Origin of the sequence: Plantibacter sp. CFBP 8804 (genome assembly GCF_014841225.1) — a bacterium.
Taxonomy (GTDB): Bacteria; Actinomycetota; Actinomycetes; order Actinomycetales; family Microbacteriaceae; genus Plantibacter; species Plantibacter auratus.
This window is the reverse complement of sequence record NZ_JACYTU010000002.1, coordinates 1-458,101: the sequence shown is the minus strand read 5'-3', so window position 1 is coordinate 458,101 and position 458,101 is coordinate 1. Positions and strand designations below refer to the sequence as shown.

402 protein-coding genes, 1 tRNA gene, 8 pseudogenes and 1 riboswitch (1 of these 412 cut by a window edge) are annotated in these 458,101 nt (G+C 69.5%); of the genes and pseudogenes, 180 read left to right on the top strand and 231 right to left on the bottom strand.

Going from position 1 to position 458,101, the window contains the following annotated elements; genetic code table 11:
* A protein-coding gene (locus IFU11_RS07480) for a DUF58 domain-containing protein (protein ID WP_236555491.1) crosses the window boundary here: on the bottom strand, positions 1–252 show its 5' portion. Its footprint begins 639 nt before the window's first position; only the first 252 of its 891 coding nucleotides appear in the window; it begins with the start codon at positions 250–252; its stop codon lies off the left edge, out of view.
* A gap of 4 nt (positions 253–256) precedes the next feature.
* Positions 257–1,258, bottom strand: a complete 1,002-nt coding sequence (locus IFU11_RS07475) for an AAA family ATPase (RefSeq protein ID WP_192018565.1) — start codon at positions 1,256–1,258, stop codon at positions 257–259.
* A gap of 198 nt (positions 1,259–1,456) precedes the next feature.
* On the opposite strand from IFU11_RS07475, the gene IFU11_RS07470 reads away from it, so the two are divergent.
* Genes IFU11_RS07470 through IFU11_RS07460 form a run of 3 tightly spaced genes read left to right on the top strand, consistent with a single transcriptional unit; the run spans position 1,457 to position 4,990 of the window.
* Positions 1,457–2,725, top strand: a complete 1,269-nt coding sequence (locus IFU11_RS07470) for an acylneuraminate cytidylyltransferase (RefSeq protein WP_192018564.1) — start codon at positions 1,457–1,459, stop codon at positions 2,723–2,725.
* Complete coding sequence (locus tag IFU11_RS07465; protein ID WP_124769572.1) at positions 2,722–3,651, top strand: N-acetylneuraminate synthase family protein; 930 nt, start codon at positions 2,722–2,724, stop codon at positions 3,649–3,651. The genes IFU11_RS07470 and IFU11_RS07465 overlap by 4 nt, the downstream gene beginning before the upstream one ends.
* A 31-nt stretch (positions 3,652–3,682) precedes the next feature.
* A complete protein-coding gene (locus tag IFU11_RS07460) occupies positions 3,683–4,990 on the top strand; it encodes a DUF6716 putative glycosyltransferase (RefSeq protein WP_207185352.1) in 1,308 nt (435 codons plus the stop codon).
* 45 nt (positions 4,991–5,035) lie between these two features.
* On the opposite strand, the gene ispG is transcribed toward IFU11_RS07460, so the two are convergent.
* The 7 genes from ispG to IFU11_RS20740 form a co-directional block, all read right to left on the bottom strand.
* Positions 5,036–6,196, bottom strand: coding sequence for a flavodoxin-dependent (E)-4-hydroxy-3-methylbut-2-enyl-diphosphate synthase (gene ispG, locus IFU11_RS07455; RefSeq protein ID WP_064295337.1), 1,161 nt, complete (start codon positions 6,194–6,196; stop codon positions 5,036–5,038).
* Between the two features lie 76 nt (positions 6,197–6,272).
* Positions 6,273–6,611 (bottom strand): SHOCT domain-containing protein, encoded by a 339-nt coding sequence (locus IFU11_RS07450; RefSeq protein ID WP_138944658.1) that lies wholly within the window; start codon positions 6,609–6,611, stop codon positions 6,273–6,275.
* 134 nt (positions 6,612–6,745) lie between these two features.
* Positions 6,746–7,405: a response regulator gene (locus tag IFU11_RS07445; RefSeq protein ID WP_192018562.1), complete on the bottom strand. Its 660-nt coding sequence runs from the start codon at positions 7,403–7,405 to the stop codon at positions 6,746–6,748.
* A complete protein-coding gene (locus IFU11_RS07440) occupies positions 7,402–8,610 on the bottom strand; it encodes a sensor histidine kinase (protein ID WP_192018561.1) in 1,209 nt (402 codons plus the stop codon). The genes IFU11_RS07445 and IFU11_RS07440 overlap by 4 nt, the downstream gene beginning before the upstream one ends.
* Before the next feature lie 120 nt (positions 8,611–8,730).
* Positions 8,731–10,065, bottom strand: a complete 1,335-nt coding sequence (locus IFU11_RS07435; protein ID WP_079707172.1) for a M50 family metallopeptidase — start codon at positions 10,063–10,065, stop codon at positions 8,731–8,733.
* An 85-nt stretch (positions 10,066–10,150) separates the two neighbouring features.
* Complete coding sequence (locus IFU11_RS07430) at positions 10,151–11,230, bottom strand: 1-deoxy-D-xylulose-5-phosphate reductoisomerase (protein WP_079707173.1); 1,080 nt, start codon at positions 11,228–11,230, stop codon at positions 10,151–10,153.
* A gap of 35 nt (positions 11,231–11,265) precedes the next feature.
* Positions 11,266–12,264 (bottom strand): FKBP-type peptidyl-prolyl cis-trans isomerase, encoded by a 999-nt coding sequence (locus tag IFU11_RS20740; protein WP_079707174.1) that lies wholly within the window; start codon positions 12,262–12,264, stop codon positions 11,266–11,268.
* Between the two features lie 146 nt (positions 12,265–12,410).
* On the opposite strand from IFU11_RS20740, the gene IFU11_RS07420 reads away from it, so the two are divergent.
* Positions 12,411–13,223: a lysophospholipid acyltransferase family protein gene (locus IFU11_RS07420; protein WP_138944661.1), complete on the top strand. Its 813-nt coding sequence runs from the start codon at positions 12,411–12,413 to the stop codon at positions 13,221–13,223.
* A gap of 21 nt (positions 13,224–13,244) precedes the next feature.
* Here the strand turns inward: IFU11_RS07420 and IFU11_RS07415 are convergent, their stop codons facing one another.
* A complete protein-coding gene (locus IFU11_RS07415; protein WP_192018560.1) occupies positions 13,245–13,727 on the bottom strand; it encodes an OsmC family protein in 483 nt (160 codons plus the stop codon).
* Positions 13,728–13,809: 82 nt separating this feature from the next.
* Between IFU11_RS07415 and gabT the strand changes: the two genes are divergently transcribed.
* Entirely contained in the window at positions 13,810–15,183 is a 1,374-nt protein-coding gene (gabT, locus tag IFU11_RS07410) for a 4-aminobutyrate--2-oxoglutarate transaminase (RefSeq protein WP_192018559.1), read from the top strand.
* On the top strand, positions 15,180–16,184 hold the full coding sequence (locus IFU11_RS07405; RefSeq protein ID WP_192018558.1) for an asparaginase: 1,005 nt from the start codon (positions 15,180–15,182) through the stop codon (positions 16,182–16,184). Before gabT ends, IFU11_RS07405 begins: the two co-directional genes overlap by 4 nt.
* A 31-nt stretch (positions 16,185–16,215) precedes the next feature.
* On the opposite strand, the gene IFU11_RS07400 is transcribed toward IFU11_RS07405, so the two are convergent.
* Together IFU11_RS07400 and IFU11_RS07395 are read right to left on the bottom strand one after the other, a co-directional pair.
* On the bottom strand, positions 16,216–19,266 hold the full coding sequence (locus IFU11_RS07400) for an FtsK/SpoIIIE domain-containing protein (RefSeq protein WP_192018557.1): 3,051 nt from the start codon (positions 19,264–19,266) through the stop codon (positions 16,216–16,218).
* 91 nt (positions 19,267–19,357) lie between these two features.
* Complete coding sequence (locus tag IFU11_RS07395) at positions 19,358–20,152, bottom strand: PP2C family protein-serine/threonine phosphatase (protein ID WP_229939081.1); 795 nt, start codon at positions 20,150–20,152, stop codon at positions 19,358–19,360.
* Between the two features lie 193 nt (positions 20,153–20,345).
* Between IFU11_RS07395 and IFU11_RS07390 the strand changes: the two genes are divergently transcribed.
* The 3 genes from IFU11_RS07390 to IFU11_RS07380 all read left to right on the top strand — a co-directional run bounded on the left by IFU11_RS07390 (position 20,346) and on the right by IFU11_RS07380 (position 23,808).
* Positions 20,346–20,828 carry an Lrp/AsnC family transcriptional regulator gene (locus IFU11_RS07390; protein ID WP_064295326.1) on the top strand — a complete coding sequence of 161 codons (483 nt, stop codon included), beginning with the start codon at positions 20,346–20,348 and terminating at the stop codon, positions 20,826–20,828.
* 74 nt (positions 20,829–20,902) lie between these two features.
* Positions 20,903–22,639, top strand: coding sequence for a sensor histidine kinase (locus IFU11_RS07385; RefSeq protein WP_192018556.1), 1,737 nt, complete (start codon positions 20,903–20,905; stop codon positions 22,637–22,639).
* Positions 22,636–23,808, top strand: coding sequence for a diguanylate cyclase domain-containing protein (locus IFU11_RS07380; RefSeq protein ID WP_079707181.1), 1,173 nt, complete (start codon positions 22,636–22,638; stop codon positions 23,806–23,808). Before IFU11_RS07385 ends, IFU11_RS07380 begins: the two co-directional genes overlap by 4 nt.
* A gap of 19 nt (positions 23,809–23,827) precedes the next feature.
* On the opposite strand, the gene IFU11_RS07375 is transcribed toward IFU11_RS07380, so the two are convergent.
* The gene (locus tag IFU11_RS07375) at positions 23,828–24,466 is read right to left on the bottom strand and encodes a hypothetical protein (RefSeq protein WP_244631687.1); all 639 of its coding nucleotides are present in this window, start codon (positions 24,464–24,466) and stop codon (positions 23,828–23,830) included.
* A 199-nt stretch (positions 24,467–24,665) separates the two neighbouring features.
* Here IFU11_RS07375 and IFU11_RS07370 point away from each other — a divergent pair, with 199 nt between their 5' ends.
* Positions 24,666–26,162 (top strand): glycosyltransferase, encoded by a 1,497-nt coding sequence (locus IFU11_RS07370; protein ID WP_079707182.1) that lies wholly within the window; start codon positions 24,666–24,668, stop codon positions 26,160–26,162.
* Entirely contained in the window at positions 26,159–26,536 is a 378-nt protein-coding gene (locus IFU11_RS07365; protein ID WP_137243289.1) for a hypothetical protein, read from the top strand. Before IFU11_RS07370 ends, IFU11_RS07365 begins: the two co-directional genes overlap by 4 nt.
* Positions 26,537–26,600: 64 nt before the next feature.
* Here IFU11_RS07365 and IFU11_RS07360 read toward each other — a convergent pair whose 3' ends face one another.
* Together IFU11_RS07360 and IFU11_RS07355 are read right to left on the bottom strand one after the other, a co-directional pair.
* Positions 26,601–27,539: a response regulator transcription factor gene (locus tag IFU11_RS07360; RefSeq protein ID WP_371742739.1), complete on the bottom strand. Its 939-nt coding sequence runs from the start codon at positions 27,537–27,539 to the stop codon at positions 26,601–26,603.
* Between the two features lie 55 nt (positions 27,540–27,594).
* On the bottom strand, positions 27,595–28,656 hold the full coding sequence (locus IFU11_RS07355) for a glycoside hydrolase family 6 protein (RefSeq protein ID WP_161578601.1): 1,062 nt from the start codon (positions 28,654–28,656) through the stop codon (positions 27,595–27,597).
* A gap of 263 nt (positions 28,657–28,919) precedes the next feature.
* On the opposite strand from IFU11_RS07355, the gene IFU11_RS07350 reads away from it, so the two are divergent.
* Positions 28,920–30,686 (top strand): BCCT family transporter, encoded by a 1,767-nt coding sequence (locus IFU11_RS07350; protein ID WP_371742738.1) that lies wholly within the window; start codon positions 28,920–28,922, stop codon positions 30,684–30,686.
* A gap of 9 nt (positions 30,687–30,695) precedes the next feature.
* Here IFU11_RS07350 and IFU11_RS07345 read toward each other — a convergent pair whose 3' ends face one another.
* Positions 30,696–31,664, bottom strand: a complete 969-nt coding sequence (locus tag IFU11_RS07345) for an aldo/keto reductase (RefSeq protein ID WP_192018555.1) — start codon at positions 31,662–31,664, stop codon at positions 30,696–30,698.
* 108 nt (positions 31,665–31,772) lie between these two features.
* Between IFU11_RS07345 and IFU11_RS07340 the strand changes: the two genes are divergently transcribed.
* Positions 31,773–32,321 (top strand): methylated-DNA--[protein]-cysteine S-methyltransferase, encoded by a 549-nt coding sequence (locus tag IFU11_RS07340; RefSeq protein ID WP_240044035.1) that lies wholly within the window; start codon positions 31,773–31,775, stop codon positions 32,319–32,321.
* Positions 32,318–32,905, top strand: a complete 588-nt coding sequence (locus IFU11_RS07335) for a DNA-3-methyladenine glycosylase I (RefSeq protein ID WP_137243293.1) — start codon at positions 32,318–32,320, stop codon at positions 32,903–32,905. The genes IFU11_RS07340 and IFU11_RS07335 overlap by 4 nt, the downstream gene beginning before the upstream one ends.
* Positions 32,906–32,915: 10 nt before the next feature.
* Here the strand turns inward: IFU11_RS07335 and IFU11_RS07330 are convergent, their stop codons facing one another.
* The 16 genes from IFU11_RS07330 to IFU11_RS07255 form a co-directional block, all read right to left on the bottom strand.
* Entirely contained in the window at positions 32,916–33,677 is a 762-nt protein-coding gene (locus tag IFU11_RS07330; RefSeq protein ID WP_137243294.1) for a YaaA family protein, read from the bottom strand.
* Between the two features lie 4 nt (positions 33,678–33,681).
* Entirely contained in the window at positions 33,682–33,957 is a 276-nt protein-coding gene (locus tag IFU11_RS07325; protein WP_064295316.1) for a F0F1 ATP synthase subunit epsilon, read from the bottom strand.
* A gap of 2 nt (positions 33,958–33,959) precedes the next feature.
* Entirely contained in the window at positions 33,960–35,426 is a 1,467-nt protein-coding gene (gene atpD / locus IFU11_RS07320; RefSeq protein ID WP_064295315.1) for a F0F1 ATP synthase subunit beta, read from the bottom strand.
* A gap of 47 nt (positions 35,427–35,473) precedes the next feature.
* Positions 35,474–36,367 (bottom strand): F0F1 ATP synthase subunit gamma, encoded by an 894-nt coding sequence (locus IFU11_RS07315; protein ID WP_064295314.1) that lies wholly within the window; start codon positions 36,365–36,367, stop codon positions 35,474–35,476.
* A 3-nt stretch (positions 36,368–36,370) separates the two neighbouring features.
* Positions 36,371–37,999: a F0F1 ATP synthase subunit alpha gene (gene atpA / locus IFU11_RS07310; RefSeq protein ID WP_071262368.1), complete on the bottom strand. Its 1,629-nt coding sequence runs from the start codon at positions 37,997–37,999 to the stop codon at positions 36,371–36,373.
* Positions 38,000–38,108: 109 nt separating this feature from the next.
* Entirely contained in the window at positions 38,109–38,906 is a 798-nt protein-coding gene (locus tag IFU11_RS07305; RefSeq protein ID WP_192018554.1) for a F0F1 ATP synthase subunit delta, read from the bottom strand.
* Positions 38,906–39,457 carry a F0F1 ATP synthase subunit B gene (locus tag IFU11_RS07300; protein WP_192018553.1) on the bottom strand — a complete coding sequence of 184 codons (552 nt, stop codon included), beginning with the start codon at positions 39,455–39,457 and terminating at the stop codon, positions 38,906–38,908. The genes IFU11_RS07305 and IFU11_RS07300 overlap by 1 nt, the downstream gene beginning before the upstream one ends.
* A gap of 30 nt (positions 39,458–39,487) precedes the next feature.
* Positions 39,488–39,721, bottom strand: a complete 234-nt coding sequence (atpE, locus tag IFU11_RS07295; RefSeq protein ID WP_064295310.1) for an ATP synthase F0 subunit C — start codon at positions 39,719–39,721, stop codon at positions 39,488–39,490.
* A 46-nt stretch (positions 39,722–39,767) separates the two neighbouring features.
* Entirely contained in the window at positions 39,768–40,547 is a 780-nt protein-coding gene (gene atpB, locus IFU11_RS07290; RefSeq protein ID WP_175117868.1) for a F0F1 ATP synthase subunit A, read from the bottom strand.
* Positions 40,548–40,822: 275 nt separating this feature from the next.
* Positions 40,823–41,308 (bottom strand): hypothetical protein, encoded by a 486-nt coding sequence (locus tag IFU11_RS07285; RefSeq protein WP_085513235.1) that lies wholly within the window; start codon positions 41,306–41,308, stop codon positions 40,823–40,825.
* Entirely contained in the window at positions 41,305–42,570 is a 1,266-nt protein-coding gene (locus IFU11_RS07280) for an MraY family glycosyltransferase (protein WP_086473957.1), read from the bottom strand. Before IFU11_RS07280 ends, IFU11_RS07285 begins: the two co-directional genes overlap by 4 nt.
* The gene (locus IFU11_RS07275; protein WP_079707193.1) at positions 42,567–43,235 is read right to left on the bottom strand and encodes an L-threonylcarbamoyladenylate synthase; all 669 of its coding nucleotides are present in this window, start codon (positions 43,233–43,235) and stop codon (positions 42,567–42,569) included. The genes IFU11_RS07280 and IFU11_RS07275 overlap by 4 nt, the downstream gene beginning before the upstream one ends.
* Positions 43,236–43,308: 73 nt before the next feature.
* Complete coding sequence (locus IFU11_RS07270; RefSeq protein ID WP_137243295.1) at positions 43,309–44,295, bottom strand: MraY family glycosyltransferase; 987 nt, start codon at positions 44,293–44,295, stop codon at positions 43,309–43,311.
* Complete coding sequence (locus IFU11_RS07265; RefSeq protein ID WP_079002758.1) at positions 44,292–46,112, bottom strand: polysaccharide biosynthesis protein; 1,821 nt, start codon at positions 46,110–46,112, stop codon at positions 44,292–44,294. The genes IFU11_RS07270 and IFU11_RS07265 overlap by 4 nt, the downstream gene beginning before the upstream one ends.
* Positions 46,113–46,124: 12 nt before the next feature.
* Positions 46,125–47,096: an NAD-dependent epimerase/dehydratase family protein gene (locus tag IFU11_RS07260; RefSeq protein ID WP_161578602.1), complete on the bottom strand. Its 972-nt coding sequence runs from the start codon at positions 47,094–47,096 to the stop codon at positions 46,125–46,127.
* Entirely contained in the window at positions 47,093–47,890 is a 798-nt protein-coding gene (locus tag IFU11_RS07255; protein ID WP_137243298.1) for a glycosyltransferase family 2 protein, read from the bottom strand. Before IFU11_RS07255 ends, IFU11_RS07260 begins: the two co-directional genes overlap by 4 nt.
* A 125-nt stretch (positions 47,891–48,015) precedes the next feature.
* On the opposite strand from IFU11_RS07255, the gene IFU11_RS07250 reads away from it, so the two are divergent.
* Positions 48,016–48,654 (top strand): HAD-IA family hydrolase, encoded by a 639-nt coding sequence (locus IFU11_RS07250; protein WP_371742737.1) that lies wholly within the window; start codon positions 48,016–48,018, stop codon positions 48,652–48,654.
* A 200-nt stretch (positions 48,655–48,854) separates the two neighbouring features.
* On the opposite strand, the gene prmC is transcribed toward IFU11_RS07250, so the two are convergent.
* Positions 48,855–49,763 (bottom strand): peptide chain release factor N(5)-glutamine methyltransferase, encoded by a 909-nt coding sequence (gene prmC, locus IFU11_RS07245; protein WP_228501986.1) that lies wholly within the window; start codon positions 49,761–49,763, stop codon positions 48,855–48,857.
* 163 nt (positions 49,764–49,926) lie between these two features.
* Here prmC and cysK point away from each other — a divergent pair, with 163 nt between their 5' ends.
* The 3 genes from cysK to IFU11_RS07230 all read left to right on the top strand — a co-directional run bounded on the left by cysK (position 49,927) and on the right by IFU11_RS07230 (position 53,090).
* Positions 49,927–50,865, top strand: a complete 939-nt coding sequence (cysK, locus tag IFU11_RS07240; protein WP_064295302.1) for a cysteine synthase A — start codon at positions 49,927–49,929, stop codon at positions 50,863–50,865.
* Between the two features lie 9 nt (positions 50,866–50,874).
* Positions 50,875–51,441: a serine O-acetyltransferase EpsC gene (gene epsC, locus IFU11_RS07235; RefSeq protein ID WP_192018552.1), complete on the top strand. Its 567-nt coding sequence runs from the start codon at positions 50,875–50,877 to the stop codon at positions 51,439–51,441.
* 92 nt (positions 51,442–51,533) lie between these two features.
* Positions 51,534–53,090, top strand: coding sequence for an ABC-F family ATP-binding cassette domain-containing protein (locus IFU11_RS07230; RefSeq protein WP_191941413.1), 1,557 nt, complete (start codon positions 51,534–51,536; stop codon positions 53,088–53,090).
* Between the two features lie 65 nt (positions 53,091–53,155).
* Here IFU11_RS07230 and prfA read toward each other — a convergent pair whose 3' ends face one another.
* The 8 genes from prfA to IFU11_RS07190 form a co-directional block, all read right to left on the bottom strand.
* Positions 53,156–54,235 carry a peptide chain release factor 1 gene (gene prfA, locus IFU11_RS07225; RefSeq protein ID WP_071262434.1) on the bottom strand — a complete coding sequence of 360 codons (1,080 nt, stop codon included), beginning with the start codon at positions 54,233–54,235 and terminating at the stop codon, positions 53,156–53,158.
* A 109-nt stretch (positions 54,236–54,344) separates the two neighbouring features.
* A complete protein-coding gene (gene rho, locus IFU11_RS07220; protein ID WP_159879209.1) occupies positions 54,345–56,564 on the bottom strand; it encodes a transcription termination factor Rho in 2,220 nt (739 codons plus the stop codon).
* A 232-nt stretch (positions 56,565–56,796) separates the two neighbouring features.
* Positions 56,797–57,753 carry a homoserine kinase gene (gene thrB, locus IFU11_RS07215; RefSeq protein ID WP_071262436.1) on the bottom strand — a complete coding sequence of 319 codons (957 nt, stop codon included), beginning with the start codon at positions 57,751–57,753 and terminating at the stop codon, positions 56,797–56,799.
* 65 nt (positions 57,754–57,818) lie between these two features.
* Entirely contained in the window at positions 57,819–59,138 is a 1,320-nt protein-coding gene (locus IFU11_RS07210; RefSeq protein WP_079002763.1) for a homoserine dehydrogenase, read from the bottom strand.
* On the bottom strand, positions 59,135–60,541 hold the full coding sequence (gene lysA, locus IFU11_RS07205) for a diaminopimelate decarboxylase (RefSeq protein WP_192018551.1): 1,407 nt from the start codon (positions 60,539–60,541) through the stop codon (positions 59,135–59,137). The genes IFU11_RS07210 and lysA overlap by 4 nt, the downstream gene beginning before the upstream one ends.
* Before the next feature lie 323 nt (positions 60,542–60,864).
* On the bottom strand, positions 60,865–61,632 hold the full coding sequence (locus tag IFU11_RS07200) for an LmeA family phospholipid-binding protein (protein ID WP_086473967.1): 768 nt from the start codon (positions 61,630–61,632) through the stop codon (positions 60,865–60,867).
* Between the two features lie 103 nt (positions 61,633–61,735).
* A complete protein-coding gene (locus IFU11_RS07195; RefSeq protein WP_064295369.1) occupies positions 61,736–63,406 on the bottom strand; it encodes an arginine--tRNA ligase in 1,671 nt (556 codons plus the stop codon).
* A gap of 58 nt (positions 63,407–63,464) precedes the next feature.
* The gene (locus IFU11_RS07190; protein WP_086473968.1) at positions 63,465–64,298 is read right to left on the bottom strand and encodes a transglutaminase-like domain-containing protein; all 834 of its coding nucleotides are present in this window, start codon (positions 64,296–64,298) and stop codon (positions 63,465–63,467) included.
* Between the two features lie 90 nt (positions 64,299–64,388).
* Between IFU11_RS07190 and IFU11_RS07185 the strand changes: the two genes are divergently transcribed.
* A tRNA-Arg gene (locus IFU11_RS07185) sits at positions 64,389–64,463 on the top strand.
* A 55-nt stretch (positions 64,464–64,518) separates the two neighbouring features.
* Positions 64,519–65,187, top strand: coding sequence for a 4'-phosphopantetheinyl transferase family protein (locus IFU11_RS07180; RefSeq protein WP_192018550.1), 669 nt, complete (start codon positions 64,519–64,521; stop codon positions 65,185–65,187).
* A gap of 6 nt (positions 65,188–65,193) precedes the next feature.
* Here the strand turns inward: IFU11_RS07180 and IFU11_RS07175 are convergent, their stop codons facing one another.
* Together IFU11_RS07175 and IFU11_RS07170 are read right to left on the bottom strand one after the other, a co-directional pair.
* A complete protein-coding gene (locus IFU11_RS07175) occupies positions 65,194–66,528 on the bottom strand; it encodes a M1 family metallopeptidase (protein ID WP_124769599.1) in 1,335 nt (444 codons plus the stop codon).
* Positions 66,528–70,532, bottom strand: a complete 4,005-nt coding sequence (locus tag IFU11_RS07170) for a Pls/PosA family non-ribosomal peptide synthetase (protein WP_192018549.1) — start codon at positions 70,530–70,532, stop codon at positions 66,528–66,530. The genes IFU11_RS07175 and IFU11_RS07170 overlap by 1 nt, the downstream gene beginning before the upstream one ends.
* A gap of 159 nt (positions 70,533–70,691) precedes the next feature.
* Between IFU11_RS07170 and IFU11_RS07165 the strand changes: the two genes are divergently transcribed.
* Positions 70,692–72,026 (top strand): aminotransferase class III-fold pyridoxal phosphate-dependent enzyme, encoded by a 1,335-nt coding sequence (locus IFU11_RS07165; RefSeq protein ID WP_371742736.1) that lies wholly within the window; start codon positions 70,692–70,694, stop codon positions 72,024–72,026.
* A 223-nt stretch (positions 72,027–72,249) separates the two neighbouring features.
* Here IFU11_RS07165 and IFU11_RS07160 read toward each other — a convergent pair whose 3' ends face one another.
* Both IFU11_RS07160 and IFU11_RS07155 read right to left on the bottom strand, forming a co-directional pair.
* A complete protein-coding gene (locus IFU11_RS07160) occupies positions 72,250–73,080 on the bottom strand; it encodes a DUF3097 domain-containing protein (RefSeq protein ID WP_124769602.1) in 831 nt (276 codons plus the stop codon).
* A 185-nt stretch (positions 73,081–73,265) separates the two neighbouring features.
* Positions 73,266–74,012 (bottom strand): gamma-glutamyl-gamma-aminobutyrate hydrolase family protein, encoded by a 747-nt coding sequence (locus IFU11_RS07155; RefSeq protein ID WP_064295286.1) that lies wholly within the window; start codon positions 74,010–74,012, stop codon positions 73,266–73,268.
* A 277-nt stretch (positions 74,013–74,289) separates the two neighbouring features.
* Here IFU11_RS07155 and IFU11_RS07150 point away from each other — a divergent pair, with 277 nt between their 5' ends.
* The 5 genes from IFU11_RS07150 to IFU11_RS07130 all read left to right on the top strand — a co-directional run bounded on the left by IFU11_RS07150 (position 74,290) and on the right by IFU11_RS07130 (position 79,939).
* On the top strand, positions 74,290–76,332 hold the full coding sequence (locus IFU11_RS07150; protein ID WP_192018547.1) for a TPM domain-containing protein: 2,043 nt from the start codon (positions 74,290–74,292) through the stop codon (positions 76,330–76,332).
* Between the two features lie 74 nt (positions 76,333–76,406).
* Entirely contained in the window at positions 76,407–77,180 is a 774-nt protein-coding gene (locus tag IFU11_RS07145) for a PspA/IM30 family protein (protein ID WP_064295284.1), read from the top strand.
* Between the two features lie 79 nt (positions 77,181–77,259).
* A complete protein-coding gene (locus IFU11_RS07140) occupies positions 77,260–78,120 on the top strand; it encodes an arginase family protein (RefSeq protein WP_192018546.1) in 861 nt (286 codons plus the stop codon).
* A complete protein-coding gene (locus IFU11_RS07135; protein ID WP_192018545.1) occupies positions 78,117–79,532 on the top strand; it encodes a dihydrolipoyl dehydrogenase family protein in 1,416 nt (471 codons plus the stop codon). The genes IFU11_RS07140 and IFU11_RS07135 overlap by 4 nt, the downstream gene beginning before the upstream one ends.
* A complete protein-coding gene (locus IFU11_RS07130; RefSeq protein WP_064295281.1) occupies positions 79,529–79,939 on the top strand; it encodes a hypothetical protein in 411 nt (136 codons plus the stop codon). Before IFU11_RS07135 ends, IFU11_RS07130 begins: the two co-directional genes overlap by 4 nt.
* Positions 79,940–79,985: 46 nt before the next feature.
* Here IFU11_RS07130 and IFU11_RS07125 read toward each other — a convergent pair whose 3' ends face one another.
* Positions 79,986–80,441, bottom strand: a complete 456-nt coding sequence (locus tag IFU11_RS07125; protein ID WP_159453431.1) for an SIP domain-containing protein — start codon at positions 80,439–80,441, stop codon at positions 79,986–79,988.
* Between the two features lie 273 nt (positions 80,442–80,714).
* On the opposite strand from IFU11_RS07125, the gene IFU11_RS07120 reads away from it, so the two are divergent.
* Genes IFU11_RS07120 through IFU11_RS07100 form a run of 5 tightly spaced genes read left to right on the top strand, consistent with a single transcriptional unit; the run spans position 80,715 to position 85,650 of the window.
* Positions 80,715–82,223 carry an ABC transporter substrate-binding protein gene (locus tag IFU11_RS07120; protein WP_071262450.1) on the top strand — a complete coding sequence of 503 codons (1,509 nt, stop codon included), beginning with the start codon at positions 80,715–80,717 and terminating at the stop codon, positions 82,221–82,223.
* Positions 82,220–83,179, top strand: coding sequence for an ABC transporter permease (locus IFU11_RS07115; protein ID WP_086473979.1), 960 nt, complete (start codon positions 82,220–82,222; stop codon positions 83,177–83,179). The genes IFU11_RS07120 and IFU11_RS07115 overlap by 4 nt, the downstream gene beginning before the upstream one ends.
* Positions 83,176–84,087, top strand: a complete 912-nt coding sequence (locus IFU11_RS07110; protein ID WP_137243315.1) for an ABC transporter permease — start codon at positions 83,176–83,178, stop codon at positions 84,085–84,087. Before IFU11_RS07115 ends, IFU11_RS07110 begins: the two co-directional genes overlap by 4 nt.
* Positions 84,084–84,872 (top strand): ABC transporter ATP-binding protein, encoded by a 789-nt coding sequence (locus tag IFU11_RS07105; protein WP_086473981.1) that lies wholly within the window; start codon positions 84,084–84,086, stop codon positions 84,870–84,872. Before IFU11_RS07110 ends, IFU11_RS07105 begins: the two co-directional genes overlap by 4 nt.
* Complete coding sequence (locus IFU11_RS07100; protein WP_192018544.1) at positions 84,865–85,650, top strand: ABC transporter ATP-binding protein; 786 nt, start codon at positions 84,865–84,867, stop codon at positions 85,648–85,650. The genes IFU11_RS07105 and IFU11_RS07100 overlap by 8 nt, the downstream gene beginning before the upstream one ends.
* Positions 85,651–85,953: 303 nt before the next feature.
* On the opposite strand, the gene IFU11_RS07095 is transcribed toward IFU11_RS07100, so the two are convergent.
* From IFU11_RS07095 to IFU11_RS07040, 12 genes are all read right to left on the bottom strand, one after another.
* Positions 85,954–86,919: an oxygenase MpaB family protein gene (locus tag IFU11_RS07095; protein ID WP_371742735.1), complete on the bottom strand. Its 966-nt coding sequence runs from the start codon at positions 86,917–86,919 to the stop codon at positions 85,954–85,956.
* Positions 86,920–87,068: 149 nt separating this feature from the next.
* Entirely contained in the window at positions 87,069–87,833 is a 765-nt protein-coding gene (locus IFU11_RS07090; protein WP_192018543.1) for an SAM-dependent methyltransferase, read from the bottom strand.
* A gap of 35 nt (positions 87,834–87,868) precedes the next feature.
* Complete coding sequence (locus IFU11_RS07085; protein ID WP_192018542.1) at positions 87,869–89,587, bottom strand: dipeptide ABC transporter ATP-binding protein; 1,719 nt, start codon at positions 89,585–89,587, stop codon at positions 87,869–87,871.
* Positions 89,584–90,456, bottom strand: a complete 873-nt coding sequence (locus tag IFU11_RS07080) for an ABC transporter permease (protein ID WP_191941427.1) — start codon at positions 90,454–90,456, stop codon at positions 89,584–89,586. The genes IFU11_RS07085 and IFU11_RS07080 overlap by 4 nt, the downstream gene beginning before the upstream one ends.
* Positions 90,453–91,544: an ABC transporter permease gene (locus tag IFU11_RS07075; RefSeq protein ID WP_199862193.1), complete on the bottom strand. Its 1,092-nt coding sequence runs from the start codon at positions 91,542–91,544 to the stop codon at positions 90,453–90,455. Before IFU11_RS07075 ends, IFU11_RS07080 begins: the two co-directional genes overlap by 4 nt.
* Before the next feature lie 71 nt (positions 91,545–91,615).
* A complete protein-coding gene (locus tag IFU11_RS07070; protein ID WP_192018541.1) occupies positions 91,616–93,238 on the bottom strand; it encodes an ABC transporter substrate-binding protein in 1,623 nt (540 codons plus the stop codon).
* Positions 93,239–93,328: 90 nt separating this feature from the next.
* Positions 93,329–94,738, bottom strand: coding sequence for an NtaA/DmoA family FMN-dependent monooxygenase (locus IFU11_RS07065; RefSeq protein ID WP_256430760.1), 1,410 nt, complete (start codon positions 94,736–94,738; stop codon positions 93,329–93,331).
* 195 nt (positions 94,739–94,933) lie between these two features.
* Complete coding sequence (locus IFU11_RS07060) at positions 94,934–96,364, bottom strand: amidase (protein ID WP_192018540.1); 1,431 nt, start codon at positions 96,362–96,364, stop codon at positions 94,934–94,936.
* Positions 96,365–96,496: 132 nt separating this feature from the next.
* Positions 96,497–97,078, bottom strand: a complete 582-nt coding sequence (locus IFU11_RS07055) for a GNAT family N-acetyltransferase (protein WP_085513310.1) — start codon at positions 97,076–97,078, stop codon at positions 96,497–96,499.
* Positions 97,079–97,143: 65 nt separating this feature from the next.
* A complete protein-coding gene (locus IFU11_RS07050) occupies positions 97,144–97,863 on the bottom strand; it encodes a uracil-DNA glycosylase (protein WP_192018539.1) in 720 nt (239 codons plus the stop codon).
* A 3-nt stretch (positions 97,864–97,866) separates the two neighbouring features.
* Positions 97,867–98,604, bottom strand: coding sequence for a Type 1 glutamine amidotransferase-like domain-containing protein (locus tag IFU11_RS07045; protein ID WP_192018538.1), 738 nt, complete (start codon positions 98,602–98,604; stop codon positions 97,867–97,869).
* Between the two features lie 40 nt (positions 98,605–98,644).
* A complete protein-coding gene (locus tag IFU11_RS07040) occupies positions 98,645–99,142 on the bottom strand; it encodes a phosphoribosyltransferase (protein WP_192018537.1) in 498 nt (165 codons plus the stop codon).
* Positions 99,143–99,187: 45 nt separating this feature from the next.
* Here IFU11_RS07040 and IFU11_RS07035 point away from each other — a divergent pair, with 45 nt between their 5' ends.
* On the top strand, positions 99,188–100,726 hold the full coding sequence (locus tag IFU11_RS07035) for an MFS transporter (RefSeq protein WP_192018536.1): 1,539 nt from the start codon (positions 99,188–99,190) through the stop codon (positions 100,724–100,726).
* A gap of 88 nt (positions 100,727–100,814) precedes the next feature.
* On the opposite strand, the gene IFU11_RS07030 is transcribed toward IFU11_RS07035, so the two are convergent.
* Positions 100,815–101,591 (bottom strand): SDR family oxidoreductase, encoded by a 777-nt coding sequence (locus IFU11_RS07030; RefSeq protein ID WP_192018535.1) that lies wholly within the window; start codon positions 101,589–101,591, stop codon positions 100,815–100,817.
* A 204-nt stretch (positions 101,592–101,795) separates the two neighbouring features.
* On the opposite strand from IFU11_RS07030, the gene IFU11_RS07025 reads away from it, so the two are divergent.
* From IFU11_RS07025 to IFU11_RS07005, 5 genes are all read left to right on the top strand, one after another.
* Positions 101,796–103,121, top strand: a complete 1,326-nt coding sequence (locus IFU11_RS07025; RefSeq protein ID WP_086473990.1) for a bifunctional o-acetylhomoserine/o-acetylserine sulfhydrylase — start codon at positions 101,796–101,798, stop codon at positions 103,119–103,121.
* A gap of 285 nt (positions 103,122–103,406) precedes the next feature.
* Positions 103,407–104,615, top strand: a complete 1,209-nt coding sequence (gene metX, locus IFU11_RS07020; protein ID WP_192018534.1) for a homoserine O-acetyltransferase MetX — start codon at positions 103,407–103,409, stop codon at positions 104,613–104,615.
* 80 nt (positions 104,616–104,695) lie between these two features.
* Positions 104,696–105,862: a sensor histidine kinase gene (locus IFU11_RS07015; protein ID WP_124769619.1), complete on the top strand. Its 1,167-nt coding sequence runs from the start codon at positions 104,696–104,698 to the stop codon at positions 105,860–105,862.
* A complete protein-coding gene (locus tag IFU11_RS07010; protein ID WP_137243325.1) occupies positions 105,859–107,091 on the top strand; it encodes a hypothetical protein in 1,233 nt (410 codons plus the stop codon). Before IFU11_RS07015 ends, IFU11_RS07010 begins: the two co-directional genes overlap by 4 nt.
* The gene (locus IFU11_RS07005; RefSeq protein WP_056012577.1) at positions 107,088–107,738 is read left to right on the top strand and encodes a response regulator transcription factor; all 651 of its coding nucleotides are present in this window, start codon (positions 107,088–107,090) and stop codon (positions 107,736–107,738) included. The genes IFU11_RS07010 and IFU11_RS07005 overlap by 4 nt, the downstream gene beginning before the upstream one ends.
* 203 nt (positions 107,739–107,941) lie before the next feature.
* On the opposite strand, the gene IFU11_RS07000 is transcribed toward IFU11_RS07005, so the two are convergent.
* The 7 genes from IFU11_RS07000 to IFU11_RS06970 form a co-directional block, all read right to left on the bottom strand.
* The gene (locus tag IFU11_RS07000; RefSeq protein WP_191941432.1) at positions 107,942–109,243 is read right to left on the bottom strand and encodes an MFS transporter; all 1,302 of its coding nucleotides are present in this window, start codon (positions 109,241–109,243) and stop codon (positions 107,942–107,944) included.
* Between the two features lie 77 nt (positions 109,244–109,320).
* Positions 109,321–109,629, bottom strand: a complete 309-nt coding sequence (locus tag IFU11_RS06995) for a thiamine-binding protein (RefSeq protein ID WP_064295260.1) — start codon at positions 109,627–109,629, stop codon at positions 109,321–109,323.
* 2 nt (positions 109,630–109,631) lie between these two features.
* On the bottom strand, positions 109,632–110,861 hold the full coding sequence (locus IFU11_RS06990; RefSeq protein WP_241160914.1) for a glycosyltransferase 87 family protein: 1,230 nt from the start codon (positions 110,859–110,861) through the stop codon (positions 109,632–109,634).
* An 89-nt stretch (positions 110,862–110,950) separates the two neighbouring features.
* Complete coding sequence (locus IFU11_RS06985) at positions 110,951–112,492, bottom strand: FAD-dependent oxidoreductase (RefSeq protein WP_192018533.1); 1,542 nt, start codon at positions 112,490–112,492, stop codon at positions 110,951–110,953.
* 58 nt (positions 112,493–112,550) lie between these two features.
* Positions 112,551–113,438, bottom strand: a complete 888-nt coding sequence (locus IFU11_RS06980; protein ID WP_192018532.1) for an FAD:protein FMN transferase — start codon at positions 113,436–113,438, stop codon at positions 112,551–112,553.
* Positions 113,439–113,458: 20 nt separating this feature from the next.
* Positions 113,459–113,986 (bottom strand): FMN-binding protein, encoded by a 528-nt coding sequence (locus tag IFU11_RS06975; RefSeq protein WP_191941435.1) that lies wholly within the window; start codon positions 113,984–113,986, stop codon positions 113,459–113,461.
* Positions 113,987–114,135: 149 nt separating this feature from the next.
* Positions 114,136–114,999 carry an ADP-dependent NAD(P)H-hydrate dehydratase gene (locus tag IFU11_RS06970; RefSeq protein ID WP_137243331.1) on the bottom strand — a complete coding sequence of 288 codons (864 nt, stop codon included), beginning with the start codon at positions 114,997–114,999 and terminating at the stop codon, positions 114,136–114,138.
* 140 nt (positions 115,000–115,139) lie between these two features.
* On the opposite strand from IFU11_RS06970, the pseudogene IFU11_RS06965 reads away from it, so the two are divergent.
* Positions 115,140–116,215: pseudogene (locus tag IFU11_RS06965) on the top strand (NADH:flavin oxidoreductase/NADH oxidase); the annotation flags it as partial.
* Positions 116,216–116,227: 12 nt separating this feature from the next.
* Here the strand turns inward: IFU11_RS06965 and IFU11_RS06960 are convergent.
* From IFU11_RS06960 to IFU11_RS06950, 3 genes are all read right to left on the bottom strand, one after another.
* Positions 116,228–117,277, bottom strand: coding sequence for a hemolysin family protein (locus IFU11_RS06960; protein ID WP_192018531.1), 1,050 nt, complete (start codon positions 117,275–117,277; stop codon positions 116,228–116,230).
* Positions 117,274–118,593 carry a hemolysin family protein gene (locus tag IFU11_RS06955; protein ID WP_079707236.1) on the bottom strand — a complete coding sequence of 440 codons (1,320 nt, stop codon included), beginning with the start codon at positions 118,591–118,593 and terminating at the stop codon, positions 117,274–117,276. The genes IFU11_RS06960 and IFU11_RS06955 overlap by 4 nt, the downstream gene beginning before the upstream one ends.
* A 149-nt stretch (positions 118,594–118,742) precedes the next feature.
* Entirely contained in the window at positions 118,743–120,056 is a 1,314-nt protein-coding gene (locus IFU11_RS06950; protein ID WP_192018623.1) for an MFS transporter, read from the bottom strand.
* Positions 120,057–120,259: 203 nt separating this feature from the next.
* On the opposite strand from IFU11_RS06950, the gene IFU11_RS06945 reads away from it, so the two are divergent.
* Positions 120,260–121,105, top strand: a complete 846-nt coding sequence (locus IFU11_RS06945) for a LysR substrate-binding domain-containing protein (RefSeq protein ID WP_124770211.1) — start codon at positions 120,260–120,262, stop codon at positions 121,103–121,105.
* 15 nt (positions 121,106–121,120) lie between these two features.
* Here IFU11_RS06945 and IFU11_RS06940 read toward each other — a convergent pair whose 3' ends face one another.
* Together IFU11_RS06940 and IFU11_RS06935 are read right to left on the bottom strand one after the other, a co-directional pair.
* On the bottom strand, positions 121,121–121,420 hold the full coding sequence (locus IFU11_RS06940; RefSeq protein ID WP_079707238.1) for a hypothetical protein: 300 nt from the start codon (positions 121,418–121,420) through the stop codon (positions 121,121–121,123).
* Positions 121,421–121,468: 48 nt separating this feature from the next.
* Positions 121,469–122,908: a GuaB1 family IMP dehydrogenase-related protein gene (locus IFU11_RS06935; RefSeq protein ID WP_071262471.1), complete on the bottom strand. Its 1,440-nt coding sequence runs from the start codon at positions 122,906–122,908 to the stop codon at positions 121,469–121,471.
* A gap of 134 nt (positions 122,909–123,042) precedes the next feature.
* Between IFU11_RS06935 and IFU11_RS06930 the strand changes: the two genes are divergently transcribed.
* Both IFU11_RS06930 and IFU11_RS06925 read left to right on the top strand, forming a co-directional pair.
* Positions 123,043–126,810, top strand: a complete 3,768-nt coding sequence (locus IFU11_RS06930; RefSeq protein ID WP_192018530.1) for a multifunctional oxoglutarate decarboxylase/oxoglutarate dehydrogenase thiamine pyrophosphate-binding subunit/dihydrolipoyllysine-residue succinyltransferase subunit — start codon at positions 123,043–123,045, stop codon at positions 126,808–126,810.
* A gap of 136 nt (positions 126,811–126,946) precedes the next feature.
* Positions 126,947–128,650: a cation:proton antiporter gene (locus IFU11_RS06925; protein WP_085513347.1), complete on the top strand. Its 1,704-nt coding sequence runs from the start codon at positions 126,947–126,949 to the stop codon at positions 128,648–128,650.
* A 16-nt stretch (positions 128,651–128,666) separates the two neighbouring features.
* Here IFU11_RS06925 and IFU11_RS06920 read toward each other — a convergent pair whose 3' ends face one another.
* Both IFU11_RS06920 and IFU11_RS06915 read right to left on the bottom strand, forming a co-directional pair.
* Positions 128,667–128,918: a zf-HC2 domain-containing protein gene (locus IFU11_RS06920; RefSeq protein WP_079707242.1), complete on the bottom strand. Its 252-nt coding sequence runs from the start codon at positions 128,916–128,918 to the stop codon at positions 128,667–128,669.
* The gene (locus IFU11_RS06915; RefSeq protein ID WP_079707243.1) at positions 128,915–129,604 is read right to left on the bottom strand and encodes a sigma-70 family RNA polymerase sigma factor; all 690 of its coding nucleotides are present in this window, start codon (positions 129,602–129,604) and stop codon (positions 128,915–128,917) included. The genes IFU11_RS06920 and IFU11_RS06915 overlap by 4 nt, the downstream gene beginning before the upstream one ends.
* A gap of 43 nt (positions 129,605–129,647) precedes the next feature.
* Between IFU11_RS06915 and aroA the strand changes: the two genes are divergently transcribed.
* The 3 genes from aroA to bcp are packed head-to-tail and all read left to right on the top strand — an operon-like array spanning position 129,648 to position 132,556.
* A complete protein-coding gene (gene aroA, locus IFU11_RS06910; protein ID WP_124769630.1) occupies positions 129,648–130,997 on the top strand; it encodes a 3-phosphoshikimate 1-carboxyvinyltransferase in 1,350 nt (449 codons plus the stop codon).
* 4 nt (positions 130,998–131,001) lie between these two features.
* Positions 131,002–132,063, top strand: a complete 1,062-nt coding sequence (gene rsgA / locus IFU11_RS06905) for a ribosome small subunit-dependent GTPase A (RefSeq protein WP_124769631.1) — start codon at positions 131,002–131,004, stop codon at positions 132,061–132,063.
* A 13-nt stretch (positions 132,064–132,076) separates the two neighbouring features.
* Positions 132,077–132,556: a thioredoxin-dependent thiol peroxidase gene (bcp, locus tag IFU11_RS06900; protein ID WP_124769632.1), complete on the top strand. Its 480-nt coding sequence runs from the start codon at positions 132,077–132,079 to the stop codon at positions 132,554–132,556.
* Between the two features lie 38 nt (positions 132,557–132,594).
* Here bcp and IFU11_RS06895 read toward each other — a convergent pair whose 3' ends face one another.
* Complete coding sequence (locus tag IFU11_RS06895) at positions 132,595–133,020, bottom strand: hypothetical protein (RefSeq protein ID WP_124769633.1); 426 nt, start codon at positions 133,018–133,020, stop codon at positions 132,595–132,597.
* A 193-nt stretch (positions 133,021–133,213) separates the two neighbouring features.
* Between IFU11_RS06895 and IFU11_RS06890 the strand changes: the two genes are divergently transcribed.
* Positions 133,214–133,462 (top strand): WhiB family transcriptional regulator, encoded by a 249-nt coding sequence (locus tag IFU11_RS06890; RefSeq protein WP_056012627.1) that lies wholly within the window; start codon positions 133,214–133,216, stop codon positions 133,460–133,462.
* Positions 133,463–133,539: 77 nt separating this feature from the next.
* Here the strand turns inward: IFU11_RS06890 and IFU11_RS06885 are convergent, their stop codons facing one another.
* The 4 genes from IFU11_RS06885 to IFU11_RS06870 form a co-directional block, all read right to left on the bottom strand.
* Positions 133,540–135,039 (bottom strand): sensor histidine kinase, encoded by a 1,500-nt coding sequence (locus IFU11_RS06885; RefSeq protein ID WP_079002802.1) that lies wholly within the window; start codon positions 135,037–135,039, stop codon positions 133,540–133,542.
* Between the two features lie 137 nt (positions 135,040–135,176).
* Positions 135,177–135,512, bottom strand: a complete 336-nt coding sequence (locus IFU11_RS06880) for a histone-like nucleoid-structuring protein Lsr2 (protein ID WP_085513359.1) — start codon at positions 135,510–135,512, stop codon at positions 135,177–135,179.
* Positions 135,513–135,721: 209 nt separating this feature from the next.
* Positions 135,722–136,987: an AAA family ATPase gene (locus IFU11_RS06875; protein WP_124769634.1), complete on the bottom strand. Its 1,266-nt coding sequence runs from the start codon at positions 136,985–136,987 to the stop codon at positions 135,722–135,724.
* Positions 136,987–137,643 (bottom strand): hypothetical protein, encoded by a 657-nt coding sequence (locus tag IFU11_RS06870; RefSeq protein WP_124769635.1) that lies wholly within the window; start codon positions 137,641–137,643, stop codon positions 136,987–136,989. The genes IFU11_RS06875 and IFU11_RS06870 overlap by 1 nt, the downstream gene beginning before the upstream one ends.
* A gap of 189 nt (positions 137,644–137,832) precedes the next feature.
* Here IFU11_RS06870 and IFU11_RS06865 point away from each other — a divergent pair, with 189 nt between their 5' ends.
* Positions 137,833–138,129, top strand: a complete 297-nt coding sequence (locus IFU11_RS06865) for a helix-turn-helix domain-containing protein (protein WP_079707250.1) — start codon at positions 137,833–137,835, stop codon at positions 138,127–138,129.
* Between the two features lie 33 nt (positions 138,130–138,162).
* Here the strand turns inward: IFU11_RS06865 and IFU11_RS06860 are convergent, their stop codons facing one another.
* Positions 138,163–138,753, bottom strand: a complete 591-nt coding sequence (locus tag IFU11_RS06860) for a hypothetical protein (protein WP_124769636.1) — start codon at positions 138,751–138,753, stop codon at positions 138,163–138,165.
* 147 nt (positions 138,754–138,900) lie between these two features.
* On the opposite strand from IFU11_RS06860, the gene IFU11_RS06855 reads away from it, so the two are divergent.
* Complete coding sequence (locus tag IFU11_RS06855) at positions 138,901–139,401, top strand: Rv3235 family protein (RefSeq protein ID WP_194718995.1); 501 nt, start codon at positions 138,901–138,903, stop codon at positions 139,399–139,401.
* Between the two features lie 94 nt (positions 139,402–139,495).
* Here IFU11_RS06855 and secA read toward each other — a convergent pair whose 3' ends face one another.
* Positions 139,496–142,324: a preprotein translocase subunit SecA gene (gene secA, locus IFU11_RS06850; protein WP_079707252.1), complete on the bottom strand. Its 2,829-nt coding sequence runs from the start codon at positions 142,322–142,324 to the stop codon at positions 139,496–139,498.
* A gap of 226 nt (positions 142,325–142,550) precedes the next feature.
* Here secA and IFU11_RS06845 point away from each other — a divergent pair, with 226 nt between their 5' ends.
* Positions 142,551–143,171: a PadR family transcriptional regulator gene (locus tag IFU11_RS06845; protein WP_124769637.1), complete on the top strand. Its 621-nt coding sequence runs from the start codon at positions 142,551–142,553 to the stop codon at positions 143,169–143,171.
* Here IFU11_RS06845 and hpf read toward each other — a convergent pair.
* From hpf to mtrA, 5 genes are all read right to left on the bottom strand, one after another.
* Positions 143,146–143,790, bottom strand: coding sequence for a ribosome hibernation-promoting factor, HPF/YfiA family (hpf, locus tag IFU11_RS06840; protein ID WP_064295235.1), 645 nt, complete (start codon positions 143,788–143,790; stop codon positions 143,146–143,148). The two genes, IFU11_RS06845 and hpf, sit on opposite strands and share 26 nt — an antisense overlap.
* A 141-nt stretch (positions 143,791–143,931) precedes the next feature.
* Positions 143,932–144,633 carry a ComF family protein gene (locus tag IFU11_RS06835; RefSeq protein ID WP_164486962.1) on the bottom strand — a complete coding sequence of 234 codons (702 nt, stop codon included), beginning with the start codon at positions 144,631–144,633 and terminating at the stop codon, positions 143,932–143,934.
* Between the two features lie 95 nt (positions 144,634–144,728).
* The gene (locus tag IFU11_RS06830) at positions 144,729–146,462 is read right to left on the bottom strand and encodes an LpqB family beta-propeller domain-containing protein (RefSeq protein WP_159879333.1); all 1,734 of its coding nucleotides are present in this window, start codon (positions 146,460–146,462) and stop codon (positions 144,729–144,731) included.
* Positions 146,455–148,146: an MtrAB system histidine kinase MtrB gene (gene mtrB, locus IFU11_RS06825; protein ID WP_079707256.1), complete on the bottom strand. Its 1,692-nt coding sequence runs from the start codon at positions 148,144–148,146 to the stop codon at positions 146,455–146,457. The genes IFU11_RS06830 and mtrB overlap by 8 nt, the downstream gene beginning before the upstream one ends.
* Positions 148,147–148,152: 6 nt before the next feature.
* Positions 148,153–148,836: an MtrAB system response regulator MtrA gene (gene mtrA, locus IFU11_RS06820; RefSeq protein ID WP_064295232.1), complete on the bottom strand. Its 684-nt coding sequence runs from the start codon at positions 148,834–148,836 to the stop codon at positions 148,153–148,155.
* Between the two features lie 163 nt (positions 148,837–148,999).
* On the opposite strand from mtrA, the gene IFU11_RS06815 reads away from it, so the two are divergent.
* From IFU11_RS06815 to IFU11_RS06795, 5 genes are read left to right on the top strand one after another with little or no spacing between them, the layout of a single operon-like run.
* Positions 149,000–150,406, top strand: a complete 1,407-nt coding sequence (locus IFU11_RS06815; protein WP_192018529.1) for a hypothetical protein — start codon at positions 149,000–149,002, stop codon at positions 150,404–150,406.
* Positions 150,403–151,071 (top strand): DUF4129 domain-containing protein, encoded by a 669-nt coding sequence (locus IFU11_RS06810; RefSeq protein ID WP_086474019.1) that lies wholly within the window; start codon positions 150,403–150,405, stop codon positions 151,069–151,071. The genes IFU11_RS06815 and IFU11_RS06810 overlap by 4 nt, the downstream gene beginning before the upstream one ends.
* Positions 151,068–152,285, top strand: coding sequence for a DUF4350 domain-containing protein (locus IFU11_RS06805; RefSeq protein ID WP_192018528.1), 1,218 nt, complete (start codon positions 151,068–151,070; stop codon positions 152,283–152,285). Before IFU11_RS06810 ends, IFU11_RS06805 begins: the two co-directional genes overlap by 4 nt.
* Positions 152,282–153,271 carry an AAA family ATPase gene (locus IFU11_RS06800; protein ID WP_192018527.1) on the top strand — a complete coding sequence of 330 codons (990 nt, stop codon included), beginning with the start codon at positions 152,282–152,284 and terminating at the stop codon, positions 153,269–153,271. The genes IFU11_RS06805 and IFU11_RS06800 overlap by 4 nt, the downstream gene beginning before the upstream one ends.
* Positions 153,272–154,579, top strand: a complete 1,308-nt coding sequence (locus IFU11_RS06795; protein ID WP_192018526.1) for a DUF58 domain-containing protein — start codon at positions 153,272–153,274, stop codon at positions 154,577–154,579. It begins immediately after the preceding gene.
* Between the two features lie 49 nt (positions 154,580–154,628).
* Here IFU11_RS06795 and IFU11_RS06790 read toward each other — a convergent pair whose 3' ends face one another.
* Positions 154,629–155,495, bottom strand: coding sequence for a LysR family substrate-binding domain-containing protein (locus IFU11_RS06790; protein WP_192018525.1), 867 nt, complete (start codon positions 155,493–155,495; stop codon positions 154,629–154,631).
* Between the two features lie 98 nt (positions 155,496–155,593).
* Between IFU11_RS06790 and IFU11_RS06785 the strand changes: the two genes are divergently transcribed.
* Entirely contained in the window at positions 155,594–155,989 is a 396-nt protein-coding gene (locus IFU11_RS06785; protein ID WP_192018524.1) for a DUF5997 family protein, read from the top strand.
* A gap of 3 nt (positions 155,990–155,992) precedes the next feature.
* Here IFU11_RS06785 and IFU11_RS06780 read toward each other — a convergent pair whose 3' ends face one another.
* The gene (locus tag IFU11_RS06780) at positions 155,993–156,988 is read right to left on the bottom strand and encodes a stage II sporulation protein M (protein ID WP_079707261.1); all 996 of its coding nucleotides are present in this window, start codon (positions 156,986–156,988) and stop codon (positions 155,993–155,995) included.
* Between the two features lie 67 nt (positions 156,989–157,055).
* Here IFU11_RS06780 and IFU11_RS06775 point away from each other — a divergent pair, with 67 nt between their 5' ends.
* Positions 157,056–157,916 (top strand): RDD family protein, encoded by an 861-nt coding sequence (locus IFU11_RS06775; RefSeq protein ID WP_085513390.1) that lies wholly within the window; start codon positions 157,056–157,058, stop codon positions 157,914–157,916.
* Positions 157,917–157,938: 22 nt separating this feature from the next.
* Here the strand turns inward: IFU11_RS06775 and ahcY are convergent, their stop codons facing one another.
* A complete protein-coding gene (ahcY, locus tag IFU11_RS06770; protein WP_121292048.1) occupies positions 157,939–159,429 on the bottom strand; it encodes an adenosylhomocysteinase in 1,491 nt (496 codons plus the stop codon).
* Between the two features lie 82 nt (positions 159,430–159,511).
* A complete protein-coding gene (locus IFU11_RS06765) occupies positions 159,512–159,721 on the bottom strand; it encodes a DUF3499 family protein (protein WP_371742734.1) in 210 nt (69 codons plus the stop codon).
* 107 nt (positions 159,722–159,828) lie between these two features.
* Between IFU11_RS06765 and IFU11_RS06760 the strand changes: the two genes are divergently transcribed.
* The gene (locus IFU11_RS06760; RefSeq protein ID WP_192018522.1) at positions 159,829–160,266 is read left to right on the top strand and encodes a metallopeptidase family protein; all 438 of its coding nucleotides are present in this window, start codon (positions 159,829–159,831) and stop codon (positions 160,264–160,266) included.
* Between the two features lie 16 nt (positions 160,267–160,282).
* On the opposite strand, the gene IFU11_RS06755 is transcribed toward IFU11_RS06760, so the two are convergent.
* The 5 genes from IFU11_RS06755 to IFU11_RS06735 form a co-directional block, all read right to left on the bottom strand.
* On the bottom strand, positions 160,283–161,716 hold the full coding sequence (locus tag IFU11_RS06755; protein ID WP_192018521.1) for a DUF5719 family protein: 1,434 nt from the start codon (positions 161,714–161,716) through the stop codon (positions 160,283–160,285).
* A 375-nt stretch (positions 161,717–162,091) separates the two neighbouring features.
* A partial coding sequence (locus IFU11_RS20735) for a glycosyltransferase family 2 protein (protein WP_371742733.1) occupies positions 162,092–165,035 on the bottom strand: 2,944 nt, incomplete at its 3' end.
* A 111-nt stretch (positions 165,036–165,146) separates the two neighbouring features.
* A complete protein-coding gene (locus tag IFU11_RS06745; RefSeq protein ID WP_079002812.1) occupies positions 165,147–165,476 on the bottom strand; it encodes a WhiB family transcriptional regulator in 330 nt (109 codons plus the stop codon).
* A gap of 186 nt (positions 165,477–165,662) precedes the next feature.
* The gene (galE, locus tag IFU11_RS06740) at positions 165,663–166,625 is read right to left on the bottom strand and encodes a UDP-glucose 4-epimerase GalE (RefSeq protein ID WP_064295220.1); all 963 of its coding nucleotides are present in this window, start codon (positions 166,623–166,625) and stop codon (positions 165,663–165,665) included.
* Between the two features lie 54 nt (positions 166,626–166,679).
* The gene (locus IFU11_RS06735; RefSeq protein ID WP_192018519.1) at positions 166,680–166,823 is read right to left on the bottom strand and encodes a hypothetical protein; all 144 of its coding nucleotides are present in this window, start codon (positions 166,821–166,823) and stop codon (positions 166,680–166,682) included.
* A gap of 93 nt (positions 166,824–166,916) precedes the next feature.
* Here IFU11_RS06735 and IFU11_RS06730 point away from each other — a divergent pair, with 93 nt between their 5' ends.
* Positions 166,917–167,897 (top strand): GlxA family transcriptional regulator, encoded by a 981-nt coding sequence (locus IFU11_RS06730; RefSeq protein ID WP_137243358.1) that lies wholly within the window; start codon positions 166,917–166,919, stop codon positions 167,895–167,897.
* Positions 167,898–167,941: 44 nt separating this feature from the next.
* Here the strand turns inward: IFU11_RS06730 and manA are convergent, their stop codons facing one another.
* Entirely contained in the window at positions 167,942–169,141 is a 1,200-nt protein-coding gene (gene manA, locus IFU11_RS06725) for a mannose-6-phosphate isomerase, class I (RefSeq protein WP_192018518.1), read from the bottom strand.
* A 196-nt stretch (positions 169,142–169,337) separates the two neighbouring features.
* Between manA and IFU11_RS06720 the strand changes: the two genes are divergently transcribed.
* Genes IFU11_RS06720 through IFU11_RS06710 form a run of 3 tightly spaced genes read left to right on the top strand, consistent with a single transcriptional unit; the run spans position 169,338 to position 173,285 of the window.
* Positions 169,338–170,516: an acyl-CoA dehydrogenase family protein gene (locus tag IFU11_RS06720; RefSeq protein ID WP_192018517.1), complete on the top strand. Its 1,179-nt coding sequence runs from the start codon at positions 169,338–169,340 to the stop codon at positions 170,514–170,516.
* A gap of 56 nt (positions 170,517–170,572) precedes the next feature.
* Positions 170,573–172,000 carry an O-antigen ligase family protein gene (locus tag IFU11_RS06715; RefSeq protein WP_137243361.1) on the top strand — a complete coding sequence of 476 codons (1,428 nt, stop codon included), beginning with the start codon at positions 170,573–170,575 and terminating at the stop codon, positions 171,998–172,000.
* A gap of 7 nt (positions 172,001–172,007) precedes the next feature.
* Entirely contained in the window at positions 172,008–173,285 is a 1,278-nt protein-coding gene (locus tag IFU11_RS06710) for an O-antigen ligase family protein (protein ID WP_137243362.1), read from the top strand.
* Positions 173,286–173,306: 21 nt separating this feature from the next.
* On the opposite strand, the gene IFU11_RS06705 is transcribed toward IFU11_RS06710, so the two are convergent.
* Positions 173,307–174,752 carry a sugar transferase gene (locus tag IFU11_RS06705; RefSeq protein ID WP_192018516.1) on the bottom strand — a complete coding sequence of 482 codons (1,446 nt, stop codon included), beginning with the start codon at positions 174,750–174,752 and terminating at the stop codon, positions 173,307–173,309.
* Between the two features lie 141 nt (positions 174,753–174,893).
* Here IFU11_RS06705 and IFU11_RS06700 point away from each other — a divergent pair, with 141 nt between their 5' ends.
* A complete protein-coding gene (locus IFU11_RS06700; protein ID WP_192018515.1) occupies positions 174,894–175,823 on the top strand; it encodes a polysaccharide pyruvyl transferase family protein in 930 nt (309 codons plus the stop codon).
* On the top strand, positions 175,820–177,157 hold the full coding sequence (locus IFU11_RS06695) for a hypothetical protein (protein ID WP_192018514.1): 1,338 nt from the start codon (positions 175,820–175,822) through the stop codon (positions 177,155–177,157). The genes IFU11_RS06700 and IFU11_RS06695 overlap by 4 nt, the downstream gene beginning before the upstream one ends.
* On the opposite strand, the gene IFU11_RS06690 is transcribed toward IFU11_RS06695, so the two are convergent.
* Positions 177,043–178,155 carry a glycosyltransferase family 4 protein gene (locus IFU11_RS06690; RefSeq protein WP_192018513.1) on the bottom strand — a complete coding sequence of 371 codons (1,113 nt, stop codon included), beginning with the start codon at positions 178,153–178,155 and terminating at the stop codon, positions 177,043–177,045. The two genes, IFU11_RS06695 and IFU11_RS06690, sit on opposite strands and share 115 nt — an antisense overlap.
* Entirely contained in the window at positions 178,155–179,225 is a 1,071-nt protein-coding gene (locus IFU11_RS06685; RefSeq protein ID WP_191941454.1) for a glycosyltransferase family 4 protein, read from the bottom strand. The genes IFU11_RS06690 and IFU11_RS06685 overlap by 1 nt, the downstream gene beginning before the upstream one ends.
* Positions 179,226–179,357: 132 nt before the next feature.
* Here IFU11_RS06685 and IFU11_RS06680 point away from each other — a divergent pair, with 132 nt between their 5' ends.
* Both IFU11_RS06680 and IFU11_RS06675 read left to right on the top strand, forming a co-directional pair.
* A complete protein-coding gene (locus IFU11_RS06680; RefSeq protein WP_191941455.1) occupies positions 179,358–179,951 on the top strand; it encodes an acyltransferase in 594 nt (197 codons plus the stop codon).
* 94 nt (positions 179,952–180,045) lie between these two features.
* Positions 180,046–180,885 (top strand): glycosyltransferase family 2 protein, encoded by an 840-nt coding sequence (locus tag IFU11_RS06675; RefSeq protein ID WP_192018512.1) that lies wholly within the window; start codon positions 180,046–180,048, stop codon positions 180,883–180,885.
* 54 nt (positions 180,886–180,939) lie between these two features.
* On the opposite strand, the gene IFU11_RS20730 is transcribed toward IFU11_RS06675, so the two are convergent.
* Complete coding sequence (locus IFU11_RS20730) at positions 180,940–181,239, bottom strand: acyltransferase (protein WP_307783387.1); 300 nt, start codon at positions 181,237–181,239, stop codon at positions 180,940–180,942.
* Positions 181,240–181,571: 332 nt separating this feature from the next.
* Between IFU11_RS20730 and IFU11_RS06665 the strand changes: the two genes are divergently transcribed.
* Positions 181,572–182,417: a glycosyltransferase gene (locus tag IFU11_RS06665; protein WP_191941457.1), complete on the top strand. Its 846-nt coding sequence runs from the start codon at positions 181,572–181,574 to the stop codon at positions 182,415–182,417.
* Between the two features lie 7 nt (positions 182,418–182,424).
* Entirely contained in the window at positions 182,425–183,705 is a 1,281-nt protein-coding gene (locus IFU11_RS06660) for a lipopolysaccharide biosynthesis protein (protein ID WP_191941458.1), read from the top strand.
* On the opposite strand, the gene IFU11_RS06655 is transcribed toward IFU11_RS06660, so the two are convergent.
* Complete coding sequence (locus tag IFU11_RS06655) at positions 183,702–184,694, bottom strand: glycosyltransferase family 2 protein (protein ID WP_191941459.1); 993 nt, start codon at positions 184,692–184,694, stop codon at positions 183,702–183,704. The two genes, IFU11_RS06660 and IFU11_RS06655, sit on opposite strands and share 4 nt — an antisense overlap.
* Before the next feature lie 124 nt (positions 184,695–184,818).
* Between IFU11_RS06655 and IFU11_RS06650 the strand changes: the two genes are divergently transcribed.
* A complete protein-coding gene (locus tag IFU11_RS06650; RefSeq protein ID WP_192018511.1) occupies positions 184,819–185,856 on the top strand; it encodes a glycosyltransferase family 4 protein in 1,038 nt (345 codons plus the stop codon).
* Positions 185,857–185,903: 47 nt separating this feature from the next.
* Here IFU11_RS06650 and IFU11_RS06645 read toward each other — a convergent pair whose 3' ends face one another.
* From IFU11_RS06645 to gmd, 5 genes are all read right to left on the bottom strand, one after another.
* Positions 185,904–188,423, bottom strand: coding sequence for a glycoside hydrolase family 65 protein (locus IFU11_RS06645; RefSeq protein WP_137243373.1), 2,520 nt, complete (start codon positions 188,421–188,423; stop codon positions 185,904–185,906).
* On the bottom strand, positions 188,420–189,247 hold the full coding sequence (locus tag IFU11_RS06640) for an HAD family hydrolase (RefSeq protein ID WP_191942099.1): 828 nt from the start codon (positions 189,245–189,247) through the stop codon (positions 188,420–188,422). The genes IFU11_RS06645 and IFU11_RS06640 overlap by 4 nt, the downstream gene beginning before the upstream one ends.
* A 124-nt stretch (positions 189,248–189,371) precedes the next feature.
* Positions 189,372–190,559, bottom strand: a complete 1,188-nt coding sequence (locus IFU11_RS06635; protein WP_137243374.1) for a DegT/DnrJ/EryC1/StrS family aminotransferase — start codon at positions 190,557–190,559, stop codon at positions 189,372–189,374.
* The gene (locus IFU11_RS06630) at positions 190,556–191,491 is read right to left on the bottom strand and encodes an NAD-dependent epimerase/dehydratase family protein (RefSeq protein WP_079707283.1); all 936 of its coding nucleotides are present in this window, start codon (positions 191,489–191,491) and stop codon (positions 190,556–190,558) included. Before IFU11_RS06630 ends, IFU11_RS06635 begins: the two co-directional genes overlap by 4 nt.
* 5 nt (positions 191,492–191,496) lie before the next feature.
* The gene (gene gmd, locus IFU11_RS06625) at positions 191,497–192,558 is read right to left on the bottom strand and encodes a GDP-mannose 4,6-dehydratase (protein ID WP_137243375.1); all 1,062 of its coding nucleotides are present in this window, start codon (positions 192,556–192,558) and stop codon (positions 191,497–191,499) included.
* Between the two features lie 91 nt (positions 192,559–192,649).
* On the opposite strand from gmd, the gene IFU11_RS06620 reads away from it, so the two are divergent.
* The 3 genes from IFU11_RS06620 to IFU11_RS06610 are packed head-to-tail and all read left to right on the top strand — an operon-like array spanning position 192,650 to position 194,708.
* Positions 192,650–193,531, top strand: coding sequence for a glycosyltransferase family 2 protein (locus IFU11_RS06620; RefSeq protein WP_137243376.1), 882 nt, complete (start codon positions 192,650–192,652; stop codon positions 193,529–193,531).
* Between the two features lie 44 nt (positions 193,532–193,575).
* Positions 193,576–194,319, top strand: a complete 744-nt coding sequence (locus IFU11_RS06615; protein WP_191941461.1) for a glycosyltransferase family 2 protein — start codon at positions 193,576–193,578, stop codon at positions 194,317–194,319.
* Entirely contained in the window at positions 194,316–194,708 is a 393-nt protein-coding gene (locus IFU11_RS06610) for a DUF2304 domain-containing protein (RefSeq protein ID WP_228501983.1), read from the top strand. Before IFU11_RS06615 ends, IFU11_RS06610 begins: the two co-directional genes overlap by 4 nt.
* Here IFU11_RS06610 and IFU11_RS06605 read toward each other — a convergent pair.
* Entirely contained in the window at positions 194,647–195,699 is a 1,053-nt protein-coding gene (locus tag IFU11_RS06605) for an acyltransferase family protein (RefSeq protein ID WP_137243378.1), read from the bottom strand. The genes IFU11_RS06610 and IFU11_RS06605 overlap by 62 nt on opposite strands.
* Positions 195,696–197,036, bottom strand: a complete 1,341-nt coding sequence (locus IFU11_RS06600; protein ID WP_161578608.1) for a hypothetical protein — start codon at positions 197,034–197,036, stop codon at positions 195,696–195,698. The genes IFU11_RS06605 and IFU11_RS06600 overlap by 4 nt, the downstream gene beginning before the upstream one ends.
* A gap of 217 nt (positions 197,037–197,253) precedes the next feature.
* Here IFU11_RS06600 and IFU11_RS06595 point away from each other — a divergent pair, with 217 nt between their 5' ends.
* Positions 197,254–198,891 (top strand): DUF2142 domain-containing protein, encoded by a 1,638-nt coding sequence (locus IFU11_RS06595; RefSeq protein WP_137243380.1) that lies wholly within the window; start codon positions 197,254–197,256, stop codon positions 198,889–198,891.
* Between the two features lie 85 nt (positions 198,892–198,976).
* Here the strand turns inward: IFU11_RS06595 and IFU11_RS06590 are convergent, their stop codons facing one another.
* The 8 genes from IFU11_RS06590 to IFU11_RS06555 form a co-directional block, all read right to left on the bottom strand.
* Entirely contained in the window at positions 198,977–200,974 is a 1,998-nt protein-coding gene (locus IFU11_RS06590; RefSeq protein WP_137243381.1) for a DUF7657 domain-containing protein, read from the bottom strand.
* A gap of 85 nt (positions 200,975–201,059) precedes the next feature.
* Positions 201,060–203,339 (bottom strand): hypothetical protein, encoded by a 2,280-nt coding sequence (locus tag IFU11_RS06585; protein WP_192018510.1) that lies wholly within the window; start codon positions 203,337–203,339, stop codon positions 201,060–201,062.
* Positions 203,336–203,782 (bottom strand): hypothetical protein, encoded by a 447-nt coding sequence (locus IFU11_RS06580; RefSeq protein WP_137243383.1) that lies wholly within the window; start codon positions 203,780–203,782, stop codon positions 203,336–203,338. Before IFU11_RS06580 ends, IFU11_RS06585 begins: the two co-directional genes overlap by 4 nt.
* A 152-nt stretch (positions 203,783–203,934) precedes the next feature.
* Positions 203,935–204,861: an NAD-dependent epimerase/dehydratase family protein gene (locus tag IFU11_RS06575; protein ID WP_192018509.1), complete on the bottom strand. Its 927-nt coding sequence runs from the start codon at positions 204,859–204,861 to the stop codon at positions 203,935–203,937.
* Positions 204,854–206,092, bottom strand: a complete 1,239-nt coding sequence (locus tag IFU11_RS20200) for a rhamnosyltransferase WsaF family glycosyltransferase (protein ID WP_137243385.1) — start codon at positions 206,090–206,092, stop codon at positions 204,854–204,856. Before IFU11_RS20200 ends, IFU11_RS06575 begins: the two co-directional genes overlap by 8 nt.
* A 17-nt stretch (positions 206,093–206,109) precedes the next feature.
* Positions 206,110–207,561, bottom strand: coding sequence for a glycosyltransferase family 2 protein (locus IFU11_RS20725; protein WP_137243386.1), 1,452 nt, complete (start codon positions 207,559–207,561; stop codon positions 206,110–206,112).
* Positions 207,562–207,564: 3 nt separating this feature from the next.
* Positions 207,565–207,825, bottom strand: coding sequence for a hypothetical protein (locus IFU11_RS06560; protein ID WP_192018508.1), 261 nt, complete (start codon positions 207,823–207,825; stop codon positions 207,565–207,567).
* Positions 207,826–207,925: 100 nt separating this feature from the next.
* The gene (locus tag IFU11_RS06555) at positions 207,926–208,861 is read right to left on the bottom strand and encodes a class I SAM-dependent methyltransferase (protein WP_137243388.1); all 936 of its coding nucleotides are present in this window, start codon (positions 208,859–208,861) and stop codon (positions 207,926–207,928) included.
* Positions 208,862–208,970: 109 nt separating this feature from the next.
* On the opposite strand from IFU11_RS06555, the gene IFU11_RS06550 reads away from it, so the two are divergent.
* Positions 208,971–209,810, top strand: coding sequence for an ABC transporter permease (locus tag IFU11_RS06550; protein ID WP_137243389.1), 840 nt, complete (start codon positions 208,971–208,973; stop codon positions 209,808–209,810).
* On the top strand, positions 209,807–210,547 hold the full coding sequence (locus IFU11_RS06545) for an ABC transporter ATP-binding protein (RefSeq protein WP_137243390.1): 741 nt from the start codon (positions 209,807–209,809) through the stop codon (positions 210,545–210,547). The genes IFU11_RS06550 and IFU11_RS06545 overlap by 4 nt, the downstream gene beginning before the upstream one ends.
* 47 nt (positions 210,548–210,594) lie before the next feature.
* Here IFU11_RS06545 and IFU11_RS06540 read toward each other — a convergent pair whose 3' ends face one another.
* Entirely contained in the window at positions 210,595–213,426 is a 2,832-nt protein-coding gene (locus IFU11_RS06540) for a hypothetical protein (protein ID WP_192018507.1), read from the bottom strand.
* A 165-nt stretch (positions 213,427–213,591) separates the two neighbouring features.
* Between IFU11_RS06540 and IFU11_RS06535 the strand changes: the two genes are divergently transcribed.
* On the top strand, positions 213,592–214,533 hold the full coding sequence (locus IFU11_RS06535; RefSeq protein WP_137243392.1) for a glycosyltransferase family 2 protein: 942 nt from the start codon (positions 213,592–213,594) through the stop codon (positions 214,531–214,533).
* Here IFU11_RS06535 and IFU11_RS06530 read toward each other — a convergent pair.
* Entirely contained in the window at positions 214,521–215,732 is a 1,212-nt protein-coding gene (locus IFU11_RS06530) for a glycosyltransferase (RefSeq protein ID WP_192018506.1), read from the bottom strand. The two genes, IFU11_RS06535 and IFU11_RS06530, sit on opposite strands and share 13 nt — an antisense overlap.
* 46 nt (positions 215,733–215,778) lie before the next feature.
* On the opposite strand from IFU11_RS06530, the gene IFU11_RS06525 reads away from it, so the two are divergent.
* Entirely contained in the window at positions 215,779–216,750 is a 972-nt protein-coding gene (locus IFU11_RS06525) for a lysylphosphatidylglycerol synthase transmembrane domain-containing protein (RefSeq protein WP_192018505.1), read from the top strand.
* Between the two features lie 28 nt (positions 216,751–216,778).
* Here the strand turns inward: IFU11_RS06525 and rfbA are convergent, their stop codons facing one another.
* A complete protein-coding gene (rfbA, locus tag IFU11_RS06520) occupies positions 216,779–217,648 on the bottom strand; it encodes a glucose-1-phosphate thymidylyltransferase RfbA (protein WP_137243395.1) in 870 nt (289 codons plus the stop codon).
* Positions 217,649–217,808: 160 nt separating this feature from the next.
* On the opposite strand from rfbA, the gene IFU11_RS06515 reads away from it, so the two are divergent.
* Complete coding sequence (locus tag IFU11_RS06515; RefSeq protein WP_191941466.1) at positions 217,809–218,081, top strand: hypothetical protein; 273 nt, start codon at positions 217,809–217,811, stop codon at positions 218,079–218,081.
* Positions 218,078–219,604: a glycosyltransferase gene (locus IFU11_RS06510; protein ID WP_192018504.1), complete on the top strand. Its 1,527-nt coding sequence runs from the start codon at positions 218,078–218,080 to the stop codon at positions 219,602–219,604. The genes IFU11_RS06515 and IFU11_RS06510 overlap by 4 nt, the downstream gene beginning before the upstream one ends.
* 87 nt (positions 219,605–219,691) lie before the next feature.
* Here the strand turns inward: IFU11_RS06510 and IFU11_RS06505 are convergent, their stop codons facing one another.
* Positions 219,692–220,294 (bottom strand): dTDP-4-dehydrorhamnose 3,5-epimerase family protein, encoded by a 603-nt coding sequence (locus tag IFU11_RS06505; RefSeq protein ID WP_137243398.1) that lies wholly within the window; start codon positions 220,292–220,294, stop codon positions 219,692–219,694.
* 103 nt (positions 220,295–220,397) lie between these two features.
* Here IFU11_RS06505 and IFU11_RS06500 point away from each other — a divergent pair, with 103 nt between their 5' ends.
* The 4 genes from IFU11_RS06500 (at position 220,398) to IFU11_RS06485 (ending at position 223,890) form a co-directional block, all read left to right on the top strand.
* The gene (locus IFU11_RS06500; protein ID WP_137243399.1) at positions 220,398–220,991 is read left to right on the top strand and encodes a GtrA family protein; all 594 of its coding nucleotides are present in this window, start codon (positions 220,398–220,400) and stop codon (positions 220,989–220,991) included.
* Complete coding sequence (rfbD, locus tag IFU11_RS06495) at positions 220,988–221,839, top strand: dTDP-4-dehydrorhamnose reductase (RefSeq protein ID WP_199862189.1); 852 nt, start codon at positions 220,988–220,990, stop codon at positions 221,837–221,839. The genes IFU11_RS06500 and rfbD overlap by 4 nt, the downstream gene beginning before the upstream one ends.
* The gene (locus IFU11_RS06490; RefSeq protein WP_192018503.1) at positions 221,836–222,972 is read left to right on the top strand and encodes a glycosyltransferase family 4 protein; all 1,137 of its coding nucleotides are present in this window, start codon (positions 221,836–221,838) and stop codon (positions 222,970–222,972) included. The genes rfbD and IFU11_RS06490 overlap by 4 nt, the downstream gene beginning before the upstream one ends.
* A 99-nt stretch (positions 222,973–223,071) precedes the next feature.
* The gene (locus IFU11_RS06485) at positions 223,072–223,890 is read left to right on the top strand and encodes a class I SAM-dependent methyltransferase (RefSeq protein WP_192018502.1); all 819 of its coding nucleotides are present in this window, start codon (positions 223,072–223,074) and stop codon (positions 223,888–223,890) included.
* A 28-nt stretch (positions 223,891–223,918) separates the two neighbouring features.
* On the opposite strand, the gene IFU11_RS06480 is transcribed toward IFU11_RS06485, so the two are convergent.
* On the bottom strand, positions 223,919–225,292 hold the full coding sequence (locus tag IFU11_RS06480; RefSeq protein WP_228501981.1) for an LCP family protein: 1,374 nt from the start codon (positions 225,290–225,292) through the stop codon (positions 223,919–223,921).
* Positions 225,289–225,810 (bottom strand): 5-(carboxyamino)imidazole ribonucleotide mutase, encoded by a 522-nt coding sequence (gene purE / locus IFU11_RS06475; protein ID WP_371742731.1) that lies wholly within the window; start codon positions 225,808–225,810, stop codon positions 225,289–225,291. Before purE ends, IFU11_RS06480 begins: the two co-directional genes overlap by 4 nt.
* A 146-nt stretch (positions 225,811–225,956) precedes the next feature.
* Between purE and IFU11_RS06470 the strand changes: the two genes are divergently transcribed.
* Both IFU11_RS06470 and IFU11_RS06465 read left to right on the top strand, forming a co-directional pair.
* The gene (locus tag IFU11_RS06470) at positions 225,957–227,060 is read left to right on the top strand and encodes a VIT1/CCC1 transporter family protein (protein WP_192018500.1); all 1,104 of its coding nucleotides are present in this window, start codon (positions 225,957–225,959) and stop codon (positions 227,058–227,060) included.
* Positions 227,061–227,191: 131 nt separating this feature from the next.
* On the top strand, positions 227,192–229,285 hold the full coding sequence (locus IFU11_RS06465) for an acyltransferase family protein (RefSeq protein ID WP_192018499.1): 2,094 nt from the start codon (positions 227,192–227,194) through the stop codon (positions 229,283–229,285).
* 220 nt (positions 229,286–229,505) lie between these two features.
* Here IFU11_RS06465 and IFU11_RS06460 read toward each other — a convergent pair whose 3' ends face one another.
* The 5 genes from IFU11_RS06460 to mvk are packed head-to-tail and all read right to left on the bottom strand — an operon-like array spanning position 229,506 to position 235,030.
* Positions 229,506–230,699 (bottom strand): hydroxymethylglutaryl-CoA synthase, encoded by a 1,194-nt coding sequence (locus IFU11_RS06460; RefSeq protein ID WP_192018498.1) that lies wholly within the window; start codon positions 230,697–230,699, stop codon positions 229,506–229,508.
* A gap of 59 nt (positions 230,700–230,758) precedes the next feature.
* Positions 230,759–231,826 (bottom strand): hydroxymethylglutaryl-CoA reductase, encoded by a 1,068-nt coding sequence (locus IFU11_RS06455; RefSeq protein WP_079002857.1) that lies wholly within the window; start codon positions 231,824–231,826, stop codon positions 230,759–230,761.
* Positions 231,823–233,040 carry a phosphomevalonate kinase gene (locus IFU11_RS06450; protein WP_071262515.1) on the bottom strand — a complete coding sequence of 406 codons (1,218 nt, stop codon included), beginning with the start codon at positions 233,038–233,040 and terminating at the stop codon, positions 231,823–231,825. Before IFU11_RS06450 ends, IFU11_RS06455 begins: the two co-directional genes overlap by 4 nt.
* Positions 233,037–234,095: a diphosphomevalonate decarboxylase gene (mvaD, locus tag IFU11_RS06445; protein WP_371742730.1), complete on the bottom strand. Its 1,059-nt coding sequence runs from the start codon at positions 234,093–234,095 to the stop codon at positions 233,037–233,039. The genes IFU11_RS06450 and mvaD overlap by 4 nt, the downstream gene beginning before the upstream one ends.
* On the bottom strand, positions 234,092–235,030 hold the full coding sequence (gene mvk, locus IFU11_RS06440; RefSeq protein WP_192018496.1) for a mevalonate kinase: 939 nt from the start codon (positions 235,028–235,030) through the stop codon (positions 234,092–234,094). Before mvk ends, mvaD begins: the two co-directional genes overlap by 4 nt.
* A gap of 389 nt (positions 235,031–235,419) precedes the next feature.
* Here mvk and IFU11_RS06435 point away from each other — a divergent pair, with 389 nt between their 5' ends.
* Both IFU11_RS06435 and IFU11_RS06430 read left to right on the top strand, forming a co-directional pair.
* Complete coding sequence (locus IFU11_RS06435) at positions 235,420–241,002, top strand: glutamate synthase-related protein (protein ID WP_371742729.1); 5,583 nt, start codon at positions 235,420–235,422, stop codon at positions 241,000–241,002.
* A 23-nt stretch (positions 241,003–241,025) separates the two neighbouring features.
* The gene (locus tag IFU11_RS06430; protein ID WP_192018494.1) at positions 241,026–242,858 is read left to right on the top strand and encodes a sulfite reductase subunit alpha; all 1,833 of its coding nucleotides are present in this window, start codon (positions 241,026–241,028) and stop codon (positions 242,856–242,858) included.
* Positions 242,859–243,010: 152 nt separating this feature from the next.
* On the opposite strand, the gene IFU11_RS06425 is transcribed toward IFU11_RS06430, so the two are convergent.
* Positions 243,011–244,156 carry a 5-(carboxyamino)imidazole ribonucleotide synthase gene (locus tag IFU11_RS06425; RefSeq protein ID WP_064295173.1) on the bottom strand — a complete coding sequence of 382 codons (1,146 nt, stop codon included), beginning with the start codon at positions 244,154–244,156 and terminating at the stop codon, positions 243,011–243,013.
* 129 nt (positions 244,157–244,285) lie between these two features.
* Complete coding sequence (locus IFU11_RS06420; protein WP_161578613.1) at positions 244,286–244,843, bottom strand: PH domain-containing protein; 558 nt, start codon at positions 244,841–244,843, stop codon at positions 244,286–244,288.
* Between the two features lie 101 nt (positions 244,844–244,944).
* On the opposite strand from IFU11_RS06420, the gene IFU11_RS06415 reads away from it, so the two are divergent.
* Positions 244,945–245,757, top strand: a complete 813-nt coding sequence (locus IFU11_RS06415; RefSeq protein ID WP_137243412.1) for an EI24 domain-containing protein — start codon at positions 244,945–244,947, stop codon at positions 245,755–245,757.
* On the opposite strand, the gene IFU11_RS06410 is transcribed toward IFU11_RS06415, so the two are convergent.
* Positions 245,741–246,532: a biotin--[acetyl-CoA-carboxylase] ligase gene (locus IFU11_RS06410; RefSeq protein WP_192018493.1), complete on the bottom strand. Its 792-nt coding sequence runs from the start codon at positions 246,530–246,532 to the stop codon at positions 245,741–245,743. The two genes, IFU11_RS06415 and IFU11_RS06410, sit on opposite strands and share 17 nt — an antisense overlap.
* A 139-nt stretch (positions 246,533–246,671) precedes the next feature.
* Between IFU11_RS06410 and IFU11_RS06405 the strand changes: the two genes are divergently transcribed.
* From IFU11_RS06405 to IFU11_RS06395, 3 genes are all read left to right on the top strand, one after another.
* The gene (locus tag IFU11_RS06405) at positions 246,672–248,273 is read left to right on the top strand and encodes an acyl-CoA carboxylase subunit beta (RefSeq protein ID WP_137243414.1); all 1,602 of its coding nucleotides are present in this window, start codon (positions 246,672–246,674) and stop codon (positions 248,271–248,273) included.
* Positions 248,270–248,521 (top strand): acyl-CoA carboxylase subunit epsilon, encoded by a 252-nt coding sequence (locus IFU11_RS06400; protein ID WP_124769700.1) that lies wholly within the window; start codon positions 248,270–248,272, stop codon positions 248,519–248,521. The genes IFU11_RS06405 and IFU11_RS06400 overlap by 4 nt, the downstream gene beginning before the upstream one ends.
* 720 nt (positions 248,522–249,241) lie before the next feature.
* The gene (locus IFU11_RS06395) at positions 249,242–250,513 is read left to right on the top strand and encodes an HNH endonuclease signature motif containing protein (protein WP_192018492.1); all 1,272 of its coding nucleotides are present in this window, start codon (positions 249,242–249,244) and stop codon (positions 250,511–250,513) included.
* A 318-nt stretch (positions 250,514–250,831) separates the two neighbouring features.
* Here IFU11_RS06395 and IFU11_RS06390 read toward each other — a convergent pair whose 3' ends face one another.
* From IFU11_RS06390 to IFU11_RS06375, 4 genes are all read right to left on the bottom strand, one after another.
* Complete coding sequence (locus tag IFU11_RS06390; RefSeq protein WP_192018491.1) at positions 250,832–251,893, bottom strand: hypothetical protein; 1,062 nt, start codon at positions 251,891–251,893, stop codon at positions 250,832–250,834.
* Entirely contained in the window at positions 251,890–253,062 is a 1,173-nt protein-coding gene (locus tag IFU11_RS06385) for a sensor histidine kinase (RefSeq protein ID WP_192018490.1), read from the bottom strand. Before IFU11_RS06385 ends, IFU11_RS06390 begins: the two co-directional genes overlap by 4 nt.
* A 67-nt stretch (positions 253,063–253,129) precedes the next feature.
* Entirely contained in the window at positions 253,130–253,786 is a 657-nt protein-coding gene (locus tag IFU11_RS06380) for a response regulator transcription factor (RefSeq protein WP_064294846.1), read from the bottom strand.
* Positions 253,787–253,863: 77 nt separating this feature from the next.
* Positions 253,864–255,168 (bottom strand): class I SAM-dependent RNA methyltransferase, encoded by a 1,305-nt coding sequence (locus IFU11_RS06375; RefSeq protein ID WP_192018489.1) that lies wholly within the window; start codon positions 255,166–255,168, stop codon positions 253,864–253,866.
* 62 nt (positions 255,169–255,230) lie between these two features.
* On the opposite strand from IFU11_RS06375, the gene IFU11_RS06370 reads away from it, so the two are divergent.
* The 3 genes from IFU11_RS06370 (at position 255,231) to IFU11_RS20720 (ending at position 259,430) form a co-directional block, all read left to right on the top strand.
* Complete coding sequence (locus tag IFU11_RS06370; protein WP_137243419.1) at positions 255,231–255,881, top strand: Maf family protein; 651 nt, start codon at positions 255,231–255,233, stop codon at positions 255,879–255,881.
* Positions 255,882–255,977: 96 nt separating this feature from the next.
* A complete protein-coding gene (locus IFU11_RS06365) occupies positions 255,978–257,738 on the top strand; it encodes an ATP-binding protein (protein ID WP_079707321.1) in 1,761 nt (586 codons plus the stop codon).
* A gap of 54 nt (positions 257,739–257,792) precedes the next feature.
* Positions 257,793–259,430: a helix-turn-helix transcriptional regulator gene (locus tag IFU11_RS20720; protein WP_192018488.1), complete on the top strand. Its 1,638-nt coding sequence runs from the start codon at positions 257,793–257,795 to the stop codon at positions 259,428–259,430.
* A gap of 38 nt (positions 259,431–259,468) precedes the next feature.
* Here IFU11_RS20720 and IFU11_RS06355 read toward each other — a convergent pair whose 3' ends face one another.
* A complete protein-coding gene (locus IFU11_RS06355) occupies positions 259,469–260,905 on the bottom strand; it encodes an NAD(P)H-quinone dehydrogenase (protein ID WP_064294841.1) in 1,437 nt (478 codons plus the stop codon).
* Between the two features lie 128 nt (positions 260,906–261,033).
* Here IFU11_RS06355 and IFU11_RS06350 point away from each other — a divergent pair, with 128 nt between their 5' ends.
* Together IFU11_RS06350 and IFU11_RS06345 are read left to right on the top strand one after the other, a co-directional pair.
* Complete coding sequence (locus IFU11_RS06350) at positions 261,034–261,867, top strand: purine-nucleoside phosphorylase (RefSeq protein ID WP_071262525.1); 834 nt, start codon at positions 261,034–261,036, stop codon at positions 261,865–261,867.
* Positions 261,864–263,567, top strand: coding sequence for a phospho-sugar mutase (locus IFU11_RS06345; RefSeq protein ID WP_137243422.1), 1,704 nt, complete (start codon positions 261,864–261,866; stop codon positions 263,565–263,567). The genes IFU11_RS06350 and IFU11_RS06345 overlap by 4 nt, the downstream gene beginning before the upstream one ends.
* 57 nt (positions 263,568–263,624) lie before the next feature.
* Here IFU11_RS06345 and IFU11_RS06340 read toward each other — a convergent pair whose 3' ends face one another.
* From IFU11_RS06340 to IFU11_RS06290, 11 genes are all read right to left on the bottom strand, one after another.
* Positions 263,625–263,897 (bottom strand): PTS sugar transporter subunit IIB, encoded by a 273-nt coding sequence (locus IFU11_RS06340; RefSeq protein WP_064294838.1) that lies wholly within the window; start codon positions 263,895–263,897, stop codon positions 263,625–263,627.
* Complete coding sequence (locus IFU11_RS06335; protein WP_192018487.1) at positions 263,894–264,361, bottom strand: PTS sugar transporter subunit IIA; 468 nt, start codon at positions 264,359–264,361, stop codon at positions 263,894–263,896. The genes IFU11_RS06340 and IFU11_RS06335 overlap by 4 nt, the downstream gene beginning before the upstream one ends.
* Before the next feature lie 120 nt (positions 264,362–264,481).
* Entirely contained in the window at positions 264,482–265,615 is a 1,134-nt protein-coding gene (locus tag IFU11_RS06330; RefSeq protein ID WP_192018486.1) for an adenosine deaminase, read from the bottom strand.
* Positions 265,616–265,728: 113 nt separating this feature from the next.
* Entirely contained in the window at positions 265,729–266,256 is a 528-nt protein-coding gene (locus IFU11_RS06325) for a hypothetical protein (protein WP_137243425.1), read from the bottom strand.
* A gap of 549 nt (positions 266,257–266,805) precedes the next feature.
* Positions 266,806–268,098 carry a thymidine phosphorylase gene (locus IFU11_RS06320; protein WP_079002875.1) on the bottom strand — a complete coding sequence of 431 codons (1,293 nt, stop codon included), beginning with the start codon at positions 268,096–268,098 and terminating at the stop codon, positions 266,806–266,808.
* Entirely contained in the window at positions 268,095–268,514 is a 420-nt protein-coding gene (locus IFU11_RS06315; protein ID WP_064294834.1) for a cytidine deaminase, read from the bottom strand. The genes IFU11_RS06320 and IFU11_RS06315 overlap by 4 nt, the downstream gene beginning before the upstream one ends.
* Positions 268,515–268,516: 2 nt before the next feature.
* A complete protein-coding gene (locus IFU11_RS06310; RefSeq protein WP_192018485.1) occupies positions 268,517–269,818 on the bottom strand; it encodes an ABC transporter permease in 1,302 nt (433 codons plus the stop codon).
* Positions 269,815–271,101, bottom strand: a complete 1,287-nt coding sequence (locus tag IFU11_RS06305) for an ABC transporter permease (RefSeq protein WP_124769711.1) — start codon at positions 271,099–271,101, stop codon at positions 269,815–269,817. The genes IFU11_RS06310 and IFU11_RS06305 overlap by 4 nt, the downstream gene beginning before the upstream one ends.
* Positions 271,098–272,612: an ABC transporter ATP-binding protein gene (locus IFU11_RS06300; protein WP_079707332.1), complete on the bottom strand. Its 1,515-nt coding sequence runs from the start codon at positions 272,610–272,612 to the stop codon at positions 271,098–271,100. The genes IFU11_RS06305 and IFU11_RS06300 overlap by 4 nt, the downstream gene beginning before the upstream one ends.
* A 140-nt stretch (positions 272,613–272,752) precedes the next feature.
* Positions 272,753–273,859, bottom strand: a complete 1,107-nt coding sequence (locus tag IFU11_RS06295; RefSeq protein WP_198425059.1) for a BMP family lipoprotein — start codon at positions 273,857–273,859, stop codon at positions 272,753–272,755.
* A gap of 295 nt (positions 273,860–274,154) precedes the next feature.
* On the bottom strand, positions 274,155–275,861 hold the full coding sequence (locus IFU11_RS06290; RefSeq protein WP_240044044.1) for an ABC-F family ATP-binding cassette domain-containing protein: 1,707 nt from the start codon (positions 275,859–275,861) through the stop codon (positions 274,155–274,157).
* Positions 275,862–276,124: 263 nt separating this feature from the next.
* Between IFU11_RS06290 and IFU11_RS06285 the strand changes: the two genes are divergently transcribed.
* Positions 276,125–277,135 carry a hypothetical protein gene (locus IFU11_RS06285; RefSeq protein WP_191941489.1) on the top strand — a complete coding sequence of 337 codons (1,011 nt, stop codon included), beginning with the start codon at positions 276,125–276,127 and terminating at the stop codon, positions 277,133–277,135.
* A 70-nt stretch (positions 277,136–277,205) separates the two neighbouring features.
* Here the strand turns inward: IFU11_RS06285 and IFU11_RS06280 are convergent, their stop codons facing one another.
* Together IFU11_RS06280 and IFU11_RS06275 are read right to left on the bottom strand one after the other, a co-directional pair.
* Positions 277,206–277,694: a hypothetical protein gene (locus IFU11_RS06280; RefSeq protein WP_191941490.1), complete on the bottom strand. Its 489-nt coding sequence runs from the start codon at positions 277,692–277,694 to the stop codon at positions 277,206–277,208.
* Between the two features lie 13 nt (positions 277,695–277,707).
* The gene (locus tag IFU11_RS06275; RefSeq protein ID WP_064294827.1) at positions 277,708–278,823 is read right to left on the bottom strand and encodes a mannose-1-phosphate guanylyltransferase; all 1,116 of its coding nucleotides are present in this window, start codon (positions 278,821–278,823) and stop codon (positions 277,708–277,710) included.
* 107 nt (positions 278,824–278,930) lie between these two features.
* On the opposite strand from IFU11_RS06275, the gene corA reads away from it, so the two are divergent.
* From corA to IFU11_RS06250, 5 genes are all read left to right on the top strand, one after another.
* Complete coding sequence (corA, locus tag IFU11_RS06270; RefSeq protein ID WP_085512255.1) at positions 278,931–280,055, top strand: magnesium/cobalt transporter CorA; 1,125 nt, start codon at positions 278,931–278,933, stop codon at positions 280,053–280,055.
* Positions 280,056–280,249: 194 nt separating this feature from the next.
* Positions 280,250–280,678, top strand: coding sequence for a succinate dehydrogenase, cytochrome b556 subunit (sdhC, locus tag IFU11_RS06265; protein WP_255376691.1), 429 nt, complete (start codon positions 280,250–280,252; stop codon positions 280,676–280,678).
* Positions 280,678–281,124, top strand: coding sequence for a succinate dehydrogenase hydrophobic membrane anchor subunit (locus IFU11_RS06260; protein WP_064294824.1), 447 nt, complete (start codon positions 280,678–280,680; stop codon positions 281,122–281,124). The genes sdhC and IFU11_RS06260 overlap by 1 nt, the downstream gene beginning before the upstream one ends.
* A 26-nt stretch (positions 281,125–281,150) precedes the next feature.
* The gene (gene sdhA, locus IFU11_RS06255) at positions 281,151–282,953 is read left to right on the top strand and encodes a succinate dehydrogenase flavoprotein subunit (RefSeq protein ID WP_086474106.1); all 1,803 of its coding nucleotides are present in this window, start codon (positions 281,151–281,153) and stop codon (positions 282,951–282,953) included.
* Positions 282,954–282,955: 2 nt separating this feature from the next.
* Entirely contained in the window at positions 282,956–283,723 is a 768-nt protein-coding gene (locus IFU11_RS06250) for a succinate dehydrogenase iron-sulfur subunit (RefSeq protein WP_064294822.1), read from the top strand.
* Between the two features lie 84 nt (positions 283,724–283,807).
* Here IFU11_RS06250 and ptsP read toward each other — a convergent pair whose 3' ends face one another.
* The gene (ptsP, locus tag IFU11_RS06245; RefSeq protein ID WP_192018484.1) at positions 283,808–285,466 is read right to left on the bottom strand and encodes a phosphoenolpyruvate--protein phosphotransferase; all 1,659 of its coding nucleotides are present in this window, start codon (positions 285,464–285,466) and stop codon (positions 283,808–283,810) included.
* 57 nt (positions 285,467–285,523) lie between these two features.
* Between ptsP and IFU11_RS06240 the strand changes: the two genes are divergently transcribed.
* The 3 genes from IFU11_RS06240 (at position 285,524) to trpS (ending at position 288,762) form a co-directional block, all read left to right on the top strand.
* Positions 285,524–286,831 carry a YihY/virulence factor BrkB family protein gene (locus tag IFU11_RS06240; RefSeq protein WP_192018483.1) on the top strand — a complete coding sequence of 436 codons (1,308 nt, stop codon included), beginning with the start codon at positions 285,524–285,526 and terminating at the stop codon, positions 286,829–286,831.
* Between the two features lie 9 nt (positions 286,832–286,840).
* Positions 286,841–287,686, top strand: coding sequence for an exodeoxyribonuclease III (locus IFU11_RS06235; RefSeq protein ID WP_079707339.1), 846 nt, complete (start codon positions 286,841–286,843; stop codon positions 287,684–287,686).
* A gap of 71 nt (positions 287,687–287,757) precedes the next feature.
* On the top strand, positions 287,758–288,762 hold the full coding sequence (gene trpS / locus IFU11_RS06230; RefSeq protein WP_079002883.1) for a tryptophan--tRNA ligase: 1,005 nt from the start codon (positions 287,758–287,760) through the stop codon (positions 288,760–288,762).
* Between the two features lie 123 nt (positions 288,763–288,885).
* Here trpS and glpK read toward each other — a convergent pair whose 3' ends face one another.
* The 3 genes from glpK to IFU11_RS06215 form a co-directional block, all read right to left on the bottom strand.
* Positions 288,886–290,400 carry a glycerol kinase GlpK gene (gene glpK / locus IFU11_RS06225; RefSeq protein WP_079707342.1) on the bottom strand — a complete coding sequence of 505 codons (1,515 nt, stop codon included), beginning with the start codon at positions 290,398–290,400 and terminating at the stop codon, positions 288,886–288,888.
* Positions 290,401–290,501: 101 nt separating this feature from the next.
* On the bottom strand, positions 290,502–291,254 hold the full coding sequence (locus IFU11_RS06220; protein ID WP_079002885.1) for an MIP/aquaporin family protein: 753 nt from the start codon (positions 291,252–291,254) through the stop codon (positions 290,502–290,504).
* Positions 291,255–291,401: 147 nt separating this feature from the next.
* Positions 291,402–293,138: a glycerol-3-phosphate dehydrogenase/oxidase gene (locus tag IFU11_RS06215; RefSeq protein ID WP_137243437.1), complete on the bottom strand. Its 1,737-nt coding sequence runs from the start codon at positions 293,136–293,138 to the stop codon at positions 291,402–291,404.
* A gap of 134 nt (positions 293,139–293,272) precedes the next feature.
* On the opposite strand from IFU11_RS06215, the gene IFU11_RS06210 reads away from it, so the two are divergent.
* From IFU11_RS06210 to IFU11_RS06180, 7 genes are all read left to right on the top strand, one after another.
* Complete coding sequence (locus IFU11_RS06210) at positions 293,273–294,259, top strand: sugar-binding transcriptional regulator (RefSeq protein ID WP_064294816.1); 987 nt, start codon at positions 293,273–293,275, stop codon at positions 294,257–294,259.
* A gap of 90 nt (positions 294,260–294,349) precedes the next feature.
* Positions 294,350–294,511, top strand: a riboswitch (FMN riboswitch).
* An 80-nt stretch (positions 294,512–294,591) separates the two neighbouring features.
* Positions 294,592–295,668, top strand: coding sequence for a bifunctional diaminohydroxyphosphoribosylaminopyrimidine deaminase/5-amino-6-(5-phosphoribosylamino)uracil reductase RibD (ribD, locus tag IFU11_RS06205; RefSeq protein WP_244631685.1), 1,077 nt, complete (start codon positions 294,592–294,594; stop codon positions 295,666–295,668).
* A 21-nt stretch (positions 295,669–295,689) separates the two neighbouring features.
* Positions 295,690–296,385: a riboflavin synthase gene (locus tag IFU11_RS06200; protein WP_192018482.1), complete on the top strand. Its 696-nt coding sequence runs from the start codon at positions 295,690–295,692 to the stop codon at positions 296,383–296,385.
* The gene (ribA, locus tag IFU11_RS06195) at positions 296,382–297,665 is read left to right on the top strand and encodes a GTP cyclohydrolase II (protein ID WP_137243439.1); all 1,284 of its coding nucleotides are present in this window, start codon (positions 296,382–296,384) and stop codon (positions 297,663–297,665) included. The genes IFU11_RS06200 and ribA overlap by 4 nt, the downstream gene beginning before the upstream one ends.
* A gap of 81 nt (positions 297,666–297,746) precedes the next feature.
* Positions 297,747–298,217 carry a 6,7-dimethyl-8-ribityllumazine synthase gene (gene ribH / locus IFU11_RS06190; RefSeq protein WP_064294813.1) on the top strand — a complete coding sequence of 157 codons (471 nt, stop codon included), beginning with the start codon at positions 297,747–297,749 and terminating at the stop codon, positions 298,215–298,217.
* A gap of 203 nt (positions 298,218–298,420) precedes the next feature.
* A complete protein-coding gene (locus IFU11_RS06185) occupies positions 298,421–299,767 on the top strand; it encodes an MFS transporter (protein ID WP_137243440.1) in 1,347 nt (448 codons plus the stop codon).
* Positions 299,768–299,949: 182 nt separating this feature from the next.
* Positions 299,950–301,878: an ABC transporter ATP-binding protein gene (locus IFU11_RS06180; protein ID WP_192018481.1), complete on the top strand. Its 1,929-nt coding sequence runs from the start codon at positions 299,950–299,952 to the stop codon at positions 301,876–301,878.
* Between the two features lie 69 nt (positions 301,879–301,947).
* Here IFU11_RS06180 and IFU11_RS06175 read toward each other — a convergent pair whose 3' ends face one another.
* The gene (locus IFU11_RS06175) at positions 301,948–302,700 is read right to left on the bottom strand and encodes a hypothetical protein (protein WP_192018480.1); all 753 of its coding nucleotides are present in this window, start codon (positions 302,698–302,700) and stop codon (positions 301,948–301,950) included.
* A 377-nt stretch (positions 302,701–303,077) separates the two neighbouring features.
* Positions 303,078–304,943, bottom strand: a complete 1,866-nt coding sequence (locus IFU11_RS06170) for a phosphoenolpyruvate carboxykinase (GTP) (RefSeq protein ID WP_192018479.1) — start codon at positions 304,941–304,943, stop codon at positions 303,078–303,080.
* Positions 304,944–305,066: 123 nt separating this feature from the next.
* On the opposite strand from IFU11_RS06170, the gene IFU11_RS06165 reads away from it, so the two are divergent.
* Positions 305,067–306,524 (top strand): helix-turn-helix transcriptional regulator, encoded by a 1,458-nt coding sequence (locus IFU11_RS06165; RefSeq protein ID WP_191941499.1) that lies wholly within the window; start codon positions 305,067–305,069, stop codon positions 306,522–306,524.
* Here the strand turns inward: IFU11_RS06165 and IFU11_RS06160 are convergent.
* The gene (locus tag IFU11_RS06160) at positions 306,509–307,696 is read right to left on the bottom strand and encodes a DUF4192 family protein (protein WP_191941500.1); all 1,188 of its coding nucleotides are present in this window, start codon (positions 307,694–307,696) and stop codon (positions 306,509–306,511) included. The genes IFU11_RS06165 and IFU11_RS06160 overlap by 16 nt on opposite strands.
* A 223-nt stretch (positions 307,697–307,919) precedes the next feature.
* On the opposite strand from IFU11_RS06160, the gene IFU11_RS06155 reads away from it, so the two are divergent.
* Both IFU11_RS06155 and IFU11_RS06150 read left to right on the top strand, forming a co-directional pair.
* Positions 307,920–309,644: a thiamine pyrophosphate-binding protein gene (locus IFU11_RS06155; protein ID WP_191941501.1), complete on the top strand. Its 1,725-nt coding sequence runs from the start codon at positions 307,920–307,922 to the stop codon at positions 309,642–309,644.
* 34 nt (positions 309,645–309,678) lie between these two features.
* Positions 309,679–310,473 carry an alpha/beta fold hydrolase gene (locus IFU11_RS06150; RefSeq protein ID WP_371742728.1) on the top strand — a complete coding sequence of 265 codons (795 nt, stop codon included), beginning with the start codon at positions 309,679–309,681 and terminating at the stop codon, positions 310,471–310,473.
* 94 nt (positions 310,474–310,567) lie between these two features.
* On the opposite strand, the gene IFU11_RS06145 is transcribed toward IFU11_RS06150, so the two are convergent.
* The 3 genes from IFU11_RS06145 to IFU11_RS06135 all read right to left on the bottom strand — a co-directional run bounded on the left by IFU11_RS06145 (position 310,568) and on the right by IFU11_RS06135 (position 313,786).
* A complete protein-coding gene (locus IFU11_RS06145; protein ID WP_192018478.1) occupies positions 310,568–312,838 on the bottom strand; it encodes an MMPL family transporter in 2,271 nt (756 codons plus the stop codon).
* Positions 312,839–312,916: 78 nt separating this feature from the next.
* Positions 312,917–313,492 carry an isochorismatase family protein gene (locus IFU11_RS06140; RefSeq protein ID WP_371742743.1) on the bottom strand — a complete coding sequence of 192 codons (576 nt, stop codon included), beginning with the start codon at positions 313,490–313,492 and terminating at the stop codon, positions 312,917–312,919.
* Between the two features lie 99 nt (positions 313,493–313,591).
* Positions 313,592–313,786 (bottom strand): hypothetical protein, encoded by a 195-nt coding sequence (locus IFU11_RS06135; protein WP_191941504.1) that lies wholly within the window; start codon positions 313,784–313,786, stop codon positions 313,592–313,594.
* A 61-nt stretch (positions 313,787–313,847) separates the two neighbouring features.
* Here IFU11_RS06135 and IFU11_RS06130 point away from each other — a divergent pair, with 61 nt between their 5' ends.
* The gene (locus IFU11_RS06130) at positions 313,848–314,711 is read left to right on the top strand and encodes an endo alpha-1,4 polygalactosaminidase (RefSeq protein ID WP_192018476.1); all 864 of its coding nucleotides are present in this window, start codon (positions 313,848–313,850) and stop codon (positions 314,709–314,711) included.
* A 131-nt stretch (positions 314,712–314,842) separates the two neighbouring features.
* Positions 314,843–315,748, top strand: coding sequence for a LysR family transcriptional regulator (locus tag IFU11_RS06125; protein ID WP_192018475.1), 906 nt, complete (start codon positions 314,843–314,845; stop codon positions 315,746–315,748).
* A gap of 12 nt (positions 315,749–315,760) precedes the next feature.
* Here the strand turns inward: IFU11_RS06125 and IFU11_RS06120 are convergent, their stop codons facing one another.
* The 13 genes from IFU11_RS06120 to IFU11_RS06060 form a co-directional block, all read right to left on the bottom strand.
* Positions 315,761–317,215, bottom strand: a complete 1,455-nt coding sequence (locus IFU11_RS06120; RefSeq protein ID WP_192018474.1) for an LCP family protein — start codon at positions 317,213–317,215, stop codon at positions 315,761–315,763.
* 87 nt (positions 317,216–317,302) lie between these two features.
* Positions 317,303–318,463: a CPBP family intramembrane glutamic endopeptidase gene (locus IFU11_RS06115; RefSeq protein WP_192018473.1), complete on the bottom strand. Its 1,161-nt coding sequence runs from the start codon at positions 318,461–318,463 to the stop codon at positions 317,303–317,305.
* Positions 318,464–318,537: 74 nt separating this feature from the next.
* On the bottom strand, positions 318,538–319,527 hold the full coding sequence (locus IFU11_RS06110) for a LacI family DNA-binding transcriptional regulator (RefSeq protein ID WP_191941509.1): 990 nt from the start codon (positions 319,525–319,527) through the stop codon (positions 318,538–318,540).
* Between the two features lie 87 nt (positions 319,528–319,614).
* Positions 319,615–320,535, bottom strand: a complete 921-nt coding sequence (locus IFU11_RS06105) for a hypothetical protein (protein WP_197479028.1) — start codon at positions 320,533–320,535, stop codon at positions 319,615–319,617.
* 88 nt (positions 320,536–320,623) lie between these two features.
* On the bottom strand, positions 320,624–322,033 hold the full coding sequence (locus IFU11_RS06100; protein WP_199862188.1) for an FGGY-family carbohydrate kinase: 1,410 nt from the start codon (positions 322,031–322,033) through the stop codon (positions 320,624–320,626).
* 159 nt (positions 322,034–322,192) lie between these two features.
* On the bottom strand, positions 322,193–323,248 hold the full coding sequence (locus IFU11_RS06095; protein WP_192018472.1) for a DUF4432 family protein: 1,056 nt from the start codon (positions 323,246–323,248) through the stop codon (positions 322,193–322,195).
* 64 nt (positions 323,249–323,312) lie between these two features.
* Entirely contained in the window at positions 323,313–324,080 is a 768-nt protein-coding gene (locus IFU11_RS06090; RefSeq protein WP_192018471.1) for an SDR family oxidoreductase, read from the bottom strand.
* A 57-nt stretch (positions 324,081–324,137) separates the two neighbouring features.
* Positions 324,138–324,884, bottom strand: a complete 747-nt coding sequence (locus tag IFU11_RS06085; protein ID WP_137243453.1) for an SDR family oxidoreductase — start codon at positions 324,882–324,884, stop codon at positions 324,138–324,140.
* Entirely contained in the window at positions 324,881–325,723 is an 843-nt protein-coding gene (locus IFU11_RS06080; protein WP_192018470.1) for a class II aldolase/adducin family protein, read from the bottom strand. Before IFU11_RS06080 ends, IFU11_RS06085 begins: the two co-directional genes overlap by 4 nt.
* Positions 325,720–327,231 carry a rhamnulokinase gene (locus tag IFU11_RS06075; RefSeq protein WP_192018469.1) on the bottom strand — a complete coding sequence of 504 codons (1,512 nt, stop codon included), beginning with the start codon at positions 327,229–327,231 and terminating at the stop codon, positions 325,720–325,722. Before IFU11_RS06075 ends, IFU11_RS06080 begins: the two co-directional genes overlap by 4 nt.
* Positions 327,228–328,232 (bottom strand): 1-phosphofructokinase family hexose kinase, encoded by a 1,005-nt coding sequence (locus IFU11_RS06070; protein ID WP_137243456.1) that lies wholly within the window; start codon positions 328,230–328,232, stop codon positions 327,228–327,230. Before IFU11_RS06070 ends, IFU11_RS06075 begins: the two co-directional genes overlap by 4 nt.
* A complete protein-coding gene (locus IFU11_RS06065) occupies positions 328,229–329,014 on the bottom strand; it encodes a DeoR/GlpR family DNA-binding transcription regulator (protein WP_192018468.1) in 786 nt (261 codons plus the stop codon). Before IFU11_RS06065 ends, IFU11_RS06070 begins: the two co-directional genes overlap by 4 nt.
* A complete protein-coding gene (locus IFU11_RS06060) occupies positions 329,011–330,600 on the bottom strand; it encodes an FGGY-family carbohydrate kinase (RefSeq protein WP_161578616.1) in 1,590 nt (529 codons plus the stop codon). The genes IFU11_RS06065 and IFU11_RS06060 overlap by 4 nt, the downstream gene beginning before the upstream one ends.
* A gap of 132 nt (positions 330,601–330,732) precedes the next feature.
* Here IFU11_RS06060 and IFU11_RS06055 point away from each other — a divergent pair, with 132 nt between their 5' ends.
* Together IFU11_RS06055 and IFU11_RS06050 are read left to right on the top strand one after the other, a co-directional pair.
* Complete coding sequence (locus tag IFU11_RS06055) at positions 330,733–331,503, top strand: DeoR/GlpR family DNA-binding transcription regulator (RefSeq protein WP_192018467.1); 771 nt, start codon at positions 330,733–330,735, stop codon at positions 331,501–331,503.
* Positions 331,504–331,558: 55 nt separating this feature from the next.
* Entirely contained in the window at positions 331,559–332,377 is an 819-nt protein-coding gene (locus IFU11_RS06050; RefSeq protein WP_192018466.1) for a class II fructose-bisphosphate aldolase, read from the top strand.
* Between the two features lie 38 nt (positions 332,378–332,415).
* On the opposite strand, the gene IFU11_RS06045 is transcribed toward IFU11_RS06050, so the two are convergent.
* The 6 genes from IFU11_RS06045 to IFU11_RS06020 form a co-directional block, all read right to left on the bottom strand.
* Positions 332,416–332,715, bottom strand: a complete 300-nt coding sequence (locus IFU11_RS06045; protein WP_192018465.1) for a hypothetical protein — start codon at positions 332,713–332,715, stop codon at positions 332,416–332,418.
* A 124-nt stretch (positions 332,716–332,839) separates the two neighbouring features.
* Positions 332,840–333,835, bottom strand: coding sequence for an ABC transporter substrate-binding protein (locus IFU11_RS06040; RefSeq protein ID WP_056013014.1), 996 nt, complete (start codon positions 333,833–333,835; stop codon positions 332,840–332,842).
* Positions 333,836–333,908: 73 nt separating this feature from the next.
* The gene (locus IFU11_RS06035) at positions 333,909–334,994 is read right to left on the bottom strand and encodes an ABC transporter permease (protein WP_085512287.1); all 1,086 of its coding nucleotides are present in this window, start codon (positions 334,992–334,994) and stop codon (positions 333,909–333,911) included.
* The gene (locus IFU11_RS06030; RefSeq protein WP_079707372.1) at positions 334,991–335,752 is read right to left on the bottom strand and encodes an ATP-binding cassette domain-containing protein; all 762 of its coding nucleotides are present in this window, start codon (positions 335,750–335,752) and stop codon (positions 334,991–334,993) included. The genes IFU11_RS06035 and IFU11_RS06030 overlap by 4 nt, the downstream gene beginning before the upstream one ends.
* Positions 335,753–335,882: 130 nt before the next feature.
* On the bottom strand, positions 335,883–336,977 hold the full coding sequence (locus IFU11_RS06025; RefSeq protein WP_192018464.1) for a class I mannose-6-phosphate isomerase: 1,095 nt from the start codon (positions 336,975–336,977) through the stop codon (positions 335,883–335,885).
* Complete coding sequence (locus tag IFU11_RS06020; RefSeq protein WP_159879498.1) at positions 336,974–338,011, bottom strand: LacI family DNA-binding transcriptional regulator; 1,038 nt, start codon at positions 338,009–338,011, stop codon at positions 336,974–336,976. The genes IFU11_RS06025 and IFU11_RS06020 overlap by 4 nt, the downstream gene beginning before the upstream one ends.
* Positions 338,012–338,366: 355 nt before the next feature.
* Between IFU11_RS06020 and IFU11_RS06015 the strand changes: the two genes are divergently transcribed.
* From IFU11_RS06015 to IFU11_RS20185, 3 genes are all read left to right on the top strand, one after another.
* A complete protein-coding gene (locus IFU11_RS06015) occupies positions 338,367–339,575 on the top strand; it encodes an HAD-IA family hydrolase (protein ID WP_192018463.1) in 1,209 nt (402 codons plus the stop codon).
* Positions 339,576–339,734: 159 nt separating this feature from the next.
* The gene (locus IFU11_RS06010; protein ID WP_192018462.1) at positions 339,735–340,355 is read left to right on the top strand and encodes a CPBP family glutamic-type intramembrane protease; all 621 of its coding nucleotides are present in this window, start codon (positions 339,735–339,737) and stop codon (positions 340,353–340,355) included.
* 470 nt (positions 340,356–340,825) lie between these two features.
* Complete coding sequence (locus IFU11_RS20185; RefSeq protein ID WP_192018461.1) at positions 340,826–342,337, top strand: HNH endonuclease signature motif containing protein; 1,512 nt, start codon at positions 340,826–340,828, stop codon at positions 342,335–342,337.
* A gap of 532 nt (positions 342,338–342,869) precedes the next feature.
* Here the strand turns inward: IFU11_RS20185 and IFU11_RS06000 are convergent.
* Positions 342,870–344,363 (bottom strand): mannitol dehydrogenase family protein, encoded by a 1,494-nt coding sequence (locus IFU11_RS06000; RefSeq protein ID WP_192018460.1) that lies wholly within the window; start codon positions 344,361–344,363, stop codon positions 342,870–342,872.
* Between the two features lie 84 nt (positions 344,364–344,447).
* A complete protein-coding gene (locus IFU11_RS05995; RefSeq protein WP_192018459.1) occupies positions 344,448–345,164 on the bottom strand; it encodes a nucleoside/nucleotide kinase family protein in 717 nt (238 codons plus the stop codon).
* Positions 345,165–345,385: 221 nt separating this feature from the next.
* On the opposite strand from IFU11_RS05995, the gene IFU11_RS05990 reads away from it, so the two are divergent.
* Together IFU11_RS05990 and IFU11_RS05985 are read left to right on the top strand one after the other, a co-directional pair.
* Positions 345,386–346,114 carry an SDR family oxidoreductase gene (locus tag IFU11_RS05990; protein WP_064296395.1) on the top strand — a complete coding sequence of 243 codons (729 nt, stop codon included), beginning with the start codon at positions 345,386–345,388 and terminating at the stop codon, positions 346,112–346,114.
* A gap of 36 nt (positions 346,115–346,150) precedes the next feature.
* Positions 346,151–347,134: a LacI family DNA-binding transcriptional regulator gene (locus IFU11_RS05985; RefSeq protein WP_192018458.1), complete on the top strand. Its 984-nt coding sequence runs from the start codon at positions 346,151–346,153 to the stop codon at positions 347,132–347,134.
* A gap of 175 nt (positions 347,135–347,309) precedes the next feature.
* Here IFU11_RS05985 and IFU11_RS05980 read toward each other — a convergent pair whose 3' ends face one another.
* Both IFU11_RS05980 and IFU11_RS05975 read right to left on the bottom strand, forming a co-directional pair.
* Positions 347,310–348,251, bottom strand: a complete 942-nt coding sequence (locus IFU11_RS05980) for a linear amide C-N hydrolase (RefSeq protein WP_192018457.1) — start codon at positions 348,249–348,251, stop codon at positions 347,310–347,312.
* Between the two features lie 39 nt (positions 348,252–348,290).
* Positions 348,291–348,842, bottom strand: a complete 552-nt coding sequence (locus tag IFU11_RS05975; RefSeq protein WP_191941530.1) for a GIY-YIG nuclease family protein — start codon at positions 348,840–348,842, stop codon at positions 348,291–348,293.
* A gap of 585 nt (positions 348,843–349,427) precedes the next feature.
* Between IFU11_RS05975 and IFU11_RS05970 the strand changes: the two genes are divergently transcribed.
* On the top strand, positions 349,428–349,754 hold the full coding sequence (locus IFU11_RS05970; RefSeq protein WP_192018456.1) for a GIY-YIG nuclease family protein: 327 nt from the start codon (positions 349,428–349,430) through the stop codon (positions 349,752–349,754).
* A gap of 957 nt (positions 349,755–350,711) precedes the next feature.
* Here IFU11_RS05970 and IFU11_RS05965 read toward each other — a convergent pair.
* Both IFU11_RS05965 and IFU11_RS05960 read right to left on the bottom strand, forming a co-directional pair.
* On the bottom strand, positions 350,712–351,890 hold the full coding sequence (locus IFU11_RS05965) for a Gfo/Idh/MocA family protein (RefSeq protein ID WP_192018455.1): 1,179 nt from the start codon (positions 351,888–351,890) through the stop codon (positions 350,712–350,714).
* Positions 351,887–352,729 (bottom strand): class I fructose-bisphosphate aldolase, encoded by an 843-nt coding sequence (locus tag IFU11_RS05960; RefSeq protein ID WP_192018454.1) that lies wholly within the window; start codon positions 352,727–352,729, stop codon positions 351,887–351,889. Before IFU11_RS05960 ends, IFU11_RS05965 begins: the two co-directional genes overlap by 4 nt.
* A 125-nt stretch (positions 352,730–352,854) precedes the next feature.
* On the opposite strand from IFU11_RS05960, the gene IFU11_RS05955 reads away from it, so the two are divergent.
* Both IFU11_RS05955 and IFU11_RS05950 read left to right on the top strand, forming a co-directional pair.
* On the top strand, positions 352,855–353,931 hold the full coding sequence (locus tag IFU11_RS05955) for a carbohydrate kinase family protein (RefSeq protein ID WP_192018453.1): 1,077 nt from the start codon (positions 352,855–352,857) through the stop codon (positions 353,929–353,931).
* A gap of 25 nt (positions 353,932–353,956) precedes the next feature.
* On the top strand, positions 353,957–354,979 hold the full coding sequence (locus IFU11_RS05950; protein ID WP_192018452.1) for a LacI family DNA-binding transcriptional regulator: 1,023 nt from the start codon (positions 353,957–353,959) through the stop codon (positions 354,977–354,979).
* 408 nt (positions 354,980–355,387) lie between these two features.
* Here the strand turns inward: IFU11_RS05950 and IFU11_RS05945 are convergent, their stop codons facing one another.
* The 3 genes from IFU11_RS05945 to IFU11_RS05935 all read right to left on the bottom strand — a co-directional run bounded on the left by IFU11_RS05945 (position 355,388) and on the right by IFU11_RS05935 (position 358,661).
* Complete coding sequence (locus IFU11_RS05945; RefSeq protein WP_192018451.1) at positions 355,388–357,160, bottom strand: glycoside hydrolase family 3 protein; 1,773 nt, start codon at positions 357,158–357,160, stop codon at positions 355,388–355,390.
* 135 nt (positions 357,161–357,295) lie between these two features.
* The gene (locus IFU11_RS05940) at positions 357,296–358,246 is read right to left on the bottom strand and encodes an alpha/beta hydrolase fold domain-containing protein (protein ID WP_192018450.1); all 951 of its coding nucleotides are present in this window, start codon (positions 358,244–358,246) and stop codon (positions 357,296–357,298) included.
* Positions 358,247–358,295: 49 nt separating this feature from the next.
* Positions 358,296–358,661, bottom strand: a complete 366-nt coding sequence (locus IFU11_RS05935) for a MerR family transcriptional regulator (protein ID WP_137243475.1) — start codon at positions 358,659–358,661, stop codon at positions 358,296–358,298.
* Positions 358,662–358,782: 121 nt separating this feature from the next.
* Here IFU11_RS05935 and IFU11_RS05930 point away from each other — a divergent pair, with 121 nt between their 5' ends.
* From IFU11_RS05930 to IFU11_RS05910, 5 genes are read left to right on the top strand one after another with little or no spacing between them, the layout of a single operon-like run.
* The gene (locus tag IFU11_RS05930; RefSeq protein WP_192018449.1) at positions 358,783–359,979 is read left to right on the top strand and encodes an MFS transporter; all 1,197 of its coding nucleotides are present in this window, start codon (positions 358,783–358,785) and stop codon (positions 359,977–359,979) included.
* A gap of 50 nt (positions 359,980–360,029) precedes the next feature.
* A complete protein-coding gene (locus IFU11_RS05925) occupies positions 360,030–360,881 on the top strand; it encodes a siderophore-interacting protein (protein WP_192018448.1) in 852 nt (283 codons plus the stop codon).
* Positions 360,882–360,937: 56 nt separating this feature from the next.
* Positions 360,938–361,873 (top strand): ABC transporter substrate-binding protein, encoded by a 936-nt coding sequence (locus tag IFU11_RS05920; RefSeq protein ID WP_192018447.1) that lies wholly within the window; start codon positions 360,938–360,940, stop codon positions 361,871–361,873.
* On the top strand, positions 361,870–362,925 hold the full coding sequence (locus tag IFU11_RS05915) for a FecCD family ABC transporter permease (protein ID WP_371742726.1): 1,056 nt from the start codon (positions 361,870–361,872) through the stop codon (positions 362,923–362,925). Before IFU11_RS05920 ends, IFU11_RS05915 begins: the two co-directional genes overlap by 4 nt.
* The gene (locus tag IFU11_RS05910; protein WP_192018446.1) at positions 362,922–363,950 is read left to right on the top strand and encodes a FecCD family ABC transporter permease; all 1,029 of its coding nucleotides are present in this window, start codon (positions 362,922–362,924) and stop codon (positions 363,948–363,950) included. The genes IFU11_RS05915 and IFU11_RS05910 overlap by 4 nt, the downstream gene beginning before the upstream one ends.
* 18 nt (positions 363,951–363,968) lie before the next feature.
* On the opposite strand, the gene IFU11_RS05905 is transcribed toward IFU11_RS05910, so the two are convergent.
* The 4 genes from IFU11_RS05905 to IFU11_RS05890 form a co-directional block, all read right to left on the bottom strand.
* Positions 363,969–364,208, bottom strand: coding sequence for a helix-turn-helix domain-containing protein (locus tag IFU11_RS05905; protein WP_079002926.1), 240 nt, complete (start codon positions 364,206–364,208; stop codon positions 363,969–363,971).
* Entirely contained in the window at positions 364,208–364,858 is a 651-nt protein-coding gene (locus IFU11_RS05900) for a DUF2975 domain-containing protein (protein WP_192018445.1), read from the bottom strand. Before IFU11_RS05900 ends, IFU11_RS05905 begins: the two co-directional genes overlap by 1 nt.
* A gap of 100 nt (positions 364,859–364,958) precedes the next feature.
* The gene (locus tag IFU11_RS05895) at positions 364,959–365,291 is read right to left on the bottom strand and encodes a biopolymer transporter Tol (protein WP_192018444.1); all 333 of its coding nucleotides are present in this window, start codon (positions 365,289–365,291) and stop codon (positions 364,959–364,961) included.
* Positions 365,292–365,372: 81 nt separating this feature from the next.
* A complete protein-coding gene (locus IFU11_RS05890; protein ID WP_079706962.1) occupies positions 365,373–365,681 on the bottom strand; it encodes a hypothetical protein in 309 nt (102 codons plus the stop codon).
* Positions 365,682–365,963: 282 nt separating this feature from the next.
* On the opposite strand from IFU11_RS05890, the gene IFU11_RS05885 reads away from it, so the two are divergent.
* Entirely contained in the window at positions 365,964–366,449 is a 486-nt protein-coding gene (locus IFU11_RS05885; RefSeq protein WP_056013083.1) for a pyridoxamine 5'-phosphate oxidase family protein, read from the top strand.
* A 21-nt stretch (positions 366,450–366,470) separates the two neighbouring features.
* On the opposite strand, the gene IFU11_RS05880 is transcribed toward IFU11_RS05885, so the two are convergent.
* Positions 366,471–367,883 (bottom strand): aminotransferase-like domain-containing protein, encoded by a 1,413-nt coding sequence (locus IFU11_RS05880; protein ID WP_192018443.1) that lies wholly within the window; start codon positions 367,881–367,883, stop codon positions 366,471–366,473.
* On the opposite strand from IFU11_RS05880, the gene IFU11_RS05875 reads away from it, so the two are divergent.
* Positions 367,882–368,796: a DMT family transporter gene (locus IFU11_RS05875; protein WP_192018442.1), complete on the top strand. Its 915-nt coding sequence runs from the start codon at positions 367,882–367,884 to the stop codon at positions 368,794–368,796. The genes IFU11_RS05880 and IFU11_RS05875 overlap by 2 nt on opposite strands.
* A 7-nt stretch (positions 368,797–368,803) precedes the next feature.
* On the top strand, positions 368,804–369,421 hold the full coding sequence (locus tag IFU11_RS05870; protein ID WP_192018441.1) for an FMN-binding negative transcriptional regulator: 618 nt from the start codon (positions 368,804–368,806) through the stop codon (positions 369,419–369,421).
* Here IFU11_RS05870 and IFU11_RS05865 read toward each other — a convergent pair.
* A complete protein-coding gene (locus IFU11_RS05865) occupies positions 369,339–370,349 on the bottom strand; it encodes a DMT family transporter (protein ID WP_192018440.1) in 1,011 nt (336 codons plus the stop codon). The two genes, IFU11_RS05870 and IFU11_RS05865, sit on opposite strands and share 83 nt — an antisense overlap.
* Before the next feature lie 32 nt (positions 370,350–370,381).
* On the opposite strand from IFU11_RS05865, the gene IFU11_RS05860 reads away from it, so the two are divergent.
* Together IFU11_RS05860 and IFU11_RS05855 are read left to right on the top strand one after the other, a co-directional pair.
* The gene (locus IFU11_RS05860) at positions 370,382–370,969 is read left to right on the top strand and encodes a TetR/AcrR family transcriptional regulator (RefSeq protein ID WP_086474166.1); all 588 of its coding nucleotides are present in this window, start codon (positions 370,382–370,384) and stop codon (positions 370,967–370,969) included.
* A gap of 53 nt (positions 370,970–371,022) precedes the next feature.
* Positions 371,023–371,832 (top strand): SDR family oxidoreductase, encoded by an 810-nt coding sequence (locus IFU11_RS05855; protein WP_192018439.1) that lies wholly within the window; start codon positions 371,023–371,025, stop codon positions 371,830–371,832.
* On the opposite strand, the gene mmuM is transcribed toward IFU11_RS05855, so the two are convergent.
* Positions 371,829–372,728, bottom strand: a complete 900-nt coding sequence (gene mmuM / locus IFU11_RS05850) for a homocysteine S-methyltransferase (RefSeq protein ID WP_244631684.1) — start codon at positions 372,726–372,728, stop codon at positions 371,829–371,831. The genes IFU11_RS05855 and mmuM overlap by 4 nt on opposite strands.
* Before the next feature lie 237 nt (positions 372,729–372,965).
* Here mmuM and IFU11_RS05845 point away from each other — a divergent pair, with 237 nt between their 5' ends.
* The gene (locus IFU11_RS05845) at positions 372,966–374,552 is read left to right on the top strand and encodes an MFS transporter (RefSeq protein ID WP_192018437.1); all 1,587 of its coding nucleotides are present in this window, start codon (positions 372,966–372,968) and stop codon (positions 374,550–374,552) included.
* Here IFU11_RS05845 and IFU11_RS05840 read toward each other — a convergent pair.
* The 5 genes and pseudogenes from IFU11_RS05840 to IFU11_RS05820 all read right to left on the bottom strand — a co-directional run bounded on the left by IFU11_RS05840 (position 374,533) and on the right by IFU11_RS05820 (position 377,660).
* Complete coding sequence (locus IFU11_RS05840; protein ID WP_192018436.1) at positions 374,533–375,018, bottom strand: hypothetical protein; 486 nt, start codon at positions 375,016–375,018, stop codon at positions 374,533–374,535. The genes IFU11_RS05845 and IFU11_RS05840 overlap by 20 nt on opposite strands.
* 15 nt (positions 375,019–375,033) lie before the next feature.
* Positions 375,034–375,213: a twin-arginine translocase TatA/TatE family subunit gene (locus IFU11_RS05835; protein ID WP_137243487.1), complete on the bottom strand. Its 180-nt coding sequence runs from the start codon at positions 375,211–375,213 to the stop codon at positions 375,034–375,036.
* Positions 375,214–375,269: 56 nt separating this feature from the next.
* Positions 375,270–376,250 carry an intradiol ring-cleavage dioxygenase gene (locus tag IFU11_RS05830; RefSeq protein ID WP_192018618.1) on the bottom strand — a complete coding sequence of 327 codons (981 nt, stop codon included), beginning with the start codon at positions 376,248–376,250 and terminating at the stop codon, positions 375,270–375,272.
* Positions 376,251–376,379: 129 nt separating this feature from the next.
* Positions 376,380–377,342, bottom strand: a pseudogene (locus IFU11_RS05825) (squalene cyclase); the annotation flags it as partial.
* A 42-nt stretch (positions 377,343–377,384) separates the two neighbouring features.
* Positions 377,385–377,660 carry a hypothetical protein gene (locus tag IFU11_RS05820; RefSeq protein WP_079706952.1) on the bottom strand — a complete coding sequence of 92 codons (276 nt, stop codon included), beginning with the start codon at positions 377,658–377,660 and terminating at the stop codon, positions 377,385–377,387.
* A gap of 139 nt (positions 377,661–377,799) precedes the next feature.
* Between IFU11_RS05820 and IFU11_RS05815 the strand changes: the two genes are divergently transcribed.
* From IFU11_RS05815 to IFU11_RS05780, 8 genes are all read left to right on the top strand, one after another.
* A complete protein-coding gene (locus IFU11_RS05815) occupies positions 377,800–379,290 on the top strand; it encodes a glycoside hydrolase family 32 protein (RefSeq protein ID WP_192018435.1) in 1,491 nt (496 codons plus the stop codon).
* Positions 379,291–379,371: 81 nt separating this feature from the next.
* Positions 379,372–380,733 carry an ABC transporter substrate-binding protein gene (locus tag IFU11_RS05810; protein ID WP_371742725.1) on the top strand — a complete coding sequence of 454 codons (1,362 nt, stop codon included), beginning with the start codon at positions 379,372–379,374 and terminating at the stop codon, positions 380,731–380,733.
* A gap of 70 nt (positions 380,734–380,803) precedes the next feature.
* On the top strand, positions 380,804–381,685 hold the full coding sequence (locus tag IFU11_RS05805) for a carbohydrate ABC transporter permease (protein WP_056013507.1): 882 nt from the start codon (positions 380,804–380,806) through the stop codon (positions 381,683–381,685).
* Positions 381,682–382,596, top strand: coding sequence for a carbohydrate ABC transporter permease (locus IFU11_RS05800; protein ID WP_192018434.1), 915 nt, complete (start codon positions 381,682–381,684; stop codon positions 382,594–382,596). The genes IFU11_RS05805 and IFU11_RS05800 overlap by 4 nt, the downstream gene beginning before the upstream one ends.
* Positions 382,593–383,633 carry a LacI family DNA-binding transcriptional regulator gene (locus IFU11_RS05795; RefSeq protein ID WP_192018433.1) on the top strand — a complete coding sequence of 347 codons (1,041 nt, stop codon included), beginning with the start codon at positions 382,593–382,595 and terminating at the stop codon, positions 383,631–383,633. The genes IFU11_RS05800 and IFU11_RS05795 overlap by 4 nt, the downstream gene beginning before the upstream one ends.
* 10 nt (positions 383,634–383,643) lie before the next feature.
* On the top strand, positions 383,644–385,086 hold the full coding sequence (locus IFU11_RS05790) for a glycoside hydrolase family 32 protein (RefSeq protein WP_192018432.1): 1,443 nt from the start codon (positions 383,644–383,646) through the stop codon (positions 385,084–385,086).
* A gap of 82 nt (positions 385,087–385,168) precedes the next feature.
* Positions 385,169–386,746 (top strand): glycoside hydrolase family 32 protein, encoded by a 1,578-nt coding sequence (locus IFU11_RS05785; protein ID WP_192018431.1) that lies wholly within the window; start codon positions 385,169–385,171, stop codon positions 386,744–386,746.
* 35 nt (positions 386,747–386,781) lie between these two features.
* Positions 386,782–387,369, top strand: coding sequence for a DUF1349 domain-containing protein (locus IFU11_RS05780; protein ID WP_192018430.1), 588 nt, complete (start codon positions 386,782–386,784; stop codon positions 387,367–387,369).
* On the opposite strand, the gene IFU11_RS05775 is transcribed toward IFU11_RS05780, so the two are convergent.
* A complete protein-coding gene (locus IFU11_RS05775) occupies positions 387,323–388,330 on the bottom strand; it encodes a helix-turn-helix transcriptional regulator (protein ID WP_192018429.1) in 1,008 nt (335 codons plus the stop codon). The two genes, IFU11_RS05780 and IFU11_RS05775, sit on opposite strands and share 47 nt — an antisense overlap.
* Before the next feature lie 98 nt (positions 388,331–388,428).
* Here IFU11_RS05775 and IFU11_RS05770 point away from each other — a divergent pair, with 98 nt between their 5' ends.
* Positions 388,429–388,887, top strand: a complete 459-nt coding sequence (locus tag IFU11_RS05770) for a VOC family protein (RefSeq protein ID WP_192018428.1) — start codon at positions 388,429–388,431, stop codon at positions 388,885–388,887.
* Between the two features lie 87 nt (positions 388,888–388,974).
* Here the strand turns inward: IFU11_RS05770 and IFU11_RS05765 are convergent, their stop codons facing one another.
* Positions 388,975–389,565, bottom strand: coding sequence for a DUF805 domain-containing protein (locus tag IFU11_RS05765; RefSeq protein ID WP_192018427.1), 591 nt, complete (start codon positions 389,563–389,565; stop codon positions 388,975–388,977).
* 545 nt (positions 389,566–390,110) lie between these two features.
* Between IFU11_RS05765 and IFU11_RS05760 the strand changes: the two genes are divergently transcribed.
* Positions 390,111–391,382 carry an HNH endonuclease signature motif containing protein gene (locus IFU11_RS05760; protein WP_137243499.1) on the top strand — a complete coding sequence of 424 codons (1,272 nt, stop codon included), beginning with the start codon at positions 390,111–390,113 and terminating at the stop codon, positions 391,380–391,382.
* Positions 391,383–391,973: 591 nt separating this feature from the next.
* Positions 391,974–393,317: a BNR-4 repeat-containing protein gene (locus tag IFU11_RS05755; RefSeq protein WP_244631683.1), complete on the top strand. Its 1,344-nt coding sequence runs from the start codon at positions 391,974–391,976 to the stop codon at positions 393,315–393,317.
* 7 nt (positions 393,318–393,324) lie between these two features.
* Here IFU11_RS05755 and IFU11_RS05750 read toward each other — a convergent pair whose 3' ends face one another.
* Entirely contained in the window at positions 393,325–393,636 is a 312-nt protein-coding gene (locus tag IFU11_RS05750; RefSeq protein ID WP_192018426.1) for a GNAT family N-acetyltransferase, read from the bottom strand.
* 178 nt (positions 393,637–393,814) lie between these two features.
* Between IFU11_RS05750 and IFU11_RS05745 the strand changes: the two genes are divergently transcribed.
* Both IFU11_RS05745 and IFU11_RS05740 read left to right on the top strand, forming a co-directional pair.
* The gene (locus tag IFU11_RS05745) at positions 393,815–395,083 is read left to right on the top strand and encodes an ammonium transporter (protein ID WP_137243501.1); all 1,269 of its coding nucleotides are present in this window, start codon (positions 393,815–393,817) and stop codon (positions 395,081–395,083) included.
* Positions 395,084–395,129: 46 nt separating this feature from the next.
* Positions 395,130–395,753 (top strand): hypothetical protein, encoded by a 624-nt coding sequence (locus IFU11_RS05740; RefSeq protein WP_137243502.1) that lies wholly within the window; start codon positions 395,130–395,132, stop codon positions 395,751–395,753.
* Here the strand turns inward: IFU11_RS05740 and IFU11_RS05735 are convergent.
* Together IFU11_RS05735 and IFU11_RS05730 are read right to left on the bottom strand one after the other, a co-directional pair.
* On the bottom strand, positions 395,744–396,262 hold the full coding sequence (locus IFU11_RS05735) for a DUF3592 domain-containing protein (protein WP_192018425.1): 519 nt from the start codon (positions 396,260–396,262) through the stop codon (positions 395,744–395,746). The genes IFU11_RS05740 and IFU11_RS05735 overlap by 10 nt on opposite strands.
* Positions 396,263–396,286: 24 nt before the next feature.
* Positions 396,287–396,787 (bottom strand): DUF4188 domain-containing protein, encoded by a 501-nt coding sequence (locus IFU11_RS05730; RefSeq protein ID WP_079002952.1) that lies wholly within the window; start codon positions 396,785–396,787, stop codon positions 396,287–396,289.
* Between the two features lie 69 nt (positions 396,788–396,856).
* Between IFU11_RS05730 and IFU11_RS05725 the strand changes: the two genes are divergently transcribed.
* The gene (locus tag IFU11_RS05725; RefSeq protein ID WP_137243504.1) at positions 396,857–397,489 is read left to right on the top strand and encodes a MerR family transcriptional regulator; all 633 of its coding nucleotides are present in this window, start codon (positions 396,857–396,859) and stop codon (positions 397,487–397,489) included.
* Positions 397,490–397,508: 19 nt separating this feature from the next.
* On the opposite strand, the gene IFU11_RS05720 is transcribed toward IFU11_RS05725, so the two are convergent.
* Both IFU11_RS05720 and IFU11_RS05715 read right to left on the bottom strand, forming a co-directional pair.
* On the bottom strand, positions 397,509–398,426 hold the full coding sequence (locus IFU11_RS05720) for a carbohydrate kinase family protein (protein WP_137243505.1): 918 nt from the start codon (positions 398,424–398,426) through the stop codon (positions 397,509–397,511).
* A gap of 37 nt (positions 398,427–398,463) precedes the next feature.
* Positions 398,464–399,504, bottom strand: coding sequence for a LacI family DNA-binding transcriptional regulator (locus IFU11_RS05715; protein WP_137243506.1), 1,041 nt, complete (start codon positions 399,502–399,504; stop codon positions 398,464–398,466).
* A 150-nt stretch (positions 399,505–399,654) separates the two neighbouring features.
* Between IFU11_RS05715 and IFU11_RS05710 the strand changes: the two genes are divergently transcribed.
* From IFU11_RS05710 to IFU11_RS05695, 4 genes are read left to right on the top strand one after another with little or no spacing between them, the layout of a single operon-like run.
* Positions 399,655–401,037, top strand: coding sequence for an extracellular solute-binding protein (locus IFU11_RS05710; protein ID WP_138944888.1), 1,383 nt, complete (start codon positions 399,655–399,657; stop codon positions 401,035–401,037).
* On the top strand, positions 401,037–401,987 hold the full coding sequence (locus IFU11_RS05705) for a carbohydrate ABC transporter permease (protein ID WP_192018424.1): 951 nt from the start codon (positions 401,037–401,039) through the stop codon (positions 401,985–401,987). Before IFU11_RS05710 ends, IFU11_RS05705 begins: the two co-directional genes overlap by 1 nt.
* Positions 401,988–401,995: 8 nt before the next feature.
* Entirely contained in the window at positions 401,996–402,829 is an 834-nt protein-coding gene (locus IFU11_RS05700) for a carbohydrate ABC transporter permease (protein WP_192018423.1), read from the top strand.
* Between the two features lie 53 nt (positions 402,830–402,882).
* Positions 402,883–404,220 (top strand): glycoside hydrolase family 32 protein, encoded by a 1,338-nt coding sequence (locus IFU11_RS05695; protein WP_192018422.1) that lies wholly within the window; start codon positions 402,883–402,885, stop codon positions 404,218–404,220.
* 63 nt (positions 404,221–404,283) lie between these two features.
* Here IFU11_RS05695 and IFU11_RS05690 read toward each other — a convergent pair whose 3' ends face one another.
* Entirely contained in the window at positions 404,284–405,120 is an 837-nt protein-coding gene (locus IFU11_RS05690) for an alpha/beta fold hydrolase (RefSeq protein ID WP_191941568.1), read from the bottom strand.
* A gap of 138 nt (positions 405,121–405,258) precedes the next feature.
* Entirely contained in the window at positions 405,259–406,890 is a 1,632-nt protein-coding gene (locus IFU11_RS20715) for a LuxR C-terminal-related transcriptional regulator (RefSeq protein WP_192018421.1), read from the bottom strand.
* Between the two features lie 270 nt (positions 406,891–407,160).
* Between IFU11_RS20715 and IFU11_RS05680 the strand changes: the two genes are divergently transcribed.
* Both IFU11_RS05680 and IFU11_RS05675 read left to right on the top strand, forming a co-directional pair.
* Positions 407,161–410,184 (top strand): DUF7507 domain-containing protein, encoded by a 3,024-nt coding sequence (locus tag IFU11_RS05680; RefSeq protein ID WP_192018420.1) that lies wholly within the window; start codon positions 407,161–407,163, stop codon positions 410,182–410,184.
* 83 nt (positions 410,185–410,267) lie between these two features.
* A complete protein-coding gene (locus tag IFU11_RS05675) occupies positions 410,268–410,828 on the top strand; it encodes a hypothetical protein (protein ID WP_192018419.1) in 561 nt (186 codons plus the stop codon).
* 6 nt (positions 410,829–410,834) lie between these two features.
* Here the strand turns inward: IFU11_RS05675 and IFU11_RS05670 are convergent, their stop codons facing one another.
* On the bottom strand, positions 410,835–411,452 hold the full coding sequence (locus IFU11_RS05670) for an amino acid deaminase (protein WP_192018418.1): 618 nt from the start codon (positions 411,450–411,452) through the stop codon (positions 410,835–410,837).
* Between the two features lie 150 nt (positions 411,453–411,602).
* Here IFU11_RS05670 and IFU11_RS05665 point away from each other — a divergent pair, with 150 nt between their 5' ends.
* The 7 genes and pseudogenes from IFU11_RS05665 to IFU11_RS05635 all read left to right on the top strand — a co-directional run.
* Positions 411,603–412,310, top strand: coding sequence for an HAD family hydrolase (locus IFU11_RS05665; RefSeq protein ID WP_192018417.1), 708 nt, complete (start codon positions 411,603–411,605; stop codon positions 412,308–412,310).
* 31 nt (positions 412,311–412,341) lie between these two features.
* Positions 412,342–413,352 carry a phosphate/phosphite/phosphonate ABC transporter substrate-binding protein gene (phnD, locus tag IFU11_RS05660; RefSeq protein WP_137243514.1) on the top strand — a complete coding sequence of 337 codons (1,011 nt, stop codon included), beginning with the start codon at positions 412,342–412,344 and terminating at the stop codon, positions 413,350–413,352.
* A 39-nt stretch (positions 413,353–413,391) separates the two neighbouring features.
* Complete coding sequence (phnC, locus tag IFU11_RS05655) at positions 413,392–414,216, top strand: phosphonate ABC transporter ATP-binding protein (protein WP_192018416.1); 825 nt, start codon at positions 413,392–413,394, stop codon at positions 414,214–414,216.
* Positions 414,213–415,046 (top strand): phosphonate ABC transporter, permease protein PhnE, encoded by an 834-nt coding sequence (gene phnE, locus IFU11_RS05650; RefSeq protein ID WP_192018415.1) that lies wholly within the window; start codon positions 414,213–414,215, stop codon positions 415,044–415,046. Before phnC ends, phnE (IFU11_RS05650) begins: the two co-directional genes overlap by 4 nt.
* Positions 415,043–415,918: a phosphonate ABC transporter, permease protein PhnE gene (gene phnE, locus IFU11_RS05645; RefSeq protein ID WP_079706922.1), complete on the top strand. Its 876-nt coding sequence runs from the start codon at positions 415,043–415,045 to the stop codon at positions 415,916–415,918. Before phnE (IFU11_RS05650) ends, phnE (IFU11_RS05645) begins: the two co-directional genes overlap by 4 nt.
* The gene (locus IFU11_RS05640; RefSeq protein ID WP_192018414.1) at positions 415,899–416,771 is read left to right on the top strand and encodes a MurR/RpiR family transcriptional regulator; all 873 of its coding nucleotides are present in this window, start codon (positions 415,899–415,901) and stop codon (positions 416,769–416,771) included. Before phnE (IFU11_RS05645) ends, IFU11_RS05640 begins: the two co-directional genes overlap by 20 nt.
* Positions 416,772–416,828: 57 nt before the next feature.
* Positions 416,829–418,055 (top strand): annotated as a pseudogene (locus IFU11_RS05635) (ABC transporter substrate-binding protein); the annotation flags it as partial.
* 306 nt (positions 418,056–418,361) lie between these two features.
* Here the strand turns inward: IFU11_RS05635 and IFU11_RS05630 are convergent.
* Positions 418,362–419,087, bottom strand: coding sequence for an isochorismatase family protein (locus IFU11_RS05630; RefSeq protein ID WP_199862186.1), 726 nt, complete (start codon positions 419,085–419,087; stop codon positions 418,362–418,364).
* Here IFU11_RS05630 and IFU11_RS05625 point away from each other — a divergent pair.
* Positions 419,086–420,201, top strand: a complete 1,116-nt coding sequence (locus IFU11_RS05625) for a hypothetical protein (protein ID WP_192018412.1) — start codon at positions 419,086–419,088, stop codon at positions 420,199–420,201. The genes IFU11_RS05630 and IFU11_RS05625 overlap by 2 nt on opposite strands.
* A gap of 53 nt (positions 420,202–420,254) precedes the next feature.
* Here the strand turns inward: IFU11_RS05625 and IFU11_RS05620 are convergent, their stop codons facing one another.
* On the bottom strand, positions 420,255–420,773 hold the full coding sequence (locus tag IFU11_RS05620; RefSeq protein ID WP_192018411.1) for a hypothetical protein: 519 nt from the start codon (positions 420,771–420,773) through the stop codon (positions 420,255–420,257).
* Positions 420,774–420,888: 115 nt separating this feature from the next.
* Between IFU11_RS05620 and IFU11_RS05615 the strand changes: the two genes are divergently transcribed.
* Positions 420,889–421,443: a GNAT family N-acetyltransferase gene (locus IFU11_RS05615; RefSeq protein ID WP_371742724.1), complete on the top strand. Its 555-nt coding sequence runs from the start codon at positions 420,889–420,891 to the stop codon at positions 421,441–421,443.
* Between the two features lie 18 nt (positions 421,444–421,461).
* Here the strand turns inward: IFU11_RS05615 and IFU11_RS05610 are convergent, their stop codons facing one another.
* A complete protein-coding gene (locus IFU11_RS05610) occupies positions 421,462–422,136 on the bottom strand; it encodes a suppressor of fused domain protein (protein WP_192018409.1) in 675 nt (224 codons plus the stop codon).
* Positions 422,137–422,303: 167 nt separating this feature from the next.
* Here IFU11_RS05610 and IFU11_RS05605 point away from each other — a divergent pair, with 167 nt between their 5' ends.
* Entirely contained in the window at positions 422,304–423,311 is a 1,008-nt protein-coding gene (locus IFU11_RS05605; RefSeq protein ID WP_192018408.1) for a hypothetical protein, read from the top strand.
* Positions 423,312–423,386: 75 nt separating this feature from the next.
* Here IFU11_RS05605 and IFU11_RS05600 read toward each other — a convergent pair whose 3' ends face one another.
* Both IFU11_RS05600 and IFU11_RS05595 read right to left on the bottom strand, forming a co-directional pair.
* A complete protein-coding gene (locus IFU11_RS05600; protein WP_192018407.1) occupies positions 423,387–424,355 on the bottom strand; it encodes an aldo/keto reductase in 969 nt (322 codons plus the stop codon).
* Positions 424,356–424,372: 17 nt separating this feature from the next.
* A pseudogene (locus tag IFU11_RS05595) lies at positions 424,373–425,241 on the bottom strand (helix-turn-helix transcriptional regulator).
* Positions 425,242–425,414: 173 nt separating this feature from the next.
* Here IFU11_RS05595 and IFU11_RS05590 point away from each other — a divergent pair.
* Entirely contained in the window at positions 425,415–426,839 is a 1,425-nt protein-coding gene (locus IFU11_RS05590; protein WP_192018406.1) for an MFS transporter, read from the top strand.
* A 22-nt stretch (positions 426,840–426,861) separates the two neighbouring features.
* Here IFU11_RS05590 and IFU11_RS05585 read toward each other — a convergent pair whose 3' ends face one another.
* Positions 426,862–427,368, bottom strand: a complete 507-nt coding sequence (locus IFU11_RS05585) for a DUF6301 family protein (RefSeq protein WP_192018405.1) — start codon at positions 427,366–427,368, stop codon at positions 426,862–426,864.
* Positions 427,369–428,090: 722 nt separating this feature from the next.
* Positions 428,091–428,681, bottom strand: a complete 591-nt coding sequence (locus tag IFU11_RS05580; RefSeq protein WP_137243528.1) for a hypothetical protein — start codon at positions 428,679–428,681, stop codon at positions 428,091–428,093.
* Positions 428,682–428,933: 252 nt separating this feature from the next.
* Between IFU11_RS05580 and IFU11_RS05575 the strand changes: the two genes are divergently transcribed.
* Entirely contained in the window at positions 428,934–429,146 is a 213-nt protein-coding gene (locus IFU11_RS05575; RefSeq protein ID WP_137243529.1) for a hypothetical protein, read from the top strand.
* 290 nt (positions 429,147–429,436) lie between these two features.
* Here IFU11_RS05575 and IFU11_RS05570 read toward each other — a convergent pair whose 3' ends face one another.
* Positions 429,437–430,096, bottom strand: a complete 660-nt coding sequence (locus IFU11_RS05570) for a DUF6338 family protein (protein ID WP_137243530.1) — start codon at positions 430,094–430,096, stop codon at positions 429,437–429,439.
* Between the two features lie 60 nt (positions 430,097–430,156).
* On the opposite strand from IFU11_RS05570, the gene IFU11_RS05565 reads away from it, so the two are divergent.
* The 7 genes from IFU11_RS05565 (at position 430,157) to IFU11_RS05535 (ending at position 439,058) form a co-directional block, all read left to right on the top strand.
* On the top strand, positions 430,157–430,390 hold the full coding sequence (locus tag IFU11_RS05565) for a hypothetical protein (protein ID WP_137243531.1): 234 nt from the start codon (positions 430,157–430,159) through the stop codon (positions 430,388–430,390).
* A 414-nt stretch (positions 430,391–430,804) separates the two neighbouring features.
* Positions 430,805–431,884: a ParA family protein gene (locus IFU11_RS05560; RefSeq protein WP_137243532.1), complete on the top strand. Its 1,080-nt coding sequence runs from the start codon at positions 430,805–430,807 to the stop codon at positions 431,882–431,884.
* Between the two features lie 73 nt (positions 431,885–431,957).
* Positions 431,958–432,506: a hypothetical protein gene (locus tag IFU11_RS05555; protein ID WP_192018404.1), complete on the top strand. Its 549-nt coding sequence runs from the start codon at positions 431,958–431,960 to the stop codon at positions 432,504–432,506.
* Between the two features lie 445 nt (positions 432,507–432,951).
* On the top strand, positions 432,952–435,612 hold the full coding sequence (locus IFU11_RS05550; RefSeq protein WP_192018403.1) for a hypothetical protein: 2,661 nt from the start codon (positions 432,952–432,954) through the stop codon (positions 435,610–435,612).
* Positions 435,613–437,039: 1,427 nt separating this feature from the next.
* Complete coding sequence (locus tag IFU11_RS05545) at positions 437,040–437,225, top strand: hypothetical protein (protein ID WP_192018402.1); 186 nt, start codon at positions 437,040–437,042, stop codon at positions 437,223–437,225.
* A gap of 221 nt (positions 437,226–437,446) precedes the next feature.
* Positions 437,447–438,034 (top strand): recombinase family protein, encoded by a 588-nt coding sequence (locus IFU11_RS05540; RefSeq protein WP_192018401.1) that lies wholly within the window; start codon positions 437,447–437,449, stop codon positions 438,032–438,034.
* 208 nt (positions 438,035–438,242) lie between these two features.
* Complete coding sequence (locus IFU11_RS05535; protein WP_192018400.1) at positions 438,243–439,058, top strand: COG4705 family protein; 816 nt, start codon at positions 438,243–438,245, stop codon at positions 439,056–439,058.
* Here the strand turns inward: IFU11_RS05535 and IFU11_RS05530 are convergent.
* From IFU11_RS05530 to IFU11_RS05515, 4 genes are all read right to left on the bottom strand, one after another.
* Entirely contained in the window at positions 439,031–440,455 is a 1,425-nt protein-coding gene (locus tag IFU11_RS05530) for a sensor histidine kinase (RefSeq protein WP_192018399.1), read from the bottom strand. The genes IFU11_RS05535 and IFU11_RS05530 overlap by 28 nt on opposite strands.
* Positions 440,452–441,132 carry a response regulator transcription factor gene (locus IFU11_RS05525; RefSeq protein WP_192018398.1) on the bottom strand — a complete coding sequence of 227 codons (681 nt, stop codon included), beginning with the start codon at positions 441,130–441,132 and terminating at the stop codon, positions 440,452–440,454. Before IFU11_RS05525 ends, IFU11_RS05530 begins: the two co-directional genes overlap by 4 nt.
* 57 nt (positions 441,133–441,189) lie before the next feature.
* Positions 441,190–442,032: a COG4705 family protein gene (locus IFU11_RS20165; RefSeq protein WP_192018615.1), complete on the bottom strand. Its 843-nt coding sequence runs from the start codon at positions 442,030–442,032 to the stop codon at positions 441,190–441,192.
* Between the two features lie 103 nt (positions 442,033–442,135).
* The gene (locus IFU11_RS05515; protein WP_244631682.1) at positions 442,136–442,777 is read right to left on the bottom strand and encodes a DedA family protein; all 642 of its coding nucleotides are present in this window, start codon (positions 442,775–442,777) and stop codon (positions 442,136–442,138) included.
* Between the two features lie 196 nt (positions 442,778–442,973).
* Here IFU11_RS05515 and IFU11_RS05510 point away from each other — a divergent pair, with 196 nt between their 5' ends.
* Together IFU11_RS05510 and IFU11_RS05505 are read left to right on the top strand one after the other, a co-directional pair.
* Positions 442,974–443,363: a VOC family protein gene (locus tag IFU11_RS05510; protein ID WP_192018397.1), complete on the top strand. Its 390-nt coding sequence runs from the start codon at positions 442,974–442,976 to the stop codon at positions 443,361–443,363.
* Between the two features lie 60 nt (positions 443,364–443,423).
* Entirely contained in the window at positions 443,424–443,888 is a 465-nt protein-coding gene (locus IFU11_RS05505) for a phage tail protein (RefSeq protein WP_192018396.1), read from the top strand.
* A 300-nt stretch (positions 443,889–444,188) separates the two neighbouring features.
* On the opposite strand, the pseudogene IFU11_RS20710 reads toward IFU11_RS05505, so the two are convergent.
* Positions 444,189–444,272 (bottom strand): annotated as a pseudogene (locus IFU11_RS20710) (hypothetical protein); the annotation flags it as partial.
* Positions 444,273–445,087: 815 nt separating this feature from the next.
* Between IFU11_RS20710 and IFU11_RS05495 the strand changes: the two are divergent.
* Positions 445,088–445,861, top strand: coding sequence for a hypothetical protein (locus IFU11_RS05495; RefSeq protein ID WP_192018395.1), 774 nt, complete (start codon positions 445,088–445,090; stop codon positions 445,859–445,861).
* Between the two features lie 408 nt (positions 445,862–446,269).
* Here the strand turns inward: IFU11_RS05495 and IFU11_RS05485 are convergent.
* A pseudogene (locus tag IFU11_RS05485) lies at positions 446,270–447,162 on the bottom strand (IS5 family transposase); the annotation flags it as partial.
* A gap of 764 nt (positions 447,163–447,926) precedes the next feature.
* Between IFU11_RS05485 and IFU11_RS05480 the strand changes: the two are divergent.
* The gene (locus IFU11_RS05480; RefSeq protein ID WP_137243543.1) at positions 447,927–448,115 is read left to right on the top strand and encodes a hypothetical protein; all 189 of its coding nucleotides are present in this window, start codon (positions 447,927–447,929) and stop codon (positions 448,113–448,115) included.
* Positions 448,116–448,451: 336 nt separating this feature from the next.
* Entirely contained in the window at positions 448,452–449,327 is an 876-nt protein-coding gene (locus tag IFU11_RS05475) for a hypothetical protein (RefSeq protein ID WP_192018394.1), read from the top strand.
* A 31-nt stretch (positions 449,328–449,358) separates the two neighbouring features.
* Here the strand turns inward: IFU11_RS05475 and IFU11_RS05470 are convergent.
* From IFU11_RS05470 to IFU11_RS05425, 10 genes and pseudogenes are all read right to left on the bottom strand, one after another.
* A pseudogene (locus IFU11_RS05470) lies at positions 449,359–450,983 on the bottom strand (L-lactate permease).
* 5 nt (positions 450,984–450,988) lie between these two features.
* Entirely contained in the window at positions 450,989–451,942 is a 954-nt protein-coding gene (locus IFU11_RS05465) for an L-lactate dehydrogenase (protein WP_192018393.1), read from the bottom strand.
* Positions 451,943–451,979: 37 nt separating this feature from the next.
* Complete coding sequence (locus IFU11_RS05460; RefSeq protein WP_192018392.1) at positions 451,980–452,828, bottom strand: universal stress protein; 849 nt, start codon at positions 452,826–452,828, stop codon at positions 451,980–451,982.
* Between the two features lie 421 nt (positions 452,829–453,249).
* On the bottom strand, positions 453,250–454,242 hold the full coding sequence (gene nrdF / locus IFU11_RS05455) for a class 1b ribonucleoside-diphosphate reductase subunit beta (protein ID WP_244631690.1): 993 nt from the start codon (positions 454,240–454,242) through the stop codon (positions 453,250–453,252).
* An 85-nt stretch (positions 454,243–454,327) separates the two neighbouring features.
* A complete protein-coding gene (gene nrdI / locus IFU11_RS05450) occupies positions 454,328–454,726 on the bottom strand; it encodes a class Ib ribonucleoside-diphosphate reductase assembly flavoprotein NrdI (protein ID WP_192018390.1) in 399 nt (132 codons plus the stop codon).
* A gap of 271 nt (positions 454,727–454,997) precedes the next feature.
* Positions 454,998–455,460 (bottom strand): annotated as a pseudogene (locus IFU11_RS05445) (ATP-binding cassette domain-containing protein); the annotation flags it as partial.
* Positions 455,461–455,474: 14 nt separating this feature from the next.
* Positions 455,475–455,771 (bottom strand): type II toxin-antitoxin system RelE/ParE family toxin, encoded by a 297-nt coding sequence (locus tag IFU11_RS05440; RefSeq protein ID WP_192018389.1) that lies wholly within the window; start codon positions 455,769–455,771, stop codon positions 455,475–455,477.
* On the bottom strand, positions 455,768–456,031 hold the full coding sequence (locus IFU11_RS05435; RefSeq protein WP_244631681.1) for a type II toxin-antitoxin system ParD family antitoxin: 264 nt from the start codon (positions 456,029–456,031) through the stop codon (positions 455,768–455,770). Before IFU11_RS05435 ends, IFU11_RS05440 begins: the two co-directional genes overlap by 4 nt.
* A gap of 57 nt (positions 456,032–456,088) precedes the next feature.
* On the bottom strand, positions 456,089–456,475 hold the full coding sequence (locus IFU11_RS05430; protein ID WP_207185351.1) for a hypothetical protein: 387 nt from the start codon (positions 456,473–456,475) through the stop codon (positions 456,089–456,091).
* Positions 456,476–456,581: 106 nt separating this feature from the next.
* A complete protein-coding gene (locus IFU11_RS05425) occupies positions 456,582–457,343 on the bottom strand; it encodes a CPBP family intramembrane glutamic endopeptidase (protein ID WP_192018387.1) in 762 nt (253 codons plus the stop codon).
* Positions 457,344–458,101 lie beyond the last annotated feature (758 nt).

Sequence of the window (458,101 nt, the reverse complement as noted above, 5' to 3'; positions counted from 1 at the left end):
GTCGACGACGAACAGCACCTGGTGTTTCCGCGTGGCGATGTAGCGCTTCACGAGTGGAGCGCCGTGTCTGGCCGTCGCCTTCCAGTCGATGTCCTTGATCTCGTCGCCCGGGGTGTACTCGCGGAGGTCGTCGAAGTCGAGGCTCCTGCCCTGGAACACCGAACGGTACTCGCCGTCGAGCATCCCCCGCACGCGGCGGTGGGCGTGGATGAAGAGTTTGGACTTCACCCGGTGGAGCAGCGGGGCTGACACGGGCCTACGGCGCCTGGACCGCTCCGAAGACGGCGTCGATGATCGTCTCGGGCGAGACGTCGTCGGCCGCGGCTTCGAAGTTCAGGATGATGCGGTGCCGCAGCACCTGGTGGCGGTAGCCCTTGACGTCCTCCGGGATGACGTGGTCACGCCCGGCGAGGATCGCGAGCGCCCGCGCGACGGTGCTGAACGCGATGCTGGCACGCGGGCTCGCCCCGTACTCGATGTAGCTCGCGAGCTTCGGCGGCAGGTAGTCGCTCGCATGGCGGGTCACGTAGACCGTCTGGACGATGTAGTTGAGGATCGATGCGTCGAGGTAGACCCGCTTGGCGAGGGACTGCAGGAACAGGACGTCCTCGAGGCTCACCCCCGGGCGGTCCTGGTCGGTCTCGTAGAGCCCGGAGTTCACCCGACGGACGATCTCGGCCTCCTCGCCGATCGTCGGGTAGTCGAGCACCTCCTTGAGGAGGAAGCGGTCGAGCTGCGCCTCGGGCAGGTGGTACGTGCCCTCCTGCTCGATGGGGTTCTGCGTGGCGAGGACGAAGAACGGCTTCGGCAGCGGATAGTGCGTGCCGCCGATGGAGGTCTGGCGTTCCTGCATCGCCTCGAGCATCGCGCTCTGGGTCTTCGCGCTCGACCGGTTGACCTCGTCGAGGAGCACGAAGTTCGCGTGCACGGGCCCGAGCTGGGTCTGGAACGCGCCCGTGCGGGCGTCGTAGATCTGGGTGCCGATGATGTCGCTCGGCAACAGGTCGGGGGTGCACTGGATGCGTTTGAACGAGGCGTTCACCGCTTGGGCGATCGATTCCGCCGCGGTCGTCTTCGCGAGTCCTGGGACGCTCTCGAGCAGGACGTGTCCGCCCGAGACGAGTGCCGCGAGCAGGGTGGTGCGCAGGCCCTGCTGGCCGACCACCTTCGCATCGTAGGCACCGACGATCTCGGAGAGGATGCTGCGGGCCCGCTGCAGCTCGGCTGGCGCGATGGCGGTGCTCGGCGTCACGGTCACTGGTCTCCCTGGCGAGGCTGGCGGTCCGGACGGATGACCGTCGAACGCGGATCCGCCTGGTGGAACCCGGCGGTCCGAACAGTCTACGTGTGAAGATCCGGAGCTCGGACGCCTCGGCCACCGGATGGCCACCAGGGCGTCGGCCGCCGTTCGCCCACCGTCCCCCTCGCGTCCACCGCCGCTTCCTACCGTGGATCGATGACATCTGCAGCGCACGGGAGGCACCCGGAGACCGACGGCGCGACGGCGATCGTCCCGGTCAGGGGCGGTTCGAAGGGGATCCACCGCAAGAACCTCAGGACGGTCCGCGGGAGCACCCTCATCGCGCGATCGGTCGAAGGGCTGCTGCGGTCGGGTGGCGTCTCGCGCGTGGTCGTCACGACCGATCACCCGGACCTCGCCGCCGCCGCCGTCGCCGCCGGTGCCGAGGTCATCGACCGGCCGGCCGAACTCGCCGAGGACAGCACCTCCTCCGAGGCCGCGCTCCTCCACGCGCTCGGCGTCCTCGCGGAGCGCGGAGAGCTGACCCCCGTGACGGTGTTCGCGCAGGCGACGTCGCCCTTCCTCGACGTTGAAGCACTCGACGACGCCGTCGCCCTGGTCTCCTCCGGGCGGGCGGACTCCGTCTTCGCCGCGGTGCTCGACCACGGATTCCTCTGGACGGAGAAGACGAAGGGTGCCCGAGGGATCGGTCACGACCACCGCGAGCGGCCCCGGCGACAGGACCGCGCCCCGCAGTACCGCGAGACCGGCTCGTTCTACGTCTTCGACACGGACGGCTTCCTCGAGGCCCGGCACCGCTTCTTCGGCCGGATCGCGCCGGCTGTCACCAGGTCCTTCGCCGCGCTCGACATCGACGAACCGGAGGATCTGCTCGTCGCCGAGGCGATCGCCGGACTCGCCGAACGTCAGCTGGGCATCCCGTCGGGCTCCGAGCGTTCGGAGCACCACCTCGACGTCGACGCCGTCGTCACCGACTTCGACGGGGTCCACACCGACGACCGCGCCAGCATCGACGCCGACGGGGTCGAACGGGTGAGCGTCCATCGCGGTGACGGCCTCGGCGTCCGTCAGCTGCGCGAGGCCGGGCTGCCGTTCCTGATCCTGTCGACCGAGCGGGTCCCGATCGTCGCCGCACGCGCGGCCAAACTCGGCGTCGACGTCGTATACGGCTCAGCCGACAAGGCGACCGCACTCCGCGACTGGGCCACGGCGAAGGGTGTCCCACTCGACCGCATCGCGTACCTCGGCAACGACGTCAACGACATCCCGGCCCTCGAGATCGTCGGCTGGCCGGTCGTCGTCGCCGATGCGCACCCGGAGGCCCGTGCCGTCTCCCGGCTCGTCCTGGAACGCCGAGGCGGCGACGGAGCCGTCCGCGAACTCGCCGACCTCGTCCTCGCCGCACGCGCGACCCTCGACCCCCTGAAGCTGTCCACGCTGCAATCGAACGGAGCACGACCATGAGCATCCACCAGGACGCGAACGACACCACCGACCTCGACGGCCGGACGCAGCCGTCTCCCGTGCGCATCGACGGCATCCCCGTCGGCGGCGGCGCCCCCGCGTACGTCATCGGGGAGATCGGTCTCAACCACAACGGCGACGTGGAGCTCGCGAAGCGACTCATCGACGTGGCCGCCGACGCCGGCGCACAGGCCGTCAAGTTCCAGAAGCGCACGCCGGAGATCTCGACGCCGGCGCACATGCGCGACGTCCCGCGGCAGACGCCGTGGGGTGAGATGAGCTACCTCGACTACCGCTACCGGGTCGAGTTCGACCGTGAGCAGTACATCGAGATCGGCGACCACGCCACCCTGCGAGGCCTCAGCTGGTTCGCCTCCCCGTGGGACGAACCGTCGGTCGACTTCCTCGAGGACCTGGGCGTCAGCGCGCACAAGGTCGCGTCCGCCTCCGTGACCGACTCGGGCCTCCTGACCCGTCTCGCCGCGACCGGGAAGCCGATCATCCTCTCGACCGGCATGTCGACGCTCGAGCAGATCGACCGCGCCGTCGAGATCCTCCGGGGCTCGCCGCTGGTCATCCTGCACGCGACCTCCACGTACCCCTTGCCCGCCGAAGAGGCGAACCTCCGGATGATCGACAGCCTCGCCGCCCGGTACCCCGGTGTGCCGATCGGGTACTCCGGCCACGAGACCGGTCTGCAGATCTCCCTCGCCGCGGTCGCCCTCGGGGCCACGATGGTGGAACGCCACATCACGCTCGACCGTGCCATGTGGGGCTCGGACCACGCCGCGTCGCTCGAACCGCACGGCTTCTCGAACCTCGTCCGCGACATCCGGGTCATCGAGACCGCCATGGGTGACGGCGTCAAGCGCATCTTCCCCGGCGAACTCGCCCCACTCGCGAAGCTGCGCAGGGTCGATGCCTGATCATGGGCCCCGCCGTCGGGTGATCGGGGTGGTGGACTCCGACTCCTTCGTGAAGTGGGGCGCCGCCACCCTCTCCCGCGCGACCGGCTGGGACGTCGACCTCGTCCTCATCGAGAGCGACGTGTCCGCCACCGACCGGCAAGTGGACATCGCTCTGCTCCACACGGCGTTCGAGGGGCGGACCGTCCGTCGCCTGTCGCTCCGACGACTCGTCGACCTCATCCGGACCGAGCAGCCGGACGGCGTGTTCGTCTCCACGCGTGGGCCGGTCGCCGAGGTCGTCATCTCGGAACTCCTCGCGCTCGGGCGCGCCACCCGCCCAGTGCTGCTCACCGGTCTGCCCGGCATCTCCATCCCGGCGAAGTGGAAGGGGATCTTCCTCCGCGCGCAGGCGGACGTCTTCGTCCTGCACAGCCACCGCGAGGTCGCCGCCTACCGTGAACTCGCGCTGACGCACGGGGTCGAACCGGCGTTCGCGCTCGCGACCCTGCCGTTCCTGACGGACCCGGCGACCGAGTCACCGGCCGAGCCCGCCCCGCGTACCCGGGTCGTCTTCGCCGCCCAGGCCACCGTCCCGGCCGATCGCGGCGACCGTCTCCGGATCCTCTCCTGGCTGCGGACCCTCGCGAACCGGCACCGCGACCTCGACGTCGTGATCAAGGTGCGCGGCCTCGCCGGCGACCCGCAGACCCATCACGAGCACTACCCCTTCGACACCCTCCTGACCGGTCCGACACCCGACAACCTGCGGGTCGCCACCGGGTCGATGGCGGTCCACCTCGGCCACGCGGCCGGGCTCGTCACCGTGAGTTCCACCGCCGCGATCGAGGCCATCGCGGCCGGGGTCCCGGTCATCCTGCTCGACGACTTCGGTGTGGACCCGGCACTTATCAACACCGTCTTCGAGGGCAGCGGGCTGTTGGCTTCCAAGGACGACCTCATGGCCGCCCGGTTCCGGCACCCGAACCCGGACTGGCTGCAGCAGAACTACTTCCACCCCGCCGAAGAGGACGACTGGATCCAGCGGTCGGAGGAGGCGTTCGCCGCGCGCGACCTCGGGACCCTGCCGATCCGTCCTCGGGCACGACAGAGTCGCGGCGGCATGCTCCGCACCGGTTGGGAGCGGCGTCGGGCGTTCGGGCGGGCCGACACGAGCGCGCTGGGCACGGTCGCCTTCGTCGTCGGGCGGCCACTGCAGATCGCTCGCCGTCTGGTCCGTCGCGCTCGTGGCGTCCAGCCGGCCGAGCGCCAACCGATCCCCTCCCGTCGGCTCGCGCCGATCGAGACGGAGACACCGGTGCGCGCTCCGCACGGGGCTCGTCACCGCACGGCCCGCTGACGGGAGCGCCGCTCGACCGGAGACCGGTCGGGCGACGCTCCAGGCTCAGTTGGAGCCGACCGTCACCACCGGTGCGCCCGTGGAGGTGTCGTCGGCGGGCATCTCGGCGGCCAGGCGGTTGGCCTCCTGGATGAGCGTCGCGACGATCTCCGATTCCGGCACGGTCTTGATGACCTCGCCCTTGACGAAGATCTGGCCCTTGCCGTTGCCGCTCGCGACGCCGAGGTCGGCTTCGCGTGCCTCTCCGGGGCCGTTCACGACGCAGCCCATGACGGCGACGCGCAGTGGGACGCTCATCCCCTCGAGGCCGTCGGTCACGTCGTTCGCGAGCTTGTAGACGTCGACCTGCGCGCGCCCACAGCTCGGGCAGGAGACGATCTCGAGCTTGCGCTCGCGGAGGTTCAGCGACTGCAGGATCTGCAGCCCGACCTTGATCTCCTCCGCCGGCGGCGCGGAGAGCGAGACACGGATGGTGTCGCCGATGCCCTCGGAGAGCAGGATGCCGAAGGCGGTCGCGCTCTTGATCGTGCCTTGGAAGGAGGGACCGGCCTCCGTCACGCCGAGGTGCAGCGGCCAGTCACCGCGCTCGGCGAGCAGCCGGTAGGCCTTCACCATGACGACCGGGTCGTTGTGCTTGACGGAGATCTTGAAGTCGTGGAAGTCGTGCTCCTCGAAGAGGCTCGCCTCCCAGACGGCGCTCTCGACGAGCGCTTCTGGGGTCGCCTTGCCGTACTTCTGCAGCAGCCGCGGGTCGAGGGAACCGGCGTTGACACCGATGCGGAGGGAGACGCCAGCGGCCTTCGCGCGCCGGGCGATCTCGCCGACCTGGTCGTCGAACTTCCGGATGTTGCCGGGATTGACCCGGACGGCCGCGCACCCTGCGTCGATCGCGGCGTAGACGTAGGCGGGCTGGAAGTGGATGTCGGCGATCACCGGGATCTGACTCTTCTTCGCGATGATCGGCAGCACCTCGGCGTCGTCGCGGGTCGGGACGGCCACGCGGACGATGTCGCAGCCCGAGGCCGTGAGCTCGGCGATCTGTTGGAGGGTCGCGTTGATGTTGGTCGTCTGGGTCGTCGTCATCGACTGGACGCTCACCGGGGCATCGCCGCCGACGAGCACCTTGCCGACCTTGATCTGTCGCGACTTGCGCCGCGGGCTGAGCGTCTCGGGAACCGACGGAAGACCCAGATTGATAGCTACCACGAGCCTCAGCTTACGCGCGCGACGCCCCGCAGGCTCCCCGTGAGCTGAATGCCTGCTGGGACGTCGCGATCCACGGTCAACGGGCGGGCGGTGCCTCGCGATTCGCTCGCAGGACGCCGAGCCGTTCCCGGTACTCGACCTCGTCGATGTCGCCCTGGGCGAAGCGCTCGGCGAGCGTCTGCTCGGCGCTCCGCGACCCGTCCTGGCGCCAGGCCCACGGCGGGCCCTGGTGGCCGTCCGGGGACGCCCCGGACCAGGCTCGGCGACGCCACCGCCGACCGACGAGCGCGACGATGAGGACGATCACGGCGATCCAGAACGCGGGGATGAGCAGCAGCCAGAGGAGGTGGAAGCCTGGTCCGGGACCGCCGGGATGCATGGCGGTCGCGGCGAGCACGATCAGGGAGGTGGACATGGAGGACTCCGTTCGTCGGGCGGACGACGACCGTCGTCCGCATCACGACCCCGAGCCTCCTCCGGATGGTGGCCGAGGGCATCCGACGACGGGACGGATCACTTGACTCCCCTGGGAGTACGACCACCGGTCGCTCAGACGCCGGGACTGACGAGCCCGGTCTCGTAGGCGATGACGACGAGGCGGACCCGGTCGCGCGCGGCGAGCTTCGACATGATGCGCGACACGTGGGTCTTCGCCGTGAGCGGGCTGAGGAACAGCGCCCCTCCGATCTCCTCGTTGGTGAGTCCGCGTCCGACGAGACCCAGCACCTCGCGTTCGCGCTCCGTGAGCCCGGCGATCACGGCGTCGTCGAGCGGCGCGGTGATCGCTCCGGCGACCTGGGTGAGCAGCCGCCTCGTGACCCCGGGCGACAGCAGGGCATCACCCGACGCGACCACTCGGACGGCCCGGATGAGCTCGGCCGGCTCGGTGTCCTTCACGAGGAAGCCGCTCGCGCCTGCCCGGATCGCCTGCGCGACGTACTCGTCGAGCTCGAAGGTGGTGACGACGATGATGCGGGTGGCCTCGAGCGCCGGATCCGCGACGATGGCCTCGGTGGCGGCCAGGCCGTCGCCTCCGGGCATCCTGATGTCCATGAGCACCACGTCCGGTCGTTCCCGACGGACGACGATGAGCGCCTCGTCCCCACCGGCCGCCTCACCGACGACCGCGATGTCGGGCTCCGCGTCGAGGAGGGCGCGGAACCCGCCGCGGATGAGTGCCTGGTCGTCGGCGACGACCACGCGGATCATGCGACGCCTCGGACCGGCACCCGGGCCGTGACACGGAAGCCGCCGAGCGGACTCCGCCCGGTCTCGAGGGTGCCGCCGAGGAGCTCGGCGCGCTCGGTCATGCCGAGGAGGCCGTTGCCGTGCTCCGCGGGTCCGGGTGGGGCACCGACCCCGTCGTCCTCCACGAGCAGGCGATAGGTGCCGTCGACCTCGACGAGCTCGACGCAGACCCGTCCGGCCTGCGCGTGCCGGAGGACGTTCGTGACGCTCTCCTGCGCGATCCGGTACAGCGCCTGCTGCACGGCCGCGCCGGGCGTGGAGACGAGGCGCAGCTCGAGTACCGCGTCGACGCCCTGGTCTCGGAGGGACTGGACGAGGACTGGTAGTGCCTCGAGATCCGGCCCCGGTCGCCTCGGCGCGCCGGTCGTGGGATCCTGGGCCGCATCGGCACCACGGAGGACGTCGAGGAGGCCACGGACCTCGTCGAGCGACGCCTTGCTCGACCCCTTGATGTTCGTCAGAGCCTCCCTGGCACGTTCGGGCTGGGTGTCCATGAGATGCAGGCCCATGCCGGCCTGGACGGTGATCTGCGCGAGCGAGTGGGCGACCACGTCGTGCAGCTCACGGGCGATGCGCACGCGCTCCTCCTGCGCGGCGGACGCCCGGCGTTCACCTTGACGCCGGCGATCCGCGTCGAGCTGTTCGCGCCGGGTGCGGAGTCCCTCGGCGAGGAGGACGGCGACGATGACGAGGGCGGTCGTGGCCCCGACACGGAAGCCCGACACCTTCCAACCGACGGCGAGCGCGACGGTCAGGGCGAGCGCCCACCCGAGTCCCAGCGACGGATAGGCCCAGCCGCGCGCCCCACGGACGATGCCGGAACCCGCGGCGAACGCCAGCGCCACGGCGGGAGGGCCCCAGGTGGGACCCGTCAGCATCGAGGCGGTCGACAGCACGGCGACCGCCGCGACCGTCGGCCCGGGCGACCGCCTGGCAGCGAGCAGGCAGAGCACGCCGGCGAGTGCCAGGAGGACTGCCGAGGAACGGGACCACCCCGAGGCACCGGCACCCGGGCCGAAGGAACCGTGGAGGGCGAGCACCGCTGTCGCGGGCACCTGGACAAGGAAGGACACCACCACCGGCGCCCAGAGGCGCCAGACGGGGCGTTCGGGTCGGCGATCGCTCGGCGTCGTCCAGGGTGCCGAACCCGTCTCGACCGATGCCATCCCTGCATGCTACTCGCGGGTCGGAGCCGCCGCGTCGCCCGCACGGAGCCTGCACCGTACTCCCCGGGGAGTACGGCCGTACCGGGATGGGACGGTCCCGCGGGCTCCGGTCGCGTCGGCCTAGCCGAAGAGGTTGACCGGCTTGACGATGTCGGCGTACACGAGGAGCGCGCTCATGCCGCCGAGGACGATCACCACGCCGAAGGTGAGCGGGATGAGCTTCGCCGCGTCCACCGGTCCCGGGTCGCGACGTCGGAAGACCTTCGCGAAGCGGCGACGGATCGCCTCCCAGAGCGCTGCTGCGACGTGCCCGCCGTCGAGGGGCAGCAAGGGGATGAGGTTGAAGACGAAGAGCGCGACGTTGAGCGACCCGAGGATGCCGAACACGGTCGCCGCCTTCGACGCGACGGGGATCTCGTCGAGGCTGACCACCTCGCCCACGACCCGTCCGACGCCCACGACACTCATCGGCCCGTTGGGGTCGCGCTCGCCGGATCCGAACGCGGCCTGCCCGACGTCGATGAGTCGCTGGGGCAGGTTCAGGATGATGTTGGCGGTCCGGGCGATCGTGTCGCCGACGGTCGGCAGGATCGTGGTGACGGGCTGCGCCACCATCTGCTGCTGCGGGGTGATGCCGACGAAGCCGACCTCATGGGTCTTCGCCGAGCCGTCGGCGTTCGTGACGATCTTGCCGGTCTCGGCGTCGACGACGTCCCGCTCGAGCAGCAGCGGCGTCAGGGTGAGGTCGAGTCGCTGCTCTCCGCGGGCGACCTCGAGGGCCAACGGCTTGCCCGGCGAATCCTGCACGGCCGCGGAGATCTCGGCGAAGGTGGAGATCGGGGTGCCGTCGATCGAGAGGATCGTGTCGCCCGGCTTCAAACCCGCGGCGGCCGCCGGACCCTGCGGATCCCCCGCTGCACAGCTCTGGCGGTCGCTGGTGGACGGCAACACGCACTCGTACACCGAGGTCAGCGTGCTGCTCTGCTGCGGGACGCCGAACCCCGACACGGCGATACCGATGAACAGGACGGCGAGGACGAGGTTCATGAACGGCCCGCCGAGCATGACGACGATCCGCTTCCAGACGGGCAACCGGTAGAAGGTGCGCTCCTCGTCGCCGGCGCCGATCGTGTCGGCACTCGCCTCCCGCGCGTCCTGGACCAGCGTGTCGAAGAAGCCGGTGCTGGCGTTCCGGGCGGCACCGCCGGGCTGCTTGGGCGGGAACATGCCGATCATCGAGATGTAGCCGCCGAGCGGGATCATCTTGACGCCGTACTCGGTCTCGCCCTTGCGGCGCGACCAGATGGTGCGACCGAAGCCGATCATGTACTGGGTGACCCGCACGCCGAACAGCTTCGCGGGCACGAGGTGACCGACCTCGTGCAGCCCGATGGACACGATGAGGCCCACGAGCACGATCACGATGCCGAGGAGGTAGAGGAGGACGGATTCCACGGCGTAACCCTACTCGCGCGGTCGGGTCACCGGCTGCACGCCGGCTGTACGGCCGCTCGGAAGCTTCCGACGATGGACGGGCAGGTCAGCCGATGCGCTGCTGCGCGCGAGCCCTCGCCCAGCGCTCCGCCTCCGCGAGCGCCTCCCGGGTGAGCTCGCCCTCGGGCGCCTCGTGGTCGTCGACGACCGCGCGGACGGTGTCGAGGATGCCGAGGTAGCCCAGCCGACCCGCGTGGAAGGCCGCAACGGCCTCCTCGTTCGCCGCGTTGAACACGGCCGGATAGGTGCGACCCTGCCCGCCCACGAGCTTGGCCAGCCGCACCGCCGGGAAGGCCTCGTGGTCGAGGGGCTCGAACGTCCACTGCTGGCGCGAGGTCCAATCGAGCGGGACGCCGACGCCTGGGACCCGGTTGGGCCAGTCGAGCCCGAGGGAGATGGGGAGCCGCATGTCGGGCGGGGAGGCCTGGGCGATGGTGGAACCGTCGATGAACTCGACCATCGAGTGGACGATCGACTGCGGGTGGACCGTCACCTCGATGCGGTCGTATGGGACGTCGAACAGCAGGTGCGCCTCGATCACCTCGAGACCCTTGTTGACGAGGGTCGCCGAGTTCGTCGTGACGACGAGACCCATGTCCCAGGTGGGGTGGGCGAGTGCCTCGGCCGGCGTGACGCCGGCGAGCGACGCGCGGTCCCGTCCGCGGAACGGTCCTCCCGAGGCGGTCAGGACGAGCCGTCGCACCTCCGTGGCGGTGCCGGATCGGAGGGCCTGGGCGATCGCGGAATGCTCGGAGTCCACGGGCACGATCTGGCCGGGTGTCGCGATCCGCCGGACGAGGTCGCCACCGACGATGAGCGACTCCTTGTTCGCGAGCGCGAGCGTCCTGCCCGTCTCGAGGGCCGCGAGGGTCGGGCCGAGCCCGATGGAGCCCGTGATGCCGTTCAGCACCACGTCGGCGTCGACGCTGCGGATGAGCCGCTCGGCGTCGGCCGCGCCCAGGGCCGTGTCGTCGACGTGGAAGGCGGCGGCCTGCTCGGCGAGGAGCTCGGCGTTCGAGCCGGCCGTCAGGCCGACGACCTCGAAGCGGTCGCGGTCACCCCGGATGACGTCGAGTGCCTGCGTGCCGATCGAGCCGGTTGATCCGAGGATGATGACGCGTCTCACGGCGGTCAGTCTACGTCGGCGGCGGTGCGGGCCGCTCAGCCCGCGGCGGGAGCCGTGGTGCTGCTCGCGTCGAGGATGTCGATGACGAACACGATGGTGTCGTCGGCCTCGATGCCCGCCTGGCTGTTGCCGCCGCTCGGTCCGTACCCGAGGTCGGGTGGGATGACGGCGATGACCTGCGATCCGATGTGCTGGCCGGCGATGGCGCTCGAGAAGCCCTTCACCACGGCGGACAGCTGGAAGTTGGTCGGTCCGTTGCCCCAGCTCTCGTCGAAGACCTCGCCGGTCCGCCAGTTCACACCCTGATAGTTGATGATGACCTCGGCGTCGGGCTGCACCACCGCTCCGTCGCCCTGCTTGAGGACCGCGACCTGGAGATCGGCCGGAGCGGGCTCCTCGGGGATGGTGACCGTGGGTCGTCCGGCGGTGTCGAGCTCGACCGCGGGCATCCCGGCGACGGGCTCCTGCGGGACGCCGTCCGCCTTGGCGTCGCTGTGCACCGTGCTGAGGACGTCGGCCACGACGACCAGCGGCTGGTCGGCCTGGACCGTGCCGTCGCTCGACCCTGCGGAACCGAACCCGTCGCCCGCCGTGACGAACGCCGCGACGCGCGATCCGACGTTCGTGCACTCGACGGCGCGGACGAGGCCCTTCAGGTACTTCTGGTCGTTGACCACGATCGCCGTCGCCGGGCTCGCACCGTAGGCGGTCTGCGCGACGATCGACCCGGTCACGGCGTTGTAGATCGACATCTCGACGAACGTCGTGTCGCCGGGATCGACCCGCTCTCCGTCGCCCTTGGCCACGATCGTGCGTTCGGTCGTATCTGCGGCGAGGGTGCCCTTCGCGAAGGTGACCTCGGGGATCGAGCCGAAGTCGCCACTGACGCTGATCGCCTTGGACGCCTTGCCTGCGCTCGTGTCGGCGCACTCCCCCGGACTGGGAAGCGCTTGCGACTGCGACGTCGCCGAACTGCACGCGGTCAGCGACACGAGGGACGCGATGACGGCCAGAAGGCAGAGGCTCTTGCGCACAGGGGAACTTTCGGTCGTTGCTGAGGGGTCGGTCCAGTTTCACCCACCAGGCTCCATGCTGGCTGACAGCGCGCCGAACATCCGCGGTGGGCGGTCACACGTGAGTATGCCGGGTCGCGCATGCGTCGGCGGGTACAGTCGTGCGCATGGCCGATGAGGAGCAGACGCAGCGACGCGCCCAGGAACCCTCCGACCAGACCACGGTCGAACCGTCGACGGACGACACGGTGGCCACGCCCTCGAAACCCGGTGTCGTCTACTACTTCGGACGAGCCGTCCTGAACACGACGGCGAAGCTGCTCTACCGCCCCAAGATCATCGGTCGGAAGAACGTCCCGAAGCGTGGGCCGGTCATCCTGGCGAGCAACCACCTCTCGTTCATCGACAGCATCGCGATCCCGATCAGCGCGCCACGACGGGTGCAGTTCCTGGCGAAGTCCGATTACTTCACCGGACGCGGTCTGAAGGGCTGGGTCTCGCGCACCTTCTTCACCTCGATCGGCGCGGTCGGGGTCGAACGTGGCGTCGGACAGGCGGCGCAGGAGGCGCTCGACCAGGGACGCCGGATCCTCGAGAGCGGCGAGGCCTTCGCCATCTACCCCGAGGGCACCCGGTCGCTCGACGGACGGCTGTACCGCGGCAGGACCGGTGTCGCCTGGCTGGCACTCACCACGGGCGCGACGGTCGTCCCAGTGGGCCTCATCGGCACCGACGACCTCATGCCGGTGGGCACCACGATCCCGAAGTTCAAACCGGTCACGGTGATCTTCGGTGAACCCATCGACGTGAGCCACCATGGCCCGGCGACCTCAGGACGCGCCAGACGCAAGGCGACGGACGAGATCATGGCGGCGATCCACGCCCTCACCGGCCAGGAGCTCGCGAACGCCTACAACGAGTCGCCGCCCGCCGACACCGTCGAGCGCATCAAGCGCGCCTTCCGCCCGGAACGGCTCTGAGCCGCGGCGTCGGTCCACTCCTCAGGTGGTCGTCGCGACGACGATCGTCGGCTCATGACGGACCGGGAAGTTCACCGAGTTGGCGATGAAGCACAGCTCGTTCGCGCGGGCGTGCCCTGCACGCGCCGCCTCGACCATCGACGCATCGGCGACCGTGACCTGCGGACGCAGGACCACCTCCGTGAACGCACCGCTGCCCGCGCCGTCCTCGACCATGGTCCCGACGGCGTCGTCCGTGTAGGCCGTCACCACGACACCGAGGGTCACGGCGACGTGCAGGTAGGACAGGAGATGGCACTGGGCGAGGGCCGCGAGGAGCAGCTCCTCGGGGTTCCATCGACCCGGGTCGCCGCGGAACGGTTTGTCGGCCGAGCCCTCGAGGTCGTGCTTCCCGGCGGCCGTCACCGTGAGCGCCCGTGAGTAGTCCCGGTACCCGCTCGTGCCCGTCCCGAGGTCTCCGTCCCAGCGGACGCCGATGGTGTAGTCGTGGTGGCCCGTGATCATGCCACCAGTATCCCACTGGCCTCCCCACAGCGGCCCGCGTTCGCGGCCCCGCTGTCGGGAGGTCGCGCTACGCTGGAGGACTATGACTGACACGCTCGACACCACGGACCAGACGACCGCCTCCGCCCCCAGCGTGACGCAGGAGCGTCGCATCGTGACGGCCGTCCCGGGCCCGCGCTCGCAGGCGCTGCACGCCCGCCGGACCGCGGTCGTGTCCGATGGCGTGTCGAGTGTCCTCCCGGTGTACATCGAGCGCGCGCACGGCGCGATCGTCGTCGACGTCGACGGCAACCAGTTCATCGACCTCGGTGCCGGTATCGGTGTCACCACCATCGGCCACACGGAGTCCTCCGTGGTCGGCGCCGTCCAGAACCAGGCGGCCGACGTCCTGCACACCCTGTTCACGATCACCCCCTACGAGGAGTACGTGCGCGTCGCGGAGCTGCTCGCCGAGCACACCCCGGGCGACTTCGCGAAGAAGTCGGTGCTCGTGAACTCGGGCGCCGAGGCGGTCGAGAACGGCGTGAAGATCGCTCGCAAGTACACCGGTCGGCGGGCTGTCGCGGTGCTCGACCACGGCTACCACGGTCGCACCAACCTCACGATGGCGATGAACTACAAGGCCGCCCCCTACGCGACCGGCTACGGTCCGTTCGCCGGCGACGTCTACCACGCCCCCAACTCCTACCCCTACCACGACGGCCTGTCCGGAGCTGCGGCTGCGGCCCGCACCATCGCCTACCTCGAGAAGCGCATCGGCGCCACCGACCTCGCGTGCCTCGTCGTCGAGCCGATCCAGGGCGAGGGCGGCTTCGTCGTCCCCGCGGAGGGCTACCTCCCCGCGCTCCAGGAGTGGTGCACGGCCAACGGCGTCGTGTTCATCGCCGACGAGATCCAGAGCGGCATGGCGCGCACGGGCGAGTACTTCGCGAGCTCGCACTTCGGCCTCGTCCCCGACCTCGTGCTGAGCGCGAAGGGCATCGCCGGCGGTCTTCCGCTCGCCGCGGTCACGGGACGCGCCGAGATCATGGACGCGAGCCAGCCCGGCGGCCTCGGCGGCACCTTCGGCGGCAACCCCGTCGCGTGTGCCGCGTCGGTCGCGGTCTTCGAGTCGATCGAGTCCCGTGGTCTCCTGGCCGAAGCGGATCGCATCGGTGCCACCCTGACGGCAGCGCTGCTCGAGCTCCAGGGCAAGTACGACATCATCGGCGACGTCCGCGGCATCGGCGCGATGATCGCGATGGAACTCGTCCAGCCGGGTACCGCCTCGACGACGAAGGAGCCCAACCCGGCCGCCGTCAGCGCCATCGCCGCAGCCGCCGCGCAGCAGGGCGTGCTCGTCCTCACCGCCGGCACCTACGGCAACGTCCTCCGTTTCCTCCCGAGCCTCGCCGTCTCCGACGAGCTCATCGCGGACGCGATGACGGTCATCGATCAGGCGCTCGCAGCACTGTGAACACGGCGGTCCCCCAGACCTTCGGCGTCGCGGACGCGGTGGAGTTGGCCGTCGTCGAGCGCAGCGGCTTCATCGAGTCACGTCACGCCGGATCGGCGATCGTCCTCGGGCCCGAGGGCGAGGTCCTCGCGAGCCTCGGAGCACCGGACGCACCGGTCTTCCCCCGCTCGTGCCTCAAGCCCTTCCAGGCGATCACGATCATGAACGCCGGGGTGTCCCTCGAGGGCGCTCAGGCCGTGCTCGCGACCGCGAGCCATGCGGGCACCCGGAAGCACGTCCAGGTCGTGCGCAGTATGCTCGGCCGGGCTCGGATCGAAGACTCGGCGTTGCAGTGCCCGGCCGATTGGCCCGGTGATCGCGCGTCCCGCGACGAGCTGGTCCGGGACGGCCTCGGCACGAGCCCCCTGTACATGAACTGTTCCGGCAAGCACGCGGCCATGCTGCTCGCCTGCGCGCAGAACGGGTGGGACCAGGCGACGTATCTCGAGCCCGACCATCCGTTGCAGCTCGCCGTCCGCGACACCGTCGAGCGCTTCACCGGCGAGAAGCCCGCCGCCAGCGGGGTCGACGGCTGCGGGGCGCCGGTGTACGCCGTCTCCTTGACCGGACTCGCACGTGGCATCGGACGCGTCGTCAACTCCTCCCCCACCTCGCCGTTCGCCCTGTACCGGAACGCCGGGCTGCTCACGGCTGCGGTGCTCGCCAACGGCTGGGCGCTCGACGGACCAGGCCGGGCGAACACGCTCGTCATCGAACGCCTCGGCCTGTTCGCGAAGCTCGGGGCGGAAGGCGTGATGGTCATGTCAGCACCCGGCGGCGCGACCGTCGCGCTCAAGGTCCTCGACGGCTCGCTCCGGGCCTCGACGATCGTCGCGCTCCGGCTGCTCGTCTCGGTCGGAGCACTCGATGCGGCCGCCGTCGACGCCCTCGAGCCGGAACTCGACCTGGCCATCCACGGCGGAGCCGCCGTCGTCGGCCGGATCGCCGTCACCACGGTCTGATCGCCCGGCCGACAGCCTCAGTGCCTTCGGGTCAGGAGCCGAGCAGGTCCACACGCATCGCCTCCTGTCCGGCCCGCCACCACCAGGCACGGCCGCTCGCATAGCCGAGGAGCGGCGGGAGTTCACGGCTCCTGGTCACCTGCCGGAAGTCGGCGGCGGAGCAGCCGTGGACCACCAGGTCGGCACCGGCGGTGCTCGGCGGAAGGTCTCGCCCGACGACCAACCGGCCCGACAGCCACGTCTCGGGGTCGACGAGGACGACGATCGCGGCGTCGTCCTCCAGGACGTCGCTCTCGACGCCCGCGACGCCCGCGAGCGGTGCGGACGGGAACAGCTGCGCTGCCGGTTCGATGAGCCGCACGCGTAGCTCCGTCCCGGTCGAGCGCTGCAGCATCGCCCGGACCGCTCCGGTCGCGCGCGTGACGATGACGGTCGCGCGTGCCGGGCTCGGCCGCCAGCGGTGGACCCCGGGCGCAGAGGACGGTGACGTCGGCGACGGTGGAGCGAGCGCGATCTGCACCTCCGAGTCCTGCCAGTGCGCGCGGCCGGCGGGTCGGCGTGGATCGAAGCAGGAGGCGGGTGCGCCGGCGACGAGATGATCCTGCCGATCGGCGAGGCGGAGGACCAGGGTGCTGCCCAGCTGAGCCGAGAACCGGTGGACCACACCGCCGAGCCGGGAGGCGACGAGGACGACGCTGATGCCGCGGCGTCCCCCGTCTCGAAGCAGGCCGAGCAGTGCATCGCGGAGTGCGGCGCCGTGCTCGTCCCCGGCGGTGGCGAGGAGCGACTCCACGTCGTCGACGAGCAGGAGGGTGCGCTCGGTCGGGCGGAGCGGATCCGACAGCGCCATGACGGTGTCCCAGGCCTGCTCGGCATCCTGGCCGACGCGCTCCACGCGGAAGCGATCGCGCGCGCCGACCTCGAGCGTGTCCAGCAGGGTCGTTCGACCGGAACGTCCGGTGCCGAGCACCAGCAGCGAGCCGTCGTGCTCCGGACACCACACCGCGGGGCGTTGTGCCTGCTCCTCGGGGAGGTCCGCGAGGCCGAACACGATACCCTCCCCGGGAGGACAGTCGACACCGGTGCTCTCCGAGCCTCCGGCACGTCCCGCCTCGATCGCCGAGACAGCGCTCAAGGCCAGGCGTGCCGGCAGGGGGTCCAGCCATGGTCGCCGAGGTGCAGGCGCGTCGCGCCAGCGCTCACGGACCGCGAGGATGTCGTCGGACGTGGTGACCGCGGACTGGAACACGAGTCGTCGGTCGCCGTTCCAGACGATGCAGCGGCCCGGTGTTCCGGCCGGGATCGCGGCCGCATCGGGCACACCGAGGATCGCGGCGCTGTCGGGGCGCGAGGTGACCCGGAGCGAGAGGCGGAGCGTGCAGTTCGCGAGGATGGCGTCGGCGGCGACCGCCGCAGGACGCTGACTGCAGAGGATCAGATGCAGGCCGAGTGATCGCCCGCGGGCCGCGAGGTCGGCGAACACCTGATGGAGGTGCGGGCTCGCGTCGAGCAGTGCCTGGAACTCGTCGACGACGACGACGAGCCGTGCCGGGCGATGCTCCGGCAGGAGCACGGGGTCGAGCAGGTGCCGCGCCCCGTGTCCGGCGAGCACACGCTCGCGGTGGCGCAGCTCGGCACGCAGACTCGACACGACGCGGTCCGCCGCTCCCGGTTCGAGGTCGGTCACCATCCCGACCACGTGCGGCAGAGTCTCCACCGCTTGGAATGAGGCGCCGCCCTTGCAGTCGACGAGGAGCAGGGAGAGCTCCTGCGGCGAGCACTGCGCGGCGAGAGCCGTGATCCAGGTGATGAGCAGCTCGCTCTTGCCGCTCCCGGTCGTGCCGCCGACCAGTGCATGGGGTCCGTCCGCTCCGAGGTCCAGCAGCTGCACGCCCTCGACGCCGGTGCCGACGGCGACCCGGAGCGCATCGGGCCGCCAGTCGGATCCCACCGACGGGCGACGGCCCCGCACCGGATGCACCTGCGCGAAGGCGACGTCGGTCGGCAGACTCGAGAGGGTCGGGGACTCCCCCGTCGTGAGTGCGGCGGCGGTGAGCGCCTCGACGACGTGTTCCGCTTCGGCCTCCGCGAGCAGGGTTGGCGACACCGGCACGGACGTGGAGGCGCCGGTACCGTCGGCGAGGACGGTCTGGCCGTCGGTATCGAGGACGAGCAGGTGTCGGCAGCGGGTAGGGATGAGCTCGACAGTGTCGGACAGGGCGACGAGTACACCGCCGGTCGGCGGGCGTCCTTCCGATCGCCCCGCGGCGGACCCGACCGCTTCCCAGCGTTCGACGACCGAGACGAGGGTCGGCTCCGCCGGTCGCCCACCGGGCATCGGGTCGGCGGGGTCCGAGACCGCACGGTGTGGGAGGTCCTCGAGGAACGCCCAGGTGCGGTCGTCGGGAGCCGCGGGCTCACCGGAGAACTGCGCTGCCTGCGGCGGGAGCTGTCGGGCGAGCTGCAGGAGGATGCTGCGGGCCACCGCGCGCGCGAACACCTTCCCACCGACGATGCCGATCCCCTCGACCGCCTCGACCACGACCGGCGCCTCGGACAGCCGTGCCGCCCACTCCCATCGGTCGTCGTCCGCCCCCGCGTCCACTCGGACGGCACTCCTCGTCTCCCCTCGCCCGACGCAGACGAGCGTGCGGCGGGCCTCCGGTACCCGCCACCTGGCACGATCGGGTCCGTCGATGACCCCGAGGAGCCGACCGGCAGGGTGGAGTGCTCGCAGTTCCTCGCGTTCCTCGACGTGTGCTCGCGCGATGTCCTGCTCCAGCTCCTGCGCCGCAGCGTCATACGCCGCGCGCGCCCGCCGTCCGCGCCGACGTCTGGTCCAGCGTGCGTCGATGTAGCCGGCGACGGCGATGAGGGGCCCGAGCGCGGCGAAGACGAGGGTCACGGGTGAGCCGGTGATCGCGAACAGGGCGACCGACCCGACGACCGGGGCGAGACTTGCGAGGATCGGGAGCGACCCGGTGGGCGGCTCTGCCGGCGGGCTGGGGGCACGGAGGCGGGCCGGCGTCGTCGCGGGCCGGTGCGAGGTGGTCGCGGAGGGCGTCACGTCCGAAGGGCTCATGGCTCCACTGGAGCACCCTGCGGCCCTGACCGGCTGACGGGACGGTCCGACCGGGCGCGAAGCCCGCGCGAGCAGCGGCTGTGGAGCGGGCTCAGGAGGCGGGCTGCTCGACGCTCTCGTCGACCGCCGCGATGTCGAGCACGATGACCGAGACGTTGTCGCGTCCGCCGTTGTCGAGGGCGGCACGCAGGAGGAGTTCGGCCGCGTCGACCGGCGTGGCCCCCTCGGTCAGGAAGTACCAGATCCCGTGGTCGGTGAGTTCCTTCGTGAGCCCGTCCGAGCAGACGAGCCATCGGGCACCGGTCTCGATCGGGAAGAGCTCGACGTCAGGCACGGGGTCGTCCGACGGTCCGACGGCCCGGGTGATCATGTTGCTGTTCGGGTGGAACTCCGCCTCCTCCGGGCTGATCGCTCCCGCGCGGATCAGCTCCTGGACGATCGAGTGGTCTTCGGTGACCTGAACCAGCTCGCCGTCCTGCAGCCGGTACACCCTGGAGTCGCCGATGTTGAAGACCGCGACGCGCCCCTCGCCCTCGTCGGCCGTCAGCACGACACCGGTGACGGTGGTGCCCATGCCGAGTTCGCCCTCCTCCGCGGTGTCGATCATGTCCGCGACGGCCATGCGCAGCGCGTCGACGAGGCCGTCGACGGTGAGGATCTCGGCTCCCTCGGTGGCCTTGGTCAGGCGGTGCGCGACCGCGGCACTCGCGACCTCGCCGGCGGAGTGCCCACCCATGCCGTCGGCCACGGCGAACACGGGAGGGAGCGCCACGAAGGCGTCCTCGTTCAACTCGCGTCGCTTGCCGACATCGGTCATGCCGGCCCACGCGAGTGAGACTCGACGCCCGCCGGGCAGCGTGACGATCCGTTGCCCGTGCTCGGTCACGTCTGCTCCTCTAATACGGCTGGCGGTGGCTGATGCACCCTCGACGATAGTACGGTACCGGCCGACCGCAGGACCGCCCCACCCGGCTCGGCGGATTCCGTCCGGGGATCGGCGACGACGGATCCGGACGCCGGGGTCGGTCGGTCCTGCGGATCCGCTTGCCGCGACCCGTCCACGCTGTCATGATCGACGCATGACACGAGCGAGCTCCGATGCACCGGCGAAGGCGGCGCCGCCCGACGACACCTCGAAGGCGATCATCGAGCAGCTCCAGACCGACGGACGCCGCTCCTACGCCGAGATCGGGAAGGCCGTCGGACTCAGCGAGGCCGCGGTGCGGCAACGGGTGCAGAAACTCACGGAGTCCGGCGTCATCCAGATCGTCGCGGTGACCGACCCGATGCAGCTCGGGTTCACCCGACAGGCGATGATCGGCGTCCGGGTGACCGGTGACACCCGCGTGGTCGCGGACCGCCTGTCGGCGTTGTCGGCCGTCGACTACGTCGTCCTGACCGCCGGCTCCTTCGACCTGCTGGTCGAAGTGGTCTGCGAGGACGACGAGGAACTGATCGCGCTGCTGAACGACGAGATCCGCACCGTCGACGGTGTCTCCGGAACGGAGACCTTCGTCTACCTGCGCCTGCACAAGCAGCTCTACGACTGGGGCACCCGCTAGAGGGGATCCCCGCACCGGCGCAAGCCGTCCCCAGTATGACGTTCCGCCACCCCCGACAGAGGTACGCTCAACCCATGCCCGCGAAGCCGATCGGAGAACGGACTCCCCCGTCCGGCCCGTCGGCGTCGGGTGACACCGCCTCGGCACCCGGTCTCGCGGACACCGGGCCCACGAGAACGGGCCCGCACGCGGTCGAGGTCCCACGACGCGTCGGTCGGATGACCGGCTACAGCGCCTTCCCACAGCTGCTCTTCGGCCTGGCAGTCGTCGCCATCCTCTTCGCCACGCTCCTGTTCCAGGGCGTCGACGACAACTCCGTCCTCTTCTACATCGGGGTGATCCTGGCGTTCATCGCGACGGCGCTCGCGCCGATCGTGCCGTGGCACCAGGTGCCGCGGCTCCTCATCGCGCTCCCGATCCTCGACATCATCGCCATCGCGCTCATCCGGCAAGGCGAACCCCTGATCGGCGCGGGACTCCTCTGGGTCTTCCCGACCATCTGGATGGCGACGGCCTTCGGCCTCGCAGGTGCCATCACCGCCATCGTGCTCGTCTGCACCTCGAGCTGGTCCACGCTCGCGATGACGCCGGGACAGATCACCATCGCCAACCTGCCGGCGCTCGTCATCCTGCCCACGGTCCTCGCGTTCGTCGCCGTCTCCACCGCGATGACCGCGAAGCGGACGGAGGCGCAGCGCGTGCTGCTGAACAAGCAGGCCGGACAGCTCGAGACCGCCCTGGGGCGTGCACAGGACCAGGAGAGCCGCCTCGCGGAGATCCTGAACGCCGTGAACTTCGGCGTCGTCCGCTTCGACCGCATCGGAGCCCGGGCGATGGTCAACCGGTTCCAGACGCGGCTGCAGGACGAGGTCGGCGAGCTGTCCGACGTCAATCCCGCACTCCCGGTGTGGGCCGAGGACGGACTGACCCTCCTCCAGCCGCAGGACAAGCCGTACATCCGTGCACGCCGTGGTGAGGAGTTCGAGAACCTCACGGTGTGGCTCGGCGCCCCCGGTACCGAGCGGATCGCCCTCGCCCTCACCTCCCGCCGCCTCTACGACCACGAGGGCGGCTACGACGGCACGGTGCTCGTCTCACGCAACGTCACGAGCGAGATCAACGCGATCCGCGCCAGGGACGACCTCGTGGCCTCCGTGTCGCACGAGCTCCGGACGCCGCTGACGTCGATCCTCGGGTACCTCGACCTCGCGCTCGACGACCCGGGGCTCCCACCGCGGGTCGCGAAGCAGCTCACGATCGCCCAGACGAACGGCGATCGACTCCTCGAACTCATCGCGGACATCCTCGCAGCCTCCCGCGACGTGAACCGGACCATGGTGCTCGAACGCTCCGAGTGCGAGCTCCGGGAGATCGTCGACCGCTCGGTCGAGTCGTTGGCGCACGTGGCCGCCGAACGGAGCATCACCATCGTGCGCCACGACGAGGAGGCCGTGCCGTTGTTCGCCGACCCGTTCCGCCTCCGGCAGGTCGTCGACAACCTGCTCTCGAACGGCATCAAGTACAACCGGGACGGCGGCGAGCTGAGCGTCGGTGTCACCGCGGAGGGCGACACCGCCTGGGTCATCGTGCGGGACACCGGCATCGGCATCTCCGAGGAGGACCAACCGAAGCTCTTCGAGCGGTTCTTCCGCTCCGACCTCGTCCGCAACTCCACGGTGCACGGCAGCGGTCTCGGCCTCGCGATCAGTCGGGACATCGTCCGTCTGCACGGCGGCGACCTCACCGTCCACAGCGTGCTCGGTGAGGGCACGACCGCGGTCGTCCGTATTCCGAGAGGCGGCACCGAATGACCTTCGACAGCCAGACCGTCGCGGTGATCAACGCGCTCGTCATCTTCGTCTGCGGCGCGACGTTCATCGTCAACACCTTCATGCGGAAGGACGACGCGAGCGGGAGGGTGTGGTCCGTGTCCTACATGGCCGGGATGTTCACCAGCTTCTCCTACGTCGTCAGCGCCCTGAGCCAGGAGGCCTGGTGGGCGATCGCCGCCGGGAACGGTGGATACGTGCTGAGCATCGCCGCCCTGTGGTCCGGCGCGCGGCTCTTCAACGGCAAATCGAGTCTGCTCTGGGTCTCACTCATCGGGACGGCGGTCACGATCGTCGCCGCGCTCGCCGCCGGCCCCTCGGGAGGCCCCTGGGCGGGCGCGCCTGCGACGTTCCTCTGCATCGCCCTCTTCGCGGGCCTCGGCGCGGCTGAGACGCTCGTCGGCGCGATGCGGGACAACCCGACCACCCGTGGTTTCACCATCGTGCTCGGCATCGCGTCGGCGTTCTTCGCGGCTCGGCTGGTCGCACTCCTCGTGGAGGGGCCGGACGGTTCGTTGTTCACGACGCTCTTCGGGACCGTGGCCGCCTCGCTGCTGCTCATCGCGCTCCTCATCGTCGCGACCGTGGTGCTCTCGGTCCTGCGGGCCGAGCGCGCCGCACCCGCCAGCCGACGGCACGGGAGCATCGTCGCGTACACGGGCGACGACGTCCTCCTCCAGGAGTCCTTCGTCCGGATCGTCGACGACTGGCTGGAACGGGCGAACTTCCATGACGAGCAGCTCGCGATCCTCCACGTCCGGCTCGACGACCTCGATGAGATGAAGACGGCGTTCGGAGCAGCGTTCAGCAGTGAGGTCGCCGAGGGGTTCATCTCCTCGGTCCGTCGGTACGGCCCGACGCTCTCCGACATCGGCGAGGACGGCGCGGGGTGTCTCCTGATCGCGACCCCCGCAACGGACGCCGACGTCGCGCTCCAGGCGGCCAAGGGCATCCAGGACGGCCTGCTCGACCACCCCGTCGAGACCACGCCGCGCCTGCGCCCGACGGCCAGCATCGGGATCGCTCTGACCGACTACCTCGGGTACGACGTCGCCGTCCTCACGCGTGCCGCCAGCGACGCCAGCCTGCGTGCCGCAGCGTCCGGCGGGAACCGCACGGTCCTCGCCTCGTCCTCGCCGACGGGCCGCTGACGGATCGGATCGAGCTCGGTCAGGCGGGCGGGGCGATCGCGATGGTCAGGGTGTCCACCGCAGTCTGCTTCGCATATTCGGCGGACGTCGGCGTCGCCTGCACCAGCAGCTCGTAGGTGATCGTCAAGGTGACGCCGGTCGCGGAGCTGTCCACCTCGGGGAGGACGAACGTCTGGCTGTAGCTGTACGGTGCCTTGATGAGGTACCCCGGTGCCACCGTCGACTGGTCGGTGAACGGGGCAGGCGACTCCAGCTGCCCCTTCGGTCCGTGGACGGTCGTGGTGAGCGTCACCCGCGAGAGATAGAGCGCCTGGAGGTCGTCGGGGTTGAGCACGCCGCTGAGCGAGAAGCTCACCGGTTTGTTGACGTCCGCGGTCCACGCGTCCATCGACAGTGTGGACCAGTAGTCGACCGTGAGGGTGGCGGAGCCCGCCGTGAGCGTGTGCTTGGCACTCCCGCTCCCGAGTTCGTTGGTGATCGCACTCACCGTCGGCCTCGGTGTCTTCGACACGCGCGGCGAGCTGGTCGGCTGCGCGCCCGGCTCCTCCCACGGAGGCGTCCCGCAGGCGCTCAGCCCGAGGACGAGCGCGGCGGCGGTCGCGGCCTGGAGGGCGTGCCTGACGTGCCGGTTCCGGACCGGGCTTGGGTGGTTCGACATGAGGCTCCTGGCGGGTGTCGGAGGGATGATCGAGTGACCCTCGAGGGTCCGAATGACCCACGAACTGGGGCCAGCGCGAATCTTGAGGAAATCCTGAGCCGACGCTATCGCATTCACGCGCGAAAGCCGCGCCCAACGCGGCAGAGTTGCAACTGCAGCGCGAACCGTTGCACTCGACCCACTCGGAACAGGACCCCTGATGTCAGAACTCGAAGCGCGACCGGACAGCTCTCGGCCCAACGCCCAGCAGCCTGACCCTCGGTACATTCAGACGCAGCCGCTTCTCGCGCCCGAACTTGAAGCGTATGCCAACGAATTCATCGACTCGGTCAACTCGCTCCCCGAGTACCGCGCGACCATCGGGTGCATCATCCCCGCCTACAACGAGGAGGAGTCGCTGCCGGCGGTGCTCGCGTCCCTCCTCGAGCAGACGCGGATGCCCGATGTGATCCATGTGGTCATCAACAACACCACGGACCGGTCGGTCGACGTCGCCGCGCCCTACGCCGGCCCGCACTCCCGGGTCGACGAGGACGGCTACGAGCAGTTCACCGAGGTGTTCATCCACGACATCGGGAAGAACCCCGACAAGAAGGTGGGCGCGCTCAACTACGGCTTCACGCTCGTCGAGGGCTACGACTACCTGCTCGGTGTCGACGGTGACACGGTCGCCGACCCGACCGCGATCGAGTCGCTCGAAGCCGAGATCGTCTCGGACAGTCGCATCGGCGGCATCTCCGCGATCTTCTCGATCGACGACGAGCCGTTCAAGAAGCAGCTCGTCCCGGCGTTCCTCATCGCCGGCCAGCGCACGCAGTTCGCCGCGTTCAACATGCAGAACATGCTCCGAGGCCGCAACATGGCCGTGCTCGGCGGGCAGTACTCGATCTTCTCCGTCCAGGCCCTGCGCGACGCCATGGAGCAGAACCACCAGTCCACCCCGTGGGTGAAGGACTCCGAGGTGGAGGACTCGCTCCTGTCGCTGCAGATCAAGAGCGCCGGCTACCTCACGAAGATCAGCGCCCGTGCCCGTGCCGACGTCGGCGGGATGACCACGGTCCGCTCCCTCGACGCCCAGCAGGTCAAGTGGAACTACGGCGCGATCGAGCTCATGTGGCCCGGCCAGCGCGGCGACACCAAGGGGCAGCCGTTCCACCCGAACCTCCGACTGCGGTGGCTCGAGAACGCGGAGATGCTCCTCAACATCGTCACGCGCATCCTCTTCGTCGTGCTGCTCGCCGGGTCGCTGTCGATCCACGCCTTCGTGTTCAGCCCCGTGTGGCTCATCCCGCCGCTGGTCGCGATCTTCCTCAACCTGCGCATCGCGCTGTCGATGAAGAAGCGGAACGCCCGCGACATCCTCTTCGCGGTCCTCATCTTCCCAGCCGAGTTCTACATGTGGATCCGCATGGGCCACTTCATCCGTGCCTGGTCGAAGTTCGCGTCGAACAAGAAGGTCGACAACTGGGCCGAGCAGGCGAAGGCAGAACGTGGCTCGGGCAACGCGCACCTCGCGCCGCTCCTGTTCGTCCTCGCCGCCATCATCGCGATCGTCGCCGCCTGGACCCAGCTCTCCCCCGTCGTCCAGTCCACGATCCTCTGGGCGGGCTGGCCGGTCCTCGGCGTCATCACCGTGCTGCAGACGCTCAGCATGTTCGGCAAGCTCATCCGTCGTCAGCGCGGCTACCGCGTGTGACGTCCCCCGACCCGGGCACGGTCGACGCCGACGAACTGCGCAGGTTGCTCCGAGAACTCTCGGGCGACCTGCGCAGTCGTCGTCGGTTCGTCCAGACCTACGTCGAGATGTGGCCCACCCGTCTGGCACGTCTGGGAGCGGCGCTCGACGCGCATGACACCGACGAGTCCAAGGTCGTCCTCCTCAGCATCCGCTCCTCCAGCGTCATGCTGGGCGTGATCGGGGTGGCCGGACTCGCGAGTGCCGGTCTCCAGGCGATCGAGCTGGGGCGACTCGAACGCGCACGCGAGATCCACACCGCCCTCCAGGAGGTCGGCCGCCGCAGCTGCGAACGACTGCTCGAACTCGACGCGGCAGACGCAGCGGAATCCTGAGCTCCGTCCACCAGGCGTCGTTGGTCGCCGGCGAGGCTCCGTCGCGGTCGGGACCGCGGTGGTCTCAGTCGTCGGAGGTCATGCGGTAGCCGACGCCGCGCACCGTCTCGATGAACCGCGGGGCCACGGTGCTGTCCGCGAGCTTCCGTCGCAGGTTGGCGAGATGCACCTCGATCGCACGCTTGTCGGCTTCGCTGACGTAGTAGGCCGTGATGTAGCTCTCGCCACGGAGCATGAGCGCGAGGTCCGCCTTGCTGCGCACCCGACGGCGGGACTCCATCAGTGCCTGCAACAGGTCGAACTCGCTCCGCGTGAGGTCGACCTCGGTGCCGTCGACCTCGACGATGCGGGTGGCCGAGCTGAGCTTCAGACCGCGGTGGACGAGCCACCCCTCGCCGTCGTCGGGCGCTGCGGCAGCCGGTTGCATGATGATCGGGACGACCGACTGACCGACGGGAGCGGCATGACGCGCGACGGTCTCGTGGACGATCGTGGGGTCGGGCGACGACACCTGCTGCTGCAGCGGCGGAGTCGCGACCTGAGCGACGGGAGCCGGCGCGACCGCGGTCGGAGCCGGTTGCGCCGGTGCCGCCGCGGCGACGGCCGGAGCATCACCGTTCGCGCGAGGCCGACGCAGCATCGCCTCGATGCGGGCACGGAGCTCGCGCGGACGGAAGGGCTTGGTCATGTAGTCGTCGGCGCCGGAGTCGAGGCCCTGCAGGGTGTCGATCTCGTCGCCTCGGGCGGTCAGCATGACGATGTAGGTGGAGCTGATGGCGCGGATGCGCTTGGCAGCCTCGAAGCCGTCGATACCCGGCATGCTGACGTCGAGGGTCGTGACGAGGGGGTTGTGCCTCCGCACCGCCTCGACGCCGTCCAGACCGTTCGCAGCGGACACGGTCTCGAATCCGGCCTGCTCGAGAACGGTCTCGAGCAGTTGGCGGATGTCCGCGTCGTCTTCGATGACGACCGCGGTCCGACGTTCGCTCAGCTCTTCGGTCACGATGCCCCTACCCGTTCCACCCGTCAGCGACGTGCCGGATGTAGCCGTTGCCGACTCACCACGCGCTGAATCCCTTGGCCAGTTGCACGGCCTGCTCCGGCCACCATACCCCAGCAAGGGGGCCACCGTTGCACGCTCCGTCGCTCTCGCCGGGGGCTTTCACCCAGAGGTTCGCGTCGAGGTGTTCGGCCTGCGCGGTGAGGGGCTGCTGCCCCACCGTCCGGCCGGACGGGTTGCACCATTCGCCGTTCGAGCCACTGCCGTTCCGAGAGGTGTCGATCACGTAATGGGCGCCGTCGAGGAGGCCGCTCAGTTCCTCCGCATAGGCGATCTCGTCCTCGGTCGTGTTGTAGTTGGAGACGTTGGTGGCGAAGCCCGTTGCGTCGGCGACACCGGCCTCCCGGAGGAGCTCGGCCATCTCGGCGGGCGGTCGCCAGTCGGAGTGGCCGCCGTCGAGGTACACGGGGACCGATGCGTCCGCGAACTGCTCGGTCGCGGCTGCAAGTTGCCGCATCCGCGCGGTGCGGTCACCGCAGTCCGGCGCGAGCGCGACGGCATCCGGTTCGAGGATCACGGCGACGCGGTGATCCGCGACGGCGGCGACGATCTCGGCGACCCAGTCCTGGTACTCGTCGCTCGACAACCCACCGGCGGACTGGTTGCCGCAGTCCCGCTCCGGCACGCCGTAGACCGTGAAGACCGGCATGGACCCGGAGCGCTCGGCGGACCGGACGACCTCGGAGACGGTGTCCCGGACGGTTCCGATCGGGTAGCGCTCCGGCACGAGCCAGATCGCGGTCGGCTCCGCCGCGAGCCGCTCCGCCGCTGCGAGCTGTTGGGCGACGTCGCTCGGGTCGCCGTTCGAACCGCCGCTCGTCCCGGCCGTGGCGGAACTCGTCGGTTCCTCGGTCGCGGCCGCCGGATCGGCTGCGGCGGCTCGGGCGGCAAGCGAGGACGGATCGACGTACAACTGCGCTCCGTCGAACGGGCCGGCAGCGGCGTTCGGGACGCGGCTCACGAGCGACACCGCGAGCGCACCGCCGGCGAGGAGGACGGCGACGACGCCGAGGGCGACGGCCGTCCGGGTACGTCGTCGGTCGCGGGGCGTTCTCGGCACGGATCCTCCTGCATGGTCATCCGCAATTGTGCCCGACAAAGCCTCGCCACGGTGCCGATTCGCTCGAATCCGTGCCCCGAGTGGGGGTGGGCGCGATGTCCGAGAGGCACCGACGCGTCCGGGACCGCCCAGCCGGTCGACGAGCGCGCACGCCGGACTGCACACCAGGGCCCGCTGCGCAACGTTGTCCGGATCGCCGCGGCTCCCTACCCTTGATGATCGTGGCGACGCAGGGTCGCCCGCACGGCCCGAGGAGCGCACACGTGAGCACGAAGACCATCCCCACCTCCGACGCGGCGGCTGGTGGCGCCCCCGCGAAGGTCATCCCCTGGGTGCTCGGGCCGGCCCTCGTGGTCATCCTCGGTGTCGCGCTGTTCTCGATCCTGCTCCCGAAACAGGCCGAGTCCGTCTTCAACGCCATCCAGTCCGGGATCATCGGAGGCCTCGGGTGGTACTACGTCCTGCTCGTCGCCGGGTTCGTCATCGTGGCGATCGTCTTCGCCGTCTCGAAGTTCGGCGACATCAAGCTCGGCAAGGACGACGACGAACCGGAGTTCTCGCTCCTGTCCTGGTTCTCCATGCTGTTCGCCGCCGGAATGGGGATCGGTCTGGTCTTCTACGGTGTCGGTGAGCCGCTCACACACTTCCTCGAGCCGCGCCCCGGGGTCACGGGCTCCCAGCAGTCCCTGGCCCAGCAGGCCATGAGTCAGACCTATCTCCACTGGGGACTCCACGCCTGGTCGATCTACGCGGTCGTGGGTGTGGCGCTGGCGTACGCCGTGCACCGCAAGGGGCGCCCGATGTCGATCCGGTGGTCGATCGAGCCGTTGCTCGGCAAGCGCGTGCAGGGCGGCTGGGGCAATGCGATCGACGCGATCGCCGTCATCGGTACCGTGTTCGGCGTCGCGACCTCGCTCGGCCTCGGTGTGCTGCAGATCTCCGCGGGGCTCGGGTACACGGGCATCGCCGAACCGAACATCGTCACGCAGGTCATCCTCATCCTCGTGATCACCGGCGTCACGATCTTCTCCCTCGTCTCCGGCGTGCACAAGGGCATGAAGTGGATCTCGAACACCAACCTCGTCCTCGCGGCGCTGCTGCTGTTCTTCGTCCTGTTCGCCGGCCCGACGCTGTTCCTGTTGCGCGAGTGGGTGCAGTCGATGGGCGCGTACCTCCAGAACGTGGTCGGACTCACCTTCAACGTCTCCGCGTACCAGGGTGCTGCGGGCGAGGCCTGGCAGTCCTCGTGGACGACCTTCTACTGGGGCTGGTGGATGTCGTGGGCACCCTTCGTCGGCGTCTTCATCGCCCGCATCTCGAAGGGACGCACCGTGCGGCAGTTCGTGCTCGGCGTCCTGCTCGTCCCGACCCTCGTGACCTTCCTCTGGTTCGCCGTACTCGGCGGCACCGCCATCATGCAGTCACTGGAGGGGCGTGACTTCAGCGGTGCGGACGGTCCCGTCGACCTGAACACCGCCCTGTTCAACATGCTCGCCGGCCTGCCCGGTGGATCGATCGCGACCGTCGGCGCCCTGCTGCTCATCCTCCTGTTCTTCGTGACCTCGGCCGACTCGGGATCGCTCGTGATGGGCATGCTCACGACCGGCGGGACGGAGCCGAGGAACCGGGTCCGGATCGCCTGGGCACTCGTGACGAGCCTCCTGGCCATCTCGCTGCTCATCGCGGGCGGTCTCGCATCGATGCAGACGGCGGCCATCATCACCGCGCTGCCCTTCAGCGTCGTGATCATCCTCATGTGCGTCTCCTCGTTCAAGGCGTTCGGCATCGAGGTGCGGCGGGAGCAGCGGGCGAAGCGCCGTCTGTTCGCCGCAGAGCTCACCGAGAGCGTCTCAGCCGACGTGAGCGAACAGCTGTCGGATCAGGTCTCGGAGCAGGTCACGGAGCACTTCGGCACGATGACCGCCCAGCTCGACCTCCGGCAGCTCGCGTCTCCGGACGCCCCGGGATCATCGGCCGTGTCCTCGGACCCGCGGAAGCAGGACCCGAAGCAGCCCCGCTCGAAGGACTGACCGGGCGACTCAACCGACGGGGAAGCGGTCCGAGATCCAGGCCGCTTCCTCGGCGGTCGGCGACCATGCCGAACCGGCCGCCGCGTTCGCACGGATCTGTTCCGGAGTGGTCGCGCCGGCGATGACACTCGTGAGCCCGTCCTGGGCGAGCAACCAGCCGAAGGTCGCCTCGAGCATGGAGATGCCGCGCTCGTCGCAGAAGGCCTGGTAGGCCTCGATCGCGTCCCAAGGTGCCGTGTCGAGCAGGTGCTTGCGCTGGCGCATGATGCGGCTGTCCGCCGGCCCGCCGTCACGGGAGAACTTCCCCGTGAACAGGCCGTTGTAGAGCGGGAAGTACGGGAGGAAGCCGACGCCGGCGGCGCGCATGGCCGGGAACAGCTCGCGCTCCGCGCCCCGGACGAGCAGGCTGTACTCGTTCTGGGCCGAGATGAAGGCGGGGTGGCCGGCGGTGCGAGCCGCCCAGTCCGCCTCGGTCAGCTGCCAACCGGCGAAGTTCGAGTGGCCGGCGTAGCGGATCTTCCCCTCCTGGACGAGCTCGTCCAGGGCCGCGATCGTCTCCTCGATCGGCGTGAACGGGTCGGGGGTGTGCAGCTGGTACAGGTCGATCCAGTCGGTGCCCAGGCGGCGGAGCGAGCCCTCGACCGCGAGCCGGATGTAGCGACGGGAGCCCTTGGCCCCCCAGTTCGGGATCGGGCTCTCGTAGTCCACATGGCCGAACTTGGTCGCGAGCACGATCTCATCCCGCCGTCCGACGATCGCCTGCCCGAGGAGTTGTTCGCTCAGCCCGTACTCCCGGCCGTAGATGTCGGCGGTGTCGAAGAGGGTGACCCCGGCGTCGATGGCCGCGCCGACGACGGCTCGCGTGCCGTCCAGGTTCTCGGTGACCGTGCCCTCGCGTCCGAAGTTGTTGCAGCCGATGCCGACCGCTGAGACGAGGAGGCCGCTGCGACCGAGTGGGCGATAGCTGAGATCAGACATGCATCCAGGCTAGCCCGAGCGTCCTCCACAGGCACCCGTCGGCCCCTGGTGTCGCGGCCAGGCCCACGTGACGCATCGCGCCGATCACGGGCTTCCTACGCTCGGTGCATGACCACACACCTCACCATCACCGATCCCGTACTCCCCTGCTCCGTCATCGCCGACCCGACCGCCGAGGGCTTCCTCCGGATGCCGACACCGGTGGGGCGGATCGAGCTCCGCTCCGTCGACGACGCGGTCTCAGCCGTGCGCTTCGAGCACCACGGGCGACTCCCGCTCGACGGGGTGGACGAACGCCCCACCGCGGTCCTCCTCGACGCCGCTGAGCAGATCGACGAGTACTTCCGCGGACGACGCACCGTGTTCGACCTCCCGCTCGTCACGACCGGCACGCCGTTCCAGCAGGCGGTCTGGTCGGCGCTCGGCGAGGTGCCGTTCGGCGACTCCATCGGGTACGGCGCCCTTGCGGCCACGGCCGGCGCCCCGCAGGGCGGCCGGGCGGCCGGCCAGGCGGTTCGGGCGAACACCATCGCGCTCCTCATCCCCTGTCATCGCGTCCTCGGAACCGGGCGGATCGTGACGGGCTATTCTGGCGGAGACGGACCGGCCACCAAACGCTGGCTCCTCGACCACGAAGGGATCCCGTACCGCCGATGAGTCCAGCCTCCCCGACCATCGTCGGCACCGACGGTCTGACCCGCTGCGCCTGGGCGGGGACGGACGCGGAGTACCAGCGCTATCACGACGAGGAGTGGGGCGTGCCGCTCCACGGACAGCGGCAGGTCTTCGAGAAGATCAGTCTCGAAGGGTTCCAGGCCGGGCTCTCCTGGATCACGATCCTTCGGAAGCGACCGGCGTTCCGGGAACGGTTCCACGGCTTCGACCTCGACGCCGTCGCAGCCATGACGGAGGCGGATGTCGAGAGCCTCCTCGATGACGCCCGGATCATCCGGCACCGCGGGAAGATCAACGCGGTCATCGGCAATGCCCGCACCGCCCTCGAGCTGGGCGACGACCTGGACGAGCTCCTCTGGAGCTTCGCTCCCCCGCCACGGCCCGTGCGGTTCGCCCAGTGGACCGAGGTCCCCGCGGTGACCCCCGAGTCCACCGCGCTCAGCGCCCACCTGCGGAAGCGCGGCTACCGGTTCGTCGGCCCGACGACGATGTACGCCCTCATGCAGTCCGGAGGGCTCGTCGACGACCACCTCGTCGGCTGCTGGCGCTCCGAGAGCGCTCCCTGATCCGGAGGGGTCAGACGACGAGGGCGAGCTCGGTCACCCGACCGTCGTCGGCATGGGCGTGGACGTCGAGCACCCATCCGGTCGATCGCGCCCAGTCGAGCAACGAGTCGACATCAGGGTGGTCCACACCGGCCTCCAAGAGCGCGCGGATGAACCGGCCCTTACCCTGCTTGTTGAAGTGGTTGAGCGCGCGACGGCGGCCATCGTCGCCGACCGTGAGCACGCGCAGGTAGACGGCCCCGACGCGATCCGGCAACGGCCCGAGCGCCGCGTAACCTTCCGAGCGCAGGTCCAGCAAGACACCCTGGACGCCGTCCAGCTCGCGCGCGACCGGCACCGCCCAGTGACGTTTCAGGACGAACCCGGGGAGCCTGGAGTCGTGGGAGAGTCGATACGCCGGAATGGGATCGAGCGCGCCGACCGGGCCGAGCAACGCCGAGTGCACGACCAGGTGCTCAGCGGCGAAGCGTCGCGCGTCCGCTGAGAGCGTGGCTGCTTCGAGCGCGTCGTACAGCACCCCCGTATACCGGTCGATCGCCGGCATCGTCGCGGCCGTCGCCGCCTCGCGGTTGCGCTGGACCTCACCGAGCTGCTTGGGGCCGAGCTTCAGAGCCTTCACCGTCGCGGTCTCATCGGCAGCGAGCGACACCAGGGCATCGACGACATCGTTCCGGGACGAGGAGAGCCCTGGAAACCGCAGCAGGGCGGTGTCCAGGGCTCGTCCGTCGCCGCCGTCCCGCTTCGTCTCCGAAGGGGGAAGGAGGATCAGCACCGAATCAGGAGCTGGTCACGAGCGTGGCGTTGCCGGCCACGACGGTGACGGTGTTGTTCTCGACCGACAGGAAGCCGTCTTCAGCGTTCGCGACGATCTTCGAGCCGTCTTCGAGCGTGACACGGACCTCACCGGCGGCGAGGATGGCCAGCATCGGCTCGTGGCCGGGCAGGATACCGATCTCGCCGTCAACGGTCTTCGCGATCAGCTGGCGTGCCGGGCCCGACCACACTTCGTGGTCGGCCGCGACGACGCTCACGGTCAGAGGAGCGGAGGCCATGACTAGCCGTTCTCCTTCTGGATCTGAGCCCACTTCTCTTCGACGTCGGAGATGGCACCGACGTTGAAGAAGGCCTGCTCGGCCACGTGGTCGAACTCACCCTTGGCGATGGCGTCGAACGACTCGATCGTCTCCTTGAGCGGAACGGTCGAACCCTCGACACCGGTGAACTTCTTCGCCATGTAGGTGTTCTGCGAGAGGAACTGCTGGATCCGGCGCGCACGCGACACCGTGATCTTGTCTTCCTCGGAGAGCTCGTCGACACCGAGGATGGCGATGATCTCCTGCAGTTCCTTGTTCTTCTGGAGGATCTGCTTGACCGTGGTGGCGACGCGGTAGTGGTCGGCACCCAGGTAGCGGGGGTCGAGGATACGGCTCGTCGAGGTCAGCGGGTCGACGGCCGGGTACAGACCCTTCGACGCGATCTCACGGGAGAGCTCGGTCGTCGCGTCGAGGTGCGCGAAGGTGGTCGCCGGTGCCGGGTCGGTGTAGTCGTCGGCGGGGACGTAGATCGCCTGCAGCGAGGTGATCGAGTGACCACGCGTCGAGGTGATGCGCTCCTGGAGGAGACCCATCTCGTCTGCGAGGTTCGGCTGGTACCCCACGGCGGACGGCATACGACCGAGCAGGGTCGACACCTCGGAACCGGCCTGGGTGAAGCGGAAGATGTTGTCGATGAAGAGCAGCACGTCCTGCTTCTGGACGTCGCGGAAGTACTCCGCCATCGTCAGCGCGGAGAGGGCGACGCGGAGACGCGTTCCCGGCGGCTCGTCCATCTGGCCGAACACGAGGGCCGTCTTCTCGAAGACACCCGCCTCTTCCATCTCGTGGATGAGGTCGTTGCCCTCACGGGTGCGCTCACCGACGCCGGCGAACACCGACACACCACCGTGGTCCTGCGCGACGCGCTGGATCATCTCCTGGATGAGGACGGTCTTGCCGACACCGGCACCACCGAACAGACCGATCTTGCCACCGAGGACGTACGGCGTCAGGAGGTCGATGACCTTGATGCCGGTCTCGAACAGCTGCGTCTTCGATTCGAGCTGGTCGAACGACGGCGGCTGGCGGTGGATCGGCCAGCGCTCGGTGATCTCGATCTGCTCGCCGGGCTCGGCGTTGAGCACCTCGCCGATGACGTTGAAGACCTTGCCCTTGGTGACGTCGCCGACGGGCACCGAGATGGGCGAACCCGTGTCGGTGACCTCCTGGCCGCGGACGAGGCCGTCCGTCGGGTTCAGGGCGATGGCGCGCACGAGGTCGTCGCCGAGGTGCTGTGCGACCTCGAGCGTGAGGACCATCGTCTGCTCGCCGATCACGACGCTGGTCTTCAGGGCGTTGTAGATGCCCGGGATCGCGTCGTGCGGGAACTCGATGTCGACGACCGGGCCGGTGACGCGGGAGATGCGGCCGACGGCGCCGGCCTTCACCTCTGCAGCGCCCTGCTCGGCAGTTGCGGTGGGAGTCATGTTCTTCTCTTCTCTGTCTCTACAGATACGTGTGCGTGTTGCGATGACTAGGACGAGAGCGCGTCTGCGCCGCCAACGATTTCGGAAATCTGCTGGGTAATCTCGGCCTGCCTCGCGTTGTTGCGGAGGCGGGTGTAGTCGGTGATGAGCTTGTCGGCGTTGTCGCTGGCCGACTTCATCGCCTTCTGCGTCGCGGCGTGCTTCGCGGCGGAGGACTGCAACAGCGCGTTGAAGATCCGGCTCTCGATGTAGTTCGGGAGCAGTGCATCGAGCACGCTCTCGGCATCCGGCTCGAACTCGTACAGCGGCAGCACAGCGGTGTCGGTGGGCTCCTCGACGCCTTCGACGACCTCGAGCGGCAGGAGACGGACGACCTCGGGGGTCTGCGTCATCATGCTCACGAGGCGGTTGTAGACGATGTGGATCTCGTCGACGCCACCCTCGGAGGCGTCCGTGAGGAACGCCTTGAGGATGGACTCGCTGATCTCCTGCGCCGTGGCGAAGTCGGGGTTCTCCGTGTTGCCGACCCACTCCCCTGCAGCCTGCATCCGTCGGAACGTGAAGTAGGCGACGGCCTTCCGGCCCACGAGGTAGTGCGTGACGTCCTTACCCTGGCTACGCAGGAGCTCGGTCAGCTCGGCGGCCTCACGGAGGACCTGCGAGTTGAAGGCGCCGGCGAGGCCTCGGTCGGATGCGAACACGACGACCGCAGCCCGCTCAACCTTCTCCGGCTCGGTCGTGAGCACGTGGTCGACGTTGGAGTACGTCGCGACGGCGGACACGGCACGAGTGATCGCACGAGAATAGGGTCCGGATGCCGCCACCCGCGCCTGCGCCTTCTGGATGCGCGACGCGGCGATGAGCTCCATCGCCTTCGTGATCTTCTTGGTCGTCTGCGCAGACTTGATCTTCTGCGTGTAGACCCGGAGTTGAGCGCCCATGGACTAGCGGCGACCCTTCACGATCTTCTCCTGGTTGACGTCTTCAACCGGGAGCTCCTCGACCTGCTCCGAACCGAGGGCAGCGCCCTCGCCCGTCTGGAACTCGAGCTTGAACTGGTCGACAGCGGCATCGAGCTTCGAGACGGTGTCGTCGTCGAGCACGTTCGTGTCGCGCAGCGTGGTGAGGACCTCGGTGTTCCGACCCAGGTAGTCGAGCAGTTCGCGCTCGAAGCGGAGGACGTCCTCGACCGGGACGTCGTCCAGCTTGCCCTTGGTTCCGGCCCAGATCGAGACGACCTGCTCCTCGACGGGGTACGGCGAGTACTGCGGCTGCTTGAGCAGCTCGGTGAGGCGGGCGCCTCGGGCGAGCTGACGGCGGCTGGCCGCGTCGAGGTCCGAGGCGAACATCGCGAACGCCTCGAGCGAGCGGTACTGCGCGAGCTCGAGCTTCAGCGTTCCGGAGACCTTCTTGATGCTCTTCACCTGAGCGTCACCACCGACGCGCGAGACGGAGATACCGACGTCGACCGCGGGGCGCTGGTTGGAGTTGAAGAGGTCGGACTGCAGGAAGATCTGACCGTCGGTGATCGAGATCACGTTGGTCGGGATGTACGCCGAGACGTCGTTCGCCTTGGTCTCGATGATCGGCAGACCCGTCATCGAACCGGCGCCGAGTTCGTCGGACAGCTTCGCGCAACGCTCCAGCAGACGGGAGTGCAGGTAGAAGACGTCACCCGGGTAGGCCTCGCGTCCCGGCGGACGACGGAGGAGGAGGGAGACGGCACGGTAGGCCTCGGCCTGCTTCGACAGGTCGTCGAAGATGATCAGGACGTGCTTGCCCTCGTACATCCAGTGCTGGCCGATGGCCGAGCCGGTGTACGGAGCGAGGTACTTGAAGCCGGCCGGGTCGGACGCAGGCGAGGCGACGATCGTCGTGTACTCGAGCGCGCCGGCCTCTTCCAGCGCACCCTTGACGGAGGCGATGGTCGAGCCCTTCTGGCCGATGGCGACGTAGATGCAGCGGACCTGCTTGTTGACGTCGCCCGACTCCCAGTTGGCCTTCTGGTTGATGATGGTGTCGATCGCGATCGCGGTCTTGCCGGTCTGGCGGTCGCCGATGATGAGCTGGCGCTGGCCACGGCCGACGGGGATCATGGCGTCGATCGCCTTGATGCCGGTCTGGAGCGGCTCGTGAACCGACTTGCGCTGCATGACGCCGGGAGCCTGGAGCTCCAGTGCGCGGCGGCCGGTGCTGGCGATCTCGCCGAGGCCGTCGATCGGGTTGCCGAGCGTGTCGACGACACGGCCGAGGTAGCCGTCGCCGACGGGGACCGAGAGGACCTCGCCCGTGCGGGTGACGTCCATGCCTTCGACGATCTCGTCGAACTCACCGAGGACGACGACGCCGATCTCGTGCTCGTCGAGGTTCAGCGCGAGGCCGAGGGTGCCGTTCGCGAAGCGGAGGAGCTCGTTCGCCATGGCGCCCGGGAGGCCCTCGACGTGGGCGATGCCGTCAGCGGCATCGATCACGCGTCCGACCTCGGTGGCCGCGGCGGTGCCGGGCTCGTAGGCCTTGACGAAGTCCTTGAGAGCATCCCGGATCTCGTCTGGGCTGATCGTGAGTTCTGCCATCATGTTCCTTTTGGTTGTGGAACCCGGGGGTTCCGAGAGGTGCGATCCGTCAGGATCAACGTCTTGAGTTGTGGAGACCGTCGGGCCGGTCCCCGCGCTGCACGGGCCGTTATCCGGCCAGTTGCAGACGGAGGTCGTTCAGTCGGGCAGCGAGGCTGCCGTCGATGACGTCGTCCCCGAGCTGCACGCGCAGTCCACCGACGACGGCGGGGTCGATCACCTGGTTGATCTTCACCTGACGGCCGTACGCCGTGGCGAGGTGGCGCTCGAGGCGCTGGAGCTGCGACGCCTCGATCGGTGCGGCTGCCGTGACCGTGGCGACCGCGAGGCCCTGCTGGTCGGCGACGATGCCTGATGCGTGCCGGAGCAGTTCTCCGATCCGACGGTCTCGCGGCTGCTGCACGAGCTGACCGACGATGCTGACGGTCTGCGGGCTCGCCTTGCCCGCGAGGAGGGACGCCGCCAGGGCGCCCTTCGCAGCGGACGAACCGAGCTTGCTGCTGAGCGCGAGTTCGAGCTCGTGGTTGCTCGACACGAGCTTCCCGAACTCGAACAACTCGGCCTCGATGTCGCCCTGCGCACCGGCGGAGATCGAGGCGGCCCGGAGGCCGAGCTCCTCGATGCCTGCGAGCAGGTCGGCCTCGCTGGACCAGCGGCCGGAGACGACGGTCTGCAGCAGGCCGAGCGCCTGCGCGCTCAGCTGGGTGCCGAAGATCCGCTCGACGACGGTGCGCTTGGCACCGGCGTCGGCTGCGGGGTCGCTGAGCGCCGCGCTCAGGTGGCTCGAGCCGCCGATGGCCCGGCCCGCTGCGAACAGTCCGTCCGCGGTGGCCAGATCGGCCCCGGCGCCGAGGGCGGCGAGGGCCTCCTTCGACGAGGCGAGTGCTTCTCTGGTCGCGCTTCCCATTACTTGGCTGCCTTCTCCGACGCTTCGAGGTCCGCGAGGAACCGGTCGACGACCGCCGTGGCCTTCGCGTCGTCGTTCAGCGTCTCGCCGATGACGCCACTGGCGAGGTCGAGCGCGAGCGTGCCGACCTCGGCACGCAGCGACACGACGACCGCCTGACGCTCGGCTTCGATCTGTGCCTGAGCGCTCGCGGTGACGCGAGCGGCTTCGACCGTGGCCTGCTCCTTGAGCTCGGCGAGGATCGTCTGACCCTCGACACGAGCCTGCTCGCGGATGCGGCCGGCTTCCTGACGGGCCTCGGCGAGCTGAGCGTTGTACTGCTCGAGCGCCGCTTCGGCCTGCTTCTGCGCTTCATCGGCCTTGGCGATGTTGCCCTCGATGGCCGCTGCGCGGTCGTCGAGGAGCTTCTGCACCTTGGGCAGGACCAGCTTCCAGAAGAAGCCGAGGATGATGATGAAGACGACGGCAGACCAGACGATGTCGTAGACCGCTGGGATGAGAGGGTTCGTCGGAGCGCCCTCTTCAGCAGCGATGATCACTGCATCAAACATCTTGCCTCCTTCGGAGATGTGAAAGGGGGCTTAGACGAAGATGAAGTAGGTCGCGATGCCGATGAAGGCGAGCGCCTCGGTGAAGGCGATACCGATCCACATGAGGACCTGGAGACGACCACCCAGCTCGGGCTGACGCGCGGTGCCTTCGATCGTCTTGCCGACGACGATACCCACACCGATGGCGGGGCCGATGGCTGCGAGACCGTAACCGACCGTCGCGATGTTTCCTTCAAGGGCGGCGAGAACGGTAGTTGCGTCCACGTTTGTTTCCTTCCGTTGGGTGAGACCTGGCGGGTGCCGGGCTCGATTAGTGCTCTTCTGCGACCGCGAGCTGGATGTAGACCGCGGTGAGGAGGGTGAAGACGTAGGCCTGGAGAACTGCGACCAGGAGTTCGAAGAGGGTGAAGACGAGGCCGAAGGCCAGCGTCCCGACACCCATCAGGGCGAACCATCCGCCGAGGTTCACGATGAAGAACTGCGTCGCCGCGAAGAACAGCACGAGGAGCAGGTGCCCGACGATCATGTTCATGAGGAGTCGGAGCGTCAGCGTGAGCGGGCGGATGACGAAGGTCGAGATGAGCTCGATCGGCGTGACGATGATGTACACCGGCCACGGCACCCCGGAGGGGAAGAGGGAGTTCTTGAAGAACTTGCCCGGGCTCTTCTTGATACCGGCGTAGATGAAGGTGACGTAGGACACCAGTGCGAGCACCAACGGGACACCGATGACCGAGGTACCGGCCAGGTTCAGCCCGGGGATGATGCCCGTCAGGTTCATCGCGAGGACCATGAAGAAGATGGTCGTCAGGATCGGCAGGAACCGGAGGCCGTCCTTCTTGCCGAGCAGGTCTTCCGCGATGTTGACGCGGACGAAGCCGAGCCCCATCTCGGCGAGGCTCTGCGCGCGGCCGGGGACGAGGCGCATCTTGCGCGTCGACAGCCAGAAGAACAGGAGGAGGGCGATCACCGCGATGAACCGGATCAGGATGACCCGGTTGATCGCGAAGGGCGTGCCCTCGAAGAGGATGATGTCGGGGAAGAACTCGTCGATCGACGGACCGTGGAACTCGCCATCTTCGGCGGCCATCGGTGCGATCAGGTGCACGGCGTTAGCGAACAGCACGTATCTCCAGTTTCGGGGGCGTGGAGCAGAGCTCTCGCGGCGACGAACAGGGGGGATGTCTCCTCGCCGCACGCCGAAGCGGTGCTAGTGGGAGGATTCGTTGACGAGTCTAGCAAGGAAACCCGGCCCCGACGAACCCAGGGGTGGTATTCCACGGCTATATTCCGAGCTGGGACCTCGGCTGTGCCTCGGATACCGGTTCCGGCATGCTCCCGCGCGACCTGGATGCGTCCGCAGCGTCAGCCCTGGTCGGAGTCCTGCGGCGACGCCTTCGGGAGGATGTCGTCCGAGACGTAGGGCACCCGCACCTTCGCCGCCACGACGGCGTCGATCACGAGCGATCCGACGACACCGACGATGACGCTCCCGAACAGGATCGGTGCGTTGACCCACGGCTGGTCCTTCAGGATGAAGCCGAGCACGAGGAAGATGACGAACTTCACGAGCCAGCTGCCCATCACCACCCCGAACAGGATGCCGACGAAGAACTCCTGGCCGGACCAGCGGTTGGCGAAGAGGATGCTCACCGAGGTGATGCCGAGGAACACGAGCGCCATCGCGGTGCCGATGAGCGCACTCGTGAGGCCGCGGGAACCGTCGACGCTCCAGCCGACCACTCCCCCGACGACGGCGATCACGAGCGCGAGGAGCGCGCTGTACCGGAGTGCCGTGCGGAAGACCCGGTTGGCGCTCGCGTGCGAGCCGGCCTGGGCGGGAGGAGTCATGGGTGCTGGTCCTTCTTGGCGAGAGAGTCGAGGGTGTCGAGGGTGTCGCCGCTCACGGGCGCCTCGGGGTCGCGCTGCCCGGAGGCCTCGTCGAGCCGATCGTACAGCGCCGACCCGGGAGCGCCCTCCGTGCCGGCGGCCACGCGCTGCGCGAGCCGGTCGGCCCGCCTGCGGCGACCGATCGGCAGGAGCGTGAACGCCGTGCAGGTGACGACGCCCACGGAGACGAAGAGCACGGCCAGCCAGGTCGGGGCCGCGAAGAACGCCAGGCATCCGACGGAGATGACGACCGTCCAGCCGTAGAAGATGAGGACGGCGTGCACCTGGCTGTGACCGAGGTCGAGCAGCCGGTGGTGGAGGTGCATCCGGTCGGCGCTGAACGGCGACTTGCCGGCGCGGAGACGACGGAGGACGGCCAGCACGAAGTCGGCGAGCGGCACGACCAGGATGGCGAACGGCAGCAGGATCGGGATGAACGCGGGCAAGAGTTGCGTGCGGCCCAGGGCAGCCGGGTCGACCTGGCCGGTCACGGCGGCTGCGGAGGTCGCCATGAGCAGCCCCACGAGCAGCGCACCGGCATCGCCCATGAACAGTCGGGCGGGGTGCCAGTTGAGCGGGAGGAAGCCGAGGCACGCACCGACGAGGATCGCGGCGATCAGCGAAGCGAGGTTGAAGTAGTCGCTCGCCCCGGTGGAGGTCACGAGCAGCTGTGTGTAGACGAAGAACACGGTGTTCGCGATGACGGCAACACCGGCGACGAGCCCGTCGAGCCCGTCGACGAAGTTGATCGCGTTCATCACGAGCACGATGGCAAAGACCGTCATCGAGAAGGACACCCACGACGAGCCGACCGTCAGGCCACCGATGGGCAAGGAGTAGATCTGCACACCGAGCCAGGCGACGAGCCCTGCCGCCATGAACTGTGCGGCGAGCTTGATCATCCAGTCGAGGTCCCACAGGTCGTCGGCGACGCCGATCCCGACGATGAACAGGGCGGCACCGAGGATCGCCAGCACCGGCTCCGGATCGGCGAACACGAGGTCGAAGAAGGGCAGCTGCCAGGCCACGCCGAACGCGACGAGGATGCCGATGAACATCGCGACCCCACCGAGGCGCGGCGTCGGCGTCTGGTGGACGTCCCGTTCGCGGATCGGCGGGTGGAGACCGTACTTCACGCCGACCCGCCGCGCGAGGTGGGCGAAGCCGAAGGTGATGCCCGCGCTCACGACGAGCACGATGAGGTACCCGGAGAACTGGTTCATGGTTCGCGCGGCTCGGGGAGCAGATCGCCCACCACGCCGCGGATCGCCTCGCGGGAGACGGCTCCATCGCGCAGGACGACGATCCGTTCGTCGGCCGTTCCGAGTCGGGTCGCGTCGATGATCGTCGACGACTGCTCGCCGCTCTCGCCGCCGTCCAGGTAGACCGAGACCGAGTCGCCGAGCATCTCGAGCGCGGCAGCGGCGGAGGTGGCGGCCGGTCGGCCGGTGAGGTTCGCCGAGGAGACCGCGAGCGGGCCCGTGTCCTGCAGGAGTTCGAGGGTCACCGGGTTCGACGGCATCCGGAGCGCGACCGTGCCGGCGGTCTCGCCGAGGTCCCAGGCGAGCGACGGCTGGGCCTCGAGCACGATGGTCAGGCCACCGGGCCAGAACGCCTCGACCAGCCGGTGCACGGCATCGGGCACGGACGCCGCCAAGGCCTCGAGCGTGTTCACACCCGAGACGAGGACGGGCGGCGGTGACTGCCGGGTCCGACCCTTCGCGTCGAGCAGGCGCTGTACCGCGGCCGGCGAGAACGCGTCGGCGGCCACCCCGTAGACCGTGTCGGTCGGGAGCACGACCAGCTCACCCCTCGCCAGGGCCGTCCGCGCCAGGCGCATCCCGGCGAGCAACTGCGCGTGATCCTGGCAATCGAAGGTCTGCGGCATGTGGTGGGTCCTGGCTGAACGGGGCCGCCGATCGGTGATCAGTCGGCCGGATGATCGGGGTGACGACGCTCAATCATAGCCTCGGGCGTCTTCCGAGCAGTCTGGGCAGGCACAGGTAGACGGCGAGGACGAGCAGGATGCCGAGGACGGCGAGGACCTGGAAGGGCCAGGCGCCGGTCGCGACGACCACCCCGAGGAGTCCGGTGGCGAGGGTCGCGACGCTGACGACGGCGGTGGACCCGAGGTGACCGAGTCCGCCGGCGGCGAGACGCTGGTACACGTGGCTGCGATGTGCCTCGTGCAGCGGCTCCCCCCGCCGCCAGCGCGCGATGATCGTCGTCCCGGTGTCCGCGACGTACACGAGGACCGGGCCGATCAGCGCGACGAAGGAGATACCGCTGAAGGCCGCGTAGATGGCGACCGCGACGAGGGAGCCGCCGAGGAGGTAGCTGCCGACGTCGCCCAGGAACATCCGGCGCCGAGCGAGGTTCCACGGCAGGAACCCGAGGAACGCGGCCGCCACGACGAGGCCGGCTGCCGTGACGCCCGGGAGACCGGCCACGGCGCCGAGACCGGCGTAGAACCCGCCGACGACCGTGCCGTGCATCGAGGAGATGCCGTTGACGCCGTCCATGAAGTTCGCGATGTTCGTGTAAGCGACGAGTGCCAGGATCCCGAGCGGGATCCACCAGAAACTCGCGGCCATCGACACGACGAGCACCCAGGTCGCCACGAGTCCGAGCACGACCTGCAACCCGAAGCGCACCCGGACGGGGAGTCCGCGGACGTCCTCCACGGCTCCGATGGCAGCGTTCACGACCGACACGGCGGCGACGATCCAGAGCGGCAGGCTGTGGAGCAGGACCGCCGCCGTGCCGAGACCGACGGCGACCGCGACGGCGACGCCGATCCCTCCCCCGCGGATCGTCGGGGTGACGTGCATGGATCGGTGGTTCGGGGTGTCGACGACCGACCGACGGATGAGGATCGGGCGGATGGCGAGCTGGGACAGCAGGCTCACGACGAGCGCGAGCACCCCCGCCAGGATGGCAACCGTCATTGCACCAGGTGGTGGGTGCCGGCGCCCTCGTCGGCGATCGTCTCCCGCCAGACGGCGATGTCGAGCAGTGCCGGGTCGAGCGGCTGGATCCGCGTGTGCGAGACCTTCGGGTGCTTCGAGCGGTCGGCGATCTCGTCGGTGTCGATGAGGACCTCGTGCAGCTTCTCGCCGTGCCGGAGACCGGTGTACACGATCTCGACGTCCTTGCCGGACGCGGCGATCATGCGCTTGGCGACGTCGAGGATGCGGACCGGACGGCCCATGTCGAGGATGAGGACCTCGCCCGGGTCGCCGATCGCGCCGGCCTGGATGACGAGCTTCGACGCTTCGGGGATCGTCATGAAGAAGCGGGTGACGTCGGGATGCGTGACCGTGACCGGACCGCCGGCCTCGATCTGGGCGGTGAACGCCGGGATGGCGGAGCCGCGGCTGCCGATGACGTTGCCGAACCGGACCGAGAGGTAGCGCGCGTCGGTCTCCTGGGCGCTCATCCAGGCGGTGAGCTTCTCGGCGATGCGTTTGCTGTAGCCGAGGACGGTCGTCGGGTTCGCGGCCTTGTCGGTCGAGATGTTGACGAAGGTGCCGACGCCGACGGCCCGCGCCGCGTTCAGCACGTTCAGGGTGCCGAGGACGTTGTTCTTCCAGGCCTCGTCGGGGTACTGCTCGAGCATCGGAGCGTGCTTCAACGCTGCCGCGTGGAAGACGACGTCGGGACGGCGGTCCTCGAAGATCTCCATGAGCGACGGGAGGTCGCGGATGTCGGCGAGCACGACCTCCTTGGTGTCGAGCAGACCGTGTCCGGAGATCGAGAGCTGCGTGGTGTGGAGCCCTGTCTCGTCGCGGTCGAGCAGGACGAGCTCCGCCGGACCGAACTGGTTGACCTGCCGGGCGATCTCGGAGCCGATGGATCCGCCGGCACCGGTGACGAGCACGCGCTTGCCGGTGAGGTACCCCGCGATGCTCTCGACCTGCAGGTCGACGGTGTTGCGGCCGATGAAGTCCTCGACGTTGAGGTCGCGCAGGCTCGGCGCGCTCTCGCCCGTCCCGGGAGCCAGCATCGTGTCGATGGGCGGCACGACGAGCACCCGGAGCTTCGCCTCGTCGGCTCGCTCACTGACCTGGCGGATGAAGTCGTTGTCGACGTCCGCGATGCTGATGATGAGCGCCTGCGCCCCGGTGCGCTTGACGGCCGCCACCAGGTCGGCTCCCGTGCCGACCACGGCGACGGAGGCGATGCGGAAGTTGCGCTTCGAGGGGTCGTCGTCGATGACACCCACCGGGAGGTAGGGCGACTGCGGGTCGCGCATGAGCCGAGGGATGATCGACATCCCGAGCGCACCGGCTCCGTAGACGAGGACGCGCTGCGCCTCGATCGGCCGGCTGCGGCTGTCGACGAAGAGTCGCTTGACGTAGCGCGTGATGCCCATGAAGACGATCGCGAACGGGAACGCGATCACCGTGGTGGACCGTGGAACCCCCCACGCGACGCCGAACACCGCGTTGACCGCGATGAGGATCGCGGTGACGATCAGCGCGACGACGATGAGCTGTTTCGCCTCGTAGAAGCTGCCGAAGCTGTGCAGGCCGTGGTAGTAGCTCCACAGGTAGGCCACGACGAGCTGGGCGACCACGGCGATGACGCACAGGAGGACCGTCCCCACGAGGGCCACGCGCTCGTACTCGAGCTCGAACCGGACGAGCTGGGCGACCACGATGGCGAGCACCCAGCACAGTGCGTCGAGGGCGGTCTTCGCGGCGAAACGAGGACCGGGCGCCTGCGTCCATCTACGGGGGGCGTCGGGGAGCGTGGAGGTCATAACGTGTCGATCCTACCGATCGCCGGCTTCGCGTTGGCTGCGCACGGACTGCGCGTCGGGGCCGGGCGCACCGCGCTCCGCGGCGAGCGCTGCGATCGAGGACCGGAGACCGTCGTCCGTCGCCGTCGGCATGCGCTCGTGCCCGAGTGCACCGAGCAGTCGGGCACCGGAGACGCGGTAGTCCTCGGTGAGCTTCGCGAGACGCCCGGAGTTGAGCGGCACGGCGGGGACGCGATCGCCGACGGCGGCCGCCAACCGCACGAGGGCCGGTGGGAGCGCCAGGCGACGGACCCGGCGACCGGTGACCTCGCCGATGAGGGTGACGAGGTGCCCCGTCGACACGGGCTCGTCGTCGGCGACGAGGTAGACACCCGTCGTGACGGCGGGCGTGTCGATGATGCTCGTGATCGCCCACGTGAGGTTCTGGATCGACACGAAGCTGCGCTCGTTGCGGAAGGCGTCGAGCGGGTACGGGATACCGCGGGACAGCAGACCGAACAGGAGGCGCAAGTTGCCCTTGTCCCCCGGCCCGTGCACCATCGTCGGACGGAGGACGATCGTCCGGCGACCGGCGGGCGGTTCGACGGCGAGCAGGAGCCGCTCGGCTGCGAGCTTCGACTTCCCGTAGGGGGTCACCGGGTGGGGCTCGGCGGACTCGTCGAGCACGCCGTCGACCGTCGCCTCGTTCACCGCGGCGACGCTGCTCAGCTGGATGAAGGTGGCGGCGTCCGACGCCAGGAAGGCGACGTACGCGCGTTCGGCGAGGTCGGTGTTGATCCGGCGGTACACCTCGGGAGAGGCGGTGCCGTCGAGGTCGTGCGCCTTCCCGGCGAGGTTCACCACGACATCGACGTCCTCGGGGAAGGGCTCCCCCGTCCACCCGCGCAACGAGAACGGCACGACCTCGTGGCCGGCCGCCTCGAGGACGGGGACGAGGTTCGTCCCAATGAAGCCGGTCGCACCGGTCACGAGCACCCGGCTCATCGTCCGAACCATCCCCACGTGCGGAAGTACACGAAGGCCCCCTGGATCGAGTACCACATCAGCTTCCGGTTGTGATGCGAGCCCTTCGCGAAGTGGTGGTGGATCGTCGCGCCGGGGTAGTACGCGGTCCGCGACACCTGGAGGAAGCGACGGGTGAGGTCGGCGTCCTCGATGTACATGAAGATCCGCTCGTCGAAGAAGCCGACGCGGTGCAGGGTGGAGGTCCGGAGGAACATGAAGCAGCCCGAGAGGTAGGGCACGTCGAACATCGTCTTGTTGTAGTCGTGCGCCGGGTTCTCGTCGATGTCGCGGTACTCGTAGCGGGCCATGCGCTTCGCGACGAGCGGCTTCAGCGGACCGGGCAGGAACCGGCGGGCGAACAGGTCGAAGACGGAGGGGTTCCGCTTCACCAGATACTGGAGGGATCCGTCGGGGTACAGCACCTTCGGCATGACGTGCCCGACCTCGGGGTGCTCGAGCATGAACTCGTGGAGCTGCTCGATCGCCTCCGGCTCGAAGTACACGTCCGGGTTGACCACCATGTGGAACTTCGAACGCCCGAGGACCTTCGCGATCGCGAGGTTGTGGGCGGCGCCGAAGCCGGGGTTCGAGGGGTTGTGCAGGTACTCGACCCGCGGGTCGGCCGCGAGGTCGCGGAGCTCGTCCGTCGGCGAGTTGTCGACGAGGTACAGCGTCTCGACGAGCGGGCTCCCGAGGGTCGAGTCGATGGCCGCACGCAGCTTGTCGCGATCGTTCCGGTACATGACGATGCAGGCGGTCACAGGACGGTCCACGGTTCACCCTCTCCGGCGGCGGGGACGGCACCGCCGAGGCACGACGGACGTGGGCCCGACGCGCCTGGTCAGTCTACGTGCTGCCCGCGTCCGGTCCTGGGAGCCCGGGGCCGCATACTGGAGTGGTGCCAGAGCGTGTGTTCTTCTTCGACTGCGACAAGACCCTGTACGACTACGACTTCCGGAAACGCCTCCCGGCGCTCTCCCGGTTGACGGGCGTGAGCCAGTACCGGCTCGCGAAGCAGTGGTGGGTCGGCGGCCACGAGGCCGCGGCCAACATCGGCGAGTACCCGACGAGTGACGACTATCTGGCGGTGTTCACCGAGGTCACCGGGTACCCACTGTCACTCGAGGAGTGGCGCGAGGCCCGTGCGGCGGCGATGACCCCGGTTCCCGGCGTCCTGGCCACCCTCGCCCGTGCCGCGACCCTCGGCACGGTCTCCCTGCTGTCGAACAATCCGATCCCGTTCCGGGACTCCTTCGCGCAGCTGGCTCCCGAGGCCGCAGCCCTCCTCGGCGAGAACGACCTCGTGTCCGCCGTCCTCGGAGCGGAGAAGCCCGAGCCCCGTGTCTACACCCGCGCGCTCAGCCGGTACGGCGTCGCACCCGGCCGCACCATGCTCATCGACGACTCCGCGGCGAACTGCGCGGGCGCCGAGGCCGTGGGGATGCACGCGTTCCAGCTGACGAAGGACGACTCAGGTGCCTTCGACGTCGCAGGACTCGACGCTGCGGTCGACGCCTTCGTGGCGGCTACGCCCTGACTCGACCCACCGGCCGATGCGTCCCACCGGCCCCTGAACCGAACCATCGGTCCCTGAGCCGACCCATCGGTCCCTGAGCCGACCCATCGGTCCCTGAGCTTGTCGAAGGGCGGCGGATCCACGGCTCGGACTCGCCCTGCGACAGGCTCAGGGACCGGAAGAGGGGCCTACGGAGCTGAGAAGCGCGGGCTCGCGACGCGTCAGCGGATCGCGATGGTCGTGCGGTCGCGGGTGGTGAGGTCGCGGTGGGTCGCCGCAGCGTGCCAGCCGTCGGCCGTGAGCAGCTCGCGGATGGCCTGCCCCTGGAGTTCACCGTGCTCGATGATGAGCGTGCCGCCCCGGTGGAGCAGTCGCTGCGCGGTGGCGGACACCTGGCGCACCACGTCGAGTCCGTCCGGTCCGCCGTACAGCGCGGCCGAGGGGTCGTGGAGACGCACTTCGGGATCGCGCGGGATCGCGTCGTCCGGGACGTACGGAGGGTTCGAGATCACGACGTCCACCGAGCCGTCGAGCTCGTGGAAGGCGTCGGCGAGGTGCTCGAAGACGACGGTGGCGTTGTCGGCACCGGACTCGGCGAAGTTCCGCCTCGCCCAGATGAACGCCTCGACCGAGTTCTCGGTCGCGTAGATCGCCGCGTTCGGGACCTCGGTCGCCATCGCCAGCGCGATCGCTCCACTGCCGGTGCCGAGGTCGACGCCGATTGGCCGAGGGATCGGAACGGCTCGGAGCGCGTCGATCGCGAACTGCACGACCGACTCGGTCTCGGGGCGCGGCACGAAGACGCCTGGTCCGACCGCGAGTTCCATCGAACGGAACGCGGCACGACCCGTGATGTGCTGCAGCGGTTCGCGCGCGGCCCGACGCTCGACCAGCTCGGCGAACACGGTGCGCTCCTCGGCATCGAGCACGCGACCGGTGATCGCCGCGGCCTGCACGGCACCACGACCGAGGCCGAGCACGTGTCCGAGGAGGAGCTCCGCGTCGACGTCGGGTGACGGCACGGCTGCGCGGGTGAGGATCTCGACGGCGTGTTGGCGCGCGAGTTCGACGGTCGCAGGGTGGCCGGCGGACGGGGTGTCTGCGGCGGCGGCGGAAGGGGTGCTGGGCATGAGCGAGGTCATCATCTGGGGCGGCCTGGTCGGGTGGGCCGCACCGAGCCTACCCCACCGCCTCGGCGCGGCGGCGGGCCGGTAACCCTCGTCGTCACACGGGACCCCGCCGATCGACCAGGTCGTAGGCTGAACCGAGCCCCGTTCGAGGAAGAGGAACACCGTGACCGGCACCGTCTACACCGACATCACCCAGGCCTACGGGCGCACCCCGCTCGTCCGCCTGAACCGCATCGCCGAGGGCGTCGGCGCGACCGTCCTGGCGAAGCTGGAGTTCTACAATCCCGGATCGAGCGTCAAGGACCGCCTGGGCATCGCGCTCGTCGACGCGGCGGAGGCCTCGGGCCAGCTGCAGCCGGGAGGGACCATCGTCGAGTCGACGAGCGGGAACACCGGCATCGCGCTCGCCCTCGTGGGAGCCGCCCGGGGCTACCGGGTTATCCTCACGATGCCGGCCTCGATGAGCAAGGAACGCCGGACCCTCCTCCGCGCCTACGGTGCCGAGCTCGTCCTCACCGATCCGACGAAGGGGATGGCGAACGCCGTGCAGGAGGCGCAGCGCATCGTCGCCGAGAACCCCGGCGCCGTCTGGGTCAGGCAGTTCGAGAACGAGGCGAACCCCGCCATCCACCGGCGGACGACCGCACCCGAGATCTGGGAGGACACCGCCGGCACGGTCGACGCGTTCGTCGCGGGCATCGGGACGGGCGGGACGATCACGGGCGTCGGCGGCTGGCTCCGCGAGCACAACCCCGATGTGCAGATCATCGCCGTGGAGCCCGCGGACTCCCCGCTGCTCAGCGAGGGTCGCGCCGGTGGACACAAGATCCAGGGCATCGGCCCGAACTTCGTGCCCGACATCCTCGACACCTCCTTGTTCAGCGAGATCATCCCGGTCGAGACCGACACGGCCTACGCGACCGCACGACGCCTCGCGACCGACGACGGCATCATCGGCGGCATGTCCTCCGGCGCCGCGGTGTGGGCAGCCCTCGAGGTCGGACGCCGTCCGGAGATGGCCGGCAAGACCATCGTCGTCATCATCCCCGACGCGGGCGAGCGCTACCTGTCGACGACGATGTACGACGACCTGCGCGACTAGGCTCGACGCATGGGAATGCTGTCGCGGGTCCGCGAGGACATCGGTGCCGCACGCGCACACGATCCGGCGGCCCGCGGCACCATCGAGATCGCGCTCAGCTACTCCGGCCTGCACGCCGTCTGGGCGTACCGGCTGCACCATCGCCTGTGGCGGCGCGGCTTCCGCACCCTCGCCCGGTTCGGCTCCCAGTTCACCCGGTTCCTCACCGGGATCGAGATCCACCCGGGCGCCCGGATCGGCAGGCGGTTCTTCATCGACCACGGCATGGGCGTCGTCATCGGCGAGACGGCCGAGGTGGGCGAGGACGTCATGATCTTCCACGGCGTGACCCTCGGCGGGAAGAGCCGCGGCGTCGGCAAGCGCCACCCGACGATCGGTGACGGCGTCGCCGTCGGAGCCGGGGCGAAGATCCTCGGGCCCATCCTGATCGGTGCGGGGACCATCGTCGGCGCGAACGCCGTCGTCACCAAGGCGTGCCCACCCCGCAGCCTGCTGCTCGGTGTCCCGGCGGTCGAGCGCCCGCGCGGGAGCGGCACGCACGGTCTCGCGTTGCTCGATCCCGAGTACCACATCTGATCCGCGCGAGGTGAGGTGATCCGTCGCCCACGCCTCCCCCGGACGACGATCTCCCGCATCCCACCCGCATCCCCGCTCCTCGAGAGGTCCCCATGAGTCTCATCCGCCTGCACGACGTCACCGTCCGGTTCGAGGAGCGCCCGGTGCTCCGCGACGTCTTCTTCCGGCTCGAGCCAGGCGACCGGGTCGGGCTCATCGGCCGGAACGGCTCCGGCAAGTCCACCCTCCTGAAGCTCGCGCTCGACCAGCTCCAACCGGACTCCGGCACCGTGACCATCGAGGACGGGACGCGGATCGGGTACTTCTCGCAGTTCTCGGAGCTCGACGGCAGCGCCACCATCACCGAGGTCCTCGAAGGACTCTTCGGTCACATCCACGCCATCGAGGCGGAACTCGCATCCATCGACGCCGCGATCGCCGCCGACCCGAACGACCTCGACCGGATGACGAAGCTCATCGAACGGCAGGCCGAGCTCTTCGAGGAGATGGAGCGCCAGGACGGCTGGGACTACCAGCGCCACATCGACACCGCCCTCACCACGCTCGGCTTCGACACCGCTCGCCGCGTGCTCCCCATCGACTCGCTCTCAGGTGGTTGGCGCAACCGCGCGGCGCTCGCGAAGATCCTCCTCGAGCGCCCGGACGTCCTGCTCCTCGACGAGCCGACGAACTTCCTCGACGTCGCGGGGGTCGAGTGGCTCGAATCCTGGTTCGGCTCGTTCCGCGGCGCGGCGATCGTCGTCTCGCACGACCGGACCTTCCTCGACGCCGTGGTCACGCGCATCGTCGAGGTCGAGAACTTCCACCTCCACGAGTACCCCGGCAGCTTCGACGAGTACGTCGTCCAGAAGCAGTTCCGGCTCAAGAGCCTCGAGGCGCAGTTCGTCCACGAGTCCGAACTGCTCGCCTTCGAGGCGGAGGGCATCTCGGACCGTCGCGAGGCGGCCAAGGCCGCCGGGAAGAAGGACCTCTCCTCGCAGCTGGCGAAGATCAAGAAGGCCAGGCCGCCGCGTCCGGTCGACGACATCATCACCGACATCTACGGCGGCCTGCACATCAAGGACACGCTCTGCCGGATCCAGGGGCTCACGAAGGCCTACGGCGAGCACACGCTGTTCGACGGACTCGACCTCGAGATCGGCCGCCGCGAACGCATCGTCGTCCACGGACCGAACGGCGCGGGCAAGTCCACGTTCCTCCGGATCCTCGAGGGCGACGAACGCCCCGACGCCGGTCACGTCACCTGGACCGGCGGGGTTCGATACGCGTCCTACAACCAGATGGTCGACGAGCTGGACCTCACCGATACGGTGGCGCACGCCGTCGGCGCCATGCCCGACAGCCTCGCCTTCGCGGCGACGAAGAAGTCGGTGAACCGCTTCCTCGGCATGTTCCAGTTCTCCGACGCCGACCTCAAGCAGAAGATCGGCATGCTCTCGGGTGGGCAGCGCGCCCGCGTCGCCATGGCCCAGTGCCTGCTCTCCGGAGCTTCGGTGCTCCTCCTCGACGAGCCGACGAACCACCTGGACCTCGCGAGCACGCAGGTGATGGAGCGCGCACTCGTGCACTTCCCCGGCGCCATCGTCGTGGTCAGCCACGACCGGTTCTTCGCCGACAAGGTCGCGACGAAGCGGCTGCGCATCGGCTGAACGACGAAAGCGCAGTCGTGGTCGTCATCCGAGAGGAATGACGACCACGACTGCGCTCCCGAGTCCTAGTCCTGGTCGCCGATGTCGGCCAGGCGTGCCTCCTCGTCGGCGGTGATCGCCGATTCGATGATCGGCCCGAGCGCGCCGTTCATGACGCCGTCGAGATTGTACGCCTTGTACCCCGTCCGGTGGTCGGCGATGCGGTTCTCGGGGAAGTTGTAGGTGCGGATGCGCTCGGAGCGGTCCATGGTGCGGATCTGCGTCTTGCGGGCAGCGCTGTCGAGAGCGGCCTGCTCCTCCTGCTGACGCGCGAGGATGCGGGCGCGGAGCACGCGCATGCCGGCCTCACGGTTCTGCAGCTGGCTCTTCTCGTTCTGCATCGACACCACGATGCCGGTCGGCAGGTGGGTGATGCGCACCGCGGAGTCCGTGGTGTTGACCGACTGACCGCCGGGGCCGCTCGACCGGTAGACGTCGATCTTCAGGTCGTTCTGGCTGATCTCGACCTCCTCCGGCTCATCGACCTCGGGGAAGACGAGGACACCCGTGGTGGAGGTGTGGATGCGGCCCTGGGACTCGGTGGCCGGCACACGCTGCACGCGGTGCACGCCGCCTTCGTACTTGAGGTGCGCCCAGACCCCCTGCGACGGGTCGGTCGCGTTCGACTTGATCGCCACCTGGACGTCCTTGTAGCCGCCGAGGTCGCTCTCGGTGCGTTCGAGGAGCTCGGTCTTCCACCCCTTGGACTCCGCGTAGTGCAGATACATCCGGAGCAGGTCGGCGGCGAAGAGCGCGCTCTCGGCGCCGCCCTCGCCACCCTTGATCTCCATGATGACGTCGCGGCCGTCGTCGGGGTCGCGCGGGATGAGCAGACGGCGGAGCTTCTCCTGGTTGGTCACCAGCAGCTCTTCGAGCACCGGCACCTCCTCGGCGAACGCCTCGTCCTCCTTGGCGAGTTCCCGAGCGGCGTCGAGGTCCTCCTGCGTCGCCTGCCAGGTGTGGTAGGCCGCGATGATCTTCGACAGCTCGGCGTAGCGGCGGTTGATCTTCTTCGACCGCGCGGGGTCGGCGTGGACCGCCGGGTCGGCGAGCTGATCCTGGAGATCCTTGTGCTCGGCGACGAGCGTCTCAACTGATTCGAACATCGTTCTCTTCCTTCATCACCATCAGGCGGCACCGGGGGCGAAACGGGACCGACCCCACCCGTTCCCGATGCCGGTGCGGCGCGGGTACGGATGGGGTCGGTCGGGAGCGCTAGCGGTGGTTGTTCTCGTGTCCGTGGCTGTGCGACGTCGGTGCGGGCATCGACTTCTGCATCTGGACGAGGAACTCCACGTTGGACGTGGTCTCCTTCAGCTTGCCGAGGACGACCTCGAGGGCCTGCTGCTGGTCGAGGCCGGCGAGGGCACGACGCAGCTTCCAGGTGACCTTGACCTCGTCGGGGGCGAGCAGCATCTCCTCGCGGCGGGTCGAGGACGCGTTGACGTCCACGGCCGGGAAGATCCGCTTGTCGGCGAGCTGGCGCGAGAGCCGGAGCTCCGAGTTGCCGGTGCCCTTGAACTCCTCGAAGATGACCTCGTCCATCTTGGAACCGGTCTCGACGAGCGCGGTCGCGAGGATCGTGAGGGATCCGCCGTTCTCGATGTTGCGAGCGGCTCCGAAGAAACGCTTCGGCGGGTACAGCGCCGCGGCGTCGACACCGCCGGAGAGGATCCGACCCGAGGCGGGTGCGGCCAGGTTGTAGGCACGACCGAGACGCGTGATCGAGTCGAGCAGCACGACGACGTCGTGGCCGAGCTCGACGAGACGCTTGGCGCGCTCGATCGCGAGTTCAGCGACCGTCGTGTGGTCCTCGGCCGGACGGTCGAAGGTGGAGGCGATGACCTCACCCTTCACCGTGCGCTGCATGTCGGTGACCTCTTCGGGACGCTCGTCGACGAGCACGACCATGAGGTGGACCTCAGGGTTGTTGATCGAGATCGCGTTGGCGATCTGCTGCAGGACGATGGTCTTCCCGGCCTTCGGCGGGGCGACGATCAGGCCGCGCTGGCCCTTGCCGATCGGTGCGACGAGGTCGATGATGCGCTGCGTGAGCTTCGTCTGCTCCGTCTCGAGACGGAGGCGCTCCTGCGGGTACAGCGGGGTCAGCTTGCCGAACTCGACGCGGGCGCCGGCCTCGTCGACGGACAGGCCGTTGACGGAGTCGACCTTGACGATCGCGTTGTACTTCTGGCGGCTGCTGCTGTCGTTGTCGCGCGGCTGACGGATGGCCCCGACGACGGCGTCGCCCTTGCGCAGGTGGTACTTCTTCACCTGGCCGAGGGAGACGTAGACGTCGTTGGTGCCCGGGAGGTAGCCGGAGGTGCGCACGAAGGCGTAGTTGTCGAGGACGTCGAGGATGCCGGCGACCGGGATGAGGACGTCGTCCTCGGCGATCTCGGGCTCGACGTCGTCGTTCTGCACGGATCCGCGACGCTTGCGGTCGCGGTAGCGGCTGCGGCCGCCACGACCCTCGGACTCGTCGCCCGGTGCGCCCTGGTTGCCCTGACCGCCCTGGTTGCCGCGGTTCTGCCCCTGCTGCTCCTGCTTGGCGTCGGCCTTCTGGCCGGCGTCGGCGTTCTGGCCACCGGTGTTCTGGTTGCCGTTGTTCTGGCCGCCGTTGTTCTGGTTGCGGCCTCGGCCACGACCGCGGCGCCCGCCGGACGACTGGCCGTCCTGCTGCTCGCCGTCCTGGGTGTCGTCGGCGTCCGTGTTCGCGGCGTCGTCGTTCGAGTCCTGCTCGGAGGCGTTCTGTGCGGCGCGGTTCTGCTCGCCGCCGGCCTGCTCGCCGGTGCCCTGCTCAGCCGTGTTCTGCTCGGCGTCGTCGGCGTTGCGGTCGCGATCGCGTCCGCGACCACGGCGGTTGCCGCGCGAACGCCTCGGCGTCTGCTCGGGGGTCGTCTCGTCGGCGCTCGGCGACTCGGCGGTCGCGGCGGCGTCATCGGACTGCTCGGCGGGAGCCGCGTCGGCCGGAGCGGACGGTGCCTCGGCCTCGACCGGGGCGGGTGCGGCAGCCGGCGCAGCCGGTGCCTCGACGACGGGGGCGCCGACGATCGGGGTCGCGTTCGGGGCGACGGTGGCCGTCGTGGCCCGGCGGGACTTGCGTCGCGCCGGCGGGGCCGCCTTCTCGGCACCGAAGGCCTGGTCGAGCGCGAGGTCGAGCTCGGGCAGCTTGGACTGCACCGGTGCCTCCGGCGCGACTTCGAGCGCGGAGACCGACTCGATGACGTCGGCGGTCTCGGTGACCGCGGCGTCGGTGTCGGTGTCGGTGCTGTTCTGGATGGTCTGGATGGCTTCGACCAGCTCGCCCTTGCGGAGCTTCGAGGCTCCGGCCACTCCGAGAGCGGCGGCGAGACGCTGCAGGTCGGCGACCTTGAGCGTCTTCGGGTCGGCATCCAGCGAGACGCCTGAGGCGCCTTCGTTGACGTCTGTCACGTGTGTCTTCCTTCCCTTGCGTCGAGACAGAGCTGTCTCGCGCAGGCGGCGATCGCACCGGAATCCTGTGCGGCGGGTGGGTGATGTTCACACGACGCAGAGCCTGTGCGGATAGCCCGGTGCGACGACCCGGCGGAGCGCTGCTCAGCAGGATGGAAACACGGTGGGACCCGAACAGACGCGATCAATTGGTGCGAAAGCGATGATTGTGCGGAATTGCCCCGGAAGCCGGTTACGCCGAAGAGGCGGGGTGGGCCGGGTGCCCTCCCACTGTAGCACCCTTGAAGTCGACCGCGAGCATGAGCGACTGCCACGGGGTGGTGGCGTGCTCGGCGACCAGCGCGGTGGCTTCGAGGCGTCGTCCGGGATCGTCCGCGAGGACGAGGATCGACGGGCCGGCGCCGGACACGACGGCGGCGAAGCCGTGTTCGCGCAGCAGCGTGATGAGGGTGTTCGTCTCGGGCATCGCGGCGGCGCGGTAGCTCTGGTGGAGCCGGTCCTCGGTGGCTGCGAGCAGGAGCTCGGGGCTCTGCGTGAGCGCGGCGACGAGGAGCGCCGAACGCGAGACGTTGAACGCCGCGTCGGCGTGTGGCACGTTGGCGGGCTGCAGGCTGCGGGCGAGTTCCGTGGACATCGTGTGCTCGGGGACGAGCACGAGCGGCGAGACCCCGCGGTGCACGATGAGCTTCTTGTGCTGCGGGCCGTCGTCCGTCGTCCACGCGATCGTCAGGCCGCCGAACAGCGCCGGAGCGACGTTGTCGGGGTGACCCTCCATCTCCGTCGCGAGCCGGAGGAGGTCGTCCGGTCCGAGCTCGACCCGACCCTCGAGGAGCCCCTTCGCCGCCATGATGCCGGAGACGATCGCGGCGCCCGAGGAACCGAGGCCGCGGCCGTGCGGGATGACGTTCCGCGCGACGACGTCGAGACCGGGGAGGTCGTGGCCGTAGGCACGCAGGGCGTGGGCGATCGCGGTGATCACGAGGTTCGACGCGTCGGTCGGCACCTCGCCGGCACCGACGCCGATGACCTCCACGAACACGCCCGGCTCCTCGCGGACCGTGACGGTCAGCTCGTCGTACAGGGCGAGCGCCAGACCGAGCGTGTCGAAGCCGGGTCCGAGGTTGGCGGTGGTCGCCGGCACCTTCACGGTGACGGTGCGTCCGATCGCAAGCGGTTCGGTGTGACTCATAGGGATGCCTGCAATCTGGTGAGAGGTCGGCGAGCGACGCGGTCGGTGGTCGTGCGGTTCGGCACCTACTCGGCTCCTTCGACCCGGAGCACGGACACGACCCGCTCGACGTGGGCGTTGGAGGCGAGCTGCTCGACGGTGGCCGCGAGGGCCGATTCGAGCGCCCGGTGGGTGCCGATGACCAGGGTAGCGGTCGACAGCGTCCCGTCCGAGGAGGCCACGGACTGCTGGAAGGTCTCGACCGAGACGCCGCCGTCGCTGAGGATCCCCGCGACCGCGGCGAGCACGCCGGGTTCGTCGGCCACCTCGAGGGTGACCTGGTATCGCGTCGTGACGCGGCCGATCTCGAGGACCGGCAGGTCGGCGTGCGTGGACTCGCCGACACCGGGGCCGCCGGCGACGTGACGACGGGCCGCCGAGACGAGGTCGCCGAGCACCGCGGAGGCGGTCTCCTTGCCACCGGCGCCGGCGCCGTAGAACATCAGGCTCCCGGCGTTCTCGGCCTCCACGAAGACCGCGTTGTTGCCGCCGTGTACGGCGGCCAGTGGGTGCTCCCGACCGATGAGCGCCGGGTAGACGCGGGCGGACAGGCCCTCCTCGCCGGTGGTCTCGTCGACGATCCGCTCGGCGATCGCGAGCAACTTGATGACGTAGCCCTCGCTGCGGGCGAGGTCGACCTGCGCCTTCGTGATGCCGGTGATGCCCTCACGGTGGACGGCCTCGACGGGGACGGTGGTGTGGAAGGCGAGACTCGCCAGGATGGTCGCCTTCTGCGCCGCGTCGTAGCCCTCGACGTCGAGGGTCGGGTCGGCCTCGAGGTACCCGAGCTCGCTCGCGACGGCTGCCGCGTCCTCCATCGTGTCGCCGAAGCGGTCCATCCGGTCGAGCATGTAGTTCGTGCTGCCGTTGACGATGCCGAGCACCCGGTTGATGCGGTCGCCCGCGAGGCTCTCCCGCAGGGGTCGGATGATCGGGATCGCCGCGGCGACGGCCGCCTCGTAGTACAGCTGGGCGCCGACCTGCTCAGCGGCGTCGAACAGTTCAGGGCCGTGCGTCGCGAGCAGCGCCTTGTTGGCGGTGACGATGTCGGCACCGGCGTTGATGGCCTGCAGGATGTGGCTGCGCGCCGGCTCGATGCCGCCGATGAGCTCGATCACGATGTCGGCGCTCAGGATGAGCTGTTCGGCATCGGTCGTGTACAACTCCTTCGGCAGGTCGACGTCGCGAGGTGCGTCGACGTCGCGCACGGCGATGCCGATGAGCTCGAGGCTCGCTCCGGCGCGGGACGCCAGTTCGTCGGCGTGCTCGAGCAGCAGACGCGCCACCTGCGAGCCCACCGATCCGGCGCCCAGGAGGGCGACTTTCAGTCCGCGGTATTCGATCATTCCGTGTCCAATCCCGCATCGCGGCTGAGGAGGTCGTGCTCGGTCTCGCCCCGCACGATGACGCGGGCCGCGCCACCCGACACGGCGACGACGGCCGGGCGACCGAGGTAGTTGTAGTTGCTCGCGAGGGACCAGCAGTAGGCCCCGGTCGCGGGGACGGCCAGGAGGTCGCCGTCGCGGACGTCGGCCGGCAGGTAGTCGGCGTTCACGACGATGTCGCCCGACTCGCAGTGCTTGCCGGCGATCCGGACGAGCGCAGGGGACGCGTCGCTCACGCGATCGGCGATCCGGACCGCGTAGTCCGCGCCGTACAGCGACGGCCGGGCGTTGTCGCTCATCCCGCCGTCGACGCTGACGTAACGTCGGACGGCCGTCTCGCCCTCGTCGTTCCAGGCGACCATGACGTCCTTGATCGTGCCGACCTCGTAGAGCGTGATGCCGGCGCCGCCGATGATCGCACGTCCCGGTTCGAAGGCGAGCTTCGGGATCCGGACGCCGTGGAGGTCTGCCGCAGCCTGGACACCGGCGAGGATGTCCGCCGCGAGCTGCTCGATCGGCGTCGGGTCGTCGGCGCTGGTGTAGGCGATGCCGAAGCCGCCACCGAGGTTGAGCTCGGGCACGGGGCCGCCCTCGAGTAGGCGGGCATGGACGGCGAGCAGGCGGGCGGCGGATTCGGCGAACCCGTCGGACCCGAAGATCTGCGAGCCGATGTGGCAGTGGAGTCCGAGGAAGTCGAGCGAGGCGTGCGACCGGATGCGCGCGACGGCGTCGGCGGCGTCCGCGAGCGGCAGGCCGAACTTCTGGTCCTCGTGGGCGGTCGCGAGGTACTCGTGCGTGTGGGCGTGGACGCCGCTGTTCACGCGCAGGCGCACGGACTGGACCCGGCCGGCACGCTCGGCCGCTGCGGCGACGCGGTCGATCTCGGTGAGGCTGTCGAGCACGATGGCGCCGATCCCGACGCCCACGGCTCGCTCGATCTCCGCGACCGACTTGTTGTTGCCGTGGAAGCCCAGCTGGGCCGGATCGGTTCCGGCGGCGAGTGCGACGGCGAGTTCTCCGCCGCTGCAGATGTCGATGCGGAGGCCCTCCGCCGTCATCCACCGCGCGACCTCGGCCGAGAGGAACGCCTTCCCCGCGTAGTAGACGGCGACACTCGTGCCGCGGGCGGCCGCCTCACGCTCGAACGCCTCACGCAGCGTGCGGGCGCGGGTCCGGGCGTCGACTTCATCGACGACGTAGAGCGGCGTGCCGAAGCGCTTCTGGAGCGTGCGGACGTCGACGCCGCCGAGCTGCAGGCGGCCGTCGGTGTCGCGCGCGGCCGACGCTGGCCACACGGCCGGATCGAGCGCGTTCGGATCGACGGGCTCGGCGAGCCAGTCGGGGGCGAGGGGGTTTCTGGCCACGGGGGTGTCCTGAGTCCTGTTGAGCGGAAAAGGAGGTTCTCGTTGGGCGAGCGGACCCGGTTTGGCCCCTGAAGCACCGATTTGTAGAGCACCGATGAAGGTGGATGCGCACGGCCCGGTGGTTGGTGATCCCGGTCGTCCGCACCCATCGCCGCTCGGTTGGAACGACTGAGGTGGAACACGGGCCGGAGGGCCCGACGGCACACCTCACCGCCCGGTCGGAGCAGTGGGTGTGTGGAAAGTCTAGCGAGACGCGCGTGCCCGTGCAGCATCGTGACGTCGGGTGGCCCGCTCCCCTCCGCCGCCGGGTGGCGGGGCGAGGTTCAGTCGCAGCTGCCGAGCGTCTGCAGCGACGCCTCGTCGAGGCGGAGCGTCGTCGAGGTCAGGGTGGCGGTCGCCGCCTCCGGCGTCACCGCGAGTCCATCGAGGTCGACCCCCTCCGGCAGGTATTGGGCGACGCAGATGCTGGGCGGGTCGCCCTGCAGGAAGCCGGTCACGAGCGCCCGTAGGTCGATGACGCCGAGGAGGCCGGTGTCGACGTTCACGGACGTCGGCATCAGGTTCACGCGGTCGGCCGTGGTGGTCGGTGCCACGGAGAAGTCGTACGGGATCGTGAACCCGAGGACGGTCGCCTCGCCTGCGTACCCGATCTCGTCGTCGCCGAGGGTGAGCGTGCCCGGGAGCCCGGCCGTCTTGGCGAGGTCCGCCGCTCCGGCGGCATCGATCCTGATGGTCGCCACCACTCGACCGATGGTCTGCTCCGGGTCGAGGGGGACCCGGTCCGCGCTGACCCGGAGGTCCAGCGGGATGCCGTCGACGCTCGCATCCGGTGCACGCAGGTCGACGTGCTCGAACGTTCCGGTGAGGTACTGGGCGATGACCGAGGCACCGCCGATCGACACGGCGACGTCCGCGTCGACGTTGTCCGGCAGGCTCTGCTCGATCTGCGTCGCGACGCGCTCCTCGGCGACGCCGCGCACGATCGTGTCGGCGATCAGGAACGCGCCGACGAGGACGACGAGCACCCCGACGACGATGACGATCGGAAGCCAGGGACGCCTGCGCTTGCCCGACGGTTGCTGCTCACTCATGTTCCGAGGGTAGCGAACCGTCGTCGGCAGGAGGACGGCGCGAGCGCAGGACCGTTCCCGAGGAACCGTCCTGCGCTCGCGCGGATCTCCTGCTGTAGGGAAGCTACATGCGCTCCGGCGCGGAGACGCCGAGGAGCGCCAGCCCGTTGCGGATGACGGTGCCGGTCGCGTCGTTCAGCCAGAGGCGCGTGCGGTGCAGGTCGGTGACCGGCTCCTCCCCCATCGGGACGACCCGGCAGCTGTCGTACCACTTGTGGTACAGGCTCGCGGTCTCCTCCAGGTGCCGGGCGACGCGGTGCGGCTCGCGCAGCTGTGCGGCCTGCGCGACGATCCGCGGGAACTCCTGGAGGACGCCGAGGAGCGCCGACTCCGTCTCGTGGACGAGCAGCTCCGGTGCGAAGGCGCTGCGGTCGACCCCGGCCGAGGCGGCGTTGCGCGCCACCGAGTTCGTGCGGGCGTGGGCGTACTGGACGTAGAACACGGGGTTGTCGTTCGTCCGGCTGCGGAGCTGCTCCGGGTCGAGGGCCAACGGCGAATCGGCCGGGTAGCGACCGAGCGAGTACCGCAGGGCGTCCGTCCCGATCCAGGCCTGCAGGTCGTCCAGCTCGATGATGTTGCCAGCGCGCTTGGAGAGTCGGGCGCCGTTCACGCTGACGAGCTGCCCGATGAGCACCTCGATGTCGCGGTCCGGGTCGTCTCCAGCCGCACCCGCGAGGGCCTTCAGCCGGTGGACGTAGCCGTGGTGGTCGGCACCGAGCAGGTAGATCTTGTGCTGGAAGCCGCGGTCGCCCTTGTTCAGGTAGTACGCGGCGTCGGCGGCGAAGTAGGTGTAGACGCCGTTGGAGCGACGGATGACGCGGTTCTTGTCGTCGCCGAAGTCCGTCGTGCGCACCCAGACGGCGCCCTCCTCGTCGAACACGTGCCCCTGCTCGCGCAAGCGGTCCACGGCCTGGTCGATGAGGCTCGTGCCGTCCTCGCCGGTCGCGTGCAGCGTGCGCTCACTGAACCAGACGTCGAAGTGGACGTTGAAGCGCTCGAGAGAGGCGCGGATCTCACCGAGCTGCAGGGCGTAGGCGCGTTCCCGCGCGACCTCGCGGGCGTCAGGACGCTCGAGGAGGTCGGGGATCTCGGCCAGCACGGTCTTCGCGAGGTCGCCGATGTACGCCCCGGGATAGCCGCCCTCAGGCGTCGGCTCCCCCTTGGCCGCTGCGAGGATCGAGTCCGCGAAGGTGTCCATCTGGTTGCCGGCGTCGTTGATGTAGTACTCGCTGACGAGCGTCGCGCCGGACGCGCTCAGGACGCGAGCCAGGGAGTCGCCGAGCGCGGCCCAGCGCGTGTGGCCGATGTGCAGCGGGCCGGTCGGGTTGGCCGAGACGAACTCGATGTTGATGGTCTGACCGGCGAGGCTGTCGTTGCGACCGAACGCGTCACCGGCGTCGACGATCACCTTCGCGAGCGCACCCGCGGCAGCGGCGTCGAGGCGCACGTTGATGAACCCGGGACCGGCGACCTCGACCGAGGCGACGCCGTCGACCTGCACGAGCGCGTCGGCGAACTCCTGCGCGAGCTCGCGCGGGTTCGCCCCCACGCGCTTCGCGAGCTTCATCGCGATGTTGCAGGCCCAGTCGCCGTGATCGCGGTTCTTCGGACGCTCCAGCACCACGTCGTCGACCGACACCGCGACCTCGTCGGTGATGCCCGCCGCCTCGCGTCGTCGTTCGACGATCGGAACGACGATGGCGTGCAGGGCGGAGGCGAGGTCTTCAGGAGTCACGAGGAGCGATTCTACCCGGGCGCGTCGCACCGGTGACACGGCGGCCTCGGGGCGACTGTCAGGCGAGCACGACCGCCTGCGCCGGGTCGTCGGCGGGCAGGACGTCGATCAGAGCGTCGATCCGCATGTCCTCGACGGTCACGTTGCCGTGGTGGTTGCTCAACCAGGCCACGTCCGCGGCGTCGCGTCCGGTGGCGATGCGGACGAGCGACTGACGCGGTGCCAGGCCCGTCGCGTCGACCACGTGCCAGGCGCCGTCGACGAAGCCCTCGGCCACCGCGTGGAAGTCCATGGGGACGAGACCCGGCGCGTAGACCGCGGCGTACCGGGCCGGGATGTCGAGCGCCCGCAGCATCGCGATGGTCAGGTGCGCGAAGTCCCGGCACACGCCACGCCCCGCGGCCAGGGTCGACACCGCACTGTCCGACACGGTCGTGGAGCCGGAGACGTAGGAGAGGTGGCGTCCGACCCAGGCAGCCACCCATGGCAGCACCTGCAGACCGCCGGACACCGTACCGTCCTCGTGCAGGCGACGGTGCTCGAGGAGGTAGCCGAGCTCGGAACGCGCGAGCGAGAACAGCGCGTCCGACTCGCAGTACCGGCTGGGACGGAGGTAGGTCACGGTCTCCAAGGCGTCCACGGGACGCGGCACGGCCTGCCCGACGACCACCGCCTCGTAGTCGACCTGCAACCGGCCGGGCTCGGCGATGACCCGGTGGAGTCGCGTGTCGTCCGGACCCACGATCTCGGTGACCGCGCACGGGCCGTCCGAGGAGTGCACCTGCAGTCGCTCGCTCGCCAGCGGGGTGCCGCCGGCTGCAGCGATGGAGAAGATGAGGTCGGCTCGATCGTGCACCCGCAGATCGAGCGACGCGGTCAGGGTGCGCTGCATGACCTCATTGTTCCACGCGACGGGCGACGCGGATCCCGCACGCCTCCGGTACCGGCGTGGGTCCCGACTCTGGTAGCTTGGACACGTTCCGCCTTCGTAGCTCAGCGGAAGAGCGCTTCCCTCCGGAGGAAGAAGTCGCTGGTTCGAATCCAGTCGAGGGCACCATCACCATCTCGCGAGGTCCTGCTTCGCATCGCTCCGACTCCGGGACGCGGGGGCCATGCACCGAGCCGATCCCCTCCCGCAGCCGACGGTCCGCTTCCTGTGCTGGGCCAGCGCGGCTGAGCTCGACCTCGCCGGCACGGCCGCCCGGCTGGACGCGTCCGCCCGTGACCGCCTCGACACCTCGTCCGCGACCGCGGCCCGTCGGTTCCTGTTCGGTCGCGCACTGCTCGTGCGCACCGTCGCGGAGACGATCGGCACCGACCCCGAGCGGATCGAGGTCATGGCGGTCTGCCCGGACTGCGGTCTCGCTCACGGACGACCACGGGTGCGCTTCGGAGACCGGACCGTCCACGTGAGCGTCTCCCACACCGCCGACGCCTCCGCGGTAGCGGTGTCGATCGAGCACCCCGTCGGTGTCGACGTCGAACGGCTCGACGCGGGCCGGTTCACCGGGGTCGAGGACGTCGCCCTCACCCCCGCGGAACGGGAGCAGTGGCAGCGGCTCCCGGACCGACGACGCCTCCGGGCGCTCGCCGAGCGTTGGACGGCGAAGGAGGCCGTGACGAAGGCCCTCGGTACGGGCCTCGCGACCGATCCCGCGACGATCGACCTCGGGCCGGATGCCGCACCACACGTCACCGAGACCGCGGGCCACCGCTTCGTCGTCGACCACCCGGAGCCCGTGCCGGGATTCGTCGTCGCGACGGCCCTCCTGCTCCCCTGACCCGGTTCAGCCGACGGGGAACGGCGGGAGCGCCTCCTGGAAGAGCCACGCGTCGAGGAGCGGCTCGACCGGTGCCGGTGCATGTCGATCGGCCGTCCGGATGAAGTCGTCCGTCGACACGCTCGAGTGCCGGAAGGACGCCACCCAGTCACGCAGGAGGTCGAAGAACGCTTCGTCGCCGAGCAGTCGGCGCACGGCGTGCAGGGCGATCGCGCCCCGCTTGTAGACCCGGTCGTCGAACATGTCCGCGGGTCCCGGGTCGCCGACGACGAGGTCCTGCGGTGCGCGTCGGAGCGCCGCGTAGTGCGCCCGGGCACAGGCGTCGGCGCTCTCGGCCCCCGACTCCTCCGACCACAGCCACTCGGCGTAGCAGGCGAAGCCCTCGTGCAACCAGATGTCCCGCCAGGCGGCGATCGTCAGGCTGTTCCCGAACCACTGGTGGGCGAGCTCGTGCGCGATCAACCGCTCCGAACCGCTGACGCCGTCGACGTGGTTGCGGCCGAACACGCTCATCCCCTGCGCCTCGAGTGGGATCTCCAGCACGTCGTCCGTGACCACGACGCCGTAGCTGCCGAAGGGATAGGGTCCGAAGGCGCGCTCGAAGCACGCCAGCATGTCGACCTGCTCGGCGAAGTCGTGTCGGAACCGCGCCGTGAGGTCGCGCGGCAGGTGTGCGACGACCGGCACCGTGCTCGTCGCGACCCGAGCGCTGACGGCGAGCCGCTGGTACCGGCCGATCTGCACCGTCGCGAGGTAGGCGGCCATCGGTTCGGGCTGCTCGTAGACCCATGTGGTCCGGCTCGCGCGGGCAACGCGCGACACCAGCTCTCCGGGGGCGACGACCGTGTACGCCGACGACGCCGTGACACTGATCCGATAGGACGACTTGTCCGAGGGGTGGTCGTTGCAGGGGAACCAACTCGATGCGCCGCACGGCTGGGACGCCACGATGACGCCGTCCTCGAGTTCCTCCCAGCCGATCTCGCCCCAGGGGCTGCGCACGGGACGGGGCGCACCCGAGTACCGGACGAGCACGGAGAACTCGGCGCCGTCCGCGATGGTGTTCCGGGGCGTCAGCGTGAGCTTGCCCGAGCTGTGCGTCCGCTTCGCCTCGACCCCGTCGACCTGGACACGGGTGACGCGCAGCGCGGCGAGGTCGAGCGAGAACCGCGTGAGCTCCTCCGTCGCGACGGCGGTGAGCCGAGCCGTCCCGGACAGGGCGTTGCGGTCGACGTCGTAGTCGAGCTCCAGCTCGTACCGGACGACGCGGTAGCCACGATTCCCGCTGGAGGGCGTGTAGGGGTCGCCTGCGCTCCGCAGACGGGCGAGAGCCTCCCCCATCAGGACGCGACCTGGGGCTCCCGGTACTCCGCCGTCGTCACCTCGCGCCACGGGCCGATCGGGTTGCCGCTCCACCGGGTGCCCGCCGGGACGCGTTCTCCGCGCATGACGAGCGAGGCCGGTCCGACCGTCGCGTCGTCGTCGATCCGCGCTCCGGGGAGGATGACGCTGTGCGGCCCGAGCGTGGCGCCCGATGCGAGTTCGACCTGATCCATACTCATGATTCGATCATGGAACAGGTGCGTTTGCACAACGCAGCCCCGGTTGACCGTCGCGCCGTCGCCGAGTCGGACGAGGTCGGCCTCCGGCAGCCAGTAGCTCTCGCACCAGACCCCACGACCGATGCGGGCACCGAGCGAGCGCAACCACCAGGTGAGGGCGGGGGTGCCGGTGGCGGGTGCCGCGAACCAGGGCGCCGCGACCATCTCGACGAAGGTGTCGGACACCTCGTTGCGCCAGATGAACGAGGACCAGAGCGGGTGCTCCCCTGTGCGGATCGGGCCGACGATCACCCATTTGGCGACGGTCGTGATCCCCGCCGCGACCGCGCCGGCGGCCAGGAGCACGGCACCGCTGACGGCGATCGCGACACCGAGACCCCAGGTGTCGGCGAACCAGGCGAGCGCGAGGAGCACCAGGAGCGCGATGCCGGTCGTCACCATGACGGGGACGATGCGGCAGAGTTCCCACAGTGCGCGGGCGATCCGGAGCCGGAGCGGCGGGTCGTAGGTCCGGTCGAGATCGGCGTCGGACACCTGCCGCCGGAGTCGCATCGGTGGGCTCCCGAGCCAGGACGAGCCGGACTTGGCCTTCCGCGGTGCGGCCGACAGCACGGCGACGAGCCCGTTCTTCGGAACGTGCATGCCGGGGCCCGCCATGCCGGAGTTGCCGAGGAAGGCGCGCTTGCCGACGGACGCACCGGCGATCCGCATCCACCCGCCACCGAGCTCGTAGGAGGCCACCATCGTGTCGTCCGCGAGGAACGCACCGTCGCCGACGGTCGTCATCCGCGGAAGGAGGAGGACCGTCGACGCCTCCACGTTGCGCCCGACCTTCGCCCCGAGCAGGCGGAGCCAGACGGGCGTGAAGAGGCTCGCGTACAGGGGGAAGAGGAGGGTGCGCGCGGCGTCCAGGAGCCGCTCCGTCGCCCACACCTGCCAACCGACCCGACTGCGCACCGGGAAGTAGCCCTCGCTGAGACCGAGGCCGAGCAGCCGGACGAGGCCGATCGTGCTGATCGCCAGGACGACGAACCACACGAGGGTGGCGACGGGCACCCAGAGGAGTGCGCGCCAGGAGAACTCGAGCAGGCTGGTCGCGCCCGATGCGCCGGCCGCCACGACCGCCGCCGCCAGCACGAAGGCGAGGAACGGCAGCACCGACAGCAGCGCCGATCCCGCGCCGTACGCGAACAGCCAGCGTCGGCGACGCGGGGGTCGTTCGGTCGGCCACACCGGTTTCGCCTTGCCGACGCGGACGGCGGGCGACCCTGACCACAGGTGTCCGGAGGGGACGCGGCCGAAGACGGACGATCCTGGAGCGATCTCCGCACGCTTGCCGATCCGGGTGCCGGCGAGCAGGGTGCTGCGAGCGCCGACCGTGCTCTCGGCGCCGATGTGGACGTGGCCGAGTCTGAGCGTGTCGCCGTCGACCCAGTAGCCGCGGAGGTCGACCTCGGGCTCGATCGATGCGCGCGCCCCGATGGTGAGGAAACCGGTGACCGGCGGCACGCTGTGGAGGTCCGCGTCGGCACCGATCTTCGCGCCGAGCGCCCTGGCGTAGCCCGAGATCCAGGGGGCTCCGGCGAGACTCACCGCGCCGACGGTGTCGGCGACGCGTTCGGCGAGCCAGAGTCGCACATGGACCGAGCCGCCGCGCGGGTAGTCGCCCGGGCGGACGCCGACGAGGAGGAGCTTCGCCGCGACGACGGAGATCGCCATGCGTCCGATCGGGGTGATGACCACGAGGAACCCGAGGGCGATCCACCACCAGGAGACCATGGGGAGGTACGGGACGTCCGCGACGAGGCCGAGGACCCGACTGCCGGCGAGCAGGTACACGAGCCACCGGAGTCCGACGAGGATGAGGAGCGGTACACCCAGGAGGGTCTGTGCCCACTGGGTCGCGAGCGGCGTCGGGAGCACGGGGTCCGCGACGGCCGCCCGACTGCGACGCTCGGGGCGTCGGCCGTCGAGTTCGGCGGCCATCGCGCCGAGTCGGGGGTGGCCGTAGATGTCGGCGACGGTGAACTCGGCGTCGCGGGTGCGGATGAGCGAGACGAGCTGCGCGGCCGCCAGGCTCCCGCCGCCCAGGCTGAAGAAGTTGTCGCTCTCGGCGGTGACCCGGACGCCGAGGACGGCCGTCCACTGCTCGGCGAGCCACGCGGCGGTGCCGGACAGGGTCGAGGCGTCCTCCCCATCGGCGGCGTCGAGCGGCCACGGCAGCGCGGCCCGGTCGACCTTGCCGGAGGTGCGGGTGGGCAGCTCGCCGACGACCGCGAGGAGCGGGACGAGCGGTGCCGGGAGCTGCTCACGGAGGGTGTCGAGCGCCCGCTCGACGGAGAACCCGTCGCGGTCGGGCACCGCGAGGTACCCCACGAGGACGGCGTTCCCGGCGGCGGTACGCTGGACGGCTGCTGCCGCACCCGAGACGCCCGGCAGCGCCTGCAGAGCGGCCTCGATCTCCCCGAGTTCCACGCGCCGACCGCCGATCTTCACCTGATCGTCCGCGCGCCCCTGGAACACGAGTCCTGCGGCCTCGTAGCGGACGAGGTCGCCGCTCCGGTACGCCCGCGACCACCCGATGCTCGGCATGGGCGCATACCGTTCGGCGTCCTTGACGGGGTCGAGGTACCGGGCGAGTCCGACGCCGCCGATGATGAGCTCACCGACGCCGCCCTCCTCGACCGGGATGCCCTCGGCGTCGACCACGGCGAGGTCCCAGCCGTCGAGTGGCAGTCCGATGCGCACGGGCTGCTCGCCGGTCAACAGCGCGGCGCAGGCGACGACGGTGGCCTCGGTGGGTCCGTAGGTGTTCCAGACTTCGCGACCGTCCACGGCCAGCCGGGCGGCGAGCTCCGGCGGGCAGGCCTCGCCGCCGAAGATGAGCATGCGGATGTTCTCGAGGGATTCGGCGGGCCACATCGCCGCCAACGTGGGCACCGTCGACACCACGGTGATGCCCTTCGCGGTGAGCCAGGGTCCGAGGTCCATGCCGCTGCGGACGAGCGAGCGCGGCGCCGGGACCAGGCACGCGCCGTGTCCCCAGGCGAGCCACATCTCCTCGCAGGACGCGTCGAAGGCGACGGACAGGCCGGCCAGCACACGATCACCGGGGCCGAGGGGTTCCGCCTGGAGGAAGATCCGCGCCTCGGCGTCGACGAACGCGGCGGCAGAGCGGTGCGAGACGGCGACGCCCTTCGGCGTGCCCGTCGAGCCGGAGGTGAAGATGATCCAGGAGTCGTCGTCGAGTCGCGGTGGTTCGAGGACCGGGATCGCCCGGGTGCCCGGGTGGGGTGCCGCGCCCGTCGCGAGTTGCACCCGGTCGGGATCGGCGCCGTCATCGGCCGGGTCCTCAGTGCCTCGGCGCGAACGCTCGAAGACACCGCCGTCGACCAGGACGCCGACGACGGCCGCCTCACCGAACACGAGTCGTGCCCGCTCCTCCGGGTCGTCAGCGTCGACGGGCACGTAGGCCGCTCCGGTGAACAGGATCCCGAGGATCCCGAGGTAGAGGTCGCGGGTGCCCGAGGCGATCCGGACACCGACCCGGTCACCGCGGCGGACCCCGGCGGCGAACAGCCCAGCCGCGACCCGCTCGGCACTGAGGACGAGCTCACGGTAGCTGAGCGCCCCCTCCGCGTCCTCGATCGCCGAGGCCTCGGGGTGCGACGCGGCGACGTCACGGAGGATGTCGAGGAGGGTGCGCTCGGCCGGTGCGCGCACGCCACCGAGCAGCGCGGGCTGCCGCTCGATGAGGAGGGCGGTGCTGGTGTCGGCGTCCATACGCGATCCCCTGTCGTCCGGCTGTTCAGCGCCGCCAACGGTAGGCAGCGCGCATGGACGGTTGGTGAACACCAGTCAACCGCCAGATGTCGTGGAATCGTCGGCGACGCTCCGTCGGCCCCCGGCATCCTCGGAGGACGCGCGCCTACCATGGCCTGCATGACCATCGACTACTCCGTGCCCCAGGAACGCCAGCTCGTGACCGCCATCCCCGGCCCCCGATCGCTCGCCCTCACGGAACGGCGCCGCCGCGCGGTGTCGCGCGGTGCCGGCAACCTCGCGCCGGTGTGGATGGACCACGGCTCCGGCGGCATCCTCGTGGACGTCGACGGCAACCACATCATCGACCTCGGAACGGGCATCGGCGTGACGACCATCGGGCACGCCAACCCCGACGTCGCCGCGGCAGCAGCCGAGCAGGCGACGAAGCTCACGCACACGCTCTTCACCGTGACGCCGTACGAGAACTACCTGCGCGTCGCGGAGAAGCTGTCCGAGATCACTCCGGGCGACTTCGAGAAGCGCTCGATCCTCCTGAACTCCGGTGCCGAAGCCGTCGAGAACGCAGTGAAGATCGCGAAGAAGTACACCGGACGTCGCGCGATCGTCGCCCTCGACCACGCCTTCCACGGACGCACGAACCTGACGATGGCGATGACCTACCGGCCTGCGCCCGAGCGCCTCGGGTTCGGCCCGTTCCCGGGTGAGATCTACAGCGTCCCGCTCTCCTACCCCTTCCGCGACGGACTCGACGGACCGGCGGCTGCCGAGGTGACGATCGACTACATCGAGCGGCACATCGGTGCGAGTGAGGTCGCCGCGTTCTTCGCCGAACCGGTCCTCGGCGACGGCGGCATCGTCATCCCCGCGCCCGGCTACTTCGCGCGCATCAGCGAGTGGTGCACCGAGAACGGGATCGTGTTCGTCGCCGACGAGATCCAGGCCGGCATCGGCCGCACCGGCGCCTGGTACTCGATCGAGCACCACGGTGTCGTGCCCGATCTCATCACGAGTGCCAAGGGCATCGCCGGCGGCTTCCCGCTGTCGGCCGTGACCGGGCGCGCCGAGATCATGGACGCCGTCCAGCCCGGTGGCATCGGCGGCACCTTCGGCGGCAACCCGGTGTCCACGGCGGCCGCGCTCGCGACGTTCGAGGTCATCGAGCGCGAGGACCTGCTGGGCGAGGCACGTCGCGTGGAGGCGACCCTGCGATCGCTCATGGGTGACTGGGCCGAGCGGTTCGACATCGTCGGCGAGGTCCGGATCATCGGTGCGATGGCCGGTGTCGAGTTCGTCGTCCCCGGCACGAAGCAGCCGCACCCCACGGCACTGCAGACCGTCATCGACGCGGCGATCGCCCAGGGGGTGCTCGTGCTCGACGCCGGCTCCTGGGACTCGGTGCTGCGACTCCTCCCGAGCGCGGTCATGTCCGACGAGCTCCTCCGCGACGCGGTGTCCGTCCTCGAGGACGCCCTGGGTCAGGTCTCCTCCTAGCGGCAGCGGTCGCCTCCGCTGGTGAGATCTCAGCGCGGTGCGCTGACGCGAGCGCGGGTCTGCGGCCGCCGTACCCTTCCGCGAGCGCGGTGCGCTGACGCGAACCCACCCGAATCGGCGCGAGCGCGGCCCGGGCGCGTGAGCGCGGGTCTCCGGAGGGTCGCGCTCGCGGCGGTGCCCCGCGGTGACGTCAGCGCACCGCGCTGGCGCAACCGGCGGCGGCTCAGTCGACGGTGACGAAGTCGATGAGCTGCTCGACGCGACCGAGGAGCTCCGGCTCGAGGTCGTTGAAGGTCCGGACCTGACCGAGGATGCGCTTCCAGGCACGGGCGATGTCGGCCTGCGAGTCGTGCGGCCAGCCGAACGCCTGGCAGATGCCCTTCTTCCACTCGATGGAGCGAGGGACGGTCGGCCACTCGCGCAGGCCGACCCTGGCGGGCTTCACGGCCTGCCAGACGTCGACGTACGGGTGCCCGACGATGAGGACGTTGCGGCCGTTCGGTCCGGCCATGACGGCGTCGGCGATCCGCTGCTCCTTGGAACCGGGGACCAGATGGTCGACGAGGACGCCGACACGACGGTCGGGGCCCGGCCGGAACTCGGCGAGCGCGGCGTCGAGGTGGTCGACGCCCGCGAGGTACTCGACGACGACGCCCTCCACGCGGAGGTCGTCGCCCCAGACCCGCTCGACGAGTTCCGCGTCATGGCGGCCCTCGACGAAGATCCGGCTCGCGCGAGCCACCCGAGCGGTCGTCTCCACCGCGAAGGAGCCGGAAGCGGTGCGCGCCCGCCCCGTCGGTGCGCGCTTCGGCACGACGAGGACGACGGGCTCACCCTCGAGGAGGAACCCCGCCCCCATGGGGAACACGCGTCGCTTGCCGCGGTAGTCCTCGAGCTCGACCGTCTTCGCCTCGACGCGCGTGATCGCGCCGCAGAAGCCGCCGAGTTCCTCGACCACGAGGTCGGTCACCGCCTCGACCTCGCGGGCCACCACGCGGTTCTTCTTCCGCCAGTCCCCCGCGAGGACGTCCTGACCGTACCTGTCTTCGAACACCCGTCAACGCTAACCAACCCTCCGACCTTTCTCAGGACGGCCCCGGCGTGGCGTGGCCGACACGCCGCAATCCAGGCTCGACACGCCGACGCCGTCCTGAGTCGGGGACAGGTCGAGCGGTGGGTCGCCTGCAGCGGGAGGGCCTCCTGGCATGCGAAGCCGCCCGGTGCGGAGACACGCCCCGACTAGGCGGCGGCGCGCTCCGCCTCGCGGGCGAGACCGCCGAGCAGGAGCCCGAGCTGGTCGTCGACAGTGCCGGGGTCCTCGGGGTGCCACTGCACGCCGGTGATCGGCAGGGTGCGGTGCTCGATCGCCTCGACGGTGCCGTCGGAGGCCCAGGCGACGGCGCGGAGGCCTTCGCCCAGTTCGCCGACCGACTGGTGGTGGGCGCTCTGCACCTGGAGGTGACGGGCACCGAGTCGGAACGCGAGGGCACTCGAGGGGTCGAGCTCGACCTCGTGCGGGGTCATACTCTCATCGACCGGGACGCCCTCGTTGCGGTGGGCGCTGTGCTCACCGAGGTCCTGCACGAGCGTCCCGCCGAGGGCGACGTTGATGATCTGGTGACCACGGCAGATCCCGAGCAGCGGCGTGCCTCGCTCGGCGGCGCGACGGGCGACCGCGAGCTGGGCGCGGTCGGCCTCGGGGAAGTGCTGGCCCTCGGCGCGGTAGCCGGTGGTTCCGCCGTACTGGGCGGGATCGATGTCGGCGCCGCCCATGATGACGACGGCGGAGGCCCCGTCGGTCGAGGCGAGGAGCGCATCGGTGCCGAGGTCGTGCGCGGCCAACCGGGTCACGCGCCAGCCGGCCCGTTCGGCGGCAGCGATGGTCCGTCCGACGAGGATCTGCACGTACTCGTGGTACGCCTGATCGTCCTCACGGAACCTGGTGACCTCGACGAGCGCCAGCATGGGTGAGACGTGTCCTTGCATGATGCTCCTTCCAGGGGTTCCGTGAGGTGACTCGACCAGTCTCGCCGGGCAGATGCCCTCGCGCGAGTGGCCGCGTCACGGTCGGTAACAGAGTCCGTCACGGTCGGTGACAGCGTCACGTTCCGTGTCGCCGAAGCACCGCCACCGCCGTATAGCACAGCTCCGGTTCGGTGCGCTCGCTGGGAGCCCGCTGTAGAGATGTCGAGGGCCCGGACCTAGACTCGGAACCGAGCCGCGGGGTGGGGCTCCAGGGTCCGAACGAGTGACGAGGTGGCCGATGCGGGTTCGCTGGGCGGTATCGATCTGGGCGTTCTGCGTGGCCGTGCTCCTCGGAGCGGGAGCCACCGCCGCCTGGGCGGAGAGCCCGGTGCAGCTCGGCGCCGGGCGCGTGTCCGACAGCGCGGGTGTCCTCAGCAGCGGTGAGGTCTCCGAGATCACGACGGCCGTCGACGACCTGGCCGCGGATCACGGCGTCGACCTCTGGGTGGTCTACGTGCCGACCTTCACCGACCCGAGCGATGCCGAGTCCTGGGCGAACCAGACCGCGAAGGACAACAACCTGGGACCGAACCAGTACCTGCTGGCCGTGGCGACCGAGGACCGCGCCTACTACCTCTCCGGCGACTCCAGCGGACCGGTGAGCGGCGATCAGCTGACCGAGATCGAGCAGCAGCGCATCCTGCCGCAGCTGCGTGACGAGAACTGGGCCGGGGCCGGCGTCGCTGCCGCCGAAGGCCTGGGTGCCGCCGTCGGCGGCGGGTCGATCGGGGGTGCCGGTAGCGGATCAGGCGGCTCGACCGGGTGGCTGACGATCCTGCTGATCGTGGTCGTCGCCGTCGTGGCCGTCGTCCTCCTGGTCGTCTTCCTCCGCCGACGCCGCGCTGCGAACGGCGACGGCGGGGTGACCGCGGGCCGGCAGGGCGCACCGGTCGACCCGCTGACCACCGCCCCGATCCCCGAGCTCGAACGACTCGCCGGCAGTGCGCTCGTCCAGACCGACGACGCCGTCCGGACGAGCGAGGAGGAGCTCGGCTTCGCGACCGCCTCCTACGGCGAACCGGCCACGGCCGCGTTCACCGCTGCCCTCGCCGGAGCGAAGGACGACCTCTCGCACGCCTTCGCACTCAAGCAGCGGCTCGACGACGCCGAGCCGGACACGGAGCAGCAACAACGCGACTGGAACCTCCAGATCATCCGGCTCTGCGAGCACGCGAACCACGTGCTCGACGAACAGGCCGCCTCCTTCGACGAGCTCCGCGCACTCGAGAAGAACGCGCCCGCCGCGGTCGAGGAGCTGCGAGCCAGGGCGGCCGCAGCCGGACCGACGGTGACGGCCGCGCAAGACGCGGTGCACGCCCTGCAGACGCGCTACAGCCCCGACGCCCTCATCACCGTGATCGACAACCCGGCGCAGGCGACCGAGCGACTCGCCTTCGCCACCGCAGCGATCTCCGACGCAGCTGCACGGCTCGCCGCCGGAGACTCGGGCGAGGCCGCCGTCGGCATCCGCGCCGCGGAGGAAGCGCTCGACCAGGCCACCCAGCTCACCGGGGCCGTGAAGCGGCTGCAGGCGGATCTGACGACCGCCGAGCAGCACCTCGCCGCCCGACTGGCCGAATTGGACGGGGACATCGCCGCGGCGGTCGGCCAACCCGACCCGACCGGCACCCTCGCCGCAGCGGTCGCGAGCACCACCGCGACGGTCTCCCAGGTGCGCGGCGCGCTCGGCACACCGAACAACCCGATCGCCCTCCTCGCCCGCCTGGATGCGGCGAACACGCAGATCGACGGTGCTCTCCAGGGAGTGCGCACCGCGGCGGAGCAGCGACAACGCGCCGCAGCCGCCCTCGGGCAGACCCTGCAGACGGCGGGCGCGCAGGTGTCGGCTGCAGAGGACTTCATCGTCTCGCGGCGCGGAGCCGTCGGCCCGGAGGCCCGGACGCGCCTCGCCGAGGCCGGCCGCACCCTCGTGCAGGCCCAGGGTCTCGCCGCGACCGACCCAACGCAGGCGCTCTCCCTCGCCCAGCGCGCCAACTCGCTCGCGAGTCAAGCGGTGCAGCTCGCCCAGGCCGACCTCGGGCAGTTCCAGAGCCAGTCGGCGGGCGGACTCGACGGCATGTTCGGCGGCGGCCAGGGTCAGCAGGGTGGCAACGGGATGCTCGGTGCCGTCCTCGGCGGCATCCTGATCAACTCCGTCCTCGGCGGCGGCGGGTCCCGTTCCGGCGGCGGCATGTTCGGCGGCGGCTCCGGTCGCTCACGCAGCGCCGGCAGCTTCGGTGGCGGCGGCACCCGTTCCCGACGCGGTGGCGGTCGCTTCTGATCCGCTGCACCACCCACCTCATCACCAGACACCGACCGACACGACCCAGCAGGACACGAGAGAGGAACCACACCATGGCAGAGAAGCAGTCCATCTTCGGACGCATCGCCCAGCTGACCAAGGCCAACATCAACGCGCTGCTCGACTCCGCCGAGGACCCGCAGAAGATGCTCGACCAGATGGTCCGGGACTACACGAACTCGATCGCCGACGCCGAGAGCGCGATCGCCGAGACGATCGGCAACCTCCGGCTCCTCGAGCAGGACCACCAGCAGGACGTCGAGGCGGCCTCCGAGTGGGGCACCAAGGCGCTGGCCGCGAGTCGCAAGGCCGACGAATACCGTCAGGCGGGCAACGCCGCGGACGCCGACAAGTTCGACAACCTCGCGAAGATCGCGCTCCAGCGCCAGATCGGCGCCGAGAACGAGGCCAAGCAGGCCGAGCCGCAGCTGGCGTCGCAGACGAAGGTCGTCGAGCAGCTGAAGAACGGCCTCAACGGCATGAAGACGAAGCTCGAGCAGCTGAAGACGAAGCGCAGCGAGCTCGTCGCCCGTGCCAAGACCGCCGAGGCCCAGCGCAAGGTCGCGGATGCGGTCGGCAGCATCGACATCATGGACCCGACGAGCGACCTCAGCCGCTACGAGGACAAGATCCGCCGCGAGGAGGCGAAGGTGCTCGGCCAGCAGGAGCTCGCCGCCTCGAGTCTCGACGCGCAGTTCAACGACCTTGAGGACCTCGGCGAGCTGACCGAGGTCGAGGCCCGCCTCGCCGCGCTGAAGGGCGGCGGTTCCGCGTCTCCCGCGATCGAGTCCTCCGGACCCGAGTACACGCCGAACGCCGGACAGTAGTACCGATCCGACGGGCCCTCGGGACCTCCCGAGGGCCCGTCGCCCTCGCCCCCTCGCACCATCTCCAGGAAGGCACCGCATGACGAAGTTCGTCGTCGTCCCCCAGTGGCAGGGCTCCGGCTCGTCCAGGGCCATGCAGTTGATCGATGGAGCCGAGGCGATCCGTGGCGACCTGCCGACGGCGGCCACGACACTCGTCCACGTGCCGACCGAGGCCGGCGAGGCCCTCGACACCGACATCCGGCGCGCCAGTTCCCTCGTGACGACCGCGGAACTCCAACGTCAGGCGCTCGTCGGGATCGACGAGCCCGTCATCACCATCGGCGGGGACTGCGGCGTCGAACTCGCGTCGGTCGGTGAGGCCCTCCGACGCGACCCCGGCATCGCCGTCGTCTGGTTCGACGCCCACGGCGACCTCAACACCCCGCTCAGCTCGCCGTCCGGGTCGTTCAGCGGCATGGTCGCCCGGGCACTCACGGGCGAAGGCGCCGCGATGCTGCTGCCCGAGGCCCCACTCGATCCCGCCCGACTCGTCCTCGTGGGGGTGCGTGACCTCGACGACGGTGAACTCGCCCACATCGAGGAGCGTGGCATCCCCATGGTCTCCTCGGTGATGACGAGCGCCGCCGAGGTGGTCGCCGCCGTCGAGGCGACGGGCGCCGACCGCGTCTACCTGCACGTGGACGTCGACGTCCTCGACCCCGCCGTCATCGCCGGCGTCAGCTCGGCCGTCCCCTTCGGTCTCGAACTCGGCACCCTGCTCGACTGCATCACCGCCCTCCGCACCCGATTCGGCTTCGCCGGGGCCGGGGTCACGGGCTTCTCACCCGGCTCCCCCGACGCCGCAGCCGACGACCTCGGAACCATCCTCCGCATCATCGGCGCGATCAGTCGCGAACCGAAACCTGACAGCACCAACCCGACAGGAGTCACCCCATGAGCCGTACCGTCGATCTCGTCGTCATCGGAGCCGGACCCGTCGGCGAGAACGTCGCCGACTACGCCCACAAGAGCGGTCTGAGCGTCGTCATCGTCGAGAGCGAACTGGTCGGCGGTGAGTGCTCCTACTGGGCCTGCATGCCGTCCAAGGCCCTCATCCGCTCGGGAGCCGCCCTGCGGGCCGCCAAGCGCACGGGTGGAGCCATCCCCGAGGACACCGCGCTCGATCCGCTCAAGGTCCTCGCGCGACGGGACTCGTTCACGAGTGACTGGTCGGACGACGGCCAGGTCGAGTGGCTCGAGGGCGCCGGCATCGAGCTGGTGCGTGGGCACGGTCGCCTGACCGGCCAACGCGAGGTCACCGTGACGGCCGCCGACGGCTCGACGACGGTGCTCACGGCGACGCACGCCGTCGCGGTCTGCACCGGCTCCGCCGCGCTCCTGCCCGACATCGCAGGGCTGGCGGCGGTGGAGCCGTGGACGAGCCGCGAGGCCACGAGCGTCCAGACCCTGCCAGCGTCCGTCGCCTTCCTCGGTGGCGGCGTCGTCGCCGTCGAGCTCGCGACCGCCTACCGCTCGCTCGGGGTCGACGTCACGCTCGTCGCCCGCAGCGGCCTGCTCGGCAACACCGAGCCGTTCGCCGGCGAGCTCGTCGAGTCCTCCCTGCGTGAACTCGGCGTGACGATCGTGCACGCGTCCCCCACCGCCGTCTCGCGGGCCGCCGACGGTGCCGTCACGCTCGAGTTCGACGACCGGGACGCGGTGACGACGGCGGAACTCGTCGTGGCCACCGGCCGGACGCCACGGACGGACGACCTCGGGCTCGAGACCATCGGCCTGGAACCGGGTGCCTGGATCGAGGTCGACGATCAGCTCCTCGCTCACGGCAGCGACTGGCTCTACGCCGTCGGCGACGTCAACCACCGGGCTCTCCTGACGCACCAGGGCAAGTATCAGGCACGCGCCGCGGGCGCGGTCATCGCGGCACGGGCGAACGGCGAGGACGTCGACACCAGCCCGTGGAGCGACCACGCGGCGACCGCCGACCACCGTGCCGTGCCGCAGGTCGTCTTCTCCGAACCGGAGGTCGCCGCCATCGGACTCACTGCCGCGCAGGCCGAGGCGGCGGGGATCGACCACCGGGTGGTCGACTACGACCTCGGTGGCATCGCGGGCTCGAGCCTCCACGCCGACGGCTACACCGGGCAGGCGAGGATGGTCGTCGACGAGGAGCGCGGCGTGATCATCGGGATGACCTTCGTGGGTCAGGACGTCGCCGAACTCGTCCACGCGGCGACGATCGCCGTCGTGGGTGAGGTGCCGCTGCACCGCCTCTGGCACGCGGTGCCGTCCTACCCGACGATGAGCGAGATCTGGCTGCGACTCCTCGAGACCTACCGGAGCGGTGCGTGACCCGTCCCGGCGATGTCGATGAGCCGCGGAGCCGTCGTTCCGGCGGCCCGTGGCTCGACTCACCCCTGAGCCGGATCGGGTACTGGTACGCCACGCTCACCGGGCTCGTCTGGGGCGCACTCTGGAGCACCGGTCCGGTCGAACGGCGGGGCGGGATGATCGTCTTCCGCGGGATGCCGTCGTGGACATTCGGCCGAGGTGGCTCATGCGTCGGCGGGGTGTACCTCACCGATCGGAACGTGTCGACCCGGGTGCTCGAACACGAGGCGGTGCACAAGCGGCAGTGGCAGCGCTACGGCATGCTCTTCCCGCTCATGTATGCGATCGCCGGTCGTGATCCGCTCCGGAACCGGTTCGAGATCGAAGCCGGTCTCGAAGCGGGAGGCTACCTGCCGAAGCGCCGCTGACGAGCGTCGCGGCGTCCGTGCGGTGTCGTGCCGGTTCGAGGTCGTGTCAGTGCGATGCGCGCTCGACCGAGCTCGAGCGCTGACGCGCGCCGATGCTCGCCAGCGTCATCCTGAGGTCGTTCCGGAGGCCCGTGAGGTGCTCCGTCTCGCCGCCGATCCACACGTGGTAGTCGGCCGCGTCGTGTCCGTCGACGTCGAGCATCTCGCTCGCCCAGGCCCGGGTCGCTCGTGCGACGGCCTGACCGCGTGCGCACCGGCTGCCCGTTCCGGGTTCCCCCGAACGCGCTGCGCGGACGAGCCACGTCACGACGACGCGTCCCGGCGAGTCGAGGGTGGTGATCGACGCGGCGTCGTCGACCTCGACGAACACCTGACCGCGGGCGCAGATGGGGAGCAGCGCGAGGACCTCCGCCAGCTCGCCGACCGACGACTCGTCGCCCGCGAGCAGCACGTGGCGTGCGTCCGCGACGGCGAACTCCGCCGGATCCTCGAAATAGCTCACGCGATCAGTATAGGCGAGCCTAAGCTCACTTCCATCTCCTGCGCAGGGTCTTCCAAGGCGGCGGAGCACATCACGATCCGATCACTCTGTGACGCCCCCTGACACCGTGGCTGGCACCACACACGTCGACTGGGTACGCTCGCTGGAGCCCCAGCGATGCGGCTTTCCGGACGCGGTCCAGTATTCACGCGGCCCAGGCGGGAATGCCCGCTGCCCGGAACCGGTTGTGCGTCTCCAGATGCCGGTCACTCCAGCATCCCCGAAAGGACCTCCATGCGTCATCGTCAGCTGCGTCGTCAGCTCCTCACCGCCGCGATCGCGGTCACCGGCGCCGCCCTCGTCCTCACCGGCTGCGCAGGCCCGGCCGCGACGCCGACGCCCGACGCCGACGCGACCCTGCGGGTCGGTCTCGTCCTGGAGCCCTCCGACCTCAACATCCGCACCACCTCGGGCGCCGCGCTCGATCAGATCCTCATCGACAACGTCTACCAGGGCCTCGTGTCCCGCACCGAGGACAACCAGATCGTCGACACGCTCGCGAAGAGCCACGACATCAGCGCCGACGGTCTCACCTACACCTTCGTCCTCCGCGACGGCGTGACCTTCCACGACGGCGCCGCCCTGACCGCGGCCGACGTCGTCGACTCCATCACGCAGGTTCAGCAGGACCCGACGTTCGTCGACAACGTGGCGCTCCAGAAGGTCGCCTCGATCACGGCCGTCGACGACTCGACCGTGCAGTTGCAGCTCACCTCGCCCGACTCCAACCTGTTGTGGACCCTGACCGGACGCGCAGGACTCGTCCTGGAGTCGGGCGCCACCAACGACCTGTCGACGACCGCCAACGGTACCGGGCCGTTCACCCTGAAGACCTGGAAGCAGGGCGACAGCATCACCTTCGACCGGAACGCGAAGTACTGGGGCGACGCTCCGAAGGTCAAGGAGGTCGTCTTCAGCTACATCCCCGACGCCTCCTCCGCCGTCAACGCCACCCTCGCCGGCGAACTCGACGTGCAGACGGCGCTCGACGCGAACCTCAAGGACCAGATCACCCGCGCCGACGGGTTCAGCATCACCGAAGGCAAGACGACCGACAAGTACACCCTCGCCTTCAACAACCAGCGCGCTCCCCTGAACGACCCCCTCGTCCGGCAGGCGCTCCGCTCCGCCATCGACCACGCCGCGATCGTCGAGGCCGTCGGCGGCGCCGCAGTCGAGCAGTACGGTCCGATCCCCGAGCTCGACCCGGGCTACGAGAACCTCAGCGAGCTCGTGAAGTACGACCCGGACCAGGCGAAGGCGCTCCTCGCCCAGGCCGGCCAGGAGAACCTGTCCCTGACGCTCACGATCCCGAGCTTCTACGGCACCTCGGTGGCCAACGTCCTGGTGTCCGAGTTCAAGGCCATCGGCGTCACCCTCACGGTCAAGAGCGTCGAGTTCCCGACCTGGCTGAACGACGTCTACACGAACAAGGACTACGACCTCAGCTACGTGAACCACGTCGAGGCACGCGACTTCCAGAACTGGGCGAACCCGAACTACTACTTCGGCTACGACAACGCGCAGGTCCAGTCGCTCTATGCTGAATCCGTAGCGGCGACCGATCCGGCCGTCGCAGCCCAGAAGCTCAAGGAGGCGGCGTACCTCGTGTCGAAGGACAACGCCGCCGACTGGCTCTACACCGCGATCACCCTCACGGTGGTGCGCGACGGCGTGACCGGCTTCCCCGTGGACTCGGTCAACTCGCGCATCAACCTGGCGAAGGTCGCCGTGACCGGGTGACCCGGTTCATCCTGACGAGGCTGGTACTCCTCCTCGTCGGGCTCCTCGCCGCGAGCGCCCTGATCTTCTTCACCATCAGGGTGCTCCCGGGCGACGTCGCCCAGGTCATCGCAGGAACGGATGCGACGCCCGAAGCGGTCGCCGCGATCCGCGAACAGTTGGGACTCGGCCAGCCCGTCCTCCTGCAGTACCTCGACTGGATCGGCGGGTTGCTCCGGGGCGACCTCGGGAACTCGCTCATCACGGGCACCCCCGTCGCCAGCGAACTCGCCCAGAAGGCGCAGGTGACCGTCCCGCTCGGCATCATGGCCCTCGTGATCGCCCTCGCGTTCAGTGTTCCGCTCGGGGTGCTGGCGGCCGTCCGGCGCACCCGCGCGACGGGCGTCGTCATCTCCTTCGCGTCGCAGGGGCTCGCCGCCGTCCCGGTCGTCTGGGCCGGCATGATGCTCGTGCTCCTCTTCGCCGTCGTGCTCGGTTGGCTCCCAGCGCAGGGCTTCCCGCGCGCGGGCTGGAACGATCCGCTGGCGGCGATCCGTGCCCTCCTCCTCCCGGCACTCACGATCGGCATCGTCGAGGGCGCGGTCCTGCTGCGCTTCGTCCGTTCCGCCGCCCTCGACGCGATCGGCCAGGACTACGTCCGGACGGCGGCGGCGAAGGGGCTGACCCGTTCGCAGGCGCTCATCCGCCACGGGCTGCCGAACGTGGCGCTCTCGGTCGTCACCGTGCTCGGGCTCCAGATCGCCGGGCTCATCGTCGGCAGCGTCATCATCGAACAGCTCTTCACGCTTCCCGGCATCGGGCGCATGCTCGTCGCCGACGTCGGCAACCGCGACCTCGTGAAGGTGCAGGGCGAGCTCCTCGTCCTCACCGGGGTGGTCCTCGTGATCGGTGCCGTCGTGGACGTCGTCCACCGTCTCGCAGACCCCCGACTCCGCGAACGGGAGCGGACCACATGACCGCCCGTCAGGATCACCCGCGTCGGCGCGCGGCATCAGGCGGACTCCGCACCCTCGTGTCCGGCCCGGCAGGCGTGTTCGGGCTCGTCGTGGTCACCCTGCTCCTCCTGAGCGCCGGCGTCTCCTTCCTCTGGACGCCGTACGACCCCCAGCTCACCGATCCGTTCGCGAAGTGGCTGGCTCCGTCGCCGGCCCATCTGCTCGGCACGGACGAGGTCGGACGCGACATCTTCAGCCTGCTGCTCGTCGGTGCGCGGGTGACCGTGGCCGTCGCGATCGGTTCCGCAGTCGTCTCGACGGTCCTCGGGGTCGCCCTCGCCGCCCTCGGTTCACTCACGCGGCGCTGGGTCCGGGAGACGGTCGCGGTGCTGATCGACATCCTCATCGCGTTCCCCACACTGCTCATCGCCATGATGATCGCCTCGGTCTTCGGCGGCTCGCTGTGGGTCGTCATCTGGGCGGTGGGCATCAGCTTCGGCGTGAACATCGCACGGGTGACCCGCCCCGAGATCCGCCGGGTCTCGCACAGCGAGTACGTGCTCGCCGGCAAGGCCGCCGGTCTCGGACCGGTGAGGAACCTGACGCGGCATCTGCTGCCGAACGTCGCACCGGTGTTCATCGTCCAGCTGTCGTGGTCGATGGCGGTCGCGGTCCTCGCCGAGGCGGGCCTGTCGTACCTCGGCTACGGCGCCCCCTCCAGTGTCCCGTCCTGGGGTCGGATGCTCAGTGAGCTGCAGACCTACCTCGCCGTGCACCCGCTGTCGGTGCTGTGGCCGGGGCTCGCCATCACCATCACCGTCCTCGCCCTCAATCTTCTCGGAGACGCCCTGCGGGACGCGACCGATCCGACCCTCGGTCGCCGAGGACCCGCCTCGACGCCCACCTCGCCCCAGGGGGTGACCGCATGAGTCTCGACGTCCAGGACCTCGTCGTCACGCTCGGCGGCCGCCGGGTCGTCGACGGCGTGAGCTTCAGCGTGCCGGCGGGCGCACGGTTCGGCCTCATCGGCGAGTCCGGATCCGGGAAGTCACTGACGGCGCTGGCGATCCTCGGACTGCTCCCGGACGGCGCTTCGGTGAGCGGCAGCATCCGCTGGCAGGGCGAGGAGCTCCTCGGCCGCGACGACCGCGAACTCGCGCGGATCCGCGGGCGTGAGATCGGGATCGTGTTCCAGGAGCCTCGGACGGCGCTCAACCCGATCCGCACCATCGGACGTCAGATCGGCGAGCCACTGCGCATCCACGAGGGGCTGTCGAAACGGGAGGCGCTCGATCGGGCCGTCGAACTCGCCGCGCGGGTCCGTCTGCCCGACCCCGAGCGCATCGTCCGGCGGTACCCGCACCAGCTGTCGGGCGGGCAACGCCAGCGGGTCGCGGCCGCCATCGCCCTCGCGTGCGGACCCTCCCTGCTCATCGCGGACGAGCCGACCACGGCGCTCGACGTCACCATCCAGTCGGAGATCCTCGGCCTCTTCGAGCGTCTCGTGAGCGAGACCGGGGCGTCCCTCGTCTTCATCACCCACGACCTCGCGGTCCTCTCCCGGATCGCCAGTGATGCCGTGGTGCTCGCGCAGGGGAAGGTCGTCGAGGCCGGGCCGGTGGCCCAGCTGCTGTCGACGCCGGTGTCGCCCGTGACGCAGCGACTGTTGGCCGCCGCGAAGACCATGAGCTGGAAGGGCGAGGACGATGACTGAGCCGCTGCTCCACGCCCAGGGGCTCGGACGGGTCTACACCAACCCGCGGGAGTCGCTCTTCCAGCGCCCGAGCCGCACCGTCGCGCTCCACCCGAGCGACCTCGTCGTCGCCCCGGGCGAGGCGGTCGGCATCATCGGTGAGTCGGGGTCGGGCAAGTCGACGCTCGTCCGCCTCCTGCTCGCGCTCGACACCCCGAGCTCCGGGTCCGTGGCGTTCGACGGCCGTCCCGTCAGCGCCACGGCGAGCGCCAGGAGTCTGCACTGGTTCCGTCGACAGACGGGCGTGGTGTTCCAGGACCCGTACGCATCGCTCGACCCTCGCATGAGCGTCGGGCGGATCGTCGCCGAGCCGCTCTCGGCGCTCGGGATCGAGGGCGACCACCGTTCCCGGGTCCGCGCGGTGCTCCGGCTCGTCGGGCTCGACGCCGACGCGGCCGACCGCTTCCCGCACGAGTTCTCCGGCGGTCAGCGGCAGCGCATCGCCCTCTCGCGCGCGATCGTGCACCGCCCGCGCCTCCTCGTCGGCGACGAACCGCTCAGCGCGCTCGACGTCACCGTCCGTGCGCAGATCCTCGAGTTGCTCGGCGGGCTGCGTCAGGAGCTCGGGCTGGCGATCGTGCTCGTCTCGCACGACATCGGCGTGGTACAGCATCTCTGCGACCGGGTCGTCGTCATGCGCGACGGAGCGATCGTCGAGGAGGGCCCGGTCGCCAAGGTCCTCAGTCGGCCGTCACATCCGTATACGACCCAGCTGCTCGCCTCGGTCCCCCGCCTCTGACACCGCCCCGGTCCCTGAGCCACCACACGGTCCCTGGACCACCGTCGCTGGACCACCGTCTCGGCCCCTCAGCCACCATTCCCCGGTCCCTGAGCCTGTCGAAGGGCGACAATCCTCCGCGCAGAACCGCCCTTCGACAAGCTCAGGGACCGGAGACGGTTGGCGGCGCGATGACGCCCAAGAGGGCATGCCGACCTGCCGTCCGGTCCTGCGCCTCCACCCGGTCCCTGAGCCTGTCGAAGGGCGAAGTACGGAACGCGGAGCGCAGCCCTTCGACAAGCTCAGGGACCGGAGACGACAAGCTCAGGGACCGGAGACGGCCGGCGGGTCCGCCAGGCGCCGGTGCCGGCGCAGGGCCGCGCGCTGGCTCGGCGACTCACCGTGCAGGACGAGCCCCACGATCCACAGGACGACCCGGGTCGCCGTCACGACCGGCAGCGGGATCGGGCCGAGGTGGGCGGTGCGGAGCCCGAGGATGCGGCGGTACTCGGGTGGGATCGTCGCGACGGCTCCCGCGAAGAGGATCCCGTAGGCGGGGAGCAGCGAGCGGTCGAGCGGCGGTCGACGGAGGAACGCCAGGGTCTCGTCCACCCGCGGGCCGCCGGTCAGCTCGCCGGCGTCGAGGTACCCGCGCAGCTGCCTGGCCAGTTCGACCTCCGAGCGGGGCGGGTCGACGACGCCCATGAGCTCGCCCGCGAGCGCCCAGTCGGCCACATAGGCGTCCGCACCACCGGGGATCCGACCGCCCCAGGTCTGTCGCACGCTCAGGAAGGCGTCGGTGAACGCCAGGTGCACCCACCGCAGGAGGTCCGGGTCGTTGGCCGCGTACGGGCGCACCACGCCGTGGGCGTCGAGGTACTCCCCGACGACACGTTCGTGGAGCTTGAGTACGTAGTCGCTCGTCCGACGGGCCGTGTCGCGGTCGCCGTAGGTGACGGTGAAGATCCAGCGGATGGTGCCGTCGAGCCGGCCGAGGGGGTCCTCCCGGTACCGGGACCAGTCGTGCACGCCTGCCAGGGCCCCGGGGTGGGCCGCCTGCAGGAGGAGCGCCCGGATGCCGGCGACCATGGTCTCGACACCGCCGTGCACCGTCCAGGCCGCGGAGTCGGGCGTGAAGAACCCCGCGTCGGTGCCGTCCTCGAGATCGAGCGTCCACTGCGGCGGGCGGTCCTGCTCCACCGCGAAGACCGCGAGGATCCGTGAGCGGAGCCCGGCGAGCAGTCGGGTGCGCAGGCGCGAGACCGGTCGCCGTCCGGTGCCGACATCCACCACTCGATCGTCCTCCACCCGCCGTCACGACGAGCCTACGTCGGGATGCCGGTGGCCCCACCCGTAGGGGGATCATCTCCCGTCTTCCGGTCCCTGAGCCTGTATCCCGGTCCCTGAGCCTGTCGAAGGGCGCCTCGGCAGGGCCGCGGTCACCGGGCGGGCTTGCGCGCTTCGATGAGGGTTCGGGAGGAGTGCGCGACGAACGGGCCGTCCTCCTGCAGGGAACGGTGCAGCTCCCGCAGGCGGTCGAGGTACCGCGCGGAGGTGAATCCGGGCACCATCCAGATCACCTTGCGCAGGAACCAGACGATCGCACCGACGTCGTGGAACTCGATCCGCAGCCGTTCGGTCCGCAGCTCCACGATCTCGAGTCCGGCGGCGCGGGCGGCGTCGGCCTCGTCGTCAGGGTGACGTGCTCGACGGACGGCTTCGGGCTGCGGGCCGAGGAAGGCCTCGACGAGTTCGAACACGCTCGCCGGTCCGACGTGCTGGGCGAGGTAGCCTCCTCCCGGCGCGATCACCCGCGCTACGTCGGCCCAGTCCACGGCGACGGGATGCCGGCTCGACACGAGCGCGAACGAGTCGTCCGCGAACGGCAAGACGGCACCCTCCTCCGTGCGAACGACGACGACGCCGCGCGGGTGCAGGCGGGCGGCGGCTCGGGCGAGGTTCGGTGGCCAGGACTCGGTGGCGGCGGCGAGCGGCGGAAGCACCGGCGCCGTGTCGAGCACCTCTCCCCCGCCGGTCTCGAGGTCGAGCGAGGACGGGACGCTCGCCAGACGTCTCCCGAGCAGCTCCGAGAACCGCCAGGAGGGGCGCTCCTCACTGGCCCGGCCGTCGAGCCAGGAGAAGTCCCACCCGTCGACCGAGGCGGCGTCGGCCTCGGCGACGAGGTCGTCGAACGATCGTGACATGGTCTCCTCCGTGCGTGGCTCGGTGGTCGGTGCGCTCATCCGACGGCCTCGAACCGGCTCGGATCGAGCCGCTCGACGTCGAACCTCGGCACCGCGTCGAGCAGCTCCCGAGTGTACGCGTGCTGCGGATGCCCGAGGACGGCCGTGGCCGGGCCCGACTCGACGACGCGCCCGTTCGACAGCACCGTCACCTCGTCGGCGATCTGCCGGACGAGACCGAGGTCGTGTGAGATGAACAGGTAGCTGAGCGCGTGCTCGTCCCGGAGGTCGAGGAGCAGTTCGACGATCTGCGCCTGCACCGAGACGTCGAGGGCCGAGGTGGGCTCGTCGAGGACGAGGACCGACGGCGCGAGGACGAGCGTCCTCGCGAGTGCGACCCGCTGGCGCTGGCCACCCGACACCTCCCGTGCACGACGCCCCAGCGCACTCGTGGGGAGGGCGACCTGGTCGAGGATGGTCGCGACGCGCCGCCGGCGTTCGGCGGCGCTCCGCACCCCGTGGATCCGCAGGGGCTCCTCGATGATCTGTCCGACGGTGTACCGCGGATCGACCGCCGAGAGCGGGTTCTGGTAGACCAGCTGGAGGTCGCGTGCGAAGGGGTTGGCGACGGCGTTGTCCCGTGGCAGCTCCCGGCCGGCCACCCGCACCGACCCGTCGTCGAAGGACGTGAGCCCGGCGACGATGCGCGCGAGCGTCGACTTGCCCGACCCGGACTCGCCGACGAGCGCGTGGATCGAGCGCGGGCGGAGGACGAGCGAAGCCTCGTCGAGTGCGGGCGGCGTCTGGGGATCGCGCCCGTACCGTTTCGACACGTGGGACACCTCGACCACGGCGGATGGCACGATCGTCTCGCCGCGCTGCTCCGCCTGCACCTGCTCGGCCGCAGCGCGGATGCGTTCCCGGTAGCGCAGCGGCGACGACGCGGGCGAGTCCGAGAGCAGCCCCACCGTGTAGGGATGCCGCGGTGCGAGCAACACCTCCTCGGCCGGACCGGATTCGCGGACGTTCCCGTCCTGCAGGACCACGATCGCGTCGCTGCGCTCCTGCGCCAGCGCCAGGTCGTGGGTGATGAAGAGGATCCCGAGCCCGAGCTCCTGCCGGAGGCCGTCGAGGAGGTCGAGGATGCGCCGCTGGACGGTCACGTCGAGCGCGGACGTCGGCTCGTCGGCGATGAGCAGCTTGGGCCTCGCCGCGATGGCGATCGCGATGAGCACCCGCTGCAACTGCCCGCCCGAGAGCTCGTGCGGGTAGGACCGCACGCGGGCCGAGGCCTGACGGATGCCCACGTGCTCGAGCAACTCGATCACGCGCGCGGGGACCTCCGAGCGCGGGGTGTCGCCCGCCACCTGGACCGCCTGGGCGATCTGCACGCCGATCCGCTGCAGCGGGTCGAGTGAACTCAGCGGATCCTGCGGGATGAAACCGAGCGTCGAGCCGCGCAGGAGGCGCCACTGCCTCCGGGAGAAGTCGGCGACCTCGTGTCCGGCGACCGCGACCCGACCGGCGGTGACCGAGCCGTTGCCCGGGAGGAGCCCCGCGACCGCCCGGGCGATCGTGCTCTTCCCCGAACCGGACTGACCCACGAGCGACACCGTCTCGCCGCGCCCGACCTGGAACGACACGTCGCGCACCGTGTCGGTCAGCCCCCTCGAGCCACGTGTCCGGTACCCGACGGCGAGTCCGTCGACGAGCAACGGCACCGGAGCCGCGTCGACGACATGGAGTGCGCTGTGCTGCAGGGCTGCCTGGTTCATGCGGTGGTCCTCTCGCGGGTGAGTTGGCTGAGACGGCTGATGGCGAGCACGGTGACGGCGATCACGAGGCCCGGGACGACGACGAGCCACGGCGAGGACACGACGTACTGACGACCCTCGGAGACGAGCAGGCCCCACTCCGGGTCGGGGGGCGGAGCTCCGTACCCGAGGAAGCTGAGCGAGGAGATCCAGATGATCGCGAGGCCGAACTGGAGGGCCGTGAGCGACAGCACCGCGGAGTACGAGTTCGGGAAGACGTGCTTCGCGAGGACGTACGCCCGCGACCCGCCGAGATGGTGACTCGCCTCGACGAACGGCAGGTCCTTCACCGTCAACACCTCGGAGCGCATGATCCTCGTGAACGCCGCGATCGAGGAGATCCCCACGGCGACGGCCGCGTTCAGGGTGCCGAAGCCGAGCGCCACGACGACGACCATCGCGAGGAGCAGCCCGGGGATCGAGAGCAGCACGTCGACGATCCGGCTGATGACGGCGTCGACGAGACCGCCGAACGACGCGGCGACGAGCCCGAGGACCGTGCCGGCGCCGAGACCGATGAGGACGGCGACCGCCGAGCCGAGCAGGGTCCGACCGGTGCCGTGGATCACCCGCGACAGCAGGTCGCGACCGAGGGAGTCGGTTCCGAACCAGTGCGCGACCGATGGAGCGGCGAGCGCGTTGGCGTCGTCGGGCTCGAGCGGGTCGTACGGCGTGAGGAGGCCGGGTGCGACGACGGACACGAGGACGAGACCGACGACGATGATCGCCAGGACGTCCGCGACCCCGAGGCGGCCGAGGAGTCGACGGAACACGTCCGGTCCGTCGTCGGCCGCGGTGACGTCGCGGTCCGGGTGGAGTCGGAGGCTCATGCGTCCACGCTCGCTTTCGACGGGATACCGTCGGGCACCGCCGTCCCCGTCGCCGCCGCTGTCGCGACAGCAGGCCTGGCGAGGCGGGAGCGTCGGGGCCGCCCATGCCCCGGGCGGACGATGCGCGGGTCGAGGACGGGGTAGACGAGGTCGGTCACGAGATTGATGCCGACGTACATGGAGGAGATGAGGATGACGACGGCCAGGATCACCGGGGTGTCCTGATCGCGCACGCTCTCGAAGGTGATGAATCCGAGGCCGGTGCGGGTGAACACGGCCTCGACGACGACGGCACCGGCCAGCAGCTCTCCGACGACGAGGGCGAGCATCGTGATCGACGGGATCGCACCGTTCTTCAGGACGTGGCCGAGAGCGATCCGGACCTCGCTCGTCCCCTTCGCGCGGAGCACGGTGACGAAGGGTTCGTCCGCAGCCTTCCGGAGTCCCTGGATCAACACCTGCGTCAACGGACCGTTGACCGCGAGCGCCAGGGTCAGCGCCGGGAGCACGTAGGACACGAAGCCCTGATCGCGCACCGACGACACCCAGCCGAGCTGGAAGGAGAAGATCGCGAGGAGCACGAAGCCGATGAGGAAGCTCGGCGCGGAGATCGAGGCGATGGGCGCCGAGGCCGCGATGCTCCTGATCGCCCTGACGGGGGCGTACACGGCGGTGAGCGCGATCGCGAGCGACAGCACGATCGTCATGACGAACGCCACGCCCGCGAGCACGATCGTGTCCGAGAAGCCCTGCGCGACGAGGTCCGACACGGCACGACCGCTCACGAGCGAGTAGCCGAGGTCCCCGTGGAGGAGCCGACCGACCGTCAGCGTGAACTGTTCGATCGGCGACAGGTCGAAGTGGTAGTACGCCCGCAGCGCTTCGCCTGCGGACGGGGGCAGTGGGTTGAGCGGGCTCGTCAGCTTGGTCTCGATGGGGTCGCCGGGCAGGACGAAGAGGGTGAAGAAGACGAGCGTGTAGACGAGGGCGATCACGAGGAGCGCCTGGGCGACGCGCCTGATCACGTACTCGCGGTAGTGCCGGCGTCGCGTGTCCGCCGCGCTGGCGTTCGGATGCTGGTTGGACATGTGGGGCCTCCTCTCGGAAGGGACGGGACCGGACACGGGAGGGCCGGCCGATCGACCGCCCTCCCGCTCGCTCAGTCCTCGATCGAGGTGTTGTAGAACTCGGGCAGGGCGCCGTCGGTGAGAGAGAAGCCCTTCACCCGCTGCTGGGTGACGAACACCTGGCTGTCGTTGAGGATCGGGACGACGTAGGCCTGGTCGATCAGGTGGTCCTGGATCTGTCCGAGGATCGCCGCACGGGTGTCGTCGTCGGTCGCGGCGTTCTGCGCGTCGAGCAGAGACTGCAGGGTCGTGTCGGAGCCGGCGAGACCGAGGAGGTCTGAACCGTCCTTGCTGTAGTACTCGCTGAGGCCCTTCGAGGGGTCCGGGTGCGGCCAACCGACCCGGAGCGCCCCGACCTCCGGGTCCGCGAACGCGGTCGCCCAGTAGGTGGAGTAGTCGAGCTCGTTGAGCGACAGCTCGATGCCGACGTCCTTGAACTGGTTCTGGATCTGCTGGAAGAGGCTCTTCGCCGTGTTGTCGTAGACGTCGATGTAGGTCTTCACCGTGAGCCGCTCGCCGCCCTTCGTGCGGTAGCCGTCCGCGTCGCGCTCGGTCCAGCCGGCGCCGTCGAGGAGGCGGTTCGCCGCATCCGGGTCGTAGGCGAACTTCGCCGATTCGTCGACGTAGCCGAAGGTGCCCGGCGACAGGACCGACGTCGCGGGCGTCCAGCTGTCGGTGTACTGCGTCTCGATGATCTGCTCACGGTCGATCGCGTGCAGCAGCGCCTTGCGGACGTCGACGTCGTCGAGGAACGGCGCCTGGCTGCGGAGGAACCACTGGTTGCTGAGACCGACACCCGTCTTGGACACGATGTCGTAGCCGGCGTCGACGAGCCCTTGCTCCTCGCTCGGCTGGACGTAGCGGATGACGTCCGCCTCGCCCGACTTCAGGGTGCCGAGCCGGACGCTGTCCTCCTGCACGGGGATGACCGTGACCGAGGCGAGGTGCGCCTCGCCCTGGTTCGGGGAGGACGGCGGGGCCCAGGCGTACCCCTCACGACGGTCGAGCACGATCTCCTTGCCATAGGTCTCGGAGGCGACGACGAAGGGGCCCGAGCCGATGAGGTTCACGAACTTCGACTGCTCCTCCTTGCTCGCGTCGATCGTGGCGTCGGCGACGAGCCCGGATCCCCACCCGGTGAGCACGTCGAGGAAGGGCGCGTAGGGTGCGGCGAGGACGACGGTGACGGTGCTGGTCGCGTCGTCCGGCGTCGCGACGAGACCGGGCGGGAACTGCGCGTTCGGGGTCGTGCCCTTCGCCTCGTCGCCGGTCGACTGCCAGTTCAGGTTCTTCGCGACGCTCGTGGCGTCGACGGCGGTGCCGTCGCTGTAGGTGACGCCGTCACGGATCACGAAGGTGTACGTGAGACCGTCGGGACTGACGGTCCAGGAGTCGGCGATCCACGGTTCGAGTTCGCCCGTCTCCGCGTTGCGGTAGAGCAGGCGGTCGGTGATGTTCTGCTGCAGCGCACGGGTCTGCCACGTGCCCGCCTCCTGCACCTGCGCCGAGGTGGGGATCTCCGCGTCGAGGTAGGTGAGGCTGCCACCGTCCGCGTCGGACGAGGCCGACGCCGCCGAGCAGCCGGTCAGCGCGATGCTCACGGCGACGAGTGCTGCGGCGGCGAGTCGTGCTCGCCGTCTGGTGGTTCGGGTCATGACGGGTACTCCTGTGGGTCGGGGTGGTCCGGTGCTGTGCCGGTGTGGTTGCCCATCCTGGTCGGCGCACCCGGCCACCCCGCCGCTCTGTTACGACAGGTTTCCCGCGGGTTCCCTCGATGACGCCGTGTGACCGTCGACGGTCCCCTCGTGCTGGTCGCCGAGGTTCCGTCCTCCGCGATATCGTGCGGCCGGGTGGTCGTCGGGGAGCCGGGCCGCCCCGCCCGTCAGGCGCTCGCGGAGCGTCTCCCCCGGTCGATACGCGTCGCGCAGCCGCCCTCGGCGACGCAGCTCCGGCACGACGAGTTCGACGAAATCGGTGAGCGTGTCGAGGCTGTGGTACTGCCGCAGGTTGATGCCGTCGATACCGACCTCGTCCAACCATCGCTCGATCTCGTCGGCGACGACCTCGGGGGTGCCGACGGCGAAGAAGTCCCGTTCGAGGTCGCTGCCGACCCGGCTGACGAAGTCGCCAACGGTGCCGGCCGTCACCTGGGGCGGGAGGGCGTCCCCCGGGACCCCCTCTGCGGCGAGCGCCTCGGCGACGGTCCGGTCCTCCGGGTGGGCCAGCGGGTCGAACGGCAGCCCGGCGTGCACGAACCGGCCGACGATACTCGCGTGCTCCCGGTACTGCGCGGCCTTGGCCTCGGCCTCCTCCTGCGTCGGCGCGACGATGACGGCGGCCTGGACGACGATCTTCAGCGCGGCCCCGTCGCGTCCGTTGTCGGCCGCTGCCGCACGGAACCGCTCCAGGAGGGGTCCTGCACCACCTGGACCCCGCACGCCCGTGAACACGGCTTCGGCGTGCCGACCGGCGAACGCGATGCCGGCCGGCGATGCGGTCGCGGTGTAGAGCAGCGGTGTCCGCTGCGCGCTCGGCTCGGACAGGTGCGGTCCGGCGACCTGGAAGTAGCGTCCGACGTGATCGATGTACCGCACCTTGTCGGGGTCGGAGTAGACGCCGGCCTCACGGTCGCGGACGACGGCGTCGTCGTCCCAGGAGCCCTCCCAGAGCTTGTAGAGGACGTCCAGGTACTCCTCGGCGATCGCGAACCGTTCGTCGTGTGGGATCTCCTCGGCCAGGCCGAAGTTCCGGGCGGCGTTGGGCAGGTACGAGGTGACGATGTTCCACGCGACACGGCCGTTCGTCAGGTGGTCGAGGGTGCTCATGCGACGGGCGAAGGCGAACGGCGGCTCGTAGCTCGTCGAGAAGGTGATGCCGAAGCCGAGGTGCTCGGTCACGGCGGCCATCGCGGGGACGACGAGCAGCGGGTCGTTGTTCGGGATCTGCAGGCCCTCGCGCAGGGCGTCGGCCGGGCCGCCACGGAACACGTCGTAGGTGCCGACCACGTCCGCGATGAAGATCGCGTCGAACCCGCCCGCCTCCGCCGTCCGGGCGAGTGTCGTCCAGTACCGGATGTCGGTGTACTGGTCGCGTCGGTTGTCCGGCAGGCGCCAGAGGCCGTGGGTGATGTGGCTCACGCAGTTCATCTCGAACAGGTTGAGGATGAGCTGCTTGGGGCTGGACTGCGTTGGGCTGGACTGTGCGCTGATGATCGACTCCTCCGGTGGAGCGGCGATCGGTCCGTCCGGACCGGGCCGCCTGAGCACCCTAGGCGCAGCGGGAGGGACGAGGTCCGGCCGCCGTGTCACATCCCGTCATACGCCACCGGGCGACGCGAGCGCGACGACCGGTCAGCGGGCGACGGACGGGACGCGGTCCTGCCAACGCAGTCGCCGCTCCAGTTGCGCACCGAGGGCGAGCAAGGTCGCCTCGCCTCCGGGACGCCCGATCAGCTGGACGCCCATCGGCAGCCCCTCGGACGTCTCGTGCACCGGGAGCGTGATGGCCGGCAGGCCGGTCGCGTTCACGAAGGAGGTGTGCGGCGCGTAGCGCACCTGCTGCTCGAAGTTCAGCTCGGGCGAGCCCTGGTCGTACCACCCGATCGGCCGTGGTGTCTGGGCGAGCGCCGGCGTGATGATCGCGTCGAACGGCGCGAACTGCGCGAGGACGCTGCGTTCGAACCGGTGGAGACTGGCGAGCGTCTCCACGAGCCGGGTCGCCGGCAGCGCCCGACCGCGCTCGACGAGGGACCTCGTGATGGGTTCGAGGAGCGCAAGCTCCGCCTCCGAGGACGCCGGGACACCGGCCGCTGAGGCCTGCCAGATCGTCGTGAAGTCGGACGGGTACCGTTCGGCGTCGCGAAGGGTGAGCTCCTCCAGGCCGTGCCCCATCGCGGTGAACGCCCGGGTGGCGACGTCGACGGCGGCGCGGGCCTCCGGGTCGACCGTGAGCTCGAAGGCGCTGTCCCAGGGTGAGCCGTCGAGGACCGCCAACTGGAACCGGCCCTCGCCGCGCACGGCGTGCCCGAGCAGGGGTCCGTCGTCGGCGTCGGGTGCGCGCAGCGTGAAGTGATGGTCGATGCGGCCATGGACGCGCTCGATCATCGCGTCGAGCAGGAGCGCCGCGTCGGCGACGGTCCGGGCGATCGGCCCGGGGACGACCAGGCCGGCGAGTCGGTCGACACCGGAGCCCGCGGGGACGAGCCCCCTCGTGGGCTTCAGGCCGACGAGCCCGCAGGCGGCCGCCGGGATGCGGACGGAGCCGCCGCCGTCGGAGCCGGGGGCGAACGGGAGGAGCCGCGCGGCGACGGCGGCTGCGGCCCCGCCACTCGACCCGGCCGCACCATGGTCGAGGGCCCACGGGTTCCGCGTCGGCACCCCGTCGAGCGGCTCCGTGTAGCCGTAGAGCCCGAACTCCGGGGTCGCGGTCTTCCCGAGGCTCACCGCACCGGCCCGGTCGAGGACGCCGACCAGCTCGTCGTCGGTCGTCGCCACGACCTCCGCGGTGAGCCGCGACCCGAAGCGGACGGGCTGACCGGCACGGGACACGAGGTCCTTGTCGCCGATCGGGAGTCCCCAGAGCGGTGCGGTCCGAGGAAGCGCCTCGACCGCCTCCACGCGTTCTGCGAGCGATCCGGCGGCGACCGAGGTGAAGGCGCCGATCGCGTCGTCGAGGCGCTCGATGCGGTCGAGGTAGTGCCGGGCGAGCTCCGTCGGTGAGACCTCGTCCCGCTGCAACGCCTGCCACTGCTCGAGCGCCGTCAGCTCGTGGAGTTCCGCCATGCGACCAGCCTAGAGGCGGCGGTCTCCGGTGGTCCCCGTTCCCCGGCCGTCCCGGTCCCTGTTCCCTATCCGTTCCGGTCCCTGTTCCCTGTCCGTTCCGGTCCCTGAGCCTGTCGAAGGGCGTCGACCGGTTCAGCGCTTCAAGGACTTCTGGAGGAGGACCGTGCCGATCCAGCGGTCGAACTTGAACCCGACTCGGCCCATGCGGCCCACCTCGGTGAACCCGAACTTCTCGTGCAGGGCGATCGACGACTCGGCGCCCTTGTCGGCGATGACGGCCAGCATCTCCTTGAGCCCGGCGGCCTTCGAGCGCTCGATGAGCTCACCGAGCAGATCGGTGCCGAGGCCCTTGCCGGTGGCCGCGGCTCCGAGGTAGATCGAGCTCTCCACCGTGAAGCGGTAGGCGCGCTTCTGCTTCCACGGCGCACACAGTGCGTACCCGAGGATCTGTCCGGTCGGGTTGACGGCGACGATGAACGGGAGCTGGAGCCGCTGCAGGTAGGCGAACTTGGAGCGCCACTCGGCGAGGGTCATCGCGTCCTCGTCGAAGGTGACCATGCTGTTGGCGACGTAGTGGTTGTAGATCGCCCGGATGTCGGGCAGGTCGGCCGCAGTGGCGTCGCGCATCGTGAAGGCGAAGGGCGTCTCGGGGGTCGGCGGCTTGCGCAGGTGCGGCGGCAGTCGGCGCCTCGGCTCGTACTCCTCTTCCAGCATCCCCCAAGCCTAACGAGGGGGTGGGTCGGCGGACAGCCCTTGCGGCCGACGCCACGACCCGGTCGTCAGTCGAGCGACCAGTCGATCGGGTCCACGCCGCGGGAGACGAGGAAGTCGTTCGTGCGGCTGAACGGCTTCGAGCCGAAGAAGCCCCGCGAGGCGGAGAGCGGACTCGGGTGCGCCGAGACGATGACGTGGCGGTCGGGGTCGCTCGATGACTCGAGCAGCGGCGCCAGTCGTTCGGCGTCCTTGCCCCAGAGGATCGACACGAGCGGTGCGGGGCGTGCGGCGAGCGCGCGGATCGCCTGTTCCGTGACCGCCTCCCAGCCGTGTCGGCGGTGCGACCCGGCGGAACCCGCCTCGACCGTGAGGACGCGGTTGAGGAGGAGCACGCCCTGTCGGGTCCACGGACTGAGATCGCCGTGCTCCGGCGTCGGGACGCCGAGGTCCTCGCGGAGTTCCCGATGGATGTTCGCGAGGCTGCGCGGCAGCGGGCGCACCTCCCGGTCCGCGGCGAACGACAGACCGATCGGATGACCGGGGGTCGGGTACGGATCCTGCCCGACGATGAGGACCCGGACCGCGCTGAACGGCGTGCGGAAGGCCCGCAGGACGAGCTCGGGCGCCGGCAACCATCGGGCGCCGGCCGCCGCTTGGGCCGCGAGCCAGTGGTCGATCGTCGCGAGGTCGTCCGCGACGGGTGCGAGCGCGTCGGCCCAGCCCTCGTCCATCGACCCCGCCGCAGCGAGCTGTGCCGGGCTGCCGCCGAGGATGCCGTCCGTCATGGACTACTGCTGCTGCGGCTGCTCGGCGCCGATCGTGCGGACGACGACCCCGTGCTCGGCGGTGAAGACCTGCCAGACACTGCCGCCACCGAGGACGGAGAGCGCCCCCTGCCCGACGACGAGCGCCGTGTTCTCGTCGATCGCGACACCACCTTCGACGACCCCGGCCTCCGTCGCGGCGACGAGGCGCCCGAGGGTGCCCCACTGTGCGGCGTGCGCCTCGACGGCGATGTCGACGAGCCCGAGACCGTCGCCGATCGTGACCTCGTCGAGCTCCTCGGACGCCGCCTCGGGGCTCACGGGGACCTCGCCGACACGCCATCCGCCGATGATCGCGTGCTCGGCGGCGATCATCGCGCCGGCCGAGATGCCGAGGTAGGGCAGACCGGACGCGACGAGGCGTCGGATGTCGGTGGCGACCGGCGCGACCGCCTCCGCGTAGGCCGAGGGCAGCCCACCGCCGACGACGATCCCGTCGACCTCGGCCAGCTGAGCCTGCGCGACCACTCCACCCTCGCGGACGACCACGCGGATCGCCTCAATCTCACCGGAGCGTGCCACGGCGCGTTCCAGGGCGGCGGACTGCTCGAGCCCGTCACCGTCGTGCACGACGACGATCGCGATGCGCGGGGCCAACCGACCGGCGACGACCGCGAGCGCGGCCGCCTCGGCGATGAACGCTGCGTAGACGGTCGACTCGGTCTCTGGGGCGGCCGGACCGCCGAGGAGGAAAACACTCACCCTGAGACCCTACCCGGCACCCCGGATCAGGCGGGGACGATCAGGCCGTGATCGTCGGCAGCGTCGACCAGGGGAAGGAGATCCAGCGGTCGACGCGCTTCCACACGTAGTCGGGACGGAGCACCGTCTGCGGCTTCTCGTACAGCGTCACCGTGCGGACCTCCGCGCCGCTCGCCTGCATGAGTTCCAGCACCATCGCGAGCGTGCGACCCGAGTCGGACACGTCGTCGACGAGCAGCACCCGGCTCCCCGGCAACCCGGCCACGTCGAGCAGCGGCGGGAGCACGACGGGCTCGGGGAGACGCGCGTCGACCCCGGTGTAGAACTCGACGTTCAGCGCGCCGCACGCCTTCACGTCGAGGGCGTAGGCGATGGCACCGGCGAGCAGGAGCCCACCGCGCGCGATCGCGACGACGGAGTCGGGTCGGAACCCGCTCGCGACGATCGCACTGGACAGTTCGCGGGCCGCGTCACCGAACGTGGGCCAGTCGAGGACCTCTCGCTCCGGGGACACTGCGCTGGGGTTCTCGGTCGACATCCTCCAACGCTATCCTGCCGGCCGGGCCGCCTGTACCATCCCCACATGGCGCGAGACAGCACGACGACCGGCGGAGCCTCGGCGACCGGATGGCGGACGTCGATCCGTGGGTCGGCAGCTGGCATCACCGCAGGCCTCATCGGCTGGTTGTTCCTCGTCGAGATCACGAGCGGCGTCCTGCAGGGCTACTACGTCCCGCTCATCCCGGACCTCGTCGAGCACCTGGGCATCCACGACGCGGACTTCAACTGGTTCGAGGCCGCGCAGCTGCTGTTGTCGGCGCTCGTCGTCCCCATCCTCGCGAAGCTCGGCGACATGTTCGGGCACAAGCGGGTCCTCCTCGTCTCCACCGTGCTGACGGCCGGCGCCAGCTGGTGGCTCGTCGTCGCCGGGGACTTCTGGTCGTTCCTCGCGGCCTGGGCGCTGCAGGGCTTCTACGTCGTGTGGCTGCCACTCGAAATCGCACTCATCTTCGAGCGGGGCCGTCGCTCCGGCACCGGGGCCTCGCAGACCCGCCGGGCCGCCGGACTCCTCGTCGTGGCGCTCGAGGCCGGCGCCATCATCGGTGCGCTGTCAAGTGGACGCATCCTCACCGCCCTCGGCGGCGACATCCCGCTCACGATGATGCTGCCGGCCGTCGCGGTGACCCTCGTCTTCTTCGCCATCCTCTTCGGCGTCCCGGAGTCCGAACCCCTGCCGGGCAGGACCCTGGACCTCGCGGGCTTCGTGCTCCTCAGCCTCGCGCTCCTCCTCATCACCTCGGGGTTGACCTTCCTGCGACTCAACGGTCCGCAGACGTGGTGGGTGTGGGGGCTCATCGCGATCGGCGTGCTCGCGTTCCTGCCGTTCGGGCGACATGAACTGCGGCAGCCCGACCCCGCGATCGACCTCCGGGTGCTCCGGCAACCCAACATGTGGCCGGTGCAACTGACCGCAGGGCTCATCGGGATCAGCCTGCTCGGCGCCCAGGCCCCGCTCAGCACCTATGCGGGGACACCCCGGGAGAACGGGTACGGACTCGGGCTCGACGCCGGCGACATCTCCACGCTCATCGGCGCCTACCTGATCTCGATGATCGTCGGTGCGCTCCTGTTCCCACTCGTGTCGCGCTGGGCGACGCCTCGGATCGCGCTCATCATCGCCGCCTCACTCGTCGCGGTCGGGTACCTGCTGTTCCTCCCCTTCCACCTCGAGACGTGGCAGGTCTTCCTGAACATGGCGATCGCAGGGCTCGGCTCCGGTGCGCTCGTCGGAGCCATGCCGGCCGCGGCCGCGGCCGCCGCACCTCGCGGGCAGACGGGTGTCGCGTCGGCGCTGACCAACACGACGAAGACGATCGGCGGTTCCTTCGCCTCGGCCGTCTTCGGCGTGGTCCTGTTCGCCGGCGCCACGCAGGCCGTCACGGCCGGGGCGTCGAGCCTGTCCGGCTACCTCACGGTCTGGGCGATCTGCGGGGCGGGCGCGCTCGTCGCCGCCGTCCTGCTCTGCTTCGTCCCGAAACTCGCCTTCGCGGACGCGGCCCCGGTCGACGCGGAACCCGGGCCACGCATCGATCCCGCTGCTGAGCACCCGACCGGTCACTGACCTCCCGCCTGGTCCCTGACTGCAACCGGTCCCTGGACTCCCGACCGGTCCCTGAACTCCCGACCGGTCCCTGAGCCTGTCGAAGGGTCTACTCCGCGACGCGCAACGGCCCCTTCGCCAGGCGGTACGGGGCGGCTTGGGCGACCGGCTTGATCGTGATGAGGTCGAGGTTGACGTGCGGCGGCAGCGAGGTCGCGTGGACGATGGCCTCGGCGACGTCGTCGGCCGAGAGCGGATCCGGCACGTCCTCGTAGACGGCGTCGGCGCGGTCCTGGTCGCCACCGAAGCGTACGAGCGAGAACTCCTCCGTGTGCACCATGCCCGGCGCCACCTCGATCACCCTGATGGGTTCGCCGTTGAGCTCGAGCCGCAGCACCTCGAACAGGGCGCGCTCGGCGAACTTCGCCGCGTTGTACCCGCCGCCACCCACGTAGGCGATGTGGCCCGCGATCGAGGTGACACCGACGATGGTGGCGGCACCACCCTCCGGGATGCTCCGACGGAGGATCGGCAGGAGCGCCTGGACCACGCGCTTCGTGCCGAGGACGTTGATGTCGAACATGCGCCGCCAGTCCTCCGCGTCGCCGTCCTCGACGGACGCGAGGCCGAAGGCACCGCCCGCGTTGTTGACGAGCGCCTGGGCGCCGCCGAGCTCCTCCACCCGGGCGGCGAGCGCGTCGACGTCCGCCTGCACGGTCAGGTCCGCGACGACCGCCGTACCGCCGATGTCCGCGACGAGCGCCTCGAGCCGCTCTGCTCGGCGGGCCACCGCCACGACGTCCCAGCCGTCGGCAGCGAATCGCCTCGCGGTCGCCTCCCCGATCCCTGAACTCGCACCGGTCACCACCACACGTCTCGTCGTCATGCCTCCAGGGTAGCCACCGGGCCGAGCCGTTACGCCGTGTGTCCGCGCGGTTGGCGCGTGCAGGTGGGGCCGGTAGCCTCGGGGTCACGACGGAGCACCACCCGGAGCCACGCCCGGCGACATCGCTGTCGGACCGAGCGGCCACACCGGCGGCACCCATCACCCGAGCAGCACCGACCACCCGAGCAGAGGGGACCATCCACCATGAGCGATGCCACGAACGACTGGAAGTTCGAGACGAAGCAGATCCACTCCGGAGCCGCGCCCGACCCGGTCACGAAGGCTCGGGCCACGCCGATCTACCAGACGACGAGCTACGTGTTCGACAACGCCGACCACGCGAAGAACCTCTTCGCCCTCGCGGAGTTCGGCAACATCTACACGCGCATCCAGAACCCGACGCAGGCCGTCGTCGAGGAGCGTCTGACCGCGCTCGAGGGCGGCAGCGGTGCCCTCCTCCTCGCGTCCGGCCAGGCGGCGGAGGCCTCCGCCGTCCTCAACATCGCGCAGGCTGGCGACCACATCGTGTCGTCCTCGTCGATCTACGGCGGCACGTACAACCTCTTCAAGTACACGCTCGCGAAGCTCGGCATCGAGACCACCTTCGTGGAGAACCAGGACGACGCCGAGGAGTGGCGGCGTGCGGTGCGCCCGAACACGAAGCTGTTCTTCGCGGAGACCATCGGCAACCCGAAGATCAACATCCTCGACATCCGCCTCGTCGCCGACGTCGCGCACGAGGCCGGCGTCCCGCTGATCGTCGACAACACGATCGCCACGCCGTACCTCATCCGTCCCTTCGAGCACGGAGCGGACATCATCGTCCACTCGGCGACGAAGTTCCTCGGTGGTCACGGCACGGTCATCGGCGGGGTCATCGTCGACGGCGGCACCTTCTCCTGGACCGGGCACGCGGACAAGTTCCCGGGCCTCACGACGCCGGACCCCTCGTACCACGGCGCGGTCTACACGGACGCCGTGGGTGACGCGCTCGCCTACATCATCAAGGCGCGCGTGCAGCTCCTGCGCGACCTGGGTGCGGCCATCGCCCCGGCGAGCGCCTGGCAGCTGATCCAGGGCATCGAGACGCTCAGCCTCCGCATCGAGCGCCACGTGCAGAACGCCCAGCAGGTCGCCGAGTGGCTCGACGCCCACCCCGACATCGCGAGCGTCAACTACTCGGGTCTGCCGTCGAGCCCCTGGTACGCGGCGGCCAACCAGTACGCCCCGAAGGGTGTCGGAGCGGTCCTGTCCTTCGAGCTGAAGGGTGGGGTCGACGCCGGCCGCGCCTTCGTGAACTCCCTGCAGTTGTTCTCGCACCTCGCGAACATCGGCGACGTCCGTTCGCTCGTCATCCACCCGGCGTCGACGACGCACTCGCAGCTCACCCCGGAGCAGCAGCTCACGGCCGGCGTCACGCCCGGGCTCGTGCGGCTCTCGGTGGGGCTCGAGAACATCGACGACATCACGGCCGACCTCCAGGCCGGTCTGACCGCCGCGAAGCAGGTCGTCGAGGCCGCCCGGGTCTGAGTCCGTCCCGCAACGTGTCCTTCCCGGGTTGCGCCAGCGCGGTGCGCTGACGCGAGCGCACCCCACAACCGCGAGCGCGGGTCTCCAGAGACCCGCGCTCGCGTCGTTCGTTGCGCACTCGGACCGGTTCCGCGTCGCTCGGGCCCGTTCCCCGTCACTCGAGCCCGTTCCGGTGCGCCGGAGCCGACGGGAGCGCACTCGCGCCAGCGCACCGCGCCGACCTCGACCGATCGGGTGACGTAACACGGCCGGTCGACGCCCCAGGGCACGCCACAATGGAGACCTATGGACTGGCAGACCCCGGAAGACAGCGTGCCCTCCCGCTTCGTGACCGAAGCCGAGGTCGGCGCCCTGCTCGCGAACCCGCCCTCGAGCGGCGCCTGGCGCGACGGCGACCGGCCAGGCGACCGGCTCTTCGCCCCGCTCGGCCGCCTCGACTTCGAACACGGCGGAAGCATCCCGCACGCCAGACTCGCCTACGAGACCTGGGGCACGCTCGACGACGACGGCGGCGGCAACGCGGTCCTCATCCTCCACGCGCTCACCGGAGACAGCCACGTCCTCGGTGGTGCCGGCAACGGACATGCGACCGCCGGGTGGTGGGCCGGCATCGTCGGTCCGGGACTCGCCGTCGACACGGACCGCTGGTTCGTCGTCGCGCCGAACATGATCGGCGGCTGCCAGGGCAGCACCGGCCCCTCCTCCTTCGCGCCCGACGGCGTCGAGTGGGGTTCGCGGTTCCCGTACACCTCGATCCGCGACCAGGTCGAGGCCCAGCACCGACTGCTCGGCCACCTCGGACTCGACCGCTGGGCCGCGGTGATCGGTGGCTCGATGGGCGGCATGCACGCCCTCGAGTGGGCCGCCACCCACCCCGAACTCGTCGACCGACTGGCCGTGATCGCCGCACCCCCGGTCACGACGGCCGACCAGATCTCCCTGAACTTCGTGCAGCTCGAAGCGGTCCGCACGGATCCCCACTTCCAGGGCGGCGACTACTACGACGCCCCGGACGGTGAGGGCCCGCACCGCGGCCTCGCGCTCGCCCGCCGGATGGCCCTGCTCAACTACCGCAGCCCGGGTGAGTTGAACGCCCGTTTCGAGCGCAGCTGGCAGTCGAGCGTGAGCCCGCTCGGGCGCGGCGGACGCTTCGCCGTCGAGTCCTACCTCGACTTCCACGGCAACAAGTTCACCCGACGCTTCGACGCCGGGAGCTACGTGACCCTCGTCGAGGCGATGAACTCGCACGACGTCGGACGCGATCGTGGCGGCGTCGGGGCGGCGCTGCGGGCCTACACCGGTCCATCGCTCGTGCTCGGGATCGACAGCGACCGGCTCTTCCCGGTCAGCGGGCAGGAGGAGATCGCGCTCCATCTCCCCGGCAACCTCGACGGCACCCGACCATCGGTCCTCCGGTCCGACTTCGGACACGACGGCTTCCTCATCGAGAACGCGCTGGTCGCCCCGCATCTCAGCCGGCTCCTCGCCGTCTGACAGCCGCGCCCCGTCTGTCCGACACCCGTTCCGCGGCGGTCGTGTCACCCGATAAGGTGACTCCTCAGAGGAGCGTGAGCATGGATCGGGTGGCGAGGACCCAGCGACGGCTGCTGCTGCGCACGACGCGTCTCTTCGGACTCGCGGGGTGCGTCACGGCCGCGATGATCCTCAGCGTCCCGGGCGTCGTCTCGGGAGGTCGGTACACCGTCCTCCTCGTCCTCGTCGCCGCCCTCGCGCTCACCCACGTGGCCGCCGAGCAGTACGACGGCCGTCGGTGGGTGGTGCTGGTGTTCCTGGTCGGTGTCGGGGTCGTCATCGTGATCGGTCTGTCCGACGGGAACACCGGCCAGGTCGGCTCCGCCAGCGCGATCGCCGCGATCACCTCCCTCGGCATGGGCGCCGTCGCGGCCCGACTCGTGCCGCTCCGGCGCACCTGGCCGCTGCTCCTGACCGCGTTCGTCGTGACGGCGGTCACGATCATCGTCGTCACCGGGCCCACCGCGCTCACGATCCCGACCATCGGCCTGACCGCGGTCGTGTGGATCGCGATCGGCGCCTTCGGCGGGTGGCTCGACACGAGCATCCCCCGACTCATCCGTCGGGTCGACACCATCGGCAGCGCCTACAACGCGGAGCGGCTCGCGAGTCAGGCCGAGTCGCAACGACGACAGGACGCACGACTCCTGCACGACACCGCGCTCGCGACCCTCACCATGCTCGCCCACTCCGGACGAGGCGTCGATGCCGCCGCCCTCCGCTCGCAGGCCGGGAACGACGCGCATCTGCTCCGCAGCCTCCGCCTCGGCGAGGAGCTCAGCCCCGTCTCCTCCGGCTCGTACATCCTGCAGCGCGGTGCCGACTTCACCCTCGACGAGGGCATCGAGGCCGTGACGGACCGGTTCGCCGGGCTCGGCCTCACGGTCAACGTCTACGGCGGTGGACAGGCGAACCTCGACCCACGTGTGCGGGAAGCGTTCCTCCTCGCGCTCGGGGAGTGCCTGGAGAACGTCCGGCGTCACTCCGGCGTCGACTCGGCCGACGTCACGGTCTCGATCGACGAGCTGACCGCCCGACTCCTCATCACCGACACCGGCACCGGGTTCGATCCGTCGGCCGTGCCGGACGGCCACCTCGGCGTCGCGGAATCGGTCGTCGCGCGCATCCAGGAGGTCGGTGGACAGGCGCGCGTCTTCTCCGCCCCGGGGGCCGGGACGACCGTCATCCTGGAGGTCCCGCAAGCATGAGTGTCGACGCCCTCGTTGAGGCCACCGGGCCGACCCGGCGCTACCGCCATCGGCGCGCCATCGACCGGCAGCGCTCGTCACTCGGAACGACACAGCTCGGCATCGGACTGTCGGTGTCCGGCCTCATCCTCGTCGTCTACGCCGCGATCCGATTCGTCGGATCGGTCCACCACTATCCGCGACCACTGCTCAGCGTCGTCGCCTGGCTGCTGCTCACCGCGGCGATCGCGTCGACCTTCCTCCTGCTCCGCCGTTCCGCGTTCCACCTCTCGGACCGGCTGTTCGTCGCGCTCCTGATCCAGCTGGTGGTGGTCGCCGCACTCGACCTCGCGAGCGTCTGGAGTCGCGACGCCGTAGGGGTCTATCCGACGGCGGCAGCGGCGGTCGGCGGCGTCCTGCTCGCGGTCGTCACCCTCCGCCCGGTCCGCGACATCGCCGCCGCGACCGTGGTGCTCGGGCTGATGCTCGTGGGGTCGATCCTCACCGTCACGCGGACCCAGACCGCGACACTCGGGGCCGAGTTGCTCTTCGCCGCGGTCGCCGTCGTCCCGCCGCTCATCGCCTGCGCGATCGTCTCCCAGTACCGGCGGATCGTCCGTCTCGAACTCGACCGGGTCATGGTCGCCTCCACCGTCGCGAGCGTCCGAGACGCACTGGGGTTCTTCGACTCGGAGGAGCTCGTCACCCTCGACCTCGAAGCGGAGGAGCTGTTCGTCGGTGTCGCCGACGGCTCGGTCGACCTCCCGCTCAGCCCCGAGCTCGCCGCGCGCGCCTCCCGTCTCGCGACCGAGCTCCGACGTCATCTCATGTCCGAGGGCAAGGAGTCCTGGCTCGAGCACGCGTTCCAGGAGTCGTCCGTGCTGTCTGACCGCGCGACCCTGCGCGACCCCGAGCGACTTGCGACGTATCTCGCAACGGATCAGCGGGATGGCCTGCTCTCTGCAGTATGGTTGCTCCTCGGGGAAGCAGATGCGCAGAGTGCCAGAGCTGTGCTGACGCTCGGACCGGTCGACCGCTCCGAACGACCGGGCCGATCTGGTGCGCTCGTCATCCCGATCGTCCTCGAAGCGGTCGGAGTGCAACGCGCCAAGGTGGATCCCGCGGTGTGGGAAGCGCTCGGACGCGTGGGCAGCTCTACGGACACGTACCAGAAATCCCGGATCAGGATCGAGATCGACAGCACCGTCGACAATCCTGCTGCGGGCCAGCGGAAAGGGGAACGTCAATGACGTCACAGGAGTCTCGCATCAGGGTCGGCATCGTCGATGACCACCGGATGCTGCTCGGTGCGCTCACCGAATGGATCAGGAGCGTCGCCGACGACATCGAACTCGTCGTCGTGACCCCGTCCTGGCCGGAGCTGCTGACGCACCCCGCCTTCCCCGTCGACGTCCTGCTGCTCGACGTCGACCTCAAGGACAACGTCCCGGTCGCCGTCAAGCTCGCGACGCTGAAGACCACGGGCGTCACGACCGTCCTCATGAGCACCTACAGCGACCCGGCGGTCGTCCGCGAGGCATTGGCCGCCGGTGCCCTGGGCTACCTCGCGAAGAGCGAGGACGCCGAGACCATCGTGCACGCCCTCCGTGCGGCGTCACGCGGTGAGTCCTACATCTCCCCCGAGCTCGACCTCGCCCTGGCGAGCGGCGCCTCCGGGACCGGCCCCCGCCTCAGCGCGCAGGAGCGTCGCGTCATGGCGCTGTACGCCGCGGGTGAGCCCGTGAAGATGGTCGCCGAGAGCCTCGGCATCTCCGACGAGACCGCGAAGAGCTACCTCAAGCGCATCCGCGAGAAGTACCGGAACGCCGGCATCGACGTCGGCACGAAGGTCGCCCTGCGCAAGCGGGCGATCCTCGACGGCATCATCGTCGACTAGCAGCGCGGTGCGCCGACGCGAGCGCGCGGGTATCGGTTCCAGCGCGGTGCGCTGACGCGAGACCGCATTGTTCGGCGTGAGCGCTACCCGGAGACGTCGGCGCGCATCTCCGGAGACCCGCGCTCACGCGTGCGGGGTGCGCTCGTGCGAGCGCACCGCGCTGGCACCCCACCCCACGGGCCGGGACGGGCGCCGGGTATCGGTCAGACGGGGATCGGTGCCGTCGGCGGATTGCGGTCCGCGATCCTGCGCTCCTCGGCGTCGTTCGCCCGCAGGAGTTCGCGCCGGAGCTGCCGTCGTTCGACCGTGAAGCTCGTGATGACGATCCCGAGGCCGATCACGGTCAGCACCACGCCGGTCCAGACCGGGGCGAGGTAGCCGAGTCCACCGGCGATGACCACACCGCCGAGGAACGCCCCGAGCGCGTTGCCGATGTTGAGCGCCGAGTGGTTGAGCGCGGCGGCGAGCGACTGGCTGTCACCCGCGACGTCCATGAGCCTCGTCTGGATCGCCGGACCGAGGCCCTGCGACGCGAAGCCGACCGCGAAGACGAAGAGGAACATGGTCGGGGTCCACGTCGCGGTGAGTGCCAAGGCGGTCAGGACCACGATCATGAGCGCGAAGAAGACGATCAGGGCCCGCTTCACCCCGCGGTCCGCGAGATGCCCGCCGACCAGGTTGCCGATCGTCATGCCGACCCCCATGGTCGCGAGCGCCCACGGGACGAGTGTCGCCGACTCCCCCGCGACCTCGGTCACGAGGGGCGCGAGATAGCTGTAGACGGCGAAGAGCCCGCCGAACCCGATGGACCCGAACCCGAGCACGAACCACACCTGGCCGCGACGGAAGACACGGAGCTCCCGACGCATCGTCTGCTGCGGGTTGCCCGCCTGCACCGGCACGGCGAACCAGATGGTCACGGTCGCGAGCGCGAAGATGCCGGTGACGATGAGGTAGGCGGAGCGCCACCCGAACTCCTGGCCCACCCAGGTCGCGAACGGCACGCCCACGACGTTCGCGATCGTCAGCCCGGTCATGACGAGCGCGACGCCCTTTCCGCGCTTCCCGGGCCCCATGAGACTCGCGGCGACGAGGGCGGCCATGCCGAAGTAGGCGCCGTGCGGCAGCGCCGCGACGAACCGTGCGAGGAGGACGAGGCCGAAGCTCGGCAGGAGCGCAGACGCGAGCGTGCCGACGGTGAACGCGACGCCCAGCCAGAGGAGGACGGTCTTACGCCGGTATCGCGCGACGAGCGCGGCGATCGTCGGCGCACCGACGACGACGCCGAGCGCGTACGCCGTGATCAACCAGGCGGCCTGCGCGTTCGCCTGCTCCTGGCTGCGCGCGGCCAGCTCGGGCAGGAGGTCGGTCGCGATGTTCGGCAGCAGACCCATCGCCACGAACTCGGTCGTGCCGATGCCGAACGCCCCGACGGCGAGCGCGAGGATGGCAAGACGAACACGGGTCGGCGACAGCTGCGTCGACCCGTCCAGGATGGTGGGCATGGATCGAGTGTACGGGAATCCTCGAATCGATTCGAGTCCCCCGAGCGGCAAAACCGGACCACCGCCTCCCGGTGGGTTCAGCCGTCGTTCTCGAGCGCGGCGTCGAGGCGGTCGAGCTTGGCGGTCAGCTCACCCGTGTAGCCGGGACGGATGTCGGCCTTGAGGACGAGTGAGACCCGGCTACCGTAGGCGCCGACCGCCTCGGTGGCGTCCTTGATGACCGCGAACACCTCGTCCCACTCCCCCTCGATGGTCGTGAACATGGAGTCGGTCCGGTTGGGCAGGCCGGACTCTCGGACGATCCGCACGGCGGCGGCGACCGCGTCGTGGACGGAACCGTCCGAGTTGCCGGTGCCGCTGGGGGCGACGGAGAAGGCGACGAGCATGGTCACTCCTTGTGGGTTCGAGCGGGGACGAGGATGGACGCCGAGGAGACGTCTTCGTCGTGGTGGTGCGGCGAGAACAACGCGTGGACGGCCCAGCCTGCGAGGACCAGGTAGGCGAGGTTGCGGACCGTCAGCACCGTCACGAGGACCGGGTCGACGTTGAGCAGCCAGAGGTACAGGTAGGGGTAGACGAGCTGCGTGAGCGCGGCGATCATCAGCGCGAGCACGGCCGGCGCGAGGAAGCGCCGACGCTGCAGGACGATCCCGAGGATCACCGGTGCCGCCAACCACATCGCGAACTGCGGTGACCCGACCTTGTTGAAGATGATGAGCGTGAGGACGAAGAGGAGCGACAACGGCGCGAGCACCTGCACGAGGGGGCGTCCGGACCGCACCGCGAGCACCCCGAGGAGCACCGCACCGGCGACGGCGAGGCCGAGGAGCGGCGTCATGACGGCGATCGCCGTGTCGACGCCCGGGCCCGTCACCTGGAAGGTCAGGATGTCGCGGTCGTAGTAGACGAAGCTCTGCGGGACACCCAGGACGGCGAGCCACAGGTAGGCGTTGCCGATGGGCGACTCGATCTGGAGACCACGTCCGGTCTGCTCCGTCACGAAGCTGACGGCGTTCGCACCGCCGAGCACGAGGCCGACCCCGAGGACCACGACCGACGTCGCCGCCGCCGCGACCAGGACCTGACCGCGATGGCGGTGCGCCAGGACGATCGCGCCGATCAGCGCCGCCGGCCAGATCTTCATCCAGGCGGCGAGCGTCAGGAGGACGGCGGCGACCCGCGGGCGGCCGGCGACCCAGAGGAGCCCGACGATCGCGATGGGGACGGTCACGGAGTCGATCCGGGCGAGCGCGATCGGTCCGAGCAGGAGGAGGAACGCGAGCCACCACCATGCCGCGATCAGCCGTGGGCGCGAGTGGCCGTTGCCGAGGAGGACCGCGAACGCCCCGGCGTTCATCGCGGTCACCAGCAGGAGCCAGCCGACGCCGTACCCGGCACTGCCGAGCAGCAGCGGGATCAGCATCGGCACGATCGCGAGGATCGGATAGACCCAGGGCTGGTCGATGGCGGGGATCGGGCCACCGGACGTCGCCTGTTCGACCCACGGCCGGTACACGAGGACGACGTCGCCGAGCGGGAGGCCCTCCGCCACGAGGCACAGCCACCCGACGAGGAGGTGCACGAGGCCGAACCCGCACCAGAGGAGCCAACGCCGCATCACGTGGACCATCCTAGGCTCGTGCCGCCGATGGGACCGGTCCGCCACTCGCTCGACGCCCGAGTGGGTCGGCTCCGCGAGCCTGCTGATCAGTACCCGCTGAAGGCGTCGGTGCGGACGTGTCCGACGCCGATCCCGCGCAGGGCGGGCTTCAGGGCCTCGATCATCGCGGGCGGACCGGAGATGAAGACCTCCCGCTCGGCAAGGTCGGGGACGGCCTCGGCGAGGCGCTCGTGGTCGAGGCGCCCGGGTCCGAGGCCACGCCAGCCGTCCGGCAGCCGGACGTCGTCGGTCGGTCCCACGACGAGCACCGGTGTCCCCCAGGTCTCGAGCTCGGCCGCGTAGGCGAGCTCCTGCGGGTCGGACACGACGTAGACCAGGACGACGTCACGCTGGTCGGCACGCAGGTGCAGCCGGGAGAGCTGGCTGACGAACGGGGTGATCCCGATCCCGGCGGCGATGAGCAGGATCGGCTTGCTCGCATCCTTCGGCAGGACGAAGTCGCCCCACACGCCGGTCGCCGAGAGGCTCGCGCCGACCGGCAGCGCGCTCAGCGCCCGCTTGAAGCTACTGGCCCGCTCGGGCACACGCATGGCCACGCGGATCGTACGGTCGTCGTCGGGCGGCGAGGAGATACTGAAGACGCGCCTCGAACCGCGGACGTCGGCCCCACGGTGCGGCAACGACAGCTCGAGGTACTGGCCGGCCGCGAACGGGATCGACCGCTTCGAGCTGAACTGGTACTCGACCGCCGTCGGGGTGAGCGCGCGGGTGCCTTCGAGCGTCAGTCGCATCCCCCGACGACGGGCGACGGCGAAGGCCAGCACGTTGCCCACGATGAGCGCGAGCTCGGGGGTCGACGCCACCTGGCCGAGCATGAACGGGATGGAGAACAGCACCGCGCCGATCGCCGCCTCGGCGAGCTGCTGCCAGCGCCGCGGTGGAAGCGTGAGCGGCTCGGTGAGCATGAACGCTGCGAGGAAGAGGATCGGGTACGACGTGAGTGGGGCCAGCAGTGCCGGTCCCAGCTCTTGACCGCCGGTGACGAGCCGGACGGTGACGAGCGCCCAGGAGAGCACGATGAAGACGAGTGCCATCGTCAGTCGCTTCGTCCGGATGAGGACGAGTCCGCCGAGGATGACGACACCGGGCAGCAGCCACGGGTTGGCGACCCACCAGACCGACGGTGACACGCCGGGGAGGGTGACGTAGCTCGCCAGCACGCTCATCACGAGTGCGGCGATGGCCGCCGGGTTGAGGACGTGTCGGCCTCGGATCGCGAGCAGGTACTTCGACGCCGAGGCGACCGTGGCGGCGAGGGCGATCCAGGCCAGCGCGGTGGGCTCGCTCGTCGGCCACAGGATGAAGAACAGCAGGAGGGAGGTGATGACGGACGACTCGCTGTGCGGCTGCACCTGGAACAGCGCACCGAACAGGCGGTTCGTCAGGTAGCCGACGACGAGCAGCGTGGCCAGGGTGGCGAGGAGCTCGAGCGGCTTGTAGAACACCTGCCCGAACAGCGACAGCACGAAGGCGTAGATCGCGAGGGTGCCGAGTGACAGCGTCACGAGGCGGTACATGGTGACCCGCCCGAGGACGGTGCCGAAGAAGGAGCCGGTGCGGCCGTTCATGTGCGGTCTGCTTTCTGGGAGATGGTGCCGTCCGGGCTCAGGCCCTGTGGCGCGTGACTCAGGTGAAGAGTTCGCCGGGGAACCCGACGGACCGGTCGGTGAGACCGGTCGTGAACATACGGACGCTCTCGAAGGTGAACGCCTCCGCCAGGGTCTCGTGATCGGTGAAGAACAGCGCGGTGGCCAGTCCGTCGGCGACCATCGCGCCCGGGGCGGTGACCCAGGTCGCCGCGACGGTCCTCGTCGGTTCACCGGTCCGGCCGTCGATGACATGGTGGAGCCCGTCGCCCCAGGCACGACGATTGGTCGCGGAGGCGCACAGGGCTCCGTCGTCGACCGTCGCGACCCCGATGGCCTTGCTGGGATCGTACGGATGCTCGAGCGCGATGCGGAGCGGGTCCGCCACGCGGGACCCGTGCTCGTGACGCAGGTCGCCCGAGGCGTCGACCGTGAAGGACTCGTGGCCGTGGCTGCGGAGGAGGTCCGCGACGAGGTCCACGAGCCGCCCCTTGCCGGCCGCGCCGATGTCGATCACGAGCGGACGGCTCGTCTCGAGCACCTCGCCGTCCCATCGGGCCACGTCGTCCCAGTGCGGGGCGGCGACCGCCGGGCCCTGGGGGACGAGCGAGTAGGAGGCGTCGTAGCCGAGCCGTTCGAGCGAGGTGCCGATGAACGGCGTCACGGCTCCGGCGGTGGCATCGTGCAGACGCCGGTACGTGTCGAGCAGCGCGACCGCATCCTCGCGCGCATCATCGGGGAAGGCGGTCGAGACCGGGCCGGCGGCGAACCGCGCGATGAACGCGTCGTCCCGGAACCTCGACCAGGTCCGGTCGAACCGGTCGATGCACGCGGCGACGGCCTCTGCGGTCTCGGGCTCGAGCGGCAGAGCCGTGTCGAGCTCCCATCCGGTGCCGATCGCCTCGAAGCGCAGTGTCGTCTCGCTCATCGTCGGTCCGGCCCCGCGGCTCAGCCCTTCGCTTCGGTCTTGATCGTGTCGATGGCCGAGTTGAAACCGCCGCTCGTGAGCGAGGAACCGGCGACCTTGGAGACCTTGAGGCTGTCGATGTCCTTGCCGACCACCTCGGCGGCGATCCCGGAGATGAACTCCGCCTGGTAGCGCTTGCTGTTCGCGCTCTCGGCGTGCGAGACGACGTCGACCGCCGTGACCTTGTCCTCGGCGAGTGTGACGGTCACCGTGATCGACTCGGTGCCGTTCGGCGACTGGTAGCTGCCGTCCGCGGTGTAGGAGCCGTCCTGGTAGTCGGTGGAGCCGGAGCCCGCCGCGGCGTCGGTGGAGGTGGTCGCCTCCGGCGCCGCCGTGCTCTTCGTCTCGGGCGACGTGGTCGTGGTCGAACTGCCGGCGTCGGCCGCCGAGCAACCGGCCAGGCTGCCGACGAGGGTGAGGCCGGTCAGGGCCGCGAAGGTCGTCTTCTTCGCCGCCACGGACAGGCGTGGCGTGCGGACGGGAGGCTGGGTGGTGGTGGGGTTGCGCATCGTTCAATCTCCTCGGGCGATGTGTGTGCCGCGGTGCGGCGGCCGCCGCGGCGAGGTCTCTGCCGCGGTGGCACCAGTGTCCTGAGCTTCCCTATGGGCGAGCTATGAGCGTTCTGGGAGTTGTCCTTCGTCCACCGATGAACGATCGTTCAGCGGAGGAGACCACCGACGACGCCGCGCACCGCTTCGGCCACGTCGAGCGCGGCCAGCGGGCCCTCGGCTGCCGCGGCGTCCCCGGCGGCCGCGTGCAGCAGCACCCCGCTGGCGGCCACGCTCGCCAGGCAGCCGGGGTCGGCGAGCACGCGCTCGGCGTTCGTGGCGACGAGCGCCCCGATGATCCCGGCCAGGGCGTCGCCGGTGCCGGCGGTCGCGAGCCAGGGCGATCCGCCGGAGACCGTGATGGCGTCGCCGTCAGGCGCGACCACGTGGGTCGTGCCGCCTTTCAGCACCACGACGATGCCGAGGCGGGCGGCGACGTCGGCCGCGTACGACACCGGGTCGGCACGGATGGCCTCGACCTCGGCCGGGCTCCCCAGGCCGCTCAACATGGTCGCCAGTTCACCGACGTGGGGTGTGGCCACGATGCGCCACGACTCGTCGACACCGAACGCCCGCTGGTGGGCACCTGCGGCGACGCGACGGAGTGAACCGGCATCGGCGACGACCGGCTCGCCCCCGTGCAGGGCGGCGTCGAGCAGGGAGCTCTCCTCGCGGGTCAGCTTGCCGGGGTCCATGCCGGAGCCGATGAGCCACGCCTGCACGCGCCCCTCCGCCGTCACGATCTCGGGGCGGCGCTGCAGCACGAGGTTCGCCGGTCGGTCCGCGCCGAGGTAACGGACCATGCCGACGCCGGTGCGGATCGCCGCCTCGACACCGATGACGGCGGCACCCGGGTAGCGGTCGGACCCGGTCACGACGCCGAGGACACCCCGGGAGTACTTGTCCGATTCGGCGTCGGGCACGGCGATCCAGTCGCGTGCGTCGGCAGGGGTCCAGAGTCGCGGTTCGGCCATGCCATCACCCTAGGCCAGTCGTCGCGGCGGACTGACGCTGAGCCGTCGATCGTCGGTCATCCCGGAGACGGGAATCCGAGCGCGCGCCGGGACGTTGAGCCGGGTGGCGACGCCCGTCGCCCAGAGACCCGAGGAGTTCCGTGCCCCAGCTGTTCGATCCGATCACCATCCGCGACCTCACCATCCCCAACCGCCTGTGGATCGCCCCGATGTGCCAGTACAGCGTCGCCGCCCAGGACGGCGTCCCCACCGACTGGCACCTCATGCACCTCGGCCAGTTCGCGGCGGGCGGCTTCGGCCTCGTCATCTCCGAGGCGGCGGCGATCAGCCCCGAGGGTCGGATCTCGCCCCAGGACGCAGGCATCTGGAACGACGAACAGCGCGACGCCTGGCGACGGATCACCGCGTTCATCACCGAGCAGGGTTCCGTCCCCGGCATCCAGCTCGCGCACGCCGGCCGGAAGGCCTCCACGTTCGCCCCCTGGGGCACCGACGGACACGGCAGTGTGCCGATCGAGGAGGGTGGCTGGTCGACGGTCGCTCCATCGCCCGAGGCCTTCCCGGGCTACGCGGTTCCGGAGGCCCTCGACGACGAGGGGATCGACCGCGTCGTCGACGACTTCCGCGCGGCGGCCGTCCGGTCGGTCGACGCCGGCTTCCAGGTGATCGAACTCCACGCGGCGCACGGCTACCTGCTGCACCAGTTCCTCTCACCACTCGTCAACCACCGCGAGGACGGCTACGGCGGCTCGCTCGAGAACCGGGCCAAGCTCCTCCTGCGGGTCGTCGAGGCGGTGCGCGAAGTCCTCCCGGCCGGTCTCCCGTTGTTCGTCCGGTTCTCGGCCACGGACTGGGTGGACGACGGATGGGACGAACACCAGACTGCGACCGTCGCCGCCTGGTGCGCCGAGCGCGGGGCCGACTTCTTCGACATCTCCACCGGCGGAGCCGTCGGCGGCGTCCGCATCCCGCTCTCCCCCGGGTACCAGGTCCCGTTCGCCGCGCACATCGGGTCGACGGGTGTCGACACGAGCGCCGTCGGGCTCATCACCGACGCTCAGCAGGCCGCGGCCATCGTCGCCGACGGGCAGGCGCAGGCGGTCATGGTCGCCCGCGAGGCGCTCCGTGATCCGCACTTCGCGTTGCGCGCCGCCACCGAGCTCGGCGTCGAGGTGGCCTGGCCGGGCCAGTACGAGCGGGCCAAGCCGCGCGCCTGNCAGGCGTCCGATCAGCGACGCCGGGTGGCGTCCTGGACTTCTCCGACGAGCTCCTCGATGATGTCCTCGAGGAAGAGGACCCCGGTGGTTGCGCCCGCTTCGTCGAACACTCGGGCGACGTGTGCCCCCGAGCGACGCATCGTGGTCAGCGCGTCTTCGACGTCCGAATCCTCGAACACCGACACGAGCTGCCTGATGTGCTTCGCGGGCACCGGACGCTCTTCGTCGCCGGTGCCGTCGAGGTCGTCATACCGCAGGACGTCCTTCAGGTGGAGGTACCCGATCGGCACCGACTCGTCGTCGACGATCACGTAGCGGGAGTAGCCGTACTTCGCCACCGCGCGCTCGACGTCCGAGGGCGTCGCCTCCTCCGTCAGCGTGATGAGGCTCGAGAGCGGCAAGGCCACGTCGTGGACCTTCTTCTCAGTGAACTCGAACGCCGCGACGAGTGCACCCGTCGAGTCGGTGAGCACGCCTTCGCGCGTGGACTGGTCGACGATGGTCGCGACCTCGTCCAGCGTGAACGCACTCGCGGCCTCGTTCTTCGGCTCCACCCGGAAGAGGCGGAGCACGGCGTTCGCGATGGCGTTCAGGGACACGATGATCGGGCGGAAGACACGCGCCACGAAGACGAGCGGCGGCGCGAGCAACAGGACCGCGCGATCCGGGATCGAGAACGAGAGGTTCTTCGGGACCATCTCACCGAAGACCACGTGGAGGTAGGACACGAGGAGCAGCGCGATGATGAACGCCACCGTACCGATGGTCTCCTCGGGCCAGCCGGTGAGTGCCAACGGCACCTCCAGCAGGTGGTGGATCGCCGGCTCGGAGACGTTCAGGATGAGCAGCGAGCAGACGGTGATGCCCAACTGACTCGTCGCCAACATGAGCGTGGCGTGTTCCATGGCCCACAGCGCGGTCTTGGCGCTCCGGCTCCCCTGTTCGGCGAGAGGTTCGATCTGCGACCGTCGCGCGGAGATGACCGCGAACTCGGCACCGACGAAGAAGGCGTTCGCGAGCAGCAGCACCACGAGCCAGGCGATTCCTGCCCAGTCGCTCATACGTCACCACCGTCCTCCGACACGACGGGTCTCGGGGTGAATCGGATCCGATCGATCCGTCGGCCGTCGAGTCGCTCGACGCGGAGCGTGCCGTCCTCGAGCTCGAGCTCGTCGCCCGAGACAGCGAGTCGTCCGAGCTCGCTCATGACGTAGCCCGCGACCGTCTCGTACGGACCGTCCTCGGGGACGCGCACGCCGGCGCGCTCGAGGAGCTCGTCAGGCCGGAGGCTGCCCGGGAAGGTCGTGGAGTCGCGTCCGCGGACCACCCCGGCACGCGATCGGTCGTGCTCGTCGGCGACCTCGCCCACGAGTTCCTCGACGAGGTCCTCGAGGGTGGTGACGCCGGCGGTGCCGCCGTACTCGTCGACCACGACGGCCATCTGGTAGCCGCGTCCGCGCAGCTGCGAGAGCAGCACGTCCAGCTTCATCGTCTCGGGGACGCGCAGGGCGGGCGACTGCAGAGCGGAGACGGGCACCTCGCCACGTCGGTCCCGCGGGACCGCGATGGCCTGCTTCACGTGCACGACACCGGTGATGTCGTCGACGTCGGCATCGGTGACCGGGAAGCGCGAGTGGCCGGTCGATCTCGCTAGGGCGAGCACCGCCTGGGCGGGTTCGCCGCGCTGGATCGACGCGATGCGCGGCCGCGGCGTCATGACGTCCGACGCATCGTGGCTCGAGAAGCGGAGGGTGCGGTTGAGCAGGGTCGCGGTGTCGGCCTCGAGTGTGCCCTCGAGCGCCGATCGACGCACGAGCGACGACAGCTCCTCGGCCGTCCGGGCTCCGGACAGCTCCTCCTTGGGCTCGATGCCCATCGACCGCAGCAAGCCGTTGGCGCTGCCGTTGAGGACGACGATGGCGGGCTTGAACACCCAGGTGAAGGCCGTCTGGAACGGCACGACGAACTTGGCCGTCTGTCGGGGCAACGCGAGCGCGAAGTTCTTCGGGACGAGCTCGCCGATGATCATGCTGAGCAGCGTGGCGAGGGTGATCGCGACGATCGTCGCAACGACGGCGACGACGCCCTCGGGGATCCCGATGGAGCCGAGCGGGCCGGCGAGCATCGACGACAGCGCCGGCTCCATGGTGTAACCGGTGAGGAGGGTGGTCAGGGTGATCCCGAGCTGCGCGCTCGACAGGTGCGTCGAGGTGATCTTGAGTGCTGCGATCGTCATCGTCAGGCGGGTCTCGCCGCGGTCGCGGCGGGCCTCGAGATCGGCGCGGTCGAGGTTCACGAGCGCGAACTCGGAGGCGACGAAGAAACCCGTCCCGATGGTCAGTATGAGGCCGACGCCGAGCATGATCCACTCAGACATGACGATCCCGTCCGTGCTGAGCGGTCGATGCCGGAGTGGGGGTTCCGTCGCCCGGGTGGGCGGTCGTCTCCCGTGAGCGGGTCAGCACGGGGCTGGGATGGTGGCCGGGGGATCTGTCTGAAGGAGGGTCGTCCATTGTGCGGACGAGTCTATCGGACATCCGCGGCTGTGGACCCCGGATTTCCGGGGTTCTTCTCAGCCTCTGCGAGACGCCGGCGCTCCTCGGCCGCGCGACGCTTCCGACGCTGCACGAGGAGGAACCGCACGCCGATGCACGCCGCGGCGAGCGCCGGGACCCCGCCCGAGACGATCATGCCCACATGGGCCCCGGCGACCTCGACGAGCCAGCCCATGAGCGGGCCGCCGATCGACTGCCCGCCGAGCAGCACGAGGATGTACAGCGACATCACCCGGCCGCGGATCGCCATGTTGGACGACAGTTGGACGAGGGAGTTCGCCGCCGTGATGAAGAGGAGGTTCGCGACCCCGCCCGCGACGAGCAGGAGGGCGAAGGGGAGGAGCACGGGCATCGCCCCGGCGGCCGCCTGCAGGACGCCGACCGCCGCCGCCGCGACGATCACGATGCGCAGGTCCACACCCCCGCGCCGCGTCGACGCGAGTGCACCGGTCAGCGCGCCGACGGCGACGAGGGCGTTGAGGAACCCGTAGCCGCTCGCGCCGATGTCGAAGACGTCCGAGGCGTAGGCGGCGAGCAGGACCGGCAGGTTGAACGCGAACACCGACATGAACGCGACCATGATGACCGTCCACCGGATGGCCGGCTTCCGCATGGCGTACCCGAGTCCCTCCTTGAGCTGGCCCTTCGCCTTCGCGACGACCGGCGTCGGGACGAGTTCCGAGACACGCATGAGCGCCAGGGTGAGCACGACGCCGGAGCAGGCGAGGGCGTTGATCGCGAAGGACCACCCGGAACCGACGGCGGTGATGAGGACACCACCGACGGCCGGACCGACGAGCTGGCCGAGCTGGAAGACGGCGGAGTTGAGGCTGATGGCGTTCCGCAGTCTCGCCGGGCCCACGAGCTCGTTCACGAACACCTGCCTCGCCGGGTTGTCGACGACGGTGACGAGACCGAGCATGAAGGCGATGACGTAGATGTGCCACACCTCGACCGCGCCGCTGAGCGTCAGGATCGACAGCGCGACCGCGAGGACGGCGGCGAGCGACTGCGTGATCATGAGCAGCACGCGCTTGGAGTAGCGGTCCGCGATCACGCCGCCGAGCAGCCCGAACAGCAGCATGGGCGCGAACTGCATGGCGACTGTGATCCCGACGGCGGCGACGCTGCCGGAGAGCTCGAGGACGAGCCAGTCCTGCGCGATGCGCTGCATCCCGATCGCGGTCGTCGCGACGATGTGCCCGATCGTGAAGAGTCGGAAGTTCGGGACGCGGAGCGAGGAGAAGGTGTCCCGCCAGGCGGGACGCTCCCCCACGATCGGCATGGGGGCGGTGGGCGGTGGTGGAGCGACGGCGGTGTCGGATGGAGGGGTCACGGAGAGGGCCAGCGTTTCGTATGTCGAGTGCGTGTCGTATGGGTGGAGCCGCGGAGGCCGTCGGCTCCCTTCCACGCTATTGCCGACGCGACCATTTCCGAGCAGGATGATCCCTATCAGTCCTATTCGATTCCCGAATGATCGGCTCACGCATGTTCGACCCCGCCCTGCTGCGCACCTTCCTGGCCGTCGCCGAGACGAAGAACTTCACGCGCGCCGCCGCGCAGCTCGGGTTGAGCCAGCCGACGGTCAGTCAGCAGATCCGACGGCTCGAGGAGGCTGCCGGCCGGTGGCTCGTCGTCCGGGACACGAGAGCGGTCCGCCTGACCGACAACGGTGACGCGATGGCCGGGTTCGCGCGCACCATCCTCGCTGCACACGCCTCGGCGGAGAGCTACTTCACCGGCTCGGCGATGAGCGGTCGCCTCCGCTTCGGGGCCGCCGACGACCTCGCGATGACCCAGCTCCCCCGGATCCTGCGCCACTTCCGTCAGGGTCACCCGCAGCTGAACCTCGAACTCACCGTGAACCAGAGCGGGCCGCTCTACCGTCGGCTGAAGGCGGGCGCCCTCGACCTCATCTTCATCAAGATGCACCCCGGCCAGAACGAGGGCAAGCTCGTGCGGACCGACTCGATGGTCTGGGTCGGTCTCGAGAAGACCACGATCGAGCCGGGCCAGCCCGTCCCCCTCATCGCCTATCAGGACCCGAGTCTCTCCCGGCAGCTGGCGATCGACGCCCTGGAGGACGCCGGGCGCACCTGGCGGATCACCTGCAGCACCCGTGAGGTGAACGGCGTGCTCGCGGCGGTGCGGGCCGGGCTCGGTGTCGCGGTCTTCCCGCGCAGCCTGATCCCGAGCGACCTCGTCATGCTCAGCAACCGGCTGGAACTCCCGACCCTGGGCGGCGTCGACTTCACCCTGCTCGCGAACCCGTTGGCGGCGGCCGGCCCGGTGGAGGCGCTCTCCTCGGCCATCATGGACCGGTCGCTCGCCTGAACGAGCACGCGGCGGTCAGGCGTCGACGGACTCCGACGCCTCGGCGAAGGGTGCGGGGATGAGGTAGGTCTCGCGGACCTCGGCCGATTCGTGCGGGCCGCTGCCGTCGGGCGGCGTGAAGGGTTCGTCGAACTCGACGATCCACGTCGTCAGCTGTTCGGTCCACACCGAGATGAACGCCGCAGCACGCTGGCGGCCGGGTGCGACGATGACCCCGGAGGCACGCTCCCCCGTCGAGGGATCGGATCCCGGGTCCACGAGCACGAGGACCTGCATGCCGACACCGAACCCGTGCGTCCCACCGTTCACCACCATGGGCCCATCATCCCACCGCGGTCGTGCGTGTTGCACCAGCGCCCCGGCTCACCAGGAGACGGGCAGCGCCTTGCCCTCCTCGTACCCGGCGGCCGACTGGACGCCGACGATGGCGCGCTCGTGGAAGCCGGGGACCGAGTCGGCACCCGCGTAGGTGAACGACGAGCGCACCCCGGCGGTGATCATGTCGAGGAGGTCCTCGACCGAGGGCCGGAGCGGGTCGATCGTGATGCGGGAGGACGAGATGCCCTCGGCGAAGAGCGTCTTCCGCGCGAGTTCGAACGGGTCGAGTCGCCCGAAGCGCTCGTGCACGGCCTTGGTCGACGCCATGCCCCAGCTCTCCTTGTAGAGCGACCCGTCGGCGGCGCGCTGCAGCTCACCGGGGGCTTCGATCGTGCCGGCGAACCAGGAACCGATCATGACCGAGGACGCGCCGGCCGCGAGGGCGAGGGCGACGTCGCGGGGGTAGCGGACACCACCGTCCGCCCAGACCTTCGCACCGAGGGCGCGGGCGGTCGCGGCCGTCTCGAGCACGGCCGAGAACTGCGGACGCCCGACCGCCGTCATCATCCGCGTGGTGCACATCGCACCGGGTCCGACACCGACCTTGAGGATGTCCGCACCGGCGTCGACGAGGTCCTGCACCGCGACGGCGGACACGACGTTGCCGGCGACGATCGGGAGGCCGAGACCGAGGGCACGGACGGCCGCGATCGCCCGGAGCATGCCCTCCTGGTGCCCGTGGGCGGTGTCGATCACGAGGACGTCCACCCCGGCGGCGGCGAGCGCCTGCGCCTTCACGGCGACGTCGCCGTTGATGCCGATCGCCGCGGCGACCCGCAGTCGGCCCGACGCGTCGAGCGCCGGCGTGTAGATGGTCGAGCGGAGCGCACTCGTGCGGCTGAGGGTGCCGACGACGGCGCCGTGGTGCAGCACGGGCGCGAACTCGAGGTCGGCGGCGACCATGAGGTCGAACGCGGCCCGGCCACCGGTCACGTCGTCGGCGTCGATCGAGGCGAGCGACCCGCGAGCGAGGTCGCCGAGCCGTGCGTCGGGCAGCGCCGTGGCGAGACGTGCGGCCGGGATGCAGCCGGCGAAGGCGTCGCGCTCGTCGTGGAGCACGATGCCGTGACCGGCGACCGCGGGGATGAGGCGCAGGGCGTCGGCCGCGGTCTGATCGGCGCGCATGATCAGCGGGGTGTCGAAGGCGACCGGCTGCTCCTTGACCCAGCGGATCGCAGCGTCGAGCTCCTGGAGCGGCATGTCCTGCGGCAGGACGCCGAGTCCGCCGCGCCGCGCCAGTGCCGCCGCGAGGCGTGGGCCGGTGACGGAGTTCATGTTGGCGGAGACGATCGGGATCGTGGCGCCGGTGCCGTCGTCCGGAGCCAGGTCGACGTCGAGTCGACTCGTGATCCCGGAGCGGCTGGGGACGAGGAACACGTCCGAGTACGTCAGGTCGTGGCTGGGAATCTCACCGATGAACCGCATGAGAACACCGTATCCCGACCGGCGTCCGAGCCGCACCGACGACGGAATGGGTTTAGGCTTGATGACTGGATCGTGCGGGCATGTTCCCTGCCTGCAAACAGTGAGAATTCAACGGAGAGAGTGGGCGATCGACGGTGTCGAGCCAGATGACCGGAGTGGGCGCCGATGACGGCGCAACGAACGAATTCGGAGCCAATGAATGGCTCGTCGACGAGATGTACGAGCAGTACCTCGTCGACAAGGATTCCGTGGACCGCTCCTGGTGGCCGATCCTCGAGCACTACCGGCCGGTGAACGGCGCAGCCCAGGGAACGACGGGCGGCCAGTCGGACGACGGTGCGGCAGCTGCCGGCGCCACGGCGTCGGCCCCAGCGCCTGCGGCGGCGGACGAGGCGGCCCGGGTCAACCCGCCGACGGCCCCGATCCAGGTCATCGGCGCGCAGCCGGTCGCCCGCACCACCTCGGTCCAGGCGAAGCCGGCCCCGATCCCGGCCGACGCCCCGATGACGAGCCCGAACCAGGTCCAGCAGCCGAAGAGCGACCAGACCGAGCCCGCTCCGGAGGACGTCGACAAGGTCACCGTGCTGAAGGGCATGGCCAAGTCGCTCGCCACCAACATGGACGCGAGCCTGACGGTCCCGACCGCGACGAGCGTGCGCACCATCCCGGCGAAGCTGATGATCGACAACCGCATCGTCATCAACAACCACCTGAAGCGCGCCAGAGGCGGCAAGGTCAGCTTCACCCACCTCATCGGCTGGGCCCTCATCCAGGCGTTGAAGGACTTCCCGAGCCAGAACGTCTACTACGAGGAGACCGACGGCAAGCCCACGGTCGTCGCCCCCGCGCACATCAACCTCGGCATCGCCATCGACCTCCCGAAGCCCGACGGCTCCCGCGCCCTCATGGTGCCGGGCATCAAGCGCGCCGACACCCTCACCTTCAACGAGTACCTCTCGGCCTACGAGGACCTCGTGACCCGCGCCCGCAAGGGCAAGCTCACCGGAGCCGACTTCCAGGGCGTCACGATCTCGCTCACGAACCCCGGTGGCATCGGGACCGTGCACTCGGTCCCCCGTCTCATGAAGGGCCAGGGCTGCATCATCGGCGCCGGCGCCCTCGAGTACCCGGCCGAGTTCCAGGGCGCCTCCGAGCGCACGCTCAACGAGCTGGCGATCGGCAAGACGATCACGCTCACGAGCACCTACGACCACCGCGTCATCCAGGGTGCCGGCTCGGGCGAGTTCCTCAAGGTCGTCCACGAGCTGCTCATCGGCAGCCGCAGCTTCTACCAGGACATCTTCGCCGCGCTCCGCATCCCGTACGACCCGATCCACTGGTCGCCCGACATCAGCGTCGACCTCGCCGACGCCGTCGACAAGACCGCCCGCGTCCAGGAGCTCATCAACGCGTTCCGCGTCCGCGGCCACCTCATGGCCGACATCGACCCGCTGGAGTACGTGCAGCGCTCGCACCCCGACCTCGAGATCGAGACCCACGGCTTGACCTTCTGGGACCTCGACCGCGAGTTCGTCACGGGCGCCTTCGGCTCGGCCCGCACGGCCAAGCTGCGCGACATCCTCGGCGTCCTCCGCGACTCGTACTGCCGCACCACGGGCATCGAGTACATGCACATCCAGGACCCCGCGCAGCGCAAGTGGATCCAGAGCAAGGTCGAGCGCAAGTACGAGAAGCCGACGCACGACGAGCAGATGCGCATCCTCGGCAAGCTCAACGAGGCCGAGGCCTTCGAGACCTTCCTGCAGACGAAGTACGTCGGCCAGAAGCGTTTCAGCCTCGAAGGCGGCGAGTCCACCATCGCCCTGCTCGACACCATCCTCCAGGGTGCGTCGCAGGCCCAGCTCGATGAGGTCGCGATCGGTATGGCCCACCGCGGCCGCCTCAACGTCCTCACGAACATCGCCGGCAAGACGTACGGTCAGATCTTCCGCGAGTTCGAGGGAACTCAGGACCCTGCGAGCCACGGTTCCGGCGACGTGAAGTACCACCTCGGCACCGAGGGCACCTTCAAGGCCGAGGACGGCCGCGAGATCCCGGTCTACCTGGCAGCGAACCCCTCGCACCTCGAGGCCGTCAACGGCGTGCTCGAGGGCATCGTCCGCGCGAAGCAGGACCGCGGGCCGATCGGCGCCTTCGGTACCCTCCCGATCCTCATCCACGGCGATGCGGCGATGGCCGGTCAGGGCGTCGTCCTCGAGACGATGCAGCTGTCCCAGCTGCGCGGCTACCGTACGGGCGGCACGGTCCACGTCGTCATCAACAACCAGGTCGGCTTCACCACGCCTCCTGGCGAGGGCCGCTCCTCCATCTACAACACCGACGTCGCGAAGACCATCCAGGCGCCGATCTTCCACGTGAACGGCGACGACCCCGAGGCCGTCGTGCGGGTCGCGGAGCTCGCCTTCGAGTACCGCCAGGAGTTCAAGCGCGACGTCGTCATCGACCTCGTGTGCTACCGCCGACGCGGCCACAACGAGGGCGACGACCCGTCGATGACGCAGCCGCTCATGTACAGCCTCATCGAGGCGAAGCGCTCCGTCCGCAAGCTGTACACCGAGGCGCTCGTCGGCCGTGGCGACATCACCGAGGAGGAGTACGAGGCCGCGCACCGCGACTTCCAGGACCGCCTCGAGCGCGCCTTCATGGAGACGCACGCCGAGCAGACCTCGCCGACGCCGATCCCGACCGAGGTCCTCGACGAGGACGGCTACTCCGGCGAACTCGAGACGACCGGTGTCTCCGAGGGCGTCGTGCAGCTCATCGGCGACGCGTTCAACAACAAGCCCGCCGGGTTCACCGTGCACCCGAAGGTGCAGCAGCTCCTCGAGAAGCGTCTCGACATGAGCCGCAACGGCAACATCGACTGGGGCTTCGGAGAACTGCTCGCGCTCGGATCGGTGCTCATCGAGGGCACCCCGGTGCGGATGTCCGGACAGGACTCCCGCCGCGGCACCTTCGTGCAGCGTCACGCCGTCCTCCACGACCGGGTCAACGGCCAGGAGTGGCTGCCGCTCGCGAACCTGAGCGACAACCAGGCCCGCTTCTGGATCTACGACTCGCTCCTCAGCGAGTACGCGGTCATGGGCTTCGAGTACGGCTACTCGGTCGAACGTGCCGACGCGCTCGTGCTGTGGGAGGCGCAGTTCGGCGACTTCACCAACGGCGCGCAGACGATCATCGACGAGTTCATCTCCTCCGCCGAGCAGAAGTGGTCGCAGCGGTCGAGTGTCACGCTCCTCCTCCCCCACGGCTACGAAGGCCAGGGCCCCGACCACTCGTCCGCGCGGATCGAGCGGTTCCTGCAGCTCTGCGCCGAGGACAACATGACCGTCGCACGGCCGTCGACCCCCGCGTCGTACTTCCACCTGCTGCGTCGCCAGGCGTACGCCCGCCCGCGTCGGCCGCTCGTCGTCTTCACCCCGAAGGCGATGCTGCGTCTGCGTGGCGCGACCAGCCCGGTGGCGGACTTCACCTCCGGTCGCTTCGAGCCGGTGATCGACGACGCACGGATCACCGACAAGGCCGCGGTCAAGCGGGTGCTTCTGCACTCCGGGAAGATCCACTACGACCTCCTCAGCGAGCTGCAGAAGCAGCCGAACGACGAGATCGCCCTCGTCCGCGTCGAGCAGTTCTACCCGGTCCCGGTGGCCGAGCTGAACGCTGTGGTCGCGCAGTACCCGAACGCCGAACTGGTGTGGGTGCAGGACGAGCCGGAGAACCAGGGCGCGTGGCCGTTTATCTGCCTGGAGGCTGCCAAGCACCTCGAGGGTCGGACGATCCGCAACGTGTCGCGCACCGCGTCCGCCTCCCCCGCAACGGGTTCGGCGAAGCGTCACGCCGCCGAGCAGGCGGAGCTCCTCCGCACCGCGCTGGCGCTCTGACCTCAGCCGCACGACCGACGACCGCCTGTTCCGACAGGCGGGCGTCGTCGTCTGTGTCGTCGTCTGGACGCGGGTGGTCAGCACGGCGACAGCGATCCGTGAGTGGGCGGTGAGCCACCGCCAATAGGCTGACGCCATGGACTTCGCATTCCTCGCCGTCGTCGCGGTGGTGACCATCGTCGCGGTGGCCCGCTTCGCGAACAAGCTGCGCGTGGCAGCCCCGCTCATCCTCGTCCTGGTCGGGCTCGCCCTCAGCTATCTGCCGTTCGTGCCGGACGTCGAGGTCAAGCCGGAGTGGATCCTCGCCGGCGTGCTGCCACCGCTCCTCTATTCGGCCGCCGTCAACGTGCCCCTGGTCGACTTCCGCCGCAACCTCAAAGCGATCTCCGGGCTCTCGGTCGTCCTCGTCGTGGTGTCGTCGGTGCTCATCGGCTGGATCCTGTCGACGATCCTCCCCGACCTGAGCCTGGCCGCCGGCATCGCCCTCGGCGCCGTCGTCAGCCCGACCGACGCGGTCGCCGCGACCTCCATCGGTAAGCGGCTGGGCATGCCGTCGCGCCTCGTGAGCGTCCTCGAGGGCGAGAGCCTCGTGAACGACGCCTCGGCCCTCGTCCTCCTGCGCTCCGCCATCGCCGCGACCGCCGGCACGGTCTCGTTGTGGGGTGTCCTGGGCGACTTCGCCTATGCCGTGGCCCTCGCGATCGCGATCGGGATCGTCGTCGGGTTCATCACGGTCCGGATCCGCTCCCGCCTGGGCGACCCGGTCCTGACGACCGTCATCTCCTTCGCCGTGCCGTTCATCGCGTATCTGCCCGCCGAGCACTTCCACGCCTCAGGCGTCCTGTCGGTCGTGGTCGCCGGACTCTACACCGGGCATCAGAGCGCGAAGTACTTCACCGCCCAGGACCGCATCAGTGAGCGCATCAACTGGCGGACGACGCAGTTCCTCCTCGAGAACGGGGTGTTCCTGCTCATGGGGCTCGAGCTCGAGGCCATCGTCTCGCAGGTGGAGCAGGACGACCTCGGCATCTGGTCGTCGATCGGTTTGGGATTGCTGACCGCCATCACCCTCATCGTCGTCCGCATCGTGTTCGTCGGCGTCCTCGTCTGGTCGTTGCGACGCGATGAACGGGAAGCCCTTGCCCGGCGGCCGAGACTGGAGCAGGTCTCCGCACGCCTCGAGGAGCATCCGACGGAGAACGCGCGTTCAGCCAAACGCAAGGCCGCCTTCTCGAGGTCGATCGCCCGGCGGAGCGCCGACCTGGACTTCCTGCAACGCGAGGGCCTCGGATGGCGGGGCGGCGCGGTGCTCGCCTGGGCGGGGATGCGTGGTGTCGTCACGATCGCCGCCGCTCAGTCGCTCCCGTTGGACACCCCGTATCGCGCAGAACTGGTGCTCATCGCGTTCACGGTCGCGATCGTCACCCTCCTGCTCCAGGGCGGTTCCCTCCCGCTCGTCATCCGGCTGACCCGGGTCGGCGGGACGGACGAGCAGGCGGCGATGGCGGAACTGGCCGGTCTCGTCGAGGAGATCTCGACCGTCGGTGTGGCCGCCCTCGACGACCCACAGCTGCGCACGGACGGCGGGGAGCCGTTCGACTCCGCGGTCGTTGACCGGGTACGCACGAGCAGCCTCATCCGCGTCGAGTCGGCGGCAGAACGCACCGATGCCGGCGTGGGCCCGCACGAGCAGTTCCGACAACTGCGACGCCGGGTGCTCGACGCCGAACGCGATGCGCTCCTCGATGCGCGGGCGACCGGGAGCTACTCCTCCGAGGTGCTGGCGAAGGCGCAGCGGATGCTGGACGTCGAGGAGTCACGCCTCGACGGCGCCGGCTGATGCGGTCGGTCCGTCGTCAGGCGCTCTCGTGGGTGGCCTGGGTGGCCCGCAGCGACGCCAGGACCTGGTTCTTCAGGTCTTCGGGTGCCGTCTCCTTGCACGCCCGCTGCACGGCCTCGGTGAGGGTCTGGGCGACGAGCGCCTCGTTCTGACACTCTGGGCAGTTCGCGAGGTGCTCGCGGATGTCGGCCGCTTCGGTCGTGCACACCTCGTGACGGAGGTACTCCTCGAGGTCCTTCTTGGCCTTGTCGCAGCCGCAGTCGCTCATTTCTTGCTCCCCTGCTTCGTCACGGTGAACCCCCGGGACTCGGCGTAGTCGGCCAACAGATCGCGGAGGAGTCGTCGGCCACGGTGCAGACGACTCATCACGGTCCCGATCGGCGTTTTCATGATGTCGGCGATCTCCTGGTAGGCGAAGCCCTCCACGTCGGCGAGGTACACCGCGAGGCGGAAGTCCTCCGGGATGGCCTGCAACGCGTTCTTCACGTCGCTGTCCGGCAGGTGATCGATCGCTTCGGCCTCGGCGGAGCGGCTGGAGGTGGCGCTGATCGACTCGGCGCCGCCCAACTGCCAGTCCTCGAGGTCGTCGATGGTGCCCTGGTACGGCTCGCGCTGCTTCTTCCGATACGTGTTGATGTACGTGTTCGTGAGGATGCGGTAGAGCCACGCCTTGAGGTTGGTGCCCTGTTCGAACTGCGCGAACGCGGCGAAGGCCTTCACGAACGTCTCCTGGACGAGGTCCTGAGCGTCCGACGGGTTCTTCGTCATGCGCATGGCAGCGCCGTACAACTGATCGATGAACGGCAGTGCCTGTGCTTCGAACAGTGATCGGGGGTCCGGCTCGGCCGGAAGGGCTTCTGGGTCGACGGAGGTCATCACCGGCCAGTCTACGGCCAGCGCCAGACGGCCGTGATCGGCCTCCGTCACCGGTCGTTCCAGTACCGCTGTGGACATCCGCTCCTCCTTCTGCTCTCGACCCCGACTACTGTTGGAACCAATGTTGACCAATCCGTATTCCGCACCAGATTTCGACGTGTACGGCGATGCCGAACCCGAGCACGACGACGCAGCCTGGCCGGCGCCCGTCGCGGACGGGCCGGTCGATGCGACCGTGTCCCTCCCGGGCTCGAAATCCCTCACGAACCGCGAGCTCGTCCTGGCCGCCCTGGCCGACGGACCGTCGCTGCTCCGTGCTCCGCTCCACTCGATGGACAGCACCAACATGGTGGAGGCGCTCCGCGCACTCGGGACGACCATCGTCGAGCGCCCGGCCTCGGGCGCGTTCGGCAAGGACTGGCTCGTCACGCCGGGTGAGCTGTTCGGCAGCACGACCGTCGAGTGCGGGCTCGCCGGCACCGTCATGCGGTTCGTCCCGCCGCTGGCAGCGCTCGCCCTCGGACCGACCGTGTTCGACGCCGACCCCTCCGCCAGGAACCGCCCCATGGCGACCATGATCGCCTCGCTGCAGGCGCTGGGTGTCGACATCAGCGACGACGGCCGGAAGGCGCTCCCCTTCACGGTGCACGGCACAGGCGCGGTCGCGGGTGGCAAGCTCACGATCGACGCGTCATCGTCGAGCCAGTTCGTGTCCGGCCTCCTGCTGGCCGCGGCCCGCTTCGAGCAGGGTCTCCACCTCGTCCACGAGGGCGAGCGCCTGCCGAGCCTGCCGCACATCGAGATGACCATCGCGGCCCTCGCGGCCCGCGGGGTCACCGTGGAACAACCGGCCGTCGGTGAGTGGGTCGTCGCCCCCGGCACGATCGCCGCGCTCGACGTCGACCTCGAGCCCGACCTCTCCAACGCCGCACCGTTCCTCGCCGCGGCGCTCGTCACCGGCGGAAGCGTCACGCTCCGCGGCTGGCCCACCTCCACCACCCAGGTCGGTGCCGACCTGGCGGACCTCCTGCCCCGCTTCGGCGCGACGGTCGCCCTGGACGGCGACCGCCTCACCGTCACCGGCGGCGAGCGGATCACCGCTGTCGACCTCGACCTGACCACCGGCGGCGAGCTCGCGCCCGCCCTCACCGCGCTCGCGGCACTCGCCGACGGACCGTCGACCATCACGGGCATCGGGCACATCCGTCACCACGAGACCGACCGCCTCGCGGCCCTCGCGACGGAGATCAACAAGCTCGGGGGCGCCGTCACGGAGCTGCCGGACGGTCTCCGCATCGAGCCGCGCCCCCTCCACGGCGGCGAGTGGTCGAGCTACCACGACCACCGCATGGCGACCACGGGAGCGATCCTCGGTCTCGTCGTGCCCGGGGTCACCATCGAGAACGTCGCCACGACCGCGAAGACGCTCCCACAGTTCACCGAACTGTGGCACGCGATGCTCGGGGGCTGAGCCGATGAGCTGGTGGGACGACGGCGTCGACGACGACGAGCCGGAACTCGACGAGTCGAGCATCAGGATGCGGCCGAACCCGAAGGCGAACCGCCCACGGACAAAGACGCGGCCCGAGCACCTCGATGCACTGACCGCACGCGTCCTCGCGGTCGACCGCGGCCGCTACACCGTGCTCCTCGACGAGGGCACGCCCGAGGAGCGTGTCCTGACGTCGACACGCGCTCGTGAACTCCGCAAGCAGGCCATCGTGACCGGCGACCGGGTCGACGTCGTCGGCGACACCTCGGGTGCCGAGGGCACGCTGTCGCGCATCGTGCGGATCGTGCCGCGCACGACGCTGCTCCGCCGCAGTGGCGACGACACCGACGCCATGGAGCGCGTCGTGGTCGCCAACGCCGACCAGATGCTCATCGTCGTCGCCGCCGCGAACCCCGAGCCTCGGGCCCGACTCGTCGACCGCTACCTCGTCGCCGCCTACGACGCGGGGATCACCCCGATCCTCTGCATCACGAAGACGGACCTCCAGGACCCCGACGAGTTCCTCGCGAACTTCGCCGGGCTCGGCCTGCGCGTGTTCCGCAGCCGGGAGGACGACGTCCCGCTGGCCGAGATCACCGAGGCCCTCATCGGCCACGACACGGTCTTCGTCGGCCACTCGGGCGTCGGCAAGTCCACCCTGGTCAACGCCCTCGTCCCGACCGCTGAGCGCGCCACAGGGCATGTGAACGTCGTCACCGGGCGTGGGCGCCACACCTCCTCCTCGACCGTCTCGCTGCGCATCGAGGCGCCCGCAGGGTCCGGGTGGGTCATCGACACCCCGGGCGTCCGCTCGTTCGGTCTCGGACACGTCGACACCGCCAACATCCTGAAGTCGTTCACCGACCTCGCGGAGATCGCCCTCGAGTGCCCGCGTGGCTGCACCCATCTGCCCGACGCGCCCGACTGCGCGATCATCGAGGCCGTCGCCGAGGGACGACTCGGGGAGAACGGCCCGGCACGCCTCGACTCGCTCCAGCGGCTGCTGGGGACCTTCGCGACGATCAAAGCCGACCAGTACTCCTGACTAGGCTTGGGGTATGCCTGAAGCACTCCGTCTCTCCGCCGGCGACCCGGCCCCCGCGTTCACCCTCACCGACCAGGACGGCACCAGCGTGTCCCTGTCCGACTTCGCCGGACGACGGGTGATCCTCTACTTCTACCCCGCCGCGATGACGCCCGGCTGCACCACCCAGGCGTGCGACTTCCGCGACAACCTCGCATCGCTCGGCGGTGCCGGGTACGTGGTGCTCGGCGTCTCGAAGGACTCCGTCGAGAAGCTCAAGGCCTTCCAGGAGGAGGACGGGCTCACGTTCCCGCTCCTCAGCGACCCGGAGCTGACGGTCCACCATGCGTACGGAGCCTACGGTGAGAAGAACTCGTACGGACGTATCGTCACGGGGGTCCTCCGCTCGACGTTCGTCATCGACGAGACGGGCACCCTCACCCTCGCCCGGTACAACGTCAAGGCCACCGGCCATGTGAAGAGCCTCCGCAAGGCCCTCGGCCTCGACGCCTGACGCGTCGCTGCTGGACCATCACGACCGACCCGTCGCGCTCAGATCTCGCGTCGGGTCACGGCGGCGACCGCGGGCGTGAACAGGAGCCCGAGGACGGCCAGCGACGGCAGCAGCAGGAACCACCCGATCGCGGGTTGCGCGAAGACCCCCTGGAACGCGCCGACGGCGACGGCGATCTGCACGAGCTGCCAGGTGACCGCTCCCCCGCGGATCCAGCTCCGTCCGCGGATCGCGCCGAGGGCGAGCGCCGTGACGAACGCCGTGGCGATGAGCAGGATCACGAAGATCGCCAGTGCGCTCGTGAACGAGGCCGGCGTCGCCGCGACCAGCTCGAAGAGGAACCAGGCCGAGAGCCCGATCATGAGCAACGCCTCGGCGACGAGCAGGACGATGAAGGCCAGCACCGCGGGCTCACGACGCCTCCCCGGGTTCGGAGCGGAGGCGGCGTTTCGATCGGTACTCACAGGGTTCACCCAAACTTGACTATTGATTTGCTCTTACCGATATGAAACCATGTTTGAGGCCGACATGAGGTCCACGAGGGTGTGGACAGATCCCGATTCCCGGACGATCATCCCCCTCGCATTTCGGCTTTCGCTTCCCGAGACCCCTCACTCGGTTGAAGAAATCTCACCATGCAATAAAAGGAGCTCCCCTATGGATTGGCGCGATAAAGCTGCCTGCCTGACCGTCGACCCGGAATTGTTCTTCCCGGTCGGGAACACCGGTCCGGCGGTCGATCAGATCGACAAGGCGAAGGCCGTGTGCGCCACCTGCAGTGTCACGGAGCTCTGCCTCCAGTACGCGCTCGAGACCGGCCAGGACTCCGGCGTGTGGGGCGGCCTCAGCGAAGACGAGCGTCGCGCCCTCAAGCGTCGCGCTGCTCGCGCTCGCCGCGCTTCCTAATCGCAGACGAGAACCCCGGGTGCCGAACGGCCCCGGGGTTCTCGCATGTCTGCGGCCGTTCGTGACGGACCAGGACCTCAGCTCTTGGCGACCCAGCGCATCGGGATCGCGATCGTGACCTCGGTTCCGCTCCCCATGAGCGTGTGCCAGTCGATGGTCCCGCCCAGTTCACCCTGGATGAGCGTCCGCACGATCTGGGTGCCGAGACCGGACCCGACCTTCCCCTCCGGGAGCCCCACGCCGTTGTCGCGGACCTGCACGCTCAGCAGCTCGTCCGTGCGATCGGCCGTGATCTCCACGTCGCCGTCGCGCCCGTTGAGTCCGTGCTCCACCGCATTGGTCACGAGTTCGGTGAGCGCGAGGGCGAGTGGCGTCGCGTACTCGCTCGGGAGCACGCCGAACGAGCCGGAGGACTTCGGGCGGACCGTCGTGTTGTGCGAGCTCGCCACTTCGGCGATGAGCAGGAGCACGCGCTCGAAGACCTCGTCGAAGTCGACGTTCTGATTGAGCCCCTCGGACAGCGTGTCGTGCACGACCGCGATGGCGGCCACGCGCCGCATGGCCTGCGTGAGGGCGTCGTGGGCGTCCTCCGAGTGCGTCCGCCTGGCCTGGATCCGCAGGAGCGATGCGACGGTCTGGAGGTTGTTCTTCACCCGGTGGTGGATCTCGCGGATCGTCGCGTCCTTGGTGATGAGTTCCTGCTCCTGGTGACGCAGTTCGCTGACGTCGCGGCAGAGCACGATCGCGCCGACCCGCTCGCCGCGGCTCCGCAACGGGATCGCCCGGAGGGAGACCGTCACGCCCTTGTCCTCGATGTCGGTCCGCCACGGCGCCCGACCGGTGACGACGAGTGGCAGGGACTCGTCGACGGTGACGGTCCCCGTCCCGGAGAGCAGATGGGTCGTGACGTCCGCGAGCGACTCGCCCTCGAGTTCCTCGGCGAATCCGATCCGGTTGAAGGCCGAGAGCGCGTTGGGGCTCGCGAAGGTGACGGTGCCGTCGACATCGAGACGGATCAGGCCGTCGCTCGCGCGCGGCGCGCCCCGGCGCGGTCCGGTCGGCGCTCCGAGATCCGGGAAGTCGCCGACCGCGATCATCTCGAACAGGTCGCTCGCGCAGTCGTTGAACGTGAGTTCCTGGCGGCTGGGCGTCCGAGCCTCACCGAGATTGGTGTGGCGGGTGATGACCGCGATCGGTCCGTCGGCATTGGTCGTCTCGGTCGGAGATATCCGCCGGGCGACGGGTACGGCACGAACCCTGGTCGGGGTCTCCTCGTACCAGTCCGGTGCGGACGACTCGATGATCCGTCCACTCTCGAAACAGTCGGTGACCTGCTTGCGCCATTCCTGCTTGATGGATTGCCCGACGAAGTCGCGATAGAAGAGTGTCGCGGCACTCGACGGACGCGAATGCGCGACCGCTATGAAACTGCCGGAATCGGTCGGTACCCAGATGACGATATCGGCGAACGCCAGATCCGCGAGGAGTTGGCTGTCCGCGAGCAGCATGTGCAGCCACTCCACGTCGGCCGCACTGGAGCGGCCCTGGGCGAGAACGAGATCACTGAGCGTCGACACGATTCCAGTCTAGGCTCGGCCGGCCGACACCGAGTGCGCCGAGCCTGCCCTGACGACCACTGGTCAGGCAGGCGTGGAACGGCGACGGCGCTCAGCGGCGCGTGGGGGGCCGCTGAGCGCCGTCGCCGGACGTGATGTCAGTTGGCTGCGCGGTAGGCGTCCTGGACCGCCTGAGGGATGCGTCCGCGCGACGACACGGCGTGCCCGTTCTTCGCGGCCCACTCGCGGATCGCGGCGAGGTTCTCGGCGCTGTTACGGGTGCTGGTGCTCGAGGTGCGGCGCCCACGCTTGACCGGGCGTCCGGCTCCGATATAAGGCTTCAGCGACTCGCGGAGGTTCTTCGCATTGTCTGCCCCGAGATCGATCTCGTATTCGGTTCCGTCGATCGCGAACCGGACGGTCTCTCCTGCACCGGAAGCGAGTTCGCTGCCGTCGAGATCGTCGATGTATGTGGTGATGACTTTCTGAGCCATGGGGGGTCCTCCTGAAGATATCCGTGGTGGGTCCGACGGTTATCCGATCATATCGAACACCATCAAGCGAATTTGAATACCGACACGATACCGAAGTAATTCATCACCCAACGGATAGCGATGCTTCGGAGAAGAATGCAGATGCATATATCGGCGAGCCAATGCATATTCGGTTGATCACCCAATTGTATTGAGTGAATCTGTCGAGACTATTCCGCTCGGCGTGACCGACTCCGCGCACGACGCCCGCGTGCTCCACCCGCCGAGCGCCGCGAGCGGTCGCGCACCGGCGCCGGCTCCTGGTCGAGGAGGGTGGACACGAACCGCCGCAACGCGACGGGCAGCGCCCCGCGCGGGGCCTGGTCGCGGAAGCTCCTCCCCGCGATCACCGCGGCGTCCACCACCCGCTGGTCCTCCGGCAGGAGCGCGGCCGCCTCGATCCCGCCGAAGCGGGAGAGCGTGGACGCCAATTGACCGGCCGGGCCGGTACCGAGCGCGACGCCACGCAGCCGGTTCACCACCACCGAGATGCGCGACGGGTCGACGAGTTCGACGAGTTCCGCGTGGCCGCGGAGCAGCCTCGTGACCCCGACCGGGTCTGCCGCACCGACCTCGACCACCCGGTCTGCGGACCCGAGGACGGCGAACGCCGCGCCGTTCCGTCTGGGCGCGAACAGGTCGCTCGAGATCTCCTCGTCCGCCTCCAGGCAGAACGCCGTGTCGATCACGATGTCGTCCATCCACGCCCGGCACCGTTCGATGGTCGTCGCGACGCGTTCCGTCGACAGTTCCGTCCAGCGTGCCGCGCGCGAGATGCCGGTCAGGACCCGGAACGCGCCGGACGGCGACGGATGGACGACCGCGATCCGCTCGAGCTGCTCGATGTCGAGCGCCCCACTTCCGGCCAGTCGGCAGGCCGCGGCGAACCCGGGTGCCTCGTCGAGGAGGCCGAGCATGGCCGCGACGGATGACCCGTAGGTGTCCGCATCGATGAGGACGACCCGGCGGCCGCGCGCAGCGAGCTCACTGGCGATGCCTGCGGCGACGGTGGTCGTGCCGGGCGACCCGGCCGCACCCCACACGGCGATGACCCGCCCTGCGGCCTGGGCGACCGGACGAGGGCTGTCGCCGCCGAGGTCGAGCGGCGCGATGCTCCGATCGAGCTCCTCGGGATCGACCGGCAGGAGGACGATGTCGACGAGACCGAGCCCAGCCGCATGGCGCCGTTCGGACTCGCCGGACGCGAGCGCCACGACCCTCGTGCCCACGCGGTCCGCGAGGTCGATGAGTTCGGCGCGCAGGCGGTCGGCCCCGGGTGACACGAGCAGCACGTCGACGGGCGTGCCGGCGCCGACGCGCTCCTCGAGTTCGGCGCCGTCGTGACAGCGCCAGGCGACGCGGTGTCCGAGGTCGAGCATCGTCGCGAGGATCTCACCCTCGACCCGTGGATCGAGGGCGAGTCCGACGCGCAGCATCAGCGTTCGCCGGGCTCGGTGGGGACCACGGACAGCAGGTGCGCCGCCGCCGTCGCCGAGAGCACCGTCGCGACGGCGGAGCGCGGGACCGCGAGCTCGAGGGCGACCGAACCACGGCCCGACAGGAGCCCTTCGTCCTCGCCGACCCGGACGACGGTCGCGGCCGAGACCAGCACCTCCGGGACACCGTACCCGTCGCCGTCCGGCGCGGCCGCCCAGAGGTCGACGACGGTCCCCGGCACGATGTCGGCGCCGAACCGTCCGGCCGGTTCGACGACGAGCGTGGTCACGCCGACGGCGCTCGCCTCGCCGAGCGCGTCGAGCGGCACGAGCTCCCCCGCTGCGATCGTCCGCGTGACGACGATCCCCGGCGGCGGTGCCGCTCCAGCTCCGAGGTACCCGCCCTCGACCGATCCCAGACGTGCGTCGATCACCTGGAGTGAGGAGCGGTCGAGCCGCGTTCCGGGCGTCAGCGTCTCGGACGCCGCATACACCGGGGTCGTCCGGCTCGAGGTCGTGACGAGCCACCACACTCCCAGGATCGACGCGACCACCAGCATGAGGCCCACCAGGAAGCGTGGGTCCACCCAGATGCGCGACCGGGACACCTGCCGTCCGCCGACACCATGACGCAGTCCGGCGAGACGGTCGGTCATCCGTTCCCCGCCGTCGATTCGCGCTCCTCCCGACTCCGATCCGTGTCCCCGCTCGATTCCCCGCACCGTCTCCTCCTTCATGGGCACCCCGTGCGCCGCCTCCGGTCCCATGCTGCCCGGGCTCCGGACATCGCGCCGAAGTTATCCACAGCCCGGCGGACGCCGCCCGCGCGAGAGGATAATCGAGGAATGGAATCGCAGCGCGATGCGGCCCCGCTCGGTCGCTTCCTCACCGTCGCCGATACGGCCGAGGTCTTGAACGTCTCGGCCCAGCACGTGGCCGAGCTCATCTCGAGCGGTGAGCTGCCCGCCATCCGGATCGGGCGCAGCGGACCGTGGCGCATCGAGTTCCCGGCACTCGAAGCCTTCATCAGCGGTCAGTACGAGGAGGCACGTCGTGCAGGCCTCTGGCACCAGGCCCAGCTCACCGAACTCGCCGAGTTCACCGGCGCCCCGATGCTCCGGCCCGTGCCGCCCCTCGGCTGAGCCCCGGTTCCGGCAAGCGTCCGACGCGCCGCCTCAGGCGGCACGCTCGACGACGACGACCTCAGCGAGCACGATGACGCGGATCTGCTCGATGCTCCGGCTGCGGCGCGGCGACCCTGGCTCGTGGACGGCCAGATCCAGATGGTCGCGGCCCACCCGGTCGACCGTGCCCGTCCAGCTCCCCGTCCGGGTCCGCACGATCACTGCTGCACGGCGTCGGCACAGATCACGGAGCAGGAACGAGACGGTGAGGCGGTCGAGCAGTCGCGGTTCGCGGACCGCGACGTCGTCGAGACTCCAATCGATCTGGGTCTGCGTCATGGCGACCGCCGCGATGGCATCGAGCGGGACGACGACCTCCCGGCCGCCCGGGGTACCGGATTCGGCCTGGATCCAGTCCTTCCCGATGCTCCGGACCCGCAGCCGCCAGGTCGTCCCGTCGACGAGTTCGACGACGAGCGGTCCTGGTGCGTCGGCGTCGCCGCAGAGGGCGACCAGCCGCTCGCGGAGCGTGAGACGCCCGCGCCGAAGCCGCTCGGCCTCGATGCGGACGGCGTCGTCGTCGACGGCGAGCTCGTCGTCGAGCTGACCGGCGAGATCGTCGAACAGGCTGTCCCAACGCATACGCCGACGGTAGTGCGCAGAGGGCGGCGACGTCCTGCGTTCTCCACAGACCCCTGGTCCTGGACACCAGGGAACTGACATGATGAGTGTGACATGTCAGATTCTGGTCGCCCGACTCGTGGCGGCCGCTCACCCCTCGGAGGCCCCATGAGCACCGTTGCCCGGCACGACGACGACGAGCCCGAAGCACGCACGGCTCGCCTCCGGCCGGCGCCTCCGCTCCCCGAGCGACGCACGCCGGAGGTGCGGGCGGCAGCGCGCACCGGTGCGGACGACTACTTCGCGCCCCAACCGGCGCCCCGAGCCGAACTCCCTGATCCGCGACCGCTGCTCGAGAACCTCACACGGAGCGTGATCGAGGTGATCGCGGGAGCCCGGGACCTCACGCAGCTCGCGCGGTGGATCACCGCCGACGTGCACACCGTCCTGCTGAAGCGCGTGATCCTCGCCGAACGGGCACGACGCGTCCGCGGCGTCCCGGGCACCGTGCCGGCCGTCTCCATCGGCACCGTGACCGTCTCCGAGCCACGCGACGGCGTCGTCGAGTCCGTGGTCATCGTCCACGGACGAGCACGGTCCCGAGCCGTGGCCATCCGGCTGGAGGGCTTGGACGGCCGCTGGCGGGCGACCTCGGTGAGCGTGCTCTGACCGCCGCTGCACATCCGCCCGCAACCGACAGACGGGAGCCCTCCGGACCGATGTCACCATGGTCCGGAGGGCTCCCGTTCGTGCCGGCGTGGGCCTACTTCTTCTTGCCCTGCTTGCGACGGTCCGAACGGTTGCTCGGAGCAGCCGCAGGCGCCTCGGACTGCTGACCGAAGGCCCCACGCGACGCCTTCGCGGCCGGGGCGGCCTTCGTCGCCGGAGCCGCATCGCCGGCGGGACGGTTCGTCTGCTGGAGCCGCTGTGCGCGTTCGGTGGCCGCCTTCTCGATCTGCCCGCGCTGGTTGCGGACCTCGACCCCACCCTGCTCACTCGGAGCGGAGTAACTGAGCTTCTCGGTGTCGGGGGTCTCCTGCGTCAGGCCCTTGGCCGTGATCGCCGGTGCAGCGGTGCCCGCATCGACCTCGCCGGCGACCTCGACCTCGAGGTTGAAGAGGAAGCCGACGCTCTCCTCGCGGATCTGCCCCATCATCTGCTGGAACATCGCGTAGCCCTCGCGCTGGTACTCGACCAGCGGGTCGCGCTGCGCCATGGCCCGCAGACCGATGCCGTCCTTCAGGTAGTCCATCTCGTACAGGTGGTCGCGCCAGCGGCGGTCGATCACCTGGAGGACGACGCGGCGCTCGAGTTCGCGCATCGCCGGGGCACCGAGCGACTCCTCGCGGTTGGTGTACGCGAGCTTGGCATCGGAGAGGATCTCGCGCCGCATGAAGTCGCGGTTGATCCGCCCCTTCGTCCCCGCCTCCTGGACGACCTCGTCGATCGTCAGGCCGACGGGGTAGAGCGTCTTCAGTTCGGCCCAGAGTGCGTCGAAGTCCCAGTCGTCGCCGTTGCCCTCGCCGGTGTGCTCGTCGAGGACGTCGTCGACGACGCTCTCCAGGAACTGCTGTGCGCGATCGTGGAGGTCGTCGCCCTCGAGGATGTGGCGGCGGTCGGAGTAGATCGCCTCGCGCTGCCGGTTGAGGACGTCGTCGTACTTGAGCACGTTCTTGCGGATCTCCGCGTTCCGCGCCTCGACCTGCGACTGGGCGCTGCGGATCGCGCGGCTGACGATCTTCGACTCGATCGCGAGGTCGTCCGGCACGTTCTGGCGCCCCATGAGGCTCTCCGCGGCTCCGGCGTTGAAGAGGCGCATGAGGTCGTCGGTGAGGGACAGGTAGAACCGGCTCTCGCCGGGGTCGCCCTGACGGCCGGAGCGACCGCGCAGCTGGTTGTCGATGCGGCGCGACTCGTGGCGCTCGGTACCGAGGACGTAGAGTCCGCCGGCGTCGATGACCTTGTCGGCCTCCTCCTTGACCGCGGCCTTCACCTCGGTGAAGACCTCGTCCCACGCGGCCTCGTACTCCTCGGGGGTGTCGATCGGGCTGAGACCCTTGGCGTTCATCTCCGCGACGGCGAGGAACTCGGCGTTGCCGCCGAGCATGATGTCGGTTCCACGACCGGCCATGTTGGTGGCGACGGTGACCGAGCCGAGTCGACCGGCCTGGGCGATGATCGCGGCCTCACGCGCGTGGTTCTTCGCGTTGAGGACCTCGTGCTTGACGCCCTTCTTGGCGAGGAGCCTCGACAGGTACTCGCTCTTCTCGACGCTCGTCGTGCCGACGAGGACCGGCTGGCCCTGCTCGTGGCGCTCGACGATGTCCTCGACGACCTGCGCGAACTTCGCCTCCTCGTTCTTGTACACGAGGTCCGACTGGTCGATGCGCTGCATCGGGCGGTTGGTCGGGATCGGGACGACGCCGAGCTTGTACGTCGACATGAACTCCGCCGCCTCGGTCTCAGCCGTACCGGTCATGCCGGACAGCTTCTCGTAGAGACGGAAGTAGTTCTGGAGCGTCACGGTCGCGAGGGTCTGGTTCTCGGCCTGGACGGCCACGCCCTCCTTGGCCTCGATCGCCTGGTGGATGCCCTCGTTGTAGCGACGTCCGACCAGGATGCGACCGGTGTGCTCGTCGACGATGAGCACCTCGCCGTTCATCACGACGTAGTCCTTGTCCTTCTTGAAGAGCGCGCGGGCCTTGATCGCGTTGTTCAGGAAGGAGATGAGCGGGGTGTTGGCGGACTCGTAGAGGTTGTCGATGCCGAGGTAGTCCTCGACCTTCTCGATGCCGGGCTCGAGCACGCCGACGGTGCGCTTCTTCTCGTCGACCTCGAAGTCCTCACCGGGCTCGAGTCGCACCGCGAGCCGGGCGAACTCCTGGAACCAGCGGTTCGCCTCGCCGGAGGCCTTCCCGGAGATGATGAGCGGGGTCCGTGCCTCGTCGATGAGGATGGAGTCGACCTCGTCGACCACGGCGAAGAAGTGACCGCGCTGGACCATGTCCTTGGCCTGCCACGCCATGTTGTCGCGGAGGTAGTCGAACCCGAACTGGTTGTTCGTGCCGTAGGTGATGTCGGCCGCATACTGCTCGCGGCGCTGCTCCGGCGTCTGACCCTCGACGATCACGCCGGTCGTCATGCCGAGCGCGCGGAAGACGCGCCCCATGATCTCCGACTGGTAGGACGCGAGGTAGTCGTTCACCGTGACGATGTGCACGCCCTTGCCGGCGATGGCGTTGAGGTAGGCCGGGAGGGTCGCGACGAGCGTCTTGCCCTCGCCGGTCTTCATCTCGGCGATGTTGCCGAGGTGCAGCGCGGCGCCACCCATGATCTGGACGTCGAAGTGGCGCATGCCGATCGTGCGGCGTGCAGCTTCGCGCACCGCGGCGAAGGCTTCGGGGAGGAGGTCGTCGAGGGTCTCGCCGTTCTCGAAGCGCTCGCGCAGCTCGACGGTCTCGCTCTTCAGCTCCTCGTCGCTCAACTCCGTGAAGTCGTCCTCGAGGGCATTGACCGCCTTCGTGAGGCTGGTCAGCTTCCGGAGGATGCGACCTTCGCCGACGCGAAGGATCTTCTCAAGTGGTGAGGCCACGAATTGCTCTCCATTACGTGTTCCTGATCTCCGTCCTGGTCGACTGACCGGGACGGACGGGGTGCACCAGAACGGGGCAGTCCTCTGAACATGTTAGCGGGGAGTCCCTTGAGTGGACGCTGTGTATCGAGGGGCGGACGGATGTCGACGGAGCGCCGCCGCAGCGCGGGCCGGACGGGTCACTAGGCTGGCGACACCTACGGCGTAGGTATTTCATGGAGGTTCGATGTCGGTCAAGCACGGTCTGCTCGCGATCCTCGCGCTCGGCGACGACTACGGGTACCGTCTGCGCGGTGAGTTCGACCGGCGGACGACACCCGACACACCGCTCAACGTCGGCCAGGCCTATGCGACCCTCGATCGTCTCGAGCGGGACAGGCTCGTCGAGCGGGCCGCCGTGGATGCGCAGGGGCATGTCTTCTACCGCATCACCGCCGACGGGCGCGACGTCCTCGAACGCTGGTGGGCGACACCCGTCGCGGCCAGCGCTTCGCGAGACGAACTCCCGAACAAGGTCGCCCTCGCGGCGTCACTCGACGGCGTCGACGTGTTCGGGGTCATCGCCGTCCAACGCGCGTGGGCGCTCGATCTCGTGCAGCAGCTCGACGAGGATCTGTCGACGCTCCCCCCGACGCCGCAGGGTGACATCGCGTGGATCGGGCTCGAAGCCAGACGGCGACGCTCCCTGGCCGAGCTCGACTGGCTCGAGGTGACCTCGGCACGCCTGCGGGTACACGACGCCGTCTTCGACGTCGCCACCGACATGCCACGACGCGGCCGCCCGGCGAACCGGGCGACCGCGTCGGTCGGGGTGCAGGACGCTAGTTCGAGCCGTCCTCGAGGCTGATCACGCCGTAGTCCCAGCCCTTGCGGCGGTACACGACGCTCGCCCGCTCCGACGAGGCGTCGATGAACAGGAAGAAGTCGTGGCCGACGAGTTCCATGCGGTCGACGGCGTCCTCGACGCTCATCCACTCCGCGGGGAACTCCTTCGTGCGGATGACGACGGGCGAGTACGCCTCCTGCTCCTCGTCCTCGTGGGTCAGCGTCGCGACGCTGCCGGTCGCAACCTGCTCGAGCAGCTCCGGCGCGGCAGGCGTGATGTCGACGCCGCTGAACCCCTCGCTGCTGGCGGCGTGCAGGGAGGTGCGGTGCTTGCCGCGGTGCTCCTTCTTGCGGTCCTTCGAGCGGCGGACGCGCTCGAGCATCCGCGCGATCGCGAGATCGAAGGCCACGTACTTGTCGGAGCCGGTCGACTCCGCACGGACCAATGGTCCGGGGCCGACGAGCGTCAGCTCGACGCGGTCCTCGCCCTTGCGTCCGTTGGCGTCGTGATGGCGGGACACCTTGATGTCGAGCGACTGCGCCTGCTCGACCAGATGGGCGACCTTCTCCGCCTTCTCGGTCGCGTACTCGCGGAACCGATCGGTGATGCCGAGTCCAAGTCCGACGATGTTGATATCCACGTTCGACCTCCTCATCCGGCTGACCACCCGGTCCCGGGCGGTCCTTTCACGCCGTTCTGCAACCGTAGTGCCCGAGCCTGCGGAAGTCATCAGCGGTGTTCAGGGAACGTTCATCTTCCGGCCTCGTGACCCGCCGTCCGTTCACGGTCCGACCCTGGCGAGGGCCACGACGCCGACGACGAGGCCACCGCCGTCGTGCATCGCCCGGACCGCTTCCCCGACGGTGGCGCCCGTCGTGACGACGTCCTCCACGAGCAGGAAGCGGCGCCCGTCGAGCCGCCGTGGCGCGACCAGGGCATCGGCGAGGTTCTCGAGACGCTCCGCCCGGCCGAAGTCCCGCTGGTCGGCGGGCTCCCGCGCCCATCGCAGCGGGCGCGACGGTCTGGCGCCGAGCCGGCGCACGAGCTGCTCCACCGGGTGGAAGCCCCGATCGCGGGCGGCGCGTCGTCTGGCCGGGATCGTCGCGATCTCCGGCGAGACGCCGCCCATCGCCCGGCTCGCCTCGAGCACGGCGGACCGGAACGCCGGTTCGAGTGCGGCGGCCAGCGGTCGGACGAGGCCGGTCCGGGCATCCTCCTTGTAGGCGAGGAGGATGGCGCCGACGAACTCGTCGTAGCGACGGGCGGCGAGACCGGGGGTACCGTCCGCACCGTTCCACCGCACGAGGAGGGCGTCGTCGTCGGGGGCCGCCGGTCGGACCAGACGCCCGCGGCAGTCGTCGCACAGCCCGCGGTCCGGCGCACCGCATCCGGCGCACGTGACCGGGACCACGAGGGCCCATGCGTCCAGGCAGGCCTCGCGGGCATGAGCGAGGGGCGTGCTTCGACTCGACGAGGATCGCATCATCCGATGGTCGCGCCCACGCGGCGCGTCCGGTGGCGCATCGTCCGAGACGCAGACGGCTTCGGCACTCCGAACGCGCTGTGGAGCGCATTCACTCAGTCGGGCGACCCCAGCTGGGTCGCGATGAACCGGACGTCGCTGCCCGCCTCCTGCCAGCTCGACCCACGGGGCAACAGCAGCCGACCGTCACTCGTGAGGGCCCGCAGTTGCGTCGGTCCGTTGCCCCCGACCAGGTTCGTGACGTCCGCGAGCTTCGGTACGGGCGCGGAGCGGCCGCCGATCTGTTGCGTGACGATCGTCGTCCCGTCACCGCCGCCCAGCAGGACGGCGACGGTGATGTCGTCTACCCAGGTGACGGTCGTCGCCTCCGTGGACATGACGCGGAGCTCGACGGGATCGCCGAGTCGCAACGGCGCGTTCCGGTCACCGCGGATGATCGCGGCGGCCACGAGCCGCGACTGCGTCCCGTCCCGGAGCAGCGCGACGAGGCGAGTACCCTCCCGGGACACCTGGATCGAATCGATCGTGGACGCGCCGGTCCAACTCGTCGCGACCTGCACCGTGCCACCCGCGGCGTCGTGCGCGAGCAGCGCGGACGGCGCCGCCGCCGGCACGGTCCAGGTGAAGCCGAACGGGTCCATCGTCGGCGGAAGGAGTCCCGGGCGGTTGTCGACGAGCCGGATGTCGCCGTCGGCCTGGATCACCGTGACACCGGCGGCGGAACGGACCGCGGCCTGGTCATGGTCGGCGGACAACACGGCCGCGTCGGCCCCGGCCGCCACGACCGCCGTCGAGATCCCCGGCACGGCCTCGAGCCGGTTCCCCGAGGCGAAGCCGAACTCGTCCCCGCGCTGGACGAGTGCCCGGGGGTCGACCCGCGGTGCGGCGAGCGACAGCGGCGAGACCGTCTGCGTGGAATTGCCGACGACGGTGATCGCGACGTTCGAGACGGCGGCCACCCCGCCGACGCTGCCGGACAGCTGCACGAGGCTGCTGCTCAGCTGGAGCTGCATCCGCTGGAGGGTGACCGCGTCCGCTTGCAGGGCCGGTTTGGTCAGGTCCACGCGCGCGGTCCCGGCCTCGACCGGAACGGCGTCGCTCGTGAGCGAGGTCCCCTCGGGGAACGCCGTCGCCACCGCGCCCTTCAGCCACTCCGCCGGTCCGTCGAGCAGCGCCCCCACGATCCTCGTCGCGGTCGACGCCCGCGAGGGGAACCAACGTTGGTCGGGGACGAGTCGGGTGAAACTCGGGTCGAAGTAGCTCAGTGAGTAGGCCGCGAAGACGTCGGCGAAGGTCGATGACTCGAGGACGATGCCCGGCGGAGCGGCCGCGATCCGCCACTCCCCCCGCACCTGCTCGAAGGAGTAGGTCCAGCTCAGTGGCGACGAGTTCCCCGATTCGCGGTACTCACCCCGGTCGTCGACCGCCGCGACGGGGCTGACGGTGAGTTGCACCGTGTCGGCGACCGGGGCGAACGTGCGGCCGCCCTGGTCGATGGTCACTCCGGCGTCGGGATCCCAGTCGGACCGGAGCGCGGGTGCGAGGAACTCGCGCGCGATCTCGTAGTTGTTCTGCGGGCTCGCGGCGGCGTCGATGAAGCCCCGGAGGATCTGCTCCGGCGTCGCCCCCTCGGCGGGACCCGGCGCGATGAAGTTGACGTCGACGTCGCCGCCGTCCCCCTCGACCGTTCCGCCGTCCTGCACGGAACCGCCCCGCGGGATGCCCACGCAGGCGCTGAGCACCACCACGAGGAGCATCGGCAGCGCCGCCGCAGCGATCCGACGTACTGCGGATCGTCGTCTCGGCGATCGTGCGGGGACGTCAACCACGAGCATCCTCCTTGTCGTCGTCCGCCGATCGCACGGTCGGGAGTGAGCGGGTCGTCGGCGCGGTGAGCTCGTCGACGATGGACTCGATCGCATCGTCGGGCGGCAGGCTGATGGGCGAGCGGACGATCTCCGTCCCGGGTTCGCGTGGGATGGTGAGGCGGAAGGACGAGCCGGCGGCGGGCTCCGACCAGACCTCCAGCCACCCCTCGTGCAGGACCGCGTCCTCGAGGGAGATCGCGAGTCCGAGCCCGGTGCCGCCGATGGTGCGCTTGCGGGACGGGTCCGCGCGCCAGAAGCGGTCGAACACGCGCTCGGTGGCCTCACGCGTCATGCCCTGGCCGTAGTCGCGTACCGCGATCGCGACCGAGGACTCGTTGCTGTCCACCGACACCACGATCGGTTTGCCCTCGCCGTGCTCGATGGCGTTGCCGACGAGGTTGCGCACGATCCGCCGGATCCGCCTCGGGTCCATCGGGACCGCCGAGTAACCACCCGGTGCGACGATCCGGAGGTCCGAACCGGTCGGCTCCGCGAGCGGTCGGAGCTCCTCCACGACCTCCTCCGCGAGATGGACGAGACTCGTCGGTTCCAGTTCGAGTTCGATGCTCCCGGCGTCGTAGCGGCTGATCTCCAGCAGATCGGCCAGCAGGATCTCGAACCGCCCGACCTGATCGTGGAGGAGCTCGGCCGTCCGCTCGGTGGCCGGTGGGAAGGAGTCGCGCTGGTCGTAGAGCACGTCGCCGGCCAGGCGGATGGTCGTCAGAGGTGTGCGCAGCTCGTGTGAGACGTCCGACACGAACCGCTGCTGCACGAGCGAGAGGTCCGCGAGTTCCTTGATCTGCTTCTGCATGCTGGCGGCCATCCCGTTGAAGGAGCGGGCGAGGATGGCGAGCTCGTCCTCGCCCTTCTCGGGCATCCGCACGTCCAGGTCGCCACCGGCCAGACGTTGACTCGTCTCGGCGGCGAACCGGATCGGTGTCGCGACGAAGCGGACGATGAACCACGCGGCACCACCGACGAGGATCATGAGGCCGACGCCCGCGAGGAAGAGGGTCCGTTGGACGAAGCCGAGCGTCTGCTCCGAGTCGCTCAGGTCGTAACCCAGGTAGATCTCGTATGACCCCGCGGTCGGCATCGACACCATGGAACCGACGACGATGCCGGCGGTGGTCGAGCCGTCGGCGGCCGTGAGGGTCACCGACTGCCACTGGAGGGTGTCCGGATCGGCCCGGACCGCCTCGCTGAGCGCGTCCGAGATGACGCCCCCTCCCAGCCCCGGCGACTCGAAGCCCGGAGGCGTGACCTGGCTGGGGTCCTGCCCGGGCGCCCGGTAGGCGGCGATGAGACTGCTGCCGGAGGTCGTCTGGAGATCGGTCCGCACGGTCCCCATGAGCTGCTGGAGGGCGACGCGCTCGCTGGCGTCCGACGCGTCGAGGATGCTCTGCGCGGACGCGATGGCACGACCGGAGCCGCCGAGCGCCTGCTGCAGTCGGGATTGGAAGAGATCGTTGCCGATGCTGAACGAGAGGTAGGCACCGGTCAGGAGGATGGCGAGTCCCGAGAGGCCGACCGTGATGGCGACCGTCCGGAACTGCAGCGAGCGCCGCCACTGCGAGCGCACCTGCTGCGGCCACCTCCGCCACAGCCGCCAGTCGGCCGCCCAGCCGGCGAGTCGGGAGGCCATGTCGGATCAGCCGGTGACCGCGCCGGCGCGGTATCCGACGCCACGCACCGTCATGACGATCTTCGGGTTGTCGGGGTCTTCCTCGACCTTCGCGCGGAGCCGCTGCACGTGGACGTTCACGAGTCGGGTGTCGGCCTTGTAGTGGTATCCCCAGACCTGTTCGAGCAGCATCTCGCGGGTGAACACCTGCTGGGGTTTGCTCGCCAGTGCGAGGAGGAGGTCGAACTCCAGCGGCGTGAGCCCGATGACCCCGTCGGCGCGACGGACCTCGTGGCCCGCGACGTCCACGGTGAGGTCGCCGATGCGGAGGGTCTCCGCGAGGTCGGCGGCCGGCGCGCGCAGCCGCGTGCGGATCCGGGCGACGAGCTCCTTCGGGTTGAACGGCTTCACCATGTAGTCGTCGGCGCCGGACTCGAGCCCCTTCACCACGTCCGCGGTGTCGGACTTCGCGGTCAGCATGATGACCGGGACACCGGACTCCTGACGGATCAGGCGGCACACCTCGATCCCGTCGATCCCCGGGAGCATGAGGTCGAGGAGGACGAGGTCGGGCTTGGTGTCGCGGAACGCCTGGAGCGCGCCGCCGCCGTCCGCACAGAACGACGGCTCGAAGCCCTCGGTGCGCAGCACGATGCCGATCATCTCGGCGAGTGCGGTGTCGTCGTCGACGACGAGAATGCGTGCGTTCATAGCTCCGTCTCGGGTGTGACCGGCCGGCCGCGCTGCCTGACCGGTGTCCTTACGTCTCGCCTCAGCGTAGTCGAAGTGTCCAGGAGAACCGCCGAACCGCCGGTCGCGGGCAGGCTCGGTGTGACAACATGGAGGGGTTCGAGACGGCGAGGGGGTGTTGCTGATGGACACGGAACAGCGAGCCGGGGGCGAGATGGGCGATCAGGATCCGAACCCGTGGGCGACGCCGCAGGGGCCACAGCAGCCGGTGGCGCCGGAGCAGGCGACACCGCAGCAGGGGTATCCACAGCAGCCCGGGTATCCGCCGCAGCAGGGATACCCGCAGCAGCCCGGGTACCCGCCGCAGGCGACGTACCCACAGCCGGGATACGGCCAGCAGCCGTATCCGCAGCAGGTCCCGCCCCAGTACACCCAGCCGTACCCCCAGGCTCAGCAGCCCGGGTACGGGACCCCTCCCTCGGCTCCGACCGCCGCCTACGACGCGAATCCGTATGCGATCGGCGCGCCCTGGGCCCCGGGTCCCCAGCAGGGCTGGGCACCACCGCCGAAGCCGGGGCTCATCCCGCTCCGGCCACTGTCCTTCAGCGACCTGTTCGGCGCGCCCTTCCTCGTGCTGCGACGCAACCCGAAGGCGACGTTCGGGAGCGCCCTCCTGCTGCAGGGTCTCACCGCCGTCCTCTCCCTCGTGATCGTCGGCGTCGTCACCTGGCTCTCGTTGAGCCGGCTGTCGCAGGCGGCCCCTGGCGAGGAGGACGCCATCAGCGCCGGGGCGATCACGGCCATCATCCTGTCCTTCCTCATCCCGGTGGCGGTCTCGATCGCCGGCAGCGCGATCCTGCAGGGCATCATCGCGCAAGAGGTCGCTCGCGGCACCCTCGGCGAGAAATTGCCGCTCGGCGTGCTCTGGCGGCGCACGAAGGCGCGCTTCCTGCCGCTCATCGGCTACACCTTCCTCCTGATCGGTGTCGTGACGGTGTTCATCGCCGTCGCGGTGGGCCTCGGATTCGTGCTGACCGGTCTCGGCGGGACCGCGGGCGTGGTTCTGACGGTGGTCATGGGCATCGGAGCGCTGCTCGTCCTGATCGCCGCTTCCGTGTGGCTCGGGACGAAGTTCTCCCTCACACCGAGCATCATCGTCCTCGAGAACGGCAAGGTCTTCCCCTCGCTCGCTCGCTCCTGGCGCCTGACCGACGGCTATTTCTGGCGGACCTTCGGCGTCCAGTTCCTCGTCTCCTCGGTCGTCAGTGTCGCGTCGCAGGTCGTCGCGACCCCGATCAGCCTGCTCGCGAGTCTCGTCCCCGTGCTGTTCGTCGGGGTGGACTCGGAGGCGACCATGATCGTCGCCACCATCGCCGCGCAGGGCCTGTCATTGCTCGTCTCCGTCATCATCGGCGCGATCACGGTCGTCGTCATCAGTGCCACGTCGGCGGTCATCTATGTGGACCTGCGGATGCGCAAGGAGGGGCTCGACCTCGACCTCGCGCGGTTCGTCGAGGCGCGCGCTGGCGGTCGCGAGACGGTCGACAACCCGTTCGACGCCGCCGCCGCCGGAGGCAAAGCGACCCGATGAGCCCGCTGTTCCTCGCGTCGCGCCTCGACGTCCCGCTCGTCCCGGATGCACCGGGCGCCCGGGACCTCCTGCAGCGCGAGCTGTCGAAGCCCGAGTATCAGACAGCGCAACCGTCGTTGTGGGACATCGTGTCGAAGGCGTTCTGGGACTGGGTGAACTCCCTCCGGGTGCCGGGTGAGGGCCCCTTCACCGGCCTGTTCCCGATCATCGCGATGACCGTGGTCGTCGTCGGGATCGTCATCGCGTTCATCGTGTGGGGCGTCCCCCGCCTCAACCGGCGGAGCGCCCGTCAGCTCGACCTCTTCGGCGAACGCGACGATCGGACCGCCGAGCGGTTGCGCCAGGACGCGAGGACCGCCGCCGCGGCCGGCGACTGGACCCTCGCGCTCCAGGAGCTGTATCGGGCGATCGCTCGCGGACTGTCCGAGCGGACGATCGTCGTGGTCACCCCCGGCACGACGGCGCACGGTTTCGCCGCCCGGGCGGCGGCCGCGTTCCCGCAGGACGGGCGCGCGCTCGCAGAGGCCGCGGACGTCTTCGACGCCGTCCGCTACCTCGAGGCGACGGGCACCGAGGCACAGTACCGGGAGCTCGAAGCGCTCGACGCCCGGCTCTCCGCCGCCGCGCCGCGGCTCCTCGCCGACCCCGAGGAGCTGGTCCGGTGACGCTCGCGACGAAGCCCACGGTGCAGCGGGAGCCCGAGCCCGACGTCGCCACACCACGGCTGCGGACCCGGCTGCGACGGAACCGGTTCTGGATCATCGCGGCGGTCTTCGCGGTCGGGATCGCCCTCGTGCTCATGTTCGCCACGCGGGGCGCATCGATCGACGCGGCGCTGCTCAGCCCCGGAAACCAGACCCCGAACGGCGGACGCGCGCTCGCGCAGGTGCTCCGTCAGGAGGGCGTCACCGTGACGGAGACCACCACGCTCGACGCGACGCTCGAGGCGGTCGAGGACACCGACAGCACCGTCCTCCTGTTCGATCCCAGCGGGCTGCTCGACGCCTCGCAGCTCGAGCGGTTGGGCGACACCGACGCCGGACTCGTCGTCGTCACCCCCCGGGCCGCGGCGCTCCGCACCCTGTTCCCCGGCGTCTCGTTCGCGGGCAGCTCGGACGCCACCGACGTCCTGTCGTCCGACTGCGGCGACCCCACCGCCGAGCGGGCGGGGACGGTCACCGGTGGCTGGACGCTGTACACGACCACCGACGCCGACGCCGAGGGCTGCTTCACGGCCGACAGCGGCGGGAGCGCGGTCGTGACACAGGCGGACGGCGCACGGGTGCTGCTCGGCTCGGCCGACGCACTGACGAACGACGTCGTCGACCGTGCGGGGAACGCCGCCCTCGCACTCGGCCTGCTCGGCTCGACCGAGCAGTTGGTCTGGTACCTGCCGAGCCTCGCCGACGTGCCCGTCACCGGCCCCCCGAGCCTCGACGCGCTGACGCCGAGCTGGGTCGCCGGAGTCACCGGCACCGTCATCATCACGGCGATCCTGGCCATGTTCTGGCGCGGGCGCCGCTTCGGCCCGCTCGTCATCGAGGACCTGCCCGTCGCGGTCCGCGCGAGCGAGACGATGGAGGGGCGCGCACGCCTCTACCAGAGGTCCGGCAACCGTCAGCGGGCGCTGGACGCGCTGCGGATCGGCACCGTGTCCCGCCTCGCGGTCGCCGCAGGCCTCTCGCGCCACGCCTCTGTCGTCGAGGTCGCGGACACGGTGGCCGGACTCACCGGACTCGACCCTCGACACGTGCGCTCCGTCCTCCTCGACGCCGTACCGACGAGCGACGCCGACCTCGTCTCCCTGTCCGATCACCTGCTCGATCTCGAAGCCGCCGTCGCGCGCGCCACGGACCTCACCGGAAGGAACCATCCATGACCGACGCCCCCGTGCCAGGATCCACCGCACCGAACCCCGACGACCTCCGGCGAGCACTCGCCCAGGTCCGCATCGAGGTCGGCAAGGCCGTGGTGGGTCAGGACGCCGCCGTCACCGGGCTCGTCATCGCGCTCCTCGCCAAGGGCCACGCGCTCCTCGAGGGTGTGCCCGGCGTCGCGAAGACGCTGCTCGTCCGATCGCTCAGCCATGCGCTCAGTCTGGACACGAAGCGTGTGCAGTTCACGCCCGACCTCATGCCCGGCGACGTCACGGGCTCCCTCGTCTACGACGCCAAGACCGGTGAGTTCGAGTTCCGCGAGGGTCCGGTGTTCACGAACATCCTGCTGGCCGACGAGATCAACCGAACGCCCCCGAAGACCCAGTCGGCCCTGCTGGAGGCGATGGAGGAGCGCCAGGTCAGCGTCGACGGCCGTTCGCTGCCACTTCCGGACCCGTTCATCGTGGCCGCCACGCAGAACCCGATCGAGTACGAGGGCACCTACACGCTCCCCGAGGCGCAGCTCGACCGCTTCCTGCTGAAGCTCGTCCTCGACGTGCCCGAACGCGACGTCGAGGTGGAGGTGCTCCGGCGGCACTCCGCCGGGTTCAGCCCGCGCGACCTCACGGCCGCGGGTGTCACCCCGGTCATGGGCGCGGCCGATCTGCGGGCGGCGCAGCTCGAGGTCGGACGCGTGGGTGCCAGCGCCGACGTCCTCGCCTACATCGTCGACCTCGCGCGCGCCACGCGGCGCAGCCCGTCCGTCCGGCTCGGGGTCAGCCCTCGAGGGACGACCGCCCTCCTCGCGTCGGCGAAGGCCTGGGCCTGGCTGAGCGGCTACCAGTCGATCACCCCCGACCACGTGCAGACGATGGTCCTCCCGGTGTGGCGCCACCGCATGCAGCTGCGGCCCGAGGCCGAGCTCGAGGGTGTCTCGGTCGACGCCATCCTGCGGTCGATCATGCAGCAGGTGCAGGTGCCCATCTAGATGGCCGTCACCGGGAGGTTCGTCGCGCTCGTCGCGTTCGGCATCGTGCCGATCGTGGTGCTCGGCGTGCTCACAGGCGATGCCGCTGCGGCGTTCATCGCGTGGCTCATCCTCGCCGCCGCGCTCGGAGCGCTCGACCTCGTGGTCGCCGGTTCGCCTCGCGACATCCTCCTGCAACGGCAGCTGCCGTCCCGGGTCAGGCTCGGTGACTCGGCCACGAGCACCCTCTTCCTGACGAACCGCGGAGGTCGCCGCGTCCGGGCGCTGGTGCGCGACGCCTGGCAGCCGTCCGCCGGCGCGCCCACCGCGCGGCTCCGCGTCGACCTCCCTCCCGGGGAGCGGCGGAGCGTCAGCCTGGAGCTCACCCCGTTCCGCCGGGGCGAGCGACGGGTGTCCCAGGTCACGGTGCGGTCGTTCGGCCCGCTCGGTCTCCTCGCACGACAGGCGACGCTGAACAGCGCCGGGCACCTCCGGGTCCTGCCGGCGTTCAACTCCCGGAAGCACCTCCCGAGCCGGATCGCACGCCTCCGCGAACTCGACGGCGCGACGAGCGTCATGGTCCGCGGTCAGGGCACCGAGTTCGACTCCCTCCGCGAATACGTGCGAGGTGACGACGTCCGTTCGATCGACTGGCGTGCCACGGCACGACGCGGCGACGTCATGATCCGCACCTGGCGGCCCGAGCGTGACCGCCGGGTCGTCATCGTCACCGACACCGGCCGCACCTCCGCTGCTCGCATCGCCGATGAGCCGCGCATCGACACGGCGTTCGAAGCCGCGCTCCTGCTGGCCGCGCTCGCCACGACAGCCGGGGACCGCATCGACTATCTCGCCTACGACCGTCGGGTGCGTGGTCGCGTCCAGGGCGCGACCGGTGCCGAACTCCTCTCGAGGATGGTCGACGCGATGGCGCTCGTCGACCCGGAACTCATCGAGACCGACTGGGACGCGGTCCCCGGCCAGGTCAGACAGATCACGAACCAGCGCGCTCTCGTCGTCCTGCAGACCTCGATCGACGCCCCGGGGGCCGCGCGCGGGCTCCTCGCCGTCCTCCCCCAGCTCACGCAGCGCCACACGGTGGTCGTGACGAGCGTCGTCGACCCGGCGACCCTCGAGGCCACGCGCGACCGCGGCGACCGCGAGACCGTGTACCGCGCCGCTGCGGCCGAACGCGCCCTGCTCGACATCGAACGCGTGTCGGCGGCGATCAGACAGCTCGGGGCCGACGTGGTCACCGGTTCGCCGGAGACCCTGCCCCCGGCGCTCGCCGACGCCTACATCGCGCTCAAGGCCTCCGGTCGGCTCTAGCCCGATCGGTCGGGTCCCTCCGCGTGACGGCGGGACCCGGGAGGACGGATCAGCGGCCCTTGCGCTTCTTGCGGCGTTCCCGGGCGAGCTCCTCCTGCTTGGCCTTCCGCGCGGCGAGCTGGGCGCCTCGGCTCGTCCCGGCGGCGGTGCCCTGGGTCGAACCGGCCTTCGGCTTCTTCCGTCGTCTCGCAGCCTGCTGCGGTGCAGGAGCGGCGGCCTGCTCGGTCGGGGCGGACCGTCGCGAGCTGTTGGCCGTGCGTCCGCGCACGATGCCGATGAACTCCTCCACGGCTTCGTCCTCGCGGTCCTGCGGCCAGACCAGCACGACCGGGATCGATGGAAGACCGACGATCGGACGGTACTCCACGTCCTTCCGCTGGTGCAGTCGCGCGACCGACTGCGGGACCACGACGATCCCGACCTCGGACGCGGCCAGTTCGACCGCTGCCTCCGGGTCGTCGGTCAACGGGGCCGCCGGGGCGTCGAACCCGAGTACGGCGGCACGTTCGGCCCATTCGAGGACGAGCGGCGTCATGATCAGCTGCTCGTCGGTGAGCGCGGCCATCCCGACCGTGTCCTCGGCTCCGAGGGCAGCGCCCTTGGCGAAGACGACGACGGGGAGCTCCTCGAACAGGGAGATCGTGTTCAGCCCGTCCTGGTCGATCGGGACCCGGGCGAGCACGACGTCCGCCGCACCGGAGGCCAGGACCGCTCGCTGCTCGTCGAGGTCCACTCGGATCAGGCGGAGTTCGTCCTCCGGACGGCGCTCGCTCCAGATGCGCGCCCACTTCCCCGGGTTCACACCGCGCGCGTAGGCGACGGTCAGCGCCGGCGGGACGATCTCCGGCACCGTGTCGGCACCGATCCCGTCGTCGCCGACCTCGATCCCGTCGACCTGGTCGTCCTGCCTGTCCATCGAAGCCTCCACTGCTCGGCTTGCCACACTACTGCAGCTCAGTCGACGGGTGATCCGGCCGGTTGGGCGAGGACACCGCAGCGAGGTACGCTGAGCGGATGGGTGCGAGCGAACAGATCATGAAACCGGCGACCGCGGCGAAGAAGCTCGGGGTCTACCTGCCGGCGACCCCGGCGTCGTTCCAGGAGGAGCCGATCACGCGGTCGGCGTTCCTCGAACTGCAGGCGAACCCGACGGACTGGCTCGTCGAGCTCCGCAAGAACGGACCGCACCCGCGCGACGTCGTCGCCCGCAAGCTGGGCGTATCGACCTCCGGTCTGGCTCGCGCCGAGATCACCGAGGCGTTGACCACCGAACAGATCCAGGAGCTCCTCCGCACGCTGCCCGCCTGGCTCGTGCAGGAGCGCGCCGTCCATGCTGAGGTGAACGCCGAGAACGCCCGGGTCAACGCCAGGAACGCCGAGCGCCGCGCACGATCCGAAGCCGGCGAGTAGCCGTCAGCCGGCGACGATCCGCTTCGCGCCGGCCTCGAACTCAGCCAGGTCGCCCCGCTCCCCCGAGCGGTACGCGCGACCGCCCCACCAGCACATGTAGGTCAGGAACGCGGCGAGCGCTCCCCCGCCGATGAGCATCTTGACCGCCCACGGCCACGGTGCCGGCGTCACGAAGCCCTCGACGAGCCCCGAGACGAAGAGCACGATCACCAGCCCGATGGCGATCGTGAACAGCGCTCGGCCCTCCTCGGCAAGCGCCTGGCCCCTCGTCCGTGGCCCCGGTGCCACCCAGGCCCAGAAGATGCGGAGACCCGCCGCCGCCGCGACGAATACCGCCGTGAGCTCGAGCATGCCGTGCGGGAGGATGTACTCGAAGAACACGTCGCCCTTGCCGTAGGCGAACATCACCCCTGCGGCCTGCCCGACCCCCTGGGCGTTGGTGACGATGATGTACGGGACCCAGACACCGCTGATGCCGAACGCGACGCATTGCGCTGCGATCCACGCGTTGTTGGTCCACACCTGACCGGCGAAGCTCGCCGCCGGGTTGTTGGAGTAGTAGGCGACGAAGTCGTCCTCGACGTACTGCTTGAGCTGGGCGTCGGTACCGAGGTTCGCGAGGACCTGCGGGTTGCCGGCGATCCACACGGCGTAGAGGGTCGCGATGACGACCGTCGCGACCGCGACGGCGAGGGTCACCCACCGGACCCGGTAGAGCGCGGCCGGCAGCGCCAGGACGAAGAACCGCGGGACACTCGACAACACGTTCGCGCTGGCGCCGGTGAACCGGAGGCGCGCCCGCGACAGCGAGACCGAGAGGCGGTCTCCGACGAGGGTCGATCCGGCCGTCGTCTTGATCGCGGAGAGCTGGGTCGCTCCGGCCTGGTAGCGGTCGATCAGCTCATCGGCCTCCGGCCCGCTGAAGAACCGTTGCTTGCCGAGCGCGTCGAGGCGGTCCCATTCCTGACGGTGGGCTGCGGAGTAGGCGTCGAGGTCCATCGCAGCCATGCTACGCGTTGGTGGCGCTCCATGGCCGGTCCCCCGCGCATCTGCTTGAATGGAGCACATGTCCGAACCGGCCCGGGTCCCGCTGCACGAGACGACGCTGGACGACGGCACCGAGCTGATCACCGGCGAGGCGGTCGCCCTCGACGTGCGGCCCACCGGATTCATCCTGCGCGCGGCGGGCGCCATCATCGACTACGTGGTGTCGATCCTCGTGTTCGTCGGCCTCATGCTCGCGATGTTCTCCTGGATCCTGTCCGGGGTCGCCATGGACACCGCGATGTTCACCGCCATCGTGCTCGGCCTGACGGTGCTCTGTCTCGTCGTCCTGCCGGCAGCGGTCGAGATCGCCACCCGCGGACGGTCGCTCGGCAGACTCGTGGTCGGTGCCCGCATCGTCCGAGACGACGGGGGTGCACCCGGCTTCCGGCACGCGTTCATCCGTGCCCTCACCGGGTACTTCGAGATCTACGCCACAGCCGGCGGCATCGCCGCACTCACCGGCCTGCTCAGTGCTCGCTCGAAGCGTCTGGGCGACGTGCTCGCCGGGACCTACAGCCAACGTGAGCGTCTGCCGCGGGTGGTGGAGCCCGTCGCGATGATCCCGCCGCAGCTCGCCGCCTGGGCCGGCGGCGCCGACGTGGCCCGACTGCCCGACCCGCTGGCGCGGCGCGTCACCCAGTTCCTCAAGCAGGCCGGATCGCTCACCCCGGCCACGAGGACCCGATTGGCGGCCGAACTCGCGGCAGAGGTGTCCCGATTCGTGTCGCCCCTGCCGATCGCTCCGCCGGAGGCGTTCCTCGTCGGGGTCTCCGTCATCCGCCGGGAGCGCGAGTACCAGGCCCAGCTCGCGGCCCGTCAGCGCCTGTCACTCCTCCAGCCGGTGCTGAGCGGTCAGCCGCACCGGTTCCCCGACCGCTGAGGCGGGGAACCGGCGGCACCGCCTAGTAGCGGTAGTGGTCGACCTTGTACGGGCCCTCGACCGGCACGCCGATGTAGTCGGCCTGCTCGCCCGTGAGCGTCGTCAGCTGCACGCCGAGCGCGTCGAGGTGCAGGCGTGCGACCTTCTCGTCGAGGTGCTTCGGCAGCACGTACACGCCGATCGGGTACTCCTCGATCCGCGTCCAGAGCTCGAGCTGTGCGAGCACCTGGTTCGTGAACGAGTTGCTCATCACGAACGAGGGGTGCCCCGTCGCGTTCCCGAGGTTCATGAGGCGTCCCTCGCTGAGCACGAGGACGCTGCGCCCCGTGGGGAGGCGCCACTCGTGGACCTGGGGCTTGATCTCGATCTTCTCGGCCCCCTCGAGCGCCTCGAGCGAGGCCATGTCGATCTCGTTGTCGAAGTGCCCGACGTTCGAGACGATCGCGAGGTGCTTGAGCGCGAGGATGTGATCGAGGGTGACGACGTTGAAGTTGCCGGTGCACGTCACGATGATGTCGACCTGGTCGGCGACGCTCTCGAGGGTCGCGACCTGGAAGCCGTCCATCGACGCCTGGAGGGCGCAGATCGGGTCGACCTCGGAGACGATGACCCGAGCGCCCTGGCCGCGGAGGGCCTCGGCCGCGCCCTTGCCGACGTCGCCGTAGCCCGCGACGAAGACGACCTTGCCACCGATGAGCACGTCGGTCGCGCGGTTGAGGCCGTCCGGCAGCGAGTGCCGGATGCCGTACTTGTTGTCGAACTTGCTCTTCGTGACCGAGTCGTTCACGTTGATCGCGGGGAACAGCAGTTCACCCTGCTTCGCCAGCTCGTAGAGGCGGTGGACACCGGTGGTGGTCTCCTCGGTCACGCCGAGGATGTCGGCGGCGACCTTCGTCCAACGGTCGCTGCTGCCGGCGAGCGAGCGACGGAGCACGTCGAGGACGATGCTGTACTCGTGGCTGTCGGCGTCCGTCGTGTCGGGGACCGCTCCCGCCAGCTCGAACCGACGGCCCTGGTGGACGAGCATGCTCGCGTCGCCACCGTCGTCGAGGATGAGGTTGGGGCCGGTCCACTCGGCGCCGGCCGTGGCCGCCTCGGTCGACCAGTCGAAGATCTGCTCGGTGCACCACCAGTACTCTTCGAGCGTCTCGCCCTTCCAGGCGAAGACCGGCACACCGGCCGGTGCCTCGACGGTCCCGTGCGGACCGACGGCGACGGCGGCCGCCGCCTCGTCCTGGGTCGAGAAGATGTTGCAGCTCGCCCAGCGGACCTGGGCACCGAGCGCGACGAGCGTCTCGATGAGCACCGCGGTCTGCACCGTCATGTGCAGCGAACCGGCGATACGGGCGCCGGCGAGGGGCTGGCTCGCGCCGAACTCCTCGCGGAGGGCCATCAGGCCGGGCATCTCGTTCTCGGCGAGGCGGAGTTGGTGTCGGCCGGCCTCGGCGAGCGACAGGTCGGCCACCTTGTAGGGCAGGGTGGTCGTGGGGGCAGACGGTGCGGAAGAACTCATGACGCCATTCTCGCAGACCGTCACGCGTCGTGGACCTTCATGTCGGCCCCGAGATCGGCACGGCGCGGTGGAATGCCGCTGGTCAGGAGCCGTAGCCGACGTCGCCGAGGACGCTGTGCTTCACGACGCTCCAGCCCTGCGGCACGCTCAGCCGCACGGCGTGGATGGAGCACAGGTCGTAGCTGTGCGGGCTCTTCTCGATGCTCAGCGGTCCGAGGACGGCCATCGAGTCACGGTAGTCGTAGGTCAGCGTCGCCACGGGATCGCGCGAGCAGCCGACCTTCGAACACATCCTGTCCACCATTTGCCCCAGCGTAGCCCGCGGGCGACGGCGGCACCGTCCGGCTCGCCGGTCGAGCGGGTCTGAACCGGGCCGCCGACGACACCTAGACTGGACGCATGGCGCTGGCTGACGAGGAGACGCGAGGCGCCCTCTCGCGCCGCCGATCACGGCACGGTCGCAACGGTCGTTCGAGCGTCGTCGGACCGGACGTTCCACCGATCGACACTCGCATCGACCAGTTCGACCTGACGGTCGCCACCACCGCCGACTACCTCCGCGGAGCCTGGCCCGCCGAACTCGCCGACGTCCGGTTCGAGGTCGGCGCGATGCCCGCGCAGAACTCCGGGACGGACGGCGTCGACCGTTGGTTCGTCGACCGAGCACGCCGACGGATCATCCTGTACCGGTTGCCCATCCAGCGGATGAGCAAGCTCCACCGGAACGACGAGCTGCATCAGCGCATGATGGTGGAGAGCTGCGTGTTCCGCGCCGTCGCCGAGCTCCTCGGAAAGGACCCCTGGGACCTCGGGCCGGAACGCTACCGGTTCCTCTGACCCGAGGCCGCCGCGGTCAGCGCGGGTAGACGCTGATCGGTGCCGCCAGCGGGTTCGGCGGTGTGACCGGCAGCGACGTGAGCCGCCCCGCCGCAGAGAGACTGATCGAGGCGTGGAGGCCGTCGGCCCCGGCGAGGACGTAGCTCTGACCGGCGCCGACGCCGATCGTCACCGCCGCTCCGGCTCCGACCTTCGTCGTGGTCTCCTTGCCGTCAGCCCCCGTCAGCGTGAGTTCGGCCTCGGAGCCAGACGGGTTGAAGACGTGGAGCTTCTGCCCCGGCCCGGTGGGGACCGTGAAGGCTGCGGTGTCGTCGAGAGCGGGTGTCGCTCCGAACCAGGCGAAGTCCTCGAGCGTTCCGCCGCGCGAGTTCGTCCTGGCCGCCGCGACCACGGGTCGGGTCGAGGTGACCTCCAGCGAGAACTCACCGGCCGGGAGTTCGGCGAGCGCGATCTCACCGGGAACTCCCGGCTGGATGGTCGCGTCGATGACGATCGGCTCGTCTTTCGCGTTCTCTCGGGTGGCGGTGATGACGACGTCGGCGGGCTCGGATCCCGGCGCGAACAGTCTGAGGGCCGTCGCCCGGTCGTCGACGGACGCCGTGTCGGAGCTCGCCCCGGCGGCCGCCGGGGCCGTGACGACGACGCCCGGGATCACGAGGTCGGTCGACGGCGACGCGGTCGGCCCCTGGACCTCGACACCACCGGGGGTCAGGACGCGGACCGTGCTCTGCTGGAGCGCGGCCACCACCTGGCCGCCCTCGCTCGTCACGTGCACGACCGGGGTCGGCTCGTTGGGTGCGAGGCCGGTGAGGGCGATCACCCGCTGCGTGCCGGTGGCGACGACGATCCCGGCGGCACCCGGAGCGTCGATCCGCCCGGCGGCGCCGAAGACCTCGAGGGTCACGTTCGCATCGACGGCCGACGGATTGCTCAGGAGGACCAGCGTGGTGCGACCGATGTCACTCGATCCGCCGACGAGCCAGCTCTCGGCCGATGCCGGCGTGCAGGCGGCGGCGGCCAGGCCGGCGACCTCGGCTTCGGCGGCGATCTGCGACTGCGCACCGCTCAGGGGCGTCACCGTCCCGTCGGTCGCGCCGGGGACGGTGATCACCGTGGGTCCGCCGTCCGCCGCGCCGCTCGTGTTGTCGGGTGCGGCGAGCTCACTCGTCGTGGGCGTCACCCCGTTCGCTCCGAAGTCGACACTCGCCGGGCCGAAGGAGCCGGCTGCCGTCGCGGCTGTCGCGTCCTGGGCCAGGGCGAGCAGCGGCCCCGGGCACACGACCGACTGGTCGCCGGCCACCGGGGTGACTCGGATGTCCTGAGGGGCGATCTCCACCGTCGGGAGGGGCAGCTGCCCGGCCGCTGCGATCGTGACCGCGGCGATCCCGATCCCGACGAGGCCGGTGACGATCCGACCGGAGGTGATGGCGACTCCGCGCTTACTGGGCATGCGGCTGCTCCGTTCCCGGGGTGTCCCGGCGGGTGGTGTCGGGATCCGGCGTCGTCTCGGTCGAGTCGCTCGGATCCGGATCTGGCACGGCGGCATCGCGCGCGGCGACCGCCGGTTCGTCGGGGACCTGGTCGGCTGTGGTGTTCGCGTCCGCGTCGGCGTCTGGAGTCGACCCGGTCACGTCGCGGTCCGTGTCGACGGTGTCGTCCGTGACCGGCACGGTTCCATCGCGAGCGACGGTGTCGTCGGCCGACCCGGTGTCGACGGTCGATGCACGGTCGTCGACGGACTCGGCGTCATCGGCTGGTTCGGCAGTCACCGCCGCGGGCACGGGCGCCTCAGCGGAGGAGGCCTGCCCCCGACGCCACCAACGCNCCGACTCGGAACCCTCCGCCTCGTCGTCGAGATCGGCGGTCGGTTCCTCGTCGTCGTACGTGCCGGTCGCCTCGTCGTCGATCACCGCGACCGTCGCCCCGGACGCGGCCGCCTTGCGAGCAGCACGACCCTTCAGCTTCACGGGCTTCCGGGATCCCGCGCGGTATCCGTCGCGGGACGCACCGTTGGGGATGCTCAGGAGCAGGGTGATGAGGAACACGACGCCAAGACCGACACCGATGAGGGTGCCGAGCACATTCGACGTCGGGAGCTCGGGACCGGTGCCGACGTCCGCGACGGTGCGCCAGAGTGTGCCGCTCGTCGTGTCACCGACGGCAACCAGCGCCGCGTTGGCGTCGAGCGCACTCGCCGCACGACCGGCGGTCTGACCCGCCACCGTCTGCTCCTCGCCGTCGGCGACCGGCGACAGCAGCACGAAGGCGATACCGTGCTCGACGAGGGTCTCCGTCGGGTCCAGTCCGCTCTGCGACGCGAGGTTGCCGGCGAGCTCGGCGACGACGCGGTCGTCCGAGGACACGCCGGGGGCCGTCTGGGCGATGGTCGACTGGCCGTCGAGCGTCTCCCCCTGGCCACGGATGACGACCGCGGTGATGGTCCCGTCGTCGCCGGGCGTGATGACGAGGGTGCCGAGCCGAGGATCGGTCTGCGTCGCGGCCGTCACGTAGGCGGGCAGCTGGCGACCGGAGCTCTCACGGACCACCGAGGTGCCGAGAGGCTGGGCGAGGGCGAGTGGGAGGGCGATCACCGCGGCGGCGAGGACCATGACGAGCGCCGGAACCGCCCGGAACCGTGGGATGCGGTCGAGGCCGAGGGTCGCAGCACCCACGATCCCGAGCCAGTACAGGCTGATCGCCGCGCCGGCCCAGACGGGGACGGCCGTTCCGGCGGCCGAGGCGAGGAGGAGATGCGTGGCGAACACGGCCGACACGAGTCCGAGGAACGCCGCGATGAGCAACGGGACGGCCCGTCGGGACCCCGGGAGGAACAGGGCCAGCAGAGCGAGGATCGCGAGCGGCGCGAGCAGCGCGGGCACCACGATGGCGGGAGCCGCACCCGGCAGTCCGAGCGCTGCACCGAGCTGGCTCCATCCACCCAGGCTGCCGCCGGGGAAGCCGAGGGACAGTTGCCAGCCGGACGCCGCGGTCGCAGGCGTCGCGACACCGGGGTCGGCGAGGATTCCGAGCCAGTTGTTCCGGTGGAGCCCCTGCTGCCAGATGAGCGGAGCGAACAGCGCGATGGCGGGGATCGGGACGAGGCCGACCCTGGCGACACCACGACCGGCGAAGACCATCGCGACGACCCAGATGACGAGCAACGCCGGGGCGAGGGACGGCGAGCTCGCGACGATCGCGGCGAACAGGAAGGCGCTCGTGCCGGCTGCGGCCCACGACCGGGACGCGACCACACCCGCGTAGAACAGCCAGGGCAGCAGGACATGGACGATGACGGCCGCGGGACGTCCATCGGCGAGTGCGGTCAGGAGCGCCGGGGCGAGCGCCCAGAGCAGCGCCGCCACCGCTCGAGGACCGCTGCGCTCCGTGAGCCGGGTGGCAGCGAACCAGGCGCCGAGCGCCGAGAGCGGCAGTGCGAGCAGGAAGAGGAGGACCAGGGAGAAGGACGGCTGCCAGAAGGTGATGGTCCCGAGCACTGCGAGGACCGCGCTGAACGGGTCGGCGGCACCGACGAAGCCGAGACCGACGTCGCGCCACCCGAAGCCGATGTGCTGCCAGAGTTCGCCGACCGTCGCCGAGAGCGGGAGGAGTCCCCCGCCGGTGAGGTACGTGGCTCCGAGGAGCGGAGCGAGGATCGCCGCTCCGATGACCGCCGTCGCGAGGACGACCCAGGCGCCTCCGCCGGAGAAGAAGCGAAGGTCGCGTTCCTCACCGATGAAGCCGATCTGCGTCGCCTCCCGCGCGAGCGCGCGTTTGCGTCGGACCTCGTCGAGTCGCATCCGCAGGCCGGCGATACTCGACCAGCCCAAGGTGCGGTTCTTCGCGAGCTGGCGCCGCGCACTCCCGACCTTCGTCCCGGAGAACGCGACGGCGAACGCCGCCGAGAGCTCGCCCAGCACGAGCTCAGGCTGCTTCTTCACGAAGTGGCCGATGACCCGCAGGATGGCGAGGGGCACGAGGCTGAGCCAGTGCACCGGGACCATGATCCCGGGCGCATAGACGAGACGGCGGTGGAGCTGTGCGGCGCGGGCCTGGCGGTGGCGACGACGACGCGCGCCGAGCCGGTTCGACCAGGAGGGCCCGGCGATGCCTTCGCCGGCGGAGGCGACCCGCGCCGTCGGCACGACCGCGACCAGGTAGCCCGCGAGGCGGGTCCTGATGCAGAAGTCGAGGGCGTCGTCCGCCACGAGGGCCTGGTCGAAGCCGCCCAACCGGTCCCACAGCTGATGGCGCACGAGCATGCCGGCCGGACCGACCGCCATCACGTCGTTCATCGTGTCGTGCTGGGCCTGGTCGAGCTCGTCCTCGACCACCGGGACCGCCGCCCCGAGGGTGGTGATCGTCTCGCCGTAGCGACGGAGGAACGACGCGTCGTCCCAGTCGAGGATCTTCGGGCCGGCCACACCGACGGACGGCGAGACCTCGAGGGCGCCCAACAGGGCGGCGAGCGCCGTCGGCTCGGGAGCCGTGTCCTCGGAGAGCAACCAGAGCATCTGCTCGGCGTCCTCCGGCTGATCGGTGACGCGGACGCCGGCGGCCACGGCCTGCGCGAAGCTGAGGTCCTCGGTCGAGGTCACGAGCTTCATGCCGGGGACGCGACCGAGTTCCTCGATCGTCGCCTCACTCGCGCGGGTGGCGACGGCGATGATCCCGTCCGCCGGACGGGTCTGGGCACGGAGGGCGTCGAGCGTGCGTGCGAGCGGCTCTGAGCCGTCGCGCACCACGAGAATCGCCGTTACTCGGGGAGACATCGGATTCAGACTAAGCGGGTCCGGCCGGAAGAGCGGGAACCGAGCGGGCGCGCCCCGAATCGGGGGCGTTCCGGTGAGCCGGGAGCGGTTCGGCCAGCGTTCGAGGAAGCGTCAGACGGCGCGCTTGCGCAGCTTCCGGCGCTCGCGCTCGGAGAGGCCGCCCCAGATGCCGAAGCGCTCGTCGTTCGCGAGCGCGTACTCCAGGCACTGCGACTTGACGTCGCAGCTGGTGCAGATCCGCTTCGCGTCGCGCGTGGATCCACCCTTCTCGGGGAAGAACGCCTCGGGGTCGGTCTGCGCGCACAGCGCATCGGTCTGCCAGGAGAGCTGGGTGTCGTCCTCGCCCTCCGCAGCGGGCTGACGGACGCCGGGGACTCCCAGATTGACCGGATCGACGAACCAGTCGTCGGGTACTCCGGCACGATACTCAGGAATCGCCATACCGTCTCCCCACCTACTCGTACCCTGCGCCACGCGGCGCGATACATAATTACACCCTTGTAGTTATGGTCGAGTCAAGTCGCACATCGTAAAGCCTCAATCACGAGGTGAGGGTTCGCGACGCGCCGAGTGTGACCCGAACTGGGTGTCGGGGCCCGTCGGGGCGGATCGTGCGGCCGCGCGACGTCAGTCGGCGGCGCGCCTGGCCCGCCATGCACTCTCCACCATCTGGCGCAGATCGTGTCGCATCCGCCAGTCGAGGTCGCGCGCTGCGAGCGCGCCGGACGCGACGATCCGTGCGGGGTCGCCCGCCCTCCGCGGCATGATCTCGGGGGTGAAGTCGATCCCGGTCACCTCCGCCATCGCGGTCATGATCTCGCCGACGCTCGACCCGTCGCCGCTCCCGAGGTTGTACGCCGCCTCGAGGGGCTCACCCGCATCGAGCCGCTTGGCCGCGGCGACGTGCGCGGCCGCGAGATCCGCGACGTGCAGGTAGTCGCGGACGCAGGTGCCGTCCGGCGTGGGGTAGTCGTCGCCGTTGATGCGGGGCGTGCGTCCGGCGAGGAGCGCGTCGAAGACGAGGGGGAAGAGGTTGTGCGGGCTCGTGTCGTAGACCTCGTCCGTCCCGGAGCCGACGACGTTGAAGTACCGCAACGAGGTGTGGCGAAGCCCGGTCGCGACACCCTGGTCGCGGAGCAGCCACTCGCCGATGAGCTTGGACTCGCCGTAGGGCGACTCAGGGGCCTTCGGGGTGTCCTCGGTGACCAGGTCGACGTCCGTGGTCCCGTACACCGCGGCGCTCGACGAGAAGACGATGCGCTCCACCCGGTGCTCCTCCATCGCGGCGAGCAGCATCGCGGTGGCCGTGACGTTCTGGGCATAGGTGTGGAGTGGGCGCTGCACGGAGACACCCGCGTACTTGTACCCGGCGACATGGACGACGCCGCTCAGCTCGAACTCGGAGAAGGTGCGCTCGAGGACCGAGCCGTCGAGCAGGGTTCCGCGGACGAACGGCACTCCGGCCGGGACGAAGCGCTCGTGCCCGCTCGACAGGTCGTCGAGGACGACGACGTCGATCCCCTCCGCCTGGAAGGCCCGAACCACATGGGCTCCGATGTATCCGGCTCCGCCCGTCACCAGCCACGCCACGATGCTTCCTCCAGGGAGTCCTCCACCTGCCGTGCTGCAGACGGAGTGACCAGACTACTGGAGGCGCGTGCGTCGTGCGCCAGCACGGCTGGGGACACGGCGATAGCCGTCGGTCAGGACGGCACGGAGGGTCGCGACGGAAGCGACGACGACGATGAGGACGGTGATGATGCCGATGACGAGTGCGATGATGGACATGTCTGAAACTCTAGGAATGGCGAAAAACTGCCACCAGTGGCAGGATGGACGCAAAGCAGCACATTCCTGCCAAATCGATCATCCGGAGGTCCCATGCTGTCGAAGGTCGCCCTGCTCGCCATCCCGGGGCTGCAACCGTTCGAGTTCAGCGTCGTCTGCGAGGTCTTCGGCATCGACCGGTCGGACCAGGGCGGTCCCGCCTTCGACCTCCGCATCGTCACGAAGGACCCCGGTCCGGTTCGAATGAACCTGAGCGACGACGGTTCGCGGGGCTTCGACATGATCGTCGACGACGACCTGTCGTTCGCGGCCGAGGCGGACCTCGTGGTGATCACCGGTCGTGGTGGATCGCGTGCCGGAGCGGTCGACGAGGCCTACCTCGACGTCCTCCGAGCAGCGGAGGCACGTGGTGCCTGGGTCCTCAGCGTGTGCAGCGGGTCGTTCGTCCTCGGTCAGGCCGGGCTGCTCGACGGTCGGCGCAGCACGACCCACTGGATGTACACCAGCGAGCAGCAGACGATGTTCCCGGGCACCACCGTCGACCCGGACGTGCTGTTCGTCGAGGACCGCAAGGTCATCACGGGCGCGGGGACCGCTGCCGGCATCGACGCGTGTCTGCACCTGGTACGACAGGAGTACGGCGCGGCGAGCGCGAACGTCATCGCCCGCCGGATGGTCGTCCCGCCACAGCGTGACGGCGGTCAGGCGCAGTACGTCCTCTCCCCCGTCGCGGCGCAGCAGTGCGAGTCCCTCGCCCCGGTCGTCGACTGGATGCTCGACCACCTCGCCGAGGACCTGCCCATCGGGCGCCTCGCGCGGCAGGCGCACATGTCCGAGCGGACCTTCGCACGCCGCTTCCGCTCGGAGCTCGGCAGCACGCCGGCCGCCTGGCTGAACCGGCAACGCCTGTTCCGAGCCCAGGAGATGCTCGAACGGACCGACCACGGTGTCGAGCGGATCGCTGCGGACACCGGGTTCGGCACCGCGGCGGTCCTCCGTCATCATTTCGACCGCGTCCTCGGCACCACGCCCGCCGCCTACCGGCGGAGTTTCGGGGTGCGGGAGAGCGCCTGAGCTGGTGGACCGGACCACCCGGCCGGGCGGTCCGGCCTGGGTGGTCAGGCCTGGGTCGTCGCCAGGAACAGGGTCCCGGTCCCGGAGAAGCGCAGCTCCGCCTCGTCGGGCGTGATGAAGGCGTAGCCACCTCGACCGAGCTCGATGGACGAGGTGGCTCCGGTGATCCGCACCGAGCCGTCGACCACGATCGCGATCCCGGGGCCGGGGAGCCGGAACGACGACTCCTGCTCGGACGGCTCATCGGACAGGTCCACCCGCAGCAGCTCGAAGTCCGGCACGTCCGGGACGAAGAGGCTGAGCCCCCCACCCAGGTCCGTCGGGGTGAGCCACGGCACCGGCCGCGGCTCGAACTCCAGGACCTCGAGCAGCTCGGGCACGTCGACGTGCTTCGGGGTGAGCCCGCCGCGCAGGACGTTGTCGCTCGCGGCCATGAGCTCGACGCCGATGCCGCGGAGGTAGGCGTGGATGTTCCCGGCTGGGAGGTACAGCGCCTCTCCTGCTCGCAACGTCACGAGGTTGAGGAGGAGGGCGACCGCGATGCCGGGATCACCCGGATACTCCTGCGCGAGCCGCCCGACCAGGGCACGCTCGGCGTCGAACGCGCCCGAACCGGGAGCCGCGGCGGACACGACGAGGGCGTCGAGCAGCCCGCCGGGGAGCTGCTCGAGCAGGATCCGCACGGTGTCGCGGAGCCCGTCGGGGGCGGCCAGCATCCCCCGGAGCATGGTGATGCGCGCCGCAGCAGCCGGATCGGGCGCCGAGGCCACCAGCTCGGCGAGCAGCGCATCGGTCGCATCGAGCTCGCGGAACCCGCAGAGCGCCTCGAAGCCGTCCCGGAGGGCGACGATGAGTTCCGGCTTGTGGAGCGCGTCCTTGTAGTTGCGGTGCGGAGCGTCGAGCGGCACCCCTCGTGCGTTCTCGGCGGCGAAGCCCGCGGCGGCGCGGTGCAGGTCGGGGTGGGCCTGCAGCGAGAGCGGATGGGCCGCTGCGAGGACCTTGAGGAGGAACGGCAGCGAGCCGTGCCCGCCGAGCGCGGTGGGATCGGCGGCGAGCCAGCGCTCGAGGTCGGCGTGTCCCCCCACCGTCGACGGATCCGCGATCGGCGTCGGCGCCCCGGGGTGTGCGCCGAGCCAGAGTTCCGCCTCCGGACGTCCTGAGCGCTCGGACCCGAGCACCTCCGCGATCGCCGTCGACGACCCCCACGCGTAGTCACGAGGAGTGGCACTGAGCGGCACGAACATGGTGGGGCCCTTTCGACGGACGAGGGTGACGCGCCAGCCGGACCCTGGGGCCGCTTGGCGTCGTCCTACAAGCCGTGCGACGCGGTCGCCCGGCACCGTGCACCAAACTACCAAGCCGTTGTCCGCGCCGAGCACACCTGCCTAGGCTGGCCGGGACGCCGATCCGGCGCCAGCGGACGCAATGGAGCAACGGACCATGATCTTCGAACCCCTCGCCAGCGACTTCTACGGCTTCGAGAGCCTTCTGACGGCTCCCGAGCAGGAGGCCATCGCCCGCCTCCGAGCCTGGGCCGAGACCGAGGCGAAGCCGATCGTGAACGAGTACTGGGAGCGGGCCGAGTTCCCGAAGCACCTCATCACCCCGCTCCTCGAGCTCGACGTCGCCCGGTGGGCCTGGCCGGAGACGACGCCGTTCGACAACAGCGCCGTGTTCCGCGGCCTCGCCTCGATGGAGCTCTCCCGGATCGACGCGTCGATCTCCACCTTCGTCGGGGTGCAGGACGGTCTCACCATGGGCTCGATCAGCGAGTGCGGCTCCCAGGAGCAGCAGGACGAATGGCTCCCGAAGCTCGCCTCCGGCGAGGTCCTCGGTGCCTTCGGACTCACTGAACCGCAATCGGGGTCGGACAGCGCACAGGGGCTCCGCACCACGGCGACGCGGGACGGCGACGAGTGGATTCTGTCCGGCTCGAAACGGTGGATCGGCAACGCGACCTTCAGCGACATCACGATCATCTGGGCGAAGGACACCGCCGACGGTCAGGTGAAGGGCTTCATCGTGCCGACCGACTCCCCCGGCTACTCCGCGACCAAGATCGAGGGCAAGATCAGCCTGCGCATGGTGCAGAACGCCGACATCACCCTCGAGAACGTCCGGGTCCCCGAGCGCCTCCGGCTGCAGCACGCGAACTCCTTCCGCGACACGGCGAAGGTACTGCGACTCACGCGCGCCGGCGTCGCCTGGTCGAGTGTCGGCGTCGCTGTCGGCGCGTACGAGGCGGCGGTCGCCTACGCCAAGGAGCGCGTGCAGTTCGGCAAGCCGATCGCGGGCCACCAGCTGATCCAGGACCTGCTCTCGAAGTGCCTCGGGAACATCACGGCATCGATGGCGATGTGCGTCCGGGTCTCGCAGATGCTCGACGAGGGAACCCAGCGCGACGAGCACTCCGCGCTCGCCAAAGCGTTCTGCACCGCGCGGATGCGCGAGACGGTCGCGTGGGCACGGGAGATCATGGGCGGGAACGGCATCGTGCTGGACTACCACGCCGCCCGGTTCTTCGCGGATGCCGAAGCCCTCTACAGCTATGAGGGCACGCGGGAGATGAACGCGCTCATCGTCGGGCGGGCCATCACCGGCACTGCGGCGTTCGTCTGACCACCGCGCTGGACCAGGGCCTCGGTGGCGGCCGCAGCCGCTACCCTGGGGGCACGATGCTGTCCACCGAACCCGCCCCGCCCCGCCCGCCGGCAGCGCTGACGACACGCGCACTCGTCGTCAGGCACGTCGCGGTGTTCGCGACGTTCGCGGTCCTCGCCGGGACGTTCTGGACGAACCTCTTCACCATCTGGGGGTACACGGCGGTGGCCCTGGTCTCAGGCGGCGCCGCGCTCGCGTGCCTGATGGTCGTCCGCCCGAACTGGCGGCGCACCAGGGTGCCGTGGTCGCTCGTCGGTTACGGGGTGCTGTCGATCGTGTCGCTCGCCTGGTCCGCCTACCCCAGCGGCACGGCCGCGACCCTGCTCGGTGCGGCGCTGTGCACGATCCTCGGCGTGACCCTCGCCGGCTGCTTCACTTGGCCCGAGGTCATCCGGGTCCTCGGCCGTGCCGTGACGTGGGTGCTGTCACTGTCCCTCCTCTTCGAGTTCGTCGTCGCAGCGATCATCCGGCACCCGGTCCTCCCGAACTTCTACGCCGGGGACTCGGCGGACCCGCCCCTGCTCGACTACTGGTCGCGGGACCTCCTGTTCTCCGGAGGACGCATCCAGGGCATCTCGGGGAACGCCAACCTCCTCGCCGTGGTGGCGCTGCTCGGGATCATCGTCTTCGGGCTCCGGCTGGCGGCGCGCCGCGACGAGCCCGGCGCAGCCAGGCTGACCGGCCCGGAACGTCGCTGGACCCTGCTCGTCCGCCTCGGTCTCTCCGTCGTGATGTTCCTCCTGAGCTTCTCGACCACCATCCTGCTCGCCGCCGTGGTGACGGCGGTGGTCCTCGCCGCTGCACTCGCGATCCGTCGGGCGCCTCGCCCGGAGGCGAGGACACCGGTGTACCTCGGCTTCCTCGGCATCGGGGTCGTCGGCGCGGTGGGAGCGGTCGTCTTCCGGACGCAACTCCTCGGCCTCCTCGGGAAGAGCCCGGACCTCACCGGTCGACTCGACATCTGGGCGACCGTCTGGCGCCTCATCGAACAGCGGCCGGTCTTCGGTTGGGGTTTCTCGAGCCCGTGGGCACCGTGGGAGCCGCTCTTCACCGACCTGGTCATCCGACGCGGCGTCCGACAACTCCAGGCGCACAACGCCTGGCTCGACGTCTGGTTCCAACTCGGCGTCGTCGGCCTCGTGCTCTTCGCCGCGGTCGTCCTGTCGATGTTGACCCGCACCTGGTTCCTGGCCGTCGACCGTCCACGCGTCGACCTCGACGCACATCGGCCGTACACGGCCCTCTCGCTCGCCCCCGTCCTCATCGCGGTCTCCCTCGTCGTGCAGTCCGTCGCGGAGAGCCGGCTGCTCATCGAGTCCGGGTGGGTGCTCCTCGTGCTCCTCGTCGTGAAGACGAAGCAGGAACCGGCCTGGCCGATCCCCACCGTCGCAGCCTCGTCCGACCTTGCACCTGCGCACCGGCGCGACGTCGTCGGCGGATGAGCCCGGCGTGAGACCGGCGGACTTCGACGCGTTCTCCGTCGCCGCGCGCGTCCTGTCGTCGGCGCCGCTGGCCGCCGCGTTCGCCACCATCGCCGTCGCGACCGCCTTCGGCGAGCATCTCATCACGAGCCTGATCGGTGTCGCCGGGTTCAGCGCGATGCTCGTCGGCCTCACGACGATCGGCACGGGCATCCTCCTCGCACGCCTCCCCATCATCGAGTGGCGTGGCCTCCTGCCGATCTCGGTCCTGCTGTTCCTCGCCTGGAGCGCGGTGTCGGTCGTGTGGAGCGCCACGCCGCTCGCGACCGTACCCGCCATCGGCGGACAGCTCGCGTGGGCCTTCATCGCCATCGTGATCGCTCTCACCCGCGACACCATCCAGATCGTCCGGGCGACGGGCACCGCCTTCCGCGCGCTCCTCGGCACCTCACTGGCCCTCGAGGTCGTGAGCGGCGTCCTCATCGACACCCCACTGCCGTTCCTCGGGATCAGCGGGAACCTCGCCTTCGGCGGCCCGTTGGAGGGGGTCTTCGGAACCCGGAGCGCCCTCGGCATCGCAGCCCTGCTCGGTCTCGTCACCTTCGTCGTCGAATGGCGGACCCGTTCCGTGCGGCACGGGGTGACGATCGGGTCCATCGCCCTCGCCGCCGGGCTCATCCTCGGCACGCGCTCACCGAGCGTCGCGCTCCTCGCCGCAGCCCTCGGCATTGCGACCGCCGTGCTCTACGGCTTCCGGCAACTCCGACCGGAACCGCGCCGCACCTGGCAGTTCGTCCTCCTCACCGTCCTCGCGCTCGTCGGCCTCATCGGGTACCTGTTCCGATCCGAGGTGTTCCGCGTCCTCGGTCTCGGGCTCGAGATCGAGCAGCGTTACGCACTCTGGCAGGAGACCCTGCGACGCCTGGCTCCGAGCGAGATCAACGGCTGGGGATGGACGGGCGGCTGGGTCTCCGATGCCGTCCCATACCGGTTCATCGACGCTGGCCTCGGCCGCACGAACGACTCGGCGCTGAACGCCTACCTGGACGTGTACCTGCAGCTCGGACTGATCGGGCTCGCCCTGTTCCTCCTCCTCGGCGGCCTGGCGCTCGTGCGGACCTGGCTCATCGCGACCAACCGGCGGAGCGTCGTGCACGTCTGGGCTGCGCTCATCGTCGTGACCCTGCTCGCATCGGGCGCTGCCGAGAGCAGCCTGCTGCTGAGCGGCGGGTGGTTGCTCCTCGTGGTCTGCGCCGTCATCGGTGCCGGCGGGCTGAGCTGGCGGCACAAGCTCCCCGAACGCTGAACCCGGCCGCGCGGTTCCGGATCACCGTGCATCGGTTCCCGGGGCGACGACCGCTCGCACCGTCTGCGCGAGGATCCTCAGATCCACCGCAGCCGACCAGTTCTCCACGTAGTACAGGTCGAGATCGACCGAGTCGTCCCAGGAGAGGTTGGACCGCCCGCTGACCTGCCACAGTCCGCTCATACCCGGCTTCACCAGGAGGCGTCGCTGCGCGAGCAGGTCGTAGCGCTCGACCTCCCAGCCCCGATGGGGCCTCGGACCGACGAGGCTCATCGAACCACCGAGCACGTTCAACAGCTGCGGCAGCTCGTCGAGCGAGTATTTCCGGAGGAGCCGTCCGATCGGCGTCACGAGCGGATTGTCCGGGGCCTTCGTCAGCAGTTCGTCCGCGTGCTGCTGCACCGCGAGGGCTGCCCCGGTGTCGGCGTCGGCGGCCATCGAGCGGAACTTCAGGATACGGAACGGGCGGCCGCGCAGACCGATGCGCTCCTGCCGGTACAGCACGGTCCCCCGACTCGTCGTCTTCACTGCGAGCGCGACCGCGAGCATGACCGGGGCCAGGAGCACGAGCAGCGTCGCGGACCCGATGATGTCGAACGTCCGCTTCGCCGCAGCCTTGGCCCCGGACATCTCGAGATGGTCCACGTGGATGAGCGGGATGCCGGCCACCGCCTGCAGGTACAGGCGGGTCGAGGCCACACCCGTGAGCGTCGGTGCGATGATGAACTTCACCCCGCGCTCGCTGAGGTCCCAACCCAGGCGTCGGAGATCTGCGGGGGTGAGTTCGGCGGGGCCGACGAGGATCACGGTGTCCGCTTGGACCTCCATCGCGGCGTCGAGGATCGACGGCCGCCCGGCGAGGACCGGGGCGTCCGCGATGCGTGCATCGTCGTCGATACCCGGGGTCGCGACTCCCACCACCCGATGCCCTGCCCAGTCGCCCCGTCGCATGCGCTCGGCGACATGCACCGCGTGGTCGCGGTCACCCACGAGCAGCGTGCGGTAGACGAGCGCGCTTCCGCGCCGCCGCGCACGGAGGTGTCGACGGGCGCCCCAGCGGACCGCCAGGAGCAGGGCGACCCCGAGCGGCATGGCTGTGAGCAGGAACCCGCGTCCGATCTCGAGCTTGAGGAGGTAGGACGCCATCGCCACGGTGCCGAAGACCGTCGTCGTCACGACGACGACCCGTCGATACGGCGTCCACCCGTCCGCCAGGACCCGCGGGTGGCGCGACCGGGCAGCGGCCAGGGGCGACCACCACGCGACGGCGAGCGCGAAGGTGACTGCGGGATAGCCGAGGTCGAAGCGTCCGAACGACCCGACGACCTGCACGGTCCCGTGCCAGTACGCGTCCCACCACAGGAGCTGGGTCACGCTGAGCGCCACCGTGACGGCCAGGAGGTCGAGGACGAGGATCACGCGTGAGCACCGGCGCTCCCAGAGGCGTCGAGCTTCGACGAAGGGCATGACGGTGGCCTTCCTAGGTTCGGACCGATCCAGTCAGCCGGACCGGTCCCGGCTGGGGTCGCAAACGAGTCGACCGATGTTCGAGCATAATGTATTCCATCAACTCATATCCGCTGATGCAAGCGGGCCGGACGGAGTGCCATGACCTATCTCGAGACCATGCGTCGACGCACGGAAGCGGCGTTCACCGCATTGCACCGAGGCGTCTCCGAGCTCCACTACACGCAGTTCCCCGACCACAAGAACTCCGGCGACTCGGCCATCGCTCTCGGACAGGCCCGGTTCTGGCGGGAACACGGCATCGCGGTCCGCACCACGTCGAGCGCCGGGAGCATGCCGGAGCGGGTCCGAGACTCGTCGATCCCGGTCCTCATCCAGGGCGGCGGCAATCTCGGAGGCCTCTACCCGGTGCTGAGCGAAGCCCGCTACGACCTCGCGGAGCGCCTCCCTGCCGACACGTTGCTCATCCAGGCACCGCAGTCGGTCGTGTTCCCCACGGATGCAGACCGCCGGGCGTTCTCCCGACGGTTCGCCGCCCGGCCCAACCTGCGGGTCGCCGTCCGCGACCAGACCTCCTACGACCTCCTCCGCGACGAGGTCGAGGACCTCAGCCTCTCGCCGGACGCGGTGCATCTCCTCGGCTCGATCAGCGCCCCCGAACCGACACAGCGGCGCATCGTCATCGCCCGGACGGACGACGAGACCTCGGGTCGGCTCGCGGGCTCCGAGAGCGCCGACTGGCCAGCCGACCCCCTGGACCTCCGGGCGCACGAGTGGCTCGGCTGGCGGGCGGCGAAGCACCCGGCCCTGAAGCCGCTCATGGCGCGGGACCACGAGGCGTGGATGCGACGGGCGGAGCGCCGCTTCACCGCGGCGGTCCGACTCATCTCCCGCGGCGAGGAGGTCGTCACGGATCGCCTGCACGCCATGCTGATCGCCCTGCAGATGGGACGCCACGTCATCGCGATCGACAACAACAACCGCAAGCTGACCAGGTACGCGGAGACCTGGTTCGGCGAGCTCCAGCCGTCGTTACGGTTCGAGCACGCTCCGCACACGCTCCGTCCGTGACCGCCCGGCAGTCTTCCGAACCCCTGACCCGGCGGGAACTGACCCGCGCCCGGGCCGACGCCGCCGCCCGCCGGACCGAGTACCGCCATCGGCTGATCCAGCGGACACCCGGGATCGGCGATCGCGGGCACCACCGTCCGTTCGTCGGCGGGTCGCTCCTCATGATCGCCTCACTCCTCGCGCTCGCCTGGGTGGCAGCCGAACAACCAGGACTGCCCGGGCACTTCGCGAATGACGAGGGCACGATCATCAGCGTGAACCGGGGGACGTTCACCGAGGCCGACTCGTCGTTCCAGCTCATCGCCGCGGTCTACCGCTGGATGGGCCTCGCCGAAATGCCGACGCTCGCCGCGCTCGTCGGTGTCGCGAGCTACCTCCTCGTCCTGACGGTGGCGATCTCACGCACCCGGACGACGACGGCCGAGTGGGTGGACTGGGCCATCATCATCTGCTGCGTCGCGCTCGCCGCCGTCTACCACGGCGCATACACGAAGGACCTGCTGACCGTGGGAGCGGTCCTCGCGCTCGTCGTCAACCGGGGACGAGGCCTGCCGGCCGAGCTGGTACCGGTGGCCGCGATGCTGCTGTACGCCCAGGGCTTCCGCACGTACTGGTTCCTCGTGGCCGGTCTCTACCTGGCGCTCCGTCTCGCACTGCGGGCGCGGCGCGGCTGGACAGCCACCCTGGCGCTCATCCTGGTGCTCTACGCCGGGCTGTCCGTCGTCTTCCCGCTGGTCGTCGGTGTCGACCTCGACCACTACCGCCTGATGGTGAACGAGCACCGCACCGCGGAATCGGTCAACACCTTGATCGTGCAGTTCTTCCCCGGTGCCGGCCCCGTGTCCGGGTTCGTCAACAGTGTCCTCACCTTCGCCTCGTTCGTCATCCCGATCCCGCTGATGCTCCGCGGCGGGGCGATCTACCTGGTCGTGGCGCTCGTCCTGCTCGCCATCTGGGGGTCGCTCATCGCCGCGATCCGGTCGGCGAGGATCCGAGCGCCCCGCGGCTCGTCGGTCCTCACGGCGTTCCAGAACCGGTTGTTCGCGGCGATCCTCGCGTTCCTGATCGTGCAGTCGATCTTCGAGCCGGACTACGGCTCGTTCCTCCGGCATCTCACACCGATGCTCATCGTCGCCGTGTGCCTCCTCCTGAGCCTGCGGCCCGGAGCGACGGGAGCCTCAGCCCGGCGGGGGCCGACATCCGCCGCATGCCGTCGGGGTCAGCGACCCGTGGGCACGACGGATGCTGCCGCGACGCGCACGTCGGCTGCGACGCGCACCCAGGAGAACGGACCCGCTGCAGCGAGCACCCCCGCCGTGGAGAGCGCCTGGTAACGACCGGCGTCGGCGAGGAGCTCCTCCAGCGCGTCGGCGAGCGCGGTCGACGTCACCGCCGTGGCCACGATGCCCGATCCTGACGCGATCGCCTGCTCGGCGAGTCCGCCGACCGGCGTCACGACGGACGGCACCCCGAGTGCCATTGCATAGGCGAGCACACCGGACTGACTGGCCTCGGTGTACGGCAGCAGGGCGATGTCGAAGCCGTCCACCACGTCGACGATCTCCTCCTGGGCGACCCAGCGGTTCTCCAGTTCGTCGTCCGGGTGGTGCAGGAGTGCGAGGGCGTCGTCGGTCCCGGACCCGACGACCCGAAGCCGGACGCGGACACCGCGAGCCCGCAGTTCGGTGATCGCCGCCACACCGAGACCGAGCCCCTTGTACGCCGACAGCCGACCGAAGCATCCGACGACCGGAACGCCCTCCCGGTGCGTCGACCGGACCACGGCACGGCCCGCGTCGACCCGGTACGCGGCGTGGACGGTCTCGTGGACACGGTCCGCGCGGAACTCACCACGGGACGTGAGTGCAGCGGCGACCGGGGCGGAGAACACGATCGCTCCGTCCGTCGCCCGACGCTCGGCACGACGCAGGAGGTGCTCGAGCCGCGAGAAGTCCCCGGGGTGCATCGTGGCGTCATGGACGCAGAGCAGACTCCGACGACCACCGAAGCGGAACACGGGCGCGACCACCCCCTGCCAGAGCTGCTCCATCGCGATGACGACGACGTCGATGCGATGCCGACGGAGGAAGCGGTCGAGCCGGAGCGCCGCCCAGAGGAGGCGCGGGAGGCCGAGCACCGCGCCGCGCTTGTCGCGATACGTGCGGATCGTGAAGGACGGCACCCCGAGGGCGACGAACCGCTCCGCCACCTCGGCGTCGAGGGAATAGGACACGACGACATCGCAGCCGCCCTCCTGAAGCGCCTGAGCCAGTTCCTGGGCGAAGAGCGGGCCTCCCCCGGTCCGACCCCACTGCACGACCGCGACGCGCATCAGGCCACCTGCGGTATCCGGTACGCCTCGGCGAGGGCCGCCCGTTGGCGGGCCGGGGTGTGATCCTTGAGGCGTTCCGACCAGCGGGAGACGTTCCGCTCCGCCCAGGTGGCGAACGCCTCCGGGCCGGCCAGCCTCCGGGCGACCATCACCTCGAGGCCGCGGTCGAGGGTGAGGACGTCCGGGAGCGCCCCGAACGCGGCGATCGGGCGGACGAGCGTCGGGACGCCGGCCTGCACGGCCTCCAGGACGGCGAGCGGAAACCCTTCCCAGGCGGCAGTGTGGAGGTAGACGTCGCTCCGCGCAAGGCGCGAGCCCACCTCGGCGTGCGGGATCCAACCGGTGACCTCGACGCCGGCCGCCTCCAGTCGGGTGACGTCGTCGACGCGGCCGCCGCCCATCCACACGGGAGCGACCTCGACCCCGCCCGACCGGATCGACGCGACCGCCTCGGCGAACCGCATCGGATCCTTCTGCGGAGCGATGCGTCCGAGACTCGCGACCCGCAGCGGCCGATGGAGGTCCGGGTCATCGTTCCGGCGAGCGCTGGGAGGCGGAACCGCGACCACGTTCGGCACGTGGACCACCCGTGGCCGCAAGGGTCCGCGCCGTTCCGCGGTTGCCGCCTCCCCCTCGGAACAGGCGGCGATGGTCTCGACGTTGAACGAGAGCAACCATTCCACGGCACGGAACGCTCGACGACTCCATCGCGGGAGGTCGGCACGCTCGAACGCGTAACAGTGCGGGGTGTAGACGATGCGGGACCGCGGCGAGCTGCGCATGGCGACACGGGCGTACGCACCGGCGAAACTCGAGTGGGCGTGCACGATGTCCGCGCCCGTCCGACGCCGAGCGCTCCTGATCGCGCGCACGGCACCGAGCCGGCTCCGACCGAGCGCGGTGACCGACGCGAAGCGGTCGAACAGGCTCTCGTCGACCGATGCCCCCACCGGAACCTCGGCGAGCAGATGGTGTTCGACCCCGGCGGGCGCGTTCCGGACGTACGCGTCGATGGCGACCGGAATACCTCCCGCATAGCAATCGGTGACATGGAGAACGGTTGCGGTCATGGGGCGCCCTTCGATCGTCGACCGTCGAACGGGCGCGACGTGGCCAGCGCGCGCTTCCGGCAGCGAACAGTCTGATGTTCATCTAACATATGACATATATCAGTGCCACCACCAGCCTTGGGAGTTCACCGCATGCCCGCTCCGATCCGCCGCCTGTTCCGGCGGTGCACGCAGGTGTGGTCCAACGGATCCGGCCTCATGCGCGCGTGTGTCCTCCTCTGGTTGTTCGCAGGCGCAACCCCACGGCTCGCCGTCTTCGAAGGACGCTCTCCGTCGTTGCGGATCCTCGGGTCCTTCGAAGCGGGAACCCGGCTGAAGATGCGGGCCGTGACCCTGCGCTCAGCACTGTCGACCAGCCCCGAGGGCGAACTCATCCTGGGGGACCGCGTGTTCATCAACCAGGGCACCACGATCCACGCTCAGCGCTCCATCCGCATCGGCGATCGCGTCTCCATCGGTGATGGCGTCCGCATTTACGACACCGGATTCCATCCCGTCCGGCCCGAGCAGTCGGTCAAGACGGAACCGATCGTCATCGAGGACGACGTCTGGATCGCCGCCGGCGTCACGATCCTCCCCGGCGTCACCATCGGCCGGGGGTCGGTCATCGGCACCGGCGCCGTCGTGACCCGGCCCATCCCCGCAGGCTCCCTCGTCGCCGGGCCGGCCGCCGTCGTCATCGACGGGTTCGACGTCCCGGACGACTTCAGACGCACCGGGCGATGAGGCACACAGAGACAACAGACGTCGCCGGACTTCTCCGCGCCCAAACGATATGGTGGCATCCTCCCCCCGCGCCGGACCAGCCAGCTGGAGCATCATGCTGTCCATCGTCATCCCGTGCCGGAACGGCTCGCGGACGCTCGCATCCCAACTCGACGCCATCCTGGCGCAGGCGACGGACCTCCCCATCGAGATCATCGTGGCCGACAATGGCTCGACCGACACCACCGCAGAGCTGGTCCAGACGTTCCATGCTCACGACGACCGCGTCCGTCTGGTGAGCGCCCACGGGACCATCGGGATCAATCACGGGCGCAACGTCGGCATCCGAGCGGCCAATGGCCAGTACATCCTGTTGTGCGACGCCGACGACCTCGTGCAACCCGGCTGGCTCGCCGGCCACGCGCAGGCATTCACCCAAGGAGCCCTATGCGTGGGCGGCGGCGTCGAGTTCACCCTCGACGACGGTACGGTCATCGACCACATCCCGGGGGTCGTGACCGTGAACTGGGACGTCCCCTCGCCCATCGGCGCGAACTGCGGGTTCCGCCGGGAGGTCTTCGACGGCATCGGGGGCTTTGACGAGTCGTTCCGCGGAGGCGGCGACGAGACCGACTTCTTCTGGCGCGCGCATGCCGCGGGCTTCCCGACCACGGCGGTGCCGGACGCACTGGTCTCCTACGCCTTGCGATCGAAGCTCTCGGACGTCGCTCGGCAGTTCTTCGGATACGGCCTCGGAACCGTCGCCCTGTATGTCGCCCATCGAACCTGGGGAATGCCGAGATCACGGTGGTGGCAGGCTCCCGTCGTGATCGCGATCGCAGCAGCGCAGCTTGTCGCGCCGGACCCGCGACGACGACGCAAGGCTGTCGAGCGGATCGCAGTCCGCGCAGGTCGACTCGTCGGTAGCGTGCGGCATCGCACCATGTATCTCTGACGAGCACCGGAACCGCCCGGCGCAGTGCGCCCCCCGACCAGAGCGACGCCACGGTCACCACCACCACACCTTGTTCCGCCGCGCGTCGAGTCGATAGGAATCAGCCCGTGGACGCGAGGTGATCGGGACAGCGGGAACGCCGCCGACGAGGGTCCATTCCGGGACGTCTCGACTCACGACGGCGCCGGCCGCGACGACCGCCCCCTCACCGATCGTCACCCCCGGAAGGATCACCGCCCGAGCACTGATCCATGCGCGGTCGCCGATCCGGACCGCTTCTGACACGAAGGCGAAGTCATGCGAACGGAGGTCGTGCTGTGCCGTCCAGATCTGCGCGCCGCTGTTGATGCTCACGTGCGATCCGATGGACAGGCCGCCCCGCGCATCCAGCGTGACATCCTCCGCGACGAAGCAATCCTCCCCGAGCGCCAGACGGCGAGCCGCGCGGACCTGCAGTCCGTGATGGATCGCGCACCCTCCGCCGATGGCCGCCCCCCACGACCGGAGTGCCGCCACACGAACGTCATTGCTCGGCACTGAGGAGGCCGCCCGCAGGGCGACCATCTCGGCTGACCCGACGATCAAGCCCACTCGTTTCCGTACCATTCTTCATCCCCGCTCGAATCAGTCGACACGATCAACTAAAATACCGAGTATACAAACATCACATCCCATGAAGGGGACCTATGCTCTCGATCGTCATCCCCTGTCGGAACGGGGCGGCCACACTGCATCGACAGCTCGACGCGCTCCTCACCCAGGAAAGCGACGAGGCGTTCGAGATCGTCGTCGCGGACAACGGTTCCTCCGACTCCACGGCCGAGATCGTCAGGCGATACGCCCGTCTCGATGCTCGCGTCAACCTCGTCGACGCGAGCGGGAGACCCGGGATCAACCACGCCAGGAACAGCGGCGTGGCAGCCTCGCGCGGGCGGATCGTACTGATGTGCGACGCGGACGACGTCGTTCGACCGGGCTGGCTCACCGCCCATACCAGGGCGTTCGCCGCGGGTGCGGAATGCGTCGGCGGGGCGGTCGATCGACGACTGCCCGACGGACGCCTCGTCACCAGCGATGAGGGTGTCTACCGCACGCTGTGGAACGTCCCTTGGCCGGTCGGCGCAAACTGCGGCTTCGCACGAACGGTCTACGACCGCGTCGGCGGGTTCGACGAGTCGTTCGTCGGCGGCGGTGACGAGACCGACTTCTTCTGGCGCGCGGCACGACTCGGCTTCGAGACGATCGCGGTGCCCGACGCTGTCCTCGACTACACCCTGCGTGGCGACCTCCGCTCGGTCGCGAGGCAGTTCTTCGCCTACGGCCGCGCGAATGTCAGGCTGTACCGGGAGCACCGGCCCGCCGGTATGCCACGGTCGCCCTGGTGGTCCATGCCCGCGGCCGTCAGCTCCGGGGTCCTCCTCCTCCTGTCGAGCCGCCCGTCGAGCTTGCGGCGCCGTCGAGCAGTCGAGCGGCTCTGCTCTCGGGCCGGTCGACTCGTCGAGAGCCTCCGTCTCCGGACGCTCTACCTGTGACGCCTCGATGATCAACCTCGCGTGGTCGGTGCTCGAGCGGGTCCTGCCGCGCGCGGCCTCGGCGCTCATCATGCTCGTCTTGGCCGCGAGCCTCGCGCCGTCCGTCGTCGGCATGTACGCGTGGATGGTCCTCGCCCTCACGCTGGTCCAGACCGTCGGCGACACGGCCGCTCGGCAGACCGCCGTCGTCCACGACGGGACCGCTTCCGGGGCACGCTTCATCGGACGATTCCGGGTGTGGTCCGCCGTCGTCGGAGGAGCCCTCCTCTCGGTCGTCGTCATGGCGCTCCTCCTCACACACGCGGAGCAGGACCGGTGGCAGGCGCTCGCCCTCGCGCCGTTCGTCCTCGTCCCCGCCGCGTCGGCCGCCGGTATCGATGCCCTGGTCAGACTGCAGCGATCGGGGCGTTGGAAGGACATCGCATCGAATCAGGCATGGTCGTCGACCTGCTCCCTCCTGTGCAGCGTGCCGACGCTGGTCGCGACAGGGTCGCTCCTCGCGAGCGCGCTGCAGGCGCTCCTCGCCGAAGCCGGGTTCGCCGTCCTCAACCGTCGGCGAGCGGCGCGACTGGGACGTGGAGCAGACACCGGGACGCGACCCTCGGAGCTGACCGGCGGCGTGTTCCGCGACTACCTGCACACGGCGCTCTTCGCCCTCCTCGGTTGGGGACAGGGACAGACCGACCGCCTCTCGATCGGGGGTCTTGCGGGCGGGTCGCGCCTGGGGCAATACGCATTCGCCATGTCGTTGTCACGCAGCATCGGCGACGCGGCGGCGCTTGCCGCGGTCAACGTCCTCCGGCCGGCCCTCACCGAGGCGGCACGTGACGGCCGAGGGTCCGAGATCGTCGCGGTCACGGAAGCTTCGCTCCGACGATCGCTGGTCCTGGCGGTCGTGGCCGCCGTGGCGACGAGCATCGGGGTTGAGCTGATCGTGGCCCCCTTCCTCGCAGACGACTGGGACCCCGCCCTCGCACTCGTCCCCGTCCTCGCCCTGTCGGTCGCTCCCTCGGTCGTCGCCTGGTCGATCACAGCGGTCCTCCAGGCCGAGAGCCGGATGCGCTGGGCGAGTCCGATCAAAGCGGTCGGCGTGCTGCTGTCCCTCCCGGTCGGCCTCGTCGCCCTCCAGGACCTGCAGCTCGCGGCCTGGCTCGTGAACGCCCGGGAACTCGTCGTGATGGCGCTGCTCCTCCTCGCCGCTCGCCACCGGGCCCCGTGGCGGGGTGGCCTCCTCGCCCTCGGCGTCGTCCTGGTCGGCGCGGCCGTATGGCATCTGACCCGAGGCTAGGCCGGCTGCAGCAGATCCCTCAGGATGTCCAGCGCCCCCTGGCTCGCATACCGCTGGTACTCGCCGCGGGGAGCACGCAGCATGACGGGGAGGATCCGTCGCCACCGGGCCGGAGCGAGATCGGCCCGGAACCGCTCGAAGGCCGCTTTGGCGACGACCGCCGAGGGGTCGGCGCGCGGCGCGGGATCACGGGCGTCGTCGAGCCAGGATGCGAGCCCTGCGACGCGATCCGCGATGTCGCGGTTGCGCTGCCGCCCCGGCTGCATCAGTCTCGAGATCTTGTACGCCAGCGTCGGCTCGACGATCCCGATCTGGTTCGCGCCGTGCTGCCGGTAGTCGACGAGCGGTTCATCCAGGAACTCGATCGGTCCTCGTGATGCGGCGACGATCGCCAACCACTCGTCGTGGACCCACGGTGCGGGGAACGGCGCGGCCGCGTCGAAGACCGCACGTCGGAACATCGCGGTCGCGCCAGTGACGAGGTTGCGTCGCAGCAACACGCCGAAAGCATCACCAGCCCGGATCCCGTCGCGTTCGTGCGGGCCGATCGACAGCGACGCGAAGAGCGTGGTGCCGAGGGACACCCCGTCGGCTCCGACGAGCCGGGCGTCCGAGCACACCATCTGCAGCTCCGGACGCGCGTCGAAGGCGGCCAGGGCACGCTCGACGCGGTCGGGCCGCCACACGTCGTCCTGATCGGAGAGGACGATCAGGCTCCCCGTGGTCGCGCGGATCGCCCCCTCGAAGTTCTTCGTGACGCCGAGTGGACTCGGATTCCGCAGGACACGCACCGGGACGGACGACTCAGCGGCGAAGCGCTCGACGATGGCGGATGTCCCGTCAGTCGAACCGTCGTCGCTGACCACGATCTCGCCCGGGAGCACGGTCTGCGCGAGCATGCTGGCCAACTGCTCTTCGAGGAACACGGCGCCGTTGTAGGTGCACAGGGCGACGGAGACGCGTCCGTCGACTGCTGCTGTTGCTGGCATGGACCCGCCCCTCACCGCTCATCGGACCGCGGACCAGCCTATCCCGCCCGCCCCACTGGTATCCTCGTGCCTTATGCCCCGCGTAGCCGTCGACCTCCTCTCGTACACCGGAACGAAAGGCGGTATGGAGACATACGCGCGCGAGCTGTACCGCGAGATCGGCCGACTCGGCAGTGAATTCGAGTTCGTCGGACTCGCCAGCAAAGAGGGATACCAGCTCGACCGTTCCTGGTTCCCCGGGGACATGATCGACACCGGTATCACCGGAGAGAACCGCTTCCGGTGGGCGATCGGCGAGCTCTGGTCGATCGGTCGTATCGCGAAGCGTCACGGTGCGGATCTGTTGCACTGCCCGGCTCTGCTCGGTCCTGCCCGGAGCAGCATGCCCACCGTGATCTCCATGCACGACATGCTCTACTGGAGCCAGCCCCAGATGATGAGCACCCCGGCGTTCACGGAACCCGTGAAGTTTATGGAGCGCCTGGGTGCACGGAACGCCAGCCGGATGATCACCATCAGTGAGGTGTCCCGGCGCGAGATCATCACCTACCTCGGCTTCCCGGCAGACCGCATCGACCTCATCCCCCTCGCCGGAACCGCCCTGCCGATGGGCGAACGACGACCGGACAAGGAGCACCCCTTCATCCTGGCGACGGGCAACCGGCGCCCGCACAAGAACTGGGCTGGTCTCATCAGGGCGTTGCCGCTCGTTGACGAGGCGATCCGCCCTCGAGTGGTCATCACCGGCAGCCACGGTGAGGACCCTCTGCGCGCCGTCGTCAACGAGGTCGGCATGCACGACTGGGTCGAGCTGCGATCCTGGTTGACCAGCGAGGAACTCGGTCACCTCTACGAGACCGCGACCGCGCTCGCCATGCCGTCGTTCCACGACGGCTTCAGCCTGCCCGCCCTCGAGGCCATGATGGCGGGGCTCCCCGTGCTCATCTCCGACATCCCCGTGTACCGGGAGGTCGCCGGCGATGCGGCCGAGTACTTCGATCCCCATTCGCTCGAGTCGATCGCCACTGCCATGACGACGGCGGTCAGTGACCCCGCACGGATGGCCGAACTCGCCGATCAGGGCAGGGAACGCGCCAAGCAGTTCTCCTGGGAACGCGTGGCGACACGCACGCTCGAGACCTTCCGGACCACACTCGCCTGACACGGCCGCGGCTGGCCGACGGGCCACCGCCATCCAGCCGCGTCGCCTCACTCCGACTGCGGCTGGATGACCGGGATCGACTCGGTGTCGGCCGGGCCGAGCGCGATGGTCGGCATCGAGACGGTGATGAGTGAGCCGTCGGCACGGCGGCTGCCCTCGATGTCGCTCGCGCTCGGCTCGCCGACGAGGTGCGGACCCTGGTTGTCGAGTGGAACGGTGACCGTGGTGCCGGCCTCGACGAGGACGTTGCCGCCGCCGACGACGAACGAGGCGGAATCGCCCTCCTCGACGGTGAACCGCATCTCGGTGCGCCGGACGGAGATCCGCACCCGAGTGCCCTTGACAGTGAGCCGGAAGGTGATGCCCTGCCAGTCGACCGGCAGGCGCGGCGAGAAGGAGATCACGCCGCCGTGGTCGCGCATCCCGGCGAAGCCGAGCACGAGCGCGCTCCACACGCCACCGGTGGAGGCGACGTGCACGCCGTCCGGGGTGTTGCGGTGCAGGTTCGCGAGGTCGACGAACAGCGCCGACCAGAAGTACTTGAGCGCGAGCCGCTGGTACCCGACCTCGGCGGCGATGATCGACTGCACGACCGCCGACAGGGTCGAGTCGCCCGTCGTCAGCGGATCGTAGTAGTCGAAGTCGGCGAGCTTCTCCTCGTCGGTGAAGTGGTCGCCCTGCAGGAGCAGCGCCAGCACGACGTCCGCCTGCTTGAGCACCTGGAACCGGTAGATGACGAGCGGGTGGAAGTGCAGGAGCAGCGGGAGGTGCTCGGGCGGGGTGTGGTCGAGGTCCCACAGCTCCTTCTCGAGGAACTGGGCGTCCTGCGGGTGGATGCCGAGCCGCTTGTCGAAGGGGATGTGCATGTGCTCGGCGGCGCGCTGCCACTCGCGGACCTCGGCATCGTCGAGCGAGAGCCGCGTGACCAGGCGTTCGAAGGAGGCCGGATCGTCCTCGCGGAGGCGCTCCACGGCCTCGACGGCCGACAGCAGGTTCGACCGCGCCATGACGTTGGTGTAGAGGTTGTCGTTCACGACGGTCGTGTACTCGTCGGGCCCCGTGACCCCGTAGATGTGGAACGAGTCCTTGCCGTTCGCGCGCCAGAAGCCCAGGTCGGCCCACATGCGCGCCGTCTCCACGAAGATGTCGACGGCTCCGCGGGCGAGGAAGTCCTCATCCCCCGTCGCCGCGACGTACTGCCGCAGCGCATAGGAGATGTCGGCGTCGATGTGGTACTGCGCCGTGCCGGCCGCGTAGTACGCGGACGACTCGAGCCCGTTGATCGTGCGCCACGGGAACAGGGCGCCGTGCTGGTTGAGCTCGGTCGCGCGGGAGCGGGCGGCGTCGAGCATGTTCTGACGGAACCGGAGGGCGTTCCGCGCGACGAGCGGTGCCGTGTAGCTGAGGAACGGGAGGACATAGACCTCGGTGTCCCAGAAGTAGTGGCCGCCGTACCCGGAGCCGGACACGCCCTTCGCCGCGACACCGCCGCCGTCCGTGCGTGCCGACGCCTGCGCCAGCTGGAAGAGGTTCCACCGGGTCGCCTGCTGGATGGCCGGCTGTCCGTGGACCTCGACGTCGGAGCGCGCCCAGAAGTCCTCGAGCCACAGCTCCTGGTTGCGGATCGCCGATTCGATGCCGTTCTCAGCGGAACGGTCGAGCGTGCGGGCGCAGCGGTCGGCGAGTTCCTTCGGCGGGACGGCGTTGGACGTGTGGTAGCTGATGATCTTGGTGAGCTTCGTGGGCACGCCCGCGCGGCCGCGGATCGTGTACACGTGCTTCGCGAGGTCGGCCTCGATGTGCGTCGAGACCTCGTATTCGTTCTCGGTCTCGATCGTGTGGTCGGCGCCGGCCACGATCGTCATGCCGGAGTTCGTCGTCTGGTACCCGAGCATCGCGCGCGGACCGTCGATGAGCTTGTACCGCGGCTGCAGCACCCGCTCGGTGAGGGACTCCGCCTTGCGCGGGTCACCCATCCCCGGCTCAGGTGCGTTCGTGAGGTAGTCGTCCTGACGGTCCTGCCGGTTGATGATCTGGCTGGAGAGCACGAGCGACGCGTCCGCGTCGAGCAACGTGACCTCGTAGTCGAGGACCGCGAGATGGCGGTCGGTGAAGGACACCATGCGACGGGAGCGGATGTGGACCCGCTTGCCCGAGGGCGTCCGCCATTCGAGTTCACGGCTGAGGACACCGGTCTTGAAGTCGAGGCGACGCTCGAAGCTCAGGAGGTCGGCGTCGTTGAGGATCAAGGGCTCGTCGTCGACGTAGAGGCGCACGACCTTCGTGTCGGGCGCGTTGACGATCGTCTGACCGACGCGGGCGAAGCCGAACGCCTCCTCGGCGTGACGGATCGGCCAGGTCTCGTGGAACCCGTTGATGAACGTGCCGTGGACGTGGCCGTCGCGGCCCTCCTCGACGTTGCCGCGGAAGCCGAGGTAGCCGTTGCCGAGCGCGAACAGGGTCTCGGTCGTGCCCTCGTCGTCCGCGTCGACATGGGTCTCGACGAGCGCCCAGTCGTCGAGCGGGAACCGGTGACGGTCGAGCGGGTCGCTGGTGATGTGGTTCATGCCTGGTCCTCGGAGGAGTCGTGGGGTGCCGTGAAGGTCTGGGAGTCGGCCGGATCGTCCGGCCCCGCTGTTCGCGAGGCCGACCGCAGTGGGTCGACGAGCTCGTCGAGGTCGTCGACCACGATGTCGGCTCCCGCGTCGATGAGCGCCTGGTGCCCGATGCCGCGGTCGACGCCGAGTACGAGACCGAAGTCGCCACGTCGACCGGCCTCTACCCCGGAGTGCGCGTCCTCGACGACGACGCATTCAGACGGCGCGTAACCGAGCAGACGACCGGCCGCGACGTAGGTGTCCGGCGCGGGCTTGCCGGCGATCCCCTCACGCGCGGCGACGACGCCGTCCATCACGACCGGGAACCGCTCACGGAGTCCTGCCGCTCGGAGGACGACCTCGGCGTTCTTGGAACTCGACACCACGGCGACCGCGAGCCCTGCCTCCTCGACCGTGTCGAGGAAGGTCGACGATCCCGGGTACGCGGCGATTCCGTCCGCTTCCAGGACGGCCGTGAACACCGAGTTCTTCCGGTTGCCGAGACCGCACACGGTCTCCAGCTCAGGCGCGTCGGTCGGCGAACCCTCGGGGAGCGTGATGCCGCGTGACGCGAGCATCGCGCGCACCCCGTCGTACCGCGGCTTGCCGTCGATGTACCGGAAGTAGTCGGCGTCGGTGTACGGCTCGGCGATCCCGTGGGCGACGAGCTCGTCGGTGAAGAGCTTCGCCCAGGCGTGCATGTGGATCTCGGCGGTCGGGGTGATGACGCCGTCGAGGTCGAACAGCACCGCCCGGCAGCCGAGGAGCCGCGAGGCCGCCTCGTCGAGGGTCAGGACGTCGTTCGATGGCGCGTTGATCGGCTGGGTCACGGTGCACGGTCCTCGTCGGTTTGGGGGAAGAGGTGGACAGTGGAACGGAAGCTGCTGCGGACCGGTGGGGCGGCCGCGCAGACCCAGCCTAGGAGAGTTTGGCCACCACGTCGTACACGCGGTCGATACCGGCGTGGACCGGGAAGTGGTGGTTGCCCACGAACAGCCCGTCCTCGTGGATCTTGTCGGCGGCGGGGAGTTCGGCCGGGACCTTCGCGTCGAGGTACTTCATGACCGGGTTCTTCGTGAAGTTGCCCGCCACGATGGGCCGTGACTCGATCCCCTCGGCAGCGAACGCCTGCACGACCTCCTTGCGTCGGCCGGCGAGCGCGCCCTCGAGCACGAGGGAGAAGCCGAACCAGCTGCTCTCGCCCTGCTCGCGCTGGATGCGCACGGAATCGAGGTCGGCGAAGCGTTCCGTCCAGTACACGGCGTTCTCCCGACGACCCGCGATGAGCTGTGGGACCTTCTGGATCTGCTCGATGCCGATCGCGCCGGACATCTCGAGCGGACGGACGTTGTAACCGGGAAGGACGAAGCGGAAGAGGTCGTCCCACTCGTCGCCCGACTTGTCGTGGACGGCGTTCTGCTCGGGGAGTCCACGGGTCCAGCCGTGGGCCCGCAGCGAGATGAGCATCTGCGCCGTGGCCTCGTCGTCCGTCAGGATCATCCCGCCTTCCATCGTCGAGATGTGGTGGGAGAAGAAGGCGCTGAACGTGCCCATCGCTCCGACCGTTCCGGCGAACCGACCGTCGTCCTTCGCGCCGAGCGACTCGCAGTTGTCCTCCAGCAGGAGGAGACCGTGACGTTCGGCGAGTGCCGTGAGCGCCGCGAAGTCGTTCGGGTTGCCGAGGAGGTTGACCGCGAAGATCGCCTTGGTGCGCGGGGTGATGGCGGCCTCGGCGAGCGACAGGTCCAGGTTGAGGGTGTCGACGTCGATGTCGACGAAGCTCGGGATGAGGCCGTACTGCTGGAGGGGGTAGTAGGTGGTGGCCCACGACACGGCGGGCACCAGGACCTCGTCGCCCGCCTGCAGGTCGACCCGGTCGTCGAGGACGGCTGCGGCGATCGCGAGGAGGTTCGCGCTCGACCCGGAGTTGACCATGACGCCGAACCCGGCGCCGAACGCACCGGCGAAATCGCGCTCGAACTGCGCGACGAGCGGACCCATGGTGAAGCGGCCGCTGTCGACGACGCGCTGGATGGCGGCGTACTCCGCGGCATCCCAGGAGGAGGTGGCGAGGGGGAAACCGGAGTCGAAAGTGTCGTCGGTCATGCTGTCTGTGGCTCCTGAGCTGCGAGGTAGGCGTGGTAGCTCGCGGCGACGCCGGCCGCGAGCGGGGTGGTGGGGTTCCAGCCGAGCGCACGGGCGGCGGCCGAATCGAGCAGGCGCTGGTGCACGCCGGAAGGCTTGGTGGCGTCGTACCGGAAGTGACCGGTGAAGCCGGCGGCGCGACCGGCTGCTTCGTAGTACTCGGTGATGCTGTGGTCGACACCCGGCCCGAGGTTGAGCGTGACGGGCCATGCGTCGAGTGAGCCGAGCTGCGTGACGAGCCACGCCGCGAGATCGGGCGTGTAGGTGAATTCGCGTCGGGCGGTGCCGTCACCCCAGACCTCGACCTCGTCGGAGCCGCTCGTCACGGCGGCGTGCACCTTACCGAGGGCGGCGGCGATGAGGTGCGCCTGACCGTGGGTGTAGTCGTCGCCCGGGCCGTAGAGGTTCGACGGCACTGCTGCGCGATAGGCGAACCCGTACTGCCGACTCGCGTACTCGCAGAGCTTCGTCCCGGCGATCTTCGCGAGCGCATATCCCTCGTTCGCGCCCTCCAGCGTGCCGCTGAGGAGCGCGCCCTCACCGATCGGCTGTGGGAGCCCCTCGGGGTAGATCGCCGCGCTCGACACGTAGAGCAGCTCGGGGACGCCGGCGTCGATCGCGCCTCGGATGACCGAGGTGTCGATCAGGAGGTTGTCGAGCAGGAAGTCGGTGGGACGCTGCAGCTTCGCCTGGATGCCGGCTACCTTCGCGGCGGCGTGCACGATCGCGTCCGGCGACGTGCGCCCGATGAGGGCGGCGACGGCGGCACGATCGGTGAGGTCGGCGTCCGCGCGCGTCGCCACGATCAGTTCGTCGGCGGCGCGGAGCGTGGGCCAGACCTCGGCGATGCTCGAACCGAGCATGCCGGCACCACCCGTGAGGAGGACGCGCACCGCGCCTAGACCTCCGCGGTGTCGATGTAGGGCTTGCCCGACGCCTCGAGCTCGGCGACGTCGGAGTCGACCATGATCTGCGCGAGGCGCGGTGGCAGCACCTTCGGGGTCCAGCCGAGGACCGACTCGGCCTTCGCATAGTCGCCGATCAGCGCGTCGACCTCGGTGGGACGGAGGTAGCGCTCATCGAACTTGACGTACTTCTCCCAGTCGAGGTCGAGCCGCTCGAAGGAGAACTGGAGGAAGTCCTTGACCGTGTACGCGGTGTTGGTGGCGAGGACGAAGTCGGTCGGTTCGTCGGCCTGCAGCATCCGCCACATGCCCTCGACGTAGTCGGGCGCGTAGCCCCAGTCGCGGACGGCGTCGAGGTTGCCCATGTACAGGAAGTCCTGCTGGCCGGCGGCGATGCGCGCGGCGGCACGGGTGATCTTGCGGGTCACGAAGGTGCCACCACGCCGCGGCGACTCGTGGTTGAACAGGATGCCGTTGACCGCGAACATGCCGTAGGCCTCACGGTAGTTCCGGGTGATCCAGTAGGAGTAGACCTTCGCGACGCCGTAGGGCGAACGCGGGTAGAACGGGGTCTCCTCGTTCTGCGGCGGTGGCGTCGCACCGAACATCTCGGAGCTCGACGCCTGGTAGAAGCGGCAGTGGAGACCGATCTGGCGGATGGCCTCGAGGAGACGGACCGTCCCGATGCCGGTCGTGTCGCCCGTGTACTCGGGCTCGTCGAAGCTGACGCGCACGTGGGACTGGGCGGCGAGGTTGTAGACCTCGTCGGGCTGGATCTCGGCGAGCAGTGTTGCGAGGCGCGAGCCGTCGGCCAGATCGGCGAAATGCAACTGGAGTCGGGGCGAACCGTCGTGGGTCGTCTCGGGGTCGTAGATGTGGTCGATCCGGCCGGTGTTGAAGGTGGACGCGCGCCGCACGAAGCCGTGCACCTCGTACCCCTTCGACAACAGGAGTTCTGCGAGGTAGCTGCCGTCCTGGCCGGTGATACCGGTGATGACGGCCTTCTTGACGGGGGCTGGCGTCGTGGGAGCCGGCGTCACAGGGGTTTCAGTCATGGGGTTCCGCTCTGGATCGAATCGTGTGGTCGGGCCGGGCGTTCTTTCGAGGAATGCCGCACTGCCCGAGAAACGTTGCTAGCTTACCCGAGTGACGCTCGACATCATGATGCCCTTCTACGGACGCTTCGACCACTTCAGGGTCGCCGTCGAAAGCGTGCTCGCCCAGACCGATCAGGACTGGAGACTCGTCATCGTCGACGACGTCTACCCGGACCTCGCACCTGGTGAGTGGGCGAGGTCGCTCGGCGATCCGAGGATCGAGGTCTTGCGCAACGCCGAGAACCTGGGGGTCAGCCGCAACTTCGACCGGTGCATCGACCTCGCCACAGCCGATCGTTGTGTGCTCATGGGCTGTGACGACGAACTCCTCCCGGACTTCGTCGCCCGCATGTCCGTCCTTGCCACCGAGTTCCCGGAAGCCGATCTGATCCAGCCGGGCGTCGAGGTGATCGACGAGGACGGACACCTCGTACGGCCGGTGGGTGACCGGGTGAAGGCGCTGCTGCGCCCCCGTGGCCCGAAACCGGAGCTGCTGTCCGGCCAACGTCTGACGACCAGCCTCCTCCGCGGCAACTGGGCGTACTTCCCGTCGGTCAGCTGGAAGGTCGCGACGGTGCGACGCTTCGGATTCCGGCACGACCTCCAAGTCGTTCAAGATCTCGCGCTCATGATGGAGATCTTCCGGAACGGCGGATCACTCGTCGTCGACGACGTTCCCGTCTTCCGGTACCGGCGACACACCGGGAGCGTGTCGTCCTACACGGCGGTCGACGGACGGCGTTTCCAACAGGAGCGTCAGGTCTTCGCCGAAGAGTCGGAGCGGCAGCGCGCACTCGGCTGGACGAAATCGGCCCGGGTCGCGCGAACACACCTCACCTCTCGCCTGAACGCGATCCTCCAGCTCCCGAAGGCACTGTCGGCGAAGGATCGCGCCGGCCTCAAAGTCCTCCGCACCCACATCCTCTCCTGACGTCCGACGCTGGTGGATCGCCACGGCTGAGTAGGATTGGCGGCATGGCCACGCTTCTCAACCGAACCCTCATCGTCATGCCTGCGCTCAACGAGGAGGCCTCGGTCGGAGACGTCGTGCGCGAGGTGCACCGGAAACTGCCCGGTGTCTCAGTGCTCGTGGTGAACGACGGCTCGACGGACGACACCACGCTCGTGGCCTCCGCCGCCGGTGCTGCGGTGATCGAGCTACCGTTCAACCTCGGGGTGGGCGGCGCGATGCGCGCCGGCTTCAAGTACGCCATCGCGAACGGCTACCGCAACGTGGTGCAGGTCGACTCCGACGGCCAGCACGACCCGGAGGGTGTCGTCCGACTCGTGGAGGAGCTCGAGACGGCCGACCTCGTGCTCGGTGCCCGATTCGCCGGCGAGGGCGACTACGAGGTGCGAGGACCGCGTAAGTGGGCGATGGTCGTGCTCTCCGGCGTACTCAGCCGGATCGCCCACACCCGCCTCTCCGACACGACGAGCGGGTTCCGCGCGACGGGACCACGCGCCGTGCGTCTCTTCGCCGAGCACTACCCCGCTGAGTACCTCGGCGACACGATCGAGTCACTCGTGATCGCCGCACGCGCCGGATGTGTCATCAGGCAGGTACCCGTCGCCATGCGTCCGCGCGCCGGTGGCACTCCGTCCCACAACCCGGTCAAGGCGGCGAAATATCTGGCGAGGGCCGGACTCGCGCTCGCCTTCGCCCTGATCCGACCGCCGGTACCGTTGAAGGGCGAAGGAGAGGTGGTGACGGCATGATGCCGCTCGGTACCTACATCCTCGGCATCGTCGGAGCGCTCCTCACCCTCGGGATCGTCATCGAGATGCTCCGCCGCCGCTCCCTGCGCGAGCGGCACGCCGTCTGGTGGCTGATCGCCGGTCTCCTGGCGCTCGTCATCGGCGTCTTCCCGCAAGTCCTCGTCTGGGCGGCTCAGCTCATCGGCGTCGAGATCCCGACCAACCTCGTCTTCTTCGTCAGCATCTTCATCCTGTTCCTCGTCAGTATCCAGCACAGTTCGGAGCTCACCACGCTCGAACAACGTTCCCGCACGCTCGCCGAGGAGAGCGCACTCCAAGACCTGCGGATCAGGGAACTGGAACGGCGACTGGGCGAGCTGCAGCGGGACGACGGGTCCCGCGAAGCCTGAGCCTCGCGATCGGCTGGTCGACGAACCACCACAACCCGTAGCCGAAGGCGACCGAGACCGCGGCGGTGCAGAGGATGCTCGGGATCCAGTCGAGTTCGGGGTTGCCGTGGATGAGCAGCTGCTGGACGGGGAAGCCGATCAGGAAGATCCCGTAGCTCGGGTCGCCGAACCGACCGAGGGAACGCAGCACCGGGATCGGGCGTGATCCGAGGTACACCAGCAGGTAGGGCACCGTCACGTGCGCGACCGGCCAGGTGAGGTCGGGGACGACGACCATCACGATGGCGAGGATCGAACCAGCCGTCAGCGCCGCCGGACCCCGCAGGGGCAGCCGCCACTCACGGATGGCCGCTCCCGCGCTGAAGAACGCCCCGACCCGCAGGATGTCGTGGGTGAAGTTGCCCCAGACGATCCCGTCCGTGTCCACGGCTTCGAGCACCGGCGCGAGCCAGCACACGACGACCATGCCCGACCAGGTCGCGGCTCGCAGGCCCCGCAGCGGAATACTCCCGACGACGGGCACGAGCAGGTACAACACGAACAGAGGGCCGATCGACCAGAGCGCGCCGTTCACGGCGACCGGGTACGGGTTCGACTCGAAGACGCCCGGGAGGACGTAGTTCGGGAGGAGCGTGAGGTTGTCGGCGAGGAACACGAGCGTCTGGGGATGGCCGAGGTATTCCCCGGGCGGCAGGGCGGTCGCCGCCAGACCGATGCCGAGGACTGTGACGAGCAGCGCGACGAACAGACCCGGGAAGACCCGCAGGACCCGGGCGGCGACGTAACGCACCAAACGGGGGCGCCGCTCCCACGCAGCTGGCAGGAGGAACCCCGACACGACGAAGAACACCCACAGACCGAGCGCGGGGAGGTCGTCCATTCCGACCGGGCCGAACGGCGAGATGGCGTCGTCGAGGACGATCAGTGAGTGCCGCACCAGGACCACGAGCGCAGCGATGATCCGCAACCCGGCGAAGCTGTTCCCGGTCACGCACGCTCTCGCGGACGGCGGAGGAGCGCGACGGCGTGGACGACGAGGCCCGTCAGCGGTCCGATGGTGAGCGCGAGCAGCGTCCGCTCATGCAGCCCGAGAGGCAGGGCGAGCGCGGCGACGAGGACGAGCGCGGCAGCGACCCAGCCGGCACTGAACGCCCCGTGCTGGGAGCGGGACAAGGTGGCGGAGCCCGTGACGCAGAGGACGCCGACCAGCCCGGCGGTCGCGATGAGCAACCCGATCGTCCCCCCGGCGAGCACCTCGTCGCGGCCGAAGAGCACGCCGAGCGCCCAGGGCCCGAGCCACCAACCGAGGAGGCCCAACAATCCGGCGGCGGCGAGGACCAGGACACCCAGTTTGACCACCCAGCTGAGGACCGCCTCGGCATGCGACCGGAAGACGATCACCAGGTAGCTCTGCAAGGCGAGGACGACGATGACGATCGGTGCGCGCGTCAAGGTGATGGCGTACGTCAGTGAACCGAACGCGTCGGGCGAGACCGTGTCGCCGGTCGCCTGGATCACGAGCGGCAGACCACTCACCATGATCCCGGTCGCGGTCGACGCCACGACCGTGCGCAAGACGTTCCAAGTGAGCGGTCTCGGGCCGACGTCGATCGTGAAGCGACCGATCACCCCGGATCGGACGAACGGCCAGAGCAGGATCGGAGTCAGGACGAACGGTGCGACGACACCCCAGGCGAGGACATGGACGTCGTCGGTCGAGAGCAACATCACCCCGACGATCGCGAAGCGCAGGACGCCGTCGACGATGGTGAACGCTGCCACGGACGTCCACATGGCCAGTCCATACAAGACGCCGGCGGTGGCTGCCACGATCACGTAGGCCGAGAGGCCGATCACGAGCGGCAGGACGAGCGACCATCCGTCATCCGGGAACACCGTGCCGACCCACAACCAGGCGGACGCAGTGACCACCGCTGCGACGAGCACAGCCGCGACCACGGCGAAGTTGCGCACGACGGGCGCGCGCCTCGGAGCCGTCGCGGCACGGGTATCGACCGGACGCGATGCTCTGGCAACCTCCTGTTGCACACCGGAGAGCGCGCTGACCAACAGGTACAGCGCAGACCAGAACACGGAGAAGGGGGCGTACAGGGCGGTTCCGAGTGCCGCACCGGCGAGGAGCTGGAGGACGTATCCGGCACCGCCACCGATCGCGGTCGCAGCGAGGATGAGGACGGCCCCGTTCGGCCCGCGGCGTGCTGCTGCCGGGGGCGGAACGTCGCTAGCGCCGGAAATCCGAGCCTCCGTACCGCGCGGTCGGATCGAGGGGCGGGACACGCATGAGGTCGTCCCTTCATCTCGGAGCATGGCCCTCCGATCGTACAAGACGGTCGGCGGTTACCAGTCGCCCGAGGGCCGTACGGACCCCGAGACGGCTTCGGGCTCGCCGTGTCCGGGGCGGGCCTCGCGAACCGCCCTCCGGTCACCGGCCGCCCAGGCATGCCGACGGTAGGATGACTGACGGCTGCGATTCCGCGCGCGGACGGCGCCGCCGTTCGCTCGCCACCGATTGGACCGGACCTCCATGGCCTCGCCCCTCACCTCGTCCCCGACCTCGATGGAGACGACGCACCGTTGGGAGCAGCGTCGCTGGCTCACCTTCCTGGTCGCATTCATCGCCGTCCTCGTGCCGAGCATGCTCTGGGCGCTGGCCTCTCCGATCGGCTCGGTCCCGGATGAACCGTCCCACGCGATCAAGGCGGCAGCTGTGGCCCGCGGAGAACTTGTACCCGGCCCCTGGGCCGGAAACCCGACCCTGACGGCCGCGACCGTCCCCGAGAACATCGCGAACGCTCACGACCTCGTCTGTTTCGCATTCAAACCCGAGGTCACCGCCGACTGTCAGCTCCCGGTCCGCAACACCGACCAGACGCTCGTCACGACCGGCACGTCCGCAGGGCTCAACAGTCCCGTCTTCTACGTACTCGTCGGCTGGCCGTCATTGTTCCTCACCGGCGACGCCGCCTTCTTCGGCATGCGGATCGCCGGCGCGGTCCTCTGCGCGATGGCACTGGGGATCATGTTCATGCAGTTGACCCTGCTCCCCCGATTCCGATGGGCGGTCGCGGGAGCAGCAATCGCGGTCACCCCGATGGTCGTCTACCTCGCGGGGTCGATCAACCCCAACGGTCTCGAGGTCGCGGCCGCCGGTGGGCTCTTCGCCACCCTGCTCGCCACGTTCCGAGGGCGGCAGGTCGGCCGCCGCCTCGTCGAGCAAGCCGGCTTCGCGCTGCTCACCGCGTCATTCCTGATCAGCACGAGGAGCATCTCGCTGCTCTGGTTGCTCGTGATCGCCCTCGTCGCCATGCTGCTCGGCGAGCGCGACCGGATCCTGCGTCTGTTCCGCACGCCGATCGCATGGGCGCTCGTCCTCGCGCTCGGGGTCGTCGGGATCGCCTCGGTGCTCTGGTACCTGAACCCGCCGACCCTCGCCGCGCAGACGCCTCCCTCCGCGGTCAGCCCGGTGAGCCTCGCGTTCGTGTTCCTGTTCACCGAGCTCCAGACCGTCGATTTCCTGTTCGGGATGGTCGGCGTGTTCGGCTGGGTCGACACGAGCGCTCCATCGCTGACGATCGCCGCCTGGACGAGCTGTATCACCCTGCTCGTGGCCGTCGCCCTGCTCTGGGGCAAACGGAGCACGAAGTGGGCGATCTGGGTGTTGCTCGCCGTCTGCATCCTGGTCCCCGGCATCACCCAGGTGGCCGTCTATGCGCAGCACGGGTTCATCTGGCAGGGCCGCTACATGCTCGCCATCTTCATCTGCCTCCTCATCGCCGCCGGTGTCGCCCTCGACGACGCCGGTCTCGGTGCAGACGGCCGGGTTCGCCACTTCGTCACCGGCGCCTACGCGTTCCTCTTCCTCGGCCATCTTCTGGCGTTCGTCATGGTCCTGCGCCGGTACATCGTCGGCGCGAACGGCAGCTTGTCGGACATGGTCTTCACTGACGGCTGGGAGCCGCCGTTCGGCTGGAAGACGCTGGCCATCATCTTCCTGGTCGATTCGGTCCTCACGGTGGTGTTGCTCAGACGCGTCTTCGTCCGCTCAGCAGGCGCGGAGATCACCCGTGACGACCAGCTGGTGACTCCCGCCGAGCGCCTTGAGACCGCGGAGATCGAGCGCTTGGAGCCCTCCCCTGTCGTGCGCACGGACACGTCCGGTTGACGAGCCCGGCCGACGCGGTCGCTCCGGATCCTGACGAACCGGCTCTGTCCCGTGGGATCGCGTTGACGTGTCGTCCTCGCCGGTGTCAGCTCGCTGGCACGACCGAGTAGATGAAGAAGGTCGACGGTCCCTGTCGAACGGTCTTCAATCGCTCGACGCATGGCTGCTGGATGTCGAACTCCGACAACACGTAGCTCACGTGCTGCTGGGCGAACGAATAGCAGGAGTCGAAGATCATCCGGATCTGGTCCTCGCTGGGATTGAACGGGTCGGGTGGTCCGTCGCCGACACCCCAAGCGATGTTCGCGAGGCGGTTCCAGGCTCGCTCACGCTCCCCGGTCGGGTCGATCTGTTTCCACATCTGCTCAGACGGAGCACCCTGCACGCCGTTGTAGGACGGTAAGCCCGATTGAAGGAGGGTGATCCCGAGGAGCGGCGTGTTTCCTGCACCGACCCAATAGCCGGGTCGCTCCGCGTCGATCTGCTGCATCGTCTTCACGAGCGTCGTCTCGTTCAGGTCGTAGACCCCGGCATAGACGGGGTTCACCCCGCCTCCCACACCGAGCATGACCAGCAGGAGCGCGGCGGACCCGAGAGCCGGCAGACGCACCGCGATCAGGACGACGGCCACGGTCGTGGCGAGCACCGCCGCGATCCAGAACCAACTCGATGTCAGCGGCGTGTGCAGCGGCACGAGGTATGCCGCAACGACACCGGATGCACCGAGGCAGAGCGCACCCGCGATCGCCGCGGTCCAGCGGGGGAATCGCGCATGACCGCTGGAGCGCCGTTCGTCGGCGCGAAGCACCGTCAAACCGATCAGCACGACAGACAGCATGCCGAACGCGAACCGCATGCGCTGCGACGGGACCCGATCGAGCATCAGCAGGTGGGCGATCGCATCCCACCCCGGCACGAACAGGTAGGCCATGAGCAGGGCGGTCAGCGCAAGCAGGAGGAGCGTCATCCAGTCGACGGGGAGACGCCGCCGGTGGCGATCCACCAGGCCCCAGAGCAGCGGAATCGCGAGGAACAGTCCCGCCAGCACGAACGTCGAGGCCTCGGACGCGTTCGCGCCGAGGGGCTGCCCCTCTGCAGGTCCGAGCCCGCGCGAGAACGGCCCGCCGAAGAGAGCCAGGAGACCTTGACCGCCGGCCGCGCCGGTGGGTTCCAGCCGAGCACCCGGGTAGACCGTCGAGGTGAAGCCTCGGATGGTGTCCAGGCGTGTGACAATCCACGCCGCGAGTACGAGGGCCGCGCCGACTCCGCCGATGAAGATCCCTCGCAACGAGGCGAGACGGCGCCACACGCCGATGGTGACGGTCGTGTCTCTGGTGAGCACCGCTCCGACGCAGAACGCCAGCGCAACGAGGGTCACCGGAAGGATGAAGGGAACGTAGACCGTCATGCCGACGGTCACCGCCACGTACCCGACGAGTACCGGCAGGATGACCTTGGGTAGGCGCCGCCGAGTTCGCAGGAGCCAGATCGTGGCCCCCATCAGCAGGAACGCCCAAGCTGCCGGCCAAAAGGTGTTCGGCCCGAACCACCACTGGAAGAACGGCGAGAAGAAGAAGCCGACCGATACCAGCCCGGCCGTGACGGGTCTGCGTGGAAGCAGCGTCACCAGGAAGAAGTAACACCCGGCGACGAGCGCGAGGGCAGGGAGCCACCACTTCACCGCCATGGCGTTGTCGAGGGGCAGGAAGGAGAACCCGAGGAGATGCGGTCGGAACGCGACTGACCAGTCGTGGCTCGGCAGGTCCTGCAGCACCGTGACGTCCGTGCCGCCCGGGAAGTTGTGGTTCTCGGTCGGAAGACCTTGCTCGACCTGCGAGATCACCCACGAGTTGTTGACCCCCCACTCGTCACTGCGAATGGCCTGCGGCGTCCCGGCGAGGAGGTTGGGGTCCGGCTTCGAGTTGTACGAAGCGTTCAGGATGCCGGAGGAGCTCCCGGTGATGCCCCCAGCGACGAGACCGAGGAAGATGACCGCCAGCGCGACGAGCGGGATGACGAGGACGCGGAGGTTGGGCAGGCCGTCGACATCCGGCTCCCATGATCTCCGGATACGCGCTGACATGGAACGAGGTACTGAAGGAGTCATGGCCTGTCCAGCGTACCCGCTGACCACGGCTGGGGCGGGCGACAGGCTCGTCGCCCGCCCCTCACGCGACTGGACCGTCGGCGAACAGCCCGGCGAACGGGTAGTTCACGTCGAGGTAGTTGGACGAGGTCCCGCCCAACTCCGCGAAGCGGGCCATCGAGGAGATCGGTCGCTTCGTCCCGGCATCCAGATAGTAGATCGTGCCGTTCGGCGTCCGCATGAACCTGCCGGCATCGTTCCCGATGGGGCGAGGCTGACAGTTGATCGCGGACAAGGTCACGTAGGTGACTGCCGGGTAGAGCGCCTTGAGTTCGGGCGTCAGCTTGTGCATCTTGCCACCCGCCGAGACGTAGTCCACGCCATTGCACGTCACGCCGTACTGGAGGTTCGGCGAAGTGGCGTAGGCGTCGAGCTGTGCCTGTGGGATGAAGTCGACACCCGAGATACCGATCGCGTTGGTGTACTCGAAGCTGGACACGGGCACCTTGGTCTTCGTGCCGTCGATCAGGAAGACCGCTGCGCTCTCAGGCGAGCGGACGAGGGTTCCCGGCGCCAGCACCGGGTTGCCCTGCGGTACCTGGCCGAGGACGTTCGGCGCGACGCTGATCCACGACGGCGACGTGGTGTTCTGCGTCGAGGTCAAGGCCAACCACGACGCGAACGGCCGGAGTATGCCGTCGGCGACCAGGTACACGGCGCCGGTGTTGCCGGTCACGGTGCTGCCCTCTCCGATGGTCCCCAGCGCAGGGTAGCTGTTCACGAAGTCCTGCGAGGCGGGCACGGTCGCGATCGGAGTTCCGACACTCCACGCATAGCGCCCATCCGTGCTCAGCACCTGAGCGGCCCCACCCGGCGCCGCGACGGCACCCGGGAACGTCCCGCCGGTGACGACCCGATCGTAGTTCCGAGGCCAGAGCGCGCTGCCCGACTTCGCGGGGAGTCCGAGCGAAACCGTTGCGTTTCCCTGCACCGGGTACTTCGTGGCGCCCGAGACGAACGAGTACCCACCCGTTCCGCGGCTGCCCAGATAGATCGAGTCGCGCAGGATCGGCGCTCCGTCCGCGAGGTTCGCGACTCCGGCCTCGGTCAGGACGATCAGGTCGGCGGGGATGCCGGCGAGAGCCTGCGCGGTCGCATCGACGATCTCGCGCTTGGTACCACGAGTGACGTAGTACCGGGCGCCTGCCGTGGTGGCGTACACCGGCGTCACCCTGGCCGCCGGTTCCACGAACAGGGCGATCTGTGCATCGGTGAGCTGGGTGTATCCGGCTGTCGTGCAGGACCCGCCGTAATCGAGCACCATCTCACAACTCGTGAAGCCGACCCTGAGTCCGGCGTCGACGAGGTAGATCGCCCCACTCGGTGCTCGGACGATGCGTGTCGCGTTCCCAACCGTCGTGTAGCGGTCGAGGTAGGCCTGCGACACGGTCGCGACGCCGCCGAGGGAGGCGAAGGCGGAGAGCGTCGCCTGGTCGGGAACGTAGTACTTCTGGTCGCCTGCGACCAGGTAGATCGCGGCGGAAGCCGCCGACTTCACGAGGCTGCTACCGCCCGTGGTGGAGCCGAACCAGTCGGTGTAGAGCCGCCAGAAGTTGCGGTTGCCGTAGGCGCCGCAGCCGTCGCCCGAGCCGTAGAGGTTGGCGAGAGCCGACGCGTTCGGCTGATACGGCGTGTAGTTGTACAGTCCGGCCGTCGCGTAGTTCTGGATGAACACCGAGCTCGAGCCGCACGCAGCGTTCGGGTTGTATCGAACCGCGTTGATCCGGCCCGGCACGTGATTCCAACGCGTCGGGTTGGCCTGATAGTTCTTGAACTGCAGCGCGGCCGCGTAGACCTGGTTGAAGAACCCGTAGTAGTTGGTATCGCAGTCGGCGGTGTCGGGGCAGCCGTAGCCCATCGCTGAACGGTACTGACGCGCGCTCGGCCAGTCGTCGGTGATGAGACTCTGCTCCTTCTCCAGCATCACGATGAGGACCTTTTGACTGATTCCGCAGGCCGCACCCACCTTCGCGATGATGCTCGCAGCAGACTCGCGCCCGGAACCCGCATACGCCGCGCAGCGACCGGCGACGGCGGCTCGGCTGGCCGTGGCCTCGGCGAAGTCTTTGAGACAGGTGTACCCAGCTCGACATCCGGGCCGCGCTGCGTTGAGGAAGTTCTGCACCTCGCCGGCGTTCATGGTGCCGCCGTCGTAGAACAGCGAGTCGCTGATGATGTTCCCCGCCTGGAAGTCCCGGCCGTCAGCGGCGGAAGCGCTCGGTGCGGCGACGGGGGCGATGGTCAAGACGCCGGCGATCAGGGCGATCGCGGCAAGGATCGCGGGAAAACGCAAGCGCCTCATGGCACCTCCACGGTGAGAGCGGTCGAGACCAGGGTGTCGATCGAATCGGATGAATAACTGAGGACGACCGACCAGGTGCCGGACGGGAGCTGGGCGAGCGGGACCTGGACGGTCCCGCAGGACGTGGTGCTGGAGTCGGCGACACCCTCGCTGGACACCGCGACGGGCGCGGCCGTGCCGGTGAAGGTGAACGTGCACGCGCCACCGTTCTCGAGGACGCCCTGGATGTAACCGCCTGCGGACACGTTGACCCCGTCGACGTCGACGCCGACGTAACTGACGACCGCATCGGCGGTCACGGGGCTGGGCGTCTCGGTCTTCTCCGGCGGCGGGGTGACCCCTGGTGCGATGCTCGTGGCGCTTCCGGATGGCTTCGGGCCCGTTCCCGGGTCGGTGCATCCACTGAGGAGACCGAGCACGGCGGCGACCACGGCCACACGCACTACGACGGTCCTTCGTCCAGCCGCCATCGTCTCCCCGATCATCTCGCAGGGCGGTTACCCCCGTTCAGGGTAGCGGTACCTGTGAGGTCAATGCGACACATGAGGTTATCGGCGTGGCTGAGGGAGAATCCAGCGAACAGGTGCTGGCTTCCTCAGGCGGAACGCTCGAGCTCCTCATAGGTCGCCCTGACGCCGTCGTCGAGCGCGATCGTCGGGGGTTCACCGAACTCGGCCACGTAGCGGGCCACGTCGAGCACCACCCGATCGACGAAGGTCGCCGGCGCAGGCCGATCCTCGATGGCGAAGTCGATTCCGGTGACGCGGCGGAGCGATTCGAAGACCTCGTTCACCGAGTACCCCCGCCCGCTGCCGATGTTGTAGAGGTCGTGTTCGCGATCACGTCCGACCACATTGGTGATCATCCGGACGGCGTCCGTCACGTAGATGTAGTCGCGGACCATCGATCCGTCACCCAACCGCACCGTCGTCTCGCCGTTGACCACCTGGCGGAGCGCGATGGGGATCAGTCCCTGCTTCTTGTGGGGGTGCTGCCGCGTGCCGTACGGGTTGGATATCCGGAAGCTCGTGGAGTCGAGGCCGTGCATGGTGCGGAAGTAGTGCAGGTAGTGCTCGATCGTGAGCTTGCCGATGCCGTACGGCGAGACCGGGAGCGCCCGGTCGTTCTCGGCGTAGCTCGCCTTGCCCTGCGGACCGTAGATCGCCCCGCCGGTCGAGGCGAAGTAGAAGTGTCCGACGCCGGCTGCCGAACTCGACTCGAGCAGCTCGACGGTCTGGGCCACGTTCGTCCGGATGTCGAGCGTGGGATCAGCCTCGGCGGTAGCCGGGTTCGTGGTCGAAAGGAAGTGGAAGACGTGGTCGCGACCTCGTACCGCGCTGTCGAGGTCCGTGCGACTCAGGAACTCACCACGGATGACCTCCACACCCGAACTGCTGAAGCTCGGCTCGCCGCCACCGCTGAAACGGTCGAATGCGGCGACCTCGTGTCCGTCGGCCACCAGGGCGTCCACCAGATGGGATCCGATGAAACCGTTCGCCCCGATGACGAGTGCTCTAGCCACGCATGGCCCGTTCGAACGCCTCGACGAACTGGCGGCCGCTGTCGGCCCAGGTGGTGTGCTCCAACGATTCGGACATCGCGACCGAGCGTTCGGCGGCGTCCGGACGATCGACCACCTCGACGAGACGGTCCGCGATCGCGCCGGGCGCCGGGAGCACGTACTCGATGTAGGGGTTGTCGGAGACGAGCCGATTGTTGGGAGCATCGTTCACCACCGGCGCCACACCGGCGGCGATGAGCTCGAGCGGGAGCAACGACATGTTCGAGAGCGACAGCACCAGGCCTGCAGCGCACCGGTTGTAGATCGGGTTGAGTTCGGAGATCTCGAGTCCGGACAGGTTCTCGTACGGGAAAGGGATGTCCCAGTCGGAGACGTCCCATCCGGCCATGTTGATCGTGTACTCGGGACGCTGCTTCGCGAACTCGGCGAGCGCCAGGACACCGAGTTCGAACGCGCGACGCGGAGTGACCGGCCGTGCGTAGAAGAAGATCTCCTTGCGCGGCCCCGTGTTCGTGACGGAATAGTGCTTGCGCTCGACGGAGAAGTCGAAGTGGTCCGTCGGCATGCCGTACTCGTCGTGCAGCTTCTTGGAGAGCCAGCCGCCGGCGGTGATGCCGTGGAACCCGAAGTGGTAGGTGTTCTCGGCGAGGATCGCCTCCGTGCCCGCAGCGTAGAACGCCGGTTCGAAGTCCTGCACGAAGTAGAAGCGACGTGCGTCGCTGGCGTCGGTGAACGCGGGGTACGCGGTTTCCCAACCGGTCGCGAAGAGCGCGTCGATGCCGGGACCGACACCGAGCTCAGGGTCGTAGTTGTGGAAGTCAGCCTTCAGGACCGGGTAGGCCGGCGACTGGTCGAGCATCCGACGCATGTCCTTGAGGTCGACCACCACGCCGATGCTGTTGTAGAAGTGGACGCTGCATGTGTGTCCGGCGCGCTCCGCGAAGTCGATGAAGCGGAAGAGGTTCTGGTGCCCGCCGCTCGTCGCGCTGGGCGGCGACATGATCCATGCAATGTGCGACTTCCGGTCGGTGACGACGACAGGGTTCTGCAGCTGCGGACCCGGCTTCGTCCAGTCGACCGCGATCGCGTCGGACACCTTGACGGGGAGGTAGATCGTCTTTCCGGCGACGCGCGCCCGGAGGTTCATCTGGACCCGTCGCCAGAAGTGGCGCGGTCCGTCGTTCTTGAGGACATCGAGGGCGACGCTGACTTTCCGAAGGAAGGATCTCATAATTCTCTCTCTGTCACCTAGACAGGGTACGGCCAGAACCCGGGCTGGTGCATCTTGTGCTCCCAGCGCCCCCAGGCGGTCTGCACTTCGTAGTGGCGGACCCGCGCGTCGCGGGTCTTCGATTCGTAGTGGTAGAGCTCTGCATGGGGCGTCCACAGGATGTCGTAGCCCTGCTCGAGCACCTTCAGGCACAGGTCGACGTCGTTGAAGGCGCCGGGGAGCAGGGTGGTCATCCCACCGACCTCGAGGTAGACGGAGCGCGGCATCATGGCACAGGCCGCGGTAATGCCGACGACCTCGCGCTCGACCCGGTAGCCGTTCGTGGGGCCCGCGGTGCCGCGGGGCAGCTGCATCCCGACATGGATGGTGTCGCCGCGCCAGTAGTGGTGACCGGCGTGCTGGATGGTGTCGTCCTCGTAATACAGCATGCAGCCGGACATCCCGGCGTTCGGCAGCTGCGCCAGCGCGAGCAGATCCTCGATCCAGTTCGGGGTGATCACCGAGACGTCGTCGTTGAGGATGAGCACGTACTCGCCGATCGACGACAGGACCCCGAGGTTGATCTTCCCCGAGAAGTTGAACGACTCCGTCCACGGGACCAGGTGCAGACGCGACCCCGCGGTCTCGGTGATGCGCTCGACGACGCCCGCGTCCGCGACGTCGTCGATCACGACGACGAACTCGTAGCGCTCGTACGTGCTCCGCTCGACGATGCTCTCGATCGCGTCGACGAGGTAGCTCCGCGTGGAACCGGGAAGGTACTGGCCGCGAGTGGGGATCACGATCGACACGAGCGGTTCGCCCTGGACGGCGCGGACCGTGTGGTGGACGCCGTCGGTGCCGATCTCGAGCACGGAGCCGCCACCAGTGGCGGCCAGGTGCTCTTCGAGCGCGCGCCGGACGCCCTCTGCCGCTTCCACGCCGAAGTCGCCGAGCGCTCCTGCTCCGCTCGGGACGAACGCCGTCGCGGCGAGGTGGCCGATGACCGCGTCGCCTCGGGTGGCACGTAGCGCGAACTCGTATGCGTGGGCACCGGCGTACCCGATGCCGAACCCGCCGAGCCGCTCGAGCGTCTCACGACGCACGAGCACCAGGTCTCCCCAGAAGTACTGGTTGCGCAGGCGTTCTGCGGCCGGCTCAGGCTTGAGGACCGGATCAAGGGATCCGTCCGGCAGGACGACCGCCTCGTCGGTGTAGAGCACCTCGGTGTCGGGATGCTCGTCGATGAACGTCCGGATCGTGTCGAGGGCGCCGTCGACGAGGATCCCGGGACGGGAGAGGACCGACACGTACGGGGTCGGCGCAGCCTGCACGGCAGCGTTCAGGGCGTCGATGTCGCCGTCGACGACCGTCGCCACCTCGGCCCGAGTACCGACCGAGGAGCGGAACGACTCGGCGTCAGCAGCGGTGAGGCCGGACAGGATGAAGGTGAGGCCGAACGGTGCGGCGTCCGTGTGGGTGACCGCCACGGATCAGGCCCGGTTCCGGGAGACGACCCGCAGTGGCGCCAGGACGGCCCTGCCGGCTTTCCAGGTCCGCGTGCCGTGGACGGCTTCCAGCTGCTGCCTGAGGCCTGCGTTCTCACGCTCGAGCGCCTCGAACTGCTCGCGACCGGGGTTGTTGTAGACGGAGACCCTCGCGAGCTCGGCCTCGAGCCCGATGACGCGGTCGATGAGCTCGAGAACGCGCCGGTCCGCAGCGATCTGTTCAGGAGTCGGACGGTCAGCTGACATGGAAAGGGCCTCGCTCTGCGTCTGCCGGATGAACTGGTCGAGTGTAGCACCGGGCTCCGAGGCCAGCTCGGGGGCGACGTTCAGGAATCCGGCGCACCCCTCAGCGTCGCCGGAGGACGCCGACTGCTTTGCGCAGCGGCGAGGTGAGTCGCCACGAGGTGCTCGTGCGAATGGCGTCGAGCTCGCCGACCGCGACGGCTCGGCTCGCATCGGCGGCCTCGGCCTCCGCGCGGAGCGAGGCACGCTCGACCTCCGCGAGGTGCAACTGGTTCCGGTAGTCGAGATCGCGCTCGTAGTGCGCGGACACCTGCTTGCCGAGCCAGTGGTAGTCGCTCTCGATCTGCGGCCCGTCGGACTGCGCCGCCTGGAAGAACTCCACGACCGGCGCCGGGAGATCGGCACCCACGCCGATGACCCCGAGGCCGTGGCCGTGCTCGAACTGGAAGCTCCGCTCCGGGAACTGCGCAGCGAGCTCCGCCCACAAGCGGTGCACGCCGAAGCCGCGATCGAACTCGAAGGTGTCGTGGAACATGACGACGCCGCGCGCTGAGAGCTTGGGAGCGTACGCCGTCCAATCCTCAAGCGCGTCCTCGTACCCGTGGCGCCCGTCGATGTGGAGGAGGTCGACCGAGCCGTCCGGGATCCGGTCGACGCTGTCGCTGAAGTACCCGCGGAGCAGGGTCGCGATCCGCGGGTACTCCGCGTCACGGATCGCGAGGACCGACTGGTAGACGTCCTCGCCGTAGAAGCCCGCCTGGTCGTCGCCCTCCCAGCTGTCGAGTGCCGAGCACGCGGTGTCGAGACCGAGCCGGGTCACGGCGTCGCAGGCGGTGAAGAAGGAGAAGCCGTTGTGCGTGCCGAGCTCGACGTAGCTGGAGGGCCGGAGCGCGTCGATCATCCAGAAGGCGAACGGCGCGTGCTCGAGCCAGGCCGACTGCACGATGTGTCGAGGCATCCAATAGGAGGCGTGGCTGATCCAGGCGGACCCGACCACCGGGTCTTCTCGGCGTGCAGATGCTCGGTCATCGAGGGTCATGGGGCTCCTTGTACGGATGAGGTCGGAACGTCGGCGTGATCTTCAGGAAAGCTACGGTAGATTGACGTGGTTCACGTCGAAGCACTCCCGAACGCACAATCGAGGCTCAATGCAGTATCTCAGGGAACTGGCATCCGCCAGGGAACTCCTGGCGAATCTCACTCTCCGAGACATCCGCGGTCAGTACAAGCGGACCATCCTCGGACGCCTGTGGTCGCTCGTCAGTCCACTCTCGTCGATGCTGGTCTACTCCTTCGTCTTCTACTTCCTGTTGCGCGCGGAGCCTGCCGCCGGTGACCCGAGCGGACTCCACATCTTCGCCGTCTGGCTGTTGTGCGGGCTGCTCCCCTGGTCCTTCTTCTCCGGGGCGCTGTCCGCGAGCATGAGCTCCATCGTCGGCGGCGCCGGACTGATCACCAAGGTGTACTTCCCTCGCGTCGTGCTCCCGGTCTCAGCGGTCCTGACGACCGGCTACAACTGGTTGTTCGAGATGGCGGTCCTCGTCATCGTCCTCTGCGCCGTCGGTGGCTGGGGCGTCATCGTCTGGCTTCCGCTCGTCGCTGTGTTCATGGTGGTTCTCGCCGCCTTCGCAGTGGGCGTCGGCATGCTGCTGGCCATCGCGAACGTCTACTTCCGCGACACGCAGCACTTGATCTCGATCCTGCTGCAGATCTGGATGTACCTCACCCCGATCATCTACCCTGCGTCGCTCGTGGGCGTGCAGTCGGACAAGGTCGGCGGCCTGCTGGGCACCCCGATCACCGTGATGGACATCTACGAGTCCAACCCGATGTTCCACTTCGTGCAGGTCTTCCGGAACCTCATGTACGACCAACGCTGGCCCGACCCCGCCGATGTCCTGGCGTGCCTCGCCTGGGCGCTCGTCGCCCTGGTCGCCGGCTTCCTCGTATTCACCCGAAAAGAGAAGAGACTGGCGGAGATCCTATGAGTGAGATCGCGGTCCACGTCCAGGACGTGAGCAAGAAGTTCCGCCTCTATCACGAGCGCAATCAGAGCATCAAGTCCGCCATCATGCGACGGAAGGTGTCCGTCCACGAGGACTTCTGGGCGCTTCGCGACATCACGTTCGATGTGCCGACGGGGTCGACCTTCGGGTTGATCGGGAGCAACGGGTCCGGCAAGTCGACCCTGCTGAAGTGCCTCGCGAAGATCCTGTACCCGGAGACGGGCACGATCACCGCGAACGGCAAGGTCGCAGCGCTCCTCGAGGTCGGTTCCGGATTCCATCCCGAGCTCTCGGGTCGTGAGAACGTCTTCCTCAACGGATCGATCCTCGGCATGAGCCGCAAGGAGATCCAGCGCAAGTTCGACGAGATCGTCGACTTCTCCGGCGTCGAGCAGTTCATCGACCAGCCGGTGAAGAACTACTCCTCGGGCATGTACGTGCGGCTCGGGTTCGCCGTCGCCATCAACGTCGACCCCGACATCCTGGTCGTCGATGAGGTGCTCGCCGTCGGTGACGCCGAGTTCCAGCAGAAGTGCTTCCAGAAGTTCGAAGACTTCAAGGCCGCCGGCAAGACCGTGATCCTCGTGTCCCACTCGATGGGCTCCGTGAAGACGATGTGCGACCACGCCGCCTGGATCAACAAGGGTCACCTCGAGCTGGTGGGCGAGATCGATCCGGTCATCGCCGCCTACGAGAGCTCTTACCCGCACCAGCCGTAGTCGGCTCTCAGGTTTCATCCGCTGAGCGTCGCCCCCTCGGGCGGCGCTCAGCGTCGTCTCTGGCGGCGCCGGGCGATCAGCAGCTCGGCGGCGATGAGTAGCACGGTGACACCGAGCGCCGCGAGCGAGACGAGGGTCCCGGTCTCGAGGCCAGGGACGGTGTACTGCACACGCACGTCGTGGGTGCCTGCGGGGACGCGCACCGCTGCTCCGGCATGCTCCGCCGGCACGAGCGCCGCAGGCTCACCGTCGATCGTGGCCGACCAGCCCGGACGGCGGAGCGAGTCGTCGATGACGAGCCATCCTGCACGATCCGAGGTCGTCCGAGCGGACACCGCCGCAGGATCGTCCTCGGTCGGGGCGAGGTCGACGGTGGCGGAGGACTCCTCGTCCTCCTGCGCCGGAACGGCCTTCTCCAGGTCCTCGTCACGTTCCAGCAGGACGGTCGTCGGTGGGATCGCGCCCTCGGCGAGAAGGCTCAGCCTCCGGTCCGCGTCGGTCTCCACAATGGCGCTGTCGGCCCATCGGACTCGTGGGAGCGCATTGGTGCGCTCGATGATCGTCGCCTCCCCGGTCTGCACGATCCGCGCCCCGTCGTCGGCCGGGAGCGTCAGCGCGACGGCCGCTGCCGCGGGATCGTCCACCGCCGCGAAGACCTGTGCCGAGCCGCTCGACAAACGGATCTCGGCGTGCCAGGCGGTGCCGGCCGGAATGGACTCACCGGCAAGGGTGACGTTGCGCTCCCCGGAGAGGGAACGGTACCAGGTCGTCGTCGAGGCGAGGACGTCTCCGGAGACCTCGTCGACGATGTCCGCAGTCAGCTCGGCGCCGCCGCCGATCGACGCGTCGCCGTCGATCGCGAACCCGATCGTCCGGACGGGGCCGGTCCGGACCGTCGAGCGCACGGGCCCGTCACCGAGCTCGACGGTGTCGCTCGATCGATCGACGCCCTGGAACACCCCCGGCGCCGGCGCGTTGGGATCGAAGAGCATGTAGGACACACCCAGGCGGTCGAGTACCGGCGATGCGATGTTGATCGCGGCGATGCTCGACAGGAACGTCGAGTAGGTCGGCGAGATCATCGCATTCGGGTCGACCTCGCGGAGCAGATCCTGCCACTGGGCCGTCTGGTAGGCGTGCCCACCGACGGAGCGCAGCCCGTAGATCGTATTGGTCCCTGGCAACAGGGCCGCGTCGGTGTTGGCGAATCGCTGTTCGCCGAGGTGCTGCGCTAGATAGTCCGTCGTCTCCGTCGCGGGATAGAGGGTCGACTCGTCCGACCAGCCCCACCAGTGGTCCACGAGGTCGAGCGCGGGGATGAGGACGAGGAGTGGCAGGAGGCCGACCGCAGCGGCCCTGACGACGGACGGCTTGGCGAACCGCCCCAGCAGGATCAGGGCGAGGCCCGCGGCACCGAAGCCGGCCGTCGTCCAGATCGCCGCGATGATCCCACCCTCGGCCCACGCCGGGACCTCGTCCATCGCGGTCGCGGTGAGCGACGCCATGAGACCGAGGATCGCGAGCGCCGTGAGGATGCGCAGGGTGAGCTGGCGGCCGTCGAGCGCAACGCGTGCGGCCGGGAGCTCGAGCACGTCGCGTGGTGGCCGGGCCTCGGCGATGAGCGCTGCGAATCCTGCCGCGGCGAGCGTCGCCGAGAAGAATCCGACCAGCACGCGGAGGCGCCCGATCGGGTTGTTCGAGAAGACCGGAAGCTCCTGGGCGGCGGCGAGCGCCGGTCCGCCGATGTAGACCAGGACGACGCAGACCGCGAGCGCGATGATCTGGAAGCGGGCGCCTGGCAGGGCCACGGACGATCTTCGGAGCAGGAACCGCGACGCGATCAGCAACATCGCGACGATTCCCACGTAGGACAGGCGCTCGATCGGTGACCCTGAGCCGTAGGCGGTCGGGATGGACACGTCGCCGATGATCTCCGGCACGAACGCCGACACCAGGTCGATGAGCTGCAGGGAGTCGGTGGAGCTCTGGGCTCGGACGGAGAAGTCGAGCACGCTCGTCGCGTTGATGGCGAAGGGGACCATGGTCCAGGCGCAGAGCGCCACGCCGAGGACGACACCGGCGGCGCACACGGCTCCTGCCCCGACCACACGGCCGAACGAGCGTCCGGTCGTGATGGCGCGGAAGACCACCCACACGGCACCGGCGTACAGCGCGTAAGCCGTGACCGCCGGGAAACCACCGAGCAGCATGACGCCCACGACGATCGCCACCGGCACGACGTCGACCAGACGGCGCCGGACGGCCGCTCGATCGAGCGCCCAGAACAGCAGCGGGATGACCGCGGCGACCCTCGTGTGCTGCCAGTTGGTCCAAGACACCATGAAGCCGGAGGAGACGAAGACGAGGCTCGCGAGAGCCCAGGCCGGGTCGGGCAGCCGCAGTCGGCGGAGGAACAGCGACATACCGATCGTCACCGCGACGATCTCCAACAGCTTCGTCACCCCGGGAGCCGCGCTCAACGGCAGCACCCACCACGCCACCGAGAGCGGCGAGTAGAGGCCGGAGTTCGGCAGCCCTCCGAGTTCCGTGCCGCCGCCGACCCACGGGTTCCACGCCGGAGAGGTGCCCGCTCGGAGCATGTCGACGATCGCCCAGGTCTGCGGGACGACGGTGTCGACGGTGTCGCCGACGAGCGCGTTGACGACTGGTCTGGTCGGTCCGAACGCTGACTGCCACGGCGCCGCGTTCTGCAGCAGATCCGTTCCGAGGAAGGTCCCCATACCGAGGAGTGGTGGGCCGACGCTCAACAACGCGAACGTCACCAGAGCCGCCCAGGCGACGATGGATATCCAGATGCCACCCGGCCAGGGCAGGGGGCGCGACGCACGAGGAGTGGTTCGGCGCAGGGCTGTGAACACGCGGATCCTCGCAAATCAGGGGGTGGGCCCGTCCCCGGGTCCTGAACGATTATCCCCGACAACCCCCACGGGACTGAATCGTGCGCGGTACCGGACGGGTGCAGCGGGCCGGACCGGTCGTTCGGATCGGGGATACTGGAACGTCCGCTCCATTGAAAGGCAGCCATGATCGTCTTCGTCCAGATCCCCTGTCTGAACGAGGAGACGACGCTTCCGCTCGTCCTCGCCTCGATTCCGAAGGTCATCGAGGGCGTCGACCGCATCGAGATCCTCGTCATCGACGACGGTTCGACGGACCGCACCGTCGAGGTCGCTCGAGCCCATGGCGTCGAACACATCGTGCGGCACACCCGCAACCGCGGACTCGCGCAGTCGTTCAAGGACGGCGTCGACTACGCGCTGCTCCACGGCGCCGACATCGTCGTCAACACGGACGGCGACAACCAGTATCCGCAGGACCGCATCGGCGACCTCGTCCAGCCGATTCTCCGTGGTGAGGCCGACATCGTCGTCGCAGACCGACAGACGGCCCTGATCGAGCATTTCTCGCCCTTCAAGAAGATCATGCAGCGTCTCGGCAGCCGCGTCGTGAACGTCGCCGCAGGAACCGACCTGCCCGACGCGGCCAGCGGCTTCCGCGCCTACTCGAAGACCTCGCTCATCCGGTTGAACGTCGTGACCCGGTTCAGCTACTGCATGGAGACGATCATCCAGGCAGGCTACAAGCGACTGGCGATCACCAGCATCCCCGTGACGACCAATCCGAAGACCCGGGAGTCACGGCTGTTCCGGAGCATCGGCGAGCACATGTACCAGTCCGGGGTGGCGATCACCCGGGCCTACCTGATGTACCGCCCGTACGTGGTCTTCGCCGGCCTCGGGCTCGTGCTCGCACTCGCCGGCCTGACACCGTTCGTGCGGTACGCCGTGCTCCTGTGGGTGGACGATGGCGGAGACCATCTGCAGTCGCTCCTCGTCGGTGCCACACTGCTCATGGGCTCCCTGCTCTCGTTCGCAATCGGCGTGGTCGCCGACCTCACGCGGATCAACCGGACCTTGAACGAGGAGACGCTCGACTACCTCAAATTGCAGCGCTACGGCGACTGACGACCGGCGGCCTCCCGCGCGGCGAGGATGTCGTGCAGGAGCGCCGAGTACCGTTCCCCCGCCGTCTCGAGTGAATAGTCGTCCGCGCGGGCGAGCGCGCCCGCCTGGAGCCGGGATCGGCGCGCGGGGTCGTCCAGGAGCCGTTCGATCGCCGCAGTGAGCGCCGCAGCGTCGTCCGAGGGCACGATCACACCGCTCGAGCCGTCGTCGACCGCCTCGTTCAACCCGGGCAGGTCCGAGACGACGACGCAGGCACCTGCCGCGAACGCGTCGAGGATCGCGACAGGGAGGCCGTCCTGATCGCCCGAGGTGGACAGCACCGATGGGAAGACGACGATGTCGGAGCGACGGAACGCGGCGTCGAGCGCCGGACGATCGAGCTGCCCCAGGAACCCGATGGGGAGGCCCGCCGCCTGTGCCTCCAGCGCTGCGCGGAGCGGACCGTCCCCGCCGATCTCGGCGGTCCAGTCGAGTCGGGACGGGAGGAGCCGCAGGGCCTCGATCAAGACGTGGACACCCTTCTTCTCGACGAGTCGCCCGACGAAGAAGACGCGGGGCGGTCCCGTCCGGTCTCGGACCGCTTCAGCGGTCTCGAGGTCGGTCGTCGTGCCCACCCTCGTACCCATCGGGAGCACCTGCACGTGGTCCGGCGCGACGCCGAGGGTGATCGCCCGCTGCATCATGTCCCGGTTCATGACGGTGACGCGGTCGGCCTCCCCCAGCACCCAGCGCTTGACGCGCCGCATGAGTGGGGAGTCGAGCGCGTAGAGGTCCCCACCCGGCGAGGTGAGCAGCTTCGGCACACCGGGGGCGACGAGCCTCGCGACGATGCCCTGCGGGATGATCCAGTGCACATGGATGACGTCAGGCCGGAAGGAGCGCACGGCACGGGCGGTGGCGATCGTCTGGCCGAGGAGGAAGAACGGCAGTTGCAGCCAGCGGCTCCGACGCCTGCGGAGGTTCTCGAGGATCGCGCCGTCGGCGAGGTCCTCCCATCGTTTCGGGAAGAAGCGGTAGCGCAGGACGCGAAGGGGTCCGTCATGTTCTCGGGCCGCCGAGCGGGGGACGCGCGGGACGAGGGCGAGCACCTCGAAGTCGGACGCCTCCTGCAGCGCGAGGTCGCGCACGAACGACGGCGTACCGTCTTCCGGGACCGCGGGCCAGGTCGAGGCGAGGACGAGCAGTCGCGGTCGCGCCATCCGAAGACTCCGTTCCTGCATCGCTCCGGGATAATGGGCACTTCCCATGAAGATCCTCACCAAGTATAGGAAGCCCATCCAGGTGGGCTTCGCCGTCGTCGTCATCGCGTGCATCGCGTGGACGGTCGTCGCCAACTGGGCGTCGTTCAGCGCGAGCGTGTCGCAGATGGACCCGTTGTGGATCGTCGCATCCGGTGCTGCCGGATTCACCGGGGTAGCACTGTCGATGCTCGCCTGGCGCGCCATCGTCATCGCGTTCGGGCACCGCATCTCCGTCCGCGACGCCGGGTACGTGGTCTTCGTCTCGCAGATCGGTAAGTACATCCCCGGCGGCGTCTGGCCGATCGTCGCGGGCAGTCAGCTCGGACGACGCGCCGGACTCCCGACGGCGACGACCGTCGTAACGCTGACCGCTCAGCTCGGCGTGAGCCTCGTCACCGGCTCGACACTCGCCGTCGGCGCGCTCTTCGGGTTCCCGGCCCTGCGTGAGTACGCGTGGGTGCTCGTCGTGCTCGTGGTGATCGGCGTCGTCGCCCTCCTGCCGCCCGTGATGCGACGCGTGCTCGGCTGGATGTTCACCGTCATGAAGCGACGGGACGAGCTGCCCGAGCTCCGCACCCTGCCGCTGCTGTCCGCCGTCGGCTGGTCGCTGGCGAGCTGGGCCGCCTTCGGTCTGCACCTCTGGTGCATCGTGTCGGCGCTCGGCACCGTGGACGTCGCGGCGATCCTGCCCGCGATCTGCGGGTACGCTCTGGCCTGGGTCGTCGGATTCCTCGCGGTCATCGCCCCGGCCGGCGCCGGCGTCCGGGAGGCGATCCTCGCCCTCGTCCTCGCGAACACCGTGACGGCGTCGTCGATCCTCGGGATCGTCCTCGTGAGCCGTTTCGTGCTCATCGTCGTCGATGTCGCGGTCTGCGGCTATGCGGTCGTACGCGGACACGTGCGCGTCGTCGCCGTCGATCCTCAGCCGCCGGGAAGCCGCTCCGCCCACAGCACGCAAGAGCCCGACCCGCGCTGAGCGCGAGCCGGGCTCGGGAGGTGGTGGGTCAGGCCTGCTGTGCCAGCAGCGTCTGCAGGTACCGCCCGTAGCCGCTCTTCACGAGCGGGGTGGCGAGAGCCGCGAGCTGCTCGTCGTCGATCCAGCCGGCGCGCCAGGCGATCTCCTCGATGCAGCCGACCTTGAAACCCTGGCGGTCTTCGATGACCCGGACGTACTCGGATGCCTGCATCATCGACTCGAAGGTCCCGGTGTCGAGCCACGCAGTACCACGGTCGAGGACCTGGACCTGGAGGTCGCCCTGCTCGAGGTAACGCTCGTTGACGGTCGAGATCTCCAGCTCGCCACGGGCCGACGGCTCGATCGTCTTCGCGATCTCCACGATGGAGTTGTCGTAGAAGTAGAGGCCGGGCACGGCGTAGTTGCTCTTCGGCTGCGCGGGCTTCTCCTCGATGGAGAGCGCCTTGAAGTCGTCGTCGAACTCCACCACGCCGTACGCCTTGGGGTCGGCGACCTGGTACGCGAAGATGAGCGCGCCGTCGATGCTGTTGTGGTTGCGCAGCGCGGAGCCGAGGCCCGTGCCGTGGAAGATGTTGTCACCGAGGACGAGTGCGACGCTCTCGTCACCGATGAACTCCTCACCGATGATGAACGCCTGCGCCAGACCGTCGGGCGACGGCTGCACGGCGTACTCGAGCCGGATGCCCAGATCGGAGCCGTCGCCGAGCAGCGCGCGGAACTGCTCGTTGTACTCGGGCGTCGTGATGATGAGGATCTCCTTGATGCCCGCCATCATCAGCGTCGACAGGGGGTAGTAGATCATCGGCTTGTCGTAGATCGGCATCAGCTGCTTCGAGATGCCCTTGGTGATCGGCCACAGCCGCGTGCCGGATCCACCGGCGAGAATGATGCCGCGCATAGTTGTCTGTACTTCCTTCGCTCGATGCAGTCGGTCCGTGCGTCGGACGAGCCCTGATCGGTGCCCGCGCGTTCGCTCGACGTGCCATTATCGCAGGAACCGGCTCTCAGGGCCTGTCGGGTAGTCTGGGGCGGCGCCGACCACTGGAGGAGATGCCGACGTGACCGAAGACGCCGCACCACCACCGCACACATCCGAACCCGACGTCCGGCACCGCCTAATCCAGGCGAACGACGCCCTCGTAGGGGCCCGCGCCGAGCGTGCGCGAGCCGAACTGAAGATCGCTGAATTGCAGGACGCGCTCGCGGCTGAGCAGCGCGCCCACGCCGCAGACGTCGAGCGTCTCGTCGCCGAATTCACCGGATCCACGCGCTGGCGAGTCGGGGACGCGCTCCTCAGCCCGATCGACCGTGTTCGGAGGCGACGTCGGTGAGCCCGGCTGACGCTCCGCTCTTCTCGATCGTCACGCCGGTCTTCGACACGGACCCCGCTCAGCTCCGGGAGATGGTGGACTCCGTGCTCGCGCAGCATTCGGGTGATTGGCAACTCCTGCTCGTCGACGACTGCTCGACGTCCGCCGCGACCATCGAGGCGCTCACCGTGATCCAGGACCTCGATCCGCGTATCACCGTCGTCCGCAGGTCGACCAACGGACGCATCTCTGCGGCGACGAACACCGGCCTGGAAGCGGCCGCCGGGACGTTCGTCGTGCTCGTCGACCACGACGACACCCTCTCCCCCGCCGCCCTCGCCGTAGCGGCAGCTGCCATCGCCGCGGACGAGGCGGTCGACTACCTCTATTCAGACGAGGACAAGATCGATGATGAGGGCGGACTCTCCGGGGCCTTCGCCAAGCCCAGGTGGTCGCCGGCTCGACTCCTGTCCCAGATGTACACCTCGCATGTGTCCATCATCCGAACCGCGCTCCTCCGCGAGGTGGGAGGGTTCCGCTCCGACTACGACGGCTCGCAGGACCACGACGCGATCCTGCGCGTCACCGAGCGTGCGCGAAGCATCGTGCACCTCGGCGAGGTCCTCTACCACTGGCGAGCGACCGCCGGCTCGACCGCGATCGACGTCCGCGAGAAGGACTACGCCTGGGACGCCGGGCTGCGCGCCGTGTCCGAGGCGGTCGGTCGCCGACGTCTCGCCGGGGTGGCCGAGCCTGGCCGCCTCCCGGGCACCTATCGCATCGCGTGGTCGCTGCCCACCGCGGTCTCCCTGGTGCTGTGCATCGACGACGACACTGAGGTACAGCGAGCAACCGACGCCGTCGTCGCCCTGACCACCGGGGTCGAGACCGATGTCGAACTCGTCGTCGTCCATGCCCCCGCAGTGTCGGAGGCCACGCTCCAGCGCTTCGAGGAGACCCCGACGTCACGTCGGGTGCTCGTGCCCGCGCCGTCCGATTCCTCCTCCGTCGCACGGAACATCGGGTTCTCCCACAGCACTGCAGACGTGGTCGTGTTCGTCGACACTCGGCTCGAATCGGTCGCGGTCGACTCCCTGGCCAACCTCACCGGACCGCTGTCGCAGCCGGACGTCGGCGCAGTGGGTGCTCGCTTGCTGGACACGTCAGGGCACATCCTGCATGCCGGATTCAGATATGCCCGGGGTGACTACCGCCGGCCGTACTCAGGCCGCGCCGCCGATGCCGCCGGAGAGGCCAACGCACTCGTCGTGGATCGTGAGGTGAGCGCCGTCTCCGCGATGCTCGTCGCGGTCGATCGGTTCGGATTCGAATCCGTCGGCGGTTGGAACGAGGGCTTGCGCGGCGAGATCGCGGACCTCGACCTCGGTCGGAAGTTCGCGTGGCTCGGGCGACGTGTGTTGTGGTCGGCGTCAGCGGAAGCCGTCGTCGACCGAAGGCCCGAGGACGCCGACACTGCCGACGAGCACGCCGCAGGACTGTTCGCCCGTTGGGGCGAGCCGACCGACGACCCGTACATCCCGTAGCGACGGGCTGTGCGGGAACGGCCTGCAGCTGTCGCTCTCAGGGACGCAGGGCCGTTCACCTGTGCAGGACGTCAGCCGCGCATGGACTCAGCCGCGCAGTGTCGCGTAGAACGCCCGGGCGTCATCCCAGGTCGGCAGGAGGCCGGCGGCGGCCGCCTCGTCGAGGCCGGGGGCCTCGGTGTCCTTCGGCGAGAGCAGCGGGGTGCCGGCCTCCGGCGGGATGACGAGACCGACCCGCTCGTCGAGCGGGTTGATGCCGTGCTCACGGTCAGGACGGTAGACGTCGGTCACCAGGTAGCTGACCGTGGCGTCGTCGGTGAGCGCCACGAAGCAGTGACCGAGGCCCTCGGAGATGAAGATGGCCTTGCGGTCGGTGTCGTCGAGCAACACCGAGTCCCACTGGCCGAAGGTCGGTGAGCCCACGCGGATGTCGATGACGTAGTCGAGGACGGCACCGCGCGTGGCCGTGACGTACTTCGCCTGCCCGATCGGGATGTCCGCGAAGTGGATGCCCCGGACCGAACCGCGCTTCGACACCGAGGTGTTCGACTGGGCGAGCTTGATGGACCGGCCGGAGGCCTCTTCGAGCTTGTCGAAGCGGTACCACTCGAGGAACACGCCTCGGTCGTCACCGAACTGCTTCGGCGTGATCTCATAGCTGTCGGGGACGTTCAGTTCGCGGATCTGCACCCGGGGAGTCTACCAAGACGGATGCGCCCAGCGGCGGGACGCCGCGGTCCTGTTCCCGGTCGCCTCAGGCATAATCGAGTGTCCACGCACAGAACGGCCCGCCATGATCCCCCTGCTCCGCCGACTCTGGGACGGCGTCGCCGCGTACGCGGTGAAGTTCGGCGTCGTCGGACTCATCGGCTTCGGCCTCGACGTCCTCGTGTTCAACCTGCTGCGGGTCGGCGTCTTCGGGCATGACCACCTCGCGCAGTCCCCCATCGGCGCCAAGGTCATCAGCGTCTCGGTCGCGATCGTCTTCAACTGGATCGGCAACCGGTACTGGACCTTCCGCGAGCACCGTCGGAAGAACTTCGTCCTGGAGCTCGGCGAGTACGTGATCGTCTCCCTGGGCGGCATGGCCATCGCCGTCGGCTGCCTCTACGTCAGCCACTACGTGCTCGGCTTCACCTCGCTGCTCGCCGACAACATCGCGTCGAACGTGATCGGGCTGGGCCTCGGAACCCTGTTCCGCTTCTTCCTCTACCGCTTCTGGGTCTACGGACACCACCGGGCGGACGGCCTGGCCAACCTGGCTCGGGTGGAGGAGGCACAGCGGACCCTGTTCGAGGAGCCACCGACCGACGCCACCCGGTCAGCGACCTCCCCGACCGAGCCGGGTACGATGAACGGGCCACTCCCGAGAGGACCCCTATCTTGACGTACCTGATCACCGGCGCTTCCGGCATGCTCGGCCACGACCTGCAGGAGGCCCTGACGGGTCGTGAGGTCACCGCCCTCGGTCGCGCGGAGCTCGACGTGACCGACCTCGAGGCCGTCCGCGCCGCTGTCGCGGGTCACACCGCCGTCATCAACGCGGCCGCCTACACGAAGGTCGACGACGCCGAATCGCACGAGGCCGACGCAGCCGCCGTGAACGCCATCGGCGCTCGCAACCTCGCGGTCGCCGCCCGGGAGGCCGGTGCGAAGCTCGTCCAGGTGTCCACCGACTACGTGTTCGACGGCTCCGCCACCTCGCCGTACCAGGAAGACCACCCGCTGGCCCCGATCAGCGCGTACGGCCGCACGAAGGCCGACGGGGAGCGCGCCGTCCTCGCCGAGCACCCGAACGGCGGCTACATCGTCCGGACGGCCTGGCTCTACGGCAAGAACGGACCGAACTTCGCCGCCACCATGGCGAAGCTGGCTGCGAACGGCGTCGACCCGGCCGTCGTCACCGACCAGCTCGGCCAGCCGACGTGGACCGCGGACCTCGCCGCGCAGATCGTCGCGTTGCTCGACGCCGACGCTCCTGCCGGGGTCTACCACGGCACCAACGCCGGGCAGGCCTCCTGGTACGAGTTCGCCCAGGCGGTCTTCGAGGCGGTCGGCGCCGACCCGGCACGGGTCTCCCCCACCGACAGCTCGGCGTTCGTCCGCCCCGCGCCGCGCCCCGCCTACTCGGTGCTCGGCCACGATGCATGGGCCACCGCCGGCCTCGCGCCGATGCGTGACTGGCAGGAGGCCTTCGAGGCAGCGACGCAGCACGGCGTCGTCACGGCACCGTGACCACCCTCCGCGTCGTCGTCGACCAGATCGTCGCACCGGTCGCCGGTGGGGTCGGTCGCTACTCCGAGGAACTCACCCGGGAACTCATCGCGAGTGCCCCGGCGGGATGCGACGTCGAAGGCATCGTCTCGGCGGTGCCGAAGGAGAAGATCGACCTCCTGGAGTCCAAGCTCCCCGGGCTGACGGCGCTGCATCGCACCACGCTGCCGCGTCGCGAGCTCAGTGCCGCCTGGCAACTCGGCATCGTGGCACCCGGGACGGCGAACGGCATGGTGCACGCCCCAGGCCTGCTCGCGCCGCTCAACCGCCATGACCGCATCAACGACGGCAACCAGATCGTCGTCACCATCCACGACACGCTCGCCTGGTCGCACCCCTCGTCACTGACGCCGATGTCGGTGGCCTGGCAGAAGGCGATGGTCAAGCGGGCGAGGAAGCACGCGGACGCCATCGTGGTCCCGACGCACGCGGTCGCCGATGAGCTGCGCGACATCGTCGATCTCGGCGACCGCGTCCGCGTCATCGGGGGTGCCGCCGCGACCACGCTCAGCATCCCGACCGACGCCGACGGCCGCGCACGGACGCTCGACCTCCCGCCCGAGTACCTCGTGTCCGTCGGTTCACTCGACCCCCGTCGTGGCATCACGGAGCTCATCACCGGTCTCGGCCGCCCCGGCGCCCCCGACCTCCCGCTGCTCATCGTCGGCACCGACAGCTGGGGCGACGTCACCCTCGCCCAGGTGGCCGATGAAGCCGGTCTGCCGGAGGGGCGGGTGCGTGCACTCGGGTTCCTCGACGACGCCGACCTCGCCGTCGTCCTCGACCGCGCGACCGCCTTCGTCTACCCGAGTCTCGCCGAAGGGTTCGGGCTCCCACTCGTCGAGGCGTTCCGCTTCGGCACGCCCGTCATCCACTCCGACGTGCCGGCGCTCATCGAGGTCGGCGGCGGAGCCGGCGTCGTGGTCGAGTCCGGAGCCAAGGGGTACGCCGATCGCCTCATCGCGACCATCAACGACGTCATCGGCGACAGCGAGCGCCTCTCACGCCTGCGCATCCTCGGCATGGACCGCGAGCAGGCCTTCAGCTGGCGAGACTCCGCTGAACGCGTCTGGCAGCTGCACGCGGAGATCTGAGCCGGTCGGGACGATGACGATCAGCGTCGGTTCACGCCGCTGAACCAGCCCGTTCGTAACGTGGACGGACGACCGATCCGACACTCGTAGGGTGGATGGGTGACCTCTTCGACCGCTCGCGAGCGCTACACGCTCGGCCACCACCCCAGTGTCCTGCGCACCCATTCCTGGCGCACCGCCGAGAACTCCGCAGCGCACCTGCTCCCCCATCTGCACGCAGGCCTCCAGGTCCTGGACCTCGGCAGCGGACCAGGCACGATCACGCTCGACCTCGCCCGCCTCGTGGCGCCAGGCACGGTCGTCGGCGTCGACGCCTCGGACGAGGCCCCCGCCGACGCCCGAGCCCGCGCGGCCGCCGCCGGCGTCGGGAACGTCAGCTTCACCGTCGGTGACGCCTACGCACTCGACCTCCCCGACGACAGCGTCGACGTCGCACACGTCCACCAGCTCCTCCAGCATGTGGCCGACCCGGTCGCCGTGATCCGCGAACTGCGGCGGGTGGTCCGACCGGGCGGCATCATCGCCCTCCGCGAGATCGTCTACGGCGGGGCGGTCTGGTACCCGCTGTCCCCCGGCCTCAGCCGGTGGATGGAGGTCTACCAGGAGCTCGCCAGGGCGAACGGCGGTGAACCGGATGCCGGTAGCCGGCTCAAGTCGTGGGCGATGGAAGCCGGGCTGGCGGACGTGCGCAGCACGGCGAGCGTCTGGTCGTTCGAATCCCCGGTGGACCGCGAGTGGTGGGGCGGCGCGTGGTCGGAGCGGGCGCAGACCTCCAGTTTCGCGACCCAGGCGCTGGAGACCGGGATCGCGGACGACGCCGACCTCGAACGCATCTCGACGGCATGGCGGGACTGGGTCGACGCGGACGACGGATGGTTCGCCGTTCCGCACGGTGAGATCATCGCGACCGTGCGCTGAGCCCTTCGACAGGGTCAGGGACCGGGGCTCAGCCCGCGTCGGGCTCCGGGCTCGGCGACGGCGGGAACAGCTGGTCCTGCACCATCTGGTGGATGAGCGTGTAGTCGGGCTCTTCCGGATCGATCGTCGGCGGGACGAACTGCAGGGAGTTGATCGGCAGCTCCCGCGTCTTGAGCGCGAGGTTCACGAAGTAGCCGAGCATGCCCTGGGGCACATCGGTCTTGACGACATCGCCTCCGGCCGCCGCGACGTCCTGGAATCGGGCGAGGACGTTCGCCGGGTTGAACTGTTTGAGCATCGCCGTCTGCAGGATGTGCTGGCGGGCCATGCGGTCGTAGTCGCTCGTGGAGTGTCGCGAGCGGGCGTACATGAGCGCCGTCCAGCCGTCCATGTGCTGCTTGCCGGGCTCGATCCACGCTGTGACGTTCTCGAGGTCGGCGTCGCCGTCCATCGGGAGCCGTTCCTTGACGTCGATGTCGACGCCACCGAGCGTGTCGATCAGCGTGGCGAAGCCGTACATGTCGATGAGGACGTACCACTGGATGTGCAGCCCGGTGATGCCCTCGGCGGCCTGCTTCATCGCCTCGATGCCGGGCTCACTCGCCTCGGCCGTCGCCTTGGGGAACAGTTCGGGGTTCTTCAGCTCAATCTCGGTGTAGATCGAGTTGAGCTGACAGACGTCGACGTCGCAGGAGTCGTCGTAGCCGTCCGGGTAGAGGGACGCCATCTCGCTGCCCTCGGGGAACGGGATGTCGACGAGGTCGCGCGGCATGGACATCGTCGTCGCCTGCCCGGTCTCCGCGTTGATGCTGACGACCGACATGCTGTCCGGCCGCATGCCGTCGCGGTCGGGGCCGGCGTCGCCACCGAGCAGCAGGATGTTGTAGTAGCCGTCCACCGGCGGCTCCGACGGACCGGTGTTGCCGAAGATGGAGGAGATCGAGCCGCGAGTGGCGCCTGCGACGACCGCTCCGTACCCGGCCCCGCCGGCCACCAGCACCATGGCGAGGGTCGTGAACAGCGCGACACCGAGCCTGGCGTTCGGCGAGGCCTTCACGAGGCGGACCAGTCGTAGGGTGTCGAGCGTCAGCACGACCCACAGGATCGCGTAGGCGACGAGGAGGACCTGGGCGACCGTCAGCGCGATCGGGTTCGTCGCGAGGGTGAAGAGCACCTCGCGGGCGAGGAACATCGTGGCAATGCCGACGACGACGAGCAGCCAGAGGAAGAGCGTGAACCCGAGTCCGAACCGCCCGAGCTTCCGGTTACCGGCGAGCACCTGTGCGGAGCCGGGGATCAGGAGGTTGAGGACGACGAGCCACCAGGCACGCTTCGTCATCACCTCGCGTGAACGGGTGTCTGGGTACCGCATCGGCTTCGCGGCGGTGGCTACACTCGTCATAGCTTCGCTTTGAGGTTCCGGTTCTTCTCCTCGACCGAGTCGGCGAGGGCCTCGGCATAGGCGACGAGCGCCTGGTGCAGGGCGTCGTCGGCCGTGGCGAGGATCTTGACGGCGATCAGCGCGGCGTTCTTGGCGCCGCCGATCGAGACGGTCGCGACCGGCACACCCGCGGGCATCTGCACGATCGACAGCAGCGAGTCGAGGCCGTCGAGGCGGGAGAGCGGCACCGGCACGCCGACGACCGGCAGGGTCGTGACGGAGGCGAGCATCCCGGGGAGGTGCGCCGCGCCGCCGGCTCCGGCGATGACGACCTTCACGCCACGGCCGTGGGCGGCCTTGCCGTAGGCGATCATCTTCTCGGGCGTGCGGTGGGCCGACAGCACCTCGACCTCGAACGGCACGCCGAAGTCGCGGAGCACCTGCGCCGCATCGCTCATGACGTTCCAGTCGGAGTCCGAGCCCATCACGACGCCGACGAGCGGCGGGGCGTCAGGGGACGGGGCGGAGTTCTCGGGCATGAGCACCATCGTAGATCGCAGTGTCTGAAGATCGGCTCAGGACGCACCGCAGCTGGCGGACAAGCCCTCCCCAAAGCGACCCCAGTCCGGGGACGCCTCCGCACCGCGCAGCGCATCGATCGACAGGTGTCTGGGACAATCGGCGGATGAGCACGCCGACCGCGGATGGATCCGCAGCACGCCAGGAGCCACCCAGCCAGCGCGAGCTGCGGCGGTGGCGCGGGTACCTCGCCGACGAACGCGCCGAAGCCGCCGTCTACCGGGATCTCGCCGGCCGGCGGAGCGGTGAGGAGCGCGACATCCTGCTCGCGCTCGCCGAGGCCGAGAAACGTCACGAGTCGCACTGGATCGCCCTGCTCGGGGACGACATCGGCAAGCCGCAACGCGGTGACCTGCGGACCCGGCTGCTCGGCTGGCTCGCGAGGCGGTTCGGATCCGTCTTCGTCCTGGCGCTCGTCCAGCGCGCCGAGTCGCGCTCGCCCTACGCGACCGAACGGGCGGCCACCGAACGCATGGCCGCCGACGAGCAGATCCACGAGGAGGTCGTCCGGGGCCTGGCCGCCCGAGGACGCAACCGCCTGTCCGGAACCTTCCGGGCGGCCGTGTTCGGAGCGAACGACGGCCTCGTCTCGAACCTCGCTCTCGTCATCGGCATGAGCGCCACCGGCGTCGGCAACGGCGTCGTCCTCGCTGCCGGGCTCGCGGGCCTCCTGGCGGGCGCACTGTCGATGGGAGCCGGCGAGTACGTCTCGGTCCGGTCGCAGCGGGAACTGCTCGAGGCGTCCAGCCCCAACCCGGCGGCCGACGACGCCCTCCCCCACCTCGACGTCGACGCGAACGAACTCGCGCTCGTCTACCGGGCACGCGGCATGGAGGTCGGCGAAGCCGAGGCCCACGCAGCGGACGTCCTGGCCCGCGTCGGCGCCGGCACCTACCAGCGCGAGGCCCGGACGGCGATGGAGCACGAGGCCATCGGGACCGGGCTCGGTGCCGCGCTCTCGAGCTTCTGCTTCTTCGCATCAGGCGCCGTCATCCCGGTCCTGCCCTACCTGTTCGGACTGCAGGGCGTCGCTGCGCTCCTCGTCGCCGCGCTCCTGGTCGGGGTGGCCCTGCTCGGCACCGGCGCCGTCGTCGGGCTCCTCTCCGGCGGACCCCCGCTCCGCCGGGCACTGCGACAACTCGCGATCGGGTACGGCGCAGCCGCGGCGACCTACGTGCTCGGCCTGCTCTTCGGCGCGAACGTCGGCTGACCGGCCGCCGGCCCTCCGCCGCGCGACACCGGGAGCCGATGCGAACCCGTCATCTGCCGTCCACGAGCGCGTCACCGGCGTTCCCTACGCTGAGCCATCCGTCCGTCGACCCGGACGGTGAAGGAGGGCGCGTGAGGCAGGTGCAGGACCGGACCGGCGCGTCTCCCCTCCTCGGAGCGGTTCCGCGCACGCAGCCCGACATCCAGTTGCTCCGCGCGATCGCCGTCCTGTCCGTCGTGGTCTTCCACCTGTCGTCGAGCCTCCTGCCCGGTGGGTACGTCGGCGTCGACGTGTTCTTCGTCGTCAGCGGGTACCTGATCACGAGCCACCTCGCACGCCAGGCCGACGAGACGGGCCGCGTCGACCTCCCGGCGTTCTGGGCCCGCCGGATCCGGCGACTCCTGCCGGCCGCCCTGCTCGTCCTCGCTGTGACCGCCGTCCTCATCTGGCGGTTCGCTCCGCCGAGCGCCTGGACGCAGTTCTTCACCGAGACCGTAGCGAGCGCGACCTCCTGGGAGAACTGGTTCCTCGCCGGGAGCTCCGTCGACTATCTGGCACAGGGCAGCGCCGCTTCACCGGTCCAGCACTTCTGGTCGCTGTCCGTCGAAGAGCAGTTCTACCTCGGCTGGCCACTCGTCGTCGTGCTGTGCGTGTGGCTCACCCGGCGGCGACAGGCGGACCTCCGTCGCACCCTCGGTGTGGCGCTCGGGATCATCGGTGCGGCCTCGCTCGCGTGCTCGATCCTGTACACGGCGGCGGACCCGGCACCGGCGTACTTCGCCACGCCGACCCGTGCCTGGGAGTTCGCGGCCGGCGGTCTCCTCGCGCTGCTCGGGCCGGTCGTGGTCGTGCACCGCACCCGGTGGCGGACGGCCTCCGGTGTCCTCGGGGTCGTCCTCCTGGCGGTCGCGCTGGTCGCGTTCACCGAGCGGACGGCGTTCCCCGGGATCGCCGCCGCCCTCCCGGTTCTCGGGACGCTCCTCGTGATCGTCGGTGGGTCGTCGACCCACCGGTGGTCCGTGACGACCCTCGCGCGGACGCGGACATCACTCCTCTTCGGCGATCTCTCCTATTCGCTGTACCTGTGGCACTGGCCGCTCATCGTGGTCGCACCGTGGATGCTCGGCGTGCCCGTCGCGCTCGACGACCCGTTCGGTTGGGCGATCGCGGCCGCTCTCCTGGTCGTCGCCGTGGTCCTCGCCGCGCTGACGAAACGCATCGTCGAGGACCCCGTCCGACGAGCCCCCGTCCTCCTGCACGCGCGCTCCGGACGGACCGTCCTGTGGGCTGGCGCGGCGACCGCACTCGTGCTCTGCATCCCGACGGCGGGATTGCTGACCGTCGCCGCCGAGGAACGCAACCTCGCGAGCACCGTGGACGCCTACGTCACGGACGGCGAGCCGTGTTTCGGGGCCGACGCGGCCGTCTCGGGCTGCACCAATCCGGCAATGGCGGACGAACTGCTGCCGCCGCTCTCGGTGCGGACCGAGGACACGGGCGACACCTTTCGGTGTTCCGCGGCGGCTGACGCGCCGGACTTCCCCGGCTGCACCTTCGGTTCCGATCGCCCGGACGCCACGCGGGTCGCGCTCACCGGGAACTCGCACGCCACGATGCTCATCCCCGGCCTCGTCGACCAGCTCGAGGCACGCAATTGGCGGCTCGACGTGTACGTCGGCAAGGGCTGCGAGTGGCGGGCACCGGGACCCGACGACTCGGCGGCGTGCGACGCCCGGCGGACGCTCATGCAGGAGGCGTTCACGGGTGAGCGGCCGTACGACATCATCCTGGTGACCTCCAAGAGTCCGGACGAGACCTCGGTGGCCGAACAAGCCGCGATCCGCGGCGCGACGCTCGCCGCGTGGGGACCGGTGCTCGAGCAGGGGACGTCGATCGTAGTGCTGCGGGACAATCCCCGCGTGCCGACCGAAGCCGCCGCGTGCGTCGACCGCTCGAGCGCCGCCGAGCTCATCGCGGGGGCGTGCGCCTTCCCCGTGGCCGAGGCGTACCCGACGTTCGACCTGAACACCGCCACGGCGGCGATGACCGACGGCGCCGTGCCGGTCGTGGATCTCGGCGAGCTGTACTGTGCGGCCGGAACCTGTCCGCTAGCCGTCGGGAACGTGCTCGTCTATCGCGATCTGCACCACATCACGGCCACCTGGTCGCGGACCCTGGGCCCGTTCCTCGTCGACCGCATCCGAGCCGCCACCTCCCGGGGGTGACCAGTCCCCGATCGGGTGGAGTGCCAGCGCGGTGCGCTGACGCGAGTGGGCCGAACCCGGCGTCGGCGCGGTGCGCTGACGCGAGCGCGGCGGACCCGGCACGAGCGCGGGGCACACACGTGAGCGCGCCCCTCCGGAGACCCGCGCTCACGTCCCCGACCCGCGGTGACGTCAGCGCACCGCGCTGGCGACCACCCGGGAGAGCTCGGGCGAGGAGCGGTCAGGCGGAGGTGGGCTCGTACTGGCGGCGGTCGCCGACGACGCCCGCGAAACGGAACGGCGCGCCGGTCTCGCGAGGGCGGTCGGAGTCGTGGACGTCGGCCGACGCCGCGTCCTCGAGGAGCTGCAGGTAGCGGGCGTCGTCGACGACCGTCCGCGCATCGAGCTGCGCACGGTTCGCGTCGCTCCGCAGAGCCGAGCGGTAGCCCGGACGCACGATGCCGCTGAAGCACTCCGCGACCGCACCCGATCCGTAGCTGAGGAACGCGATGCGCCGACCAGCGAGGTCGTCGTCACCGTCGAGCAGCGCGAGCAGCGCGAGGTACACGGAGGCCGTGTAGCTGTTCCCGATCCGGCGGTTGTACCCGGTCGTCGGCTCGATCTGTGCGTCCAACTCCTCCTGGGTGCGCTCGGAGCCGAGCGACTTGGCCAGGTGACGGTGCGCCTTGATCGCCATCTTCGTGAACGGCTGGTGATAGCAGAAGTGATCGACCTCGGAGAAGTCCGCTCCGCCGCGCGACCGGTAGTCCGCCCAGGCCCCCTCGATCGCGTCCTGGTAGGCGGAGATGGACAGCTTGCCGTCGACGATCGCCGTCGCACTGTGGTTCGGGCGCCAGAAGTCCATGACGTCCTGCGTGTAGACGCCGGTCGCGGTCTCGAGCTCGAGGATGGCCGGATCGGCGGCCACGAGCATGGCGACGGCCCCGGCGCCCTGCGTCGGCTCGGCGTTGGAGTGCAGTTCGTACCGCGCGACGTCGCTCGCGATCACGAGCACGGTCTCCTCGGGGTTCCGCGCCACGAGCGCAGCCGCGAACTGCAGCGCCGCGGTGGCCGAGTAGCAGGCCTGCTTGAGCTCGACCACGCGGACCGCCTGCGGCAGACCGAGCAGCCGGTGCACGTAGACGCCCGCGGACTTCGACTGGTCGATCCCGGACTCGGTGGCGAACAAGACGGTCCGGAGCCGGTCGCTGCCGTGCCGTTCGATGATGGGCGCGGCAGCGGCGGCGGCCATCGTGACGATGTCCTCGTCGGCGGCAGGGACGCTCATCTCGCTCTGGCCGAGACCGACGTAGTACTTGGCGGGTTCGACACCGAAGCGCCCCGCGAGCTCGGCGAGGTCGATGCGGTTCGCCCCGGTCGCGAAGGCGATGTCGTCGATGCCGACGGCGGGGTTGCTGGTCTGGTTGGTGTTCACGTGCGGGGTGCTCCGTTCGAGCGTCGACGATGCACCGGTCCCCCGGTGCGGTGGGAGGGTCAGGCGGGCGCGCCGGCTGCGGTCTGTGCGCTGCGTTCGAGCTTCAGGTGGGCGGCCATGAGCTCACCGGGGTTGGTCTGCGCGGCGAGGAGTGACAGTTCGCCACACCAGACGGCGGCAGCACACAGGACGGCGAGTCGCCGGGCGTTGGCGCCGGGTTCACGGTCCTCGCGGCACCCGAGGCGGGTGAGGTTCTCCTCGACGAAGCCGAGCCCCTTGCCGTTGCCGACCGTGCCGACGATGAGGTTCGGCAGGGTGCAGGAGAAGTAGAGGTCGCCGTCGTGGACCTCGGCGTGCGTGACGCCCTGCGAGCCCTCGACGATGTTCGCCGCGTCCTGGCCGGTCGCCAGGTAGAACGCGAGCAGCATGTTGGCGTAGTGGGCGTTCGCGCTGCGCAGGCCACCGGCGAGGATCGTCCCGACGAGGTTCTTGCGCACGTTCAGCTGCACGATCTGCTCGGGCGTCGTGTGCAGGAACCGCTCGACGATCGCCCGCGGGATCGTCATCTCGGTGACGACGTTCTTGCCACGGCCCAGGATGCCGTTGACCGCGGTCGCCTTCTTGTCGGAGCAGAAGTTGCCGGAGATCGAGCCGTACCGGAGCATCGGCCAACGCTCCATGATGTACGGCATGAGGCGGTCCGCCGCGAGCGTGACCATGTTGTGACCGGACGCGTCACCCGTGCGGAACTCGAGGCGCAGGAAGAGCAGGTTGCCGGCGATCTGCGAGTTGATCTCGATGAGTTCTGCGAAGTGACTCGACTGGGCGACGACGGCCTGCAGCTCGGGCAGGCTGCGCTCGATCTCGCGGAGCGCCTGCAGGGCGTCGCCGGCGGAGTCGACCTCGAACAGGACGGAGCGGCTCATCCGCTCGTCGACGAGCGTCGCGCGGATGCCGCCGGGGACCATGGAGGAGATGCGGGCGCCCCGGCGCACCGACGGCCAGAGCGGGCTCTCGTACGTGGCGAGCGGGACCTCCTGCTCGCCCTCCATGACGTTGCCGCTCAGGTGGAGCGGACCGATCCACTTGAGTGGGACCGGTGCGACGCCGTCGGGTTCGTTGCTCATGCGTGGGGTTCCGTTCCGCCCCGGAGGACGTCGTGCTGCTCGGCGAAGGCACGAGCGTAGGTGGATCTGATGGATTCGACCGCGTCGTCGTCGGTACGGCTGATCTCCGACGGCCCCCACGGGCTGTGGGCGGCGTCGATGAGTCCGGTCGGCGGGTGCACCGTGAGCGGGAGCCGCTCGATGCCGTGCGCCGACCAGTCGTCCTCGAGGGCGGCGGTGGAGACGGACTGGCCGATGAACGCGATCCCGCAGTCGCCACCACCGGCACCGGAGGACTTGGCCGCCCCGCCGAGGCGCTCGGCGGCGTCGCAGAGCTGAGCAAGCGCGGCGGTCTCGATGTCGACACCGGCGTCGCGTCCGAGACCGGCGAGCGTCGCGCGCGCGGAGCGGACGGCACCGAGCACGAGGGCCGGGTCCTCGTCGTTCAAGCCGATCGTGAGGGCGTCGACGGCGGCGCGACTGGCCGCGAGGAACGAGGTGTAGTGGGCGGTCTCCGCCCATTTGCGGGACTGTAGTTCGTCGACGAGACGCGTGGTCGAGGCGGGCTCGCCGGTCCAGCCGACGAGGAGACGGAGCGAGGTCGGTGGCGACAGGCGCTCGAGCCCCAGCTCGGCCCAGGGGTCGCGGAGGGCGGCGAGCACCCCTTCTCGGTGGCGCACCTCCCTCAGCCGCGCCCGATCGGGCGAGGTGTAGCGGAGCCAGCCGCCGAACATGCTCGCCGCGAGGTCGCCCCCGGAGGCTGCCGGCGCGACGTCGATGGTGGCGAGGATCGCGAGCTTGAGCATCTGCGTCCGGGTGAGGTCGAGCTGGTAGAACTCGTCGAGGGCGCGGATGGTGGCGGTCGTCACGGCCGCGCTCGAGCCGAGGCCGAACTTCCGGCCGCTCGCGTCGTCGAGCTCACTGGTGATCGACAGCGCGGAGAACCGCTGCGCCACGCCGAGCTCGGCGACGAGGGTCTCCATCGTGCTCACGGCGGAGAGGACGTGGTCGAGCGGGCGTTCCTCGTGCTCGACGACGACCCCGTTGCGGTTGCGACGCCAGATGATGGGCGCTCGGCCGTACTGGTCGGAGAAGATGCGGCCCTCGTGCTCGCTCGCCTCGAGTCGGACGGTGACGCACCGGTCGACCGCGACGAGGATGGATGGGTGCCCTGGTTCGACGACGGCGTACTCGCCGGCCACGAAGAGCTTGCCGGGCGCCTTGATCTCGATCATCGCGCTCCTTCCGTTGTCTGCTCGCCCGCCGATCCGCCGGGCTCCGAGGTGATGAGCCTCGCGCCCCGTCCGGCTCTGGCGGGGATGACGCCGATGTCGGGCTGCGCCTCGAGGATCCGAGTCGCGAGCTCGTCGACCGCGTCGGCTCGACACAGGATCTTCACGTTCGGGCCGGCGTCCATCGTCGCATAGCATTCGAGGCCGTCGCCTCTGAGGTTTGCGACGAGATCGAGCAGTTCCACGCTCGCCGGTCCCCAATACCTGACCGGCGGCTCGGCGCCGAGCATCGTGGCGTGCATCCGCATCGCGTTCCGCTCGGCGATCGTGCCCACCGCGGTGAAGTCGGCGCGGGCGATCGCGGCGAGCATCTCCTCGAGTTCGACGGGGGTGCGTTCGACCCAGGCGGGGTAGTACGGGGAGGTGTCGACCGTGCGCCGCATGCCGTCGCGACTGGAGACCGACTTGGCCCGGGCGTCGAGGACGGTGAGGACCATGCCGAGCTCGAGTCCGGGCGCGGGCACCGCCTCGGCGAAGGAGCTCTCGTCGTCGTGCCCGGCGTGCCAGACGGCGATCCCGTCGAAGATCGAACGGGAAGCCGATCCCGAGCCACGGCGGGCCAGCCGGGAGAGGGCACGCCGATCGAGGTCGAGTCCGAACGCGGTCGATGCGGCGAGCGCCAGTGCAGCGAAGCCGGAGGCCGAGGAGGCGAGGCCGGCGCCCGTGGGGATCTCGTTGTGGGAGTCGACGGTGACGCGCTCGTCTCGGCCGGCGAGCGCGCGCACGAGGTCGATGAAGCGCGTGACGCGGGAGCGGGCGGTGCCCTCGAGGGCTCGACCGCCGAGGAGCACGACGTCGTCGGCTGCGTCCGTCAGTCGCACCGTCGTCGTCGTGGGCGCTGCGTCGAGGGTCAGTGAGAGGCTTCCGGTCCACGGGAGGATGAGCGCCTCGTCCCGCTTGCCCCAGTACTTGACGAGGGCGATGTTGGGGTTGGCGAGCGCGGTCGCACTGCCCTCCTCCGAGGCGGTCGTCGCGAGCTCTTGCGGGGTCAGGGTCACGCGTAGTCCTCCGCGTCGATCGTCCAGGTGCCGAGTGCTCCGGCCTCGAGGAGGGCTTGCGAGATGCGTCGGGCTGACGCGGGGTCTGCGGCGAGGGTGATGATGCATCCGCCCTGCCCGCCGCCCGTGAGCTTCGCGCCGAGGGCGCCGTTCGCCGCGGCGACCGCGATGAGCGCGGTGATGGCGGGGTGGCCGGCGCCGAGTTCGTCGAGGACCACCTGCGCCGCGTTCATGCGGGTCCCGAGGTCGTCGCGGCGGTCCGCGGCGAGGTCGGCGACGCCCGCCACGGTCCCGCGTTCGAGATCGGCCAGGAGCGCGTGACCACGCTCGGGGTGCAGCTCGACGAAGGCTCTGACGTCGGCGACCGCCTTCCGGGTCGACCCGCGCGCGCCGGTGTCGGCCACGACGAAGCTGCCGCCGAAGCGGATCGGCGGATGGTCGACCCGGCCGGCGGTGAAGAGGATGGGCGTCGAGGCGCTCGTGGCCCGGGCGTCGAGACCACTGGGCGTCCCGTGGGCGACGCGTTCGCCGCGCTGCACGAGCTCGAACCGGTCGGCGTCGTCGAGCGCCACGCCGTGGAGGTCGGCGACGGCGTCCACGATCGCGTTGGCTGCTGCGGCGCTCGAACCGAGGCCCCGTCCGATCGGGAGCGTCCCGCGGACGACGACCTCGACGCCGGCCGGGGCCGCACCGACGTGCGCGAGGGTCTCGAGGACGGTGGTCCCGAGCGGATCCGACGCGTCGAGCGGGCCGAGCGAGATCTCGGTGTCGAGGACCGAGGCCCCGTCGATGCGTCGGGCGGTCGCCTCGACCCGGAGCGACGGGATGGGCAGGGCGACGGCTGGAGACCCGTAGACGACGGCGTGCTCGCCGAGCAGGATCGCCTTGGCGTGCGCGAAGCCGCGACCGGTCGCAGCCGTGTGCTCTGTCGTCATCTCACCATTCTGGTCCGAAAAACATGCAGCTGGCTGCACATCGGTCGTCCGGTCGCGATCCGATTCACCACGGGCAGGCTCGTGAGCTGTCCCGCAGCGCATCCGGGCGCTGCACGATGGGCCGTCGACGGGAGCCGCCGGAGCGCTCACGGCGTGTCCCATGCGTACCGGAAACACCCAGCCTACGCCGAACGGCCCGGTTCGGCTCGTTACGGTTGAGTGGGCGGGACGGCCCGGTTAGGATCGGAACACCTCCATTCATGCAGACGACGGCCGCCGCACCCAGCGCCCGCGTCGACACGGACCCACCCTCCAGCGACGTAGATCCGGTCCCGTCATCTCACCGTCTCCGGGCCGTCCAGCGCCCGCATTCCGAGGGGTACCCCGTCGTGATCTCGTCTTCCGTCCCACCGCGCCCGCGCACCGCCGCACCATCGCCCCTGCCCGACCTCGTCGATCGCCAGACCGACAAGAGCGACTGCGGCGTTGGCTTCATCACCCGCAAGGACGGTGTGCAGAGCCACGACGTCATCGCACTCGGCGACACCGCCCTGTGCGCCATCCCCCACCGCGGCGGCATGTCCTCCGAGGGTGTCGGCGACGGAGCGGGCGTACAGATCGACCTCTCGGTCGACTTCTTCAGCTCTCTCGTCGGCAAGCCGCTCGTCGCCGGCCGGTTCGGCGTCGCGAACGTCTTCCTCCCGGTCGACCACGGTCGGATCGGCGACGCCGAGGCGCTCATCGAACGCTCGCTGGGCGAGGCCGGTTTCACCGTGCTGCTCGCTCGTGCCGTGCCGACGGTCGACGCCGTCCTGCGCCCGAAGGCCGTGCAGTACCAGCTGCCGATCCGGCAGTGGATCTTCGAGCCGTCGGTCGACGCCTCGACGGAGGACCTCGACCGGCGCGCGCACGCGGCCCTGCTCGCGATCGAGGCGACCGCTTACACGGACCTCACCCTCGACGGCCTGTACCCGCTGTCGCTCAGCACGCGCACCCAGGTCCTCAAGGGACGCCTCAACTCCGGCGAGGTCATCCCCTACTTCGCCGACCTGGCCGACCCGCTGCACCGGGTCAGGACCCTCGCCTTCCACACCCGGTTCTCGACGAACACCGCTCCCCACCCGTCGATGGCGCAGCCCTTCCGCCTCATGGCGCACAACGGCGAGCTCAACACCGACCGCAAGAACCGTCTGTCCGAGACGGCGCTGGCGGCGTCACGTGGCCGGAAGATCATCCGGGCCAGGGGCCAGTCGGACAGCTCGCGACTCGACCAGACGCTGCACAGCCGCGTCGTCGAGGACGGCCTCGAACTGCTCGAGGCGGTCGTGTCGGTCATGCCCCCGGCCTGGGAGAACGATCGCACGCTGAGCCGCGAGGTTCGGGCGATGCTCGAGTACTTCTCGCTCGTCGAGGAGAAGAACGACGGCCCGGCCGCGCTCATCTTCAACGACGGCACGACCGTCGGCGCCCGCCTCGACCGCCTCGGCTTGCGCCCGTTGCGCAGCGTCGAGACGGCGGACTACCTCTGCGTCACCTCCGAGGCCGGGCAGCTGCCGTTCCCGGACGACGAGGTGGTCCACCGCGGTCGCATCGAGGCCGGCGGCATGCTCGCCTACGACCACCGCACGGGCACGCGCCTCCGCACGGGCGAGGCGCTCGAGCTCCTCGCGGCGCGCAAGGACTACCTGGCGATGCTCGCCGCATCGGCCACCGACCTCGACGCGCTCGAGGACCGGGGTGTCCCGGTGTCGGCACCGACGGCCTCGGCGGACGACGCCTTCGCCTACCGCGGTGGCCTGAGCCAGGTGCAGCGCTACGTCGCGTACTCCCTCAACCAGGAGAGCTTCCGGTTCATGACGGACCCGATGCTCGCCTCGGGCAAGGAGCGGATCTCGGCGATGGGCTACGGCAACGCCATCAACGCCCTGTCCGACCAGGAGGGCGGCCTGGCGAAGTACTTCTCCCAGCGCTTCGCCCAGGTGACCAACCCGCCGCTCGACAGCATCCGTGAGGCGGACGGCATGACCCTCCGGGTCGCGCTCGGCCCGAAGCCCGGCAGCGGCACGATCGGAACGAAGCAGCTCGTCCTCCGATCCCCCATCGTCAGCGAAGACGAACTGCGGCGCCTCAGCGCTCAGCACGAGTCGCCGGTCGCGTGGTTCGACATCCTCTACCGGCCCGAGGTGGACGCGCAGGCGAACGCCGACGCGCTCGAGGCCGCCGTCGAGCGCGTGGCCGCGGAGGTCGCCGGGTTCGCCGCAGAGAACGGCGGCATCGCGATCCTCAGCGACCGCGGCGTCCACGCGGAGGGTGCCGCCCTGCCGCTCATCCTCGTCGTGGCGGCCGTCAACCAGCGACTCATCGACGACGGCCTCCGGCTCCGCGTGTCGCTCGTGGTCGACAGTGGCCAGCTGCCGTCCTCGCACCACGTCGCCTCAGCCCTCGGCTTCGGAGCGTCCGCGGTGCACCCGCTCGCGGTCCGTCTCCGTGCCGAACAGCAGCACCCCGACGACGTCGAGGCCGCGTTCCGCCGGTTCGCCTACGCCGCCGAGAAGTCGCTCCTGAAGACCATGGGCCGGGTCGGCCTCTGCACCGTCGAGAGCTACATCGGCGGCGAGTTCTTCGAGCCGAACTACCTCGACACGAGCGACCCCGTGCTCGCGCGCGCCTTCCCGCACCTCCGCGCCCCCGTCGGCGGCGTCGGGTTCGCCGGGATCGCCCGGACGGCGAGCGCCTGGCACCAGCGCGCCCTGACGACGTCGAGCGACGCGGACGTCCCGCTCCTCGGCCTGTTCAAGGAACGCGCCGAGGGCGCCGGTCACTCCTACGGGACGACCGCGGTCCGCGGCTTCGTCGACCTCACCGAGGAACCCGTCCAGCTGCCGCGAGCGGACACCACGGCCGTCGACCGCGACGGCGGCACGCTCGGTGACGACCCGCTGCGCCTCCACACCATCGGGAACCTCGAGGACGCGTTCGGGATCGACGACGACGCCTACCAGCACACCTCCTTCGATGCCCTCGACGACGACGAGATCGACGCCTTCACCATCACGCCCGGCTACCGCTCCTTCGTCCAGTCGATGACGACCGAGCGGCGCCGTCGCCCGGCGGCCCTTCGCGACGTGCTCGTGCTGCCCGAGGACATCACCCGGCTGACCACCCCGGAGGAGTTCGCTCGCGAGCTCGACCGGCTCGGCCCCGTCGGCAACTCCTCGATCGTCGTCCGCGGCCTGCGTGCGACGCGGACCGAGCAGGGACGGCACCGGCTGCAGCTCACGGGACCGCTCGCAGGCGACCTCACCCGGGTCTCGGCGCTTGGCGAGTACTACGTCCACCGCTTCGGCGGCGAGGTGACGGGGCACTGGATCTCCGGTGGCGACCTCATCGTGGAGGCGACAGGCTCGGCCGACGACTACTTCTCGATGCTCGTCGAGGGTGCCGAGAGCATCTCGACCGACCTCGTCCAGCCGGCGAGCGAGATCACCCGATCCCTCGCGTCCGGGGCGATGAGCCACGGCGCCCTCGTGGCGACCGCGCACGAGGCGGTCGCGCACGGCACCAACATGGTCGGCGGGATGTCGAACAGTGGCGAGGGCGGCGAACACCTGTCCCGCTACGGCACCATCCGCGGCTCGCGCATCAAGCAGTTCGCCTCCGGCCGCTTCGGCGTCTGGGCCGGCTACCTCGCCGACCCGATGCTGCAGGAGCTCGAGATCAAGATCGGCCAGGGCGCGAAGCCCGGCGAGGGCGGTCAGCTCCCGGCTCCCAAGGTGACGGTGGACATCGCCGCGGCCCGGGGTGGCACGCCCGGCATCGAGCTCGTCTCGCCGCCGCCGCACCACGACACGTACTCGATCGAGGACCTCGCGCAGCTCATCCACGACTGCAAGGCGGCACGGGTCCGCGTCGTCGTCAAGCTCGTCTCCTCCGAAGGCATCGGCACGATCGCCGTCGGCGTCGCCAAGGCCGGTGCCGACGTCATCAACGTGGCCGGCAACACCGGTGGTACCGGCGCAGCCGCCGTGACGAGCCTCAAGTACGCCGGACGCAGCGCCGAGATCGGCATCGCCGAGGTCCACCAGGCCCTCAGCGCGAACGGTCTGCGGTCGAAGGTCACCCTGCGCTGCTCCGGCGCACACCAGACCGGTCGCGACGTCGTCATCTCCGCCCTACTCGGCGGCGACAGCTTCGAGTTCGGGACCACCGCGCTCATGATGCTCAAGTGCGTCATGGCGAAGAACTGCAACGTGAAGTGCCCGGCTGGTCTCACGACCAACCCGGAGACCTTCGACGGCGACCCGCGCGCGCTCGCGCAGTACCTCCTGAACATCGCGCACGACGTCCGCGAGCGGCTCGCCATCCTCGGCCTCCGCTCGCTCCGCGAAGCCCGCGGTCGCACCGACCTCCTCCACCTCGTCGACCACCCGGCGGCCGTCGCGGACCTCGACCTGCGCGCCATGCTCGCGGTCGTCCCCGAGGTCGTCGTCACCGACCCCGTGTACCTGGAGAAGGACTTCACGCTCGACGACGCCCTCATCGAGCGGGTACGGGCAGGACTCTTCGACGACGGCCGGACGACGCTCGACCTGGGCGCCGAGGACGCCGACGGCGGGATCCGCCTCGGCAACCGCTGGCGTTCCGTGGGCGGGCAGCTCGCGATCGACCTCGAGCGCATCCTCAACCACGAGCTCGACGACGCCCAGGCGGCGGCGATCCCCTCCGTCGTCACCGACGACCGTGGCCACCGTTCGCTCGCCGCCGACACCGTGACCATCCGCACCGAGCACTCCGCGGGGCAGTCGTACGCGGCGTTCTGCGTCGACGGCCTGCACTGGCGGCACACCGGCACCTGCAACGACGGCGTCGGGAAGAGCGCCTCCGGTGGCACCATCGCGATCCTCTCCCCCGGCGGCGGCAGCTCGGAGGACGGCGGCAACGTCCTCATCGGCAACTTCGCGCTCTTCGGGGCGACCGGTGGCCGCACCTTCGTCCAGGGCGAGGCCGGCGACCGCTTCGCCGTCCGCAACTCGGGCGCCACCGCGGTCGTCGAGGGCGTCGGCGACTACGCCTGCGAATACATGACCAACGGCGCCGTGCTGAACCTCGGCGGCTTCGGGAGCGGCTTCGGCAACGGGATGAGCGGTGGCTTCGTCTACCAGTACGACCCGCGGAGCGAACTGCCGAGCAAGGTCAGCGCGGACTCCCTCCTCCTCGGATCGATCACCGAGGGCGAGCAGGCGGCGTTCCACGAGGCCGCCGTGCTCCTGCTGCTGGAGTGGCACGTCGAGGCGACCGGCTCGCCGCTCGCCTCCCGGTTGCTCGCCGAGTGGGACACGGCCAGGCACCAGTTCGTGTTCGGCATGCCGCGCGCGCTGCTGCTCTACCAGGACAGCGACGCGATCCTCGCGGCCAAGAGCCGCAAGGAACTCCTCGACGAGCTCGGCGCGGCCCTCGCGGCGCAGCAGCTCCGCACCTTCAAGCTCGACTACCGCGACCGCCGACCGGTCCGCGGCGGTCGCGCCCCCGGACTCGGCGAGCCCGCGGCGGACCCGCAGGACGTCTACGCGCTCCTCACGAGCTACACGGTGCTGAAGCTCGCCCAGGAGGTCGCGCTGTCCCGCACACCCGGCGTCGACGACCCGGCGCACCCGCTCGTGCAGGCGAGCGTCCGCACGCTCATCCTCACCGAGGACTTCTTCGTCATGCAGCGGGTGCAGCGGGCGGCTCGAGAGCTGCTTGAACGGTACGACGACGGGGCGCTCGCCGCCATGATCGCCGCGAAGCGACTCCACGACTACACGGAGGCCCTGCGCCTGCGGAACGTGCGGTCGATCGACCACCCGGGCACCACGGGGTGGATCATGCACCAGCACGCCAAGAACCGTGCCCGATCCGCAGCGACCGGTGGCACCGAAGCACTCCTTGCATCGGCCGCTCTGGCCGAACTGACCCTGGCGGGTTCCCGATGAGCGCGCCCGAACTGGAGGGGACGATGACCTCGACCCAGGCCCCGGCAGCCAGCACACCGAGCCCGGTGCTCTTCGAGGCGCTCGCCGCGCTCGGCAGCAGCGCCGACGACCCGTTCATCCCGGCGGACGCGCCGTTCAGCCCCGAGCAGCGGGTCTGGCTCGCCGGATTCCTGGCAGGGGTCCGCTCCAGCGCGATCGACGCCACCGACGCCGGTGGCCGCACGCCGCAGCTCGCCCTGCACGTGCTCGTCGGGACGCAGACGGGCACCGCGGAGGCCATCGCGGAAGATCTCGGCCGAGCCGCCTCCGGCTACGGCGTCGCGGTGACGACGATCGGACTCGACGACGTCGAGGTCGACCGGCTCCCGACGATGGGACACGTCGTCGTCATCACCTCCACGTACGGCGAGGGTGAGATGCCCGACAACGCCGAACTGTTCTGGGAGACGCTCCAGGCGAGCACCGCACCACGCCTCGACGGCCTGAAGTTCTCCGTGCTCGCGCTCGGCGACTCCGGATACGACGGGTTCTGCCACGCGGGCAAGCTCATCGACACGCGTCTGGAGCAGCTCGGCGCGGAACGCATCCTCGCCCGCGTGGACTGCGACGTCGACTACGAGGAGCCCGCCGCGGCGTGGACCACACAGGCCTTGTCGCTCTTCGGCGCCCTCGCCCCGACGGACGCCGATGCCGCACCCGCTCCCGCGCCGGCGGCCAAGCCGGCGAAGAAGCCCGGCCGCACGCGCTCACCGTGGACCCGCAAGACGCCGTACGGTGCCACCCTCGCCGTCAACCGCGTCCTGTCCGGGCCCGCCTCGTCGAAGGAGATCCGGCACTACGAGTTCGACCTGGGCGACAGCGGCATCGAGTACGCGGCCGGCGACGCCCTCGGCGTCATGCCGAGCAACGACCCGGCGCTCGTCGACGCCATCATCGCCGAACTGGACGCGACCGCGGACGAGTCGGTCGACGGCTCGACCCTGGCGGACCGGCTCACCCACGGGTTCGAGATCCGCACCCCGTCGAAGGACCTTGTGGCCGAACTCGCCGACCGCGCGCCGGACTCGGAGCTGGCGGGGATCCTCGCGCTCGCCCAGGCGGAGACGCTCGACTCCTGGTTGCGCGACCGCGACATCCTCGACCTCCTGCGCTCCACCGCGGTCCGGTTCGACGCCGCCGCGCTCCTCGACGTGCTGCGTCCGCTCCAGCACCGCGCGTACTCGATCTCGTCCAGTCCGCTGGCGGCCGACGGGCGCGTGCACCTCACCGTCGCGAGCGTCCGGTACGCGGTCGGCGACCGTCTGCACGGCGGCGTCGCGTCGACGCATCTCGCCGACCGGGTCGCGGAGGGTGCCACGAGCGGGATCTTCGTCTCCGCGAACGCGGGCTTCCGGGTGCCGTCGGACGACGATGCGCCGCTCATCATGGTCGGCCCGGGAACCGGGATCGCGCCGTTCCGCTCGTTCCTCCAGGAGCGCCGCGAGCGCGGGGCCGCTGGTCGGAACTGGCTGTTCTTCGGCGACCAGCACCGGGCGCACGACTTCATCTACGAGGACGAACTCGGCGAGCTGCTCACCGGAGGGGTGCTTGATCGTCTGGACCTCGCGTTCTCCCGCGACCAGCGCGAGAAGGTGTACGTCCAGACCCGGATGCGCGAGAACGGCAAGGAGCTCTACGCCTGGCTCGAGGAGGGCGGCCACTTCGCCGTCTGCGGTGACGCCTCACGGATGGCGAAGGACGTCGACCAGGCGCTGCACGAGCTCATCGCCGAACACGGCGGGCGTTCGACGGAGGCCGCAGCCGAGTACGTGCACACGCTGAAGCGCGAGAAGCGCTACATCCGCGACGTGTACTGAGGCGCACCTCGACCGGTCCCTGGGCCTGTCGAAGGGCGCACCTCGACAGGCTCGGCGACCGGTCATCGGTCCCTGAGCCCAGCCCTCGGCCCCTGAGCCCGGCCCTCGGTCCCTGAGCCCAACCACCGGTCCCTGAGCTTGTCGAAGGGCGGTCAGGCGTTCTCGGCGCCGAGCAACGCCGCGGCGGCCCGTGCCTCGTACACGACGTCGTCGAGGTCGTCGCCCGCGACGTTGACGTGGCCGACCTTGCGCCCGGGGCGGGGGTCCTTGCCGTAGTTGTGCACCTTCGCCAGCGGGTGCGCACCGAGGACCTGCGGGTAGCGGTCGTCGAGCGTCCCCTCGGCCGGCCCGCCGAGCACGTTCACCATGACGGTCCAATCGCGGTGGCAGCCCGTCCAGCCGAGGGGAAGGTCGAGGACGGCGCGCAGGTGCTGCTCGAACTGGCTGGTGACGCTGCCGTCCTGCGTCCAGTGCCCGCTGTTGTGCGGACGCATGGCGAGTTCGTTGATGAGCAGGCGGTCGTCGTCGGTCTCGAAGAGTTCGACGGCCAGGACGCCCGTCACCCCGAGCGCGGTCGCGACGGTCACGGCGATCTCCTCCGCGGTGTCGGCGAGCCGGCCCGCCGAGCCGGGCGCCGGAGCGATGACCTCGCTGCACACCCCGCCGAGCTGCACGGTCTCGACGACGCGCCACGGCACCACCTCGCCGGACGGGCGCCGGGCGACGAGCTGGGCGAGCTCGCGCCGGAACGACACCAGCTCCTCGACGAGCAGTGCTCCGCCGTTGGCGTCCTCGGAGAGCGCCGTGAACCAGTCGTCGACCTCGTTCGGTCCGTGGACGACACGGACGCCCTTGCCGTCGTAGCCACCACGCGGCGTCTTCACGACGCCCTTCCCGCCGTGCTCGGCGAGGAAGGCCGCGAGCTCCTCCTGATCGTGCACGCGCGCCCAGTCGGGGACCGGCAGTCCGAGCTCCGTCAGGCGTTCGCGCATGAGCAGTTTGTCCTGGGCGACGGCGAGCGCGTCCGGTCCCGGGTGCACCTGTACACCGGCGTCGACGAGTGCCCGCAGGACGTGCTGCGGCACGTGCTCGTGGTCGAAGGTGATGACGTCGACCGTCTCGGCGAAGGCGAGCACGGTGTCCGCGTCGCGGTAGTCGCCCACCTCGACGGTGGCGAGTCGGGCGGACATGCCCTCCTGCTCGGCGAGCACCCGGATGTCGAGTCCGAGGTTCACGGCCGCGGGCACCATCATCCTGGCCAGCTGACCGCCGCCGATCACTCCGACGCGAATGCTCATGGGTTCACTCCAGCTCTCCGGCGACCGGCCGGCGGGTCTCGTTTCAGCAGGCGGGACGGGCGGATCCGGAGGCGGATCGGCGGGTGCCCCGACTCGAACATCGTACCGGCCGGGCGGGCCGGTCACCGGTCAGCGTCGGACCGGTGGCTGCTGCGTCGGAGCCGGTGCTGCCGGGTACGGCGCGGCGATGCTCTGGTTCTCCGCGACGAGCTCGTGCAAGGCGTTCTGGACGAGGACCGCACCGGGCACGTCCCGCAGGACGACCGGTACCTCGCCACCGCTCGTCACCCGGACGTTGCCGCTGCCGAAGGCGCTCTGCACCCAACTCTTGTGCACCGTGATGCCGTAGCCACGGGCGTGGTAGAGCTCCTGGCGCGTCCGCACGAAGAACCCGCGACGGACGATCAGTCGGCGGGTCGTGATCACGTAACGGACCGACAGCCAGGCGATGAACGGCAGGACGCAGGCGACCAGCACGATCACCCCGCCGCCGATGAGGACGGCCCAGTTCTGCCACTCGAGGTCGAACGAGCCGAAGAAGTACGCACCGGCGCCGCTCACCGCGATGAGCAGGAGCGCGGGGAGCAGGAGCCGCCGGGCATGCGGACGCAGGCGTGCGACCACACGTTCGGTCGCCGCCGCGGGAGGAGCCGGCCTGCCCGGCCCCGTCATACCGGGATCAGCCATACTCCCATTCTTAGCAGTCGCGGCAACCCGCCGCCTGCTCCCACCCCGCCCGTCGGCGATCCCGAGCATCCGTGCATCGGCCGCCCGGCTAGCATGAAGGCGTGAAACCGGCCGACAGCACCGCACCGACGGCACAGCACCCCGGCGTGGTCGGGTCGTTCCTCGAGGGGATCGGCATCCTCTTCGGCGGGTTCCGCCTCTGGGGTACCTCGCCGAAGCGCATGCTGCTCGGCATGATCCCCGCCGCGATCGTGGGCGTCGTGTTCATCGCGTTGCTCGTCGTCCTCGGCGTCAACGCCGCCACGATCGTCGACTGGGCGACACCGTTCGCCGACACCTGGGACGAGCCGTACCGCTCGTCCATCAGGGTGGCCGCCGCGGTCGCGTTGGTGGCCGTGGCCGTCGTGGTGATGCTGTACGCCTACGCCGCAGCGACGCTCCTCGTCGGCGACCCCTTCTACGAGCGGATCTGGGCCGACGTCGAACGCACCCTCGGCGACGCTCCTCCGGAGTCGGGTGAGTCCGCGTGGCGCGGCCTCCTCACCGGTGTCACCCGGGCACTCGGCCTGCTCCTGCTCACCATCCCGACGGCGGCCGTCCTCTTCCTCCTCGGCTTCGTCCCGGTGATCGGCCAGACGGTGGTCCCGGTGCTCGGGCTCGCCGTGAGCGGGTGGTTCCTCGCCCTCGAACTGACGGGCTACGCGTTCGACGCGAGGGGGTTGTCGTTGCGGGACCGCCGCCGGACCCTCGCCAGGCGACGCGCCCGCACCCTGGGCTTCGGGATGACGGTCGCGGTCCTCTTCCTCGTGCCGGTCCTGTCCGTGCTGGTCATGCCGGCCGCCGTCTCCGGCGCGACGGTGCTCGCACGCCGGTCCCTCACCGAACAGGCGGGGACGCTCAGCGCACGTGCGTGACGTCGCCGGCCGCCACCGCGACCGGCGCACCGCCGTCGGTCGGTCGGACGACGAGCCGCCCGTCCGCGTCGATCCGCTCGGCCGTGCCGGTCAGGACGTCGCCGCCGGGGAGTTCCACCCGCACCGAGCTGTCCAACGTCACGCATCGCTCGGTGACCGCTGCTCGGAGCCCGCTGGCCTCGGCGTCACCGGACGCCTCCAGGTAGGCGTCGTACAGGGTGCCGAAGGCGCGCAGGTAACCGACGAGGACGGTGTCCGGGTCCGGATCGGCGAGGCCGGCGAGCGCGAGCGAGGTTGACCGGTCGGTCGGCAGTTCCTCGGCACGCTGGCGGAGGTTGACACCGGTCCCGAGGATCACCGCGTCCCCGCTCGGCAGCAGCTCGGCGAGGATGCCGGACACCTTGCGACCGCCGATGAGCACGTCGTTCGGCCACTTCACGTCGGCGGCCACCCCGAGCTCCCGGAGCGACTCCGCGAGCGCCGCGCCCGCGAGGAGTGGGAGCCAGCCGTAGGCCTGCAGCGGGAGCGGACCACCCGACGGAGTGACCGGCCGGAGCAGGACCGACACGGCGAGTGATGTGCCGGGTGGCACCGTCCACACCCGACCGAGGCGACCGCGTCCCCCGCGCTGGTCGTCGGTGAGGACCACCGAGCGGTCGGGCCACGCGTCGCCGCCGTCCTCGCGCACGCGTCGGGCGAGTTCGTCGTTGGTGGAGCCGGCGTGGGCGAGGATCTCGAGGCGTGGCACGAGGGCGGCGGTGAGGGGCAGATCCATGGCACAACCCTACTGAGGCCGGTCGTCGGCGCCCGCGTCGCCCACCGGCACGCTTGGACGATGCCGACAACGGATCGGCGCGCCACTTGTACCCGATCGTCAACGGGTCGGCCGGGGGACCACCGGGTAAGGTGAAAGCGTGACCGACGAAACCACCTCCGGCCCTGACCTCTACACGACGGCCGGGAAGCTCGCCGACCTCAAGAACCGCTATCACGAGGCCGTGACGGCGAGCGGCGAAGCCGCCATCGAGAAGCAGCACAAGAAGGGCAAGCTCACCGCGCGGGAGCGCATCGCGCAGCTGCTCGACCACGGCAGCTTCGTCGAACTCGACGAGTTCGTGCGGCACCGCACGACCGCCTTCGGCATGGACCGCTCTCGGCCGTACGGCGATGCCGTCGTCACCGGCACCGGCACCATCCACGGCCGCCAGGTCGCCGTGTACTCGCAGGACTTCACCATCTTCGGCGGTTCGCTCGGCGAGGTCGCCGGCGACAAGATCATCAAGATCATGGACCTCGCGTTGAAGACGGGCGTCCCGATCATCGGCATGCTCGACTCCGGCGGCGCGCGCATCCAGGAGGGCGTCGTCGCGCTGGGTAAGTACGGCGAGATCTTCCGACGCAACACGCAGGCCTCCGGGGTCATCCCGCAGATCTCCATCATCATGGGTCCGGCGGCCGGCGGCGCCGTCTACTCCCCCGCACTCACCGACTTCGTCATCATGGTCGACAAGACCAGCCAGATGTTTGTCACGGGCCCCGACGTCATCAAGACCGTCACGGGCGAGGACGTCGGCATGGAGGAGCTCGGCGGCGGGTACACGCACAACACCCGCTCGGGCGTCGCGCACTACCTCGCGAGCGACGAGCCGGACGCCCTCGACTACGCCCGCACCCTTGTCGGCTTCCTGCCCGACAACAACCTGTCCGAGGCCACGGTCTTCGACGTCGAGGTGGAGCTGGAGACGACGGACGAGGACCGCCGACTCAACACCCTCATCCCCGACTCGCCGAACCAGCCCTACGACGTGAAGACCGTCATCGAGCATGTCGTCGACGACGCCGACTTCCTCGAGGTCCAGCCGCTCTTCGCGCCGAACATCGTCATCGGTTTCGCGCGCGTCGAGGGACGGTCGGTCGGTGTCATCGCCAACCAGCCCTCCCAGATGGCCGGGACGCTGAACATCGAAGCGGGCGAGAAAGCGAGTCGGTTCGTCCGGTTCTGCGACGCGTTCAGCATCCCGATCCTCACCCTGGTCGACGTCCCCGGCTACCTGCCCGGCACCGACCAGGAGTGGACCGGCGTCATCCGCCGCGGCGCGAAGCTCCTCTACGCCTACGCCGAGGCCACGGTGCCCCTGGTCACCGTCATCCTGCGCAAGGCCTACGGCGGCGCCTACATCGTCATGGGTTCGAAGCAGCTCGGGGCCGACATCAACCTCGCCTGGCCCACGGCCGAGATCGCGGTCATGGGCGGGCAGGGTGCCGTCAACATCCTGTACCGCGGCGAGATCAAGCGGGCCGAGGAAGCCGGCGAGGACGTCGCCGCCGTGCGCACGCGCCTCGCGAACGAGTACACCTACAACGTCGCGAGCCCGTTCCTCGCCGCCGAGCGCGGCGAGCTGGACGGCGTCATCGAACCGGCGGCCACGCGGGTCTCGGTCATCAAGGCGCTCCGCGCGCTCCGGACGAAGCGTGCGAGCCTGCCCGCCAAGAAGCACGGGAACATCCCGCTGTGAGCACCGGCGCCGAGCCGAACACGACCGAGCCGTCGTCGATCGATCTCCGGATCGAGCGCGGTACCCCGACCGACGAGGAACTCGCGGCGCTCACCGCTGTGCTGAGCGTCGCGATCGCCGAACAGGCGCTGCGTGACGCCGACACCGCCCCGGCACCCCGCGTCCCGTCGACGTGGGAGCGGACGAGGCGGAACCTCCGCACAGGGATCACCGTGGGCCCAGGACACTGGCGCGCGTTCACGGGCTGAGCCGTCTCGAGGGAGGACTCACGCCGGTTGCCCCTCGCGGCGCGCGGTGCTGTCCCCCATTCGTGTCCTCCATAGTGCCGACTGTCGGGGGTACCCCTGATGGAGGATCATCATTCTCGAAAGTTGCGTCTCATCGAGACCACTTCACCAGCTCCTGCTCCATCTAGGGTAAGCGGGCAGGAGTTCGGGGGCGGGTCAGAGCGGTATTCGGGTTACCGCTCTGACCCACGAACGTCACGGAGGGCCAGCATCGGGTGCTGGCCCTCCTTTCGTTCGTTCGAGACCCGGCACGCCGACAGGCTCAGCGACCGGGAGAAGTCCACTCGGACGCGTTCCGGTCCCTGAGCTTGTCGAAGGGCCCACGAGGAAGTTCCCGCTTCGAGGAAGCTCCCGCTTCGATGACCCTCTCCGGCCCTCCGAGTGACCCCCTCCGGTCCCTGAGCTTGTCGAAGGGCACACGAGCAGCTTCCCGCTCCACTGACCCTCTCCCGGTCCCTGAGCAACCCCATCCAGCCTCTGAGCCTGTCGAGGGCACACGAGGAACCTCTCGCCCTGGTGACCCTCCTCCGGTCCCTGAGCCTGTCGAAGGGCCCACGGAGAACCCCGCCAATCCGGCATGCCTCCTCCGGTCCCTGAGCCTGTCGAAGGGCACACGAGCAACTTCCACAGCCGTCCCGACTCAGCATCTGGAATGTCAGTGGTCCGTGGTGGACTGGTTCCATGACCGAGACCACCTCCGCCGCGATCCGCGTGGGCGACGAGTGCGCCGCGCGCCTCGCGGAGTTCTCGGACCACTACGCGGACATCCAGCGTCGGCGTGCTGCTCTGGACGCCGAGGAGGCTCGGCTGCTCGCCCGGTCTGCCGCCTACGCGGACGCCTTCGCCGACGCCACGGTTCCGGCGATCTTCCCGCCCGCGGAACGGCAGGCGCTCTCCCGCCGGTCGACCTGTATGGCGCTCGCGATGGCGACCCGCACGCCCGAGCGGACCGTGCAGCGGGCGACGAACGACGCCGAGCGCCTTGTGAATGATGCTCCGGCCGTGCTCGAGTCGCTCGAGGCGGGCCGCATCTCAGCGCGGCACGCGCAGACGATCATCGACCAACTCAGTGACGTGCCGACCGCGGGGCGGGCGGCGTTCCTCGCTGAGGTACTACAGGTCGCGGAGGAGACGACCAACGCGAACCTCCGCAGGCGCGCCCGCATCCTGCGCGAGCGACTCCACCCCGAGTCCATCACCGCCCGAGCGGTCCGCTCCGAGGCCGACCGCCGGGTCGAGTTCGAACCGGCCGCCGACGGCATGGCGTGGGTGCACCTGTTCACCACGGCGCCGATCGCCCAGGGGCTCATCGAGCGCGTCGAGGCCGCGGCAGCAGAGTCGCGCGCAGCTGGCGACACCCGCACCTGCGCCCAGCTGCAGGCAGATGCCCTGGCGGCGCTCGCGCTCACCGGCGTGACCCCGGAAGACGTCATGTCGAGCCCGGTCCTTCCCCACCCGATCGAGGTGCAGGAGCACATCAAGCCGACCGTCCAGATCACGGTCCCGGCGCTCACGATGGCCGGTGTGAGCGATGCCCCGGCGACGCTCGACGGCTACGGACCCATCGACCCGGAGACCGCCGCACGTATCGCCGTGAACGCACCAAGCTTCACCCGGATCCTCGTCCAACCGGAAACCGGCGCGGTCCTTTCCGTCGGCCGCAATCAGTACCGGGTTCCGGCTGACCTGCAACGCGCGGTCCGCCTGCGAGACGGCACCTGTCGGGCACCGGGCTGCGGCAGACGAGCCCGGGCCTGCGATCTCGACCATTCGGTCGCGTGGGAAGACGGTGGGACCACGGATGTGGGGAACCTTGCCTGCCTGTGCCGACATCATCACCTGATGAAGCACCTAGCCGGGTGGAACCTCGAACACGGAGCCGGCGGCGTCCTCGACTGGACGACACCCGACGGGAAACACCACCGGACCGAACGGGACCCTGCACCGTTCTGACCAGTTCCGGTCCCTGAGCTGTGCCGCACTTCGACAAGCTCAGTGACCGGAGGAGCTTCACCGGGAACGCCTCGGTCCCTGAGCCTGCCGAAGGGTTCTTCGTGGGCACTTCGACAAGCTCAGTGACCGGGAAAGGTGTGCCCGGAACGATGAGGAGTCCTCGTGGGCACTTCGACAAGCTCAGTGACCGGAAGAGGTGTGCCCGGAACGATGAGGAGTCCTCGTGGGCACTTCGACAAGCTCAGTGACCGGAGGAAGTGTGCCCGGATGCGTTCCGGTCCCTGAGCCTGTCGAAGGGTGTTGCACCGTCGGAACGGTTCAGTCCTCGTCGGACACGCCGAACGCACCCACGCCGGCACGGGAGCCGTCGCGCGGGATCTCGAGCCAGACGTCGAGTTCCTCGTCGTCGTCATCCGGACCCGCAGCGACGCCCGGTTCCCGGTGCACCGCACGCAGGCCGACCACGGTCACCGCGACGCGCTCGTCGTCCGGGACGCTCCGCACGATGAGGCGCGTGGCGTGCGAGGCGGCGAGCGCTTCGGCGATCTGCTCGTGGATCGCGTCGAGGACGCCGGCGTCCAGCTCCTCGAGGCCGCCTTCGTCCAGCATGTTCACGATCGCGCCGCGCCGCCGGGCCGCGAGCACTTCGGCCCGGACCGGGTCGCTCAGGAGGTGTCGCCCGCGGATCTCGTCGCGGAGACTGGCCTCCAGCGTCCGGCACTCCGTGCGATCGGCCACGGAGAGCCTGCCGCCGTTGGCGATGATCGTGCGGAGCATCGGAGTCGCCAGGCGGCCCGTCTGACTGAGGCGTCGTCGCCGCTCGTGCACGTGCGCGTACTGCGCCGCCTGCCAGTCGGAGGTCGCATGCTCCGCCTGCGTGAGGCGCTCGGCGTCGTGCTGCGCCCCAGCGATCGATCGGGTGAGCACACTCGCGAGGACGACCCAGATGAGGCTGCCTGTGACACCCATCCCGAGCGCCAGTCCCGGACCCGCCCAGAGGAGCGACTGGACCGTGAGGAAGACGATCCCGATGTAGGCGACCGCCTCCCGCTGCCGGACCACGGTGATCGTCATCAGCGTCCCGATCGACGCGACGTGCCAGGTGGCGTACCCGTTGTTCCGCGTGGGGTCGAGCTGGCTGGTCACGAGCAACGGGACGATGATCGCGGTCGCGAGGTTGATGCTCGCGAGCCACGACGGCATGCGCGTCGTGCCCATCGGCCAGAGACTCAGAACGCTCGCGACGGCGTAGACGAGCATCGCGATGAGGACCGGGACGACGTCGCGGGGTGTCTCGAGCGTCAGCGCCGCACGGAGCAGGTGGTACGCCGAGAACAGGGCGGCGAGGATGACGAGGGCGTACCGCGGTGCCGGGGTCACGAGCCGTGCTCCGGTGACCACTCGATGCGGATCACGGCACCCTCACCCGGACGGGAGATCACCGTCGAGCGTCCGCCGACCGCGGCGACGCGCTCGACGATCGAGACCTTCAGCCCGAGCCGCTCCTCGGCGACCTGCTCGGGGCAGAACCCGACGCCGTCATCGCCGACGATGACGCAGACGCCGCCGGAGACCGTGCCCTCGATGGACAGGCTCCGCGCAACTCCCGAACCCGCGTGCTCGACGCTGTTGACCATCGCCTGCACCGTCGCCCAGTAGACCGCGTTCGCGACCGTGACGGGCAGGACCCGGCCGGAGGCCCCCTCGACCGTGACGGAGAACGGTTCACCGAGCATCGACGCGGCCGCACGCAGCCGTTCGATGAGCTCGGCGAGGCCGGTGACCTCGTCCTCGTTCGTCATCGGCGCTCCAACGCCCTCGAGCTGCTCGATCGCGACCCGCGCCATCATGACGGCGAGCGCCTCCGACTTCGGGGTCAGCGCCCGATCCGCGGCGAGCAGGGAGGCGAGGACGCTGTCGTGGACGATCGAATCGACCTCGACGCGCCCCACCTCCGTGGCGTGCTGCTTGACGGCCGCGTCGTAGGTGGCGAGGGCGGCCGCCCTCGCGATGTCGACCCGACCGGCCAGCACACGGAACAGCCCGACGAGGACGACGATGAGCCCACCGATGATCGTCGCGTACGAAGCGTCGAGCGCACCGATCTCGAAGGACGCCGGCGCGAAGTCGGCGTCGATGACGCGGTTGACGCCGTACATGACCGAGGTCACGACGAGGTACACGATGGCCCCCCGCAACTGCAGCGGGATGCAGGCGAACGCGACGGCGATCGTGCAGAGGTACCAGATCCAGGGTTCCTGGTTGATGTCCGCCGACGCCTGCGCGTTCACCGCCGGCCAGATGAGGAGGGCCACGAAGAACACTGCGGCGAAGACGCCGGAGGCGATGCGGTGGTGCCACAGGAAGAAGCAGCAGATGATGGCGCCGAACATCGTCCCGAAGACGAGGGAGACGTAGAGCACGCCGAACCAGCCGGTGATCTGGACGCCCTGCCCGAGCGTGGTGAACGCGGTCTGCAGTCCGAAGACGAGTCCGATGATCGCGACCGAACGGCCGAGGAGGCGTTCGAAGTTCGCGGTGTTCAGCATCCGGCGCTGAACCTGGGCATCTCTCGTGGTCGAGGGGATCGCGGGATGCCTGGTCGGTGCCCGGAAGCTAGGAGACATCCGTCCCGCCTTGATCGAGGCCGGGGAGGATCCCGTCCTCGACCGCTCGGCGGAGCAGGTCGACCTTCGTCGGTGCCGGGCGCCCCACCTCGACGTACTTCACCCGGATGCGGTCGATGTGCTCTCGGGCCGTGGAGTAGGCGATGCCGAGTTGCATGGCGACGGTCTTCAGTGGCAGGCCGGACGCGTAGAGGTGCAGGACGTCGCGCTCACGACGGCCCAGCTGCGCCCGCGCGAAGTCGCTGTCGGCGTCGATCGCGCTCGCCCACTCGATGTTGTTCAGCGCCTCGCCACGGGCCACCGTGCCGATGGCGGCGATGACCGTGTCCGTCGGCGACGACTTGGGGATGACCCCGGACGCTCCGGCGGCCAGCGCCTCGCGCACCAGTGCGACCCGATCGGCGATGGAGTGGATGAGGACGTGCGCCCCCACCGCCTGCACCGCGTGGATGTTCGAGGTCGGCGTGCTGCCGTCGGAGAGCGAGAGGTCGAGCACGACCACGTCGGGCACCACGCCGTTCAACGCGGCGATGCACTCGACGGCGGTCGGGGCACTCGCCACGACCTGATACCCGGCGTGCGCGCACACCGCTTCGATCCCGAGCCTGACGGACTCGTGATCATCAATGATTGCGACGGTCACCACGGCACCATCGTAGCGAGTGACGGACCCGCCGGGCGCGACGGCCTGATCGCGAGTCGCCTCCGTCGGCACGGGCCCGCTCAAGCCGTTCGCGAGAAGCCCGCGACGGCCTCGAGGTGGTGCGTGTTGGGGAAGAGGTCGTAGGCCGCGAGGTGGTCGAGCTCGTAGCCCTGCTCCGCCAGGAGGGCGACGTCGCGGGACAGCGCGATGGGGTCGCAGGCGACGTAGACGATCGACGCGGGCCGCAGCTCGCCGAGCATGGCCACGATCTCCGCGCCGGCCCCCGAGCGCGGCGGGTCGAGCACGACGGTCGCGGTGGCGTACCGGGACCGCTCGATCCGACTGCCCGTCGCGATCTCCGACCGCAGGAAGGCGTCGACCTTCGCGGTGACGGCCTGTGCGCCCACCCACTCGGACAGGTTCTCGCCCGCGTACTCGGTGGCGCGTTCGTCACTCTCCACGGTCGTGATGCGGGTGGTGGAGCCGAAGCGGTCGCCCACGCCAGCGGCCAGCAGGCCGACGCCGCCGTAGAGGTCGAGGTTCGCGGCGCGCGGATCGAAGCGCGCGTCGTCGATGGCCGCGGACACGGCCTGCTGGAGGGTCGTAGCAGCCTGACGGTGGACCTGCCAGAATCCGTTCGCGTCGACGATGAACTCGCGCTCGCCGACGAGCTCGCGGATCGGGTCTGCCGCGGGACGGACCGGCTTCGGTCCCCCGCGTCGACCGCGCCCGCCACCGCGTCGGCGGTCGCCGCCTCCGGCCTCGTCCGCACGCGTCAGGACGCGGACCGTCCCGGTCGACGAGGCGACGATGTCGATGGAGGTGGTGCCGTGCGGCAGTTCCTCGAGCTTGGCCGCTTCGGCCACCGCTTCGATCGCGAGCGGCAGGTCGTCGACGGGGACGACGTGGTGGGACCTCGAGGCGTAGGGACCGATGTTGCCGTGCTGGTCGACGTGCAGGGAGACCCTTGTCCGCCACCGGGTGCCGTCGGGCGTCTCACCGTCGACCGCGGCGACCGTGAACTCGGGAGCGACTCCGGCGAACCGCTCGAGCCCTTCCGCGAGGACCTGGTGCTTCAACGCGCGCTGGTGGGCGAGCTCGATGTGTCCGAACTCCGCTCCCCCGGCCCGCTCGCTCGGCTCGCGGTCGACGGAGGCCTCGGCCCAGACGTGCGGACGGCGGTGCTCGGACGGCGTGAGGACCTCCAGGGTCTCCGCCCGCCAGAAGCGCTTCTCGTTCTCGTCGACGATGCGTGCCCGCACGCGCTCACCGGGGAGCGTGTCGGGGACGAAGACCACCCGGCCCTCGTGCCGGGCGACGAAGACACCCCCGTGGGCTACGTTGGTGATGTCCAGTTCCACGGTGCGTGCAGTCGTCGTGCTCATGCGTCGAGCATGTCACACGGGCGGCTGCGGGGAGTCCACCGTCCACTGCAGAAGGAACCGTCATGCGCCTCACGCTCGCCTCCACGTCACCGGCCAGACTCGCCCTGCTGCGGTCGAGTGGCATCGAGCCGATCATCGTCCCGTCGTCGGTCGACGAGGAACAGGCCGTCGACGACGCGACCCTCGCCGCGGGTGCGCCGCTCGCCCCCGACGAGGTCGTGGCACTCCTCGCCCGAGCGAAGGCGGAGGCCGCTCTGGCCGTGGTGCGCGAACGCGGCGACGCGGTCGACCTCATCCTCGGCGGCGACTCGGTCTTCGTCCTCGACGGCGTCGTCCACGGCAAGCCGCACACACCCGAGCGCGCCCGCGAACGCTGGCATGCCCAGCGTGGGAGGACGGGGACCCTGTACTCCGGTCACTGGCTCATCGACTGCACCGGTGCCTCGCCGGTCGGGATCGGTGCGGTCGCGAGCGCCGAGGTGTCGTTCGCCGACGACCTCGACGACGCCGAGATCGACGCCTACATCGCATCGGGTGAGCCCCTGGCGGTGGCGGGGGCGTTCACGATCGACAGTCTGGGCGCCGCCTTCATCACCCGCATCGAGGGCGATCCGTCGACGGTCGTCGGCCTCTCGCTCCCGACCCTGCGGCGTCTCGTCCGCACGTTGGGACACGACTGGCACGAGCTCCGCAACCGGCGCGGCGCCCTCTGACGACCCGGGTCTTGTAGAGGCGACACGTCATTCCTGCGGCTTTTTTGTGCGTGTGAGCCAAAGGCTCACCCGGGCCTCCCGGTAGGCTCGTGGACTGTGCCACGTATAACCAAGGTCCTCATCGCCAACCGTGGCGAGATCGCCGTCCGCGTCATCCGAGCCGCGAAGGACAGCGGGATCGCCTCCGTCGCCGTCTACGCCGACCAGGATCGCGACGCCATGCACGCCCGACTCGCCGACGAGGCCTACGCCCTCGACGGGACGACGAGCGCGGAGACGTACCTCGTCATCGACAAGCTCCTGTCCATCGCCCGACGGTCCGGCGCCGACGCCGTCCACCCGGGCTACGGCTTCCTCGCCGAGAACGCGGACTTCGCGCGCGCCGTCATGGCCGCAGGGCTGATCTGGATCGGCCCGTCGCCCGAGGCCATCGAGCGGCTCGGCGACAAGGTCTCCGCCCGCCACGTGGCCGAGAAGGTGGGCGCTCCGCTCGCCCCCGGCACGCTCAACCCCGTCTCGGGTGCCGAGGAGGTGCTCGACTTCGTCGACATCCATGGCCTGCCCGTCGCCATCAAGGCGGCGTTCGGCGGTGGCGGTCGCGGCCTGAAGGTCGCCCGCGAGCGCGAGGAGGTCGCCGAGCTCTTCGAGTCGGCCACCCGCGAGGCCATCGCAGCGTTCGGCCGGGGCGAGTGCTTCGTCGAGAAGTACCTCGACCAGCCGCGCCATGTCGAGACACAGTGCCTGGCCGACGCGCACGGCAACGTGGTCGTCGTCTCCACCCGCGACTGCTCCCTGCAGCGTCGCCACCAGAAGCTCGTCGAAGAGGCACCGGCACCCTTCCTCACCGACGACCAGGTGACGGAGCTCTACCGCGCGTCGAAGGCGATCCTCAAGGAGGTCGGCTACCTCGGTGCCGGCACCTGCGAGTTCCTCATCGGCAAGGACGGCACCGTCTCCTTCCTCGAGGTCAACACCCGCCTGCAGGTCGAGCACCCGGTCTCCGAGGAGATCACCGGCATCGACCTCGTCCGCGAGCAGTTCCGTCTCGCCGAGGGCGGCGTCCTCGACTACGACGACCCGCAGCCGAGCGGCCACTCCTTCGAGTTCCGCATCAACGGCGAGGACCCGGGACGCGGCTTCCTCCCGCAGCCGGGCCCGATCCACGTCTTCAAGACCTTCGGCGGCCCCGGTGTCCGCCTCGACTCCGGCGTCACGGCCGGCGACACGATCTCGGGGGCGTTCGACTCGCTCCTCGGCAAGATCATCGTCACGGGACGCACCCGCGAGGAGGCGCTCGAGCGCAGCCGTCGCGCGCTCGACGAGTTCGAGGTCGCCGGCCTCCCCACCGTCATCCCCTTCCACCGCAAGATCGTCCGCGACCCTGCGTTCACCGCGGAGGACGGCACCTTCGGTGTCTACACCCGATGGATCGAGACGGAGTTCGTCAACGACATCGAGCCCTGGGACGGATCCATCGATGCGCAGCAGGCACCCGCTGCCCGCTCGACGGTGGTCGTCGAGGTCGGCGGCAAGCGGCTCGAGGTCAGCCTTCCGGGCGGACAGCTGGGGCTGAACGTCGGTGCACCGGTCGCCGCTCCCGCTCCGCACCGCCGCGGTGGTGCAGCGGTGGTCTCTGGTGCGACGGGAGATTCCGTCTCGGCGCCCATGCAGGCGACCATCGTGAAGCTCGCGGTCGCCGAGGGCGATGTCGTCGTGAAGGGCGACCTCGTCGTCGTCCTCGAGGCGATGAAGATGGAACAGCCCATCACGGCGCACAAGGACGGCACGGTCGGCGCGATCGACGCGACGGTCGGTGCCACGGTCTCCTCGGGTCACCAGCTCCTCACCATCAGCTGACCCGACCGGCGCCTTCGGGCGTCGCATCGGACCCGGCGACGATACGCTGAGCAGGTGTCAGCAGCCGACCTCCTCGAAGATGCGTTGGATCGTGTGGCGGACTTCGACGCCGCCGGTGCGATCGCGCTGCTCGAGGCAGAGCCGCACGCGGCGTCCGATCCCCGCGTCCTCGCCCTCCTGTCCTACGCCAGGTTCACCACCGCCGACTTCGCGGGTTGTCGCCGGGACGCGGTGGATGCACTCGCCGCCTCGACGCACTCCGACCGGACGACGCGCCTGCTCGTGCTGGGAGCCGCCGGGCTGGCCCTCGGGTCGGACCGCTCGTCCGGCTCGGAGCTGGAGGGGTGCTTCGCGGAGGCGGACGCCCTCGTCGACGACGGCGGCGACCTCGAACCGACCCTGGCCTGGCTCGTCGGGTACCTGCTCGTCGAGGGTGCCGTCGTCAACGTTCTGATCCACGCGGCCCGGCGCTTCGCCGACGCGTTCGCCGACGACATCGCCGCCACCCCGGGCCGCTTGTACCGGACCCTCGTCGACGGGGTCCTCGCCCGCCTCCTGCTCAACGAGGGACGCGTCGCCGAGGCAGAGGCCGCCGCGCTCGCGATGTTCGAGCGGGCCGGGAGCGGACCGACCGCCCTGTACGCGGAGGCCGTGCAGTGCCTCGTCGCCGGGAACCGTGCCGAGCAGGGGGCGACCAGGACGCTCGCACGCCGCGTCCGTCAGGCCATCCCCGAACCCACGGGCGCCTTCCAGACGACGTGCTACCTCCTCGTCGGCTACGGTCTCGCCGCCCTCGCGGACGACCACGGAGCCGCAGCCCTCGCGCGGAGCGCCTCGGGGAACGACTTCAGCGGCCTGTCCGTCCAGGACCGGGCCCTCGCGATCGAGCTGCTCGTCTCGAGCGCCTTCCTCGACCGCGACATCGTCGAATCGGAACGCCTCATCGGCTTCATCGCCGCCGACGTCGACCGCAGGGTCCCCGGGCCGGCCATCCTCCGGATGCAGTGCAAGCTCGAACTCCTCCGTGGGCGACCCGCCGAGGCGCTGGCGCTCGCGCGCACGGCGACCACCCGCGCGTTGGTCGACGGCCGCATGCTGGAAGCCGGGATCGGTGAGATCCTCGCGACGCGTGCCCTCATCGCCATGTCCGACCGGACGCAGGCCGTCCGTGAGTTGGCCGCGCTCGCCGAGCAGGCGGTCCGCGGCGGGCACACGGCCGCGACCCGCTCCGCAGCCCGCGAGCTGAAGGCGATCGGTCGACGTCTCGCGCCGGTCGCGGGATCCGGTTGGGACGGACTGTCGCCGCGCGAACGCGAGGTCGCCCTCCTCTCCGCGGAGGGCAACTCGACGGCGGAGATCGCGTCCGTCCTCCAGCTCTCCTCGCGCACGGTCGACGCGCACGTCACCCGGGTGCTCGCCGCGTTCGGGATCGTGTCCCGCCGCCAGCTCCCCTCACGGCTCCCGGCGACACTGCCGTTGACCGCCGTCCCCGTCCCGACCGCACCGCTCACGCCCCGACAGCGGGACCTCACCGAACTCGTCGCGGACGGCCTGTCGAATGACGAGATCGCGACGGCCCTCTGCATCTCACGCAAGACCGTGGAGAAGCACCTGAGCGCCGTCTTCCACGCCTGGGGCGTCCGCTCGCGGGTCGCTGTCGCGCGCATCGTGCTCGCGAACCGCGATCGGTGAACCCCGACACCTCGGCGACGGTTCGACGAGGACGACGCCTATTCGACGATGTGCATGGCGCGCGCCGCGTCAGTGATCGACCCGGTGAGCGACGGGTAGACCGTGAAGGCACGCGCGACCTGGTCGACGTTCAACCGCTGCTCGACCGCGAGGGCGAGGGGGAAGATGAGCTCGCTGGCCTTCGGGGCGACGATGACCCCGCCGATGACCGTCCCGCTGCCGGTCCGCGCGAACAGCTTGACGAAGCCGTCCTTGATGCCCATCATCTTCGCGCGCGGGTTCTGGGCGAGGGGCAGCTTGTAGATCTCACCCTGGGCGATGCCGTCCTCGATCTGCTTCTGGGTCCAGCCGACGGTCGCGATCTCCGGCTGCGTGAAGATGTTCGCGGCGACGTTGCGGATCTCGGTCGGGTTCACGGCGTCGCCCATCGCGTGCAGCATCGAGGTGCGACCCTGCATCGAGGCGACGGACGCGAGCGGCAGGAAGGTCGTGCAGTCACCGGCGGCGTAGATGTTGGGGACGCTCGTGCGCGCCACCCGGTTCACGCGGATGTGCCCGGAATCGGTCAGCTGCACGCCGGCCTCCTCGAGACCGATCCCGGCGGTGTTCGGCACCGAACCGACCGCCATGAGGCAGTGCGACCCCTCGACCGTGCGGCCGTCCGAGAGCGTGGCGACGACACCGTGCTCGGTGCGGGTGACGGAGTCGGCCCGCGACTTGGACAGGACCGTCATGCCGTTGCGCTTGAAGACGTTCTCGATGACCGCCGCAGCATCGGCGTCCTCACCGGGCAGCACCTGGTCGCGGCTCGAGATGAGCGTGACCTTGGAGCCGAGCGCCGTGTAGGCGGAGGCGAACTCGGCGCCCGTGACGCCCGAGCCGACGACGATGAGGTGCTCGGGGACGGAGGTGAGGTTGTAGAGCTGCGTCCAGGTGAGGATGCGCTCGCCGTCCGGCAGCGCGGAGGGCAACTGGCGCGGGCTGGCCCCGACGGAGACGACGACGGTGTCGGCCTCGATGCGGTCGAAATCGGTGCCGGCGGACAGATCGGTCGAGACGATGACCTCGTTCGGTCCGTCGAGCCGCCCCTGGCCGTTGACGATGCGGACCCCGGCACGGATGAGACTCGCCCGCATGTCCTCGGACTGCTGGCGGGCCAGTCCGAGCAGTCGCTTGTTGACGGCGGCGAGGTTCACCGCGACCTCGGGACGGCTGGGTTTCCCGGTGGTCTCCGAGCGGACGAAGAACTGCACACCGAGGTCGGCCGCCTCGCCGATGGCCCCGACCGCGTCGGCCGTGGCGATGAGGCTCTTGGACGGGACGACGTCGGTGATGACCGCCGCTCCGCCGACGCCCGAACGCTCCACGAGCGTGACGTCGGCCCCGAGCTGCGCCCCGGCGAGGGCAGCCTCGTACCCGCCGGGTCCGCCTCCGATGATCGCCACTCGCTGCTTGCGTTCGAACTCGTAGGCCATGCCTCCATTCTCGCGCGCCACCAGGGGCGGGACCAAACCCGTTCGGGCCTGCGGCGGCGGGGATCGTGCGCGGATGAGCGGGGTCGGCACGGTTGGGCGGCGGCCCCGCCCCTGTCTAGAGTGAGAGGATGTCCGAAACCTCTGCGAATCCACTCGATCTGTCCGATGTCGATCCCTTCGAGATCGCCCGCGAAGCCGCCGGCCAGATCGCCGAGAAGACCGGCGTCGAACGCCACGACATCGCGCTCACCCTCGGCAGCGGCTGGGGCAAGGCGGCCGACCTGATCGGCGAGACGACGGCGACGATCCCGGCCTCGGAGATCGTCGGCTTCTCGAAGCCGGCGCTCGAAGGCCACGTCGGCACCCTGCGCTCGATCCTGCTCCCGAGCGGCAAGCGTGCGCTCGTCATCGGCGCCCGGACGCACTACTACGAGAACCACGGTGTCCGCCGCGTCGTGCACAGCGTCCGGACGGCTGCGGCTGCCGGCGCGCGCATCATGGTGCTGACGAACGGCGCCGGCGGCATCAAGGACCACTGGACGCCGGGGACGCCCGTGCTGATCAGCGACCACATCAACCTCACCGCCGACTCGCCGCTCGAAGGTGCGACCTTCATCGACCTCACCGACCTCTACGCCAAGCGGCTGCGGGACATCGCGCACAGCGTCGCTCCGGAGCTCGACGAAGGCGTCTACACGCAGTTCCGCGGACCGCACTACGAGACCCCGGCCGAAGTCCAGATGGCGAAGGCGATCGGTGGCCACATCGTCGGCATGTCGACCGCGCTCGAGGCGATCGCCGCACGCCAGGCCGGCATGGAGGTCCTCGGGATGTCGCTCATCACGAACCTCGCCGCCGGCATCCAGCAGACGCCGCTCAGCCATGCCGAGGTCATCGAGGCCGGCCAGGCGGCCGAGCCGGTGATCAGCAAGCTCCTCGCGCAGATCGTCGCGGCCCTGTGAGCGAGGCGACGAGCCTGCTCGCGATCGCCGAGGCCTGGCTCGCCCAGGATCCCGACGACGAGACCCGGGCCGAACTGGCAGGCCTCGTCGAACGCGCCCGGGTGTCCGACGACGTGGCCGTCGCCGAGCTGCACGACCGCTTCGACACCCGACTGCAGTTCGGCACGGCCGGGCTCCGTGGTCGCATCGAGGCCGGCTCCAACCGGATGAACCGGGTCCTCGTCTCACAGGCCGCGGCCGGACTCGCCGCCTACCTGCTCGAGCAGGCGCCGGAAGGCGTGACGCCGAGCGTCGTCATCGGCTACGACGGCCGGAAGAACTCCGCCGTGTTCGCCAGCGACACCGCCGAGCTGATGGCCGGTGCCGGTGTCCGCGCCATCCTGCTCCCACGGCTCCTGCCGACGCCCGTCCTCGCGTTCGCCGTGCGGTTCTTCGACGCCTCGGCCGGAGTCATGGTGACCGCGAGTCACAATCCGCCCGCCGACAACGGCTACAAGGTGTACCTGGGCGGTGAGCACCACGGGTCCCAGATCGTCTCCCCCGCCGATGCGGCCATCGCCGCCCACATCGGGCGCATCGCCGAGACGGCGCTCGTCCAGGACCTCCCGCGCAGCGACGGGTTCGAGATCGCGGGCGAGGACGTCGTCGACGCCTATGTCGCCGAGACCGCGGCCGTCGCTCCCGCCCCGGCGGGCAGCCAGCTGCGCGTCGTCTACACGGCCATGCACGGCGTGGGTTGGGAGACGACCCGACGCGTCTTCGAGACCGCCGGGTATCCGGCACCGGAACTCGTCACCGAGCAGATCGATCCCGATCCCACCTTCCGGACCGTCAGCTTCCCGAATCCGGAGGAGCCGGGCGCACTCGACCTGTCCTTCGCGACGGCGCGAGCAGTCGGCGCCGACCTCATCATCGCCAACGACCCCGATGCCGACCGCCTGGCGATCGCGATCCCAGACGACGCGGCCCCCTCGGGGTTCCGTCGACTCACCGGCAACGAGGTCGGTCTCCTCCTCGGCTGGCGGGCAGCCCAGGCCGCCAGTGCTGCACTCGACGGCGATGCGGCTCCCGAGGGCACGCTCGCGTGCTCGATCGTCTCCTCCCCCGCCCTGCGCGTCGTCGCCGAGGCGCACGGCCTCGAGTTCCGCGAGACGCTCACCGGGTTCAAGTGGATCTCCCGGACGCCGGGCATGCTCTTCGGCTTCGAGGAGGCCCTCGGCTACCTCGTGAACCCCGGGACCGTGCGCGACAAGGACGGTATCTCGGCCGCCGTCGCGTTCCTCGGTCTCGCGACGGCGTCGGCGCAGGCGGGCGAGAGCGTCGCGGGGCTCCTCGACCAGTTCGCGGACACCTTCGGTTCCTTCGGCAGCGACCAGATCTCCATCCGCTACGCGGAGCTCAGCCGCATCGGCGAGGTCATGTCCGGACTGCGGGCGCTCCCACCGACGGAACTGGCGGGCGCCCGGGTGACCCGGATCGACGACCTCGCCGACGGGTTCGAGGCACTCCCGCCGAGTGACGTCCTGCGCGTCTGGCTCGACGACGGCACCCGGGTCATGATCCGGCCGAGCGGCACCGAACCGAAGCTCAAGGTGTACGTCGACGTCCAGTCCGCCGACGGCGACGCCGCCGAGCGGGCGGCGACGGTCACCGCGCGGCTCGCCGCGCTGCGGACGGACCTGACGGCGCTCGTCTCGTAGCTGCTCGACGGGCTGAGCGGCCTGGCGGTGTGCGGCCCGGAGACCGGGCCGCACCGGTCAGCCGATGGCGCGTTCGAGCTTCTCGGTGAGTTCGGCGAGGTCGAAGTAGTTGTCGATGACGACGATGTCGGCGAAGGTCTTGCCGATGCGCTCGACGAGTTCCGGCGAGGTCAGGATCACCTGGGCGTCGGCCGCGGTCGTGCCGAGGCTCTCGATGTCACCGGCGACGACGTCGGCCTCGAGGTCGAGGCGTTCGAGCGCGCGTTCGGCGTTGAGCTTGAGGATCGCGGATGAGCCGACCCCCGAACCGCAGACGGCGACGATCTTCATGCCTGGTCTCCGATGCTCAGGGGGGACGCACCGAACACGGCCCGCACCTCGTCGAGCGTCGTGGCGGCTGCGAGCCGCGGGATGGCGGTCTCGTCGTTGAAGACGTTGGCGATCTCCGCCACCCAGCCCACGTGCGACTCGGCGGTGGTGACGGCGAGGCAGAGGACCACCGAGACGGGGTCGTTGTGGGGGTGGCCGAACCGGACCGGAGCAGCCAGGGTCGCGACGACGAGGGCGTCGTCGTGGACGTCGGCACCCGGTCGGGCGTGCGCGAGCGCCAGGCCCGGCGCGATCACGACGTATGCGCCGAACTCCTCGACGACGTCGATCATCCGCTGGGTGTACGCAGCGTCCGTCGCGTGGGTGTCGGACAGCAGCGCTCCGGCTACGCGGATCGCCTCGCGCCAGTCGTCGGCTTCGACGTGGAGCGCGACGCTGGCTTCGGACAGTTCTGGGAGTGGCATCGCTTCAATCAGAGGATCGGTCGACCCGAATGGATCGGAACCATCGTAACGCTCCGAGGCTGGAAGCCTGCCGCGCAGGTGCCGCCCAGGCGGTCGCCGGAGCAGCACCTGCCGGCATCGTCAGTCCTTGTCGTCGTCGTCGAGGAACTCGTCGAACGCCTCCGAGATGCGGTCGGCCAGGGCCTCGCGGATCTCCAGCGGCTGGAACGTCGCGGCGGCGGCGTTCAGCTGGAAGGTCTCCAGGTCGGTGAGGTCGTAGTCGAACGCCTCGGAGAGGAGCGCGAGCTCCTTCGTCAGGCTCGTGTCGCTCATGGTGCGGTTGTCGACGTTGACCGTGACGGCGAAGTCGAGCTGGTAGAGCAGGTCGAACGGGTGGTCCTCGAGTTCCTTGCCCCAGGCCGCGATGGCGCCGGTCTGCAGGTTCGACTGCGGGCTGAGCTCCAACGGGATCTTGCGGTCGCGGACCCACTCGGCGACGGGACCGAGCGTGGCGTAGAGGGACTCGGCGTCGTCGCGCTCGATGAAGATGTCCTCGGCGATGCGGACACCGTGGCCGAGTCGCAACGCGCGGCCGTCGAGCATGGCGCTCCGGATCGACTCGATGCCGTCGGCCTCCCCCGCGTGGACGGTCACCGGGAACAGCTCGGCCGCGAGGTAGTCGAACGCCAGTCGGTGCTTGCTGGCGGGGAAGCCCGCCTCGGCGCCGGCGATGTCGAACCCGACCACGCCGCGCTCGCGATGGCGCACGGCGAGCTCAGCGATCTCGAGCGCGCGGTCGGCGTGCCGCATAGCCGTGATGAGCTGGCCGATCTGGATGTCGGAGCCGGAGTGGGCCGCGTCCTTGATGCCGAGCTCGATGCCCTCCTGGACGGCCTCGACGACCGCGTCGAGGGTGAGACCCCGGGTGAGGTGCTGTTCGGGAGCCCAGCGCACCTCGCCGTAGATGACGCCGTCCGCAGCGAGGTCCTGGACGAACTCGCGCGCGATGCGGACGAGCCCCTCCTCGGTCTGCATGACCGCGGTGCTGAGGTCGAAGGTCTTCAGGTACTCGACGAGCGAGCCGGCGTTGCACTGCGTGTAGAACCAGTCGGCCAGGCCGTCGGGGTCCGACACGGGGACGTCGACACCGTTCGCTTCGCCCAGCTCGATGATCGTGGCGGGCCGCACACCGCCGTCGAGGTGGTCGTGGAGCGAGATCTTCGGGAGCGCGCGGAGGTCGACGCCGGAGAGGGGGGATTCGTCTGCAGAGGTCACGGGGTTCACTGTACCGCTCACGCTCACCGCGCGACATGGCCTGTCCTCGCCGGTTCGCCCGTGTGGCTGTCCGGCACACGCCGCGATGACCACACGGGGCGAATGTGTAGCGATCAGGGGCGCCAGCCTCGGCCGCGGAGACGGACGGCGAGTCGATCCAGCAGGTCGGCGCCGTCACGCAAATCGTCATCCGTGACACGCATGATGTGCCATCCAGCAGCTTCGAGGTCGTCGATCCGACGAATGTCGATGCGCCACTGGGTGCGGTTCGTCCGGTGATGGTCGCCCTCGTATTCGAGAGCGAGCTGCTGGGTCGGGAACGCGAGGTCCAGACGCACCCGCCGTCCGCCGGGCCGGAGCGTCAACTCATGATTCGGCGACGGAAACGGGAACGGGTACTCACTCAGCACGATGAGCACTCTGAGCATGGACTCGCGGTGCGATTGGGAACGGTCCGACAGCAGTGGAAGCGCTGCACGAAGGGAGCGGACACCGGCGCGCGTCACGTCGACGGCATCCTCGAGTTCTCGCCTGGTGCACAGCGGGTCCTGGAACCACAACAACCGGTCGCCCACGGCGACGAGCCCCGGGACATCGATCAGATTCGCCAGATCGCACCAGGTGCGAGCGGGGGTCGTCACCGGCAATCCGAAACGCACGGCCATCTCCGTCTCGGACAGCACCGACCGGTGTCCGATGACTCCTACCCCACGTCTCGCCCTGCCCGGTGGCGGGGTCGTCACGTGCAGCGACGGCGGCCGTGTTCCGTCGGGCAACGGTAGCCCCCAGACCGATGCAGCCGTGTGATGGCTGAAGACGGACCCGAGCGGCAGCTTGGGCAGGTACGCTCGCGCCAGCTGAACGGGATCCTCTGCATCGAACCCACTCGCGGCCAGCCGGACCCCGCGAAACGGGGCGGCCAGTTCAGGATTGCGGAGTTGCGCTCGAGTGACTCCGTGCTGCATCGCTGCCGCTGTCGAGAGCGCGCCGGCGGCAGTAGGCGGGAGCGGTTTCCGAAAGGCCATCCCCCGAGTTTCGACGCCGGTCCCGCCCCGCGCGTCACTCCGACCGACTGATGGGCACGCGCCAGCCGGCGGGGTCGCTGTGGAGCAGGGTCAGCGGGTATCCATTCGCCCCGTGTGGCGGTCCAAAGCAGAATTGGACAACCACACGGGGCGAACGGGCGGCCGTCAGGCCTCGATGCGGGCCCGGACGATGGGGCCGCGCGGCGGAGCCGTGTCCTCGATCGTGTAGGCACCCTCGAGGGCCTCGAGCGCCCGCGGGAAGCGGGCCGCATCGTCGGCGCTCAGCGTGAAGAGGGGCTGTCCGGCCCGGACCTCGTCGCCCGGCTTCGCGTGCAGGTCGATGCCCGCCGCGTGGATGACCGGGTCCTGCTGCCTGGCCCGACCGGCACCGAGGCGCCAGGCCGCGATCCCGAACGGCAGTGCCTCCTGCGTCGCCAGCACGCCGTCGCGCGACGCCGTGACGACGTGGGTCTCCTTGGCGACCGGCAGCGGTGCGTCCGGGTCGCCGTCCTGCGCGCGGATCATGCGCTTCCAGACGTCCATGGCCCGACCGTCCGCGAGGGCGCCCTCGACGTCAGCGTCCGGCTGTCCGGCGAGGGTCAGCATCTCCCGCGCGAGGGCGAGGGTCAACTCGACGACGTCCGCCGGACCGCCACCCGCGAGGACCTCGACGGACTCGCGGACCTCGTTCGCGTTGCCGATCGCGAGGCCGAGCGGGACGTTCATGTCCGTCAACAGCGCGGTCGTCGCCACACCGGCGTCCGTCCCGAGCGCGACCATCGTGCGCGCCAGTTCCTCGGCACGCTCATAGTCCTGCATGAAGGCGCCGGAGCCGAACTTGACGTCGAGGACGAGCGCCCCGGTGCCTTCGGCGATCTTCTTCGACATGATGCTCGACGCGATGAGCGGGATCGCCTCGACCGTGCCCGTCGTGTCGCGCAGGGCATACAGACGCTTGTCGGCCGGGGCGAGACCGGAGCCGGCGGCGCAGATGACCGCGCCGACGTCCGCCAGCTGCGCCATCATCTCGTCGTTCGTCAACGCCGCACGCCAGCCGGGGATGCTCTCGAGCTTGTCGAGCGTCCCACCCGTGTGCCCGAGCCCGCGGCCCGACAGCTGCGGCACCGCGACGCCGAAGACGGCGACGAGCGGGGCGAGCGGCAGGGTGATCTTGTCGCCGACGCCGCCGGTCGAGTGCTTGTCCGAGGTCGGCTTATCGAGCGACGCGAAACTCATCCGCTCACCGCTCGCGATCATCGCCATCGTGAGGTCGCGGATCTCACGCCGCTCCATGCCGTTCAGCAGGATCGCCATCGCCAGCGCCGACATCTGCTCGTCGGCGACATAGCCACGGGTGAAGGCGTCGATCAGCCAGTCGATCTGCGGCGTCGACAGCTCTCCGCGGTCGCGCTTCGTGCGGATGAGGTCGACGACGTCGAATGCTTCTACGGAACTCATGCGTGGTACTCCTCGAGTTGACGTGGTCCGAAGGCGTCCGGCAGGACCTCGTCGATGGTGCGGATGCCGGAGACGGTGTCGAGCAGCATGCCCGCCGTCGAGTGTTCGTACAGCAGCTGTCGGCAACGGCCGCACGGCATGAGGCGTTCGCCCTTGCCGTCGACGCAGGCGAACGCCACGAGGCGTCCTCCGCCAGACATGTGGAGGGCGGAGACGAGCGCGCACTCCGCGCACAGCGTCAGGCCGTAGCTGGCGTTCTCGACGTTGCAGCCGGAGATGATCCGGCCGTCGTCGACGAGAGCAGCCGCGCCGACCGGGAACCGGCTGTAGGGCACGTAGGCGTGACCCATCGCCTCCCGGGCCGCGGTGTGCAGCGCCTCCCAGTCGACGGGTGGCGTGGTCGTCGTGTCGCTCACGGTCAGCCCTTCACGTAGGGCTTGCCGGCGGCTGCCGGTCCGCGGGAGATGCCGACGAGTCCGGCGACCGCGAAGATCGTCACCACGTACGGCAGCATGAGCATGAACGCGCTCGGCACCGGGGAGCCGATGGCACTCAATGCGAACTGCAGGTTCTGCGTGAAGCCGAACAGCAGCGCGGCGAGCGTCGCCTTGAGCGGGTCCCAGCGTCCGAAGATGACCGCCGCGAGCGCGATGTAGCCGGCGCCCGCCGTCATCTCCTTGTTGAACGCACCGACCGAGCCCAGGGTGAAGTACGCCCCACCGAGGCCGACGATCGCGCCCGCGAGCGCGACGTTCCAGAAACGAGTCCGGTTCACGTTGATACCCACGGTGTCAGCCGCCTGCGGGTGCTCACCCACGGCGCGGAGGCGGAGGCCCCAGCGCGTGTAGAACAGGCAGAAGAACACCACGGCCACGGCGATGTACATCAGGTAGATGATGATCGTCTGGCGGAACAGCACGGGTCCGATGAGCGGGATCTCGCTGAGGATCGGGATGTTGATCCGGGGGAACTTCGGCGGGCTGTTGAAGAGCGCCTCGTTCTTCGTGAGCACCTGCGAGTACAGGAAGCTCGTGAGTCCGACGACGAGGACGTTGAGCACGACACCGACGATGACCTGGTCGACGAGGTACTTGATCGAGAAGGCCGCGAGCAGGAAGCTCACGAGTGTGCCGGCGATCATCGCCGCAACGAGCCCGAGGAAGGCGTTCCCCGTCACCGAGGCGACGAAGGCGGACGAGAACGCGCCGGCGAGCAGCTGGCCCTCGATCGCGATGTTCACGACGCCGACCCGCTCGGAGATGACGCCGCCGAGCGCACCGAAGATGAGCGGGACGCTCAGGGCGACGGTACCGAGCAGGAGCCCGGTGATCGGGATCGCCTTGCCCGCGGCGGCCCACGACAGGAACCCGACCATGAACAGCACACCGAACACGGTGATGAGCCAGAGGTGGACCTTCTTCCCCGTCGTGACGAGGTACGCGCTCAGTGCCGTGATGGCAGCCAGGAGGATCGTGACGACGATGCCGGTGATCGTCGACGGGAGCACGACCGTCGGCAGTTGGATGACGTCGCCGTCGCTGGAGAGCCGGAACGTGCTGTTGCCGTCGCGGTGCCAGATGACGAACAACAGGAACGCGATGACGGTGAAGATCCCGAACGCGATCGGGGCCTTCCAGCTCCGGACGACGACCGTCTCGAGGACGATCGGGGCGTCGGGAGCCGGCTGCGGCGTCTGCTTGTCGAGCGTGAATCCACTCATGCGGACACCTCCTTCTTGGCGGAGCGACGCGTTCGGCGCGTCGAGCCGTCGGGCTTCGGCAGGAAGAAGATCGCCCGCACGAGCGGCGGAGCCGCGATGAACAGCACGATGAGTGCCTGGAGGACGAGCACGATGTCGATCGGCACGTTGACGCCCTGGGTGGCCTGCATGGAGTACCCACCGGCCTTGAGCGCCCCGAACAGGATGCCGGCGATGAGGATGCCGCCCGGCCGACTGCGTCCGAGGAGCGCGACGGTGATGGCGTCGAAGCCGATGCCGGCGTCGATGCCGTTGTCGAACCCGGAGGTCACCGTACCGAGCACCTGCGAGACGCCGGCGAGACCGATCAGTCCACCGGAGAGCAGCATGGCGTACACGTAGGTGTTCTTCACGTCGATACCCGCGACGCGCGCTGCGTTCGGGTTCTCACCGACCGCACGGAAGCGGAACCCGATCGAGGACCGGCTGAACAACCACCACACGAACACGACCGCGAGGATCGCGATCAGGAAGCCGGCGTGCAGGTTGTAGCGATCACCGAGGAGCTTGGGCAGGACGGCGTTCTCCGCCATCCCCGCGCTCTTCGGCACGTTCGATCCGGGAGCCTGCAGCAGCCCCTGCGTGGACAGCATGAAGGTGATGAGGTAGAACGCGACGTAGTTGAGCATGATCGTGATGATCACCTCGTGCGCGCCGGTGCGTGCCTTGAGGACACCGACGATGCCGCCCCAGAACGCGCCACCGATGATGCCGGCGGCGATCGCGACGAGCAGGTGCACAACTGGCGGGAGGTCGAGCGTGAAGCCGACCCATCCGGCGCAGGCGGCGGCGATGAGCATCTGGCCACGCCCACCGATGTTGAACATGCCGACCCGGAACGCCAGGCCGACACCGAGTCCGGCCAGGATCAGCGGGGTCGCGAAGGTCAGCGTCTCCGTCAGCGGGCGGATGCCGTTCAGGAAGTCGGGGCGCTTGAAGTTGTAGATCGACCCCTGGAAGAGCGCGCCGTACGCGCCGGTCGCCGACTGCCAGACCGCCGCGATGGTGTCGCCCGGGCGGGCGAAGAAGTACCCGGCGGCGGTGTGGACCTTCGGATCGGTCAGCGCGATGAGGATCGCACCCACGACCATCGCCAGGACGACGGCGAGGATCGAGATGACGATGCTCGAGTTGAGGATCTCGGCGAGCACCTTGTTCGAGCGCGGCTGGGTCGTGTCGGGCTTCGCCTCGCCCGGTGCCACCGGCTGGACCGTTCCGGGCGGGGTGTGGGACGTCTCGCTCATGCTGCTGCTCCTGCCGGGAGTTCGCCGGCCATCATGAGGCCGAGGACCTCTCTGGGGGTCGATGCCGGGACGATCCCGACGATGCCGCCGCGGTACATGACGGCGATGCGGTCGGCGAGCGCGACGACCTCGTCGAGCTCGGTCGACACGACGATGACGGGGATGCCGGCGTCGCGCGTGGCGACGATGCGCTTGTGCACGAACTCGATCGAACCGACGTCGATCCCGCGGGTCGGCTGTGCGGCGACGAACAGCCGCAACTCGCGGCTGAGCTCACGGGCGAGGACGACCTTCTGCTGGTTGCCGCCCGAGAGGGAGCCGGCCGGCGATTCGATGCCCTGTGACCGGACGTCGAACTCCTGCGACTTCTCGCGCGCGAACTCGTCGCGGAACCCGCGCTGGACGTTGCCGCCCTTCACGAAGGGAGCACCCGTCGATCGGTCCAGCATGAGGTTCTCGGCGATGGTGAACTGCTTGACGAGCCCGTCCTCGGACCGGTCCTCCGGCACAAACCCGACGCCGGCGTCGAGCACCTTGCGCGGTGTGGATCCGACGAGTTCGACGCCGTCGAGCTTGATGCTGCCCTTGGTGTGCGGCTGCAGCCCGAGGATCGCCTCGGTGAGCTCGGTCTGCCCGTTGCCCTGGACACCGGCGATGGCGAGCACCTCGCCCTCGCGCACCTCGAAGCTGACGCCGTTGACGACGAGCTGGCCGAGGTGGTCAACGACGGACAGGTCCTGCACGGTGAAGGTCGTGTCGCCGAGGTTCGGCGCCTCCTTGTGGACCGTGAGTTCGACGGGACGCCCGACCATGAGGGACGCCAGCTCGGCGTTCGTCGCGGTGGGCGAGGCCTCACCGACGACCTTGCCGAGCCGGATGACGGTGATGCGGTCGGCGACTTCGCGGACCTCGCGCAGCTTGTGGGTGATGAAGACGATGGACGTGCCCTCGTCCTTCAACTGCTTCATGATCGCCATGAGCTCGTCCGTCTCCTGCGGGGTGAGCACGGCGGTGGGCTCGTCGAAGACGAGGACGTTGGCGTTGCGGGAGAGCGCCTTGACGATCTCGACGCGCTGCTGCACCCCGACCGGGAGGTCGCCGACGATGGCGTCCGGGTCGAGGCTGAAGCCGAACCGCTCGGAGATGTCGATGACGAGCTTGCGGGCCGCTGCGACGTCGAGGCGGCCACCGCCCTTGGTCTGCTCGTGGCCGAGCATGACGTTCTCGGCGACGGTGAAGACGGGGATGAGCATGAAGTGCTGATGCACCATGCCGATGCCGGCGCCCATGGCGTCGCCAGGGCCCTGGAAGTGTTGGACGACGTCGTCCAGGAGGATCTCGCCCTCGTCGGCCTGGTACAGGCCGTACAGGACGTTCATGAGGGTGGATTTGCCTGCACCGTTCTCGCCGAGGAGACAGTGGATCTCCCCCGGTTCGACGGTGAGGTCGATGTGGTCGTTGGCGGTGAGTGCACCGAACCGTTTGGTGATGCCGCGGAGCTCGAGCTTCATGGGTCCCAATCTAGTCACGTGTCGAAGGTCGGCACAGGCGGTCGGGATCGCCGTCCGACCGTGCCGCGAACAAAGCGGGGGGAGGCCGCGGATCGCGGCCTCCCCCCGGAGTCCCGGGCGAGGGCCCGGGTGAAGAGGGACTACTTGACGGGCGAGGAGACCGAGGTCGCCTTGATGGAACCGTCGATGATGCCCTTCTTGATGGTCTCGAGCTCGTCGGCCAGGGTCGGGGAGACCTTGGACTCGAAGTCGTGGAACGGCGCGAGGCCGACGCCCTCGTTTTCGAGGGTGCCGATGTACGCGGCGGCGTCGAACTTGCCGCCGCCGGCCTCGGTCACGGTGTCGGCGACGCCGGCCTTCATGCCCTTGAGGATGGAGGTGAGGAACAGGCCCTTGTTCTCGGCGTTCGTCTCGTACAGGTCGGCGTCGACACCGATCATGGCGATGTCCTTACCGGTCTCCTGGATCTCGGCGATCGCGCTCAGGAAGATCGGGCCACCGACCGGAAGGAGCACGTCGGCGTTCTGGTCGATGAGCGTGCGGGCGAGCTGCTTGGCGGTGTCGTTCGCCTCGAAGCCACCGGTGAAGGAACCAGTCTGAGCGGCGACGTCCCAACCGACGACCTGGACACTCTTGCCCTTCTGCTCGTTGTAGTACGCGACGCCCTCGGCGAAGCCGTCCATGAAGATCTGGACGGACGGGAAGGGCTGGCCACCGAAGGTGCCGACGACGCCGGTCTTCGAGTAGTCGGCCGCCGCGTAGCCCGCGAGGAACGCAGCCTGGACGGTGTCGAACAGGATCGGCTTGATGTTCGGGGCGTCGACCTTGCCGTCGAAGTCGTTGTCGGCCGCGTCGTCGATGATCGCGTAGTCGACGTCCGGGTTCGCGAGCGCTGCGTCGACCGTGTCGGCGGAGAGGGCGAAGCCGACGCTGACGATGAGCGAGCAGCCCTGGTCGGCCAGGCTCTGCAGGTTCGGCTTGTAGTCGTCGGCCTTGTCGGACTGGACGGTGATGGGCTCGACGCCGAGCTCCTTCGCCGCCTCGGTCAGACCCTCGTAGCCGAGCTGGTTGAACGACTTGTCGGTGAACCCACCGGCGTCGGAGACCATGCACGGGAGGAAGTCGGATGCGGCACCGGTCGAGCCGCCGTCGCCGGTGCTGGGAGCCGATGCGCAGCCGGCGAGCAGTGCCATGAGACCGACGCCGGCGATTGCGCCCGCAGCGGCCTTCCGAGTTGAGATTGCCAAGGTAGCCTCCAAGATGCAGCCCCGCGGGTCACGGGGCGTATGGGGTTACGTTACCCAATGCGACGACTGCCGAACGGACGATCCCGGCTTCGCGACCGAAGCGTTACAGAACGGTGGCACCGGCGTCATGCGCCGGAAACACGCGGATGCGCAGACGCGCATCGGGGCTGGTCGTCGCTGCGCAGGTGAGCAGGCCGAGCCGCCCGTCTGCCCGGCTTGCGCTCCGGGTGCCTGTGGTTCCCGCCTGGGCACCGAGCGCTGCTCGGTGCCCAGGCCGAACCGACCGGGGTCCCGGTCAGCGGCGGTCCAGCGTCAGGGTGTCGCCGGCCCAGCGCCGACGGAGCCACCGGTCGTGGCTCGCGATGACGACCGCCCCCGGGTAGTCGCCGAGGGCGTCCTCGAGCTCCGTCGCAAGCGCGAGCGACAGGTGGTTCGTCGGCTCGTCCAGGAGGAACAGGTGCGGAGGCCTCGCGATGATCAGCGCCAGGGCCAGACGGCGCTGCTGCCCGACGGAGAGCTGGCCGATCGGACGGTCGAGGTCGCGAAGTGCCAGGAGCCCGAGACCCGCGAGCGGGGTGCGCGCTGCACGCGCCTCGCCGAGCGTCCGGTCGTAGACCTCCCGAGGTGATCCCTCCGCGTCCGGGAACGCGACGTCCTGCTCGAGGAGCCCCACGCGGAGCCCCTTCCGCCGGAGGAGCGTCCCCGCATCGAGGCGCAGCGACCCGGCGAGGACCGCCAGGAGCGTCGACTTCCCCGAACCGTTCGCCCCGGTGACCAGCACCCGCGACCGGGGCGCCAGCTGCAGGCGTTCGAGGTGCAGCCGGCCGTCGACGCGGGCGTCGGCGAGGTCGAGCAGCTGCTCCCCCTCGTCGAGGACCGTCGAGCCGCTCGGGATCCCAGCGAACGAGAGTTGGCGAGGCGGGCGCCGCACCTGCTCGCGCTCGAGGACCTCGAGTCGGAGCTGCGCGTTCCGCACCCGCCGACTGATCTGCTGCTCGACGCGGTCGCCGCGCATGCCGAACGCCATCCGGTTGTTGTCGCGGATGCCCCGATCGTGGTTGATCCGCGGGGCCACGTCGTGCACCGCGGACGCGAGCCGTCGCAGCTCGGCCTGCTCCTCCTCGTAACGCGTCGACCACCGGTCGAGTTCCGCTGCCTTCCAGCCGAGGTACTCACTGAACGGCCCGCCGAACTCCACGACGGGTGACGCCTCGCCGACGGGGACCGGGCGGGACGGATCGATGTCGACGAGCCCCGTCGCCACCTCGTCGAGGAAGGCGCGGTCGTGGCTCGCGAAGAGCACCGGACCCGGCCACTCCGACAGGTGGCCGCGGAGGAAGGCGACCGCCTCGTCGTCCAGATGGTTGGTCGGCTCGTCGAGCAGCAGCGCGGTCGGTCTGGCGACGAGGAGCGCGGCGAGGGCGAAGCGGGATCGCTGTCCCCCGCTCACCCCACCGAGTCGTCGCGACCGTTCGATCGCGGCGATGCCGAGGCCGTCGACGACCGCGTCCAACCGGGCGTCCGCCGTCCAGACGTCGGCGCGTTCCGCCGCATCGAGCGCGGCGGCGTACCGCTGCTCGGCGGAACCATCACCGGCGGAACCCGTCTCACCGAGTGCCGCCGCCGACGTCTCGAGCTCCTGCTCGACGGCCCGGACCTCGCCGAGCGCCTGCTCCAGCAGCTCGCCGACCGTCGTGTCGTCCGGAAGTTCGAGTTCCTGCATGAGGATGCCGGTGCGAACCGGGCGGACGGCCTCGCCGTCGTCCGGCTCGTCGATCCCGGCGAGGATGCGCAGCAGCGTGGACTTCCCCGCGCCGTTCTCGCCGATCAGGCCGAGACGGTCCCCGGCCGACACGACGAGGTCGACGTCGCGCAACACGACGCGGTCGCCGTAGGAGCGGGTGACGCCGTCCGCGCGGAGCTGCTGGATGTCGATGGATCGCCCGAAGGTCGATGCGGCGCGACGGTGGACTGGTGTTGCGTGGGTCATGGGTGCTCGCATGGAGGCCCCTTTCGAGATGGGGCACGCCGCGTACGGTCGTCGTCCGACACGTCAGGAGCGAGCGCTGGGCTCGAACTCCTGGGCGGACCTGGAAGCGTCTGGCGTACCTCGATGGATTCCCGCCGGGCGCATCACGTTCGTGATGGTCTGCCGCAGGCGCGGGACGTCGATTCGCTCAGTTCTTCACAGTGATCTCAGGCTATCCGTCGGTTGTCGACCGCCGCAAGCCCTTCGCGTCACCGGTCCCGATTAGGCTGGTCGTCATGCGTGCTCCGTCGGTCCCCTCGCCCGCGCGGCGTCGCCGTACGCATCGATCGGCCGCGGCCGCGCTGCTCACCGCGCTCGGCATCGGTGCGCTCGTCGCGCTCGGCGCACTGCCGACCACGCCGACGACCGCGGCCGCTGCGAGCTCGCAGTTGAGCCGGACGCAGACGACGCCGACGCCCACCCCGAGTCCCTCGCCGACCACGCCCTCGACGGCGACCCCGAAACCGACGAAGCCGACGACGCCGGCTCCCAGCAAGCCTGCCCAGCCGACACCGCCCACGGTCCGCGGTACGGACTTCGACCCGGGCGAGATCATCAGCGACGAGAACTTCTACGACGCGAACGCCATGAGCGAGGCGGACGTCCAGGCGTTCTTCGCCTCCCAGCCCTGTACCCCGAAGGACGGCGTGCCGTGCCTGGCGGACTTCCGTGCCAGCACCGAGTCCGTCCCGGCTGCCGAGCCCGGACACTGCGAGGCCTACCGCGGCGCCGTGAACGAGTCGGCGGCGAGGATCGTCGCGAAGGTCGCCCACGCGTGCGGGATCAACCCCAAGGTGCTGCTCGTCCTCATGCAGAAGGAGCAGTCGCTCATCACCGGGCCGAGCGAGTACGGCTACGCGCGCGCCATGGGTTGGGGCTGCCCCGACACCGGCCCGAACTTCAGCGCGAGCTGCGACGCGGACTACTTCGGGTTCCAGAACCAGGTCTACCGTTCCGCATGGCAGTTCCGGCAGTACACGCTGTACCCGCTCAACGTGCCGGGTGAGTCCTACCAGCGGGCGTACCACCTGGGATCGGTCTACATCCAGTACAGCCCCGATGCGGCCTGCGGCGGCACCCAGGTCGACATCCGCAACCAGGCGACGGCCAACCTCTACCTCTACACGCCGTACCAACCGAACGCTGCAGCCCTCGCGAACGTCTCGGGCACTGGCGACGCCTGCAGCGCCTACGGCAACCGCAACTTCTGGCGGCTCTACACGGAGTGGTTCGGCCCCGCGGTCTGATCACGCGTTCCGTTCGCCCATTCCTGGGCGAATCAGGGCCCGTTCGCCCGAAGATGGGCGAACGAACGGGTCACTCGCCGATGAGGAGTGAGACGCGGTCGTCGAGGTAGGCGTCGAGCGGGGTGAGCCCGAGGTCGTGCCCGGCCCAGCGGAGCATGACCGTATCGTCGACGAGTCGCAGCGGACCCGACCCCTCCCGGAGTGACCCCTCGTCCAGCGCGAGCTCGACGACCTCGAAGTTCACGACGTCGCCCTCGGCGAACGGACCGCGATGGGCCGCCTGCTGCGCGATCCGACGGTGCTCGACCTCCGAGGAGCGGTGGTTGAACCACTTCGGCTCCACGGCCCGGGTGGACTCGGCGGCGGTGAAGAGGCGACCGTCGGCCGAGAGCAGGACGACCCCGAGGCGCCACGCCCGGCCGATCGGCCGCAGCGCGGGTGCCCGCTTCACGAGCGGGAGCCCGCGGGGTGTGTACACCTCTGCCAGGGCCTCGTCACGCACACCTGCGGCTTGGAGACGCGCGCCCGCCTGCAGGAGCAGCTCGCGCAGCGCGGTCACCGTCGGTCGCCGATCAGAGGACGTCGTCGCGACCGGACAGCTTGAGGGCGTCCACGACGCTCTTCACCCGCTGCGCGTTGGCGCTCGTGGTGACGAGCAGGGCGTCCGGGGTGTCGACGACGACGATGTCCTGCACGCCGATGAGGCTGATGACCCGACCGGTCTGGCTGACGACGATGCCGCTGGAGGCGTCCGACAACACCCGCGCGTTCTCGCCGAGGATGGCGAGGTCGGACTTGCGCCCACCGGAGTTGAGCTTGGCGAGCGAGGCGAAGTCCCCCACGTCGTCCCAGTCGAAGTGCGCCGGCACGACGGCCATGCGACCGGCAGCCGCGGCGGGCTCCGCCACGGAGTAGTCGATCGCGATCTTCTCGAGCGCCGGCCAGACGCGGTCGACGACCGGTCCGCGGGCCGCCGCGTCGTCCCAGACCTCGGCGAGTTCGAGGAGGCCCGCCAGGAGTTCGGGCTTCTGCCGACCGATCTCCTCGAGGAGGACGTCGGCCCGCGAGATGAACATCCCGGCGTTCCAGAGGTGCTCGCCGCTCGAGACGTACCGCTTGGCCGTGGCGAGGTCGGGCTTCTCGACGAAGGAGTCGACCAGCATGACCCCTTCGGCCCCGCGGATGCCGAGGTCGCGGGCGCTCTTGATGTAGCCGAAGCCGATGGCGGGCTCCGTGGGCTGGATGCCGATCGTGACGATGTAGCGCTCCTCGGCGGCAGTGACAGCCTGGGCGACGGCGGCGCGGAACAGGCGGTCGCCGCGGATCACGTGGTCGGCGGCGAACGAGCCGACGATGACGTCGGGTTCGCGGCGGACGAGGATCGCTGCGGCGAGCCCGATCGCGGCGGTCGAGTCGCGCGGTTCGCTCTCGAGGACGACGTTGGCGTCGGCGAGGTCGGGCAGCTGCTGTTCGACGGCAGCGCGGTGCGCACGCCCGGTGACGACCATGATGCGCTGGTCGCCGGCGATCGGCGCGAGGCGGTCCCAGGTGGCGCGCAACAGCGTGCTGCCGGAGCCGGTGAGGTCGTGCAGGAACTTGGGTGCGTCGGCTCGCGAGAGCGGCCAGAGACGACTGCCGATGCCGCCGGCCGGGATCACCGCGTAGAAGCGTTCGAGGGGCGTGGTCATCCCCCGAGCGTACCGCCAGGCTCCAGCCTGACGACGACGGCACGGAACCGTCATGTGACGGGATTACGATGAGCGCCAGATCGAGCATGAGAAAGAACGGTACGAGCATGGCTGGACGCAACGTCCTCGGGATCCCGATCCCGTCCTTCGGCAGCAAGCAGGCTCCGCCGGCCCCCGTCGGCCCGCCTGACGCCGCGGACCTCGACGGGCGCAACAGCATCGTCAACGCCTGCATCTACCGCCACGGTTCCCGCAGCTCGACGCTCACCTCGCTCGAGGACACCTTCCGCGCGCTCCACGAGACCCCGGACGGCGTCGCGTGGATCGGGCTCTACCGGCCCGACGCCGGCGAGCTCGGCGTCCTGGCGGCGGAGTTCGGCCTCCACCCGCTCGCCGTCGAGGACGCGATCACCGCGCACCAGCGGCCGAAGATCGAGCGGTACGACGACGTCCTGTTCGTCGTCCTCCGGGCCGCCAACTACGTCGACGAGACCGAGACCGTCGAGTTCGGCGAGCTGCACGTCTTCGTCGGCCCGAACTTCGTCATCACCCTGCGGCACGCCGAGTCCCCCGACCTGTCGCACGTGCGGGCGCGGATGGAGCAGGAGCACGAACTCCTCGCCTATGGTCCGCAGGCGATCCTGTACGCCATCATCGACGCCGTCGTCGACGGCTACGGTCCGGTCGTCGCCGGGCTCTCGAACGACATCGACGAGATCGAGGAGCAGGTCTTCGTCGGCGAATCCCAGGTGTCCCGCCGCATCTACCAGCTCTCCCGCGAGGTCATCGCCTTCGAACGGGCGACGCACCCGCTCAGCGACGTGATGCTGTCGCTCGAGCAGGGCAGCGCGAAGTACGGGGTCGCCGACGAACTGCAACGCGGCCTCCGCGACGTCGCCGACCACCTCACGAGCGTCAACCAACGGATCGACGCCTACCGCGAGCTGTTGCGCGACATCCTGACCGTGAACAGCACCCTCGTCGGGCAACGCCAGAACGAGGAGATGGCGAAGATGACCGAGGCCAGCCTCAAGCAGGGTGACGAGGTGAAGAAGATCTCCTCCTGGGCCGCCATCCTGTTCGGCCCGAGTCTCATCGCGGGGATCTACGGCATGAACTTCACCCACATGCCGGAGTTGTCGTGGTGGTTCGGCTACCCGATGGCGCTCGCGCTCATGGCCACCACGAGCGTCATCCTCTACAAGGTGTTCAAGCGACGGAACTGGTTGTGAACACCCGGTGTCGCCCGGTCGTCGCGCAGATGTCCGGCCTCTCTCGACGTCGAGACAGTTAGGCCAGCCTTAGCGGCGGGACGGCGCATCCCACGCCTACACTTGGTCCAGCGCGCCGATTCGACGCACGGCAGGCAACAACCCCCGCACGGCAGAACGATCTGCCGCAGATAGCGACTATCAGGGAGGACCTCGTGACCGCGAGTCTCACGCGAACGTCACCGTTGGAATCCACGACATCCAAACGCCCGGCCGGCACCCTGTACCGGGGCCGTGAGGGCATGTGGTCGTGGGTGCTCCACCGGATCACCGGCGTCGCCATCTTCTTCTTCCTCCTCGTGCACGTCCTCGACACCGCGCTGGTGCGGGTCTCCCCCGAGGCGTACAACGCGGTCATCGGCACGTACAAGAACCCCATCATGGGGCTCGGTGAGGTCGCGCTCGTCGCCGCCATCGCCTACCACGCGTACAACGGCATCCGCATCATCCTCATCGACTTCTGGTCGAAGGGCACCAAGTACCAGCGGCCCATGTTCTGGATCGTCATCGGTCTCTGGGTCGTGACGATGCTCGGCTTCACGCCGCGCCACCTGATCAACGTGTTCAGCGAGATGGGCCACTGATGACGACGATCGCCGCTCCCCGCACCCCCGCTCGTCCCGCGCGCCGCAAGGGCGTCAACTGGGAGAAGTGGGGCTGGATCTACATGCGCGTCTCCGGCGTGATCCTGCTGGTCCTCATCTTCGGCCACCTGTTCGTCAACCTCATGGTCGGCGACGGCATCAAGGCCATCGACTTCGCCTTCGTCGGCGGCAAGCTGTCGAACCCCTTCTGGCAGTGGTGGGACGTCGCCATGCTGTGGCTCGCGCTGATCCACGGCGGCAACGGTATGCGCACCATCGTCAACGACTACGCCACGGGTCGCACGATCCGCGGTGTCCTCAAGGTCGCGATCCTCGCCGCCGTCACCATCCTCATCATCCTCGGGACCCTGGTCGTCTTCACCTTCGACCCGTGCCCCGCCGGCGCACCTGCAGACCTGCTCGCGTCGTTCTGCCCCGCCAACTGAGCAACCGAGACCGAGCAACGGAAACCGTGACTACAGAAACCACCGAGTCCACCGTCATCGACGGCATCCATTACCACCAGTTCGACATCGTGATCGTCGGTGCCGGCGGTGCCGGCATGCGCGCCGCGATCGAGGCCGGCCCCGGAGCGAAGACGGCCGTCATCTCCAAGCTCTACCCGACGCGGTCCCACACGGGAGCGGCGCAGGGCGGCATGGCCGCTGCGCTCGCGAACGTCGAGGAGGACAGCTGGGAGTGGCACACCTTCGACACCATCAAGGGCGGCGACTACCTCGTCGACCAGGATGCTGCGGAGATCCTCGCGAAGGAGGCCATCGACGCGGTCATCGACCTCGAGAACATGGGTCTGCCGTTCAACCGCACCCCCGAGGGCAAGATCGACCAGCGTCGCTTCGGCGGCCACACCCGCGACCACGGCAAGGCGCCGGTCCGCCGCGCCTGCTACGCGGCCGACCGCACTGGCCACATGATCCTGCAGACGCTGTTCCAGAACTGCGTCCGCCTCGGCATCAACTTCTTCAACGAGTACTACGCACTCGACCTGATCATGACGAACGTCGACGGCGTCGACAAGCCGTCCGGTGTGGTCGCGTACGAGCTCTCCACCGGCGAGATCCACGTCTTCCAGGCGAAGGCGGTCATCTTCGCCACCGGTGGCTTCGGCAAGATCTACAAGACGACCTCGAACGCACACACCCTCACGGGCGACGGCGTCGGGATCATCTGGCGCAAGGGTCTCCCGCTCGAGGACATGGAGTTCTTCCAGTTCCACCCCACCGGCCTCGCCGGTCTCGGCATCCTCCTCACCGAGGGAGCCCGAGGCGAGGGTGCGATCCTCCGGAACGCGAGCGGTGAACGCTTCATGGAGCGGTACGCCCCGACCATCAAGGACCTCGCCCCGCGAGACATCGTCGCGCGCTGCATGGTCCAGGAGGTCGCGGAAGGCCGCGGTGCCGGGCCGAACAAGGACTACGTCTACCTCGACTGCACCCACCTCGGTGCCGAGGTCCTCGAGACCAAGCTGCCCGACATCACCGAGTTCGCGCGCACCTACCTCGGCGTCGACCCGGTGACGGAGCCCGTCCCGGTCATGCCGACGGCGCACTACGCCATGGGCGGCATCCCGACGAACGTCAAGGCCGAGGTCCTGAGCGACAACAACACCGTCGTCCCCGGCCTGTACGCGGCCGGCGAGTGCGCGTGCGTGTCCGTCCACGGCTCGAACCGACTCGGCACGAACTCGCTCCTCGACATCAACGTGTTCGGCAAGCGCGCCGGCAACAACGCCGTCGAGTACGTCCAGGGCGTCGACTTCACGCCGCTGCCCGAGAACCCCGCCGGCTTCGTCTCCGGCCTCATCGAGCAGATGCGGAACTCCAACGGCACCGAGCGGATCTCCACGATCCGCAAGGAGCTCCAAGAGGAGATGGACCGCAACGCCCAGGTGTTCCGGACCGACGAGTCCCTCGCCGGCGTCACCGCCACCATCCACAACCTGCGCGAGCGGTACCAGAACATCGCCGTCCAGGACAAGGGCAAGCGCTTCAACACCGACCTCCTCGAGGCGATCGAGCTGGGCTTCCTGCTCGACCTCGCCGAGGTCGTCGTCTACTCCGCTCGCAACCGTCAGGAGAGCCGTGGCGGTCACATGCGCGACGACTACCCGAAGCGCGACGACGAGAACTACATGAAGCACACGATGGCGTACCTGTCCGGCGACCCGCACTCGTCCGACGCGGCCGACCACATCCGGCTCGACTGGAAGCCCGTGGTCATCACGCGGTACCAGCCGATGGAGAGGAAGTACTAGCGATGAGCACTGCAACGCTCGAGAACCCGCCGGCCGCGGCACCGGAGGAGATCCAGTCCTTCACGGTCACCCTGATCATCCGTCGGTTCGACCCGGACGTGGACGCCGAGCCGCGCTGGGAGGACTTCGACGTCGAGATGTTCCCGACGGACCGCATCCTGGACGCGCTCCACAAGATCAAGTGGGAACAGGACGGGACCCTCACGTTCCGTCGCTCCTGCGCGCACGGCATCTGCGGCTCCGACGCCATGCGGATCAACGGCCGGAACCGCCTCGCCTGCAAGACGCTGATCAAGGACCTCGACATCTCGAAGCCGATCTACGTCGAGGCGATCAAGGGTCTGCCGCTCGAGAAGGACCTCGTCGTCGACATGGACCCCTTCTTCGCGTCGTTCCGTGAGGTGCAGCCGTTCCTCATGCCCGGTAAGCCCGCGGAGAAGAACAAGGAGCGCGTGCAGTCGGTCGCCGAGCGCGCCCGCTTCGACGACACCACGAAGTGCATCCTGTGCGCCGCGTGCACCTCGTCGTGCCCCGTCTTCTGGACCGACGGCCAGTACTTCGGCCCGGCGGCGATCGTGAACGCGCACCGCTTCATCTTCGACTCCCGCGACGACGCGTCGCAGGTCCGCCTGGACATCCTCAACGACCAGGAGGGCGTGTGGCGCTGCCGCACCACCTTCAACTGCACCGAGGCGTGCCCCCGCGGCATCCAGGTCACGCAGGCGATCGCCGAGGTCAAGCAGGCCATGATCTCCGGCAAGGTCTCCTAGCCCACACCCGGTTCGCCCGTCCGGCCCAGCGCGATGCGCTGGGTCGGACGTGTTCGTACAGGGCGACCTGTGCGTCGAGCGACGTCAGGCCAGCGCAGCAGCTCTGGCTTCAGCCGGTGACGCCGCACTCAGGGCGTCCATGGCCATGGCGCGGGCCGCCTCGAGCGTGTAGCGACGCAGCTCGCTCCGGACGTCGCCGAGCGCGGCCGGGGTGACCGAGAGACTCGTCGCCCCGAGGCCGACGAGCACGACCGCGAGGGCCGGATCCGCTGCCGCCTCCCCGCAGACGCCGATCGACCGCCCGGAGGCGAGACCGGCGTCGCCGACGAGCTTGACGAGCCGCAGCACGGCCGGGTGCCACGGGTCCTGGTACGACGCGAGCGGCCCGAGCAGACGGTCTGCCGCGAGCGTGTACTGCGTCAGGTCGTTGGTCCCGATGCTCACGAAGTCCGCGACCCCGAGGATCTGCGCGGCGAGCAGCGCGCTGGACGGCACCTCGATCATCGTCCCGACCGTCCGCAGGCCGAGCCGCTTGGCGAGGGTCACGAACGCCGCAGCCTCGGGAAGGTCGGCGATCATCGGGGCCATCACCCAGAGGTCCGCCTCGTGGGCGTCCTGTGCGAGCGCGAGCGCCGTGAGCTGGTCTCGGAGCACCTCGTCACGAGCTCGCAGCGCCCGGATACCCCGCATCCCGAGCGCCGGGTTGGGCTCGGCCTCGTCCGGTCGGAGGAAGGCGAGCTGCTTGTCGGCTCCGGCGTCGAACACCCGGACGACGACGCGCTTCCCCGGGAACGCCGCGAGCAACTCGCCGTAGCGGTCAGCCTGCTCGGCGACGCCAGGCGCCGCCGCGCGGTCCAGGAAGAGGAGCTCGGTGCGGAACAGCCCGACCCCCTCGGCTCCGAGGGCCAGCGCACCGGCCGCACCGGCGACGGACCCGAGGTTCGCGAGCAGGGGCACCGGGGTGCCGTCGGCGAGTTCGCCCGGCGAGCGCGGCGAGACCCGCACGCGCTCGGCCGCGGTGGACCTGGCGGACCGCACCTCGCGTTTCGTCGGCGACCCGGTGACGACCCCGGCTCCGGCGTCGACGAGGACGATCTCACCGTCCTCGAACTGCTCGGCTCCGGCGACGCCCACGACGGCGATGAGCGACTGCTCGCGGGCGAGGATGGCCGTGTGCGAGGTCGCCGAGCCGCCACTCGTCACGAGTGCCAGCACCCGATCGAGGTCGAGGAGCGCGGCGTCCGCCGGAGCGAGGTCCGCAGCGACGAGGACGAACGGCTCGTCCGACTCGGGCGGGCCGGGGACGGGTCGGCCGAGCAACCGCGCGATGACCCGTTGTGAGACGTCGCCGACGTCGGTCGCGCGCGCCGCCATCGGCTCCCCCAGGTTGAAGAGGACCTGCTGGACCGTCGCCAGGGCCTCGAACACGGCGCGCTCCGCGGAACGCCCCGCCGCGATGCGCGTGGCGACGTCCTCTGCGAGCGCCGGGTCGTCCGCCATGACCGCCTGCGCTTCGAGCACGTCCTGCGCATGTCCGCCGGCTCGTCGAGCCCGCTCCTCGAGGTCGGCCCGCGTCGCGCTGAGCGCCGCGACGGCCCTGGCCTGTTCGAGCGCGACGTCCCCGCCGAACGGGTCGGCACTCGGTTCGGGCAGCGGCTCCGGCATGCGGAGCACGGGACCGGCGACGACGCCGCGTCCGACGCCGGTGCCGGTGAACGTGCGTTGCCCCTCCGCCTCGCGCATGGTTCGACCCTAGTGCACCGCCTCTCCCCCGGTCCGGCCCGCTTGTAGGCTGGTCCGGTGACCAATCCGCGTGCGCCGAGGAAGGACTCCGCCGACGCGCCGGACGTCGGTACCGCGCCCAGGGTGCGGCTGCAGCAGACGCCACCGCCACTGGTGTTCCAATGGATCCAGAACAGCGAGAACCCGTTCATCCGACGGCTCGCACCCCGCGCGGCGAGAGCGGAGCGCGCCACGACGTGGGTCATGCGATTGAAGCCCTATCGCGTCATCCATCGGTATCTCGCCATGGACGGCAACCTCCTGGCCGCCGGGATCAGCTTCCAGGCCGTCTTCGCCGTGTTCGCCGCGGTCTACGTCGGATTCGCCATCACCGGCATCTGGCTCGGCAACAACGCCGAGGTCTTCCAGGCGCTGGTGGAGATCATCAACCGCGCCGTCCCCGGCCTCATCGGCACCGACGGCGAAGGCATCATCGCCGAGGAGCAGTTGTCGAGTGCCTCCCTGCTCGGCTGGACCGGGGTCATCGCCGCCGTCGGTCTCATCTGGACGGCGATCGGTTGGCTGTACTACACCCGGCAGGCGGTCAGGTCGATCTTCGCGCTCCCGAAGGTCGCCGCGAGCTTCTTCCTGCTGAAGGTCGTCGACCTCGTCCTGGCACTCGCCTTCGGCGTCCTGCTCCTCGTCTCCGCGACGCTGTCGGTCGCCAGCACCCAGGCACTCAGCTGGCTGCTGTCGCTCGTCGGCTTGGAGGGCACCTTCTGGGTGACCGTCGGCAGCCGGGTCGTCGGGCTGGTCGTCGCGGTCGTCGTGAACCTCGTCACCCTCGGCGCCATGTACCGCGTGCTCAGCCGGATCCGGATCCCGTGGCGCAACCTCTTCGGCGGCGCGCTCCTCGGCAGTCTGGTGCTCTCGCTCCTGAGCGTCGCCAGCAGTGCGGTGATCGCCGGAGCCTCCCGGAATCCGCTGCTCGCGACCTTCGCGGTGTTCATCGGCCTCATGCTGTGGTTCAACCTCGTGAGCCGCGTCATCCTCGCCTCCGCCGCCTGGATCGCCGTGGGGCTCGACGACCAGGGCATCAGTGTGCGCACGACGACGCCGGAGGAGCAGGCGGCCGAAGAGCTGGCGGCCAGACGACTGATCGCCGAAGCGGAACTGCGGGAGGCTCGCGAGTCCCTCCGGCGCGCCAAGGGTCCGGCGGTCTGGTTCGCCCGCCGGCGCGTCCGGCACGCCGAGGAGGCCTCGGCCGAGCTCATCCGACAGCACGGGGAAGCCCCCGAGTCGCCAGCATCGGACGCGTCGGACCCGCCCCATCGCCGACGCCCGGGCGGACGCCGGGGCCAGGGCGTTGTCGGCCCCCGCGACTAAGCTGGAGGCATGTCTGCACCCCTCCGCATCGCCAGTGTCAACGTCAACGGAGTCCGCGCGGCCTTCCGCAAGGGGATGGGCGACTGGCTCGAAGACCGCGGGGTCGACATCCTCGCTCTGCAGGAGGTCCGCGCCGCGACGAGCGACCTCGAGACGCTCTTCGGACCGGAGTGGAACATCCTGCACGATGCCGCGACCGCCAAGGGGCGTGCCGGCGTCGCGATCGTCAGCCGTCGCTCGGCGGGCATCCACCGCGTCGCCCTCGGAGCGGACGACTTCGACAGCGCGGGTCGGTGGATCGAGGCCGACTTCGACATCGACGGCACCCTCGTCACGGTCGTGAGCACCTACGTGCACTCCGGCGAGGTCGACACCCCCAAGCAGGTCGAGAAGTTCCGCTTCCTCGAGGCGATGCTCGAGCGGCTGCCCGCACTGCGCGAGCACAACCCGCTGTCCCTCGTCGTCGGCGACCTCAACGTGGGCCACACCGAGCTCGACATCAAGAACTGGAAGGGCAACGTCAAGCGTGCCGGCTTCCTGCCTGCCGAGCGGTCCTACTTCGACCGCTACCTCGGCCCGGCGGGCGAGACCGTGACGGGCGTCGACGGCGTGACCGGCACCGGCCTCGGCTGGGTCGACATCGGACGCCAGTCCGCCGGTCAGGTCCCCGGTCCCTACACCTGGTGGTCCCAGCGCGGCCAGGCCTTCGACACCGACACCGGATGGCGCATCGACTACCAGCTCGCCACCCCCGAGCTCGCGGCGCTCGCGTCCGGTTACACGATCGACCGGGCCGCGGCATACGACCAGCGATGGTCCGATCACGCCCCCGTCGTCGTCGACTACGCCGTCTGACCCTCCGGCATCACGCCACCCCACCACTCCGTGCCCCGGCTCCGGCCGCTCATCCCTCTGCGAGAACCCACATGACCAAGCCACGCCTGTACTCCGGCATGCAGCCTTCCGCCGACTCGCTCCACCTCGGCAACTACATCGGTGCCCTCCTGCAGTGGAAGCAGATGCAGCAGGAGCACGACGCCTTCTTCAGCATCGTCGACCTGCATGCGATCACGGTGCCGCAGGACCCCGCCGAGCTCCGCGAGAAGACCCGTCGCACGGCCGCTCAGTACATCGCCGCAGGCATCGACCCCTCGGCGTCGACCCTGTACGTCCAGTCGCACGTCCCGGCGCACGCGCAGCTCGCCTGGGTGCTCAACACGATCACCGGCATGGGTGAGGCCGCGCGCATGACGCAGTTCAAGGACAAGTCGGCCAAGCACGGGCGCGACGCCTCGTCGGTCGGGCTCTTCGCCTACCCGATCCTCATGGCTGCCGACATCCTGCTCTACCAGACCGACATCGTGCCGGTCGGCGACGACCAGCGCCAGCACATCGAGCTCACGCGCGACCTCGCCGAGCGGTTCAACGCCCGCTTCGGCGACACCTTCGTCGTCCCGAAGGCGCAGATCCAGAAGGACTCCGCGCGCATCTACGACCTCCAGAACCCGACGTCGAAGATGTCCAAGTCCGCCGAGACCCCGGCAGGCATCATCTGGTTGCTCGACGAGCCGAAGGTCACGCAGAAGAAGATCATGCGTGCCGTGACCGACAACGACGGCGTCATCGCCTTCGACGCGCAGGAGAAGCCCGGCGTCTCGAACCTGCTGAGCATCTACTCCGCGATCACCGGCTCCCCCATCGAGGCCGTCGTCGGCGAGTTCGAAGGTCGTGGCTACGGCGACCTCAAGAAGGGCCTCGCCGAGGTCGTCGTGGGCGAACTCGAGCCGGTCCGTGCCCGCGCGCTCGAGCTCCTCGACGACCCCGCCGAGCTCGACCGCCTGCTCGCGGTCAACGCCGCGCGCGCGACCGAGGTCGCCGAGCAGACCCTCGCCGAGGTCTACGACCGCGTCGGACTCCTCCGCCCCGCCTGATCCCGCCGTCCGTTCGCCCATCTTCGGGCGAACGAGGGCTCCGTCGCCCGAAGATGGGCGAACGGACCACGACAGAACGGGCCGCCCTCCGCGAGGAGGACGGGCCGTTCCGGTCGGTCGTGACTACTGCACGTCGTCGTCGACCCAGTCGAAGGTCTTCGTGACGGCCTTCTTCCAGTTGCGGTAGAGGCGGTCGCGCTCTGCGGAGTCCATGTTGGGCTCCCAGCGCTTGTCCTCCTGCCAGTTCTTCGCGAGGTCGTCGAGGTCGGACCAGAAGCCGACGGCGAGACCGGCCGCGTAGGCCGCGCCGAGCGCCGTGGTCTCCGCGACGACCGGTCGGATGACCGGGACGCCGAGGATGTCGGCCTGGAACTGCATGAGCGTGTCGTTGGCGGTCATGCCGCCGTCGACCTTGAGCTCCGTCAGCGGGACACCAGAGTCGGCGTTGACGGCGTCGATGACCTCGGCCGTCTGGAACGCGGTCGACTCGAGGGCGGCCCGGGCGATGTGGCCCTTGTTGACGTAGCGGGTGAGCCCGACGAGCGCACCGCGGGCGTCCGGACGCCAGTACGGCGCGAACAGCCCGGAGAACGCCGGCACGAAGTACGCGCCACCGTTGTCCTCGACGGTCTTGGCGAGCGCCTCGACCTCGGGAGCGGAGGAGAACATGCCGAGGTTGTCGCGCAGCCACTGGACGAGCGAACCGGTCACGGCGATCGAACCCTCGAGCGCGTAGTGCGGCTTCGCGTCGCCGAGCTTGTAGCCGAGCGTCGTCAGCAGACCGTTCTCGGAGTGGACGATCTCCTCACCGGTGTTGAAGATGATGAAGTTACCGGTGCCGTAGGTGTTCTTGGCCTCGCCCTGCTGGAATGCGGCCTGACCGAAGGTCGCCGCCTGCTGGTCGCCGAGGATGCCGGCGATCGGCGTCTCGCGGAGGAGGCTGTCGTCGGACGCGTGGCCGTAGATCTCGGAGGAGCTCTTGATCTCCGGGAGCATCGACTTCGGGACGCCGAACGCCTTGAGGATCTCGTCGTCCCACTGCAGGGTCTCGAGGTCCATGAAGAGCGTGCGCGAGGCGTTGGTGACGTCGGTGACGTGCACGCCGCCGTTGACACCACCGGTGAGGTTCCAGATGACCCAGCTGTCGGTCGTGCCGAAGAGGAGGTCGCCCGCCTCGGCCTTCTCGCGAGCACCCTCGACGTTCTCGAGGATCCAGACGATCTTCGTGCCGGAGAAGTAGGTCGCCAGCGGCAGGCCGACGGTCTTCTTGAAGCGCTCGACGCCACCGTCCGCAGCGAGGCGGTTCACGATGTCCTGCGTGCGCGTGTCCTGCCAGACGATCGCGTTGTAGACGGGCTGACCGGTGGTCTTGTCCCAGACGACGGCGGTCTCGCGCTGGTTCGTGATGCCGATGGCCGCGATGGCGTGCCGGGTGATGTTGGCCTTGCTGAGCGCCTGGCCGATGACCTCGCGGGTGTTGTTCCAGATCTGGTTCGGGTTGTGCTCGACCCAGCCGGCCTTCGGGAAGATCTGCTCGTGCTCGAGCTGGCCCGTCGAGACGATCGATCCGCTCTTGTCGAAGACGATGGCCCGGGAACTCGTCGTCCCCTGGTCGATTGCGATGACGTAGTCCGCCATTGGATACTCCTTCGTTGCGTGCGTTGCGAGGTGAGGCACCGGAACCGGTACCCCGGGGTGCCGCGGCGGTGATCGTGTCCGGTCACCGCCGCAGCGTCAGGTCAGACGGCCGGGAGCAGCACCATCGAGGCGAGGGCCGCGAGGACACCACCGAGCAGGGGGCCGACGACCGGCACCCAGGCGTAGGACCAGTCGCTCTTGCCCTTGCCCTTGATGGGGAGGAGGGCGTGGGCGATGCGCGGACCGAGGTCACGTGCCGGGTTGATCGCGTAGCCGGTCGGGCCACCGAGGGAGGCACCGATACCGACGACGAGCAGGGCGACGGGAAGGGCGCCAAGGGCTGCGAGTCCTCCGGGCACGCCCTCGATGACCACCGCGTCGGGGCCGGTCTTGCCGAAGGACATCACGACGAAGACGAGGACGAAGGTCGCGATGACCTCGGTCACGAGGTTCCAGCCGTAGCTGCGGATCTCCGGACCGGTCGAGAAGACGCCGAGCTTCTTGCCCGGGTCCTCCTCCTGGTCGAAGTGCTGCTTGAAGGCGAAGTACGTCAGCACGGCACCGATGAAGGCACCGACCATCTGCGCCGCCCAGTAGACGAGCGCCGTACCGAAGTCGATCGACCCCGTGGTGAGGAAGCCGATCGTGACGGCGGGGTTCAGGTGTCCGCCGGAGGCGTAGGACACCGTGACACCGGCGAAGACCGCGAGGCCCCAACCGAAGTTGATGAGCAGCCAGCCGCCACCGAGGCCCTTGGATTTCGTGAGGATCGCCGTGGCGACCACACCGGTACCGAGGAGGACGAGCATCGCCGTCCCCACGGTCTCGGAGAGGAAGATGGTTCCGAGGTTCATGTCTTCATTGACCTTTCATAGGTGTGGCCGTGTGGGGGCCGACGCCGCGGCGCGAGCCCCCGCTGGGCGAGGTTGCACTGACCAGATGCTTGTAAGGTAGCCAGCTCCTGTTGCACAGGACAAGGGCCTTGCCTGCACATTCGTGCATTATGAGAACGCCGGGGCCTCCTTGGCGGCGTCGACCCGGAGGTCGACCTGGTGGGCGTCGCGCAGGCGGTCGAGCGCTGCGGTGATCTGCGCGGTCCGCTCGGCGTCGTCCCACCCGAGGACACCGCCGACGACGCGGGCGATCTCGTCGACGAGGTCGGCGGTCAGCGATCCGGTGAAGGCGAGGCTCGTGCGGCGGTGCAGCACGTCGGAGAGGTGCACGACCTGCTCCTGCTCGACGAGGTACTCCAGCTCCTGCACGCTGTAGTCGGCAGCGCCCTGCAAGCGGTCGTCGCCGTGCTCCGACAGGTGCTCGAGGAGTGCGGCGGCCTTCGTGCCGTACCGGTTGAGCAACTGCTCGGCACGCTTGGCACCGGTGCCGTCCTCGTGCGCGGCGACCCAGGTGCGCGTCGCCGAGTCGGTGCGCGGGAAGCCGGCTCCGCCGCCGATCGCGAGTCCGAGGGTCTCCACGGGGCGCGGGGCCCCAAGGGTGTTGAGCACGTCCGTGCTGAGGTGCTCGGCGAGTGCCCGGAAGGTGGTCCACTTGCCACCGACGAGGCTGAACACGGTGGTGGACGGACGTGCAGCGGCGGCCCGGCGCTCGATCCGGTAGTCGCGCGACACGAAGCCGGGGGCCTCGTCGTCGTGCTTCGGGAGCGGGCGGATGCCGGAGAACCGGTAGACGATCTGCTCGCGCGAGGTCGCGATGGTCGGGAAGACGTGCTTCACGAGGTCGAAGAAGTAGTCGACCTCCTCCTCGGTGCAGACGCTCGGGGTGCTCGGGTCGGCGTCGATGTCGGTCGTGCCGACCATGACCTTGCCCTTGAGCGGGTAGATGAGGACGATGCGGCCGTCCTCGTGCTCGAAGAAGATCTCGCGCCCCTTGGTGGCCGCGTAGAGCTCCGCGTTGTCGAGGACGATGTGCGAGCCCTTCGTGCCACCCATGTAGGTCGTCGGCTCGCCGAGGCCGGCGTTCGTGAGGTCGGTCCAGGGGCCGGAGGTGTTGACCACGACGTCACTCGTCACGGTGAAGGTCTGGCCGGTGACGGTGTCGCGGAGCTCGACGCCGTCGGCTCCCATGCCGACCGCCTCGACGTAGTTGACGGCGCGAGCGTGCGGGCCGGCGGCGAGGCCGTCCATGAGGACGTCGAGTGCGAGACGCTCCGGGTCGTGCATGGAGGCGTCGTAGTAGGTCGCCGTGTACTTGAGGCCCGGGTTCATCTTCGGCAGGTCGGCGAGGGACTTCTTGCGGCCGTGGAAGCGGTGACGCGGCACGCTGCCACCGTCGCGGGAGAAGGAGTCGTACGCGGTGAGACCGACCTTGATGAGCAGCGCACCACGCTCCTGCGGCTTGCCCTGCTTGTGGGTGAGGAAGCGCAGCGGTGCGGAGAGGATCCCGGAGAAGGTCGAGAAGATCGGGACCGTGGTCTCGAGCGGCTTCACGTAGTGCGGGGCGATCTTGATGAGTCCGTTGCGCTCCTGCACCGACTCCTGGACGAGGCGGAACTCGCCGTTCTCGAGGTACCGGATGCCGCCGTGGATCATGTGGCTCGACGCGGCGGAGGCTCCGGAGGCCCAGTCATTGCGTTCCACGAGCGTGACGTCGACGCCCTGGAGCGCGAGGTCGCGGAAGGTCGCGATGCCGTTGATGCCGCCGCCGATGATGAGCACCGACGCCTGCGGGCGGTCGATGACGGACTGGACGGTGGAACGGGGAGCTGACGACTTGAGGGACATGAGATGCCTCGCTTCTTCGCGGTTGGTACGCGACGCTGCCGGGATTGCGCGCCGCTGAATGATGTGACTGAATACATCGTGACACCCGCTGCAACTCTGAACAGCTCTAGTGAACAAACGTGCAAGGAGACCCGATGTCGCTCGCAGACGCGCTCAGCCAGCCGGACCGGACGGCCGAGGCACTCCGCGCCGCACAGCTGTATTACGTGCAGGACCTCACCATGGAGGCCATCGCCCAGGAGCTCCACACCTCGCGGTCGTCGGTGTCCCGCCTGCTCGGATATGCGCGGGAAAGCGGCCTCGTCGACATCCAAGTGCGCTCCCCGCACGACATGCCGTCGCGGCTCGAGGCGGAGTTCCGCGACCGCTTCGGCGTGACCGCCCACATCGTCCCGGTCCCCGACCACACGAGCGACATCGACCGACTGGAGCGCGTCGCCCTCTCGGCTGCACGTTTTCTCGGCTCGGTGTTCGACTCGAACATGACGCTCGGCCTGGCATGGGGCTCGACCGTGAGTGCGGTGGCGAGGCACCTCACCCCCAAGCGGACCCACAACTCGCAGATCGTCCAGCTGAACGGTGCGGCCAACACACGCACCTCGGGCATCCTCTACGCGAGCGAGATCCTGCATCGGTACGCGGACGCCTACGGGGCCTACGCTCAGCAGTTCGCGGTGCCGGCCTTCTTCGACGACCCGTCGACAAAACTCGCCCTCTGGCGGGAGCGCAGCATCCGACGCGTGCTCGAGATCCAACGCCGCATGGACGTCGCGCTGTTCGGTCTCGGTTCGCAGCTGTCGGGTGTGCCCAGCCACGTCTACGTCGGCGGCTACCTCGACGACAGCGACTTCGAGGCGCTCGCGAGCGCCGGTGCCGTCGGGGACGTCGCGACGGTGTTCTTCCGGGCCGACGGTTCCTGGCGGGACATCCCCTTCAACAACCGTGCATCCGGGCCCGACCTCGACGTGCTGCGCGGCGTCTCCCGACGGATCTGCGTGGTCGCGGGAGCCGCCAAGGTGCCCCCGCTCCTCGGGGCGTTGGCGGGCGGGCTCATCTCCGACCTCGTGGTCGACGAGGGAACCGCCCGCGCGGCGATCGACCAGCACGACGCCCAGCGCTGACCCCGGCCGCATCAGGCGCTGCAACCGGGCGTCATCCGAACTGGGAATAGGGCACCCACTCAGCCCGTTGACCTAGAATCGACAACACGTAACGTGCTCCGGGGTCGGTGAGAGTCCGAACCGGCGGTGATAGTCCGCGACCCGTGTCTCGCGCAAGCGAGGCCCGGTTGACCTGGTGGAACTCCAGGACCGACGGTTATGAACGCGTCTGCTCGCAGGCGGCGTTCGAGTCCGGATGGAAGGAAGCACGGGCGTCGGCCGATGGTCGACGCCGGCGAGCACCTGCCCGCGACCCCGGAACTCGTGTCAGTACCGACCGAGATGACGGACAGATGAGCGCAGGAACCGAGGCACCGCAGGCGAGTGTCCGCGAGGAGCAGGCCATGCTGCGCGCGCTCGAACTCGCCGCCAACGGCCCGGCCCGCGGTGTCAATCCCCGGGTCGGCTGCGTCATCCTCGACGCCGACGGCACCGTACTCGCCGAGGGCTGGCACCGTGGAGCCGGCACCCCGCATGCGGAGGTCGACGCCCTGTCCCACCTCGCTCCCGGAGCGGCCCGCGGCGCGACCGCCGTCGTCACCCTGGAACCCTGCAACCACACGGGCCGGACCGGACCGTGTGCCGTCGCCCTCCTCGAGGCCGGCGTCGAGCGCGTCGTGTTCGCCGTGGACGACCCCGGCCACCACTCCGGAGGTGGAGCGGAACGACTCCGCGACGGCGGCGTCACCGTCGTGGGCGGTGTGCTCGCCGGACCGGCGGAGGACCTCCTCGGTGACTGGCTCACCAGCGCCCGCCTCGGGCGTCCGCTCGTGACGGTGAAGTGGGCCTCGAGTCTCGACGGGCGGATCGCCGCGAGCGACGGCACGAGCCGCTGGATCACCGGCGATGCCGCGCGCGACGACGTCCACCGTCGACGGGCCGCCCACGATGCGATCCTCGTCGGCACGGGGACGGTCCTCGCCGACGACCCGAGCCTCACCGCTCGCGACGACCACGGCGACCTCTTGCCCGAGCAGCCCCTGCCCGTCGTCATGGGCGATCGCCCGATCCCCCTGGACGCCGCCGTCCACCGCCACCCCCGGCCGGTCGTCGTCCACCACGGGCATGATCCGGCTGCGCTGCTCGCCGAACTCCGCGCCGCGGGCGTCCGGAGCGTCTTCATCGAGGGCGGCCCGACCATCGCCACGGCGTTCCTCCGCGCAGGACTCGCCGACACGGTCCTCACCTACCTCGCCCCGGTGCTCCTCGGCGGCCCTCGCCTCGCGATCGGCGACCTCGGTGTCGACACCATCGGCGAAGCGATCCGCCTCACCACCGTCGGCGTCGAACCACTCGGCGACGACCTCCTCGTCATCACGACACCCGACCGCAGCGCCTCCGCCTCGGCCGCCCACGACCTCACCGCCTGACCCCCAGAGAACGGACCACCCATGTTCACGGGCATCATCGAAGAACTCGGCACCATCGTCGCCATCGACCACGGCGAGGACTCGGCACGTTTCACCGTCCGCGGCCCGCTCGCCCTCGAGGGCACCCGGCACGGGGACTCCATCGCCGTGAGCGGTGTCTGCCTCACCGTCGTCGAGCAGACCGGCGAGACGTTCACGGCCGACGTCATGGCCCAGACCCTCGCGATGAGCTCGCTCGACGGCGTCACGGTCGGATCTCCGGTCAACCTCGAGCGTGCGGCCCGCGTCGGCGACCGCCTCGGCGGCCACATCGTCCAAGGCCACGTCGACGGCACCGGCACCGTCCTGGCCACGGTGCCCGGCGAGGCCTGGCGCGTCGTACGCGTCTCGCTCCCCGCGGCACTCGCGCCGCTCGTCGTCGACAAGGGGTCGATCACCGTCGACGGCGTCTCACTCACCGTCAGCGCCATCAGCGCACCGGATGCACCGGAAGCCTGGTTCGAGGTGTCCCTCATCCCCGAGACGCTGGCCGCGACGACGCTCGGCGACCGGGTCCCCGGCGACCGTGTGAACCTCGAGACCGACATCCTCGCCCGGCACGTCGAGCGAATGCTCGCATTCAGCCGTCTCGAGTCGGCACTCCCCAGCAGCATCGACCAGGATCCGCGGTCCGCGGCTCCGGTCGGCACCACCGCCACCGGAAGGGGCAACGCATGAGCATCGCCAGCATCCCGGAGGCCCTCGAGGCACTCCGCCAGGGCCGTCCGGTCATCGTGGCCGACGACGAAGGCCGAGAGAACGAGGGTGACGTGATCCTCGCCGCGGAGTCCGCCACCCAGGAGTGGATCGCGTGGACGGTCCGACACTCCTCCGGATTCATCTGCGCACCGATGACGAACGAGATCGCCGACCGCTTGGCCCTCCCGCCGATGGTCGCGCTCAACGAGGACCCCAGAGGCACCGCGTACACCGTCACGGTCGACGCGGCCGACCGACTCAGCACCGGCATCAGCGCCGCCGACCGCGCCCACACCCTGCGCGTGCTCGCCGACCCGGCGTCCGTGCCGGCCAACCTCTCGCGCCCCGGACACATCGTGCCGTTGCGCGCCGTCGACGGCGGGGTGCGCGAACGCGACGGCCACACGGAGGCGGCCGTCGACCTGATGAAGCTCGCTGGGCTCGTCCCCGTCGGGGCGATCTCCGAGATCGTCGCCGACGACGGCGAGATGATGCGTCTGCCCGGCCTCATCGCCCTCGGGGAGCGGGAGGGTGTGCTCGTCACGACGATCGCCGCGCTCATCGCCTTCCTTGAGGAGAACCCCGACGCGGCCGCGGTCTGCGCCGAGGAACGCGCCGCCCAGGCGGCCATCCCCGAATCGTCGAACGTGTCGTTCGAGGTGGAGACGACGGTCCCGACGACGCACGGCTCGTTCCGGTTGCGCGCCTACCGCGACCGCAGGACCGGCGCAGACCACGTCGCCATCATCGCCGGCGACCCGCAGGCCACCGGCGCGCTCGTGCGCGTCCACTCCGAGTGCCTGACCGGTGAGGCGTTTGGCTCGCTCAAGTGCGAGTGCGGTCCGCAGCTCGACAGCGCCCTCGACACCATCCAGCGTCACGGCGGTGTCGTCGTCTACCTGCGCGGGCACGAAGGGCGCGGCATCGGCCTCGTCAACAAGCTGCGCGCCTACCGGTTGCAGGAGGACGGTCTCGACACCCTCGACGCCAACCTCGCACTCGGGCTGCCGGCCGACGCCCGCGACTACACGGCGGCGAGCGCGATCCTGACGGACCTCGGCATCACCTCCGTACGCCTGCTCTCGAACAACCCGGAGAAGGAGCGACAGCTCACGAACCACGGCATCGCCGTGAGCGAGCGCGTCCCACTGGTGGTCGGCGTCGGCCTGTTCAACGAGGGCTACCTCGAGACGAAGCGCGACCGCATGGGCCACAGCATCGGGTTCGAGCTCGCACCGGAACCGCACCCCCACCAGTAGTCCACCGCCGCCCTCGATTCACTCGAGGAGCGAGCACCACCAACCCCTCGACGCGCTCGAGGGAAGAAGACAGGAGACCGCATGAGCGGCGAAGGATCCCCCACCATCAGCGTCGACGGCACCGGCCTCGACATCGTCGTCATCGCCGGCACCTGGCACGAGACCATCACCGACGGTCTCATCGCCGGAGCCGTCAAGGCCCTCGATGCGAGCGGTGCCAACCACCGCCTCGTGCGGGTCCCCGGGAGCTTCGAACTCCCGGTCGTGGCCAAGGCCGCCCTCGAGGCCGGGGCCGACGCGGTCGTCGCGTTGGGCGTCATCATCCGTGGCGGCACGCCGCACTTCGAGTACGTCTCCGACGCCGCGACGAGTGGCCTCACGCAGGTCAGCATCCAGACGGGCAAGCCCGTCGGCTTCGGCGTCCTCACCCTCGACGACGAGAAGCAGGGGCTCGACCGCGCAGGGCTGCCCGGGTCGAAGGAGGACAAGGGGGCGGAGGCCGCCGATGCCGCCGTCGCCACCGCGGTCGTCCTCCGCGAGCTGCGCGGCTGACCCGACCAGAGGCGCACCACGCGGCATTCCGGTATCGGCATTCGCCCTGCCGGGCAACCGAATACCGGAATGCCGCACTTCGGCGTACAGTGTCATGGTCCTGCCACAAGCGGGCGAACCTCTGATCCTGCCGTCGTCGGCGGGCGTGCGCGACCGGTGCTGATGCTTCGACGGCGTCCATTCCCGAACCGAAACGCGCACGCATGTCTCTCGAAGCAACCCCAGTCACCAAGGCCCCGGTCAATCCGCGCTCCCGAGTCGTCCTCGCCAGCCTCATCGGCACGACGATCGAGTTCTACGACTTCTACGTCTACGCGACGGCCGCCGTCCTCGTCTTCCCGCACCTCTTCTTCCCGAGTGAGGACCCGACCGCGGGTCTCCTCGCCTCCTTCGCCGTGTTCGGCGCCGCGATGGTGGCCCGGCCCGTCGGTGCCGTCATCTTCGGGCACCTCGGCGACAAGCGCGGTCGGAAGGCGACCCTCGTCGGTGCCCTCCTCACCATGGGGATCGCGACCTTCCTCATCGGCCTGCTGCCGACCTACCAGCTCGTCGGCTGGGTCGCCCCGCTGCTCCTCGTGATCCTCCGCATCGGTCAGGGCTTCGCGCTCGGCGGCGAATGGTCGGGAGCCGCCCTCGTGGCGACGGAGAACGCGCCGACCGGCAAGCGTGCCCTGTTCGGCACGTTCCCGCAGCTCGGTGCGCCGATCGGCTTCATCATCGCCAACGGACTCTTCCTGATCATCGCGGCGATCCTGCCGAGCGACGACCCGTCCATGCCGTCGGAGGCGTTCCTCGAGTGGGGCTGGCGCATCCCGTTCCTCTTCTCCGTCGTCATGGTCATCGTGGGGCTCTGGGTCCGACTCCGTCTCGTCGAGAGCAACGCCTTCACGAACGCGAAGGAGCAGGGCAAGGTGCAGCGGTCGCCGCTCGCGAGCGTCATCAAGCTGCACTGGCGCAAGCTGCTCCTCGGCACCTTCTTCATGCTCGCCACCTACGTCCTCTTCTACCTGATGACGACGTTCTCGCTGAGCTACGGCCGTGCGCCGCTCGACGCCCCGGTCGCGGGGCTCGGCTACAGCTACACGACCTTCGTGCTCATGCTCATCGCCGGCGTGGTCTTCTTCGGGATCTTCACGCTCGTGTCCGGCCCCTTCGCCGACAAGTACGGACGCCGCAAGACGCTCATCGTCGTGACGAGCGCGATCCTCGTCTTCGGGCTCGTCTGGGTCCCGCTGCTCGGCGCCGGGTTCACCGGGGTCATGATCTGGCTCATCATCGGATTCAGCCTCATGGGGTTCACCTTCGGACCGATGGGCGCCCTGCTGCCCGAACTGTTCCCCACGAACGTGCGGTACACCGGGTCGGGGATCTCCTACAACGTGTCGTCGATCCTCGGCGCGGCGGTCGCACCGTTCATCGCCGTCGCACTCTGGAGTGCCGGCGGCGGCAGCCCGTTCTGGGTCGGCGTCTACCTCTCGGCGATGGCCCTGATCACGCTCGTCGCCCTCATCGTCTCCAAGGAGACCAAGGACGTCGACATCGACGCCTGATCAAGGCGATCACCGAGGGCCGGTGCGTGGAGGACACCTCCGCGCGCCGGCCCTCGGTACGTGGGCACTCGGTGCGTCGGCTTCGGGCTCGGCGCGTGCGACCGTCGCCTAGAGTTGAACCACGGTGCGCCGTCGCCATGGACGTCTCGGAGCCGCGCACCGCACCTCGGAGGAAGAGCACCATGAGCACCCCAGCGCGCCCGGCACGCAGCCGAAACCCGTTCAGCCGACCGAAGGACGACGGTCCCCGCGCGAGCCTCAAGCAGCTCATGCCGTACATCTTCGAGCACCGCTCGATCCTCATCGTCGTCATCATCCTGAGCGTCATCGGAGCGGCCGCGTCGCTCGCCCAGCCGCTCATCGTCAGCCAGGTGATCGGGGTCGTCGAAGCGGGCCGGTCGCTCGGCAACCTGGCGTGGCTCCTCGTCGGGCTCGTCGTGGTCTCCGGCGTCATCAGCGGGTACCAGCACTACCTCCTGCAGCGCGCCGGCACCGGGGTCGTCTACTCCTCCCGACGCCAGCTGATCGCGCGCATCTTCCGGCTGCCGATCAGCCAGTTCGACACGCGCCGCACCGGCGACCTCGTCTCGCGGGTCGGCAGCGACACGACCATGCTCTACGCCGTCCTGACGCAGGGCTTCGTGGACGCCGTCGGCGGCGCCATCACCTTCCTCGGCGCGCTCATCGCCATGGCGATCATCGACCCCGTCCTGCTGGGTCTCACCCTCCTCGTCGTCATCGTCTCGGTCGTCGTGGTCGTCGCCCTGAGCGGACGCATCCGCGTCGCCAGCCGCGAGCAGCAGACCAAGGTGGGCGAGCTCGCCGCCGCGGTCGAGCGCGCCATCAGCTCCATCCGCACCATCCGGGCGTCCAACGCGACCGACCGCGAGATCGACGCGGTTGACGGCGTGGCCAAGGAGGTCTACGGCGTCGGCGTGCGGATCGCGAAGATCTCCTCGCTGGTCGTCCCGGTCGCCGGCATCGCCATGCAGACCTCGTTCCTGGTCGTCCTCGGCGTCGGTGGGTTCCGCGTCGCGTCCGGGGCCATCACCATCGCGAGTCTCGTCGCGTTCATCCTCTTCCTGTTCATGATGATCATGCCGCTCGGCCAGGCCTTCGGCGCGATCACGAGCGTCAACCAGGCGCTCGGAGCGCTCGGCCGGATCCAGGAGATCCTCGACCTGCCCGACGAGGGCGACGACGACGCAGCCATCGCCGCGCGGGTCGGACGTCCCGGGACCGCCTCGGCGTCCGCTCCGGCGATCGAGTTCGACGGCGTCGAGTTCGCCTACCCGGACGCGGCGGTCATCGAGCGCGAACGGGCCGCAGCGGAGGCGCTCGCGACCGAGGCCCTGAGTGAGGGCACCAGCGCGCCGGAAGTCGTCACCGCCGATGCCGCCCGACTCACCGAGGCGCAGTCCGCGCTCGGTCGTCAGGTCCTCCGTGGGGTGTCCTTCGCCGCGATGCAGGGCAGACGTACGGCGCTCGTCGGGCCGTCCGGCGCCGGCAAGAGCACCATCCTCGGGCTCATCGAACGCTTCTACGACCCGACGGCCGGTGCCATCCGCCTGGGCGGCGTGGACATCCGCACGATCCCCCGCGCCGACCTCCGGGACCAGATCGGATATGTGGAACAGGACGCCCCGGTCCTCGCCGGCACGCTGCGCGACAACCTGCTGCTGTCGTCACCGGATGCGAGTGACGCCGACTGCGAGCGCGTGCTGCACGCGGTCAACCTCGGTGGGGTCCTCGATCGCAACCCGCTCGGTCTCGCCGCCCCGGTCGGCGAGGACGGCATCATGTTGTCGGGTGGCGAGCGGCAACGCCTCGCCATCGCGCGCGCCATCCTCGCGGCTCCCCCGATCCTGTTGTTGGACGAGTCGACCTCGAGCCTCGACGGGGTCAACGAGCAGATGATGCGCGAGGCCATCGACGCGGTCGCGACGGGACGCACACTCATCGTCATCGCGCACCGGCTCTCGACCGTCGTCGACAGCGATCAGATCGTCGTCCTCGAGGAGGGTCGGGTGGTCGGCGTCGGCACCCACAGCGACCTCGTGACCGAGGTCCCGCTCTACCGCGAACTCGCCAAGCACCAGCTCCTCGTGTGACCCCGGTTCATTCGCCCATTTTTGGGCGAACGGGTGCTCCGTCGCCCAAAGATGGGCGAATGAACGGAGTCACGGGCGCCATCCTGCCGCGATGAGGCGCTCGCGCGCTCGGTCGATCGCGACGGCGGCACCCGCCTGCAGGTGATGTGCGAGGAAGCGGTCATGGGACCAGCCGAGTCTGGTGACGGCATGGATCCGGTCGACGTCCTTCGCGAACTGACCCGGGTCGGTGGCGTGCTGGCGCCCGTCGTACTCGAACGCTGCACGATACGCCGGGTAGGCGAGGTCGAGACGTGCGATGAATCGCCCCCGGCGATCGCGGAGTTCGTGGTTGAGCACCGGCTCCGGGAGGCCGGCACGAACGAAGGCGAGACGAAGTTCCGTCTCCTTCGGTGATTCGGAACCAGCGCGGATCTGCGGGAGCGCGGCACGGAGTGCCCCCGCGCCGAGATGCCGGGATCCGCTGAGCGCCGCTGCGAGGTCGTCGAGCGAGCAGAGTGGTGGAAGGCGCTGGTGGAGCCACCGGCCGGAGGCACCACGCTCACGGATCAGATGATCGCCGACTGCGACCAGCTCATCGATGTTGAGACTCGGTCCGAGCTGACACCACATGTCGGCGGGACTCACGACCGCGAGCCTCTCGACGAGGACCGGATCGCCGAAGAGGCCCGCCAAGCGATGGCCGACGACCCCGGCAACCCTGGGCGCTCGGTCTGGCGGCCGGACGCCGACATGCACCTCGTCCCAGCGCAACCGCGCCGGGAGCGGAGCCTCCAGGAGATGCGCGGCCGACAGGTGCGAGAAGAACTGCGCCGGTGCCATTCGCAGTGCGTATGCCCGACACAGCTCCAGGTGCGCGAGATGACGCTGTTCGGGAGGCAGGTCCGCGCCCCTGCGTGGTGCAGCGAAGCTCCGAACCCCCGGAAACGGTGCTGGAACACGCGTCGTGCGGAGGCGCTCCGGCGAGACGCCCTGCTCCAGCGCCGAGCGGACGGAGAAGGCGTGGTGATCGGGTAGATCGGTCGGCATCATGCTTCGATCGTCGCGCGATCGGTCGGTCCGTGACCGGCGCACCCTCCTCACGTCGACGAGCAGCCGCGATCTCCGGCCGGTGGAGCGCCCTCGTCGCCGGTTCGTTCGCCCCTCTTTGGGCGCACGAACCTCCATTCGCCCAAAACTGGGCGAATGGAGGACGAGGATCAGGACCGGAGGCGGTAGCGCAGGGCGGCGAGTTCCGCACGGAGGGCGGCCGGGACGCGGCTGCCGAAGGTGTCGAAGAAGGACTCGGTGAGGTCGCACTCGACGAGCCAGGACTCGCGATCGACGGCGAACAGGGCGTCGAGGTCGGCGTCCGGCACGTCGATGCCGTCGAGGTTCAGCTCGTCGAGGACCGGCAACCGGCCGATCGCCGACTCCCGTGCGTCGACCTCGTGCTCGAGCCGCCGCACGATCCACTCGATGACCCGCGAGTTCTCGCCAAAGCCCGGCCACAGGAAGGAGCCGTCGGCGTCCTTCCGGAACCAGTTGACCTGGAAGATCCGCGGCGCCTTGCCGTGCTCGAGTGCACCGCCGACCCGCAACCAGTGACTCCAGTAGTCCGCCATGTTGTAGCCGCAGAACGGGAGCATCGCGAAGGGGTCGCGACGGAGCTCCCCGACCGTGCCCTCGGCGGCGGCGGTCTGCTCGGAGGAGATCGTCGCACCCATGAACACGCCGTGCTCCCAGCTGCTGGCCTCGACCACGAGCGGAACGTTCGTGGCACGACGCCCGCCGAAGAGGATCGCGTCGAGCGGGACGCCGTCGGCCGCGTCCCAGTCGTCGGCGATCGACGGGCACTGTGCCGCCGCGACGGTGAACCGCGAGTTCGGGTGGGCCGCCGGGCGCCCCGACTCGGGCGTCCAGTCCTGCCCCTGCCAGTCGACGAGGTGGGCGGGGGGCTCGGGGGTCAGCCCCTCCCACCAGACGTCTCCGTCGTCGCGGAGCGCGACGTTGGTGAAGATCGTGTTGCCCCACAGGGTGTCGACGGCCGTCGCATTCGTGCCGGCGCCCGTGCCGGGTGCGACCCCGAAGAAGCCGGCCTCCGGGTTGATGGCGTACAGACGTCCGTCGTCGCCGGGCCGGATCCACGCGATGTCGTCGCCGAGGGTCTCGACCGTCCACCCGGGGATCGTCGGCCGCAGCATCGCGAGGTTGGTCTTGCCACAGGCCGAGGGGAACGCGGCGGCGATGTGGAACGCCCGGCCCTCCGGCGAGACGACCCGGACCAGCAGCATGTGCTCGGCCAACCAGCCCTCATCGCGTCCGATGACCGAGGCGATCCGCAGCGCGAAGCACTTCTTCGCGAGGAGTGCGTTACCGCCGTAGCCGGAACCGAACGACCACACTTCGCGCGTCTCCGGGAACTGGACGATGTACTTGGTGTCGTTGCACGGCCAGACCACGTCGGCCTGCCCCGCTTCGAGCGGAGCGCCGACCGAGTGGACGGTCCGGACCCACGGCTGTCCGTCGGCGATGAGCTCAAGGACGCGGTCGCCCATCCGCGTCATGATGCCCATGCTGAGGACCGCGTACGCCGAATCGGTGATCTGCACGCCGAGCTGCGAGAGCGGCCCGCCGACCGCGCCCATCGAGAACGGCACGACGTACATCGTGCGGCCGCGCATGCTGCCGGCGAAGACCCCGTGCAGTTCGTCGCGCATCACCGCGGGATCGCGCCAGTTGTTCGTCGGGCCGGCGTCCTCCTCCTGCTCGGAGCAGATGAAGGTGCGGTCCTCGACGCGCGCGACGTCGCGCGGATCGCTGCGGGCGAGGAAACTGTTCGGCCGCCACTCCGGGTTGAGCTTGATCAGCTTCCCCTCCTCGACGAGCTGGTGGGTGAGCCGGTGCGATTCGCTCGCGGAGCCGTCGACCCAGTGGATCGCGGACGGCTCCAGGAGGGCCGCCAGGTCGTCGACCCAGTCGTGCAGCTCGGCGAGGCCGCTCCGCTTCGGGCGCGGCACCGCTCGGAGCTCCGCGCGGGCGGCGGGAGCGGGTGCGGTGTCGGGAATCAGTTCTGCGATGGACATGCGTTCCTCCGGCGTTGGTGGGACGGTCAAGAAGTGGTCGTAGAGCCACCATGCGCCCGTTTCGGTCGATCTTCTCGGTATTGCACCCTTCAAGAATCACTGTTCTTTCGATACGGTGAAGGAATGACTCCGACTCCCGCATCGACCGCCGCCGCCGAACTCCTCACGCTCGGCCATCGGATCCGGCACTTCCGGACCCGGCGAGGCCTCACCCTCGACGACCTCGGCGAACGGGTCGGGCTGGCGGCGAGCCAGCTCTCCCTCATCGAGAACGGGAAGCGCGAGCCGAAGCTGTCGGTCCTGCAGGAGCTGACGACCGCGCTCGGGATCGACCTGACCGACCTCCTGTCGAAGGAGGCACCGAACCCCCGCGCAGCGCTGGAGATCGAGCTGGACCGCCTCCAGCGCAGTGCGCTCTACGGCGAGTTGACCCTGCCGATCGTCAAGCCGTCGAAGGGCATCCCGGACGAGGCCCTCCGCGCACTCGTGGGCCTGCACCGCGAACTGCAGCGGCATGCAAACGAGGCGATCGCGACCCCGGAGGAGGCACGGCGTGCCAACACCGAGTTGCGGGAGTGGATGCGGGAGCGCGACAACCACCTGCCCGAGATCGAGGAACTCGCGGAGTCGCGCGTGCTGCGCGCCGGGCACAGCACCGGCGCGCTCACCCACCGCACGGTGAGCATCATGGCGGAACAGCTCGGCTTCGACCTCATCTACGTCAACGACCTGCCGCACTCCGCCCGCAGCGTCACCGATCTCGAGAACGGGCGCATCTACCTGCCACCGGCGTCGATCCCCGGCGGGCACGGCCTGCGGTCCATGGCCCTGCAGGCGATGGCGCACCGCCTGCTCGGGCACCAGCGCCCGACGAGCTACGCGGAGTTCCTCCGGCAACGGCTCGAGATCAACTACTTCGCGGCGGCGGCGCTCATGCCGCAGACGGCCGCGGTCTCGTTCCTGCAGCAGGCCAAGCGCGACCGCAACCTGGCCGTCGAGGACTTCCGCGACGCCTTCGGGGTCACCCATGAGGCCGCGGCGCTGCGCCTGACCAACCTGGCGACCGCCCGACTCGACATGCGCCTGCACTTCCTGCGGGTTTCCGAGGACGGGGCGATCTCGAAGGCCTATGAGAACGATGCTCTGCCGCTGCCCGTCGACGTGACGGGCGCGGTGGAGGGCCAGATCGTGTGCCGGAAGTGGAGCGCGCGGAACGCCTTCGCGCGGACGAACCGCACCACGGAGCTCTACCAGTACACCGACACCCCGGCCGGTACCTTCTGGTGTGCGACGCAGACCGGCACGACCGAGGCCGGCGAGTTCTCGATCTCGGTCGGCGTGCCCTGGGGCGAGGCGAAGTGGTTCCGCGGACGGGAGACCACGACGCGTGCGGTCTCCACCTGCCCGGACCCGACCTGCTGCCGTCGACCACCGTCGGACCTCGCCGACAAGTGGCGGGAGCAGGCTTGGCCGAGCGCCCGGTTGCACACCCACATCCTCTCCCCACTGCCGAGCGGCACCTTCCCGGGCGTCGACGACTCCGAGGTCTACGACTTCCTCGAGCGTCACGCGGCGGGCTGATCGCTCGGCGCGGCTACGCCGACGCGTGTTCCCGGGGCGCTGCAGAACGCCCAGGCCGGGAGGTGCCCCTGGCGGATCAGCGACCCGACGGTCGCCGCCAGCGGGTGGTCCAGCTCCTCGTCGACCAGCTCTGCGAGGAAGGCGGTCGCGCGCGTGCTCTGGCCGAGCGCCCACGACAGCCAGGCGAGCATGGCGAGCGGCGCGACGCGTGCCGACTCCGACGCTCGCGCCGCGACGCCGAGGAGCAGGCTGCTCGCCGCCCGGATGCGCTGGATATCGGGATGCGGTCCGTCGCCGACCAGCAGGTGGGCGACCCGGTGGAACACCTCCGGGTCGTCCGTCCCGACCGGCAGATGCCCGTACGCGCGTTCGGCGTCGTCGAGTTCCTCACCCAGCTCGCGCCCGAACGCCCACTGCATGAGTGCGAGATCGCTCGCCCACGGGCGTGACAGGCTCAGCAACAGGAAGGCCACTTCCCGGGCGGTCATCCCCTCGACGCCGCGGGCGAGCGCGTCCTCGAAGACCGCAGGAAGGCCGTCGAGTCGTTCCACGGCGTCTCCGACGTCGATCCGCCAGGTCGTGCGGGCGCGATCGGCGGCCGCGTCGAGCATGGAGGCCAGTCGAGCGCAGAGCACCCGGTACTCGAGGTCGACGGCTGCGAACGTCGCCACGTCCACCGACGGGACCTCGGTCGTGACGAGCTCCCAGGGGAGCGGTGGGACCGGCGGGACCGCCGCCGAGGCCACGATCGCCGGCGGACGCCCTCCGGCGGGGAGTCCGGGGTCGAGGTAGGAGCCCCATCCGTCGGCGGCCGAGCAGAGGGCGTCTTTGACCGTGAACCCCTGCGCGCTCGCCAGCTCCAGGACGGCGTCGGCGATCGTCCTGCCCGGCGGCTCCGCCCCGGCTCCGAACGCGTCGTCCGTGTAGACCACGGGCACGATGGCGTCGACACCCGGAGCCCGGCAGGCGAACCCGAGGGCGCGCTCCGCGGCGGCGTCCGCCACCTGCCGGTCGACGTCCGTTCCGGCCGGCAGGTGCACCTGGAGTGCGCCGCGGCTGTAACGGCCCGCGAACAGGACGACGACGAGACTCGATCTCGGAGTGCTTCCGACGAGTCCGGGGATGAGGGCGAGGAGGTCTTCGGCCGCGTTGGCCTGCACGATGTGGTTCATGGAGCCAGCCTCCGTCGAACCCGGGTCCGACTGTCCGGCAGGCGTCACGGATGTGGAGCGGATGCTGTCGCTGCCGCACTGTGCAGCGCGGTCGCTGCGGAGTAGAGTGTGCTCGTCAGACTCCGCAGCACGGGGGTCGTTGCTCGAAAAAAGGGCGATAGCGCGGCCAGCACCGGCGAGACACACACGGAATCCCATCCGTCCACGTTCTCGAAGGTCTCCCATGTCCGAACACGCTTCGTCGACCGTTCCCACGTCGATCCGCTCCTCCACCGTCTCCGCCCGGGTGGCACAGGCACTCAGCCGCCATGTCTCCGAGGTGTTCGGTGTCATGGGCAACGGCAACGCGCATCTCCTCGACGCCCTCGCCGCTACCACGACCCGCTTCACCGCCATGCGCCACGAGGCCGGGGGCGTCGCCGCAGCCGACGCCTACGCCCGCGCGGGCGGCGGTCTCGCTGCCGCGACTGCGACCTACGGAGCCGGATTCACCAACACCCTGACGCCCCTCGCGGAGGCGGTGATGGCTCAGATCCCGCTGATCCTCGTCGTCGGTGACGCCCCGACCACCGGGGCCCGCCCCTGGGACGTCGACCAGTTCCAGATCGCCGCCGGGCTCGGTGCACCGACCTTCACCGTCGGTCGTGACGACGCCACCGCGACCACGCTCCGTGCCATCGAGCACGCCGTCCACCGCCGGACCGCGGTCGTGCTCGCGATCCCCTACGACCTCGCCGCCGTGGCGTCCGACGAGCCGCTGCGGGCGGACGGGACACCACACCACCCGGCGCTCGTCCGGCCCTCCCGCGTGGAGCCCGTCGCGAGGCGCCTGGACACCGCCGCCGCCGCTCTGCGCAGCGCACACCGTCCGCTCATCCTGGCCGGGCGTGGAGCCTGGCTGGCCGACGCCGGACCCGTCCTCGGCGAGCTCGCCGAGCGGCTCGACGCCCACACCGCGACCACGGCGCTCGGACGCGGGCTCTTCGGTTCCAGCCCCCGTGATCTCGGGGTGGCCGGCGGCTTCGCGACGGAGCACGCCGCGAGGCGCATCGCCGAAGCAGACGTCGTGCTCGTCGTCGGCGCCGGCCTCAACCAGTTCACGATGCGGTTCGGCGAGGCCTTCGCCCACGATGCGCACGTCATCCAGGTCGACCTCGCCGACGCCCCGACGAATGCCAGGGTCGACGAGCTCATCCACGGTGACGCGGCCCTCGCAGCCGCAGGTCTCCTGGAACGGCTCGCCGACGGCGTGGGGTCCGGATGGGTCGCGTCGGCCGGTCCCGCCCGCCCCGCACCGCACCTCGACCGCGATTTGGGTGACGGCTCGTCCGGGGACGGACTGTGCGCCGACGGGCGCCTCGACCCACGCAGCCTCGCGCACCGACTCAATGAGCTGCTCCCGGCCGACCGCACGGTCGTGCAGGACGGTGGTCACTTCATCGGCTGGGCGCCGATGTACCTCGACATCCCCTCCCCCGACCGCCTCGTCATGGTCGGGACGGCGTACCAGTCGATCGGACTCGGGTTCCCGAGCGCCGTCGGTGCCTCGGTGGCCGGGCACACGGGCACAACCGTCCTCTGCACCGGCGACGGCGGCGGCCTCATGGCACTCCCCGACCTCGACACCGTCATCCGCACGGTGCCGAGCGGCGTGATCGTGGTCTTCAACGACGCCGCCTACGGAGCCGAGGTGCACCAGTACGGCTCGCGTGGACTCGACCAGACCCCGATGCTCATCGACGAGGTCGACTTCGCCGCCCTCGCGCGGGCCTTGGGGGGCCAGGGCGTGACGATCGACACGCTCGCGGACCTCGACGGACTCACCGACTGGGTCCACGCCGGGGCGCAGGGCGTCCTCCTGCTCGACTGCCGCATCTCCACGAGCGTCGTCGCCCCGTACCTCTCCGAGATGATGCAGCAGGGACCACGGCCGGTCGCCGTCGACTGAGCCTGCGCGGCGTCACCGCGGGTATCGTTGACGAGTGCTTCCTCAGCCTGCCCCGACCGCACCCATCTACGTCATGTCGACGGACGGCATCCGGATCGCGACGTACCTCCACGAACCGGCTCCGGGCACAGGCGACCTCGGCACGATCGTCGCGGTGCACGGCTTCGCCTCGAGCGCCGGACTCAACTGGGACCTCGCCGGGTGGACACGCACGCTGACGCGCGCCGGATACCGCCTGCTGACCCTCGATCAACGCGGTCACGGAGCCTCCGACAAACCGACGGATCCCGCCGCGTACCGACTCGACATCCTCGTCGACGACGTCCTGTCCGTCCTCGACGGCTACGGCGTCGACGAGCCGCACTATCTCGGGTACTCGCTGGGCTCCCGGGTGGGCTGGCGGTTGGGTGTCCGGCACCCCGACCGCGTGCGCTCCCTCAGCCTCGGCGGCCTCCCCGAGGGCGACTCGCTCCGCGACTTCGACCTGGAGGCGGCCCGTCACCACGTGAGGACCGGGACGACGATCACGCACGCCCTCACGGACACGTACGTGACGATGGCCGAGGGTGTCCCGGGCAACGACGTGGAGGCACTCATCGCCCTGGTGGACGGCCTGCGCGGAGGGCCACAGCCGAGCACGGCCGAGGTGCCACCGCCGCCGATGTTGCTCGTGACCGGAGACGACGATGCGGTCGCCGCCGGGAGTCGGCGGCTCGCCGAAGCCGCCGGTGCCCGCTACGTGGGGCTGCCCGGCCGCGAGCACTTCAACGCGGTCTCGTCGCGGGCGTTCAAGGACGCCGTGCTGGCGTTCCTCGCTGAGCAGGGGTAGCTGTCCGGGGTCAAGGTACTCGATGCGGAGAACCTGCCCGCGGGCACTTCGACAAGCTCAGTGACCGGAAGGAGTCCTCCCTCGTCCGCCTCGGTCAGGCCGCGTGCCGGTGCTCGACACGACCCTTCGCGAGCTTCGACGGCCACCAGATGGCGCTCCCGATGTCGTGGCTGAGGGCGGGGACGAGCAGCGTCCGGACGATGATCGTGTCGAGGAGCACCCCGAACGCCACGATGAACGCGATCTGCGCGAGGAACAGGATCGGAATGACGCCCAGCGCCGCGAACGTGGCCGCGAGCACGAGTCCGGCCGAGGTGATCACGCCACCCGTGATCGCCAGCCCCCGCAGCACGCCGGCCCTCGTTCCGACCCGCAGCGACTCCTCGCGGACCCTCGTCATGAGGAAGATGTTGTAGTCGATCCCGAGCGCCACGAGGAAGACGAAGCCGTAGAGCGGCACACTCGGGTCCGCGCCCGGGAACCCGAGCACGTGGTTGAACACGAGCGCGGACACCCCGAGAGCCGCCCCGAAGGACACCACCACGCTGAGGATCAGCAGGACCGGGGCGAGCACCGAGCGGAGCAGCAGCATGAGGATGAGGAGGATGACGGCGAGCACCACGGGGATGATGAGGTTCCGGTCGTGGATGGACGCGTCGTTCGAGTCGATGGCGGTCGCCGTGACGCCGCCGACCGGCGTGTGGGTGCCGACCTCGGCGTCGAGGGTCGAGCGCAGTTGTCGCACGCTCTCCTCCGCCGTCGTCGAGTCCGGTGCCGCGTCGAGCGTCGCCTGGAGCAGGATGCGGCCGTCGTCGACCGTCGGTTCGGCGGACGCCACCGGGGTCCCCGGGGGTCCCGCGGCGGGAGCCGTGAACACCGCCTCCCCGTCGCTCACCGTCGCGTCCGCGGTGCCGGTCGCGGAGTCGCTCGACAGCACCTGGACGCTGTCGAGACCGTCGGCCTCCTCGAGGATGCCGATGACCTGCGCGGCATCACCCTCCTGCGTGAGGACGTACACGGGGCTCGCCGAGCCGGCCGGGAAGTGCTCGCCGAGCGCGGCCTGACCGTCACGGGCCTCGGACGTGCCGAGGATGAGGTCGCTCTGGGCGACGCCGTCCGCCTTGAGCTGGAAGACCCCGAGGCTCGCGACCAGGAGGAGCAGGGTGCTCCCGATCCAGACGACGCGGGCGTGGCGGGAGATGAGGCGGGCGATCCCACCCCACAGACCGGTGGTCGGCACGGCGGAGTCGTCGGTCGACGAGGCGCGCACACGGTGCTCGCTCCCGACCTTCGGGCGCAGCGGCCAGAACGAGGTGCGACCGCAGGCCAGCAGGAGCGCGGGCAGGAAGGTGAGCGCCGCGAGGACCGAGAAGACGATCCCGATCGAGGCGACCGGCCCGAGCGCCTTGTTCGAGTTCAGGTCGCTGAGCAGCAGGCAGAGCAGTCCGGCGATGACGGTGCCGCCCGACGCGACGATCGGCTCGAACGATCCACGGAGCGCCGCCCACGTCGCATCCCACCGCCGCTCGTGGTCGCGGAGCGCCTCCCGGTACCGCGAGACGTAGAGCAGCGAGTAGTCGGTCGCCGCACCGATCACGAGGATGAAAAGGATGCCCTGCACCTGGCCGTTCAGCAGGACGACGCCGGCCTTCGCGAGCCACCACACGGTGAGGAGTGCGGTGCAGAGGGCGAACAGCGAGGTGCCGAGCACGAGGAACGGGAGGACCGGCGAGCGGTACACGACGATGAGGATGAGGAAGACGGCGCCGAGCGCGGTCAGGAGGAGGATGCCGTCGATGCCGGCGAAGGCGTCGGTGAGGTCGGCGGTGAACCCTGCCGGGCCGGTGACGAAGACGTCGAGGCCGGCCGGGGCAGCTTCGGCGAGCTGCGCACGGAGGGCCTCGACGACGTCGCCGACCTCCGCGTCACCGCTGATCGGGACGAAGACCTCGATCGCGTCGCCGTCCTCGGAGGGGATGGCCGGAGAGACGCCGTCAGCGACGCCCTCGGTGGAGGACAGGGCTGAGAGCTCGTCGTCGATCGCCGCCCGGTCCTCGTCGGTGATCCCGCCGTCGCGGACGAACAGCACGAGGGCCGGGATGTCGTCACCCTCCCGGAACCCGTCGAGTGCCGTCTGCACCTCGGTCGCGTCCGCGCTCGCTGGGAGGAAGCTCGTCTGGTCGTTGGTCGCGACCTCGCTCACCTTCCCGAAGTACGGACCGCCGACACCGGCGGCCGTGAGCCAGAGGAGGATGAGGACCGCGGGGAGCACGACCCGCAGCCACCGCGGCGCACCCGCCCGATCCCGCTGCTGCGTCCGGGTGTCCGCGTCCGTCTGCGTTCCGCCGTGTCGTCCGTGCGTCATGCGCGCGCCCCGTTCTCGCCCTGCTCGAAATAATATGCAGCTAGCTTACTATCTGCGACGGGCGGCCGGGGACGGAGTTCAGGCCGGGACGACGACTCCCCCGGCTTCGGTGATCTCGGCGAGCGCCGCATCCCCGGCGGCCCGGTCGACGGGCGCGACGAGTCCTGCGAGGACGCGGACCTGCAGGCCGTGCTCGATGGCGTCGAGCGCACTGCGGCGGACGCAGTAGTCGGTCGCGAGACCCACGACGTCGACCTCCGTGATGCCGGCATCCGTGAGGACCTCGTCGAGGCTCCGACCCTCCGGCGTCACGCCCTCGAAGATCGAGTATCCGTGGGCGCCCTGGCCCTTGCGGATGTGGGTGTCGACGCTCTTGGTGTCGAGCGCGTGGTGGTACTCGGCGCCTGCACTCCCCGCGACGCAGTGCACCGGCCAGTTCGTCTCGTAGTCGGGCTTACCCGTCGCGAAGTGACCGTCGTTGTCGCCCTCGGCGTCGTGCCAGTCGCGTGAGGCGAACACGTGCGCGTACTCGTCCCCGTGCTCGGTCAACAGTTGCGTGACCCCCGCGGCGACGGCCTCGCCGCCGTCCACGCCGAGCGCACCGCCCTCGGTGAAGTCGTTCTGTACGTCGATGATGAAGAGCGCGCGCGCCACGATGCCTCCGGGTTGTCGTCGTCCCGCCTCGGTGGAGGTGGGTTCCATCGAGGGTAACGCCGGGGAACCGACCGGGTCAGGTGGTTGCGCCGTCGTGGTTCAGAGCCGACGTGCGCGCTCCTTGCGGCGGTCGAAGAACTGGAGACCGATGTTCACACCCATGACGACGGTGCCGAGGAGCATGGACACGAGCCCGGCGATCCGGAACCCGACCGGCAGCTCGAGGAGCAGCGCGAAGACGACCCCGAGCACGATGAGCGCGGCACCCGCGGAGAACAACACCAGATACTTCATGCCCCCAACGGTACCGGCTGGACGACGACCCCGGGACGGGACCGCGACCTAGGCTGGAGCCATGACCCGTCTTCCCCGTCGCGCGCACCTGCTCATCGCGGCGGGCGCCGCCCTCCTGCTCGCGGTCACCGCCGCCGGCTGCTCCACCTTCCCGAGCGGTGCGAGCTCCGACACCGGACCGACCCACTCAGCGGGCGGGTTCCCTACGGACGTCGTCTTCGACTACCAGCTGGGTGGCGGCTACGAGCCGGCGGCCGGCGTGGGCGGCGTCGCCCGCGACAGCACCGACTCCCCCGACCCCGACCGGTACTCCATCTGCTACGTCAACGGGTTCCAGAGCCAGCCGGCCGATCGCGAGGCCTGGCTGGCCGAGCCGGACCTCGTCCTCACCGACGACGCCGGTGAACCGGTCATCGACGAGAACTGGCCCGACGAACTCATCTTCGACCTCTCCACCGACGACCGTCGCGCACGGATCGCCGAGCGGGTCGGCGCGAGCATCACCCGCTGCGCGGAGGCCGGCTTCGACGCCGTCGAGATCGACAACCTCGACTCGTACACCCGGTCCGACGGTCGACTCACCGTTGAGGACGCGATCGCCCTCGCCACCCGGTACGCCGACCTCGCCCACGACGCGGGTCTCCTCATCGGGCAGAAGAACGCCGCCGAGCTCGGCACGCGAGGTCGGGACGACGTCGGGTTCGACTTCGCCGTCGCGGAGGAGTGCCACCGCTTCGACGAGTGCGCCACCTACACCGAGGTGTACGGAGGCGCCGTGCTGGACATCGAGTACACCGACGACCTGCGCGGCACCTTCGACGAGGTGTGCGCCGATCCGCAGGTCCCCTTCTCAACGATCCTGCGCGACCGCGACCTCCGGACGGCCGACGACCCCGCCCACGTCTTCGACGCCTGCGCTCGGTAGGCACCGGCAGGAGATCCGCTCCGGGGCAGGAGGTTCCAAGGCGAAGCGTCCTGCTGCGGGGCGGACCCCCGGCGCCCAGGCATGTCCAGCAGGTGTCGGTAGCGTGGAGGCATGATCCGGACCCACGACGCATGAACCTGGAGCAATTGGAAGCGGTCGTCGCGGTCGTCGACTACGGCTCGTACGCCGCAGCGGCCGACGTCCTCCGGATCTCGCAGCCCTCGCTCACGAGACGCATCCAACGCTGCGAGACGGACCTCGGGCTCGCGCTCTTCACACGGGTCGGTCGGCGCATGCAGGTCACCGACGCCGGACGGTCCGTGCTCGGCCCGGCGAGGCGGATGCTCCAGGAGGCGAACGGGCTCCGTGCACTCGCCGACGCCCAGCAGGCGCTCACCGCCGGCACGCTCCGGATCGGTGCGCTCCCCTCGCTCGTCGCGACCCACGTCCCGGAGCTCGTCGCCCGGTTCCACGCCGCGCACCCCGACGTCCGCATCGAGGTCACGGGCGCCGTCGACTCCGCCGAACTGCTCGACGCCATCGACCTCGGGCGCATCGACCTCGGTGTGGCCGATGTGGCCACCGCCGGCCCCGGTGTCGAGGTGCGGCTCCTGGAGGAACAGCGGTTCGCGATCGTCCTCCCCGGCCTCAGGACCGTCGCCGAGCGCGAGGCCGAGCACACGCCGCCGACCATCACCGGCGACGAGCTGGCTGCCCACACCCTGGTGACCCTTCCGCGCGGGACGTCGATGCGCGCCGTGACCGACGAGGCCTACGCCCGCTTCGGCGTGCAGCCACCGCGGGTCATCGTGACCACCCAGCGCGACGCGCTCACCCGGTTCGCGACCGCCGGCGTCGGGCTGACCGTGGTCCCCGAGCGGCTCGCCGACTGGGCGGCGGCGAACGGCGCCCGGGTCCGCCGGTTCCCGACACCGGTCACGAGGAGCATCGGCCTGCTCGTGCGCCACGACAGCGTCGGGACCCCCGCCGTGAGTGCCTTCCTCCGCTTGGCGGAGCGGGTCCCACCCGGGGACTGACGACGCCCCGGGTCAGCCGCAGAGGTCCGCGGCGGCGTTGCGGGACTCGACCTCGACGGGCGCGGGCGCGGCAGGAGGGGTCAGTGAGGCGAAGTCGTCGCCGATGACGAGCACGACGTCCTCCTCGTCCGGCCCCGGTTCGCCGCTCACGACGACCGTGATCCCCAACTCCTGGGCGAGGGAGGCGGCCGTCGCCCGGGCCGCGTCCGAGTCGCGCGCGAGCAGGACCGTGACCGGGGTGTCCGTCTCCGCGTCGCCGATCGACGCGACGGTGTAGCCGAGGGCGGTCAGTCGGTCGGCCGTCGCCGTCGCGACCCCGTTCGTCTGCGAGCCGTTGAGGACGCTGACCGCTTCGACCCGCACCGGTTCGACCGGGGCGACCGGCTCGGCGGGGGACGCGTCAGCGGTTCCCGCGATCGGCACCGGGACATCGGTGGCGAGGCTCGAGAAGACGATCGCGGCGTCATCACTCGGGACGACCCGGTTGGCGTCCGACGGCGCCTCGGTCCACGGCATCGTCAGGAAGGTGATGGCCGAGGCCGGCACCTGCGAGACCCGGTGCGCGAGCGAGGTCAGGCTCGCGAGGTCGCCGAGCGCGGTGTCGACGGTGAGCGATGAGGTGACCGCGTCCAGGAAGCGGATGAGGCGGTCCGGCCGGGTGAGCACCTCGGCACTCAGCGCCCGCTGCACGATCGCGGACATCACCATCTGCTGGTTGCCGAGGCGCGAGATGTCGCTGCCGTCACCCACCGCGTGCCGGGTACGGGCGAGCGCGAGCGCCTGCGTCCCGTCGATGACCTGCGCTCCGGCGGGCAACGCGAGGTTCGAATAGGGGTCCTCCATGTCCGACGGCAGACACACCGCCAGCCCGTCCATGCCGTTGACGATCGCCTGGAAGCCGCTGAAGTCGAGCTCGACGAAGTGGTCGATCGGCACACCGGTCATCGCCTGCACCGCGGCGACTGAACAGGCGGCCCCCGAGTTCAACGCCGCGTTCACCATCCCGTAGTCGTCGGGCGTCCCCCGCCCGGTGTCCGTGCACATCGACAGGTCGGTCAGCGTGTCACGTGGGATCTGCATCGCGTCGATCCGGGTGTTGCCCTCGGAGACGTGCACGAGCACCATCGCGTCGCTGCGCTTGGTGCCGGTGTCCTCGCCGTAGTCGCCGACCGCGAGGTCACGACTGTCGGAGCCGAGGAGGAGGACGTTGATCGCCGGGTCCGGTGCGCCCGGCTGCGCGGGCTCGGTCGAACGTCCGGTCGGGGCGGCGATGGCCTCGGAGCTGAGGTTGCCCTGCAGGCGCAGCGCGAGCGCACCGACACCCCCGAGGAGCGCGAGCACGAGGCCGCCTGCGATGCCGACGATGAGGCGCCGACGGCGGACCCGTGCGCTCACCCCACCGCCGTGACGGCGAGCGTGGGCGGCACGTGGGCGGACGGGTGCCTCGGGGAGATCGGGTCTGCGCATCGTCCCAGTGCACCAAGCGTCGAAGCGGCGGACAAGCAGCCTGCCCGGTGCGACTCATACGCGGCGCGCATGCGTCGGAGGATCAGCTCACGGGCGAGGCGACCTCCGAGCCACGCAGTCCGGGCACCGCACGATTGCCGAACTGGCCGGTTTGACGACCAGGATGAGCGTCGTCGCTGCGAGGAGGATCCAGCCCGGCCAGCCGAGCAGGGTGCCGAACACACTGCCGGTGTCCTGCATCGACGTCGGGCTGGCGAAGAGCAGCAGCGCCCCGACGGCGGCGTTCACCGCGCCGTGGGCGATCACCGCCGGCCAGACCGAGGCGGAGCGGAGCCGCAACCAGCCGATGAGGACGCCGAGCAGCATGCACCAGCCCACCATCAGGAGCAGGCCGAGGACGTCGGTCCGCTGGTAGTTGTAGCCGAGGAGGATGAGCGGTGCGTGCCACACGCCCCAGATCGCCCCGGACAGCAGGAGGGCGGGCCAGGTGCCGAGCGGCAGGAGGTTCGGCAGCAACCAGCCGCGCCAGCCGAGTTCCTCCCCGAACGCGGACAGCGATGCCACCAGGACGCCGAGGGGCAGGGTGAGGAGCTGGACCAGGGCGACCGTGGTGAGGTCGTCCCGCCCGAGCTCGCCGGCGCCCGAGGCGGTCATGATGGCGGCGAGACCGGACAGGCCGACGAGGTCGAGCTCGATGAGCCCCATGGCCTGCCCGAGCAGCATGGAACAGAACGCGAGGACCGGGAAACCGACGAGCGCCGCCGCGCAGAGCCCTAGGGTCCGGCCGAGGGGACGCAGCGGCGCGAGTCCGAGCAGCCGCGGGATGCTCCTCGGGCGGGCGACGAACAGCACCACGACGAGCGCGGCGATGGTCGGGGTGTACATCATGCCGAGGGCGATGAGCTGGAACCAGGGGTTCGCGAGTCCTTCACCGGACAGCCACAGCGGTGCGGCGATGAGCCAGGCGAGGCCGACGGCGAGCACGGTGAAGACCGTGACGGCGACCCACGGGACCCTGGCGGGCAGGATCGGGGCCAGCTCGCGGTTGCGCCGGCGCTGGCGGTCCGCCGCCGACTCCGGCTGCTGCGCGAGCACGGCCCGCCCGGCGGCACCGATCACCGGGCCCGCGGTCGGTGCTGGTGCTGGTGCCGGCGATCCGTCGGCGAGCGGCGTCCGGATCGGTCCAGGCGCGGGCTGTCCGATCGGCGCCCAGCCGCCCTCGGTCGGTGTGTCGTCCGGTCGCTGCATGTGATCCCCCGTGGTCGCGAACAGCTTCCCACGCTACGGAGCGACGGCGCGGGGCGCATCCGCCGCCCGGGGGATCACGCGGTGAGGTGACAGCCGCAGGACTCCCGCAGGAGGAGACCGACGGGGACGACGGTGCTGCGCTCGTGCTCGCCGTCCGCGTCACCGAAGCGGGCGAGCGCCCGGGTGGCGGCCAAGCGGCCGAGGCGTGCCGGGTCCTGTTCGATGACGCTGACGGCCGGATCGAGCTGGTCGGCCATCGGGAAGTCGCCGAAGCCGAGCGAGGCGATCCCGCGTGAGCGCAGCGCTGGGACGAGCGCCATCGTCACCCGCGCGTTCGCCGAGAACAGGGCCGTCGGCGGGGAGGCGAGGGCGAGGAGACCGTCGACCACGGCGGCAGCCGGTTCGCGATCCGTCGCGTCGAGGCTGACGAGGGCGTCGTCGAGGTCGATCCCGCTCTCGGCGAGCGCCGAACGGTAGCCCTCGAGCCGGCGACGGGTGCTCGGCGGGTGTGCCGAGTCGGCGATGAAGGCAACGCGGGTGTGCCCGTGCTCGAGCAGGTGCCTCGTCGCGAGGTAGGCGCCGCGGTGGTCGTCCTCGACGAAGCTGTCGGCGTCGAGTCCACCGGGGGCGCGGTCGACGAACACGATGGGCGTGTGCTCGGCCCACGGCGCGAGCCACGACTGGTCCTCCGCGACAGGCGCGAGGACGAGCCCCATGAGCTGTGACCGGAGCAGCGAGTCGAGCACGGCACGCTCGCGCGCCGGGTCGTCGCCGATGCTCGTGACGAGGGTGGTGATGCCCGAGACCGAACAGACCTCCTCGACGGCGCGGACGACCGCGGCGAAGAAGGGGTCGACGACGTCCGGGACCGCGACGCCGACAGAGGAGGACCGCCCGGCGCGGAAGGTGCGCGCCAGGACGTTCGGGACGTAGTTCAGCTCCCGCATGGCCGATTCGACCCGCGACCGCGTCTCCGGGAGCACGTGCGGGTCGTCGTTGAACACGCGGGAGACCGTCTTCGAGCTCACTCCGGCGAGGGACGCCACGTCCTGCATCGTGGCCATGGCTGCTCCTCGGGTGGTTCCACCTGCGTGGCGTGGTCGGATCGGGCTGGTTCGCGGGCGGCGACCGAGGACGCCGCCCGCGATCCGTCAGCGACCGGCGAGCGCGGTCTCGATGACCTGCTCGAGCTCACGGAGGCGAGGCAGCGCACGGTTCGTGAGCAGTTCCTCACGCTTCGCCGACGAGATCGAAAGGCTATCCTTCCACAGCGAACGACCGGCCATCGCGCCGCCGGCACCGTTCTCGACCGCGGTGCGGACCTGGCCGACGAAGGTCTCGTGGTCGACGCCGGCGGAGAGCACGGCCCACGGCACACCGGCGGCGGCCTCGGTCACGGCTGCGGCGGCCTCGGCGGAGCCCGGGTACTGGAGCTTCAGGACCTTGGAACCGGCGGCGACGGAGATCTCCGCGGCGCCGCGCACGAGCTCGGGGAAGATCTCGGCGTAGGCCTCGTCGCTCTCGCCGTCGAGCTGGTAGACGAGGATCTCGACGATGAGTAGCACGCCCTCGGCGGTGCACTCCTCCACGAGGCGGGCGATCTCGTCGATGACGACCTGCTCGGCCTCCCGCTGGTCGGAGCGCAGGTAGAAGAGCATCTTGGCGGCGTCGCCACCGAGTTCGCGGACCCGACGGGCGTCCATGCCGGGGACGTACTTCGTCCGGCGCAGACCGTTCTCGGTGTCGAAGCCCGAGGAATCCATGCCGACGACGAGACCGGTCGTGCGGGAGAGGGTGCGCTCGTCGACGACGAGCGGGAGGGCGACCTCCGGGTCGAGGAGGATGGCCGGTGCGTGGTTGCCGAGGAACCGGACGAGGTCGCTCTTGGCCTCGGCGAGTTCGTCACGGCTGATGCCGGCCGCGCCGTTCGGGGCGTCGGTCATGACGGCCTTCATGCCGTTGCGCTGGTCGCCGGCGACGATGAGCATGCCGCCGCCCGGGGTGCTGATCGTGGCCATGGCGCGGCGTTCGAGCGTCGTCAGCTCGTTGGTCCTGGTGGCTACTGCGTTCATGAGGTGCTCCTTGTGCTTCGGATGGGGTCTGATCCCGGCAGCGGTCGCGCCGGGGAGGATCGGTCTGGGTCGTCGGGTGGTCGGTCGGTCAGGGATGTGATCGGGAGGTGGCTGGTTCGAGGAGGGCCCCGGCGAAGACGGCTGCGCCGTATGCCGTGTCCTGGGACCGGTGCGACACCTGCACACCGGGCAGGACGGCCGCTCGGGCGCGTTGCACGGACCGCATGCTCGCCCAGCCGCCGGTGAGCAGCGCCGAGGTGGCCGGCGCGACCTCGCGGTCCATCGCCGCGATGAGCACGGCGAGTTCGTCGTTGCCGTGCCGGAGCACCGCTTCGAAGACCTCTGCCGGTCCCGCGCCGTCGGCGCGGACCGTGAGCTTGAGGACGCCGTCGTCGTTCCGGGCGCCCGCGACCGAGATGTCGCCGTCACCGAGCAGCCCGCCCGCCGGAAGCGCCATGACCTCGTCGTCCAGGCGGTCGCGCCCTGCGCGGTCGGTCACCCCGACGAGCTGGAGGGTGCGACGCATGAGCAGGCCGGTCTTGACACCGGCGACGAGCACCCAGGTACCCGGCACGACGTGACGGACGCAGTTGATGAACACCTCGGCGAGGCGCTCCCGGGCGGCGAACGGGAGTGGTTCGTCGAGGCGTCGCAGCAGGACCTCGGCCGTGCCCATCGACACGTGGTACCGCTCGGCGGGGAACGAGCCGGTGGAGACGGCCGACACGAGGTGGTCGTGGCCGGCGACGGTCAGGGCCGCACCGGAGAAGACCGGCGGCACCCACGGGCTGCTCGCGGCGCCGAGCGGGGCACCGGCGTCGGTGAACGGCGGGAGGAACGACGCGTCGACGCCGAGGTGGTCGAGCAGTTCGGGCCACGGCTCACCCGTGTCCTGGTCGAGCAGGCCGGTGCGCGACGAGAGCGAGTACTCGGCGGCCTCCTCGCCGCCGAGCGCCGAGACGAGGTACTCCGGCAGGTTGAGCCAGCGCGTTCCGGCGAGGTCGAGTCCGGCGTCACGGAGGTGGAGGAGCTTGATGACCGAGACCTGCACGCCGAGCGGCAGGCCGGTCCGACCGGCGAACTGCTCGGCGATCTCGGCCGGGAGGGCCGCGAGCTGTTCGGCGCCGCGCGGATCGAACCAGGCGATGGCGGGCGCGACGGGCCGGCCGACGGCGTCGAGGACGATCCCGGACTCCCCCATGCCGGAGACGGCGAGGGCCCGGACCCGCGCGGCCGGCCCGAACCGGTCGACGAGTTCTGCACCGACGTGGTCGAGGAGCTCCCGGACGGTGGCGATGAGGGATGCCGCCTCCATCACGGTCGTGCCGCCTGGACCGGCGAGCCACGGGGTGGGCAGCTGGTGGATGAGGACCTCGGCGCCGTCGGCGTCGGTCACGAGGATCTTGACGCCGGTGCTGCCGAGGTCGAGGCCGGCGACGAGTCGATCCGAGGCCACGGAGGTGACGGCGGTCGAGTCGAGGTTCGCAGCAGGGTGCACGGCGGTGTCCGTTCAGGTTCCGACGTCCGTGTCGGCTTCCGACGATGACTCCATGTCATCGATGTCATGGCGAGCATACCTCGTTCATGTCATCGATGACATACCCCAGCATGAATTCTTCGGAAACCGGGTACCTGACGGTGGCGGAGGCCGGTGGGCTCAGTCGCCGAAGTCGTCCACCGCCGGCTCGAACACGATCTCGAGGTCGACTTCGAACGACTCCCCGGGCTCCACGATCCGGCCCGCCTTCCCGCGATCCGGACCGGCCGCGTGACTCGGCCAGCAGGTGCCGGGTTCGATGCCGAGGGCGTACGACCCCGCGGCCGTGCTCCGCCACACCGTGAGGAACGGCAACTGCTCCGGCCGGAACCGGACCGTGACCGTGCCTGCCTCGCCCGACAGGGTCGCGATGGACCAGCCGTCGGGCCCGGCGACCGCGTCGAGGGCGTCGACCTGCTCGTCGGCAGCCGGTTCGGGCTCGCCGATCACCCGCCGCCAGCCACCGGCGTCCGGGCGTTCGGACCCCGCCCCGCCGGGGACGTCGGCCTCGGCCGCCACGACGGCACCGCCGTGCAGCACCGGCCAGCCGAGGTTCACGTGGTAGAGCAGGCGCACCGGCTCGGCGACGAACCCCTCGTTCCGGACGACGTCGTGCAGACGGATTCGCGCGACGCCGACCTCGGCTCGGATGCTGCGGGTCACCGTGAGGTTCTGCTGGAAGACGGCGCCCTCGCGGAGCAGACCGTCGACGAGGAGCTCGTACCGGCCCGCCGCGGTCCATCGCCCCTCGCGGCGGGTGAGGGTCGCCGGGATGCGATGCGCCCGACCGTGCATCCCACCGTCCGCCTCCGCGGCCACACCGACCGCGGTGAGCCCGCAGGTCGTCAGCAGACCGCCCTGCCAGCGACGGGCCCAGCTCTCGGCCTGCGGAGCGGTCGTCGGCGCGACGAAGGACACGACCTCGCCGTTCCAGGAGGCCTCGCCGAGGTCGAGGAACTGGTCGACCTCGACCGCGACCTCGAGTCCGCCGAGGTGGCGCAGTTCGATCTGGCGCCGGCCCGTCGCCGGCCCGTCGTCGACGCGGACCGCACGCGGAGCCCACGCACGCTCGACGGCACCGGATCGGGCTTCGACGAAGCGTCGACGCCGGGCGCCCCACACGGCGTCGCGGTCGGCCTGGTCGTCAGGCGTCTGTTCGGGCGGCGTCGTCGTCATGGCGGGTCCTCGGGTCGGTGCGGTCGGTGCGGTCGGGTCGAATGGTTCGGCGGGTGGGGCCGGCTCAGAGGGCGGTGTAGCCGCCGTCGATGACGAGGCTCTGGCCCGTGAGGTACGAGGAGGCGTCGGAAGCGAGCAGCAGGACGAGCCCGTGGAGGTCCTCCGGCTGCCCCATCCGGCCCGCCGGGATGTCCGCGGTCCACTCGGCGGCGAGGTCGGGGTTCGCCTCGGTGAACTCGCGGGTCATGTCCGAGAGGAAGTACCCGGGGGCGATCGCGTTGACGCGGATACCGGAGGATGCCCACTCGACGGCTAGCGACGACGCGAGGTGGCTGACCGCCGCCTTCGAGGCATTGTAGGAGGCCTGGAACTGCGGCTGGTTCACGATGAACGCCGACATCGACGAGATGAAGACCGCCGAGGCGGGCCGGCCCGCCGCGATGGCACGACGGGCGAAAGACTGCGCGGCGAAGAAGGTGCCGTCGAGGTTCACGGCGAGCACCTTCCGCCAGGTGTCCGCCGGCACGTCGACGCTGTCGCCCCAGATGGTGATGCCCGCGGCGGTCACGAGCAGCGACGGCGCGCCGAGCTCGGCCTCCGCGGCGGCGAAGGCGGCCTCGACGGCGGTGGCGTCGGTGACGTCGACCGCATGCGCCGAGGTGCGGACGCCGTACTCGGACGCCAACCGCTCGGCCGACTCGTGGACGGTCGGCAGGAGGTCGAGCAGCGCCACCTGGACGCCCTGCGCGGCGAGCGCCGTGGCGATCGAGTAGCCGAGCCCGCGGGCCCCGCCGGTGATGACGGCCGTGCGGCCGTGGAGGTCAGAGAACATGTGCGGTCCTTCGATCGGGGCGGGCTGGTGGAGGTGTCGTCGGGCGACGCGAGTCGCTCAGATCTCCTGGTCGGTGGGCAGGATGACGAGGTCGCGGATGGTGACGTGTCGAGGTCTCGTGAGCATGAAGAGCACGGCGTCGGCGACGTCCTCGGAACGGATGCCGGTGCGTGCGGCGATCTGGTCCTCCACCCCGGAAGCCCCCTCGGCGATCCCCCACAGCTCGTTGAGCACGACGCCGGGGGCGACCGCGCCCATCCGCACCCCGGATCCGACGAGGTTCCGCCGGGTGGTGTGGACGAACGACTGCATGGCGTGCTTCGTCGCGGAGTAGACGGGCTCCCAGTGGATGTCCTGGTGACCGGACACCGAGCTCGTCACCAGGACGTCGCCCGCGCCCTGCTCGACGAGGTGCGGCAGCGCTGCGCGAACCGTCGCCATCGCTCCGAGGACGTTGACGCCGACGAGCTCCTCGATCGCGGTCATCGGGGTGTCGACGACGTCACCGCCGACGTAGAGGCCCGCGTTGGCGAGGACGATGTCGAGACGTCCGAAGGCGGCGAGCGCCAGGGCGACGGCCTGCTCGGACACGGCGGGGTCGGCGAGGTCACCCGCCAGGAAGACGCTCGGAGTCGGCAGGGCGTCGGCGACGCCCGAGAGTCGCTCGGTGGAGCGTCCGACGAGCACCGTGCGCACCCCGGCGGCGGCGAGCGTCTGGGTGTAGGACCGGCCGATGCCCGAGGAGGCTCCGGTGATGATCGCGACCTGCCCGGTGAGGTCGATGGCGCTGGTCGACAGGCTCATGTCGTGGTCCTTCCGTGCGCCGTCCCGGCGCGGTCGGTGGTTGATTCCTGCGCGGCGAGCGCGGCTCGACGCAGCAGTTCGTCGGGTCTCGTGTCGATGCGGGCGACGGCCTTGTCGCTCAGGTACACCGGCCCGCCGGCGGCGAGTGCTCCGAGGAGCACCTGGGCGACCTTCACGGCCATCTCGGTGATCCGGAGCACCTCGGCCGCACTCGATCCGAGGGCGAACATCCCGTGGTTCTGCAGGTACACGACCTTCGGTACCCGACCGGTCGTGGCGAGCTGCTCGCGCAGCATGCGGCGGACCGTGCGGGCGAGCTCGAGCCCGGGGTCGACGTAGGGCACGAGCAGCGGATCGGTGCCGAGGACCACGATCTGGTCGGGGAAGAGCGAACCGCGGGTCAGGGCGTCGGCCGACGGTGAGCAGAGCAGCGCGTTGACCGGCACGGGATGGGTGTGGCCGACCGCGATGACGCCGGGCAGGTCGAGGCAGACGGCGTGGAGGATCGCCTCCACCGAGGGGCGTCGACCGTTGCCGGCGAGTGCCGCGGCATCGAACAGCGCGGCCACCTCCGCGTCCCCGCCCGTGTGCGAGTCGACGAGGTCGAGCACCGGTCCGAGCGCGAGACGGACCGCGTCGTCGGCGGTCGCCACGGCCATGGACGCGCCGCTCGCCTTCACGAGCATCGCCGGATCACCGTCGTCGGTCAGGAGCAGGGAGGTGTTGCCCTCTGCCAGCAGGGCCCACGCCCGATCGGGGCGGCCGAGATCGCGCGAGAAGGCGACGAAGCGGTCGAGCAGGTCCGTCTCGGTCTCCGGCTGGTCGGTGCGGTCGGTCATGTCGGTGTCCGCTCATGGTCGTGGTCGTCGTGATCGTCGTGGTCGTCCTGGCCGTGCCGGTAGACCGCGTCGAGCGACGGCGCGTGACCGGCCGCGACGAGCTGCACGGCCAGATTGCCGAGCGCCGAAGCCTCCGCCGGACCGGCGGTGACCGGAAGACCGGTCCGTGCCGCCGTGCGGGCGCACAGGAGCCGGTTGCGCGATCCGCCGCCGACGATGCGGACCGAACGGATCGTCACCCCGGTGATCGCCTCGCAGGCCCGGACCGTCTCGGCGTACGCCACCGCGAGGCTCTCGACCACGGTACGCACGGTGTCGCTCCGTCCGCTCGGTGGACGCTGTCCGGTCTCCCGGCAGAGCGTCGCGATGCGTTCCGGCATGTCATCCGGGACGAGCAGCCGTGGGTCGGCGACGTCGAACACGGCGGGCGTGACGTCCGTGGTCGCGTCTCGTTCCGTCTCCGCCACGGCCGACACGAGATCGACGAGGTCGACCGCGCTCCCGTCCTCGGCGGACCAGGCGCGGGCGCACTCGGTGAGCAGCCACATCCCCGCCAGGTTGCGGAGGAGCAGGGAGGATCCGGAGACACCGGCCTCGTTCGTGAAGCCGGCGGTCCGCGCGTGCTCGGTGAGCACCGGCGCCGGCAGACATACCCCCACGAGGGACCAGCTGCCACTCGAGACGAGGAGCTCCGCACCGTCCGGGCAGGCGAAGGCGAGCGCGGACGCAGTGTCGTGCTCCGCGACGCGGTGGACGGGGATCGGCACGCTCGACCCGAGACGCGCCGTGACCGCCGGCGTCGTCGGGCCGGCGACCGTCCCCGGTGCGACCACCGGCGGGAAGTCGAATCCGTCGAGACCCCAGCGACGGATGAGCTCCGCCGCCCAGTCACCGGTCCCCTGATCGAGCAGCTGCGTCGTCGAGGCGATCGTGCGCTCCGCTCCGACAACGCCGGTGAGCAGCCACACCCAGAGGTCCGGGACGAGCAACACGGTCGGGCGATCGCCGTCGGCTCGGCGCGCGTCGAGCTCCTCGGCGCGGGACCGCAGCTGGTACGAGGTGTTGATGGTCTGCTCCAGCACGCCGGTCACCGCGTAGGCCGTCGCGGCGTCGACGAGCACGGCGGCACGGGCCGGTCCGTCGGCGTCGGCGCCGCGGTGATGCGGCACCGACGGGAACGTCGGCGCGGAGCCATTCGGCATCGCCGTTCCGGTGCCGACGCCCACGAGCGCGACGTCGACGCCCCAGCTGTCGACCCCGATCCCGTCGAGCACACCGCCGGCGGTCTCTGCGATCCGGACGGCCTGCGCAAGCCCGACGAGGGTCTCCTCGAACAGGCGCTCCGCATCCCACCGGAGTCGACCGTCCTGCGTGATCGGGCCGTTCGGGAACCGGTGCACCTCGGTGAGCGCCAAGCGGCCGTCGGCCCAGCGCCCGAGCATGACGCGACCGCTCGACGCACCGAGGTCTACGGCGGCATGGAAGCGTGGAACGGCCTGATCGATCATGGCGTCGTCGCCTCGTCGCCTGGCGGCGTGGCCGGTTCGCTCAGCGGCGTCGTCGGGTCGGGGTCCTGGACGGCGACCGGTGTGGTGAGCGCCTCGAGGGAGGTGAGGATGGTCGTCGCGCTCGACACGGCGAGCGCACCCCAGGCGGCGGCAGACGCGACCGCCGCCGCCGGGTCGTCCCGTCCGTCCTCGCCGTGGAGTCCGACGAGGAATCCGGCCAACGAGGCGTCGCCGGCACCGGCCGTGTTCACGACCGTGGCTGCGACGTGCGCGTGCCACAGCCCAGCCGCGGTGCGGAGGAGCGCCCCGTCGGCCCCCATGCTCACGTAGACGAGGTCGCAGCCGGCACGGTGCAGTTCGTCGGCGGCGGAGGCGACATCGCCGATCGTCAGCAGCTCACGGCCGGTGAGCTCGGCGAGCTCGTGCGCGTTCGGTTTGAGCAGGTGGACGAGGTCGAGGTTCGCGACGGCGGTCTCGAGCGCCGCACCCGCGGTGTCGACGGCCACGCGCGCTCCCCGGTCACCCGCCTGCCGGAGCAACTGGAGGATGTCGACGAGGCCGGTACCGCCCTGGACCGTCGGGATCGTGCCGGAGAGGACGAGCCAGTCCGCGCCGATCCGGTCGATCTCCGCGCCGGAGGTGGCGACGACGGCGGCCCAGTCCTCGGCACGCAGCGGGATCGCCGGTTCGTTGACCTTGGTCGTCCCGGTCGCGGCGTCGAGGATGGTCGTGTTCACGCGCGTCCGACCGTCGGTCGGGACCACGGCGAGCAACGTCCGGAGTGCCGGGTCGTCGGCGAGGATCCGTCCGTCCGCACCCATCGGCACCACGGCACGGACCGGGAGTGGCGAGAGGGTGACCGCCCGCGCGACGTTGACGCCCTTGCCGCTCAGCTCGGTGGACACGCCCACCGCCCGGTTGACGTCGCCGAGTCGCAGCCCGTCGACGCGGTACGTCTGGTCGATCGCGGCCGCCGGCGTGACTGTCACGATGCCGCTCATGCGTCCGCCCCGACCGTCTCGACGCGGACGCCGGTCGCGAGGAGGGCGTCGAGGGTCGGTTCGTCGACGCCGTGGTGCACCACCGCCACGTCGAGGCGGGCGGCCGGGACGGAGGCCGCGAGGCCGTCGGCACCGAACGTCGCCGGGTCGCCCAGGAGGATCGTCGTGGACGCCAGCTCGACCGCCGACGCGACGACCGCCGCCTCCTCCGGCGAGGCGTGGAGCAGTCGCCCGTCCGCGGAGACACCGAGCGCCTCGACGACCGCGACGTCGAGGCGGAGGCCGGCGAGCTGCTCGCGCGCCCAGGCGCCGGTGAGGACGCCGCGCCCGTCCGCCGTCCCGCCGACGAGGTGGACGACGGCCGATTCCTCGGCAGCGGCAGCGGCCAGGGCGACGGGCACCGAACCGGTCACGATGACGGTCCCGGCGGTCGTCGCGAGAACTGCGGCGAGCGCCTCACAGGCGGACCCTGCGCCGAGGAAGACCGCTGAGCCCGGGTCGACCAGGGTCAGCGCCCGCGCGGCGAGCGCACCGGACACCCCGGAGTCCTGGCCCGGGTCGAGGTCGACCCGCACCGCACCGCCGTGCGCGCGTCGGAGGCGTCCGTCGAGTTCGAGGACGCGGAGGTCGCGTCGGATCGTCTCCTCGGTCACGCCGAGGTCCACTGCGAGCACGCCGACCTCGACCCGCCCGTCCTGGTCGAGTCGGGTGAGGATCTCCCGACGCCGGTCGTCCACCGGACTGGACGTGACCGTCCCGCGGCCGCCGACGGACGCGCTCATCGTTCCACCCCGGCACGGTCGTCGCGTTCGGACGCCGGACCGTCGGGGCTCGACTCCTCGGCCCGTCGTCGCCACCAAGGGCCGAGGGCCTCGACGAGCTCGTCGAACGCGTGTCCGACCCCGGCCCAGTACGCGGCCGAGGCGTCCGTCGGCAGGACGGCGGGCGCGTGTCGGACGACGTCGTGCTGGGCCTGTTCCACCGACGGCAGGAGTCCGGTGGCGACCCCGGCGACGATCGCGGCGCCGAGGGCTCCGGCCTCCTCCGAGTCGACGACCGTCACGGGCGCTCGAAGCGCGTTGGCCACGAGTTGCACGTACAGCCGCGACCGCGCGAGGCCGCCGCCCAGGACGATCGGCTCGTCCCACCGGAACCGTTCGCCGAGCGCCCGGGTGTGCCAGCGGTGCATGAGCACGATGCCCTCGAGTGCTCCGCGCAGCACATGCGCCCGGGTGTGCCAGTCTCGGACGCCGACGAGGGTGGCCGAGGCTTCGGCGCCGAGCGGCGAGTCCGATTGGAAGGGCAGAACGAGCGGCACCTGCTCCTCCGGAGGGAGTGCTGCGGCCTCGGCGATCAGCGCGTCACGGCCGGTGGCGTCAGTCACGCCCAGGAGCCGGAGCGTCCAGTCGAAGGAGGGCGATGCCGTCGCCGAGGTGGACATCGCGATCCGCAGGTCCGGGGTGATCGAGAGGCGGGACTGCCACCGCGGGTCCACGTCGGGCTGGGTCGTCGTCACGCCGTTGGTGCTGAACGAGCCGGCCACGAGGGCGAGCCGTCCGGGGACGAGTGCGCCCATGCCGATCGACGAGGCCTGCACGTCGTGGAGTCCCGACACGACCGGTGTCCCGGCGACGAGGCCCGTGACCGCGGCGGCCGCCGGCAGCACCGACCCGACGATCGTGCCGCTCGGGTTGATCGGCGGCAGCAGGCGGAGCATCTCGGCGGGCAGGCCGTAGGCGTCGAGGACCTCGGCGCTCCAGGTGGCGGTCCCGACGTCCAGGAAGGAGGCGCAGGCGTCGGAGTAGTCAGTGGAGATCTCGCCGGTGAGCCGCAGGCGGACCACGTCCTTGCAGAAGAGCATCGCGTCTGCCTGCTCGACACGCTCCGGGTCGTGGCGGAGCAACCAGCGGAGGAGGTTGCCGGCGGCGCCCGGCGTCGGCAGCTGTCCGGAGCGTTCGAGCACCACGCGCAGCCGGTCCGGATCGGAGGCGAGTTCGGCGGCCTCGACATGCGCCCGGGAGTCCATCGCCGTGATGGCCGGGCCGACCGGCTCTCCGGCGGCGGTCACGAGGTGCAGCCCGTCGCCGTGGCCGGTGATCCCGACGGCGGCGACCAGGGTCGGGTCGACACCCGACGTCGCCATCACCTCCGACACCGCGTCGGCGACCGCGGCCCATAGGGCGTCCTGCGGCCGCTCGGCATGCCGGGCGACCGGGCGGTCGACGGGGCTCGCGCGCCGAGCGACCGCGACCGGCAGCAACCGCTCGTCGTGCAGGACGGCCTTGACGGCGGTCTGCCCGACGTCGATCCCGAGCAGGAACCGCGACCCCGACTCGTGGGGTGCGCTGTGCGGCCCGTGCTCAGCCATCGGCGGCCTTCCGTTCGTCGTCATCATCGTCGTCGGGTGCGCCCGATCATGTTGATCTTTGCACCGATCCCACGGAATCGGAAGGCATATCGGACAGATTCGGATACGCTGGCCGGATCGGACGGAGCAGTCATGTACCCAGCAGAGCGTCACGCCGCGATCCTCGCGGGTGCCCGCGACGGCGACGGCGCCCTGTCGGTCGCCGAGCTGAGCAGCCGACTCGGCGTCACACCGGAGACCATCCGGCGCGACCTCGCGGTGCTCGAACGACAGGGGCTCATCCGCCGCCACCACGGTGGCGCGGTCCTCGCCCGACGATCCGCGTTCGAGCCCAGCCTCCAACGACGCCGCGAGGGCGAGCGCATCGAGCGCGCCGCCGTCGCCCGCCTCGTCGTCGAGCAGCTCCCCGAGGAAGGGGTCGTCCTGCTCGACTCCGGTGCGATGACCCTCGAGGTCGCCGCACTCCTCCCCCACGCCAGCCGACTCCTCGTGGTGACGAACAGCCTGCCGATCGTCGCTCTGCTCGGTGGCCGGCCGCGCCTCACCGTGCTCGCCCTGCCCGGGCGGGTCCGCGCCGTCACGCAGGCGACCGTCGGCGCGTGGACCGTCGAACGGCTGTCGGGGCTCCACGCCGACGTCGCCGTCCTCGGCGCCAACGGGGTGGGGCTCACCTCGGGCGCCACGACGACGCTGCCGGAGGAGGCCGAGGTGAAGCGGGCGATGCTCGGTATCTCCAGACGACGCATCCTCGCCGTCACCGCCGCGAAGTTCGCCACCACCTCGTTCCACCGGGCCGCGGGACTCGACGAGTTCGATCAGATCGTGACCGACGACGGGCTCGACCCGGACACCGTCGACGCGCTCGCCGAGAGCGGTCCAGAGCTGCTGCTGGCCACCACCTGACCATCCCCACCGGCACCGGGTCGATCATCCCGCGTGCACCCCGAGAGGAACCATCATGACGCTCGTCTCCACCGCTGCGCTCCTCGACGCGCAGCGCGCCGTGCTCGCCTTCAACGTCATCCAGCTCGAACACGGCGAGGCCATCCTCCGCGGCGCGGAGCTCGCGGGCCGGGGCGTCATCCTGCAGGTGTCCGAGAACGCGGCGAGGTACCACGGCGGCCTCGCGCCGATCGGGCTCGCGAGCCTGGAGCTCGCCCGCGAGGCCGGCATCGCGACCGCCGTGCACCTCGACCACGCCGAGGACGAGACGCTCGTCGAGGAGGCGGTGCGGCTCGGATTCACCTCGGTCATGTTCGATGCGGCGACCCTCCCCGACGAGGAGAACCGCGAGCGCACCGCAGCGGTCGCCCGCGCGGCTCAGGCGCAGGGCGTGTGGGTCGAGGCGGAACTGGGGGCGATCGGCGGGAAGGGCGGCGCACACACGCCCGGCGTCCGGACCGACTCCGGTGAAGCCGCGGCGTTCGTCGCGGGCACCGGCGTCGACGGCCTCGCGGTCGCGGTCGGCAGCTCGCACGCGATGACCTCCCGGAGCGCGACCCTCGACTTCGGCCTCATCCGCGAACTCGCGGCAGCCGTCCCCGTCCCGCTCGTCCTGCACGGTTCGAGCGGCGTGAGCGACGAGGACCTCGTGCGGGCGGTGGACGCGGGCATGCGCAAGATCAACATCTCGACCCACATCAACGGCGTCTTCACCCGAGCCGTCCGTGAGCGCCTCGACGCGGACCCGTCACTCGTCGACCCGCGGAAGTACCTCGGCCCGGCACGCGACGCCGTCGCTGCCGAGGTCGTGCGGCTCCTCACCCTCGTCGCGTAGGACTCGTCGCCGACCCGACCGTCAGTCGATCGAGTCGTTCACAACCAGTGGACGATGTCCGGGTCGAGGCAGACCTCGCCGAGGCCCTCGGTGGTGGTGACGCCGTCCGCGAACCGGATCACCACGGCCGGTCCCTCCATACGCACGTACTCGGCCCGGAGCCCGAGTCGGAACGGGACGTCGGTCGACGCGGCGGCCGCGCGGCTCGCGCGTTCGGGGACCGTGATGACCAGGCGGTGGGCTCGCCCCGCTGCATCGACGACCTCGGCCTCGATCCGTCCCGGAGCAGCGTCGGACAGCCGGCGCACCGCGGTCACCGCGACGATCACCTGGGTCATGTCGCGATTCTCGCATCCCGTGGAGGGTGGCGTCGAGGCGGAGCGGACCGGACGCAGCGCGACGGCGCCGGAGCTCGAAGCTCCGACGCCGTCGCGGTCTGGTGGTGCGGGGTGGCCGGCAGGCCTAGCCGCACTTGGACTGGTAGACGGCATCCTTCGCGTCGCCGTCGACGTTGTCTTTGGTGATGATGGTGAAGCCGGTCTCGATCTTGGCCTCGACCTTGTCACCGTTCAGAGCGGCGATCGCCTGGGCGACGCCGTCCTTGCCGATGGTGGCCGGCTCCTGAGCGACGAGCGCCTGGACGGTGCCCTCCTTCAGCTGCTTGACCTGAGCGGGACCCGCGTCGAACCCGACGATGGTGACCGAGTCCTCCTTACCGGCCTGCTTGACACCGGTCGCGGAACCTTCGGCCGCGAACAGGTTCGCTGCGAAGATGCCCACGATGTCGGGGTCCTTCTGGAGCGCCGCGGTCACGATCTCGGCAGCCGTGGACGGCTCGTTGTGGCTGTACTGCACGCCGAGGTCGGTGAACTTGTCATCGCCCTTCACCGCTTCCTGGAAGCCCTCGGCACGGGCGTCCGTGGTCGAGATGCCGGGGTCGACCGAGACCACGAGGACCTTGCCGCCCTCGGGGTGCGCTTCCTTGATCGCGTCGAACGCCGCAGCGCCGCCGCCCTTGTTGTCGCTCGAGATCTGCGAGACCGCGAACGACGGGTCGTCGACGGTGGTGTCGACGAGGACGACCTTGATGCCCGCGTCGGCCGCAGCCTTCAGCGGGGCCTCCATGGCCTTCACATCGGTCGGGGCGACGAGGATCGCGTCCGGCTTCGAGGCGACGACCGAGTCGACGAGCGGCTTCTGCAGCGTCGGGTCGAACTTCTCCGGACCCTGGGTCGTGACCGTCGCGCCGGCGTCCTTCGCCGCCGATTCGATACCGCACTGCATCGAGATGTAGAACTCGTCGCCTGCGACGCCCTGGATGAACGCGATCTTGTAGCCGTCGGAACCTGCGCCTGCGCTGCTGCCGCCCGAGCTCGCGCCACCGGAACAGCCGGTGAGCATGAGGCCTGCCGACGCGCCGAGCGCGAGGACTCCGAGAACTGACTTCTTCCACTTCATTGTGATTACCCGTTTCTCTTGAACTGCTGGACTACTGGGATGGTGCGGGGGGGGTGTTGATCTGTGTAGGGGGTTATTTCTTCTTCCTGCTGACGAGGGCTCGCCAGAAGCTGGTGGATCCACCGCGGGCTGCGGAGGAACGGCGGACCTGGTCGACGTAGACGGCCAGGATGAGGACGGCGCCGACCGCGACCTGCTGCCAGAACGGCTGCACGCCGGTGATGACGAAGCCGTTCTGGAGGACGGCGGGGATGAACAGACCGACGACGGTGCCGAAGATCGTCCCGTAGCCACCGAAGAGCGAGGTGCCACCGATGACGACCGCGGCGATGACGTTCAGGTTCGTCTGCGACTGACCGGCGATCGCGGTGGTGCCGAACTGCGACAGCGACAGGATGCCGGCGAGACCCGCGAGGCCACCCGAGATCGCGTAGATGCGGATGAGGTGACGGTCGACCTTCACGCCGACGCGTCGTGCCGCCTCCTCGCTCGATCCGACCGCGTAGGTGTACAGGCCGAACTTCGTCTTGTGGAGGATGAGCGCACCGATGATGACGACGACGAGGGCGATGACCGAGATGATCGGGACCGCGCCGAAGATGTTGCCGTACCCGATCGAGTCGGTGAGGACCGAGGGCACCTCGCGGATGTCGACACCGCCGGTGAGGATCTGGGCGAGGCCGAGCGCCATGCCGAGGCTACCGAGGGTGACGATCAGCGGCGGCACCTTCGCCTTGGAGATGAGGATGCCGTTGAACGTGCCCCAGAGGATGCCGACGCCGATCGAGACGATGATCCCGACGATCGCGGTCCCCCAGTCGTCGCCGCCCATGGCCCGCATCGTCGTCGCGGACACGACGCCCGAGAAGACGAGGACGGATCCGATCGAGAGGTCGATGCCGGAGGTGATGATGACGTAGGTCATGCCGACGCCGAGCACCGCGAGGATCGAGGCGTTCTGCACGACGAGCCGCAGGTTGGACAGCTGCGCGAAGGTGTCGGGCGCGATCGCGGAGAAGATCGCGATGACGACGAGGAGGACGATGAAGATCTGGAAGGCCTGGGCCTTGAAGAGCTTCCTGATCGGGGTCTCCCGATCCTTGGCCGTCTCGATGGCGGTCGTCTCCGGCCCCATCTCGGCCTGCTTCACCGCGCTCATGCGACGTTCCTCGTGCTGGCACCGGTCATGAGACCGACGAGTTCTTCCATGTTCGTGTCCTTCGTGTCGACCGTCGCCGCGCGGTGGCCGAGCCGCAGCACCTGCACGCGGTCGGACACCTCCATGACGTGCGGCATCGAGTGGCTGATGAAGACGACCGCGATGCCCTTGTCGCGCACCCGGCGGATCGTCTCGAGCACGTTCTTCGTCTGGCGGACGCCGAGGGCGGCCGTCGGTTCGTCGAGGAAGACGACCTTGTTGGCCCAGTGCACCGCGCGGGCGATGGCGATCGCCTGGCGCTGCCCACCGGACATCGCGCCCACCGGGTCGGTGAGCGAGCGGACGGTCGCGCCGAGTTCGTCGAAGGCGTGACGCGACTGCTTGCTCATCTCCTTGACGTTCATGAGGCCGAGCAGCCCGCCGAGGCCAGGCCGCATGATCTCGCGGCCGAGGTAGACGTTCTGCACGGGATCGAGGTGGGGCGCGAGTGCGAGGTCCTGGTAGACCGTCTCGATGCCGAGCGCGCTCGACTGCATGGGCGAGGTGAGGGTGATCGGTTCGCCTTCGAACTTGATCACGCCGCTGTCGACCGCGAGGTTGCCGGAGAGTGCCTTGACCAGGGTGGACTTGCCCGCCCCGTTGTCGCCGATGAGGGCGGTGACCTCGCCGGGGTAGACCTCGAAGTCCGCTTCGTCGAGGGCGCGGACGTGCCCGAACTGCCGGGTGAGGCCTCTGGCCTCCAAGACGGGAGTCGTCATGTCGTTCTCGTTCCTTTCCAGCCGGCCCCGGTGGACGGGTCCGGCGTGTGGTGGCTGTCGTACCGCCGTTCGGGGCGGTGGTGTGTGGTGAGCTGCTGCGTGATCGTGGGTCCTGCGTCGAGGGGTGGCGTCATCGGATGCCTCCCGATGCGAGGGTCGCCGGCCAGCCCGCACCGGGGCCGGCGGCGAGCACGGTCCCGGAACCGCTGACGGTCCAGGGCCCGAACCCGGCCGGGACGGCGAAGACCTCTCCGGCGGAGAACTCGACAGCCTCGGCGCCGGTCTCAGAGACCAGTGCGCCTGCGCCGGTGAGCGCGAGGGCCACCGAGAAGCCGGCGACCACGGGCGCGCTGCCGTCGGTGCCGGGCGCCACGGCAAAGAGCTGGAAGTAGGGGTCGGCGGCCTCGGGCAACAGCGACACCGGCGCGTCCGTCCGGGCGTCGAGGTCGTGCAGCACGACGAGGTGTTCGATCTCGGACTGCGGGAGTGCCGTCGTCGACACCGCGCCCATCACGGTCTCGAATCCGAGGCCGAGGTGGGACTCGTCGCGCGTCGAGGTCGTGACCGACCACTCGAGGAGGATGGAGAGGTCGGTCGGTTCCTGCACCTCCGCGAGGAAGATGCCGCCGTCGATCGCGTGGGCCGTGCCGGCCGGGACGAGGATGCCCATGCCGCGCTCGACGACGATCCGGTTCATGTGCGACAGCATCCACTCGCTGTCCTGGGCGTCGCGACGACGGTCGAGTTCGTCGGGGTCGACGTCCTCGCTCCATCCGAGGTGGACGGCCGAACCGGGCTCGGCGTCGAGGATGAACCAGGCTTCCGTCTTGCCGTAGGCGCAGTCGAGGTGGGAGGCGGCGAACGCTCGATCCGGGTGGACGTGGACGGGGAGTCGCTGACGGGCGTCGAGCAGCTTGACGAGGATGCCGGTGTCGGCGGCGTCGGTGCCGTGATCCTGTCCCGCCCCGGTCCACTGCTCCGGGTCGGCCGCGACGAGGTCGCGGAGGAGGACGCCGTCGACGGTGCGGGCGAGGCCGATGGCACCGCCGGGCTCCTGGTCGGCGCGGCTCACGGTCGCCCCGAGCCACTCCTCCGGCTGGAACTCGCTCTGCTGCTCGATGCCGCGCAAGCCGGCGATGCGGTCACCGCCGCGGTAGAAGTGCTCGATGAGGTTCGGCGCGAGTCGCGTCGGCTGGGCGAGCCTCGTGGGCTGGGTCGTGCTCATGCTGCTGGTCCTCCGACCATGCTCGTGGTGGACGCGGTGCGCGCGTCCACGGTGTGACGCTGTGCCGGGCCGGGGATCTCTCCGGAACCACGCGACACCAGGGAGGTCGGGACGACCCACTCGCGCGGCTCGTCGGCCGGTGATTCGCGCAGTTCGAGGAGTCGTTCGATGGCGGCGGTCCCGATGACGAACGGATCCTGGTTGATGCAGCTGACGGCCGGTCGCAGGACGTCGGCGAGGGTGAAGTCGCCGAACGCGATGTGCGCCGTCCCCTCCCGCCCGATGCGGTGCAGGGAGGTCGTCAGGCCGATCGCCGCCTTCGCGTTCGACGCGAAGAACGCGGTGGGCGGGTCCTCGAGTCCGAGCAGGCGCTCCGTCTCGGCGGCGTAGTCGAGCGAGCCGTCGATGGTCCAGGAGACGAGCGACGGGTCGAGGTCGATGCCGGCCTCGGCGAGGACGTCGGTGTAGCCCTGGTAGCGCCGACGGATGGTGAGGAAGCGTTCGTCCCGGTCGTAGAAGGCGATGCGGGTGTGGCCGAGCTCGACGAACTGGCGGATCGCGAGCTGGGTGGCGGCGTAATCGTCGACCACGACGCTGTCGAAGGCGGCGAGCGGACGGTCGACGGCGACGACGGGCGTCACGTTCCGGAACGCCTCCAGGTAGGGCAGCTCCGCAGCGACAGGGGCGATGATGACGCCGGCGACCTGGTGGCCGGCGATGAACCCGGTCAACTGGTCGCGCTCGCGCCCCTCGTCGAGCCCGGTGCTCGCGACGAGGACGCTGAGGCCCTCCTTGAGTGCGCGGGCTTCGATGGCGCTCACGAGCGAGGCGAAGAACGGGTCGGCGAGCGAGTCGATGAGAACGCCGATCGCGCCGCCGGTGCCGGACTTCAGGGAGCGGGCGGCCGTGTTGGGCACGTACCCGAGGCGATCGATCGCCTCGAGCACGCGGCTTCGGGTCTCGGGGTGCACGGACGGTTCGCCGTTCACCACCCGCGAGACGGTCTTGATGCTGACGCCGGACTGCGCAGCCACATCCTTGATCCCGGGCGGCCGCATCAGCGGGTCCCCATGACGGGAAGCGGAACGGGTCGGACGTCGCAGCCGGTCCGGAGCGACGGGACGTGCGCACGTGTCCGGATCGGACTGGTCGCGGTGATCGCGGGGTTGCAGGTGCCCATGGGCTCCACCTCCTGACAGCGTTGTCATCGGTCGGGGTGGTGCAGCTGCAGAACCCCGTCGTTCCTTCGTGCGCCTATACTGACCGCAGACCGACAACGTTGTCAAGCAACGTTGTCTGAAAGAGATCAAATTCATTTGGAACTCGCATCGAAGAGGCGTTCAGACCCTCGGATGCGGGTCACCACCCCGGAATCATCGAGGAGTCAGCGTGATCGTCGTCGTCGCAGGAGCAGCCGGAAGCGGCAAGACCACCCTCGGACGTGAGCTCGCCAGGGCCCTCCGACTCCCGCTCCTCGACCTCGACACCATCACCAATCCGTTGCTCGACGGTCTCGGTGCGGTGACCGATCCCGACGGCGCCGAACCGCTCCACTGGAACGACGCGAAGCTGCGCCCGACCATGCGCCCGGCACGGTACGCGGCCCTGCGAGCGGTCCTCGCCGACCAACGCGACAGCGGTGTCGGCGCGGTGCTCGTCGCACCCTTCACCGCAGAGCTCCGCGGCGGCGCCGAATGGGACGCGCTCGTCGAGGCCGCCGGGCTCGTCCCGAAGGTCGTCTGGCTGCACGCCGATGCCGCCACGCTCGCAGCCCGCCGGGCCGAACGCGGTGCCGAGCGGGACACGCACATCGTGGACCCGTCCACCGACACCCCACCCGCCATCGAGCACCTGTCGATCGAAGCGGCGTTGTCCACCTCGCAGCAGCTCGCCGCCGTCCAACGCGCGCTCGGGCTCGGACGGACCATCGAGGCCTCCGCGCCGATCTTCGACCAGGTCTTCGCCGCCGGGCTCTTCGACCTCGACGGGACCCTCATCGACTCGACGCCGGCGGTGAACCGGTCGTGGGCGCAGCTCGCCCGCGAGTACGGCCTCGAGGGCGACCTGCTCGCCGCGGGACACGGCCAGCCCGCCGCCCAGGTGCTCGCCGCGATCTTCCCGCCCGAGCAGGTCGCCGGAGCGCTCGCACGGATCATCGAGATCGAGGCCGACGAGGTCGCCGACGTCATCGCGCTCCCGGGGGCGGCGGAGGCTCTGGCAGCGCTCGGCGACGACGCGAAGGCGATCGTCACGAGTGGCACGAGGCTCATCGCCGGCAACCGGATCGCGGCCGCCGGCCTCGTGCGGCCGGAGGTCGTCGTGACCTTCGACGACGTCACGAAGGGCAAGCCGGACCCCGAACCGTTCCTGCTCGGCCGCACCCGGCTGGGCTTGGAGTCGCAGTCGTGCGTCGTGTTCGAGGACGCACCGGCCGGGCTCGCCGCAGCGCGCGCCGCCGGCTGCTGGACGGTCGGCATCGCGGGTACGCACGAGGCGCACGAACTCGATGCGGACCTCGTCATCGACGGCCTCTTCCAACTGCGGCTCGAGCCGGTCGCCGAGGGCGGGTTCCGACTCGTCCCGGCATCGCTCGGCTGAGCAGCGCCCAGATCCGGGCGCCTGTCGACGGGCCTCCGAACACATCCTCGATCGCGACGACTCCCCCGCCACGACGGTTCGTTCTCCACCGCTACCTCGGGCGGTCGCGATCCCTCCCTGTCTTGCATCTGAAATAACACTGCTAAAATATCGACTGCCATGTCGACCGTCGAAAACGCCCCCTCGCGCCAATCCGCCCGCTTGTTCTCCGCGCTCGCGATAGCCGTGGCGTGGTTCACCCTGTGGTGCCTGACCCCGGGCATCACCGATCGAGGCCCTGTGCGCCTCGTGGTGCAGGAGGACACCCTCGTGGTGTTCCTCGAGTCCCTGATCGCCGGCCTCCTGGTGATCGCCATCGCCATCCTGCAGCGCGCCCACACCCGTGAACTCTTCGCACCGTCCCGGCAGCGGTTCCTGTACGTCATCCCGGTCGCGCTCGCGCTCGCGTTGCCGTTGCACTACGAGCTCGAGTTCCCGGTGCTGCTCTACATCTTCTGGATGACCGTCTCGGTGTTCTGGCAGGACTACCTGACCTTCGGACTCCTGCAACGCCATCTCGCCGCGCGCTTGCCGTCGCGCGCGGTCATCCCCGCCGTCGCAGTCCTGTTCGCCCTCGGACACGTCATCCTGCTCCCCGACAAATTCGGGATCGTCCCGAACCCACTCCCGGCACTGAGCATGCTCGCGCTCGGACTCCTGCTCGCGTGGCTCCGTCGCCGGTTCACGACGATGCACCTCATCCTGACGCTGCATCTGTCGTTCTACTTCGTCTTCGCGTGAGGTCCGGCCACACGTCCCTTCTGCACCACTCCTCGACAACCGCGGAGACTCGTTCCCTGAGCCTGTCGAAGGGCCCCCGAGCAACCTCCCCCACCGCACGCCGGCACCGCGGGCACTCGGTGCCTGAGCTTGTCGAAGGGCGCCCCAAACAACCTTCCCCACCGCACCACGACAGACTCCGCGACCGCGTCACCGCCGTTCCCTGAGCTTGTCGAAGGGCCCACGAACAGCCTTCCCCACCGCACCTCGACAGACTCCGCGACCGCGCCCCCGCCGGTCCCCGAGCTCGTCGAAGGGCCCTCGAACAACCTCCCCCACGGCACCTCGGCAGGCTCGGCGGACGCGTCATCGCCGGTCTCTGAACCTGTCGAAGGGGGCCCTGAGGAAGTATCAATTGTCGGATAAATAGGCTGATCAGCGGCCGATTCGGTAACCGTTCGAATGTCGGTGGTCCGTGTTTGGATGGACCCGTGACCAGCACCGCACCGAACCCACTCGCCGCCGCCGCGGCGGGGTTCGATGCGGTCTGGCAGGGCGCGCTCGACGCGATCCGCCCAGGCGCCTGTGTCGCGGAACAGCTCGAGAACATGAACGACGAAGCGATCCTCCGGGTCCTGGACGAACTCGGCGCCGTGCAGCACGCGGTCGAGGTCCTCGCCGCACGCGTCACCGGCGCGATCGCGTTGCGGCCGTCGCCTACCCGCCGCGACGGCACCCTCGTGCGCGCCGCCGGTTACGCCAACCCTGGCGTCATGGTGTCCGAGCGGTGGCGGGTGGCACGCGCCCGAGGCGCGGCGATCGCGGAGGTCGGTGCCGCGATCACGCAGCCCCGCGGGCTGCTCGGCGAGCTGGAGGAATGCCCGTTCCCAGCGGTCGCTGCGGCGCTCGAACCGGCACCCGGTTCCGACGACGCCAACGAACCAGCCGCCGATCCCCACTCCGCCACGGCGGAAGATGACCCACACGACCACGGCGCCCTCGGCACACCACGCTCATCCCTCAGCGTCGACGGTGCCGCGGTCATCGTCCGCGAGCTCCGCAACGCCGGCCGCATCTGCACCAGGGTCGAACTCCAGGCGGCGTCGGTCATCGCCATCGAGCACGCCGGACACGCGCCCCTGCAAGACGTCACCCGCATCGCGAAACTCGTCCGCACCCGCCTCGACCAAGACGGCCGCGAACCCCGCGACGAACTCCTCCGCCGAGCAGAACGCTGCACCATCCACGAACTCCCCACCGGCATGACCCTCCTCCGCGCCGAACTCGCCCCAGAAAGCGCCGCCTTCATCCGCGCCGGCCTCGACGCCCTCATCGGCGCCACCACCCGCAAACCCCACTTCACCCACCCCGACACGGCCGACCCCGCCGACCAACCCGACGGATCAGGTCACCCCATGCCCGACGGGCCCACCCTCATCCCCATCGACCGGCGACGCGCCATCGCCCTCACCGAGACCTTCCGACACCTGGCCGGCTGCAACGCCGCCGCCACCGAACTCACCCCCGTCACCGTCATCATCCGCACCGACCACGACACCCTCGAAACCGGCCTCGGCACCGCCACCATCGACGGCATCGACGAACCCATCGGAGCCGGCGCCCTCCGCCGCCTCGCCGCCGACGCCAACCTCATCCCCATGATCCTCAGCGGACCATCCCAGGTCCTCGACCTCGGCACCAGCACCCGCCTGTTCACCCGCGCCCAGAAACTCGCCCTCGCCGAACGCGACGGCGGCTGCGCCTGGACCGGCTGCACCCACCCACCCTCCTTCACCGAAGCCCACCACATCACCTGGTGGTCCCAAGGCGGCCCCACCAACCTCGACAACGGCATCCTCCTCTGCCCCTTCCACCACCACCGCATCCACGACGACCACTGGACCATCACCATCCAAAACGGCATCCCCTGGTTCATCCCACCCAGCCACATCGACCGACACCAAACCCCCATCCGAGGCGGACGAATCCACCTCGCCGCCTGAACGCATGGCACCCGTCTGCCCGCAACCCCTGCCCTTCGACAAGCTCAGGGACCGAAACGGGAACCACCGCGCCGAGCCAACCTCTCTGACCGGCGCTGCACTCGACACCCCAGCCACCCCGGTCCCTGAGCCTGTCGAAGGGCACACGAGCGACCACCTGCCCTTCGACAAGCTCAGGGACCGAAACGGGAACCACCATGCCTCGACAAGCTCAGCGACCGGACCACCCGACCGCCGAGCCACTCGAGGGCCCAGGAGGAACCGTCATACCTGCCCTTCGACAAGCTCAGGGACCGAGACGGGAACCGCCCTGCCTCGCACACGCTCAGCGACCGACGCCGTCCTCGACAACCCGGCCACCCCGGTCCCTGAGCCTGTCGAAGGGCACACGAACAGCCTTCGAACCTGCCCTTCGACAAGCTCAGGGACCGAGACGGGAACCACCAGCACTCGAGGACGGGGACGACTCAGCGACCGAGCGCCCCCTCAACCGGCCGTAGGGCCGACGAGGCACCGTCCCGCCGCCGCAGGGTCACCCCGCGGCGACGACCTCTTCCACCGCCACCCGCGCACCGACGTTCGCCAGCCGTGCTCGCGCCGCGATGAACGCCTTGCGTAGCCGCGCGTCCGATCCGAGGTCGCCGAACACGACCTCCAGGTCGAGGAACGCCCCGGGGCGCTCCGCCTCCTGCGCGACCGCCGCCTGCAATTCGGCCAACCGCCGGTCGACCGGGGCAAGCTCCTGCCCGTCGTCACCGACGCCCTCGATGAATCGACTCCACGCCGCGAGCACGAGCGCCGAACGCGCGATCCCGCCGCCGGTCCGCAACTGCTCACGGACGACCGGGAGCAGGAACTTCGGGATGCGCTCAGAACCGTCCACGATCTGCCGCGCCAAGGTGTCCTTGATCGCCTCACTGCCGAACCGGCGCATCAGCTCCGCGCAGTACGCGTCGATGTCGATCCCCGGGACCGGCGCCAGCGTCGGACGCGCCTCCTCATGCATGTACCCGAGGAGGAACCGCGAGAACAGCTCGTCGCGGCAGACGTCGTGCACGTACGTCTCCCCCGCCAGCAGCCCGAGGTAGCTCATCGCCTGGTGGGAGGCGTTCAACAACCGGAGCTTCATCAGCTCATAGGGCTCGACGTCCTCCACGAGCTGCACGCCCACCTGCTCGTACGGCGGACGGCCGTCCGAGAAGGCGTCCTCGAGCACCCACTGCTCGAACGATTCCGAGAGCACCGGCCAGCGGTCGTCGATCCCGAACCGCTCGGAGACGAACGCGCGCTGCTCGTCCGTCGTCGCCGGCGTGATGCGGTCCACCATCGAGTTCGGGAACCGCACCTCGGCACCGATCCAGGCGGCGAGCGGCGGGTCGATGCGCTCGGCGAAGGCGAGGATCGCCGTCCGGGCGACGTGCCCGTTGCCCTGGATGTTGTCGCAGGACATGACCGTGAACGGGACCGCACCGGCGTCGCGTCGGGCACGGAGGGCCGCCGTGATGAAGCCGAGTGGGCTCTGCGGCAGCGCGCCCGACGGCAGACCGTCGAGGTCCGCGAGCGTCGCACCGTCACTCGGCTCGAACGCGCCGGTCGCGTCGTTCACCCCGTAGCCGCCCTCGGTGATCGTGAGCGACACGATCCGCGTCGACGGATCGCTCACCCGCGCGAGGACCGCTTCCGGGTCGTCGGGAGCGAACAGGTACTCGACGATCGACCCGACGACGCGCGCCTCGACCTCGCCGTCCGGACTCGTCGTCACGAGCGTGTAGAGCCGGTCCTGAGCGCCGAGCGCGTCCCGCATGGCAGCGTCACCGGGCAGTGTGCCGACGCCGACGAGCCCCCAGGACGCGTGTTCGTCGCCGGGGAGCCCGAGTACGCGGTCGACGAACATCGCCCCGTGCGCACGATGGAAGGCGCCGACTCCGAAATGGACGATGCCGGGTCGGATGGCCGAGCGGTCGTAGGCGGGGACGGCCACGTGCTCATCGAGAGCGGTGAGGGTGGCGTCGGAGAGCTGGGTCATGTGGTGCCTTCTCGTCGGTGAGCGGGTTCCGGGTGGTGCAGGTCGAGGGTGGTGCGGGTCGAGGGTGCTGAGGCTGAGGGTGGATCAGACGCCGTGGGTGGACTCGGTCTCCACCGGCGTCGACGCGTCGAGCGTGACGATGCGGGTGGCGCGCTGCTTGGTCGCGTCGACCAGGCGGGCGTTCGGCTCGTCGACGCCGAGCACCCAGGCTTCGGCCTCGTCGCGCGGGTGTCCGTGACCGAGGCGTCGGGCGATGAGTCGGTCGCGGCGGACCTCGTCGTCCACGTCGACGTACCAGGACTCGTCGAGATGCGCGGCGACACCCTGCCAGCCGTGGTCGTCGAACAGGAGGTAGTTGCCCTCCGTGATCACGAGCGGCACCTCGGGGCGGACCAGGACGGCACTGCCGATCGACGCCTCGAGCGAGCGGTCGAACCGGGGTGCGTAGATCGGCGTGCCCGGTGAATCGGCGGTGCGCCCGGCACGGGCGAGGCGGGACAGCAGTGCGATGTAGCCGTCGACGTCGAAGGTGTCGGGCGCGCCCTTGCGGTCGCGTCGCCCGAGGCGGACGAGCTCGGCGTTGTCGAGGTGGAAGCCGTCCATCCCGACGATGACGGCCTGGTCGCCGAGCGCCGCGGCGATCGCGTCGCTCACGGTGGACTTGCCCGCTCCGGGCGCACCGACGATCCCGAGGATCCGGCGGGACCCGGTGGCGGCGAGCGAACGGGCGTGATCGATGAGGCCGTCGAGGTCGACGAAGCCATCGAGGCCGGTCCTGGCGGTGGTCGTCGTGCCGCTCATCGTGATGCCTGACCTCTCCTGGATGCCGACCGGTCGCGATCGCGCCGTCGCCCGACTCACGGTAGGTCCAGGGGATGCGTGTGTCAACACCGGATGTCACCGGTGTCATGATCTGTTGGTGAAATCCATGTCACGGGTGACACGACCGTCATTCCGTGGTTATGATGCTCCCGACCCGGTGCACCGACGCACGGGCCTCATCACGTCGATCGGACCACCTCATGACTGACTTCAACGGCCGCACCATCCTCGTCACGGGAGCGAGCGGCGGCATCGGCGGCGCCACTGTCCGCCACCTCGTCGCAGCGGGCGCGCAGGTGATCGCCTCCGGTCGCAACGTCGAACACCTCGACGCCATCGCCGCCGAGACGGGCGCCGAACCGCTGCCCTTCGACCTCACCTCGGAGGACAGCATCCGCGACGCGATCGAGGGACGCGACATCTGGGGCGTCGTCAACTCCGGCGGTTGGGGCGGCGAGATCGCCTCCCCACAGGAGACCGACATCGACGTGTTCGACAAGGTCATCAGCATCAACGCACGCGGATCGCTGCTCGTCACCAAGTACGCGTCCCGCGAGATGATCCGCCAGGAACGCGGCGGCGCGATCGTCAACGTCTCGAGCCAGGCGAGCCTCGTCGCCCTCTCCGGCCACATCTCCTACGGCTCGTCGAAGGCCGCGCTCGACAACATCACGCGGGTCTCCGCCCTGGAACTCGGGAAGTACGGCATCCGGGTGAACGCCGTCAACCCGACCGTCGTGATGACGCCGATGTCCGCCTGGTACTGGGGTCGCCCCGACATCGAAGGCCCCTTCCTCGAGGCGATGCCGCTCGGCAAGTGGGCCACCGAGGACGACATCGCCGGCCCGATCACCTTCCTGCTGAGCGACGCCGCCGGCATGATCTCCGGCGTCTCGCTGCCGATCGACGGCGGCTACACCGCGCGCTGACCCGATCCGGCAGGACCGAACGGAAGGGACCCGAGCATGGCCACGATGCGCCAGATCGCCGCAGCCGCCGGCGTGAGCGCGAAGACGGTCTCGCGGGTCTTCAACGAGGACCCGCACGTCCTCCCGGCGACCCGAGAACGGGTCGAGTCGATCATGCGGGAGCTCGACTACGTGCCGAACTCCCTCGCGACGGCGTTCCGCTCGGGCCGCCCGTCGGTCATCGGGGTCGCCGTGCCCGACATCGTCGACCCGTTCTTCGCCGAGATCGCGCGTGCGGTAGAGCGGACGGCGCGCGATCACGACATGTCGACGCTCGTCACGAGCCTCGGCGACGACCCGGACCGCGAGCGCGCGGTCCTCGAGCCGATGCTCCGGCGCCAGCTGGCCGGAGTGGTGCTCGCGCCGATCAGCGACGACCAGAGCTCACTGGCCGCGTGGGCGTCGCGGACGCCGTTCGTGTTCGTCGACCGCGCGCCGGGTGGCCTCGCCGCCGACGCCTTCACGCAGGACGACTTCGGTGGGGCGTTCGCGGCGACGACGCACCTCGTCGAGCACGGCCACCGCCGGATCGCCTTCGTCGGCGACGAGCTGGCCCTGCCGACGACCGCCGAGCGGCTGCGCGGGTACCGGGCGGCACTCACCGAAGCCGGGCTGCCCGCCGACGAGGAACTCATCGCCCTCGGCGCGGCGACCCGCGAGGGGGCGGCTCGTGCGCTGGCGGCGATCGACTCGAAGGCGACGGCCCTGTTCTCGTCGAACGCCGTCTGCACGATGGCGTTGCTGCCCGCACTCGCCGAGCAACCGCTCCCACTCGTCGCGTTCGGCGACTTCCCCCTGGCAGAGCTCCTGCGACCGTCGGTGTCCGTGATCACGCAGGACCCGGAGGCCCTCGGCCGACTCGCTGCGGAACGGATCATCGACCGCCTCGACCGCCCCGACGCGCGATACCGCCGGAGCACGGTCCTCCCGGTGCACCTCGTCGAGCGCGACTCATGCCGGGCCGCGCCCGCGGTGCGCTGAGTCGCCGGCTCCGAGCCGCCCCGGCCGAGCCGTCAAGTCCCCGGCCTAGCAGTCAAGTCCCCGGACTAGCCGTCAAGTCCCCGGCCCCTGAACCATCTCGGCCCCTGAGCCTGTCGAAGGGCGCCACGCGAACGCCCCGAACACTCGACCGGCTCGGGAAACGAAACCGGCCGGCCTAGTAGCTCAACGTCGCCGGCGCGAGCTCCGCCGTCTGGTCGCCGACGCGGCTCGGGTCGCGCGGGTCGAGGCGACGGACCTCGCCGACGTCCGCGAGTTCGTCGAGCTCGATCCAGAAGATGTTCGGACTCCGTGTCGAGCCGAAGTAGTACACCCGGTTCGTGAGGTCCGCCCCGGCCCGCCACCACGTCGGGTACACGTCGCCCGTCGAGTACGGCGCGCCATACGGCACCGACACGTTCGCGATGAGCTGGAACACACCAGCCACCGCCTCAACGGTGTCCGCCGGCTCCGGCAGGTAGTGGAGGAAGTAGGACGCGCGGACGAACCGGTCGACCGAGGTGATGTCCCCGGGAGGCGGGAGCTCGCCACCGAACGGGCGGTAGCGGTCGCGGTTGGCCAGCTGCTCGTCGAGGCTCGGCGAGTTCGCCATCACGGTGAACTCGCGGCCGTGGTGGACGACGAGCCGGCCGTCGATCGGCTCGATGACCGCGGAGTCACCCGAGGCGTCTTCGATGGCGATGTGGATCCCCATCTGGAGGCCGCGGAACATCGGGGACGTGATGCGGACGGTGTCGATGTCGGCGATCGCTTCGGCGACCGACCCATAGGTGTCGAGGAGGTACTGCACCCACAGCGCGTTCGAGACCGTCGGACGGCCGTCGGGCTCGGCGAACGTCACGTCCTCCGGGTCGAGATACAGTGCGTGTGCTCCGAGGCCCGCCGTGTTCAGGCCGTCGACGGTCCCCATCCCCCACATGCTCGTGACGACACTGCCGTACCGGGAGGTCCACCGGTGCGAGGTGGCGTCGCCCGTGCCACCTCGGTCGGTACCGCTCGGGACGAACCACAGCTCGGGTTCGTCGCTCTCCGACCAGTCCATGCAGCGGCTGACCGTCTTGGCGACCGCGTTGTCGTTCCAGAAGATTCGAGTGCACACGCGCTGAGCGTACTCCGAGCGCGGTGCTCGACGGAGGGGCTATCGCCCACGCAGTGCCGCCGCCTCGCTGAGCCAGCGGCTATAGCAGTCCCAGGGGTCGACGTCGCGGGCGACCGAGGCGATGTGGGCGAGCAGTCGGGGCGACCCCGTGAACCATTCGGAACGTTCGAGGCGCTCGCGGGCGAACTGTTCGTGACGCGCACGCTCGACGTGCCGGTCGCCGCGTTCGAGGGCGAGCAGTTCGTCGTGCCAGATCGCGGCGAACCGCTGGCGGGGGTTCGTCGTGGTGCCGATCTTCACGCGGTCGCCGTGACGGAGGTAGTACACGACGTCGATCCGCGGCCGGGCGAGGTCGTCGTCGGGCACGTCGCCGTGCCGCCACTCGCACGCGGCGCACAACCAGGCGGACGGGTAGTGCCGGCCGAGCCGCGAGCCGCACATGATGCACGGCGAGGGCAGGGCATCGACCACACCCCAACGGCGCTCCGCCCAGTCGGCGGCGAGGGCCACGTGATCCTCGCAGAGCGCGACGGGCGCGTCGACCGGTGCCGCGGCGTCACACCCGGGTTGTACGCATCGTCTGTGGGGCATCTCCCGAGTGTCCCCCACCCCGCCGACACCGGCCTCCGCCCCCGGCCCCTGAGCCTGTCGAAGGGCACACGGCCAGACCCCACCCTTCGACAAGCTCAGGGACCGAACGCTTGCGCTGGCAGGGACCGACCGGACGGGCGAACGAAACGACCGACTCCAACCCCGGTCCCTGAGCCTGTCGAAGGGCACACGAACAGACCCCGCCCTTCGACAAGCTCAGGGACCGAACGGTTGGGCTGGCAGGGACCGGCTGGGTGAGCGAACAAACGACCGACTCCAACCCCGGTCCCTGAGCCTGTCGAAGGGCACACGAACAGACCCCACCCTTCGACAAGCCCAGGGACCGAACGGTTGCGCCGGCAGGGACCGAACGGACAGGCGAACGAAACGACCGACTCCAACCCCGGTCCCTGAGCCTGTCGAAGGGCACACGAACAGACCCCACCCTTCGACAAGCTCAGGGACCGAACGGTCGAAGCGGCAGGGTCGAGCGACGGTCCTCCACAACTTTCCTGTGATCCGAGAGCGTCCACCGTCGGACGTCAGCGCAGACCGACAGGATCGAGGTCCTGCGAGGCTTCCCGGATGCCCCACGTCTACATCCTCAAATGCGCCGACGGATCCTTCTACACCGGCAGCACCATCGACCTTGCTCGACGAGTCGCCGAGCACATGGACGGCCTCGGAGCGACCTACACCCGCGACCGACTGCCCGTCACACTCGTCTGGTCGGCCGAGTACGACCGCGTGGACGACGCATTCTTCATCGAGAAACGTCTTCAGGGGTGGAGCCGGGCGAAGAAGCAAGCAGTGATCGACGGGCGGTTCGACGACCTCCCGCGCCTCAGCTGCTCGCGGATCACCGCATGGCGCGATCCAGAACTCGGAACGGACCCGGTGGCCGGTCCCTGAGCCTGTCGAAGGGCACACGAACAGACCCCACCCTTCGACAAGCTCAGGGACCGAACGGTTGGGCTGGCAAGGACCCAACGGTTGGGCCGGCAAGGACCGGCTGGGTGAGCGGACAGGGACCGACCCTTCAGAAACGACCGACTCCGACCCCGGTCCCTGAGCCTGTCGAAGGGCACACGAACAGAGCCCACCCTTCGACAAGCTCAGGGACCGATCGGGTGGGCTGGCAGGGACCCAACGGGTGGGCTGGCAAGGACCGGCTGAGTAGCCGGACAGGGACCGACCATTCAGAAACGGCCGACTCCGACCCCGGTCCCTGAGCCTGTCGAAGGGCACACGGACAGACCCCGCCCTTCGACAAGCTCAGGGACCGAACGGTTGGGCTGGCAAGGACCGGCTGAGTGAGCGGACAGGGACCGAACGTTCAGCAACGATCGACTCCGACCCCGGTCCCTGAGCCTGTCGAAGGGCAGACGAACAGACCCCACCCTTCGACAAGCTCAGAGACCGAACGGTTGGGCTGGCAAGGACCGGCTGAGTGAGCGGACAGGGACCAACCATTCAGAAACGACCGACTCCGACCCCGGTCCCTGAGCCTGTCGAAGGGCACACGGACAGACCCCACCCTTCGACAAGCTCAGGGACCGAACGGGTGGGCCGGCAAGGACCCAACGGTTGGGCCGGCAAGGACCGGCTGGGTGAGCGGACAAGGACCGACCCTTCAGAAACGGCCGACTCCGACCCCGGTCCCTGAGCCTGTCGAAGGGCACACGGACAGACCCTACCCTTCGACAAGCTCAGGGACCGAACGGTTGGGCTGGCAAGGACCGATTCGTTGCGCTGTCAGGGACCGAACAACAAGCGAGCGGACAGGGAGCGCCCTTCGACAAGCTCAGGGGCCGGCCAGCGCGCTCCCGGCTGGGAGACGATCGGGTGGCCTCCCAGCCGATGCGCACGTCACAGCGCGATCGCGCGAGCCTCCTCGTGGGAGCGGATCGCCGCTCGGTAGATGTCGTGGGTGAGCGCCGCCTCCTCGGGGCGCGCCGCCCCGAACCGGTCGCCGAGGGAGCCGTGTCGCTCGGCGAGGAACACGGCCCACATCTGGAGGATCGTGTCGGAGAACCCGGACTCGAAGTTCGGGCCGGTCACCGTCGGCCACACCGACTGGCTGCCTGCGTCGAGCTGCTGCCACACCTGCTCCCGATCGCCACCCGGGATGTCCCGCACCGCGAACACCTCGACGAGCTTCGGGTTCTTCGTGCTGAACCGGACCCCGCCGTCGAGACCGATCGCCTCGAACTCCCACGTGTTCTTCTGTCCGGGATCGATGCGCTTCGTCTCGGTCGTCAGCGGGAAGCGGACACCGTCGTGGGTCGCCCAGCTGTGCAGCACGGCGTTGTCCCAGGTGTCGCACGGCACGAGCGAACCGTCGGGGCCGGGACGCTCGGTGACGATGTTCTGCAGCACCCCGTACACGCTCTCGGGTGCCCAGCCGAGCCGCAGCGGCACGTGCCAGGTGTGCATCCCGAGATCGTTCATCACGCCGGCCTCACCGCAGAACTGCGTCTGGCGCTTCCAGTTGATCTGCTTGCCCCGATCGACGTCGCTCGAGTGCAGGAAACTGTTGCGCGCCTCGACGATCGTGCCGAGCGCCCCGGACCGCACATAGTCGATCGCCAGCTGCGCACCCGGGAAGAACGGCATCTCACTCGAACACCGGACAAAACTCTCCGGGTGCTCGGCCATCGCCGCGAGGACGGACTGCGCGGCCGCCGCGTCGATCCCGAAGGGCTTCTCCGCCAGCAGGCTCTTCCCGGCCCGGATGACGTCGGTGTAGATCTGCTCGTGGAGGTCGTGACGCACGGCCACGTAGACGACGTCGACCGACGGGTCGGCGAGCAGCTCGTGGTAGTCCGTGGTCTTCGTGACGACCGTGTCGATCTCGTCGAACCAGTCGAGCGCCGCCGGGTTGATGTCGCAGACGGCCGTCAGTCGCGGTCGCACCGGGTGGTCGATGAGCGCCGGCCAGCGCTGGATGGCGGCTGCGATCTCGCGCCCCATGAGTCCGCCGCCGATGATCGCGACGTTGACGCGCTCCGCCGTCGCCCGGTCGGCGGTCACCTGGTCGGCGCTCATGCGCGAGCCGCCTCGAGGATCGCGAGGCCGGCATCGGCGTCGGCCCCGTCGTGCAGCACCGCCATGAGTGCCGCGGTGATGGCGGCCGGGTGCTCGTGCTGGATGATGTTGCGGCCGTAGACGATGCCGCTGACCCCCGCATCGAGGACGGCGACCGTCCGCTCCAGCAGCGTCCGGTCGTCGACGCGACCGCCGCCACGGACGAGGACGGGGATGTCTCCGGCGACCTGCACGACCCGCGCGTACTCGGTGATGTCGCTGCTCGGGTCGGCCTTGATGAGGTCGGCGCCGAGTTCGACCGCCTGGCGCACGAGGGTGACGATCTTCTCGATGTCACCGTCGACCTGGTACCCGCCGGCCGTCGTGTTGTCCTGCATGACGAGCGGTTCGATCATGAGCGGCATCCCGTACCGGGTCGCTTCGCGGCGCAGGGCCATGATCGAGCGGATGTTCGCCTCACGGACCTCGGGGTGGTCGGGGATCTGCATGAGGTTGACGCACACGGCGACGGCGTCCAGCCGGACGGCCTCCTCGATCGCGTGCGGCACGTGGTGGCTGTAGAGGATCGAGTCGAGCGGGTTGCCGTAGACGTTCGCGACGTCCGTCCGCAGGACGAGCGCAGGCTTGTCCTTGCCGGGGACCTGCTGCAGGAGGCGGGCCTGGCCGAGGGTCAGCTGGACGGCGTCCGGGCCCGCGGCGACGAGGGTGCGGACGACCTCGCCCATGTCCTCGATGCCGGTGACGAACGAACGCTCGCCGAAGAACCCGTGGTCGACGGCGACGTCGAGCGCGCGACCTGATCGGGCGTTGAAGAGACGATTGAGGCGGTACAGCGACATTGCGGCGGCTCCTGATCGTGAAGGGGAGGGTTTCCGAATCGTCCCTCGGTGTGTCACAGTAGTGGCCTGAGACAACGTTGTCTAGCTTGCGCCGGGTCAGCTCCGGGGCGAAGAACGGAGGGTCCATGGGCGAGATCGTCGTCGCCGGTCACATCTGCGTCGACCTGTCGCCAGGGCTCAGCGCGAGCGCACGCATCGATCCGGGCGCCCTCATCGACACCGGCCCGCTCCGCATCTCCCTCGGTGGCTGCGTCGCGAACACCGGCCTGGCCCTCGCCGATCTCGGGAGCACGGTCCGCCTGCACGCGACCGTCGGCGACGACGAGCTCGGAGCGATCGTCGCGTCGCGCATCGCCGCGCACGACCGACTGCACCCGGCGCTCGAGGTCACCGACCGGGCCGCGACCTCCTACAGCGTGGTCGTCGAGCCCGCCGGCCTCGACCGGACCTTCTGGCACCACACGGGCGCCAACGAGGTGTTCACCGGCGAGCACCTGGCCGTCGGCGACGCGGACCTCGTCCACCTCGGCTATCCCCCGCTGCTCCCCGGGATCGTCGCCGACGACGCGACGCCGCTCGCGAGGCTGCTCGAACGGATCCACCGACACGGTGCGACCACCTCGATGGACCTCGCCGTCGTCGACCCCACGAGCGCCGTCGGCCATCTGGACTGGGAGGCGATCCTCCGGCGCACCCTGCCGCTGACCGACATCGTGAGTCCGAGCGTCGACGACCTGCGTTCGGCGCTCGGCACGCTCCGCCTCCCGGCCGGGACCAGTGCATCACCCCTGGCCCAAGCCGCGGCGTTCGCGGACCTCCTGCTCGCCTGGGGTGCCGGCGTCGTGGCGATCTCGGCCGGCGAGGACGGCCTGCTCCTCCGGGCGGCCTGTGTCGACCGCCTGCGCCTGGGCGGACGGATGCTCGCACCGCTCGCCGAGGCCTGGGCAGACGTCGACCTCGTCGCGCCGCCCGTCCCCGCACCCGCGTTCGTGTCGACCAACGGCGCCGGGGACGCGTCGACCGCCGGCCTGCTGTTCGCGATGTCACGCGGTGCCGCACCGGCGGAAGCCGCCGAACTCGCGGGCGCGAGTGCCGCTGCGACGATCGCGGGACGCCGTCCGACGGCGGCCGAGATCACCCGACTGCGCCCCGGACTCAGCGGGCTCTTCGGGGTCGCGGGTGCGGGCGAGCCGGTCGCGTGATCCCCCATACGCCAGGATGGTGAGCATGCGCAGCTCCCGACCCCCGACCATGAACGACGTCGCCGCGGCGGCCGGGGTGGGGCTGAAGACGGTGTCGCGGTACGTGAACGGCGCGACGAACATCAACCAGGAGCTGTCGGAACGGATCGGCGCGGCGATCGAGGCCCTCGGCTACCGGCATAACCTGGCGGCCGCGAGCATCCGGCCCGGGCGGTCGAGCAAGGTCATCGGGCTCATCATCAGCGACCTGGCGAACCCCTATTATTCAGTGCTGGCACGCTCGGTGGAGCGCGTGTGCACGGAACACGGCTACCTGCTGATGTCGGCGAGCTCCGAGGAGGACGCCGACCGGCACCGCCTCCTCGTCGACAGACTGGTCGCGCAGCGCGTGGACGGCCTCGTCGTCGTGCCGCCACGGCAGGCGACGACGGCCTGGGCCACGAGCACGATCGTGCACGTCCCGATGGTGCTCGTCGACCGACCGACCGGGCCGCTCGAGTCGGTCGAGGCGCACACGGTGCTCGCCGACAACGCGGGCGGAGCGACCCGGGCGACAGCGGCCATGCTCGCAGCAGGCGCACGACGGGTCGCGTTCCTCGGTGACTCACTCGAGCTGTACACGATGCGCGAGCGACTGGCCGGCTACCACCGGGCGCTCGCCGAGGCCGATCTCGGCGGCGCGACGGGGACGGGTCCGATCGAGCCGATCGTCTCCGACGGCGCACACTCCGTCGAGGATGCTGCGGCGGTCGTGGCGGGGTTCCTGGCGTCGGGCGAGGTGGACGCCGTGTTCGCCGCGAACAACCGGGCCGCGATCGGGGCCATGCAGGCGTTCGCGACGGCCGGACGACGGCTGCCACTTGTGGGGTTCGACGACTTCGAGGCGGCACCGCTCGTGTCGCCGGCGGTGTCGGTGGTGGCGCAGGACGTGGCGCTCATGGGCCGGGTCGCGGCGGAGACCCTCCTGGCGCTCATCGCCGGCGAGGCGGGCCCGCCTGTGACCCACACCTTGGACGTGCGTCTGGAGCTGCGCGGCTCCGAACGCTGACGCCCTTCGACAAGCTCAGGGACCTGAAGAAGCGCACCTGGACCGGAGGGGCATTCACGGACCGGGGGAAGCGACCCCCGAGTACGAAGCAACCGCACACGGAGAACCGCTCCCTGAGCCTGTCGAAGGGCACACGAGAAGACGCCGCCCTTCGACAAGCTCAGGGACCGGAAGAAGTGCTCAGGGACCGGAAGAGGTGCTCCGGGACCGGAGGGGCATTCACGGACCGGGGGAAGCGACCCCCGAGTACGAAGCAACCGCACACGGAGAACCGCTCCCTGAGCTTGTCGAAGGGCACACGAGAAGACGCCGCCCTTCGACGAGCTCAGGGACCGGAAGAAGTGCTCAGGGACCGGAAGGGGTGCTCAGGGGACCGGGGACGGGTGCTCAGGGACCGGTGACGGGCGCTCAGGGACCAGCGGGGTACGTGAGGCCGTGGCCGAAGCGGAAGATCGGGTCCTCGGTGTCGTAGGGGACGTCGGACCGACTCGCCTCGACGGCCGCCATCGAGCGCGGCAGGTCGAACGGGAGCCGGCCCTCCGGCAGCGCTCGACCGAAGACGACGTCGAGGAACGCCGCGTCACTGCCGCCGAAGCTCGCGACGAGCGCCACGACCGCGTCCACCACCCCGGTGAGGATCGCCGGTCGGTCGAGGTGCATGTCGAGCACGGTCGGCACCGTCAGCGCGAGCGCCCGCAACCGCTCGACCTCGTCGGCCGGGATGTCGAGCGATCCGGCGTGGAACATGGCCTCGAAGCCGCCGGGCCGCGGTTCGTACGGCGTCTGCATGCGCACGAGGGCGACGTCCGCCGACGCCGGATCCACGACGACCTCGCCGTACGCGCCCGCGACCTCGGGGTCGACACCCTCCAGGTACAACCGGGGACGCGGCGAGCGCACCGGCAGCGTCTCCTCCACGTTCGTCAGGACGGTGAACGCGCGGCGCTGTGCGGCCTCGCCGGCGGCGACGAAGTCCGCGCGCCCGACGACCCCGCTCGCGGCGCCCGCGTCGACGTACGGCTGCTCGAAGAGCCCCAGCACGAACTTCTCGCGCAGCAGTCGGCGCACCGAGGCGTCGACACGGTCCTCGGTGACACGTCCCTGCTCGACGAGTTCGACGACGAGCTCGGGTCGGGCCTCGCCACCGAACTGGTCGCAGCCGGCCTGCAGGATGCGCTCGACCCGGGACAGCTCGTCGAGGTGCTCCAGGCCCCAGGCCCGTGCGGGCATGTCCTGTCCCATGATCGACGTGTCGGTGACGAGTCCCCAGTCGGTGCAGATGATGCCTGCGAAGCCGAGTTCCTCGCGGAGGAGCCCGGTGATGATCCCGTGGTTGAAGGCGAACGCGACCTCCTCGTGTCCGGTCCCGACGGGCATGCCGTAGTACGGCATCATCTGCGCGGCTCCGGCGGCGATCGCGGCGCGGAACGGGATGAGGTGGTAGTCGAAGTTGTCGCCGGGGTACACCTGTTCGCGCCCGTAGGCGAAGTGCGGGTCCTCCCCGTCGAGCTGGGGCCCACCGCCCGGGAAGTGCTTCGTCATCGTGGAGACCGACTGCGGCCCGAGTTCGGCACCCTGGAACCCTCGGATGTAGCCGGCGACGAGTTCGGCACTGAGCTCGGCGTCCTCACCGAACGTGCCACCGATGCGCGACCAGCGCGGCTCGGTCGCGAGGTCGACCTGCGGGTGGAGCGCCAGCCGGATCCCGACGGCGAGGTACTCCTGCCGCGCGGTGTCGGCGAACGCCTCGACGAGGTCGACCGATCCGATCGCCGCGAGGCCGAGCGTCTCGGGCCACTGCGAGAAGGCGCCCGCGCGGGCCGCCGTCCCCACGTTGTCGGTGAAGTGGTTGCGCGGGTCGGTCGACAGCGTGACCGGGATGCCGAGTCGCGTGCGCGACGCGCGCTCCTGCAGGGCGTTGGTCCACTCGGCGAGCGCCGTCGTGTCGGGCGCGGTGCCGAGGACGTTGAAGTGGGACATGAGCTGCTCGCCGATCATGTGCTCGCCACTCGCGAGTCCCATGTGCGGGTTCGCCTCGTCGATGGACCCCGGGGCGATCATCGTCTGGAAGAGCATGCCGGCCTTCTCGGCGACGGTCATCCGTCCGAGGAGGTCCTCCACCCGGTCCTCCACCGGCAGGCTCGCGTCGCGGTAGGGCAGCGCCGGTTCATGCTCGCTCATGGTGGTCCGTTTCTCGTCAGTGAGTGGGGCGGCGTCGGGATCACCCGGGCTCAGGCGAGCCGGAAGCGAAAACCGAACTCCGTTCGGGAACGGAGCGTGACTCCAGTATGCCCGCTGACGAGGATCACGCAAGACTCAGTCGGCGTGATTCCCCATGGCGCGCAGCCCGTCGGCCAGCCAGTCCAGCGACGGGGAGACGCCTGGCGCGACCGGATGGCGATTGAGGTGGCCATGGAGGACGCCTGGCTCGAGCCGACTGCGGACGGGAGCACCGGCGGCCTCCGACGCCGCGATGAGCAGCTCCCCCGACGGCCGGAGGTCGTCGAACTCCGAGAGCAGGACCGACAGCGGCGGGCGGTCCGGGGTCACGGGGACGATTCCCGGCAGCGCGAGCTCGGGCACGTCCTCCAGCCGACCGACGTAGTTCCCGACCATCCAGTCGATCGACTCGGTCGGGAACCGCATGAAGTCCGGGAGGACCGCCATCTCGGCCAGGACGTCCGCGGGCAGGGTGGGCACGACGGCGTGCAGGAACGGGTACGCCAGCAGCACGGCGTCCGCGCGGCGATCGCTGCGGAGTGAGGCGGCGAGCGCGAGGGCCGCTCCGGCGCTTGCTCCACCGATGGCCGTCCGCGCACCGGGAACGGCCGACCGCTCGTCGTCGAGCTGCTCCCAGACCGCGAGCACGTCGTCGAGCGGCACCGGGTACCGCGTCGTGCCGTCCGCCAGTCGGTAGTCGACGGAGACGACCTCGGCGCCAGCTCGCGCCGCCAGTTCGGCGCTCACGACGTGCGCCTCCGGCCAGTCGAGCGTCCCCGCCGCGAAGCCGCCGCCGTGCACCCAGAGGAGGGCGACACCACTGGGGTCGGCCGGGACGTAGCGCCGGATCGGGACCGCACCGTGCGGACCGTCGACGACCTCGTCGGTGATCACCACATCGCTCGGCGGGTTCCACGGCCCGTCGTCGCCGTAGGCTGCGAGTCGTTCCTGGAACGCCTCGTCGAGCGTCCCGCCAGCGGCGCGATCGGCGTTCGAGAACCCGTCGAAGAGGCTCAGGCGGTCGCGGTAATACGGATCGAGTGACATGCGCCGAGCCTACCCAGCCGACTCGGTCGACTCAGCCGACCCGGTCGACTCAGACCACGATGCCGCCGACGCGGTGGAGGTAGACGTCGATGGCGTCCCGGCTCTCCTGGATGCAACCGAGCTTCGCATCCAGTCGCTCGCGATGCTCGAGCAACCGCTCAAGCACTTCCGCCGAGGGCGTCACCTGGTAGATCGTGTCGTCGTCCTCGAAGCAGGGCAGGACCTGGAGGATGAGCGCGGTCGGCATGCCGACGGCGATCAGCTCGCGGATGCGCTGCACCTTCGCGACGAGGTGGTCTCCGTACTCGCGGTACCCGTTCGGGCAGCGGGTGGGGCGCAGCAACCCCTGTTCCTCGTAGTACCGGAGCAGCCGCGGCGTGCTCCCGGTGGCCGCCGCCAGTTCGCCGATGCGCATGCAAGACCCCTTCGACCGAGTTGTGTCCTCTTGGAGCAGCCGTCGGTGCCGGGCGGATATTCCCGGCGCACCCTCGTCGACTTGACCCTGCCACCAGTGGCAGGCCGGGAGACTCACCGACATGACCACCGACAGCGTGCGCACGGCACGATCCACGACCCCTCCTGCCACCCGAACCCGCTCTCCCCTCCCGACCGCGCTGCTCCTCGCCGCCGTCGGATTCGTGACACTTCTCACCGAGGTGCTCCCGGCCGGGGTCCTCCCCGCGATGGCCGCCGACCTGGGCGTCTCGGAGTCGATCGCAGGCCAGAGCGTCGCCGTCTTCGCACTCGGTTGCATCGTCGCGGCGATCCCGCTCAGCCGTGCGCTCGCGAAGCTCGACCGCCGGACGGTCGTGCTGCTCGCCCTGATCGTCTCGGCGCTCGCGAACGCCGGCACGGCCGTCGCACCCGACCTGCTCACGCATCTCGCGACCCGGTTCGTCGCGGGGCTCGTGGCCGGTGTCGTCTGGGCGATGCTCCCGGGGTACACGCGCGGGTTCACCACCCCGGAGCGGTTCGGCTCCACACTCGGCATCGTGCTGTCCGGTGCCACACTCGGCTTCGCGCTCGGCATCCCGGCCGGCGCGGTCCTCGGTGAGGAGTTCGGTTGGCGCGCGGTGTTCGGGATCGTCGCCGCCGCCACCGCGCTCCTCGGCGTCCTCGCGGTCGTCGTCGCTCCCCGCGTGGCAGGCAGCGCCCCCGGGCGTTCGACACGCATGGGTGCGGCGCTCCGCATCCCCGCAGTCGTCACGATCCTCGTCGCCCTCGCCGTCTGCATCATCGGCCAGAACATCGCGTACACTTACCTCGCACCGGTCCTGTCCTCCCGCGGGACGCCCGTGCCGCTCGGGGTGCTCCTCGCAACCTTCGGTGTGGCGTCGGTGGTCGGCACGCTCGGTGCCGGACGGCTGGCGAACCTGCGCCTCGGGACGACCATCCTCACGGCCGCCCTCCTCGGGACCGTCGGCCTCGCCGTCGTGGCCTGGGATCCGCCGGTCGTCGTCCTCCTCACCGCCGCGGCAGGCTGGGGGCTCGCCTTCGGCGCCTACTCCGTGCTCTTCCAGGTGGCGATCGCCCGGGTCGCCGGGAACGCTGCGGACGCGGCACAGTCGGCGCTCGTCACGGTCTGGAACTGCTCGATCGCCACCGGCGGGGCGGTCGGCGGGATCATCCTCGGCACCTGGGGCCCGGCCCGGCTCCTCCCGGCCGCCGCCGCGCTGACCGTCGTCGCCATCCCCCTCTGCGCCGTGATCGCACGCGCCGTCCGCCGCGGGTGAACGACGGAGGACCCGGCACGCCAGCGCCGGGTCCTCCTAGACTCGATGCGATGCCCGTCCCGTTCCTCCACTCGCCGAACATCCTGTTCGACACGGTCGTGGACCGCACGGAACGGCTGTCCCCCGGCTTCCTCCGCCTCACCCTCGCCGGTGCCTCGCTCGCCGGCTTCGCCCCGTACGAGCGGGACCAGCGGATCAAGATCCTGCTGCCGGGAGACGACGGCGCGTACCCGGAAGGACTCCACGACGGCCTGCCGGAGCACGCGTGGCGGAGGGCCTGGCGCGCACTCGCACCGGCGGACCGCCCGGTGATGCGCAGCTACACGGCCCATCGCGTCAGGCCGGCGCAGCAGGAGGTCGACCTCGACGTGTTCATCCACGAGCCGGCCGGCCCGGCCAGTCGATGGGCGCTCGGCGCGCGGGTGGGCGACCGGCTGCTCGTCTCGGGTCCAGACGTCCGTCGCGGAGACCCGACACACGGCGTCCAGTGGGCGCCCGGCACTGCGACGACCGTGCTCATCGCCGCCGACGAGACGGCCTTCCCCGCCGTCCACGGGATCCTGCGCTCTCTCGACGACCACGTCCGCGCCCACGTCCTCCTCGAGCTCGGCGACCCCGCCGACACCGCCCTGCTCGGGCCGCTGCTCGAGCGCCACACGGTCGACGTCCATGAACGGGCCGGGCAGGCGGGCGGTGACGCGCTCGTCGCCGGCGTCGAACAGTGGCTCCGGACACACGGGTCGTCGGCGGCGACTCTGGGCACCGGCTTCGCCGCTTGGCTGGTGACCGAGAGCACCCGGATCCCCCTCCTGCGCGCTGCGACGACCGACCACGGGATCGACCCGGAGCGCGTCCACGGGCAGGGCTACTGGAACGCTCGCCCCAGAGCCACACCCGAATGAAGGTTATGCTTGCCTTACTCGGTCGCATGCGTCGCGACCCGTTCGAAAGGTGATCCGTGCCCCTCCTCCTCGCCCATCGTCGACGTCTCGTCGCCGTCGCCGCCCTCTCCATCGCCGCCCTCGGCCTCTCCGCCTGCAGCAGCTCGAGCGCCTCGACCCCCTCGGACACCGCGACGAGCGCGACCCACGTCATGGAGCACGCCCACGGCGAGACCAGCATCCCCGACGCACCCAAGCGGGTCGTCGTCCTCGAACCGGTGCAGCTCGACACGACCGTCGCGCTCGGCATCACCCCGGTGGGCGCAGCGGTGCTGAACGAGACCGCCGGCGTCCCCGCCTACCTCGGCGAGGAGGCCGCCGACATCCCCACCGTCGGGACCGTGGCGGAGCCGAACGTGCAGCTGATCGCCGCCGCGAAGCCCGACCTCATCATCGGCACCGAGTCGCGGCACTCCGCCCTGTACGACCAGTTGTCCGAGATCGCGCCGACCGTGTTCATGGCGACGCAGACCGACCCCTGGCGCGACAACGTGCAGTTCGTCGCCGAGGCACTCGGTGACCCGGACGGCGCGGACGAGCTCCTCGACGCCTACGACGCGCGCTGCGCGGAGATCGCGAAGGAGCACGACACCGCCGGCAAGACGGCACAGCTGATCCGCCCCCGCGACGGTGTCCTGACCCTCTACGGCCCGACCTCCTTCGCCGGCAGCACCCTCGAGTGCGCCGGGTTCACGACGCCCGAACACGCCTGGGAGGACATCTCCCTCGACCTCTCCCCCGAGCGCGTGCTCGAGGCGAAGGCCGACCAGGTCTTCGTGACGAGCGTCGACCCCGACGACACCTCGACGCTGCCGGCCTCGCTCACCGCGAACACGGACGCCTTCCCCGAGCTGCACCTCGTCGACCAGTCCTTCTGGATCACCGGCGTCGGCCCCCTCGGCGGCATGGCCGTCCTCGACGACCTCGACCGGCTGCTCTCCGACGGGTCGTGACGAAGCCGACCGCGATCCTGACCGCCCGCGACACCTCGGGGAGCGGGCGGGCGCCGCGGCGACACCGCCTGCTCATCCCACTGCTCGCGGGCGTCGCGGCGCTCGCGGTCGCCGTCCTCCTGTCACTGTTCGTCGGCGCGAACCCGATCGCACCGGATGACGTCCGTGCGGCGCTCCTCGGCACGGGCTCGGACGAGGCGAACTTCGTCGTGTGGGATCAGCGGGTGCCGCGCACGGTCGCGGCGCTGGCCGTCGGTGCAGCCCTCGGCGTCGCGGGTGCGCTCATGCAGGCGTTCACCCGGAATCCGCTCGCCGACCCCGGCATCCTCGGCGTCAACGCCGGGGCAGGCTTCGCGGTCGCCGTCGGCCTGGCGTTCCTCGGTGTCCGAGCGCCGGGCGACATCGCATGGCTCGCCTGCGGTGGGGCGCTCGTCGTCACCCTCGTCGTGTACGCGATCGGTTCCGGCGGGCGTGAGCAGTCCTCCACCGCCCGCCTCATCGTCACGGGTGTCGCGTTCGGTGCCGTACTCGCCGGGCTGACGACGGGGATCGCCATCACCCACCCCGACGCGTTCGACCGGATGCGCGGCTGGAACGCCGGCAGCCTGCTCGAACGCGACCTCGGTGTCGTCGTGCCGGTCCTCCCCTTCCTCGCCGTGGGGCTCGTCCTGGCCGCGGCGAGCGCTCGGAGCCTGAACGCGATCGCCCTCGGCCCGGACGTCGCCAGAGCACAGGGCGTCAGCGTCACGCGCAGTCGGATCCTGGTGCTCGCCGCGGTGACGCTGCTCGCCGGTGGTGCCACCGCGATCGCCGGCCCGATCGCCTTCGTCGGCCTCGTCGTGCCCCACCTCGTGCGCTGGTCGGTCGGCAGTGATCAGCGCCGTATCCTCGGGGGTTCGGTCCTCGTCGGCTGCGTCCTCGTGCTGTGCTCCGACGTCGTCGGACGGATCGCGGTGCTCCCAGGTGAGATGCCTGTCGGGCTCGTGACCGCGTTCGTCGGGGCGCCCGTCCTCATCGCGCTCGCCCGACGCAGAACGGCCTCGGGCCTGTGAGCACGACACGGGAACGGGAGACCGCACGTCCGATCACCGGGCGCCGACCGGCACGACGGACCCTCCTCGTCTGCGCCGCCGCACTCCTGGCGATCGTCGTCGCGGCGATCGCCGGTCTCGCGCTCGGCGACTACCCGCTGACCACCGACGAGGTGATCGGCGTCCTCACCGGACGCGTCGACGGCCTGGCCCGCACGGTCGTCCTGGACTGGCGACTGCCCCGCGTGCTCGCGGCGATCGGTTTCGGCGCAGCGCTCGGTGTCTCGGGAGCGATCTTCCAGACGCTCACCCGGAATCCGCTCGCGAGCCCCGACATCATCGGCCTCGCGAACGGCTCGTTCACCGGGATGCTCGTCGCGCTCCTCCTTCTCGGCGGCAGCTGGCCGGCGTTGATGGCCGGGTCGCTGATCGGCGGTCTGGCGGCCGCGGTCGCGATCTTCCTGCTGGCCCTCCGCCAGGGCTTGTCGGGCTTCCGCTTCATCGTCGTGGGCATCGGCGTCTCGGCCATGCTCGCGGCGTTCAACAGCTGGCTCCTGCTCCGGGCCGACCTCGACGTCGCGCTCTTCGCGGCGGCCTGGGGCGCGGGGACGCTCAACACCGCGACCGCGACCGTCGTCTGGCCGGCACTCGCGTGCCTCGTGGTGCTCTTCGCGGTCCTACCGTTCGCCGCCCGTCCGCTCCGCCAGCTGGAACTCGGTGACGACGTGGCCGCTGCGACCGGGGTGCGCCTCACCCGTGAACGCGCCATCCTCATCGGCCTCGCGGTCGCGCTGGTGAGCGCGGTGACCGCCGTCGCCGGCCCGATCGCGTTCATCGCCCTGGCCGCTCCGCAGATCGCCCGCCGGCTGACCCGCTCGCCGGGCATCCCGCTGGTCGCGACGGGGCTCGTCGGCGGCGTCCTGCTCCTCGCGTCCGACCTCGTGGCCCAGCATCTGATCCCGCTGACGGTGCCGGTCGGCGTCGTCACGGTGGTCGTCGGCGGGCTGTACCTCACGCAGTTGCTGCTCCGGGAACGCCGGCGCTGAGGGTCGGTTCCGAACCACTCAGCGTGCGTCGTCGAGCTCCAGCAGTTCGCCGACGGTGCAGTCGAGCACCCGGCAGATCGCCGTCAGCGTCGAGAACCGGATCGCCTTCGCGCGGTCGTTCTTCAGCACGGACAGGTTCACCACGCTCACGCCGACGAGCTCGCTGAGCCGGGCGAGGGTGAGACCGCGGTCTGCGAGCAACCGGTCGAGGTTGCAGTGCACCCCGGTCGCGACGTCCTCCTCGGGCGTCGGCACCATCAGACGAGTCCCTCGGTGTCGGCGCGCAGGCGCTCGCCCGCGCGGAAGGCGATCGCGAGGCCGCCGACCGCCATGGCGACGAGCACCGGGATCCAGGTGAGCGGATAGGGGGCTCCTTCGACGGCGCCGTCGGTCGCGGCCGCGAGCGCGCCGTTCGACGCCATCGTGCCGAACCAGGTGTCCGCGATCCATCCGCAGAGGATGGCGATGGAGGCGATCGAGAGCAGCCGTGCGTTCCCGGGTGCGAAGGCATCGCCACGCAGCAGGCGGCGGAAGAAGCGGAATGCGCAGACGATGACCACGAGGTTCGCGATCGCCGGCAGGATCGCGGCGAGCAGCACACACACGAAGGTCACCACCGGGAGGTCGGCGACGACGACCGAGCCCTGGTCGATCGTGAAGGCGCCGGCTCTTGCCGCACCCGGCAGGACTGCGTCGACGGCGTCGAAGAACACGGGCACCCGGGTCCCGTCGGTGCCGAAGATATCGAGCAGCCGGAGGACGAGGGTGACGACGACGACCCCCGCCGCGACGACGGCGGCACCGAGCACGGACACGAGGTCGTTGCGGGTGGAGCGCTGGGTCTTCGCGGCCTGCCAGGCCGCGTGGTCGAAGCCGGACGGCGTCGGGCGATCGGTGGACTCGGTCATGATCATCACATCCATATCGATTGTCGTTGGTATCGATAAACGATATGCCGAGACGGATCAGAACGCAAGAGCGGGCGGAGAGCACCTCCACCCGGCCGGATCAGCCTGGTGGTGGATCGTCGAGCGCCTCGAGCTCCCGCAGCGCCGCCTCGGCGCGCTCGAGTCGTTCGTCCTCCGGCTCCTCCCACCACTTCGGGCCGCGTTCACCGAGCCCGTGCTTGGCGAGGCCGACCCGGCGGCGGGCAGCAGCGACCGCGTCGTCGTCACCAGCCCGCTTCGCGACGCCGACGCCGGAGCGCCCGCGGCCGAGGTGCGACTGCAGGGACGCGACGAGTTCCGACGGCAGATTCGGATCCGTCCGGCGCCAGCGTCTACCGTTCACGACGAACCAGTGGTCGTCCTCCTCCGGCCCGTCGTCCGATCGCGGCGTCACGGGTGCCTCCTGGAGACGACGCAGGGCCCGGCCCGCCGCGAATGCGGACGAGACCGGACCCTGGAGGTCATGACGACGCGATCAGCCGTTCTTGACGGCGTCGAGCACGCCCGCCCAGCCGAACGCGGAGATGGCGTCGGCGAAGGTCGAGTCACCGCGCCCCTCGCCGATCTGCTTGCCCGAGGCGTCGCGGACGACGACCGTGTGGTCCTTCTCGGCCTCGGTGCCGTTGCCCTCCTCGATGAAGTCGATGTGGATCTCGCTGTCGCCGAGGGTGCCGGTGACCGTGGTCGTGGCGTCCTTCTCGGTGGTCTTCGTCGTGAGGAACGGACCGCCGCCGAGTGCCGCGAGCGCCTCGTTGATCTGGTTCGTGAGCGATGAGGTGTTCATGTGTCTCTCCCTACGGTGATGAAGAGTCCAGGCTAGTGAGCGGACCCGGGAACGGCGGGAGCATGGCGCTCGCGCACGAGATGTGCGATAGGGCGACCGGAGACGTCGACTGGAGCCGGCGACCGGACACGTCGGCCGGAGTCGCCACAGGAGCAGAAGATCCGCCTCGCGTCAACGGTCGGCACCATCCAGGTGCGGTCGGAGCCGCGAGTCGTAGGCTGCGAGCCACGCAGACCGGCACCCCGACACCGACGGGCCGGTCGACGAGATGAAGGAGACCCCATGGCCGGAGACACCGACCCCTACACGACCCTCAACAAGCTGCTCGCGGACTTCCGCTTCGCGATGCTCACCACGGTGGACCTCGACGGCAAGCTCGTCGCCCACCCGCTCACCGTGCAGGAGCGCGAGTTCGACGGCGACCTGTGGTTCATCGTCGGCAAGGACGCCTCCGCGGTGCAGCAGCTCGACGTCAACCCGAACGCCGGCGTCACGCTGAGCTCGGACAGCTCGTGGGTGTCGCTCGCCGGCACCGCCGGACTCGTCGAGGACCACGCCAAGCTGGAAGAGCTGTGGAACAGCGTCGTCGAGGCGTGGTTCCCGGACGGCCCCTCTGACCCGCGCGTCGGTCTGCTGAAGTTCTCGGCCGACAGCGCCGAGTACTGGGACAGCCCCGGCGGCAAGATCGCGACCGCCGTCGCGTTCGTGAAGTCGAAGGTCACCGGCGAGACCTACGACGGCGGCGACAACGCGAAGCTCGACCTGTAACGAGCGGTCGCCTGGACACCTTCAGGCGCGTTCGCCCGCCAGGACACCGCCGAGGATGCGGGCCGCTTCATCGAAGCGGCCCGCGTCCTCGCCGGAGTAGTTGACTCTCAAGTAGGGCCCTGCGGGTTCCGCCGGGAACCACTCGGTGCCGTTGGAGACGATGAGACCACGGCTCTCGCAGGTGCGGACCACGCGCGGCACATCGGTGCCTTCCGGCAGCCGCAGCCACAGGTTCAGTCCACCGAGCGGCAGCCGCTCGAGGTGCGCCGTTGGGGCGTGCTCGCGCAGACTCGCGACGAGCAGGTCCCGTCGGGCACGGAGGAGTGGTCGCAGACCACGGAGGTGCGACCGCCACCCGGGTTGGGTGACGACGTCGAGGGCTGCGGCCTGCAGGACCCCGCTGATGTACATCGACTCGGCGGCCAGGTCGGCCAGGATCCGGTCGTGGGCGGGCCCCCGCGCGATGACGGCGGCGACCCGGAGCGCCGGCGAGACACTCTTGGTCAGCGACCGCAGGTAGATGACGTGTCCGTCGTCGTCGAGCGCGGCGAGCGGCCGGGCATCGACGTCGATCGCGAGGTCGTGTGCCCAGTCGTCCTCGACGAGGAACGCGCCGTGCCGCCGGACGGTCTCGAGGATCGCGACCCCCGTCTCCGGCGACCAGCGGCCGCCGGTCGGATTCGCGAAGGTCGGCTGTGCGTAGAACGCCCGCGCACCGGTGTCCTGGAACGCACGCTCCACGACGTCCGGGTCCGGTCCGTCCGGGCCGGTCGGCACGGGGACCAGCGTCACGCCCGCCTGCTCGGCGGCGAGGATCGCACCCCAGTAGCTCGGCGACTCGATGAGCATCGGCTGCCCCGGGCCGACGAGCGCACGGAAGATCGAACTGAGTCCGCTCTGACTGCCGGAGATCACGATGACGTCCCGCGCGGTCGGCGGCGTGACCCCGGGCGGTGCGGTTTCCCCGAGGTCGGCCGCGAACCACGCCTGGAGCTCCGGCGACCCGGCCGCCGGTGATCGGGTCATCGCCACGTCGGTGCGGGCGGCACGCGCGAGCGCGGCGCGGACCAGCCGTTCAGGCAACAGTTCTCGGGCGGGGTATCCGGAGTGCATCGCGATCGCAGCGGGTGCGACCGACCGTTGCGCCGAGGACAACGCGCCAGAGCGCCACGGCAGCGCGCCGAGCGCAGCGGTCTGCCAGCCGTAGTCCACCGATCGCGCCGGACGAGCCGCCCGCACGAAGGTGCCGACGCCCGGCCGACTCTCGATGAGCCCTCGCCCGGCGAGCTGGCGCATCGCGTTCTGGACGGTGACGGGGCTCGCTGCGAACTCGGCGGTCAACGCCCGATTGGAGGGCACGCGTGCACCCGGAGGCGCCGCTGCGATCCAAGCGGTCATGGCGGCGACGATCCGCCCGGTGCTATCGTTGTCCATGAGTCCACAGAGTAGCGTTATCGTGACGCCAGCGCGAGTGTTATCCCGCAGCGGGCTCGGCTGGGGCTTCCTCGGCGTCCTGGCGTTCTCCCTCACGGTCCCCGTCACGAAGGTCGCACTCGTCGGACTGTCGCCGCTCTTCATCGGTTCCGGGCGCGCGGTCGTCGCAGCCCTGCTCGCCGCGATCACCCTCGCCACCCTGCGAGCGCGGCGACCGGCCGGCCTGCAGTGGGCTCGCGTCGCGATCGTCGCCGGCGGCGTCGTCGTCGGATTCCCGCTCCTGACCTCCTTCGCGCTGACCACCGCTCCCGCCGGTCACAGCGCCGTGGTGATCGGCCTCCTTCCTGCTGCGACGGCGGTCGCCGCCGTCCTCCGGGGCGGCGAGCGCCCGACGCGTCGCTTCTGGATCTTCGCAGGGTCTGGCGCGGTCGCGGCGATGCTGTTCGCCTCGGTGCAGCACGGCGGCCTCGCGCCGCTGGCCTGGTCGGACCTCCTCCTCCTCGGCGCCGTCGTGGCGGCCGCCGTCGGCTACGCGGAGGGCGGACTGCTCGCCCGGGAGCTGGGCTCCTGGCAGACGATCTCCTGGGCGCTCGTCGTGGCAGCACCGCTCATGGTCGCCCTCACAGCGCTGTCGATCGTCCAGCAGCCGCCGACCGCAGCCATCGGCAGCTGGCTGGCGTTCGGCTACCTCGGCGTCGCGAGCATGTTCCTCGGCTTCTTCGCCTGGTATCGCGGACTCGCGATCGGCCCGATCGCCCGGGTCAGCCAGATCCAACTCGTCCAGCCGGTGCTGAGCATCGTCTGGGCGGCCCTCATCCTCCGCGAGCGACTCGACTGGGCCACCGCGCTCGGCGGGCTCGCGGTCATCCTGTGCGCCGGCCTCGCCGTCCGCACCCGTCTCGACCGGAAGTGACCCCACCATGCGCCACACCCCCACGTACCTGATGACCGACGTCGACGAGGTCAAGCGCCTCATCCGCAACCACCCGTGGGCGACGTTCGTCTCGCCCGCGAGCACCGGTCTCGTCGCCTCCCACTACCCGGCGATCCTCGAGGAGGACCGGGACGAGCTGTCGATCGTCAGCCACTTCGGCCGACCGGACGAGCGCTCGCACGAGCTCGGTGAGCACGAGATCCTCGTCATCATCCAGGGACCGCACGACTACGTCTCGCCGAGCTGGTACCCGGAGGGTCAGGTGATCCCGACCTGGAACCACGTCACCGCGCACCTGTACGGCACGCCGGAGGTCCTCAGCGAGGACGAGAACTACGAGATGCTCTCGCGACTCACCGACCACTTCGAGGACCACCGACCGGACGGCCGCCACCTGTCCCAGGACGAGGCCGGCACCCGGCGGGTCGCGAAGGGGACGGTCGGCCTCCGGATGCGCGTGACCCGCTTCGACGCCCGCGCGAAGCTCAGTCAGAACAAGACGCCCGAGGTGGTCGACGACATCACCGCGCACCTTGCGGAGCGGAATCCGGCACTGGCCGAAGAGATGCGCCGTCAGCAGGACCGGCGGCCGGCGGGGCACTGACCCGACGGGCACCGACGCGACCGCGGGCGTCGCTCACGAGCACGAGGGCGACGCCCGCCGCACTGAGCAGGAACCCGCCGGCCGTCAGGAGCGTGAACGGCTCCCGGAACAGGAGCGCACCCGCGACGGCGGTCGTCGGCGCGACGAGGAACAGGAGCGCGTTGAGGACTGTGACGCCGATGCGACGCAGCAGCCACCAGTAGAGCCCGTAGGCCGACAGCGTCGGGACGAGCGCGAGGAAGAGCGTCGTCAGCCAGAAGGTCGCGTCGCCCGGCGGCACCGCCTCACCGGTCGCGAGGGCGAGCACGGCGAGGAGCACCATGGTCGCCGTCGCGTGGACGGTCAGCGTGAGGAGGACCGGGGATCGGTGCGGCGAGCGCCGCTCCAGGATCGTCGCGGTGATGAGGCTGACCATGGCCAGTGCGGGCAGGGCGTAGGCGATCGGCGGTGCGTCCGAGGCGCCGAACTGGGACTGCACGATGAGGAACACCCCGACCGCGCCGATCCCGAGTCCCAGCCATTGGGCCCCCGGAACCCGCACGTGCAGCAGCGGTCCGGCGAGCGCCGCGATGACGAGCGGCTGGACGGCGTCGATGAGCGCGGTCGTGCCGGTCGAGATGCCCACGGCGACCGAGGCGTAGACGAACACGACGTAGCCGAACTGCGCGAAGAGGCCGATGACGAGCTGCGACCGCACCTGTGCCCGGGTGGCGTTCCGCCACTGCCCGCTCAGCACCAGCACGATCGCGAGCCCCACGGCGAGCGGGACGAACCGCCAGAGGAGCACGGTGAGCACCGGCACGTCCTCGGTTCCGATCTTCGCGACGATGAACCCGGAGCTCCACGCGAGGACGAACCCGATCGCCGCGAGGGGGACGATGGCCGCGCGGATCGCACGAACGACAGGTATACCGATCTGTTTACTCATCCCCGCAGTATACAGACTGGTATAGTTTTCGCATGACGGTCGACACTCCAGAGCTCGCACCCCTCACGCCGGGCGCCCGACGCGTGCTCGACGCCGCCTCCGTGCTCTTCTACGAGAACGGCATCCACGCGGTCGGCGTCGACACCATCGCGGAAGCGGCCGGGGTCACGAAGAAGACGCTCTACGACCGCTTCGGCAGCAAGGAGGCCCTCGTGCTCTCCTACCTGCAGCATCGCGACGCCCGCTGGCGCGTCTGGGTCGACGAGTTCCTCGCCCGGCACCCGGAACCCGGGATCGACCGGGTCCTCGCGATCTTCGACGCGGCGATCGGCTGGTCGGACGACAACAGCCCCAAGGGCTGCAGCGCCGTCAACGCACGCGCGGAGATCCCCGACCACGCGACGAGCGGCCTCGTCCTCCCCGAGGTCACCCGACAGAAGCAGTGGCTGCTCGACCGCTTCGCCGAGCTCATCACCGAGGCAGGCCTGTCCGACCCCGGAGCGCGCGCCCGCGAACTCATGCTGCTGTACGAGGGCGCCATCGTGACGGTCGGGATGCGCACCTTCCGCGAACCGTTCGAGACCGCCCGCGCGATCGCCGGTCGCCTCCTGGCCGTCTGACCGGAACCGGGGCGACCTGTCGGCGACCACCCGACATCGCGTAGGGTCTCGGGATGGACTTCACCGATGACGCCACCGCCGCCGACCGCGAGAACAGCACCGACCGCATCGCCATCGTCACCGGAGTCGGGCGCCGCCGCTCGATCGGCGCGGGACTCGCCACCGGTCTCGCCGCGGACGGCTGGAACCTCGTCCTCAACGCCTGGCGGCCCTACGACGAGCGCCTCGGCTACGAGCGGACCCCCGACGACCCCGAGGCGATCGCGGACGAGTGCCGCGCGCTCGGCGTGACCGTCGAGGTCGCGTTCGGCGACCTCGCCGACCCGGCGTTCCCGGCCGAGCTCGTCGCGCGCGCGGCGCAGCTGGGTCCCGTGTCGGGGCTCGTCATGTCGCACTGCGAGTCGGTCGACAGCTCGATCCTCACGACCGACCTCGACAGCTGGGACCGCCACTTCGCCGTGAACGCGCGGGCGACGTGGCTCCTCATCAAGGCCTTCGCCGAACAGCTCCCCGTGCAGGAGGCACCGCCCCGGGTGGCCGGTCGCATCGTCGCCCTCACGAGCGATCACACTGTGAACAACCTCCCCTACGGGGCGAGCAAGGGTGCGCTCGACCGCATCGTGACCGCTGCGGCGGTGGAGCTGGGCGACCGCGGGGTGCGGGCGAACGTCATCAACCCGGGTCCGATCGACACGGGCTGGATGACCGACGACATCCGCCGCTGGGGCACCGAGGCGACGCCCGCCGGCCGGCTCGGTACGCCGTCCGACACCGCCGACCTCGTCCGCTTCCTGTTCTCAGCCCCGGGCTCCTGGATCAACGGCCAGGTGCTCTCGAGCAACGGCGGCTTCAACGTCGGCTAGGGGCCTCGCTCCCGGCCGACCCGCGCACGGACGTCGGCGATGTCGGCCGGCATGATCCGGCAGCAGCCGCCGACGACCGTCGCCCCGGCCTCCAGCCAGGCCTCCACCTCACCGGCCCCGGCGGCTCCGCGCCAACAGCGGGCGTCGGCGTCCCAGCGCTCGCCCGAGTTCGGGTAGACCACCACCGCCTTGTCCGTCACGGACCGCGCAGCGGCGATGGCCGGGAGGACCTCGTCCGGGTGCGAACAGTTGACACCGACGGCCTGGAACTCGTCGATCCGCTCGACCAGCCGGAAGCCCTCCGCCATCGGCTCGCCCGAACGGAGACGACCGCCCTCCACCGTGAACGACAACCATGCCGGCACGCCCGAACCCCGCACCAGATCGGTGAGCGCCGTCGCCTCGTCGAGCGTCGGGATGGTCTCCAGGGCGAGGAGGTCGGGGGCCGCGTCGACCAGCACCGCCAGACGCCGCTCGTGCCACTGCCGCAGCTCGGTCCGACTGAGACCGGAGGCACCCTCGTACTCCGAGCCGTCGCCGAGCGTCGCACCGTACGGACCGACCGACGCGGCGACGAGGAGCGGGCCGTCGGGGTCCGATTCCGACCGCGTGTCGCGCGCCGCACGCGCCAGTTCGACGCTCGATCGCAGGAGCCGTTCGGTCTCTTGAACCGAGATGCCGATCCGCTCGAACGCCTCGAAGCCGACCTGGTACGACGCCGTGATCGCGATCTGCGCACCGGCGGCGAAGAACTCCCGATGAGCGGCCAGAATCGCCTGTGGCTCCTCAAGCAGCAGACGAGCGCTCCACAGCGCGTCGGAGAGGTCGTGCCCTCGTGCCTCGAGCAGCGTTCCGAGACCGCCGTCGAGGGTCCAGACACCGCGCCGAACATCCATGCCGTCCATTGTGCCCGCACCACCGCGGGGAGGGGCCCCACTGGACACCTGGTATTGTCTATACCCGTCCAGAGCCGAGAGGACGCGTTCTCCCCGAGAACGACCCGCCACCCGACGTGCAGCTCCCCCGAGCTCCGTGCCAGTGCAGCATGGCGATCCTCCGGCATTTCTCGGGCACTGAGCGATTACGCGAGTGCCGAATGATTCAACACGACTGTCAGGAAACGAGTACTGCTTGTGAACTCCAGCGACAACGCGGCATCATCGTCCCCCGCATCCCCCTCCCCCAAAACCGGCCGGAAGCCGGCCCGCAAGACCAGGCGCCTCCGCGTCGACGACGTCCTCGTCGTGAAGCGGTCGCGCATCCGCACCGCCATCTCGGGCACCGTCGTCGGCAACTTCATGGAGTGGTTCGACTTCGGCATCTACGGCTACCTCGCGGTCACGATGACCGTCGTCTTCACCGAGGGACTCCCTCCTGAGGCCGGCATCCTCGTCACCCTGTTCGGTTTCGCCGTGTCGTTCCTCGTGCGTCCGCTCGGCGGGCTCGTGCTCGGACCGCTCGGCGACAAGATCGGCCGGAAGAAGATCCTCTTCCTCACGATGTCGATGATGGCCGCGGCGACCGCCCTCATCGGCGTGCTGCCGACCGCCGCCCAGATCGGGCTGTGGGCCATCGCCCCGCTGTACCTCCTCAAGATGATCCAGGGATTCTCGACCGGTGGTGAGTACGCCGGCGCGTCCACCTACGTCGCCGAGTTCTCACCCGACCGTCGCCGCGGGTTCTGGGCCTCCTGGCTCGACGTCGGGTCCTACGTCGGCTTCGCGGCCGGTGCCGGGACCGTCGCCCTCACCACGCTGATCGCGGAGGGCCTCGCCGGCCCCGACGCGATGACCGAGTTCGGTTGGCGCATCCCGTTCCTCATCGCCCTGCCGCTCGGTGCGGTGGCGGTGTGGTTCCGCCTCAAGATCCCGGAGACCCCGGCCTACGAGGTCGCCGAGACCGCCGGCGGGATCGAGTCCGAGCACGAAGACCCCATGGCCCGCCAGGGTGTCTTCGGGATCTTCCGTCACTTCTGGCGCCAGATCCTCATCGCGATGGCGATCGTCGCCGCGACGAACACGGCCGGCTACGCGCTCACGAGCTACATGCCGACCTACCTCGAGAAGGACGTCGGCGTCTCCAACCTGACGGCCGCGGTCGCGACCATCCCGGTCCTGCTGATCATGTCCGCCTGCCTGCCGCTCGTCGGCCGGATGTCCGACAAGCTCGGCCGCAAGCCCGTCTACCTCATGGCCGTCGGCGCGACCCTCGCCCTCATGGTGCCGGCGTTCGCGGTCATGCAGATCGGTGAGATCTGGGCGATCTTCATCGCCCTCTTCATGGTGGCCGCCCCGGTCGCGCTCTGGGCGGGACCGTCCGCGGCCTCGCTGCCGGCGTTCTTCCCGACGGCGTCCCGCTTCGGCGCGATGGCGATCGCCTACAACCTGTCGGTCTCGCTCTTCGGCGGCACGACGCCGCTGTTCAGCGAGTTCCTCATCCAGCTCACCGGCAACACCTTCATGCCCGCGTTCTACATCATGTTCTTCGCGGCGGTGGCGGGCGTCGGCGTGCTCACGATGCGGGAGACGGCTCGTCGCCCGCTCATCGGCTCGGTGCCGACGGTCGAGACGAAGGCCGAGGCGGTGGAACTCGTCAAGGGGCAGGACGACAACCCGCTCATCGACACCCACACGATGCCGCTCGACATCCTGCCGCCCGCGTCGACCACCGGTGCCGCGGCGGACGGCCAGGACGGACGCGTCACGACGCCCGCCGGCTAGCGGGTTCGTCGACGCGTCCGTCGAGGACGACGCGTTCGGTGATCACGATCGGGGCGGGTGCGCGGTGCGCATCCGCCCCGTCGCGTCCGACCCGTTCGAGGAGCGCGGCCTGCCAGCCGCCGCTCGCGACCGGCTTCGCCGAGGCAGACGGCACGGACGGCTCCACCTGCACCTCCGACGTCATCGACGGCTCGAGCTGCGCGACCGACCCACGATCCTCGACGAGCGCCTCCTGGATGATCCGTCGGGGATCGAACTGTCGAGGGTCGAGGCGTTTCCACTCGGTCGGGTCGAACTCGGGGCCCAGTTCCTCGGCGGCTCGCGCCTTGGTCGTCGCGACGAGGTCGCGGACCGTGCGGACGAGCACCCCGAGTCGCTCGGCGTACACCGGCAACTGTTTCGGGCCGATGAGCACGGCCGCGAGGATGCCGATGACGATCAGCTTGTCCATGGTGAGTCCGAACACGATGCGCTCCGATGATCAGGCGGCAGGGGTGTCGGCGCGAGTGTCGGTGTCGGCCGACACCTCGTCCTTCAGGATGCGCGCCGACTGCCCGACGCTGCGGGCGAGGCTGGGGAGTTTTGCCGCGCCGAAGAACAGCAGGATGACGGCGAGGACGATGAGGGCGTGCCAGCCGGTGAGGTTCTGCAGGAATCCCATGACGGGTCCTTTCGGGTCGATACGGGTCGGGACAGGAGTGCGTGGAGGTGCCGCGGTCAGCGTCCGCTCGGCGGCGTTCCACCGCCGCCAGCCCCGCCACCACCGGACGGAGCGGCACCGGCGGTCGGCGTCGTCGTGGTGTCCACCCGGACGGTGAGCGCCACCTGGTACCCCGAGGTCGCGTCGCCCGTCACCGTCGCGAGCTGCAGGGCACCGCCGTCGTCACCGAAGACGTTGTCGTCGTCGAGACTCACCTGGGCGAGGTTCCCGCTCGAACCGTCGTAGCCGGACAGCGCGTAGACGGTGTCGCACGCCGCCTGCGGCAGGGCGACCTGCGAGGTCGCGATGGCGTTCGCGGAGTCGGAGATGTCCGCGACCGTGGGGTACACCTCGAAGTGGATGTGCGGCCACCGGCCCGAGTAGCAGGCCGGGAAGATCGAGGTGTACGAGACGGTCCCCGAGCTGTCGGCGACCTGGACGCCGCGGAGGTAGGTCTCGTCCTCGATCCCGTCGGAGTACATCGAGTAGCCGCCCGACGCGTCGCAGTGCCAGACGTACACGGCGACATCGGTGAACGGGGCGTCTCCGTTCGCCATGTCGAGGATGGTCAGCGAGAGGGCCATGGGGACCCCGCTCGCGGTGGTCCCGGACCCGATGCTCGACCGGATGTCGCTGCGGACGATGCCGGACTCCTCGAGCACGTCGGCTCCGTTCGAGCCGTCGCCCGGGTAGGGGCCAGCGGTCTCGTCGGGGATCTCGCCCGATGGGAGGTCGCCGGTCGCCGTCGCGGTGCTCGTGCCGGAACTCGCGGCACCCGTGCTCGTGCTGCTGCTGCCGGACGCCCCGGTGGAGCAGGCGGCGAGCGCGACGGCCCCGACCCCGGCGCCCACGAGGCTCAGCACCGTGCGTCGGCTGACGAGGGTCCCGAGGTCGAACGCGACGCCCTGGTCGACGACCTCCTCGTCTGCCCGGTCGAGCAGGCGACCCTCGTAGGCCGGGCCGTCCGGGGTGGTCTCGGGTGTCGGGATCCTGCTCATGGTGCGCCTCGCCTTCGTCTGCGATCGGTGGTCTCGATCGGTCGTGAGACGAGCATCGGCGTGCCGGCTATGGGCTTCCTCTGAGCCGTCCATACGTCGTCGATGGGTCTGCTGGGCGGTTGCCGAGCGCGCGTCGTCCCACCAGGCGAGGACCCGGGAACCGATGAGCGTGAGCCACTTCGACGGTTCACCCTCCGGCACGTCGGTGTCGAACCAGACGCGTCCGGGCAGGGGCCGCCCCTGGAGCCAGGTCCCGTCCGGCCGGCGAGCCGCACGGACGAGCTCGACGGCGTCGGCGAGGCGCGGATCCGGGGGCGTGCCGTTGGCGAGCGAGGCGTCCCGGAAGTGGTCGAGGGCGGCGAGGGCACTGTAGCGGTAGCGGTTCGGGAAGACCAGGTGGTCGACGAACGGGCCGACCCGCTCCCCGGTCGTCGCCCGGTTGAGGAGTCGTCGCGTCAGGAGGTACTCCTCGCCACCCTGCCGGGCCTCACGGACGCTCGAGTCACCCGTGTACGCCTCGTACGCCAGGAGACCGCGCACCGCGTTGAGGGTCGAGTGGAAGGAGGACCGCACCGAGTCGCCCTCCTCCGCCTCGCAGTTCCAGCCGCCGTCGGCGAGGCGATGCGTGGTGAACCAGGCGGCGAGCGGGGTGACGTCGACGCCGAGCCAGGCGCCGGTGGCGAGCGTGAACGAGTTGATGCAGACGTCGACCTCACCGCCCCAGTACGGCAGATCGTCGTACTCCCACCGACTGTTGACCGCCAGGCGCTCGGCCGTGTCGGTCAGGGCGGCGGCATCGACGCCCCACTCGCGGAGGTCCTTGAGGGCCCAGGTGGTCCCGACCCAGGGCTGCCCGGGCTCCTCCTGCTCGGCACTGCCGAAGAAACCGGCCGGGAAGTACGCGCCGCCCGCCCACTGTCCGTCAGGGTCCTGATGCGCGAGCAGCTCGGCACCGAACCCGGTCGCCGCGACGGTGCTCCGCGTCGCCTCCCAGACCTCGGGTGGCGCACCCGCCAGGTCTCGTTCGACCTGCCACCGGAGAGCCGGATCGGCGTCGAGCAACCAGTCGAGCAGCTTCGGATCGATCGCCATGCGGGAACGCTACTCCCCGACGGCGCGCTCCGACAGAGCGGATCAGCGCGGGGTGGCTTTGAGCCCGTTGGGCGGTCCGTCGCGGTCGGAGGTGGTGCGCGGCACGTCGTACCGCACGAGCGCGTCGGCGCGTTCCAGGCTCGGTTGCACACTCATCAACACCCGCTTGAGCGGATCGATGTCCCATGCGATGACGAAGTACGCGTCGGCACCGCCCCGATCCCGGCGCCGTTCGATGACCGCCTTCGGGATCACCGGGTCGTTCCGCATCACGAGCCACGTGTCGTGGTCGAGGCGGATCGGACGCGGGCGGGTCATGTGTCGAACATACGTTCGAATGTCGCGTGAGGCAAGTCGACAATCGGGCTGCTTAACTTTGCTTAACCGCTTGACCAACTTCTCGGCGTCCCGCTACGGTAACTGCGTAACCGATTAACCACTCACTGCAGAGGACGTCATGAACCAACGAGGGTTCCACCAGCCGAACGGCGCATGGGTCGGAGATGTCATCCCCTGGCAGGAGGACGGTGTCTTCCACCTCCTCTACCTGCACGAGTCGCGTCGCGTGCCCAAGATCGGCATGCCGTGGCATCGCGTGACCACCCGGAACCTCGTCGACTTCGACGAGCTCGGCGAGGCACTGGCGTCGGGCGGACCGTCCGCGCCGGACTTCAACGTCTACACGGGGAGCCTCGTCCTGGGCCCCGACGGGGTCCACCACGTCTTCTACACGGGACAGCACCCAGAGCGCCGCGGAGCCGACGGTCTGGCGCTGCAACTCGTCATGCACGCCGTCAGCACCGACGGCATGCGCACCTGGGAGCGCCGGGAGGCCGACACCTTCGGCGCCACCGCAGGATATGAGACCGCCGACTGGCGGGATCCCTTCGTCTTCTGGGACGAGGACGCGGCCGTCTGGCGGATGCTCATCACCGCCCGACACGCACACGGCCCGGAACGGCGTCGCGGCGTCATCGCCCAGTGCACCTCCACGGACCTCTCGACCTGGGAACCCGTCGAGCCGTTCTGGGACCCGCGCCGCTACATCGCCCACGAGTGCCCCGAGGTCTTTCAGTGGGGCGACTGGTGGTACCTCGTGTACTCCGAGTTCAGCGAGTCGTTCACGACGCGCTACCGGATGTCGCGCACCCTGCACGGCCCCTGGCTCGTCCCCGAGCACGACACGCTCGACGGACGCGCCTACTATGCGGCGAAGTCCGCCGCCCGCGACGGACGCCGGTTCTTCTTCGGCTGGATCGCCTCGCGTGAGGGAGCCCACGACGCGGGCGCCTGGCAGTGGGCCGGCACCATGTCGGTCCTCGAAGCGGAGCAGCGCGCCGACGGCACCCTCGCTTTCCATCCAGCGGCCGAACTCCGCGACACGTTCGGACCCGCCGAGGAGCCGGCGGACACCGTCGTCACCTCGGGCACGGCCCTGAGCGCTCCGGACGGGTACGCCGACGCGCTGAGCCGCACCGACGCACCGAGTTCCTTCCGGCTGGTCGCCCGGTTCGACATCGCCCCCGGCACGACCGAGTGCGGTGTCCTCCTCCGGGCGAGCGACGACGGCGACGAGGGCTACGTCCTGCGCCTGGAGCCGAAGCGCGACCGCCTCGTGTTCGACCGCTGGCCCCGCTCCAGCACCGGCACGGAGCAGTGGCAGATCTCGGGCGACGTCCCGTTCGTCGTCGAACTCGAACGCCCCTGCCACCTCACCCCCGGCTTGCACGAGCTCGAAGTGATCGTCGACGGTGACCTCTGCGTCGCGACCGTCGACGATGCGGTCGTCCTCAGCACCCGCCTCTACGACCGACCGACCGGTCGCGTCGGCGTCTTCGTCGGTGAAGGGACCGTCACCGTCGAGGCGTGCACGCTCCTGGAACGCGACGGCGGCGACTCCGACGACGACTCCCCGTCACACCGACTCCTCACCAGCACCACGTCCTGATCCCGGCACCACGCTCCGCCCTGCTGCACCACCACCCGCACACCCGCACCCACCTGTGATCGATCAACGGAGATTCCGACCATGCCAACCACCGCACGCCCCCGCACCATGCGCCCCACCCGTGGCACCGCCTTCGTGGCGCTCGTCGCCGCTGCAGCACTCGCCCTCTCCGGCTGCGCCGGCGGATCGAGCGCCACGGACCCGACCGACGTCGACCCGAAGGGCGACATCGTCCCCCGCGAGATCTCGTGGCTGCTCTCCCGCCCGGCCGACGGCGGGGTGATCACCGCGATGGAGCAGATCGCCGACGAGTACGCGAAGGACCACCCCGGCTTCTCGCTGAACCTCATCACGACGCCCGACCGCCCGTCCTACATCCAGAAGTACGAGACCCTCGCGGCCGCGAACAAGCTCCCCGAGCTCTTCGACACCGACGCGACCCCGTTCGCGCAGAAGCTCGCGAAGCAGGGCCGGATGGTCGACGTCGACCTGCTCCTCGAGGACCTCGGTCTCGCCGACTCCTACCGCGAGGCGGCGCTCAACTACCAGCGGTTCGACGACGGCTCGCTGTACATGGTGCCGTTCGAGTTCCAGCTGGAGTTCTTCTGGTACAACCGCTCCCTGCTCGAGGACGCCGGTGTCACCGTCCCGGCCACGCTCGACGACTTCCCCGCCATGTGCAAGGCGCTCCGCGCCAAGGGCGTCACCCCGATCGCGCTCGACGGCCAGGACCAGTGGCCGCTCGAGCGCTACATGGCCTACTACCCGTTCCGGATGGCGGGTCCCGAGTACGTCCAGGACCTGAAGGCCGGGAAGGCCTCCTTCTCCGACCCGGCCGGGAAGGCCGCGGCCGAGTGGCTGTACGAGCTCGGGCAGGCCGGCTGCTTCCAGGAGGGCTTCTCCTCGACCGGCTACGCGGACGCGCAGGCGCTCTTCACCTCGGGGAAGGCGGCGGTCTACAACATCGGCACGTGGGAGCTCTCGAACCTCGCGACGGATGCGCTCGACCCCGGCGTCCGTGACGCGGTCGGCACCTTCACGCTGCCGACCATCGACGGCGCCGTCACCGCCGACAACGAGTACGTCACCCCATCCGGCATCGGCATGGCGGTGAACGCGAAGACGTACGACCCGCTCGTGCGCGACTTCCTCGCGTTCGCCCTCGAGCGCTACCCGGAGCTCTACGCGGCGACTGGCGCGCTGTCGCCGACGACCTCCGCGCAGACCACCATCCCCGCGAACGCGACCGAGCTGTACGCGAGCTCCGTGGCGCAGGCGGACGGCGTCGGACCGGCGATCGCGATGCCCTGGGACACCCAGCTCGACCCGGCCACGAACACCCGACTCCAGCAGGAGCTGACCCTGCTCGTGCAGGGCGACATCACGCCGGACGAGTTCATCACGACGATGGATGCGGCCCTCACGGAGAACGTCGATGACTGAGCTCACCCAGACCGCGGTGGGCGCGGCACCGGCCCGCCCACCGCGGCGGCGGAAGCCGATGTCCACGTCGATGCTGCCCCGCCGGTCGACCCTGTCGGTGCTCGTGTTCCTCGTGCCGCCGCTCGTCCTCTACGGTGTCGCCGTCCTCCTGCCGATCGTGCAGTCGCTGTTCCTCAGCCTCTTCTCGTGGGACGGCATCACGGACATGGCGTTCGTCGGACTCGACAACTACGTCAAGATGCTCACCCGCGACGACGTCTTCTGGACCTCCTTCGGCAACGCCCTCGGCTACCTCGCGATCTGCCTGGTGCTCCAGCTCGGCGGCGCGCTCCTCGTCGCCGGACTGCTCACGGCCCTCCCCCGGGCCCGCGAGCTCGTCAAGACGCTCTACCTCCTGCCGGCCGTCATCTCCACGGTCGCGATCGCCATCCTGTTCCAGCGGCTGTACGCGCTCGAACCGGTCGGGCTGATCAACCAGCTGCTCGCGTGGGTCGGACTCGGCGACCTCCAGACGGCCTGGCTGTCGAACGTGCAGACCGTCCTCGCGGCCGTGTCGATCCCGGAGGGCTGGCGGTTCACCGGCCTGTACATGCTCATCATCTACGCCGCCCTCATGGCCGTGCCCCGCGACCTCGAGGAGGCCGCCCGGCTGGACGGCGCCTCCTGGTGGCAGATCTTCTGGCGGATCCGCTTCCCGTACATCCGGCCGGTGTGGATCACGACGACGGTCATGGCGACGACCTTCGCCCTCCGCGGCTTCGACATCCCGTACCTGCTGACGAACGGCGGGCCCGGGCAGTCGTCCGAGCTGCTGACCACGTACATGTACAAGACGGCGTTCGTCCACACGGACTACGGCTACGCCAGCGCGATCTCCATGTTCATCGTCGTCGAGTGTCTCGTCGCCGTCGGCCTCATCTTCCTGCTCCTCCGACGGAAGGACAAGTCATGACCGCCACCCTCCCAGCCCGGCCGACCGAAGACGTCGCGCCCCCGGCGGCGCCGGCACCGAAGCGGAAGCCCCGGCACACGCCACGCGTGCGGGTGCAGCGGACGATCCTCACCGTGACCGTCGTCGCGATCGTGGTCGTCCAGGTCTACCCACTCGTGTGGTTGCTGCTCACGAGCTTCCGGACGGCGGCGGACTTCGCGGGCGGCAACCCCTTCGCGCTGCCGTCCGAGTGGACGCTCGACAACTACGCGCGGGCGTTCTCGACCGGCAACCTCGGGCTGAACATCGTCAACAGCCTGATCGTCACCCTCGGGTCGAGTGTCCTGATCGTCATCGCCGGCATGATGGCGGCGTACGCGCTCCAGGTCCTCGGGTTCCGGTTCAGCGGGCTCGTCCGCGGCCTGTTCCTCCTCGGCATCATCGTGCCCGTGCAGATCGCGCTCGTCCCGCTGTTCATCGACTACTCGCAGGTCGGCCTGCTCGACACCCACCTGTCGATGATCATCCCGCTGGCGGCGTTCGCCCTGCCGATGGCGGTGTACCTGTTCTCCTCGTTCTACGAGTACATCCCGCGGGAGATGTACGAGGCCGCGTCGCTCGACGGGGCGGGCCCGTACCGGATCTTCGGCCAGATCACGTTCCCGCTCTCGGTCAACACGATCATCACGGTCGTGCTCGTCAACAGCATCTTCATCTGGAACGACTTCATCTTCGCGAACACCTTCGTGCTCTCGGACGGATTGAAGACCATCCCGCTCGGCCTGCAGAACTACATCGGGGCGATGGGGAACACTGATTGGACGGCGACGTTCGCCGCCGTCTGCGTCACGGTCACACCGCTGCTGCTGGTGTTCCTCGTGTTGAACAAAGCGATGATCAGCGGCCTCGAGAGCGGAGCGACCAAGGGATGAGCAGCACCGACCAGCCGAAGCCCGGCGCGGACCACCCGAAGAACACCTCGGGCATCACGATGCGCGACGTCGCGAAGGCCGCCGGCGTCTCCGTGGCGACCGTCTCGCACGTCGTCAACGACAAGCCGGGGTCGCGGATCGGCGAGGACGCGAAACGTCGGGTGCACGAGGCGGTGGCGGAGCTCGGCTACCGGCCGAACGCCCTCGCGAAGACGCTGTCCCAGGGGCACTCCCGGTTCATCGGCCTCGTCGCCGACGCGATCGCGACGACCCCGTTCGCCGGCCAGATCATCCACGGAGCCCAGGACGAGGCGTGGCGCCACGGCTACGTCCTGCTCGTCGCCAACACCGACGGGAACACGGCCGCCGAGGAGGAGGCGATCGCGATGATGCTCGAGCACCAGGTCCGCGGGATCCTCTACTCGACCTGGTTCCACCACGAGATCACCGTGCCGGAGGCGCTCCTCCAGACCGACACCGTGCTCGTCGACTGCTACGCCGCCGGCAGCGGGCTCCCGGCCGTCGTCCCCGACGAGGAGCAGGGCGGGCGGACCGCGACCGAGGCGCTGCTCGCGGCCGGTCACCGACGGATCGCGTTCGTCAACACGACGACCCCCTCACCGGCACAGACCGGCCGGCTCGCCGGGTACCGATCGGCGTTGCAGGCGGCGGGGGTGGCGTTCGACGACACCCTCGTGTTCCCGGCCTCACCAGAGCAGGAGGGCGGGTACGCGGCGACCGCCGAGGTCGTCGACTCGGGCGCCACCGCGGTGTTCTGCCACAACGACCGTGTCGCGATGGGACTCTACGACGGACTGCGGGAGCACGGACTGCGGATCCCCGACGACATGGCCGTCATGGGGTTCGACAACCAGGACGTCATCGCCGCCCACCTCCGGCCACCGCTGTCGACGGTCGCCCTCCCCCACTACGAGCTCGGGGCGGCCGGTGTCCGTCGGCTGCTCGGTCTCGACGCCGCGCTGCCCGCCGGGCCGCAGCTCATCGCCTGCCCGGCCGTCCCGCGGCACTCCGTCTGAGGGCGCGACCGTGCACGACGAACAGCACGCCCTTCCACGGCCCCGCTTCCACCTGACGCCCGAGCGGAACTGGATGAACGACCCGAACGGCTTGGTCTTCCACCGCGGGCGGTGGCACGCGTTCTTCCAGTACAACCCGGAGGGTGGCGACTGGGGCAACATGAGCTGGGGTCACGCCTCGAGCGTCGACCTGCAGCACTGGGAGGAGCATCCGGTCGCCCTGCGGTACACCGCCGAGGAGCAGGTGTACTCGGGATCGGTGGTCGCCGCGGGTCCCGGCGGACGCCTCACGGCGTACTACACGAGCGTGTCCACCGACGGTCGGCAGGCGCAGTCCCGGGCGACCAGTGATGACGACGGGCTCACCTGGCAGCGCGACCCGGAGAACCCGATCCTCGACCGCGGCTCGCACGCGTTCCGCGACCCGAAGATCATCCGGTATGAGGACGCCGCGGGCTTCCGTTGGATCATGCTGACGGTGGAAGCCGTGGAGCGTCAGGTCCTCGTGTACTCCTCCACCGACCTCCGAACCTGGGAGCACGTCAGCACCGTCGGTCCGTTCGGTCCCACCGGCGTCGTGTGGGAGTGCCCCGACCTCATCCCGCTCGCGGTCGACGGCCGCCCGGACGAGCTCCGGTGGGTCCTGCTCCTCAGCACCAACCCGATCGGCGACGCGCAGGACCCGGACGGATCGTCGATGAGCTATCTCGTCGGCGACTTCGACGGCACGGCGTTCACGCCTGAGCGGGCCGAGCTGCAGCGGCTCGACCACGGTCGGGACTTCTACGCGGCGGTCGGGTTCGACGGCGCTCCGGACGGCGAAGCGGTGATCCTCGGCTGGATGAGCAATTGGCGCTACGCGGCCGACCTCCCCGCCTCGCCGTGGCGGGGCGCGATGTCGCTCCCCAGACGCCTGTCCTTGACCACGGTCGACGGCCGGCCGCGACTCGTGCAGGAGCCGCCGGCCTTCGTCCGGGAACGACTGGCCGCGATCGAACCGACGACCGTCGCCCTGTCCTCGGACGCCGTCGACCTGGCGCTCGATGGCGACGGCGTGGTCGAGTTGCGCTGGGATCCGTCGATCACGGGTGAGCTGCGGCTCCGACTGACGGCCGACACCGGCGGAGCGGTCCTCATCGTCCACGACCCGGCGGCGGCGTCACTCTCCGTCGCCCGGTCGGGCGGTGCCATGGACACGGTGCACCCCGACTTCGCCTCGACGAGCATCGTCCCGCTCGCCGGTGACCGTCCGGCGCGGCTCCTTCTCAGCCTCGACGGCCCGCTGCTCGAGCTGTTCGTCGACGGCGGTCTCGCCACCGTCTCCGACCTCGTCCTCCTGGGGAGCGGACGACCGACGCTGACCGTCGCGAGCGAACGCGCCAGTCCCGTCTCGGTGGCCGTCGCCGTCCTCGACCGGGTGCCAGCCACCGACCAGGCGCACGCGCCCGCCTGAGCAGTCCTCCACCGCACGATCCAGCACCATCCCCGCCACGGGTGCCTTCGGCGCGCCCGTGGCACCGACGAAAGGAACCGCAATGACGCACGACCTCTCCCGCCGGACCGTCCTCCAGGGCGCCGGCCTCGGGGCGCTCGCCCTGTTCGCGAGTGCCGGCACACCCCTCGCCGCACAGGCGCAGACCACCGCACAGGCGCAGGCCTCCCTCAGATCGGTGTTCCACATGACGCCGCCGTCGGGGTGGCTCTGCGACCCGCAACGACCGGTGTTCACGAACGGCGCGTACCAGCTGTACTACCTGCACTCCGGCCAGAACAACGGCCCGGGCGGTTGGGATCACGCGACGACGACCGACGGCGTCGCCTTCACCCACCACGGGACCGTCATGCCGCTGCAGCCGGACTTCCCGGTGTGGTCGGGATCCGCCGTCGTCGACACCGCGAACACCGCCGGTTTCGGGGCGGGTGCGGTCATCGCCCTCGCGACGCAGCCCACGGACGGCGTCCGGAAGTACCAGGGGCAGTACCTCTACTGGTCGACGGACGGCGGCTTCACGTTCACGATGCTCCCCGACCCGGTGATCGTGAACACCGACGGACGTGCGGCCCAGACCACGGCGGAGATCGAGAACGCCGAGTGGTTCCGGGACCCGAAGGTCCACTGGGACGCGGCCAGGAACGAATGGGTGTGCGTCATCGGCCGAGCGCGCTACGCGGCCTTCTACACCTCGCCCGACCTCACGACGTGGCAGTTGCAGCACAACTTCGACTTCCCGAACCACGACCTCGGCGGCATCGAATGCCCGGACCTGTTCCAGATGCGAGCGGGTGACGGCAGCTGGCACTGGGTGCTGGGCGCCAGCATGGACGCCTACTCGATCGGCCTGCCGATGACCTACGCCTACTGGACGGGCACCTGGGACGGGACGCGGTTCACGGCCGACGACCTCACCCCGCAGTGGTTGGACTGGGGCTGGGACTGGTACGCCGCCGTCACCTGGCCGAAGGCGGAGTCGCCCGACGACCGCCGGCTCGCGATCGCCTGGATGAACAACTGGAAGTACGCGGCCCGCGACGTCCCCACCGACGCCTCGGACGGCTACAACGGCCAGAACTCCGTCGTCCGGGAGCTGCGACTCGAGGCCCAGTCCGGTGGTCGGTACAGCCTGCTCAGCTCGCCCGTGGACGCCCTGGCCGGGTATGCGACCTCGACTGTCTCCCTCCCGGACCAGACGGTCACCGGGAGCGCCGTCCTGCCTTGGAGCGGCCGGGCGTACGAGATCGAGCTCGACCTCACCTGGGACACCGCGACCAACGTCGGTCTCTCCGTCGGGCGCTCGGCGGACGGCTCCCGACACACCAACATCGGGAAGGCCGGGGCCGAGCTCTACGTCGACCGCGCACCGTCCGACCTGGCCGGCTTCTCGCTGCTGCCGTACACGCGTGCCGCAGCACCGATCGACGCGGCTGCACGCTCGGTCCACCTGCGGGTCTTCGTCGACACCCAGAGCGTCGAGGTCTTCGTCAACGCCGGTCACACCGTCGTCTCGCAGCAGGTGCACTTCGCCGAGGGCGACACGGGGATCTCCCTCTACACCGATGGCGGGCCGCTGACCGCCTCGGGGATCACGATCCGCGAGTTCGGCACGGCGATCTGAGGCGAGCGCACGCATCCATACGTCAGGATGGACGGATGGATCTCCAGAGCCTTGTCGAACACGGACGTTGGACGACGGCCCCTGCGGCGGTGACGACGGAGCCGGACGGTTCCCTGCTCATCACCGCCGTCGAGGGAAGTGACGCTTGGCGGCACACCTCCTACGGTTTCGTCCACGACACGGAGCACGCGCTGATCGCGCCGATGCCGCGACGGGCGGCGATCGAGGTGTCGTTCGTCCTCGACGGCTCCGAGCAGTTCGATCAGGCCGGCGTGTTCCTCCGCGCCTCCGAGTCGACGTGGATCAAGGCCGGGGTCGAGGTGTCCGACGGGGTCGCCCAGCTCGGTGCGGTCGTCACGCACGGGACCTCCGACTGGTCGGTGGCGCCGGTCCCCGACTGGCTTGGACGAACGGTGACCGTGCGCGCGAGCCGCGACGGCGACGCCGTGACCGTGCGCGCCCGGGTGGACGACGAGGACTGGCGACTGGTCCGCGTCGCCCACCTCGACCCGGAGGCCGACGTCGAGGCGGGACTCTTCTGCGCGGCCCCGACGCGGGCCGGCCTCACCGTGCGGTTCACCGCCGTCCAGCTCGGTCCGCCGGACGACGCGCTCCACGGCTGACGGTCCGCGCGGTCGCGGCATTGCGTTCCGCGAGCTGCGCGAACGCGGTGACGAGCTCGGGCGGCTCGAGGACGTCGATGTCGGAGTCGAAGCGGTTCAGGGAGGCGGCGAGCGCCACCCACGACCACGCGCCGGCGGTGTAGCGCGTGCGGTCCGGGCCGAGGGGCTCGGCGGTGCCGTCGCCCACGAACGGTCGGACCGCCTCGAACGGCAGGTGGAGCACGACGGTGCCGACACAGGGCCAGGCGTCGGTCTGCTCGGATCCCTTGAACCTCGCCGCCACGAAGGTCTGCACATCTCCACCTGGCAACTCACGCGGACGGAATCGCGGCCCGGTCGGCGTCCTCGGCGCGATGCGGTCGGCGCGGAAGATCCGCCAGTCGTCGCGGTCGAGGTCCCAGGCCACGAGGTACCAGCGCCCCTGGGAGGTGACCAGGTGGTGTGGCTCGACGCGCCGGGGAGGTACCGGATCGTCGTCGGATCGCCCGAACCGGAGCACCTCCCGCGCGCTGATGGCGGCGGACAGCGCGAGGAGGACCGGCACGGCCACCTGCGGGGTCGGTCCGTCGCCTGAGCGAGGCACCGAGGTGACGTCGAGGGCGTCGAGTCGATGGCGCAGCCGCGACGGCAGGACCTGTCTCACGGTCGTCAGTGCTCGGAGCGCGGGTTCCTCGAACCCGGATCCCGCGACGGCCGCGGTCTGGAGGGCCATGGTGAGCGCGACGATCTGCTCGTCATCGAAGAGCAGCGGCGGGAGCTCGCTCCCGGCGTCGAGGTGGTACCCGCCGTCCGGCCCCATCGTGGCCTCGATGCGATACCCCATCTCGCGGAGCCGGTCGACGTCGCGTCGGATCGTGCGGTGACTGACGTCCAGCCGGTCGGCGAGCAGGGCACCCGGCCAGTCGCGCCGCGCCTGCAGGAGCGAGAGCAACTGCAGGAGTCGGGAGGTCTGTGAGGCCATGGTGCGAGCGTAGTCCGAGTGCAGGACACCAGCTGTCCTAGATGCTTGGGACAGTGGTGCTCGACCGGGAGGAGCCCGGCACGACTCGAGGAGCACGCATGAGCATCACGACCACGACCCACCTCAACTTCCAGGGCGACGCCCGCGCTGCGCTGGAGTTCTACCAGTCCGTCTTCGGCGGGCGGACGACGATCGCGAGCGACAGCGACTTCGGGATGCCGAAGGACGCCCCGGGTGCCGACCTGGTCGTCTTCGGTCAGGTCGAATCCGAGGACGGCTTCCGGGTGATGGCGTACGACAGCCCCGGAGCTCCGGCGGCGTCACTGATCGGCACTGGAACGACCCGCCGCGAGCACGGGACGACGGTCACCGAGCAGTCCTGTTTCGTCGCGGTGCGTGGCGAGACGCTCGCGGAGGTCGAGGTGTTCTGGAACCGACTCGTCGTCGGAGGTTCGATCGTCGAGGAGCTCGCAGCGTCCGCCTGGAGCCCCGGCTTCGGCATGGTGACGGACCGGTTCGGCGTCACGTGGGTGCTCGACGTCGCGGCGGCCGGCTGAGGCGTTCGCGCACGTCCTGCGAGACGGAGAACGGGCCGGTGCGGACATCTCGTCCGCACCGGCCCGTTCCGGTCGTCAGGTTGCGACTCAGCGCACCGTGTCGAACCGCTGACCCTCGGGCTTCGAGGGCAGGAGGAAGAGGACGAACAGGATGAGGCCGCCGACCGACGGGATGAGCGAGAGGAAGTAGAACGGGCCGGGGAAGTTGGCGTCGTGCAGGCGGCGCCAGGCGATGGCCAGGTTCGGGACGATGGTCGCCAGTCCGATGAGGCAGAGGAGCACGAAGCCCGTCAGGATCAGCGGAGCAGCCTCGGGGATCTCGAGGATGCCGGGCTGGGTGTAGTACGTCCGTGCGCCCGGGCTGCTGTCGAACACGACGGCCTCGCGCTGCGCGGCAGCCGATGTCGCGCCGATCAGGAAGCCCGTGAAGAAGAGGATGTTCGGGATGAGCGCGACGAGGAAGACGAACAGCGTGGCCCACCAGTACTCGCTCCGCGAGGCGCGGCCGGTGAAGGTCGCGTACTTGCGGAGGTAGCGCTTGATGGCCTGCGGGAAGGTCGCCCCGTAGAGCGGGAGCGTCAGGTCCTCCGGGGAGGCGGCGCCGCGGATCGGAGCGGACGCGTACGGCTGCCCGTACGTCGGCGTCGCGGGGTATTCAGGGGTGGTGTTGGAACTCATGGTGTCTTTCGATCGAGGTACACGGTACTGAGATCCTGGCATAACACTGGACCACTCAAGAACAACTTGCGCGACCGACCGACTTCGGGCATGCTCCGCGGCATTGTTCCCGGTCCCTGAGCCTGTCGAAGGGCACCCGAGGAACCACGCGCTCCGGTGATCTCCTCCCGGTCCCCGAGTCCGTCGAAGGGCACACGAGGAACCTCTGCACTTCGACAGGCTCGGTGACCAGGAGCGGCATGCCGGACCACTCCCGTCCGGGAGGAACCTCGTCCGCTCCCTGAGCCTGTCGAAGGGCGCACGAGGAACCTCCCGAATCCGGCACTCTTCCACCGCTCCCTGAGCCCGTCGAAGGGCACACGAGCGACCGCCCGAATCCGGTGATCCTCCACCGGTCCCTGAGCCTGTCGAAGGGCACACGAGCGACCGCCCGAATCCGGTGATCCTCCACCGGTCCCTGAGCCTGTCGAAGGGCACACGAGAATCTCCCACAGCCGCTCCGACTCACCATCTGGAATGTCAGTGGTCCATGGTGGACTGGTTCCATGACCGAGACCACCCTCACCGCGACCCGCGTCGGCGATGACTACGCCGCGCAGCTGGCGGAGTTCTCGGACGAGTGGACTGAGATCCACCGGCAGCAGGCCGTCCTCGACGCACGCAAGGCGCGCCTCCTCGCCCGCTCCGCCGCTTACGCCGACGCGTTCGCAGACGCTTCCGTCCCGGCCATCTTCCCGCCGGCCGAGCGCCGGGCGCTCTCTCGCCGGTCGACCTGCGCGGCTCTCGCGATGGCGACCCGAATACCGGAGCGGACGATCCAACGTGCGACCAACGACGCCGAGCGCCTCGTGAACGACGCACCAACCGTACTCGCGTCACTGGAGGCCGGCCGCATCTCGGCGCGGCATGCGCAGGTGATCACCGACCAGCTCTGCGACGTCCCTGCTGCTGGGCGGGCGGTGTTCCTCGAGCAGGTGCTGCCGGTCGCCGAGAGTGCGACCGTCTCGTACCTCCGGCAACACGCCCGTGTCCTGCGCGAGCGCCTCCACCCCGAATCGATCACCGCCCGAGCGGTCCGCTCCGAGGCCGACCGCCGGGTCGAGTTCGAACCGGCCGCCGATGGCATGGCCTGGGTGCACCTGTTCACCACCGCGCCCATCGCGCAGGGCATCGCCGAGCGGATCGAGGCGGCCGCGGCGGAGTCACGTAACGCCGGTGACACCCGCACGTGCGCCCAGCTGCAGGCAGATGCCCTGGCGGCGCTCGCACTCACTGGCGTGACTCCGGAAGATGTGATGTCGAGCCCGGTGCTCCCACACCCGATCGAGGTCCAGGAGCATATCAAGCCCACGGTGCAGATCACGGTCCCGGCGCTCAGCATGGCCGGCGTCTCCGACGCACCCGGCATGCTCGACGGCTACGGTCCGATCGATCCCGAGACCGCCGCCCGGCTCGCGGTCAATGCACCGAGCTTCACCAGGATCCTCGTCCAGCCGGAAACCGGCGCGGTCTTGTCGGTCGGGCGGAATCAGTACCGGGTTCCCGCTGACCTCCAACGGGCGGTGCGACTTCGGGACGGCACCTGTCGGGCGCCAGGCTGCGGCAGGCGAGCCCGAGCGTGTGACCTCGACCATTCGGTCGCCTGGCAGGACGGCGGCGCAACAGATGTCGGCAATCTCGCCTGCCTGTGTCGACATCACCACCGGATGAAGCACCTCCCCGGGTGGAACCTCGACCACAAACCGGGCGGCGTCCTCGACTGGACGACACCCGACGGCAAACACCACCGCACAGAACCGGATCCCGCACCGTTCTGACTTGCCTCGGCGTACGCAGATCGAAGGGTTCCTCGTGGGCACTTCGACAAGCTCAGTGACCGGGAAAGGTGCGCCCGGAACGATGAGGCATCCTCGTGGGCACTTCGACAAGCTCAGTGACCGGGAAAGGTGTGCCCGGAACGATGAGGCATCCTCGTGGGCACTTCGACAAGCTCAATGAGCGGAAGAGGTGTGCCCGGAACGATGAGGCGTCCTCGTGGGCACTTCGACAAGCTCAGTGAGCGGAAGAGGTGTGCCCGGAACGATGAGGCGTCCTCGTGGGCACTTCGACAAGCTCAGTGACCGGAGAAGGTCCACCGGGAACGCCTGGGTCCCTGAGCCTGTCGAAGGGCAGCTGGGTCGTGACACCTCGGTGAGCCGGAGACACTCACCGGGAACGATTCGGTCCCTGAGCCTGTCGAAGGGCAGCTGGGTCGTGACACCTCGGTGACCGGAGGAGGCCCACCAGGGGTGCGCCCGGCCCCTCTGCCGGCCAGAGCGCGCTCCGAGCCGCACCACGTCTGGGAAAACGCTTGCCGAGCGGGCGCTCGCACCGGTAGCCTCGTCCGGAACCCCACCCGGAAGGTCGCGATGCTGCGCCGAAACGACACCTCCACCATGCCGATCGTCGTCAACGACAACGCCGCCTGGTGCTGGTTCCAGGACGAGCGCGCACTCGTCGATCCGACCTCGAACCTGCTCGTCGTCGGCTCGATCGCGTCGACGGGCGGCGTCGACGGCGAGCAGCGCGGCGGCAACGTCGAGGTCACCGTCGTCGACCTCAGCACCGGCACCGCCGACATCGTCGTCCTGCACGAACGCCTGGAGTCCGACGACCACGACGTCCCGGCCCTCTGGCGGCGGCGCGACGGGCGCTGGCTCGCGATGTACACCCGCCACAAGACCGACGACCTCACCCGCTGGCGCATCAGCGAACCACACGACCCACGCCGCTGGGGGCCCGAGCACACGTTCGACTGGAGCGCCTACACGGGCGGACTCGGCGTGACCTACTCGAACCTCCACGAACTCGACGGCCGCCTGTACTGCTTCGCCCGCGCCGTCAACGACGACCAGTGCGCGCTCGTGTCGGACGACGACGGCGACACCTGGAACTACGCCGGCAAGCTGTTCACGCGGCCGAAGGTCGGCTACGTCAACGGCTACACGCGCTACGTCTCCTCCCCCGGTCGCATCGACCTCATCACCACCGACCACCACCCGCGCGACTACGACAACAGCGTCTACCACGGCTTCCTCGACCCCGATGGGCTCCACCGAACCGACGGCACCGTCGTCGACCCGCATCCGTTGCGTGGCGACGCACCCTCGCAGGTCGAGCTCACCACTCTCGTCGCCGCCGGCTCACGAATGCCCGACGGCGCCAGCTGGGCCGGCGACCGACTCTCCCACTGCTGGACCGTCGACGTGCGACGAGCCCCCGACGGCACCGTGGCCGCCGTCGTCTCCGCCCGCGCCGACGACGGACCAGCGCATCCGGACGAGGCGACCGAACGACTCCGGCCCGTCCTGGACCACCGGTTCCTCTTCGCCCGCCTCACGCCCGGCGGCTCCTGGCAGGTACACCCACTCGCCCTCGCCGGCCCCGGCCTCCTCCCGCACGAGCAGGACTACACCGGACTCGTGGCGATCGACCCGGACGACCTCGACTCACTCTACGTCTCGACGCCGATCGATCCCCGAGACGACCAACCGCTCGCCCACCACGAGATCTTCCACGGTCACACCGACGACGACGGGGCGACCTGGGCCTGGACGCCCGTCACAGAGGACTCCGACGTCGACAACCTGCGGCCGATCGTCGCACCCGGCGACCCCTCGGCCGTCTCGCTCCTCTGGTTCCGCGGGGACATGGCGAGCTCGCAGGGCTACCGGTGCGAGGCCGTCCTGCTCCGGCTGCCACGCACCGGGTGACGACCGGTCACTCGGGCCAGGACACCTCGCCACTGAAGTCCGGGTGCTTACGGAGGTAGGCCTGGATGAAGGGGCAGTACGGCACGATCGTCAGTCCTCGCTCGACCGCATCGTCGAGCGCCGCGGCGGCGAGGACGCTGCCGAGCCCCTGCCCACCGAAGTCCGGATCGATCTCGGTGTGGGTGAAGAGGATGCGACCAGGTTCCTCCTGGTACCCGGCGATCCCGGCGACGCGCTCCCCCACGAGGATCTCGTACTCGTGACGCTCGTCGTTGCGGACGACCTGCGGGCCGTCCTCGGGTGTGCTCGATGTCGACATCGGGGCTCCCTTCCGTTCGTCCCCCACTGTACGTCGAGCGATCCGTCATGTGCTGTTTACGCAGCGGCCGATTCCGCAACGTGCCGGAAACACGCGCACAGGCCATCGGAAACACGCCGGTGTCACGCTGGGCGCACCCGACGCGCTCCAGCCGCGTCCCTGCGGAGAGGCACCTCGAATGGATCAAGGAAACACAGCGTTCATCCTGATATCAGCGGCACTCGTGCTGCTCATGACACCAGGGCTCGCGTTCTTCTACGGCGGCCTGGTCAAGGCGAAGAGCGTCATCAGCATGATGATGATGAGCTTCGGCGCACTCGGCCTCATCGGCGTCCTCTGGGTGCTCTACGGGTACGCGATCGCGTTCCCCGGCTCCGAAGGCACCGTCGCCCCCTGGGCGATCGACACCGGGAACATCGGCCTGACCGCCGCCCTCGAGACGCCTGAGGGAGCGGCCTACCCGCCACTCGCCTTCGTCGCCTTCCAGGCGACCTTCGCGATCATCACCGTCGCCCTCGTCTCCGGCGCCATCGCCGACCGCGCGAAGTTCGGATCCTGGATGATCTTCGCCGGCATCTGGGCGACCGTCGTCTACTTCCCCGTCGCGAGCTGGGTGTTCAACTTCGGCCTCGCCGACGACGGCAGCTTCGCCTACGGCGGTTGGATCACGCACGGCCTGCAGGACGTCTTCGGCGTCGGCGTCATCGACTTCGCCGGTGGTACCGCGGTCCACATCAACGCCGGTGCGGCAGCGCTCGCCCTCGCGCTCGTCCTCGGTCGTCGTGTCGGATTCAAGAAGGGCGCCTACGTCCCCCACAACCCGCCGTTCGTCCTCCTCGGCGCCGGTCTCCTCTGGTTCGGCTGGTTCGGGTTCAACGCCGGTTCGGAACTGGCGGCCGACGGCACCGCGGCACTCGTGTTCGTCAACACCATCGCGGCCCCGGCAGCAGCCCTGCTCGCCTGGCTCGTCGTCGAGAAGATCAAGGACGGCAAGCCGACCTCCGTCGGTGCCGCGTCGGGTGCCGTCGCCGGTCTCGTCGCCATCACCCCGGCGTGCGGTTCGCTGCACCCGATCTGGGCCATCGTCCTCGGTGTCGTCGCCGGCGCGGTCTGTGCGCTCGCGATCGACCTGAAGTTCAAGCTCGGCTTCGACGACTCGCTCGACGTCGTGGGCATCCACCTCGTCGGTGGTCTCATCGGCACCCTGTACCTCGGCTTCTTCGCCAACGGCACCGGCCTCTTCATGGGTGGTGACGCTTCGCAGCTGCTCGTCCAGGCGATCGCCGCGTTCGCCGTCCTCATCTACTCCTTCGTGCTCGCCTTCATCATCGGCTTCGCGATCGAGAAGACGATCGGGTTCCGCGTGAAGAACGAGGACGAGATCGCCGGCATCGACACCGTGGTCCACGGCGAAGAGGGCTACATCCTCGTCGACGACAAGGCCTGATCCACCGATCTGAACGACCTGCCCGACCCGACCCGACGAGGACGAGATGCGCGGAGCAGCTGGACCCGAACCGGCTGCCACCCCCGCTCATCTCGTCCTCGTCGACGTCGCGTCACGACCACCGGCCGACCCGGGCCCGCCCCGGCTCGTCCGGTTCGCCGACCTCGTGCGGCAACCACTCGACCGCGGCCGAGGTAGCGTGCGAGACGTCTGGACGAGCACCGACGTCGACCGCCGCATCCGCTGGCGCCTGCAGGTCGTCGAGCTCCGTGACGCCGCCGGACTCATCGCCGCTCCCGACGACATGAACCACGCGATCGTCGGCTTCGCCGGCCCACAGGTCGCGGTCCGCGCGGGCGGGAACGAGCTGAACGGCCCCGGACGCATCCTGCACCGCGATGAGGTCCTGACCGTGCGCGAATCCTCGGTGCGCCTCTCGAGACCGCGGCTGCGGGCTTCGGGGTCGAGCTCGATGATCCTGTTGAGTTACAGCACCTCGGAGGACCCTCCGACGCTGAACTTCGAGCAGCCGGACACCGCGCACGATCCCGCCGACGGCCTGCGGATCACCCTCGCCCTGCGCGGTCCGATCCGGCGCGGCGAGGGCGAGGTGCCGCAGGGTGCCGCCCTCGTCTCTGCGCCGTTCGCCGTTCCGCCGCGCTACCGCTGACCGGCGGAAGCCTGGATCGCCGCACGGCGCGCCTGTGCACGCTCCGACCTGCCACGGGCGGCCATCACCAGCATCATGACGCCTGACCCCCCGAGGATGACGGTGAGGACCGCTCCGAGGCCCGTCATCCACTCGCCCTCGCCCCCATAGCCCTCGACGACCGCCGCCCCCGGGTCTGTCGCCCGGTACACGATCACGACCTCGTCGCCGACGGACGGCCGGTCGCTGATGTCCCAGGACTCCCACACCGAGTGCACGACGTCGTCGGTGGACCGGTAGTCGACCCGGAAGTCCAGGTCGGAGGCCTCGACACCGTCCTGCACCTCGGTGATCGTGCCGGTGGTGCGCGTCCCCGTCTCCAGCAACTGGTCGTCCGCCAGCCGGAGGCCGACGCCGATCGCGATCATCACCGGACCGACGAGCAGCATGCCCAGGATCAGCGCGACGACGCCGAGACGGTTGCGGGTGGGATGCGACGCCGCGGCGGCAGGTTGCTTCTGGAGGTCCACCCGCCCATCTCAACACACGAGCGGTCAGGCCGACGCCTCCGACGCACCGGTCCGGCCGTCGGCGAACCGCTGTCGCGCGTGCTGCTGCCGCGACCCGACGGGCACCGCCTCGGTCGCCGCGGGCAGCCCCATGGACGGGGTCGACACGTAGATGCTCTCGGCGCGATCGACGAGGAACGTCTCGTGCCAGACGCCGACGGCCTTCGGCGCGGACCGGGCGCGCTTGTTGAACCGAGACCAGGCAGGCCGATGGGCGGAGGCCGGCGCTGACGCGTAGGCGTAGAGCTTGTCGATCGACGACCAGTACTGGACGAGGTACGGGCCGCTGGAACCGAGCAGGATGTGCGAACCGAGGAGCCCGGACTCCGGGTCGGACATGAGCTCCTGCAGCATGCGCGGCATGTCGCCGAAGATCGGGAGCCACTTGTCCACCCGCCACCACTGGTTGATGGTCATCCCGATGTGGAACACGACGAGCTCACCCTCGTGACGATGAGTGATTCGGCCGACGACGACGCGTGACATAGACTGCTCCTGTTCGATAGTGACGCTATCCAAGTTGGATAGTAGCACTATCCAGACGAGGGGGACAGGATGAGGATCTCGGAACTCGCGGCGGTGTCCGAGGTGCCGGTGGCGACCATCAAGTACTACCTCCGCGAGCAACTCCTCCCGGAGGGCGAGCGCACCTCGGCGACCCAGGCGAGCTACGGCGACGCACACGTGTCCCGGCTCCGCGTGATCCGCGCGCTACTCACCGCCGGCGTGAGCATCGCGGAGACCCGCAACGTCGTCGCCGCGCTGGACTCACCGCCGGCGGGCCCCTACGACCTCCTCGGCGTCGCCCACACCGCCGTCACCCCGCGCCCGAGCGGTCCGGTCGACACGACCCGCGCACTGGAGCTCTACGAACGACTCGGCGGCATCGAGGCGCAGTGCGATCCCGGACTCCTCGCCGGCCTGGCCGGGGCCTTGGACACCCTGGAACGAGCCGGCTTCACCGTGCCACCCGCGGTGCTCGACCGCTATGTCGACGCAGCGCGCAGCATCGCCGAAGCCGAGATCGACGGCATCCCGGCGGACTCCCCCGAGCTCGCGGTGCAGTACATCGTGCTCGGCACCGTGCTCACCGAACCGCTGATCCTCGCCCTCCGTCGGGCGGCTCAGCAGGTGGTGTCATCGGAGCGGTTCGCCGGGACGGAAGACCCGGCGCCCCAGCTATCCTGACGCTCAGGCTCCGAGGGCCTCAGGCGTCGAGTTCCGCCGAGGTGGGCGGGTTCGCCCCGGGCCGCGACACCGTGATGCTCGCGGCCCGTGCGGCGCGGTCGAGCAGCTGCTGCAGCACCTCGTCGGACACCTCACGAAGTCGCTCCTCGGCCCCGGGCCCAGCGATACCGGCGGTCAGCAGTCCGTCGATCAGCGCACCCATGAACGTGTCGCCGGCACCGACGGTGTCGGCCACCTGCACCCGCGGCGTCTCGATCTCGAGCACGGAACCGTCTCTGACCGCGACCGCCCCGTCACCACCCATCGTCACGACCACGAGTCCCGGCCCGGCCGCGACCCACTCCCGAGCGGCGTCCACCGGCGCCACACCGGGCAGGAGGAACGCGACGTCCTCGTCACTCGCCTTCACGACGTGGGCGCGTGCGATGCAGTCGAGGGCCGACTGACGCACGCGAGCTGCGTCGTCGATGAGCGATGGCCGGATGTTCGGGTCGTAGGTGATGAGTGCCGAGGGACGACGCGCCTCGACCAGCTCGCGCAGGCGGTCGGCACTCGGCTCGAGGACCGAGGCGATCGAGCCGGTGTGGACGACGGCGGCGTCCGGCGCACCCGAGGCCTCCAGATCGAGCGAGAGGTCGAACTCGTAGGTGGCCGCACCCTCGGCGTCGAGGGTCGCCTGCGCCGTGGACGTCCGACCGGTCGGAGCCGACACGAGGGCCACCGCGGACGCGTCGAGCCAGGAGCGGATCGCCGCGCCTCGCTCGTCGTCGCCCACATGGGTCACCAGGGCCGGAGCGCGGCCCAGCCGGCCGAGGGTGATCCCGACGTTCGCCGGGCTGCCGCCGGGGCTCTCCGCCTGCGTCCCGTCGAGCCGCCGGACGATGTCGATGAGGGTCTCGCCGGCGATGAGGACGTCGGTCGTGGGGGCTGCGTGCATGGCATCTCTCTCTGCTGGATCCGAGGGTCGGGTGGCGTCAACCGGCGTCGGTCGACACCGCGGCGATGAGCGAGTCCCGCTCGATGATCGGCATGGTGACCAGCTCGTGCCCGAGGGCGTGCTGGCCGAGGAGCATCGAGGCTCCGAGCGCGCCGATCTCCTGGTAGGGCAGCCGCGCGGTGGTGAGGCCCGGGCGCAGGTAGCCGGCGAGGATCTCGTCGTCGAAGGAGACGACGGAGACGTCCTGCGGGATCCGACGCCCCTGTTCGAGCAGCACCTGGTAAGCACCGAAGGCGACGCCGTCGTTCGCGGCGAGGATCGCCGTAACGTCCGGATGGCGCTCGAGGAGCGTGGCCGTCGCCTCGTAACCGGGTTCCGGTTGCCACTCGACGATGTCGACCCGAGCAGGTTCGATCCCGGCCTCCGCGAAGGCCGCGGCGATGCCCGCGAAGCGCAGCGCCACCGTCGCACTCTGTCGTGGGTCGCTGATGACGTCCTGCGGCAGGTCGCCGACCACGCCGATCCGTCGGTGACCCGCGTCGACGAGCCGTTTCGCGACCGCGTACCCGGCCGCGCGCTCATCGGGCAGGACGTTCGCGTGTCCTGAGGAGGACGCTCCGTTGAGCACGACGACGGGGACACCGGTCGAGGTGGCGGGGAGGTCGATGAGGCGGGCGCCGAGGAGGCCGATGAGGATGCCGTCGACCCGGTGGTCGATCATCGTCTCGAAGGCGCGGGCGAGACCGCCCTCGATCCCCTCGGTCTCCGCGATGAGCATCGTGTGGTCGTGGGCCTTCGACACCTCGAGCGCACCGCCGATGAGCCCCGAGGCGTGCCGGGTGAGCGTGACCTCGTCGGAGATGAACCCGATCGTCCTGGTCTTCCCGCGGCGCAGCACCTGGGCCGCGGGGTTCGGCCGGTAGTCGAGCTCCGCCGCGGCGGCGCGGACCCGCTCGACGGCGTCCGCGGACAGCCGGGATCCGGGGCGGTCGTTCATGATCATGCTCACCGCGGCCTTGGACATGCCCGCGCGCTCCGCGACGTCCGCGAGGGTCGTGCGGCGGCGTTGCGTGGACATGACACTCCCTCGTGCGGTTTGCTGAATCAGTTCAGCATATCGCGCGGAGCTGTGTTATGTTTCGTTTGCTGAATCCGTTCAGCATCTTCATTCACGGCTCATCGTCCGCGCCCTGCGAACGGTCGGCCCCGATTTCGCAGGAGCAACAACGTGGTTGATCTGAGTCGCAGGGCGGCACTCGCCCTGCTCGGTCTCGGTCTGGCGGGCACGGCCATCTCCTGGCCGCGCCTCACCGGCGGAGACATCCCCGGCCGAGGTGACGACGCCCTCACCGTCGCCCTCTTCGGCACCGCCCAGGACGCCGCCGCCCGGCAGTCGCTCGTGGACGGCTTCCAGAAGCTGCACCCCGACATCCCCGTCCGGATCATCGCGATCCAGGGCCAGGACTGGGGCAACTTCTTCGCCAAGATCCTCACGATGGTCGCGGCCGGCACCCCGCCGGACATCGTGTCGGTCGCCACGGAGGGCACCCAGCTGTTCGCCGAGCGCCTCGCCCACCCGATCGACGAGTACGTGCAGCGCGACGCCGCCGAGCTGCAGGAGTACTTCGACGACGTGAACCCCTCGCTCATCGAGTCGTTCATGTACAAGGGCAACCTGTTCCAACTGCCCGACAACTTCAACGCGGCGAACATGTACTACAACACCTCCGCGTTCGAGCGGGCCGGCCTCGAGCGTCCGCGCGACGACTGGTCGGTCGACGACTTCTTCACCGTCGGCCGCACCATGCAGGCCAGCGCCCCCGGATCGTTCCTGCCGTACTTCTGGAACAACCGACTCTGGGGCGGCGTCGTGCCCTGGTTGTACATCAACGACACGAGCTTCCTCACCGAGGAGAAAGCACCCGGCGGCGACTGGATGTGGTCGAAGTTCTACCCGAACGAGACCCCTCGTGGTGGTGGGTACCTGTGGGAGAACGCCGACGCGCTCAGCGACCGCACCGTCGAGAGCTTCGAGGTCCTGCAGCGCATGGTCTCCGAGGGCATCGCCGCGAACCCCGCGCAGGGCGGCGGCAACGAGCTCGTCTCGCTCTTCTCCCGCGGCTCGGTCGGCATGACGCCGGCCGGCGGGTTCTGGGTCAAGGGACTCAACGACGCCGGCCTCGGCAATGACGAGTACGACGTCACCTACTTCCCGAAGATGCGCGGACAGCGCCACCAGTTCGGAGCCGGCGGCTACGCGATGATGCAGACCTCCGAACGCAAGGACGAGGCGTGGGAGTGGATGAAATACTGCATCTCCGTCGAGGGCATGTCGATCGCGCACAGCCAGCCCGACTCGTCGCTGCCCCGACGTTCTCTCAACGCCGAGCTGTACGGCGGTGACATCGGACCGAAGCACTGGGAGGTCTTCTACGACACCCTCGACCGGTTCCCGACGACCGGCCCGATGCCCGCGCCGCCCCAGCAGGCGGCCGTGGAGTCGGCCCTCATCAAGAACGTGGTTGGCACGATCACGAACGGCCCGAACGGCGTCCGCCGCGGCCTCGAGACGATGCAGCGGGACCTCGAGCTCGCGCTGAAGGGACGATGATGGCACTGCAGTCACCGACGGCGACCCGGGCACTGGTCGTCCCGCCCGAGGCCAAGACCGGACGGCGCAAGCGTGCCCCTCGCGGCAGCCGACTGCGCGTCTGGGTGTTCCTCGCCCCGACGCTCATCGGCCTCGGACTCTTCAGCTTCATCCCGATCATCGGGTCGTTCGTCCTCGCCTTCTTCCGGTGGGACATCATCTCGGCACCCGAGTTCGTCGGCGTCGGCAACTTCGTCGACCTCGCGGCCAACCCCACGGTGCGCGTGTCCTTCCTGAACACGGTCGGCTTCGTCGTGGTGGCGGTGACGCTGCAGCTCGCCGTCGCCCTCCTGCTCGCGATCCTCGTGCAGTCGCGGATGCCGGAATGGCTTCGCACCTTCTTCCGCTCCGCACTGTTCTTCCCGTTGGTGCTGTCGGCCGCGTCCGTCTCGCTCGTGATGTCGTACCTGTTCAACCAGGAGTTCGGTCTCGTCAACGAGTTCCTCGGACTCTTCGGCGTCGGGAACATCGGCTGGTTGACGACCGGGTTCGGGGCGAAGATCGTCGTCCTCCTCGTCTACGTGTGGCAGAACTTCGGCTTCACCTTCCTGCTCTTCATCGGCGGACTCGCCGCGATCCCACGCGAGGTCTACGAGGCGTCGTCGCTCGACGGCGCGTACGGCTGGAGCCAGTTCCGGAACGTCACCCTGCCCCTCGTGAGTCCCACCATGCTCGTCGCGTCCGTCATGGCCATCATCAGCGCCCTGCAGATCTTCGATCAGCCGTACGTCCTCACGCGAGGTGGGCCGGGAGACGACACCCGAACCGCGGTGATGGTGATCTACGAGTCCGCGTTCCAGCAGCTCGACTTCGGTCTCGCCGCAGCGATCGGCATCGTGCTGACGCTCCTGATCATGCTCGTCACCGCCGCACAGTTCCGGCTGAGCAAGCGTTTCGTCTTCTACGGATGAGGTCCCAGATGTCCATCGCAGCAGTCACCCCCGACTCAACACGCCGCCGACTCGCCTCGGCCGGGAAGTTCCTCGTCCTCGTCATCGCCGCCTTCCTCACCCTCGCTCCGGTGGTGTGGACGCTCATCACGGCCCTCACCCCGGCGAACGTCGCCACCGGGCAGACCGAGTTCGGCCCAGGAGCGTTCATCGACGTCTTCCAGAAGATCCCGATCCTGCTGTACACGTGGAACAGCGCGCTCGTGACGCTTCTCATCGCGGCCGGGCAGATGCTCAGTGCGGCCATGGCCGGCTACGTGTTCGCGCGCTTCGACTTCGGCGGCAAGCGCATCCTGTTCGGACTCATCCTCGCCACGATGATGGTGCCGATGCAGGTGACGATCGTCCCCGTGTTCATGCTCATCCGCGGCATGGGACTCTCGGACACGCTCCTCGCGCTCATCATCCCGATGATCCCGACGGCGTTCGGCACGTTCCTCATGCGGCAGTACTTCATGGGGTTGCCGCCGGAGCTCGCCGAGGCGGCGCAGATCGACGGGGCGGGACCGTGGAAGATCTTCTTCCGCATCTACCTGCCGCTCGCCGCCCCGGGCCTCGCCATCGTCGGCATCCTCGCCTTCAACTACCACTGGAACGAGTTCTTCCGACCGTTGATCCTCACGATCAGCGAGCAGAACTTCACCCTCCCGCTCGGGCTCGTGACCCTGCAGGGCAACCTCGGCACCGGGTCGGTCGCGACCGTCCTCGCCGGTGTCGTCCTGTCCATGATCCCGGCTGCGCTGGTCTTCGTCTTCGGCCAGAAGCCGTTGCGCGAAGGACTCACCGCCGGCGTCAGCAAGTGACCAGCACCACCGCCCTCCCCTCGATCCGACTGATCTCGAACCGAAAGGAAGCCATGACCGGCCTCCACGCAACGCACGTCCTCGACCGCGGCTTCCCGCTGCTGCATCCACGACCCGAGGCCGGGTGGTTGAACGACCCCAACGGCATCATGTTCGTCGACGGTCGCTGGCACGTGTTCTTCCAGTACAACCCGGGGTCGGCCCGGCACGAGGACATCCACTGGGGTCACGTGAGCTCGCCGGACCTGCTCGCCTGGGAGGAGCACCCGGTGGCCCTGGCACCACGCCCTGGCACCACCGACGGCTTCGGCTGTTGGAGCGGCGTCGGGGTCGTCGACCAGGGCCGGCCGGCCGTCGTCTACTCGGGCGCGCGTGATCGACACGGGTTCTCGGAGGTCGTCGTGGTCCACGGTTCGGCGGATGCGCAGGACTGGAGCGGCGAACGCATCGTCGCTGCCGGGCTCCCCGCGGACGAGCGCGTGACGATGGTGCGCGACCCGTTCGTCTTCGAGCTGGGTGGGCGCCGCTGGGCGATCCAGGGTGCCGGCCGCTCCGACGTCGGTGGCGCACTGCTCCTCTACGGTGTCGACGACCTCGACGCCTGGACCGAGGAGGGGTACCTGCTGACGGCCGAGGCGCCGGTCGTCTCGGAGCTCGCTCCGTGCGAAGGGTGGGAGTGCCCGCAGCTCGTGCGCGTCGGCGACGACTGGGTGCTGCTGGTGTCACTGTGGCTCGACGGCCAGCCGCACCGCGGGGTGGCCTGGGTCCTCGGCTCGATGGAGCTCGACGAGGCCACCGGGCGGCCCGTGTTCAGCGCCCGGCGGACCGGCATCATCGACGAGGGGTCGAGCTTCTACGCGCCGCAGGCCGTGCAGTCCGACGGCTCGGACGGACAGTCGGAGCGGGTACTGCTCTGGGGCTGGGCCCAGGAGATCGCACCCGATGGCGTGCGCGGCCGGACGCAGACGGACACCGACGAGCAGGGTTGGTCGGGCATGCTGACGTTCCCGCGCGAGCTCGTGGTCCGCGGCGACGAGGTCGAGCTGATCCCCGCGCGGGAGCTGACGGGGCTCCGGGCCGAGGTCGTCGATTCGGCAGCGCTTCCCGATCAGGCGGAGGTGCGGCTCACCGGCGCAGGCACGGCCTCCCTCGAGCTGGAGGGTTCGGACACGCAGCTGATCTGGCGGGGCGAGCTGGCCGAGGGTGACGAGGTCCGGATCCTCATCGACGCGTCCATCGTCGAGATCCACCACACCGGGCACCCCGCCCGGACGTTCCGGGCGTATCCGGCCGACGGCGAGCGGTACGCCGTGCGGCACGACGCGGCCGTGCGAGCCGAGGCCTGGTCGCTGGCCCTCCCCACGGCAGGCGGCGTGTCGGCGTCCCGCTGACCCGGAAACGCGGTGACGCGCGGCACGGAATGCGCCGCGCGTCACCGCGTGCAGTCGCCGGACCTACTTCGCGAGGAACTCCAGGACGGCCTCGTTCCATTCCTCCGCGTGGCTGACGTTGACGCCGTGCGGCGCACCCTTGACGACATACAGCGTCGACGTCGGGATCGCCGCGTGCGTCCGTGCACCGGAGCCCTCGAAGGGGACGGTCGCATCGCTGTCGCCGTGGATGACGAGCGTCGGGACCGTGACGTTCGGCAAGTCGTCGCGGAAGTCGGTGTTCGCGAACGACGCCATCGCCTCGAGCGCGGCGGGCTTGAACGCCTGGTGCGCGAGCGCGAGGGCTTCCTGACGCTGCTCCTCCGTGACCTTCAGCTCGCCGTCGACCGAGAAGAAGTCGGTCGTGAACTGGTCGTAGAACGCGTCCTGGTCCGCCGTGAGACCTGCGGTCATCTTCGCGGCCTCGGAGACGGGGAGCGGACCGTCCGGGTTGCCGGGGGTCTGCAGCAGGTAGGGCGGCACTGCGGAGGCGAACACCGCACTGTGGATGCGCTCCGAACCGTGGCGGGTGAAGTACCGGGCGACCTCGCCGCCACCCATCGAGAACCCGACGAGCGTCACGTCGCGCAGGTCGAGGGCTTCGATGACGGCCTGCAGGTCGTCGGTGAGCCGGTCGTAGCCGTAACCGGTCAGCGGCTTGTCGCTGCGACCGAAGCCGCGGCGATCGTAGGTGATGACACGGTAGCCGGCGGCCTCGAAGGCCGGGACCTGTTCCTTCCACGACTCGCCCGACAGCGGCCACCCGTGGATGAGGACGACCGGGCGTCCGGTGCCGCCGGTGTCGTCGACGTGCAGCTTCGTCTCCTTCAGCAGGCCGTGGTGTGCGGTGATCTCCGACATGGCGTTCCTCTCCCGGGCCGCAGGTCGCGGCCACTCAGACCAGCTTCGGAGGGAGTGCCGCGAGCGGATGGGGGCTTGCGAACCGCGAGGCGATGTCCTATCCGATGAAGACTCCGGCGACGTGGCGACCCGGCACGTTCACCGCTCGGTCGGGAGCAACCCCAACCGTCGCGCGGTGGCGAGCGCGTCCTCGCGGGAGTCGACGCCGAGCTTGCGGTAGACGTTCCGGAAGTGGAACTTCACCGTGTTCGCGGACACGTACAGCGCCTGCGCGATGTCCTGTCGGGTCCGGCCCTCCGCGGAGAGCTGGAGGATCCGGCGCTCGGTGGCGGTGAGCTCCACGAGCTGCACGGTCTCCGGCGTCGGCTCGGGACTCGAGGCGAGCGTCCGCTCGATCCGCGCATGGGTCTCGCTGGGCGACATCGTGCCGAGGAGCTGTCGAAGCGGCCTGCGCGGCGCGACCACGAACGGTGTGAGCATCCCCGTCCGCGCCGTCGTCGCGATCGCCTGCAGGAGATGCCGCCGACCGTCCTCGTCCGAGTCGTCGGCGAGCGCGGAGGTGATGAGCAGCTCCGTCTGCGCACCGGCGTCGATGTGCTCCTCGGCGAGCCCGGCGGTGGCGAGCTCCCGGGCGAGGGGTTTGCGGTCGCTCAGGAGCGCGAGCCGCGAGGCGACCGCCGCGGTGTGGGCATTGCGGTCACGGCCGTCGAGGAGGACGCTGGCCTCCGTCGGCCGGTCGAGGGCGAGGAGGAGTGACGCTTCCACGGCGTCGAGGAGTCGCTCCGACCCGGCATGACGCAGGCTGCGACCGGCGAACACGCGGGTGCGTTCGATGAGCTGCAGCGCCGCCCGTCGATCGCCCCAGAGGAGTGCGTGCTGCGCTTGCGCGTAGGTGATGAACGGGGCCCAGGACCGCTCGCGGTTGACCTGGAGCTCCAGCGTCGCGAGCGCCGCCTCAGCCGCTGCCCGGTCGACGCGGGCGATGGCGATCAAGGCCCGGGCGATGGCACCCGACAGTTGGACCAGCGGCACCATCCACCCGTGCGCGCCGCCCCCGTCGTCGTGGCGCTCGAGCCAGCGGTCCGCCTCCACGATCTCGCCGCGCACGGCGTAGAGCAGGGCGAGCTTGCCGGAGGCGTCCCCGCCGTTCCGGCCGTCCCAGGACTCGTGCCGGAGCTCGTACGCCTCGCGGAGGACGAGGCTCGCCTCATGGAGGTCTCCCACGAGCAGTTTCGTGATCCCCACCTGCAGCAGGGCGGTGGGGACGCGGGGCGCGAACTCGGTCGGGCGGTGCACGCGGGCCCGGCGAGCGAGCTCCTCGGTGATCCGCGCGTAGTGCAACGCGCGCTGGTGCCGGCCGTGCACGCGGTAGGCGATCATGAACGCCGTCGATGCGCTCAGACTGATGCGCGCAAGCTCGGAGCGGGCGCGGTCACGGATGTCGTCGGGATGGGTCGGGAGCTGGAACTGCCCCACCGACTGGTCGAGTGCGTCGGTCTCCCCGCGGATGTTGAGCCGGATCTCGCGGACGGCGAAGACGATGGGGTGGTTCGAGAGCACGCGCGCCGGGAGTGCCTGCAGCGCGCGGTCGAGCGTCGCGAGGTCGAGCGCCATGAGGATCCCCCACTCGTACTCGATCACCGAGACGACCGTGTCCCAGTCCTCCTCCTGGATGGCCGTGGTGAGGAGACGGGTGGCCGGGGCGACGTCCGTGGGGTGGAGGAACCCCGCCCCGAGGGAGGGAAAGTACCTATTCCGACCGATGTGCACGGGTCAACCCTAAGTGACCGTCACCTGTCGGGGAACACCCGGGGCAGGATGCGGGGTGGTCTTTGGCCGATCCGCCCGGACCGCGTCGGGGTTGCCGCTCTACTGATCCTCGGCCCCACAGCTGGGGCCAGGTTTTCGGCGGGCGCACCGCCGCTTCACGGGGAGGCAACACACATGCAGCAGCACACGGGTCGAAGGGGTCACCGCGCACGGTGGCGGAACCGGTGGGGGGCACCGTCCGCCGGTCGCGCGACCATGGGGATCATCGGGGTGACCGTCCTGTCGGCGCTGTCGCTCGTCGGGGTCGGCTCGAGCGCGCAGGCGCTGCCGGGGACGCCGGGAACGCCGCAGACGGGCTCGGTCGTCTACACCGAGGACTTCGAGAACGGCGTGACGTCGCCGACGTACATCGAGGACTACGTCGGAGCCGACGGCACGCGGTACACCGCGGACGCCTCCTGGCGCGACCACACCCAGTGCAACGGCAACATCACGAGCTTCGCCTCGTCCGCGGAGCCGCAGTGCCTCGCGGCATCGGCGTCCGGTGAAGGGCGCACGCGGCAGCTCGCCTGGGCCCTCGGCGCCGGCGACACGGCCAACCACTCCGTGAGTGCCTGGACCTCGCAGCAGAACCTCACGATGAACCCGCCGAACGCGGTCGAGTTCGCGACCGTCGACCCGATCGCGCTCACGAGCGCCGGCCGGTACCTCACGACCTCGGTGGATCTCGCCGCGGTTTCCTGCAACGCGGCGCAGCACCCCGTCCTCGAGCTCTTCCTCACCGACGACCAGGGCGGCGCCCACTCCGTCGGGGCCATCAACGGCTGTACCGCAGCCGGCTCCCGGTCCGTCACCGCACCGGCCACCGGTGCGGCCGGGGCGGAGAACGTCCGTGTCGGCACCTACGTCTCGCCGGGCGCGGTCCTGCTCCCCGGGGCGACCGTCGGCATCGTCGCCCGCAACCTGACCGGTGGCGGCACGGCCGGCAACGACCACGCCTTCGACAACATCCAGGTGCTCGACGTCTCCCCGCAGTTGGACAAGTCGTTCAGCCCGGCGAGCGTCGTCGCCGGTGAGACGTCCACGCTGACCCTCACGATCACCAACACCGACGAGCTCGCGGCGAAGAACGGGTGGTCGTTCACGGACGCGCTGCCCGCCGGCCTGACGATCGCCGACGGCGACGCGTCGACCACCTGCCCGTCGGGTGTCGTCACCGCGCCCGAGGGCGGCTCGTCGATCGACGTCACCGGGAACCTCAGCCAAGGCATGATCTCCTGCGCCGTGACCGTCGAGGTCACGTCGCCCGTCGCCGGGACGTTCACGAACGGGCCCGACAACATCACGAGCGTGGGCCTCAACCCGCCGGCCGACGCCACGGTCGAGTTCGTGCCGCAGGCTCCCGCGATCACCGTCGTGAAGTCCGCGTCCCCCGCAGCGGCGGAGTACGCCGTCGGCGACGAGATCACCTACTCGTTCCTCGTCACCAACACCGGCAACGTCCCGCTCACCGACGTCCAGGTCGACGAAGGCGCGTTCACCGGGACCGGTGACCTCTCCGACGTCGTCTGCCCGCCGGGAGCGGCGACGCTCGCACCCGCGGCGGCCGTGACCTGCGAAGCCACCTACACGATGGCGCAGGCCGACATCGATGCCGGTACCGTCTCGAACTCGGCCACCGCGACCGGGACACCGCCGCAGGGCCAGCCGCCGGTCTCACCGCCGTCCGAGGTCACCATCCCGGGCGTGGCCCAGGCCCCGGCGCTCACCGTCGTGAAGTCGGCGACGCCGACGACGGTCGCGAACGCCGGCGAGGACGTCACCTATTCGTTCCTCGTCACCAACACCGGCAACGTCACCCTCACCGACGTCTCGATCATCGAGGGCGAGTTCACCGGCACCGGCGAGCTCTCCGACGTGGTGTGCCCAGCCGCAGCCGGCTCGCTCGCCCCGGCGGCGACCGTCACCTGCGAAGCGAGCTACACGGTCACGCAGGCCGACGTCGACGCCGGCTCCGTGACCAACTCGGCGACCGCGACCGGCACCCCGCCGGCAGGCGGCACTCCCCCGGTCTCACCGCCGTCGGAGACCACGGTCGAGTTCCCCGCCGCGCCCGCCATCACGGTGGCGAAGTCCGCGACGCCGACCACGGTCGCGAACGCCGGCGAGGACGTCACCTACTCGTTCCTGGTCACCAACACCGGCAACGTCACCCTCACCGACGTCCAGGTCGTCGAGGGCGACTTCACCGGCACCGGCGAGCTGTCCCAGGTCGTCTGCCCGCCCGCGGCAGGCTCGCTCGCACCCGCCGCAGCCGTCACTTGCGAAGCCACCTACACGGTGACCCAGGCCGACGTCGACGCGGGATCGGTCACGAACAGCGCGACCGCGACCGGCACCCCGCCGAACGGCGGCACTCCCCCGGTCTCGCCGCCGTCGGAGACCACCGTCGCGTTCCCGGCGACAGCCGCCATCACGGTCGTGAAGTCGGCCGATGCGGTGGCCCAGGACGGCCTCGCTGTCGGCCAGGTCGTCACCTACTCCTTCCTCCTCACCAACACCGGGAACGTCACCCTGACGAACCCGACGGTGGTGGAAGGGGAGTTCTCCGGCGCCGGCGAGCTGTCCGACGTCGTCTGCCCGGCCGAAGCCGCTTCGTTGGCACCTGGCACGACGATCACCTGCGAGGCCACCTACACGGTCGTGCAGGCCGACGTCGACGCAGGCCTGATCACGAACTCGGCGACCGCGACGGCGACACCGCCGAACAGCGTGAACGGCGCGCCGCCGGTCTCGCCGCCGTCCGAGGTCACGATCCCGTCGCCGCCCGTCCCCGGTCTCTCGGTGGTCAAGACGGCAGACGTCGAGCGGGCCACGACCGCGGGACAGGTCATCACCTACTCGTTCCAGGTGACGAACACCGGCAACGTCACGCTGCGTGACGTCGCGGTCCAGGAAGGTGACTTCACCGGCACGGGCACGGTCTCCGCGATCACCTGCCCGACCGGCACGGCGCTCCTCGCCCCCGGGCTCCAGCTCGTCTGCACCGCGACGTACACGGTCACCCAGGCGGACCTGAACGCGGGCTCGATCCGGAACACCGCGTTCGGCACGGGCACGACCCCGGGTGGGGATCCGTTCACTTCCGACCCGTCCACGGCGACCGTGAGCACGCCTGGCCCGGTGCTCGCCTCGACCGGAACGACCGTCGCACCACTGGTGGTCGGAGCGGCGATCCTGCTGCTGCTCGGCACCGGGCTCGTCATCCGACGCCGCCTCGTCACCGGGCGCTGACCCGGACCTGACCGATCGGGCGGGTCGAGCCTTCGGGCTCGGCCCGCCCGTCGCACTTCCATCACCACTACCCTGTTGAGGCCATGAGATCCGCGACCACCACGACCCTGCTGCGCTGCGCGGCCTTCGGTGCCGTCGGTGCCGTCGTCCTCGTCCTCGTCAGCCCGCTGACCTCGACCGCCGCGGTGCTCAACCCGGTGCTCTACGCCGCGATCGCCGCCGTCACGATGGTGATGCCGATGCTCGCCAGGCGCTGGACGGGCGTCCCCGGTGCGACGGTGCTCACCGCAGCCGTCACCGGGCTCCTCGCGCTGCCCGTCACGGCCCTCGGCCCGGCGATCATCGTCGCGCTCGTCGTTCCGGCAGCCGCGATCGACCTGGTGCTCGCCCGCCGCCGTCACCCCGGCCGCGTGACGACCTGGCTTGCGGCCGCGGCCGGTGGCGTCGCGATCTGGGCACTGTCGTTCGCAGTGATATCGCCCGACCTCGTCTCGCCGGTGCTCGTCATCGTGCTGCTCGTGGTCCGCGTCGTGAGCTATGTCCTCGCCATGGAGCTGGCCGGTCTCGTCGCCGGGCGCCTCCGCCGATCCGGCGTGCGATCAGGGCGTCGCCGGGACGCCCACCGAGGATCCTCCGACGCCTGATCCGCGTCAGCCTTCGACAGCCGCGTTCCACCGGGGACGGTCGGGGTCGGCGTCCCACTCCTCCAGCACCGCCGCTCCGGAGGCGACCGGGAAGGTCGTGATCAGGCGTTCGTCGATGCCGTAGACGAGCGCGACGGCGTCGGTGTCCGTCGGGTCGCCGAGCGCCAGACACATCCGACCGGACGGGCCGTCGGCCGTTCGTACCGGTCGTGCGAGCAGGTCATGCGCGGCCGCCGTCACCCGCGACAGCAGAGACGACCCACGAGCCCAGGGGACGAACTCGTCGTCGGGGAGCCCGAACCCGCGCGCGAGCGTTCCGTCCAGCCAGCGGTCACGCTTCAACCCGTAGGGCGTGGCGACGGACGAGAGCAGATAGCCGTAGACGTGCAGGAGCCCGGCGTTCCCGACCGGCCAGGTCGCGGCGAGGCCGGTGCGCGCATGCAGCGCCTCGAACAGCACGCGTGGCACGACCGGCCCGCCCGTGTGCTCGTCGATGACGGTCGACGCACCCCACGAGGCGAACCGGCCGGCCGCCGTGTCGTCGTCGATCGCCGCACCCAACCAGGAATGCTCCTCGAGCACGGTCGAGGGTTCGGTCTCTGCTCGTCGCGCGAGCTCCGTCATCATCACAGCACCACAGCATAGGCGGCTCGTGCGTCGGTGAATTCACCCGCCGTTCACCCGCCATGGTGATTGCGTCCACACTCGCCGTCCATGATGGACGCAGCGTCCGCAGGAGCGGCCGTGTGAACGAAACGCTCAGAAGGAGCGCCTGTGGCCCCCACCATCCTCTTCGATTTCGACGGCACCCTCGCCCTCGGCGACGGGCCGATCACGGCCTTCGCCCGCGCCATCGCCGAGCGCACCGGCGATTCCGAGTTCGCGACGCTCGCCGAGGCGGCCCTCGCCGCGTTCGCGACCGGCGAGACCGACGCCCGCGACGGGTACGACGCCGTGACCCGGATCGCCCGCGAAGCCGGCGTCGGTGCCGACGTCATCGGCGCGTCCTACGACGACTCCCGCGCGCTGCTCGGCTCGAGCAAGGCGGCGGTCGACTCCCCCGAGGGCCTGCCCGCATTCCTCGAGACGCTGGGCACCCACGCCCGACTCGTCCTGGCCACGAACGCCCCCGGCGACGGCATCACGGCACTCCTCCAGTCCTGGGGCGTCGTCGAGGCGTTCGACGCCGTGCACTTCACCGTCGGGAAGCCGGCAGGCCTCGTCCCGCTCATCCGCGACGCGCTCGCCGCCGGCCCCGTCCTCGCCGTCGGCGACATCGTCGAGAACGACCTCGCTCCCGCCGCCGAACTGGGCGCCGACACCGCCCTCGTCGGCGCGACCTTCGAGCGCTCGACGGCCACCGCCACGATGCGTGGGCGCTCACTCGCTGATCTGTACGACCAGATCATCGCCTGGGCCGCAGCAGCATCGCGCCTCCCCGACGCCTCCCAGACCTCCACTCCCGCTCCGTCCGCCTCCTGATCACCCTCCACCCTCGAAAGGCATCCCGAACATGCGCAAGACCCTGCTCCTCACCGGCGTCGCGGCCGTCGCCGCCCTCGCCCTCGCCGGCTGCAGCCCCGCCGCCTCGTCGCCGTCGGCCACGGGCACGGCGTCCTGGCCCGACTCCATCACCATCTCGCTCGTGCCGTCGGTGGAGGGCGAGGACCTCGCCGAAGCACTCGACCCGCTCACCAGCTACCTGTCGGAGAACCTCGGCATCGAGGTCAACGGGGTCGTCGCGACCGACTACGCCGCGACCGTCGAGGCCCTCGGCAGCGACCAGGCGCAGGTCATCATCACCGACGCCGGCTCGCTCTACAACGCGACCGAGCGCTACGACGCGAACCTCGTCCTGCGCGACGTCCGCTTCGGCGCGACCTCGTACGCGTCGGTCGCCTACACGAACAACCCCGACAAGTACTGCGCCGAGGCTCCGGTCATGGTCACCTACGCGGCGAGCGACACCCCGCTCTCGTACTGCAACGGCATCGAGCCCGGCGCCGACGCTGCGACCGGCTCCGGGCCGGCCGCGCTGAAGGCCCTCGACAAGATCTCGAAGGGCACCAAGGTCGCCCTGCAGGCCGCGACCTCGCCCGCCGGCTACCAGTACCCCGTGGTCGCCATGCGTGACGCCGGCATCGACACGGACGCCGACATCACCCAGGTGCCGGTCGAGGGCAACAACAACGCGGTCCTCTCCGTCTACAACGGCGACGCCGAGGTCTCGTTCGGCTACTGGGACGCGCGCACGACCGTCCTCAAGGAGGCGCCCGACGTCGCCGACAAGGTCGTCGCGTTCGCCTACACCGAGATGATCCCCAACGGCGGCGTCGCGGTCTCGAAGTCGCTCCCGGCCGACCTCACGAAGCAGCTCACCAAGCTCATGGCGGGCTACGCGGACTCCTCCGACGCGGCGAAGAAGGTCATGTTCGACCTCGTCGGCCTCTCCGGCTGGACCGACAAGACCGCACCGGACGAGATCACCCGCTACGGCGAGATCCTCGACCAGTTCTCGAACTGACCCGCTCCAACCGATCGACCCTCTCCAGGAATCCGGTGCATGAACACTGATCAGCATCGCGCGGAGGCCCGAGCCCAGCTCGCGGCCTCCGCGTCGTGGTCCATCCGTCTCGACGACGTCTCCGTCACCTACCCGAACGGCACGAAGGCGCTCCGCAACGTCTCACTCGACATCGCCGCCGGGGAGATGGTCTCCGTCGTGGGGCTCTCCGGCTCCGGCAAGTCGACGCTCATCCGCACGATCAACGGCCTCGTGCCGGCGACGAGCGGGACCGTCGCCGTCGGGCCGCACATCGTCACCGGTCTGCGCGGCAGGCAGCTCCGTCGGCTGCGCGGGCACGTCGGCATGATCTTCCAGGGCTTCAACCTGGCCGACCGGACGAGCGTGTACCGCAACGTGCTCGTGGGCAGGTTCGCCAGCACCCCGACGTACCGGAACGTCCTCGGCCTGACCACCGCCACCGACCGGGAGCTCGCCCTGCGCTCGCTCCAGTCGGTCGGCATGCTCGACAAGGTCTGGACCCGCGCGGCGCAGCTCTCCGGCGGGCAGAAGCAGCGGGTCGCGATCGCCCGCGCCCTCACGCAGCAGCCGAGCGTCATGCTCGCTGACGAGCCCGTCGCGAGCCTCGACCCGCCGACCGCGCACACGGTGATGAACGACCTGCGCCGGGTGAACACCGAGACGGGTCTCACGGTGCTCGTGAACATCCACCTCATGGACCTCGCTCGCACCTACACGACCCGCATGATCGGGCTCCGCGACGGCGAACTCGTCTACGACGGCTCCGCAGCCGACGCGACCGAGGCGGACTTCGAGCGGATCTACGGTCGCCCCATCCAGCCCGACGATCGGCTGGACCGATGACGGCGACCAGGACCGACGTGAAGCTGCCGCCCGGGACCGACTGGCAGCTGCCGCCCAGGCCGAGCACCCGGCTGCGGACCGCGCTCATCATCGGGGCCGTGGCCGCCTTCACGATCGCCACCTGCCTGCCGGCGATCGGCGGCGTGCAGCTCGACTTCGGCGCGCTCATCTCCCACTGGGACAACGGATCCGGTCTGCTCCTCCAGCTCTTCCAACCCGACTTCGCCTTCCTGCCGCGGACGGTGCAACCGATGCTCGAGACGCTCCAGATGGCGCTCGTGGGTGCGGTGGCCGCGGCGTTGCTGTCCGTCCCGCTGACGCTGTGGGCGGCTGCCCCGACGAACCCGAACGGCCTGTCGCGTCGCATCCTGCGCGCGATCGTCAACGTCGTCCGAGCGGTGCCCGACCTCGTCTACGCGACCATCCTCGTCGCCATGGTCGGCGTCGGTGCGCTGCCCGGCCTCCTGACGCTCTTCCTCTTCGACCTCGGCATCATCGTCAAACTCGTCTCGGAGGCGATCGACTCCGCCGACCACCCGTACATCGAGGCCGGCAAGGCCGCCGGTGGGACGCAGACGCAGATCAACCGCGTCACCGTCCTCCCGCAGGTCTGGCCGCTGTTCGCGAACCAGTGGCTGTACACCCTCGAGCTCAACGTCCGCATCTCCGCCATCCTCGGCATCGTCGGCGCCGGCGGCATCGGTCGGCTGCTCGACGAACGGCGGGCGTTCTACGCCTACGACGACGTCTCGGTGATCGTCCTCGAGATCCTCGTCGTCGTCGTGCTCATCGAGGTCGCGTCCAACCTGCTGCGGAGGCGACTCGTATGACCGCGAACGATCCGAACACCGTGCTCCCCCGCCGTCCCTCGCGACTCGTCCCGACCCTCGCGGCCGTCGCCGTCGGGATCGTCGTCATCGCCGCGACCGCCGGCCTGCCGATCGACTGGCGCGATCTCGGCACCGTCCCGGCGCAGCTCGTGCACTTCGGCGGACTCATGTTCGAGAGCCCGAACTGGGAGAAGCTGCCGCGGGCCCTCACCGAGATGTGGCGGTCGATCTCGATGGCCTGGATCGGCGCGATCCTCTGCGTCCTCGTCTCGATCCCGCTCGGCATGCTCGCCGCAGGGTCGGTCGGTCCGGTCTGGCTGCGGCTGCCGCTGCGTGGGGTGTTCGCCGTCATCCGCGCGGTCCCGGAGGTGATCATCGCCCTCATCCTGCTCACGATCACCGGGCTCACCCCGTTCACGGGCGCGTTGGCCCTCGGGATCGCCGGCATCGGCACCCAGGGGAAGTGGGTCTACGAGACGATCGAGTCCGTGCAGGAGGGAGCCTCGGAGGCCGTCCGCGCGGCCGGAGGCGGTACCGCCGAGGTGACGCGCTGGGCGCTCTGGCCCGCCGCCGCCCCGGCACTGCTGTCGCTCGCGCTCTACCGGTTCGAGATCAACATCCGCACGTCGGCGGTCCTCGGGCTCGTCGGCGCGGGCGGGATCGGCAGCATGCTGGCGAACTACACCAACTATCGCCAGTGGGATACAGTCGGGATGCTGCTGATCGTGGTGGTCGTCGTGACCATGACGATGGACGCGATCTCGGGTGCCATCCGACGCCGGATCACCCGGGGCCCCGGCATCGCCCGCACCACCCGTACCGCCCTTCCCGCCCGCACGACGAGGAGCCGCAATGTGGACAGGGTCCGCTGACGCCCCGCCGACGGCCCGGATCGCGATGCTCGCGCCGTCGCTCCAGCCGAGCGAACGCCGAGTGGCCGAGACGGTGGCCGAGGACATCGAGGCGAGCATCGAGCGCACCGCCCAGGAGGTCGCCGACCTCGCGGGTGTCGGCCGCGCCACGGTCATCCGCACCGCGCAGTCGCTCGGGTACGAGGGCTACCCGCAGCTGCGCGTCGCCCTCACCCGCGAGGTCGCGCTCGGGACACCGGCCGCCCGCGACGATGGCGACGACACGATGCTCGGCACCCTCCGCGGGGCCGTCGACCACTTCGCCGGTCGCCTCGGCCAGACGACGTCGGCGATGACGGAGGAGACGCTCGAACGGTTCGTCGGCGTGCTCGACGAGGCGCCGAGGCTGCTCATCGCGGCGAACGGCCTCTCCTCACCGCTCGGTTCCGATCTGGCGATGCGGCTCATCTCGGCCGGCCGGCCGGCGGAGTACCTGCCCGACACGCTCGGGCAGCAGATCGCCGCCACCCACCTCGGCCCGGGCGCGGCGTGTCTGGTCCTGTCGGGCTCGGGCGCGAACCGCGCTTCCGTCGACGTGGCCGCGGCAGCTCGAGCGAGTGGCGCGACCGTCCTCGCGATCACCTCCTTCCCGCGCTCGGCCGTCGCCGAACTCGCCGATGTCGCGCTCGTGGTCGCTCCCATCGACGCGACCTTCAGGGACGAACTCGTGCACACCTCCCGGGCCGCCATCATGCTCGTGACGGAATCCGTGGTCGGGCTGCTCGTGGGCCGACGGGGCGATCGTGCGCAGCGCGCCCAGTCGGCGACGCTCGCCGTCATCAGCGGCTCGCTGTCGGACGACGCCTCGGACTGACCAGGCTCGGGCTGTTCCGATCGGCGCCGGACCGGGCCGGTGCCGGGATCCGCGAGAATGTTCTCCATGCCCCGTCACCGACTGCGTCGTCACCTGCTCACCGCCGTGATCGCGGCCACCGGTTCCCTGCTCGTCCTCACCGGCTGCGCGGGCCCAGCCACGACACCCACCGCGGACACCGACGCGACGCTCCGCGTGGGTCTCGTCCTCGAGCCGTCGGACCTGAACATCCGGACGACCTCCGGCGTCGCACTCGAGCAGGTCCTCATCGACAACGTCTACCAGGGGCTGGTCTCGCGCACACCGGACAACGAGATCGTCGACACCCTCGCCGAGCGCCACGAGGTCAGCACCGACGGGCTCACCTACACCTTCGTCCTCCGCGACGGCGTGACCTTCCACGACGGCGCTCCACTGACCGCCGCCGATGTGGTCGACTCGCTCACGCAGGTGCAGCAGAACGCGGCGTTCGTCGACCACCTCAACCTGGAACAGCTCCAGAGCGTGACGGCGGTCGACGACCGCACCGTCCGCCTGCAGCTCAGCTCCCCCGACTCCGACTTGCTGTGGGCGCTGACGGGTCGTGCGGGGCTCGTCCTCCAGGCCGGGGCCGACAACGACCTGTCGACGACGGCGAACGGCACCGGCCCGTTCACGCTCACGTCCTGGAAGCAGGGCGACAGCATCACCGTCGAGCGGAACGACGACTACTGGGGTGACGCTCCGAAGGTGAAGGAGGTCGTCTTCAGCTACATCCCCGATTCGTCCTCGGCCGTCAACGCGACGCTCGCCGGCGAGGTCGACGTGCAGATCGGTCTCGATGCGAACCTGCGGGACCAGGTCGCTCGTACCGACGGCCTGACGATCGTCGAGGGGAAGACGACCGACAAGTACACCCTCGCCTTCAACAACCAGCGCGCACCGCTCGACGACCCCCTCGTCCGGCAGGCGCTCCGCACGGCCATCGACCACGCTGCGATCGTCGAGGCGGTCGGCGGCGCCGCGGCCCTGCAGTACGGACCGATCCCGGAGCTCGACCCCGGCTACGAGGACCTCAGTGACGTCGTGAGCTACGACCCGGAGGCGGCGAAGGCGCTCCTCGCCCAGGCCGGCCAGGAGGACCTCGCGCTCACGCTCACCGTCCCGAACCACTACGGCACCGCCGCCACCAACGTCCTGGTGTCGCAGTTCAAGGCCATCGGCGTCACCCTCACGGTCGACAGCGTCGAGTTCCCCACGTGGTTGAACGACGTCTACACGAACCACGACTACGACCTCAGTCTCGTGAACCACGTCGAGGCACGCGACATCCGGCATTGGGCGGACCCGGACTATTACTTCGGCTACGACAACCCGACGGTGCAGTCGTTGGTCGCCGAGGCCAGGGCTGCGACCGACCCCGAGGTCGCCGACGAACGACTCCGCGAAGCCGCAGCGCTGGTCTCGAAGGACCACGCCGCAGACTGGCTCTACACCGGGATCACCCTCACCGTCGTGCGCGACGGCGTCACCGGTTTCCCCACCGACTTCGTCAGCGAGCACCTCGACCTCCGGGACGTCGCCGTCACCGACCTGATCGGTGGCGGGAGGCTAGTCGCGCTCGGCGGTGCGCGTGGCGGAGGACACCAGGTCGTCCTTCGGCAGCGGTGTCCGGTCGGCGAGGGCCCGCATCCACGCCCCCGTCGTCGCGACCGCGCCGAAGTTCGAGTCGAGCAGCGCCATGAGCGTCGTGTGCACCGTCTTCGCGTCGACGGACCCGGCCGCGTTCTCGAGGTTGATGGCCCCGGTCGCGTCGGAGAGCACTTCCACCTCGATACCGAGTTCCTCGGCGCCCGCCGCGGACGCGATGACGCAGTTGTTCGTCATGTACCCGACGAGCGTGACGGTGTTCACGCCCTGCTCGCGCAGCCACGCTTCGAGGTCCGTCCCGGCGAAGACCGAACCGTACTGCTTCACGACGCCCTTCCAGGACGGCTGCGCGCGGCGGACGACCTCGGGGTGCAGCTCGAAGGCGCTCGTTTCCGGGTCGAAGACCGGTGCACCGCTGCCGGATGAGTGCTGGACGACCACGACGGGCACCCCGGCCGTCGTCGCCGCATCGATGGCGTCCGCGATCCGCAGGATCGACTCCTCTCGCGGCGGGTACTGGATCGCGAGCGGACCGGCGAAGTACTCCTGCTGGACGTCGATCAGGATCAGGGCGCGACGGGTCGTGGTCACAGGGGAACTCCTCGGTTCGGTGATGGCATCGGCACGACGCCGGTTCCATCCTCCCTCGGAAGCGATCGACGCGCGCCACCGATAGTCTCGGCGCATGGGGATCAGGGGTGCGGGGATGCGGTCGGTCGGGATCAGTGCGGGACTCGCCGTGATGGTGGTGCTGTCAGTGTCGGCGTGCGCGTCGTCCGCGACACCGAACGCGTCGCCGACCTCCAACGCACCGAGCGCCCCGGCGTCGGCCGATCTTCTCGCGTGCAGCGACCTCGCATCGCTCGACACGGTCGCCGGCGTCCTCGCCGCTGAACCGGCGGACGTCGTCGAGGCCGTCCAACCGTCCGACGCCGTGGATCTGGCCGTCCTGACGGCGGCCGGTGGGCTCGCATGCTCCTGGCGGGTGGGCGCCGGACAGCAGATGATCGGCGATGGAGCGGGCGACTGGGCCTACCTCTCGATCGAGATCCTGCCGGGCGCTGCCGACGACTGGGCACCGCCCTACGCCGGCGACACACCGTCCGAGGACACGAGGACGATCGCCGGTGTCGAGGCGACCACCTCGTCGGGCGAAACCGGATGGCGCGTGTCGGCGCCCGTCGGCTCGGCCTGGGTCGAGCTGTCGATCACCGCCTCCGGACTGACCTCCACAGGCAGCCGGTTCGAGGGCACGCCGTCGGGCGAGGTCCTCGACAACCTCGCCACGGCGGCGGAGACCACCTTCACGACGGTGGAGCCCGCCTCCGAGGCTCAGCTCGCCTGGCCCGCGGTCAGGCCGCGCGAGGGTGTCGCCAGATGCGATGGCCGCCTCGGCGAAACCGGGATCGTCGCCGCACTGCAGTACGGCAACCCCACCACCACCTACACCGTCATCGATCCGCGGACGCAGCCGATCGGCGACCTGGAGGATGCGGCGAGCGCCCGAGTCGGGGCGTTCAGCTGCGAACTCTTCGCCGAGGGCTTCGGGTACACCGACATCCTGGCGGTGCAGAACGGTGCACCGATCATCGACGAGCTCGCCGCCCAGCCCGACATCGCTGGCGCGCTCCAGCCCATCACGCTCCAGGGCGCGATGGACGGCGAATCCGCGCTCGTCGCTCGTCGTTCGGACGGTCCGCGTTCGCCGCTCTACTTTTCCCTCGGCGTGTGGTTCTTCGCCGTCAGCTCCGGCGACGGAGCACAGACGGTCGCGGAGGCGATCATCGCGCAGGACCAGTAGCGGAGTGACCGACGCTCGCGACGAGCGGCACGACCGTCACGATCGGGTCGGGCTCACTCGCCGGCGGTGTCGAATCCGCAGGTCTGGATGGTCCAGGCGATGAACGCCTGATAGTTCGGGTCGGTCGCGGCGCTCTGCACGGCCTGCGACTCGGTGAACCTCGGGTCGAGCCCGACGTCGGAGACGAGGCTGTCGGCCGGGAACTCGGCGAGGATCGCGGCGGTCTCCTCAGCGGCGGTCGCGAAGACTTCGGCGCCGGCTGCGACCTCGGCGCTCACGCCGTCCAGCGGCAGGAGGTCGCGGATCGTCGTGACCTGCGCCTGCACGGCCTCGAGGTCCTCGCCGACGGTGCCCGACTTCGCGGTCGCCGCCGCGCGGTTGGCCGCGCAGAACGCCGTGTAGTCGACGGGCCCGTCCGCGACGTCGGCGGTCGCAGTAGCGGTGGGGGTCGACGACGGCGCCGTGGAGTCGCGGTCCCCGCTGGACGGTGCAGAGCATCCCGCGAGGAGGCCGGCGACGAGGACAGCAGAGCCCCAGACGAAGGCGAGTCGGCTGCGGTGCGGTGCGGTCATGAACGAGGTCCCCTCAGGCGGTCTGCGAGTCGGCGCCATCCATGTTGCCGTACCCGCGCACGGTCCGGAAGGTCCGCGGCGCGGTCCGGAGCGCGATCTCGTATCGTTGATCGACGTGAGTACCTCCCTTCCCACGACGTTCCCGCTGTCCACCGACCGACTCGTCCTCCGCCTGCACGAACCGTCGGACGTCTCCTGGTTGCTCACGGTCTACTCGCGCCCGGACGTCGCCACCTACCTCCTCGACGAGCCGTGGACGGAGGAGGTCGCGCAGACGAAGAGTGCCGAGCGACTCACGCGCTCCGGCTTGGACAGCCCGGCGCGTGCGCTCGCCCTCATCCTCGAGCACGAGGGCACGCCGGTGGGCGAGGTCCTGCTCTGGTACACCGACCATGAGCGGGGCGTCGCCGAGATCGGCTGGGTCCTCGACCCGGCGTACGGCGGCAAGGGGTTCGCGAGCGAGGCTGTCGGTGCGGTCCTCGACCTCGCGTTCAGCACCCCCGGGATGCACCGGGTCGCCGCACAGCTGGACGGACGGAACACGGCGTCGGCGCGGCTCGCGGAGCGGGTCGGCATGCGGCACGAGGCCCACCTCCGGCAGAACTGGTGGAGCAAGGGCGAGTGGACCGACACGGTCGTCTTCGGCCTGTTGGCGAGCGACCGCGGCTGAGGCAGATGGCCCGACGACTCAGCGACGCTCCTGATCGATGATCAAGAGCGGGTCGCCGAGCGCCAGACGCTGCAGCACCTCGTCCGTCGTCGACCGCTTCGCCTCCTCGACATCGGTGTCGGTCAGCGCGACCGCCTGCCAGAAGGCGACCCGGCCGTTCGGCGTCTCGACGGGAGCCACCACCGGGTCGGCGGTGACCGCAAGGGTCGTGAGGGCGCCGTCGGGATCATCGGTCACGCCGTTGGCGAGCCGGATCCGGTCCCCCAGCCACAGCTCCTGCGGCCCACTCCGCACGTACTGCGCGAGGACGATCAGCGCGCGGTACGGCCACTGGGGCGGCGTCTCGTCCGATGGCGACCGGCGCACGCGCATCGTGAGCTCGTACCCGAAGCCGCTCGTCGTCGGATCGTCGGAATCCTTGCCCCACAGTTCGGTGAGCCCGTAGGTGACGTAGAACCAATGGTCGGGGCCCGGCAACGCCGAACACCCCTGCAGGGCGGACCCGAAGTGCAGTCCGGGCGAGTAGGCGATATGGAACTCGCGGGCACCCGGGTAGTGCTGCGACACCGCCTGCGTGACGGCGTCCCATCCACGCTCATCGAGGTCGTCGAGGTCGTCAGCCTTGGCGGGCTCCGGCTCGCTCGCGGCGGGTGACATCGGTGGCTGCTGGGATTTGCGTCGGAAGAAGCCCATGCGACGAGTGTAGACATCGGTCGTCGACGGACGGCCGGCGGCCATCGACCGTTCCCGCGGCTGTCTTGCCGTGAGCGTGCGAGCGATGCCCCTCCGGCCTCGACGGCGAAGGCTGCGGGAGGACTAGAGTGCTGGCGAAACGGTAGGCGCGACGATGCGGAGGACCGATGAATTCCGAGACCCTCGTGCTGCTCGCCGTATCCGTGCTGGTCGCCGGGTCGTGCGCACTGTTGTTCGTCGTCGACAGCCGTCGGTCGCTCTCCGGGCGGTACATCAACCTCTGGCTCACCGCCTCGATGCTCGCCGTCCTGTGCACCGCTTCCTACCTCGCCGCGACGGGGCTGGGGCATCCGTCCCTGGTCGTGGCGTTGGGGAACGGCGCCATGGTCGGCGCTGTCGGATTCGTCTGGCTGGGCTGCCAGGCGTTCAACGGCCGACGGATCCGGTTCTGGCTGGTCGTCACGGTGGTGCTGATCGTCATGATCCTGACGTTCCTGCCCGAGTCCCGAGGTCCGAACTGGGCGGGGGTCGTCCCGAAACTGCTGAGCCTGAGCCTCTTCGCCGTGCTGACCGCTGTCGAATCGCGGAGGGGTCTCTTCGGGTCGTTCCGAGTGAGCTGGGCGATGACCATCGTGCACGCACTTCACGCGTCCTACAGCGGTGCGCGGGCCGTCGTCTTCGGTCTCCAGGGTCCCCGTGGCGGTGTGTTCGAGCGGTATTTCAACACCGAGATCACGACGGTGATCAACCTGGTGTTCGTCGTCGTCACCACGTTGGTCCTGGTGTTCCTGCGAATCGAAGAGCTCTCCAGCCGGCGGGCGAGCGGAGGACCCGGTTGCTTCACGACGGTCCGTCGGCTCTGGGCACTCCATCGTGACCACCCGGGTTCCGTGGTCCACTCCATCGAGATCGTCGATCTGACCGTGGTCAAAGACGCCTACGGCGTGGCGCACGCGAACGATCTCGTGAGTCGGCTGATCGACAGTGTCGTCCAGTCGAGTTCGGGTGCCCAAGCCGTTGCCAGCACCCGCCGAGGCACCGTCCTGCTCCTGCTGCCTGACGGACACGGCAGCGTGGAGGCGAAGGTCGACGCCGCGATCGAGGACGCCTACTGGAAGCAGTCGGTTGCGCTTGTCGACGGGTACGCGAGCACCCTGCGGATCACGACGCTCTGAGAGGCACCGCCGCAGTCGACCAGACGGGATCAGCTGATCCCCCCCCCCCTCACCGGCACCCGGGCCGAACGGCGCTCACCACCAGAAGGGCGCTTGCGTCACGTAGGGGGATTCGAGCCTGGCGACCTCGTCATCCGTCAGCTGCACGTCCAGCGCGGCGGCGGCATCCGTGAGGTGCGCCGGTTTGGTTGCACCGATGATGGGAGCTGCGACCGTCGGGTTCCGCAGGACCCAGGCCAGCGCGACCTGCGCCATCGGGATCCCTCGCTCGACCGCGATCTCCTCGACGGCGTCGATGATCGGGCCGTCGGCGTCCGTGTCGAACGCCTTCGCCACCTCGTCGATGTTCGAGCGGTCCGTGGCTGCGCCGCGCGGCCGGGCGAGTCGTCCTTTGCCGTTCGGCGAGTAGGGCGTGAGGCCGACGCCGGTGTCCGCGCACATCGGGATCATCTCCCGTTCCTCTTCGCGTTTCAGCAGGTTGTACTGGTTCTCCATCGCGACGAAGGGCGTCAGCCCGTTGACCGCTGCGGCCGTCTGCAGCTTCGCGAACTGCCAGGCGTACATGGAGGAGGCGCCGAGGTAGCGCACCTTCCCCGCGCGGACGATGTCGTCGAGCGCCTGCATCGTCTCCTCGACCGGGGTCTCCTCGTCGAAGCGGTGGACGTAGTACACGTCGATGTGGTCGGTCCCGAGTCGTCGCAACGAGGCGTCGACCTGTTCGAGGATGGCCGTTCGGGAGAGTCCCGATCCCCCGGGCCCGTCATGCATCCTCCCCGAGACCTTCGTCGCGAGGACGATGTCCTCACGGCGACTGAACCGTTTGATCGCGCGTCCGACGTACTCCTCACCGCTGCCCTGTTGGTAGACGTTCGCAGTGTCCCAGAACGTGATCCCCAGCTCGACCGCCTGCCGGAAGAACGGCGCGGACGCCGCTTCGTCCAGGGTCCAACGGTGGAGTCCGCGGTTCGGATCGCCGTAGGTCATGCAACCGAGTGCGAGGCGGCTGACGCGGAGGCCGGTCGCTCCGAGGCGGGTGTACTCCATGGTCGGTGCTCCTTGGGTCAGTGGTGGGGCGAGGGGTGTTCGGAGGTGGCCGCCCAGCTGGCGAGGAGTTTGAGTGACTCCTCGCTCGGTGAGCCGGGTTCGGCACTGTAGATCAGGAAGTTCAGGCCGGGCTGGTCCATCGGCTCCATCGCCTCGTAGATCATGCGGAGCTCGCCGACGACCGGATGACGGAACACCTTCTCGCCGGACGTGTGATGGCGGACGTTGTGCGCGCCCCAACGGACGCGGAACTCCTCGCTGCGCGTGGACAACTCACCCACCAGGTCCTGCAGTGCCCGATCGTGCGGGTTGCGCCCTGCCTCGGTGCGGAGGATCGCGACGTTGATGTCGGCCGAGGTCGACCAGCTCGGGTAGAACGCCTCCGCGAGGTCGCGGTGCAGGAACACGAACCGAGCCAGGTTCACCGGGCGCTCCGGGAGCGCGTAGAGGTCGGCGTACAGCGCGCGGAAGAGCGCGTTCTCCGCAAGGACGTCCATGCGGCCGTTCCGGACGAACGCCGGGCCTGCGGTGATGGAGTCGAGGGCGAGTTGCATACCGGGCCGCACGCCGGCCGGCGCAGACCGTCGGCGTGCCCGGATCGGCGATTCGTTCGCCGCCCGAGCGAGGTCCGTGAGGTGGGAGCGCTCCGCGTCGTCCAACCGCAGCGCGGAGCCGATCGCGTCGAGGACCGCCTCCGACACCCCCGAGAGGTTCCCGCGCTCGAGACGCGAGTAGTACTCGACGCTCACTCCGGCGAGCATCGCGACCTCGGTGCGGCGCAGCCCCGGGACGCGTCGGTTCTTCCGCCAGGCAGCTCCACCTGCTCGGGCGTGAGTCGGTCCCGACGGGTCGTCAGGAACTCGCGCACCTCGTCTCGATTGTCCATGCCGACAACGATATGACGCGGCCTCCGGCGCTGGGGTGTTCCCGCAGGACACCCATCCTCGACCTCGTGGAGGCCGTCCGGGCAGGCACGCAGCGTCTCCCGTGCTCGCGCCGCCCCGAGACGTGCCCTGGCGGAGTATCCCTGCTTCGTCGCCGGTGGTGTGTGATCGAGGGATGCAGATCGACCACGGGAACGCGGCAGCACACCGCGTGTCATCACCGGCCTCGGACGATGGCCTCGCCGGCCGTGCAGGCCGGAAGCCGCGACAACGCCTGACGCTGCTGCTGGCTGCACTCGGGTTCTTCCTGATCACCCTCGACATCCTCATCGTCACCATCGCGCTCACCAGCATCGCGCGAGACCTCGGTGGAACGACGGCATCCCTGCAGTGGGTGATCGACGCCTACACGGTGCTGTTCGCGGCCCTCCTGCTCCTCGCCGGCAACCTCTCGGAGCGGTTCGGCGCGAAACGGGCGTTCGGCGTCGGCATCACCGTCTTCCTCGTCACGTCGATCGCGTGTGCGGTGGCCCCGTCGATCGGTGTCCTCATCGCCGCTCGAGCCCTACAGGGTGCCGGGGCGGCGTTGATGCTACCGGCGTCCATGGCGCTCATCCGTGAGGCGTTCCCCGGAGGTCGCGAGCGCGCTCGCGCCCTGGGTGTCTGGGCGGTCGGCGGCGCGGTCGCCACCGCACTCGGGCCGGTCCTCGGTGGCGCGTTGACGACGCTCGACTGGCGACTGGTGTTCGCGATCAACCTGCCCGTCTGCATCATGATGCTCCTGCTGCTCCGGACGGTCGCGTCGTCCCCTTCACGGCCCGAGCCGTTCGACTGGGCCGGACAGTTCGTCTGGCTCATCGCGTCGACGGCGCTGGTGTTCGGACTCATCGAGGGCGGGGAGGACGGGTTCGGCAGTCCCGTCGTGGTCGCCAGCCTCGGCGTCGCGCTGATCGGCATCGTCGGGTTCCTCGTCGTCCAGGCCAGGAGCGCGCACCCGATGATGCCGTTGGATCTCTTCCGATCGATCGGCATGCGCATCGCCCTCGCCGTCGGATTCGCGTTCATGGTGAGCAACTTCGGGACGGTGTTCGTCCTGAGTCTGTTCCTCCAGCAGCAGCTCCAGCTGCCGCCGCTGCTCGCGGGCCTGGTGTTCCTCCCGTCGGCCCTCTTCGCCGTCGTCGGCAACATCGTCAGTGGCACCATCGCCAACCGGTTCGGGGTGCGCGTCCCGATCGTGGCGGGGTTGCTCCTCATGGTGGTCGGCCTCGTCGGCACCGTCGTCACCGCGCACCTGGGGTCGCCGATCTGGGTGGGTGTCTTCGCATGCTTCACCGCCGCAGGAGGCTCCGTGGCGATGCCGCCGGTGACCTCCGTGGTCCTCGCGAGCGTCCCGGCGTCGCGCGCCGGCACCGCGAGTGCGGTCTTCAACACCTTCCGTCAACTCGGCGGTGCGGTCGCCATCGCGGTCTTCGGGGTGCTCCTCACCGCGTCGACGGGCTTCGTCGCCGGGCTGCAACTCAGCCTCCTCATCGCCGCGGCGCTCATCCTCCTCACCGCGATCGCGAGCGTGTTCATCAGGCCGGCGGACGGGTCGTCATGACGCCGCAGTCGACCTGACGGGTTCAGTCAGTGTCGTCATCGATGCCCGGCGTGCGGCCGGGGTCGATGCCCAGCCGCTCCTCGGCCCGCTCCACGTCGGCGAACCGCTGCCCTTCGACGACGAGCAGCACCTTCTTGGGCACCGTCTTGAGCCAGATCCTGCCGCCGTTCGCCAGTTCCCAGTGAGGGTCTCCGCCCTGGGATCCGGCGGGCTGACCAAGGTGCCCGCTCAGCGCCGACTGCAGCGCCTGAGCGGCACTCCGCAGCGCGCCGGGGTCGTCGCTCTTGTCGGAGACAGCGATCACGACCTGGGCGATCGCTTCAGCTGCGACGAGCGAACGAACGGTCGGCAGGTTCACGGGATACCCGGAACGGTGCTGCACACCGCTCGACGTCTCCAGTTTGAGCTGCCACCCGAGACCCTCCGCGAGTGCCTTGAAATCGTCGCGACCGAGCGGCCACGACACCGACGTGAAGGCTTCGCAGACGGCATGGATCTGTGCGTCCGTGGCTCTGGCGAGTGCACCCATCAGGTCATCCTACGGCTGTCTCCGCACCGGATTCGGCGGCGGACGAGGAAGCGTCTCGGAAACCAGAACAGCCGCTGACCTGGATATTCCAGAGCAACGGCCGGGTGGTGCTGATGGAGCCGCCCAAGGGAATCGAACCCTTGACCTTCTCATTACGAGTGAGGGCGATGGGGTCCGTGGCGATCCGCGGTGGTCCTTTGATCAGGGAATTTCCACGCCACGGTTCGTTGAAGTTTGCCACACCGGTCCCGCGTTGCTGTCATCTGTACTTCGCGAATGAGAACGCCGTCGCCACCCTGCTCCCCTGCGCTCGTCGGGTGGAACATTGCCCCCTGCCGTCATCAATCCGGCTCCCGGGCGAAACCCACCCTCTGCGGTTTCGAGCAGCTCGGGTTTCGACAACGAGTTCTGAGCACCCGACACAAGCGGAATCTCGCCACATCGCCGGACCGACTGGCGGGTGGTCAGAAACGATCGTTTCCGGCGGCCGCCTGTTTCCCGACAATTTGGCTCGATGTTGACGGATAGTCAGCACAAACGGGTGGCCCAAGCAGATGCACTTGGGGGCCTGTCGAGTATGAGCCGGGCGACGCTCTACTGAAACTAGACCACCATCGCCAGTAGCACCCGGTTCCCTAACTTCTCGGGCAGCTCGACACGCGGAATCCGGAGACACCCGCGCGCAGTCCATTGACACCGCAACCAGCTCGTCCTCGGAGCGCCTATTCTTCGTCGGAATCGAATCCAAGGTCACGCCAACGTCGGAACGGGGGCCATTCCGGCTCATGAGGTGTGACAGCTCTCCAGGCTTGAATGACGCCCGCGGTCACAAGACTGATCTCATCCGCCAACCGATGGACGTCCTGAACCGTCATTGGTTGGTCTTCGAGACTTCGCCTCTGGCGATCCCGCGAGACCCAGAAGATTCGACCGACGTTCGAGTCCCCCCACAGTCGGGGCAGCGGCTTCTCGGCGTATCGAGCCTTGCTCCAGGTGCCGTGGATGACCCTGTTTCGTGCGTTGCGCAATTCGCTTGCCCGACCGAGATACCCGCGTAAGGCTTCATGAAAGTCAGCGGAGTACCGGTCCTTCTGAGGATCTGCTGTCTCATCGAGAAGGACGCGGCACATCTGGATGAGCCACTCAGTGCTCTGTCCGGCCACGAACACCCAGGTTTCGACATTGCCAGTCAGGTGTTCGGCTAGCTCGCTTAGCATTGCATCGAGAAGAGCACTGGCGTGAGCGACCCGCCCTATGGCCCCGTAGAGCTCATCGGGAAGTGTCGAGTTCCATACGATCGCATCCGGTTCCATGAAGGGAGGGTAGCGGGATCCATCGCCGCCATGCGCGCTGGTCACTCCTACTGTCGCCTACGTGCCCCCTCACCGCAGGCGACAGGCGCTCGAATGGGTGAGGAACGACAGTGTGCAGCCGCCACCGCCACCAGCAAGGTCCTCAGCAGCTCGCGATCGTCCGCGGCTGCGAAGACGGTCACCGATAGCGCTCTTGCACAGAAGGACAAGAGCAAAGAGCAAGAAACTAAGTCGGCCGTCTACGCTGCGGGTATGAGCACCGAAGAACGCTTCGACGAGATCTACGTCGGCGGAGTCCACCTGTCCGACGTCATCAAGGGCGATGTGCCTGACGTCCAGCAGCAGCTGATGAACGCGATCGCGAACGGCGAGGAGTGGGTGAACATCAGCGTCGGCCCCGACGTGCGGTACGTGGTGCGCATCACCCCGAGCACAGACATCGTCGTCCGCTACCGCGACATCTGAGGCCCGGTCGCAAAGGCAGTGACCGCGAACCCGACGCAACGTGGCTCAACCAGAGTTTACGAACGAGCGCGGCCCCGTGTGACTAGCGCCGGCGACCAGAACCGACCTAATTCTTGGGAGAAGATACTCCGGAAGGGCCAGCCGGAGGCTTGCCGGAAGAAGGCGTGGGCGATCCAGCACCGCTACCTGTAACAGATCGAGGGCGCGCTCCCTCATTCGCACGATGCGGCCGGCTACCCTTCGAAACGGGATCTGAGCCTTGCTTGTCATTCTTGGGCATCGTTTGTTCCTCACTCCTCAGCGTCGTGCAGCCATTCAACTAGATAGGCGTCGGTAACAGCCACCCACACGCCCGCCCCACTCGGAACCGGGCCCTCGAATTCCCCCCGCTTACTCATGACATATTGCTTCTCTATGAAGATGTCTCGTGGCTCGGGGTAGGTACTGAAATACGAGTCGTTGCCGAACCGGCCGCCGACCCACGTCTCGTCATCCAGACGGACCCGCACCCAGGTCGCGTCCGTCGTCGTCGTGGCCAAGTCCCATGCGGTAGGAGTGCCCTCGTAGCGCGAGTCTGTCAGTCTCGCGCGCAAACTCCGAGCCGCCCTGTGAAGAGGTCTGAGTATCTTTCCGTCGCCGTAAATCACCCACGATGAGATCGCGGGTATGACAATTCCCATTGCGATGAACAGCCAGGCAGCACCTGCGACATCGCCAGGAGTGATGGTTGCCTCAGACTGCAGACGCTGCAGGACGGAAGGTCCGAGAATCGCCGTGTAGATGGAGTCAAAGATCACGCTGACGACGAACGCGAAAAAGAGACGACCGCCCACGGTTCGGTCAACGTCTCGGAACCCTCGAAACTGCGACCGAACGAGGATGAAGATGACACCAGGAACAATCAAAGCCAGGTAGGAGAGGATGCCGAAGCCGTCTGTAGGCAAGGTCATTAGCTGCCACCTTTTCTGTCGTTCATTCCGACAGGATAACGATCAACGCAGGGCCAGAACATGGCCAATGGCACCGCCGTAGAAGGCTGCAAGCTCGACGTCCGCGCAGTGCAGTTCAACGCCCTCGCGCTCATCGGCCTGTTGTCATCCGTCGCCCCGGACGGAACACGAATCGGTCAGATTCAGTGCCGCAGCGGAGAGAGCTGGCCGCACCTGACCGAAATCGAGGACTTCTTCAACCACGTCCACATTGACTTCGCCTACACCGGTCAACCACTCAACATCACCAGCTGAGCGGAGACACCAGACGACTGAACCTTGCTCGAGCTGCGGCTTTTCGGCGCCAGTGTCCGCTGCGGCAACCCACCGGGGGTGTTCCTGCTGATGACGTCGCCTCTGGTGTGCTCCATGCACGTGTTCCGCAACCGACCGCCGACAGTCCGATCAATCGGGTGACTCTTGGCGTTATAGACGGCGCGGTGGTTACGAAGGAGCAGCTCAAGTGCCAAATCGCGCCCGCCAACAGCTCCCCGTGCTCCCCGATCGGTAGGGACAGCAAGCGAGCACCTTCTCTGGATGCTCGAGCAGCTCCACGCAGGCCACGGCAGCCTGGCACTCCTGGTCGGTGAGCAATGCAGGGCGCAGGCGCATCAATGGTAGGGACGTCCCTGCTGGCCGTTTCTGCTGCCGACTGACATAGTCAAGATTGTGACCGTAGCCAAAAAAGTAGTCCTGTTCAATCACAAGGGCGGCGTCAGCAAGACCACGACGACTTTCAACCTGGGTTGGAAGCTTGCCGAACAAGGTAAGACCGTCGTGATGGTAGATGCTGACCCCCAGTGCAACTTGACGGGGATGGTCTTGGGGTACAAGCAGGCTTCTGAGCTGGAGGACTTCTACCGCCTGCAGGGTGCGTCTGCAGCCACCATCCGCTCAGGACTCATGCCGGCCTTCGAAGCACTCCCGAAGTCAATCGATCCCGTCGATCTGGTGCCGATTGAAGCCCGGCCTGGTCTACATCTGCTCGCAGGCGATCTGAGACTGTCGGAATACGAAAACACCCTGGGGATCGCGCAGGAACTGAGTAGCGCCATACAAGCGCTCAAAAACTTGCCCGGGAGCTTGAACTACCTGATCGACGTAACAGCCGAGACAGTGGATGCTGACGTGGTCCTGATTGATGTGAGCCCCGGGCTGGGGCCCGTGAATCAGAACTTGGTTTCGACTGCCGATTACGCCATTATTCCGTCTGCTCCCGACTTCTTCTCAGTAATGGCTGTTGACTCACTCTCTCGTGTCCTCCCCAAGTGGATCAACTGGGCGCGCGACGCTGCTTCCCTGCCAGTGCTGCAGGAGGCCTCATACCCCTTCCCGGCACCGAACCTTCGGATCCTAGGCACTATCATCCAGAAGTTCCGCCCCAGAGCGGGCCAGCCTGCTGCGTCCTTCCAGGCCTGGATAGACGAGCTGAACGAAGCAGTCGAGACCAAGCTCGTCCCCCCGCTGGAGAGGGAGGGGCTCCTGCTGCCGTGGGAGATGTACGAGCAGTTCGACGTCAGTCGGAACCTCTCGCTCGCGCAGATTGCGGAGTTCAACAGCCTCATCGCGAAGTCTCAGGAGTCGCTGACACCTATCTACGCGCTTTCAACAGAACAGCTCGGTGGAAAGGGCGCTGTTCGCGAGAACTGGGAGGATTCCAGGGACAGCTTCAATGAACAGTTTGAGGCACTCGCGACTCGGATAACGGGACTGATGCAGCTCGACGACAGCGCCGACAGTGCCGGCTAGCGAGCTGGCGGCCTTCGAGACGAACCTACAACGCGCGCTTGATCTGTCGGCAACCGCTGGATCGCTCCGCAACATGGTCACACCGGCAGTCGACTTGTCTGACCTCTACCGCGCTGCCTACATGCAGGGTGTCAGCGCATTCGACCACTTCATTCATGAGGAGGTTCGCGTCAGAATGCTGGAGTGGCACGGCCGTCCACAATCGACTTGGCCAGCCGGATTCGCGACCTTCAAAATTCCCATCTCGAGCACCCACCAGGCTGGCCGGTCCGTGCCTGACGCTGCCGTACGATTCGAAGCGGAGATCCGCTCCCAGCACGGCCATTTGTCCTTCCAACACCCCGACAAGGTCGCCGCGGCTTGCCGACTAGTGAGCAACACAGAGATCTGGCAAACGATCGCCGCGGCTCTCGGAACCAAGAAGCAGGGCAAACTTTCGCCAAGTCAGGTGGCGAAAAAGGACTGGGGCCTGATCATCGACCGCCGGAATCTCATCGTTCATGAGGCGGATCTAGATCCGACGCCCCCGCGCAGTCGACGGTATCCAATCGATAAAGAAATGACTGACGAAGCTCTCCAGAAGATCGGCCTAGTGACCCGTCTCATCGCAGCTTCCCTTTGACATTCCCTCTCGTAGTGCTCGCGGCGGCGTTGATCCATCTCGCCGGTCTGTGGCCTCGGTGGCCTGGTAGCCATGGTGACGTCTTCTACCTATTTCTCATCCTGGTGGAGGCTGCGGCCGCGATGCTCCTCCTGGTGTTCGTTCTCCAGACGAGAAAACGGTCGGCTCAAGGGTTTCCCCGCCTGTGTACAACTCGCCTGACATCTAGCCGATAATATACCTTATGTCAGTAATGACTCTTCTGCTGTCAACGTGGTGCGTTCAGCGCCCCTCGAGACGGCTTTTGACTACGAGCTTTCGACACATAGCAGATAGCCAGAGAAAGAACCAGACTTGTGTCGCCGACTTGACACCTCGATGATCAAGCGTTCATAAAAAAATTTCTGGGGGAAAATTGAAAAAAGAGAGTCCCGTGCGAGGTTCATCCTCGGGGGCCAGGAAGAAGATGGTTGCCGCGCTCAGCTTCATTGCGGTCCTAGCCGGCTTCACTACGTTCACAGCGCCTTCGTCAGCCGAAGCGGCAATCACCGGGTCCTTGGTGACCGCGGCGGATGCCCAGGCCCTGTCTCTGACCATGGCCAAGACAGCATTCCCGAGCGGATCAGCGAAGGTTGTTATCGCTCCGAAATCTAACGCGACTCTGGTGTACCAAGCAGCTGCGTTAGCGAGCAGTCTCCAGGCTCCTCTGATTCTCAGCACATCCATCACGAGCGCATCAGCGATTAGCCCGACACTTAGCACTCTCGGCGCTACATCCATCTACCTCATCAGCGAGGCAACGACATTCTCATCAGCGTTCCGCTCAGGTCTGCCAGCTGCATCGTCGATCGCACTGGACGTGAAGTCGAACAGCGCCTTCACGCGCTCGACTACTATCGCCGGCGCCCTTCCGGTCGGGCCTCTCATTGTTGGCAACACAACTGTCGCCAACTCTCTCAATGCCTCCGGCGCCATGGCTGTCGCTCGTGGCCTCCCTCTAATTGTCCTTGACGGATCAGAGGCCGCGGCGACAGTTCAAAGCTTCTTCGCTACGAGGACGGACCACTTCATCGGCCTGATTGGTGGCGGCGCGGTGATCGATCCGTCGTTGCTACCCGCCATGCCTGACAACGGTCTCATGATCATCAATACTGCCGATCCGGTCGGCGCGTTCCGCGAGATCGCGCTCCAGCAGATCGGTGGAGAGCTGGCGGTGTCCGGCTCGACACTGTGGACCGCCCCGATGAACAACTCTCAGTCGCAATCGCTCGCGGCCTTGTCGGCAAAACTGTCGCAGACAACTTTCCTCCCTGCCGGCGCATCTACGGCGTTCACCTCGAACAGTCCCAGCCATGACTTCATCCGTCTTTGGGGGCCAGAGGCAACAAAGGTCACTCTGGCGGCCAGCTCCGCCACGTCGGCACAACTCAACACCCTCACAGCGGCGGCAAGCGTGACGCGCGATGCCACTCCAAGCTGGACGGTGACGAACATGCAACTCAACGCCTCGAACTACACAATCACGGTCAAAGCGAAGTCGGGAGCGACGAAGTACCAAGCCCGCACCCTGGGCGATGCGGTCGCAGGTGAGTCCACGTCACCCACGATCACGGTCCCAGGCCTTCCCGGAACTGTGACTTACATTGCAGCGCTCAACTCGGCAGGTGCCATCATCGACACCTTCCCTATGCGAACGAATCAGTACCAAGAGTCCATCGACAGGGAGTCGACGGTCGTCGCAACGATCCGAGATGGGAAGCACCATCTCAATTGGGTAGATGATCGACGAGTACCTCGCCTGATCACGCGATATGCCATCGACCCATTTGTGGATGATCCCACCGCCGCTCCGGTAGATCCGGCCTCGGCCGCCTATATGGCGATTACGTGCGGCACGGAGTTCACAACCCCGGCAAGCGATCTGACGAAACAATGGGCTTACGAAGTTAAGATACTCTCGACTGACGCTGCGAGCTGCGGAACGCGAGGAGCGTCTGGGATGGCCGCGGCAGTGTCTTCAGGTATCAATCTGCCGTTCATGCAATTTCCTGCTTCGATGCGCTCGGCCTCGTCGAGCGAGACTCCAGCGGAGTCGCCAGACGAAATTGTCCCGATGCCTGGGTACACCATCGGAGATCTGTTGATCGTGGAATCGGGCAAGCTCAACACACCGCCGCCGCCGGTTGCCGAGTCCGCAACTGCGCGATCAGCGAGTGACGATTCGCCCGACTCTGATGGAACTACCGAGCCGACGCCTGTTCCTAGCTCGTCGCCCGAGAATCCAACGTCTCCGCCCGAGGATCCAACGTCTCCGCCCGTAGAGCCCACACCCGTTGCCACGGATGAACCGTCCCCGGACACTTCCGATGAAACCGATGCTGACCCCGTAGCCGAGATCATCACCGAGTCCGCGAAGGATATTCTGGCCGACTCACCAGACGCGATCATTATCGACGGACCTCCAAGCTTTGGGAAGCAGACAGTCGGTCCAGCAGCGACAATTGGTCCGGCCGCTGCCGTTCCCGGCGATGACATGGCGCCGATAGCTCTCTTCTACAGGACATATATTCCCGGCGAGTATCTCGAGTTCCCTGGCTACTCGGGAGACCCGAATAAGCCTGTCATTGCATTCGGCGCAGACAATCGGGAGTGGTCAGACCTGAACAGCTCGAATCGAACATCACTCGAGTCGTATATCTTCTTTGGCGCAAACTATCAGGTAATCACTGGGAAGGATATCGGTGAGAGCCACAAATACAAGTGCAAGAACGGCCTCACCAGCTGTGAGCTCACGGAAAGAGGTACAGCTTCGCTGAGCACGGTCGGCGCCACCGCCGGCTCCGGTGCCACGAGGGCCGTAGTCGGTCACTGGGTTCATTCTCCGAACCCAGTCCAAGCTTTCGCCCCCGCAATCGACGGCGTCGCGCTTTGGGATATGAAGCGGGGGGGATCTACTCTTCGCGCGGAATTCGACCGGATGCCCGTACACCAATTCTGGTACGGAACTTTCCAGTCGGAAGCACATCTCTTATACAGCAACAAGCACTACGAGCCGTACTGCCTCCTAAACGGGACGACGGCTATCCATATCCCGCTATGCACCATAGCAATTAATAGCCAGTTCTAGGGCCAATTTGAAGAGGGTGACGTGAAACTATTTCGTTCGCGTCACCCTCTTGGCAAATAAGAAAGTAGAGCGAGAGGATTACCAAACCATAGTACGGGATAGCAGACAAGTAACAGCAATACAGAGAAAGCAAAGATTAGCATTGACGTTTTGCGATAGTGGTGAAGCGCAAATGTAATTAACGACAAGACGATTGCAATCACAATAAGCAAAAATAATATTGGTGCGATTCCGAGGATCAGATAAGACCAATACACCGCTTCACCAGGTTGGCCATAAATGAGCCCCGGTAGCCACATCCATACGTACATATGCGCGAATAGGTTCAGAGCAGCTCCCGCCGCTCCCACGGATGCGCACAGGAGGGCCTTTGAGGATGGGCCTTGGCTTGAGGTACTCACGCTGACAGTTTGGCCCATGGTGGCGCCTTTTTGTGACCATGCCCATAGGGCAACACCGCGTGTTCTGCTCGACGAGGCGCCTTCGACCTCCCGTCTGAACACGGCTGTCCTCCAGCGAAATCCCGAACAGGCAAAGCTTGTTGACGTTCAGCGCTGAACCAAACACGACGTCGTCGACAAATGACGAACCCGTGTCCGCCGCAGCCCGCGGATCGCGCACCGGCCCTGAACGGCCCGAAGAGAGCGCCAGCCATGCGCTGAGGCGCGGTGGCTCTCTGTATAGCCACAGCCCAAGGATGCCGTTGCGGTAGCTGCCCAGAGGATGAGGTCGGCGCCGTGGCGGGACGCGAATCGCACGCCGTCGTATGGGCCGCCGTGCGAGGCATCCATGCTCAGAATCTCGCGGCCAATGCGCTGAGTCAGTGCTCGAGGTCGACTGTTCTGGATGGCCGAGCTGCCGAAGTCCGCGAGGTCGAACTCTGTAATTGTCTGCGCGGCGAACGAGACACGCAGGGCGGCGATCGAGTCCGAATGTGTGACGTCGCAGTATCGCCCGGTGAGCTGGGCGCGCCCGATCCTCCGCTTCGCGATCACAGTCTTGTAGGTTGGGGCGCGAAATCGCTCCCCTGAGTTGGATCAAGCGCAGCTTGAAACTAGCGCCGCATGCCTGCTCCATGTCACACTTGTCCTGCCTACTACACCTCTGCCCACCCGGCCACATGAGCCGGGTTTTTTCGTATCGGGGCAGAATCCTTGACAGGCACGGCGTGTCACCCCCTAGAGTGAAAACTGCCTTCCTTCATGGGAAAGCGACAGAAGCGCAACGGCAACCTCTGCCAGCGCGATCCACAAGCCGGCCTCCGAGTGAGACCGGCTTCTTTCATGCCCGGACGGGATCTGAGCAACACCTGCTCTCCTGGCCGTCTTCTGCTCTGCCCGCGCTTCGCGTGCAGCACGAGCCTCATCGCGCCACCCGGCGCGGTGTCACCTGGGCGCGCTCGCGCCCGAACCTGCGGAGGTCACATATTGAACCTGCTGCTCGAGTCACTGAAGGAGGTGGACCCCACCGTCGCGCTTGTGTGCACCACGAGCTATTTCGCGCCCCGATACCTGATCAAGAAGATCGAGGACTTCCTCATCCTCTTTGGCCAGAGCCCGGAGCCCGCGCGACGCAAGGCCCTCCTGATGAAGAACCGCACGCCCAAGGCGTAGCGAAACTCGAAAACGCCCACCTCCTCCGCAAGGGGAGAGCCCTGTCTACTGGCGTCTCGTAAACCTACAGGTTTACGAGACACGTAAGGCAGCGATGATCTCGGCTAACTCAGGCCCAGAAAACCGCAGATCGCGCAGACGGTCGACTGTCTCGAAAAGTCGTCTCGCATGTGAGCGTGTCCCAAACAGGCTGGCAAGGGTTTCTGAGACATGCTGGTGAGATGAGGCAGATCGGATACACCAGAGTGAGCACCGCAGGCCAGGACGCGCAGCTGCAGCTCGACGCGCTCGTCGCCGCCGGCGTCCAGAAGCGCGATGTGTTCGCGGACGTGACATCGGGCAGCAAGACCGCGATCGAGCGTCCCGGGATGACGAAGCTGCTCGAGTACGCGGAGTCTGGCGACACCGTGATCGTGTGGCGCATCGACCGGCTCGGCCGCTCACTCATCGACGTCCTCAACACCGTCGAGCTCCTGCGCGGCCGGGGTATCCATGTGCGATCACTCTCAGATGGGATCGACCCTGCGACGTCGACGGGCCGGCTCATGCTGCACATGCTCGCCACCTTGGCCGAGTACGAGCGCGAGCTCATCGTCGAACGCGTCAACGCCGGCATCGCCGCAGCACGGGAATCAGGCACCCGCTTCGGGCGCCCACCCGTGAACCCCGACATCATCGCCGAGAAGCTCGCCATCGTTGCCGAAGCCCGCGATCGCGGCCGCACAGCAGCAGAAGCCGCCGCACTCGTCGGCTGGAGCAGAGCAACGCTCTATCGACACCAGACCGGCACTACGGCACGAACACACTGACGGTCCGGGGCAGGACGCCCGCGGCAACCTGAAACGCTTCCCAGATCGGAGCCGGTCGTCATGGTTCCGGCGGACCTCATCGTTGCTGGGGCCGGTTGCTCGCCTGGCTTGCCGACACCGAGCGGGGTGGCGCTGGCTGAGAGTGCTCTCAGAGCTCCGCGCTCGCTTTCCGTGTCATCTCTCCGGACGCCAGTGCAGGCTGCACTTCATGACTGTTCCACCTGGGCCCGCGTTGTCCGTCGCGTCGAAGGTGCCCGAGGTCACAGCGGTCTTCTGGGTGCTGAAATTGCTGACCACGGGGCTGGGTGAGACGGCGTCCGACTGGATGGTCGTGCACCTCGATCCGGTATCGGTCGTGCTGGGCACGGCGGTGGTGTTCGGCGCGTGTCTGACAATCCAGCTGCGGGCGCCGCGGTACTCGGTGTGGCGGTACTGGTTGTTGGTGGGCATGATCGGGGTGTTCGGGACGATGGTCGCCGATGTCGCGCACATCGTCGTCGGGGTGCCGTACATCGTCTCGACGGCGGCGTTCGCCGTGGCACTCGCCGTGGTGCTGGGCGTGTGGTGGCGATTCGAGGGCACGTTGTCGATCCACTCGATCACGAGTCGCCGGCGGGAGGTGTTCTACTGGGCGACGGTGTGCGCGACCTTCGCGCTCGGCACCGCCGTCGGTGACCTCGCCGCGCACGACCTCGGTCTCGGCTACGGCGGGTCCGCCATCCTCTTCGGCGTACTGTTCCTGCTACCGGGTCTGGCATACCGGTTCTTGGGTTGGTCGGCGGTCGCGATGTTCTGGGCGTCGTACATCGTCACGAGACCGCTCGGTGCGTCGATTGCGGACGGGCTCGCGGTGGTGCCTTCGCGAGGCGGTCTGGGTTTCGGAACGGGTCCGGTGACGCTGGTCGCTCTTGCCCTCGCGATTGGACTCGTCGCCGTCTTAGCGCGACGCCACGCCCGCAACCCGATGCCCGCCGGAAAACGTTCAGGCGGCGCCGGTCAGCTGTCGTGCGACGACGCCGCCTGAACGGCAGGCAGGCCGATGCGGATCGTCAGCCCGTCGCCCGGCCGGTTGTCCAGCTCGATGCTGCCACCGGCGTTCCGAACCAGTGCGGCGACGATCGCGAGTCCGAGACCGGTTCCCTGACCGCCGGTCCGCGAGGCATCCTGGCGGGTGAAGCGGTCGAGCGCGAACGGCTCGAACGCCGGATCCATCCCACCGCCGGTGTCGGTCACGAGGAGCCATGCGAATCCTCCTCCAACGGTCAGCTGGACGTCGATCACCCCGCCGTGGCCGACGGCGCGCAGTGCATTGTTGAGCAGGTTGTCCAGGATGCGTCCGAACGCCTCAGCGCCGATCGGGAAGCTGCCGGTGTCCTCTGTCCCGTCGTCGGACGCCAGGAGCTCCGGCCCGTCGTACAGAATCGAGATCGCCGTGTCCTGTGCGCGGAACCGTGCGCGGTCGGTCGCATCGTCGGCTTCACGATCGAGTGCTCCGATCGAGCTTCGAACACCGTCGTGGGCGGCTTCGATGGCCGACAGTTCCAGCAGGGAGGTCACGAGGGCCGCCAGGCGGGCGACGTTTCGTCTGGCACCGTCGACGTCTCGCACCATCTGTTCCACCGATGACGCTTCAGCGACCGCGACCTGCAGTTGGGTGTTCAGCAACGCGATCGGCGTGCGGAGCTCGTGGCTGGCGTCGGAGACGAGTTGCCGTTCCCGGCGGGCGGAGTCGCGCAGCCGCTCGATGAGCTCGTTCAAGGTGCGGGCGAGGTCCGAGATCTCGTCGCGAGCCTCGCCGACCGCGAGGAGTTCCGAGGACGACCCGGCGCTGAGCGCATCCGCACTCCGGCGAAGGCGACGGACTGGGCCGAGGGACAGACTGGTGAGCGCCCAGGCGGTCCCGGCAGCACCGACGGCGATCACCGCGAGGCCCGTGAAGAGCAGCGTTCGCATCTGCGCGAGCACGGTCGTCTCTTCCTGGGCGTCTCGGGCGGCCACCACAACCCAGTCCCCACCTGCGACTGCGACCGTCGTCGACAGGACGATGAAGGACGCATCTCCCACCCGGACGTCGTGCGCCTGCCCGGATCCGCCCACATTCGGCAGTTTGTCGGCAAGTGAGGTCGGCAGCGTGTTGATGGGCGTCGAGCCGTCGGGAGCCAGGACGGCGACGAGTTGTGATGGCCCGGGCGCGTCGAAGGAGTCGTCCGGTTCCGTCTGCAGGGCGACGACGTAGGGGGCGCTGTCGCTTGAGAGGACCGAGCTGGTGCCGTCACGGACGATGCGTTCGATCTGCGCGTTCAGGACGATGCCCGCGGCGACTGCGATGAGGATCGCGATGAGGAGACTGCCCCCGGCGATCCTCATCCGGATGCCGAGACGGTCGATCAGTCTGCGGGCCGTCGACACGGGGCCCGTCACGGACCCTGTGAGGCGACGAGCCGGAAGCCGACGCCGCGGGTGGTCAGGATGCGCACGCCCGCCCCGCTCTGCTCGAGCTTCCGCCGCAAGTAGCTCACGTACTGGTCGACGATGTTCGGATCGATGTGCTCGCTGGTTTCCCAGACCTCGGCGAGGATCTCGGCGCGGGTCACGGTGTCCTCGACGCGAAGCGCGAGCACGCGGAGCACGTCGAACTCCGTGCGGCTCAGCGGGATCTCCCGGTCGCCCAGCCGGGCACGATGGCGTGCGAGATCGACCGTCAGGTCGCCGAGCAGGATGCGGGCGGGTGCGTGCAGCGCGTCGCGGCGGCGGACGGCTCTGATGCGCGCGGACAGCTCGGCCAGGTCGAACGGTTTGACCATGTAATCGTCAGCACCGGCGTCGAGCCCCCGCACCCGATCGTCGACGGCGTGCCGAGCGGTCAGGAGGATGATCGCGATCGTGGGATCCAGCTCTTTCAACCGGCGGCTGAGCTCGAACCCCGACATCCCCGGAAGCATCACGTCGACGACCGCGAGCTCGAACCCCGTGTCCGTCGCGAGTCCGATAGCGTCGATACCGTCGTGTGACTCGACGACCTCGTGGCCGTCGGACGCCAGCCCGCGAGCAAGCAGTTCCGTCATCTCGTGCTCATCGTCGACGACGAGGATCCTCACGACCTGCCCCCTCTCGCCTGTTGCCGGCAATGCCCGCCCGGCCCCCGTTTCCACATCCTAGGACGCAGCGTGTCGCCGGGCGCCGGCTACCGCTGAGACGACCGACGGATCGGACGCCACAAGCTGTCGACGCTGACGCGCGAGCTGCACTGTCATGAAGACGACGAGGGCGATGATGACGATGCCGAACACCGCGCTCGTGGCGGTCGTCCCGAGCCCCAGCCCGCCGTCCGCGACCGGTTGGGAGGCGAGATCGCCGAGTGAAGCACCGAGCGGGCGGGTGAGGACGTAGGCGATCCAGAAACACACCACGGCGTTGGCATGGAAGACGACATACGCGATGGCGACGGCCGCGATGACCGCGGCGAACAGGACCGCGGCGAGCACGTAACCGAGGCCGAGCGCCTCCGACAGGAAGTCTCCCGCCGCAGTACCGAGCGCGAAAGTGAACAGGATCGCCAACCAGTAGAACGCCTCGCGGCGACGGGTGACGATGGAGTGAATCGACAGGGTCCGCTCGCGCCGGAACCACACCGTGAACGTCGCCCCGAGCAGGACGGCGAAGCCGAGCGTCGAAGCCCACAGTGGCACCCCGACGACATCGGTGAGGTTGTCGGTGATGAGCGTGCCGACGACGCTGATCAACACGACGGTGATCCAGTAGACCGTCGGCACGTAGCGGCACGTCCAGAACTGGACGGCGAGTGCGATGAGGAACAGTGCGCCCGTCACGATCGACGTCGCCGTCAGTCCGAAGCCGAGCGTGGCGTTGAAGTAGTCGGCCGCGGTCTCGCCGACGGTAGTGGAGAACACTTTGATCACCCAGAAGGCCAAGGTGATCTGGGGGACCTTGCTGAGCAGCAGGTCACTGACGCGAGTGGATTCGAGTGTTGAGGTCATGCGCCAACGCTCCCGCTCCATCCTGCAGCCGGCCTGACGTTGATGACCCGCGTTCGTGAGGGTGCTCACAGAATGCGGTGCGCCCGCGTCCCGGACGGCTGGTTCAGCGGTCTGTGCGTCCCGCGCGACGACTCCGGATCACGCTGACGATGATCGACAGGATGGAGATGACGACGATGCCGCCGAGGATCAGGTCGATGTACTGCGACACGAAGTCCGCCACGCCGGGGATCTGTCCAAGGAAGAACCCAGCGAGGATCAGCAGGGTCGGCCAGGCGATGCCGCCGACGATGTTGAAGAGCAGGAACCGTGGATAGTGCATGCTGGCCGTGCCGGCGGCGACCGGTGCAACGGTGCGGACCACCGGGACGAACCTCGCGATCGTCACCGTCGCCGGACCGTATCGGTCGAAGAACCCGTTCGTGCGCTCGAGGGTGGCCCGGCTAATGAGTCCCGCGGCCTTCCGCTCGAAGACCCGAGGGCCGAGCCGCCTCCCGATGAGGTACCCGAGCTGATCCCCTGCGACCGCCGACACGGCGACCGCGAGAATGACGACTGCGACGGGCACCTCGATCACGCCGGAGAACGTCAGCACACCCGTAAAGAAGAGCAGGGTGTCGCCCGGAAGCACGAACCCGATCAGCAGTCCCGTCTCGACGAAGATGATCAGACACACGACGGCAAGCGCCCACCCGCCACTGCTCTGGATGATGGACTGAGGGTCGAAGAGACCGGTGTGGATCATTCCCCGAGCCTCGCACGCCAAGCGGCGCTGCGCCCTCGAACGCGGACCGACACCCTGAGAGTTCTGACAGAACCGACGCCAACGCGCGCCCCACCAGACCTGCCGGTGACACACCCGCTTGTCGAAACACGTGCCGGCCGAGCACACTGGAGCACGACGGGCATTCGAACCCGTGATCGTCGCGAAGGAGTGCCCGGTGCAGTGGAGTCTCGAAGTCGTTCCCGTCAGCGTCGCCGACGTCGATCAGGCGAAGGACTTCTACGCCCAGCAGGTCGGATTCCACTTGGACCTCGACGTCCGGATCAGTGACGAGCTCCGCATCGTGCAACTCACTCCGCCCGGCTCACGTAGCAGCATCCAACTCAAGACCGGTGAGACCCGGCTGGAGGGCTTGCAGCTCGTCGTCGACGACATCGATCAGGCACGCGCCGAGTTGGCCGACCGCGGTGTCGACGTGAGTCCAGTGACACACTTCGAAGACGGCGTCCGCCTCGAGGGCCGAGGTGGCGACTGGAACTCATTCGTCTTCTTCGCCGACCCCGGCGGGAACGCCTGGGTGATCCAGGAACGCCCCCAAACCAGCTGACGGCCACCGCGTGTGCATTTCGCCCTACAGTCGGATGGGTCGGTAACCGAGGAGGAACCAATGTCGTACGTCGTCGATTTCGTCACGGTGTCGGAGGTCGGGCTCGAGTCGTCGCCGGTGGCTGCGGGGCTGGCCGGACTGCGGGCCAACGAGGCCCGCTACTTCAAGAACAAGTACGACCACGTCTTCACCGTCAGCCCCGCGAGCCAAGTGCCGGAGATCATCGAACGAGTGCACCGCATCTTGCAGGACGAGCGCAGCCTGACGATCGAATCCAGACCGCTCGAAGCCACCAGGTTCGAGGTGGAGGGCATCGACATGTCCTATGTGTTTTACGAGTCCGGACTCTCCATCAACGTCATGTACACGATCGAGGACGGTGGGAAACGCGCCGTCGGGTTCAAGCTCTCCGACGGTATGGACGTGCCTGCCGAACTCGAGTCGAGGTTCAAGTTCGCCCGCCAGAAGTCGAAACTCGCCGGCACCATCCGCGGCACGTATTTCGTGATCAAGAGCGTGTACTGAGGATCGACCCACGGCGGTTGAACCCTCACCGGTTGTTCGCGCGTCAGTACCGCAGTCATGGCTACGCTGGCGACAATGACCATGATGACGGCCTGCCGCAGGTGCGAACGATGCTAACGGGCAGCGACCAAACGCATTCGGAGCGGAGCCGTACGCGGCCCGGAACCGATCGATTTCGTTGCTCGCCTTCGATTGTCCAGACGTCGATGTGGCAGACGGTGAGGGTGCGGCCGGCGGCACGACATCGGCCACAGCTTCGAGGTACTGCCCTGCAGCAGGTGCGAGCAGGTTGATCTTGTACTCAACGGTCAGCACTTCCGAGCCCTGGTCCATCAGCGTGAGGGCAGCGTAGCCTCCGGCGCTGTCCGCGATCGCGCTCGTCACACCGGCGTGGACGTAGCCGTGCTCTCATTTCTGGTCGACATCGGACCGCATCAACCTGTGGATAACTCACCGGGAATATGCCCGATAATATTTATTATGTCAGTTTGCTTGTTATAAGGCGGCAAGTCTGGACACTCTTTCACTGTCCCGTACCCGCGCTCATGAGCTCAGAGAGGCTCGTGGATCCTTGCGTCGATCTCGTGCGCCTCGGCCTCAGCGGCGAGCTCCTTCACCGCTACTTCCGATTAGACCGCCCGCTTGCGCTCCGGCGCCCCCAGGTGCAGCACCGGTGGCAGGTGCTTCAGCTCCACGGGCCTGGCCGGCACCTTCCCGAGAAACACTCGGCGCAACCGCCGCGGTCGCATCCCTGCCAACATGGCGATGTCTCGGGCTAGCCAGCCTCCCTACTCAGTTGATGCGTAAATCCGCGTATCCATCTCCAAAAAGTCCACACACCCACGAAACCGTCACCCCAATGATGGGTCACCTCCCTCGGGCGCGACTTCCGACGTCGGTAACAGGTCGCGAAGCCATGTGCATTGCCGTCGCTCAGGTCAGTCTCATCGTCGCACCCGTCGACGCCGAACCGGACCGCGTTACCAAACCTCAGCCCCAGGGTGGCGGCCACTCCCCGACCTACCGAGCGCCCCCGTGGCCCATGCGCCCCCGCGACCGCACGGCGGCGGTATGACGTCCCGGAACAGCCCGTGTGGACTCACTTCCTCGAGCCGAGATCACACGACCTGCGACCCAGATCCAGCACCCGAACAGCTTCTGGCCTTGTCCCTCCACGGCGTTCAAGATACATTCGCGGAATGGATCCCATCGACTGCCTCCCCCCGACTGGATCGGATGCAGGCATCTGGCCACTCATCGCCGTGCTGCTGGTCGGTGTCGGTCTCGGGCTGCTCCTGATAATGCGCGGCCGACGCAGAACGACTACTCTCGTGCTCATTCTGGCGCTGGTCGGAGGCGGTGCTGCATTCATCACGCTCGATGCGAGTCCAGCCCAAGCGGACAGCTGTATCCCCACTACGGCACCGACCATGACGCCCACAACCACGCCCCCAACGACCGTTCCGACTCCACCAGCCGTCACGGCAGACTTCGCCGTCGCATTCGACCCCTTCACACTCCCTCCTCGCGGAGGCGGCGAGGACGTCCTCACCGACTACACCGAATCGGTCCCCGTCACCCTCACGAACGTCACGACAGGGACAGCGGCGGCCCCCGTGTCGATTACCGTCACTGGCACTCCCGGCACCTATTGGACAGTAACGGGCGTTCTCAATAGCGACGGCACCGGACCGGCAACCGGCATCACCGTGGCCGCCGCCGGCCCAGGAACAGCCACGCTGACCGTCGACCCGGCCCCCGCTGCCTCTACAGCGATCTCCTTCCAACTCCAACTCACCTACGATGTCACCACCTGGGACTCCAACTTCCAGACTCAACCGGACGACTCGGAAGTCCGCCTCGCCCGACCGGAAAGTACGATCACCCTCCAACTCACCGGGCAATCCCCTGGAGGCGGGCACACAGCGACCGCAAACCTTCCCGGCTACGTGAACGTCGTCCCTGCGCCCTGAGACGTGTCTCCCATAGGCTGCGTGGGGCGGTTCTGATGGGAAGATTCGTGCTGTGCGATGTGCGTTGACTGCCGATCATGAGATTCCAGATCGGGCCCCCTGGTGATTGTTCCCGGCGACGCCGTTTAAATCGGAGACCGGGACACGGAACGACCCGCTTTCGTGTTCGTGACAGCAGCCCAGGGCACGGGATGGATTCCCACGCGTCACCTCGATATCGACGGCGCGGGCGGTACCGCTCGTGCCGGATACAACACCACCGCGCTACCGGCCAGGCTAGGAGAAGACGTCGACATCCTCGTGGATAACTCAAAAGCGGCTTGCCCTGGTGCAGGAACGCTGACGGACGTGAAGGATGGATTCCTCACCGCGTGCTCGCCGTTGCGTGATCAATCGCCATGCACCTGGCCAGGTCAGGACGGCGCAGAGGGTAATCCCAGCACGGTAGGTGATCGCGAGTTTGTCGAACCGTGTGGCGATACCGCGTCATTGCTTGGCGAACCGCTCGACGGCGTTGCGACCCTTGTAGAGCTCGGCATCGAGGCCGGGTGGTACCCCGCCCGTGCTGCCTCGCCGATTGCGGGCGGCAGCTTGGTCGCGTTTGTCGTGGATCACGGCCTGGATCCCGCGATGGCGCAGTCAATGGCGGATTACGCCGGTCGCGTAGGCGCGGTCAGCGAGTAAGGCATCCAGGCGGGTGCGTGGCCGTCCACGACCAAGTCGGGGAACGTGGATCGCTGCCAGCAACGCGCCCAGCACACCACCGGCATTGCGCTGCCCGCTCGCGACGATCGCGAGCGGTCGGCCATGTCCGTCGACGGCCTGATGGATCTTCGTGGTCAGCCTGCCGCGGGAGCGGCCGATGCCATGACCAGGCGGTTCAACCTCGCGCCAGGGCAGATTCCTCTGATTCGATCCCACCCCCTGTGTCTTGCTCGGGGCGAGTCGTGTTCGTCGCATGCTCGGGCGCACGCGCGATCGTCTCGTCGATCGACACCGCCCAGCCGATCTCCCCGGCGGCATCGGCCTTAGCGGGGAACCGTGTCGGCACGCGATTCCAGGTGCCATCGCCAGCATACCGGCGACGTCTCTTCCACACCGTCTGCCATGCGCCGAACCGATCGTGCGGCCGATCACGCCACGGGACACCGGTCCGGAACCGCTAGACGACACCCTCCACGGCCCGCCGATTTTCACCGAAAGGGTGACCACGCAGCCCCGTGGTCGAGGGCAAAAAGCGGCTCGATCCTGGCCCACTGATCGTCTGCGAACACTCGATACCGCGAACCCGCCGACCTCACCCCCTCAGGCTGCTGTGAACCTCACGATCCATCTGGGAGAGATGCCCTCGACACCCGCCCTTCGTGGGCGTAGCAACCAGCTCGAGCAGGACGCTTCCGCCCACATGCCGGCCACCGCGTCTCGAAGACGGCCACGTGTGCGAACGGCCGGCCCACGACATCGCTACGCGCAAACCCGCCCTCAAACAGGCCACTCCCCCACGCATACCGCAAGGCCCACCCGCACCCATCGACGTCGGGCTGCGACGGTCCCCGCGAGTGCGATCGTCGATCCGGACGGCAGCAGATCGGTCAGGAACACGGAAACCTCGGACCCGAAACACTCGACCAGCCGGTCCGGATGCACGCTTCCCGCAACATCCATACCCAGCAGCCGCACCCGTTCCTCCACTCCCCGGTCAGCTGCACGACGAAAGTGTCCCCGTCGACGACCCGAACCACCTCAGCCGGGACGCCATCCGAGTGACGCACACGCGCAGTGGGACCGGCTCATGAACGCAAAACCATGTCGCTTGCCGTGCCCCCACCCATGCGGTTCGGCTAGACGCCGGGTTCAGTTGCCGCCGCCTCCCATTTCTGCCCAATCCACCACCAGCGGCCCCCGCAACAGGGCTGTCCGGACATACCCTCACCGCGACACCCATCACACCGACCACCGAGAGGAACGCCAACGACCGCACGCCACCCGCGCCCAACCGGCGCGCTCTGCACCGCAGCAGCAACAAAAGAACCGCCCCGCCAACCACACCGAAGGGAACCACCCTATGAGCACCAGCACGCCGGCCAACGCGACCCCCCGCTCGTTCGCCTGGATGGAGGCGCTGCGTGACCGCTACCTGGCCGCGTGTACCACCCATCCCGTCGTCGGACCCCTGGACCAGGCGCAACAGCTCGAACGCGACAACGCCGACTACTGGACCCACCGTCTCACGCAGAGGAACCCGAAAGCATGAGCCGCGGCCTGGACACACCTGGCCGGTGAAGGTCCCCGACATCGGCACCCGGCCCGACCTCACCCACGAACCTCCACAGCTCTGAACGGCCCCGTCGGCCGGCCCCCACCATCACAAGAGGAACACCACCATGAACTCCGACCTACCACCTCGCTCCGAGCAGCGACACCCCATCCAGCTCGACACCCCCATCCGCCGCATACAACCGCCGGCAGTCACCCCACAACCCGGTGACGACCCATACCAGGACTACCTGGCCTGGCTCGACACCACCGGAAACCCCTCCTTCATCGACCGCACCCAACCGCTCCCCGAACACACGCAAAGGAACCACTCATGACCCGCCCGAACCTCCCAGACGACCCCACAGACCCGGCCCCCACACCGAACTCTGTGGCGACCGTTCCGGTCTCCGCCAGGCCCCAATCCCGGTGGGCAGCCGTTCTGGCCTGGATGCGCCGACACACCCTCGGCAAGATCCTCGCTGTTGCCGCGGCCGCCGCCGTGCTCATCACAGCGGTGGTCATCACGAACGCCGAAGTCGGAGGAACATACGACAGTGCGCTGACCTCAGCACGAGGCGCGGTGAAAGCGCTCGGGCAGGCTGAGATCCACAACAACGCCCAGAAGATCGCCCTCGACGCGGAAATCACCAGGACACAAGACACCAGTGCCGCCGTCGCGACGATCGTCGCCGGCGCCCCCGCCTACTTCGACACCAGTGCTGCTGCTGACCTCGAGCAAGCCCGACTGGCCCTCGACGCAGCCGTGACCGCGGTGAAAACCCCACCAGCTGAGGGACAACCGGCCGCATCAACCACCCTGGAACCTGCGTCCGTGGACCGGATTCTGCCGAAGGACCCAACCCTGCAGCAGCTCACCGCGTTCCGGAAGACCCTCGCGGCGGCCATCCGGGCCGTTGAGGCGGACACTGACCGGAAGGACACCGCGATCGACACCCTCGTCCAAGCCCGCGAGGACCTCCGTGTCCCGCTGCGGAACCTCGCGAACACGGTCGTGACCGTGAACGCACCAGCCGTCCGCGCGTTCGCCCCGGCCGTCGATATCACCGCGTTCAACGAAACCGTCACAGCCCTGCAGATCACGATCGACGACAACGACCCCCTCATCCCACCCCTCGAGACCTACGAAACGGCCGCGGCCGCCGTCATCACCGCCCACACCACGATCGCCTCAGCTGACGCCCGGTGAAGTCCGGGCGAGAACCGGGCTCAGCGGCAACTCAACCGATCACCATGAACGAGAGCACCAAGGTCCAGACGCTCAACACGGCGAGGATGCCGGCGCTGTAGGCGATGGAAGCACGCAGGATCTCACTCTCCCGACCTGACAAGCCGACCGCACCCGCGGCGATGGCGATCGACTGCGGCGAGATCACCTTGGCCGCGGCACCCCCGGCCGTGTTCGCCGCCACCAGGAGCGTCGCGTCGACACCGATGCGTCCGGCTGTCGTCGCCTGGAGCTGGGCGAACAAGGTGTTGTTGTTGACGACGGAACCGGTGAGAAACACCCCGACCCACCCGATGACAGGCGCCAGCAGAGGGAAGAGCGCCCCCGCCCCGGCGAGAGCGGTGCCGATGCTGGCCGAACCGCCCGAGAGGTTCGCGATCTGCGCGAGGACGAGGATCGCGGCGATGAGGATCAACGCCCGCCAGAGATCCGCAAAGGTGGAGCGGAGATTCGCCCAGACGACCGCCGCGGTCAGCGACCGTGTGGTCAGGGCGGTGACGATCACCGCGAGAAGGATCGCCGTACCGGTGGCACCGAGTGGGGACCAGCTCCACACGGTCTGGACGACCGTCCCTCCCGCGGTCGTGATCCGTCCCGTCACTCCTGGGACAGGCACGTCGACCACCGACCACGCCAACCCACCCCCGGGTGCGAACAGGGCCTTGAACGCCGGTGTGCTCCACACGAACACGAGCACCGTCAGGACGTAGAACGGACTCCACGCCACAAGGACTTCCCGAGGCGTGTGGCGCTCCATCTCGACGACCGCAACGCCGTCCTCACGGAACACACGCCGCGGCGACCAGACGAACCGCAGCGCGGCGAGGGTGAGCATGCCGAGGAGCCCCGGCAGGATCGCCGCGAGTTCCGGGCCCAGGAAGAGCAGGACGGCGGCCTGGCTGCCGCTGAAGACCACGCTGACGGCGAGGGTCGCAGGCCAGGTCTCGCGGAGTCCGCGGAACCCGTCCAGGATCACGACCAGGAGGAACGGGATCAAGAACGTCACCGGCTGCAGGATGAAGGCCAGATCGCGGGAGAGGTCCATGACGTCGACGCCGCCGACCTGAGCACCCACGATGACCGGGATACCGACCGCGCCGTATGCGCCCGCCGCGAAGTTCGCGACGAGGCTGACCATCGCCGCACGGACCGGCCGGAACCCCAGCTGGACGAGCATCGCGGCGCAGATCGCGATGGGGACCCCGAAGCCGGCGACACCCTCGAGGAACGCTCCGAAACAAAGACTGTGAGGAGCACCTGGATGCGCTGATCGGGCGAGATCAACGCGATCGACGAGCGGATGACCGTGAACTTCCCGCTCGCGACCGCCATGCGGTACAACCACACCGACATGACGATGATGTACGCGATCGGCCAGACGGCATTCAGCACGCCGAGGAGTCCGGCACCCGCGGCCGAGGGTGCAGGCATGCCGAACACACCGATGGCGACGACGAGCTCGGCGGCGAGCGCGACGGCTGCCGCCTGGAGCCCCGTCAGCTTGAAGACGACGAGGCAGAGCAGGAAGATCACGATGGGGACGGCGGCGACGAGGGCGGACAGCCAGGGCGCACCGAGCGGGTCGAGGCCTTGGAGCCAGGTGTCCTGAGGTGACATGGTCGTCACCGTTCCAGTCCGGCGATCACGGACGACAACGCGTCCGCAGACCGTCCGAGCAGCGTGAGCTCCGATTCGGAGAAGGCGGTGTTCCTCACGGGTTCGGCTCCCGTGGCGCCCACGATCGACGGCACCGACAGGGCGACACCGTCGATCCCGTGGAAGTCGGTCAAGACGGTGCTCACCGGCAGGACCGCTCGTTCGTCCTGTAGGACGGCCTCGACGATCCGCGCACTGGACAGACCGATCGCGTAGTTGGTGGCACCCTTGCCCTTGATCACCCGGTACGCGGCGTCCCGCACGTCGATGGCGATCCGGTCCAGTTCCTCCACCGTCATCCTCGGGCACGTGTCGGTCTGCCATTCGAGGATCGGCACCGGCCCGATCATCGCCTCCGACCAGAGCGGGAACTCGGTGTCGCCGTGTTCTCCGATGATGTTGGCGTGCACGCTGCTCGTGGACACGCCTGCGCGCTGCGCGAGCTTCCACCTCAGGCGGGACGTGTCGAGCACGGTGCCCGAGGAGAAGATCCGATGGTGCGGGAGGCCGGACGCCTCGGCGGCGATGACGGTGAGCACATCGCACGGATTGGTGACGAGCATGAACACCGCGTCGGGCGCGACCTCGAGCAGGCCGGGCATCATGCCCTCGACGATCCCCGCGTTCACGTCGGCGAGTTCGGTGCGCGACTGCCCGGGACGCTGCTTGGCCCCGGCGGTGATGACCACGACATGCGAACCCTCCGCCACGGCGAGGTCCGAGCCGCCGGTGATCTCGCTCGCGCCGACGAACTGGGTGCCGTGGGCCAGGTCCAGCACCTCGGCTTCGACCTTGTCCGTCGCGATGTCGTAGAGGGCGACGTGCCTGGCGGAGCCTCGGATCAGGGCCGCGTAGGCGACACTTGCGCCGACGCTTCCGGCGCCGACGACGGTCAGTTTGCTGTTCTCTCGGGCGGCCATGTTCATTCCTGTCGTTGCGCTGGTGGAGGGACGGACATCAGGGCAGGACCATGACGGGGACGTTCGCGTTGATGAGCACCTCGTGCAGGGTGCCCCCGACTCCGGGCGCGGCGTTGCGACGGGAACGACCCATGACGAGGAGCGCACGATCCCGTGCGAGGTTGAGCATCGCCTCAGCGGGCCGCCGGTTGGCCAGATGACGGCTGATCTCGAGTCCGGGCGCCACCGCTCGAGCCGCCTCAAACGCCTCGCGTAAGACGAGCTCACCGAGGTGTCGTTGCTCCAATGTGGCCTCCACAGCCACGGAATGCACGAGGCCGACCGCGCACTGCCGGGCCATGGCCTCCTCCGCACCGATACACGCCAGCCGCGAGGACTCCGGTCCCCCGTCGATCGCCACAAGCACGCCGGCGCGAAATCGGAGATCCGCGGCGGGAACAACCACGAGCGGGCCGGACACGAGGGCGGCGAGCTGAACGCTACGGACGCCGAAGAACTGACCGTGCGCATAAACCGCCTTGTCGGCCCCGACCACAACGATGTCGTTGGGTCTGGCGGCAGCCGCCAAGGATGAAGCCACCGGACCAGTGACGAGCCGGTTCGCGACGACGAGTCCGGGGTACCTCTCCGCGAGGAGCGCGAACGCCAGCGACAACAGCTGTGCCTGAGCACGGTCGCGGTCATCCGCGCGCGCGCCTCCCAAAGCGCCAGCTTCGTCGTCGACGACCCCCACCAGATGCACTTCGCGGTGGTTGCGGGCAGCCCAGGTAACAGCCCAGTCGAGTGCCATCACACTTGCCGAGGACCCGTCGAACCCGACGATGCACCGGTCGCGCCTGACGATCGGGGAGCTGCTGACGTTCATCCGTGTTTGCTGCGACATCATCGTCCTCTCCTCCGCTGTGGTCCTTCCCTGCGGCGACTGTGCTGGAAGGTTCCACTGTTCACTGCACCACCATCCCTCGCCCGGGGACCGGACGCGTCTGAAAAGACCGTGGACATCGCGCACAAACTCCGTGGCATTGCTGGCGGCACTGGGTACACCGTCATTACCAGATCTGCTCGTGTCGGCTGGCCAGACGTCTACCGGGTCGTGACTCCCGCCCCGTCCTGGACGATGTCGGCCCTGCGCAGGTCAACCACGATGATCCAGCAGACGCTCGCCGCGACGTCCGTCATTGACCACGTCAACGGTTTGCACGAAGAACGAACACCGCCCGACCCCCTGCATCGACGACGACACCGCAGCCCGGTCGTTCTGACATGTCTCCGGCGCCTCAAACCTCGATTGGCGTCTCTTCGAGGTGTCAGAAATCCCAGTCTTCGTCTTCGGTGTGTTCCCCGCGCCCCACCACATACGATGAACCGGATCCTGAGAAGAAGTCGTGATTCTCATCGGCACCCGGGGAGAGCGCCGCGAGAATTTCCGGACTCACTCGGCAATCTGCTGCAGGGAATCGTGCCGGATAGCCGAGGTTCATCATCGCCTTGTTGGCGTTGTATCGGACGAACGCGGCGACGTCGTCCATCACCCCGAACGGTTCGTAGAGTTCCGCCGAATAGATCAGTTCCAGCTCATAGAGCTCATCCAGCAGCTCAGCGGTGAACGTACGCATAGCCGTGCGCTCAGCTGGTGTTCGTGTTTCGAGGCCGCGCTGATACTTGTAGCCGGCGTAGTAGCCGTGCACGGCTTTGTCGCGGAGAATCAATCGGATCAGATCTGCGGTGTTCGTCATGAGTGCCCGGGAGGAGAAGTACAGCGGCAGATAGAATCCGGCGTAGAGCAGCAGGGACGACAGCAGCGTTGAGGAGACCTTCCGCTTCAGCGCGTCATCCCCGTTGTAGTGCGCCAGGACCGTCTTGCACCGCCGTTGCAGCACGTCATTGCCGATTGCCCACTGGTACGACGCCTCGATCTCCGATGTGCTGGCAAGCGTCGAGAACACCGACGAGTAGCTCCGGGCATGCACTGACTGCATGAACGCGATGTTGGTGTACACCGCTTCCTCGTGCTCCGTGCGCGCATCTTGGATCTGGCAGATCTCGCCGACGGTCGCCTGCACAGTATCCAGCATCGTCAGACCCGTGAAGACCCGCATGGTCAGCGCCCGCTCCGCGAGATTCAGCCGCTGCCAGTCAGCGACATCGTTGGAGAGCGGCACTTTCTCTGGCAGCCAGAAGTTTGCAGTGAGCCGATTCCAGACTTCGAGATCCTTGTCGTCGGTGATGTCGTTCCAATTGATCGGGCGCAGCGGGGCACGTGGGTCGGTCCGATACCGAGGCGGCGAAACCGCGCGCATACGGTGAGTGACGTGCGGGGTGTGGTCGATCATGGTGACTCCAGTTCCGGGGGTACGAGATGAAGGTCGTCCAACAGATGGTTGATTAGCGACTCCAGAACCGGTCGAGTCCGTTCGAGACCGCTTCGACATCATCCGGTGTGCCGAGCAGCTCGAACCGGTACAGCTGCGGCACTTGGCACTTCGCGGAGATGACTTCCCCGGCGCGGCAGAAGGCATCACCGAAATTCGTGTTACCGGCAGCGATCACACCGCGCAGCAACGAACGATTGTTCGGATCGTTGAGGAAGCGCACCACCTGGCGAGGCACCGCTCCAGGACCTCCCCCGCCATAAGTGGGGACGACCAGGACGTACGGTCTCGTAACCGTCAGGTCACCCTCGGCCCGAGGCCGCAACGGGATACGTTCCGCCGGACGTTCCAGCCGATCAACGAAGCGCCGAGTGTTCTCGGAGACGCTCGAGAAATACACCAGCCCGCTCACTTGCCGCCACCCATCAACATCAACCCTCAACCACTACATATAGACACATGCTCAGACCCAAGCACTACATCTAGGTCTACCACGAGATCGGGGTTTCGTCTCGAAACACGCACAGCGGGGAGTTAGATCGCCCTAACATTGCCCGCGGCATGCCACCGCGCCTTGAGCAGTAGCTAGCCATGCGCGTTCAGCTTCCGGTCTCCGACCTCGGCGACGGCATTAGGGGAGGCTCGCGTGCATCAGCTACGCGGGCGCCGGGAGGTCCTCACGATCACTCAGCGGACGCACACAGCAAGTAAGTAGTCCCGTCCGTACATACCTCCACGGCGGCATGGAATACCCGCTCGAGCACGTCGGCAGTCATGAATGTGGCAGGCGGCCCGGCGTGCATCACGGCGCCGTCGAGCATCGCGACGATGTGGTCGGCGTAGGCGGAAGCGAAGTTGATGCCATGCAGCACGATGACGATCGTTCGTCGAGTTCATCCGCTGCTCGCTGGAGCGCTGCATCATCGACGCTGCGTGCAGCATGTCGAGGTTGTTCAATGGCTCGTCCAACAGCACATAGTTCGTGTCGTGTGCGAGCGCCATCGCAACGTAGGCTCGCTTTCGCTGCCCACCGGAGAGTTCGTCCAGGTACCGGTTCTGGAGCGGCACGAGGGTGAGGAATTCCATCGCTGCGCGGATCGCCGCCCCGTCGGCGGAGGTCAACTGTCCGCGTGATTTTGGGAATCTGCGTCGGTCGTCATTCACAGATGGTGGGCTGGGTCCATCCGCTGGTGGAGAACGCGGATGACGTCCACGCCGCCGATCTCGTCGTTCACACGGTAGAACACGACATGGCTGACGACACTGTAGCTCGAATACCCTGAGCGGACCTCGTCGCGCGCACGGCCACGTCGGGGGTCGTCTGCGATGCGCTCGATTACGGCTCGGAGCTCACCGATGTAGGTCTCGGCCTGCTGGGCGTCCCAGCGCTCGGCGGTGTAGTCCCAGATCAAGGAGAGGTCGAGCTGTGCGGCCGGAGTGAGCCTGTAGCCGGTCATGCCTTCTTTGCTGCGACGAAGGTATCGAAGTCGAAGGGCTGAGCTCCTCCACTGGCTTCGCCGTCCGACAGTGCAGAGCGCAGAGCAGCCAGGTGGGTCTCCTGGTCCTCGAGCAGACGCAGACCGGCACGGACAACGTCACTCGCCGAGCGATACCGACCGGAGGACACCTCCCGGGAGAGCAGGCTCGTGAAATGGTCATCCAGGCTGATCGAAGTGTTCTGGGCCATGCAGCAATAGTACCAAGAATTGGTATCCATGGGAATGCTGTTCGCTGGTCGCTCCACTCGACCGGAAGACCGCCCTCAGCGCCCGAGCTACACCACCATTCTCGCGAGAACGATATTGCGGTCACCGACGGGCATGACGGGCCGGCCCACCGGCCGGTGCACGCGACGAGCGATGCAATCGGTCGGTTCAAATGCGGCCACGAGCGTGAATTGCCCATAAATGGTGTCGCGACGAGTACGCACGCCCTCGAGCATGAGCTCCACCACTCCCAACGCCGTCCCGCCTGCGACGGGGCATCCCGCGCCGAGCAGGTGGTCTACAGCTATGACGCTGACGCCGGATACGCACTCGATGGTGCGCACTGCGCTGTCGCGGATCGAGGTGCGGGCCCTCCTAGGAATAACACTGACCGCCGGGATGCCTTCACGACGGTCAGCTCCACCCACCCTACTCGCCAGACGCTGACCGCTCATCCCGCCGACTGATGTGGGCCACGTGTTCGCCGCCGGGACCGCGGTCGAAGGACGATCCGCCTGCTTGATGAACGAGGCGCCGCGTCTGCAAGTAGACGGAGCTGCGCTACTGGGCGCCGAGCAGGTGCACAATGACCACAGCGAGCGGTCCGCCGAGGACGAAGTTGTTCACACCGTGCATGAGCAGCACGACCCAGATGTTCCGAATCCAGAGATAGATCAGGTTCATGAGCAGACCGGCGCCCGCGAAACTGAGCGTGAGGAGCCAGTCTCCACCGAAGTTGTTGACGTGGATGGCACCGAACACGAGCGCGTTCCCGGCCACAAGGGACACCGCGAGGAAGCATCTGTGCCACACCGGGAACTTGAGCAGGAGCGTGTGCCGGAACGTGAAGTCTTCGATGAGAGCCGTAACCACTGGCGAACATGATCCGAAAAGCAAGACGAGGAACGAGACTGTCTCAGCTGGTTCCGGCTGAGCCGGCGTGATGTCGCTAGCACTGTGCCCCAGAGACCGCAGGAGCGTGCCGAGGATGGTCGTGACGACCTGCAGGGCCATGAAGCCGAGAATGACCAGGCCAGTCGCGCGCCATTTCACTCGCGCGAACGCACGCCAGTGGCGCGCGAGGAGCTCACGATTCGCAATGACGAGCACCGAGAACAACACGATCCGCAGCGTGGTGTCTGAGATGACCTGTACGGCCAGGTCATTGGTGAGGGCGGACGTCGACCAGGCCAGAAGGAAGACAGTCGGGATGGCCGCGAGTGCGATCCAGTCTCGCCCGTGCCAGGTGAACGTCCGCGGATACTCCTCCGCTCGGATAGCTCGCAGAAACGTTGACTTCGTTGCGCCGTCGTCGTATCTCATCATGGTCCTTCCTTCAGCTGGTCTGTCAGCGGAACACGTGCACGCCGAACGACGAGCTCGTTCGGATCATCAACCGGCAGTATGACCAGATCACATCTGACAGCAGCACAGCGATAGTCCGGCCCAAACCCGTGGCGATGCAGAGCAATTCGGCACAGGTTTGAGTGGTCGATCGACACATCTCTCGGTCACCCGACGACGCATCACGCACGCGCGGCCACGGAGGCGAACGCCAGGCCACGGCGCGGCTCCTTGCAACCCGCCGGCGGGCGGAGTCCTCTGCGCCAAGGACGACGCGGTGTCCCACACCCGCATCCCGAATTCCTCCCCAGCGACATGGTCGGTCCACTCAATATTTCTCCCCTGGCCCAGAGGAAGAAGTTCACGCGCGACGGTCGTGACATCGAAGATCACGTTCCCGCGGACCTCGTCGCCTCCACCGCCTTGCGCGCAACAGGGACGCATGACCACTTAGAACGGGCAAAACAACCACTCTGAGTGCAACCAACAACACTCAGGACCCGTTCGGCGGGCCAAGACTTAGTAGAGCCGTCGGGGAAATGGTGGTGGGCGTTCTGTGCATTGATCAGTTCCCGGACGAGTGTGTCCGTGGGCGCCGGGAACTTCGACCAGGCGCATGTCTGATTGAGGTCTGGAAGAACATGAAGTCCAAGCAACACAACCGTTTGTTCCGAACGCTCCCGGCGGCCTTCGCTGCCGCGATTCTCGGAGCCATCGTTCTGGCCCCGACCGCGGCG

What these genes read in the sequence shown, in the direction of transcription:
- IFU11_RS07470 (WP_192018564.1), top strand. Translation starts at nt 1,457, where the DNA reads ATGACATCTGCAGCGCACGGGAGGCACCCGGAGACCGACGGCGCGACG.
- IFU11_RS07465 (WP_124769572.1), top strand. Translation starts at nt 2,722, where the DNA reads ATGAGCATCCACCAGGACGCGAACGACACCACCGACCTCGACGGCCGG.
- IFU11_RS07450 (WP_138944658.1), bottom strand. Translation starts at nt 6,611, where the DNA reads ATGTCCACCTCCCTGATCGTGCTCGCCGCGACCGCCATGCATCCCGGC.
- IFU11_RS07445 (WP_192018562.1), bottom strand. Translation starts at nt 7,405, where the DNA reads ATGATCCGCGTGGTCGTCGCCGACGACCAGGCACTCATCCGCGGCGGG.
- IFU11_RS07440 (WP_192018561.1), bottom strand. Translation starts at nt 8,610, where the DNA reads ATGGCATCGGTCGAGACGGGTTCGGCACCCTGGACGACGCCGAGCGAT.
- IFU11_RS07420 (WP_138944661.1), top strand. Translation starts at nt 12,411, where the DNA reads ATGGCCGATGAGGAGCAGACGCAGCGACGCGCCCAGGAACCCTCCGAC.
- IFU11_RS07415 (WP_192018560.1), bottom strand. Translation starts at nt 13,727, where the DNA reads ATGATCACGGGCCACCACGACTACACCATCGGCGTCCGCTGGGACGGA.
- gabT (WP_192018559.1), top strand. Translation starts at nt 13,810, where the DNA reads ATGACTGACACGCTCGACACCACGGACCAGACGACCGCCTCCGCCCCC.
- IFU11_RS07400 (WP_192018557.1), bottom strand. Translation starts at nt 19,266, where the DNA reads ATGAGCCCTTCGGACGTGACGCCCTCCGCGACCACCTCGCACCGGCCC.
- IFU11_RS07390 (WP_064295326.1), top strand. Translation starts at nt 20,346, where the DNA reads ATGACACGAGCGAGCTCCGATGCACCGGCGAAGGCGGCGCCGCCCGAC.
- IFU11_RS07385 (WP_192018556.1), top strand. Translation starts at nt 20,903, where the DNA reads ATGCCCGCGAAGCCGATCGGAGAACGGACTCCCCCGTCCGGCCCGTCG.
- IFU11_RS07380 (WP_079707181.1), top strand. Translation starts at nt 22,636, where the DNA reads ATGACCTTCGACAGCCAGACCGTCGCGGTGATCAACGCGCTCGTCATC.
- IFU11_RS07375 (WP_244631687.1), bottom strand. Translation starts at nt 24,466, where the DNA reads ATGTCGAACCACCCAAGCCCGGTCCGGAACCGGCACGTCAGGCACGCC.
- IFU11_RS07370 (WP_079707182.1), top strand. Translation starts at nt 24,666, where the DNA reads ATGTCAGAACTCGAAGCGCGACCGGACAGCTCTCGGCCCAACGCCCAG.
- IFU11_RS07345 (WP_192018555.1), bottom strand. Translation starts at nt 31,664, where the DNA reads ATGTCTGATCTCAGCTATCGCCCACTCGGTCGCAGCGGCCTCCTCGTC.
- IFU11_RS07340 (WP_240044035.1), top strand. Translation starts at nt 31,773, where the DNA reads ATGACCACACACCTCACCATCACCGATCCCGTACTCCCCTGCTCCGTC.
- IFU11_RS07335 (WP_137243293.1), top strand. Translation starts at nt 32,318, where the DNA reads ATGAGTCCAGCCTCCCCGACCATCGTCGGCACCGACGGTCTGACCCGC.
- IFU11_RS07325 (WP_064295316.1), bottom strand. Translation starts at nt 33,957, where the DNA reads ATGGCCTCCGCTCCTCTGACCGTGAGCGTCGTCGCGGCCGACCACGAA.
- atpD (WP_064295315.1), bottom strand. Translation starts at nt 35,426, where the DNA reads ATGACTCCCACCGCAACTGCCGAGCAGGGCGCTGCAGAGGTGAAGGCC.
- IFU11_RS07315 (WP_064295314.1), bottom strand. Translation starts at nt 36,367, where the DNA reads ATGGGCGCTCAACTCCGGGTCTACACGCAGAAGATCAAGTCTGCGCAG.
- atpA (WP_071262368.1), bottom strand. Translation starts at nt 37,999, where the DNA reads ATGGCAGAACTCACGATCAGCCCAGACGAGATCCGGGATGCTCTCAAG.
- IFU11_RS07305 (WP_192018554.1), bottom strand. Translation starts at nt 38,906, where the DNA reads ATGGGAAGCGCGACCAGAGAAGCACTCGCCTCGTCGAAGGAGGCCCTC.
- IFU11_RS07300 (WP_192018553.1), bottom strand. Translation starts at nt 39,457, where the DNA reads ATGTTTGATGCAGTGATCATCGCTGCTGAAGAGGGCGCTCCGACGAAC.
- atpB (WP_175117868.1), bottom strand. Translation starts at nt 40,547, where the DNA reads ATGGCCGCCGAAGATGGCGAGTTCCACGGTCCGTCGATCGACGAGTTC.
- IFU11_RS07285 (WP_085513235.1), bottom strand. Translation starts at nt 41,308, where the DNA reads ATGACTCCTCCCGCCCAGGCCGGCTCGCACGCGAGCGCCAACCGGGTC.
- IFU11_RS07280 (WP_086473957.1), bottom strand. Translation starts at nt 42,570, where the DNA reads ATGAACCAGTTCTCCGGGTACCTCATCGTGCTCGTCGTGAGCGCGGGC.
- IFU11_RS07275 (WP_079707193.1), bottom strand. Translation starts at nt 43,235, where the DNA reads ATGCCGCAGACCTTCGATTGCCAGGATCACGCGCAGTTGCTCGCCGGG.
- IFU11_RS07270 (WP_137243295.1), bottom strand. Translation starts at nt 44,295, where the DNA reads ATGACGGTTGCCATCCTGGCGGGGGTGCTCGCGCTCGTCGTGAGCCTG.
- IFU11_RS07265 (WP_079002758.1), bottom strand. Translation starts at nt 46,112, where the DNA reads ATGACCTCCACGCTCCCCGACGCCCCCCGTAGATGGACGCAGGCGCCC.
- IFU11_RS07260 (WP_161578602.1), bottom strand. Translation starts at nt 47,096, where the DNA reads ATGAGCCGGGTGCTCGTGACCGGTGCGACCGGCTTCATTGGGACGAAC.
- prmC (WP_228501986.1), bottom strand. Translation starts at nt 49,763, where the DNA reads ATGCCCAGCACCCCTTCCGCCGCCGCCGCAGACACCCCGTCCGCCGGC.
- epsC (WP_192018552.1), top strand. Translation starts at nt 50,875, where the DNA reads ATGGGAATGCTGTCGCGGGTCCGCGAGGACATCGGTGCCGCACGCGCA.
- IFU11_RS07230 (WP_191941413.1), top strand. Translation starts at nt 51,534, where the DNA reads ATGAGTCTCATCCGCCTGCACGACGTCACCGTCCGGTTCGAGGAGCGC.
- prfA (WP_071262434.1), bottom strand. Translation starts at nt 54,235, where the DNA reads ATGTTCGAATCAGTTGAGACGCTCGTCGCCGAGCACAAGGATCTCCAG.
- thrB (WP_071262436.1), bottom strand. Translation starts at nt 57,753, where the DNA reads ATGAGTCACACCGAACCGCTTGCGATCGGACGCACCGTCACCGTGAAG.
- IFU11_RS07210 (WP_079002763.1), bottom strand. Translation starts at nt 59,138, where the DNA reads ATGATCGAATACCGCGGACTGAAAGTCGCCCTCCTGGGCGCCGGATCG.
- IFU11_RS07200 (WP_086473967.1), bottom strand. Translation starts at nt 61,632, where the DNA reads ATGAGTGAGCAGCAACCGTCGGGCAAGCGCAGGCGTCCCTGGCTTCCG.
- IFU11_RS07190 (WP_086473968.1), bottom strand. Translation starts at nt 64,298, where the DNA reads ATGCAGCGCACCCTGACCGCGTCGCTCGATCTGCGGGTGCACGATCGA.
- IFU11_RS07180 (WP_192018550.1), top strand. Translation starts at nt 64,519, where the DNA reads ATGCACCGAGCCGATCCCCTCCCGCAGCCGACGGTCCGCTTCCTGTGC.
- IFU11_RS07175 (WP_124769599.1), bottom strand. Translation starts at nt 66,528, where the DNA reads ATGGGGGAGGCTCTCGCCCGTCTGCGGAGCGCAGGCGACCCCTACACG.
- IFU11_RS07170 (WP_192018549.1), bottom strand. Translation starts at nt 70,532, where the DNA reads ATGGACGCCGACACCAGCACCGCCCTCCTCATCGAGCGGCAGCCCGCG.
- IFU11_RS07165 (WP_371742736.1), top strand. Translation starts at nt 70,692, where the DNA reads ATGACCATCGACTACTCCGTGCCCCAGGAACGCCAGCTCGTGACCGCC.
- IFU11_RS07155 (WP_064295286.1), bottom strand. Translation starts at nt 74,012, where the DNA reads ATGCAAGGACACGTCTCACCCATGCTGGCGCTCGTCGAGGTCACCAGG.
- IFU11_RS07150 (WP_192018547.1), top strand. Translation starts at nt 74,290, where the DNA reads ATGCGGGTTCGCTGGGCGGTATCGATCTGGGCGTTCTGCGTGGCCGTG.
- IFU11_RS07145 (WP_064295284.1), top strand. Translation starts at nt 76,407, where the DNA reads ATGGCAGAGAAGCAGTCCATCTTCGGACGCATCGCCCAGCTGACCAAG.
- IFU11_RS07140 (WP_192018546.1), top strand. Translation starts at nt 77,260, where the DNA reads ATGACGAAGTTCGTCGTCGTCCCCCAGTGGCAGGGCTCCGGCTCGTCC.
- IFU11_RS07135 (WP_192018545.1), top strand. Translation starts at nt 78,117, where the DNA reads ATGAGCCGTACCGTCGATCTCGTCGTCATCGGAGCCGGACCCGTCGGC.
- IFU11_RS07120 (WP_071262450.1), top strand. Translation starts at nt 80,715, where the DNA reads ATGCGTCATCGTCAGCTGCGTCGTCAGCTCCTCACCGCCGCGATCGCG.
- IFU11_RS07110 (WP_137243315.1), top strand. Translation starts at nt 83,176, where the DNA reads ATGACCGCCCGTCAGGATCACCCGCGTCGGCGCGCGGCATCAGGCGGA.
- IFU11_RS07105 (WP_086473981.1), top strand. Translation starts at nt 84,084, where the DNA reads ATGAGTCTCGACGTCCAGGACCTCGTCGTCACGCTCGGCGGCCGCCGG.
- IFU11_RS07100 (WP_192018544.1), top strand. Translation starts at nt 84,865, where the DNA reads ATGACTGAGCCGCTGCTCCACGCCCAGGGGCTCGGACGGGTCTACACC.
- IFU11_RS07090 (WP_192018543.1), bottom strand. Translation starts at nt 87,833, where the DNA reads ATGTCACGATCGTTCGACGACCTCGTCGCCGAGGCCGACGCCGCCTCG.
- IFU11_RS07085 (WP_192018542.1), bottom strand. Translation starts at nt 89,587, where the DNA reads ATGAACCAGGCAGCCCTGCAGCACAGCGCACTCCATGTCGTCGACGCG.
- IFU11_RS07080 (WP_191941427.1), bottom strand. Translation starts at nt 90,456, where the DNA reads ATGAGCCTCCGACTCCACCCGGACCGCGACGTCACCGCGGCCGACGAC.
- IFU11_RS07075 (WP_199862193.1), bottom strand. Translation starts at nt 91,544, where the DNA reads ATGTCCAACCAGCATCCGAACGCCAGCGCGGCGGACACGCGACGCCGG.
- IFU11_RS07070 (WP_192018541.1), bottom strand. Translation starts at nt 93,238, where the DNA reads ATGACCCGAACCACCAGACGGCGAGCACGACTCGCCGCCGCAGCACTC.
- IFU11_RS07060 (WP_192018540.1), bottom strand. Translation starts at nt 96,364, where the DNA reads ATGGCGGAACTCCACGAGCTGACGGCGCTCGAGCAGTGGCAGGCGTTG.
- IFU11_RS07055 (WP_085513310.1), bottom strand. Translation starts at nt 97,078, where the DNA reads ATGCTGGAAGAGGAGTACGAGCCGAGGCGCCGACTGCCGCCGCACCTG.
- IFU11_RS07050 (WP_192018539.1), bottom strand. Translation starts at nt 97,863, where the DNA reads ATGACGGACGGCATCCTCGGCGGCAGCCCGGCACAGCTCGCTGCGGCG.
- IFU11_RS07040 (WP_192018537.1), bottom strand. Translation starts at nt 99,142, where the DNA reads ATGTCGACCGAGAACCCCAGCGCAGTGTCCCCGGAGCGAGAGGTCCTC.
- IFU11_RS07035 (WP_192018536.1), top strand. Translation starts at nt 99,188, where the DNA reads ATGGCGCGAGACAGCACGACGACCGGCGGAGCCTCGGCGACCGGATGG.
- IFU11_RS07030 (WP_192018535.1), bottom strand. Translation starts at nt 101,591, where the DNA reads ATGACGACGAGACGTGTGGTGGTGACCGGTGCGAGTTCAGGGATCGGG.
- IFU11_RS07025 (WP_086473990.1), top strand. Translation starts at nt 101,796, where the DNA reads ATGAGCGATGCCACGAACGACTGGAAGTTCGAGACGAAGCAGATCCAC.
- metX (WP_192018534.1), top strand. Translation starts at nt 103,407, where the DNA reads ATGGACTGGCAGACCCCGGAAGACAGCGTGCCCTCCCGCTTCGTGACC.
- IFU11_RS07015 (WP_124769619.1), top strand. Translation starts at nt 104,696, where the DNA reads ATGGATCGGGTGGCGAGGACCCAGCGACGGCTGCTGCTGCGCACGACG.
- IFU11_RS07010 (WP_137243325.1), top strand. Translation starts at nt 105,859, where the DNA reads ATGAGTGTCGACGCCCTCGTTGAGGCCACCGGGCCGACCCGGCGCTAC.
- IFU11_RS07005 (WP_056012577.1), top strand. Translation starts at nt 107,088, where the DNA reads ATGACGTCACAGGAGTCTCGCATCAGGGTCGGCATCGTCGATGACCAC.
- IFU11_RS07000 (WP_191941432.1), bottom strand. Translation starts at nt 109,243, where the DNA reads ATGCCCACCATCCTGGACGGGTCGACGCAGCTGTCGCCGACCCGTGTT.
- IFU11_RS06995 (WP_064295260.1), bottom strand. Translation starts at nt 109,629, where the DNA reads ATGCTCGTCGCCTTCTCCGTCGCCCCCAGCGGCACCGGCAACTCGGAC.
- IFU11_RS06990 (WP_241160914.1), bottom strand. Translation starts at nt 110,861, where the DNA reads ATGCGGCGTTGGCTCCTCTGGTGCGGGTTCGGCCTCGTGCACCTCCTC.
- IFU11_RS06985 (WP_192018533.1), bottom strand. Translation starts at nt 112,492, where the DNA reads ATGAACGGCCGCACCGGCTCCTTCTTCGGCACCGTCCTCGGGCGGGTC.
- IFU11_RS06980 (WP_192018532.1), bottom strand. Translation starts at nt 113,438, where the DNA reads ATGAGCGAGACGACACTGCGCTTCGAGGCGATCGGCACCGGATGGGAG.
- IFU11_RS06975 (WP_191941435.1), bottom strand. Translation starts at nt 113,986, where the DNA reads ATGCGCAACCCCACCACCACCCAGCCTCCCGTCCGCACGCCACGCCTG.
- IFU11_RS06970 (WP_137243331.1), bottom strand. Translation starts at nt 114,999, where the DNA reads ATGGCCGAACCGCGACTCTGGACCCCTGCCGACGCACGCGACTGGATC.
- IFU11_RS06960 (WP_192018531.1), bottom strand. Translation starts at nt 117,277, where the DNA reads ATGAGCGACTGGGCAGGAATCGCCTGGCTCGTGGTGCTGCTGCTCGCG.
- IFU11_RS06955 (WP_079707236.1), bottom strand. Translation starts at nt 118,593, where the DNA reads ATGTCTGAGTGGATCATGCTCGGCGTCGGCCTCATACTGACCATCGGG.
- IFU11_RS06950 (WP_192018623.1), bottom strand. Translation starts at nt 120,056, where the DNA reads ATGCCGATCGTGGGGGAGCGTCCCGCCTGGCGGGACACCTTCTCCTCG.
- IFU11_RS06945 (WP_124770211.1), top strand. Translation starts at nt 120,260, where the DNA reads ATGTTCGACCCCGCCCTGCTGCGCACCTTCCTGGCCGTCGCCGAGACG.
- IFU11_RS06940 (WP_079707238.1), bottom strand. Translation starts at nt 121,420, where the DNA reads ATGGTGGTGAACGGTGGGACGCACGGGTTCGGTGTCGGCATGCAGGTC.
- IFU11_RS06935 (WP_071262471.1), bottom strand. Translation starts at nt 122,908, where the DNA reads ATGCGGTTCATCGGTGAGATTCCCAGCCACGACCTGACGTACTCGGAC.
- IFU11_RS06925 (WP_085513347.1), top strand. Translation starts at nt 126,947, where the DNA reads ATGGACTTCGCATTCCTCGCCGTCGTCGCGGTGGTGACCATCGTCGCG.
- IFU11_RS06920 (WP_079707242.1), bottom strand. Translation starts at nt 128,918, where the DNA reads ATGAGCGACTGCGGCTGCGACAAGGCCAAGAAGGACCTCGAGGAGTAC.
- IFU11_RS06915 (WP_079707243.1), bottom strand. Translation starts at nt 129,604, where the DNA reads ATGTCCACAGCGGTACTGGAACGACCGGTGACGGAGGCCGATCACGGC.
- aroA (WP_124769630.1), top strand. Translation starts at nt 129,648, where the DNA reads ATGTTGACCAATCCGTATTCCGCACCAGATTTCGACGTGTACGGCGAT.
- rsgA (WP_124769631.1), top strand. Translation starts at nt 131,002, where the DNA reads ATGAGCTGGTGGGACGACGGCGTCGACGACGACGAGCCGGAACTCGAC.
- bcp (WP_124769632.1), top strand. Translation starts at nt 132,077, where the DNA reads ATGCCTGAAGCACTCCGTCTCTCCGCCGGCGACCCGGCCCCCGCGTTC.
- IFU11_RS06890 (WP_056012627.1), top strand. Translation starts at nt 133,214, where the DNA reads ATGGATTGGCGCGATAAAGCTGCCTGCCTGACCGTCGACCCGGAATTG.
- IFU11_RS06880 (WP_085513359.1), bottom strand. Translation starts at nt 135,512, where the DNA reads ATGGCTCAGAAAGTCATCACCACATACATCGACGATCTCGACGGCAGC.
- IFU11_RS06875 (WP_124769634.1), bottom strand. Translation starts at nt 136,987, where the DNA reads ATGCTGCGCGTCGGACTCGCCCTCGATCCACGGGTCGAGGGTGAGATC.
- IFU11_RS06870 (WP_124769635.1), bottom strand. Translation starts at nt 137,643, where the DNA reads ATGACCGACCGTCTCGCCGGACTGCGTCATGGTGTCGGCGGACGGCAG.
- IFU11_RS06865 (WP_079707250.1), top strand. Translation starts at nt 137,833, where the DNA reads ATGGAATCGCAGCGCGATGCGGCCCCGCTCGGTCGCTTCCTCACCGTC.
- IFU11_RS06860 (WP_124769636.1), bottom strand. Translation starts at nt 138,753, where the DNA reads ATGCGTTGGGACAGCCTGTTCGACGATCTCGCCGGTCAGCTCGACGAC.
- IFU11_RS06855 (WP_194718995.1), top strand. Translation starts at nt 138,901, where the DNA reads ATGAGCACCGTTGCCCGGCACGACGACGACGAGCCCGAAGCACGCACG.
- IFU11_RS06845 (WP_124769637.1), top strand. Translation starts at nt 142,551, where the DNA reads ATGTCGGTCAAGCACGGTCTGCTCGCGATCCTCGCGCTCGGCGACGAC.
- IFU11_RS06835 (WP_164486962.1), bottom strand. Translation starts at nt 144,633, where the DNA reads ATGCGATCCTCGTCGAGTCGAAGCACGCCCCTCGCTCATGCCCGCGAG.
- mtrB (WP_079707256.1), bottom strand. Translation starts at nt 148,146, where the DNA reads ATGGCCTCCCGACTCGCCGGCTGGGCGGCCGACTGGCGGCTGTGGCGG.
- mtrA (WP_064295232.1), bottom strand. Translation starts at nt 148,836, where the DNA reads ATGAACGCACGCATTCTCGTCGTCGACGACGACACCGCACTCGCCGAG.
- IFU11_RS06815 (WP_192018529.1), top strand. Translation starts at nt 149,000, where the DNA reads ATGGACACGGAACAGCGAGCCGGGGGCGAGATGGGCGATCAGGATCCG.
- IFU11_RS06810 (WP_086474019.1), top strand. Translation starts at nt 150,403, where the DNA reads ATGAGCCCGCTGTTCCTCGCGTCGCGCCTCGACGTCCCGCTCGTCCCG.
- IFU11_RS06800 (WP_192018527.1), top strand. Translation starts at nt 152,282, where the DNA reads ATGACCGACGCCCCCGTGCCAGGATCCACCGCACCGAACCCCGACGAC.
- IFU11_RS06795 (WP_192018526.1), top strand. Translation starts at nt 153,272, where the DNA reads ATGGCCGTCACCGGGAGGTTCGTCGCGCTCGTCGCGTTCGGCATCGTG.
- IFU11_RS06790 (WP_192018525.1), bottom strand. Translation starts at nt 155,495, where the DNA reads ATGGACAGGCAGGACGACCAGGTCGACGGGATCGAGGTCGGCGACGAC.
- IFU11_RS06785 (WP_192018524.1), top strand. Translation starts at nt 155,594, where the DNA reads ATGGGTGCGAGCGAACAGATCATGAAACCGGCGACCGCGGCGAAGAAG.
- IFU11_RS06780 (WP_079707261.1), bottom strand. Translation starts at nt 156,988, where the DNA reads ATGGACCTCGACGCCTACTCCGCAGCCCACCGTCAGGAATGGGACCGC.
- IFU11_RS06775 (WP_085513390.1), top strand. Translation starts at nt 157,056, where the DNA reads ATGTCCGAACCGGCCCGGGTCCCGCTGCACGAGACGACGCTGGACGAC.
- ahcY (WP_121292048.1), bottom strand. Translation starts at nt 159,429, where the DNA reads ATGAGTTCTTCCGCACCGTCTGCCCCCACGACCACCCTGCCCTACAAG.
- IFU11_RS06765 (WP_371742734.1), bottom strand. Translation starts at nt 159,721, where the DNA reads ATGTGTTCGAAGGTCGGCTGCTCGCGCGATCCCGTGGCGACGCTGACC.
- IFU11_RS06760 (WP_192018522.1), top strand. Translation starts at nt 159,829, where the DNA reads ATGGCGCTGGCTGACGAGGAGACGCGAGGCGCCCTCTCGCGCCGCCGA.
- IFU11_RS06755 (WP_192018521.1), bottom strand. Translation starts at nt 161,716, where the DNA reads ATGCCCAGTAAGCGCGGAGTCGCCATCACCTCCGGTCGGATCGTCACC.
- IFU11_RS06745 (WP_079002812.1), bottom strand. Translation starts at nt 165,476, where the DNA reads ATGGCGATTCCTGAGTATCGTGCCGGAGTACCCGACGACTGGTTCGTC.
- IFU11_RS06735 (WP_192018519.1), bottom strand. Translation starts at nt 166,823, where the DNA reads ATGTCCATCATCGCACTCGTCATCGGCATCATCACCGTCCTCATCGTC.
- IFU11_RS06730 (WP_137243358.1), top strand. Translation starts at nt 166,917, where the DNA reads ATGCTGTCGAAGGTCGCCCTGCTCGCCATCCCGGGGCTGCAACCGTTC.
- manA (WP_192018518.1), bottom strand. Translation starts at nt 169,141, where the DNA reads ATGTTCGTGCCGCTCAGTGCCACTCCTCGTGACTACGCGTGGGGGTCG.
- IFU11_RS06720 (WP_192018517.1), top strand. Translation starts at nt 169,338, where the DNA reads ATGATCTTCGAACCCCTCGCCAGCGACTTCTACGGCTTCGAGAGCCTT.
- IFU11_RS06715 (WP_137243361.1), top strand. Translation starts at nt 170,573, where the DNA reads ATGCTGTCCACCGAACCCGCCCCGCCCCGCCCGCCGGCAGCGCTGACG.
- IFU11_RS06705 (WP_192018516.1), bottom strand. Translation starts at nt 174,752, where the DNA reads ATGCCCTTCGTCGAAGCTCGACGCCTCTGGGAGCGCCGGTGCTCACGC.
- IFU11_RS06700 (WP_192018515.1), top strand. Translation starts at nt 174,894, where the DNA reads ATGACCTATCTCGAGACCATGCGTCGACGCACGGAAGCGGCGTTCACC.
- IFU11_RS06690 (WP_192018513.1), bottom strand. Translation starts at nt 178,155, where the DNA reads ATGCGCGTCGCGGTCGTGCAGTGGGGTCGGACCGGGGGAGGCCCGCTC.
- IFU11_RS06685 (WP_191941454.1), bottom strand. Translation starts at nt 179,225, where the DNA reads ATGACCGCAACCGTTCTCCATGTCACCGATTGCTATGCGGGAGGTATT.
- IFU11_RS06680 (WP_191941455.1), top strand. Translation starts at nt 179,358, where the DNA reads ATGCCCGCTCCGATCCGCCGCCTGTTCCGGCGGTGCACGCAGGTGTGG.
- IFU11_RS06675 (WP_192018512.1), top strand. Translation starts at nt 180,046, where the DNA reads ATGCTGTCCATCGTCATCCCGTGCCGGAACGGCTCGCGGACGCTCGCA.
- IFU11_RS06665 (WP_191941457.1), top strand. Translation starts at nt 181,572, where the DNA reads ATGCTCTCGATCGTCATCCCCTGTCGGAACGGGGCGGCCACACTGCAT.
- IFU11_RS06660 (WP_191941458.1), top strand. Translation starts at nt 182,425, where the DNA reads ATGATCAACCTCGCGTGGTCGGTGCTCGAGCGGGTCCTGCCGCGCGCG.
- IFU11_RS06655 (WP_191941459.1), bottom strand. Translation starts at nt 184,694, where the DNA reads ATGCCAGCAACAGCAGCAGTCGACGGACGCGTCTCCGTCGCCCTGTGC.
- IFU11_RS06650 (WP_192018511.1), top strand. Translation starts at nt 184,819, where the DNA reads ATGGAGACATACGCGCGCGAGCTGTACCGCGAGATCGGCCGACTCGGC.
- IFU11_RS06645 (WP_137243373.1), bottom strand. Translation starts at nt 188,423, where the DNA reads ATGAACCACATCACCAGCGACCCGCTCGACCGTCACCGGTTCCCGCTC.
- IFU11_RS06635 (WP_137243374.1), bottom strand. Translation starts at nt 190,559, where the DNA reads ATGACCGACGACACTTTCGACTCCGGTTTCCCCCTCGCCACCTCCTCC.
- gmd (WP_137243375.1), bottom strand. Translation starts at nt 192,558, where the DNA reads ATGACTGAAACCCCTGTGACGCCGGCTCCCACGACGCCAGCCCCCGTC.
- IFU11_RS06615 (WP_191941461.1), top strand. Translation starts at nt 193,576, where the DNA reads ATGGCCACGCTTCTCAACCGAACCCTCATCGTCATGCCTGCGCTCAAC.
- IFU11_RS06610 (WP_228501983.1), top strand. Translation starts at nt 194,316, where the DNA reads ATGATGCCGCTCGGTACCTACATCCTCGGCATCGTCGGAGCGCTCCTC.
- IFU11_RS06600 (WP_161578608.1), bottom strand. Translation starts at nt 197,036, where the DNA reads ATGCTCCGAGATGAAGGGACGACCTCATGCGTGTCCCGCCCCTCGATC.
- IFU11_RS06595 (WP_137243380.1), top strand. Translation starts at nt 197,254, where the DNA reads ATGGCCTCGCCCCTCACCTCGTCCCCGACCTCGATGGAGACGACGCAC.
- IFU11_RS06590 (WP_137243381.1), bottom strand. Translation starts at nt 200,974, where the DNA reads ATGTCAGCGCGTATCCGGAGATCATGGGAGCCGGATGTCGACGGCCTG.
- IFU11_RS06585 (WP_192018510.1), bottom strand. Translation starts at nt 203,339, where the DNA reads ATGAGGCGCTTGCGTTTTCCCGCGATCCTTGCCGCGATCGCCCTGATC.
- IFU11_RS20200 (WP_137243385.1), bottom strand. Translation starts at nt 206,092, where the DNA reads ATGAGATCCTTCCTTCGGAAAGTCAGCGTCGCCCTCGATGTCCTCAAG.
- IFU11_RS06560 (WP_192018508.1), bottom strand. Translation starts at nt 207,825, where the DNA reads ATGTCAGCTGACCGTCCGACTCCTGAACAGATCGCTGCGGACCGGCGC.
- IFU11_RS06555 (WP_137243388.1), bottom strand. Translation starts at nt 208,861, where the DNA reads ATGACCCTCGATGACCGAGCATCTGCACGCCGAGAAGACCCGGTGGTC.
- IFU11_RS06550 (WP_137243389.1), top strand. Translation starts at nt 208,971, where the DNA reads ATGCAGTATCTCAGGGAACTGGCATCCGCCAGGGAACTCCTGGCGAAT.
- IFU11_RS06545 (WP_137243390.1), top strand. Translation starts at nt 209,807, where the DNA reads ATGAGTGAGATCGCGGTCCACGTCCAGGACGTGAGCAAGAAGTTCCGC.
- IFU11_RS06535 (WP_137243392.1), top strand. Translation starts at nt 213,592, where the DNA reads ATGATCGTCTTCGTCCAGATCCCCTGTCTGAACGAGGAGACGACGCTT.
- IFU11_RS06530 (WP_192018506.1), bottom strand. Translation starts at nt 215,732, where the DNA reads ATGGCGCGACCGCGACTGCTCGTCCTCGCCTCGACCTGGCCCGCGGTC.
- IFU11_RS06525 (WP_192018505.1), top strand. Translation starts at nt 215,779, where the DNA reads ATGAAGATCCTCACCAAGTATAGGAAGCCCATCCAGGTGGGCTTCGCC.
- rfbA (WP_137243395.1), bottom strand. Translation starts at nt 217,648, where the DNA reads ATGCGCGGCATCATTCTCGCCGGTGGATCCGGCACGCGGCTGTGGCCG.
- IFU11_RS06500 (WP_137243399.1), top strand. Translation starts at nt 220,398, where the DNA reads ATGATCCCCCTGCTCCGCCGACTCTGGGACGGCGTCGCCGCGTACGCG.
- IFU11_RS06480 (WP_228501981.1), bottom strand. Translation starts at nt 225,292, where the DNA reads ATGACGAGTGTAGCCACCGCCGCGAAGCCGATGCGGTACCCAGACACC.
- purE (WP_371742731.1), bottom strand. Translation starts at nt 225,810, where the DNA reads ATGCCCGAGAACTCCGCCCCGTCCCCTGACGCCCCGCCGCTCGTCGGC.
- IFU11_RS06470 (WP_192018500.1), top strand. Translation starts at nt 225,957, where the DNA reads ATGAGCACGCCGACCGCGGATGGATCCGCAGCACGCCAGGAGCCACCC.
- IFU11_RS06455 (WP_079002857.1), bottom strand. Translation starts at nt 231,826, where the DNA reads ATGAGCAACGAACCCGACGGCGTCGCACCGGTCCCACTCAAGTGGATC.
- IFU11_RS06450 (WP_071262515.1), bottom strand. Translation starts at nt 233,040, where the DNA reads ATGATCGAGATCAAGGCGCCCGGCAAGCTCTTCGTGGCCGGCGAGTAC.
- mvk (WP_192018496.1), bottom strand. Translation starts at nt 235,030, where the DNA reads ATGACGACAGAGCACACGGCTGCGACCGGTCGCGGCTTCGCGCACGCC.
- IFU11_RS06430 (WP_192018494.1), top strand. Translation starts at nt 241,026, where the DNA reads ATGACCTCGACCCAGGCCCCGGCAGCCAGCACACCGAGCCCGGTGCTC.
- IFU11_RS06425 (WP_064295173.1), bottom strand. Translation starts at nt 244,156, where the DNA reads ATGAGCATTCGCGTCGGAGTGATCGGCGGCGGTCAGCTGGCCAGGATG.
- IFU11_RS06420 (WP_161578613.1), bottom strand. Translation starts at nt 244,843, where the DNA reads ATGGCTGATCCCGGTATGACGGGGCCGGGCAGGCCGGCTCCTCCCGCG.
- IFU11_RS06410 (WP_192018493.1), bottom strand. Translation starts at nt 246,532, where the DNA reads ATGGATCTGCCCCTCACCGCCGCCCTCGTGCCACGCCTCGAGATCCTC.
- IFU11_RS06395 (WP_192018492.1), top strand. Translation starts at nt 249,242, where the DNA reads ATGACCGAGACCACCTCCGCCGCGATCCGCGTGGGCGACGAGTGCGCC.
- IFU11_RS06385 (WP_192018490.1), bottom strand. Translation starts at nt 253,062, where the DNA reads ATGCTGAACACCGCGAACTTCGAACGCCTCCTCGGCCGTTCGGTCGCG.
- IFU11_RS06375 (WP_192018489.1), bottom strand. Translation starts at nt 255,168, where the DNA reads ATGAGCACGACGACTGCACGCACCGTGGAACTGGACATCACCAACGTA.
- IFU11_RS06370 (WP_137243419.1), top strand. Translation starts at nt 255,231, where the DNA reads ATGCGCCTCACGCTCGCCTCCACGTCACCGGCCAGACTCGCCCTGCTG.
- IFU11_RS06355 (WP_064294841.1), bottom strand. Translation starts at nt 260,905, where the DNA reads ATGGCCTACGAGTTCGAACGCAAGCAGCGAGTGGCGATCATCGGAGGC.
- IFU11_RS06350 (WP_071262525.1), top strand. Translation starts at nt 261,034, where the DNA reads ATGTCCGAAACCTCTGCGAATCCACTCGATCTGTCCGATGTCGATCCC.
- IFU11_RS06340 (WP_064294838.1), bottom strand. Translation starts at nt 263,897, where the DNA reads ATGAAGATCGTCGCCGTCTGCGGTTCGGGGGTCGGCTCATCCGCGATC.
- IFU11_RS06335 (WP_192018487.1), bottom strand. Translation starts at nt 264,361, where the DNA reads ATGCCACTCCCAGAACTGTCCGAAGCCAGCGTCGCGCTCCACGTCGAA.
- IFU11_RS06320 (WP_079002875.1), bottom strand. Translation starts at nt 268,098, where the DNA reads ATGAGTTCCGTAGAAGCATTCGACGTCGTCGACCTCATCCGCACGAAG.
- IFU11_RS06310 (WP_192018485.1), bottom strand. Translation starts at nt 269,818, where the DNA reads ATGAGTGGATTCACGCTCGACAAGCAGACGCCGCAGCCGGCTCCCGAC.
- IFU11_RS06305 (WP_124769711.1), bottom strand. Translation starts at nt 271,101, where the DNA reads ATGAGCGAGACGTCCCACACCCCGCCCGGAACGGTCCAGCCGGTGGCA.
- IFU11_RS06300 (WP_079707332.1), bottom strand. Translation starts at nt 272,612, where the DNA reads ATGAAGCTCGAGCTCCGCGGCATCACCAAACGGTTCGGTGCACTCACC.
- IFU11_RS06290 (WP_240044044.1), bottom strand. Translation starts at nt 275,861, where the DNA reads ATGCGAGCACCCATGACCCACGCAACACCAGTCCACCGTCGCGCCGCA.
- IFU11_RS06285 (WP_191941489.1), top strand. Translation starts at nt 276,125, where the DNA reads ATGCGTGCTCCGTCGGTCCCCTCGCCCGCGCGGCGTCGCCGTACGCAT.
- IFU11_RS06275 (WP_064294827.1), bottom strand. Translation starts at nt 278,823, where the DNA reads ATGACCACGCCCCTCGAACGCTTCTACGCGGTGATCCCGGCCGGCGGC.
- corA (WP_085512255.1), top strand. Translation starts at nt 278,931, where the DNA reads ATGGCTGGACGCAACGTCCTCGGGATCCCGATCCCGTCCTTCGGCAGC.
- IFU11_RS06260 (WP_064294824.1), top strand. Translation starts at nt 280,678, where the DNA reads ATGACGACGATCGCCGCTCCCCGCACCCCCGCTCGTCCCGCGCGCCGC.
- IFU11_RS06250 (WP_064294822.1), top strand. Translation starts at nt 282,956, where the DNA reads ATGAGCACTGCAACGCTCGAGAACCCGCCGGCCGCGGCACCGGAGGAG.
- ptsP (WP_192018484.1), bottom strand. Translation starts at nt 285,466, where the DNA reads ATGCGCGAGGCGGAGGGGCAACGCACGTTCACCGGCACCGGCGTCGGA.
- IFU11_RS06235 (WP_079707339.1), top strand. Translation starts at nt 286,841, where the DNA reads ATGTCTGCACCCCTCCGCATCGCCAGTGTCAACGTCAACGGAGTCCGC.
- trpS (WP_079002883.1), top strand. Translation starts at nt 287,758, where the DNA reads ATGACCAAGCCACGCCTGTACTCCGGCATGCAGCCTTCCGCCGACTCG.
- glpK (WP_079707342.1), bottom strand. Translation starts at nt 290,400, where the DNA reads ATGGCGGACTACGTCATCGCAATCGACCAGGGGACGACGAGTTCCCGG.
- IFU11_RS06220 (WP_079002885.1), bottom strand. Translation starts at nt 291,254, where the DNA reads ATGAACCTCGGAACCATCTTCCTCTCCGAGACCGTGGGGACGGCGATG.
- IFU11_RS06215 (WP_137243437.1), bottom strand. Translation starts at nt 293,138, where the DNA reads ATGTCCCTCAAGTCGTCAGCTCCCCGTTCCACCGTCCAGTCCGTCATC.
- IFU11_RS06210 (WP_064294816.1), top strand. Translation starts at nt 293,273, where the DNA reads ATGTCGCTCGCAGACGCGCTCAGCCAGCCGGACCGGACGGCCGAGGCA.
- ribD (WP_244631685.1), top strand. Translation starts at nt 294,592, where the DNA reads ATGAGCGCAGGAACCGAGGCACCGCAGGCGAGTGTCCGCGAGGAGCAG.
- IFU11_RS06200 (WP_192018482.1), top strand. Translation starts at nt 295,690, where the DNA reads ATGTTCACGGGCATCATCGAAGAACTCGGCACCATCGTCGCCATCGAC.
- ribA (WP_137243439.1), top strand. Translation starts at nt 296,382, where the DNA reads ATGAGCATCGCCAGCATCCCGGAGGCCCTCGAGGCACTCCGCCAGGGC.
- ribH (WP_064294813.1), top strand. Translation starts at nt 297,747, where the DNA reads ATGAGCGGCGAAGGATCCCCCACCATCAGCGTCGACGGCACCGGCCTC.
- IFU11_RS06185 (WP_137243440.1), top strand. Translation starts at nt 298,421, where the DNA reads ATGTCTCTCGAAGCAACCCCAGTCACCAAGGCCCCGGTCAATCCGCGC.
- IFU11_RS06180 (WP_192018481.1), top strand. Translation starts at nt 299,950, where the DNA reads ATGAGCACCCCAGCGCGCCCGGCACGCAGCCGAAACCCGTTCAGCCGA.
- IFU11_RS06175 (WP_192018480.1), bottom strand. Translation starts at nt 302,700, where the DNA reads ATGGCACCGGCGCAGTTCTTCTCGCACCTGTCGGCCGCGCATCTCCTG.
- IFU11_RS06170 (WP_192018479.1), bottom strand. Translation starts at nt 304,943, where the DNA reads ATGTCCATCGCAGAACTGATTCCCGACACCGCACCCGCTCCCGCCGCC.
- IFU11_RS06165 (WP_191941499.1), top strand. Translation starts at nt 305,067, where the DNA reads ATGACTCCGACTCCCGCATCGACCGCCGCCGCCGAACTCCTCACGCTC.
- IFU11_RS06160 (WP_191941500.1), bottom strand. Translation starts at nt 307,696, where the DNA reads ATGAACCACATCGTGCAGGCCAACGCGGCCGAAGACCTCCTCGCCCTC.
- IFU11_RS06155 (WP_191941501.1), top strand. Translation starts at nt 307,920, where the DNA reads ATGTCCGAACACGCTTCGTCGACCGTTCCCACGTCGATCCGCTCCTCC.
- IFU11_RS06145 (WP_192018478.1), bottom strand. Translation starts at nt 312,838, where the DNA reads ATGACGCACGGACGACACGGCGGAACGCAGACGGACGCGGACACCCGG.
- IFU11_RS06135 (WP_191941504.1), bottom strand. Translation starts at nt 313,786, where the DNA reads ATGAAGTATCTGGTGTTGTTCTCCGCGGGTGCCGCGCTCATCGTGCTC.
- IFU11_RS06130 (WP_192018476.1), top strand. Translation starts at nt 313,848, where the DNA reads ATGACCCGTCTTCCCCGTCGCGCGCACCTGCTCATCGCGGCGGGCGCC.
- IFU11_RS06125 (WP_192018475.1), top strand. Translation starts at nt 314,843, where the DNA reads ATGAACCTGGAGCAATTGGAAGCGGTCGTCGCGGTCGTCGACTACGGC.
- IFU11_RS06120 (WP_192018474.1), bottom strand. Translation starts at nt 317,215, where the DNA reads ATGCGCAGACCCGATCTCCCCGAGGCACCCGTCCGCCCACGTGCCGCC.
- IFU11_RS06115 (WP_192018473.1), bottom strand. Translation starts at nt 318,463, where the DNA reads ATGCAGCGACCGGACGACACACCGACCGAGGGCGGCTGGGCGCCGATC.
- IFU11_RS06110 (WP_191941509.1), bottom strand. Translation starts at nt 319,527, where the DNA reads ATGGCCACGATGCAGGACGTGGCGTCCCTCGCCGGAGTGAGCTCGAAG.
- IFU11_RS06105 (WP_197479028.1), bottom strand. Translation starts at nt 320,535, where the DNA reads ATGAACGCAGTAGCCACCAGGACCAACGAGCTGACGACGCTCGAACGC.
- IFU11_RS06095 (WP_192018472.1), bottom strand. Translation starts at nt 323,248, where the DNA reads ATGACGACGACGCCGCCCGAACAGACGCCTGACGACCAGGCCGACCGC.
- IFU11_RS06090 (WP_192018471.1), bottom strand. Translation starts at nt 324,080, where the DNA reads ATGTTCTCTGACCTCCACGGCCGCACGGCCGTCATCACCGGCGGGGCC.
- IFU11_RS06085 (WP_137243453.1), bottom strand. Translation starts at nt 324,884, where the DNA reads ATGAGCCTGTCGACCAGCGCCATCGACCTCACCGGGCAGGTCGCGATC.
- IFU11_RS06080 (WP_192018470.1), bottom strand. Translation starts at nt 325,723, where the DNA reads ATGACCGACCGCACCGACCAGCCGGAGACCGAGACGGACCTGCTCGAC.
- IFU11_RS06075 (WP_192018469.1), bottom strand. Translation starts at nt 327,231, where the DNA reads ATGATCGATCAGGCCGTTCCACGCTTCCATGCCGCCGTAGACCTCGGT.
- IFU11_RS06070 (WP_137243456.1), bottom strand. Translation starts at nt 328,232, where the DNA reads ATGAGCGGCATCGTGACAGTCACGCCGGCGGCCGCGATCGACCAGACG.
- IFU11_RS06065 (WP_192018468.1), bottom strand. Translation starts at nt 329,014, where the DNA reads ATGAGCGCGTCCGTCGGCGGCCGCGGGACGGTCACGTCCAGTCCGGTG.
- IFU11_RS06060 (WP_161578616.1), bottom strand. Translation starts at nt 330,600, where the DNA reads ATGGCTGAGCACGGGCCGCACAGCGCACCCCACGAGTCGGGGTCGCGG.
- IFU11_RS06055 (WP_192018467.1), top strand. Translation starts at nt 330,733, where the DNA reads ATGTACCCAGCAGAGCGTCACGCCGCGATCCTCGCGGGTGCCCGCGAC.
- IFU11_RS06050 (WP_192018466.1), top strand. Translation starts at nt 331,559, where the DNA reads ATGACGCTCGTCTCCACCGCTGCGCTCCTCGACGCGCAGCGCGCCGTG.
- IFU11_RS06045 (WP_192018465.1), bottom strand. Translation starts at nt 332,715, where the DNA reads ATGACCCAGGTGATCGTCGCGGTGACCGCGGTGCGCCGGCTGTCCGAC.
- IFU11_RS06040 (WP_056013014.1), bottom strand. Translation starts at nt 333,835, where the DNA reads ATGAAGTGGAAGAAGTCAGTTCTCGGAGTCCTCGCGCTCGGCGCGTCG.
- IFU11_RS06035 (WP_085512287.1), bottom strand. Translation starts at nt 334,994, where the DNA reads ATGAGCGCGGTGAAGCAGGCCGAGATGGGGCCGGAGACGACCGCCATC.
- IFU11_RS06030 (WP_079707372.1), bottom strand. Translation starts at nt 335,752, where the DNA reads ATGACGACTCCCGTCTTGGAGGCCAGAGGCCTCACCCGGCAGTTCGGG.
- IFU11_RS06025 (WP_192018464.1), bottom strand. Translation starts at nt 336,977, where the DNA reads ATGAGCACGACCCAGCCCACGAGGCTCGCCCAGCCGACGCGACTCGCG.
- IFU11_RS06010 (WP_192018462.1), top strand. Translation starts at nt 339,735, where the DNA reads ATGTCGACCGTCGAAAACGCCCCCTCGCGCCAATCCGCCCGCTTGTTC.
- IFU11_RS06000 (WP_192018460.1), bottom strand. Translation starts at nt 344,363, where the DNA reads ATGACCCAGCTCTCCGACGCCACCCTCACCGCTCTCGATGAGCACGTG.
- IFU11_RS05995 (WP_192018459.1), bottom strand. Translation starts at nt 345,164, where the DNA reads ATGAGCGGCACGACGACCACCGCCAGGACCGGCCTCGATGGCTTCGTC.
- IFU11_RS05990 (WP_064296395.1), top strand. Translation starts at nt 345,386, where the DNA reads ATGACTGACTTCAACGGCCGCACCATCCTCGTCACGGGAGCGAGCGGC.
- IFU11_RS05985 (WP_192018458.1), top strand. Translation starts at nt 346,151, where the DNA reads ATGGCCACGATGCGCCAGATCGCCGCAGCCGCCGGCGTGAGCGCGAAG.
- IFU11_RS05975 (WP_191941530.1), bottom strand. Translation starts at nt 348,842, where the DNA reads ATGCCCCACAGACGATGCGTACAACCCGGGTGTGACGCCGCGGCACCG.
- IFU11_RS05970 (WP_192018456.1), top strand. Translation starts at nt 349,428, where the DNA reads ATGCCCCACGTCTACATCCTCAAATGCGCCGACGGATCCTTCTACACC.
- IFU11_RS05965 (WP_192018455.1), bottom strand. Translation starts at nt 351,890, where the DNA reads ATGAGCGCCGACCAGGTGACCGCCGACCGGGCGACGGCGGAGCGCGTC.
- IFU11_RS05960 (WP_192018454.1), bottom strand. Translation starts at nt 352,729, where the DNA reads ATGTCGCTGTACCGCCTCAATCGTCTCTTCAACGCCCGATCAGGTCGC.
- IFU11_RS05955 (WP_192018453.1), top strand. Translation starts at nt 352,855, where the DNA reads ATGGGCGAGATCGTCGTCGCCGGTCACATCTGCGTCGACCTGTCGCCA.
- IFU11_RS05950 (WP_192018452.1), top strand. Translation starts at nt 353,957, where the DNA reads ATGCGCAGCTCCCGACCCCCGACCATGAACGACGTCGCCGCGGCGGCC.
- IFU11_RS05945 (WP_192018451.1), bottom strand. Translation starts at nt 357,160, where the DNA reads ATGAGCGAGCATGAACCGGCGCTGCCCTACCGCGACGCGAGCCTGCCG.
- IFU11_RS05940 (WP_192018450.1), bottom strand. Translation starts at nt 358,246, where the DNA reads ATGTCACTCGATCCGTATTACCGCGACCGCCTGAGCCTCTTCGACGGG.
- IFU11_RS05935 (WP_137243475.1), bottom strand. Translation starts at nt 358,661, where the DNA reads ATGCGCATCGGCGAACTGGCGGCGGCCACCGGGAGCACGCCGCGGCTG.
- IFU11_RS05930 (WP_192018449.1), top strand. Translation starts at nt 358,783, where the DNA reads ATGACCACCGACAGCGTGCGCACGGCACGATCCACGACCCCTCCTGCC.
- IFU11_RS05925 (WP_192018448.1), top strand. Translation starts at nt 360,030, where the DNA reads ATGCCCGTCCCGTTCCTCCACTCGCCGAACATCCTGTTCGACACGGTC.
- IFU11_RS05905 (WP_079002926.1), bottom strand. Translation starts at nt 364,208, where the DNA reads ATGGTGCCGACGCCCGAGGAGGACGTCGCGACCGGGGTGCACTGCAAC.
- IFU11_RS05900 (WP_192018445.1), bottom strand. Translation starts at nt 364,858, where the DNA reads ATGACCGAGTCCACCGATCGCCCGACGCCGTCCGGCTTCGACCACGCG.
- IFU11_RS05890 (WP_079706962.1), bottom strand. Translation starts at nt 365,681, where the DNA reads ATGAACACCTCATCGCTCACGAACCAGATCAACGAGGCGCTCGCGGCA.
- IFU11_RS05885 (WP_056013083.1), top strand. Translation starts at nt 365,964, where the DNA reads ATGGCCGGAGACACCGACCCCTACACGACCCTCAACAAGCTGCTCGCG.
- IFU11_RS05875 (WP_192018442.1), top strand. Translation starts at nt 367,882, where the DNA reads ATGAGTCCACAGAGTAGCGTTATCGTGACGCCAGCGCGAGTGTTATCC.
- IFU11_RS05880 (WP_192018443.1), bottom strand. Translation starts at nt 367,883, where the DNA reads ATGGACAACGATAGCACCGGGCGGATCGTCGCCGCCATGACCGCTTGG.
- IFU11_RS05870 (WP_192018441.1), top strand. Translation starts at nt 368,804, where the DNA reads ATGCGCCACACCCCCACGTACCTGATGACCGACGTCGACGAGGTCAAG.
- IFU11_RS05865 (WP_192018440.1), bottom strand. Translation starts at nt 370,349, where the DNA reads ATGAGTAAACAGATCGGTATACCTGTCGTTCGTGCGATCCGCGCGGCC.
- IFU11_RS05860 (WP_086474166.1), top strand. Translation starts at nt 370,382, where the DNA reads ATGACGGTCGACACTCCAGAGCTCGCACCCCTCACGCCGGGCGCCCGA.
- IFU11_RS05855 (WP_192018439.1), top strand. Translation starts at nt 371,023, where the DNA reads ATGGACTTCACCGATGACGCCACCGCCGCCGACCGCGAGAACAGCACC.
- mmuM (WP_244631684.1), bottom strand. Translation starts at nt 372,728, where the DNA reads ATGGATGTTCGGCGCGGTGTCTGGACCCTCGACGGCGGTCTCGGAACG.
- IFU11_RS05835 (WP_137243487.1), bottom strand. Translation starts at nt 375,213, where the DNA reads ATGGGATTCCTGCAGAACCTCACCGGCTGGCACGCCCTCATCGTCCTC.
- IFU11_RS05830 (WP_192018618.1), bottom strand. Translation starts at nt 376,250, where the DNA reads ATGAGCAGGATCCCGACACCCGAGACCACCCCGGACGGCCCGGCCTAC.
- IFU11_RS05820 (WP_079706952.1), bottom strand. Translation starts at nt 377,660, where the DNA reads ATGACCCGCCCGCGTCCGATCCGCCTCGACCACGACACGTGGCTCGTG.
- IFU11_RS05815 (WP_192018435.1), top strand. Translation starts at nt 377,800, where the DNA reads ATGAACCAACGAGGGTTCCACCAGCCGAACGGCGCATGGGTCGGAGAT.
- IFU11_RS05810 (WP_371742725.1), top strand. Translation starts at nt 379,372, where the DNA reads ATGCCAACCACCGCACGCCCCCGCACCATGCGCCCCACCCGTGGCACC.
- IFU11_RS05805 (WP_056013507.1), top strand. Translation starts at nt 380,804, where the DNA reads ATGCTGCCCCGCCGGTCGACCCTGTCGGTGCTCGTGTTCCTCGTGCCG.
- IFU11_RS05800 (WP_192018434.1), top strand. Translation starts at nt 381,682, where the DNA reads ATGACCGCCACCCTCCCAGCCCGGCCGACCGAAGACGTCGCGCCCCCG.
- IFU11_RS05795 (WP_192018433.1), top strand. Translation starts at nt 382,593, where the DNA reads ATGAGCAGCACCGACCAGCCGAAGCCCGGCGCGGACCACCCGAAGAAC.
- IFU11_RS05785 (WP_192018431.1), top strand. Translation starts at nt 385,169, where the DNA reads ATGACGCACGACCTCTCCCGCCGGACCGTCCTCCAGGGCGCCGGCCTC.
- IFU11_RS05780 (WP_192018430.1), top strand. Translation starts at nt 386,782, where the DNA reads ATGGATCTCCAGAGCCTTGTCGAACACGGACGTTGGACGACGGCCCCT.
- IFU11_RS05775 (WP_192018429.1), bottom strand. Translation starts at nt 388,330, where the DNA reads ATGGCCTCACAGACCTCCCGACTCCTGCAGTTGCTCTCGCTCCTGCAG.
- IFU11_RS05770 (WP_192018428.1), top strand. Translation starts at nt 388,429, where the DNA reads ATGAGCATCACGACCACGACCCACCTCAACTTCCAGGGCGACGCCCGC.
- IFU11_RS05765 (WP_192018427.1), bottom strand. Translation starts at nt 389,565, where the DNA reads ATGAGTTCCAACACCACCCCTGAATACCCCGCGACGCCGACGTACGGG.
- IFU11_RS05760 (WP_137243499.1), top strand. Translation starts at nt 390,111, where the DNA reads ATGACCGAGACCACCCTCACCGCGACCCGCGTCGGCGATGACTACGCC.
- IFU11_RS05755 (WP_244631683.1), top strand. Translation starts at nt 391,974, where the DNA reads ATGCTGCGCCGAAACGACACCTCCACCATGCCGATCGTCGTCAACGAC.
- IFU11_RS05750 (WP_192018426.1), bottom strand. Translation starts at nt 393,636, where the DNA reads ATGTCGACATCGAGCACACCCGAGGACGGCCCGCAGGTCGTCCGCAAC.
- IFU11_RS05745 (WP_137243501.1), top strand. Translation starts at nt 393,815, where the DNA reads ATGGATCAAGGAAACACAGCGTTCATCCTGATATCAGCGGCACTCGTG.
- IFU11_RS05740 (WP_137243502.1), top strand. Translation starts at nt 395,130, where the DNA reads ATGCGCGGAGCAGCTGGACCCGAACCGGCTGCCACCCCCGCTCATCTC.
- IFU11_RS05730 (WP_079002952.1), bottom strand. Translation starts at nt 396,787, where the DNA reads ATGTCACGCGTCGTCGTCGGCCGAATCACTCATCGTCACGAGGGTGAG.
- IFU11_RS05725 (WP_137243504.1), top strand. Translation starts at nt 396,857, where the DNA reads ATGAGGATCTCGGAACTCGCGGCGGTGTCCGAGGTGCCGGTGGCGACC.
- IFU11_RS05720 (WP_137243505.1), bottom strand. Translation starts at nt 398,426, where the DNA reads ATGCACGCAGCCCCCACGACCGACGTCCTCATCGCCGGCGAGACCCTC.
- IFU11_RS05715 (WP_137243506.1), bottom strand. Translation starts at nt 399,504, where the DNA reads ATGTCCACGCAACGCCGCCGCACGACCCTCGCGGACGTCGCGGAGCGC.
- IFU11_RS05705 (WP_192018424.1), top strand. Translation starts at nt 401,037, where the DNA reads ATGGCACTGCAGTCACCGACGGCGACCCGGGCACTGGTCGTCCCGCCC.
- IFU11_RS05700 (WP_192018423.1), top strand. Translation starts at nt 401,996, where the DNA reads ATGTCCATCGCAGCAGTCACCCCCGACTCAACACGCCGCCGACTCGCC.
- IFU11_RS05695 (WP_192018422.1), top strand. Translation starts at nt 402,883, where the DNA reads ATGACCGGCCTCCACGCAACGCACGTCCTCGACCGCGGCTTCCCGCTG.
- IFU11_RS05690 (WP_191941568.1), bottom strand. Translation starts at nt 405,120, where the DNA reads ATGTCGGAGATCACCGCACACCACGGCCTGCTGAAGGAGACGAAGCTG.
- IFU11_RS05675 (WP_192018419.1), top strand. Translation starts at nt 410,268, where the DNA reads ATGAGATCCGCGACCACCACGACCCTGCTGCGCTGCGCGGCCTTCGGT.
- IFU11_RS05670 (WP_192018418.1), bottom strand. Translation starts at nt 411,452, where the DNA reads ATGACGGAGCTCGCGCGACGAGCAGAGACCGAACCCTCGACCGTGCTC.
- phnD (WP_137243514.1), top strand. Translation starts at nt 412,342, where the DNA reads ATGCGCAAGACCCTGCTCCTCACCGGCGTCGCGGCCGTCGCCGCCCTC.
- phnC (WP_192018416.1), top strand. Translation starts at nt 413,392, where the DNA reads ATGAACACTGATCAGCATCGCGCGGAGGCCCGAGCCCAGCTCGCGGCC.
- phnE (WP_192018415.1), top strand. Translation starts at nt 414,213, where the DNA reads ATGACGGCGACCAGGACCGACGTGAAGCTGCCGCCCGGGACCGACTGG.
- phnE (WP_079706922.1), top strand. Translation starts at nt 415,043, where the DNA reads ATGACCGCGAACGATCCGAACACCGTGCTCCCCCGCCGTCCCTCGCGA.
- IFU11_RS05640 (WP_192018414.1), top strand. Translation starts at nt 415,899, where the DNA reads ATGTGGACAGGGTCCGCTGACGCCCCGCCGACGGCCCGGATCGCGATG.
- IFU11_RS05625 (WP_192018412.1), top strand. Translation starts at nt 419,086, where the DNA reads ATGGGGATCAGGGGTGCGGGGATGCGGTCGGTCGGGATCAGTGCGGGA.
- IFU11_RS05630 (WP_199862186.1), bottom strand. Translation starts at nt 419,087, where the DNA reads ATGCGCCGAGACTATCGGTGGCGCGCGTCGATCGCTTCCGAGGGAGGA.
- IFU11_RS05620 (WP_192018411.1), bottom strand. Translation starts at nt 420,773, where the DNA reads ATGACCGCACCGCACCGCAGCCGACTCGCCTTCGTCTGGGGCTCTGCT.
- IFU11_RS05610 (WP_192018409.1), bottom strand. Translation starts at nt 422,136, where the DNA reads ATGGGCTTCTTCCGACGCAAATCCCAGCAGCCACCGATGTCACCCGCC.
- IFU11_RS05605 (WP_192018408.1), top strand. Translation starts at nt 422,304, where the DNA reads ATGAATTCCGAGACCCTCGTGCTGCTCGCCGTATCCGTGCTGGTCGCC.
- IFU11_RS05600 (WP_192018407.1), bottom strand. Translation starts at nt 424,355, where the DNA reads ATGGAGTACACCCGCCTCGGAGCGACCGGCCTCCGCGTCAGCCGCCTC.
- IFU11_RS05590 (WP_192018406.1), top strand. Translation starts at nt 425,415, where the DNA reads ATGCAGATCGACCACGGGAACGCGGCAGCACACCGCGTGTCATCACCG.
- IFU11_RS05585 (WP_192018405.1), bottom strand. Translation starts at nt 427,368, where the DNA reads ATGGGTGCACTCGCCAGAGCCACGGACGCACAGATCCATGCCGTCTGC.
- IFU11_RS05580 (WP_137243528.1), bottom strand. Translation starts at nt 428,681, where the DNA reads ATGGAACCGGATGCGATCGTATGGAACTCGACACTTCCCGATGAGCTC.
- IFU11_RS05575 (WP_137243529.1), top strand. Translation starts at nt 428,934, where the DNA reads ATGAGCACCGAAGAACGCTTCGACGAGATCTACGTCGGCGGAGTCCAC.
- IFU11_RS05570 (WP_137243530.1), bottom strand. Translation starts at nt 430,096, where the DNA reads ATGACCTTGCCTACAGACGGCTTCGGCATCCTCTCCTACCTGGCTTTG.
- IFU11_RS05565 (WP_137243531.1), top strand. Translation starts at nt 430,157, where the DNA reads ATGGCCAATGGCACCGCCGTAGAAGGCTGCAAGCTCGACGTCCGCGCA.
- IFU11_RS05555 (WP_192018404.1), top strand. Translation starts at nt 431,958, where the DNA reads ATGGTCACACCGGCAGTCGACTTGTCTGACCTCTACCGCGCTGCCTAC.
- IFU11_RS05550 (WP_192018403.1), top strand. Translation starts at nt 432,952, where the DNA reads ATGGTTGCCGCGCTCAGCTTCATTGCGGTCCTAGCCGGCTTCACTACG.
- IFU11_RS05540 (WP_192018401.1), top strand. Translation starts at nt 437,447, where the DNA reads ATGAGGCAGATCGGATACACCAGAGTGAGCACCGCAGGCCAGGACGCG.
- IFU11_RS05535 (WP_192018400.1), top strand. Translation starts at nt 438,243, where the DNA reads ATGACTGTTCCACCTGGGCCCGCGTTGTCCGTCGCGTCGAAGGTGCCC.
- IFU11_RS20165 (WP_192018615.1), bottom strand. Translation starts at nt 442,032, where the DNA reads ATGACCTCAACACTCGAATCCACTCGCGTCAGTGACCTGCTGCTCAGC.
- IFU11_RS05515 (WP_244631682.1), bottom strand. Translation starts at nt 442,777, where the DNA reads ATGATCCACACCGGTCTCTTCGACCCTCAGTCCATCATCCAGAGCAGT.
- IFU11_RS05505 (WP_192018396.1), top strand. Translation starts at nt 443,424, where the DNA reads ATGTCGTACGTCGTCGATTTCGTCACGGTGTCGGAGGTCGGGCTCGAG.
- IFU11_RS05495 (WP_192018395.1), top strand. Translation starts at nt 445,088, where the DNA reads ATGGATCCCATCGACTGCCTCCCCCCGACTGGATCGGATGCAGGCATC.
- IFU11_RS05480 (WP_137243543.1), top strand. Translation starts at nt 447,927, where the DNA reads ATGAGCACCAGCACGCCGGCCAACGCGACCCCCCGCTCGTTCGCCTGG.
- IFU11_RS05475 (WP_192018394.1), top strand. Translation starts at nt 448,452, where the DNA reads ATGACCCGCCCGAACCTCCCAGACGACCCCACAGACCCGGCCCCCACA.
- IFU11_RS05465 (WP_192018393.1), bottom strand. Translation starts at nt 451,942, where the DNA reads ATGGCCGCCCGAGAGAACAGCAAACTGACCGTCGTCGGCGCCGGAAGC.
- IFU11_RS05460 (WP_192018392.1), bottom strand. Translation starts at nt 452,828, where the DNA reads ATGATGTCGCAGCAAACACGGATGAACGTCAGCAGCTCCCCGATCGTC.
- nrdF (WP_244631690.1), bottom strand. Translation starts at nt 454,242, where the DNA reads ATGCGCGCGGTTTCGCCGCCTCGGTATCGGACCGACCCACGTGCCCCG.
- IFU11_RS05440 (WP_192018389.1), bottom strand. Translation starts at nt 455,771, where the DNA reads ATGACCGGCTACAGGCTCACTCCGGCCGCACAGCTCGACCTCTCCTTG.
- IFU11_RS05435 (WP_244631681.1), bottom strand. Translation starts at nt 456,031, where the DNA reads ATGGATACCAATTCTTGGTACTATTGCTGCATGGCCCAGAACACTTCG.
- IFU11_RS05430 (WP_207185351.1), bottom strand. Translation starts at nt 456,475, where the DNA reads ATGAGCGGTCAGCGTCTGGCGAGTAGGGTGGGTGGAGCTGACCGTCGT.
- IFU11_RS05425 (WP_192018387.1), bottom strand. Translation starts at nt 457,343, where the DNA reads ATGAGATACGACGACGGCGCAACGAAGTCAACGTTTCTGCGAGCTATC.